Source organism: Paeniglutamicibacter psychrophenolicus (genome assembly GCF_017876575.1).
Taxonomy (GTDB): Bacteria; Actinomycetota; Actinomycetes; order Actinomycetales; family Micrococcaceae; genus Paeniglutamicibacter; species Paeniglutamicibacter psychrophenolicus.
On record NZ_JAGIOE010000001.1, the window covers coordinates 746024 to 1207396 of the forward strand.

Genomic DNA, 461373 nt, shown 5'->3' on the forward strand with positions numbered 1-461373 from the left:
GGTTGACCAGGCGCTGGACGCGGTCGTTCTCCATGACCGAGAGGATGGCCTTGCCCACGCCGGTGCCGTGCAGCGAGGATCGGCGTCCGACCTCGGTGATCATGCGCATCGCGTGCGGGGACTGGGCCTGGGAAATGTAGGTGACCATGTCGCCGTCGAGCACCGCGATGCTGGCCGATTCGCCCAGGTCGTTCACCAGGGTCTGCAGGATCGGGGTGGACAGTGCTCCGAGCTGGCGGTTGGCGACCTCGCCGAGGCGGATCAACCGCGGGCCCAGGGCGTAGCGCCGGTTGTTGAGCTGGCGCACGTAGCCTATGCCGACCAGGGTGCGCAGCAACCGGTGGATGGTGGGCAAAGGGAGCGGGGTGTCCACGGCAAGTTCGCTCAATGCGGCTTCTCCGCCGGCCCGGCCAATGAGTTCGAGCAGCTCGAAGGCGCGCTCGACGGACTGGACGCCCGGTGTCGTCTTTGGTGCGGCCATGGAGATGCTCCTGATGTTGGTGGTGCGCGGAGGGGGATTCCCGGTCCGGCGATCCCGCAAACGGGCGGGTTGCTAGATATTACGTTACCGGAGTCGGGGCCCGCTTTTCCGCAATCCGGAAATTTTCATGAAAAATCTAGTGATGCAGTCCACAAGAAGGCTTGTAATTTCACTGCGTAGATAATAGTATCCACTATACGGAAACATTTTCAGGAGGACGAACATGGCTGTACCAAGCCCAGGCTACTCAGTGACGTTGCGTGTTGAAACGCCCGTCTCCATCACGGCGACCACCGAATTGGCTGCCGCAGTCGGCCGCGCAGGCGGCTCCATCACGGCCCTGGACGTGGCCGAGTCCGGCCACGACACCATGGTCGTCGACGTCAGCTGCAACACCACCGACGCCGAGCACGGACAGATCGTCCGCGACGCGCTGAACGACCTCGAGGGTGTCACCGTCCGCAACATTTCCGACCGCACCTTCCTGATGCACCTGGGCGGAAAGCTCGAGGTCGTCCCGAAGGTCGCCCTGCGCAACCGCGACGACCTCTCCCGCGCCTACACCCCGGGTGTGGCCCGCGTGTGCTTGGCCATTGCCGAGAACCCCGAGGATGCCCGCAACCTCACCATCAAGCGCAACACCATTGCCGTGGTCACCGACGGCTCGGCCGTCCTTGGCCTGGGCAACATCGGCCCGGCCGCAGCCCTTCCGGTCATGGAAGGCAAGGCAGCACTGTTCAAGCAGTTCGCCAACGTCGACGCCTGGCCGGTCTGCCTGGACACCCAGGACACCGAAGAGATCATCATGATCGTCAAGGCCCTCGCCCCGGTCTACGGCGGCGTGAACCTCGAGGACATCGCGGCTCCGCGCTGCTTCGAGATCGAGGCCCGCCTGCGCGAGGAACTGGACATCCCGGTCTTCCACGACGACCAGCACGGCACCGCCATCGTGACCCTGGCCGCGCTGACCAACGCGCTGCGCGTGGTCGGCAAGCAGATCGAGCAGGTCCGCATCGTCGTCTCCGGCGTCGGCGCAGCAGGCAATGCCATCATCCAGCTTCTGGCCGCACGCGGCGCGAAGAACATCATCGCCTGCGGCCGCAACGGCGCCATCAGCGCGGCCGATGTCTCCGCGGACCCGCACCGCCAGTGGCTCGCCGAGAACACCAACCCGGAGCAGTTCACCGGCACCCTGAAGGAAGCCGTTGTCGGCGCAGACATCTTCATCGGCGTCTCGGCCCCGAACGTGCTGGACGAAGCCGACATCGCCGCCATGAACAAGGACGCGATCGTCTTTGCCATGGCCAACCCCGACCCGGAGGTCGATCCGATCGCCGCCGGCCGCCACGCTGCAGTGGTTGCCACGGGCCGTTCAGACTTCCCGAACCAGATCAACAACGTGCTGGCATTCCCGGGCTTCTTCCGCGGCCTGCTCGATGCACGCGTTGCAGACATCACCGACGAAATGTTGTTGGCCGCAGCCGATGCCATTTCCGCCCGCGTCAGCCAAGATGAACTTAACCCCGGCTTCATCATCCCGTCCGTCTTCGACCCGCACGTGGCCGCAGACGTTGCCGAGGCCGTCACCACCGCGGCCGCGAAAAACAAGTAGCAAGAAAGTCTGGTCCACCACCATGAGCATCACCCTGACCCACACCCCGGCCGTTGCAAAGGCCGATGAGATCCTCTCCACCGAGGCGCTAGCGTTCGTGGAGAAGCTGCACGAAAAGTTCGCATCCACCCGCGAGACGCTCCTCGAAGCGCGCGTTGCCGCGCGCGCCGAGGTAGCCAAGACCGGCACCCTTGACTTCGATCCGGCCACCGCCGAAATCCGCAACGGCGACTGGAAGGTCGCGCCGGTTCCTGCAGCGCTGGCCGACCGCCGCGTGGAAATCACCGGCCCGGCCACCCCGGCCAAGATGGCCATCAACGCGCTGAACTCCGGCGCCAAGGTCTGGCTCGCGGACCTCGAGGATGCCTCGACCCCGACCTGGCACAACGTCATCGACGCGCTGGTGAACCTCACCGACGCGGCCGCCGGCACCCTGTCCTTCGAGGACGCGGGCAACGGCAAGTCCTACGCGCTGCGCACCGACGCACCGCTGGCCACCGTCGTGGTCCGCCCGCGCGGCTGGCACCTGCCCGAGGCCAACGTGCTCATCAACGGCGCACCGGCCGTGGGCGCACTGGTCGACTTCGGCCTGCACTTCTTCCACAACGCCAAGGTGCTTTCGGAAAACGGCCAGGGCCCGTTCTACTACCTGCCGAAGATGGAATCCCACCTCGAGTCCCGCCTGTGGAACGACGTGTTCTCCTTCGCCGAGGCCGAGCTGGGCATCGAACACGGCACCGTGCGTGCCACGATGCTCATCGAGACCATCACCGCAGCCTTCCAGATGGACGAGATGCTCTACGAGCTGCGCGACTACGCCTCGGGCCTGAACGCCGGCCGCTGGGACTACCTCTTCTCCATCATCAAGTACTTCCGCGAGGCCGGCGACGCCTTCATCATGCCGGACCGCGCCGACGTGGCGATGACCGCCCCGATGATGCGCGCCTACACCGAACTGCTGGTGCAGACCTGCCACAAGCGCGGAGCCTTCGCGATGGGCGGCATGGCCGCGGTCATCCCGAACCGCCGCGAACCCGAGGTCACCGCGGCCGCCTTCGAGAAGGTCCGCGCGGACAAGACCCGCGAGGCCAACGACGGCTTCGACGGCTCCTGGGTGGCACACCCGGACCTGGTCCCGGTCTGCGTCGAGGTCTTCGACTCGGTGCTGGGCGACAAGCCGAACCAGCTCGACCGCCAGCGCCCGGAGGTCAACGTGACCGCCGCACAGCTGCTCGACGTCGCCTCCGCACCGGGCTCGGTCACCGAGGCCGGGGTCAACACCAACCTCTACGTGGCAGTGGCCTACACCGCCGTGTGGCTCTCGGGCACCGGCGCGGTGGCCATCCACAACCTCATGGAGGATGCGGCAACCGCCGAGATCTCGCGTTCGCAGATCTGGCAGCAGATCCACAACAAGGTCGTCGCCGCGGACACCGGCAACACCATCACCGCCGAGCTGGTCGCCAAGGCCCTCGAGGTGCAGGTTGCCAAGCTGCGTGACGAGGTCAACGACGAGAAGACCTTCAACGCCTACTACGCACCTGCAGCCGACTTGATCGGCCGCCTGGTCTCCGGGCGCGACGAGGACTTCGAAGACTTCCTCACCCTGCCGGCCTACCGCCTGTTGAGCACCGAACTGGTTTCCAAGTGAGTGGCGCGGGCGTGCTGAACGCCGCGGCACTGGCAAGCATCGAGGCCGACCTGGCCGCCACCGACGAACTGCTGGAAAAGGGCTACCCGGGCGACGACGGACGGCGCCAGCCGATCCACACCGCCTACGTCCCGGCCGACCGCTTCACCCCCGAGCTGCCCGCAGCCTGGGGCGCGGCGGCGCTGGCCAAGGCCGGCGGCGTGTCCGGACTGGCAACCCTGGCCGAGAAGCTGGGGCTGTCGCAGCCCGGCGAGCTGGCGGAGCTGGTCGCCGCGAAGCTGGAGCGCGAACCCATCGAGGACCTGCGCCTTGACTTCGAGGACGGGTACGGGGATCCCGGGGACGACATCGAGGACGCCGCCGTCATCAAGGCCGCGCAGCTGGTCACCCAGGCCGTTGCCGACGGAACGGCCCCGCCGTTCATCGGCATCCGCTTCAAGTGCTTCGAGGCGCCCACCCGGGCCCGCGGACTGCGCACCCTGGACCTGTTCGTTTCCACGCTGGCCCGCGCCGGCGAACTGCCGGCGGGCCTGGTGCTGACCCTTCCGAAGGTCACCACCATCGCCCAGGTGAAGGCCATGGTCTTCGTCTGCGAGCAGCTGGAGGCCGCCCACGGGCTGCCCGCCGGCCGCCTGCGCTTCGAGGTCCAGATGGAAACCCCGCAGCTGATCCTCGCCGCAGACGGCACCGTGCCCTCGGCCGCGTTGATCCACGCCGGCAAGGGACGCGTTTCATCGCTGCACTACGGCACCTACGACTACTCGGCCTCCCTCGGCATCGCCGCGGCCTACCAGTCAATGGAGCACCCGGCAGCGGACTACGCCAAGAACGTCATGCAGGTGGCCATCGCCGGCACCGGCGTGCACATGTCCGACGGCTCGACCAACATCCTGCCCCTCGGCGATGCCGAACAGGTCGAGGCCGCCTGGGCGCTGCATGCCCGACTGGTGCGCCGCCACCTGGAACGCGGGATCTACCAGGGCTGGGACCTGCACGAAAACCAGCTGGCCACCCGCTACCTGGCGACCTACGCGTTCTACCGCGAGGGCTTCGCCGCCGCGGCGCTCCGCCTGCGCAACTATGTGCACCGGATCGAATCGGCCATCATGGATGAACCGGCAACCGCCAAGGCGCTGGCCAACTTCATCCGCCGCGGGCTGATCTGTGGCGCACTCACTGCCGAGGAAATCACCTCGCAGGCCGAAATTTCATTGACCACCCTTGAAGCCATCGCGCTCGCGCGAGCAACACAGACGGAGGACTCGAATGCCTAAGACCCAGACTCGTGCCGAGGCCAGCTATTACACGAACTACGGTGGACACCCGCCGCAGACCGACCTGCTGACCGACCGCGCCATCGTCACCGAGGCCTACACTGTCATTCCTCGCGGCGTGCTGCGCGACATCGTCACCTCGGTCTTCCCGGAGTGGACCGGAACCCGCGCCTGGGTCCTGAACCGCCCGGTCGCCGGCGGCGCCACGACCTTCGCCCAGTCCATCGTCGAGGTCAACCCCGGCGGAGGCTCGGAGAACCCGGAGCCGCAGGCCGAGGTCCAGTCCTTCATCTTCGTGGTCTCCGGTTCGCTGACCGTGACCATCAACGGGCAGACCCAGACCCTGGAAGAGGGGGGCTTCGCCTTCGCCCCGGCAGGTGCCACCTGGTCCGCGCACAACAACGGCGTCGAGATTGCCACCTTCCACTGGATCCGCAAGCGCTACGAGCCGCTGGCCGGCGTCGCCGCCCCGGGCCCGGTCTTCGGCAACGAGCGGGACATGGCACAGAACGCGATGCCCGACACCGATGGCAAGTGGCGCACCACGCGCATGCTTGACCCGGAGGATGTCGCCTTCGACTTCGGCGTGAACATCGTGACCTTCGAGCCCGGTGCCTCGATCCCGTTCGCCGAGACCCACGTCATGGAGCACGGCCTGTACGTGCTCGAGGGCAAGGCCGTCTACCGCCTGAACGCCGACTGGGTCGAGGTGGAGGCGGGCGACTACATGTCGCTGCGCGCCTTCTGCCCACAGGCTTGCTACGCCGGCGGACCGTCGAACTTCCGCTACCTGCTGTACAAGGACCAGAACCGCCAGATCGCGCTGTAGTCCCGCAAAGGCCAAAGCCGGGTGCGGCGAATCCAATCTTCGGAGGATTCGCGCGCCCGGCTTTTTGCTCTCCGGATTCGGGCGGTGCCTACCAGGCTGGCAGCACCGGCAGTTCCCCGTCGGCTTCGACGTGCCGCCCCTGACCGCGGGAAAGCCACTCGATCATGCCCTCGCGGTCGGATTCCACGCGCAGGGCACCGTCGCCGATGACCCACGTGTCGCCTTCCTCGGTCACCAGGGTCATGCCCGGGGCGTTCTTGGCCCGCATGGTGCGCACCGCGGCCTCGACGGCGTCCAGCTGGGAGTCCGGGTCGGCCTCCGCAATGGTCCAGGCGGTGTCCAGGTCCTGGTGGTGGACAACGATTTCGGCGATGCGCAGCGCCACGATCGAGGTGGCGGGGATGACCTTGCCGTGCAGGTCCACCTCGTCGAGGGCGAGCCGGCCGGTCAGCCGCTCGGATTGCTCGGCGAAGAATTCGGCGGAGGCACGGAATTTCTCGACCAGCTCCTGGCGGGGGAGCGCCGCGAGGGCCGCGATCTCCTGGGCGCGGGCCTCGGGCGATGCATAGAGCTGCTGCTCGTCCCCGGTGGTGGCCCAGTCGATGAGCTTGACGATTGCGCGGCCGTTGGAGGCGAGGTGGGCGATGACATCGGCCCTGCTCCAGCCCCCGCACAGCGAGGGGGCGGTCATTTCATCGGCGGACAGGGTCTCAATCGTGGCCAGCATCATGGAAGTTTCGCGGCCGAGGCGGGAGAGGTCCGAGTGCAAGCGGGCGGAGTTGATCATGTGCACACCCTACCAACGGGCAGGCCTCTTTTCGCGCCGGAAATCGATCCATATGCAACCGGTATCGACTCATACTTTTGTGCCTGTCGGGCTGCCGCGAAGGGGGTCCCAACGGGCCCGCATTGACGCGTGGCGGGTGCACTGCCCGGCGTGATGAAGGATCCGGGGCGGCACCCGGACGACGAAATCCCGGGACCCGGGCCGCGCCCAAATGCAGGCCTAGGGATGTGGCCTGTGCCAAAGCCCGGCGTCCAACAGCCCGCTGCGTTCGATCGGGACCAGGCCGTCATCGAGGCACCTGAGCCGGGCGTAGATCTCCCGCATTTCCCCCTTGCCGGCAACCTGTCCGTGTTGCGCTGCCAGCTTCAGGACCGTGACGGTGCCGATCAGCGCGATCCTGCCCACGCGCGGGTTCCCCGCCTCGCGCAAGCGCTTCAATCGGCTGCGCTGGGCGCTGGCCAGCTGCCGACCGGCACCGTCATCAATCAGGACCGTGACCTCTGCGCCCGCCTTGGCCGCGATCAGTGCGTGGGCGATGACCATGATCTCCCCGAGGTCCCTGGACGTCTTCATCCGGTCGGCCATGGGCATCCCGGCGACGTCGCTGACCGCCCGTGCCAGGTCATCGGTCCACTCGTCGGACAGGATCTGCATGTAGTGGCCCAGCTTCGACCAGGCAACCGCGGCATGCCCAAAACGGCCCTCTTCGCGCTGGGCCTTGCGAAGGACCTCGTCCCGCACCGTCTCGGGCGCACAGAGCGGCCCCAGCACACCGATGAGCAGGCGCTGCTTGTTGATGGAGAAGAAGTTGAGCGCGGGCCCTGCATCGATTACCGGTCGCTGTGCCGTCAAGTCTTGTCCTATCCGGCTCCCGGCCCCGGGCCCCCGAAATCGTCGAGTTCGGTCAGGTCCAGGGGCTCCGATGGCACGTGGATGTCGTCGTCCAGGCTCTCATCGTGGGATACGGGGACGATGCCTGCCTCGCGAAGCCCACGCTCGGCGTCAGCGGCCTCGATCCCGCGCAGCGTTGCGATTGCTTGCGCCGAGACCACCGAATCCCGGTAGCCGGCGATGGCCCGCCGCAGGAGCTTTTGCGGTGCCCTGCTCTTTTGCGACTGCATTTGCAGCGCCTGGTACTGGTCGGCCCAGCCAAATTGGGCGGCAAGCCGCGGTGTCGAGTACTGCCACCAGGCATCCTTGACCGCGGCATCGATGAGATTCATCTCGGCCAAGGCGACGAGTGCCATCTGGGGAGAAACCAGGAACCATTGCACCACGTCCGAGAGCACTGCCGGATCATCCACGAGGCGGCCATCGAGGTACTCGCGCAGGCCCTGGCGCGGAATGAGCAGGTGCCCGGCAAAAGCGTCGGCACGTATTTCCCCGTGGCTTCGGCGATCCCAGTTGCCCCCGCCGTAGTCGGCCCAGTCGTTGAAAACGATGTGGGCCAGCTCGTGGGCCAGCGTGCTGCGCTGGCGCATGGGGTGGGAGGTCCTTGCGACCCCCAGGAACATGACGTCGCGTTCGGGATCCCGCACGGTCAACCCATGCTCGTGCGTGTCATCGACATCCAGCACGGCCACATCGATTCCGGTGGCCTGTTCGATCAACGCAACCAGGTCTCCGAGGGGCTGCACGCCCAGGCGGTGGTGTTCACGGAATTGTGCCGCCGCCGTGAATGCTTCTTCCGTGGGTCTCATGGGTGAAAGGTCCTCAGGAGGCCCGGATGCCTTGGCGGTCCAGGTACTCGTCCAGTTCCAGGAAGTTGAGCAGGGCCCCGCGCATGCGGTTCATGTCCGATCCGTCGGTTGCCCGGGCGGCGCACTGGACCCGGTCCGAGAGCGTGCGCATGCCGCTGAGTTGGGCAACGGTGCGCCCCGTCGCCCAGGCGATCTGGATGATCTCCGGCATTTTTGCCAAGCGTTCCCCGGACAGGATCCGGCAAATCGTCGATTGTGAGATATCCGTTTGGTCGGCAAGGGCGCGCTGGCTCAGGTTCGCGCCGCGCATGGCTTCGGCGATGAGCGCTCCGATGTCTTTTGCTTTCGTCATGGCCGTGCACCTCGCCTCCCGTTTTCACCGGTGTCAAGAACGTCTTGAATCATTGATGTCCGTACTGATTCAGTATAGTCGCTTCCCTGATTTACGCACCAGGGGGCCTCCCACCCGGCGATTGCTGTCTGCCATGCCAGACCCAACCCTGCCGCTGGGAACCCGGGCGGCAACGGCGGCCGGCGGGAGGGCAATGTACCCCACGAAGGACGGCCTCGCAGGCCCCATGCCGACCATGATGGCGCATTTCCCTGCTGGGTGCCGCGACGGTATGCCTGCCGGGAAACTGTTCCCGGGGGTTTCCTTCGACACTGGGTTTTGGGCGGCGTAGTCTGAACTCAGGATTCAATATGGCATGGTCAAGAGGCGATGGGCTCATGGTCGACTTCGGGAAGTTGCGCACACGCGTGGACGGGACGATTGCGGTGCCAGGTGACGCGTCCTATGCAGACGCGCGCAGGGTGTGGAATGGGATGATCGACCGCCATCCTGCGGCTGTGCTGTGCGCGGCATCGCCAGCCGACGTCGCCGAGGGCCTGCGGTTCGCCCAAGAACACAGCCTGCCGCTCGCCGTTCGTGGAGGCGGCCACGGGGTGTCCGGGAACGGGACCGTCGAATCAGGTCTGGTCATCGACCTTGGATCCCTTAACGAGGTCAGTGTCGACCGGAGGAGCGCGGTCGTCCGAGTGGCAGGTGGCGCGAAGCTTGGGGACGTTGACCGGGCAACGGCACCGTACCGGCTCGCCGTACCATTGGGCGTGATTTCGGGCACGGGGTGGCGGGACTGACGCTGGGCGGGGGCGTGGGATGGCTGACCCGCGCTCACGGCCTCAGCGTTGACAGCCTCTTGTCTGCGGAGGTCATTACGGCCGCGGGAGACCTCGTTACGGCCAGCAGTACGGAGAATAGCGAACTGTTTTGGGGCCTGCGAGGTGGCGGAGGAAATTTCGGCATCGTGTCAACTTTTACATTTCAAGCACACCCCCTGCCCCAAATGGTCTACTCCGGCACGCTGGTCTATGGGCGGTCGCGGTGGGCCTCCGCGCTGCGTGGGTTCGAGGCCTGGTCCCGTGACGCCGCAGACGAGGTGACGGTAGTGATTACCTTCATCACACCGCCGGCTTGGATGGAGATGGGCGAGGAACCGCTCATGCTACTCGGATTCGCCTGGTCGGACCAGGATTTCGACCGCGCCGCGCAAGTCGTTGGAGAACTGCGCGCGGCGGCCCCGCCCGACGCCGAGTCCACCGAACTTACAGGCTGGACCGCGTGGCAATCCGCGGTCGACGGGCTCTTCCCCAAGGGGGTGCGCGCCTACTGGAAAAACACGTCCTTCGACCGCCTCGATGACGACGTCATCAGCACCATCATCCGTCACGGCGCCGAACAAACATGGCAGGGGACCGCCTTTGACATCCATTTAATGGGCGGTGCCTATGGGCGGATTGCTGAGGATGAAACAGCGTTTCCGGGCCGGTCCTCGCGGTTTTGGCTGAACATCTATGGCTTCTGGGATGCCGCAGGCGACGACGCCGCACGGACCGCCTTTGTGCGCGGGTTTGCCAAGGACATGGCCCCATTCTCAACGGGCAGGGAATACGTCAACTTCATGGGTTTGGAGGACGCCGGGCGACGGACATCCGCCCTCGATGTGTACGGGACGGCGAAGCTTGCACGCCTCGTTGCACTCAAACAACGTTTTGACCCGGAGGATCTCTTCCGGTTGAACCACAACGTTGAACCTTGAGCCCGGCAGGCCGGTGCCTCGGGCACTCACCGCGTTGCAATGCCCCATGCAGCCGTGTTGACGGGCCAGAACGGTGAACGTCGGAACTTGCGGCGTTCGGCGACCACGGAGGTGAAGCCGGCCGCTTCGATGCGCGCCAAGGTGTCGCGATGCGGGTCGCAGCCTTCGAAAATCCAGCCCCACGGACGCCTGATTTTGAGTTGCACCCAGCCGCGCATTCCACCCTGCGGGGCTGCAATGTGCTCGACGAAGCGAAAATGGCCTCCCGGACGAAGCACCCTGCCCACCTCGGCAAGAACCGCATCGGCGTCCCCGACGGTGCACAGCACGAGTGAGCACACCACCTCATCAACACTCGCATCCTCAAACGGCATCCGTTCGGCACCCGTGGGCAGCAGCACTAGTTCGACGCCAGCCCGGGAGCATGTCTTGCGCAGCGCGTCGTGCATGCGCCGGTTCGGTTCAAGGGCGTAGAGCCGGACACCGGCGGGCATCCAGCCCACATTTGCGCCGCATCCGGCACCAAGCTCGACAACGTTCGCCGGCGGGATGCCATCGAATGCAAGTTCCTTGTGGAGCCGTGCATAGCGATTGATCTGGCCCGCAAGAACCGTGAAAAACCATGCATTGAACCGGCTGATGGCACCGTGGTCGAACGAAGTGTCCTGATACGGCGAGAGGCGTAGTGGTGCCGAGTCCATCCTTAAAGTATGTACTTCCGTTCGTGAGTGCACAAGAAGCCGTGTTGACCCATTAGAGAAAAGTGCTCGCGAAGCGGGGCCTCCCGTGGCGTCGACGATCTCACGCCATATGTGCCACAACCTGTGGCACCTTTGGTCCGATGGCCGTTGGGGCTCCCGCCCACAAGAAATTCCGGTCGAAAGGACCCGGCATGAACATGTGTGGGGGTGTTCTCCGCCGGTATGTTGGGGGAGTGACGCAAATGATGGAGATGACGCGACGGCTGATACTCGACAAGCCCGTGCCCGGTGACGTCGACGCGGTGTTTGCCATCGCCAACGACCCTCGAACCTGGTCGCACCTTCCCGAAGCGCGGGTCACGGACCCGGGACAGACCGCCGCCTTGCTGGCGATGTTCCACGCGGGGTGGGAGGCCAACGGGCTTGCCGCCTGGGTGCTTCGGCTGGGAAGCGATGAAGGCCTTCCTGGTCTGGCGCCCGGCCGGTTGCTCGGGACCGGGGGAGTGAACCTGATCCAGACGGGCGCCGAGACCGAGGTCTGGAACCTGGGCTACAGGTTGGAACCGGCCTGCTGGGGCCACGGATTCGCCACCGAGCTGGCCACTTACGCGGTCGAACGTGCCCGAGCCACCAGGAAAGACGTTCCGGTCATAGCCCGGGTGCTTTCCACCAATCCCTCCTCGGCCAAGGTCGCGCAGAAGGCAGGGCTCCAGTTGCGGTGGGAAGGTCCGGCCGCCGTGCAGACAGCGGCAGCAGCGGGGGAAGCCGCGCTCACGCGGCTCATCCTGGCCGACCGGGAGCTGGAACCCGGGGTTCTTGAATGGCTGGTCTCCCGCGGTTGATTGCGTCGTTCCGCAGGAGACCGGCCGGGGGAGTTATTCGCCGTCGCGCACGCGCTTGGCGAAGTTCAACACGTGCTCCTGCAGCACGGTGATGCGGCGGTGCATCTCGGCCTCGCGGTCAAAGCCGATGTACGGCAACGACTTCATCATGCGGACATTGGCGGAGCATTCGAAGTTGGCACATACCAGCATGCCGATGGTGTCGCCGTCGCGACCCGCCTGGCCACCCGCTTTGGCGTTGAAGAACACCACGTCGTTGGGCAGGTCAACGTCCTCGCACCACGAGCACTGGGCCCGGTTGCGGATCTTGCCCTCGGCCTTGCGGAACATGATGCCCACGTGAGCATCGCCCAGCGAGGTGACGACGTAGCCGACCAGCGGCAGCTTTGGATCCCGCCAACCCAGGAATTCACGGTTGTCCCAATCCAGGGAGCCGAAGTTTTCCGGGAGGGTGATGGCCTTGCGCTCGCGCAGCGAGGCGTTGATGAAGGAGGCGCGGATCTGTTGTTCGTTGAGGGGAAGCATGGAGAAAGGATCCTGACTGTCTTGCCACCGCTTCGCCGCAGCGCGGGCGAAGGAGGCACGTTTTGGGTGGGGGGTGCGCGATCCGCAGGTGCAGGCGCGCAGGACAGCGCGGAAAAACCTGCAGCGGATGCGGGCGCGCCACATGGGCGCGAAAGATCACCGAAAGCGGACAGCCCTATCTCGAGCCGGCGAAAAAGGCGCCGGCTACCCCCGAACGCCCGTGGGGCAGCTGGGTCGAGATCGTGATGGACATGGGAAAAAGTATACGCCCGCGCAACAGCTGCCCGTCGAGACGTGGTCAGTCGCGCAGCAGGCTCCGCAACGGTGTCCATCCGATGGGAAGCGGGCCGCGGATATCTGCACGCAGGCGGTCAGCCTCGGCGGACCAGCCCTGGGCGGCTCTCGCGCCGCGCTCGCCGACCGCCCCGCGGGCCACCCGGAAGCCAACGTCTTCCAGCACCGCATCCGGTGCACTGCCTCGGCGCACCGATGCCCGGCAGCTCCAGGGCTTGTCGTCCCAGCCGCCGCCGCGCAAGCTGCGGTAGCCGCCGTATCGGGCGGTGTCGGCGTAGTCCCAGCACCATTCCCAGGCGTTGCCGATCATGTCGAACAGGCCAAAGCCGTTGGGCCGCTTGAGCCCGACCTCTTGCGGGCCGTCGAGTCCGTCGGCCGAGGTCCAGGCGATTTCCGCCAACGGCCCATGCGTCGGAGTGCTCGTTCCGGCGCGGGCGGCAAACTCCCATTCGGCTTCCGTGGGGAGCCGGTATCCCTCGGCGGCCACGTTCCAGATGACGGTATCGGCGCCGAAGGTGTAGGAGGGCTCGAGCCCCGCCGCGAGGGATGCGGCGTTGCACCAGTGCACCGCATCAAACCAGGTCACCGGATGCATCGGAATATTCGCTCCCGGCCGGCGTATCGGGTCCGTCCCCTGGACTTGCGCCCATTGGTCGCAGGTGACATGCGTGTTGCCGAGTTCGAAGGGGCGCAAATGCACCTCGCGAACCGCCTCGGAGCGCGCGTCGCGCATGCGAAAGCTTCCGGACGGGATCGAGGCCAGAGGAATCTCCACGATTCGATCATGCCCCGAGACCGGGGGAGCAGGGTAGCGGCCGGTCGCAGATGACCCCATCGGGTTGGAACGGGAAGGTTCGCGCCCGCACATCATCCAATGGACGCACCGCTGGGGAAGTGGCGCTCCGTGCAACGATGCTGTAGACCGGAGACATGTTCATCCGGCAACTCGAGTACATGGTCGCCCTCGCACGCGAGCGGCACTTCGTTCGCGCCGCCCAATCCTGCTCGGTCTCCCAGCCCGCGCTCTCGGAGGGGATCCGGAAGCTGGAAAAAGAACTGGATGTTCCCCTCATCCGCCGGGGCAACAAATTCGAGGGCCTGACCGCCGAGGGGCAGGAACTCGTCACCTGGGCGCGGAGGATCCTCGCGGACCGGGACGCCATGAACGACGAGATCGCCGCCATGCGCACCGGGGTCTCCGGCCAGCTGCGCTTCGGCTCCGTTCCCACCGCCTCGATCGCGGTGTCGCTGTTGAACGCACCGTTCTGCGGGCTCCATCCCCAAGCCACCGTCCAGGTGGTCTCCGACCTGACCTCCGGGGACGTCCTGGGCAAGCTGCGGTCCTTCGAGATCGATGCCGGCATCACCTACATCCAGGATCCGGTGCCGGAGGAATTCCGCGTGCTTCCGCTGTACCTGGAACGCCATGTGCTGCTGACCACCCGGGGTGCCGTGACGGCGTCCTCCGCGACCTGGGCGCAGGCGGCGGCCCTGCCGCTGTGCCTGCTGACCCCGAGCATGCAGGGCCGGCGGCGCATCGACGAGGTCTTTGCCGAGGTGGGGGCCGCTCCCGCGCCCCGGCTCGAAACCGACTCCGTGGCCTCGCTCTTCGCGCACGTGCAGACGGGCTCGTGGTCGACCATCGTGCCCTCGGCCTGGCTGCATGTCTTCGGGGTTCCGGCCAATCTGCAGGCCGTGCCGTTGGTTTCTCCCCAGCGCTCCGTGCCGGTCGGGTTGGTGACCCTGGCCCGTGACCCCGCTCCGGTGTTGGTCCGCGCCTTGCTGTCCGTGGCGGAATCGACCGATCTCACGTTCCTGGAGCACCTCCCGGCCGAACGGTCACGATAACCAACGGCTATAAGATCATTGCCGTTGCCTCTTTGACGCCTATGGCCGAAGCCGCGCACAGTTGACCCCGGGGCGCGGCGCCCCCAAGGTGCGGGAGGCGCAATGGCAGAGACGGTCGAAGCACGGGGAACCGAACCACGTGGCGTGAGTGCCGCCTTCAGGGCGCTGGATTCCCGCGCGCTCCTGGCCATGGGCCCGGCGCAGGGCGACCGGCTGGCCGCCTGGCGCGTGGCGCTGGGGGTTGCCGTCCCCTCGCTCGCACTGCTGGCAATCGGCCGGCCGGACCTGGTCATCTACGCCGTCTTCGGGGCTTTCGCCGGCATATACGGCAGGAACGAGCCGCATCAGCTGCGGGTCATCCACCAGGGACAGGCCGCGGTGCTTCTCGTGGGCGGGACCGTGCTCGGCATCGGACTGGCAGCGGCGCACGTCGGTCCGTGGACGCTGGTGGCGCTCGAGGCCCTGGTCGCGGGCGTGGTCTCAATGGTTGCCGACAAGTACAGGCTCAAGCCCGGCGGCCCCTTCTTCTGCATCTTTGCCTTGGGCGCCTGCGCCTCGGTTCCGCTTGCGGTGCCGTGGTGGTGCGCCGGGCTCATTTGCCTCGGTTCGGCACTTTTCGCGGTGCTTGTCGGGTTCGCCGGTTGGATGGGGTCGCGGAGCTGGGTGACCGGCGCCGTCCGCCCGGTGGTGCCGGCCATCTCGCCGGCGATCCTCGTCCACGCCCTGCGCTACCTCCTGGCTGTGGGCACCGCCGGGGCCGCGGGTATCCTGCTGGGGATCGGGCACCCGTACTGGGCCATGGCCGCCGGCGCGGTTCCGCTGGCCGCCGAGACCCTCGGGGCGCGCATCGTCCGCGGCATCCACCGCGTGCTCGGAACGCTGGCCGGGGTCGGTGTGACCGCACTGATCCTGCTGCCGCAGCCCCCCATCATGGTCCTGGGGCTGGCGGTGGTCGTGCTGCAGTTCCCCTCGGAGCTGTTCATGACCCGCCATTACGGGCTGGCGCTGGTCTTCTTCACGCCGCTGATCCTGGTGATGACGTACCTGGCCTCCCCGATGGATCCCGGCATTCTCATGGCCGACAGGGCCGTGGAGACGGTGATCGGTGCCACGGCCGGGGTGCTGGTTGCCGTGTGCATCCGCGAGCCCCGGCCGGCCGGACCCGTGGTGCGCTGAACCGGTTTGCCGGAACCGCACCGCGGGAGCGGACTACCGGCGAAGTACCGGGCCACGGTTGCCCAGGATCCCGGTCAGGGCGGTCCGGGCGGACTCGAGCGCGCCGGAGGGATCCGGACCGGCGGCAATCAACACCAGGCCGGGATGCACCGGGGCGGGACGGCCATCGGCGCGCGGGAGAACCTCCACCCGGCCGGCGGCCAGCTGCACCTCGTTCCAGCGCCCGTCGCCTCCCTGCAGCGTGCCCTTGGCGCGCACCAGTTCGTGCGCCTGCCCTTCCAGCGCCCGCACCACGGCAGCCACATCGAGGGGTCCGGGCGCGGCCAGGGTGCAGCTGGCGTGGGAATCGGCATGGGCGTCGGAACCTCCCGCGGGGCCCCGCGTTTCTTGCTCCGGCGGCGCAGCGACGGCGAATGCCCGGGCGGCGGTTCGTTCCGGGTGGACCCGGTCCTGCTCCAGCACCCTGGCTTGCGGGGCCGCCGCCGCGCAGGCATCCAGCGCGGCACCGATTTCCGCGGAGATGGCCAGGTCCGTCTTGGTCAGCAGCACCACCTCGGCGGCGGCCAACTGCCGGGCCACGGTGTCCCCGACGTATTCATCGCGCAGCAGCCGCACCACATCGGTGGCATCGGCGCAGACCAGCACCGGCCCGGGGGAGAAACCGGGGTAGCTGCGCCAGGTGGCCAGCTCTCCGGGGTTCCCCACGCCGCTGACTTCGCAGAGCACGTTGTCCAGGTCGGTGCGTGCGGCAAGCGCGGTCATGGTGCGGGCCACGTCGTCGCCGAGCTGGCAGCAGATGCAGCCGTTGGTCAGCTCGATGGTGTCGTCGTCGGCCGAGGCGATCAGGTCCGCGTCGATGTTCACCGACCCGAAGTCGTTGACCACCACCGCGGTGCGCCCGGGCAGGGCCCCGGCCAGCAGTACGTTCACCAGCGTGGTCTTGCCGGACCCCAGGTACCCGCCGATGATGCCCAGCCGTGCGCTCACCGGGTGCCGGCCCGCGCGGGGGCCGGGACGTTGCTGGTGTGGTGCCGCCCGCCCACCACGGTGCCGTACACGTGGATGGTGCCGATTTCCTCCGCCGGAACCTCCAGCGGGTCCTGGGACAGCACGGCCATGTCGGCGAACTTCCCGGCCTCCAGCGAACCGATCTCGTGGTCCATCTTGAGCATGTAGGCCCCGCCCAGGGTCACCGCCTCCAGCGCCTGTTGCGCGCTGATGCGCTCGGCCTCGCCCATCACGCGTCCGGAAACCGTCAATCGGGTGACCGCGTGCTTCATGGTGTGTAGCGGACCCAGCGGGGTGACGGGGGTGTCGGAGTGCAGCGAGATCGGCACCCCGTGGCGCAGCGCGGTGGCAGCCGCGTTCATCCGGCGGGCGCGGTCCGGGCCCACGGTGATGTCCATGTGCTGGTCGCCCCACGCCCAGATGTGGTTGGCGAAGATGTTGGCGCAGGCCCCCAGGGTTGCCATGCGCTTGTATTGGGCGGTGGTGCTCATCTGCGAGTGGGTGCAGGTGTGCCGGTGGTCCGGGCGCGGATGCGCGGTCAGGATGGCTTCGAGGGTGTCCAGGAACAGCTGGGTGGTCTGGTCGCCGTTGCAGTGCACGTGCACCAGCACCCCCGCGGAGTGGAAGGCCTCGAAGGCCTCGCGGAATTCCTCGGGGCTCACGGCCCAGATGCCGTTGGGCTCATCGCCTTAGTAGCCGGGCTCCAGCAGCCGGGCGGTGAAGCCCTGGATGGAGCCATCCAGCATGAGCTTGACGTTGCCGAAGCGCAGCTTGTCGGTGGACAGGGCCCGAAGCTTGACCAGGCGCTGCGCGGCCTCGGCAAGTGAGAGCCCGACCTTTCCGACCCCGACCCCGAAGTGGAAGACATTCAGCCGCGCCGGGAATTCTTCCCCCACATGCGTGCGGAAGAACCCAACCCCGGCATCCTCCATCAGCAGCCGCGATCCCAGGTCCGTCAGCGTGGTGGTTCCGGTGTTCACCCCGTCCTGGCCAAAGGCGGCAAGCGCCTCCGGGTTGACGCTCAGCAGCGAGGCTCCCTCGACCAGGGGCGCGGCCAGCGCCATGGCGGCAAATTCCAGCAGCACCCCGGTGGGCTGCCCCGACTCGTCCTTGGAAACGCCGGTGACCGTGGTTCCCGCATCGATGCCGCAGGCCCGCAGCCCGGCGGAGTTGATGGTGACCACGTGCCCGCTGGAGTGGGTGATGTGCACGGGCCGGGTTCCCGAGACCCTGTCGAGCTCGGCGGCACCGAAGCGCTCGCCGGGGAAGTAGATCGGGTCCAGCCCCCAGGCCCGCAATGGGGCACCGGGGTCACCGAGTTCGGCCTCGGCGGCGGAAAGCCGCGCGATCACGTCTTCGATGCTGCGGCACCCGGGCCAACGCCGTCCATCCGGCGCGATCCGGTCGACAAGCCCCACATAGGTGCTGGTCCAGACGTTGCCGGAACCCGCATGGCTATGTGCCTCGACGAAGCCGGGCACCAGCACCGCATCGGCGTACCGCTCATCAAGCACCGCGCCGGTGTAGCCCATGAGCTCGGCCACGCTGCCGACGGCCCGGATCCGGGTCCCGCGCACCGCCACGGCCTGTGCGGTCGGATTGGCGGGGTCCAGGGTGCGGACCAGGCGGGCGGGGTAGACGATGGTGGGTTCCATGGGGGAGGGCGCCTTTCGTTTGGTGTTGGCGATCAGGATAGCGGAACGTCCTTGGATGGCGCCCGCGACCCGGACGGCCCCTGCCGCCTGCTCCGCGTGGCGGCAGGGGCCGTCCGGTTGCCCGTGCCGCCAGCATGGGCGGAATGATCCGGGCGTTCGATGCAGCACTTCTCCGTGTCCGGGTAACCGCGGGAGGCAAATGCGCAGCGCGTAACAAAGGCGATGGCGTCCATTCCCGAACGGGAATAGACGCCATCGCCATGGGTTCTAGCTGGGCAGGAGCTAGGAGATCTCGACCTTGACGTCTGCCTTGGTGATCGGCCAGCCGGTGACGACCTTCGGACGCGGGGTCGCGTAGGTGCGCACCTTGGAGGTGCTCAGTCCCAGGCGCACCAGCGATTCGGCGATGGTCACCGCGGCGCGCACGCCGTCGACGATCGGCACGCCGGTCGCCTCGGCGACCTTGGCCTCGAGCTCCGCCATGCCGCCGCAGCCGAGCACGATGACCTCGGCCTTGTCGATCTCCACTGCCTGGCGCGACTGCTCCACGATGGCAGCGACCGCGCGCTCCGGATCGGACTCGAGCTCGAGCACGCCCAGTCCGCTGGCGCGGACCGAGGCGCAGCGGTCGGTGAGCCCGGCCAGCTTCAGCCGGTCCTCGATCAGCGGCACCGTGCGGTCCAGCGTGGTGACCACGGAGTACTTGTGGCCCAGGAACTGTGCGGTGGAGGCCGCTGCCTCGGTGATGTCCACGACCGGGACGTCGAGCAGTTCCTGCAGGCCCTCGCGGCCGTGTTCGCCGTAGCCGGCCTGGATGACCGCGTCGTACGGCTCGGTGTAGTTCACGACCTTGTCCATCACGGCGATCGCCGCGAGGTAGCTCTCGAAGTTCCCCTCGCAGGAATCTGCTCCGAAGTTGGGCGTCAGCTCGATGATCTCGGTGCCCGGGGAGGCCGCCGAGCGGGCCGAGTCGCCGATCGAGCGGGTCATGGACGCCGTGGTGTTGACGTTGAGGACCAGAATTCGCATGGGGGAATGCTCCTGTGTAGCGGTGGATCTGAAGGGGGCAGGTGCCCTAGTGGGTGGGGGCGACTGCCCTAGTGGGTGGGGGCGACGGCGATTTCCTCGCCGCTGACATCCTCGTGCACCTGGCCGCGCTTGGCAATTGCCAGGTAGACGATGGCGCCGAGGCCGGAGCCGATGAACCAGGCGAAGGCCGAGACGGCATGCAGCGCCGGGTTGAAGGCCAGGATCAGGGCCGCGACGGCCGAGACGCCCAGGGCGATGATGGCGCGGACGTTCACGCCGCGGGTGAAGTAGTACGTGCCCTCGGGGTTGGCCCGGTAGAGGTCCGGGATGTTGATCTTGGAGCGGCGCATGATCCAGTAGTCGGCCATGATGATGCCGAACAGCGGGCCGAGCAGTGCGCCGAGGCCGCCGAGGAAGTAGGTGATGACCGCGGGGGAGTTGTAGAGGTTCCACGGCAGGATCAGCAGGCCGATGACACCGGAGATGATGCCGGCGCGGCGGAAGTTCAGGTGCTTCGGGAAGAGGTTCGTCAGCGCGTAGATCGGGGCGACGAAGTTGGCCATCAGGTTCACCGCGATGGTGAGGATCAGCAGCGCGGCGGAGGCAGCCAGCAGCAGGAAGGTGTTCGGGATGGCTTCGACGACATCCGAGGGGCTGTCGATGATGGTGCCGTCGATCTTGAACTGCGCACCGGTCAGGACCACGACGATCAGGCCGAAGAGCAGCATGTTCAGCGGGATGCCCCAGAAGTTGCCGCGCACGATCGAGCCCTTGGACTTGGCGCTGCGGGTGAAGTCGCAGAAGTTCAGCACGAAGGTGGCGTAGATGGAGACCCACAGGGCGCCGCCGCCGAGGATTCCGACCCACATGTCGACACCGGTCTTGGTGTCTCCGGTTGACCAGGCGATCGAGCCGCCTGCCTGGATGAACATCCACACGGCAAGTGCGCCCATGGTGACAAGGATGACCGGGCCCGCGAAGGCCTCGTACTTGCGGATCATTTCCATGCCGTAGCTGACGATGACCAGCTGCAGTGCCCACAGGGCCACGAAGCAGATCCATCCGAGGGTGGACAGCCCCAGGAAGAGGTTGTCGTTCAGGGCGGACGCCCCGGGGGCCACAGCCAGGACCATGACCACCAGGACCACGGAGGCCAGGTAGGTCTGGATGCCGAACCAGGCGATGGCGACGCCGCCACGGAGCAGCGCCGGAATCTGTGCCCCGCGGATGCCGAAGGCAATGCGGCTCATGACCGGGAACGGTACGCCGGTCTTTTCTCCCATGAAGCCGGAGAAGTTCAGCAGACCGAATAGCAGCAGTGCGCCGAAGCCCAGGGCCACCAGGATCTGCCAGCCACCCAGACCGAGGGCGAAGAGCCCGATCGCAAACGCATAGTTGCCGAGGGAGTGGACGTCGTTGGCCCACAGCGTGAAGATGCTGTAGCTGGACCAGGTCCGGCCGGCCTTCGTGGTGGGAGCGAGGTCGCTGTTGTAGAGCGAGGCGCTAAGTCCATGGGGGTTCAACTCGTGCAGTTCTGTCGACGGCACGCTTGGTACGGACGACGCTGTGCGCACATCTGGATGGGTCATGACTGGTCGTACCTTTCACCACAGGGGGTGTGACGGGGATTACTGCGTTGAACGATAATGACACGGTTCCACGTAAAAGAAAAGAGTTTTCGCCTGATGGAAACATTATGGAATTGCTCGCGATGGGAATATGAGGCATTCCCGCCCATGTCGGATGTCGAAAAGCATCAGGTGCACGGCGGTTGGAAAGGGTTTTGGCGTGAGGCACTTCTTGACAGTGACTCAGGCCACTCGGTAGAGTTCTCATCAAGCAATAAACATATTTCACAATATGGAAGTTGGAACCATGAAGGAGTCGAAGATGGCCTACACCGTCAACTGTTCAATCCTGCTCACCGAGCTGCCCCTCCTGGAGCGTGCCGCTGCGGCGAAGGCTGCGGGCTTTGACAGCGTTGAATTCTGGTGGCCTTTTGCCACCGCGGTTCCCTCCGACTCCGAGGTCGATGCCTTCATCGCCTCGATCAAGGACGCGGGCGTCACTCTCGAGGGCCTGAACTTCTTTGCCGGGGACATGCCGGCCGGTGACCGCGGCCTGGTTTCCTGGGTCGGACGCGAATCCGAGTTCCTGGCCAACATCGATGTCGTCGCCGGAATCGGCGAAGCGACCGGCTGCAAGGGCTTCAACGCCCTGTACGGCAACCGCCAGCCGGGCATCGACGGCCAGGCGCAGGACAAGCTGGCCATCGAGAACCTTCTCGCGGCCGCCAAGGGCGTCGAGCGCATCGGCGGAACGGTGTTGCTCGAACCGATCTCCGGTTCCGAGGCCTACCCGCTGAAGACCTCGGCCGACGCGTTCTTCGTCCTGGACAAGGTCCACGCCGCCGGCGCCCCCAACGTGAAGCTGCTGGCCGACTTCTACCACCTGGCAGTCAACGGCGATGACGTCGCCGCACTGATCGAGGGCCACGCCCACGAATTCGGCCACGTCCAGATCGCCGATGACCCGGGACGCGGTGCGCCGGGCACCGGCACCCTCCCGCTGGGTGAATGGGTCACCCGTTCCCGCGACCTCGGCTACGCCGGCGGCGTCGCCCTGGAATACAAGGCCGCCCACGCGCAGGCCTTCACCTGGCTCATCCGCCAGTCCGCCTAACCCGCAACCCACACCCTTCCGGGCCGCCAGCGCCCAAGCCACCAGCACACACAAGTTTTCAGGAGCACGGCATGTCGAACACGCAAAAAATCGCATTCATCGGCCTGGGCATCATGGGTCTGCCCATGGCCATCAACCTGGCCAAGGCAGGCTTCGAGGTCACCGGCTACAACCGCAGCCCGGAAAAGACCGCGGAACTGGTGGCCGCCGGCGGCAAGGGCGCGGGCTCCATCCCGGAGGCCGTGGCAGGCGCCGATGTCGTGATCACCATGGTCCCGGACTCCGCGGACGTCGAAGCAGTGGTCACCGGCGAGGCGGGCGTCTTCGCCAACGCCAAGGCCGGCGCCCTGTGGATCGACAATTCCTCCATCCGCCCGGACGTGGCCGCCCGCCTGGCCGACGAGGCCCGCGCCGCCGGAATCCGCCCGCTTGACGCCCCGGTCTCCGGCGGCGAGGCCGGCGCCATTGGCGGCGTCCTGTCGATCATGGTCGGCGGCGAGCCGGCGGACTTCGCCGATGCCGAGGCCGTCTTCAACGCCGTGGGCAAGACCATCGTGCTGGTCGGCCCGGCCGGATCCGGACAGACCGTCAAGGCAGCCAACCAGCTGATCGTGGCCGCCAACATCCAGGCGCTCTCCGAGGCCGTGGTCTTCCTCGAGGCCTACGGCGTCGACACCGACGCCGCACTGAAGGTCCTCGGCGGCGGCCTGGCCGGCTCCAAGGTCCTGGACCAGAAGGGCCAGAAGATCCTTGACCGGTCCTTCGAGCCCGGCTTCCGCCTGGCCCTGCACCACAAGGACATGGGCATCGTGACCTCCGCTGCCCGCGAGGCAGGCGTGGTGCTTCCGCTCGGTGCACTCGTGGCCCAGCTCGTGGCCTCCACCGTGGCCAGCGGCGACGGCGCCCTTGACCACTCCGGACTCTTCCGCGGCGTACAACGCCTCAGCGGTTCCGCAGACGTGCCGGCCGAACCAGTGGCCGCCAACTAGCCCCACGCACCGACGGCGCCCGACCGCTTCCCATGCGGGAAAGGCGCCGCCCACACCACTCGGACCGCCGCGCAGCATTCGCCGCGCGCCGACGGCCCAACCAAACTTCACACCCTCCCTGCCGCCAGGCCCTGCCGGCGACCGGGATTGATACAAGGAGCAGTGCAACATGGCAACAATGCGCGTCGTTGATGCAATTGTCTTGATTTTGGAAAAGGAAGGCGCCACCGAGGCCTTCGGCCTGCCCGGAGCGGCGATCAACCCGCTGTACTCGGCCATGCAGCGCCGCGGCACCATCCGCCACACTTTGGCCCGCCACGTCGAGGGTGCCAGCCACATGGCCGACGGCTACTCGCGTGCCACCGGCAAGATCGGGTTGTGCCTGGGCACCTCCGGCCCGGCCGGCACCGACATGATCACCGGCCTCTACGCCGCGATCGCCGATAGCATTCCGATGCTCTGCATCACCGGACAGGCGCCGACCGACAAGCTGCACAAGGAAGACTTCCAGGCCGTGGACATCGAGTCCATCGCCAAGCCGGTCACCAAGTTCGCCGCCACCGTCCTGGAGCCGGGATTGATCCCGGGCTACTTCGCCAAGGCCTTCCAGATCATGCGCTCGGCACGCCCCGGCCCGGTCCTGCTGGATTTGCCGATCAACGTGCAGATGGCGCAGATCGAATTCGACATCGACGCCTACGAGCCGTTGGTCCCGGACAAGCCGGCAGCCACCCGCGGCCAGGCCGAGAAGGTCCTGGACCTGCTGGTCGCCGCCAAGCACCCGATGATCATTGCCGGCGGCGGCGTCATCAACGCCAACGCCTCGGACAAGCTCGTCGAGCTGGCCGAGCTGCTGAACATCCCGGTCTCCCCGACCCTGATGGGCTGGGGCACCATCCCGGATGACCACCGCCTGCAGTCGGGCATGGTCGGCATCCAGACCCACACCCGCTACGGCAACGTCTCCTTCCTGGCCTCCGACTTCGTGCTGGGCCTGGGCAACCGCTGGGCCAACCGCCACACCGGCGGCCTGGACACGTACCGCAAGGGCCGCAAGTTCGTGCACATCGACATCGAGGGCACCCAGATCGGGCGGGTCTTCTCGCCGGATTTGGGCATCATCTCGGACGCCGGTGCGGCGATCGACCAGCTGCTGGCCGCCGCCCGCGACCGCAAGGCCGCAGGCACCCTGCCGGACTACTCGGCGTGGGCCGATCAGTGCACCGCCCGCAAGGCCACGCTGCACCGCAAGACGAACTTCGACAACGTGCCGATCAAGCCGCAGCGCGTGTACCAGGAAATGAACGCCGCCTTCGGCAAGGACACCACCTACGTGTCCACCATCGGCCTGTCCCAGATCGCCGGCGCGCAGATGCTGCACGTCTACGGCCCGCGCCAGTGGATCAACGCCGGCCAGGCCGGCCCGCTGGGCTGGACCGGTCCCGCTGCCCTGGGCGTGGTGCGCGGCAAGCCGAACTCCACCGTCGTTGCGCTCTCGGGCGACTACGACTTCCAGTTCATGCTCGAGGAGCTGGCAGTCGGCGCGCAGTTCAAGCTGCCGTACATCCACGTCGTGGTCAACAACTCCTACCTGGGCCTGATCCGCCAGTCCCAGCGCCCCTTCGAGATGGATTACCACGTCTCGCTGGGCTTCGAGAACATCAACTCCCCGGAGACCAACGGCTACGGCGTTGACCACGTCAAGGTCGCCGAGGGCCTGGGCTGCAAGGCCGTGCGCGTGGAGGATCCCTCCAAGCTGGCCGAGGGCTTCGCCGAGGCCGGACGACTGGCCGCCGAGTTCCAGGTACCCGTCGTCGTCGAGGTCATCCTGGAGCGTGTGACAAACATTGCCATGGGTGCTGAACTGGATGCAGTGAACGAATTCGAGGACCTGGCCGACGCAGCAGCGGACGCGCCGACGGCATTGGCCCCGCTGGAATCATCGCACGGCGTCCACGTCGGCGCATCGGTTTAGTCAACAAGGGGTAGGGAAGGGCATCTCATGCTGATCGTTGTGGCACCGGACAAGTTCAAGGGAACTCTCACGGGCGCGGAAGTTGCCGCCTCGATCAGTGCCGGGGTGCGCCAGGCGCTGCCGCAGGCGCGCACCCTCACGGTGCCCGTAGCGGACGGCGGCGAGGGAACCCTCGCCGCCGCCCTGGAATGCGGCTTCGTGCAGCACCATGCACAGGTCTCCGGTCCCACCGGGCAGAGCGTGCGTGCGGCCTGGGGCCTGAAGGGACACACCGCCATCGTGGAGATGGCCGAGGCCTCGGGCCTCGACCGTCTGGCGGGCGGGGCCCGGGACGCCCTGGGTGCCACCAGCCTGGGAACCGGCCAGCTGATTGCCGCGGCGCTGGATGCCGGGGCCACAGAGATCATCCTGGGCGTCGGCGGCAGTGCCTGCACCGACGGCGGGGCCGGCATGCTCCAGGGGCTCGGCGCGAGGCTGCTTGATGCGGCGGGCAACGAGGTTGCCCGCGGCGGCGGACCGCTGGGAACCCTGCACCGGGTGGACCTCTCGGGGCTCGATCCGCGGATCGGGGCCACCAGCTTCACGCTGGCTGCCGACGTGGAGAACCCGCTGACCGGAGCCAACGGCGCGGCCTTCGTCTTCGGCCCGCAAAAGGGCGCGAGCGACGAACAGGTCATCGAGCTTGACGCCGCGCTGGGCCGCTTCGCGCGGGCCCTGGGTGCCGAGCTCGGCGGGCAGCGCATCTCCGGCATTGCGGCGTCCCCGGGTGCCGGGGCCGCCGGCGGCGTGGGCTTCGCCGCGCTGGCGGTGCTGGGTGCCACCCGGCGCCGCGGCATCGACGTGGTGCTGGAACTGACCGGACTGGAGGCCGCGCTCGAGGGCGCCGTCGCGGTGTTCACCGGCGAGGGCAGCCTGGACACCCAGTCGCTGGAGGGCAAGACGCCGGTGGGCGTGGCCCAACTGGCAGCCGCCCACGGCATTCCCGTCTACGCAATCTGTGGACGCAACCAACTTTCCACCGAGCAGGCAACATCCGCGGGCTTCACCGCGGTACGATCGCTGCTCGAGCTGGAACCAGATGTTGCCCGTTGCATGAGTGAGGGTGGATCCCTTGTGCAACGGGCGGCAACCCTCTTGGCCTTCGAATTCCTGGCCGCCAACGCGGCCAACGCCTAGGGCCGGGCTATTCTTTCCCCAACCACCATTTTCAAACGCACGAGATGTAAGGATGCGATCATGGGCAACACCGAGCTCACCGAGTCAGGCACGCCGTCACCGGAAGCAAACACAGGCACCGACTTTGATCTGGTGATCCGCGGCGAGCAGATCGTCACCGGCGCCGGCACGGTCGCGCGCGAAATCGGGGTCCGCGACGGCAAGATCGTCGCCATCGAGCCCCTGGGCAACAACCTCACCGGCACCACCGTCATCGAGCTGTCAGCCGAGCAGGTACTGATCCCGGGACTGGTCGACACCCACGTGCACATCAACGAGCCCGGCCGCACCGAGTGGGAGGGCTTCGAGTCCGCCACCAAGGCCGCCGCCGCCGGAGGCGTGACCACCGTGGTGGACATGCCGCTGAACTCCATCCCGCCGACCGTCAACGTCGCCGCGCTGGAACTCAAGCAGGCAGCAGCGCGCCCCAAGGCATTCGTCGACGTCGGATTCTGGGGCGGCGCCATCCCGGGCAACAAGACCGACCTGCGCGAGCTGCACGACGCCGGCGTCTTCGGCTTCAAGTGCTTCCTGCTCCACTCGGGCGTCGAGGAGTTCCCGTACCTCGAACCGGACGAGATGGAAGAGGACATGACCGAGATCGTGTCCTTCGACTCGATGATGCTGGTGCACGCTGAGGACTCCCGGGCCATCGACCGCGCCCCGAACGCCGAGGGCGACCACTACGACCGCTTCCTGGCCTCCCGCCCGCGCGGCGCCGAGAACGTGGCGGTGGCCGAGGTCATCGAGCGCGCCCGCTGGACCGGGGCCCGCGCCCACATCCTGCACCTGTCCTCCTCCGACGCGCTGCCGATGATCGAATCGGCCAAGCGCGACGGCGTGAAGCTGACCGTGGAGACCTGCCCGCACTACCTCACGCTGCTGGCCGAGGAGATCCCCAACGGCGCCACCGCGTTCAAGTGCTGCCCGCCGATCCGCGAGGCCTCCAACCGCGAACTGCTCTGGAAGGGCCTGCAGGACGGGATCATCGACTGCATCGTCTCGGACCACTCGCCCTCCACCATCGATCTGAAGGACGTCGAAAACGGCGACTTTGGCGTGGCCTGGGGCGGGGTTGCCTCGCTGCAGCTGGGCCTGGCGCTGATCTGGACCGAGGCCAAGCGCCGCGGCATCAAGCTCGAGACCGTGCTGAACTGGATGTCCAAGCGCCCGGCGGAAATCGCCGGCCTGCACCACAAGGGCGCCATCGCGCTGGGCAACGACGCCGACTTCGCGTTCTTCGGGCCGGATGACAGCTTCGTGGTCGACGTGAACAAGCTGCACCACAAGAACCCGATCTCCCCGTACCAGGGCAAGGTCCTGGCCGGCAAGGTCAGCCGCACCTTCGTGCGCGGCGTCGAGGTCGACTTCAAGACCCCGCACGGCAAGCTGATCCGCCGCGGCGAGGCCTAAGCACCCGCCGCCACATCCTTCCGGGCCGCCCCGGCTTCCCCCGGTTTTTCCAGCGCTCTCTTTGGTCAGTGAACACGTTGGAGGAACACGGTGGTGCCGAGGCGGCCCGGTACTTTAACCCTTGACCGGCTTGTCGATCGCTTTATCCAAGTGCTTGAATATATGCTTGCATGGCGCGGGCTTGCCCCGCGCATCGCGCCACAACGAGGTGGTGCACGATTCTTGATCCCGGTAGCGGCCAGGGAGCCGCTTGGCACCGGGCCGCCAAAGGCGGGATGAAGGCAGGGAGGGGACGGCAATGAACTGGAAGCAGGCGAACTTCCTGGGGATGGGGCTCTCGGCGGCGCTGACGGCGCTCATCCTGGCCGTCATCGTCTCCAACGGAGCCGGGGGACTGCACGAGTTCCGCCTGGTCAACACGTTGCTGCTGGTGGTCTTCAGCTTCGTCGTGCTCGCCGCGGTGTTCAGCGCACTGGGAGCGAAGTTCCTCGGATTCTCCTCCTGCCGCAATTGCATGCTGGCCGTGGGCCTGGCCTGGGTTCTCTCGGTCCCGGTATCCGCCTGGATCAACATGGGCGGAGCCACCGCGGAGGCCTTCGAGGTCCTCCCCGGCGACTGGGGCTGGGCGCTGCTGCCCGCACTGCTCTACGCAGGATCCATCGCCGGCCTGCAACTGGCCAACCGGCGCCGCGAAAAGCACTTAGCATCCTCCTGAACCGCCTTCCAACGTGAGGAATGAAGCGTTTCCGTCCATCCGCGCCCCGAACCGCATAGCATATGGAGCACGCGCGCTGACATCGAGGGAACGGGGACAAGTGCCGAAATCGAAGCAATCCGGGATTACCCGCCTGGACCTGGTGCGGGTCTCCAAATTCCTGGGCAAGATCACCGACCAATGGAACAACTGGTTTGCGGGCGCCGGCCAGGGGCCCGAGGCTGAAGCCCGCGAAACCCTGAAACTGGTACGCGTGGTGTTTGATGCCTTCGACGCGGGCCCAGAACAGATATCTGCCACGCGGTTCACGCTCCGCGATCTCCACGCGGCCCTCGCAACGGCGGCAGCGCGGGCAGGCCTGGACATGCCGCCCTTCCTCGAGGCCTTCGCGAAGTACCTGGAATTCCTGGGAACCAATAAGCTGTGGACGGGAACCCCCGAGAACCACCGATCCATGGTCGGTGCACTCGATGACATGCTCACCCTGCTCCACCAGGACGTTTCCTTCGTCATTCCCGCACTGCCCGTCGATGAGGAACTTGCCGCCTACGAGCGGCTGGACATTTTTGGGCACCTGCGTCCGTTGCTTGAATGGATCGGGGCGGGCAAGGGTGTCACCGCCACCGGGGCGCTGCGGCGCAACGACATCGAAGGCGCCGCCGCAAGCGTCGGGATTGCCGCCCGTGGTGCCGCACGCAGCGGATCGTGGCACCCGATGCTCATCATGGCCCGCTCAATGGACGATGTCCCGGTGCTGGCCGACGCCTGGAATCTGCTGCGGTCCGCGCGGCTGGTTCACGTGGTATCCGGGATGGTGCACCCCAACCCGGACGGGAAGCTCCTGCTGCGGGGAAACCCGGAAGAGAAACTGGGGGTATACCGCAGGGTGGTCTCCGGTTTCCTGCGCCCGTGGCTCGCCGACCGGCTGGGGATCCGGCGGCTGCGCGAACCGGCCACCCAGATCCTGGCGACGGTGTTCATCAAGGCCGCGATGGGCCAGCCACTGAGGATCGACGAGCTCCCGGCCCTCATCACGGCCTATCCCCAGCTCGCGGACGAAGAAGCCGGCATTGACCTGCGAGACATGCTCGGGGCCTCGATCCGGGCAGCACTTGCCGAACTGGCCCTGTTCGGGCTTCTGGAAATTGACACGCATTACAGGATCCCGCCGGTCTTCATTCGGGCCTACGCCGGGGCCTTCGCGGCCGACTACGGCATCGAGGTCCGATATCCGGACGGCGAAACCGGACCCGCGGCCACGGCGGCCCCCGCGGCCCGCGAATACCGCCTGAAAATCTCGCTGGTGGGGGCGAGGCCGCCGATCTGGCGCCGAATCCTGGTGCCTTCGGACGTGACCCTGGCGGACCTGCACCAACTCATCCAGGCCGCCTTCGGCTGGGATGGATCGCACCCGCACGACTTCCGCACCGGCGGTCGCTACGGAAGAAACATCGGCAAGGACCCCTACGACGACGATCCCTATGCGGACTCCTACAACCTCGACGAAGCCGAGGTCCCGCTGGACCGGTTCCTGGTGATTGCCGGCGACAGGCTTTCATACATCTATGACTTCGGAGACAACTGGGAGCACCTGATCGTCCTGGAGGCCATTGCGGAGCCCGGACCAGGCCGGCCGGAACCGTTCTGCATCGGGGGCCGCGGAGCAAACGCCCTCGATGACTGCGGCGGCGTGTGGGGGTGGGCGGAACTGGTCGAGATCGTCAACGACACGCTGGCACCGGACCACCAGCAAATGCGCCGCTGGGCGGGACTGCGGCCCGGCGAGGTCCTGGACCCGAAGGAATTCAACGCGGAAAACGTGAACGCGGCGCTGAGCGGCCTGCACGTGTAGCTGCCGGGGAGCCCAGGCGGTGACGCGGCGGGCGGGCTTGCCACCCAAAATCCGCTTCCCGTAGCGTTGAGGCGGACAGATATCGAGCAGAGGATCCGCAAGGGAACATGGCCAAGAAGAGCAAGGGACGCAGCTCCAAGAAGAGCCCCGCAAAAAAGTCCACGGGACACCCGGGGCGCACCCGGCCCACGAGCTGGTTGGGCAACCTGGAACTTTCCGGGGTGGCGAACCCGCTCAAACGAATGGCGCCGCAATGGCACGCTTGGTTTGCGCGCACCCAGGGGCCGGGTTCCGCAGGCGAATCCGGCGACGCACTGGCCTCGGCGACGATCCTGCTGGCGGCCCTGGCCAGGAGCACCGGCAACCTGTCGGTCACCGCCTACACCGCCGATGCATTGGGCAAGACCCTGGGGCAGATGGGCCAGGTCGTTGAGGAGGTCGACCTCCCGGTCGCGATCGAGGTCGCCGCGCTCTACACCGATTTCCTGCACGAAACCGGGAACTGGAGCGGAAGCGACCAGGAGTACGCCGCGGTGCTCGCCCTGCTGGACAGGCTGCAGGGGCAGGATGCCCCGATTGGCAGGACGCCCAAGGTGCTCTCGGCGAAGGACGACCTGGCTGCACTGGAGGACATCGCGGCCATCAAGCATGCCCATGCCCTGCTCGGCTGGGTGGGGCAGGGAGTGCAGGCCACCGGGACCGGGGCCATCCGCCTGCGGGACATCTCCCCGGCCGCGGCCCTTCTCGGGGTGCAGGCCCGCGTCCTGGTCGCGGGCGAAGAAAAGGACTACGGCCACCTGGCCACCTGGTCCGAACCCGATATCCACGAGGTGCGTTCCATGCGCGAGGTTCCGGTGCTGGGCCAAATGTGGCAGTCCATGCTGGACACCGGAATCCTTGAAGCGCGATCGACCAAGGTCGTCCCGGGCCCTGCCTGCGAGACCTTTTCCGGGGGCACCGCCCAAGCGCAACTGGAGATATATCGCCTGTTCCTGGCCACGTTGCTGACGTCGTGGCTCAAGGATCTTTCCGGGCGGCTGCTGGTGGGCAATTTCCTGGCCACGGCCCTCACCGGGGTGCTGGCCGATGCGCTGGCCGGCCGCCCCCGGGCAACAGGCACGATTGCGGCGGCCTCGCTGATCGGAGGCGTGCTCATGCGCGAGTTGCGGTTCCTTGAGACGCTCGGCCTGATCGTGATTGATGCGCACCTGTGGGTCCCGTCCGAATTGGTCCGGCCGCACGCCCAAGCGCTGGCCGCCGACTCCGAAGCACGCCTGGCCGCGGCCGATTCGGTCTGAGCGGCCACCGCTCCGGAGGCCAAGGGACGCCCCGAAGGCGGGCCCGTCCGTCGGCCCGTCTTGTGGGGTTCCCGCGAGTCCACGTAGCGTTGCTTGGGGGAATTGGACACCACCAACCCAGCGAGGGAGCCGCATGGCCAAGAAATCCAGGAAATCCACCGGGCACCGAGGCACGCTGGCACCGCAGGAAACCGGTGTATCGGTATGGCAGCACATGGCCCGGCAGGCGGCCGCGAGGATCGCCCCCGACTTTTTGGCCTGGTTCCAGGAAGCGGGCGGGCACCCCGATGCCGCCGGGGGCTACCTCGAGGTAGTCGTGGCCATAGTCGCCGGCAAGGGCGGAAGGGTGGGGTTCGACAAGGCCACCGAGTTCACCGCAGACGGGGTGGGGATGGCCCTGGAGCGCATCTCGGACGCCGTTGGCGATCAGCTGCCCAAGCTCGTGGAGGGCTTCCACCTCTTTGTTGACTTCCTCGACCAAACTGGGCTGTGGAGCGGAACCCGTGAGGACTTCGCCGCAGTGCATGCGATGGTCTCAAATGAAGAGACCTGCATGCTGGCCGGGCCGTTCTTCCGGATCCCGCAGCTTTCCGAGGCCGAGGTGCGGCAGGAACTGGCGAAGACCAAACTGGTTGGCCAGGTGCAGGCGCTGCTGGAATGGGTCGGCACGGGGAAGACCGTCACCAACTCCGGCGCGCTGCGCCTGCCGGACCTGGAAGCCGCCGCGGCCTGCGTAGGTGTGGCGGTGCGCAGCCACAAGCTGCGCCCCGACCCGGGGGAAAACACGATTCCGGGGCTGGAAATACCGGGGTTGGCCGAGGTGCCGGAGGACGTTCTCTACGTGCGCACGATGAAGGACATTCCGTTGTTGCAGATGCTCTGGCTCCAGCTGGTGGACGAAGGCACGGTGCTGCTGGAGGGTTCCCGGGCGGTTCCGGGTGAGGGTGCGCTGGCGCTCGCGGACCCGGACTCCGAGGGCTTCGTCCAAGCCTGCAGGTTGTTCATCTCAGGGTTCCTTGATCGGTGGCTCGAGGATGTGATGGCTCGCGGGCCGCTGGGCGAGGAGACCGGGCACCTGCTGGTCTCGGTGTTCGGAAACGGCACGACTGAGATACCGATGGCGGTGGACGCCATCCTGTCCCTTGAACCTGACGCCGGTGCGGAAATCATCGACTTGACCAAGGCCGCCCAGGACGCGGCGTTGCTGCAGCTTCGACAGCTGGCCGAATATGGGCTGCTGGCCATCGACTCGCACATCGTGGTCCCGCCGGCGCTCATCGATTGTTTTGTGGCCGCCTTTGAAACGGACTACAAGCTCGACGTCGAATACCCCCAGGGGAACCTGGGGATCGCTGCTCCTGTGGAGCTCAAATCCGTGTTCCATCTCAAAATCTCTTTGGCGGGTGCGCGGCCTCCGGTCTGGCGACGGTTTCTGGTGCGGTCGGACACCACCTTTCAGGAACTGCACCATGTGATCCAGGCGTCCTTTTCCTGGAACGACTTGCACCTGCATGAATTCAGGTTCGGGGGTCGCCACGGAAAGACCATCGGTCCGTTGCTTGAAGATGAGCTCTTCATGGGTGGTGCAGATCTGGACGAGGCGCGGGTCGAGCTGTCCGAGGTCCTGGCCAAGCGGGGCGACAAAATGACCTACACCTACGACTTCGGCGCCGGCTGGGAGCACGATATCACCCTTGAGGGACGCCAGGCCCCTCGCCCGGGGCAGGAGCTGCCGTTGTACATCACGGGCAAGGGTGAAGCGCCCTTCGAAGACTGACCGCATACCGTCAGCGCACTCCCTGGAACTACGTGTCTCACGGGCGCCGCTGCTCCGTGGTGCGTTCACTCCGTCGTCGAGCCTGGGCTTACGGCCGGCAGTGTGCGCCACCCCCGCTTGGTCTTCCCTGCGCTCCAGTAGCTGGAGATCTCGATCCTGCGTTGGTCCAGGTCCCAGTGGGAAAGCAGGCGACGGATCTCCTGCGTGGCGGAACGCTCACCCAACGCCAGGATCTCCACCTGGCCGTGTGCGGCCGGCAATTCGCGCAGGGCATTGGCCAGCATGGTGCTGGTGGCGGAGGGCTCGCCCGAGCGGTGGACCCAATGCAGTGCCATACCTGTCGGTCGTTCGATCTCGAACTCGTCCTCCGCGGAAGCGACCTCCAGGAACACCTGGCCCACCGCATGGTGCGGGAGCATTTCCAGGGCCGCGGCGATGGCCGGGATGGCGGACTCGTCCCCGACATACAGGTGCTGCTCCGCACCGGGATCCGGGCGGAACTTGCCCTTGGACCGGGAGAGCACCAGTGGGTCGCCCGGTTTCGCCCCGGCCGCCCAGGTGCCGCCGACGCCGTCGGTCCCGTGGACGAAGAAGTCGATGGAGATTTCACGTGCCGCGGCATCATGGCGGCGGATCGTGTAGGAACGGGAGACCGGCAGGTCCTCGCGGGCCAGGCGCCCGCGCAGCGAGCGCATCTCATAGGGCGGGACCAATCCCAGGGCGGGGTTGGCGAAGTGCAGCTTGACGTGTTGGTCGGCCGCGCCGTTGGACTCGAAGTCGGCGAAGCCCTCGCCCCCGGCAACAATGCGCACCATGCTTTGGCTCAGCCACTGGGTCCGCAGCACCTCGAGCACGATCTGCGAACCGCGTACCCGGGTGCGGACCGGCACCGCGGCAGCGTCCGAGGCCGGCTCGGCAACCGGCGGCACGGCTTCCGCGCCTGGTGCCGGCGGGAGCGGCGGCACCAGTGGTGGCAACGGGGGAAGCGCGCGGAGCCATGCCTTGCGCAGCGCCTTGGTGGCCGCGGTGTGGGCGGCCCGGCCCCCGGCCTTCTCGGCGTCCCGCAGCGTCGCCTCGCGCAACGCCTTGGAGAGCTTGATGCCGCCGTGCCGTGCGGCGCGCTTCAGCTTCTTCTTGGCGGCCTTCCGTCCTGCCCGCCGGCCCGCCTCCACGGCGGCCTCGAAGACCATGGCGTGTTCGCGGGCCACGGCCGGGGGCAGCTGGCCGGGTTCCACCGGGTGCTTGGGGTGCTTGTGGTGCGACATCTCGAGGGCTCCTCTCGGGCGTGCGGGGATCTTCCGTATCCTCGAGTCTGGCCCGAGTGGCGCGCGGTTACAAGCGGCCCGGCGCCCGACCTGCCCGGTCAGCGGCCCTCGCCCATCCGCCCGAGCACCAGCCCCAGGGCCGGCCAGGCACTTCGCCCGGCGCGGGTCCGGGCGAAGGCCCGCAGCCGCAGGTCCGGGTTGCGCAGCGGCAGGATGGCGATCCCTTTCCTCCGCGGGCGGTTTTCCGGAAGCAGTCCCACGCCGAGCCCGGCCAGGATCAGGTCTTCGACCAGATCCAGGCTGTCGGACTGGTGCCGCATCGCCGGCTCGAAACCGGCAATCGAGGAGAAGAGCCGCAGGACGGCCTCGTCGGCCAGGTTGCGCGAGTTCCCGATCCAGTCCCGGTCGCGGAAGGCAGAAAACACCGCCGCCGCATCGGGCGCACCCGCGAAGCGCTCCGCGTCACTGCTGGGCACGCCCAGGCCCCAGGGCGTGCTCCACAATTCCAGCGTTTCCACCCCGGGGCCGACCGTATCCGGTGCCAGGTTGTAGTCGTAGGTCAGGGCCAGGTCGATGTCGTCGGCGGCCAGCAGCTTCAGTGCCTCCGCCGGTTCGTGCTCGAGCACCACGATCCGCACCCGTGGGTGCTGCTCTGCCAGTTCGCCGATGACGGGCATCAGCGTGGTGCGGATAGCGGTGGCAAAGCCCGCCACCCGCAACGTGCCCGAGGGTTCGGCGGCGGGATCCAGGTCCAGCTTCGCCGCATCGATGGCGCCGAGGATGGTGCGCGCGTGCTCGGCCAGCCGCCGGCCGGCCGGGGTGAGCCGGACCCCACGCCCGTCGGGTTCCAGCAGCCGGGCTCCGGTTTCCCTCGAGAGCTGGGCGATCTGCTGGGAGACGGTCGAGGTGGTGGTGTCCAGCACGTCCGCGACGGCCCGCATCGAGCCCATGCGGGCAAGCTCGTAGAGGTATTGCAGGCGCCGGGTATCCATAAACACCATTGTGCAGGAAATCTGGACGATATGTTGATGATTCTCGCGTGGACATGGACGACCTGCCTCGGCTCTACTGAATCAATGACTTCAACACGCGCAGCCGCAGGCAAGGGCACCGGCATCGGCTCCATGATGGCGTTTGCCTCGATGGGCTGCGTCCAGCTGGGCCTTGCCGCGTCGATCGGCCTGGCCGGAACCCTGGGCTCCGAGGGTGTGGCCTGGCTGCGCCTGGCCTGGGCCGCGCTCATCCTGGTGGCCATCGCCCGTCCCTGGAGGCTGCGGTTCACCCGCGCCACGCTGGGGATCTGCACACTGCTGGGCCTGGCCACCGCGGGCATGACGCTGGGCTTCATGAAGGCGGTCGAAACCATCGACCTGGGCACCGCGAGCGCCCTGGAATTCATGGGTCCGCTGGCCGTGGCGATCATCCAGGGCAGGGGCGCCGGACGCTGGTGGGCGCTGGTCGCCGCCGCCGGGGTGCTCGGGCTTACCGAGCCCTGGCACGGCGCCGCGGATTCCGCCGGCGTGCTTTTCGCCCTCGGCGGCGCGGTCTGCTGGGCCGGATACGTCCTGCTCACCCAGCGCGCAGGGGATGCGATCGACGGCATCGGAGCACTTGCCATCTCGATGCCCGTCGCCGCCCTGGCCGCAACGCTGGTGGTGGGCCCGGAGGTGTTCGGGCGCATGGACGTGCAGGTGCTGGCGATCGGGTTCGCGCTCGCGCTGCTGCTGCCGGTGATCCCGTTCAGCCTCGAACTGCTGGCGCTGCGCCGGATGACCACCGCGGCGTTCGGCACGCTGATGTGCCTGGAGCCGGCCATTGCGATGGTTGTCGGGTTGCTGATCCTGCACCAGGTCCCGCGCCCGGCCGCGATCGCGGGCATCGTGCTGGTCATCATTGCGGGGATCGGCGCAACGCGCACCGGCCGGCGCGAACCGGTGCCGGTTCAAGCAGCCTCGAACGAATCCGGGCCAGTGTGCATCGTGGCGGACGCCGACGCCCGGTAGCCAGGCGCACCGACAATATCGTGCGTGCCGAAACCCCTGTCCCGCGCGGATCTTGTGCAGGCGGCTCCTACGCCCCGGTGTCCCTCGCGTATCCCTCGCGCCCGGCAGCATCAAGGGCCGCGAATGTTTCGGCATCCAGGTGCAGGTCCGCGGCGCCGAGGTTCTCCTCCAGGTGCGCCACCGAGGAGGTTCCCGGGATCGGAAGGATCGCGGGAGAACGCTGCAACAGCCAAGCCAAGGCCACCTGCGAGGAGGTCGCGCCCAGGGATTCGGCCGTCTGGTGGACGATCCCGCCTTCGGTGGCCAGCATTCCGGCGGACATCGGCGCCCAGGGGATGAAGGCAATGCCGTTGGCCGCGGCGTACTCGAGCACGTCCTCGGAGGAGCGGTCGGTGAGGTTGTAGCGGTTCTGCACGCTGGCGACGGTGAAGTGCCTCGCGGCGGCCTGCAGTTCGGCGACAGTGACCTGGGAGAGCCCCAGCGCGCGGACCTTGCCCTCGTCCTGCAGCTGGCGCATCACGCCGAACTGCTCCTCGGCCGGCACCTTGGCGTCGATGCGGTGCAGCTGGAACAGATCCAGGGCCTCGACCTTCAGCTTGCGCAGGCTCAGTTCCACCTGCTGGCGCAGGTACTCGGGCCGGCCCAGCGGCACCCACTTGCGCGGGCCGGTGCGGGCTTGGCCGGCCTTGGTGGCAATGTGCAGCCCTGCGGCGTAGGGGTAAAGGGCCTCGGCGATGATCTGTTCGGAGACGTCGGGACCGTAGGAGTCGGCGGTGTCGATGAAATCGAGGCCCAGTTCAACGGCCCGGCGGACGGTGGCCAGTGCGCCGGAGCGGTCCGCCGGCTCGCCCCAGATGCCTTCCCCGGTGATGCGCATGGCGCCGAACCCCAGGCGCTTGACGGTGCCGAGGTCCAAGATGTCGATGGTGGACGCGAACGTGCTTTCTGTGTTCCGGGTCATGTCTTGGCCAACGGGGCGGGAGATGGAAATATTCCGTATCCCGCCCCGCCGTTGGGCCCCGACCGTGACGTTATGCGTCTTCGGGTGCCAGCACGATGTCGAAGCGCGCCCGGGCCCAGGGGGTTTTGTCCAGGTTGCGGTCATCGGGTGTGGCGGTGCCCTCAACCTGCTGCTCGAATTTCTTGACCAGCGAGTCCTTGACGCCGAAGACCGAGTCGCCGATGGCCAGTTGAGGGTCTCCCTCCACGAAGATGTGGGTGACCAGGGTCCGGTGCTCCGGGGCGGTGACCATGAAGTGCAGGTGCGAGGCCCGGACCGGGGAGCGCCCGGTGGATTCGAGCATCTTTCCCACCGGCCCGTCGTGGGGGATCGGGTACGGGGTCGGGGTCAGCGCCCAGAAGTTGTAGCCCCCGTCGTCGTCGGCGAAGAGGTGCGCCCTGCCTGCGACCCGGCCGTCGGTGTACTGGACGTCGTAGAAGCCCTCGTCGTCGGCCTCCCAGACCTCGATCCGCGCCCCCGGAACCGGGTTGCCCTGGGTGTCGGTGACGGTGCCCTCGATCCAGCAGGGCTGGCCCGCCGCATCGCCGGCAATGTCTCCGCCCAGCGGAATCAGCGGGGCGTCCTCGACGAAGAAGGGGCCGAAGACGGTGGCCTCGGTGGCGTTGCCGACGGCCTCGTTGTTGACCGCGATGGTCTGCATCGAGGCACCCAGGACATCGGAGAGCAGGATGAATTCCTGGCGCTTGTCGTCGGTGATGTTTCCGGCCTCGGTCAGGAACTCGATGGCGGCGTTCCATTCGGCCTCGGTCAGGCGGACATCGCGGATGAAGGCGTGCAGATGCCGGGTGAGCGAGGCCATGACGGTCTTCAGCCGCGGGTCGGGCGTGCCGTCGAAGGAGGCGACGACGGTGTCGGTAAGGTTCTGCTCGATGGCCTGCTGCTCGGCGGATACGGCCGGCGCGGTGGTGGTCTGCATGGCAGGGTGGTCCTTTCAGTGGCCGGGTGTGGTGCCGTGGTAGGCGGCCGTGAGAAGTTCGGTGAGGTTTTCCGTGGTGGCGGGACGGGGGTTGTTGGCGGGGATGGCCGGCAGGATGATGGAGACGGCCTCCGGGACGTCTTCGAGCCGGAATCCGTAGTCCTTCAGCGCCACCGGGGCCTCCAGCGTCCCGCGCAGGGCGTTGAGCCCGCCAACGGCGGTGTCTGCCCCGAAGGCGGAGGCGATCCGGGCCTCCGCCTGCGGTGCCGCCGGCGCGTTGAAGGCCAGCACGTAGGGCAGCACGGTGGCATGGGTCTGGGCGTGGGGCAGGTCGTAGGTCCCGCCGAGCACGTGGCAGATCTTGTGGTGCATCCCGGACCCGGCCGAGGCGAAGGACACCGCCGACAGGTAGGCCCCGTACAGCGCCTGCTCCCGGCCCGGCAGTCCTTCGGGATCCTCCACGATGGCCGGCAGCCCGCCGGCCAGGGCGCGGATCCCCTCGGCGGCCAGGGCCGCGTTGATCGGGTCTGCGCGCGGCCCCCACAGCGAGTCGATGCAGTGGGCCATGCCATTGAGGCCCGAGGCGACCGACAGGCCGACCGGCAGGGAAGTGGTCAGCATGGCGTCGTAGATGACGGTGACGGGCAGGACGTTGTTGTCGATGCCCGTGTTCTTGCGGCTGGCCTCGGTCAGCCCCCAGACATTGGTGGCCTCGGAGCCGGCGTAGGTGGTGGGCACGGCAATGATGGGCAGGGCCGTGGTCATGGCGACGGCCTTGGCCAGGCCGGTGGTCGAGCCGCCGCCGACGCAGACAATGAGGTCGATTCCGTTCTCGACGGCAGCGGCTCGGGCCCTGTTGGCCGTCTCGATGGGAACGTGCATGACCACCTCGGTGTGGTGCAGGGCAACATTGATGCTGGAAGCGACGGTGCCGGCAATGCCTGCCTCGTGCTCGGCGGCTATGAGCATGATCCTACTGGCGCCCAGCCGGGCCACCTCGGATGCAAGGTTCTCTGCGGCCTTGCCGCTGCCGAACAGCACCCGCTGGGCCAACGTGTCGTGGCTGAAGGTCAAGCCCATGGTCATTTTCCTCGATTCAGGATGCCGGTAAGAGCAGTGGTGAGTTCCGTGGCGGGGTCGGTGCCCAGAGTGTGGGCGCGCCAGGCCACGTGCTTGTCGGGGCGCACCAGCACGGCCCCGTCCTCGGCGGTGCCGCGCTGCTTGGCCCAGTCGAAGTACAGGTCGGTGATTTCCTGGCCGGGTCCGATTACCACGGTACCCACCTTGATGCCCAGAAGCGCGGCCACCTCCCGGGCCGCGTCGACCCAGGGCTGTCCGGTGATGCCGGTGAAGAGGGTGAACTCGCCGTAGGGTGCCAGGTCGTGCGTGGAATGCTTCTTGGCGTTGTTCCCGACCCAGGCGTGCGGTAGTCGTGACCCGGGGTGGGTGGAGGCCTCGTAGTACAGCTCGGGGTCTCGGGCGGGGGTTGGCCTGGCCGTGCCGTCAGGGACGATGGCCGTGGATTGGTAGTGCTGCCCCAGTTCCACGCCGTGTGCGTTGAACTCGTAGTTCTTGATTTCCATGGCATCCTGAATGGCCGCCCGCTTGGCAGCGCCCTGGGAGGTGTTGTCCTTGCGCGAATCGATCAACGACCACATCTCATCGGGACTCTCGGCCTTGTCCAGGCCCAGCGCCTCAAAGAGCTTGCCGAACTCGCGGCCGGATTTGTTGGCCCGCTGCACGATCTGCTTGGCGACGGGCGCGCGCTCGGTAGAGTAGGTCTCCAGCAGCGATTCGTCGGCCTGCCCTTTGAGTACCGCGGCCAGTTTCCAGGCGAGGTTGTAGCTATCTTGGATCGAGGTGTTGGAGCCGAGCCCGTTGCTTGGCGGATGCTTGTGCACGGCATCCCCGGCGCAGAAGACCCGGCCGGACTGCAAGTGGGTCGCGTATTGCTCGTTGTTGCCCCACAAGGACGTTCCGGTGATCTCAACGTCCAGGTCGGGGACCCCGATGAGGTTCCGCACGATCTGGGTGGCCGACTCGGTGGTGACCTCGGGAACTTCGCCGTTGATGTCGAAGCCCCACACGATCAGCCATTCGTTCCAGGGCCGGATCATGCGCACAAGCCCTGCACCGATGCCGCCGATGTTGGAACCCGGCTGCACCACCCAGTACAGGACGGAAGGACGATGCCCGACCAGCGGGGCGATGTCGGCCGTGAAGGTGATGTTCATGGAACCGGCCAGGTCCATCTCGCCCTCGTAGGGAAGGTTGATGTCCGCGGCGACCTTGGAGCGGGCTCCGTCGGCACCGATCAGGTACTTGGCGCGGATCGTGTACTCGGTGCCGGTCAGGCGGTTCAGGACCTGCACACTGACTCCGTCGGAGTCCTGCACATGGGAGAGGTACTCGGTGGAGAACTGGGTCTGGGTGCCGCGCTTGGTGGCGTTTTTGACCAGAATTGGTTCCAGGTACGTTTGCGGGATGTCGCAGTTCAGTGACGGGGAAGCCAGCTCGTAGTCGGCGTGCCGCGCGGGGTGGTTACCCCAGGAAAGGATCCGTCCGATCTCTTCTCCGGCAATGGAAGTGCAGAAGACGGTGTCTCCGATGATTTCGTGCGGCGTCGCCTCGGCCAGGACCTGGTCCTCGATGCCCAGGTCGCGGAATATCTCCATGGTCCTTTGGTTGGTTATGTGGGCGCGAGGGGTGTTGGCCGTCCACCGGTACTTGGTGATCATGATGTTCGGGATTCCTAGGCTCGCCAGGAAGAGGGCAGCGGAGGAACCGGCGGGTCCCGATCCGACGATCAGTACATCGGTGTGGACAGTGTCGGAAACAGGGGCTTCTGTTTCGGCCACGCCATCGTTGAATATCACCATGGTTACCTCTTAGGGAGTCAATTTCCGCCAGCTGGCGGTTTGTGGTCTGGTTCACCTTCGAGTCTGGCCAGCTGACAGGTATAGGGCAAATACCAATATCATCCACGGTCCATATGGTTTCCATATAGCGACGGGTCTACGGCCGTGCGCCTCCAAGCGCCATGTCGATGAATTTCTGCACCGCGGGGGATCGGGCGTGCCGCAGTGACGAGACCAGGCAGCCCTGCAACGGGGTGATGGGCTGCACGAACCGGCGCACCACAAGGTGGCTGCCGGCCATTTGGGAAACGGAGTCCGGCATGACCCCGATGCCCATGCCGGCGGCAATCAGTGGAATCGCGGTCTGGAGCGTCGATACTGTTCGGATTCGGGAGGGGTGGCGACCGAGCTTCGTCCAGGCCTCGTTGACTAGTTCGGGAAGCCCCGGGAATCGCGGGTAGAGCTGAGGAAGCAGCCATGTCTCGCCCATCAGAGAGCTCATGTCGATCGGGTCCGGGGCGTCTCGGAACGATGGCGGCAGGGCGGCCACCAGTGGCATTTCCTGCAACGGGGTCACGGACAGTTCGTTTTCGTAGGCCCCCTGAAGGGCCTTGGCGTTTCCGGTGGCGACGATGGCGATGTCGATGGTGCCGGCCGCGAGCTGGTTCAGCGCTTCCTGCGGCGTGGGGTCCGAAAGCTCAACGACGGAACCGGGCGCCTCGAGGGAGAATCGGTTCAGTAGCGGGGTGAGGTACGACCAGGAAAATGAGGGGACCGCGGCCAGCTGGAGCTGGCCGGCCGTTCCATTGCCCATGTCCCTGAGCTGGTCTTCGATGCGGCGGGTGCGTTTGAGTAGTTGCGTGCCCTGGGTAACCAGGAACGCACCGGCCTCCGTGCAGCTCACGCCGTGCGGGTGGCGATCCAGCAGCCGCACTCCCAGCTCTTTTTCCAGCTGCCCGATCGCGAGGCTGAGTGGTGGCTGGGTCATATGCAGGGTGTTGGCTGCCCGGGAAAAAGATCCCTCGGCCGCAACGGCGAGAAAATATCGAATCTGACGAAGGTCCATATGGAAAGCATATAGCCACCCAGCAAAACTGGTATTTGCAATATATCCACGATTCCAGCAGATTTGGGTGTGACTCCAGTCACGGCATGCGGAACCAGTCTGCGCGCCGCACAGCCTTAACAAAGGAGGCGCACAATGCGTGGAATTCGACTTGCCGCACTCGTCGGCCTGGCAGCACTCGCGCTCGCCGGATGCAGCGGACCGGCCGGAAGCGACGTAAAAGCCGATCCCGCCGGACCGATCAAGGTCGGGGTGATCCCGGTGGCGGACTTCGCCCCGGTTTACCTTGCCCTCGACGAAGGGTATTTCAAAGAGGCCGGCCTCGACGTCGAGGTCCAGGTCATGCAGAATGCGGCGTCCATCGCGCCAGCGGTGCTCAACGGGCAGCTGCAATTCGGCACCAGCGCCGTCACGCCGTTCCTGGCCGCGGCCCAGAAGGGCTTGCCGCTGCGAGCGGTGGCGAACGCTGCGGACGTGGCACTAGAACCGGAGGAAGACGTCTCGGCCCTGGTGGTTCCGGAGGACTCGCCAATTACATCCCCGGCGCAGCTGGAGGGAAAGACCGTCGCGGTGAACGCGCTGTCTTCAATCGTGCATGTCGCAGCGGCCAAGGCAGTCAAGGAAGATGGCGGCGACCCGGCCAAGGTGACCTTCGTGGCCATGCCTTTCCCGGACATGATGACAGCGTTGGCGCAGGGTCGCGTTGATGCCGCCAGCGTCGTGGAGCCGTTCGTGGGTATTTCCACCGGCGCCGGAGCCACCGTCATTGCGCATCCATACACGGCATCGTTCCAGGCCGGCAAGACCTTTGCCCTGTTCTTCGGGTCCGAGGCCTATGCCGTGGCGAATCCAGGGATCGTTGACAAATTCGCCCAAGCGCTGGCCAAGGGGAGCAAGACGGCATCCGAGCACCCGGAGAAGGTCAGTGCCGTCTTGGTGAAGTACGGGAAGGTCGATCCCGCGGTGGCCGACAAGATCCAACAACCCGGCTACGGCACCTTGGTCGACCCGGTGGCGCTGAACGCGGCCGCCACCGTCATGCAGGAACTGGGCTTCCTTCCCGGCCCGGTCGACGTCGCGAAGTTGGTGTGGAAGAAGCCATGACCAGCAGCGTAGCCCTCAAACCCGTGGCGCCGGCTGCCCCCAGACAACGTCCAAGCCGGGTCCGACGCCGTTTTGCGCTGCACCGGCTGCTCGGGCCCGCCACCATCCTGGCGGTGTTCGGGTTGTGGGAAATTTCCAGTCGCAGCGGCTTGCTTCCCCAAGCTGCCATTCCTCCCGCGAGCCAGGTCCTGGCGGCGTTTGGAGCGCAGCTGGTGGAGCCGCATTTTTGGCTTTCCGTGTGGGGCACCCTCTCGGTGGCGCTGCTTGGGCTCTTGATCATCGCGGCAATCGCCACCCCGCTGGCACTGCTGATCGGGGCGTCAAGGGAGGTGCAGGAGTCGACGTGGTTCCCCATCGAGTTCCTAAAGCCCATCCCGCCGGTGGCGCTGATCCCTCTGGGGCTGCTCCTGTGGGGCCCCACGCCCGGCATGAAATTGTTCCTGGTGGTTTTCGGCGCCATCTGGCCTCTCCTGACCCAGCTCGTCTACGGGTTCAAGGAAATCGACGGCGTGGCGCGCGACATGGCGCGCAGCTACCGGCTGGGAAAGTGGCTAACCATCACCAGGGTCATCATTCCCTCGATCCTGCCCTTCGGGGCCACCGGACTGCGCGTCTCGGCATCGATCGCCGTGGTCATCGCGGTGGTTGCCGAAATGATCGGCGGGGTAGCGGGCCTGGGCCAGGACATCGTTGTCGCCCAGTCGGCCAACGCCATGCCGCAGATGTACGCCTTGATATTCGCTGCCGGGTTGCTGGGCCTGCTGGTGAACGCGGCCTTCCGGGCCGCCGAAAAGCCCCTGCTGTTCTGGCACCCCTCGCAGAGAAAGGACCTGCCGTGAGCACCTCCGCCACACCGAATATCACGAAGGTCGGCCGCGGCCGCACCAAGGTCAGATTCGGCGGCAAGGCCCGTCGATTCACCGGGATCAGGCTGCTGCTGATGCGCGCCTGGCTTCCCGTGGGACTGCTGGTGTTGTGGTGGCTGGCCTCGGCTGGTAGCCAGAACCTCTACTTTCCCCCGCTCGAAACCATTCTCACCACGCTGCGCGCGGACTGGTTTGGCTCGGCCTTCACGATGCACCTGGTGCCCAGCATCCTGAAGTTCATCGCCGGCTTCCTGATCGCCTCGGTCTTGGGCGTCGTCTTCGGGCTGCTGGTCGGGATGTACCCGCTGCTACGGGCGGCCGTGGACCCGATCTTGCAGTTCCTGCGCTCGCTGCCGCCGCCGGTGCTGCTGCCCATCGGACTGTTGCTCTTCGGAATCGGCCCTGCCATGAACATCTCGATCATCGTGGCCGGCGCCATCTGGCCGACCCTGTTGAACACCATCGACGGGGTCCGCTCGCTAGACCCGCAGCAGGTGGACATGGCCCGTTCCTACAAACTCACCCGCTTCCAGCGAATCCGCTACGTGATCCTCCCGAATGCCGGACCCCAGATCTTCGCGGGTCTGCGCACCACGCTGCAGATGTCCATCATCCTCATCGTGGTCTCCGAGATGATCGCCTCGACCAACGGGATCGGCTTCTACGTGCTGAACTCGCAGCAGTCCTTCGCCGTGCCGCAAACCTGGGCCGGAACATTCGTGCTGGGCATCCTCGGATACCTCGCCAACCTCATTTTCATCCGCTTCGAGGCCCGGGCGCTGCAATGGCAGACCGGACTTCGCATGAGCACAGGAACAGGTGCCTGACCATGACCGCTTTGCCACCCACTCCAAGCAGCACCTCGGACGATGTCATCGTCGAGCTTGACGGCCTGCAAAAAAGCTACGGCGAGATCCGCATCCTTGATGGCCTGAACCTCAAGATCCGCAAGGGCGAATTCGTCTGCATCGTGGGGCCCTCGGGATCCGGCAAGACCACGCTGCTCAAATGTATGGCGGGGTTGATGTCACCGACGGCCGGACGCACGGTGTTTGAGGGCGTCGAGGTCACCGAGCCCCCTTCGAAGCTCGCGGTGGTCTTCCAGGACTATTCACGGTCGCTGCTGCCCTGGATGACCATCGCCAAGAACATCGAACTTCCCATGATCAACAAGTTCTCCAAGGCCGAGCGCAAGGACAGGATCACTGAGGTCCTGGCCAGCGTGGGCCTGGGTGGCCGCGGGCACCTGTTCCCCTGGCAAATGTCCGGCGGGATGCAGCAGCGTGCCGCCATCGCCCGCGGCTTGGCCTACCAGCCCGACGTGCTGCTCATGGACGAGCCGTTCGCGGCGGTCGACGCGCAAACCCGCATCGAGCTCGAGGACCTGGTGCTCAAGGTCCGTGACGAATTCGACATGACGGTCCTTTTCGTCACGCACGACATCGATGAGGCCGTCTACCTGGGCGACCGGGTCGTGGTTCTCTCCGGGGCGCCCACCACGGTGAACGAGGACATCGTGGTGAACCTGCCGCTGCCCCGGCACCAGCTGGACACCAAGTCGTTGCCCGAATACTCGGCCCTGCGCAACCACGTGTTCGGGCTCATCCAGTCCGCCAAATCCCACGCCTCTATCAGCTAAAGGAAGCAGCACATGACAACCACCTCGTACCTGCCGCTGAGCGCGGAGGAAGCTTCGAGATACAACAGCCGTGTCACGCTGCTGGGGACCTCCGGGGGTCCGCCCTGGTGGGACGGATCGGACCGAGCCGGGATCTGCACCGCGATCACCGTCAACGGGTCGACCTACCTGATCGACCTGGGCGAAGGGTGGGGTCCGCGCTTCCGCCAGTCGGGCCTCGGGCCGAGCGGGTTCCAGAGGGGCTTGGACAACGTGAAGGCCGTTTTCATCACGCATCACCACTCGGACCACATGGTCGACTACCCGAACCTGTTGCTGCTGGCCTGGCACAACGGCTCCAACGGGCTAAAGCAGCCGATCAAAGTTCTTGGCCCCGGGGACCGGGGCGCCCTGCCCCCGATATTCGCCGAGGAAAAGCGCGAGCACCTTCCCGAGGTCTTCCACCCGGCTTCGCCCACCCCCGGGCTGGTGGAATCGACCCAGCGGCTTCTGGAGGCCTATGCGCTAGATATCAACGACCGGATGCGGGACAACGCCAAACAGGACCTTCGGGAAATCTTCGAGTTCCAGGACATCGAGTTGCCCGGTGACACCGGGGCGGACCCCAACGGCAGCCCGACGCCAGGGATGGAGCCATTTGAAATCTTCCGGGACGAGAACGTCCGCGTCACGGCGATCCTGGTGGACCACCGGCCGGTGTTCCCGGCCTTCGCGTTCCGCTTCGACACCGCCGACGGGTCGGTGGTCATCTCCGGTGACACGGGTGTATGCGAGAACCTGGTGCGGATTTCGCGAGGTGCGGACCTCTTGCTGCACGAGTGCATCGACATGGACTGGGTGGACGGGCTGATGGGGCCGGACTCCCCGAAGCCTGACCCCAATCTGATGCAGCACATGCTGGCCGCCCACACCTCCATCGAGCAGGTCGGGCCGCAGGCCGAAGCTGCGGGGGTCAAGACCCTGGTACTGACCCACCTGGTTCCGGGCAACACACCGGTGGCGAAATGGGAAAAGGCGCAGGTCGGTTTCTCCGGAAATCTCGTGGTGGGGGAGGATCTGATGAACTTCGGCATCGGCACCCCCGCCAAACGGGAAGAATCCGTGCCCACTGACGGCCGCCTGCCGAAGCGAACCTCCGTGCCGGCCGGGTAGGGCGTCCAGATGCGTGAATGGCCCCGCCATCCGGCGGGGCCATTCACGTGCTCCGGATCAGGCCGTGGATTCGTTCAGCCGGGCCAAAAGGTCGGTGAAGCGGCGGATCTCCCCGGGCTCCCAGCCGGCGAGCCGGTCGTGGAGCACGCTGCGCGCCCGCACCAGGGTCGCGTCAAAACGTTCCCGGGCCGCGGGGGTCATCGAGACCAGCAGCGCCCGCCCGTCGTCCGGGTCGATGCTGCGGGTCACGAGTTCCAGCGCCTCGAGCTGCTTGATCGTCCGGCTCATCAACGCCTTGTCCACCTCCATCTCCTCGGCCAGGCACCCCTGTTGCCTGGCACCGCAGCGGGAAAGGATCGAGAGCACCTTGAACCCCATGGGCGGCAACGCCGGGTCGATGGCCGCGGCCCTGGCCCGGATGCTGTTGCGCGCGTTGGTGAACATCGTCGCGAATTGTTCCTCGACCTGGTCGATCAGGGGCGCCCTGACCGGGTCGTCGGCCGTTGCGGGTCCGCGAAGGGCGAAGGGGTCGGACGCGGCGTCCATGTCAGCGGCGCGCCGGGGTGTTGTCCGCCTCGAGGCGCGGCGTGGCGGCGATGGCAGCCTCGCTGACCTCGACCAGGTTCGCCTCGGCGGCCTCGAGCTCCGGGTGCTGTGCGGCGGCCGCGTCGGTGGCCTCGCGCTGGTGGCGGGTCTGGGTGCCCAGCTCCAGGTTGGGCAGGAACGCCACCGCCAGGATGGTCAGGATGCTCAGCGGGGCCGCCACCATGAAGACGTATGCCACCGCGTCCCCGTAGGAGGACTCGATGATGGAACGGACCGAGTCCGGCAGGGAATGCACGGCCGGGATGCTCCCGGAGGCCAGCGCCGCGGCCAGGTCCTTGCCCTTGTCCCCGAGTCCGGCAATCGCGGCGCCCAGCTCGGCGCTCTTGGAGCCCATCAGGTCCGCGACCTTCGTGGCCATCAGGGCCCCGAGGACCGAGACGCCGATGGTGCCGCCCAGCGAGCGGAAGAATGCGATGCCCGAGGAGGCCACGCCGATCTCCGCCGGGGTGACGGCGTTTTGCACGATCAACACCAGGTTCTGCATGACCATGCCCAGGCCGGCGCCGAGGATGAACATGTAGGTGGAGACAAGCACGAAGTTGGTGTCGTAGTGGATGGTTCCCAGCAGGTAGAGCCCGGCAAGCTGCAGCACCGATCCGATGACCATGATGGCCTTCCACTTGCCGTGCTTGGAGATCAGGGCACCGGCGATGGTGGAGATGACCAGCAGCCCGGCCATCATCGGGATGGTCATGAGCCCGGATTCGGTGGCGTTGGCGCCGCGGGCCAGCTGCATGTACTGGGCCAGGAAGACCGAGGTGCCGAACATCGACACACCCACGGAGATCGAGGCGACGACCGAGAGGGTGAAGGTGTTGTTCTTGAACATCGTCAGCGGGATGATCGGCTCGGCTGCCTTGAACTCCACGATCACGAATGCGGCCAGGGCCGCAACGGCGCCGCCGACCATCCATGCGGTCGTGGCCGAGGCCCACTCGAAGTTCTTGCCGGCCATTGAAACCCAGATCAGCAGCGCCGAGACGCCGGCCGAAAGCAACACGATGCCCGCGTAGTCGATGGATACCTTGCGCTTGGCCACCGCGGGCAGGTGCAGGGTCTTCTGGATCAGGATGATCGCGATGGCCGCGAAGGGCAGGGCGATGAAGAAGTTCCAGCGCCAGTTGATGGCGTCGGTGATGAATCCGCCGATCAGCGGTCCGCCGACGGTGCCCAGCGCCATGACGGCGCCGAAGAGGCCCATGTACTTGCCGCGCTCGCGCGGGGAGATGATGTCGGCCATGACGATCTGGGTCAGCGCGGTCAACCCGCCGGCGCCCAGTCCCTGGAAGACGCGCATGGTGATGAGCATCGAGGTGTCCTGCGAGAACCCGGCGATCGCCGAGGCGATCACGAAGATCAGCAGCGAGAGCTGCAGCAGCAGCTTGCGGTTGGACAGGTCGGCCAGCTTGCCCCAGATCGGGGTGGAGATGGTGGTGGCCAGCAGGGTCGCGGTGACGACCCAGGTGTAGGAGGTCTGGTCGCCGGCCAGGTCGGAAATGATGACCGGGAGCGAGGTGGAGACGACGGTGCCGGCGAGGATCGAGACGAACATGCCCATGAGCAGGCCGGTCAGTGATTGCATCACCTGGCGGTGGGTCATGCCCGATTCGGACAATTCCGGTTCCGCCTTCGTGGTGGTGGGTGTCTGGGACAAAAGGGGACTCCAAAACAAGGGGGAAGATGGTTGATTGATATCAACTATATTGAACTAGTTGCTGATATGCAACTAGTTTTCGTGTGATGCGCAGCGCCCCGCGGCGCCGCCACCCTCCGCTCCGCGGGTGCCCGTCGGCGATTTCGGACCGGCCCCCCGCCCGGTTCCCGCCCGCGTCCGAGGCCCGCCGAGGCCAGGGCGTACCGCCGTGGCCGGGCGCGCATCGCCTCTGACCTGATGGTTTGGCGGGATGTGAAGGAGGTGCTCCGACTTGGTCCGGCAAGGCGACTTCCGCGCGCGGTCCCCGGCTGGCGCGGCGTTGCAGGGGTGCATCTTGACACCCTTTTGTGAGGCGTGACATAGTCGAAACATGAACCTGTCAGACAGCCGGGCAGCCGGACCGCAGCCGATCGTGAGAATCAGCGCTGCCGAAGCCGTCTTCTCCTCGATCCGCGACGCCATCGAGTCCGGCGAACTTCCCGTCGGCAGCAAATTGAGCGCCGAATCGGTGCTCGCCGCCCAGTACGCGGTCAGCCGCTCGGTCATCCGCGAGGCCCTGCGCTCCTGCGCGGCACTCGGGCTCACCCAGACCCAGACCGGAAAGGGCACCTTCGTCATTGCCGCCCGCGCCGGCGGCGACCTGGTCCTCGGGGCCTTCTCCGCCCGCAGCCTCATGGAGGCCCGCCCGCACATCGAGGTTCCCGCCGCCCGGTTCGCCGCCACCCGCGCCACCGCCGACCAGCTGACCCAGCTGCGCGGCATCATCGAGGCCATGGAAGACGAGGACGACCCGGAAATGTGGGTGGCGCTGGACGCCAGCTTCCACGCCATGATCGCCGCGGCAAGCGGCAACGGCGTCTTCGCCCGCGTGGTCAACGACATCCGCGACGCGATGGTCAACCAGTCCGAGACCATCAACCTGATCACCGGCCGCCAGCACCCCTCGCACGCCGAACACCGCGAGATCCTCGCGGCCATCGAGACCGGGGACGCCGACGGGGCAGCGGCGGCCATGGCCGCGCACCTGGCCGCCGTCGACGAAGCCCTGACCCTGATCCTTGGAGCGGAAAAAGCATGAACCTCGCCCACTTCCCCGCCCACGCCCCGCTCGCGGTGCAGACCCGCGGCCAGCTGGTCGAAAGCGTCCACTACGGCTCGCTGGCGGCGCTGGATCCGCACGGGATCACCGTGCTCACGCGCGGGGAACCCGGCGCGCGGATCTACCCGCGCTCGGCCCTGAAGCCGCTCTTTGCCGTGGCGATGCTCCGCGCCGGGCTCGAGCTGCCCGCCGAGCAGCTCGCCCTGGCCGCCGCCAGCCACTCCGGATCCGCCGACCACCAGGACCTCGCCGCAAAGATCCTCGCCGAGGCCGGGCTGGAACCCGCGGCGCTGCGCAACTCCACGGACCTGCCCTACGGGACCGCCGAACGCCACGCCTGGATCCATGCCGGCAACGCTCCCACCCAACTGGCGCAGAACTGCTCCGGCAAGCACGCCGCGATGCTGGCCACCTGCGTGCTCAACGGCTGGGACACCGAAACCTACCTGCACCACGACCACCCGCTGCCCAGCCTCATCCGCGCGGTCGTCGCCGAACTCACCGGCGAGGACGTGACCATCACCAGCACCGACGGGTGCGGAACCGAGGTCTTCGCGCTGAGCCTCACGGGCATGGCCAGGGCCTTCTCCACGCTGGTCACCGCCGCCGAGGGCACCGCCGAGGCCAGGGTCGCCGACGCCATGCGCGCGCACCCGCTGATGGTTGCCGGTGCCGGACGCGATGTCACCGCGCTCATGGAGGCCGTGCCCGGGCTGCTGGCCAAGGACGGGTTCGAGGGAATCCAGCTCATCGCCCTGCCCGACGGTTCCGCGCTGGCGTTGAAGGTCTCCGACGGGTCGGACCGGGCTCGCATGCCCGCCGCAGTCCCCGCCTTGCTGGCCCTGGGTGTGGCGCCCGGACCGCTGGAACCCTTCAACAACCTCCCCGTGCTCGGCGGCGGCCACCCGGTCGGAACCCTGGCCGGGCTGCCCTTCAGCTAACTCCGCTCCCGGCGCCGCATCGCGGCCCCACCCAAAACGCACCATCGCGCGCTGCCTTGCCGCGCCCAAAAACAGCCCTTCCCGCGTACCGCGCCTTCCATCATCCACGCACCGCCCAAGCACAGGAGATCCTCCCGCCATGAACGAATCCACCGCCACCCTGCAGACCACGGCCGCCCAGGGCACCCGCAGCGAACACGATTTGATCGGCGACCGGGACATTCCCGCGGACGCCTATTGGGGCGTGCACTCGCTGCGCGCCGTGGAAAACTTCCCGATCACCGGCCAGAGCCTGTCCACCAACACCAATCTGGTCATGGCCTTGGCCATGGTCAAGCAGGCCGCCGCCCGGACCAACCTGGAACTGGGCCTGCTCGATGCGCCCCGCGCCGAGGCCATCATCGCCGCCTGCGCCGAAATCATCGCCGGCAAGCTGCACGAGCAGTTCGTGGTCGACGTGATCCAGGGCGGCGCCGGGACCTCCTCGAACATGAACGCCAACGAGGTCATCGCCAACCGTGCGCTGGAACTCATGGGCCACGCCAAGGGCGAATACCAATACCTGCACCCCAACGACCACGTGAACCTCAGCCAGTCCACCAACGACGTGTACCCCACCGCGGTGCGCGTGGCAACGATCTTCGCTGCAACCTCGCTGGTCGGTGCGATGGAGCACCTCGGGAAGGCCTTCGCCGCCAAGGCCGTCGAGTTCCGCACCGTGGTGAAGATGGGCCGCACGCAGCTGCAGGACGCTGTCCCGATGACGCTGGGCCAGGAGTTCAACTCCTACGCCGTGACCCTGGGCGAGGACCGCTTGCGCCTGGCCGAGGCCACGTTGCTGGTCCACGAGATCAACCTCGGTGCCACCGCCATCGGCACCGGGCTCAACGCCCCGGCCGGCTACTCGGCCCTGGCCTGCACCCACCTGGCGGAAATCTCCGGGCTGAAGCTGGAAACCGCGTTCGACCTGATCGAGGCCACCGCCGACGTCGGCGCCTTCGTGCACCTCTCCGGGGTGCTCAAGCGCGTGGCCGTCAAGCTCTCCAAGGTCTGCAACGACCTGCGCCTGCTCTCCTCCGGCCCGCGTGCGGGCCTGGGCGAGATCGACCTGCCGGCGGTGCAGTCGGGCTCCTCGATCATGCCGGGCAAGGTCAACCCGGTGATCCCCGAGGTCGTGAACCAGGTGGCCTACGAGGTCATCGGCAACGACGTGACCATCACGATGGCCGCCGAATCCGGGCAGCTGCAGCTCAACGCCTTCGAGCCGATCATCGTGCACAGCCTGACCAAGTCGATGCGCCACCTGGAGGCAGCCTGCATCACGCTGGCCGACAAGTGCATCATTGGCATCACCGCGCACGAGGACAAGCTGCGCGCCCAGGTGGAGAATTCCATCGGCCTGGTCACCGCGTTGACCACGCAGCTGGGCTACGCGGCCTCCACCAAGATCGCCATGGAGGCGCTGTCCACCGGCCGCGGCGTGGCCGAGCTTGTCCTGGAACACGGACTGCTCTCGGCCTCCCAGCTGACGGAGCTGCTGCGCCCCGAGCGCCTGGCCAACCTCAGCGAATAGCTTTTCCTTCCGCCGGTTTCCGGGCACACCCATCCGGGAACCGGCGCCCCGCCCGCGGCCCACCCCCAGCCGCGGCCCTCACGACCCGTTCCGCCATCACGCACCACCTTGCAAGCAAGCCCCCACGACATCCACTCCCCGAGAGGCCCACGCGCATGACACGTGAACACCCCACCCCCGGCCCCGCGCCGCGTTCCGGCAACACCCTGGCAGACCGCAGGCCGAAATCGGCCCTGACCGCCGAGGACGCCGGAATGCACAAGGGGCTCAAGTCCCGCCAGATCCAGATGATCGCGATCGGCGGGGCCATCGGCACCGGCCTGTTCATGGGCGCCGGAGGCCGGCTCGCCGGCGCCGGCCCGGCCCTGATGTTCAGCTACGCGATCTGCGGGTTCTTCGCCTTCCTGATCCTGCGCGCACTGGGCGAACTGGTCGTCCACCGCCCCTCTTCGGGTTCCTTCGTCTCCTACGCCCGCGAGTTCTTCGGTGAGAAGGCCGCCTTCGTGACCGGCTGGCTGTACTGGCTCAACTGGGCCATGACGGCCATCGTGGACATCACCGCGATCGCGCTGTACATGAACTTCTTCGCCAAGTACGTCCCGTGGATCGGTGCGGTCCCGCAGTGGACGTGGGCGCTTGCGGCGCTGCTGGTGGTGCTGGGGCTGAACCTGGTCTCGGTGAAGGTCTTCGGCGAGATGGAATTCTGGTTCGCGCTGATCAAGGTCGTCGCGCTGCTCGGGTTCCTGGCCGTGGGCACGTACTTCGTGATCTTCGGGTCCCCGGTTCCCGGGCACGAGGTCGGCTTCTCGCTGATCGCGGACAACGGCGGGTTCTTCCCCAACGGCCTGCTGCCGGTGGTCGTGGTGATGCAGGGAGTGGTCTTCGCCTACGCCTCGATCGAGCTGATCGGCACCGCCGCGGGCGAAACCGAAAACCCGGAGAAGGTCATGCCCAAGGCCATCAACACCGTGATCATCCGCATCGCCGTGTTCTACGTCGGCTCCCTGGTGCTGCTCTCGCTGCTGCTGCCCTACACCGCGTACAAGGCCGGCGAGTCCCCGTTCGTGACGTTCTTCGGCTCCATCGGAGTGGCCGGCATGGACTCGATCATGAACCTTGTGGTGCTCACCGCCGCGATGTCCTCGCTGAATGCGGGCCTGTATTCCACCGGGCGCATCCTGCGCTCGATGGCGCTGGCCGGGTCCGCCCCGCGCTTCGCCGCGAAGCTGAACAAGCGGGGCGTGCCCTACGGCGGCATCGCGCTGACCACCGCGGTCGCCGGCCTGGGCGTGGTGCTCAACGCGATTGTCCCGGCGCAGGCCTTCGAGATCGTGCTGAACATGGCGGCGCTGGGCATCATCGCCTCCTGGGGCATGATCGTGCTCTGCCAGCTGGCGCTCTACCGCCTGTCCCAGCGCGGGGAGATGAACCGCCCGGCCTTCCGGATGATCGGGGCGCCCTACACCGGGTACCTGACCCTTGCATTCCTGCTGGCGGTCATCGTGCTGATGGCCTTCGACTCGCCGGTGGGCACCTGGACAGTGGCCTCGATCGTCGTCATCGTCCCGGCGCTGATGATCGGTTGGTACGCCTCCCGCAAGCGCATTGCCGATATTGCAGCGGCACGCGATGCGGCCGACGAGCGCTACGAGTTCTCGCTCACCGCTTCCGGCCCGGAAGCCTAAGCACCCCGGAACGTCGCTGCCGCACGGCACACCGCACCCCCGCAGGCGCCGCCTGCGGGGGTGCGGTTGTTTCGCGGCAAGGGTGCCCGGTGCCGTGTATATCCTTCCGGCGCCCCGTCGGATGCGGGACGGGGCACGGGGCTGTCCAGGGGTTGGCGCCGAGCCTGTTGATTTTCGTGTGTGCTCTGCTACTCTCGCAGCATGAGGCACCCATCATGTGTTGCTTTGCCACCCCTCATCCACCCCGACTCCGCAGCCACCACGTGTGCGCCGTGCGTCGGCGGGCCCCACGGCTTCCGGCGATGAGCACCATCCAGGGCGGCGGCTGGGAAACCACCGCCCGTGCCCGCGAGCAGGCCGCCGCGGCCGACCTGGGGCGTTGGCTCTACACCTTGCAGCTGGAACGCGAGGAAGACCGCAAGTCGTTGGCGAACAACGTCGCCGGCCTGGTCGTCGGGCTGATTGTCACCACCGCCAGCATCATGTTCCTGGTGCGTGCACACCCCGCAGTGCTCGGATTCCGGCTGGGCGGGGTGGCGCTGAGTGCCCTGGGGCTGGGCTTCGTGGCCGTCTACGGTTACCGGATGCTTTTCAAGGACCGCGAGGGCATCCGCGGGATCCTGCTTGGCCACGTCTACGAGGCGGGCCTGGTCCTTGAGCGCACCCGGGGCCAGAGCCACGTGGTGCCCCGTGGTACCAGCATCCTGCGCCACGTCGCCTGGGATGCCGGCGGGGACGAGCGCCCGCGAGACCAGCTGTGGATCACGCTGCCCGGCGGCGCCGTGCGCGGCGTCGAAACCTGGAGCGGGTTCGAATGCCGGCAGCTGGCGCAGCTGGCGGCCCACTTCGGGATGCCGGGCGAACCGGAGCGGATCGCCCCGGTCCATGCCGCCGACATCCCCGAACTCCTGTAGCGGGGACGGCGCAAGCGGCGGCTAGATGCCGAGTTCCTCGCGCAGGCGGGCCACGTGCCCGCCGGCCGCCACGTTGTACTCGGCCAGCGAGACCAGACCGTCCCCGTCAACCACCACGGTGCTGCGCAGGGTGCCGGAGGATTTCTTGCCGTTGAACTCCTTTTCGCCGTACGAGCCGTACGCAGAGGCCACCGCAAAATCGGGATCCGAAAGCAGCGGGAAGTTCAGCGATTCGGACTCTGTGAACGAGGTCAGGGCCTCGCCCTCGTCCGGGGAGATGCCCAGGACCTCGTACCCGGCGGCCCGCAGCGAGTTCAGGTTGTCCCGGAAATCGCAGGCCTCGGTGGTGCAGCCGGGGGTGGCCGCCTTGGGGTAGAAATACACGACGACGTTCTTGCCCGCGTAGTCGCCCAGCGAGACCTGCCTGCCGGTGGCGTCGGCCAAGGTGAATTGCGGTGCGCGCTGCCCAACGGCCAGCGGTGATGAAAGTTCAGACACAAGAGACTCCATTCGTTTCCACATCCTGATAATTCAATTTCATACTAGATCCTGTGTAGCGGACCAACAAGGGGTGGGCGGGGGTGAAAACCACGCATTGAACACCGGTCCGGGCAAGGATCGGACCCGCATACCGCGTGGGATGTACGCGGAGCCCAAAAAGTCAGTCTTTGGGAGGGTCAAACCGTGGGGCATCGAGGGTAGAGTGACCAATGCCCGGCTGAAAGGTGCCGCGTTGCCGCCCTCGCGGGGCCACCAAACCATGGCGGATCCGTGCGGCTAAATTCATGAGGACACTACCTGATGCTCTTAAAGCTCATACTTCGACATTCGAAACCCTACAAGTGGTGGATCGCAGCCGTGCTGTTCTTCCAGCTCGCCACCACCATCGCCACCCTGTTCCTGCCCAGCCTCAACGCCCGGATCATCGACACCGGCGTGGTCAAGGGGGACACCGACTACATCTGGCGCACCGGCGGCGTGATGCTTGCCGTCGCCTTCGTCCAGGTGCTCACCGCGATTGCCGCGGTGTACTTCGGGGCCAAGACCGCCATGGCCATCGGCCGCGACCTGCGCCATGCCGTCTTTGACGCCGTCACCGGCTTCTCCGCCCAGGACGTGAACAAGTTCGGCGCCGCAACGTTGATCACCCGCGGCACCAACGACGTGCAGCAGGTGCAGATGCTGGTGCTGATGGGCCTGAACTTCATGGTTTCCGCCCCCATCATGTGCATCGGCGGCATCATCATGGCGCTGCGCGAGGACGTCGGCCTGTCCTGGCTGGTCTGGGTCTCGGTGCCCGTGCTGCTGGTCGTCGTCGGCGTCCTGGTCATCTTCCTGATGCCGCTCTTCCGCCAGATGCAGGACCGCATCGACGACATCAACGGGGTGCTGCGCGAGCAGATCACCGGCATCCGCGTGGTGCGTGCCTTTGTGCGCGAACCGCATGAGACCGAGCGCTTCGAGGAAGCCAACGCCAAGCTCACCCGCGTGGGCGTGAAGGTCGGCAACCTCTTCGTGCTGATGTTCCCGCTGATCGGCATGATCCTGCACGTTGCCACCGCCTCGGTGCTGTGGTTCGGCGGACACCGGGTGGAAACCGGCGCCATGCAGGTCGGCGCGCTGACCGCGTTCCTGCAGTACCTGCTGCAGATCCTCATGGCGGTCATGATGGGCACCTTCATGGCGATGATGATCCCGCGCGCCATCGTCTGCGCCGAGCGCATCGACGAGGTCACCACCCTGGTCCCGTCCCTCACCGACCAGCACGAGCACGTCGCCGACATGGCCGCCCCCGGAACCGTCGAATTCCGCAACGTCACCTTCGGCTACCCCGGTGCCGAGGCCCCGGTGCTGAACAACATCTCCTTCACCGCCCGGCGCGGGCAGATGACAGCGATCATTGGATCCACCGGCGCGGGCAAGTCCACGCTGCTGAACCTGATCCCGCGGCTCTACGACGCCAACGAGGGCCAGGTGCTCGTTGGCGGGGCGCCGGTCACCGAGCTGACCCGCGCGCAGCTTTCGGGTGCCGTGGCCACCGTGCCGCAGCGCCCGTACCTCTTCTCCGGCACCGTCGCTTCCAACCTGCGCTTCGGCGCCGATGCCGCCACCGACGAGGAACTCTGGGATGCCCTGCGCACCGCCCAGGCCGAATCCTTCGTCGCCGCCCGCGAGGACGGACTGGACGGCAAGATCTCCCAGGGCGGCACCAACGTCTCGGGCGGACAGCGCCAGCGCCTGTGCATCGCCCGGGCACTGGCCGCACGCCCGGAGATCTACCTCTTTGACGACTCCTTCTCGGCCCTGGACGTGGCCACCGATGCGCGGCTGCGTGCCGCGCTGAAGGAACCGACCAAGGACGCGGCGGTGATCATCGTGGCCCAACGCGTCTCCACGATCACCGCGGCGGACCAGATCCTGGTCCTGGACCACGGCGAGATCGTGGCCCGCGGAACGCACGAGGAGCTCCTGGAATCCTCCGAGACCTACCAGGAAATCGTTTCATCCCAGCTTGCAGTGGAGGAGGTGGCCTAAATGGCAAAACGCACCAAGGAATCATCGACCGCCATCGTGGAAACCCCCGACGAGATTGACGACATCGACGAGTTCGACACCGCCGGGTCCTCCGACATGTTCGGTGACTCGGTCCCGGTCCGCAAGGCCAAGCACTTCTGGCCCTCGGCCAAGCGCCTGGTGGGGCTGCTGGCACCGGAGAAGCTCGGCATGTCCATCGTGCTGCTCTTCGTCACCGCCGGCGTCGTGCTCTCGGTCATCGCCCCGAAGATCCTGGGCAAGGCCATGGACGTCATCTTCGCCGGCGTCTTCAGCAAGAACATGGACCCCGGCGTCCCGGTCGACCAGCTGATCGCCGGGTTGCGCGCCTCCGGGCAGAACGACCTGGCGGACATGATGTCCAAGATGAACCTGGCCCCCGGCTTCGGCATCGACTTCCCGCTGCTGAGCCGCTACATCCTCATCGTGCTCTCGATGTACTTCGTGGCCTCGTTGTTCATGTGGATCCAGGGCTGGCTGCTGAACCGGCTGGTCATGAAGGTCGTCTACCGGCTGCGCCGCGACGTCGAGGACAAGCTGAACAAGCTGCCGCTGAACTACTTCGACACCCGCCAGCGCGGGGACCTGCTCAGCCGCGTCACCAACGACGTGGACAACATCCAAAACGCCCTGCAGCAGGCCATCAGCCAGCTGGTCCAATCCCTGCTGACCGTCATCGGCATCGTGATCATGATGTTCATCGTCTCCTGGCAGATGGCGCTGATCGCGTTGATCGCCCTGCCGCTTTCGGCCGTCGCTGCCGGGGTCATTGGCTCCCGCGCCCAGGGCATGTTCACCGCCCAGTGGAAGAACACCGGCGCGCTGAACGGGCAGATCGAGGAATCATTCTCCGGCCACGACCTGATGAAGGTCTTCGGGCGCGAAAAGGACATGCTCGATCGCTTCCACGAGAAGAACGAGGAGCTCTACAGGGCCTCCTTCGGCGCCCAGTTCGTCTCCGGGATGATCTTCCCGGTCATGAACTTCATCTCCTACCTGGCCTACGTCGGCATCGCAGTGGTCGGCGGGCTGCGCGTTGCCACCGGCCAGATGTCCCTGGGCGACGCGACCGCGTTCATCCAGTACAGCCGCGAATTCACCCAGCCGCTGGGGCAGATGGCCGGCATGGCCAACATGCTCCAGTCCGGCGTCGCCTCCGCGGAGCGCACCTTCGAGCTGCTGGATGCCGACGAGCAGGACCCGGACACGGCAACCGACAAGCTACCGGCCCGCACCGACGGCCACGTCGAATTCGAGAACGTCACCTTCTCCTACTCCGAGGACAAGCCCCTGATTGAGGACCTGTCCTTCGAGGCGCACCCCGGGCACACCGTGGCCATCGTCGGTCCCACCGGCGCGGGCAAGACCACGCTGGTGAACCTGGTCATGCGCTTCTACGAGCTGAACTCCGGGCGCATCACCCTTGACGGGGTCGATGTCACCGCGATCAGCCGCGCGGACCTGCGCTCCAAGGTCGGCATGGTGCTGCAGGACGCCTGGCTCTTTGGAGGGTCCATCCTGGAGAACATCCGCTACGGGCGCCTGGATGCCACCGACGAGGAGGTCATGGCCGCGGCCAAGGCCACCTTCGTTGACCGGTTCGTCCGCGCGCTGCCCGACGGCTACGAGACCGTCATCGACGAGGAAGGCACCAACGTGTCGGCCGGCGAGAAGCAGCTGATCACCATCGCCCGTGCGTTCGTGGCCAACCCCTCGCTGCTGATCCTCGACGAGGCGACCAGCTCCGTGGACACCCGCACCGAGCTGTTGGTGCAGCACGCCATGGCGGCGCTGCGCAGCGACAGGACCAGCTTCGTGATCGCGCACCGCCTGTCCACCATCCGCGACGCCGACACCATCCTGGTGATGGAAGAGGGCAAGATCGTGGAACAGGGCAACCACGAAGTGCTGCTCGCGGCCCGCGGGGCGTACTACAGGCTGTACCAGTCGCAGTTCGCCGGCCCGGCCCAGGACGCCGACGCGGAAACCGCCGGTGGCGGTGCCCCGGTGCTCGAGGGCATCGAGCCCGGTGCTGCCGAGACCCAGCCGGACGCCATCGGCTAGCACCGGCTGGCTTGTTGGTGGCCTGCGGGCGCGATGGATTCAATATCCGTTGCGCCCGCAGGCCACCTGCGTTTGGTCTTGGATGCCCTTTTCGGGCCGGCGCCGGGCCACTGAATGGACGGTCGGGCCCGGTCCGAGGTGCACAGTGCCTGCTCCCACTTCGGGAGAAAGTGATAATAACAGCCATCCTTACTATCACTTTCGCCCGGCGAGATCAGTGCGCACGACCGATGGGCTAGGCTAGAAAAAGTGATTGTTCGAACCGGCTCCGCCCCGCTGCAAACCCCGCGCAATGCCCCGTCCGTGAAGGCCCCGCAGGCTGCCGGGCGCGGATCGTCGATGGGATTCCGGGAGGACATCCAGGGGTTGCGCGCGATCGCCGTGCTGATGGTGATCATCCACCACCTGCGCCCCGGCGCGCTCAGCGGCGGATTCATCGGCGTGGACATGTTCTTCGTGATTTCCGGGTACCTGATCACCGCGCACCTGTTCCGGGAAATGCGCGCCACCGGAACCATCAAGCTGGCAACGTTCTGGGCCAGGCGCATCCGGCGGCTGCTGCCGCTGGCCTTCACGGTGTTGCTGGCCAGCGCCGGGCTGGTCTATTTCTTCATCCCGGCCACCGAGCACGGCACGATGTTCAAGCACATTGCCGCGGCCGGCCTCTACGTGGAGAACTGGGCGCTGGTTCTGGACGCCACCGACTACTCCGCCGCCGGGCAGATGGCCACCGCGGTGCAGCATTACTGGTCGCTCTCGGTGGAGGAACAGTTCTACCTCGCCTGGCCGCTGCTGCTCTTGGGCGGCGCGTTCATCGCCGGGAAGCTGGTGCCCCGATTCGGCCGACGGGCCAGCATCGGCCGGCACACCTTCGCCGGGCCCGGCACCCGGCAGCTCTTCCTTGGCGTCATCGGCGCCATCACCGTGGTTTCCTTCGCCTACGGGCTCTGGGTCACCGCCGCCAGCCCGCAGGCCGCCTACTTCGACACCGCCGGACGTGCCTGGCAATTCGCCGCCGGCGGCATCGTGGCCCTGCTCTGCGTGAACCGCGGGGTGGGCGGGCTGCTCGGCGCACTGCTGGGCTGGGGCGGGCTTGCCGCCCTGCTGGCCGGCGCGGTGCTGATCCCCACCGAGACCCGCTTCCCCGGCACCATGGGCCTGGTCCCGGTGCTCGGCACCGCCGCGGTGCTGGCAGCCGCCGGGACACGGCACCCCTCGCTACGCTGGTTTTCCGCCTCCACCTGGCTGTCGATCCCGCCGATGCGCAAGATCGGGGACATCAGCTACGGGGCCTACCTGTGGCACTGGCCGCTGATCATCGTCGCCCCGTTCGTGCTGCACACCGAACCCAAGTGGTACCACGAGGCCGGAATCCTGGGCATGACCCTGTTGCTGGCTTGGCTCTCCCAGCTGCTCATCGAGGACCCGCTGCGCTTCGGGACGTGGCTGAAGCCGGTGCGCAACGCGTTCGTCTTCGCCTTGGCCGGGATGCTGGTGTTGGCGTCCCTCGCCTGGGCGGGCACCGCTGCCTCCGCGCAAAGCTCCAACCTGCCGCGGATGGATGTGAACTCCCGGTGCTACGGAGCCGGGACCATGGAACACCCCAAGGACTGCCTGCCGGTGGCCTCGGACTTCGCCCCGTACCCCTCGGCCGTTGCGGTGTCCCAGCAGGTCCGCGCGCCGCTGTTCCCGGGCTGCGAGACCGACACGCTGCAGGTGGGCGAGTCCAGCTGCCGGCTGGGCAACACCGCCAACCCCAAGCTGCGCGTGGCAGTGGTGGGGGACTCGCACGCCTCGGCGTGGCTGCCGGCGCTGTCGGTAATCGCCAAGGCGCGTGACTGGGAACTGGTCACGCACATCCGTTCCGGCTGCTCTCCCTCGGTTGCCGCGCTCAAGGGTGCGGAGAAGCTCAGCAGCGCGGCCGAACGCCTGTGCACCGAATCGGTGCGCGCCCTGGGGCCGAGCCTCGCCGCGGACCCGGGGATCGACGCGGTCATCGTCGCCGCGCAGGGCAACAAGCGCAGCTGGATCTCCTCCCCGGGCTACGAGTTCAAGGATCCGGCCACCGAGGGCTTCACCAGCCTCTGGAAGCTATGGACCGACGCCGGCAAGACCGTCGCGGTGATCGGCGAGGTGCCGCGGCTGGGCAACAAGAACGTGCCCACCTGCGTGGCCTCGAACCCCGGTGAACCGCTGGCCTGCTCGGTGACCCGCAAGCAGGGCCTGTCGATCCGGCACAACCTGCAAAGGGCGCTGGAGGCCGACACGGCCCCGGCTGGAATCGTGCGCGCGGATCTGACCGATTCGATCTGCTCGGAGGAAACCTGCTTCGCCGTCATCGGCTCGCTGATCACCTACTACGACCAGTCGCACCTCTCCCACGACTTCTCCGCCTCGCTGGCCCCCAGGCTGGCCGGCGAACTGGAGAAGGACCCCGTCTTCGCCGCCGGCAGGTAGGCGCGGCGGGAGGCGGATGCCCCGGGCCCGTAGGCAGCGCGCCCGGAGACGCCGGGACCGGTTCCGTCAAGCCGCACGCGGGTGAGAAAGCCAACGTGCGCTCCGGCGGGAATCGTCCGCGCCGCCGCATAAGCTATTGCCCATGCCTGCATCCGTGAAAGCCCCCCGTCTGCCCGCCTTCAAGGAACCGGCCACCACCGGCTCGGGGGACCTGACCGGGCTGGATCTGGATGGACGTGCCGAATCCCTGCTCTTCGAATCCGACGACGCCGACGGGGTGGACCTGGAGGACGCGGTCTTCACCGAATGCATCTTCCGCGCAGTCTCCCTGCAGGGCGCCCCCATGGCGCGGGTGACGTTCGGGGACTGCCGCATCGAGGAGGTCAACGCCCCGGTGCTCGAGGCACCGGACTCAGGCTGGTGGAACACCGCGGTCATCGGCGGGCGCATCGGATCGGCGGAACTCTACGGGGCCACCTTCCGCTCGGTGAAGTTCGAGCGCGCCAAGCTCGGCTACCTGAACCTGCGCCGCGCGAAGATCAAGGACGTCGAGTTCCGCGACGTGCACATCGACGAACTCGACGCCGGGGGAGCGAACCTGGAGCGGGTCACCTTCATCGACTGCACCATCGACACCCTGGTGCTCAACGGCGCCAAGCTCAAGGACGTGGATTTGCGCGGCGCGCGGCTGCGATCGCTCTCGGGCATCTCCGCGCTCAAGGGCGCCACCGTCAGCTTCGAGCAGCTCATGGACCTGGCCCCGATCCTCGCGAACGAACTGGGCCTGCGCGTCCAGTAGCTCCGCCGCGGGGCGGCGCACACGCCGGGGTGCCCAAGGTCGATAGGGTGGAAACCATGCACCAGCCGCCCGTCCCGTACCCATTCGCCCCGCCGCCGAAAAAGCGGCAACCGGTCTTCGACGCCGGACCCATGCGGCGCGGGGACCTGGTGGTGGTGGGCATCTACCTGGCGCTGTTCGTCTTCGGCGCCGCCGGGCTGCTGGCCCTGGTCCCGGGGTTCATCGAGGCCTTCAAGGACCAGGAATCCGCGCTGTTCGGGGTGAACCTGATCATGTACGTGGTGGTGTTCACCGGCGCGATCATCATGGGCTTCGAGACGCTGCGCACCTCGTTTGCCACCTTCAGGCACCACCCGTGGACCAAGGCGCTGATGGTGCCCGGCGGCTGGCTGGGGTCCCTGATCGTCAGCGCCATCGTGCTGGTGTCCATGGGCAACCCGGTCAAGAGCGAAAACCAGCTGGCCCTGGAGGGCATGACGCGCGCGGTCCCGTTCATCACGATGTTCGTGGTCACCGCGATCCTGGGCCCGTTCGTGGAGGAGTACATCTTCCGCCACCTGCTCATCGGCAAGCTCAGCCGCAGGCTCAACGTGTGGGTCTGCGTGGCGATCTCGGTGGTGCTTTTCACCGCTCTGCACTTCATCGGCTCCGGGTCCTTCGATGTGACCAGCGCGATTCCGTACACGACGCTGGGCATCATGATGTCGGTGGCCTATGTGCTCACCGGCAAGTCGCTGGCGTATTCCTACGTGCTGCACGTGTTCAACAACGCGGTGGCGCTGTCCCTGTCCTACACGCTGCTGCCGCTGATCCAGCAGTAGCAGCCCGGATCCACCCGGTTCCCCGGAGCCCAGCCAAGATGAGGAACGAAAAGCGCACGTGAGCAACGACTCCGGCCAGGGCGGACCCTGGCACGGCCACATCCACGGCAGCGACGGCTACCGCCGCATGATCCTGGCGCTCTTCGCCGCCGGGGTGGCCACCTTCTCCCAGCTGTACTCGGTGCAGGGGGTGCTGCCGGAACTGGCCCGCGACCTGTCGGTGTCCGAGGCCGACGCGGCGTTGGCGGTTTCCGCCGCGACCCTGGGCCTGGCCGCCTCGGTGCTCTTCTGGTCGCTGCTGGCCGACCGCATGGGCCGGCTGCGGACCATGACCATTGCGGTGCTCGCGGCCGTGGTGCTGGGGCTTGCCGTCCCGTTTTCCCCGGGCTTCGAGGTGCTGCTGGCGTTGCGCTTCATCGAGGGCCTGGCCCTGGGCGGGATCCCCGCGGTCGCCCTGGCTTACCTCTCCGAGGAGGTTTCGCCGCTGCATTCGGCCGTAGCCGCCGGCACCTACATCTCCGGGACCACCCTGGGCGGGCTGGCCGGGAGGCTGGTCGCCGGTCCGCTGAGTGAATTCGTTTCCTGGCGCCTGGGCACCCTGGTGGTCTCGATCATGGCGGCGATCGCCGCCTCGGTGTTCATCGCGGTGGCGCCCAGGCCGCGCGGCTTCACCCCGGTGCCCTGGCGCAGCCCGAACCGCATACCCCTGTGGAAAAAGCTGTGGATGAACCTGCGCAAGGGGCAGCTGCTGGTGCTCTACGCGCAGGGGTTCCTGCTCATGGGCGGCTTTGTGGCCGTCTACAACTACCTGGGATTCCGGCTCGAGGCCGCCCCGTTCCTGATCCCCGCCTCGCTGGCCTCGCTGGTGTTCATCGCGTACCTGTCGGGCACGTGGTCCTCGCGGCAGTCCGGGGCGATGGTGGCCCGCTTCGGGCGGCTGCGCGTGCTGGTGGCCTCCATCGGGTTGATGGCCGCCGGGCTGGCGGTGACGCTGGCCGATTTCCTGCCGGCGATCATTGCCGGGCTGCTGGTGTTCACCGCCGGGTTCTTTGCCGCGCACTCGGTGGCCAGCGGGTGGATCCCGATGCTGGGTGTCGGGGGCCGGGCGCAGGCCGCCAGCCTGTACAACCTGGCCTACTACTCAGGGTCCTCGATCTTTGGCTGGGCCATCGGGCTGGCGTTCAAGGCCGGGGAGTGGCCGGGGTTGGTGGTTTCGGTGGTGTCCCTGCTGGTGCTGGCGGCGCTGCTGGCGCTGGGCGGGTTGCGCCGAAGCCCGTAGGCGGACGCCGCCTGCAGTGCCCGTGCCGCGCGACAAGGGGCCGTTCAACTTCGCACTGCAAATCCGCAGCGCTTTGGTGCCACCGGCCGTTATGCTGGAGCTCTTCTCCTTATGCCCATATCGAGAAGTAGCAACGAAGAGATTGGAAGTGATCCACATGCGTGGAAGCAACCTGGTATGGACAATCGTAGGCGTTCTCGTCGCTGTTGCCTTGGTGATCTGGATCGCTTCAGCGATCTAGGGAGTCGTCTCTGAGTAGTTATCAACAAGTCCGACCAGCGCAGGTCGGACAGCTCGAACAGCGTGGGGTACGGGCATGGCCCGTGCCCCACGCTGTTTTCCCCACGTCGAGACGACGGAAGCTGCCAAACCTGCGCTTTTTGGCACCTCGGCCCCCTGCCGACCCTGGCCACGGCCGCTTCTTGATGCCGGGTTCGGGCGCGGGTGGCCGCCACCTGATCAGCGAAAGGCCTTGCGTCTAGAGCAGCTGGATGAGCTGGGCCTTGTAGGCCTCGAATGCCGCGACGCCGGTGGCGGTGATGCCCACGTAGGTCGCCGGGCTCCTGCCCTCGATGAGTTTCTGCTGGGTGATGTACCCGGCGTCCTCGAGCTTGCGCAGGTGGGTTGAGAGGTTCCCGGCGGTCATGCCCAGGATCCCGCGCAGCTTCGGGAATGCGATGGATTCATGCAGTCCCAGGGTGTTCAGGGCCGACATGGCCCGCAGCCTCGCATCGGCGTGGATCACCGGATCGAGTTCGGCCATGGCTACTTCACCGCCCCGGCGGTTTCGCGGCGGCGCAGCACGAGCATGGCGATGCCCGCTGCAACGAAGAGGACCGGGCCGCCGATGGCGAAGATCGAGATGAAGGCCTGCGCCCCGGCGATCAGGCCGGCGGCGTTGAGCACCGTGAAGCAGGCGCCCAGGAGGAACATCGGGCGGTCTTGGAAGACCGCTGCACCTGCCATGTACATGATGCCCACCACGAGGATGGCCACGGAGTTGATCAGCCAGCCGGTGACCAGCTGGTCGGTGCCGGCCAGGAGCCTGGAGATGGCGATGGAGAACAGCGCAACGACCAGGAAGCCTCCCATCCAGCTCATCCCGTAGGCCATGCCGGCGAACTTGGAGTCCCCGCGGATCCGGGAGCCGGAGCGGATGCCGGCCACGGCGGTGTAGGCGACGGCTGCGAGCAGGATCCCGGCGCCGATGAGCAGTGCGGTGCCGTAGGCCAGCGGCAGCCAGCCGAAGGCCGCGCCGTGCAGCAGGCCGTAGCCGGCCAGGTAGGCGGCTGCCCAGACAAAGTAGATCACCGCGGTGTTCGGTTCGATGGAGGCGCGGGTGGCGGCCGCGGCCTGGTTCAGGGAGGCCAGGGCCGCGCGGGGGTCGAGTGCCGGTTCCGGTGCGGCGGGCTGGTTCGTGTTCATGGGGGGTCTCCTTCGGTGGGTGGTGGCGGTGTGCCGTCCGGCAAGCCGTGGTGCGTCTGCAAACAAGTTTGTAACGCAAACTTGTTTGTGTCAAGTGCGTTCGCGGACAATTTCCTGCACCAGGCCCGGCCGGTGCCCCCGGGTAGTCTGGAGGGGTGAAAGAAACCGCCAAAAACCAGGTCACGGCCCCCGAATCCGCACGCGGGCTGGGGCGCACCATCCTGGCATTGGCGGTTCCCGCGCTCGGCGCACTGATCGCCGAGCCGCTCTTCCTGCTGGCCGACATGGCCATCATCGGGCACCTGGGCATCAACGAGCTGGCCGGCGCCGGGCTGGGGACCACGGTCCTGCAGACCGCCGTGGGACTCATGGTGTTCCTGGCGTACTCCACCACCCCCGCGGTGGCCCGGGCCATCGGGGCCGGGAACATGGGCCGGGCCATGGCCGCCGGACGCGACGGGATCTGGCTGGCCGTCGGGCTGGGCGTCATCCTGGCGCTGGTCGGCTTCTTCGCCGCCGGCACGCTGGCCGACGCCATGGGCGCACGGGGCCCGGTGCGGGAATTCGCCGTCGACTACATCCAATATTCCACCTTCGGCATCCCCGCGATGCTGCTGGTGCTCGCCGCCACCGGGGTGCTGCGCGGCATGCAGGACACCAAGACCCCGCTGTATGTGGCCGGGTTCGGCTTCGCCGCGAACATCGCGCTGAACTTCGTGCTGGTCTACCCGCTGGGCATGTCCGTCGCCGGCGCCGCGCTGGGCACCTCGATCGCCCAGTGGGGCATGGCGGCGGTCTACCTGTGGATGCTGGTGCCGCGGATCCGGGCCGCCGGCCAGTCTCTGGCCCCGCACCCCCGCGGGGTGCTGGGCACCGGACAGGTCGGTTCCTGGCTGATGCTGCGCACGCTCTCGCTGCGCCTGGCGCTGATCGCCACCGTCTGGGTCGCCACCGGGCAGGGCGCGCTCACGCTCGCGGCCCACCAGCTGGTCTTCACCATCTTCACCTTCATGGCCTTCGCGCTGGACGCGCTGGCCATCGCCGCCCAGGCGCTCATCGGCAAGGAGCTGGGCGCCGGGCATGCCGGGCGGGCCAACCTGCTGACCCGCACCATGTGCCGCTGGGGAGTGTACTTCGGGCTGGGAACCGGCGTGCTGCTCGCGGCCATTGCGCCCTTCGTCGGCGCGCTGTTCACCACGGACGATTCGGTGCGCCGGGCCACCATGGTCGGGGTGTGGATCCTGGCCGCCGCGCAGCCGGTGTGCGGGTTGGTGTTCGTGCTCGACGGGGTGCTCATCGGCGCCGGGGACGCCCGCTACCTGGCGGTGGTGGGCATGATCAACCTGCTGGCGTACCTGCCGATGCTCTTCCTCATCACGCTCTTCGAGCACACCGGGGTCTCCGCCGTCGCCTGGATCTGGGTGGCCTTCGGGATCGGGTTCATGATGGCCCGTGCCGCGACCCTGTCCTGGCGGGTGCGCAACGACAAATGGATGCGCCTTGGCGCCTGATACCCGCCCGCCGACCGGCCACGGTGCCGGCACCTGATCCCAGGGGTGCACCACCCACCCACGACCCACAGAAAGCCGGAGAAGCCCACATGAAGCGTCGCCTGCCGCAGGTTTCCGAACTCCGCTCGCTGATGAAATTCGAGCCGATCACCCTGGACCGGCGGGCGGCCCGCCTGGCCAGGGCCGCCGACGTGTGGGACCTGCGCGCCATCGCCAAGCGGCGCACCCCCACCCCGGCCTTCGACTACGTCGATGGCGCCGCCCAGCGCGAACTGACCCACCGCCGCGCCCGCGAGGTCTTCGACTCCATCGAGCTGGTCCCGCGGATCCTGCATGGGACCGCGAGTGCGGATTTGTCCACCACCATTGCCGGGGCACCGTCCGCGCTGCCCTTCGGCATCGCCCCCACCGGATTCACGCGCTTCATGCACGCCGAGGGCGAGACCGGGGCGGTGCGCGCCGCGGCCCGCGCGGGCATCCCGTTCTCCCTGTCCACCATGGGCACCCGCTCGCTGGAGGAGGTCGCGGCGGCCGCCCCGGCATCCCGCCGCTGGTTCCAGCTCTACCTGTGGAAAGACCGCCAGAAGTCCCGGGCGCTGCTGGAGCGCGCCGCCGCGGCGGGCTACGACACGCTGCTGGTCACCGTCGACACCCCGGTGGCCGGACAGCGGCTGCGCGATGCCCGCAACGGCATGGTCATCCCGCCGCGGCTGAACCTCAAGACGGTGCTGGATGCCTCCTACCGTCCCGAATGGTGGTTCAATTTCCTGACCACAGACTCGCTGAAGTTCGCCTCGCTGTCCAACAGCGCCACCGACCTGCCCACGCTGATCAACTCGATGTTCGACCCGACGCTGTCCTTCGCGGACCTGGAATGGATCCGTTCCATCTGGGAGGGGAAGCTCTTCGTCAAGGGCGTGCTCACCGCGCAGGACGCCCGCAAGTCCATCGCCGCCGGGGCCGACGGGCTGGTCGTCTCCAACCACGGCGGGCGCCAGCTGGACCGCGCCCCGGTCTCCTTCGAGGCGCTGGCCGAGGTCCGCGCCGAGGTGGGTGCGGGAACCGAGATCATCCTGGACTCGGGCATCATGTCCGGCGCCGACATCGTCGCCTCGCTCTGCGCCGGGGCCGACTTCGTGCTCATCGGCCGGGCCTACCTTTACGGGCTGATGGCCGGCGGGGAAGCGGGCGTGGAGCGGGTCATCGAGCTGCTGGCCAGGGAAATCGAGGTCAGCATGCAGCTCATGGGAGCCGCGACCATCGCGGACCTGGGTCCGGAGCTGATCCGCCGGCGGCCCGGGCGCGAATAAGGCCCATGGCCCCGCGCCCGGTAGACTCGTAGGCGTGCCTGCAGTAAAAATCCCCGCAACCATTGCCGCCGAAGTAGCCGTCCCAGTCATGGGGCGCGCCGCCACGGCCGCCGGTTTCGCGCTCCTGTCCATCTTCTGGCCCGCCGCCACCAACCAGGTGCTGGCCTATGCGCTGGCCGCCTTCATGGTTCTCAGCTCGAAGTTCCTCTGGGACTACGCCAGTGCCCCGAGCGCCCCGAAGTCGGTGCGCGGTCCCTACGCGGTGGCCGCGGTGGCCATGATCATCGCGGGCCTGGTGATGGCCTTCCGGCCCGAGACGCTGGTGATCGCAATCGCCGCGGCCGCGGCCTGGATCATCGCCGGCGTGCTGGAAATCGTCGTCTTCATCCGCCACCGCGCCGACTTTGCCCCGTTCAAGGACCAGCTGGTCACCGGCTTCGTGTCGCTGGGCGCCGGTGCCGCGCTGCTGATGGGACTGGACCTGGACGCGCACGGATTGCTCGGCCTGGCCGGCGGCGGGGCCATCATCCTGGCGGTGTTCGAGCTGATATCGGCCTTCGGCCTGCGCCATGCGGCCAAGGAACCCGAGACCGGGCTTTGGAGCTAGAATAGATGTTGAACCAAAAATCCGTAGGAGGGCCTTTCGTGGGCAACACCCCAGCCGAGCAGAAGAAGTCTTGGCAGCAGAGCATCAAGGCACCCCTGTCGTTCTCCCTGGTCATGGCCATCATCGCCGGTGTCATCGCCACCATTTCGGCAACCGGCGGGTCCGACAACCCGTTGCGGATCGACATCGGGCTGGTCGCCTTCGGCGTCGCCTTTGTCGCCTGCCTGCTTGTCATCTCCGTGATGACCATGGCCGGCAAGGACAACCCGGAGGAAATGGGCACCGGATCGGGCGTCAACCGCTCGTCGTCCACGCCGGACGAAAAGCCGGACGCCAAGAAGTAGCTAGTCGTTTCACCGTTGCCGCCCTGGAAGAATCTGGGCGGCTTCGCTGCTTAATGGGTGGTGCTTAAGGGACGGGCCGGCAAGCGTTCGAGCGGTGCCGGCCGACGCGCAGGGGAGAGCCAACCCGCATTCCGCGGGCATGTGGCTACCCGGTGACGCTTGGCAATGCGGTGGAGGTCAGAGCGCCGGCTCGGCGCCGTCGCGTCCGCCCCAGCGGTCCAAAAACTCCTCGTGTCCCAGCTCCTCCAGGTCGGAGCGGACCATCGCCACCAGTGACTCGGCCTCCTCGATGCTGCCGGCATTGATGCGCAGCACCTCGGCGTCGTTGTCGATGCGGTGGACCACGACGGCGGCACCGACGGCATCTGACCCGTCCCCGCCGAAGAATGCATCGACCAGGCCGGCCGCCCAGCGGGCCGCAGCGCGGACCGGGCCGTCATTGGACTTCTCCAGTTCGACTTCGTACTCGTCAGCGGCGTGCGGTTGCGGGACTTCTTCGCTGTTCACGGGGACTCCTCCGATCGGCGGGCCGAATGCACTTTCGCCCCATGGCTCCAGTGTATGTTCACAGCCCGGGTTTTTGCTCGGATTTTCGTTGGCGGTATGCGCGAACGTGCTCGCGGTTGGCGCAGTTGCCGGTGTCGCAGTAGCGCTTGGATCGGTTCCGGGACAGATCCAGCAGCACCGCCTCGCAGTCCGTGGCCGCGCAGACCCGCAGCCGGGACAATTCCCCTGAACGCAGCACGTCGACCAGTGCCATGGCGGCCTCGACCGCCATGCGTTCGCTCAGCGGCGCCTCCGGGGTGGTGGCGTGGATGTGGTAGTCCCAGCCGTCGTGCTTGACCAGCTGCGGCAGTGCCCGGGCGTTGCGCAGGATGTTGTTGACCGCGTCCACCGACCGTTCCTCGTCGGCCAGCCAGATGCCGTGCAGCTGGCTGCGCAGCTGGCGCACCGAACGCAGCTCGGCCTCGTTGCGGGTGCGTGATCCGGTGAACCCCTGCTGGTCCAGGAAGTGGTCGAGGTCCGCACCGGTGAGCAGGTGATCGGTGGACGGGGTTGCCGAGTTGATGAGCGCCACGATGGTGCCCAGGGCAACTTCTGTGTCAGGGGCAAAGATCATTGTGACTCCTGTGGGGGCGCGTGAATTGACGGATAAACCCGTAAGGTTCTAGTGTCATTAGCATACATACTTTTACTCCTGACAGTCGATTTGGCTCCCGTGCCCCCTCGTCCGTCGGAGCAACCTCGCCCCAGGGAGCGTTTCGCCGTGCCAAGAGAAGAAATCCATACACAGGTGGCACCTCCGGCACCGCTCCCGGTCTCCGCGCCGCTGCGCAAGCCACGCATGGGCGGCATCGGCATCGCCCTGTTTTCCTCGGCGGTGTTCGGGGTTTCGGGTTCGTTCGCCAAGGCGTTGCTCGAAGCCGGATGGAGCCCCGCCGCGGCGGTCACCCTGCGCATGGCCGGAGCCGCGCTGGTGCTGCTGCTTCCGACGCTCTTGGTCATGCGCGGCAAGTGGCCGCTGGTGGCGAGCAACTGGAAGTCCATCCTGCTCTTTGGGCTCTTCGGCGTCGGCGCCTGCCAGTTCTTCTACTTCCTGGCCGTCGAACGGCTTGACGTCGGGGTGGCGCTGCTGCTGGAATACCTGGCGCCGGTGCTGATCGTGCTCTTCCTCTGGGTGAAGTTCCGCAAGCGGCCCAAGGTCATGACGATCGGGGGCACGCTGCTCTCGCTGGCCGGGCTCGTATTGGTCCTGGACCTCACCGGGGACACCCGTGTCGATCCGATCGGCGTGCTCTGGGGATTGGGCGCGGCAGTGGGGCTGACCGTGTACTTCTTCGTCAGCGCCCGGGCCGACGGCGCGCTGCCGCCGATCGTGCTGGCCACCGGCGGGTTGCTGGTCGGAGCGGTGACCATGGGGCTGTTGGCGCTCGTCGGCCTGCTGGAAATGAAGATGACCTTCGTGCCGGTGCGGTTGGCGCAATGGGAGACGCAGTGGTGGGTGGCCCTGGGCGGGCTGATCCTCATTTCCACCGTCATTTCCTACGTCACCGGGATCATGGCGGCCCGTGCACTGGGCTCGAAGCTGGCGTCCTTCATCTCCCTGACCGAGGTGCTCTTCGCGGTGCTCTGGGCGTGGCTGCTGCTGGGCGAACTGCCCGCCGGGATCCAGCTGCTCGGCGGCGTGTTGATTGTCGGGGGAGTGCTGCTGGTGCGTGCCGACGAACTGCGCAGCCCGTAGCGGACTGACGCCTCGACCTGGACAAGCCAAACGCCGGCCCCCTGCGCCTCCCGGGCAGAAGGGACGGGGGTCCGGCGTCGTGGGGACGGACGGGAGAGAGGGCCTACTTGCGGCCGAAGCTGCGCAGGCGCAGCGAGTTGGCCACCACCAGCACGGAGCTGGCGGCCATCGCGGCCCCGGCGATCATCGGGTTCAGGAACCCGAGTGCGGCGATCGGGATGCCGGCGGTGTTGTAGGCGAAGGCCCAGAACAGGTTCATCTTGATGGTGCCCAGGGTCTTGCGGGACAGCTCGATGGACTGCGCCACCTGGGCCAGGTCGTTGCCCATGATGGTGAGGTCCGCCGCCTCGATGGCGACGTCGGTGCCCGATCCCATGGCGATGCCGAGATCGGCTTGGGCAAGCGCCGGGGCGTCGTTCACACCGTCGCCGACCATGGCGACAACCTGCCCGCGGGCCTGGAGCTCACGCACGGCCCGGGCCTTGCCGTCGGGGAACACATCGGCGAAGACGTCTTCCTCGGCGATGCCGACCTGGGCGGCAACCAGCTTGGCTACCGCGGCGTTGTCGCCGGTGAGCAGCACCGGGCGCAGGCCCAATGCCTTGAGCTTGGCGATGGCGGCGGCGGAGGATTCCTTGATGGTGTCTGTCAGGTTCACCAGCCCGGCGAAGGCCCCGTCGACGCCGACCATGATGGAGGTGGCCCCGGCCTGTTGCGCCGAGGCCAGGTCGGCACGGTGCGCATCGGTGAGTTCGATGCCGTTTTCCTTCAACCAGCTTTCCCTGCCCGCGACAACCACTCGGGTGCCGACCGTGGCGCGCACGCCGCCGCCGGGTGCGGAATTGAATCCGCTGGTCTCTCGCAGCGGTGCCTTGGCGCGGGCGGCGGCGGCGATCGCGTGGGCGATCGGGTGCTCGGAGGGTGACTCGGCGGCGCCGACCAGGGCCAGCAGCTCCGACTCGTCGAATCCAGCGGCCGGGCCCAGCGAGGTGACGGCGAGGTTGCCCTCGGTGATGGTTCCGGTCTTGTCCAGCAGCACGGTGTCGATCTTGCGGGTGTCTTCCAGGACCTGCGGTCCGCGGATCAGGATGCCCAGCTGGGCCCCGCGACCGGTGCCGACCAGCAGCCCGATCGGCGTGGCCAGCCCCAGGGCGCACGGGCAGGCAATGACCAGCACGGCGACGGCTGCGGTGAATGCGGAGTTCACCTCACCGGTGAACACCAGCCAGAGGATGAAGGTGAGCACCGCGATGACCAGCACGATCGGCACGAAGACGGCGGAGATGCGGTCGGCCAGCCGGGCGATGGGTGCCTTTCCGGTCTGCGCCTCGGATACCAGCCGGCCCATCTGGGCCAGGGTGGTGTCAGCCCCGACGCGGGTGGCGCGCACCAGCAGGGCCCCGGAGGTGTTGATGGTGGCACCTGTGACGGTGTCGTCCGGTCCCACCTCGACGGGAACCGATTCGCCGGTGACCAGTGCGGTATCGATGGCCGAGTGCCCGGTGACGACGAAACCGTCGGTGGCGATCTTCTCCCCGGGGCGGACGACGAATTCGTCGCCGGGAACCAGTTCGGAGGCGGCGATCTTGGTTTCCACGCCGTTGCGCAGCACCGTGGCTTCCTTGGCGCCCAGGTCCAGCAGGGCCTTCAGCGCGTCGCCGGCACGCGATTTGGCGCGGGCCTCTAGCCAGCGGCCGAGCAGCAGGAACGTGGCCACGACGCCGGCCGTTTCGAAGTACAGCGCGTGTTCGCTCATCGACATGCCGATGTGGGCCGTGATGTTCGGGTCGGCTATCAGCTGCCAGAGCGAGAACAAGTAGGCTGCCAGCACGCCGATGGACACCAAGGTGTCCATCGTGGAGGCGAAGTGGCGGGCGTTGATCGCCGCGGCGCGATGGAACGGCCAGGCGGACCAGAAGACCACGGGCGTTGCCAGGACGAGCGCAACCCAGCCCCAGTGGGGGAATTGCGCCCCGGGAATCATGGAAATGATGAACAGCGGCACCGTGAAGATCGCACCGATCACCAGGCGCTTCTTCAGCTCGTCTCCCGCAGTGTCCGACGCGTGGTTGGTGCCCAGTTGCTTGCTCGGTTCGCCGGCGGCGGGCGAGGTGGCTTCGCCGGATTCCCCGTTCCCGGGGATCGCGGGGGCTGCCGTGGTGGAGTACTGGTCGACCTTGAGGCTTGCCTGGTAGCCGGCTGACTGGACCGTTGCGATGAGCTGTTCATCGCTGACGTTTTCGGGGACCGTGATGCGTGCCGATTCCAGCGGCAGGTTCACGAGGGCCTCGACGCCGTCGATCTTTCCAAGTTTTCGCTCGACTCGACCCACACAGGATGCGCACGTCATGCCCTGGATATCCAGTTCGACGATGCGTTGGTTGGCCGGGAACGTGATGTCGTTGCTCATGATTCCATTTCTTGTCTCGGCCGCGAGGGGGAGGGGCCGGACGCCTGGTCCGGCCCCCTGCCCTGGGACGAGCGGGGAGATGCCTAGGCGCTTGCGGAGACGAGCGTGTAGCCGGCCTCCGTCACTGCGGCTTCGAGAACCGAGTTCTCGACGGGGGAGTTGGTGGTGACGACGGCGGTGGATGTTCGTCCGGCAGACAGGATGACCTCGACGTTGCTGACACCGGGAACCTCGTTGAGTTCCTCGTTGACGGAGGCTACGCAGTGGCCGCAGGTCATGCCGTCGATTTTCAGGGTGATCGTGCTCTGGCTCATGGTTTCCTCGGAGGGCTTGGTGGTGATGGTGAGGCCTTCGTTTGAGTTGCTTCCGCAGCCGCAGCCGCCGCAACCGCAGCTTGATTCGTTGCTCATGTGTTCTCCTTGTGGGGTTGTTGAAAAGTGGTGTGGGTGCCTAGCGCAGCAGGCGGCCGATGGCGGTGGTGACCTCTGCGACCTTGTCGTCCACGTAGGACTGGTCCCCGGTCTCCAGCGACCGGGCCGCGGCGTTGACCACGCAATGTGAAACGTGGTCCTCGACCAGCCCGAGGCTGACCTTGTGCAGGGCGGCGTTGATGGCGGAGATCTGGGTGAGGATGTCGATGCAGTACTTTTCCTCGCCGACCATGCGGCTGACCCCGCGGACCTGGCCCTCGATGCGGCTGAGCCGCTTGAGCAGGGCCTCCTTGTTGGCCGTGTATCCGTGGTCAACGTGGGCGTCGGTGGGGGCTGCAATGTTTTCCATACCTCAAATGATACCCCCTGAGGGTATGTTGTCAAGTACCCCCATGGGGTATTCGATTTGTGGCGGGTTGATAGTTTTGGATCATGCAGATCAGCGAGAACCAGCCCTTCGTCCCTGTCATTCTGGGCGGTGACATCGGCGCCTACTCGTTGGCGCGGGAGTTTCACGAGCAATACGACGTGCATTCGGTGGTCGTTCCCTCGGTGATGACCGGAATCACCGAACATTCGCGGATCCTGCTGCCCCGGCCCTTCGCGCAGCAGGACGACCCGGGCGCATTTGCCGCCTTCGTCTCCGAACTGGGACGCGAATTCGGCGGCGCCAACGGCACCAAGCGACCGCTGCTGCTGCTGGGTGCTGCCGACCAACACATCCGCTTCATCGCCACGCACGCCGACGAGCTCTCCGAATGGTTCACCATCCCGTACGTCGGCAACGCGGAACTGGACCGGGCCACGGAAAAGGACGCCTTCTACCAACTCTGCCGCGACCTGGGCGTGAGCTACCCGGCCACGGTGGTCCACGACTGCGCCGGCGGTTCCGTTGACGCCCCGGCGCTGGAAGCCGAGCTGGCCGCGGAAGGGGTGCCGTTCCCGGCCATCGTGAAGCCATCGGACGGGGTTGCCTGGGGAGCCCTGGAATTCCAGGGCAAGAAGAAAGTCCACACGGTCGCCTCGCTGGCGGAACTCACCGAGCTGGTGGCCAAGGCGTCAGCCGCCGGGTATACCGGCACCCTCGTCGTCCAGGACCTGATCCCGGGCGATGACAGCGGCATGCACCTGGCCACGTTCTTCAGCGACAAGGCCGGACGGGTGCGTTTTGTCTCCTGCGGCCGGGTCATCGTCGAGGAACATGCTCCCGGCGCCCTGGGGAACTCGGCGGCCATCGTCGCCCAGCCAAACGACGTCGCGGTGGCCGAGGGAACCCGGCTGCTTGAGGAGCTCGGATGGACCGGCTTCTCCATGTTCGACATGAAGCTGGACCCGCGCGACGGGGCCTACAAGTTCTTCGAGCTGAATCCCCGCCTCGGCCGGAACCACTTCTATGTCACCGCGGCCGGGCACAACGTCACGCGCTTCTACGTCGAAGAGTACCTGCGCGGCGGACTGGCCGGAGGCAACGACCTGCAGGTGGCCAGCGAACGCCACCTCTACAACATCCTTCCGCTGCGGCTCCTGCGCCGCTACGTGCCCGGCGACATGAAGAGCGGGGTGGAGGAACTGATTTCGTCCAAGCGGTACAGCCACCCGCTGTACTACAAGAAGGAAACCAACCCCAGGCGTTGGCTCTACATCCTGCTGAGCACCGTGAACCACTACCGCAAGTTCAAGCGCCACCACCCTGCAGCCTAGAGTTCCGAACCCGGCCCGGCGTAGAGTGAAGAAAAGCCCTCGGGGGCGGTTCAAGGGAGGCAACAATGGGTGACTACAAGTTGTACACGGATGCCGAGCGTGCGTCGTATCTTTCACCGGCTTGTGAGCGTTGCGGACAACGCCGGCACGTTGTGTGGGAGGACAAGGGCGAGGCCGAAGCCCACTGGTCGCCTCGCGACGCCGGTTGCACCAACGAGGCCTGCACGGCCTGATCCGGAACGATCCCGAAGGACCAAGCGGGCACAAGCATGAGGCGTGTCGCCGGGCAATACCCGGCGACACGCCTTTCACATGCGGCTAGGCGCCCTCGGTGGCCGACATGTCCATCCAGCCGACCTCCCATTCGTGCCCGTCGGGATCCAGGAATGCCACCGAATACATGCCCGGGAACTCCTCGGCGGCCTCGCGGTAAATCGTGCCGCCATGGGCGAGGGCACGGCTGGCGAACTCGTCGACCTCCTCGCGGGTCTCCCCGCTGATGGCGTTGAGCACCTCGCGGGGTCCGGCACCGTAGGTGGCCTTGTCGCCATTGCGCAGGAATGAGGAGTAGAACTCCTCGGTGAGCACCATGACCCAGATGGTCTCGGTGATCATCCAGGCGCTGGCGACCTCGTTGGAGAAATCGGTGTTCTTCTCGAATCCCAGCCCGGCATAGAAAGTGTCCGAGGTTGCCAGGTCCTTGGTGGGAAGATTGACGAAAATCATGCGTGCCATCGGATCGTTCCTTTGTTGGTGTGCGATGGATGAGTCGGGAAATGATCCCGCCCCCATGATCCGTGCCCGCCCGCTGCGGTGGCAATAGCGGGCGGCATATTCCGACCTTCGGATCGCCGGACACGGCTTGGCCTGCCAATTCCCCCAAGCCTTGGCCAATCGCCCGATTCCCCGCGAGCGGCGTGCGATTCGCTGCGTTGAGTGGCGAAACTCGCCCTTGGCGGCCCGCGCGAACCCGCCGGGGTTCTGCTGTAGTTGAATCTCCCCTAAACTAGGAGCTAAATCGTGAAGGGGGTCACACTGGGTGCCGTGTGGGTGCCCATGCAGTGACTTCCTGACTCGTGGAAGGTGAAAGATGCCTCTGGTGACTCCGGCCTCGATGGCTCTGCAGCGCCGTGCGCTTGCTGCGCACGAGGACTTGGGAGCAGGCGCCCCGGACGAGGCGGCATGGCAGCTCCGCGATGTGGTCCGCGAATCATGGCTGCGCTCGCTGGGGTACAAAGACAGCGTCGAGTCCAATGCCCACACGGTTCTCAGCGACGAGGCGCTGCGGGAATTGCGAACCGCCTCGCCGCTGCGCCTGGTGTTGCCCGTCTTTGACCGCCTGCTTCTGGAGCCGACCCGAGACACCAGCCTGATTCTTGCCATCGGTGACCCCAGTGGTCGTCTGCTCTGGGTCAAGGGCGATAGCCAAGTGCTGCGTGACGCCGAATCCATGGCATTTGTTCCCGGTGCGGACTGGTCCGAACGCGCCGTGGGAACATCCGCACCTGGAACCGCACTGGTCACCGGCGCGGGAGTGCAGGTTGCCGGTGCCGAGCACTTCGACCCCATTGCCCATCGTTGGAGTTGCACCGCGGTTCCCATCCACTCTCCGGACACTGGGGAGATGCTCGGGGTCGTGGACATCACCGGCGGCGCAGATGCCGTGGCCTCGCACTCACTGGCGCTCTTGAAGGCAGCCGTCGCTGCGGCCGAGTCGGAACTGCGCTGGCACCAAGAGCATGCCGAACCGGAACGCAAGACCTTCATCGTTCCCGCCTCGTTCAAGCCGCGGGCGGCACCTGTCCTCGAAGCCACGCTGCACCTGACCTCCGGGTCGGGTGCGGAACTGCGCCGCGACCACAAGAGCATCGAGCTTTCCACCCGGCATGCGGAGTTGCTTGCGTTGCTGAGCTGGCACCCCCGAGGCCTCAGTGGCGAGGAGCTTGTGGAGCTGTTACACGTCAATCCGGATGCGGCCGACGTGGGCACGCTTCGTGCCGAACTGGTGCGGTTGCGCAAGGTGCTTGCGGACTTCGACGAGTCGCTGGTCCCGCTCTCGCGTCCCTACCGGTTGGGAAGCCTGCCGTGGTGCGATGCCCGCGAGGTTCTCCGGGCCATCGAGAAGGGCGACCTGGACGCTGCACTGGCGCATTACGCGGGTCCCATCCTTCCGCGTTCGCTGGCCCCCGGCATCGAAGAGATCCGTGACGAGGTGTTCGCGGCCCTCCGCCAGGCCATGCTGCAGGACGGCAGTGACGCCCAGCTAGTGCGTTTCCTGGAACAGCCGGAGGCCCAGGGCGACGAAGAGGTCCTCCGCACCACATTGCAGGTGTTGCCACCCCGCTCCCCGCACCGCGCCCTGGTGGTCGCGGCGCTGGAACGGATCGAATCCCGAGGTTAGTCGGTGAACATCGGCGGGGTGTAGCCGGCGGTTCGCAGCTCGGGATGCCAGTAGAGGTTCCGTTCCGGGTCCCCTCGGGGCTGGCCCGCCCGGGCGATGACGTATGGGATCCCGTTGACCATTTTCAGCGTGATCAATCCGGCATGCACCTGCAGGTGGTGTTCAAGGCACAGATTACAACCATTATCCACACTAGTCAGACCGCCATTGACCCAAGGCTTGACGTGGTGGGCCTCGTTCGTGGAGGCCGGCCGGCGGCAACCGGGGATCACGCAGCCGCGGTCACGGATCGCGATGGCCTTGCGCTGCGCCGGGGAGAAACCGCGGACCTCCCGGCCCAGGTCCAGGATCTCGCCCTCCCCGCCCAGGAGCACAGGGAGCAGGTCGCCGTTGCAGGCAAGGCGGCGGATGTTCACCGCGGAAATGGGACGGCCGTGGTCGGTGATCCCGGCGTCCTCGCACTGGCCCAGCAGCGCGCGGTACCCGATCAACACCCCGATGCGGATGCGCATGCCCCCGGACTCCGGGACGCCGGTGCCTTCCAGTGCCCCGCCGATGGCCGCGATGATTCCGTCGAGCAGCAGTTGCGGGCTCGTGCGCTGGTCCCCGCCCTCGAGTGATGGCCCATTTTCGTTGGCGGCGGGACCGCAGTCCCAGGCGCTGCGCGGGGCGTCGGCCGGGTCGGCGCCCGGGGCCAGCGCCCAGGCCGGGGCCGGGGTCCCGGCAGGGGAGGCCACGGTCCCTGGATCCTTGGTTTCGGGCGCCGAGGTCTCAGCCGCCGTGGTTTCGGAAGGTGCGTGGTTGCCCGGGGTGTCCGGTTTGTCACCGGATTCCCGGGCGGCGGGTTGCTCGTCGGGTTCTGGGGCTCCGAGTCCGGTGCTGGTGGTGTTGCGGGTGCTGGAAGCCGAGGCGGGCGGGAGCTTGGCGGATCGCGGGTTGGTCCAGGCCTCGCCGAAGGCGCGGATCGCCTCGGAATCGATGGGATCGCAGCGCAGCAGGTACTCGTCGCATCCGTTGCGCTGGCCCTTGTAGAACATCCCGCGCCTGGCGATGATCTCTTCGTCGGTGACCGGCGCCCCGTTTTCCGCCAGGTAGGCGCCCCAGTCGGCCAGGGCCTTGTGCCCGTGTTGCGGTTCGTTGGTGCCCAGCTCCCGGGCCAGGTCCCGTTCGATGGCCTCGGCGAGGTTCGCCGCGTCGGGGCGCGCGGCGATGCGCGGGCCCATCGAATTAAGCTTCCCGGCCAGCTGCGCCAACGTCCCCACATCCGCAGCCCCCTCGGCTGCTGCCCGGGCCAGGATCGGGAATGCCGGGGACCCGGGTGCGGAGCCGGGTTCCATGGCCGCGCCCGGTGGGGGTGGGACCGGGGCGACGAGTAGCCGGGCACCGGCAAGCCGGCGGCGCGCCTCGGTCTCGGAGATGTGCAGGTGCGACTGCATCCAGGCGGCGGTGGTTCGGTGAGGGGCCATCCCCTGGCACATCGCCTCCGCCGGAACCGGGGCGGTGCCGGCGGCCAGCTCCCGGGGGTCGGCGGCCAGGGCGTCGATGGCAGCGGCGGTATCCGGGTCCAGCCGATGCACCTGCGCCGCGTCGGCGGCGAACACGGCGCTCAGCTGCCCGAATGCGACCGCCCGGTTCCCCTGCTCGTACAGCCCCAGCACCAAGGCGGCGGAGGCAGCATCCAGGTCCGCGGACCCCAGCCGTTCCTGCGCGGCACGCAGCGCCAGCACCGCGTCGGCAAGCTGCCGGATCGCGGTGTCGGAGGGTGCCGGCCCCCTCGGGGTGCCGGTTGGCGCGGTGGTGGTCATGAACCCCAGTCTGCGCCGATCGGGCCCGGCGCGAGGCCGGGGAAACCCAATGTGGGGGGAAGTGGAACAGCGGCCCGAAAAGCTTCCTGCCCGAGCATCAAGGAAGAGCGGGGGAAGCGGGATGCTCGGGCCCGTCGGAGTCCATGGGAAGGCGGGTTGGCTTGGTGCACCTCCGCGGGAATCCGCGGGATCCCGTTCGAGCGGCAACGTTGCAACCTGGCGTGCAACGTTGCCGCAACCTCTGTGTGAGTAGGCTCACATTAAGCAACAAGTTCACCACCCCCACCCATCTCCAAGGAGTCGTCATGACGGTCTACGCCAACCCCAACACCGAAGGTTCGCTCGTTCACTTCAAGTCCCGGTATGACCACTACATCGGTGGCCAGTGGGTGGCCCCCGTCAAGGGCCAGTACTTCGAAAACATCACCCCGGTCACCGGCAAGGGCTTCTGCGAAGTCGGCCGCGGCACCGCCGAGGACATCGAAGCGGCACTCGACGCGGCAGAGGCCGCAGCCGGCCCGTGGGGCAAGACCAGCCCGGCCGAACGCGCGGTGATCCTGAACAAGATCGCCGACCGCATCGAGGAAAACCTGGAGATGCTCGCGGTCGCCGAAACCTGGGACAACGGCAAGGCGGTTCGCGAGACCATCAACGCCGACCTGCCGCTGGCCGTGGACCACTTCCGCTACTTCGCCGGCGCCATCCGCGCCCAGGAAGGCGGCCTGTCGCAGATCGACGAGAACACCACCGCGTACCACTTCCACGAGCCGCTCGGGGTGGTCGGGCAGATCATCCCCTGGAACTTCCCGATCCTCATGGCCGTGTGGAAGCTGGCCCCGGCGCTGGCCGCGGGCAACGCCATCGTCTTGAAGCCCGCCGAGCAGACCCCGGTCTCGATCCTGGTGCTGATGGAACTGATCGGCGACCTGATCCCGGCCGGCGTGCTGAACGTCGTCAACGGCTTCGGCGTCGAGGCAGGCAAGCCGCTGGCCTCCAACAAGCGCATCCGCAAGATCGCATTCACCGGCGAGACCACTACCGGCCGGCTGATCATGCAGTACGCCTCGGAGAACCTGATCCCGGTCACCCTGGAACTGGGCGGCAAGTCCCCGAACATCTTCTTCGAGGACGTCGCGGCGAAGGACGACGCGTTCTACGACAAGGCCAAGGAAGGCTTCACGATGTTCGCGCTGAACCAGGGTGAGGTATGCACCTGTCCCTCGCGCGCACTGGTCCAGGAGTCCATCTACGACTCCTTCATGGCCGACGTCGTGGAGCGCACCAAGGCCATCAAGCAGGGCAACCCGCTGGACACCGAGACCATGATGGGAGCCCAGGCCTCCAACGACCAGCTGGAAAAGATCCTCTCCTACCTGGACATCGGCAAGGCCGAGGGCGCCAAGGTGCTCACCGGCGGCGGACGCGCGGAGCTTGGCGGGGACCTCGAGGGCGGCTACTACGTGCAGCCGACCATCTTCGAGGGCCACAACAAGATGCGCATCTTCCAGGAGGAGATCTTCGGCCCCGTCGTCTCGGTCGCGAAGTTCTCCGGCTACGACGACGCGATCGAGATCGCCAACGACACCCTCTACGGGCTGGGCTCGGGCGTGTGGAGCCGCAACGGCAACACCGCCTACCGCGCCGGCCGCGACATCCAGGCCGGCCGCGTCTGGGTCAATCAGTACCACGCCTACCCGGCACACTCCGCCTTCGGCGGCTACAAGTCCTCCGGCATCGGACGCGAGAACCACAAGATGATGCTCGACCACTACCAGCAGACCAAGAACCTGCTTGTCTCCTACTCGGAGGACAAGCTCGGCTTCTTCTAAACCGGCACGCGCCCGCGGGGCCGGCGGCGCAGAAGCCGAGGTCCCCGCGGGCAACCGCCCCGGTTGCCCCACCCCCAGGCAGCCATCGACCGCCTCACCATCCTCCACGCAGCAACCCTTTCCACCCTTCTTCGGTGGCGCGGGATCAAGGTCTGGCACCAATGGTGCATCCCCCTGTGCCCCGCGCCACCGGTACAAAGCAAAGGAAACACCCCCATGAGCACCATGCGCGCAGCCATTGTCGAGAACTTTGGCGACGAACTCACCATCGGAACCACCGCCATCCCCGAGCCCGGCCCGGGCCAGGCGCTGGTGAAGGTCATCGCTTCCGGCGTCTGCCACACAGACCTGCACGCCGCCGAGGGAGACTGGCCGGTCAAGCCGAATCTCCCACTGGTCCCGGGCCACGAGGGCGTGGGCAACGTGGTCAAGGTCGGCCCCGGGGTCACCGAGGTCAAGGTCGGGGACCTGGTCGGCAACGCCTGGCTGGCCAGCGCCTGCGGCAGTTGCGAATACTGCCGCACCGGCTGGGAGACCCTCTGCGAGTCGCAGACCAACGGCGGCTATTCGGTCGACGGTTCCTTCGGCGAGTACATGCTGGTCGATGCGAAGTTCGCCGCCCACATCCCCGAGGGATCGGACCCGTATGAGATCGCCCCGGTGCTCTGCGCCGGAGTGACCGTCTACAAGGGCCTGAAGCAGACCGAGGTGCGCCCCGGCCAATGGGTCGTGATCTCCGGCATCGGCGGGCTCGGGCACATCGCGGTGCAGTACGCGGTGGCCATGGGCATGCGAGTCGCGGCCGTCGACGTCGCCGAGGAGAAGCTGGCACTGGCCCGCAGCCACGGCGCCGAGGTCACGGTCAACGCGTTCGCCGAAGACCCGGCCGAGGCGATCCAGGCTGCAACCGGCGGCGCCCACGGCGTGCTTGTCACCGCGGTGCACCCGGCGGCATTCGGCCAGGCCATCTCCATGACCCGCCGCGGCGGAACCATCGTGTTCAACGGCCTGCCGCCGGGGGACTTCCCGGCACCGATCTTCGACATCGTGCTCAAGGGCCTGACCATCCGCGGCTCGATCGTCGGCACCCGCCAGGACATGGACGAGGCGCTGGAGTTCTACGCCCGCGGCCAGATCAAGCCGACCTTCCACACCCGCCCGCTCGAGGACGTCAACGCGGTCTTCGACGAGATGAAGCACGCTAAGATCGACGGGCGCGTGGTCATCGACTACGCGAAGTAGGCGGCTGCCTGTCGGGCCGCAACCAAGGACATCGCCGGCCCCCTGGAACGAGGGACGGGGATAGCAGAAACAGTTCCACACCTCCCGCCCGGCACCTTTCCCCCAAGACGGTGCCGGGCGGTGGTGTCTGCCAGGGAAGCCACGAAGCACAAGGGAGCAGAACCATGGAAAACGTCATCGAGTCGGCGCCGCGTATCACCGGCGAGGAATTCTCGCGCGTCGCGTTGGCGTCCGAGGCGGCCGACCTGCTGCGCCTGCTCTGGGATCGGCACGGGCCGCTGATGTTCCACCAGTCCGGTGGCTGTTGCGACGGGTCCTCGCCCATGTGCTTCCCGGCCGGCGAATTCAAGACCGGGGATTCGGACATCCTGCTGGGGACCTTCGAGCTGCCCGATGCCGGCGGCGGGGTGCTGGGGGAGCTGGACTTCTGGATGAGCCGCGAGCAGTTCGAGTACTGGAAGCACACCAAGCTGACCATCGACGTGGTCCCCGGGCGCGGATCGGGCTTCTCGGTCGAGGCCCCGGAGGGCAAGCGATTCCTGATCCGCAGCGAGATCATCGAGTTCCCCGTCGGCTGAGGCGGCCCGGCCGAATCATGCTGGGTGGAGGTCGGGGGAGTCCTTGGGCAGCAGAACCAGTTGCATCCCCAAGGCGTCGGCCAGCCTGATCAAGGTATCCCGGGTCGGGTTTCCGAGACCGCGTTCGATGCGGCTGATATCTGCCTGCTGGACCCCGGAGCGCTGGGCCAGCTGCGGTTGGGTCAGTCCGGCGAGCTCGCGTGCCGCGACAAGGCCTTGGCCCAATGCGTATTGGGCACTGGTTTCCGAGTCCAGTTGCGCGCCCAGGGCCTTGGAAAACTCCTTCACATCGGAGTTCCATTGGGTGCGGAACGGGGCAACGAATTCTTCGTACGGCTGTGTGGGCATCTTGACCTCCTGGCGGCGTCGTACCTGGAACAAGTATGTGCTGACGCACATATTCATGTCAAGGTCTCTTCTCTCCATGCACGAAGGATTTTTCTCGCCTTCTGGATTTCGCGCTCTTGGCGCCTTGAGGAGGGATCTTTTCCCTTGTCATACCCTTGGAAGAGGACAACGATCCGGTTCCCGTGGAATGTGCAGAATATACGAAGCAGGACAGGTTTTTGGGCCCACGATGGGAGCATCTGTCGTTCTTCTTCTTCAGCTATTCCCGTGTTGACGATGGTGGAAAACGACCGGCGTATGCGAAATTCGTACAGCCCCTCCTTGAGGGGCTTACCCCATTCCGTTTCACATATTCTTGGCCCGAGCGGGACGAGTATCTTGCCGATTGCGGTGTCGACCACGGCCTGATCGTACGGATCGAGTTTTGCATACCATTTTCCAAACGGTGATCGGCCGTTCGCGCTATTCCAGATTTCAACCTTCCAGCCGTTGGGACTTTCGTTTTCGGGTGACAGGTATGTACCGATGTCCATGCAGTTCCTTTCTGGTCTTGCAAGTGTGGGCCGCTCCGGAGGAACAGGTGAAGGCAGCCCCGCACGCTGTGCATAACTTCCATCGCAGGGAGAAAACGCGGCTGCCGATGTCGTAAACAACTGCGCACATTGGCCGGGATCTGGTGCAATAGGGAACATGAGTGAAAACAACGCCGTGGCCAGCACCGGGCCCATCGACATGGAATTGCAGTTGCGCTGGTCCGACGAGGACGCGCTGGGGCACGTGAACAACGCCCGCGTGGTCACGCTGATGGAGGAGGCGCGGATCCGCTGGACCCAGCCGCGCAGCAAATCCGGACGCTTCCCGCACGGGACCGTGGTCGCCTCGCTGAAGCTGGACTACCTGCGTCCGCTGTACTACCAACCGACCATGGTGATCCAGCTGTCGGTGGTGCGCATCGGCACCAAGTCCTTCTCGCTGCGCCACGTGGGGATCCAGGACGGGTTCCCGGTCTTCGACGGCGTCTCGGTGATGGTGCCGCTGGCCGAGGACAAGACCTCGAGCCGGGCGATCAACGACCTGGAGCGTGCCTGGCTTGAAAGCGCGTTCGTCGCAGCCGACGCCTGAGCCTGCCATGCACCTGTCCGCTGGTGCCCAATAGTTGGAACCCTTTGCAGCAAACGGGACTGCGTGTCTCGTCAACGGGGCTTTGCGCGGTGATAGCTTCTTGCCGGATGACGCCGGTTTGAGCCGTGGTAGCTTGTTTTTGGGTTGCCCCGGGAGCAAACCCCAAGCCAGGTAGGCATCGCCGGAATTCGTGGTCGCGCTTGCCCGGTACGTTCCGCGACGGGGAGGCTCGCCACCAGGCCAAGCACACATCCGTTTGGAAACAGCGCCACCGGATCACCATCCGGCAGACGAGAGGCAAATCGAGTGTCGACAGTTCCGCATGAAGTCAGTTTTGACGCCGAGTCAGTGAAACAACTCAAGTCCCGCATTGCCATGACCAGATGGCCACGGCAGTTCGGGGTCGGCGATTGGGACTTTGGAGTCGACAATGGGTATCTGCGCGGCCTGGTCGGTTACTGGCGCGACGGCTTTGACTTCGAGGCCGCAGCACAACGGATCAATTCGATTCCGAACTACCTGACCGTCATTGACGGGTTGCCCATCCACCACTTGCACTCCCGGTCGGCCGAAGGCGACGCGACACCGATTTTGCTCCTGCACGGTTGGCCCGGCTCGATCGTTGAATTTCTCGAGGTCATCCCGAAGCTATCGGAACCCCGCGAGGCCGGCAAGGAATCCTTCCATGTCGTGGCCCCCTCGCTGCAGGGATTCGGCGGTTCCCCCGGGATCGACGAACCCGGGATGTCGCCCATCCGCATTGCGCACCGCATTGCCTCGTTGATGGAGGAACTGGGCTACGAGCGGTTCATCGTGCATGGAGGAGACTGGGGAACCCTTGTCGCCACCCACATCGCGTCCCTCTACCCGGAGCGGGTCCTGGGTTTGCACGTGACGTTGACCCATCCCATTCCGCCAGCCGATGTGCCCGATCCGATGGCGTTGGTACGGGAGCACGAGCTGAAATGGCTGGAAGAGAACGAATTCAATGCCATCGACGGCCGGGGTTACTTCGAAATACAAAAAACCCGCCCGGAGACCTTGGGATTTGCGCTCACCGACTCCCCGGTGGGGTGGTGCGCCTGGGTCTTGGACAAGTTCCACCAGTGGACCGACTGCGAACGAGACGGGACCAAGGACATCCGCAACGCGGTGAGCTGGGACCTGTTCCTGACGAACCTGTCCTTGTACTGGTTCACGGACACCATCTCGTCCGCCATGCATTTTTACCGGGAACAGTACCTGGCGCTGAGATCGGGCCAGGGAACCGCCGGGAAAGTCATGGTCCCGACCGGTGCTGGAATATTTCCCCAGGAAATCCTCAAGTCACCCAAGGCCTGGATGGAGCGGCGATTCCCGTTGGTGCATTGGACGGAGCATCCGGCGGGAGGCCACTTCGGGGCCATGGAGCAACCAGGGTTTTTCGCCGATGACCTCCGGGAGTTCGCCCGCAAAATCGGAGGCTAGGGAGCGCCAACTCGACCCCCGGAATTCTTTCTTGCCGGACGACACCTGGATTCAAGCGTGCGGCAAGCGTCGAGACGTCCTGTTGACCGCCGCGTTATTTGACGATGAAGCCGCCACGTGGTTTGGCGACGACCGGGGCAGGGAAACGCCCCTCCGGGAAAATCCCGGAGGGGCGTCCATGGCCAACGCGGCGGCGTGGTCGTCAGCGGCGCCGGGTGCCGCTATTCGGTGAACTCGGTGACCGCCGACTGCGCCGCGGACTGGTCCACGATCGCGCCCTGCATTGATCGGGTGGCCATGAGCGCGGCCAGGGCCAGGTTGTTCACGGTCCGCGGGTAGCCGCGGGAGGCCTGGTGGATGACCTTGATGGCGTCCTCGGAAAACAGCGGATCGGCCCGGCCGGCGAACCCCAGGTGCCCCTTGATGTAGTCGGCGGTGTCCTCCAAGGTCATCGGGCCGATGGTGTAGCGGGTCCCGATCCGCTGGTCCAGGGCCGAGAGCACCGCCATCTTCAGCTGCCGGCGCAGGGTCGGCTGGCCGATCAACAGCAGCGCGAAATGCGACTCCGTATCCATGGAAACGTTCGAAAGCATCCTCAGCGCCTCGAGGTCCTCCACCGAAAGCAAATGGGCCTCGTCGATGACGATGACCGGCAGCCGGGAACGCTCGTCCAGTTCCCCGGCCAGCAGGGACGCGGCCTGCGCTGCCAGTGCCCCGGAGAAGAACGAGGGCGTGGAGCCCAGGGCGGTGACGATCGCCGAGCGGATCCCGCGGATCCCGATGGTCGGGTCCGGGACATAGATGATTTGGTGGCGGGAGGGTTCGAGCTGGTCCAGGGCGGCGCGGGCCGCCACGGTCTTTCCGGCCCCGACCTCCCCGGCGATCACCCCCATGCGGCGGTGCTCGATGCACCAGCGGATCCGGGCGACCGCCTCGCGGTGCCCGGGATGCTGGGTCAGCGCGGCCGGCGGGATGGCACGGCCGAAGGGAAGCCGGGTGAACCCGAAATGCGTCTGCAGGGTGGAGATCGAACTCATCGGACGGCCCCGGCTTTCCGCTCGGTGTTCTGCTGGATGTCGGCGAAGCTGATCGGCGCGGCGGTGCGTGACTCGCGGTGCCGGGTCGCCACCAGATCCAGGTAGTTGATCCCGGTGCTGATGTTGGCCGCTGCGTCGTGGTCCCTCACCGCATTGGCGACCTTGGCGTGCACGTGCCGCCCGATCTTCAGGATTTTCGCCTGCCCGGCCGCGTGGCCGTGGTGGTTGTTCACCGCGACCTGCCCGTCCAGGTCGAAGGGGTCATAGACCAGTTCCACCCTGGTGCCGGCCAGCAGCGGATCGACCTCGTAGGTGTTCGCGTGCAGGGACACGGTCCCGGTCTTGGTGACCGTGCGGACATCGGACCAGAGGAACGCCTCGCGGATCGCCTCCAGGGACTTGCGCACCGGTTCCCGGTGCTCCCAGGCCGCCTCCCAGCGCGCCAGGGGTGTTTGCCCGGTGCTGGTGTGTTGCCGGTGGTGGTAGGCCATGTTCACCCACCCGGTGAACAAGGTGTTCAGCTCCTTCAGGGTGCTGATCTGGGAGCCAGCCTCCGGGTCGGTGCCCGGAAGCATCGGGGTGTCGGTGACCGTGATTTCCCCCAAAAACTGGCTGGTGACCGTCGAAAAGAAGCGTTCGATCTTGCCTCTTCCCTGGGGCCGGTAGGGGGCCGAATGCACGAGCCGGATCCCGAGCTTGGCGCAGGTCCGCGACAGGGACTTGTCAACCATGGCGGCCCCGTTGTCCAGGTATACGACCTCGGGGATGCCGTAGGTTTCGAAGGCCGGCCGCAGCACCGCGCCGAGCCTGATGGCGTCCTCGGCCCAGGCCCAGCGGGCGGCGGTGACCATGCTGGAATGGTCGTCAAGGAACGCGAAGAGGTAGGTTTTCCTGCCGTTGATTTTCGGCCCGTGCAGGGCATCGCCCACCCAGATCTCGTTCGGATGGTCGGCCTCGAAGCGGCCGGTGGCCACCGGCCGAACGCCGGTGGGAATGTTCCTGGAGCGGAAGTGGCGCAGCAGCGTGGTCTCCGAGGGCGCGGTGCCCATGGCCTCGGCGATGATCCTTTTGACCTGCGCCGCGGTCCGGTTCGGTTTCTCCCGCTTCAGGGATTCGGCCAGGGCCAGCACGGTGGAGTCGGTGTAGGGTGCGCTGGCGCGTTCGTCGGGTTTCAGCCCGTCGAAGCCGTGGTCCTGCCAGGCCTTGATCCAGCGGTCCAGGGTTTCGCGGGAGTAGCGGCGGGTGCCGCCGAACGGCCACGGGTGCTCGACCTCGGCCAGGGCGCGGACCAGGGGCCCGCGCTGCCGGGTCGTCAGGGAATGGTCGGCCGCGGCCCGGATCACCTGGTAGCGGAAGAGGGCGATCTTCTCGCGGTGTTCCTTGCGCATCAGCGGGGTCGTGGCCCGCGGGGCCGGATTCGGCGGCACCGGGGAAAGAAGGGACGCCGGCGCCGGTACGGCGTGGGGCGCCTCCTGTGGGAGGGCCGGGCCCTCCACGAACAGATGCGGAACAGGGCCCGGTGGCTGCGGGGCAGCACCAAGCTCAAGGGGTGGGTGGGCTGGAGCACTGGTCATCAAAAGATCCTTCCGGTGGGGTGAAGCACGGGTCCGCGCAGCCTCCGGGCATCCGGAAACGACACGTGAATCCCACCTTTGCCCACTTACCGCTGTCGCGGCAGGGCGGGTACGTGTTGCACGCCTTCGGGCCACCCGGCCTCGCTGAAGAACCACGGACCATGCGCGAACAGGGCGGCGGAATGCCACGTCATGGTGACCACGGTGCCGGCGGCCGTGCCGTGCAGGCGGGCCAGGACCCGGGCGTGGGCCATCAGCATGCCCAACGCATGGGCCGCGGCGGTCTTTGCCGGTGCCGGCCAGAATTCCAGGGCCTCGGCGGTCGCCCGGTGCACCCGGGCGGTGAAGGCTTCGGTGATGGCCGGGGCGTTGGTCTTGAAGGTGCGCAGCCAGTCCCGCACCGTGGACTCGGGCCGCTCCAGGATCGCAGCGATCTTCCGGTACCCTAGTCCCTGGGCGGCGCCAAGTTCCACGGCCTGCCCGATCACCTCCGCGTGGTCGGCCCGGCGGCAGGCAAACTCGGCGGGCAAGAGGATGTGGGTGGCCCGGCAGCCGCGGCAGCGGGCCCGGCGAGGGGTGACCCAGCGGCTCCGGATCGGTGTTCCGCAGCGGATGACCCGTGCCGTCCCGAAGCCCCAGGGCCGCAGCCGGTCCTGGCAACGCGGGCAGGGAAGTTCGCGGCCCAGGAGCTGGGATTCGACAGCGGCGGGATCGTGGCTTACCGTAAGCATCAGCGCGACTCGATTTCGCGTCAGAACGACCTGGTGCGGCTTCGAAACTGGCACCGGGTCGTTCGTCTTTAAGTGCCCGGGCGGAATTCCGGGAACGGGGGTCTGTCGCCAGCCTGACGCCGCCGACGAGGAACGTCAAGGGGCGGGCCGGGAAACACGAAGGCAAATGCCTCGTCGTCAGGCAACGCGGCTACCCACGGTCATCAAATGCGACGCCTAACACGTCCCAGAGATGCGAAGCCTGCATGTCGATGACCACGTGTGCAGGGTCCAGCGCGCTTGTCGCGATCGAGGCCCGATATCTCGCGCCACGGCGCCCAATCGTCGCCGAACCTTCCTATGATGATGGGGTGGGCCGGGAAGGGCACCGGCAGAAACGTTGAGGACAGGGACTTGGATTACTACGCCATACAGGGGCTTCGGGAAAACCACCCGGGGTGGGCCTTGCTACGCGCCGACCATGCCCCGCTGCTGGTCGCCTTCTTCGTCGCGGCCTTCATCGAGCCCAACCGCCGCAACATCCCGCGCCGCGAGCTGATCGACGCGCTCGAGGACGTGCTGTTCATGGTCCGCGACGAACAGGGTGATGCAGCGTTCCCGCGCAGCGCCGCGGAATACCTGGACAACTGGGCGGCGCCGGAGAAGGCCTGGCTGCGCAAGTTCTACATCGAGAACCAGGACGACCCGATCTTCGATCTGACCCCCACCACCGAGGACGCGGTGCGCTGGGTGCAATCGTTGCAGGGGCGGGAGTTCGTGGCCACCCAGTCGCGGCTCACCGGCATCTTCGCACTGCTCAAGACCCTGGTGCAGGGCTCGGAAACCGATCCCGAAGTTCGCCTGGCGCAGCTGGAGGCCGAACGCGCGGCCATCGACGCGAAGATCGAGGCTGTCGCGGCCGGGGACATGCCGGTGATGACCGGCCCCGAGGCGCTTGACCACTACCAGCAGCTGCGCGCCCAGGCCCAGGACCTGCTCTCGGACTTCCGCGAGGTCGAGGCGAACTTCCGCGACCTGGACCGCAAGGTCCGCGAACGCATCGCCACCTGGGAGGGAAGCCAGGGAGAGCTGCTCGATGCGATCTTCACCAACCAGGAGGACATCTCCGGGTCCTTGCAGGGACGCACCTTCCAGGGGTTCTGGGACTACCTGATGTCCCCGGCGCAGCGTGCCGAACTGTCCGACCTGCTGGAAAAGACCACGCAGATCCCCACGCTGGCGACCGTTGACGGGGTGGGGGAGATCGTGAACCTGCAGCGCGACTGGCTGCCGGCGGTCGAGCAGACCCAGGGCACCGTGCGCCGCCTCTCCTCGCAGATGCGCAGGCTGCTCGATGACAAGGTGTTCCTGGAGAACAAGCGCATCATGCAGCTGATCCGCAGCATCGAATCCAACGCGCTGGCGCTGCGCAACGACCCGCCGTCCGGCACCGTCACCGAGATCGCGGCGCAGCAGGCGGAGATCACCCTTCCCTTCGAACGCCCCCTCTACAAGCCAGGAACCCAGGTGGTCATCGACGATGCGGTGGAGCTCGCCGAGGACACCGAGGTCGATTCCAGCGCGCTCTTCGACCAGTTCTATGTGGACCGTGCCGAGCTGCAGGCGAACATCGACGAGGTCCTGGGCCAGCTGCCGCAGGCCAGCCTGGGACAGGTCCTGGAGCTGCACCCGCTGGCCAAGGGGCTGGCCGAGGTCGTCACCTACTTCCAGATCGCCGCCGAATCCGGCTGGGCGGACATCGACGCCTCGCGCACCCAGACCCTTTCCTGGACCACCAGCACCGGGGCGCGGCGCGAAGCCACGGTGGAACACGTTACCTTTGTGAGGCCCGAATGAACCTGGACGATGCATTGCCCTTCGAGATGGATGCCGATGCGGTTGCGGGCGCTGACCAGGGCGCGATCGCACCGACTGCGTCCGATGCCCTCTCCCTGGTGCTCACCCACCTGCTCAGGGGCGTGGTCTACCGCGAGGCCGATCCCAAGCTGTGGCAGGCGCTGGGGGAGAACATTGCCACGGCCCGGGACTATGTCGCGGTGCTCGGCCTGGAGCTCTTCCACGACGACATCGAGGGCTACGCGTTCCTGCGCTCGAACCAGGACGAGGACTCCAAGCTGCCGAGGCTGGTCGCCCGCCGGCCGCTGACCTTCCACGTCTCGCTGCTGCTGGCGCTGCTGCGGGTGCGGCTGGCCGAGTTCGACCAGCAGACCTCCGAGAGCCGGTTGGTGATGTCCCGCGAGCAGATCGCGGAGATGGTCTCGGTGTTCATGCCCGAAACCAGCAACGAGGTGCGCCTGTTCGACCAGCTGAACACGTCCATCAAAAAGGTCGCGGAGCTGGGCTTCCTGCGCAAGCTGCGCGGCACCGATGACCACTACGAGGTCCAACGGATCATCAAGGCGTTCGTGGATGCGCAGTGGCTGGGCGAGCTTGACGCGCGGTTGGCCGACTACCGCACGGCCCTGGAAGGAACGAAATGAACCAGATGAACGCCTTCGGGGACCAGGACTCGCTGTTCGGGCAGGAGCAGGAGACGCTTTTTGCCGAAGCGCTGCAGCATCCCCATGGCCAGACGTCCCACGGCCAGGGGTTGGATGCGGTGGCCAGCAAGGAAACACCCGAGGTCACCAGGGCGTCGGTGCCGCAGGCCGAGGCCTTCGAGTTCGAGGGCCTGGAACCCGGATTCCGCCTGCGCCGGCTCGAGATCCTGAACTGGGGCACCTTCGACGAGGAGGTTCGCCGCTTCATCCTGGACGGGAAGAACTCGCTGCTGACCGGGGACATCGGCTCGGGCAAGTCGACGGTGGTCGATGCGATCACCACGCTGCTGCTGCCGGCGCACCGGATCGAGTTCAACAAGGCCGCGGGCGCGCAGAAGAAGGAACGCAGCCTCATGTCCTACGTGCGGGGCTTCCACAAGTCCGAGCGCGGGGGCGGCGAATCCTCCAAGCCGGTCGCGCTGCGCAAGCCCGGCTCCTACACCGTGGTGCTGGGCGTGTTCGGCAACGCGGAAATGGACAAGGCCGTCACCCTCGCGCTGACGTTGTGGGCCACCCAGGAGGCGGGCCAGCCCAACCGCTTCTACTCGCTGGCCGAAGGCGAACAGTCAATCACAGGGGACTTTGCGAACTTCGGAGGGGAACCCCGGAAGCTCAAGAGCCGGTTGAAAACCGATGGGGTCAAGACCTTTGATGCTTTTGAGCAGTATGAATCGGAGTTCAAGCGCCAGTTCGGGATCACCGGGTCCCAGGCCATGGACCTGTTCCACCGCACGGTGTCGATGAAACAGGTGGAGAACATCACCAGCTTCGTGCGCACCAACATGCTCGACGACGATGACGTGGCGGAGCGGCTCAAGAACCTGATCCTGCACTTCGACGATTTGAAGAAGGCGCACGACGCGGTGCGCCGGGCCAGGGACCAGATCGAGATGCTCGTCCCGGTCCGCGAGCACTCGGCCCGGCACCGCGAACTGGATTCGCAGGAGAAAACCAGCCGCGCGCTGCGCGACGAGCTGACCCCGTGGTTCATGTCCAGGCAGCTGGAATTGAGCCTGGAACACCAGGCGGAGCTTGGGCGCACCGCACAGCGGCTTCACCGCGAGTCGGAGGCCAAGAAGGCGCAGGCGGCCACGGCCCAGGAGCAGTTGGCCGTGATCCGCGATGACATCCGCACGCAGGGCGGCGGGAGGCTTGCCGCCATCGATTCGGAGATCCATGCGGCGCGCGCCGCACGGGAACGACAGAAAACCAAGGCCGCAAGCTACGGCGCTTCGGCCGCGTTGCTTGAGCTGGCCGAGGTGCGCGACCAGGTCGATTTCGACGCGAACGTCGCCGCGCTGCCGGAAACCACCAAGCGGCTGGCTGACGAAACGGCGGCACTGAACCAGGACCACGGCGAGCTGCTGGGCCAGGTTCGCGAGGCCGCCGCGGAGGAAGCCTCGCTCAAGGAAGAACACGCGTCCTTGCAGGCGCGAGCCAACCTGCTGCCGCGCGAGCAGCTGGAAATCCGCCACCGGCTCTGTATGGCGACCGGCATCGACGAGGCGGTGCTCCCGTACATCGGCGAGCTGCTGCGCGTGCGCCCGGGCGAGCAATTGTGGGAGAGCGCCGCGGAGCTGACGCTGCGCGGATTCGCCCTGTCGCTGCTGGTGCCCCAGGAGCACTATGCCGCGGTGTCCAGCTGGGTGGATGCGAACAACCTGCGCGGGCGGCTGGTCTACCGGAAGGTCGACGCGGAACCCGTGCGCGCCGTGGAGCAGCGGCCCGGGACGCTGGCGTCGAAGGTGGAGATCAAGGCCGGCACGCACTTCCGCGCCTACCTGGCCGCGGAGCTGAACAAGCGCTTCGACCACCAATGCTGCGAATCCCTGGAGGATTTCCGCCGCCACCCGCGGGCGGTGACGCCCAACGGGCAGCTCAAGACCGGCGGCGGGCGCCACGAGAAGGACGACAGGCCCGCGAGCCGGGACCGCCGGAACTTCGTGCTTGGCTGGGACAACCACGAGAAGATGGCGATGGTCCGCCGGCTCATGGAGGAGAGCGCGGCCAGGCGCCTGGGATTCGAGCGGCGCGTCGCTGCGCTGCTGCAGAAGCTTGGCGACCTGGGGTTGGCCCAGCGCGCGGTGGGCACCGTGCAGGGCGTGGAGTCTTTCGCGGAGATCAGCTGGCAGCTCACCGCACGAACGATCGACGGGCTCGAAGCCGAGCACCGGGAACTGTCCGGTGCCAATGACCAGCTGTCGCTGCTGGCCACCAAGGAAGCCGAGCTGGTGCTGGGCCTGAAGAAGCTGCAGGACCAGTCGGAGGTGCTGCTCGACCGAGGTGGACGGAACAAGCAAGCCCTCGAGGACATCGAAGCGGCGATTGCCGGATGCCGCGAGTCCCTGGCCGAAACCCCGGCCAGCAGCGACAGCGGGGTCCTGGTCCAGCTGGCGCGATTGACCACCGAAGCGCTGGGCGATGCCGAGCTGAGCTACCGCAACACCACGACCACCGAGCGAACGGTGCGCGAGCAGCTGACCACCCGCATCGACGGCTTGAACCGGCAGGTGATCAGGGCCGGGGAAAACACGCTGAACAGGATGTCGGAGTTCAGGGCCAAGTATCCCGAGGAATGCACGGACATCGACAATTCGCTGCAGGCCGCCGGGGAATTCACCGCACTGCTCGAGAAGCTCCAGAAGGACGACCTGCCGCGCTTCGCCACCCGCTTCAAGGAGGCGCTGAACCAGAACACCATCAACGAGATCGTTGCGTTCAACGCCTTCCTCGATGCACGCAAGACCGACATCACCGGACGCATCGGGCAGATCAACGCTTCCCTCGCGCAGATCGACTACAACGCCGGCCGGCACATCCAGCTGGAGCACGACCAGTCCACCGATCCGGAAATCAGGGAGTTCATCGTGGATTTGCGCTCCTGTTCCGAAGGGACGCTGGGGGAGTCCGAGCAGTATTCGGAGCTGAAGTTCGCGCAGGTCTCCAAGCTGGTGGAGCGCTTCCGCGGCCGCGACGGGCTGAGTAGCCTGGACCAACGGTGGACGGCGAAGGTCACCGACGTGCGCAACTGGTTCACCTTCAGCGCCTCCGAACGTTGGAGCGAGACGGGCGAGGAATTCGAGCATTTCACCGATTCGGGCGGCAAATCCGGCGGGCAGAAGGAGAAGCTTGCCTACACGATCCTCGCCGCGGCGCTGGCCTTCCAGTTCGGGCTCGGCGGACGCAAGTCCGGCAAGACCGAGGCCAAGCGGAACTTCAGGTTCGTGGTGATCGACGAGGCCTTCGGCCGGGGCTCGGACGAGTCGGCCCGCTACGGGTTGGAGCTGTTCCGGCAAATGAAACTGCAGTTGCTGATCGTCACCCCGCTGCAGAAGATCCACGTGATCGAGCCGTTCGTGGCGCACGTGGGGTTCGTCGACAACCCCTCCGGACAGGCATCGCACCTGCGGAACATGAGCATCGAGGAATACCGGGCCCAGAAGGAACTCCGTGGCAAATAGGGTTGCGCCATGGACTGGCGTGGCAGGGCTGCGGGACGTGTGCCTGAAGTCATGGGACCGCGGGGATATGCTGCGCGAATTGCTGGAGCCATCGGATGCTTATCCGCGCCGCCGCGCCTTGAAGGCGCCGACTGCCGGCGAACTGCGCCAGCGCTTTGCCGAGGTGAAGGACTGGGCCCGGGAGCTGCATGCCGGGGCCGGGCACTACCGCCTGGAAACCCGGAGCATCGGGCACCAGAGCGTCGGGGCGAACGATGTCCCGCAGGCGGCACGTTTTGATTCCGTCGCCGACGAGATCGCCTTCGCGGGCAAGGGCAGGGATGCGGCGGCGTTCCTGAAATTTGCCGCCGCGCTCGAAGCGGCGGAACCCGGCCTCCGCCCGTGGGTGCTGGCCAAGCCGTTCCAGCTTCTGGAGCTGGGCCCAGAGACCCTGGTGGTCGCACGGGTCGCCCGATGGCTGGTGGAGAACCCGGAACCGGGCATCTACGTGCGCCAGCTGGCCCTTGCCGGTGTGCACACCAAGTTCGTGGAAAAGCACATGCGGTCCATCGACGAGATGGTCGCGGTCCTCACCGGCGCTGCGGCCCCGCGCAGCTCCTCGATGAAGTCCTTCAGGGCACGTCACGGCTTTACGACCGAGCCCGACACCGTGCGCATGCGCGCGCTGCCCGGGATCCTGAACGCGCCGGGCGGGGCCGAGGACGTGGAAATCGCCGCCGAGGCCTTCGAAAACCTGGCGCTGCCGGTGCAGCGGGTGATAGTCACCGAGAACAAGACGAACTTCCTGGCGCTGCCGTTGATGCCCGGCACGCTCATCGTTTTCGGTGGCGGTTACGGGTTCAGCGGGCTGGGCGCCGCCGGGTGGGTTGGCGGCTGCGACGTCGTTTATTGGGGAGATTTGGACACGCACGGCTTTGCCATCCTGAACCAGCTGCGTTCGCACCACCCGCATGTGCGCAGCGTCTTGATGGACCAGGAAACGCTGATGGACCACCGCGGATTCTGGGGCGTCGAGATGAGCCCGTCGAAGGGGATTCCCGCCCACCTGGATGCGGCCGAGGCCCGGCTCTTCGGCGAACTGGCCTCGGGCGTCCACGGGGAGCGGATCCGGTTGGAACAGGAACAGGTCAACTGGGACTATGCGCTGGCGCGCATCGGGGATGCCTGCGGGTGGGACGTCGCGGAATGACGGCAGGTCAGTTGGCCCGCGATGCCTTCTCGACATTGCGGCCGACGACCGCGCCGAGCAGCTTGGCCTGGTGTGGTGGGAGCGTCGACCATGCTTCGTCAAGGTTTTCCCCAACCGATAAGGCGATTTCCAGGACCCGGGCACCCAGCTCGTCCTGGTCGAATCCAATTCGCTTGGCAAGCTTGCGCCAGTGGGAGAGGCTGACCGCCTGGGATTGCCGGGCGCCGGCAATCCGCATGGCAAGGTCCTGGTCGTATTGCGGATAGAGCGCCACGGGTACCGCGTCGTACAGGGGCGCCAGGGAGATGCGGCCCGGACTAAGGAGCACCGAGTAGTTCTTCGCGTGTGCGTCTGCATTTCCTATCAGGGTATTGAAAACAACCTGATCGAGGAACGTGCGGCGCATGCTCCCCTCGCGGTCCACGTCGGAAAGTTTCCGAAAAGCTTGCTCCACGGTGATGTTGTACTTGTCCGCCGGCCCGATTCCCAGGGCTTGGGCGAGATCCTCGGTGTGCAGGCGCCGAGAGAAAACCGAGTTGTCCTGCCGGGCCCTGTCGAAACGCCTGACGATAAATGCTTGGTGGTCCTCAACATGAAGAACCTGGGCCGAGGCGGCTTCAATGCCGATCGTGCGGGCCAACTCGAGCGCCGCGACCTCTGCGTGCTCGATGCCCTCAAGCCGTGGTGCCCCCGGCTTGACGATGTGTGTCGAGGGGACGCTTTCGTTGGACCAGTACCAGTCGCCGTCGATGTCGGCCAGCGCGAATTTACCTTGGGTTCCCGCCAGGGAAAAGCGCGCGGGAGCATCCAGCGGGATCCACGCATCTGCATCGAGCTTGATGCTATTGATCCGGTCGGCAAGATCCCGGTCCAGAATTGGGTTCAGCAATGGCTCATGGTTCGACAGGCTGGTTCCTTCGGGCAAGAGCACAAGTTCGCCGGCCAGGTCCCCGCCGGCCTTGGCCAACAAGCCATAGGCCGATGTGTCTACGGCTTCGTAGGCCAGGGCCATGCGGGTCCGCGTATGTTCAGCGTCAGGCAGCAGATTATCCAAGAAACGCTGGGCTGCAAGCCTGGATCCGCTGCCGCCGCGGGGGAGCGATAGTGAGATGGGGGTGGCCGTTGCATCCTCGTCGTAGAGGAATCGCACCGGTTGATTCGGGCCAAAGATGAACTGGCCAACGTGGTGGTCTTCGAGCCAGGCCTCGAGTACCCGGGTCATGCTGCCGCCGGATTCGGGAGTGCAGTTGGCTGGATATTCAGCACGCGGAGAATTCTGCGGCTCGGCGAAGGCAAGGGCAAACGTATGGCGCGTTCGATCATCTTCAGATCCGCCAGGGATACTTGGGCCTTGTCCGCCAGTTCGGCCTGGGTGAATCCTTGGACAAGGCGTTCGGAGGAAACGATGTCAGCAAGGTCCTCGGGCTTGCGGAGGTACTCATGTCGCGTCCTGTGCAGGGACTCGAAGACGTAGGCAGAGTTTCCAGCGAGGGCGTGTTCAACCAAGTTGGTGCCGAAGTTCAATGGGCCGGAATGCTTGCCACCCCACCAATCGATGAGCAGCACCGCAGGGTTGTCGGACGCGCGCAGTTCGGCAATGCGCTTGGCCGTGCGTTTGCGGTCCTGGCCCGTCAAGCCGGTGAGGCTTCGGTTGTGCAGTGCCCGTGACAGGACCAGCCGCGAATGTTCGGATAGCGGCCGGCGCTCGGCCCGGCGGAGCTGAAGGTCATCGATCTGCCAGGCGCGCCCGACCTTCCGCGCCTTGAGTTTGCCTTGCTGGATCAGGGCTCGCACGCGTCGTTCGGTCACACCGAGGGCCTTGCTTGCTTCGCCGACGTTCATGACACAAGTATACCGCTGGGCTTGTGTACCCGGATAGGAGCCGGGGCAATCAGCCCAGGTGACCAGCCATCCGTTGGCGCATGGCCGCGCTGGCCTCGTTCAGCCCGGTGATCTCGGCCGATTTGCCGGAGGCAGCGTACTTGGCGGTGATGGACTCGAGCGCGGCAAGCGTCGAGACGTCCCAAAGGTGGGAGGCATGCATGTCGATGACAACGTGGCCCGGGTCCAGTGCGTACTCGAACTGCGTGTACAAGTCGTTGGACGAGGCAAAGAACAGCTCGCCGTTGACGGTGTAGGTGGCGGTGTCGCCCGTGGCATCCACGGTGCGGGTGACAGTGACGAAGTGCGCCACGCGACGGGCAAAGAGCACCATCGCCGACAGCACCCCCGCGCCCACCCCGATGGCGAGGTTGTGGGAGAAGACCGTGGCCAGCACCGTGATGAGCATGACCGCGGTTTCGCTCTTGGGCATCCGGCGCAGCGTGGAGGGGCGGATGGAATGCCAGTCGAAGGTCGCCCACGAGACGAAGACCATCACAGCCACCAGCGCGACCATGGGGATCAGCGCGACCACGTCGCCGAAGGCCACCACCAGGACCAGCAGGAACACGCCGGCCAGGAACGTGGAGATCCGTGTGCGTGCGCCGGAGGCCTTCACGTTGATCATGGTCTGGCCGATCATCGCGCAGCCGCCCATGCCGCCGAAGAACCCGTTCACCAGGTTCGCCACGCCCTGGCCCCAGGCCTCGCGGGTCTTGTTGGAACGGGTGTCGGTCACGTCGTCGACCAGTTTGGCGGTCAGCAGGGATTCGAGCAGGCCCACGATGGCCACTGCCAGCGCATACGGAGCGATGATTTTGAAGGTCTCGAACGTCAAGGGGAGTTGCGGGAAGAACAATTCGGGCAGTGAGGAAGGCAGTTCGCCCTTGTCGCCCACGGTAGGCACCGTGAGGGAAGCGAAAACCGTGATGAGCGTGAGCACCACGATCGCGACCAGCGGGGCCGGGACCCTGGTGGTGATCCGCGGCAGCCCGAAGATGATCAGCAACGCCAGGCCCAGCAGCGGGTAGACAAGCCACGGGACATTCATGAGCTCGGGCAACTGCGCCACGAACACCAGGATCGCCAGCGCGTTCACGAACCCGACCATGACCTGGCGGGGGATGAAGCGCATCAGCTTGGCCACGCCCAGCACCGCCAACAGCACCTGGAAAACACCCGCGAGCAGGATCGCGGCGACCAGGTAATTCACGCCGTGGCTTGCCACCAGCGGCGCAATCACCAGTGCCACGGCACCGGTTGCAGCCGAGATCATCGCAGGGCGTCCGCCGGCGAACGCGATGGTCACCGCCATGGTGAAGGCGGAGAACAGGCCCACGCGAGGGTCGACCCCGGCAATGATGGAGAACGCGATCGCCTCGGGGATCAGCGCGAGCGCCACCACCAGCCCGCCGAGGATCTCGACACCCAGAAGCCTCGGGGAGCGCAGCGTGCGCAGCACCGACTGGCGTTCCAGGGGCGTCGGCGCAATGGCCGGGGTGGCGGGCAGGGAAGGCATGAAGGGATTCCGTTCAGAATGATTGCGGCCATGTGGCAGGGGATCGAGCCCAATTCTAGGGGAACGCGGGCGGGCAGGCCCGGCCATGCATCGGACAGGACAATGGCGAGCGCACGCGGGTTCATGCCTGGGTGCGCCGCGGAGGCGGGACGATGCAGCGGAATTCCGCGCTCGTTCAGGTCTGGAGAAGGCCTTGCAGCTGCTGTCCTAGAGGGTCAAATCGGCGAATCTTCGCTTAGGATGAGGTATCAAATTGCCCGTCGCCCTGTGGCGTGGGCGGCATGCTTGGAAGATCGAGTGCAGCTGCCGCGTGGGCGCACCAGGGAACATGGCGAGTGCAAGGGGGAAAGTGGCATGGGGGCCGCACCCGGACGGCGGGACGTTCATCCATCCATGGCCAGGTTCCTGGCTTGGGACGACGGGACCTGCAGGCTGCTGTTCATCCGCTCCGCGGCCGGCACCGGCCGCGGATATTTTGCGCGCTCGTGGATCGGCAACCGTGACGGCGAAGTGCTGGACTGGTCGGCCGGGGGCCTCGACGAAGCCGCCGAAACGGAGCGGCTGCTCCAGCGGCTTCGCGCGGATGCCACGCTGCACCTGGCCGTCATCCTGGCCCCCGGGGCTTCCCTGTGGGACCTGTCCTCCCGAACCCCCTGCCTGGTGGCGAAGCACCGCGACCTGCTGCTCGATGCCCGGGAAACCGCTCGGCTTGTTGGCACGCATGCCACCGCCGGCGGGGACCAAGGCATCCATGAACTCTCCGGAGGATGGCTTGCCGCGGCCCAGGCCCTTGCGGCCGACCCGAAGGCCGGTGCCCGCGCACAACAGATCATCCGCCGCGGGCTGGCCGCCTGGCTGGCCCACCGCGACCCCGGCGGGGCGTTGTCCGAGGCCGGATTCCTGCCTGCATTCGACAGGCGCACCGTCGAGGCGTTCTACGGGGAATTTTCCCCGGTGGTGCACACTCTGGAGGAACTCGTCGAGGCGGGCCTGGTTCAGGAGGACGGCCGCGGCGGCTGGATGATGCCGGCCATGGTTCGCCAGGTGCTGGTGGAGCGGGTCGGGCTGCGCGGGCATGAGCTGACCTCCGCCCTGGAGCAGGCGTCCGTCAACGCGATGGCCGCAACCCGCGGGGTTGGCGCGGCGGTGGATTCGGCCGTGGCGCGCCACAGCTGGAGCGCACTGCTGAACCTGCTGCTGGAGCATTGGGTGGACATATTCCTCGGAAACCCGCAGCAATTGGGTGCGGTTGCAGCCAAGGTCCCACCCTTCATCGCCGCGCAGACCGAGTACATGCGCATCGGCCTGCGGTTCCTGGGCCAGACCGACCGCGACGGGATGGCCCTCCAGCTACCGGGGTTCGAGCCCGACTACGCCACAAACCAAACGGCCCAGCGACTGCGCCGCGACGCCCAGCGGCTCTACGCCAAACCCGACAACCAGGCCCTGGCCGTGGGCCTGCTGGAGACGGGCCACCTGCGGATGGAGGGGCTCTATCCGGAAGCGGCCCACGCCGCCAAGCGCCTGCTCGAGGCGCTGCATCGGGCCCTTGACACCCAGAAGCTCAACCCGGCACTGGTTTCTTGGGTCGAGTTGCAGGCCGGCATCTCCCTGCAGCTGGCCGGGTTCGACCTCCAGGCGCGCCAGGCCTACGAACGGGGCTTCCACTGGGCCCAGGTCTCGGGCAAGGCATTCCTGCTGGCGGACCTGGCCGGCAAGCTGGCGCTGATCAATATCCTGGAAGGCGACAGTGCCTCCGCGGAGCGCTGGCTGGCCGAGCACGACGTCGCCGTCGGGGACGTCGGCTGGGGCCGGACGGTGGCGGAGCGCACCGCCGCGATGGCTCGCGCCTACCTGGCGCTGGCCCGGCTCGACTATGCGGGTTTCGAGGAATTGATGGGAACCCTGCCCCCGAAGCCGGACAACGATGAATTCTGGGCGGCGCATGCCCAGTTGCTGGCGCTGCGGAAAATCAACGCCGGGCTGTCGGATGCGGCACGGGCGCTGGTCTCCTCGCTGCGCCAGGAGCGCCGCTACGCATCGGCCTCGCCGCTGGCGCAGAGATTGTTCGACGATACGCTCATGCTGGCCGAAATCCTGGAACGCGGGGGCATGCGCACGGGAACCGCAATCGGGGCCGAACATCGGGATCCGCTGCTGCTGGCTCTCGGGCACCTGCTCAACGGCAATCCCGACGCGGCGCTGGCTGCCCTGCAGGACGTTCCGCTCACCCGTGGCATGCGTCGGCGGGGAAACCTTGCACTGTATCTGGATCTTGCCGCCCGGAACCCGGAGGGTCCGACGCCGCAGGCGTTGCAACGCGTGCGGCGGCTGCATCGGGACTCGGGGGTTCTTTATGAAATCTCCATCCTGGGATTGGTCCCCGGGTGGTCCGAAGTGGGCCGGGCCCTGCAGCTTGAGCCCGAGGAATTCCAGCGACTGGGCTACGCGCTGGATCTTGCCCCCGCACCATTGCCAAGGCGCCCGGTGCTCACCGCGCGCGAGCAGGAAGTGCTGCGGCAACTGCGTGCGGGAATGACCCGCCGCCAGATAGCCGAGGCGGATTACCGGTCGGAAAACACCGTCAAGACCCAGATGCGAAGCCTCTATCGGAAGCTGGAGGCCTCGGACGTGGAGCACGCGTTGGAGCATGCGCGGAACTGGGGACTCTGAGGCATCCCGTGCAACTGCCTGCGCGTTAACCGGTATTCCGGTGCACCGCCTCCGGACCGCGCCGTCCGTGTCCGGTTCCATGAGCACATAGATTTTTTCTATGTGTGGTGCACGCCGCATCTATTGGACAATATAATGCGAGCCTAGGCACACTGGGTGGTGATGGGTGCCATAGATCTCGTGGTTCCCGAACATCTTGACCTAAGGTTCCACACACTCCATGAAATCCACCCGCAATAAATGGATCGTTGCCCTGTGCTGGCTGACGGTCGTCTTCGAGGGCTTCGACATCGTCGCCCTATCCGCTTCGATTCCCCAGCTGATCGATACCGCGTACGCCGGGATCACCGCGCTTGACGCGACCTTCATCGCCACGATTTCGCTGGTTGGCGTCGGTGCCGGCGCCGTGCTGATCGGCCCGATCTCGGACCGCTACGGACGCCGCAACCCGCTGATGGCCTGCGTGCTGATCTTCTCGATCTTCACCATCCTCTTCCCGTTGATGCCCAGCATTGCCCTTCTGGCCACGGTGCGCATGATCGCGGGCCTCGGCATGGGCGCATGCATGCCCGTGGCCATCACCATGATGCAAGAAGCCGCGGCCTCCAACGCCCGCGCGCACTCCGCGACCATCACCATGACCGGTTACCACGTCGGCGCAGTGGCCGCATCGCTCTTCGCGATCCTTGCCCACGCCGACTGGCACCTGCTCTTCTACATCGGCGGTGCCCTGGGGCTGGTGGTGCTCCCGTTCATGTATGCGAAACTGCCCGAAACCCACGCAGTCGGCCTTAAGGACATCGGCACCAAGGCGCCAAAGTCCAGCGTGGCGACGCTGTTCTCCGGCGGGCTTGCCCGTTCGACCATTGGCCTGTGGATCGCAGCCTTCATGGGGCTGCTGCTGGTGTACGGGCTGAACACCTGGCTGCCGCAGCTGATGCGCGGGGCCGGATACAACGTCTCGGACTCCTTGGTGCTGCTGCTGGTGCTCAATGTCGGCGCCATCGCCGGCCTGCTGGTGGGCGGACGCATTGCCGACAAGCGCGGCGTCAAGGGCACCACGATGTTCTGGTTCACGGCAGCCGCGGTGCTGCTGGCACTGCTGTCCATCCGCATGGAAAGCTCGCTGCTGCTGAACTCAGTGGTCCTGGTGACCGGCTTCTTCGTCTTCTGTGCACAGGTGCTGGTCTACGGGTTCGTCGGCTACATCTACCCGAAGCACGTGGTCGGCACCGGCATGGGCATGGTTGCAGGTGTCGGGCGACTGGGCGCCATCGCCGGTCCCGGCATCACCGGACTGCTGGTGGCCAGCGGCCACGCCTACCCGTGGGGCTTCTACCTCTTTGCCGGGGCGGCGCTGCTGGGCATGCTCGCCGTGGCCATCATCCCCAAGCCGGCCGCGCACAAGGATGTCGACGAGCCGGCGCTCGAAACCCAGGAGGCGTAGCGGCGTTTCCCGGGGCAGGAGCCGCCGCCTGGGGGAAAGTTCCGGATAGGCAATGGGGGCGTGGTGCCCGGGGGATTCGCTGGTGCGAAAACCCACGGGGACCGCGCCCCTTGTTTGTGCCCGGGAACTTGCGCCGGCTCAGTGCCCCGCCGGTCCCAGCGCCGAAGGCATCTCTCGCAGCGCCTCGCGCACCAGCTCGCGGAACCAGAGCACCGGCCCGCCCGCGGCGATCTTGTGGTCGGTGTAGAGATCCACGGAGAAGGCGGGGCTGTCCACCGGAAGTTCCCGGTATACCAGGGGCCACTGCCGGCAGAAGCGCTCGGCGATCTCCAGCGGCACCACGGAGGCCAGCGAGGATTCCAGCTGCACCGAGGGCAGCACGGAGAAGTGGTGCACGCGCAGGGCCGTGCGCAACGTGATCCCCGATTCGCCCAGCCTCTCCTCGATCTGGCCGTGCCCGGCCGTGGGGTCGATGGTGACGAACCCCAGCGCGTCGAATTGCTTGTGTGTGAGCTTGCCCTGTTTCGGGGCCATGGCGCGCGGCAGCAGGCAGACGTACCTGTCCTTGATCACTCCCTCGCGCCTCGCGCCGCCGCCGAGCACCAGCGAGGTCAGTACGGCGTCGACCTGGCCGTGGGCCAGCCAGTGCGGGATGTGCCCCACGGTCATGGGCACCGATTCGAGGTTGGCGGCCGGTGCCAGCGCGGCCAGGCGGGCCATGATCGGCGGCAGGAAGATGACCTCGCCGATGTCCGAGAGGCAGATGCGGAAGGTCCGCGTCGTGGTGGCCGGATCGAAGGCTGCGTTCGAGTCCACGGCGGCGTCGATGTTGTCCACCGCGGTGCGAAAGACCTGGAAGAGATCGTTGGCGCGGGCGGTGGGTTCGAGTCCGCCGGGACCGCGGACAAAGAGCGGGTCGCCGAGCTGGCTCCGGAGCCTGGCCAGCGTATGCGAGACCGTCGGCTGGGTGAGCGAGAGTTCCTGTGCCGCCCGGGTGACGCTTCTGGCCTCGTAGATTTCCAGGAAGGTGCGCAACAGATTCAGGTCCAGGCTCATGAGCCAACTCTATCGAAGCGATCGATGGTCGGTTGCTCGTGAATTCGTTGGACTGATGCGTGGTCCTGGCATAGCGTGGGCATGGGGCAGGTCATACGCGGGGGAGGAGCTGAAGGTCAGCACCAAAAAAGATGATTCCACGTCCCGCGGGCCCGCGCCGACCCCCGCCGGAACGACGCATCCAAGTCCACCAGATAAGGAACCAAAAGTGCCACTGCTTGAAGAATCACTCTGGAACTCGAAGATCAACGTCAATGGCTGGGTGCCCGGCGGTGCCGGCACCCAGGATGTCGTGGAGCCGGCCACCGGGAACGTGCTTGGCGTACTGGGAGTGGCCTCCGCCGATGACGTGCTGCGTGCCTCCGCCGCGGCCGCCAAGGCCCAGGTTTCCTGGGCAGCGAAAAAGCCCGAGGAGCGGGCGGCGGTGCTGCGCAAGGCAGGTCTGCTTTGGGAAGAGCACGCGGAGGAGATCGACGGCTGGCTGGTGCGCGAGTCCGGCGGCATTCCCGCCAAGGCCGCCCTGGAGACACACACCGCGGCCAACGAATGTTTCGAGGCCTCTGCCCTCCCCTCGCTGCCGGCGGGGGACGTGCTGACCACCAATGAGGAACGCTGGTCCTTCGCGCGCCGCCGCCCTGTCGGCGTGGTCTCGGTGATCGCGCCGTTCAACTTCCCGCTGATCCTGGCCATCCGTGCAGTCGCCCCGGCGCTGGCGCTGGGCAACGCGGTGCTGCTCAAGCCGGACCCGCGGACCTCGGTCTGCGCGGGGGTGTCGATCATGCGGATCTTCGAGGAGGCCGGGCTGCCCGAAGGGCTTTTGCACCTGCTTCCCGGAGGCGCGGAGGTCGGTGCCGCCGTCGTCGAAGCCCCCGAGGTGCGGGTCATCGCGTTCACCGGTTCCACGGCCGCCGGGCGCAAGATCGGCGAAAGCGCCGCCCGGCTGCTCAAACGCGCCCACCTCGAACTGGGCGGCAACAGTGCCATGATCGTGCTGCCCGGCGCCGACTTGGCCAAGGCGGCCTCCGCCGCCGCGTTCGGTTCGTTCATGCACCAGGGCCAGATCTGCATGGCCACCGGGCGGCACATCGTGCACCAGGACATCTATGAGGACTACGTGGCGGCGCTGGCCGAAAAGGCCAAGAACCTGCCAATGGGAGATCCGAAGTCGGGAATCGTCGCGATTGGCCCGGTCATTGACGGGCGGCAGCTGGAGCGGATCGATTCCATGGTGCAATCGGCGGTTGCCGGGGGCGCGCGGCTGGCCGCCGGAGGGACGCGCGGCGAAGGCTGGTTCTACCCGCCCACGGTCCTTGCGGACCTGGACCCGGAGCACGATGCCTGGAAGGAGGAGATCTTCGGTCCGGTCGCCCCGGTGCGTAGCTTCTCCACCATCGAGGAGGCCATCGAGATGGCCAACTCATCGAGCTATGGGCTTTCGCTCTCGATCCTCGGGGACGTGGGGATGGCCATGAAGATCGCCGACAGGGTTGAATCCGGCAAGGTCCACATCAACGAGCAGACCGTCTCCGACGAAGCCAACTCGCCCTTTGGCGGGGTCAAGGACTCCGGCAACGGCGGGCGCATTGGCGGGGCGGCGGCCAACATGGAGGCCTTCACCGAAACCCAATGGCTGACCATGCGTCCCGAAATCGCGCCATATCCGTTCTAGGTCAGGACACCACTGGGGAAGGCCCACGCGGTTCAATGGAACCGCATGGGCCTTCCCGGCTCGCTGTGCGACAGGATGAGTCAAGGGCCAATTACTACCGGCAAATACTTGAAGCATCAACTAATTTCGTTTAGGCTGGTCCCATGACTACTGCAACCGACCGCCCACCGGTTCTCTTCCTCTCCCATGGCGCGCCGCCCCTGGCCGACGACGCGACCTGGACCTCCCAGCTGGCTGGCTGGTCGGGGACCATGGAAAAGCCCAAGGACATCCTGATGATCTCCGCGCACTGGGAAAACGCACCCGTGTCGCTGAGTGCCACCAACCGGAAGCAGGAACTGGTCTACGACTTCTGGGGTTTCCCGCAGCACTACTACGACGTGCGCTACGACGCGCCCATGGCACCGGAGCTGGCCGACGAGGTCGCCCGGCTGGCCGGCAATCACGGCCACCACGTGGAGCGAGACGAGACCCGCGGCCTGGACCACGGCGCCTATGTGCCGCTGAAGGAAATGTTCCCCGACGCGGACGTGCCGGTGGTGCAGATGTCGATGCCCACGCTGGATCCGCAGGGATTGTTCGAGCTCGGAAAGTCGCTGGCCCCGCTGCGCGACCGCGGCACCATGATCATTGGTTCCGGTTTCACCACCCACAACCTGCGCTGGTTCAACCCCGCGGGCGGCCCGGATGTCGCTCCGCCGGCGGCCTCGAGCGAATTCGACCATTGGGCCGAAGAGGCCATGACACGCGGGGATGTGGACTCGATCCTCGACTTCCTGCACAAGGCACCGGCCGCCCGCGAGGCGCACCCGCGTTCCGAGCACTGGGCTCCGCTCTACGTTGCCCTCGGTGCGGCATATGCCTCGGGAGGCATCGAGGCCAAGACCGCGATCGACGGCTTCTGGTTCGGGCTTTCCAAGCGTTCCTGGTCGCTGACCTAAAAGCCGGTCGGGCCCGAAAGCGGCGTCAGAGGTCGCGGCGTATGATGAGCCGCGGCATCCGGCTGGCCACCGCGTCGGTGGTGCCGATGACCTTGAACCCGGCATGTTCAAACATCGCCCGGGTGCCGACGAACGCCATCGTAGTGTCCATCCTTCCGTCCGGATCCACGGGGTGGGCCTCGATGGCCGGCGCCCCGCGGGAGGCCGCATAGGCGATGGCACCCTCGAGCAGGTGCTCGGTGACGCCCTGCCTGCGGTGACCGCTGCGCACCACCACGCAAATGATGCTCCACACCGGGACCTCGTCCACGGGCCGGATGAGCTTGGAGGCCGCCAGCAGCGGGATCTCGGCGCGCGGGGAAATGCTGCACCACCCGACGGGCTCGCCGTCCCGGTAGGCGATCACCCCGGGCGGGTTGTCCCGCTCGCAAAGTTTGCGCATGGCGGTTTCGCGGTTGCCTCCGCCGAGCTCCTCGATCTCCTTGGCCCGCAGGCGGTGCGAGAGGCACCAGCAGTGTGGTTCCCTGCGGGTTGGATTGATGACGTCGGCGAAGTCCTCGAAACGGTCAGGCGTGACCGGATGGGTTTCCCAGTGCCGGCTCGTTGGGTTCTCGGTCATGGGACCATTCTGACGTTCCACCTGCGTCTTCGGCCAGCCTGCTGCTGCATCGACGGCGACAGTCGAGGCAAGCGGCGGGACCTGGATGCGGCACCGAATTCGTTCCCTCGGGATCTCCTGCCCCTTGCGGGAAGAATGAACCTGCATGGAAGCTGTGAAAGACTGGCAACATGTCGACCTCTTCAGCTTTTGAAAACGAGAGCCTCTCGGAGAAGGTCAAACGAACCATCGTGGACCGAGTCGTTGACGGCACCTACCCTCCCGGCATGCGCCTGGTGGAGCTCCAGCTCGCAAAGGAATTCGGCGTCAGTCAGGCCCCCGTGCGCGAGGCGCTCCGAGAGCTGTCCACCACTAGACTGGTCGAAAATATCCCGCGCCGCGGAACATTCGTCCGTGCAGCAACACAGGATGACCTCTCCGAGGTCTATTTCGTCCGTCTGGCGCTGGAGGGAACCGCGGCGGCGGCGGCGTACCCTGCACTTCATGCCGATCCCTCACCACTGCGCGAGGCGTTGGCCGGCATGCGAGAGGCCGCAGCAAGCAATGATGCCCACGGCATAGCGAGGTACAGCACGCAATTCCACCGGGCAGTTGTCGCGGCCACCGGGAACAGGCTCATGACCGAGATCTGGGATTCACTTTACGTCGAGGCCCGGACCATGGCGACGGTCGTGCGTGGCCACGTCGACCTGGAAACAGCCGCAGAAGCACACGTCCCGATCCTGGAGGCTTTCGAATCCGGTACGCCGGAGCTTTGTACCAGCCTCGTCATTGCCCACCAGCACGAGTACTCCATCCTCCCCCAGGGATAGCGATCCGGCCTCCGAGAGGTGGCCCGGGCAAACTTTTAGTCCCCGGATTTGCACAAACCCTTGTGGTGCGGAGCACACGTACGTATGGTTGCGTTATCAATTATCGATAATCGATCAAAAAGGGGTCGTCTTGAAATTCGTCACTTTCAACCACCGCGGGACGGAACACGCAGGTGTTCTGAACGAAGAGGGCACAGGGGTGATTCCCGTGCCCGGCTCGCAGGACCTTCTCTCGCTCATCGACAACTGGACCGAGGCCGCTTCGCAGCTGGCAACGGTGACAGGCCCGGCCATCAACCTCGCCGATGTCGAGCTGCTTGCCCCGATCCCGGTTCCCCGCCGCAACATCTTCTGCGTCGGACGCAACTACGTCGAGCACGCCAAGGAATTCGCGAACTCCGGCTACGACGCCACCGCCAGCGCCACCGCGCAGCCGGAATACCCGGTCGTGTTCACCAAAGCGCCCTCCACCGTGATCGGCACCGGAGCCGATATCGACCCGCACACCGGCGTCACCTCCGAGCTCGACTACGAGGCGGAACTTGGCGTCATCATCGGCATCGGGGGCCGCGGCATCAGCCGGGCCGATGCACTGGACCACGTCTGGGGCTACACGATCATCAACGACGTCACGGCCCGCGACCTGCAAAAAGACCACAAACAGTGGTTCCTCGGCAAGAGCCTGGATACCCACGCACCCATGGGTCCCTGGGCCGTGACCCGCGACGAGATCGGCGACGGGCCTCTGGATCTGCACTGTTCGGTCAACGGCGAAACGCGCCAGAAGGCGACCACCGCCGACCTGATCTTCGACATCCCCACCATCATCGAAACCATCAGCGCCGGCATCACGCTGCAGCCGGGGGACATCATCGCCACCGGCACCCCCGTTGGCGTCGGCATCGGTTTCACCCCTCCACGTTTCCTGGGCACCGGGGACGTCGTCGAAATCAGCATCACCGGGCTGGGCACCCTGAGCAACCGGATCGGTGAGGGACGATGACGGCCACGGCCATCACCTCAGGACTGACGCTCGTTGGCTCGAAGCGGCTTTTCATCGAAACCGCCGGCACGGGGCCCGACATTGTCATGGTCCACGGCCTGGGCGGCACCACGAACTTCTTCGAACCCCTGGTCGCTTCCCTGGCCGACCGGTTCAGGGTCGCCCGATATGACTTCAATGGCCACGGGCGCTCACCGTTGGCCGAGGAACTGACGCTGGAATCCCTGGTAGCCGAGCTGGCCCTGGTCATCGAATCCCGGACTGTCTCCGGACGCGCGCACCTCGTGGGCCACTCGATGGGAACCCTCATCGTCCAGCAACTTGCATCGACCCGTCCGGACCTCGTCCAGGACGTTGTCCTCCTTGGCCCGGTCCGCGAGCAAGCCCCGGCGGCGCAGGACGCCACCCGTGCCCGCGCAGCACTGGTGCGTGACAAGGGCATGGTGGCCGTGGCAGACGCTATTGCCAACGGCGCCACCGCCGCCGAGGCAGCGATCGAGAACCCGTTGGTCAGGCCGTTCGTCCGCGAAATGCTCCTCGGCCAGGACCCGGAAGCCTACGCCCAGGCCTGCGAGGCCCTCGCGGGTGCCCGCAACCCGGACCTGTCCACCATCGAATCCCGGGTGCTGCTCCTGACCGGAAATGAGGACAAGGTCAGTACCCCGGCCGCCAACGAAGCCATGGCGGCAGAACTCGATCGGGCCGAAATGCTTGTCGCGCCGGGAACCGGACACTGGACGGTGCCGGAGGCACCCGACTTCGTCGTCGCCGCGGTGCTGGATTTCCTCGCCGACGCCCGCCGGCTGCCGACCCCGTCAAAGACTTGCGCTTGCAGCAGCGACGGGTGCACCTCGGGCCGCACAAAAACCATCACCATTCCCATTCGCAAAATCGACTAACCCTGCCACTCCAAGATAAGGACAACGAAGTCATGTCAACAATCCTCTTCACCAACGTCAATATCCTCGACAGCACCGGAGCCCAGCCCTTCCTCGGCGAAGTGCTCATCGTGGAGGAACGCATCGCGGAAGTCCGCCCCGGCACCGGCAACCTGCCGCGCGAAGGTGCACAGGTCATCGACGGCCGCGGCCAGACCCTCATGTCCGGGTTGTGTGATGCGCACACCCACTTCACCTGGAACGACGGGGACCTCAACGGGCTGGAAACCATGCAGGTCGAAGAACACCTGCTCCACACCGTCCAATCCGCCAAGGCCTACATCGACTACGGCTACACGATGTGTTTCGGCGCCGCCAGCGCCAAGAAGCGCCTTGACGTCGTGGTCCGCAACGCCATCAACGCCGGCGATATTCCCGGCCCCCGGTACCTGGCCAACGGGCAGGAAGTCGCCACCACCGCCGGCGACCTCGTCCCCGGCATCACCCAGATCGCCGACGGGGTCGAGGAGATGCGCAAGGTAGTCCGCGAAACCATTGGACTGGGCGTGGACCAGATCAAGCTAAGCATCTCCGGCGAGGAAATCACCGGTTCCAAGGCCGCCACCGACACCTACATCACCGAAGAGGAACTCCAGGTCGCCGTCGATGAGGCCCACCGCCGCCACGTGCGGGTCTGCACCCATGCCCGGAGCCGCGATTCGGTCATCATCTCCTTGAAGACCGGCGTGGACATGATCTACCACGCCTCCTACATCGACGACGAGGGCATGGACATGCTCGAGGCCGCCAAGGACCGTGTCTTTGTGGCCCCGGCCATCAACTGGCTGGTCGCCACGCTCCATGACGCCGAGGCCTTCGGCTACTCGCATGAGGCCGCAGAACAAGCCGGCTACGCCCGCGAACTCGACATCGCCGTCAAGGCCATCCGGGAGATGCGCCGCCGCGGAATCCGTGTCCTGCCGGGAGGGGACTACGGATTCGCTTGGACCCCGCGGGGCACCTACGCCCGGGACCTGGACCACTTCGTCAAGCTCTTCGGCTACACCGAAATGGAAGCCATCATCGCCGCCACCGCCCTGGGTGGGGAACTGTTCCAAAAGCCCAACGAACTCGGCAAGGTCCTGCCCGGCTTCTACGCCGACCTGATCCTGGTCGACGGCAACCCGCTCGAAGACATCACCATCCTGCAGGACCTCACCAAGCTCACTGCAGTCATGAAAAACGGTGAGTTCCACCGCGAACCGGTGGACCACGTCGTCTCGAACCCGGAAACCGCCGACCTGGCCATGTCCCGGAACTGATGGGTTTGCGTACGGCTCCGGCCTTTGGCCGGAGCCGTACGCATGGTCCGCAAGTAGACGCTCCTACACGAATCCCCAATAACAGGCCCTCGACCTCATGCACGGTGGGTTCCTTTGACGTGGAGAGGCGCCGCGTCATGCTGCGTCAAAAAGGAATGGGCGCGGCTGCCGCCCCGTTGAACCCTGCATGACTACCATCGGAATCATCGGAGCAGGGCACATCGGATCGCAGATCGCACGCAAGGCCGTGCAGCTGGGATACGACGTGGTCATCGGCAACTCGCGCGGGCCGGAAACCCTCGCGGAACTGGTGGCCGAACTGGGGCCGCGCGCACGCGCGGCCACCGCGGCACAGGCGGGGGAGGCGGCCGACTTTGCCGTCGTGACCATCCCGCTGAAGAACTACAAGGCTCTACCCGCCCAAACGCTGGCGGGCAAGGTCGTGATCGACACCATCAACTACTACTGGGAGCGTGACGGCCACATCGACGCGCTGGATGGGGGCGTGGCCACGACCTCGGGCCTGGTCCAGGAGCACCTGGCCGACTCGAAGGTCGCCAAGGGCTTCAACCACATCCTCGCGGCGGACATCGCCACCACAGGTTCGGCGGCCTGCACCGAGAACCGCAGGGCGCTGGCCACGGCCAGCGACCACGAGGACGCCGCGGCGTTGGTGACCCGGCTGTACGAAGAATTCGGGTTCGACACCGTGCAGATCGGCCCGCTGGCCGAGAGCTGGCGGGTGGAACGCGACCGCCCGGCCTACGGGGTGCGGCAGAATGCGGCAGAGCTGAAAGCGAACCTGGCCAAGGCCCAGCGGGTCGTATAGAGGGCTCCGCCATCCGTTGGAAGGCTCCCCAGATTGCCCAGCGGGCACGTTGATGCCCGATCATGGCTGGAAGGGATATGCCGGGCGGAGCCACCTGCCAGACTTCATCCGTGCCTCCGCACGCGGATATCCACAACAGAGCTCAAGCTTCCCCATGACAGTTGGCCACCGCGGCACTATGGACATTCCGGATGTCCATTGTGGTTCGTAGGGGGCACCGGATGCCCAATCCATGAAGGATAGGCTGCCTGGCGGCAGACTGGTATCGCCGGAGTACGGAGGTGGATGAGGGTGTGGCGACGAAAGTGGTGGTCGAATTTTGCGGCCGGAGTGGGGGGCGCAACGTTAGGGGCGGTGTTTGGCCGCCTGTTGCCCCCGTTTGTTCTCGATGACCCATTCTGGCGTTCGTTCTGGGTCAGCCCCGCCGTCGGTGGATTGGCTGCAGTTGCGGCTGCAGGCATTGCATTTGGTGCCGCCTGGCAGACGGTCCGCGCATCCAGCAGGGGAGCCCGGAGGCAGGAGTGGTGGTACCGGGCAGAGTGGGCACTGAACTTGGCCGTCGCTGATGAGGGGAAGGCGCGGGATGTAGGAATTCGAGTTCTGGAAGTCCTCAATAAGGAAGCGACTGAGACGGAGGCGCAGATACTCGAGATGGTTACCGCAATATATTTTGTGCCGCAGGAAGTTGCTGAAGAGGCCGATGGATTCCCGGACTGAACTATTGGACAATCGAGGTAGGAAGCTGAGGGAGGCGCCACCGATGCGTGACACAGGTAAGAAATCGAGTATTTATGACTTGCCACGGCACCTGCCCTCGGGTAGTGGCCTGCTGAAGCGGATTGCTGAAGGGAAGGCCGACCCGATCACTGACTCGCAACGGGCGGGCGCCGCACGCATTCGCATTGCCAATGACAAGAAGCGAGGCGTGAAGTCGCCGCAGTGGCTTGTTGATCTGGCAAAGAATGCATGATTGCCAAGACAGATGGCGTTTGACTGTTCGGGGTTGACGTTTCAGCATGTGGAGGGGATTCTTGCCGGCCCCGTGGACATCTCCACGGGGCCGGGGCGCTGTAGAAGGTGCCGAGCAATTTTCGTTCACCAAGCCCGTCTGCGCGGCGTCACTCGCATCCGGGTGCCCGAGCACGGGCACATGACCAAGGCACCATTTTGAACGTGGCCCTGTGCGGGGTGTTGGCCAGGATTGAGCCGAGATTCGTGAGGGGCCGATGCTGACTACCAGCCATCCGGACGGCGCGTGCGGAGAGCTTCACCTCAGTGGAGTGACCGTTGCTGCGGGCACGATGCGGCTCCCGTTCACCAATTTCATGTCGGCCTTTGTGCCGCCCCGGCATACGCACCATGCGGGCGCAAAGGCCTGCCCAGTGCCTACGAGTGCCTGCATCGCGGCTCGTTGGCACGTGGAGTTATCGGGCCGACCAGCCGCCGTCCATCGCGTGGCTGGCGCCGGTCACCATGGACGCCTCGTCGCCGGCCAGCCATGCCACCAACGAGGCAACCTCCTGGGGTTCGACCAGGCGCTTGATGGCGCTTTCGGTCAGCATGATCCTGGCCAGCACCTCGGATTCGGGGATGGAATGGACCCGCGCCTGGTCCGCCAATTGCTTCTCCACCAGCGGGGTCCGGACGTACCCGGGGTTGACGCAATTGCTGGTCACCCCATGCTCGCCGCCCTCGAGCGCGGTGACCTTGGACAGCCCCTCGAGCCCGTGCTTGGCCGTCACGTAGGCGGACTTGAACGGGGAGGCACGCAACCCGTGCACCGAGGAGACGTTGATGATCCGCCCGAACCCCTGCGCGTACATCTGCGGCAGTGCCGCGCGGATGAGCAGGAACGGGACCTCCAGCATCAGGGTCATGATCCTGCGGAACGCGGCCGGATCGAAGTCCTGGATCGGGCTGATGTGCTGGATCCCGGCATTGTTGACCAGGATGTCCACCCCGTCGAGCGCCTCGGCCAGCCGCTCGTCGGTGATGGCCACCGGATCGAGCAGGTCTACCACCCAGCTGGAGCCGCCGACTTCCGCTGCCGCCGCCTCGGCACCGGCGGAGTCCCTGTCGGCGACGACGACGTGGGCGCCGCGGGCGGCCAGCGCCCGCACCACCGCCAGGCCGATCCCGCTGGCCCCGCCGGTGACCAGCGCCCGCCGGCCGGACAAGGACTGAAGAGCCGGTTGGAGGGCTTGCCGGGTCATCGGTCCGGATTCCTGGTTGGTCATGAATTTTCCCTTGTGTGGAGCATGTTGGTGCAATGTGCGGGCGTTGGGCGGCTCAGTTGCCGACCCTGGCGGTGTTCAGCCCGTGCTTGCGGGCATCGGCGTCGTCGATGTCCTGCAGCGAGGCACCGCGGGTTTCCTTCAGCGTGATGACCGCGACGGCGGTGATGGCACAGGCTCCCGCCACGTAGATGGCCACCGGCAGCCACGAGCCGAAGTCCTGCAGCAGCGCTGTCGCGATGATCGGCGCCATCGAGCCGGCAATGATCGAGGTGACCTGGTAGCCCAGCGAGACCCCGGAGTAGCGCATGCGGGTGGGGAACATTTCGGCCATGATGGCCGGCTGGCCCGCATACATCAGCGCGTGGAAGCACAGGCCGATGGTGACCGCGGCAATGATGATGATGGGGTTCCGGGTGTCGAACATCGGGAAGGCGAAGAACGCCCAGCTGGCCCCGAGCACCGCGCCGGCCAGGTAGACCGGCTTGCGGCCGAAGGCATCCGAGAGCCGGCCGACCTGCGGGATCACGATGAAGTGGATGACGTGGGCGACCAGCAGGGCCAGCAGCAGCTGGCTGGTGTCGTAGGCGTGCACGGTCTTGAGGTACACAATCGTGAATGACACGATCACGTAGTAGAGGATGTTCTCGGCAAAGCGCAGGCCCATGGCACCGAAGATGCCCTTGGGGTACTTCCGCACGACCTCGAGCACGCCGTAGCTGGCGGCCTTGTCGGCCTCGGCCTGGGCGCGGGCCTCGAGGAAGATCGGTGCCTCGGAAACGTGGGTGCGGATGTAGTAGCCGATGATGACGATGAACGCGGAAACCCAGAAGGCCACGCGCCAGCCCCAGGACAGGAACTGGTCGACCGGGAGGATCCAGCTCATGCCCAGCAGCACCAGGGTGGCCAGCAGGTTGCCCACCGGAACGGCGGCCTGCGGCCAGCTGGACCAGAAGCCGCGGGATTCGTTGGGGCTGTGTTCGGCCACCAGCAGCACGGCCCCGCCCCACTCGCCGCCCACGGCGAAGCCCTGGACGAAGCGCAGGATCACCAGCAACGCCGGCGCCCAGTAGCCGATCGAGTTGAAGCCGGGCAGGCAACCCATCAGGAACGTGGCGACACCGACCATGATGATGGTGACCTGCAGCGTGTGCTTGCGCCCGAGCCTGTCGCCGATCTGGCCGAACACGATGCCGCCCAGCGGCCGGGCGATGAAGCCCACCGCGTAGGTCAGGAACGCGGCGATGATGCCGTCCAGCTCGCTGTCGGCGTTGGGGAAGAAGAACTTGCCGAAGACCAGCGAGGCGGCGGTGGCGTAGAGGAAGAATTCGTACCACTCCACCACCGTGCCGACCATCGAGGCGGCCACGACCTTTTTCAACCCGGACGTTGTTGCCTTCGGGACGTCTGTCAGCTTGCTGGTGCTCATCTTTGCACTCCGTTGTTCTGCAGGTGTCAGCGTTGACGCCGGCCTTGAGGGGGGACTGTGTGCTGCCACACAGGGAAGCTTCACCCCAGTATGGACACGGCCGATGGTGTGCATCAATGACCAGTTGCGCAGTGATCGGGTGCACAATTGCAGATATGAACCTGAAGCCTCCGGGCGCCACGGCCCCGAACCCCGATGACCTGCTGGTCCTGCTTGCGGTGGCGCGCACCGGGCGGTTCACGACGGCCGCCGAGACCCTGGGCCTGAACCACACCACCATCTCGCGGCGGATTGCCGCGTTGGAGAAGGACCTCGGCGGCCGGACGCTGGCCCGCACCGTGGGCGGCTGGGAGCTGACGGAGCTGGGCCGGAAGGCCGTGCGGGCGGCCGAGGACGTGGAAACCGCGGTGGCCACCATCAGCGAAGGGGAAGCCGAGGCGGGCCGGATTGCCGGGGTCGTGCGCATCTCCGCCACGGATGGCTTCAGTGCGTTCATCATCGCGCCGGCCGTGGCGCAGCTGCGCCGGAAACACCCGAACCTCAGCGTGGAGATCGTCAACGTCACCCGACGGGCGCTGCAGCACCGCTCCGGGCTGGACCTCGAGGTGGTGGTCGGCGAGCCGCAGGTGCACCGTGCGGAGGCGATCCGGCTGGGCTACTACACGCTGGGCATGTACGCCTCCCGGCGCTACCTGGATGACTTCGGCACGCCGGCCGGCGTCAAGGAACTGAGCGCGCACGGGCTGGTGTACTTCGTCGATTCGATGCTGCAGGTCGACGACCTGGATGCCCCGCGGCGGCTGGTCCCGGGGATGCCCGATGCGCTCAGTTCCACCAACGTCTTTGTCCAGGTCGAGGCCACGCGCGCCGGCGCCGGGATCGGCTTCCTGCCCTGCTTCATGGCCGACCGGCACCCGGATTTGGTGCGGCTGCTGCCCGGGGACTTCGCCGAACGCCTGCCGTACTGGATGGTGCTGCGTCCCGACTCGCTGCGCCAGCCCGCGGTCGCCGCGGTGGCGCAGGCGTTGCGTCGCCGGATGCTTGAAGTCGAAGACGCCCTGCTGGGCAATGAAGTGCTGGATTCCTGATGACCGTGCGGGCGACGCCGGCGGGTCAGGCCAGCAGGTTGACCGGCGTCCCCGCCGCCCAAGCTGCGATGTCCTCGGCCGCTCCCGCGTAGAAGATCCTGAACTGTTCCTCGGTCACGTAGCCCAGGTGCGGGGTGGCGATCACCCCGGGCGTGTGCGCCAGCCGGTCGCCGGCGGGAAGTGGTTCGGTATCAAAAACGTCGATGGCCGCCAGTGCCGGGGCTCCCGTGTCCAGGGCGGAAACTAGGGCGTCCGCATCGACGATGGCGCTGCGCGAGGTGTTCACCAGGATCGAACCGGGCTGCATCAAGGCAAGTTCTTCGACTCCCACCGCGCCGGTGGTGCGTTCGGAGAGTTTCAGGTGGATGGTGAGCACGTCGCTGCGCGAGAACAACTCATCCTTCGACACCGGTTCGGCCCCGACCCCTGCGGCGCGTTCGGCCGTGAGGTTCTGGCTGTGGGCGATCACGTGCATCCCGAAGGCCTGCCCGATCCGGGCGACCTGGCTTCCCAGCCTGCCCAGGCCGTAGACCCCGAGGGTCTTGCCGGACAGCCCGGTGCCCAGGGTTTGCTGCCAGGGCTGGTCGGTGGCACGCGGTCGGTCGGTGGAGAACAGCTCCACATCCAGGCGGCGGGCGGCGGCCAGGATCAGCGCCCAGGTGTGTTCCACCGCGGCCGACGCGCTTCCCGCGGTGCCGCACACCGTGATACCCAGTTCCCGCGCCGCGTCCAGGTCGATGGAGGCGTTGCGCATCCCGGTGGTGACCAGCAGTTTGAGGTTCGGCAAGTCGGCCAACCGTGCGGCGGTAAACGGCGTGCGCTCGCGCATCGCCACCACCACATCGAAGTCCCGCAGGGCAGCGGTGACGGCGTAGTCCTCGTGTCCAAGGAACGCGGTGAAGAAAACGACCTCACCGGGCAGCGAGTCCCAGTCGGCGAGGGTGCGGGCAACGTTTTGGTAATCATCAAGGACGGCAATGCGCATGGCTTCATCCTAGACAGTGCCGGTGTGAACGGTGCGTAGGTGGAGGTTCGATGACGGGCGCCGGCAGTGGTGTCCCGATTCCGCTTCCGGCACGGAAGCCGCGTCCCCTGAAACCCGGCCGCGCTCCGACAAGGCTCTGGATCGCCAGTGAACCCTCTCGCGCCGTAGAACAAAAACGGATGCACGAACAGATTCCTCAAAACCCATTTGTGACGTTCTCCAGGACCGCCGAAGAATCTACTTTGTAGAACAATATTGCCTGCCGATCGGAATCCGGGGCTTGGGCGCGGAACCGTGCGGCAAGAATTGATTTGCCTTGATCGAATGATTGATCGAATTCTCCAGCTCTTGACGATATTTTGCGGGGTTTCATCTCGAATCGCCGCTGAACCAATCAAAAATTGGTGATACTTGGCACCTTTCGCTCTTGAGGATGAGAGCTAAATCGCTGCGCATAGTAGCGCCAATCACGCCCATGACCCTTATGTTTCGGTGTTTTACGCGACCGGAGGGCACTGCGGAAGAGCAATGGAGCTCGGAACCGGACCCCAGAACTGTTCCCTAGAATTCTCACTGGACGAGAAACAGCCCGTAAATCGGCGCAGTTGCCCGGCCGGAATACAAAGGCGCAGAGAACGAATCCGGAAAGGGGAAACAGTGGTCGGAATCGACAGCACGGAAGTGCAGACTTCACGGGTGTTGAAGGTCCTTGACGCATTGGCGAAAACACCCCAGGCGAGCGTGAAACAACTCGCCGCATCCACCCGGATCCCCGCGAGCACCATGTACCGCCTGCTGGCTCCACTGGTTGCCTCCGGCTTTGTGCAGAAGACCCCCCACCCGGCACTACTGCGCCGGCCCCATCGCCGTGGAGCTTGCCGAGCGCTATCGCGACGCCCACCCCGGAACGGGGATCTTGGCCTCCCACCTGCGCCTGCTCGCCGAAGCAACGGGCGAACTCGCGGCCTTCATGGTGGTTCGCGGAACCGAAGCCGTGTGCGTTGAGGCAGTTGAATCGCGCCACACGCTGCGGGCCTCCTACTCGGTGGGAGCCGCCGTGCCATTGCTGCGCGGAGCCACCGCAACCGCACTGCTCTCACGGATGCCGCCCGCCGCGCGCGGCTCCATCCTCGAGCACTACAACGTCCCGGCCGCGCAGCGGGCGGACATCGAATCCGCCTGCGCCCAGGCACAAGCCGACGGGTATGCGGTCAGCACGGGAGAACTGGACCCGGGCATCTGGGGAGTCAGCGTGCCGGTGCCCGATGGCAGAGGCCAACTGGCGGGCACGCTCACGCTGATGGCCCCCAGCGAGCGAAGCGGCCACAGGGAAGAAGAACTGATTGAACTTGTCCGCGGCACCGCGGACGCCTTGAGCGAAGGAATGCAATGACCTGGAAGGACGCCGGTTCCTGGGCCGGCCGCGACGACGGCCCCGGGGCGCAAAACGCGCGCTGGCACAGCACCATCAAACCGTGGAAGGCCGGAGAAGGCGCAGGAAGCGCGCTTCTGGGCTTCGCCAGCGACGAGGGCGTGCGCCGAAACAAGGGACGCACCGGTGCCAAGACCGGGCCCGGTGCGCTGCGTGCAGCACTCTCGAACATCTCGCTCCACGAGCCGGCCAACCTTTTTGATGCCGGAGACATTGCCGTCGAGGACCGGGAGCTTGAGGCAGGCCAGGAAGAGTTCGCCAACGCGCTGGCGGGCCTGCTGCGGGACGGACAGTTCACCGTGGGGCTGGGCGGCGGACACGAAATCACCTTCGCCTCCTACTCCGGCATCGCCAAGGCGCTAGGTGCCGACGGGCACTGGAGCCTGGGCTGCCTGAACATCGATGCGCACTTCGATTTGCGCGTCGCCGAGACGGCATCCTCGGGCACCGGATTCGCACAGATCGCCGAGGCCGAGGCCGCCGCTGGACGCACCTTCCGCTATGCGGCGGTAGGCATCTCCGAGGCGTCAAACACCAAGGTGCTCTTCGACCGTGCGGCGGAACTTGGCGTGCAGGTGCTGCTGGACACCGAATGCCACCTGGGGAACATCGACGCGGTGCGTGGCTTCGTTGCCGAATTCGCCGGCTCGGTTGACCATCTGTACCTGACCATCGACCTTGACGCACTGCCCGCGTCCGTGGCCCCGGGCGTCAGCGCCCCGGCGGGCTACGGCATCGGCCTGGAGGTGGTGCGCGCCATCGTGGTCGCGGCTTCCGCCAGCGGCAAGCTCATCCACGCGGACATCGCCGAATTGAATCCCGACTTCGACATCGACCAGCGCACGGCCCGCACCGGCGCCCGCTTGGTCAACGACCTGATTATGAACCGAGGCTAATTACTAGATGGATATACAACTTGACCTGGTGCAGAGTTCTGCGCTGGCAATGCTCCTGCTGGCCGGTGGCGAATTTGCCAGACGCCGGATTGGCTTCCTGCATCGCTTCTGCATCCCGGCTCCCGTGGTGGGCGGCTTCATGTTTGCGGTGCTGGTGCTGCTGCTGCGCCAAACCGATGTGGCGCAGATCCAGCTTGATACAACGCTGCAAACTCCCGCAATGGTCGCATTCTTCACAACCATCGGCCTTGCCGGTTCGTTGGCGACCATCAAGAAGGGCGGCAAGCTGCTGCTGATGTACCTGATTGCCTGCTGGTCACTTGCCATCATGCAAAACGTCATCGGCATGACGATGGCCAAGGTGGTTGGCGTTGAGCCGATGCTTGGCATCATGGCTGGTGCCGTGGCCCTTGAAGGTGGCCACGGAAACGCAGCTGCCTTTGGCCCCACGGCAGAGGCCATGGGCTTTGAGGGTGCAACAACCGTTGCCATCGCCGCAGCCACCTTTGGGCTGGTTGCCGGGTCCATGCTTGGCGGCATGACCGCCAACTACCTGGTGGCACGCCACAACATCGAGATCCCCGAAAAGGCAGGCGTGCTTGGCAAGCTTGCCACCGCCGGTGCCGTGATCAAGGAAATGGCGGTTGGCGATGGCAACAAGGGTTCGGTTGCCACGGTCACCCGAACCGAGGACGAATCCTCTTCCGATCGCGGAGCCAACTACGGCTCCTTGCTGACCGTCGTGGTGCTTCTTGCAACGCTCATGGTGCTTGGCACGGTCCTGGGAGACTGGCTTTCCGCGCTGACCGGCCTGACCCTTCCCGCCTATGTTGGTGCGATGATCGTTGCCGTGATCTTCCGCAACGTGAATGACAAGTTTGCCTGGTTCAAGATCAACGACGATGCGGTTGAACTGATCTCCAAGTTTGCCCTCGGCTTCTTCCTGACCCTTGCCATGATGAGCCTGAAAATGTGGGAGCTTGCCTCGCTGGCGGGCCCGCTGGTGATCATCCTGGTGGTCCAGCTGGCATTCATCTTGATCTTCGCGGTAGTCGTTGTCTTCCGCATGCTGGGCAAGAACTACGATGCGGCAACCATGGTTGCAGGATTCATTGGCCACGGACTGGGCGCCGCACCCAACGCGCTTGCCAACATGGATGCGTTCAACGCCAAGTTCGGTGTCCGCTCCGAACGTGCATTCCTGATCGTGCCGCTGGCAGGGGCTGTGCTCGTTGACCTGGTGGCGCTGCCATGGATCGTTTGGTGCATGAACCTGGTCAGCTGACGCGATGCGTTGATTGACGGCAATAACCGCGGCCCCCATGCATCTTGCGATGCGTGGGGGCCGCGGTTGGTCAACGAGGAAGTACTACGTGGTTTCGTTCTCGTATTCGGCCAGCACGTCCTTGCCGATCTTGAACGCGGTGTTGGCCGCCGGGACCGAGCAGTAGATGGCCGACTGCAGGAAGACTTCCTTGATCTCGTCCGCACTCATGCCATTGCGCAGCGCCGCGTGCACATGCATTTCCAGCTCTTCCCAGTAGCCGCCGGCGATCAGCGCGGTCAGCGTGATGGCGCTGCGCGTGGTGCGCGGCAGCCCGTCGCGGGTCCAGATGGTGCCCCACGCGTAGCGGGTGATCATTTCCTGGAACTCGTCGGTGAAGTTGGTCGAGTTGGCGGTGGCCCGGGCGACGTGCTCGCTGCCAAGCACCTGCTTGCGGACTTCCAGGCCGGCGTCGTAGCTGTCTCCGGGCAGGCGTTCGGAGGCGGTCATGCGGTCTTCTCCGCGGTGATGGAAGCGAAGAAATCGACCAGCAGCGCGGAAGTGGTCTCCGGGTCCTCGGCCGGGGCCAGGTGCGCGACGGTGTCGATGGTCGCTGCCGTGCCGTTGGCGGCGTGCTCGGCAATGAAGATGGCATCGGACGGCGGGCAGACCACGTCGTGGGCGCCGGCGATGGCCAGGATCGGGTCCTTCATGCCGGCCAGGGCTTCGCGCATGTCGTAGCCGGCAAGCGCGCCGCAGGCGTGGGCGTAGGAGAACCTGTCGGCGTCCTGCAGGTTGTGCAAAAGGTCGGTGGAGCGGACCGGGTGCGCCTCGATGTAGCCTGGGGCGAACCAGCGCTCGGCGGACCCGCTGAGCACCACCGGGGTGCCGGCCTTGGCGACCAGCTCGGCGCGATCGGCCCAGCCCTCGGGGGTGCCGATCTTTGCCGCGGAGCAGAGAACTGACAGCCCGGCGAAGGCGCCGGGGAAGTCGTTGGCCAGCTGCAGGGCGATGGCCCCGCCGATGGAGACACCGGCGTAGTACAGCGTCGCCTCCTGGGCGATGACCTCGTCGGTGCGCAGCGCATCGACCATCTCCATGACACCGGCGGCCAGCTCACCCATGCTGAAGGGCCCGGTGGAGGGCTCGGATTCGCCGTGGCCGGGCAAGTCCCAGGCCACCAGCTGGAAGTGGTCCTTCAGGTACGGGACGGCCGGGCCCCACAGGGCCAGCGCGCCGGTGCCCAGCGAGGGACCAAGCACCAGGGTGGGCAAGGCGCTGGCCGGGTTCAGCAGGGACGGGGTCAAGGTCGGGATGCTCAAGCGTTCTTCCAATCGTTGAAGTCGTCGCGGATGCGGTTGATGAAATCGTGGGCCGAGCCGAGGTAGCTGGCCGGGTTCAGCAGGTCGTCAAGGAACAGCTGGTTGTCCAGGTCCGAGGGCAGGACCCCCTGCAACAGGCTGCGCAGCGGGGTGCCGGTGCGCAGGGATTCGAGGACCAGTTCCTGCACCGCGGCCTTGCCGCCGGCCACCAGCGGCGAGGCGACGGTGGAGATCCGCTCGGAGACCAAAAGGTCCCCGGACAGGGCCATATTCCGGGCCATGGCCTCGGGGTGCACGCCCAGCCCGGAGGCCAGGACCGAGGCGTGGTGCGCGGCGCCGCCGGCAAGCCGGACGAGCTCCCGCAGGGCGGACCACTCGGTGTGCCAGCCGCCGTCGGGCCGCTCGTCCACGGCCGTGCCGGCAGCGGTGTAGAGGGTTGCAAGATGCGCGGGGGCGGCCAGTGCCGCGTTGCGCAGCAGCACCGAATGCACGGGGTTCTGCTTCTGCGGCATGGCCGAGGATCCGCCCTTGCCGGCCTCGCGGGGTTCGGACAGCTCGGCGATTTCCGGGCGGGAGGCGGTGAGCACGTCGGCGCCGAAGGTGCCGGTTGCCGCTGCCACGGAGGCCAGCGCGGAGCCCAGGGCAAGGACCGGCTGGCGGACGGTGTGCCACGGGGCCACGGGGACGGCCAGGCCGAGCTCGGCGGCGAGGTTGGCGGTGAGTTCTGCGGCGCGGGCCGAAAGCTGGTGGTCGGACTTGTACGGCAGGGCCGCGCCCAGGCGCTGGTGCAGCGAGGCCAGGGTACCCACGGCTCCGCCCCATTGCAGGGGCAGTTCGGCCGCGGCGGCGTCGAGTTGTCGGCCGGCCGCGGTGAGGGCGGCGAGCCAGTTGGCGGCGCGCAGCCCGAAGACTGTGGGCAGCGCGTGCTGGGTCAGTGAGCGGGCCACGCAGAGGGTGGCGGAGTGCCGGTGGGCGAGCGCGGACAGGGAGTCGGCGGCGGCGAGCAGGTCGTTGCGCATCGATGCGATGGAGCGGGACGCAAGGAGCATCAGGGCGCTGTCGATCACGTCCTGGCTGGTGGCGCCGCGGTGCAGGGCCAGCGCCGCGGTGGACGGGGCGCCGGAGGCGGCGAGCTGTTCGCGCATCATGCCCAGCAGCGGGATCAACGCGTTGGCGCCGTCGGGCCCGCGCCCGGCCAGTGCGCCCAGGTCGTAGAGCTCGACCTTGGAGATGGCGGTGACGGCATCGGCGTCCGCCTGGCTGCAGAGCCCGGCCTCGGCCTGGACCCTGGCCCAGGCGGATTCAACGTCGAGCATGCCCTGGGCGAAGGCGGCATCCGAGGCGGCTTCGGCAACTGGTGTTGCCGCCCAGGCGGGGGTCAGCAATCCGTAATCGACCGGGTACATTCGCTGCTGCATCTCCTTGGAAGGGGGCGGGACAAGGTGGCTTCTGCGGTTCCGGGGGAATACCCCGGGAACCACTGGGGGGTGGACCCCCCAAAGCCCCCGCGGTGCCGGAACCCGCATTTCCATCATCCCGGTTCGGGGACGGAACGGCGAGTTCCGCGGCAGGCGGGGGCCAAAGGGGTGCGCGTGTTACGACTCGCGCGGGTAGGAGAGGAACACCGTTTCGTTCTCGCCCTGCAGCGAAACGTCGAAGCGCAGCGAGCCGTCGGCCTCGCGGGTGGCGACCAGCGTCTTGCGGCCGGCCTCATCCAGCGATGCCAGCAGCGGGTCGTTGGCCAGCGCCGCGGTGTCCTCGGGCAGGTAGATGCGCGTGAACAGGCGGTTGAGCAGGCCGCGGGCGAAGACCGTGAGCATGATGAACGGTGCCTTGCCCTCCTCGGTGGCCCCGGGGTTCAGCGTGGTGAAGGTGTAGTGCCCGACGTTGTCCACCGCGGTGCGGCCCCAGCCGGTGAAGGTGTAGCCGTCGCGCACCAGCGAGCCGTCCTTGGCCACGACGTTGCCGTGCTCGTCGGCCTGCCAGATTTCCAGCAGGGCATCGGGGATGACGGTGCCGTTGCCGTCGGTGACGACCCCGTGCAGGCGGACGGCTCCGGGGCGGGCCTGGTTGACCAGCTCGTTGTCCTTGTCGAAGGGCAGTGCGTAGCCGTAGAACGGGCCGATGGTCTGTCCCGGGGTGGGGGCGAGCTCCAGCGCCGGTGCTGTGTTTGCGGTGGTCATTAGTTCTCTCCCTCTTCGTCTTCCATCCAGGTCCGGTTGCTGCCGGTGAGCACGATGTCCCAGTTGTAGCCGGTGGCCCATTCGTGGGACGTGATCGAGTGGTCGTAGGTGGCAACCAGGCGGTCGCGGGCATCCGCGTCGGTGATGGCCTGGTAGATGGGGTCGAGGCTGAACAGCGGGTCGCCCGGGAAGTACATCTGGGTGATCATGCGCTGGGTGAAGTCGGTGCCGAAGAGCGAGAAGTGGATGTGCGCCGGGCGCCAGGCGTTGTGGTGGTTCTTCCACGGGTAGGGCGCCGGCTTGATGGTGGTGAAGGAGTATTCGCCGTTGGGGCCGGTGATGGCACGGCCCACGCCGGTGAAGTTCGGGTCGATCGGGGCCGGGTGCTGGTCGCGCTTGTGGATGTAGCGTCCGGCGGCGTTGGCCTGCCAGACCTCGATCAGCTGGCCGGCCACGGGGCGGCCGTCGCCGTCGAGCACGCGCCCGGCCACCACGATGCGCTCGCCGATCGGCTCGCCGTTGTGCTGGATGGTCAAATCCGATTCCAGGGCGTGCACGTCGCGCTCGCCGAAGGCGGGGGAGTGCAGCTCGATGGTCTCGGGGTCCGCGTGGTGCAGGTTCTTGGTGGGGTGGCGCAACAGCGAGGAGCGGTAGGGCGCAAAATCGATGCGTGGCTGCGTCTCGGCCCTGGCTCCGTCAAGGACGGACTGCTTGTAGGCGGCGTGGATGTCGGTGATCTCGGCGGAGATGGCGTCCTGCGAGAGCGTCGTGGCTGCGGGGTCCAGCACGTGCGAATCGGTGAAGGACTCGGTCGAGGTGGCTTCGGTGCTCACTGCGTGCTCCTTTCGGTGGGGGGAATGCGGGAAATGGATGGAGGGAAGAAGGCTAGGAGTGGGGCCAGCCGGTGTAGGACTCGGCCAGGTATTGCTGCCCGTAACGCGAGGAGGTCACGGTGTCGAGCTCGCCCAGGGCTCGCTGGGCCATGAACGGGTCGGCGTTCACCGGGGTGTGCAGCATCGAGGTCATCCAGTAGGAGAAGTTCTGCGCCTTCCACACGCGCTTCAAGGCCGTGGCCGAGTAGCCGTGCAGCAGCGCGTCGTTCTTGGTGGCGTAGAAGGAATCCAGGGCCTCGAAGAGCACCTTGACGTCGGCGAAGGCCAGGTTCAGGCCCTTGGCGCCGGTGGGCGGGACGGTGTGCCCGGCATCGCCGATGAGGAAGAGCCGGCCGTGGGAGAGCGGTTCGCGGACGAACGAGCGGAACTTCAGCACGGTCTTGTCGAAGATCTTCCCGGTCTTCAGCGTGAACCCGTCGGGTCCGTCGACGCGGCGCTGCAGCTCGGACCAGATGCGGTCCTCGGACCAATCGTCGGTGTTTTCGTTGGGGTCGCACTGGAAGTACATGCGCTGGACGGTCTCCGAGCGCTGGGAGATCAACGCGAAGCCGTGCGGGGAGTTGGCGTAGATCAGTTCCTTGGAGGACTTCGGTGCCTCGGTGAGGATCCCGAACCAGGCGAAGGGGTATTCGACCTTGAAGTCCTTGCGGTTGGTTTCCGGGATCTGCCGGCGGCAGAAGGAACGCGAGCCGTCGGCGCCCACGAGGATGTCGCAGTGCACCTCGAATTCGGTGCCGGATTCGTCGGTGAAGACGAACTTCGGGGTGTCGGTTTCCAGGTCCATGAGCTCGGTGACCTCGCAGGAGAAGCGTACGTCCCCGGAATCGCGTTTGCGGGCAGCGGCGAGGTCGACGAAGACCTCGTTCTGTGCGTAGAGCGTGACGGTGGCGTCGACCAGGTCGGTGAAGTCCAGCGGGTGGGATTCGCCGTTGAAGCGCAGGTCGATGCCCTCGTGCTCGTCGCCGTGGGTCAGCACGCGCCCGTCGACACCGGAGTCCACGAGCATCTTCACGGCCTGGGCCTCGAGGATGCCGGCGCGGTGGGTGTTGCGGATGGTCTCGTGGTCGCGGGCCTCGACCACGATGTTCTCGATGCCGGTCTTGGCCAAAAGGTGCGAGAGCATCAGGCCGGCGGGGCCGCCGCCGACGATGCCGACCTTGGTCTTGAGGATGGTGCGCTCTGTGGCCATGGGGCGATCGAGTCCTTAGATGCTCGGTGGCGTTTCCCCGTGGACTGCCGTGCACCGTTGCGCTGGACGCCTGGGGGAGGCCACATGAATGTGATTCGTCTGCAAACAGTCTGTGGGCGCGGGCACACAAAGCACATGCCCTATCTCATTGAATGAGAATATGATGGGCGGGCGCGGACCTCGCCCGAGGGCTGGCGGGCACCTGGAGCGTGCAACAGTGTGAGGGGTGCCGGCTGTCAGGTGCCGTAGAGGGTGACCGCGGTGGCCTTGAGGACGAAGTACGCCTGCGTGCCGGGAACCAGCCCGAGGTCGGCCAGCGCCGCCGGGGTGATGTCAGCGGCCAGGTCGCCGGCCCGCACGCGGATGGCATCCCCGTGCGGTTCCAGGTCGGTGATGGTGGCGCGAAGCAGGTTCCGCGGGCTGCCGTGCGGCGGATCCAGGTACACGGAGACCGCCGAGGGTCGGAAGGCCGCAGCCGCCGGGTCGCCCGGGGACAGCGTCTCCTCCGCGGCTCCGCTGACCAGCCCGTAGCGGGTCTCGATCCCCTCGGCGCGGGCGGTTCCGGTGAGCAGGTTCAGTCCGGCGAGCCCGGCGGCAAAGCGCGAGCGCGGCCTGTTGAGCACCTCGCGGGTCGCCCCGGCCTCGGTGATGCGCCCGTGCTCCATGACGATGACCGCATCGGCGAGCATCAGGGCGTCGAGCACGTCGTGCGTGACGATGATGGCGTTGCGGCCGGCCAGCACGTGCTTCAGCAACCGGCGCATCAAGGGCGCGGCATGGATGTCCAGGGCGGCCATGGGCTCATCGAGCAGCAACAGGTCCGGCCCGGCAGCCAGCGCCCGGGCCACCGCGACCCGCTGGGCCTGCCCGCCGGACAGCTCCCCGGGACGCCTGGACTCCAGGGCCCCGGTGTCGGTGGAGGCAAGCCATTGGCGCGCCAGGGCCCTGGCCTTGGGGCCGGGCGTGCCGGTGCTGCGCGGGCCGAAGGCCACGTTCTCCAGCACGCTCAGGTGCGGGAAGAGCAGGGGTTCCTGCGCCAGCAGCGCGGTGCCCCGGGCATGCGGCGCCAGCCAGGCCGGCCTGGTGGAACCGAGGTCGAAGAGGGAGCGCTCGCCGATCCTGGCGCTGCCGGAATCCGGTCGCAGCAGCCCGGCGATGATGGCCAGCAACGTGGACTTGCCCGCCCCGTTGGGCCCCAGCACGGCCAGGGTCTGTCCCGGGGCCATGTCCAGTGCAACCTCGAAGTTCCGGGATGCCAGCGCGGCCTCGAACCTGAAACCCATCTAGCTCGCCTCCGCCATCGATTTCTGCCGATGCGGGGAGCCATAGGACAGGGCCACGACGATGACGGCCACGGCAACCAGCACCAGGGACAGCGCGACGGCCGCATCGGCGTCGGTCTCGCGCTGCAGGTAGATTTCCAGCGGAAGGGTCCGGGTGACGCCCTGCAGGGAACCGGCGAAGGTCAGGGTCGCCCCGAATTCCCCGAGGCTGCGGGCGAATGAGAGCACCGCTCCGGAGGCCAACCCGGGAAGCACCAGCGGCAGGGTCACGCGGCGCAGCACCGTGCTGGGCCGTGCCCCCAGCGTTGCGGCGACCGCCTCGTACTTGCCGCCCGCGGTGCGCAGGGCGCCCTCGAGGCTGACCACCAGGAAGGGCAGCGCGACGAAGGTCTGCGCCAGGACCACCGCGGTGGTGGAGAACGCGATCTGGATGCCGGCGATTTCCAGGTACCGGCCCAGCAGGCCCTGGCGCCCGAAGGTATAGAGCAGGGCGATGCCGCCGACCACCGGCGGCAGCACCAGTGGCAGCAGCACAAAGGCACGCAGCACCCGTTGGCCAGGGAAATCCCCGCGGGCCAGCACCAGGGCCAGCGGAATGCCCAACACGATGCACAGCGCGGTGCTGGCCGTCGAGGTGCGCAGGGACAGGCCCAGCGCGGTCAGCGAGGATTCGGAGGTGATCAGCGGGATGAATTGGGCCCAGTTGATCTTCACGGCCATGGCAACCAGCGGGAGCATGACAAAGAGCGCGCCCACGGCCGCAAGCGCATAGATCCAGGGTGGTACGGCGGTGTATCCGGTGCCGCTTCGACGACGCATCCCTCTAGCCCCTCGGGGTTCCGAAGCCGGCGGCGGCCAGGATCTTTTGGCCCTCGGGCGCGGTGACCGAGGCGATGAATTCGTTGGCCAGGTTCTTGTTGGGGCTCGTTCCCACGGTGGTGATCGGATAGGTGTTCGCCGCGGCGGAGGACTCGGGGAACTTGATGCCCTTGACCTTGTCCCCGGCAGCCAAGACGTCGGTGACGTAGACCAGCCCCGCGTCGGCCTCGCCGCTGGTCACCTTGCCCAGTACGTCGGTGACGGAGGATTCCTCGCTGACGGGGGCGAGCATCACTCCGGCGGATTCCTCCACGGTCTCGGTCGCTGCCCCGCACGGGACCTGCGGTGCGCAGATGACCAGCTTGAGGCCGGGTTTGGCCAGGTCGGCAAGGGAAGCGATCGAGGCCGGGTTGGACGGGGGAACCACGATTTGAAGGGTGTTGGTGGCGAAATCGACGGGCGTGCCCGCAACCAAGCCGGAATCCTGCAGCTTGGACATGTTTTTGGTGTCGGCCGAGGCGAAGACGTCGGCCGGGGCCCCTGCGGTGATCTGGGTGACCAGGTCCGAGGAGCCGGCAAAACTCAGGTGGACGGTGGTGCCGGGGTGGCTGGCCTCGAAGTCGCCGGCCAGCTGCGTGAACGTGGATTTCAAGGAGGCCGCGGCAAAGACCGTGATGCTCCCGGCGGTCCCGGTGGCGGGGGAGTCGGGCGAGGCGTCGCTTGCGGTGCTCGCGGAGCACCCGGCAAGCGAGGCAATGAGCGCCCCGGCCAAGAGGAGCCTGGCGATATTTTTGCCGGCCGGACTCATATCGCGATCTTTCCCTGCGGGGATTCGATGATGACGGTGGTCGCCTTGACCACGGCGGTGGCGATCGACCCCGGCTTGAGGTCCAGTTCCCGGGCTGCCTCGCTGCTCATCAGGGAGACCACGCGGAAGGGGCCGCATTGCAGCTCGACCTGCGCCATGACGGTGTCCATGGTGATGGCGGTGACCAGTCCGACGAACCTGTTGCGCGCCGAGGAGCCTGGCCGCGAAGGGTCATCGGGCAGGTGGGCCTGGTCGCGGGCGAGTTGGGCCAGCTCAAGGCCGTCAACGGCCAGGCGGCCGGAATCGTCCTTGTGGGGTGTCAGATTGCCGTTCTCGGTCCATCGCCGGATGGTGTCGTCGCTGACTCCCAGAAAACGTGCGGCTTCGGAAACCCGGATCTTCGTCATACCCACATACTGCCGCATATGAGGACCGGTTGATCATATTCAGCCGTATTTCTGGCTAATGGTGGCGTTTTTCTTGGAAAACACGGGTCGCCAACCGATATGCGTTAAGGTCCTGCTCGGAGCCATGGCATCAGTAACAGCACCGGTGCGGCTGCATGGGCAACGCACGGATCCAGCTCGTTCGGACCATCGGGGCCGCAAAACGGGTCCAAGCCTTCCTGTTCGTTGTCTGACCGGTTATCCGGGGTTCTTTGGTTATCCACAGCGTGTTTGCTTCGCTGAACTGTGGGAGAGGCTGGGACGTAGATTCGGAGCATGAACCGGCTCGAATCGATCCTGGTGTGGATGAAGCCGGGAGCGGATGTGGGGCTGGTGGATGAGCCATTACTGGTGCCAGCAGTTGCGACAATCGCTGTCGGAGCCGCGGTCGTATCCTGATCGGTGCGAACTAGAGCACAGCTTCCGCCGAAGAATTCCGGCTTAAAAAATGAGATCGCCGCGATTCCGAGGCGATCTCCGAACCCCTAGGGGAATATACGTCAATGCTGGCTTCGATATCGTGATGCGGCAACAGGGCGATGTGTTTCTGGTGCTGCGCCATTGCTGGTTCCAGCTGTTGCAGCATTCACTGTCGGAGTCGCCTCTGAGTCCGGGTTAGTTGCAAACTCGACCCACCTCCACCCCATCGGAGGAAGCCGATCACTAGGTCGTCAACGCTGTTGACGGCGGGCAGTGGCAGCGGCCATGATGCTAACCATGACCCATGTACCGTCGCTTGAGCCGCTGCGCTCGCCGTCCGCACCCGCTCTGGAGTTCCGCTTCCGCATCGATGCGCATGTTGACCCCGAAATCCCCATCGACGACCGGTCCGCGGGGGAACTGGAATTCATTCCCATTACCGGCGGCAGTGTTGAAGGTGCCTTGAACGGCACCGTGACACCCGGAGGGGACTGGTGCCTGGGCAAGGATCCATCCACCTATCGCGTGGAGGCCAGGTACGGACTGCGCCTCGAGGACGGGGGCTATGTCGACGTCCACAACATCGGGATGCTCGACGAGTCGCGGTTCGCCAGCGATGCCGGGGAGGGCGCACCCTATTTCATGACCAATCCGGTGTTCCGCACCGCCGCGCCCGGGCTCGACTGGTTGAACCGGTCGGTGTTTGTGGGGCAAGCCCAGGTGCTCGAGGGCCTCACGCGCATCGATGTCTTCGAGGTCGTTTTCCCGCGGCAGGACGGGCAGCCGCCTGCCTAGGCAGCCGCCGGTGACGGTGCTGGAGCCTTCCCGAAAGTGCGCTCAGCTGGCAGGGAACGCGATGCGGGAGAGCAGGCCGCGCAGGGTTTCCTGTTCTTCCTTGCTGAGCCGCTCCATGGAACGGGCCTCGCCCTCCGCGGTGGCCTTGCGCGCCTTCTTGTAGAGCTTGGCGCCGTCGGCGGTGCCGGAGATGACCTTGGAGCGGCGGTCGTTGGGGTCGGGTTTGCGCTCGACGAGCCCGCGGTTCTCCAGCTGGTCAACCAGCGGCACGATCTGGCTCGGGTCCAGCGAGAGGAATTCGGCCAGCTCGCGCTGGGTGGGTGCCAGGCCGCTGCAGGCCAGTGACAGCACCGAATAGGAGCGGACCTTCAGCTCGAGCGGTGCCAGCAGTGCATTGGCTCGCATTGAGCCAAGCGACCGGGTGCGGGCGGTAAGGAATTCGATTTCTGCGGCCAGTTCGCTGCCCAGGAATCGCTCGATGCCGTTCGCGGTGCTCCCGTTGTTGGATGCCATGGTGCGCTATCTCCAGATCGGTAAATTATTTAATCGTTGACTTTTTCAAGAGTTTACGTTGTCATGTATATATCAAGGTTCCCACGCCGGCGGCGGCGGGAGCAACAAAAGTTTTGAAGGAGCAGGCATGCCACTGGCTGGAAAAGTTGCAATCGTCACCGGCAGCGGACGCGGACTCGGACTGAGCTACGCGCAGGAACTGGCCCGCCAGGGTGCGGCCGTCGTGGTCAACGACGTCGACGCCGACGTTGCGGCCGAGGCAGTCGCCTCGATCACCGCATCCGGCGGCAAGGCCGTGGCCGTGGTCGCACCGGTGGGTTCCACCGAAACCGCCAAGACCCTGGTTGCAGCTGCAGTGGAAAACTTCGGCGGACTGGACATCCTGGTCACCAACGCCGGGGTGCTGCGCGACAAGTCGATCCTGAAGATGACCGACGAGGACTTCGACATGGTCATCAACGTGCACCTGCGCGGCACCTTTACCTGCGTCCGCGAGGCCTACGCCTACTTCAAGGAAAACAACGTCGCTGGCCGCATCATCACCATCGGCTCGCCGACCGGCCAGCGCGGCACCTTCGGCCAGACCAACTACGCCGCGGCCAAGGCCGGCATCGTGGGCATGGTCCGCACCTGGGCACTGGAAATGAAGCGTGCCGGCGTCACCGTGAACACCGTGGTCCCGGTGGCGGCAACCGCCATGACCAAGACCGTCCCGTACTTCGCCAAGGCCGTCGAAGCCGACGAGCGCGGCGAAGCCATGCCCGACTTCTTCCGCAAGACCCTGGGCTTCGGCACCGCAGACGACGTCGCGGGCCTCATCGCGTTCCTCGCCTCGGATGCCGCGGGCAAGATCAACGGCCAGGTCATCGGCGCCGGTGGCGACCGCCTGCAGCTGTGGAGCCACCCGGAGGCCGTGGCCACCGAGTTCCGCGACGGCGGCTGGGACACCGCAAGCCTCGCCGAGTCCTTCGAGTCCCTCTTCGGCGACAAGCTGCAGTCCGTGGGCGAACGTTTCCCGGAGCTCCCGGCCGAGCTGGCGCCCGAACCGGCCGCCAAGTAACTCCGAACACCGAACAACCAGGCAACCAGGAAGCGCGCAGGTATCCCATGAGCGTTCGTTACGAGTCGGCGATCGACCTTGAAAAGGTCAGCGCCATCGACATGCACGTGCACCTCGAAGTCGACGAGTGCGGCCACAAGGCCATGCCCGAGGACCTCTTCGAGGCCTCGGCCGCCTACTTCAAGTCCGCCGAACGCACCCCGTCGGTGGACCGGATCGCGCAGGTCTACCGCGAGGCGGGCATGGCCGCGGTGCTTTTCACCGTTGACGCCCGCACCGCGCTGGGCCACGAACCGAACTCGATTGATGACTTGGTCGCCGGGGCGACGCGGAACAACGACGTACTGATCCCCTTCGGCTCCGTCGACCCGCGCACCGGGGAAGCGGCGATCATTGAAGCGCGCCGCCAAGCGAACGAGCTTGGCGTGCTCGGTTTCAAGTTCCACCCCTCGCTGCAGGGGTTCGACCCCTCGAATGAGGAGTTCTACCCGCTCTGGACGGCGCTTCAGGAGCTCGGCTTGCCGTGCATCTTCCACACCGGCCAGAACGGCATGGGCGCCGGGCTGCCCGGCGGGCGCGGCATCAAGCTGCGCTACTCCAACCCGTTGCTGCTCGATGATGTTGCAGCGGACTTCCCGAATCTCACCATCATCATGGCCCACCCCTCGGTGCCGTGGCAGGACGAAGCCAACTCGATCGCCACGCACAAGGCCAACGTCTTCATCGACCTCTCGGGCTGGAGCCCGAAGTACTTCCCGGCATCGCTGGTGAAGATGGGCAACAACGTGCTTTCGAAGAAGCTTCTTTTCGGCACCGATTACCCGCTGATCACCCCGGAAAAGTGGCTCGGCGCCTTCGCAGAACTGCCGTTGAAGGACGAGGTGCGCGGCGGCATCCTCAAGGACAACGCGGTGCGCGTGCTGGGACTGGGGAAGTAGTGGGCAGTTTCTACCCCAGCGACCAGTATGGCTTTGCCTCCCTGCTCACTGGCGCCGAACGTTCTGCGTTGCTGCGCCTGCGCGGCGTGCTCGACGAGCATGTCCGCCCCGTGGTCAACGAATACTGGGAGCGCGGGGAATTCCCCACCCAGGTCATCGCGCCGTTGGTTGCGCAGGACCTGATGAACCCGGCCGAGGTGCTGGCCGCCGGCGAAAAGGTCCGCGGGCTCTACGCAGGCTTCCGCAACTTCGAGCTGGCACGCGTGGATGCCTCGATCGTGACGTTCTACAACGCGCAATCGGGCCTTTTCCGCACCACCGTCAACCTCGGCGGCAGCGCCGAACAGGTCGCCGAGCTCGACCCGAGGATTGCCGACTACAGCTACAAGGGCGTCTTCGCGCTGACCGAGCCGGAACACGGTTCGGACATTGCCGGCGGCCTGGAAACCAGTGCGGCGTTCGACACGGCAACGGGCAGCTGGAGCATCAGCGGCGCCAAGCGCTGGATCGGCGGGGCGGCGCAGTCCGACGTGCTCGCGGTCTTCGCCCGCGACACCGCAGACAACCAGGTCAAGTGCTTCCTGGTGCCCACGGATTCGGAGGGCATCACGCTGTCCAAGATCCTGCGCAAGACCTCCCTGCGCATCATGCAGAACGCCGACATCAAGCTGGAGAACGTCACGGTGCCGGACTCGGCACGCCTGGCGAACATCAACTCGTTCGCCGACGTGGCCGCCTGCCTGCGCAACATGCGCTCGGATGTCGCCTGGATCGCCACCGGGGCCGCGGCCGGTGCCTACGAGGCGGCACTGAAATACGTCACGGAGCGCCACCAATTTGGCAAGCCGCTGGCCTCGTTCCAGCTGATCCAGGAGAAGCTGGCCCGGATGCTCACCAACGTCACGGCGTCCCTGTCGATGGTGGTCAGCCTGACCCAGGCGCAGGACGAGGGCATCTACAAGGACGAGAACTCGGCCATGGCCAAGATGTTCACCGCGCGCATGCTCCGCGAGACGGCGGCACTGGCGCGGGAGGTCTGCGGGGGCAACGGCATCGTGCTCGACTACGACGTCGCCCGCTTCCACGCAGACGCCGAGGCCATCTATTCCTACGAGGGCACCGACGAGATCAACGCGTTGATCCTGGGCCGTGCCATCACCGGAATCGGGGCCTTCCGCTAGGAGCGGGTCCCGGCACCACCAGGTTTTTAGCCAAACACCTCAATACCAACCACTTGCATCAATAAGGAGAACCCATCATGGGCCAGACAGTACTTTCCTACGAGCAGCTTGCCAACGCCGCCGGCACCGACCTGGGTTTCAGCGACTTCCGCACCGTCACCCAGGACCAGGTCAATACGTTCGCCGATGCGACGGACGACCACCAATGGATCCACACCGATCCGGAAAAGGCCAAGGACGGCCCCTTCGGCGGTCCCATCGCGCACGGATACCTCTCGCTGAGCCTGCAGATCGCCTTCTGGTCCGAGCTCTTCGACGTCACCGGCGTCTCCACCCGCGTGAACTACGGGCTGGACAAGGTCCGTTTCCCGTCGCCGGTGCCGGTCGGTGCAAAGATCCGCATGAAGGCGCAGATCGCCGGGGTCGAAGAGGTCAAGGGTGGTTACCAGATCGCCGTCGACCAGGTCGTCGAGGTTGAGGGTGCACCGAAGCCCGCTGTGGTGTCGCGCGGGATCTACCGCTTCTACGCCTAGGCCATTTTCCCCGTCCCCGGAACAGGGGGTGGGACATTGCTTGGCCGGGGCGGGATGGCACATGCCGTGCCACCCCCGGGCAAGCCATCGCGTGCAGGACGCGCACATGGTCAACTTGAACACATCACGGCAGTTCCACCTCGGCGGTGGACGGAAGGAAAACGGGCATGTTGAACCAAGGACTGGGCAGCTGGATCCACAAGCGGCGCGTCAAATCTCGCGGGCACATCGCCATCGTCAGTGGCACTCAATCGTTGACCTACGAGCAGCTGGCAGAGCGCATCGACCGACTGGCCAACGCACTCGGGGACGCAGGAATCAAGCGCGGCGACCGGGTTGCCTATTTGGGCAACAACCACCCCGCGTTCCTGGAGACACTCTTTGCCTGTGGCAGCATCGGGGCGATCTTCGTTCCCATCAATTCCCGACTGGCAGCCAGGGAAGTGGCCTTCGCCCTCGAAGACTCCGGAACGAGTCTGCTCGTCAACGCCCGGCAGCTGGACGAGCTCGCTGTGGCGGCAACCGAAAAGTCGCCCGTTTCCGCCCGTTGGGTGGTCGAGGAGGATGCCTCGTCCGTGGGGACCTATGAGGCGGCAATCCGTCAAGCCTCCGTGGAACGCCACGAGCATTCGGTCAGCATGGAAGACACAGCCATAATTCTCTACACCTCCGGGACGACGGGAAACCCCAAGGGTGCCATCCTGACCCACGGCAACCTCACCTGGAATTCGATGAACGTCCTGATCGACTACGACGTCACCAGCACCCAGGTCGCCTTGATGATTGCACCAATGTTCCACGTCGCCTCGCTGGGGATGGGAGCGTTGCCAACATTGCTCAAGGGTGGCACCCTGGTGTTGCAGGACCGGTTCGAGCCCTCGGCCGTGCTGTCCGCCATCGAGCAATACGGAGTCACCTCGCTCTCGGGCGTGCCCACCACCTACCAGATGCTCGCCGAGCACCCGAACTGGGAGACCACCAATATCTCCTCGATACGGATGCTCACCTGCGGAGGATCATCGGTCCCCGGTAGGGTCCTGGATGCCTACGAAAAACGCGGGCTCTCCTTCTCCGGCGGCTACGGGATGACCGAAACCTCTCCGGGGGCAACGTCACTGCAACCCGAGTACTCACGGGAAAAGGCGGGCTCCGCCGGGCTTCCCCACTTCTTCACCGGAGTTCGCATCGTCGACGCGGGCGGAGACGACGTTCCCGCCAACGACGTCGGGGAGATCCTGATCCAGGGCCCCAATGTCATCCCGGGCTACTGGAACAGGCCAGACGCAACAACGGAGTCATTTTTGGACGGGGACTGGTTCAAATCCGGGGACATGGGGTACGTGGATGAACAGGGTTTCCTCTACATTGCCGACCGGCTCAAGGACATGATTATCTCGGGTGGGGAAAACATCTACCCGGCACAGGTGGAGCAGGCGATCATGGAACTGCCCGCCGTGGATTCCGTTGCCGTGATCGGTGTACCGGATGAGAAGTGGGGTGAAGCCGTGCATGCCGTCATCGTGGCGGCTCCCGGACAACAAATCAGCCGTGATGACGTCGCTGCACACCTGGAGGGAAAGCTAGCGCGCTACAAGATCCCGCGCACGATCGAAGTCGTCGATGAGATGCCGCGCACGGCCAGCGGAAAGATCCGCAAGACCGACCTGCGCGAGGCCCATCGCAAGAATGCATTGGCATGATCCGCGAAGCCCAACAACCCACATGATGACTGAAGCCACCGCTGCCACCACAGCGGTGGCTTCTGCCATCATCCGCAGCTGGGCAAAGATTCTTGGCCCGTTGGCCCGTTCGGCGTGTTGCGGGGCAGCGGGCACTCCAGGTCGCCATGTACACAGGAGTACACCCAGTACATAGGAGTACACTAAGTACACAAGAGTACACAGGAGGTTCCATGGTTGAACGAAATCCAACGCAGAATCCTTTTCGGCCAACCGCAGGAGCCGAGCCGCCACAGCTGATCGGCCGAGCCGGGCTGCTGGATGAGTTCGCTTACGGTCTGCAGATCCGATCCGGCGCTCCTGGCCTGCTCACCATCTTTACCGGTGCTCGCGGCATCGGCAAGACCGTCATGCTCGGCGAAGCCGAGGATATCGCACGCGCCCAAGGATGGGTGGTGGTGTCCGAGACCGCCACGACAGGGTTTCTTGGCCGAATCGGCGAAGCGATGCGCGCAGCGGCAGAAGAGCTGGGGCATGGTCCGGCAGGCCGGCGCATTACGGGCATCGGAGCCGCCGGGTTCTCTATCACTTCCCAGTTGCCGCCGGCTCAGCAGTTGGGATGGAGGCAACTGGGGGAGCAGTTGTTGCGCCTGCTGGACGAGAAGCGCACCGGCTTGGTTATCACCCTGGACGAGATCCACGGTGCCAACCGCGATGAGCTTGCTCAGCTGGCTGCCTTCGTGCAGCACTTCATCCGCGATGGACTGCCCATCGCCCTGCTGTTTGCAGGCCTGCCCGCAGCCGTCTCCGACCTGCTCAACGAGGGCGTCGCGACGTTCCTCCGCCGAGCCGACCGAATCGACTTGCATGCCGCGGCCATCCGCGATGTTGAGGTCTCCTATGCAGAAACGTTCGCGAGCCTGGAATATCCGGTTGATCCTGGACTCATTCGGAAAGCCGCAGAATCCACCGGCGGATATCCGTTCCTCATCCAACTGGTTGGATACCATTTGTGGCAGCTGGCCGAGGTGAAACAGGGCCTCCTGAGCGAGGCAGATATTGATCTAGCCTTGGCCGCCGCTCATCAAAGGAACACTCGCGTTGTACTGGCTGCGGCATTGGCCACGGTGTCACCCAAGGACCTCGAGTTCCTGCGGGCGATGTCCCAAGACGATGGGCCGTCGAACACCGCGGACATCGGACGACGCCTCGGAGATGCCAAAAACACCGTCGGCAATTACCGGGCCCGCCTCATCGACGCGGGACTCGTCCAGCCAGTGGGTCGTGGACTACTCGAGTTCGCCATCCCCGGTCTGCGCGAATACGTGCGCGAGACCTAAGGCGTTGAGCTGAAGTTCCGTTAGGCAGATCGTCAGGATCCCCGGATTGTCGACCGAAACCTGAGCGACCATCTCCAGTGCCTTACCGCGTTGGCTTGGGCAGCAGGACCTCGCCCTCCAACCCGTCCGGATCCCGGAAAAAGGTGCTGAAAACCGCCCCGAAGTCGTTGACCTTTCCGTCACCTGCCCCGGCTTCGATGAGCCGGGTGCGGATGGTTTCGAAATCCTCGGGGGAGGCAGCGGCAAACCCGATGTGGTCGATCCGGCCACGTCCCCACATGGGTGTTTGGCGCTCTGCCTCGGAGTTCCCCTCGATGACGAAGACGTTGAGTTCGGTTCCTGGCCCGACCTTGACGTTGGTCATGGTTTCGCCGGGACCGTGGCCGCGGGTCGGGCCCACTTCGGCGTCGAAGACCTCGCGGTAGAAGTCGCCCAGCCGCTTGGCGTTCTTGGAAATGATGGCGATGTGGTTGATTCCGCCCAGCAGCATGATTGGTCCTGTTCGTTCTCCGCGGGCCCGATGGGATACCTGGTCCCTATGACCATTGAGCGCCATGGGCCGGGCAAGTTCAAGGACTCCGGGAAGCGGGGCTCAGTGTTCAGTAGCCGGTGCCAGCGCGCGGGCAATGCCTCGGGTGGCGGTTTGCAGGGCCATCACCGCGGCCGGCAGCAGGTCCGATCCGCGCGGGACCACCACGGCCAGGACCGCCAGTGCGTGGCCGCGGGTGTCGAGGATCGGTGCCGCGGCTCCGGTCGATTCCGGGTCGATGAGCCCGTCGAATGTTGCGTACCCGGTGCGCCGGATCTCGGCCAGCTCGTGGCGCAGCTTCGGGTGCCGGGCCACCATGGCCTCGCCATGCCGTTCGAGGTAGCCCTCCAGCACGCTGGCGGGGGAGTAGGCCAGCAACGCCATGCCCATCGAGGTCAGGTGCACCGGCATGCGCCCTGCCACGTTGGCCTGGTTGACCACCGAGCCGGGGCGGGAGAGCCGCTCGATGACCAGCACGTCGTCCTCGTGCAACACCGCCAGCTGGGTGTTCTGTCCGACCAGCTGGTTGATGTCCTCCATGAAGGGCAGTGCCGCCTGGCGCAGGTCCAGCGTGGAAGCACTGCGGTTGGCCAGTTCCCATAGCCGCATTCCCAGGCGCACCTGGCCGTCGGCGTCGCGCGCCAGCAGGCCGTGGGACACCAAGCTTTCGAGCAGCCGGTAGGTGGTTGCCCGCGGGACGTCGGCCCGGCGGGCCAGGGCGTTGACCGTCAGCGTGGGATTCTGCGCGTCAAAGGCGTCCAGGATGCGCACCAGGCGGTCGAGCATCGAGTCCCCGCTCGGTGAATTGGCCATGGAACCACTGTAGATCAGGCGGCCGATCCATCGGTGCCCGGAAATCGAAGGAACTCCGGGTGAAAGCCGAGCAGCCGAGGCCGTCGCTTTCCGACGCGGGCCGAGCGCGGGCCAAGAACGTCTGGAGACAAAAGTTACTCGGCAAAATCCTCCTGGACTCCCTCGAACGGGCTTAACATGAGGAAGCAAAAGCAACCAGGTGCGCCGGTCCATCCGATCCAGTGTTTAGGGGTTTGACAAGCGGTTCTTGAATTCACGGACGGCCCTCCGGCACCCCTGGTCCATAACGACAAGGAGAACCACATGGCCGGGCCAGAGGACATGCAGGGCACGGAGCGGGAGCACCCCCAGCCCATGGTGGAGCGAAGCCGCTTCGGCGTCAGCGAGCGGCGCAAGGACCCTGCTGCCGAAGAAAACCGTGCCCCGATCACCAGTACCGAACTGAGCAAGGGCCCGGCCGAACTCATCGAGTATGCCGGACCCAAGGTCAACTGGCGCGTCTTCATCATCTCGGCCGTCATCATCCTCGCATTCTCCCTCTGGGCCATCGTCGTCCCGGACAACGCCGCGACCGCAATGGCCGCGGCCGTCGCCTGGATCTCGACGAATCTCGGCTGGTTCTATGTCGTGACTGTGACCCTGGTGGTGCTCTTCGTCCTCTGGGTCGCCTTCTCCAAGGAGGGCAGCGTGCGGCTGGGCCCGGACCATTCGCGCCCGCAGTACAACCTCTTCACCTGGGTCGCGATGCTCTTCGCTGCCGGGGTCGGCATCGACATGCTCTTCTACTCGGTGACCGGACCCATCACCCAATACATCACCCCGCCCTCGGTCGACCCCGAATCCGCAGCGGCCGCCCAGGACGCGGTGGTGTGGACGATGTTCCACTACGGCGTCGCCGGCTGGTCCATGTATGCGCTACTGGGCATGGCGATGGGCTACTTCGCCTACCGCTGGGGCATGCCGCTGTCGATCCGCGCGGCGCTCTACCCGCTGCTGGGCAAGCGGGTCCGAGGCGCGACGGGCGACGTCATCGACATCTTCGCCCTGGTCGGCACGGTGTTCGGCGTGGCCACCTCGATGGGCATCGGCGTGGTGCTGCTCAACGTCGGGATCTCCTGGCTCTTCGGCATCCCCGAGGGGCTGGCCCTGCAGATCGCCCTGGTGCTGGTGGCCGTCATCATGACCATCGCTTCGTGCACCTCCGGGGTGGACAAGGGCATCCGGCTGGTCTCCGAGCTGAACCTCTGGTCTGCCGCGGCCATGATGCTCTACATCCTGATCACCGGCAAGACTTCCTTCCTGCTCACCGCCATGGTGGAGAACATCGGGCGCTTCATCTTCACGCTGCCCGAGCGCACCCTGCAGACCTTTGCCTACGAGGAAGACGGGTCGGCCTGGATGGCAGGCTGGACCCTGTTCTTCTGGGCGTTCTGGCTGGCCTGGGGGCCATTTGTCGGGATGTTCCTGGCGCGCATTTCGCGTGGGCGAACGCTGCGCGAGTTCGTCATCGCCGCCATCACGGCCCCGGTGCTCTGCGACTTCTTCATCGTCTCGATCTTCGGCAACAGCGCCATGAGCGAGGTGCTTGGCGGGAACACCGAATTTGCCGAGCTGGCGATCAGGAGCCCCGAGCACGGCTGGTACGCGTTGCTGGAGATGTTCCCCGGCGCCCCGTTCCTCATCGGCCTGGCTACGCTCTCGGGCCTGCTCTTCTACCTGACCAGCGCCAACTCCGGGGCCATGGTCATGTCCAACTTCTCCTCCTCGATCCCCGATCCCTCGCAGGACGGTGCCAAGTGGCTGCGCATCTTCTGGGCGCTGCTCACCGCGGTGCTCACCGTGGCCATGCTGGTGGCCGGCGGCGTGACGACCATGGAGCACGCGACGCTGATCTTCGCGCTGCCGGTGACGATCATTGCCTACCTGGTCATGGCCTCCTTCTCCAAGGTCCTGCGGATGGAGCGGGCCGAACGCGAAGGCACAGTCATGCGCCGGCGCTCGGTGGCCGCGCACGGCGGCAACGCGCCGGAAAAGACCTGGCGCCAGCGGATGGCGCAGCTGCGCGCCTACCCGTCCAACAAAGCCGTGGCCCAATATGTGGAGCGGACCATCCAACCGGCCCTGGAGGAAGTGGCCGGCGAGTTCAACGAGCTGGGCTACGAGGCCGAGCTGAGCACCGTGCCGAACGAGCAGACTGGCATCGCCGAGCACACGCTGCTGGTGCACATGCACGACCACCGCAACTTCCACTACCAGGTGGCAGCGGTCGAGGCCCCGGTCCCGGCGTTCGGTGCCCGCACAGTCTCCCGCGAGGTCGACGTGTACTTCCGCCTTGAGGTCTTTACGCAGACCGGCACCGAGGGCTACGACCTGATGGGCCTGGACAAGGCGCAGGTCATCAACGACGTGCTGGACCGCTACGAGGCGCACCTGTCCTTCCTGCAGTACTCCTCCGAGCACGACTACGCCTCGCTGCTCACTCCGCCGCGCCCGGCCACGGGCATGGTCCCGCAGGTGGACCTGCCGGAACCGGACGAAGACGAGGGCAAGGGCCGGGAGTAGCAAGGCACCTCCGGAGACTCAGCCGTTCCGGATTGCCCCTGCCCCCGAGCCACCGCGGGCGCGATGCCTGCGCACCGCTGCCCGGTTGGCGCAGCGCACCGAGCAGTATCGCTGGCGGCCGTTGCGGGTCACGTCGATGACCACCTTGGTGCAGGGATCCCCGGGCACGTCCCCCGCGGCGCAGCGTCCCATGCGGTGCATGCCGCGGGTGGAAAGGTGCAGGGCGGTGCCGACGCCGAAGACCGCGCGCAGCACATGGGGCAGGGCCTGGTTCGCATCGCGATAGTGCAGGTGCCAGCCCTCGCCGTTGTGGTCAACCAGCCGCGGGTACGCCGCGGCAGCGGCCATCTGCTCGTTGAGCAGGTTGGCGCGCTTCTGGGGATCGGTGGCGTCCACGACGCGCAGCCAGTCCTCGACGACGCGGCGGGTGAGCTCGTAGTCGTCGGGGGCGGGGGTGAAATCCATGGTCATGCCGAACTCGCGGGCCCGCCCGATGATGCCGTCCCGGTCCGCGGGCGGGTCGTTGGCCAGCGATGCCGCCAGCAGGACCGCATACTCTCCGTAAGGGTTGAGGTGCATAATGCCATTACAGCATAGTGGTCTGCATGATGCCTACCCGCGCCACCGCAACCCTTTCAGGCCAAGCGCCCGCCCATGAGCACGCCTGGCTGGTCGAGTCCGCCCACAACACCTCCGAGGGCATGGTGGCGTACGTGCGCTGCGTGGCCGGTTGCGGCGCCCGACGTATTGACCTCCAAGGCCCCGCCAACGTCCCCCCGAGTGCGGTGAGCAAGCTGGTCGGCCGGTAGCGGTCGATCCCGGCGGTCCGCCCGCGGCCTCGCGAACGCCAAGGGGCATGCCTTGATGGTCGGCCCCCTTGGTGATAAAGTTCATTTAGTGAACGAGCGTTCGCGATGCGAACATATAGATCAGGAAGCCGGGACCAGACACCATGCAGCAGGCGTACCTCTACGACGCGATCCGCACCCCCTTCGGCAAGATCGGCGGAAGCCTCTCCGCCCACCGCCCCGACGACCTGGCCGCGCACGTGGTCCGCGAGCTCGTCGCCCGCGCCCCGCAACTTGATCCCGCCTCCATCGACGAATCGATCTTCGGCAACGCCAACGGCGCCGGCGAGGAAAACCGCAACGTGGCACGCATGGCCACCCTGCTGGCCGGCCTGCCCACCTCGCTGCCCGGCACCACCATGAACCGCCTCTGCGGCTCCTCGCTGGACGCCGCCATTGCCGCTTCCCGCCAGGTCAACACAGAGGATGCCGACCTGGTCCTGGTTGGCGGCGTCGAATCCATGAGCCGCGCCCCGTGGGTGCTGCCCAAGACCGACCGCCCCTTCCCGATGGCCAACCTCGAGCTGGCCAACACCACCCTGGGCTGGCGCCTGGTCAACCCCGCCATGCCTAGTCAGTGGACCGTCTCCCTGGGCGAAGCCACCGAGCAGCTGCGTGAAAAGTACGAGGTCACCCGCGAGGACCAGGACGAATTCGCCGCACTTTCGCACACCCTGGCCTCCGCTGCCTGGGCCGACGGCAAGTACGACAACCTGGTGGTCTCCGTGCCCCCCGCCAACAAGCGCGGCACCGAAGTGACCATGGATGAAACCATCCGCCCCGGCACGACCGCCGAGACCCTGGCCGGGCTGCGCACCGTCTTCCGCGACGCCGCCACCGGAACCGTTACCGCCGGCAACGCCTCGCCGATGAACGACGGCGCCTCCGCCGCCTTCATCGGTTCCGAGCGCGGCGGCGAACTGCTGGGCGCGGCCCCGCTGGCCCGCATCGCCGGACGAGCCTCCTCCGCCCTGGATCCGCAGTACTTCGGGTTCGCCCCGGTCGAGGCCGCCAACAAGGCTCTGGCCAAGGCCGGCATCAGCTGGTCGGACGTTGCCGCGGTCGAGCTCAACGAGGCCTTCGCCGCCCAGTCGCTGGCCTGCATCCGCGCCTGGGACATCGACGAGAAAATCGTGAACGCCTGGGGCGGCGCGCTGTCCATCGGCCACCCGCTGGGCGCCTCCGGCCTGCGCATCCTGGGTACCCTCGCCCGCCGCCTGCAGGAGAACAACCAGCGCTGGGGCGTCGCGGCGATCTGCATCGGCGTCGGCCAGGGACTGGCCGTCGTGCTGGAAAACCCGAACGCCACCGCCTAAGCACCCTCGGGGGAATTGAACCCCCATCCCCCTGACACCAAGACTTAAGGAGAGAACCACCAATGGCACCACGCATTGCCACCACGGCCGCAGAGGCCGTGGCCAACATCCACGACTCGTCCACCATCCTGATCGGCGGCTTCGGCAACGCCGGGCAGCCCATGGAACTGATCGACGCACTCATGGATTGCGGCGCCAAGGACCTGACGGTCATCAACAACAACGCCGGACAGGCCGACGCCGGCCTGGCGCTGCTGATCAAGGAACGCCGCGTCTCCAAGATCATCTGCTCCTTCCCGCGCCAGTCCGACTCCTGGCACTTCGATGAGGCCTACCGCGCCGGGGAAATCGAGCTGGAGCTGGTCCCGCAGGGCAACCTCGCCGAGCGCATCCGCGCCGCCGGCGCGGGTATCGGCGGGTTCTTCACGCCCACCGGCTACGGCACGTTGCTGGCCGAGGGCAAGGAAACCCGCGTCATTGACGGCAAGGGCTATGTGCTCGAAAGCCCCATCCACGCCGACTTCGCCCTGATCAAGGCCTTCAAGGCCGACACCCACGGCAACCTGGTCTACCGCAAGACCGCGCGGAACTTCGGTCCGATCATGGCCTCGGCGGCCAAGTCCGCGATCGTCCAGGTCGATGAGATCGTCGAAACCGGAAAGCTTGATCCGGAGGTCGTGGTGACCCCGGGAATCTACGTCAACACCCTTGTGGCACTGGGAGGCAACAACTAATGAGCACCGAAACCAGCACCTTCACCACCACCGACGCGGCACTGACCCGCGACGAGATGGCGGCCCTGGTCGCCGCGGACATCCCGGCGGGCGCCTTCGTGAACCTGGGCATCGGCCAGCCGACCAACGTCTCCAACTACCTGACCGCGGATCAGGGCGTCACCCTGCACACCGAGAACGGCATGCTGGGCATGGGTCCGGTCGCCACCGGCGATGACATCGACGAGGACCTGATCAACGCCGGCAAGATCCCGGTCACCGAGCTGCCCGGTGCCAGCTACTTCCACCACGCGGACTCGTTCGCGATGATGCGTGGCGGGCACCTGGATGTCTGCGTGCTCGGGGCCTTCCAGGTCTCCGGCGCGGGCGACCTGGCCAACTGGCACACCGGCGCGCCGGGCGCGATCCCGGCCGTGGGCGGGGCCATGGACCTGGCCATCGGCGCCAAGTCCACCTGGGTCATGATGGGCCTGTTCACCAAGACCGGCGAATCCAAGCTGGTTCAGGCGCTTTCCTACCCGGTCACCGGGCTCGGCTGCGTCTCGCGCATCTACACCGAAGCGGCCATCTTCGAGCTGGCCGGCGGCAACGTGACCGTGCGCTCCACGCACGGGATTTCCTTCGAGGAGCTCGCCGAGCGCCTGCCGGTGGAATTGGTCCGCGCCGCATAGGCAGTAGATTTGAGGGTGCGGCACCGGGCTTTCGCGTCGGGCGCCGCACCCGCTGCCCGCGCACACCCGTCCGCGGGCACGATCATGTGTCGGCAGAAGACGTAGGAGCAAGAACAGATGAGCCAGGAAACCGGCACCCCGTCCGCGGGCGGATCCAACTCGGTCCAGTCCCTGGCCCGCGGCCTGGATGTCATCTGCGCCTTCGACGCCGAGCACCCCTCGATGACCCTCAGCGAGGTCGCCAAGCGCGTGGACCTTTCCCGGGCCACCTCCCGCCGCTTCCTGCTGACCCTGCAGGAATTGGGCTACGTGCGTTCGGACGGCAAGTTCTTCGAACTCACTTCCAAGGTCCTGCAGCTGGGCTACTCCTATCTCTCCAGCGCCACGCTGCCCCAGCTGATGGAACCGGTGCTCGAGGAACTCTCCTCGAAGGTCCACGAGTCGGCTTCGGCCTCGGTGCTCGAGGGGGCGGAAATCCTTTACATCGCCCGGGTGCACACCCGCTCGATCATGCGCGTGGGGATCTCGGTGGGCACCAGGTTCCCGGCGACCACCACCTCGATGGGCCGCGTGCTGCTGGCCTACCAGGCCCCCGGGGTGCTGGAGAAGCTGTTGGAAGGCGGCATCCCGAACCCGACCGGGCACGGCATCAACACCGTGGAGAAGCTGCGCTCCGAACTTGAGCACGTGCGCGCCCAGGGCTACGCGATCGTTGACCAGGAACTTGCGATCGGGCTGCGCTCGGTCGCCGTCCCGGTGTTCAGCCCGGACGGCAGCATTGCCGCTGCCATGAACGTGTCCATGAGCGTGGGCCCGGCGTCGCACACCGGTGCGCAGGAGGCGGCCGCGGCGGTGCTTCCGGCGCTGCAGAAGGCCGCGGCCCAGGTCCAGGCCGCGCTGGCCGCGAGCCGCTAGAGGACGCTGCCCGGGTTCCTGGCGAACGCGGGCGCGAGCACCGAATCGCCGATGGTGCGCCCGGCGGCGAACTTCACCGGGGCCGGCCCGCTGCCGTCGGCCAGGTCGGCAAGGATCCGTCCGATGACCGGGGTGAACTTGAACCCGTGCCCGGAGAACCCGGCGCCAATGGTCAGCGGACCGATGCGGTCGAGGATGAAGTCCTCGTCCGGGGTGTTGGTGTAGGTGCAGCTGATTTCGGTGAAGGAATCCGCGTCGACGCCCGGCAGCCACTCCCGCGCATAGTCCTGCAGGGCGCGCAGCTGCTTCGGTTCGGAGGCGAAGCTGCGTGCATCGGGGTGCGTCGGCGCTCCCGTCCCGTGCCAACCGGCCTTGATCCCCTCGCCGGGCGTGGACATTCCGTAGACCGGTGAATAGGCGTGCTCGAACCCGGGGGAGCCGGGAACCAGGGTGTGGTTGAAGCCCGGCCACACGGTGTCCGCATCCAGCGGGGCAAAGTGCACCGGCTGTTCCTGGGTGACGCGCAGGGCAGGCAGCCGCACCGAGCCGGGCAGCAGGTGGCGTGTCCAGGCACCCGCGGTGACCACGATGCTTCTGGCCTCAACGGTTTCGGTGCCGGCGGCGGATTCCAGGACCAGACGCACCCGGTCATCCCCAAGAACCTTCATCTGAACCACGCGCACCCCGTGGCGGATCCGGGCGCCGTGGTCGGCGGCCACGCGCTGGAAGCTCGGCAGGGCGAGGTCGGGGTTCAGCTGCCCGCCGTCGGGCATGTGCAGCGCGGGGCCGGCGAAGCGGATGCCGCTCCAACGCCCGGTCGCCTGCGCCGCGGAGAGCTCCTCGGCGCGGATGCCGGCGGCCGAGAGCGCGGCGAGCACCCGTGCCTGTTCCGCGGGGGCGCCGTGGTTGACGATCCCGGTGCGGGCCACCTGGGCCTCGCCGCTCTGGGCACCGAGCCGATCCCACAACTCGAGTGCCTCGGCGAGCATCGAGACGTACACGGGGTCGGCGTAGCCGAGATTCAGGTTCCGGGTGGTGCCGTGGGACGCGCCCAGCACATGCCCGGGCTCGAACTGCTCGAGCAAGGTGACCTCGCGGCCGCGGGTGGCCAGCGCCCATGCGGTGGCCGATCCCATCGCCCCGCCGCCGACGACGAGAGTGTCCAACCGTGCAACCATGCGTTGTGCCCCTTCAGGAAGAATCTCGTTCGAGTCTAGGCGATGCCTCACTGCCGGTATTTGCGAAACAAAGCGTGACTTGGGCGTTAGGTGCTTCTGGAACCGAAGTTGAAACGCGGTGGTCGGCCGGTGTCCCGGACATGCAGCGTGCATTGCCGCACGAGGCGTGTGCACAAACGGCTGTCCGAGATACCAATAGAAACCCTTCACGATTTCTGTGATCCGAGTCATACTCATGGGGTGATCGGCAGGCGGCAATTGCCCCAGATGCCATCCATGGACCCGGGAGGTTGAAAGTGGCTTCATCTCACTCCAGCAGCACCAGCATTCAGGAACGCAAGGGACTCAAGCGCGTCGTTGTCGCCTCGATGGCCGGTACGGTCGTCGAATGGTACGAATTCTTCTTGTATGCGACCGCGGCAACACTGGTCTTCAACAAGATCTTCTTCCCCGAAGCGGCCAATGAGCTGGACAACATCATCAAGGCGTTCCTGACATACGCCGTCGGCTTCATTGCCCGGCCCATCGGTGGCATCGTCTTTGGGCACTTCGGCGACAAGTACGGCCGCAAGCACCTGCTGCAGGTCGCCATCGTGCTGGTTGGCGTCACCACGTTCCTCATGGGCTGCCTGCCGACGTTCGATGCAATCGGCTATGCGGCACCGGTGCTGCTGGTCATCCTGCGCTTCTTCCAGGGCTTCGCGGTCGGTGGCGAATGGGGTGGAGCTGTCCTCCTCGTTGCCGAACATGCCCCCGACAAGGAACGCGGGTTCTGGTCTTCCTGGCCGCAAGCCGCGGTCCCCGCGGGCAACCTGCTGGCGACCATCGTGCTGCTGGTGCTCTCGTACACCCTGTCGGAGGAAGCCTTCCTGGCCTGGGGCTGGCGCATCGGTTTCTGGCTCTCGGTGGTCATCGTGGCGGTGGGCTACTACGTGCGCACCCGGATCTCGGATGCCCCGATCTTCCAGGAGGCGAAGGCCGAGCTGGAGCAGAATGCCGAGGCCGGCTACGGTGTCGTCGAGGTCTTCCGCCGCTACCCGCGCGGCGTCTTCACCGCCATGGGACTGCGGCTGGGCGAGAACATCCTCTACTACATGGTCGTGACGTTCTCCATCACGTACCTGAAGACGCAGCTGGACATGGAGACCTCCACGATCCTGATGCTCATGCTCGTCGCGCACGTGATCCACTTTGCCGTGGTTCCGGTGATCGGCCGCTACACGGACAGATTCGGCCGCCGGCCGGTGTATGCGTTGGGTGCGGCGTTGATGCTGGTGTGGGGATTTGTTGCCTTCCCGCTCTTCAACACGCAAAACGACTTCGTGATCCTGCTGACGATCATCGCCGGCCTGCTGGTCCACGGGCTGATGTATGCCGGACAGCCGGCCATCATGGCAGAGATGTTCCCGACCCGGATGCGCTATTCGGGGGTCTCGTTGGGTTACCAGGTCACCTCGATCGTCGCAGGCTCGATGGCCCCGATCATTGCCACGTTCCTGCTGAGCATCTACGGATCGTGGGTGCCGGTGGCCATCTACATCGGCATCGCGGCACTCATCACCCTGGTCGTCGTGTTCTTCATGCGTGAAACCAAGGGCATCTCGCTGCACGAGATCGATGAGATGGACCGCGCGCGGACCGTGGTCATCAACTCGGAGGCCGCCGAAGCCGCTGAACGCGAGGGCGTGAAGTAACCCCCCCGGTCCCGGGGGAGGCATCAGGGGCCTGCGGGCACGGCAAGCGCCGTGCCCGCAGGCCCCTGTCCGTGGAACTACGCGGCGGCCTGCCCCATGGCCGCAACGGCGGCCAGCACCGCCGGGTTGCGCAGCGACTCCTCCCGGCCCACCACCCAATAGGTGGCGGCATACGCGTACTCGTGAGGCAGCAGGCGCACCAGGTCGGGCTCGAGATCGGCGAGGAAGTCCGGCAGGATGCCGATCCCGGCCGAGGCCTTGGTGGCGGCGATGTGCGAGAACACGCTGGTGGAGGTGATGCCGCGGGCCATGGGTGGCAGGGCCTCCGTGGCGCTGTCCAGCTCGTCGATGGTCAGCGCGGATTCCACGTAGTAATTCAGGCGGTGGGAGACGAGCTGGGCGAGGTCGCGCGGTGCCTCGTGGTGGGAGAGGTAGTCGCGGGAGGCGTAGAGCCCGAGGTGGTAGGTCAGCAGCTCGGTGGCCACCGCCTTGTGCACGTGGGGCTTGCCCACCACCACCTCCAGGTCGACCCCGGACCGGGTCTGGCGTGCCCGTTGGGTGGCGCTCATGAGCTCGACCGCCAGCCGCGGGTGTTCGCGCTGAAGCGCGGCCATGGCCGGGGTGGCAAAGTGTGCGGCGAAGGCATCGGGCACGCCGATGCGCACGGTCCCGGCAAGCTCGCCGCTGGTGCGGGTTTCGGAGAGGCCCGTGACGGCCCGTTCGATGTCCTCGGCGGCGCCCAGGGCGCGCCGGCCCAGGTCGGTGACCTCCCAGCCGGAGGGCGTGCGCGTAAGCACACGGCCCCCCATGGCCTTTTCCAGGGCTGTAATGCGGCGCGAGACAGTTGAATGGTTGATTCCCAGGATGTCGGCGGCCGCGGTGTAGCGCCCGAGCCGCGCCACCGAAAGAAAGGTGATCAAGGATTCCAGGTGATGGTGGTCGATGCTTCGTTGCATGCCCACCATTGTGCGCTGACGCACATCAGTGGTGCAAATCTCGCCTCCTCTTGTGCATTGAACGCGAATGTCTTCGTTCGTAGTGTGGTGGTTATCACAGCTCGAAGGAGCGGACCGACGCGCAGGAGGAATCATGGCAGTTTACGGCTGGATCGGACTAGGAAACATGGGCGGCCCCATGACCGCGAACCTGGTGGAGGCAGGGCACCAGGTCAAGGGCTTCGACTTGGACCCCGCCGCATGCGACGCAGCGAAGGCGCAGGGCGTCGAGATCGTTGGCTCCATCGCCGAGGCCGTCCAGGGATCCGATGCGGTGTTCACGATGCTGCCCAAGGGCGAACACGTCCGCAGCGTCTACGAAGGGGACGCGGGGATCTGGGCGCATGCCACGGCGCAGACGCTACTGCTGGACAGCTCGACGGTCGACATCGAGACCTCCCGCTTCTGCCACGAAGGCTCCCTCGAACGCGGACTGAAATTCGTTGACGCCCCGGTCTCCGGAGGAATCTCCGGCGCCGCGGCGGCAACCCTGGCCTTCATGGTCGGGGGACTGCCGGAGCACACCGCCGAGGCCGTGGAACACATCAAGCCGCTGGCGGGCAAAACCATCGTGGCCGGCGGGGCGACGTCCGGAATCGCCGCAAAAATCTGCAACAACATGATGCTCTTCATCGACCTGATGGCCTCGGCCGAGGGCTCCCAGCTGGCCCAGAAGCTCGGACTGGATCCCAAGGTCTTCTGGGAAATCGCCTCCGTCTCCTCGGGCCGCTCCTGGGCGCAGCAGACCTGGTACCCGGTGCCCGGGGTCATCGAGACCTCCGCCGCCGACAACAACTTCGACGCCACGTTCCGCGTGGACCTGGCCCGCAAGGACATCGGCCTGGCCCTGGACGCGGGTGTCATGACCGGGGTCAAGCTCCCCGCCGCAGCACTGGCCCGCGAACACTTCGACGCACTGATCGCCGAGGGGCTCGGCGCGAAGGACTGTTCCCTGATCGTCAAGAACGTATCCCCCGACGGCACCGTTGCCGGCTACCAGCAGGAGAAGAACTGACCATGTCGCAAACCCTTGAACACTTGGCCGTGGCCACCATCGGCCACCACATCGGCGGCCAGCGGATCGTGAACGCCGAACGCTTCGGACCGGTCTACAACCCGGCAACCGGCGAGCAGACCGGGCGGGTGGCATTGGCCAGCGCGCAGACCGTGCGCGAAGCGGTCACGGCCGCAACTGCAGCCCAGCGCCAGTGGCGCCGCCTCGGCCTGGCCAAGCGCAGCCAGATTCTCTTCAAGGTCCGCCAGCTCATCGACGAGCGCCGGGCGGAACTCGGTGCCATCATCACCGCCGAGCACGGCAAGGTCCTCTCCGACGCGGACGGCGAGATCGTCCGCGGGCTGGAGAACGTAGACTTCTGCACCGGGCTGATGCACCACCTCAAGGGAGAGTACGCCGAGCAGGTCGCCACCGGCGTCGACGTGCACCAGACCCGACAGCCCCTGGGCGTGGTCGCCTGCATCACCCCGTTCAACTTCCCGGCCATGGTGCCGCTGTGGATGATCACCACCGCCATTGCCGCCGGCAACGCGGTGATCCTCAAGCCCAGCGAGCGCAACCCGTCGGCGGCCAACTGGATCGCCGGCGTCTTCGAGGACGCAGGATTGCCGGCCGGGATCCTGAACGTCGTGCACGGGGACAAGGTGGCCGTCGACGAGATCCTGGAAAATCCCGGAATCACCGGTGTCTCCTTCGTGGGCTCCACGCCGATCGCCAAGTACGTGTATTCCACCGCGGCGGCCAACGGCAAGCGGGTCCAGGCCCTGGGCGGGGCGAAGAACCACATGGTCGTCATGCCCGATGCGGACCTGGATGCCGCGGCGGACGCGGCAATCTCCGGTGCCTACGGCTCGGCCGGAGAACGCTGCATGGCGATCTCCGTCGTGGTGGCCGTCGGCTCGATCGCCGACGAGCTCGTGGCCAAGATTTCGGCGCGCATTCCCGGCCTGAAGGTCGGAGACGGGACGCACCCGGATTCGGAGATGGGACCGCTGATCACCGCTGCCGCGCGGGACCGGGTGGCGGGTTTCATTGCCTCGGCCCACGAGGAAGGCGCCGAGGTCCTGGTTGACGGCCGCAGCCAGGACTTCGACTCCAACGGCTTCTTCATCGGGGTCTCGCTCGTTGACCACGTGAAGCCGGGGATGCGGGTCTACGACGAGGAAATCTTCGGCCCCGTCCTGGCCGTGGTGCGCGTGGACGACTACGCCCAGGCGGTCGAACTGATCAACTCCAACCGCTTCGCCAACGGCACCGCGGTCTTCACCCGCGACGGCAAGACCGCCCGCGAATACGAATTCGACATCGAGGTCGGGATGGTGGGCATCAACGTCCCGATCCCGGTGCCCATCGGGGCGTTCAGCTTCGGCGGCTGGAAGGACTCGCTCTTCGGCGACACCCACATGTACGGCCCGGAATCCTTCAACTTCTACACCCGGCGCAAGGTCGTCACCAGCCGATGGCCCGACCCGAGCGAGTCCCAGATCGAGCTGGGCTTCCCCACGCACTAGACGAAGCCGCACGTTTCAAATGTTCAATATTCACACTGAACATTTGAAACGTGCGGCCGTCGAGCTTGTTGGATGCTGAATCTTCACCGAAGAAGCCGACCCCACCTGGAGGTACCAAGATATTAAATATTCAATGTTTGAACCAGCTGATTGGGGGCAAACCGGCAAACCACGGTGCTGATTCATCCGTGCGTCTCGATCATTTCCGTACGCGTGATCTTAACGCCAAGTTCACTGGGGCGCGACCGACAGGCCGCTTCCGCACAGCAAGGTGGTAGGTGTCCGTTCCCGACACCGAAGGATCCCCCTCATGAAGTTTCGCACCCTCACGCTTGGAACCCTGGCCGCCTGCATGCTCGCCGGGCTGGCCACTCCGACCGTCGCCGCACCGACCACCACCGATTCCGACCAGGCCCCCATCCTGATTGGCCACCGCGGCGCCGCCGGCGTCGCGCCGGAAAACACCCTGGCCGCCATCAAGGCCGGCAGCCAGTCGGGTGCCGACTTCGTCGAAATCGACGTCCAGCTCTCCAGCGACGGCGTCCCGTTCATCTTCCACGACGACACCGCGGCCCGCACCACCAACATTGCCGAGGTGTTCCCCGACCGCGTCAAGGACCCGATCACGTCCTTCACCTGGAACGAACTGCAGCGGCTCGATGCCGGCTCCTACTTCTCGGCCGGTTTCGCTGGCCAGAAGATCCCGCACTTCGACGCGGTGGCCGACGTGCTCACCGGGGAAACGGGAGTGTTCATCGAGATCAAGTCCCCGGGCGTTGAGCAGGTTGTCGCCGAGGCACTGTCCAACGATCCCGAGTGGAGCGCGCTGGAAAAGGCGGGGAAGATCGAGGTGCTTGGCTTTGATGCGGCCTCGAACAAGAAGTTTGCCGCGCTGGCACCGGAGGTCCCGCTGCAGCAGCTGACAGGCAGCGTGCCCAGCGCCCCGGTCCTGGCCGACTACGCGACCTACGCCGATTCCTTCGGCACCAGCTACCGCAGCCTGGACGCGGCCGGTGCCGCCCGGGTCAAGGTAGCCGGACTGGGCCTCGGCGTCTACACCGTGAACTCCGGCGCCGCCGTGGACGCATCCCTGGCATTGGGAGCCGAGCGCATCACCGGCGACTTCCCGCAGCAGATCGACCGCCACCTGGGCGGCCAAAAGGCCTTCCCGTCCAACAACGGGGTCGTCATTGCCGGTTCGGTCAACGACGTGCCGGGCGATGACCTGCAGCCGGAAACCGGCGAACACGTCGTCCTGGCCAATACCGGAAACCGCACCATCGACGTCAGCGGCTATGTGCTGCGCGACGCAGCAAACAACATCCTGCGCGTCGGCGAGGGATTCAAGCTGGTGCCGGGCGCCGAGCTGCGCGTGTTCTCGGGACCGGGAACCAACAGCGCCGAGGCGTTCTACCTGGGCGGCAGCGTCGGGATCCTGAACAACGGCGGGGACTCGCTGGGCCTGTGGGACGCCAAGGGCAACCTGCTGGACACCTTCGCGAACTGATCCGAGGCAGTCCTTTTTCAACCCGCAATGGCGGTGCCCCTCACCAAGAGGTGGCACCGCCATCGTCGTGAGGTTCGGGTGCCGGCCGGCCGTGGATCCATGGCTGTCGGCGAACGGCAAGGGCGCTTCGACCCCGTCTGTCGTTCCGCTGGCCGGCGATGGTCGCAACGGTAGACTCGGCACTTGGGCGACGTGCGTCACCTGTTCCGGTCCGCGGAACCACCTGCACGCACGGCGCACCACGAACGCAGAGGAGAAAACCGTCCATGGCAACTTTCGATGAGCTCAAGGCCCAGCTGGCCCTGCCGGTGGTCGCTGCCCCGATGTTCATCATCTCGAACCCCGAGCTGGTGATCGAGCAGTGCCTGAACGGGATCGTGGGTTCATTCCCCGCCCTGAACGCCCGGCCGCAGGCGGAACTGGACACCTGGCTGACCCGGATCACGACGGCGCTCGACGCGGCAAGGGCTGCGGATCCCGAACGCAAGATCGCCCCGTACGCCGTGAACCTCATCGTCCACCACACCAACGACCGCCTTGAGGCAGACCTCGAAACCTGTGTGCGACACCAGGTCCCCGTCATCATCACCTCGCTGCACGCACCAACCCCGGTTATCGCTCCCGTGCATGCATACGGAGGCCTCGTCTTCCACGACGTCACCACGGTGCGCCACGCCCAAAAGGCACTCGAGGCCGGCGTGGACGGGCTCATCCTGGTCTGCGCCGGTGCAGGCGGCCATGCCGGAACCGCAAGTCCCTTTGCCCTGCTCCCGGAGATCCGCCGCTTCCATGACGGACCGATCATCCTTTCCGGTTCGATCGCCTCCGGCCGCTCGATCCTCTCCGCCCAGGTCATGGGTGCTGACCTTGCGTACCTGGGAACCCGGTTCATTGCGACCACCGAGGCGAATGCCCCGGATGGGTACAAATCGATGGTGCTGGACTCGGCCGCCTCCGACATCGTGTACACGCCCGCATTCACCGGAGTGCCGGGAAACTACCTGAAGCCAAGCATCGCGGCGGCCGGCCTCGATCCGGAAAACCTTGCCGAAAGAAGCAAGGGGTCCATGAGCTGGGCAGGGGGAAGTTCCAAGGCCTGGAAGGACATCTGGGGTGCGGGCCAGGGCGTGGGGCAAATCGACTCGGTCCAATCGGTAGCGGACGTGATCGCCGATTTGGCGGCGGAATACGACGAAGCCCGTGACGCGCTGGCCGCCCAATTGGCCGCAGGGTCCCGAATCGATTCCGTCGCCGCAGGGGTACGTGCTTGAACGCCGACCTCGACGGCGTGGAACAACCAGAGGCATGCCCGGCCAAGGCCCGGCGCGCAGGGCCAGCGGCCTTGAAGACAGATGAACCAAGGAGAAAATCATGACAGAGCAACCGGTGGCCCGGGCATCCGCACCCGAGCCGGCAACTGTACGCGTCGAAGACGAACGCGAGGGCGTGCGGGTCTTGGTGATTGACCGGCCCGCGCAGCGCAACGCCCTGGACCACGCCACCTACCTTGCCCTGTCGGCAGCGATCCGCGAGGCCGATACCGACCCCGGCGTGCGCGTCAGCATCATCACCGGCGCGGGCGGCACCTTCACCAGCGGCAATGACATCGAAGACTTCCGCAAGGGACCGCAACCGGAAACACGCGGCGGGACGGTGCTGTTCGACGCACTACTCGACGCCCGCAAACCGATACTCGCGGCCGTGGAAGGCCATGCCGTGGGCATCGGGGTGACCATGCTGCTGCACTGCGACCTGGCATATGCGGGCGCCGGAACGCGCTTTCGGATGCCGTTCACCGCGCTGGGGCTGAGCCCCGAGGGAGCCTCCTCGTACCTGTTGCCGAGGCTCGCGGGTGACAAGCGTGCCGCGGAACTGCTGATGCTCGGCGAGTGGTTCGACGCGGCTGACGCCGCCGATGCCGGAATCATCAACCGCGTCGTGGACCAGGGCGGCGCCCTGGCCGAGGCCCTGGACCGAGCCTCGGCACTTGTGGCACTTCCGGCGGCCTCCATCGAGGCAACCAAGGCGCTGCTGCGCAAGCACCGTGCCGTCGATGTGCGTGAGGCCCTGCAGGTCGAATACGAGGTGTTCGCCGAACGCCTGGCAAGCGACGAGGCCCAGGAAGCCTTCAGGAGTTTCCAAAACAAGGGGAGGTAGCTGCAACGGCAATCAGCCTGCAGCTCCGGCTTCGGAACTCGCCGGCGTAGCCCGCGCCTGCCCGTGCCGAGGTAGAAGGAAAGCGACCGCGCCCATCACCTTGGTTGGTGACGGACACGGCCGGCCTCGGACGTGGTGCAGCTAGCTCCAGAGAACCTGGTCGATCAGCGACTGGCCCTCGGCCACGTAAGCTGCCATTTCTTCCTTCGGCACCATCGAGCCACCGGTGGCCCAGACGATGTGGGTGGCGTTGGCCATGGCTTCGGGGGTGAGGCCGTAGGCGGTCAGGTAGTCCTGGTTTTCCAGGATGCGCCACGGACCGGCGAACCCGGCGGCCGCAGAGGGCTCGATATCGATGCCCTCGGTGTCGTGAACCAGCCCCTGGAACGCCTTCATTCGTTCGTCGGTGACGGTCACGAATCCGTCGATCAGCTGCTGCAGGTGCTCGCCCACCAGGCGGGAGGGCCGGCCCACGGCCAGGCCGTCCGCCGCGGTCTTGCCGTCCAGCCCGATGTCCTGCACGCTGATGGCGTCGTGCAGGCCGGTGCGCACGCCCAGCGACATGCAGGGGGAGTGGGTCGGTTCGGAGAAGACGCAGTGCACCGCATCCCCGAAGGCTTCCTTGAGCCCGAAGGTGACACCGCCCGGTCCGCCGCCCACGCCGCACGGCAGGTGCACGATCAGCGGGTGCTGTGCATCCACGGTGATGTCCAGTGCCTTCAGCTGCCCGGCCAGGCGCGACCCGGCCACGGAGTAGCCGGCGAACAGGCTCAGCGAGGCCTCGTCGTCAACAAACCAGACGCTCGGGTCCTCATCGGCGGTCTTGCGACCGGCCTCCACCGCGTCGGAGAAGTTCCCCGCGTGCTCGACCACGGTGACACCGCGGGAACGCAGCAGGTCCTTCTTCCACGCGCGGGCGTCCAGGGACATGTGGACGGTGGTGTTGAATCCCAGCTCCGAGGCGACGATGCCGATGGACAGGCCAAGGTTGCCGGTGGAGCCCACGGCGATGCCGTGGGCCGAGAGCACCTCCTGCGCCGCGGGCGTCATCAGCACCCTGGCGTCGTCGCCCGGGCCCATGATCCCGGCCTCGGTGGCCAGACGCTCGGCGACCTCGAGGACCTCGTGGATCCCGCCGCGTGCCTTGATCGAGCCGCTGACCGGCAGCGAGTCGTCGCGCTTGAGCCAGAGCTTGCCCGGCAGCACGGTGCCGAAGCGGCGGCCCAGTTCCTCCTGCAGATCGGGGATGCCGACCAGCGGGGATTCCAGGATGCCGTGGGTGGCACGGGTGTCGGCGAAGCGTTCGGCGAACCAGGGGGCGAAGCGGTTGAAGCGCTCACGGGCGGCGGCGATGAGCTCCGGGTCAATGCCCGAGGCCTTGATCCCCTCAATGGTGTCCACCGGACCGGCCCCGAACCACGCGGTTTCCTCTGCGCGGGCCAGCGCCGCAACGACGGGGTCGGTGAGCAGCTGCTCGAGGTCGGGAAGCTGGGTCATGATGGCGGCTCTCTTCAAGGATCAGGCGTGTACGTAGGTACCCAATCTAGGGCACCGGCGCACTACCGGCGAGTTGAGCCCCCAGGCCGTTGTGTGTGCGGTTTCTTGTGCCGTGTAGCCGTCTGGGCCCCGAACCCCATCATCGTGTGAATTGCTGCAGGAACGTATTCACTGGGCGCAATCGCGGCATCTTCATCGTGGCCATCAACGAATTCCTGAAGATTTTTTTGCCTGGTTCCCGCGGTTTTTCGCCTGTTTCGAGATCGAGGATCAACGAACGGTCAACGAAACCTTGGAGAAGTGAAGAATGAATTCCATCCGTACAGGCCCGCATCCCGTGCCGGTGGTGACGGAGCCATCCGCAAACAAAAGGTGCTTGGGCCCCTTGACCAGGAGGTCAAAGGGGCCCAAGCACCTATGGATGAAACTCGTTGAGGATCCTTATAGCGTCGCGTAATTCGATCCAGGGATCGCGGCCAAGAGCTCCTGCGTATAGATGTGCTGCGGTGCGTCGAACACGTCCGTCACCGAGCCGTGCTCGACGATTTCACCGGACTTCATGACAGCCACCTCGTCGGCAATCAAGCGGACAACTGCCAGGTCGTGCGAGATGAAGAGGTAGCTCAGCTTCAGCTCTTCTTGCAGTTGAATCAGGAGGTCCAGGATCTGCGCCTGAACCAACACGTCAAGTGCTGATACAGGCTCATCGCAAATGATCAGTTCCGGGCCCAGCACCAAGGACCTGGCAATCGCGATCCGCTGGCGTTGGCCGCCCGAAAGCTCGGTGGCAAAGCGGTCGTACATATCCGGATTCAGCGAAACCTTGTCCAGGAGTTCGCATGCGGTGGCACGGCGGGACGCAGCATTGCCGATCCCGTAGATCTTCAGGGGCTCTTCGAGGATCTGGCCGATACTGGACATCGGGTTCAGCGATGAGAACGGGTCCTGGAAAATGGGCTGCACCTTCTTGCGGAACGCCTTGAGCTCCCGGCCATGCAGGTGGGCGATCTTGGTGCCGTCCACTTCGATCGACCCGCGCGTCGGCTTCTCCAGCTTCAGCGCCATGCGGGCCGTCGTGGACTTGCCGGATCCGGACTCCCCGACGATGGCGAGGGTTGTTCCGCGCACCAGGTCGAAGCTGACGTTCTTGACGGCGTTGAACGTGACCTGCTTGCCCGTCTGCTGGCTGCGGAACTTGTAGTCCATGGAGACGTCCCGGACGCTCAGGATGACATCGCGCGGGGCGCCGGTCTCATGCGTGTTTTCCTGCGATACGGCCTTCAGCGGGGTGGAGATCAATGAAGGCGCGGAATTGACCAGTCGCTTGGTGTACTCGTGCTGGGGGTTGGCCAGAATCTCCTTGGCGGGCCCCTGCTCAACGATTTGCCCCTTGCTCATCACGATGACGGTTTCAGCACGGTCGGCAGCCAACCCGAGATCGTGCGTCACCAGGATCATCGAGGTGCCAAACTCGGTGGTGAGGGTGTCCAGGTGGTCGAGGATCGTCCGCTGGACCGTAACGTCCAGGGCAGAAGTCGGCTCGTCCGCAATCAAGAGCTCCGGCTGGCAGGCCAGCGCAATGGCGATGAGCGCGCGCTGACGCATTCCCCCCGAAAACTCATGCGGGTACTGGCGGGCTCGCGCCTGCGGATCCGGAAGGCCGACCTGGGCCAAGAGCTTGCAGGCCTTTTCAGCGGCGTTGGCCTTGGTTGCATTGCCATGCACCAAGAGCACTTCCTCGATCTGCTTGCCGATGCGGATCACCGGGTTGAGGCTGGACATGGGGTCCTGCGGGACCAGCCCGATGTTCTTGCCCCGGACCTTCCTCATGACCTTTTCGGGTGCGTTGCCGATGTTCCGGCCTTGGAAGATGACTTCGCCTTGGACGATGCTTCCGTTGCCGGGCAACAGCCCCATGATTGCGTTGATGGTGGTGGTTTTCCCCGAGCCCGACTCACCAACAATCGCGATGGTTTCACCTCGCTTGAGGGTGAGGTTCACCCCTTCAATGCCCTTGACGCTTCCCATCTCGGTATCGAAATTGACCGCAAGGTTCCGTACTTCAAGGACAACGTCGGAAACAGGTGGTTCGCCGGCGGGACGGGCCATCGTGGTTGAGACTGACATTGTTATGCTCCCTTGAACTTCACGGATCGAGAATCATTGAATCGAGTGCCAACGATGGACGCGGAAAGCACCAGAAGCAGGATCACGATCGACGGAAAGAGTGTTTGCCACCAAGCTGAAACCAGGACACCGTCGCGCTGGGCGCTCTGCAGGATCCGCCCCCATGACCATGTCGAGGGGTCACCAAGGCCCAAGAAGCTGAGGCTCGCCTCGGAGATTACGGCTCGCGCACACGTGAGCAGGCCCATCACGATCAGAAGCGGGCTGACCATGGGGAGGATCTCCTTGAACATGATCCTCCACGACGAAGCACCGATTGCCCGGGCTCCGTCAACGAACGGCATGGAAACCACGACCAAAGCGTTGGAACGGATCAGACGGCAGATCTCCGGCCACGAGAAGAACCCGATGACCAAGGTCAAGGTGACGATGCTTGGCCCAACCATGGCGGTGACAACAATCATCAGCGGCAGGATCGGCAGCGAGAGCATGACGTCCGTGACGGTCGTGATGATGCTGTCTGCCCGCTTGAAGTATGCGGCCAGGATGCCCAGCGCTACGCCGACGCCGATCGCGATGATTCCGGCGAAGAGCGCGACGCCGAGGCTCGTTCGTGTTCCCCAGACAATCTGGCCGAGGACGTCAAGGCCGAGGCCGTCGGTCCCGAACCAGTGCTCTGACGAGGGCGGCTGCAGGACGTTGGGTCCAAGTCCTTCCGGATACGGAACAATCATCGGTCCAAAGATCCCGACGAGAACGAGGGCCACGATCGTGCCCAGCGAGATGAAGCCGAGGGGACCCTTGAAGAACCTGCTCCAGGTCCGTTGACGTGGAGTCATCTGCTTCACAGGTTTTACGGGCGTTGTTGTTGCTGCCTTCTCAAGAATGCTCATGCTCGGCTCCCGGTCCTCAGTTTGGGGTCTATGAAGAGGCAGACCACGTCAGTCAATAGGTTTGCGGCCACAACGGTGACGGCCAGCAAGATGAAGGCGCCCTGCAGAATCGGGAAGTCCTGCCGGAGTACCGATTCGTAGATCAGCGAGCCGAGTCCCGGGTAGGCAAAAACGGTTTCGGTGAGTACGGCGCCGCCGACCAAGGTGCCCAATTGCAGTCCCATGAGGGTGACTGCGGGGATCATCGCATTGCGCAACCCGTGGTTCCAGATCACCGTTCGTCGCGACAGCCCCCGTGCCTTGGCACTGCGGATGTAGTCGGAGCCCAGCACCTGCAGCATGTTCGTGCGAACCGTCAACGCGTACGGTCCGGTCTGGATGAATATCAAGGTCAGAAGCGGCAACGCGAGGTGCAGCAGGATGCTTGTGAAAACCCCTCCACCTTCCGCGAACGAGTCAACGGCCCCGCCGATGGGGAACCAGCCCGTGCCGAGGGCAAAGACCGCCAGAAGGAAGACCGCGACGCTGGGGACAAACATGGCCTGGCCGGCCATTCCCAGGAACCTCAACACCTGGTCGGGGATGCCTCCCCGTCGGGCTGCAGCGGCGACGCCGAGCGGGATGCCAATCAGCAAGGTGACAAGGAATGCCGTACCCGCCAAGAGGAGGGTCCACGGGATCCGCGTAGCAAGGACATCCATTACCGGGGACTGCGAGTAGAACGAGGTCCCAAAGTTCCCTTGGACCAAGTTCCAGAGGAAGAGGCCGTATTGGACAATCAATGACTTGTCGAGCCCGTACTCGGACATGAGAGCGGCTTCCAGCTCCGGGTCCTTGAGGCCATCAAGCATCAGGGTCGTCGGGCCACCGGGCAAGAGCCGAAGGAGGAAGAACGTGATGGTGACGGCGATCCAGATGGCCAGGAGTGCCCTAGCCGTTCGAATAAGCACAAAGCGTGTCATTTTTCAGCACCTTTCAAGTAGGTCGTAATGCCGTGAGGTCGTATGCCTGAAGGGCCCGGGGGCCTTACTTCGTCCGGGTGACCTGGGAAAGGGAGAAGGAGTCCACCGGGCCGTTGATCTCCGTCGGGGACTGCACGTAGCCATCGAATCGCTTGGTGCTCGAGACGTAGTTCAGGGATTCGATGTAGAGCGGCAGCATCATGGCCTGTTCGCCGACCCGCGTGGCAACTGCTTGGGTGGCTTCCTGGTAAGACTTCTCATCGGTGGCGTTTGTCGACTTCTTGATGAGCTCATCCAGTTCAGCGTCGCCGCCGTAGGTGTAGTTGAGTCCGTAGTCGTTCGGCGACTCAAACTGGAACCGAAGGTTCGTGCCCGGGCTGTAGCTCTGCGGCATCTTGTGCACGTAGAGATCGAAGTCTGCGGCCTTTGCCGCAGTCAGCGACGTGGAGCGTTCCGAACATGCCACGGTCGACTTGATTCCTGCCGTGGCCAGGTTGTCTCGAACTACCTGCGCGGACTTCACGTGGTTTGAATTGCCTTGGTCGCACAGGATCTTGTAGTCGAGTCCGTCAAAGAAACCGTCATTGTCGGCATCCTTGAAGCCTTCCTGCTTGAACACATCGCGGGCCTGGTCGGCGCTGACCTTCTGAATGGACTGGCCCTCGGGGGCGTAGCCCTTGAAGAGCGGCAGAACGGGGCTTTCAAGGTGTGTTCCACGACCCTGCAGGACGGTTTCCAGGATCGCCTCGGTGTCGATCAGCCCGCTGATGGCCTTGCGCACCTTTGGCGACTGCAGGGTCTTGCTCTGCTGGTTGAAAGTCAGCTTTGACAGGCTGACCGATTCGGAGACTTCCGAGACCTTGATTCCGGGCTTGGACTCGAGGGAGGCGACGGCGGAAGCCGGCAGCGACGGTGCTGCCAGATCCAATTCGCCGCTCTGGAGGGCGAGCTGCATCGTGTTGATGTCTTGGTAGACCCGGAACTCAAGGGCGGTGATTTCCTCGTTCCCCGGCGCCGACAACGGGTACTGCTCGTTGCGGGTGAACTTGTAGCGCTGGCCCTTGGAGACCCCAGCCAGCGTGAAGGGGCCCGCTCCGACCCAAGCATCCTCGTGTGCGTCGAGGGCGTACTTGGTCAGATCAGGAACATCCTTGAAGACATGCTCCGGCAGGATGCGGACGGAAGTCATGAAGTCCTTGGCCCAGCCATAGCTTGGGCTCTTCATGGTCACCGTCAACTCCGTCGGAGAAACAACCTTGGACGATTCGTAGTTCTCTCGGATGGTCTTGCCCTGCAGCAGCTTGTCCTTGACGTACCGGTCCAGCGTGAACTTCAGGTCGTTGGCAGTGAGCTTTTCCCCGTCGCTCCAGGTGAACTTCTCGTTCAAGACCACCTTGATGGATTTTCCATCCGGGCTGATGGTTGCGCTCTTGGCCGCGAGTGGACGGATGGAGCCGTCCGTTTCCGCTCGGAAGAGTTCGGGGTACATCTGGTTCATGACCCACATGTCGGTGATGCTCACAGTGTTCAACGGAGCGAAGTTTGCAACATCCGAAGTGGTGCCGATCAGGAGGGTGCTGTTCGCAGAGCTGCCCTTGGCTTCGCCGCCTCCGCCACAAGCAGTAAGGGACAGGAGCGCGGCCAATGCAATTGCGCTGGTTTTGACGATTACGCCAGCCTTGGATTGCTTTTTCATAATTCTCCTTGATATTGGCCGTGAAATTGTGTCTATGAGCGGGGCGCGTGCTTGTTTACGCCTTGGATGGCAAGGCACCGCAACCAGAAGGGTGTTAGCTCTTGGATATTGAAGGATGTATTGGGGCAACGCGTAGTTTGACGTGTCAAGCCGGGCTCGGGACCGGCTATGTTCGCTTAGGTTTGCGCGTTATCTGACGAGGTGCCGGTAATTATGCGAGTGTTCCACGGTCCCAGATATCGGCTGTCCAACTTTTCCTTCATCACTCTTCGTGCTGGTGTCACCTGGTTCCTGGAGGTTCCCGGTTTCGGTAACCCCGGAGACTGCTTTGTGACACACCGCACATTCTCTTGGTGCAATTCAATCAATAATGTCCGGCAACCTCTAGCGGTCTGCTCATGCCAAAAGCGTATGAGGTGTAACGATAATGTTGATTAGCGGTCGTTGGAAACCGTTTATCGACCGTTTATCTTTCGATATATAGCTTGCATTGTCATGGACCCGACTGCTCTCATGAGATGGTCGCTTGGGTGCCACGCCGCCGATTCTTGTGATGGTATTTGAGCAATTAAACAGTTGCGTAGGATGACACCATGAGTGAGCAACCCTTTAGCCTGCGCCGTATAGCCGTGAAAGTGTACTCACCTTCGTTGCTCTACGGTGTGGGCCTGGGCGCGGTGACACCGGTCATTGCACTCTCGGCGCTGGATCGCGGAGCGACCCTGGCCACCGCCGCACTAGTGGTCACTTTGGTAGGTTTCGGGTCGCTGATATTCAATGTCCCGGCGGCCATGTTGACCACGCGGATGGGTGAACGATGGGCCATGGTCATGGCAGCAGGATGGGCGTCGCTTGGCTTGGTGCTAGGGATCATCCCATCTAACCTGGGACTCTTTTCCGTAGGCGTGACGATGCTGGGAATGGCGGGCGCGGTCTTCAACCTTGCGCGGCAGGCCTACCTGGCCGAGGCGGTCCCGCTGGAGTTCAGGGCGAGGGCCATGTCGAGCCTGGGCGGGATCCATCGCGTAGGCATATTCATCGGACCTTTTGCTGCCACGCTGGCCATGAAGTGGCTGGACATTGCCGGGGCATACTGGGTGGGCATGGCAGCCATGGCCGTTGCCATGGTGGTGTGCCTAGGGATCCCGGACTTGGAATCCAGGGCACCAGTGGAGGAAGGCCAAAGCCGGGCAGGTGGCTCGATGTGGAGCATCGCCAAAGACCACAAGCACGTGTTGCTGGGCCTGGGGCTCGGTGTCATCTGCCTGTCCGCGGTGCGCTCGACCCGACAGGTTGTGCTGCCGCTGTGGGGAGAAAGCATCGGTCTGGACGCGGCCACCATTTCGCTTATCTATGGCCTTTCCGGGGCCGTGGACATGCTCATCTTCTATCCTGCGGGCAAAATCATGGACAGGTACGGGCGGATGTGGATCGCAGTGCCGTCCATGATCGTGATGTCTGTGGCGATGGTTCTGCTGCCCATGGCCCACTCCGTGCCCACCATGCTGGCCGTGGCCATGTTGCTGGGGTTCGGCAACGGCGTCGGCTCGGGCATCGTGTTAACCCTTGGCGTCGATTATTCCCCGGTTTCGGGGCGGGCCAAGTTCCTAGGGCTATGGCGACAACTTTCGGACACCGGTGCAATGGCGGGCCCGGTGTTGCTCTCGGGCCTGGTGGCGGTGGCGACTCTCGCCTCCGGGGTGTGGGCGATCGCTGGGATCTCGATGCTGGGAGCGGGTATTTTTGGTTACTTCATCCCCCGGACCAAGATACGGATCGATGCCCCCGTAGCGGGCGAAGAGTACGATCACCGGCCATCTGCTGGCCAGGGCGATGCCTGAAGCTGATTCGGGCCGACAGACCAGCAGAAGCAGCAAGTGATCAGCGAGGAGGCAGCCGCCAAGACCTATCCAGAGCTGTCGATGCCCGCCGGGGGCACCTGGAATTTTCCCGCTTATGGGGAGTCGACCAGGCTCGTCTGTGGCCGGGGTTTCTGTACCAGCGAAGGCATTTCCGCGTTTGTCATGGCAACTTCGACGAAGGCCGCCCGCACTCCCGACAGCCTCTGTGAACCATCCCAAACTGCCCGGAAGTTCCTCATGATGTTTAGACCTGAGACCGGTATTGCGACCAGGTCTCCTGCTCGCAGGGCGTCCTGAACGACGAGGTAGCTCAGGACGGCTGGGCCCATTCCGGACTGCGCAGTGATCCGAACGGCCGCGTTGCTGTTTAGCTCCAGCGACGGCGCGACGGGACAGTACGGTGCCAGGAATTCATCGAGAGTGACTCTTGTCCCCGAACCTTCCTCGCGAACGATGAGGGGCGTATTTGCCAGCTCCGCTATTGTGAGCGCGTTTTTGCGATTTGCCCACGGATGTGTCGGATCGACAACCACGGTCAATCTGTCGTGACCAACGACCGTCTCCTGTAATTTTGCCGCCGGCTCCGGGGACTCCACGAGCCCCACATCGTATTCGCCCTGGCGTACGCCCTCAAAGACGTCCTGGGAATTCCGGACGGCGAACGAAACCTTGGCATTGGGGTGGGCGTCCTTGAATCTCCTCAGCCAGTGGGGAGCGAGGTACTCGGCGACGGTCATGCTCGCTGCGATGGAGATCCTGGACGAATTTACGTTGCCCAAATCGTTGACACTATCGCGTAGCCGTTGGGCAGCCGACAGAATCGGTTGTGCCCATTCCACAACGAGTTGACCTTCACGAGTCAGCTTCGATCCCGTCGGCGTACGTCGAACCAGTGGAAGCCCAATTTGGGTTTCGTATCCGGCAATTGCCCGGCTCGCGCTTGGTTGCGTCATCGCCAAGTGGCGTGCTGCGGCACCGATGCCGCCGTATTGATCAATCTTTACGAGAATTTCAAGGACAATGAGATCTGGCCAGACTGACATTTGTTCAGCTTATGAGTGGCCATTTCCGTTGCATAGTCACCAGGACCTATCACTGATATGGGCTGATCGTGTGAAGTAGCAACGTCTCACAGTTGGCTTCGGCGACGTGCAGATCGCGTTTGCCGGTTTTCATAAGGGCGTAACCCCTGGCGCATATGCCATCGGGTGTGGCGTATGGCCACTCAATGATCTGCAGGATTCGCCAGTTTACGGCAACAGCCGAATTATCGATGGCTTGGGCCGGATCTCTTCTGGGCGACGTTCTGACCGCGGAATCCGGCCAACGTCTGTTTCGTCTGTTCATTCCGACGAAGAGATGAGAGGCACAGTTCCGAGCAAGCAGGTCGGCACTTGCTAATTGCCCAGGGGCGAGGTGGGTGGCTGAATATTGTGGCGTTACATCGGATTGCGCCTCAACGGGGCACATATATTGCCCGATCGAAGCTAACTGGCAGGATTTGTGACGTGGTGAGCGACCTCGAAGTCAACAATTGGCGTTCAATCTGCCAGATCAGGATCATCATCTCTGCACCATGACAGAATCGTGGACAGGTTCTCGAGATTGAGAAGCCCATGCGGTGCTTACACGGAGGTAACGGTGGAGCTTACTGAAGCGAGCCAAATCGAGGATTCGCAGATCTCGGCGTTGGTGGACTTTCTCATGTCAAGGGCAGATGCGATCGGTGTTCTGCTGGCCCGGCGATACCGCGAGGAAATCGTAGAATACCGTTCACTGCCCGAGGGCTTTATCGAACAAGACGTGGCCCCGACTGCCCGCCACAACCTGGAAACCATGCTTCTTGGACTGGGCGATAATTTCACCGTCACCAACGAGCACTTGGATACGTTTCGCGAAAGTGCCGTCCGGCGTTTTCGTCAGGGGGTTCCAATACAGGCCCTTCTGCACGCCTACCGGCTGTGGGGACATACGGTGTGGGACCAAGTGCAGATGGCACCGCAAGTTGCCGAGTATCCCCAGGGTGCCTTGCGTATTGCCGGCAAAATCATGCAGCACGTCGACTATGTCTCCGCCGCAGTCACGGAAGCATATCTTGATGAGGCCTCGGGCATGATTCATGACCGCGAAAAGGGAAGACGCGATTTTCTTGAAGCGCTGATCGCCGGAAACCAACCTGGACGCATCGCAACTCATGCTAAACATTTCAACCTGAAAGTGGATAGCTCCTACTTCGTCGTTTTGGTCAGGCGACGCCCCGGTAGACAGAACGCATCAATCTCAATGCGCCTCTGCCTTGAGACCGTGCAGAAGTCCATATCCGGAACGCAAGCCAAGGTAGGACTTGTCGGCACACGCGACGAAGAAGTGGTTGTAATCGTCGAATCCATCAAGGGCACTCCGTTGGGTGCCCGCGAGCAATTGGACCTCCTTGCCAGCTTACTGCCTGAGTTTTCAGTAACTGTGGGAAGGCTCCGCAAGGGACTCCAGACGGTGGCTCAGGGATACGTTGACGCCCAAAATGCGACTTCGTTCGCGGTGCTGAACAAGATTCCCCGTGCATATCTTTTTTCCGACACCCTTTTGGACCAGATCGCACGGACGAGTCCATTCCGCCACGATCTTGCCGGCGACACCACCGACCTCATCGCCGCATACGATGCGAAGCGGGGTTCTGATCTATTGGCAACTATTCGTGCTTATATTGACTGCGGTTTCAAGCTCGTCCAGACGGCAGAAATCCTGAAGGTTCAGCCCAACACGGTCAAATATCGACTGAATCGCATCGGGCAAATCACGGGTCACGATCCGTTCCAAGTCCAGGGCATGACGTTGTTTACCCTCGCCCTGCGGATCCCGCCCGACCTCGACTCAGCCTGAGGCGCACTGTATCTTTCAATCTTTGCAAAATACGCAAAGCTTTCCCTATTACTTCGCACTTAGGCCTAGAGACCGCCCTGCGCAATGCTCCTACGCTGATGCTATCAACGTGATTTGCATCACCCGAGTTACTAGGAGACGCCTTGACGACTACCTCTCTACCCGCCGCCACCGAGACCATCTGGAATCCCGGGCAAGCCGAGCTCGAGCGCAGTCGCATTCTTAAATTCGTCTCCTGGGCCGGGTGCTCAACGCTATCGGAACTTGCCGCGAAGGCCGCCGCTGATCCCGAATGGTACTGGGGACGGGTATCCGACTGGCTAGGTCTGGAATGGCAGTCGGAACCCGAATCCGTAGTCGACCAGCTGACGGAACCTCATCTCACACGCTGGTTTCCAGGCGGCCATTTCAATTTGACCGAGAACGCCGTGAACCGATGGATTCGCGCGGGTCGAGGCGAAGAAATCGCATTGACATGGGAATCAGAAAACGGTGCCATAGGTGCCTGGAGCTTCAACGATCTGGATAACGAAATTAACCGCGTCTCTCGTGGACTGCTGGAATTGGGTATTGAATTCGGGGACACCGTGGGAATCCAGCTCCCCATGGTTCGCCAAGCAGCCGTGGCCCAATTGGCATGCGCCAAGATTGGTGCTATTGCCGTCCCTGTGTTTTCCGGATATGGCTCGACTGCGGTCGCTGATCGGCTCGGCATTTCCGGCGCAGTGGCGCATATTGTCTCCAACGGCTTCGAGCGGCGTGGAAAGATCGTAGAAACTCGGGCTGAAACCGAAAAGGCGCTCAGCCTCGCCGGTACTGTCAAGCACGCGATCGTCGTATCGCTGGTGCCAGGGTGCGCGGAACCGGCATTGGGGGGCGAGGTATCTTGGGACGACCTGGGAGCTAGCAGTCAGGGGCTCCCGGTCAAGGCTGCGCACTGTCCGGCCGATCATCCGCTGCTCATCGCCTTCACTTCGGGCACCACTGGGGCTCCCAAAGGTGTCGTACTCAGCCATTCCGGCTTCGCCATTAAAGCCGCCAGCGATGCGGCGTTCAGCTTTGACATCGGACCGGGCGACACGGCAATGTGGATCACCGACCCGGGGTGGATCATGAGTCCCATCACTGTTCTCGGTGGGCTCATTGCCGGAAGTTGCGTTGCGCTTTTCAGCGGCTCGCCTGACTATCCGGAACACACCCGGCTTTGGGATGTCGTGCGGCGGCACGGGGTCACGATGCTCGGGGTATCCCCGACGCTGGTCCGGACTCTCATGAGCCAGGACGACGGATCCGTTATCAACTACGGGCAACTGCGTGTCATCGCCTCCAGCGGAGAAGCCTGGACTCCCGACGCCTACGAATGGATTTTCGGACGGGTCACCAATTGTTCCCTTCCCATCATCAACTACAGCGGAGGAACCGAGGTTTCCGGGGCCATCCTCTCCAACCTCACCGCCCTGCCCATCCACCCTTGCGGATTTGCCGGCCCCCTGCCGGGAATGGGGGCCACGGTCATCGACACGGATGGGACCAGCATTGAATCCGGATTCGGGGAACTTGCCCTGGGCAGACCTTCGCCTGGCATGCCCGTGACATTCTGGGGTGCGCCAGAACGGTACTTCAATACGTATTGGAACCGCTGGCCGGGCATTTGGTACCACGGCGACTGGGTCGAAGTCGGACACGACAACGTCTGGTACATTCGGGGCCGCAGCGACGACACTCTCAAGATTGCGGGGAAGCGGCTGGGTCCCGCCGAAGTGGAATCGGTGGTCAACGGCTTCGATTTCGTACTCGAATCAGCGGCCATCAGCATCCCCGACGCCGTGAAGGGCGAGGCTTTGGTCATATTCGCCCGCGTCGCCCCGGCCGTAATGTGCGATGCCGAAAGCATGGCAGCAGCCATCGAAACGGCGGTTACCAGGGCCCTGGGGAAACCCCTTAAACCAAAACACGTCCATGTCGTTGAAGCGTTGCCTCGAACGCGAAGCGGCAAGATCCTGCGCAGGGTGATCCGGTCCGTATACCTCGGGAATTCTCCCGGTGACGTTTCTTCCATGGAAGATCCCTCTGCCCTTACCGCGATCGGAGAAGCCCGATGAAGAACCACTTCAGCGCCGAAATCATCGGTGTGGCAGAGCTACCGCCACGGCGAACGACTCCTGGGGAAACGACCCTGGAAATGATCGCCAACGTTGCACGCCTGGCCATGAAGGACGCAGGCCTAATTCCACGGGACATCGATGGGCTGGTTGTCGGACCTCAAGTCGGCGAGACCCCCCAGCATGTTCCTGCCACCGTGGCTGAATATCTCGGCTTGCAGCCCCGATACGCGGACATTGTAGATCTGGGTGGAGCCACCGGGGCCGGCATGGTGTGGCGTGCGGCCGCTGCCATCCAATCGGGGATGTGCGAGACAGTACTGTGCGTTCTGGCCAACACCCGCGATCCTGCAGTCACGCCGCGTTCACCGAATCGCAATCCCATCCGTGAGTTCGACGTTCCTTATGGAGGCAGTGGCGCCAATCAGGCGTACGCCATGATTGCGCAGCAGCACATGGCGCGCTTTGGAACCACTCCCGAACAGCTGGCCTGCGTCCCGGTTAAGCAACGTGCCAACGCCATGCTGAACAAGGCCGCAGTATTCCATGGACAACCGATCACCACCACAGATGTCCTGACCTCGCCGATAGTGATGTCGCCCCTTCGTCTTTTGGAAGTCGTCATGCCTTGCGGTGGTGGGGCAGCCGTGATTCTCACTTCGGCACGGCGGGCCAAGGATGCCCCGCACCCGTCGGTCGGGCTGATGGGAGCCGGTGAACGGGTTACACACCGGGCGCTTAGCCAGGCACCGGAATTAACAACTTCACCAATTGCCTCGGCCGTCGCCGACGCCTACGCAATGGCAGGCGTCGGCGCCTCGGACATAGATTTCCTTTCCATTTACGATTGCTACTCGATTGTTGTGGCGATGACCGTGGAGGACGCGGGGTTCTGTGCCAAGGGAGAGGGCGGGGCGTGGTTGGAGGAACACGATTTTTCCATTGCAAGTCGGCTGCCAATCAACCCCCACGGAGGCCAGCTGGCCACCGGACAGGCCGACCTGGCCGGCGGGATGGGACACATCGTAGAAGCTGTCCACCAGCTTCGGGGGACCGCCGGGGAACGCCAGATTCACTCCCCTAAAAGGGCTCTGGTGACCGGTAACGGGGCAACCATGAGCGAAGAAGTTGCACTCGTTTTGATTGGAGCGGAACAATGACCACCCCCACGACCACCACCTCGATCGCCAAGCCGGGATTTGTCTCCACGCGATTGACAACACCGTATTGGCGGGCGGCCGAAGCCGGAAAGCTGTTGCTGCAGGAATGCCTGGAATGCGGCCATCTGCAGCACTATCCCCGAAACCTTTGCACCAAATGCTGGTCCCAGGACCTCCAATGGAAGGAAGCTGCAGGAGATGCCAGCATCTGGTCCTTTACCGTCGTGGGCATTCCCGGTCATCCAGCCTGGGGAGATGAAATCCCATACATCTTGGCGCTCGTGGAGCTGGTCGAAGGCCCACGGCTCATGACCAACATCGTCGGTTGTGCCCCTGAATCGGTGCATTGCGGACAGCGCGTGCAGCTCAGACCACACCGCGGAGCACGCGACAACCAAACCCTCCTTCAATTCACCCCATTCACCAGAGACAATTGAGGATCCACCATGTCATCCAATCTGATTGAGACACCAGAGCAGGCACTCACCCGTCGTCGCGCACGTGTTGCGAGCTTTGTGGGCACCACCATCGAGTGGTACGACTTCTATCTATATGGAACCGCAGCCGCTTTGATCTTTGGGCAGCTGTTCTTTCCCAACTTCTCAGGCTTGACGGCGACGATGCTGGCACTGTTGACGTTCTCGGCTGGCTTCATTGCGCGTCCGCTGGGCGGCGTGATTATGGGGCACTTCGGCGACAAGATTGGGCGAAAGGCCATGTTGATCCTTTCGCTTGTCATGATGGGCGGGGCGACCGCCCTGATCGGCATGTTGCCTACCTATGGCAGCATCGGCATTTGGGCGCCCATCCTTCTGTTGGTCCTGCGCACCGTCCAAGGTTTCGGTGTTGGCGGAGAATGGGGCGGTGCGGTCCTCGTTGCCGTTGAAAACGCCCCGGCGGATAAGCGCGGATTGTTCGGTGCATGGCCGCAGGCAGGTGTCCCGGTCGGCTTGCTCTTGGCAAACGGCGTCTTCATGAGCTGTCAGATGCTGCTTACCCCGGAACAGTTCATGGCCTGGGGCTGGCGCATTGGCTTCCTGGGGTCGGTCTTGCTTATCGTCGTCGGATTGTTCATCCGACTCAAGATGGAAGAGACCCCGGCCTTTGCGAAGGCCAAAAGCCAAGGCGAGGTTGCCAAGTTCCCTGTCCTTGAGGTCTTGCGCTATCAATGGAGGGCTGTCGCGATTGCCGTGGGCATCAAGGTCTCGCAGAATGCAATCTTCTACATCATCACCGTTTTCGCACTTACCTATGTCAGCAAGGCGCTGGGGCTTCCCAGCTCGGTTGCCCTGATCGGTGTCATGATCGCTTGCGTCCTCAGCTCCTTCAACTTGTTGTTTACCGGCTGGCTTTCGGACCAGTACGGACGGCGGCGAGTCTATTTGCTTGGTGCGGTTCTATCCGGGTTATTCGCTTTCCCCTTCTTCATGATGATGAATACCCGACACTCGGTCATGATTTGGCTGGCCATCGTGATCGCGTTGCTCCTGCACGACTTGATGTACGGACCGCAGGCCGCATTCATGGCGGAAATGTTCGATACAAACGTCCGCTATACCGGTGCGTCGTTGGGCTACCAGATCGCGTCGATGATTGCGGGCTCTGTCTCACCGGTTCTGGCCGTGTATCTGCTGAGTATCTCCGATAACAAACCATGGGCGGTGGCGCTCTACATGGTGGGCATTAGCGTGATCACCATCGTTGCCACGTGGATTGCCAAGGAGACCCACCGAGGCAACCGGGTAAAGGGGCGGGTCCACTCGACATTCGATGTAGAGCTCGACCGCGAGAATGACAACAGCGCGAATTCTCCGGTAGGGAACTAGCTCAGATGTCGGCCCACAAGCAAGCAACCCGGCAGCGGACAACGACTGCTTTAGTCCAGGTACTCGGACTTGCGGTCTGGTTCTCGGCGACTGCCGTCGGGCCCAGCCTGCAACGTGAGTGGGCTCTCGAAGACGCCTCCCTGGTCTGGATCACCACGTCGGTGCAGTTGGGTTTCGTCGTGGGAGCCGTTGGCTCGGCGTTCCTCAACTTGGCCGACAGGTTTCCAGCACAATACGTACTTGCGACCAGCGCTGCCTGCGCATCCGCATGCACATTGGCTTTTGCCATCGCCGCTAACAGCCTCGGGCCGGCAATCCTGTTCCGTTTTCTTACCGGACTATTTCTGGCGGGAATCTATCCCGTCGGAATGAAGCTGATCGCGTCCTGGTCGCTTCCCGCCGGTCGAGGAAAGGCCTTTGGCATACTCATTGGAGCCTTGACGATTGGATCTACGGTCCCGCATCTGATTGGAGGGATTGGCATACTGCCGTGGCGTCAAGTCATGGGGGTAGCTGCGGGTCTTGCGTTGTTGGCCGCGACAATTTCAGCACTCTTCCTACGGGTTGGTCCATACGTCCAGCGGGAGAAGCCCAAGGTGGACCCTCGCCATGTACTGGCTCTATTTCGACAGCAGCGGCCGCGCCTAGCGAACGTCGGATATTTCGGGCATATGTGGGAGCTATACGCGCTTTGGGCCTGGCTTCCCATCTTTATCCTAAACAGCCGTCAATCGCGTGAACCAGGCGAAGTGCTTGGCGTGGGCATCGTCGTTTTCGCAACCATGGGCGTAGGTGGCGTGATTGGATCAATGCTCGGCGGATGGGCCGCTGACAAATGGGGTCGACCGCAGTCGGCGGCCGTGGCCCTGGCCATCAGCGGTTCCTGCTGCCTGGCTTCCCCGATCATGTTCAGGGCCCCCGATCCATTGCTCTTCACCTTTCTGCTGCTCTGGGGGGCCTCGGTGATTGCCGATTCCGGGGTCTTCTCGACTTCGTTGAGTGAAAGCGTCGATCGACGTCTCATCGGCACAGCGCTGACGACCCAAACCGCCGTTGGATTTCTTATCACGGTCGGTTCGATCCAGCTGGTTCCCCTGTTTGCCGGAATTGTCGGCTGGCAATACGCATTCGTGGTACTTCTCCCCGGACCCGTCCTAGGCGTCCTAACCATGCACACTCTCGCAACACTCAAAAAGAACAATGAAAGGCACTCCAATGACTACGACCGCGCACTCACACCTGTACGTCGGCAAAACCGCCCAGTTGTCTCGCACCGTTTCTAGCGACGACATCTCTCTTTTCACCGACATCAGCGGCGACCGCAATCCAATCCACTATGATCCTGCCGCGGCCAAAGCCTCTCGCTTTGGAGAGATAGTCGTTCAGGGCGGCGTCACAAGCGCGATATTGAATGCCGTGGTCGCTGAAGAGCTCCCTGGCCCGGGAACTGTCTTCTTGAACGTCAACTGGGATTTTGTAGCCCCGGTCCGCCCTGGTGACGTCATTACTGGAATCGTGGAAGTCACGGAGGTTCGCACGGACAAACCCATCACCAAGATCAAGACCAAGGTAGTGCGCGGTGACGGCATCGTCGTACTTGAGGGAACGGCGGTCTGTTACACGATGTCCTTGGACGCGGAGAAAGGCTGATTCAAATGTCTAACCGAATTCCGGTCCTGGTTTCAGCTGCCCGAACGGCAATAGGTAAGTTCAACGGCATACACCGTAACACCTCGGCGCTTGACCTCGGCGCCGAAGCCGCACAGGGTGCCCTCCGGAACATCAATGGGTATGTGCCGGATACCGTGTTCATGGGGAATGTAGTGCAAGCCGGAAACGGGCAGAACCCCGCTCGTTCTGTTGCGGTCCGAGCTGGCTTGCCTCTTACCGTGCCTGCCATGACCTTGAACAATGTGTGTTTGGCCAGTCTCTATTCAGCGACGCTTGCCTCCACCCTGATCCGGGCTGGTCAATTCGATAGCGCACTTGTCGGTGGTTTTGAGTCGATGAGTAGGGCTTTGCATGGACTGCAAATGAGGCAAGCCGTGCTGTATGGACAAGCCCCTGCCATGGACCTGTTGGAGTCCGATGGGCTTCGCTGCGCGATAACCGATCAGGGGATGGGACCCATCTCCGATGAATCCAACGCGCGTCTGTCGATATCACGTGCGGTGCAGGACTCCTTCGCCGCAGAGAGCCACCGGCGTGCTGCCAGTGCTACGAGCAAGGGACGTTTTGCGCGCGAAATGGCGTTGAAAGGTGCGTCCACCTTCGATGAGGGCCCACGCCCCGCCACCACAGCGGATATTCTGGGGCAGCTCAATTCGGCATTCACCCCCGGGGGGACCATTACCGCAGGCAACGCATCGCAGATGTCGGATGCTGGCGCTGCAGGAGTAGTCATGGAGAGGGAAAAGGCCCGACAACTGGGTCTTGACCCGATTGTGGAGATCGTAGACTCCGCCGTTGTAGCTGGTCCCGACACTTCGCTGCACCTCAAGCCCGCCGATGCGATCCGAAAGCTTCTGGCCAGAAACGGTCTGGCGACGAACCAGATCGGACTCTGGGAGATCAACGAGGCCTTCGCCGGCGTTGTGGTGGCCAGCGTGCGAGACCTCGGAATCGACCTCGAGAGTGTCAACGTCAATGGCGGTGCCATCGCATTGGGCCACCCGCTGGGCGCGTCGGGCTTCCGACTTCTGCAGACCCTGGCGGTTGAGATGCAGGAACGCCAGGTCGAATACGGGGTTGCAGCAATCTGCGGTGGTGGTGGGCAGGGACAAGCCGTCTTGCTGCGACTTCCCTAAATCACCTAATGAAATACACGGACGCGCCGCCACTGGGTGGGCAGCCCGGAACCCATCAACCCGGACCGGTTCTGCTCACCCAATTGGCTGCCTGTACCACCGCTGCCAAAAAGCTCCCTACATTCGTTTGCGCAACAGCTCATGACGAAGCCTGTCAACACCGACATTGGTAACAGGGTGAGGATCAAGCGATGCCGGAGATTCGGTGTCGGGCCAATATGGCCCGCGCGTGGCGCAGCAGCGGCTCGTCAACCATCTGCCCCTCGAACGTGAACACGCCGGCGGAGACTTCAGCCGTGGCAAGGATGCGCGTGGCCCGCTCGACCTGCTCTGCCGAGGGCGAGAACGCCTGGCGGATGACGGGCATCTGCCCGGGATGGATGGAGGCCTTGGCCCCGAACCCGGAGGCCTGAGCATCAATGGATTCGGCCAGCAGCCCCTCGTGGTCGGGGATGTTGATATAGACCGAGTCGATGGCGACCTTGCGGTACGCACCGGCGGCCAGCAGCACCTGGGATCGTGCATGCAGAGCCACATCGCGGTAGCCGCCCGACTCGTGGCGGGAAGATGCCCCCCCGAGGGAGGCCACCAGGTCCTCGGCGCCCCACATCAGCGCCACGACGTTGCGTGAGGACGCGATCTGCCCGGCATTGAGGACCCCCAGCGCGGTTTCGCACAGGGCCACCACGTTGAAGTCGGCCACGGTGGCCAGGTCGTCAAGGGTCTCGGTCTTGGCCAGCATGATGGTGCGGTACTTGGTCTGCTCGATGGCTGCGATGTCCGCGGCGAAGTCCGGGGTGCCCACCGGGTTGACGCGCACGATGGTGCGTTCCGGATCCAGGGGGTTCTCGAGCAGGGCCTGACGGGCGGCCTGCTTGTTGTCCGCAGCCACCGCATCCTCGAGGTCGATGATCACCGCGTCGGCACGCTCGAGCGCCTTGGCGTAGCGGTCGGGTCGGTCTGCCGGGCAGAAAAGGATCGCCGGACCCATGCTGAAGTCTTGCATGCCTAGTCCTCTTCGTTGGTGTTCATGGATGCCGCGTGGGCGTCCTTGGTCCACATCATGCAGGTACGCGTGGCGGTGGCCACGATGACGCCGTCCTGGTTCCGCCCGGTGTGCTTCATGGTGACGATGCCCTGTCCCGGACGGGACTTCGAAAGCCGGATCTCGGTGACCTCGGTTTCGGTGTAGAGCGTGTCACCGTGGAACATCGGGTGCGGGAACTTCACGGCGTCGATGCCGAGCTGGCCGATGATGGTCCCCTCGGTCATCTGCGGCACCGACTGGCCGATCATGGTTCCCAGCGTGAACAGGGAATTCATCAGCCGCTGTCCGAAGGGCTGGGTCGCGCTCCAGGCAGCGTCCAGGTGCAGGCCCTGGTTGTTCATGGTCAGCGAGGTGAACAGGACGTTGTCCGTCTCGGTGAGGGTGCGTCCGGGGCGGTGCGCGTAGATGACGCCCTCGCGCAGCTCATCGAGGTAGAAGCCGCGCTGTTGGACGCGCTCGGGGGTTTGGGTACTCATGCGCTGTGCTCCAGATCGGTGAGGGTGGTATCGATGTCCTCGGCCTGGGACTCCATGTCCTTGACCGTGGCAATGAGCTGGTTGGCCTTGACCAGGTCCCCGGCCTTCAGGTGGCTCATGTTCACGACCCCGTCGGACGGCGAGAGCATTTGGTGTTCCATTTTCATGGCCTCGATGGTGGCCAGGATTTGGCCGGCCGCCACGAGTTCCCCGTCGCTGACCTGTACGGCGATGACGGTTCCGGGCATGGGGGAGCGCACCTCGGGGGACAGTGCCCCGGCGCCGCGGTCCATGGCGGCGAGCTCGCGGGCGAGCACTTCGGTGCGGTCAAGCGGCCGCACGCCGGTGGTCCACCCGTCGTGGCTCAGCCAGATGGTGCGGTCGGCGGAGCGGGCGGTGGACACGCGGTGCGCCAGCCCGTTGACGGAGAAGCGGCCCGGGCCTGCTGTCTCCACCAGGAATTCCTGGCCATCGATGTCAATTGCGGAACCGTTTCCGGTGCTGCGGAAGGACAGCGAACGGGTCTGCAGGTCGACCTCGAATTGCAGGGCGGTGCCGACGTGGGCGCCCAGCCGCCATCCGTCCCCGCGTTGCCATGGGCTCGCGGCGGATTTGTGTGCCGGGCGGGAAAGGTGCGCGGCCAGGGCCAGCTCGGCAGCGGAGATTGCCCGGAATTCCATGTCAGGCATTACTCGGGCGATCAGGTTGGTGTCCAGCCGGCCCGCGGCCACGTCCTGATCGGCGATGAGCAGGCGCAGGTACTCGATGTTGGTCAGCACGCCCAGGATCACGGTGGAGGACAGTGCCCGGTCCAGTCGTGCGAGGGAATCGGCGCGGTCGGTTCCCCAGGCGATGACCTTGGAGACCATCGGATCGTAGAAGGAGGAAACTACAAGTCCCTCGCGCAGCGAGGAATCCACGCGGATGTGCTCGCCGGAGGCCTCGGTGAGGACAAGGATGGTGCCGATCGAGGGCATGAAGTCGTGCGCGGGGTCCTCGGCATAGACGCGGGCCTCGGTCGCATGTCCGTGCAGCTGAACCTGGTCCTGGGTGAAATCCAGGGCCTCGCCGGCAGCAATGCGCACCTGCCATTCGACCAGGTCGATGCGCTGCTCCTTGATGCGGACGACTTCCTCGGTGACCGGGTGCTCGACCTGCAGGCGGGTGTTCATTTCCATGAAGAAGAATTCGCCGGGGTTCTCGTCGCTGACCAGGAATTCCACGGTTCCGGCGCCCACGTAGTCCACCGATTTCGCGGCGGCGACTGCCGCGGCACCGATTTCGGCGCGGATGCGCCCGCCCTCGGCGTGGTTTTCCAGCAGCGGCGAGGGCGCTTCCTCGATGACCTTCTGGTGGCGGCGCTGCAGCGAGCATTCGCGTTCGCCCAGGTGCATGGTGTTGCCGTGCCGGTCGGCCAGGACCTGGACCTCGATGTGGCGGGGGTTGCGCACGAGTCGCTCGAGGAAGAGCGTGTCGTCGCCGAAGGCGCTGGCCGCGGTGCGGCGGGCGCTGGCCAGGGCCTCGGGCAGCTCAGCTGCGGAATCGACCACGAACATGCCCTTGCCTCCGCCTCCGGCCGAGGGCTTGATCAGCAGCGGGAAGCCCACCGAGTCCGCGGCGGCCATGAGTTCCTCGTTGGTCAGTCCGGCCTTGGCAATGCCAGGGACCACCGGGACGCCGTGGGACATGACGTGGTTCTTGGAGCGGATCTTGTCGCCCATCAGGTTGATGGAGTGGGCATCGGGGCCGATGAAGGTGATGCCTGCATCTTCCAGGGCGCGGGCGAATTCGAGGTTCTCGGCCAGGAACCCGTAGCCCGGGTGCACGGCCTGCGCGCCGGAGCGGCGGCAGGCCTCGAGGATCGCGGGGATGCTGAGGTAGCTTTCGGTGGCGGCACCGGGCCCGATGCGCACGGCCACATCGGCCTCGGCCACGTGGAGGGCGCCGGCATCGGCGTCCGAGTACACGGCGACCGAGCGGATGCCCAGGGCCTTGAGGGAGCGGATGACGCGGACGGCGATTTCCCCGCGGTTGGCCACGAGCACCGTGTCAAAAAGTTTGTTCGTCACGATTGGTCCTTATCTGGAATCAAGTGATCTTGGGGGAGGGAAGTAGGGATGTACCGCAACTACATGCGGAAGACGCCGAAGGAGGTCTCCGGCAGCGGTTGGCGGGAAGCGACGTCAAGGGCCATGCCGAGCACCCGGCGGGTGTCTTGCGGGTCGATGACCCCGTCGTCCCAGAGCCGGGCGGTGGAGTAGTAGGGGTTGCCCTGGGCTTCGTACTGCTCCTTGATCGGCGCCTTGAAGGCTTCCTCGTCCTCGGCGCTCCAAGTGTCTCCCGCGCCCTCGATCGCATCGCGCTTCACGGTCGCCAGTACGCCGGAAGCCTGGTTGCCACCCATCACCGAGATCCGGGCCGCCGGCCACATCCACAAGAAGCGCGGAGAGTAGGCACGCCCGCACATGGAGTAGTTGCCTGCGCCGAAGGACCCGCCAATGACGACGGTGAACTTGGGGACGCGGGCGGTGGCCACCGCGGTGACCATCTTGGCGCCGTGCTTGGCGATGCCGTCGGCCTCGTAGTCGCGGCCCACCATGAACCCGGCGAGGTTCTGCAGGAACACCAGCGGGATGCCGCGCTGGTCGCAGAGCTCGATGAAGTGGGCGCCCTTGAGGGCGGACTCGGAGAAGAGCACGCCGTTGTTGGCGATGATGCCGACCTTGTGCCCGTGGATGCGGGCGAAGCCGGTGACCAGGGTGGTGCCGTAGTTGGCCTTGAATTCGTGGAATTCGCTGCCGTCCACGACCCTGGCAATGACCTCGCGGACGTCGTAGGGCGCATTCACGTCGGTGGGCACCGCGCCGTAGAGCTCGGCGGGATCCTCGAGTGGTTCGGCGACCTGTTCGGCGATGTCCCAGGCCGGGGCCGGGGTGGGCGGCAGGGTTTCGATGATGTTCCGGACGATCGCCAGGGCGTGAGCGTCGTTTTCGGCCAGGTGGTCGACCACGCCGGAGGTCTTGGCGTGCAGGTCGCCGCCGCCGAGTTCCTCGGCGGTGACGATCTCGCCGATGGCCGCCTTCACCAGGGGAGGTCCGCCCAGGAAGATGGTGCCCTGGTTGCGGACGATCACCGTCTCGTCGCTCATGGCCGGGACGTAGGCGCCACCGGCGGTGCAGGAGCCCAGGACGGCAGCGATCTGCGGGATCTTGGCCGCGGAGAGGTTGGCCTGGTTGTAGAAGATGCGCCCGAAGTGGTCGCGGTCGGGGAAGACCTCGTCCTGCATGGGCAGGAAGGCTCCGCCGGAGTCGACGAGGTAGACACAGGGCAATCCGTTTTCCATGGCGATTTCCTGGGCCCGGAGGTGCTTCTTCACGGTCATCGGGAAGTAGGTGCCGCCCTTGACGGTGGCGTCGTTGGAGATCACCAGCACGTGGCGTCCGTGCACCAAGCCGATACCGGCGATCATGCCGGCACCTGGGCAGTCCCCTCCATACATGTCCTCGGCCGCGAGCGGCGCGATCTCCAGGAAGGGAGAGCCCTCGTCGAGCAGCGTGTTGACGCGGTCGCGCGGCAGGAGCTTGCCGCGGTCGAGGTGGCGCTGGCGTGATTTTTCCGATCCGCCGAGGGCGGCGGCGGCGAGCCGCGACTTGAGCTCGGCGACCAGCCGGGTTTGTTCGGCGGCGTTCTTCAGGAAGGCGGGGCCGGTGGTGTCGATCGTGCTGGACAGGGCTTCCATGGATCCTCTTTCGAAGCTGAAAACGTCGGGGATGGTGTGTCAGTGGGCGGAGACAACGGGAACTCCCGGCGGTTCGCTGGCGAGCTGCACGGGTGGGTGGATGAAGTTGATGCCCGCCAGCATGGAGCGGTCGGCCGAGAGAATCTTGCAGGCCATCATCACGAAGTTGTGTTGGACCTCGGACAGCGTCAGCCGACCGTCGGGGCGGTACCAGTGGGCGACTCCGGTCCCCATTTCCATCAAGGCGAGGCGTGCCATGGTCGGGTCCTCCGTGCTGAAGTCTCCGACACGAATGCCGCGTTCGACGACCTGGGCGAAGAGCGACTCGTAGTCGTCACGCAGCTTCTGCATCGCCTCGCGGTTCAGCGGTGACAGCACACGCATTTCGTATTCGGCCACCCGGGCAGTTAGCGGATTGGCGGCGGTGAAACCGACGTGGGCCGATACCAGGGCCGCCAATTGGATGGTCGGCTCGGCGCTGAGGCGAAGGGCCGCCGAACCGGAGGCGATCATCTCATCAAGGCAAGTGCGCATCACTTGCACCAGGAGTTCTTCCTTGCTGCCGGTGTAGTGGTAGATCGTGGCGGAGTTGATGCCGGCGGACGCGCCCAGCTCGCGGATGCCTGTGGCGGCGAAGCCTTGCCGGGCAAAGAGGAGCACTGCAGCTTGTTGGACCTTGCCGATGTTCATCATTTGCTCCGTTGCCGGGTTCGCACAAGAGCCGATCGATTGATTGGCTCCTACGCCCAGCAAACACCGTGATGCGGGTCACTGTCAATCATTCGATTGGGAATTGCGTGGGGCGCCGAAGCTGGCTGCACAGTGATCGCACCCTTGTTGCGCTTCGGGGAGGCAGGGTTGGGGAAGGGGGTCTTGTGTCGTGAGTCGACACGCGATACAGTCTGTTATGATCGTCAGTTTCCGGCATAAGGGGTTGGAAGCGCTCTATCGCGACAATTCCAAGAAGGGTGTACAGCCAGCGCATGCGGCAAAACTCGTCCGCATCTTGGGTGTACTCGATGTTGCGCGGACGCCGGCTGACCTCGCCATTCCCTCGTTCCGCACCCATGAGCTCAAGGGCGACCTTGCCGGACACTTCTCGATCTGGGTCAACGGCAACTGGCGTGTGACATTCCGATTTGTTGGGCAAGACGTCGAACTCGTTGACTACCAGGACTACCACTGAAGGAACAGCACCATGATGAAGAACCCACCGCACCCGGGTGAGATCATTCGCGAGGACGTGATCGCCGGACTCGGCCTCACCGTTGCGGAAGCCGCGCTCAGGTTAGGTGTCGCTCGCGTGACCCTGAGCAGAGTAGTCAACGGTCGTGCCGGCATCAGCCCGAATCTGGCCGTCAGGCTGGAACTTGCCGGAACCGGTACCGCCCGGGGCTGGCTCGCCATGCAGGTGAACTATGACCTCGCTCGGGAGCTGGAGGGCAAGACGCACCATGTGAAGCCGCTTGACGCTGCCTGAATTGCATGAAAACACGGGCACCTTCCACGCCTCTTGAGTGATGTGGAGAGTGCCCGTGTTCGACGGATGTCCCAGCGACACCCGATGCTGTTTGGCCTACAGCGCCCGCAGCACCACGGCGCTGCCCTGGCCGCCACCGCCGCAGATGCCGGTGGCGCCCACGGACCCCGAACCAAGCTCGGCCAGCTGGCGTGCCAGGGTGCCAATGATCCGCGCTCCCGAGGCACCGATCGGGTGGCCCAGTGCAATGGCCCCGCCCTTGGTGTTCACGATCTCCGGGTCGATCCCGAGCTTCGCGGTGGAACGAACGCCAACGGCGGCAAAGGCCTCGTTGATTTCCACGGCCTTCAGGTCCTTCGGGGCAATGCCGGTTCCTTCAAGGGCCGCCAGGATGGCGTTGGCCGGCTGCTCGTGCAGCAGCACGTCCGGGCCCGCCACCAGCGCGTGGGAGACGATCTCGGCCATCGGCGTCAGGCCCAGTCGCTCGGCCGCGGCCTTGCTGACCAGCACCAGGGCGGCGGCGCCGTCGGTGATCTGCGAGGCGTTGCCCGCGGTGATGGTGCCGTCCTTGGCAAAGGCCGGGCGCAGCTTGCCCAGGGACTCGGCCGTGGTGTCGGCACGGATCCCGTCATCGGCGGACACGACGGTGTCCCCGCGCCGGGAGCTGATGGTGAACGGCGCGATCTCACCGGCGTGGAAGTCGGCGGCCGCGGCTGCCAGCTGGTGCGAGCGGGCGGAGAATGCGTCCTGCTCGGCACGGTTGATGCCCATGGCGGTGTTGCCGTCCTCCGTGGAGGAACCCATGGAGCGGGCCTCGAAGGCGTCGGTGAGGCCGTCGAATTCGAGGGTGTCGATCATTTCGATGGCACCGTACTTGGTTCCGGCCCGCGCCCGCTGCACGTGGGGCGCCAGCGACATGGATTCCTGACCGATGGCCACCACGATGTCCGCCTCGCCGGCGTCGATCATGCGGGTGCCTGCCACGACGGCCTCGGTGCCCGAGAGGCACACTGCGTTCAGCGTCAGGGCCGGGACGTTGAATCCGATGCCGGCTCCCACGGAGGACTGGCGTGCGGGGTTTTGCCCGGCGCCCGCCTGCAGCACCTGTCCGGCGAAGACGCGCTGGACGTCCTCGGCGGAGATCCCTGCGCGCTCGAGGGCTGCTGCGGCAGCGTGGGCTCCCAGCGCCGTGCCGGGGACGGTGGCAAAGGCCCCGTTGAAGCGGGCAAACGGGGTGCGGGCGTACCCGGCGATCAATGCGCTCATGCTGCGATATCTTCCTGTAGTTCTACGGCAAAGGGGGCACCGGTGACCTCGGCGAGGGACTCGATGGTGATGCCGGGCGCCATGGCGCGCAGCACCAGGGCTGAATCGAGAATATCGAACACCGCGCGGTCGGTGATGATTCTATCCACCACGCCGACTCCGGTCAGCGGCAGGTCGCAGGTCTCAACGATCTTGGCCGACCCGTCCTTGGCGACGTGGTCGGTGATGACGATGACGCGCGGGGTGCCGGCGACCAGGTCCATGGCGCCGCCCATGCCCTTGACGAGCTTGCCGGGGATGGTCCAGTTGGCCAGGTCTCCGTTGGCGGCAACCTGCAGGGCGCCGAGGATCGCGGTGGCGACGTGGCCACCGCGGATCATGCCGAAGGAGGTGGCCGAGTCGAAGTAGCTGCCGCCGGGGAGCAAGGTGACGGTCTGCTTGCCTGCGTTGATCAAATCGGCGTCCTCCTCGCCCTCGTAGGGGAAGGGGCCCATGCCCAGCAACCCGTTCTCGGACTGCAGGGTGACGTTCACGCCCTCGGGCAGGTTGTTGGCCACCAGGGTCGGGATGCCGATGCCCAGGTTCACGTATTGGCCGTCGGTCAGTTCGCTGGCGGCAATGGCCGCCATTTCATCGCGTGTCCACATGCTTGCTATGCCTCCTGGCGGACGCGCACGGTCCGCTGTTCGATGTCCTTGGTGCCGTCGGTCGTCACGACGTGCTGCACGAAGATGCCGGGGGTGTCCACGAGGGACGGGTCCAGGTAGTCCTCGAGGATGACCTCGACCTCGGCGAAGGTGGTCCGGCCCGCGGCGGCGACGAGCGGGTTGAAGTTCCGGGCGGTCATCCGGTAGCGCAGGTTGCCCTCGCGGTCTGCCTCGTGGGCGCGGACCAGGGAGATGTCGGCAACGATGCCGCGTTCCAGGATGGCGTCGCGGCCGTCGAACGTCATGACCGGCTTGCCTTCGGCAACCGGGGTGCCCACACCGGTGGGGGTGTAGAAGGCGGGGATGCCGGCACCGCCGGCGCGCAGGCGTTCGGCCAGCGTGCCCTGCGGGACGAACTCGACCTCGAGCTCGTTGTCCAGGAACTGCCTGGCGAAGAGCTTGTTCTCTCCCACGTAGGAGGCCAGCACCTTGGAGACCTGCTTGTTTTCCAACAGCAGGCCCAGTCCCTTGCCGTCCACGCCCATGTTGTTCGAGACGATGGTCAGTCCGGTGGCACCCGAGTCGCGCAGGGCGGTGATCAGTCGGGTGGGTATTCCGCTGAGCCCGAAGCCGCCGACCGCGATGGTCATGCCGTCGCGCACGGTCGAGGCCAGGGCCTGCGCGGCGTCGGCCAATACTTTCGTTGCCATGATTCTCCTTGAGTCGTCCACGATGTGGATTGCATCACTGTTCTGCTTTGACGGTACAGATCCCGCGGGTTTGTGGTCAATGAATGACGTTGATTCGTTCCCGATCGTTCGATGGGTGGTTTGAATGCGTCATATCGTCCATAATATGGACATGAATACCTCGTTTCCCGGCGCCCAGGTCGTGGGCAGGATGGCCTCGGTGCTGCGAGCGGTGAGCACCGCGATGCCCAGGGGCATCTCCACGGCGGAGGTAGCCCGGGGCACCGGGCTGGCGCGGCCCACCGTCCACCGGCTGCTTGCGGCTCTGACCGCCGAAGGCTTTTGCGACCACGAGAACAAGTCGGGGCTGTGGATGCTGGGCCCGGAGATGTACCTGATGGGAACCGTGGCCGCCGAGCGCTACGACATCACCGACATTGCCCGCCCCCATGTTGCAGCGCTGGCCGACGCCACCGGTGAGAGCGCGTTCCTGTCGGTCCGCCGGGGCGAGGAAACGGTGTGCCTGCTGCGCCAGGACGGGGCGTTCCCGATCCGCTCGTTCGTGCTCTACGAGGGCAAGCGGTTCCCGCTCGGGGTGGCCTCGGCGGGGCTTGCAATCCTGTCGTTCCTGCCGGAGAAAGCGATCGAGCGCTACGTGGAGGGCCACGCCCTGGAGGAAGGGTACGGCAGCGAGCACGGTCAGGAGTTGCTGAGGCAGCGCATTGCCGAGACCCGGGAACGGGGCTGGGCGGTGAATCCCGGCTTGATCGTGGAAGGAAGCTGGGGGATGGGAGCGGCCGTCTTCGATGCGGCCGGCCAGCCCGCCTGGGCGCTGAGCCTGACCGGCATCGAGTCCAGGTTCAGCGCCGAACGCCAGCCCGAGCTGGGCCGTCTGCTGCTGCACCACGCCCACGAGCTGTCCAAGGAACTACGCGGTGAACAAGTTGCAACTGCTCGATGAGTCTGGGCCCCTGCAATCCGTACCGATGCACCGGGCAGCGGTGGTGGCCCGAAGATCCCTCGAGCTCTGCTGCCAGCCGTTCCCCGGCTTAAACAGAATGCGCATCCAGGGCGTTGACAACAATTTCGGGGACCCCGGGCCCGATGCGTTCCAGCCATGAGGGAGTGCGCGACGGCAATCCGGGAAGTCTCGTGCCAATCCAACGGGTGAACACGTGTCATGCAAGGGAGAGCTTCGCCCAACCGCGATGGGCGCCTTTCGTTGATTCGATTGTTGTCCATTGTGTCAACGCTAGCGGTATGGAATGCCGGGTTGATGACAGTGGTCTTAGGCAATGAAATGCGGGTGATGTGCCCGGAACCAGAACGAACATCTATGCGCGTCCGGACCTGTGTGGTGGCTGCCTGAGCAGGTTAGGTCGCCACACCGGATCACCGCAGTGTAGCCTCCACCAACGCGACGATCGAGATGGACACCTCTGACATCACCGTCGTTATTTTGGGTGCCGACTGCGGCGCCCGATTTGAGGTACTGACCGGAGAACGGTTTATGGTGCCGGATCATTGTTAGGTGTCGTCACGTAATTTTGATGTCCCGGAGGATCACTAATTCTTGATGGAAACCATCTTCCGATCGGCATTCTCTTCAGTTACCGCGGTCGCGGTAACTGAAATGGGCGTCACATTCGAAACCCCCTACTCTATTTGAACCCCCACTCGCGGGCTCCCCACCTGGAATTTATTGAAAGGCTGCGCCATGAATTCGAAACGTAGTGCCGTAACGATCGGTATGCTGCTCTGTGCCGCAATGGCACTCTCTGCCTGCGGCGGTGCAACAAGCTCTGATGGTGCCGTGGCATCCAACGAGCCGGTCACCGGTGGTGAGCTTGTCGTAGCGTCACTCCCATCGATGATCGACCCATATGTCACAACCTCGCGGTCGAACTGGATGGTTGCAGCCTCAACGTGTGAAGGCCTCTTCGCCAACGCAGCGAACACCTCGGTGGAAAACGGGCTTGCCGAAAGCTATGAGTATGACGAAAAATCCGGTGTTTACACCATCACGATTCGTGAAGGCATCAAACTTCATAGCGGCACCGAACTAACGGCAGCCGACGTGGTCGCCTCGCTGAAGCGCTATGGAGGCGCAGATGCAGGCAAGCTTTTCAGCTCATTGACCAAGGAAATTTCCGCGGTTGACCCGCTGACCGTTTCCATCTCCACGAACCAACCGACGGGTGCAATCCCGGCGCTGCTGGCAACACCGGACACTGGCGCCTACATTATGTCGGCTGCCTCGCTGGAAGCATCCGGTTCAGAGGACCTGACTTCACTGGATTGCACTGGTCCTTACAAGTTGGACAGCTTCGCCACCGACCAGCAAGCCGTGATCTCGCGTTTTGACGATTACGCTACGCGCAGCGAAAAAGCAGATGGTGCAGCCGGGTCCAAGAAAGCCTATGCTGACACGATTAAGTTCGTCCCCTTTAACGACGCCAATGCCCTGAACCAAGTTCGTACCGGTCAGGCGCACATCGTTCCACAGTTCATGAGCATGGATCAGCTTTCTGTTTATCAGGCGGATCCATCGCTGAAGCCAGTGGTGAGTGAGGGTGCTGGATTCTCGATACTTCAGCTGAATAACAAGTCGGGTCTGATGGAAGATCTGAAAATGCGTCAAGCGGTTCTGAACTCCGTAGATCCAGTAACTATTGCCACTCAGCAGCTTGGCGGGACCGAATACTTTGCTGATGACTCGAGCCTGTTCCCCAAAGGCTCGCCATGGTATTCGAATGCCGGTGCAGATATTTACAAGAACAAGAATGTTGATGCAGGTAAGGCTCTGTTGCAAGAAGCAGGATACGACGGCACTCCCGTCCGTGTACTCTACCGCCCCGATTCTGATGGCTACGGCCCCCTGCTCAAGCAGCAACTCGAAGGCATCGGTTTTACCGTGGACCTACAGGCCATGGACGCAGCCACATTCGGCTCTACCCGTACTGATCCCTCCAAGTGGGATATTTTCCTTGCCGGCGGTACCGCCTATTCGGACCCGCTGACAGTTGTGTTCCTCAACGACGATTTCCCGGGATGGTGGTCCACAGATGAAAAGAAGTCGTTGATGGCTGATGTCACTGCGGGTAAAAGCATCGAAGCCCGTTTGCCGGCCTGGAACAAAATGCAACAGCTCATCTGGGACGAGTTGCCATTTGTAAAGCTCGGGCACGAACCGCGGCTGAGCGTAATCGGAGCCAATATCGGTGGGTTTGAACCAACGCAAGGAACTGTGCGCGGCTTCTACAACGTATGGATTGGCAACTAAACACCACATGAGGGTGTGGGTGGGTGGTTCCGTCTCAGAGCGCTTCATGAAGACGGGGCCACCCACCCAAGTACAAGAAATATTGCTGTTGATCGTCCGCGGATAAGAAGAGAAACATGAAACCAACATTCAAGGCCTTGCTAAGGGACCCCTCGGCAATGACGGGTGCAGCCATCATTTTGATGGTGGTTTGTCTAGCACTGTTAGCGCCAGTTCTTGGCGGAGACCCAAATTTTGTCGATCCGGTAAACCGGTTGAAGGCACCTCAAGCGGCATTTCCGCTTGGTACCGATGACCAAGGGCGCGACATGTGGACCATGGTGCTCTTTGGGGCACAAACTGCACTCGGAATCTCCGCACTTTGTACGGTCTTGGCTGTAGTCATCGGTTACCTTATCGGAATCATCTGCGGGTACTTTCCAAAAGTTGATGCAGTGGTCATGCGCATCATCGATGGCATGATGTCGTTCCCAAATATCATTTTGGTCATGAGCTTGGTTGGCGTACTTGGCCGGGGTGTTGGGCCAGTAGTCTTCGGACTGACAGTGGTCTTGATTCCGCCGATTGCGCGAGTGGTTCGTTCGGCATCACTCAGCATGAAATCAACTGCCATGGTCGAATCTGCCCGGGCAATGGGTGCCAAAGACTCCTGGATTCTTTCCAAATACGTTGCTCCCGAAGCTGTCTCTGTCCTGATCGTTCAAGCAACAATGGGCTTCGCTGCAACTGTGCTCTCCATTGCCGCGTTGAGCTTCTTAGGTATTGGGATCCCACCCGAAGTGCCGAGCTGGGGTGCAAGCCTCTCGGCCGCACAAAAATACATCGCTGTTGCCTGGTGGATTGGTGTATTCCCCGGTGTGGCCATTCTGGTTACTGTATTGGGCCTCATTCTTCTAGGCGATGGGCTTCGAGACTCGATGGATCCTCGAGCCCGCCGAATCGCGGGGCTCGCCAAACTCAAGACACTTTCCAAGGTGACAGCAAAGGAGGGACAGCACTAATGCTCAATTACATTTTCAAGCGCCTATTGGCCTTGCTGCCAACCATTGCCGTACCCATGGTTCTGCTCTTCATATTGCTGCGGCTGACTCCCGGAGACCCTGCCGCAGTCATCCTTGGCGAAGAAGCCACCGCTACCGACATTGAAAAGCTTCGTGAAGAGATGGGACTCAATCAACCCATCATCCTTCAATTCATTGTCTGGCTCGGGCGTATGGTCCGATTTGATTTTGGTGACTCGATATTTCTCCGGGCCCCGGTGAGCGAGCTAGTCCTTGCTGCAGCCACAGTAACCGCCCAACTTGCCGTTCTGGCATTGATTGTTGCCGTCTTGCTTGGCCCGCTTCTGGGCGCGATTGCTGCATCAACCAAATCAAGAATTGTGGATAAGGCCATGGTGGTTGGTTCGGCGGTCGGCATCGCCATGCCGACTTTCTGGCTGGCCATCCTGATGGTTTTGGTGTTTGGTGTGATCTTTCGTTGGTTCCCTGTCGCCGGCTATGTGGCCCCAACGGAAAACTTCGTTCAGTTTCTCTCCTTCATGGCGATGCCGGCACTGGCGTTGGGTGTCTTGGAGGCAGCCACGCTCTTCAGGTATTCACGCAATGGCGTCTTGGATGCGAAATTCCAGCCTTTCGTCAATACTGCACGTGCCCAGGGCATTGGTGAAAAGACGATTACTGGAAAGTACGTATTCCGTGCAGCGTTGGTACCGGTCGTTACGGTGGTTGGGCTGTCCATGGCTTCATTGCTCGGAGGTGCGGTGGTTACCGAAAACGTCTTCTCGCTTCCAGGATTGGGAAAGCTCCTGCTGACAGCAGTAGATCGCCGTGACTACCCGCTCATTGAAGGATGCATTTTTCTCATTGCCATCATCTTTGTGATGGTGAATCTCTTGGTGGATGTGGTCTGTGCACTGATTGATCCGCGTATTCGTTTAGACAGCAAGGATTAGCGCCATGAACGTAGGTGAAAAAGTGTTGCTTGAAGTGTGCGACCTGAACGTCGACATCCTTAAAGCACAAGGTCCAAGCAGAGTCGTACATTCGCTGAGCTTCTCGCTTGAAGCGGGGAAGACACTGGGTGTTGTTGGTGAATCCGGTTCCGGGAAATCCATGACTGCTACGGCCATCATGGGGATATTGCCGGATGTGGCAGTTGCTTCGGGCAAAATCCTGTACAAGGGCATAAATCTGCTCACTGCGACTAGTGCCGAGCGGCGCAAACTGAGTGGTTCCGAGATTGGCTTCATTTTTCAAGAGCCAATGAGTGCGCTGCACCCGACGATGACCATTGGCGAGCAAATGATTCGCCCTATGCGTATGCACTTGGGCCTGAGCAAAAAACAGGCACGTGATCGCGCCAGCGATCTGCTGGATCTCGTGGGGATTCCGCCAACGCGCGGTGTACAGGGATCCTATGTACACCAGCTCTCAGGGGGTATGCGACAACGCGTCATGATCGCCATGAGTATTTCTTGCAATCCGGCCCTGCTGATTGCAGATGAACCGACGACCGCACTGGACGCCACAATTCAAAAACAGATCCTGGACTTGTTGCTGAAATTGCGCGACGACCTCGATCTGGCATTGATCCTGATCAGCCACGACCTTGGTTTGGTTTCGCAATATACCGACGACGTAGTCGTCATGCTGGATGGCTACGAAATGGAGCAGGGTGCTACCCAAGAAGTCATTGCCAATCCGAAATCTGGTTACACACAAGGCCTGTTGGAAGCAGCGCCTCGGCTAGGTCGTCAACCACACCGACTCCCGGTGATTGATAAGTCCATCTATTCAAAGGTGACGATATGAAAACTGATCAGCTCGGAGCCCAAAATGACCTCGTCCTGGAGCTTACAAACGTAAGCAAAGAATTCATGCTCGGCGGCATGTTCAAGGGTTCTAAACACGTCGCAGTAGACAACGCCTCGCTTTCAGTCAAACGAAATCAAGTCGTGGGGCTAGTCGGGGAATCTGGATCCGGCAAGTCCACTCTGGGCAGGATCGCGATTGGTCTCATCAAACCCACCTCCGGATCGGTACGCGTTCTGGGACAGGACATCTTTGCCATGGGCAAGGACGAACTGCGTTTGTATCGTCGCAAGATGCAGATGATTTTTCAGGATTCATCAAACTCGCTCAATCCGCGGATGAGCCTGCAAGAGCTCATTGAAGAGCCGATGCGCGTACAGAATCTCTATTCAGCGGGGGAACGTCGCATGCGGGCTCGAGCCCTTGCAGATGAAGTTCAGTTGGCCGAGGGCTGGTTGGGACGGTACGCGCATGAGTTCTCGGGTGGCCAGCGACAGCGTATTTCCATTGCACGAGGTCTAGCGCTCGAACCGGAACTTATCGTTGCTGACGAACCAGTTTCAGCGCTGGACGTCTCTGTTCAGGCTCGTGTCCTGAATCTGCTCAAGGACATCCAAGAGTCGCGGAGTCTCTCGATGATTTTCGTGAGCCATGATATGGCCGTCGTGGAATTCATGAGTGATCAGGTAGCTGTGCTTTACAACGGGAAAATCATGGAAAACGGGCCAGCGGAAGATATCTTCGCCAACCCAAAAAGCGCATATACGCGTACATTGCTGGATTCCTCGCCCAGTCTCTAGCACCGTCACTTGCTGGCATCTGGCTTCAAAACAGGAGATTTAAAACATGACCACCTCACAGACCCTAGCTCCGTGCGCCCAAATTTCGGGTCCTATCCAGGAAACGGAGGGTAATCGAGCCGTCGTGCTCGAATCCTACGGAACAGAACGTATGCCAGCATATGGATACATACAGGAAGAGTATTTTGTCTCGGGTATTGCAGCCGAGGCTCCGTATCTCACACGTATCTTGGTTCGACGGCCCGAAGACATGGAGAAATTCAATGGTCGAACGCTCACTGAGGTAAGCCATATCTGGGGTGGAACTTCGGTCTGGCGCGCCTTCAACCGGGCGCTTATGCGTGAGGGATATATGTGGATCGAAATTGACTCGCAGGCTCCTTCAGCGCTGGATTTGATCCAGGGGGGTGACCCAGAACGATATCGAGACATGGAGTTTACGGCAGGGGAACTGGCAAGCGACTTCGCAGGGTCGATTCCCTTCACCGAGAACCCGACCCCTGAGATTCTTGCTGAACAATACGACGCATTCAAGGAACGATGGTGGCGAGCAACACCCCAGTCATTTGAAATAATTGCCCAGGTCGCACACGCACTTCGCGGGGGACTGCCGGGAATCAGGAATTCAGAAGTCAAGACGCTTCTCTTCGCCGGAATATCTCAGACTGGTGGTGTGGTTCGCCGCTTTGTTGAGAAGCACCACGCTGCCATGCGTCGGGCTGATGGAGGACCTCTCTTTGACGGATACCTACCCGGGGCCTCAGGAGGCGAAGCGCTACCGGATATAGACGTTCCGGTGATTGAAGTACTGGGTGAAGCAGAGTTCCAGTCTGTTCGCTGGGATTGCGGAGTATCTGGGCAAGTTCGTGGGCTGAGCCATCGCCGAGCAGATTCCGAAACATTCCGTCTTTACGAGATCGCAGGGATGGCACATCGGGAAACGCGCCATATGAGTCAAAAGGATGTACTTCGACTCAAAGATTGCCCGCTGCCTCCCGGAGCACATTGGTCGACCTTCCCGAATTCCCATATCTACGGATCGGTTCTTGGACTGCTTGCTGAATGGGCCGAGGGAATGCTCGTGCCGCCTCCTTCCCTATTACTTGAAACCGAGGGAAACACCGACACCATCTTGCGTGATCAGTGGGGCAACGCTCGTGGAGGTGTAAGAAGCACTTACACCGATGCGCCAACGTCGACTTTGGTAGCTGCGACGCCCATGGGTCGTCCCTCGTGGTACCACGGTAATGAGACACCGTTTGATGGACAGCAGTTGCAAGAGATCTACGGCAATGCTGATAGCTACCGTCGTGTCCTTGCTCAAGTTATTGATCGGCTGATGTTGCAAGGGTTTTTGCAACGTGTAGATGCCGAGGAACTGCGACTAGCTGCGGAGGAACTGCGCTTCTAAACGCGGTAGTTTCCCCGGGACCTGGGATGCTCCTGGTCGTCAGTCCCGGTCAGCTAAGCTCGTCTTATGCCGATCATCTTTGACCTGACTAACGTTGATCCTGCGAATGTTACTGTCAGGGTTTCAGAGATGGCCGAGATGATGGCCATGCTCCACTGCATTGCGGAGCCTGGCCATCATCTTGAATTGTCGCGAGAACTCAAAGCGGTTGATACCGAAATCTCTGCCCAGTTGAGACGAACCATGCATTCGTTCTCACCGCTGTGGGCGCGATTCAGATTCCGCGCATTGATGCCACTGAACACTAGCGATTACCAAAGCTTCGATTCGGAACTGGCAACCGTCGAGGCTCTACCTCTCGAGGCGTTTGTGCAAATGAGCGTTCAAGCGATCATTGGCGGTCGATCCGACCGTCCTATGGATGTCATGAACGACAACAACGATCGTGTTGATTTCTTAGAGATGTGTCGAACGCGGAGTGAAGAACGTGAAGAACTGGGAGCTCGGCTGGCTCACGATCCCGAGCTCTTCCGTCAGGTCTTGACTGCGTTTCTCCGGACTTTCCATGCCACTTGCTTTCGTGCGCGCTGGGAATCTGTTTCCGCTCGGCTCAAAGCCAGCGAAGTTGAAGTTCAACGAAGACTCGCAGGCGGGTCCGCTTCGATGGTGTTGGCCTCTTTGACGCCCGGAGCACACTTCTTTCCACAGACCGCTCAGGTAGCTTATGACAAACTGCAAAATGCCTTCGTTAACGGTAGCGGCCGCAAATTCGTCCTAGTCCCAAGTATCCTGACGAAGCCACACGTAGTTGTGAAGTACGACGATGAGTATTCGGGTTACGATGTGCCGATCATCGTGCAATTCCCGGTTTCCGACATGGGCGCGGTCAACAAGAGCATCCACGAAATCCAAAATCAAATGGCAGTGCTAGCCGACAGCACACGATTGGAGCTCTGTCGGCACCTCGTAAACGAATATTGCACCACCAGCGATCTGTCCAGACGGCTGGGCATTGGAGCTCCGCAGGTATCTCGTCATCTCCGGAAACTCAGAGAAGCTGAACTTCTTGAGTCGGTGCGGGATGGAAAAATGGTGAAGTATCGTCTTCGAATGAATGTTGTTTATTCCATTGGTTACGAATTTTTGACCCGAATCGTGAAGTAGCCCCACATGCTGAAAACGCCAAATGTTTCGTGGAAGGTGCCCGCGATTGCAGCCCAGTGAGTGTGTGGCTGGAACGCCACCAGTCGGCAAATGAAACACATCCGCACGGAAACCAGCGAACCTCGATGGGACTGCGCGGCGAGCAGGCGCTACCGGGGCCCTAATCCGACTTGCCCAGACGCGAGGGGTCGTCGCGGTTCAGGATCGACGCGAACCCGATTCCAGCATCTTGCAGGCAGCCTAAAGGTGATCCCGCCGTGTTTGAAGACGCCGCATCAAGTGCCCATGCGGCTGATGGGCCACGGCGGTGCCGGAAGAAGTCAACCAGCCCAGTGCACGTAAACACGCGTCACAAGGCGCAGAACCACAACTATCACGGTGATCAGTCGAAGCATGCGACTTGAAGCCCCATGGCGATGATCGCGAGCCAGGCTTTCGGCGCGGACATCAATCGGCAGCGGGGGACGGGAGGCGCATCATTCGTGGTCAGCTTGCGGAAATACGTGCTTCACGAGACCTCGCTGGTCGCCCGGCGGACTGACCCAAGGAGTGTCAAGGGTTGTACCGATCGACATGTCCTACGGCTGGGACCACGGTGATTGGTCCGATTCCGTGCGCCCAACGCGCTTGTTAGTGTGGTGTGCACTACAAAGACGTAGCGAATGTCCGCGGTGGGTCGAAACAATGCCCTGCCTCTTGCTTGGTCAATTGTTGGTGGCTCACCACTTCAGCCACTAGAGGCAGCCCGTTGTTCCTGTCCGATGGTGCTTTCTTGGCAACCACGCGTCCCTGATGAAAACGAAGAGAAAGATGGACCATGACCTCGGTTATTGACCACCCAGACTATTTCTTGCTTGATGCGGATCTCACCGATGCCGATCGGGCACTGCGTGACCGGGTACGGGCCTTTGGGCAGAACACCATTGAACCGATCATCAACGACTACTGGGAACGCGCAGAATTTCCGCACGAGGTCATTCCCGGTCTTCGCGACCTGGGAATCATTGGCACCTTCATCAAGGGGTACGACTGCCCGGGATTCTCCCGACAGGCCGCGGGCATCGTCGCCCGCGAAATGGGACGCATCGACGGTTCGGTCAACACCTTCCTGGGTGTGCACTCAAACCTTTGCATGGGTTCCATCTACATGCTGGGCAACGAGGAACAGCGCCAGCGCTGGCTGCCGCCCATGGCACGACTCGAAAAGACCGGCGCCTTCGCGCTGACCGAACCGACCCACGGTTCCGACTCGGTCTCCTTGGAGACGTCGGCACGCCTTGAAGGCGACACCTGGGTGCTCAACGGCCACAAGCGGTGGATCGGCAACGGCCACGAAGCAGATGTCATCGTGCTCTACGCCCGCGACGAGGCCGATGGACAGGTGAAGGCCTTCATCGTGGAACGCCAGGCCTCGGGCGAGTACCCCGCCGGCTACCGGCCGGAACCGATTGTCGGCAAGATCGGCAAGCGGGCCATCCTGCAGGCGGACATCGTGATCGAGGACCTGCGGATCCCGACCGAGAACCGACTGGAAAACTGTGAATCCTTTGCCGGGGTAAACCGCGTGCTGCAGGCAACCCGTGGCGGTGCCTCGTGGGAAGCCGTGGGGCACGGCATGGCCGCGTTCGAAATGGCTGCCAAGTACGCGCTGCAACGCGAACAATTCGGCGCACCGATCGCCAGCTACCAGCTGGTCCAGGAAAAGCTGGCCACGATGCTTTCGGACCTGACCAGCATGCAGCTGATGTGCACCCGCATGGCGGAGTTGCAGGAGCGCGACGAGCTGACCGCACCGATGGCTTCGCTGATCAAGATGACCACCTCGCGCAAGGCCCTGGCCATGTGCCGCGAAGCCCGCGACATGATGGCCGGAAACGGCCTCCTGCTGGAAAACCACGTTTCCCGCCACCTGACGGACATGGAAGTCGTCTCCACCTATGAGGGCACCGACTCCATGCAGGCGCTGATTGTTGGCCGCGACATCACCGGCATTTCCGCGTTCACGCGCAAGCAGTCAGCCAGGTAGCAGCTCGGCAAGAACCACCACGGAGCCCCGGAGTTCGGTACTCGTGAATTCGACGAAGCGGGAGCGCAGGAAACTGTGCTCCCGCTTCGTCGTGCTTGACGGGATTTGAATTTCCAAGGTGGCAGGTGACGGAGCGGAAGCGACCGCCGTCTGGCCGGCTCGGCCCCGCACCATGATCTCCGTGGGCCCCGCCGAGGGATTGACGGCGATTAGGTCTTACGTCGAAACTTGGGTAATGTTTAGGGGTCGAGTTGTACTAATGATTTCCTCTTTGATCCTTTTCGAAATCTGAAATCTACTGCAATTCATTGGGATATGGTGTAATTGGCAACACAACGGTTTCTGGTACCGTCATTCTAGGTTCGAGTCCTGGTATCCCAGCTTTTCCGGTAGTCAAAATCCGGCGCTGGACTTCCTTCATCAGTTTTCTCCTTTGACGCTTTCTATCTCTCGTGAATCAGGAATAAATCGACTGATTAAACGCAATGTTTATCGTCGATTGTTTGATCGGAAGTTATCGATAAATATGATTCCAGTGGGTGACGCCGCTGCTTGTTCCCGGTCCGCCCTTGACCGGAGCTCGTCAAGGACTTCTCGATACCCATGTTGCAGCCCATGATTTCCCGGTCGCTGCGCCCGGCCACGGCGTGGCGTTTTTTGCGCGGAGGCCAGTTCCAAGTGGCAGGGTTTCGCCGCAAACTCGATGAGTAGATCCCTCAGTATCGGCTTGTCAATGGAGAGGGTTCCATTGAAGTCGAGGAGCGCGCCGTCGAGGTCTGCGAGGCTCAAACCGGTTCCAATCTTGTCTTGTGAAAGCACTTGCCACGAGGGCCCGTATCGATGGGCAATCAAGAGTTCAAGGTGGCGAGCCAAAACGATTCCGAGTCCTCTGTCGATGACTCCGAACTTGGCGGCGGGTTGACTGAACGTGAACCCGACTGGCGCAAGGAGAGCGTACGGAGGACGAGGTCCTGCGAAGTTGAAGTCCCCGCGACCTGGGCCCATGGCTGTTGGGCACTCATCACCGGAGGCACGCATGCCCAGCGTGGAGTCAAAGATCAGCACGTTCTTAGACACCGGATGCTGCACTATCCGGATTTCGTGAGACATGCCCGATTCCAGAAGCGGCATGGGAAATTCGCTTCAGAAGGCTTGCAGACCCAACTTGCCCAATCGGGCGTACAGTGAAAATACAAGGGCATACAGACTTAGCGTCGAGGAGATGGTCAGCCATGACTGCTCATGTGCAGCCGTACAAAAAGTTCAAGATGCCGTTCAACTACGTGCAGGTTGTCATCGCGACTTTCGGGGCCGTGATCACGAGCATCTTTGTTTATTTCGTCAGCGAGGCAGCTGGCGCTTCCATGTATTTCAGCGGCGGCCTGTTCACGCATCTGACTTTCGGTGAGATTGTTGGCTTCATCGTCTTGCCGTTCGCCGTCCTTGGCTTCATTACCTTCTTGATTGGCAGGTCAAGGCCGGGATTCTGCAAGATCGCACAGTGGATCGGCGTAGCCGTTGCCGTACTTTCGATCGCCAACGCGATCCTATACGCCGCTGATCCGGCCAGCGGTATCGGGCTTGCCGTCATACACCTGGTTGTTGGTGCCTCTTGGTACCTTGCGGTGAACAACTCGAATAAGAAATACAACGAGGAGGCCGCGGCAAGCCAGGGTGAATTGGTTGCCACGTAGATTTCATAAGCGGGCAAGGGCGGCGCTGGTGCGTTCGGAAGGACGCCAGCGCCGCCCTTTGCGCTCTTACAACAGGGCCGATGAAAGGGGTCCCGCTCCGAGGCGGGGCAAGGCGGCACGTGTAACGCTCCGGTCAGCCATGCTGCTGTCCAGTGAGGACAGCGACCGGGTCTTTCGTTGCTCGTCGGCTGTCAGGGACTGTAGATGACCAGGAATTCGTAGTATTGGTAACTGCTCTTTACCCATTCCCCTGGACGGCGTTCACGAACGGCCTGGCGATGAAGGCCGAGTTCATGCCCAGGTGGAAGAAGATATGCCCCTCGACGGTTTCGTCATCGACCAGGACCGCCCAGCCTCGTCCGCTGGTTTCATCTCCTTCGTCGTCGCCGCTCCAGGAAAACTCGACGCCGGGCCGGCCTTCCCGCTCGCGCGGGCGGCAATCCATCCAGCCGCGCACGACGATGAAGCCGAACTCCCCGTGCCGGTCCCCTGAAAACTCGAGAAATGCCGGTTGAACCATGTCGATGGCATCCGAATCCCATTCGTCCATCTCGGTGATTCGCCAGCGGCCGGTCAAATGCGAGGCGGACCCCGAAGCACTTTGATTCATGGAAACCAGACTATCCAACATCACCACCAGGATGGGCGAGCGTGCGGACGTCTACCGCTGCACCGGGCTCCAAGCGCCAAGAAGCTCGCGGGCAATCTGCGCGCCGGCGGCCTGCATGTGCATCTTGTCTGTGGCCACCAGGACCTGGGTGAAGGCATCGCGCGGAGCGTCCTCGGAGACCGAACCAACCACGGCATAGACCGGGGTTCTCCTGCTGCGGGCCATGATGACCGAAATGATCTTGCCCTGCAGGGTCTGGGAATCCAGCCGACCCTCGCCCACCACCACCGCGTCTGCTTTCGCGACGGCTGCTTCGAAGTCCAAAGCATCGAGAACGAAGTCAGCGCCGGAAACCAGTTCGGCGCCGAAGCACGCCCAGAGTCCGCCGCTGAATCCACCGGCCGCGCCTGTGGCCGGAACGCCCCGCGGGTCTCGCGGCAGTGTTGAAGCAAGTTCGTGCAATCGAGCGGTCAGCAACGACACCTCGTCGTCGCTGGCTCCCTTTTGCGGGCCGAAGACCACCGCTGCGTCCTCGAAAGCCGTGGTGACATCGCTGAGCACCACGACCTGCGCGCCGCGCAGCCCGCCGTGCTCGGTGATCGCCGCACACGCACCGGCCCCGCCATCGGTGGTGGCCGAGCCGCCGGCGGCGACCACCAAATGCCTGGCGCCGCGATTCACCGCATCGACCATGAGCAGCCCGGTGCCGTAGGTGTCGGCCGTGAGCGCATCCCGCCCGCCCGGCGCCGGCAGCGTGATGCCGCTGGCTGCGGCCAGGTTGATGTAGGCGGTGCCGTCGGCGCCGAGCGAATAGGCGGCCTGCATCGGATCCCGCCAGGGACCCATGGTGTCGGCCAGGATGCGCTCGGCACCGAGGGCGGCACCGAGGATTTCCTCGGTGCCTTCCCCTCCATCGGCCACCGGCAACTCCACGGCACTCGCACCGGTGGAACGGACACCGCCGGCGATGGCGGCGGCAACCTCGGCTGCCGTGAACGTGCCCTTGAAGCTGTCGGGGGCAATGAGGACCTTCATGGTGCCTTTCCTAGAACCCGACGTTTTCGCGGCCCTTGAGCTGCAGCATTTCGCGGGCCTCGTCGGGGGTGGCGACCTCGAAGTTCAGTGCCTCGAGGATGGTGCGGATGCGGGTGACCTGCTCGGCATTGGAGGCGGCCAGCTGACCGGGGCCGATCCATAGCGAATCCTCCAGGCCCACGCGGACGTGCGAGCCCATGGCCGCACCGATGGTGGCCAGCGGCATCTGGTTCTTGCCGGCGCCCAGGATCGACCACTGGTACGAATCGCCGAAGAGCCGGTCCGCGGTCCGGCGCATGTGCATCAGATCCTCGGGGTGCGCCCCGATGCCGCCGAGCAAGCCGAAGACAGACTGGACGAAGAGAGGGCCGCGGGCCAGCCCGCGCGCCTGGAAGTGGGCGAGGTTGTTCAGGTGCGAGATGTCGTAGCACTCGAACTCGAAGCGGGTGTCGTTCTTGTTGCCGATCTCCAGGATCTTCTGGATGTCGGCGAAGGTGTTCTTGAAGACCAGGTCCCGAGAGTTCTCCAGGCCCTCGCGTTCCCAATCGTGCCCGAATTCCGTGAAGCGATCCAGCATCGGGTAGAGGCCGAAGTTCATCGAGCCCATGTTCAGCGAGGCAAGCTCCGGCTTGAACTCGATCACCGGGCGCATGCGTTCCTCCACGCTCATGTGCGGGGAACCGCCGGTGGTGATGTTGATGACAGCGTCGGTGTTGGCCTTGAGCTTGGCCAGGATGGGCTCGAAGTGGGCAGGATCCTGGGAGGGCCGGCCGTCCTTGGGATCGCGGGCGTGCATGTGCACGATCGAGGCCCCGGCCTCGGCGGCGCCGATGGCCGCGTCGGCGATCTCGTCGGCGGTGACCGGCAGGTGCGGGGACATGGACGGGGTGTGGATCGCGCCGGTGACGGCGGAGGTGATGATGACCTTGCGTGTATTTGCCATGATGGTGTCGAAATCCTTAGTAGAGCTTTTCGGTGTTGCCGTCCACGGCCATGGCCTGGCCGTTGATGCTGCGGGCCATGGAACTGGCCAGGAAGACAGCCATGTCGGCGATGTCGCCGGCCTCGACCAGTCGGTTCAGCGAGGACTGGCGGTGGTAGAGGTCTGAGACCTCCTCAAGGGGGCGGCCCAGCATGGCGGCCTTGGCCTCAATGACGGCTTCGATGCGCGGCCCGTTCACGGCACCTGGACAGATGGCGTTGACGCGAATGCGCTCCTCACCGAGTTCGATGGCGAGGGTCTTGGTCAACCCGATGACCGCCCACTTGGACGATGAGTAGGCACTACGCCCGGCCATGCCCAGACGCCCGGCGGCCGACGATAGATTGACGATGGAGGCGTCGGCGCTTTCGCGCAGCAGCGGGAGCAGATTCTTGATGCAATAGAACTGGCCGTGCACGTTCACCTCGAAGGTGGACTTCCATGCCGCGGAGTCGAGGGTTTCGATGGGTCCGGTCGGCCCGGCGATGCCGGCGTTGTTGACCAGTACGTCCAGGCCTCCCAGCTCGGTGCGGACAGCGGCGGCGAGCTCGACGACCTGGGATTCGTCCGACACGTCGCTGACCGCCGCTGCGAAGCCGGCCGCCCGGGCCGCCTCAACGGCCGCCGGATTGATATCGGTGACAAAGACGTCCGCCCCGAGGTTCTTGAATGCGGTGGCAATGGACAGGCCGATGCCCGCCGCTCCCGCGGTGACCAGCACCTTGCGGTTGGTGAAGTCGAGTCTGCTGTTGTCCATGATGCTTGTCTTCCTGAAGGGGAGAATGGGGTGGATCTAGTGGGCTGCGACGGAGGACTTTGCAGGGTCCTCGGTGCCGCGCTTGAGCTTGCGGGTCAGCAGTGCGCCGATGGCACACATGGCGACGATGAACCAGAGGCCGGAGAGCTTGCTTCCGGTGGTTTCCTCCATGAAGCCCATGACGTAGGGGCCTAGGAACCCGCCGAAGAGACCCACGGTGTTCACGAAGGCGATGCCTCCAGCCAGGGCTGCGCCGGAAAGGCGGGTGGCGGGGTAGGTGAAGAGGATCGGCTGCAGGGCGAAGAAGTTGAAGGCGGCCAGGCAGAAGCCGAGCATCCCCAGGACCGGCCCGCCGACGGCACCGAGCGTGAATCCGGCAACGATGCCGACCATGGTGGACGTGGCGATCAGTCGGGAGCGCGAAGCGTTGGTTGCCAAGCGCGGCAGCAGCAGGGCGCCGGCGGCGGAGAAGATCCACGGGATGGAGGTCAGCAGGCCGATCTGGATGGTGTTCAGCGTGCCGTAGGTGCCGATGATCGAGGGGAGGAAGAAGCTCAGCGCGTAGACCGCGATCTGGTGCGTGAAGTAGATGGCCACGACCAGCAGGATCTGCTTGTCCTTGAGCACGTGGCGCAGCTTCGAGTTGCCCGAGGCCTTGGCCCCTGCAGTCTCTTCGGCCAGGATGCGGGCCTCGAGGTCTTCGGCTTCCTCGCGGGTGAGGAACCTTGATTCGGTGGGCTTGTTGGGAAGGCACTTCCAGACGACGAAGGCCAAGATGCAGGCGGGGATGCCCTCGATGATGAACATCCACTGCCAGCCGTGCAGGCCACCGAGCCCGTCGAGGGTCAGCAGCACGCCGCCCAGCGGGGCGCCGACGATGTTGGCGATGGAGACTCCGAGGAGGAACATGCCGTTGGCCTTGGCCCGGTCCTTGACCACGAACCACTGGGTGATGAAGTAGATGACGCCGGGGAACAGTCCGGCCTCGGCGATGCCCAGCAGCATGCGAAGGATGTAGAAGGACCATTCGCCCTGCACGAAGGCCATGCAGGCCGAGAGGATGCCCCAGGTGATCATGATGCGCATGATCCAGAAGCGGGCCCCGACCTTGTGCATGATCAGGTTCGAGGGGATCTCGGACAGGGCGTAGGTCAGGAAGAACAGCCCGGCGCCGATGCCGTAGGCCGTGGCCGAGATGCCGAGGTCGATCTCCATCCGGTCCTTGGCCATGCCGATGTTGGTCCGGTCGATGAAAGCCATGACGTACGCGGCAATCAGCAGTGGCATGATGCGCCGGAAAATGATCTTGTTGACGACTTCGGGTGACCGCATGGGGGTCGTCCTTGCTGTTGTAGGCATCTCAGTGGCTTTCTGGATCGGGCATGGCAGGGGAAGAAGGCGCAGGCGCGCCAGGGGGAACTGTGGAGCAAAAAGGAAGGGAGCGGGTTACAGTGCGCTGGTGTCGGGCGTGCAGCCGCAGGTCCGGCCGATGTGCAAGCGGTGGGCGCACACCGAATGCTTGTAGGTGCCGCGCGGACGGGTGATCTGGTCGAGCAGGAGTTCGAAGGATCGCTCGGCCATTTCCCTGACCGGTTGGACGATCGTGGTCAGGCCGATCAGCAGCGAGCGGCTGCGCGGCAGCCCGTCGCTGCCGACCACCGCCACATCTTGCGGAATGCGCAACCCCAGGGAGAGCGCGTGTTCCATAACGCCGATGGCGATCTCGTCGGAGCCGCAGACGATGGCCCGTGGCGGGTTGGGCGAGCCGAGCAGCTTTTCGGCGGCGACCCGGCCACCGTCCGAATTGAGCCTGGTGCTGATCTTTCGGTCCCCGGTGATCACCACGCCCGCGGCGCTCGCCGTGCGCACGAAGGCCTGTTCGCGGGCCAGCGAGGCGGTGGAGAAGCGGGGGCCGATGACCGTGGCGATTTCCGTATAGCCGTGGCCCAGGATGTGGCCCATGATGTCGGTAGCGGCGGCATCGTCGTCGATGCCCACGAAGTCGCCGGGCAGGTGGTCGGAGCGCCGGGAGAGGCATACGTACGGGATGCGCTTTTGGCGCAGGGTCCGCAGCGCCCTGGAGTCCTCGCGCAGTGCGGCGGCAATGATGACCCCGTCCACGTTGCGCGCAGCCAGGGTTCCGGCGACCTGGGCGAGCGATTCGGGGTCGTCCTGGGTGGTGGCGACGAATACCTCGAAGCCCTCGGCGGCGGTGGCGTTGATGATGTGCTGCGCCCACCCGGTGTACATCTGGTTAACGATGTTCGGAAGGATCAGGCCAACCACCCTGGTCAGCAGCGGATCGCGGCCCGCCGAATTGCCGGAGGGCCGGAATCCCATTTCGTTGGCGATCTTCACGACGTGCCGCCGGGTCTCCGTCGAGGCACCCGGCCGCCCGTTCATGATGTAGCTGACGGTGGCCGCGGAAACGCCCGATGCGCGGGCCACCGCGGCGGCGGAGACCCGGGTGGGCCGGTCCGTCGGGGCGTTGGTGGTGCTCGGCATCTTTGCCTCCTTCGCAGTGTCGCTTCTATGGCCGGTAAATCCTTGGTGTGTGATCACCATTACAGACCACAGTTCGACGTTAAGCAACGTTAAGTGATGGGACACAAGAGCTAAGGACGCCTGCGGCTGGAATCAAGCAGGAATCCCCGGATGGCCACGCCGCGCTGCGGCGCAGCGAAGCGGGAATTGCTTAATGTTGCTTATGACCTGAGCTCCCGGGGATGCGCGTGGGCATCCGCCGGTCTATATGGCGCTCACCGAGGCGATCGCAGGGTTTACTTCGGGCGTGCCCTGAGTTTCTGGGCATGCCCGGCAGTGCCCTCTGTTCAGTTCCTTCGCGCTCCGGGTGGCAAACGGAGGACTTCGGGGAGTGGAATGGGCGCGGATGGCCATCGGCTGTCCCTCCTCGACTTACCTACCGTGCCGTGGCCAGACGCAGCCAGAGCCAGAGCCTGGCTGAGGGATCGCGCAGATGGATGTCCAGATCGCGCTCGATCCGTTCGATTCTGTAGCGCACGGTGTTCTGGTGCACGTGAAGCATGGCCGCGGTTTCGCGAACGTTTCCCTCGGTATTCAGCAGGGTGAGCATGGTCTGCGCGTAGACCCCGCCGTTGTCGCGGTCGTGTTCGAGAAGTTTGGCCGCATCATCCCCGATATCCAGACCCTGTTCGCTCAGCAGCTCGCCCAGCCTGGCGATGCCCAGCTCGACACGGATCTCGTCGAAGGCTGCCGTTTGGCTGCCCGCGGGGGCCGCCCTAGATCCAACGGGGGAGAGCAGTGCGCCCATGGCCTCCATGGCCTGCCGGTAGCTGCGGCCGATCTCTGCCGTCGTTGCGGCGACGTTGCCGAGGCCTGCGCACACGTGGGGTTCGGGTCCGTGCGCCGAGACCTTGACCGTGTGTTCAGCGAAGTCCCGTACCGCTGCAGCCGAGTCACTGGCGACAAGGGCCACCACCGTTGGGCCGATCGGCGCCGTCTGCGCCCAGCCGAAGCGGACGCGGGCATTAGTGCGCACCAGGTGAAGCAAGCGCTGCTGTCCGCCGCCCAGGGACCGCGTTGCCTCGTCGGCCAGCCCGAAGGCAACGACGTGGTGCCGGCGTTCGGGCCGCAGGCCCAGCTGGGTTGCCGCGAGGTGGGCGTGGTTCTGGTCCTCAAAGAGCGTGCGCAGCAGATCGGTGCTTCGCTGCTCGCTGCCGGCAATGGTGCTGCGGGCATGTGACATGTGAAGCGCCACTAGGGGCTCCACTGAATCGAGCAGGGCGCGGGTTGCCGGAGCGGTTTCAGGATCGGACTGGATGACCCACAGCGCGCCCAGCGCCTCGCCGCGGGCGTGGATGGCGACGGCCACTCGGCCGTACTTATCACCGCTTCCGGGGAGATAGGTCGCCGCGGCATTTCGGTAGAGCGTCTTGTAGCTCTCGTTGTGCTCGGGTGGCACTGGTTCCTGCAGCGAAAGCGTGGATTGGCGCCGCATTTCGTCGATGGGTTGCTCCGGCAGCGTCGAGTAGCCTAGAACGCGCCCCACATAGTCGACGAGGCTTACCGCTCCGCCGGCCAGGCTGGCCACCGCATTGGCCAGCCCAAACAGGTCTCCCATGGGGACACCGCTCGCGCTGGCGGCCGGTCGGCTTTCGGCCACCGAGCGGGCGACGGCTGTGATGAGGGCCCAGTCGGCGTCGGGTCGAATGACAAGGACGGCGCACTCCTTCCCGGTCAGCTCGGCCAAGGACGGTTCGCGCGGATCGTGCGCCTTGACGATCACGGCCGCCGCTCCCGCGGCCGAAAGCTCGCGCACGCTGTCCGTAAAATCGGGCAGCCGCGGATCCAATCCGATGCCCAGCACCACGTGATCGTTGATGGCCTGGCCGGGGAACCGGGGGTCGTGCAGGGTGGCTCCGCGCAGCATGCGGGCGAGGGCTTTGCCACTCCCCAGTGCTGTGACAAGGTCCGTTCCGAGTAATTCGGAACAGCGGGACACTGAGAACGGGGAATCCGGCGCTGCGTCTGGCATGGTCATAGGAGGATTCTATAGCGTTTCCTCCATATCTCTGGTGAGTTCTCCATATATCGAGATGCCCGCTGCCGACAGACTAGTGAGGCACAACACCAACACAGCTAGGAAGTGGAATGAAGCTCTCAGACTTATTCGGACTCGTACAAATGCCGCAACGTGCACGCACCGAACAAGAGCGTCTTCAGCGCAAGTACCTGACCATCGAGGACCTGCGCCAGGGTGCCAAACGGCATCTTCCTGGCAGCGTCTTCGACTACATCGATGGCGGCGGTGACGACGAAACCTCCTTGCGCCGCAACGAAGATTCCTACGGCGACTACTCATTCATTCCACGCTGGGGTAGTGTCAACTACCCGGACGTCAGCACGACCATTCTGGGAACCAAGAGCGAACTGCCACTGTTCCTTTCCCCGACCGGTGGCACTAGGCTGTTCCGTCCAGAAGGTGAACGCGCTGTCATCCGTGGCGCAGCCCGTGCCGGCGTCCCGTACGGCCTGGCCAGCCTGAGCAACACCACCATGGAAGACGTCGCCGCAGCGGCGCCTGAAGCCAGACGCTGGTTCAACATGAAGCCCAAGCCTGACCCCCGGGACACGCAGGCGCTGCTGGATCGGGTATCGGCCTCCGGCTACGAGGCCCTGCTGGTGAACATCGACGCGCGCACCATTGGTCACCGCGAACGCGACTACCGCAACGGGTTCACGGCCCCGCCGACCATCCGATTCGGCACGGTGCTCGAGGGCGTGGTGCGTCCCGCATGGTCCCTCGGTTTTCTCCTCAACGAGGCGGTGGCATTCCCCAACCTCACCGGTGACAGGCCCGAGGGCCCGATGACCAGTACCCCGGAAATGTGGCGGAGCCTCATGGGCGGAGGATTCGTCCCGCTGGGTTGGGATGACCTGGCTGACCTGCGCGAACGCTGGGACGGGAAAATCGTCCTCAAGGGTTGCGTCAACGCGGACGACATTGTCCAGGCAGCCGACATCGGCTTTGACGCAGTGCAAATCAGTAACCATGGCGGGCGCCAGTTGGACCACATGGCAAGCCCGCTGGACGTGCTGCCCGACATCGTGGACCGCGTCGCCGGCCGCATGGAGATCTATGTTGACGGCGGCATTCGCCGCGGCACTGACGTCGTCAAGGCACTCGCCCTCGGAGCGGACGCGGTGGCCATCGGCCGCCCCTACCTCTACGGCCTGGCCGCCGAGGGCGAGGCCGGCGTTGTGCACGCCATCGATCTGTTCCGCCAGGAAATCACCCGCACCCTCTGCCTACTCGGCTGCGACTCGATCGCCGAGGTGCGCGAGCGCGGAACCTCCTTGCTGAAGCACCGTGCCATGGCTCCCGCCCGCATTGGATAGTCCGAATCCCCACCCCGCCCAGGAAAGGCATCTTCATGAGCATCTTTACCAAGCAATCACCTCGTCGCACGGCACTCGCTGTCTCCGCGGCCGTAGCCGCGCTGGCCCTGACACTGTCCGGGTGCAGCACCACCGAGGCGGCGTCCACTACACCGTCGGCCGCCGTTGCGGACGGCCCGACGATGGCCGCCATTCCCGCCGCGGCGGCATTGGTCCCCGAGAGCATCCGAAGTTCCGGTGTCCTGCGCATTGCCATCCCCACTAATGAGCCCCCAACCCAGTACTACAAGGAGGGTACGGAAATCATGACGGGCATCAACCCGGATCTTTCCCGCCTGCTGGCAGGTGCACTGGATTTGAAGCCGGAGATCATGGTGAGCTCCTTCGACTCGATCATTCCGGGACTCAGCGCCGACCGCTTCGACATGACCATGTCGTCGATGGCCGTCAACGAGCAACGGCTCGCGGTGTTGGATTTTGTAGACTACGTGAAGATGGGCACCGGGTTGGCCGTTCCGTCAGGCAACCCCGGCAAGGTGTCCCTGGATGACCTTTGCGGTAAGAAAGTCGCGGCATTGAGCGGTTCCTACCAAGTCACCGCATATGTTCCGGAATTTGACGCGGCATGCGCGAAGGCAGGAAGGCCCGCATTGGTCGTCAAGCAATTCCAGGACACGCGGCAAGCAATTTCCTCCATCACCTCCGGACGCGATGACGCCGTCTTTGCCGATCTGCCGATCCTCGCCCACGCGACCAAGCAGACCTCCGGCATCGAAATCGCCGGCACCAAGAACGTTCTGCCAGTCGGCATCGGCATGCCCAAGGGCGGCCCGCTGACCCCGGCCGTGGCGGCGGCCATGAAGGAAATCGTCAAGTCCCCCGAATACAAGGCCGTCCTGGAAAACTACGGGATCGAGAAGAGCGCCGTTGAGGAAGCACGCGTCAACATTCCCCGGTCGGCGGGCTAGATGACGGACCTGGCAACGGCGCAGTTCCCCGATCGGGCACGCCGGAAAACACCCGAAGCGATACTTTCCACACTCTCGAGCCTGGAGGTTCACCCGAGGTCTCGCCGCGGACGCATTGTGGCGGCAGTGGTTGCGCTGTTCGTCATGGTCGCCTGCGGCTGGGACGTGGCAACCAATGAACGATTCGGTTGGACGGTTGTCGCGCAATACCTCTTTGCACCCGAAATTATTGCAGGGGCAAAACTCACGGTGCTGCTGACGGTCGTGGCGATGCTTGCTGGCACCGTGCTTGGAGTGGCGCTGGCTGTCATGCGGCTCTCGGAGAACCCGGTACTGTCCTTGCTGAGCCGCGGCTACATCTGGTTCTTCCGGGGAACGCCGCTGTTGATCCAGCTCATTTTTTGGTACAACATCGCCGCACTGTATCCGGTCATTGCCCTCGGCGTTCCCTTCGGAGGGCCGAGCATTGCGCTCGGCTCGGCCAACGTTCTGGTCACCCCGTTGGGAGCCGCCCTGCTCGGGCTGGCGTTGAACGAGGCAGCCTACATGGCCGAAATAATCCGTGGGGGTATCTCCTCCGTGGACCCGGGACAGCTGGACGCCGGCAAGGCCATTGGCATGAAGGGCGGGTTGCTAATGCGCCGGGTCATTCTGCCCCAGGCCATGCGGGTGGTGCTGCCGCCCACAGGCAATCAGGTGATCTCCATGCTCAAGGGCACCTCACTGGTATCCGTGCTGGCGATATCCGACCTGCTGTATTCGGCGCAGATCATCTATTCAGTGAACTACCAGACGATTCCGCTGCTGATCGTTGCCTGTCTCTGGTACCTGTTGATGACCACGGTGCTGAGTTTCTTCCAGGGCAAGATCGAGCGGCGCTACGGGCGGGGCTTCACGCCCCGCAAGCCACGCACAACCAAGAATGTTGCTGTGTCAGAGGGGATGGACGCATGAGTGCGTTGATGGTTGAGACCCGTTCGGTCCGAAAGGCCTATGGGAACAACGTTGTCCTGAAGGATATTTCCTTGCAGGTACCCGTGGGCTCGGTGACCTGCCTGATTGGGCCCTCGGGCTCGGGCAAGACCACATTGCTGCGCTGCATGAACAGGTTGGAATCGATCGATGCGGGCATCGTCATCGTCGATGACGAGTTGGTGGGCGTCGAGGCCCGCCGCGGGAAGCTGATTGCGCAAAGCGAGAACGACGTTGCAGCGACTCGCCAGCAGTCCGGCATGGTCTTCCAGCGCTTCAATCTGTTTCCGCACCGCACGGTGCTCGAGAACATCATCGAGGGCCCGCTGTACGTCCAGAAGCGAAGCAAGCGCGAGGTCATTCCAGAGGCGCGCATCCTGCTGGAACGTGTGGGGCTTGCCGACAGGGAAGGCGCGTATCCGCAGGAGCTCTCCGGCGGGCAACAGCAACGCATTGCCATCGCCAGGGCGTTGGCCATGAAGCCCAAGCTGATCCTCTTTGACGAGCCGACCAGTGCGCTGGACCCCGAACTCGTGGGTGAGGTGCTCGCAGTCATGAAGGGCCTTGCCGCCGACGGCATGACCATGGTTGTCGTGACGCACGAACTGGGCTTCGCCCGCGAAGTCAGCGACCAAGTGGTGTTCATGGACGGTGGCGTGGTTGTCGAATCAGGACCGCCGGACGAGGTACTGCTGAATCCACAGCACGAACGGACCCGTGAATTCATCGGCCGCGTTCTGTAGCGAGCGCGGGGCGGAAACGGAGTATAAATCAGGCGGGGTCCATCCCGATCGCCGGGGCTCACCGGCCAGGTCCCGGGCCTTTGAATGACGCTGCCAATTGCGGAACGAAATTTCTGGTTCACCTGCCTTTCGAAGTTCGGGCCCAAGTTTTAGGCTTGGACCATGCCGCAGGACGACCCGTCACCTGCCAACACCGGAACCACCGAAGCGGAATCCACCGGTGTAGCGACGCCTCCGAAATCGGGGCACCGCACGTTCCTGCATGTGCTGGTCAATACGGCCCTGGCCAACGTGGTCACCAGCTTCCTCTGGTTTGCGCTGACCTTCTGGGTGTACTTGGAGACCCGATCGGTGCTGGCCACCGGGCTCATTGGCGGGACCTACATGCTGCTGGTCGCGTTCTTTGGCTTGTTCTTCGGGGTGCTGGTGGATCGCTACCGCAAGCACGCGGTGATGGTGGGCTCCACGCTGTTCACGGTGGCCTGCTTTGCGTTGGCGGGAACGATGTTCCTGCTGGTTCCCGAGTCCGAGATGCTGAGCCTGTCCGGGATCTGGTTCTGGCTCTTTGCCCTGGTGGTGCTCATCGGTGCGGTGGTCGAGCAGCTGCGCAACATTGCCTTGTCCACCACCGTGACCCTGCTGGTGCCGGCGGAGCGCCGGGCCAATGCCAACGGGCTGGTGGGCACCGTGCAGGGGCTCGCCTTCATGATCACCAGTGTCTTCAGCGGCCTGGCCGTCGGGTTCCTGGGCATGGGCGGGACGATCGTCATTGCGCTGGTGGCCTGCCTCGTGGTGCTGGTGCACCTGATGTTCCTGCGCATCCCGGAGCCGAAGGTCGTGCGGGCCGCCGAACGCGAGAGCTTTGCCGAGCTGCGTGCCGGGATCTCCGCGGTCCGGGCGACCCAGGGCCTCTTTGCCCTGATCCTGTTCACGACCTTCAACAACCTCACCGGCGGGGTGTTCATGGCGCTCATGGACCCCTATGGCCTGACGATCTTCCCGGTGGAGATCTGGGGCGTGGTGCTCGGGGTGACCGCCACCGGCTTCCTGGTCGGCGGCGGACTGGTGGCCAAGTTCGGCCTGGGCAAGAACCCGATCCGCACCATGCTGATCCTTGTCGCCTGCACCGGGGTCCTGGGTGCAACGTTCACGATCCGCGAATGGTGGTGGCTGTACGCCGTGGGAATCTGGATCTACATGATGCTGATCCCCGCCGTGGAGGCAGCGGAGCAGACGGTGATCCAGAAGGTGGTGCCCTACGCGGTCCAGGGCAGGGTCTTTGGATTCGCCATGACCTTCGAGGCCGCCGCCGCACCGATCACCGCCTTCATGATCGCGCCGCTGGCCGAGTTCTGGATCATCCCCTACATGAACTCCCAACCCGGGAAACAGAGTTGGGGCTGGCTGCTGGGGGAGGGGAACGCCCGAGGGATCGCGCTGGTGTTCCTGGTGTCCGGGATCGCCTCGATCGTTCTGGGGCTTGCCGCCCTGGCCACGCGGTCGTATCGGCGACTTTCGGTTGCCTACGCCACGGCGCCCGAGAGCGGGCCTGAGGGGGCCGAAGATCCGAATCCGGCTGCAAGCCGACCCGTTGGCGGCCAGGGTGCCGAGCCGTTGGAATCGGGCGCAAACGGCACCGACTGACAGGGCCGGGCCGGGTGTTAGCAAGATTCCCCGGCGAAATGCGCCGGTGCCCCGGCCTTGCCCGGAGTCCAGGAAGCGGGACTCAGGCCTCCGACTTCACCTTGGCGGCACCGATGATCTGCCGCACGCCGGCCAGGAAGATCTCCCGGTGGTCGAGGGCCAGGATCTCCTCGCGTAGAGCAGCCGTCAAGGGATGGCGAGACGAATCTGCCAGCAGTGGGCCGGCAAACCATTCGTGCGATTCGGGGTCTGCGGATTCGGCTTGGTCGCGTGCCAGCCCCGCGGCCCCGGCCAGCACGTAGGCGCCGAAGATCGCATACTGCTCGGCCAGTGCCTTGCCCTCCAACCCGGCCTCGGAGAAGCAGGCGAGCATCAGCTCGATGCTGTCCAGTTCACCCTGGCCGCTGGTGGTCAGCGAGGTCGCGGTGACGGCAATGGCCGGGTATTCCAGGAAGGTGTCGAGTGTGGCCTCGGCGAAATCGATCAGGCAATCCTCCCACGACGAGACCGGGGTTTTGAGCCTGGTGCGGGCTATCTTGAAGACGCGATCCAGGAGCTCCTCCATGAGGCTTTCCTTCTTGAGGAAGTGCCGGTAGATCGCCGTGGGATCCACGCCCAGCTCGTTGCCCAGTTCCCTGTAGGTCAACGAGAGCGTGTGCGGCCTCGACGCCAGGCGCAGGGCGGCCTCGACGAAGACCTCACGATCCAAAGTGACCTTGACGGCCTTGCCGGTGGTCGGCTTTGATGCCACGCCACCCTCCTTCCCCTCCCGCGCTCGGCGGGGTCTCGTTGTGCTCCAGCCATCCTACAGTCGTCCGTGACAACGGATATGTCAACGCCATTGACAGGTGCATTTACTGCCCTTAGTGTCGTAGCTAACACTCGAGGGGCGATCGTCGCAGGGCCGGAACGCGGCTGGGCTATCGGCACCCGAACAGTTCCACCCGAACAAGGAGTCCGAGATGAGAACCAAGCCCCTGAAAGTCGCGCTTGCCGCAGGTGCCGTGTTGGCACTGGCATCGTGCTCGGCCTCGCCTGGAGCCACGGGAGACGGTGCACCGGCCCCCGCCTATGAGATCACCGCCAACACCGCCGCTCCGGTTGGTGAGCTGGACAAGCTCACCTTCTCCACCTACGCGGAGCCATTCTCGCTGGACTACGCCTACGCCTTTGACTACGCGGACAACCAGGTGCTGGCCAACGTTTGCGAGTCGCTGGTGCGGTTGAACGACGACATGTCGATTTCCCCGGGCCTGGCCGAGAAGTACGAGAACCGCACGCCCAACACCTGGGTCTACACGATCCGCCAGGGCGTGAAGTTCCACGATGGCACCACTCTCACCGCCGATGACGTGGTGGCCTCGATGAACCGCCACCTGGACCCGGCCGTGGGCTCCTTCTGGTACTCGGTGTACCAGAACGTCGAGAAGATCGAGAAGACCGGACCCAACGAGGTCACGGTGACCTCGAAGGTTCCCGATGCCTTGTTCAACGAGTCGATGTCCGGTGCCGCCGGCGTCATTGATTCGGCGGCCATGTTCAAGAAGGCCGGCGCCGACTACGGCAACGCCAAGGGCGGGGTCAACTGCACCGGCCCGTTCGAGTTCAAGAGCTGGCAGAGCGGCGAGAAGCTGTCCTTTGACCGGTTCGACGGCTACTGGGACCCGGATCTCAAGGCCAAGGCCAAGGAGCTTGACTTCGTGATCATGACCGATCCGGTCGCCCGCGTCAACGCCCTGAAATCCGGGGAAATCGACGGTGGCTGGGTGCTCCCGGCCACGGCCGTGGACGACCTGAATGCCTCGGGTGCCGGCAAGGTCTACTTCGGGCTCAACACCGCGGTGCAGTCGCTGGTGGTTTCCAATCCCGACGGTCCGCTGGGCAAGCCCGAGGTCCGCAAGGCGCTGCTGATGGCGCTGGACCGCGACGGCCTGGTGAAGGCCGCCGAGGGCGGCTACGGCAAGCGCACCAACTCGTTGACCAGCGAGTCGGTGTGGAAGCACGCGGACGACGGCACCAAGGAGGCAGCTTTCAAGGACCTGGTCGACTACCCCTACGATGTCGAGGCTGCCGCCAAGATCGTCAAGGAGCAGGGCGTCGAGGGCCAGGAAATCACCATCACCACCGCACCGATCGGCAACAACTTCGCGGTGATCGCCCAGGCGACGGCCGCTGCAGCGGAATCGATCGGGCTGAAGGCCAAGATCAACACGGTGACCCCGAACGCCTACACCGCGTTGTTCTCCGACCCGGAGGCACGCAAGGGGACCGACCTCTACTACACCAGCTGGTACCTCTCGGTCGGCGATCCACAGGAAATGTTCTCGATCCTGCGCACCGGTGACTTCTCGAACTACGGCGACTGGTCCAACAAGGCATTCGACACCTCGGTGAACGCTGCCCTGGAGACCATGGACCAGCAGGAACGCTTCACCAAGTCCCTGGAGGCCCAGAAGATCACCAACGCCGAGATCCCGTGGCTTCCGCTCTATGAGAGCCCGAACCTCCTGTGGATGAGCAACAAGATCACCGGCGCCTCGCCGTCGATCAACTTCATGTACTACCCGTGGGCGGCAAAGATCGGCGCAGCCAAGTAGGCACCGAAAGCGGTTCCTGCATCTGATTTCACGGCGAACAAGCGTGTGCTCCCCGGCCGAGTCGTTTCGGACCGCGGAGCACGCGCTTGTCTGCGGGGGCAACCGGATCGTCGGCGCCTCCCAGCGTCTGGCGGCCGCGGTTTTCCCGGCGTTTCTGGCGGTGGACCGGCTTGGCACGACCTGTGTGCCGCCTGCAGCCTTGCAGGTGCCCGGGGGGATCGTCCCGCCTTTCGCGGACACCCCTAGATGAATAAGTCCTAAATCGGTGCCGAGGACAAAAGACCCCAGTTCATTTTTGAACTGGGGTCTTTTAATCGTTCGAGGAGAGTGTTAAGCCTCGTATGTGAACCCAAAACTCAACACTCTCCTGACCACACTCTACGTCCTGCTGACCGATCGTGTCCTGCCGGATTTGGGATACGACCGGTCGAGCAAACCCGGCCGCAAGGCCGTCCTTGGCGACGCCGAACTGTTGTGCCTGGTCGTGGCCCAGCACCTCTTGCACGGGCACTCCTCCGAAGCCCGGTGGGGCCGCTACGCCCGCACACACCTAAAGGAAATGTTCCCCGGCATCCCGCAGCAATCCGGCTACAACAAACGCGTCCGCGCCGCCGGAACGCTGATCTCCGCGGTGATCACCGCCCTGGCCAGGGACACCGAATCCTGGCACGAGATCCTCCGCCTGCTCGATTCGACCCCGGTCCCGTGCGGCACCAGCCGCGAAACCGTCAAGCGCTCCGAGCTGGCAGGGCACGCCGGCTACGGGTACTGCGCCTCGCACTCGCGCTATTTCTGGGGCTTCCGCCTGTACCTGATCAGCACCCCGGAGGGCATGCCGGTCATCTGGGGACTGGCCAACCCCAAGCTCGGGGAACGCGAGGTCACCGAGGCGTTGCTGCGCCACGACCACCACCTGGTCCGCGACGGGCAGGTCATCCTCGCCGACAAGGGCTTCGCCGGCAAGGAGTTCGAACGGTTCATCGCCGAGGACCTCGGCGCCAACCTGGTGCGGCCGGACCGCAAGGACGAAAAGCCCCGGTTCGGGAAGTTCGGCGGCATCCGCCAATAGATCGAGTCCGTCTTTGACAGTCTCAAGGGCCAGCTTGGCCTCGAGCACCACGGCGCCCGGACCCTCGACGGGCTATATGCCCGCGTCGCCTCAAAACTGTTGGCCCTCGCGGCCGGAATCTGGCACAACTGGAAGACCAACGCACCCCGAAAACGCTCCCTGACCGCCTACGACCACTGATTTCAATAGGACTTAATCATCTAGGCCGGCGGCGGGTTTCCGTGGGCAGGTTCGCTGACGGTGCCGGCCCGGTCCCCTGCCTGCATCTTGGCGGCGGCAATGATCTGGCGCGCTCCGGCCAGGAACATCTCGCGCTGGTCGATGGCCAGGATGTCTTCGCGGATCGCCGCCACATGGCTGTGGCGTTCCGGGTCGGCGCTCAGGGGGCCGGCGAACCAGGCAAAGGATCCGGATTCGTCTTCGGGGGTTTCGACGTGGTCGCGGACCAGTCCCGCAGCGCTGGCCAGTACATAGGAACCGTAGATGGCGTATTGCTCGGCAAGCTCCCTGCCTTCCAGGCCGGCCTGCGCAAAGCAGGCGAGCATGAGTTCGATGACCGAAAGCTCACCCGGTCCATTGGTGGTCAGGGAGGTGGCGGTGACGGCTATGGCGGGGTACTCAAGGAAGACGTCAAGGGTTGCCTCGGCGAACTCAACGAGCCTTTCTTCCCATCGCTCCACCGGGGCCGAGGTGCGTTCGCACGTGTGGGTCAGCACCCTGTCCAGCAGTTCCTGCATCAGGGACTCCTTGCTGCGGAAATGCCGGTAGATGGCCGTGGGGTCGACGCGGATCTCCTTGCCCAGGTCGCGGTAGGTCAGCGTGAGCCTGTTCGGGCGCGAGGCCAGGCGGAGCCCGGCCTCGACGAAGACCTCGCGGTCAAGGTGGGGTTTTGGGCCCCGTTCCCGGCTGGCCTTGGCTTCCATGCTCCGCTCCGATCGCGTGCCCCGCAGGGTCTTGGGTGCTGGGGAATCCCCCTATCCTACATTCGATGATGACAACTAGTCTGTCAACAGCATTGACAGAGCTGTTGACCTGAAATAGTGTCATACCCAACAGCCCACGGAGATGAGGATCACAAATGCAGGAAAACGTCGAGGTCGCCTTCCACTCAGGCAGCATTTTCACCGGTTCGGGCCAGCCCGTTACAGGTGTGGCAGTGCTCGTTAACGACGGGCGAATTTCCGCCATCGTGCCCGAGGACCAGCTGCGTGCCCACACCGGGCCCAACACCCGATTGATCGACCTCGACGGAGCCTTGCTGTCCCCGGGCTTCCAGGATTCGCACATCCACCCGGCCGAGGGCGGAACCGAACTGCTCCAGTGCAACCTCTCGGAGGCCGAAAACGCGCAGGAAGCAGTGGAAGCCATTGCTGCCTATGCCGCGGCCAATCCCGAGGTCCCCTGGATCCAGGGCGGCGGTTGGTCAATGGACCACTACGAGGGCGGCGCACCGCTGGCCTCGCTGATCGACGCCGTGCTCCCCGACCGCCCGGTGGCCCTGAGCAGCCGCGACCACCACTCCATGTGGGCCAACTCCGAGGCCTTCCGTCTCGCGGGCATCGATGCCAACACCCCCGATCCGGCCGACGGCTACTTCGAGCGCCTGGTCGACGGCAGCCCGGCGGGCACCCTGCACGAGGGGGCCATGGACCTTATCGCCGCCCACGCCCCGAAATCGACCGACGACTTCCTGCTCGCCGGCCTGCTTCGCGCCCAGGACGACCTGATCGCCCAGGGCATCACCGGCTGGCAGGACGCCATGGTCAACGGCAACCCGGAGAACCCTTCCACGTCGCTTGCCTATGAACGCGCGCTGGCCGACGGCACGTTAAAGGTCCGCGTCCGCGGCGCCCAATGGTGGGCACGCGATGCCGGTCTGGAACAGATTCCGGCTTTGGTCGCCACCCGCGCCCGCGCCGAGGCCCTGGGCCTGCCCGAGCGCTTCAACCTGGGCACCATCAAGATCATGGTTGACGGCATCGCCGAGAACTACACGGCCTCGATGATTGAGCCCTACCGCGACAAGTGCGGACACAAGACCGATAACACCGGCCTGTCCTTCATCTCCGCCGAAAACCTCGCCAGCTACGTCACCGCACTGGATGCCGAAGGTTTCCAGGTCCACTTCCACGCGCTGGGCGATGCAGCGGTGCGCGACGCACTCGACGCGGTTGCCGCGGCCCGCGCCGCCAACGGCCCCTCCGCCAACCGCCACCACCTGGCCCACCTGCAGGTGGTCTCCGAGGCCGACGCCGCACGCTTCGCCGACCTCGACGCGGTGGCAAACCTGCAGCCGCTCTGGGCCTGCCACGAGGACCAGCTCGATACGCTGACCCTGCCATTCATGCCCGAATCCGCCCAGGACCGCCAGTACCCCTTCGGCGACCTGGTGGCCGGCGGCGCCCGCCTGGCCGCGGGCAGCGACTGGCCGGTCTCCAGTGCCGATCCGATCGCCGGGGCGCACATCGCGGTGAACCGCATCGCCCCGGAGGAGCACTCGGTGCCACTGGGCGGGGAGAAGCAGTGCCTGGACCTTTCCACCATCTGGGCCGCCTACACCTCGGGGACCGCGTACGTGAACCACCGCGAGGACTCCACCGGCTCGATCGCACCTGGCTACTTCGCCGACCTTGTCGTTGTTTCCCCGAACCCGTTCGCAGTCCCTTCTTCCGAGATCCACAACAGCCGTGTCGTGTCCACCTGGATCGACGGGGAATGCGTCTACCGCGCCTCCGACGTCGCTGCGGAACAGGGAGCCTAGGGAAGCATGAAGACCAAGAACTTCAACACCAAGTCGCTGAAGCTCGCGGCCGCCGCCGCAGTGGTGCTGTCGCTGACAGCCTGCGGCGGTGCCTCGCCCCAGGCCGGCGCCGTGGCACCGACCTACGAACTGACCGAGAAGACCGCTGCCCCCACCGGGGAGCTGGACAAGCTTTCCTGGTCGCTCTACGCCGAGCCGTACTCGCTCGACTACGCCTATGCCTTCGACTTTCCGGACAACCAGGTGCTGGCCAACACCTGCGAGTCCCTGCTGCGGCTGAACCCGGACATGTCCGTCTCCCCGGGCCTGGCCACCAAGTTCGAGAACCCCACGCCCACCACCTGGGTCTACACCATCCGCGAAAACGTGAAGTTCCACGACGGCAGCACCATGGGAGCCGACGACGTGGTGGCCTCGCTGAAGCGACACCTGGACCCGGCCGTGGGCTCGTTCTGGTACTCGGCCTTCGCCAACGTGAAGTCCATCAAGAAGACCTCCACCAACCAGGTCACCGTGACCACCACCAAGCCCGATGCGATCCTCAACGAATCGCTCTCCGGGGCACCGGGTGTCATCGAGTCCGCTGCCTTCTTGAAGAAGGCAGGCGGCGACTACGGCAACGCCAACGGAGGGGTCAACTGCACCGGCCCGTTCGAGCTCAAGGACTGGCGCAGCGGCGAGAAGCTCTCCTTCGAACGCTTCGACGGCTACTGGGACACCAAGAACGCCGCCAAGGCCAAGGAACTCGAGTTCGTGGTCATGACCGATCCGGTCGCCCGCGTCAACGCCTTCAAGTCCGGGGAAATCGACGGCGGCTGGATGCCTCCGGCCAACGCCATCGGCGAGCTGGACGCCTCGGGCGCCGGCAAGGTCTACTTCGGCACCAACTCCGCGGTGCAGTCGCTGATCGTCACCAACACGCAGGGCCCGCTGGGCAACCCGGAGGTCCGCAAGGCCCTGCTGATGTCCATCGACCGCACCGGACTGGTGGCAGCCGCCGAGGCGGGCTACGCCAAGCGCACCAACGCGTTGAGTGCCGAATCGGTCTGGGGCGCCGCGGATGAGGCGACCCAGCAGGCGGCCTTCGGAGAGCTGACCGACTACCCCTACGACGTCGAGGCCGCGGCCAAGATCATCCAGGAACAGGGCGTGGCGGGGCAGGAAATCACCATCACCACCGCACCCATGGGCAACAACTTTGCCGTTGTCGCCCAGGCCACCGCCGCCGCCGCCGAGTCGATCGGGCTCAAGGCCGTGATCAACACCGTGACCCCGAATGCCTACACCGCGCTCTTCTCGGATCCCGAGGCCCGCAAGGGCACCGATTTGGTCTACACCAACTGGTACCTGTCCATCGGGGACCCGCTGGAAATGTTCTCGATCCTGCGCACCGGCGACTTCTCCAACTACGGCAACTTCTCCGACGCCGCCTACGACAAGACCGTCAACGAGGCACTGGGCACCCTGGACACGGACAAGCGCTTCGCGAAGTCGGCCCGGGCGCAGAAGATCCTCAACGAGGATTTGCCCTGGCTGCCGCTCTACGAGGTACCCACCATCTTGTGGATGAACGACAAGATCACCGGCGCCTCCCCGTCGGTGAACCACCTCTACTACCCTTGGGCGGCCCAAATTGGCGCAAAGTAACGTAGCAACGGCACCGACTCCGGCTCCGGAACCCAAGGCCCCCGGCACGCCGGTGGCCGCGGGCCTGAAACTGGCGGCCGGCAAGATCGGTTCCTTCATCTTCACCGTGTTCGTTTCCTCGGTGATCGTGTTCTTCTCGCGCTGGCTGGTCCCCGGGGACCCGATCAACTTCCTGCTGCGCGGGCGCAGCCCCAACCCGGAAGCGATCGCGGAAGTCACAGCGATCTACGGGCTGGACAAGCCCCCGCTGGAGCAGTACTGGCATTGGGTCACCGGCGTGGTCACCGGCGACTTCGGCCGCTCGCTGCAGTACCGCCAGGACGTCTCGGAGGTGATCCTTGACCGCCTGCCGGTGACCCTGGGGCTGGTGGTGATGTCCGGCATCATGATCGCGGTGCTCGGTTTGGCCGCGGGCATCTGCGCCTCGCTGCTGCGCGGCACCTGGGCCGATCGGGCCATCATCGCCTCGATGTCCGGCCTGGCCGCGATCCCGTCCTTCGTCGGCGCGATCGTGCTGATCGCCGTTTTCGCGGTGCAGCTGGGCATGTTCCCCTCCTTCGGGTCCGGCACCGGCTTCTGGGACATGATCTACCACCTGGTCCTGCCCTCGCTGGCCCTGGCACTGTCCTTCATCGCCGTGGTGGGGCGCGTGACCCGCTCGGCCATGCTGGAGGAATTCGCCCGCGAACACGTCGAGGTCGCCCGCTCGCGCGGCGTCACCCCCGTGGCCGTGGTCATCCGCCACGTGCTGCGCAACGCACTGGGCCCGATCCTGACGGTCTCCGGCCTGCTGGTTGCCGGGCTGCTGGTCTCCTCCGCGATCGTGGAGCAGGCCTTTGGCCTGGCCGGGCTGGGTTCGCTGCTGGTCTCCTCGGTGGATCGGCTGGACTTCCCGGTGGTGCAGGCCATCGTGCTGATCGTTGTCACGGCCTTTGTCGCCATCAATACACTCGTTGACCTTTTGGGTCCCGTCATCGATCCGCGCCTCAAGGCCGGGGAGGGAGCACGATGAGCATCCAAGCAGCACCGCGTTTGCCGCTTAAGCGCCTGTCCCTGCACAAGACCCGCTGGGGGCTGGTGTTCGCCATCTCCTTCCTGGTCATCGTGCTCATCGCCGCGGTATTCGCACCGCTGGTCGCACCCTACTCGCCCTCGACCGTTGACCTGCTGCGGGTCAACACCGGCCCGAGCGCCGCACACCTGCTGGGCACCGACGCGCTGGGCCGCGACATCCTCTCGCGGATGGTCTTCGGTTCGCGCACCGCGCTGACCGGGCCGATCGTCGTGGTGCTGGCCTCCACCATCCTGGGCCTGCTTTCCGGGCTGTGGGCCGGTTGGGCAGGCGGCAAGGTCGACGCCGTCATTTCCCGCGTCTTCGACATCGTGCTGGCCTTCCCCGCCCTGCTGCTGGCCATCCTGGCCGTGGCGCTGTTCGGCAAGGGCCTGGTAGCCCCGGTGATCGCCATGTCGATTGCCTACACCCCCTACATCGGCCGGCTCACCCGCCAGCTGGTGGCCACCGAGAAGAACCGCCAGTACGTGGCCGCCTACAAGGTGCAGGGATTCTCCGCACCCTGGATCGCGACCCGCGCGGTGATGCCCAACGTGTTGGGCGTCGTCGGTTCGCAGACCACGCAGAACTTCGGCTACGTGCTGGTCGAACTTGCCGCCCTGTCCTTCCTGGGCCTGGGCATCCAGGCACCCACCGCGGACTGGGGCAACATGATCAACGAGGGCCAGGCGGCCCTGGTCTCGGGCAGCTTCCTGCCCGCGTTGATCCCCTCCATTGCAGTGGTGCTCGTTGTCGTCGCGGTGAACTCCGTCGGCGGATGGCTTTCGGACAAGTTGGGAGACCCGTTCGCATGAAACTTCTAGACGTCGTCGAGTTGGGCATTGAAATCAAGGCCCACGGAACACCCGCCCTGCAGCTGCTGGATAAGGTGTCGCTGCACATCGACAGGGGAGAGACCGTCGCGCTGGTCGGCGAATCCGGCTCGGGCAAGTCGCTGACCGCCCGTGCGGTGTTGGGCCTGCTGCCCTCATCGGCCACGGTGAGCGGCCAGATCGACCTGGAGGGGGTCCAAGTGCTCAAGGCCAGCGGCCCGGAACTGCGGGCCCTGCGCCGCACCCGCGCCGCGATGGTCTTCCAGGACCCGCGTTCCTCCATCAACCCGGTGCGCACCCTGGGTGCCCACCTGGTTGAACCCATGATGCAGGAGCCGGGCGCCAACAAGGCAGCCCTGCAGAAGCGCGCCATCGGGTTGCTGGCCTCCATGGGGTTGACCAACCCCGAGGCCCGCATGCACCAGTACCCGCACGAGCTTTCCGGCGGCATGCTGCAGCGCGTGATGATCGCCGGCGCCCTGATGAACGACCCGGAGCTGCTGATCTGCGACGAGTCGACCACCGCGCTGGATGTCACCACCCAGGCCGCCGTCATCGAGCTGCTCTCCAATGCGGTCAAGGAACGCTCGATGGGGATGCTTTTCATCACCCACGACCTGGCCCTGGCTGCATCGATTGCAGACCGCACCTATGTTTTGCGCAACGGCGTGGTGCAGGAGCACGGGGACACCCGGCAGGTCTTTGAGGCCCCGGTCTCCGACTACACCAAGGCACTTGTCGCAGCCACCCCGTCGATGGCGGGCGTCCCGAAGACCGGTGCCCATCGGAGCAATCCAACCCAGGCCCCGGTGCTGGGCGTCGAGAACATCTCCAAGACCTACCACCTCTCCGGCCAACCCCCGGTCCAGGCGCTGAAGAACGTCTCGCTGGTGATCCCCGCCGGCGGCGGGCTGGCCATTGTCGGCGAATCCGGCTCGGGCAAGTCAACGCTCGGGCGCATCGTGGCCGGGCTGGAAAGCCCCGACACCGGGTCGATGACCGTGGCAGGTGGCGAGATCACCGGAGCCAACGCCAAGGAACGCCGACTGAAAAAGGCCTCGCGGGTGCAAATGGTCTTCCAGGACCCCTACCAGTCCCTGGACTCGAGGCTCACCCCGGCCAAGGCCCTGGAAACCGTGCTCAAGCTGCACTACAAGCTCGATGCCAAGGCCATGAAGGCACGCGTCGTTGAGCTGCTCGAGTCGGTGGGCCTGGAGGAAAAACACGCGCACCTCTACCCGCGCAAGCTCTCCGGCGGGCAGCGCCAGCGCGTTGCAATCGCCAAGGCGATGGCCCTGGAACCGCGACTGCTGGTCCTGGACGAGGCCACCAGCGCACTTGATGTCTCGGTCCAGGCGCAGGTGCTGGAACTGGTCAACAAGCTGCGCCGCGAGCAGGGCGTCTCGGTGCTGTTCATCAGCCACGACCTGGCGATCGTGGGGGAGATCTGCGACGAGCTGCTGGTGGTCCAAAACGGCGCCATTGTGGAATCCGGCCCCACCGCCCAGGTACTGAACCACCCACAGCACCCGTACACCCAGACGCTGCTGGCCTCGGTGCCGCGCCCGCGCTGGGAAACCATCGGCAAGGGTCCGGCCAGCGGCGGGGACTGCCCCGATACCGACCTTGCCTCGGCAAACAACAACACCCTTTAGGGATTGAAAGAGACATGACTGCACCAAAGCCGACATTCTTTGAGAATGCCGAAAAAACCATCGACCCGGCGCTCTGCGCCGCGTCCCTGCGCGAGACCAAGCGCGCGGTGTACTGGCTCGATTCCCCGTTGCGTCCGGGCGTGCGCGAGCCGCTGCGTGCCTCGCTCGAGGCCGACCTGCTGGTCGTCGGCGGCGGCTACACCGGGCTGTGGACCGCGTTGCAGGCCAAGGAACGCAACCCCGAGACCTCGGTGGTGCTGCTGGAGGCCGGCTGGATCGGATCCGAGGCCTCCGGGCGCAACGGCGGGTTCTGCGAAGCCTCCCTGGTGCACGGTGAATCCAACGGCGAGGCCCACCTGCCCAAGGAAAACGCACGGCTGACCGAGCTGGGCAACGAGAACCTCGCCGAGCTGATCGAGAGCATCGAACGCCACGGCATCGACTGCGACCTGGTCCGCGAGGGCGCCCTGGCGGTGGCCACCGAGCCGCACCAGGATGCCTGGCTGCGCGAGGAAGCCAACGGCGAGGACGTCGTGTACCTGGACCGCGCGCAGACCGCCGAGCTGGTCAAGTCCGACGCCTTCTTCTCCGGGGCCTGGTCCAAGGAAGACACCGTGCTGGTCAACCCGGCCAAGCTGGCCTGGGGACTGTTCGAGGCCTGCGAAAAGCTCGGCGTGAAGGTCTTTGAACAGTCCAAGGTCACCGGGCTCGAGGAAGTCGGCGGGCGGATCACGGCGAACACCGCGGGCGGTGCCGTGAACGCGGCACGCGTCGCGTTGGCCACCAACGTCTTCCCTTCACTGCTCAAGCGCAACGCGCTGATGACCGTCCCGGTCTACGACTACGTGCTGGTCACCGAGCCGTTGACCGAGGCGCAGCGGGAAGCCATCGGCTGGGACACCCTGCACGGCCTGGTGGATTTGAACAACCGTTTCCACTACTCGCGCCCGATCATTGACGAAAACGGGGGCTTCCGCATCCTCTACGGCGGCTGGGATGCCATCTACCGTTTCGGCGGCAAGGTCAGCCACGAGTACTACGACAGCGAGCCGACCTACACCAAGCTTGCCGCGCACTTCTTTGCCACCTTCCCCGAGCTGCAGGAACTGAAGTTCTCGCACGCCTGGGGCGGGGCCATCGACTCCTGCAGCCGCTTCTTCTCCTTCTTCGATCTGGCCTACAAGGGCAAGGTCGCCTCCTGCGCCGGGTTCACCGGCCTGGGCGTGGGCGCCAGCCGCTTCGGTGCCAAGGTCATGCTGGATCTGCTCGAGGGCAAGAGCACCGAGCTGACCGAGCTGGAAATGGTCAAGAAGAAGCCGCTGCCCTTCCCGCCGGAGCCGGCGGCCTGGCTCGGGGTCAAGATGATGACAGCTGCCATGGCCCGCGCGGACCACCGCGAGGGCGAGCGCGGCCTGTTCCTCAAGGCCATGGACGCCGTGGGCATGGGGTTCGACTCGTGAGCGGGGCCATCGTCCCGGAATCGGCTTCCCTGAAGAAGCGCCAGCGACGCACCGTCAACGCAGCGGCAGTGTTGCTCGAGCACGACCCGGTCCCCGCCATCCAGGTGCTTGGCGGCGAGCCGAGCACCGCGGCCAAGCGCCTGGGGGAGATATTCGGCGTCGAATTCGGGTTGTGGGAAATGAGTGCCGGGGCCATGAACGACGTGGAAGCCGAGGAGCTTTTCGTGGTGCTCAGCGGATCCGCGACCGTGCAGATCCATGCGAAGAACGGCTTCGACGCGGCCGAGCTGCGCCTGCTGCCTGGCACCGTGTGCCACCTCTCGGCGGGCATGCATACCAGCTGGACGCTGCACGAGCCGCTGCGCAAGATGTACCTGGTCGCGGTCGAATAGGAACGCTGTTGATTGGCAACAAGGCGGTGGTCCCGGGGACTTTCCCGGGACCACCGCCTTGTTGGCCTTGAATTCTTGCAAGGCTGCCTGAACCGTGCGATTCCGAACTTCGAACCGGCTCGGGAGCCGTGGGGGAGCGGAGCCGACTAGATGGTGAGGGCGGTGCCCTCCACGCGGGATTCAGCGGCGACTCGCCGGTTGCGGATGGCGCCGAACGAGCGGCCCACAACGTCGATGCAGAACCCCAGCCCGAAGACCAATGCGAGGGCCGGGAAGCGATTGTTGGCGACCGCGGTGTGCACACCCGCAATTTGATCGGAGATCACCGGCAACGCGTCGGCAACGTACCATCCGTTGACAACCTGCTGCTGGGGAGCTCCCTGGGTGTTGGCATCGTTTCCGGCCTTGATGACCTTGGCCGAGGTCATTCCTATTTTTCCCGCTCCCGGATCGGACACCGCCGGCGTTGAGAACCAGACGATGACGGCAATCGCGGCCACAAGGATCCAGACGATGGCACGGTACGCATCTGCATCAAACATCTTGATGGCGCGGGTACCCGTTCCGGGTGCCGCGTTTCGCTGCTCCTTCAAGGTGTCGACCAATGGCTTGGGTTCAGGGGCGATATTGTTTTCGGGCAGCGACATGTTAGGGGCGTTCCATTCCAGAAGGGGTTTGGGCCTGGGGGCAAAACATGGCTGGCAAGATTGGCCCGGGCCCCAAGGCGAGTGAGTGGGGCCCACTCTATCCGACCCCTCTTCTGGCCTGCGCTTTCGTGCGATGTGCACCAGTCGGGCAGGAACAGACGGCGAGGGTTCTTCCGGCACAAATTGCGCCGGAAGAACCATCGCCTGTTTCAGGAGAGCGCGCTGCCTAGACCTTTGCCGCGGCGTTCACCTGCGGCCACCAGGAGGCCTTGTTCCACAGGCCCAGGGATTCCTCGAGAGCCTGACCCAGGGTGAAGACAGTTGCATCGTCGTAGGTGCGTCCGACGATCTGCACGCCGGTGGGAACACCGTTCGGCGCGATGCCCGAGGGCACCGCGAGGACCGGGACGCGGCCAACCACGTTGAACGGCAGGGTCAGTGCCGATTCAAGCCAGGAAACCTGCTGTCCGTTGATTTCGATGGTGCCTTCCGGATCGGCGAAGTCGGCGGCCAGGCCCTGGGCCGCATTGGTGGGGCAGAGCAGCGCGTCGTAGCTTTCGAGCAGCTTGCCCAGCGGGGCGTAGAGCTCGGCCTCGGAGACCAAGCCCTCGGCGAAGGAGCCTGCTTCGGCAGCGTGCTTGGCAAAGCTGCGCGTGTACGGCATGAGCAGTTTCTGCTGCCCGCGGGAAATCTCGGAGATGAAAGCGCCCATGATGCCGCCGAAGTGCGCCCAGGCTGTGGCAACCAGCTGCTTGCGGGTCCACGGCAAGGTGACCTCGTCAACGGTGACACCTGCATTGCGCAGGGCCTCGGCCGCGGCGCGGGTGTTGGCCTCGACGGCCGGTTCGATGGCGTAGTCGCCCAGGTTCACGCACAAGGCCACGCGCATGCCCTGGGCGGCCTCGGCCTTGGGAATGCCAAGCACGTAGGCGGGGCGGACCGAGGCCTGGTCGGTGTGGTGCGGCCCGGCGATGACGTTCTGCAGCATCGCAACGTCGGCGACTGAGCGGCCCATGGGGCCGTCGGCGCAATAGGTGTCCTGGTTGAACGGGGCCATGCCCGGCACCCGGCCGAAGGGAGGCTTGAAGCCGACCAGGCCGTTGAAGGAAGCCGGGATGCGGATGGAACCGCCGATGTCAGAGCCCGTGGCCAGGATGGTTTCGCCGGCCGCCAGTGCCGCGCCGGAGCCGCCGGAGGAGCCTCCCGGGGTCATCTCCAGGTTCCAGGGGTTGCGGGTCACGCCCCAGAGCTTGGAGTGGGTGTATCCGGCGCAGCAGAATTCCGGGGTGGTGGTGCGGCCGTGCACCACGGCGCCGGCGGCAAAGATGCGCTCGACGATCGGGTGGGTTGCCTCGGCGATGTTTCCCTTGGCAAGCAGCGAGCCTTCCTCGGCGGTGTACCCGGCGATGGGCTGCTCTTCCTTGAGCAGCAGCGGGATGCCCTCGAGCGCGCCGAGCGTTGCGCCATTGGTGGCGAAGCGTTCCTGCGAGGCGCGGGCCGCGTCGTAGGCGAGCTCGAGCATTTGTTCGGTCAGCGCATTGATGGCGGGTTCCACCGCGGCGGTGCGTGCCACGACTGCATCAAGCAGCTCGACGGGCGAGAGCTCCTTGGAATCAAAAAGTTCGCGTGCCTTGGTGGCCGTGAGGTGGTGCAGCTCCATCGCGGGATGGCTCCGATCTGGGGTTGGCGTCGTGTCGGGGCAGGCAAGCCTCCCATTAGCGAGACTAGGCTCACACGCCATTTAAGTCAACGGTGATGACATCGATGTTGACGGAGAGTGCCCGACCGTTGCCAGCGCGCCGTGCCGGCGGCGCTGCCGCACCAAGGCCCAGTGCCCCGCAGCGCGGGAAAGCCAAGGGCACCCCTGCCGCGGGGCGGGGGTGCCCTTGCTTGGAAATCGGCGCCGGAGATCCCGCGCATGGGAGCTGCGGGGCGGGTTCGGCTCAGCTCGCAGCGGTGGCCGGGCGCGGGAGGAGCTCGGTGCGCCGGGCTCCCAGCACAAACCCTTCGCCCCGGTCGATCCATTGGCGGCGCAGCACCCGCAGCACCATGGACATGTTCATGCCCACCACCCCGGGCAGGTCACCGAGGTCGCCGGTGGTGAAGTCGGCAAGCTCCTCCTCGTCGCGGAACACCCCGTGGTAGAACACCGAGGCGGGCCCGGCGGTCATGACGGTGTAGCGGGCCGAGGCGTGGGAGCTGAGGTGGGCCAGGGCCTCGGGGATGTGGCGCGGCTGGATCTGCAGGGTGATCAACGCTGTGATCGGGTAGCCCAGCAGCGCGGGTTCGATCTCCGCCCGGGGCCGTGCCGTCCCGGATTCCAGCAGCGACTGCACCACGCGGTAGGCGCTCGAGGTGCTGATCCCCAGCTCCCGGGCCACCTTCGCCGAGGAAACCCGCCCGTCATCGAGCAGCATGCCCAGCGCGTCGAGTTCCGCGGCGCCCAGCTCGGGGACCGGGGCGCCTGCGGTGCCGGATGCCGGGTCGTAGTCGGCCAGCGCTGTGAGCTTGGCGGTAGCTTCGGCATCCAGTCGGTGCAGCCTCCAGCCAAAGCCCTCGCTGGCTGCGCGCAACACCAGGTCCGAGCGCAGGGAATCGACCCCCTCGATCAGCGGCAGCCGCACAGTCAGCAGGTCGTTGATGTCGGTGCCTGGCAGTGGGTAGATCGTGCAGTACAGATCGGTGATGCCCGTGGTGAGCATGATCGATTGGACCTCCGGGACCTCACGCAGGGCATCGGCCACCGCCCGGGTGCGTCCGGGGGTGCACTTGATCCACACCACGTAGGGATTCCCACTGGTCAAAACAGTCCAGCGGGCCGAGGCGATCACGCGCAGCACCCCGCGCTCCTGCAGGTTGGCCAGCCGGCGGCTCGCGGTGGTCGGCTTAACGCCGATGACCTCGGCAATCATGTTGATCGGAGCCCGCGGGGCAAGCTGCAGTGCGGCGACCAGATCGAGGTCGGCATCGTCGAGTTCATGGACCAAGATTTCCTCCTTGGGATATTTCACCACTATAGTTGCCTCTCGTGACAACAATCACCACAATCTGTGGTGTTGTTGGTTGAAACTATTGATTGGATTGGCTTGTGGTGATGGAAGCGGAGACGAAGACGAAGGAGTCCCGTCGCGGTATTGGTTCAATGTTGAAGTTCATGGACGTCGTGGAGCGGGTGGGCAACAAGCTGCCCCATCCATTCTGGCTGTTCGTGGGCCTGAGCGTGGTGCTGGTGTTGGTCAGCGCATTGCTGTCGGCATTGAATGTCTCGGCCGTTTCCCCGGCCACCGGGGAAACCATTGTGGTGCGCAACCTGCTCTCCGCCGAAGGCCTGGACTTGATGATGGGCGACCTCATCAAGAACTTCATCACCTTCCCGCCGCTGGGCCTGATCCTGGTGGTCATGCTCGGTGTCTCCATCGCCGACAAGGGCGGGCTGCTGACCGCGCTGATGCGCTCGATGCTGGCCCGCGTGCCGGCCAAGATGGTCACCTTCACCGTCGCACTAGCCTCCATGTTTGCCCACATCGCCTCCGATGCTGCATTCATTGTCATGATCCCGCTGGGCATGATCGCTTTCAGGTCGGTGGGCCGAAGCCCGGTCATCGGTGCCATTGTCGCCTACGTGGCGGTCGGCGGCGCGGGCTCCGTCAGCCCGATCATCGAGGGATCTGACGCCGTTTACGCAGGCTTGACCAGCGCAGCGGCCCACACCATTGATCCAAACTACGTGGTGTCGCCGGTATCAAACTACTTCTTCGGCGTGGTGTCCTCGCTCGTGCTCGCCGTTTCCATCACGATTGTGACCGAACTCGTGGTGTCCAAGCGCGTCGAGGCCATGAACAAGATCCTCCCGGACCTGGTGGACCCCACCGGCATTCCCGACATGAAGCTTTCCGCCATCGAGCGCAAGGCCGTGCGCAAGGCGGGAATCGCCGCGGCCATCTTCATGGCCCTGCTGGTGCTTGCCGTGGTGCCGCAGGCTTCGCCGCTGCGCGGCGAGGGCGGCTCGATCGTTGATTCCCCGCTGATCGACAATGTCGCGGTGTTCCTGATGCTGTTTTTCGCCACCGTCGGCATCGCCTACGGAAAGACCGTGGGAACCATCAAATCCGCCCGCGACGTACCGGACCTGATGGGCCAGGGCGTCCGCGACCTGGTGCCGGTCATCGTGCTCTTCTTCGCGGTTTCGCAGTTCCTGGGCTACTTCAAGTGGAGCAACGTGGGACAGCTGGTGGCCATCAACGGGGCAAACTTCCTGGGCTCGGTGGACGCACCGGTCATGCTGATCTTCGTCGGCGCGATCCTGCTCATCAGCATCATGAACCTGCTGCTCACCAGCGGCATTGCCATGTGGTCGCTGGTCGGCCCGGTGCTGGTCCCGATGTTCATGCTGCTGGACATCTACCCGGAAACCAGCCAGGCACTCTTCCGCATCGCCGATGCGCCGACCAACTCGCTCACCCCGATGAGCCCGTACTTCGTGATCGCCCTGGAATTCATCCGCCGCGTGCGGCCCTCGGCGGGCATCGGCACGCTGATGTCCCTGGTGCTGCCGCTGACCCTGGTCAACCTCGCGGTCTGGATCATGATGTTCCTGGGCTGGTACGCCCTGGGCATCCCGCTGGGCCCCGGCGCCCCGGTTCGCTAGGCCGCTTGGCCACGGCGCACCCGGGCCGGCATCTTCGATCATCAAGGCAACACCAGTGAAAGAGCAAAAGTGATTACCGCAGCAGCAACCATGACCCAGATCCACGACTGGACGAAGGCCCACGCCAAGGAAATGGTCGAAGACATCGCCATGCTCGTGGGTCTTGAGACCCCCAGCCGGGACCTGGCGCTGCTGGACACCGCTGCCGGGGCCATCGTTGCGTGGATGCGCGAGCGCCTCGGGGAACCCGACGCCCTGGTTCGCCACAAGCTTGCCGGATACGGGGACGCCATCGATATGAGCTACGGGGACCCGGACACCGCCGGCGTGCTGCTGGTGGGCCACTACGACACCGTGTGGCCTGCCGGGACCCTGGCCGAATGGCCCTTCACCATTCGCGCCGACGGCACCGCCACCGGGCCCGGGGCCTACGACATGAAGGCCGGGCTGGTCACCGCGGTGTGGGCGCTGCGCGCGCTGCGTGCATCCGGCACCCCGCATCCGCCGGTGCGCTTCATCTTCAACGGGGATGAGGAAATCGGCAGCCCGGTCTCCCGCCCGGTCATCGAACGGGCCGCGACCGCGGCCCTGTCCACCCTGGTGCTGGAACCCGGCGTGGGCTGGGATGTGAAGACCGAACGCAAGGGAGTGGGCGCGTTCACCGTGAACATCTCGGGCATCGAATCCCACGCCGGAAACGACCCGCTGGGCGGGGCCAGCGCCATCCACGCGATGGCCGAGCTGATCCCCGAACTCGTCGCCGGACAGGACCATGAGGCCGGCACCACCATCAACGTCGGCGTCATCGGTGGCGGCACCACCCGCAACGTGGTCGCCGGGGCCGCGCACTGCGTGGCGGACGTGCGGGCCTCCACCGCCGCCGAGGCCGACCGCGTGGCCGAGCTCTTCGCCTCGCTGGAGGCCAGCGACCCGCGCATTGAAATCGAGATCACCGGCGGCTGGAACCGCCCGCCGATGCAGTTCACGTCCGTCAGCCGCCCGCTGTGGGAGATGGCGCACTCGGTGTCGGCCGAGCTGCGCGAACCCCTTGAAGGCATCAGCGTGGGCGGCGGCAGCGATGCAAACTTCATTGCGGCACTCGGCCTGCCGGTACTCGACGGCCTGGGCGCCACCGGCGGCGGACCGCACGCCCGCCACGAACACATCGTGCTGGCAGACGTGCCGGACCGTGCGGCACTGGTGGCCGGCATCCTGGCCCGCCACCTGGAGCTCGGCTAACCACCCGGCAGCACAGCCAACGATGGCCGGTGGGCCGCACCCCAACAGGTGCGGCCCACCGGCCATTGTCGATTCCAGCGCTAAAGCACCGCGTCGCTGCGCAGAGAGCGCACGCTGGCGTAGCCGTCGGTGACGGTGCGGGTGAATGAGTCGAAGACGCGGGTCTGCTTGGTGGCGAGGCCATAGGTTCCCCACCCGGGGTCGCCGACCTTGATGAAGGCCAGCGCCGAGGCATGCACGGTGTCGGCCAGTTCCTGCGGGGGCACCGGGCCGGCCAGCGGCTCGACCTTTTCCGAGCCCAGGCAGTCAAAGAAGAACGGCACATCCAGGCAATGCACCGCGGCGTTGAACACCGGGGAGCGCCAGGAGAAGCGCGAGACCCAGGTGGGGGTGCCGGAACGCAGGTCGGCGAGCTCGGCCAGGGCCACGCGGAACATCCGGACGGTGAGGAAACGGCCCATCACCGCCGCGGTGCCCAGCGCCCTGGTCTCGGCGTTGTCGGCCATCCAGACCTTGCGGGAATCCTTGGTGCCACCCATCTTGGTGATCATCCGGGAAGCGGGCAGGAAACGCAGCACCTTCGCGGCCTTGGTAAAGGCCATCGCGAACTCGTCATCCGCGGATGAAAGCCACAGCGGGATGTCCGCGCCGACGCCTGCGGCAAGCGCCTCGGTGGTGGGGTGCGGGATCAACTCCCCGTCCACGACCGGGCCCAGGGCCAGGCCCTCGTCGAGCATCTTCTGCAGGGCGCCCTTGGCCGTGAGGCTGGTGTTCTTCTGCTGCAGCTCGATGATCCTTTCCTCGGGCACCGAGGCAAAACCGGTGCGGTCGGCACTGACCCCGGCTCCCTTGGCAATGGACTCGGTCAGCTCCTTGGCCCGTGGCAGGCCGACATCGGCCAGCGCGCCGGACAGCGAGATGGCCCCGTGGAAGAGCCCGTGCGCGGCGGGCATGCCCAGCAGCGTGAGCACCGCCCCTCCGCCGGCGGACTGCCCGGCAATGGTGACCCTCGACGGGTCCCCGCCGAAGGAGGCAATGTTGTCGCGCACCCACTCAAGCGCGCACAACCAGTCGCGCACCCCGCGGTTCTCCGGGACCCCGGGGATGTGGCCGAACCCGTCAAAGCCCAGGCGGTAGGAGATCACCACGGTGACGACCCCGTCGCGGGCAAAGCCGGTGCTGTTGTACCAAGGGCTGGCGGGGCATCCGGCAAAGAACCCGCCGCCGTGGATCCAGACCAGCACCGGAAGATGGGCATCGGTGTCGCCGGCCGCCGGGGTGGTGACGTTGAGGTTGAGCGTGGAGTCGCCTGGGACGCTGGGTTCGGGGATCAGCGTGACCCCGGGGTCCCCGCGCTGCGGGGTCGGGCCAAAGGCGAGCGCATCGAAGATGCCCTCCCACGGGCCGACGGGAACCGGCGCGGCGAAGCGGAGATCACCCACCGGGGCCTGGGCAAAGGGAATGCCCAGGAATGAGGTGGCGAATCGTCCGTCGGCCAGCGGCCTGTTGGCGCCGCGGAGACTGCCCAGCGGCGTATCAATGACCCGGGTCGCGTGTCCGGTGTCTGGCGTGACTGGCATGTTGGCTCCCGGCTCGGTTGGAGATCGGCGACACCAGTGCTGTCAATGTCGTTGATTTCCACGATATCCGATGCTTGTGGCAAAATCCCTACTGCTATACGGTATTCGAAGACTGGCCTGGAAGACGGCTGAACAGACGAAGAGGGCGGCAATGAGCGAAAAGATCCCCACCGAGCTGACAATCCAGGAAAAGGCTTCGCTGACAACCGGCCGCGATTTCTGGAGCACCTCCGCACTGGCCCCCGCGCAAGTCCCGTCGCTGATCCTCACCGACGGGCCCCACGGGCTGCGCCTGCAGACGGGGGACACCGACCACCTGGGACTCGCGGCTTCGGTCCCCGCCACCTGCTTCCCTCCGGCCGTGACGCTGGGATCGACATTTGACGTTTCACTGCTGGAGCGGGTCGGCGCGGCAATCGGCGCAGAGGCCCGCGCCCAGGGTGTGGCGGTGGTTCTTGGCCCCGGCATCAACATCAAGCGTTCCCCGTTGTGCGGACGCAACTTCGAATACCTCTCCGAGGACCCGCTGGTCTCCGGCGTGCTGGGTTCGGCCCTGGTGGACGGACTGCAGTCCAGGGGCGTGGGTGCCTCGGTCAAGCACTTTGCCGCCAACAACCAGGAAGCCGACCGCATGCGCGTCTCGGCCGACGTGGACCCGCGCCCGCTGCGCGAAATCTACCTGCGCGCCTTCGAGCGCGTGGTGCGCACCGCCGGCCCGTGGACCGTGATGTGCTCCTACAACCGCATCAACGGCGTCACCGCCGCGGAAAACCGCTGGCTGCTCACCGACGTGCTGCGCAAGGACTGGGGCTTCGACGGCGTTGTGGTCTCCGACTGGGGAGCCGTCACCGATCGGGTGCGCTCACTGGAAGCCGGACTCGACCTCGAAATGCCGGGCAACCCCGGCAACAGCATTCCGCATATCACCGCAGCCATCGAATCCGGTGAACTGGACGAAGCGGTGCTGGATGAAAGCGTCGGTCGCCTGATCGACCTGGCGGCCAAGACGCAGCCCGCCACGGGACCGTCGGACCTGGACGCCAACCACGCCCTGGCCCGCGAGGCCGCGGGCAAGGGAATCGTGCTGCTGAAGAACGAGGGCAAGGTGCTGCCGGTCCGCGCCGGAACAAGCCTTGCCGTCATTGGCGAATTTGCCCGATCCCCGCGCTACCAGGGTGCCGGTTCCTCCCAGGTGAACCCGACCCGCGTGGAAACCTTCCTCGACGAAATCCGCTCGCTCCACTCATCCGGCCCCGTCGACTTCGCCCCCGGCTACACGCTCGTGGCAGACGCGGTCGCCAACGCGGAACTCGCCGCCGCGGCCGTTGCCGCGGCAGGAAAGGCGGACACCGTCATCTTCATGGCCGGGCTGCCCGGCAGCGTCGAATCCGAGGGCTTCGACCGCACCACCCTGGAACTTCCAGCCTCCCAACTGGAACTACTGGGGCAGGTCCGTGCGGCAAACCCCAACGTCGTGGTGGCCCTGGTGGGCGGCGGCGTGGTCGAGCTGCCGTTCGCGGACGACGTCCCGGCGATCCTGGCCGCATGGCTCGGCGGACAGGCCGGCGGCGGGGCGCTCGCCGATGTTCTCACCGGAAAGGTCAACCCCTCCGGTCGCCTGGCCGAAACCATTCCGCTGCGCCTCGAGGACACTCCCGCTGCCCTGGATTTCCCCGGCGAACATGGACACGTGCGCTACGGCGAAGGCATCTTCGTGGGCTACCGCTGGTACGACGCCCGCAAGGCAACCGTGCGCTACCCCTTCGGCCACGGGCTGGGCTACACCGACTTCGAGTACTCGGAGCTGGAGATCCAGGCCCGGGATGATGGCCTTCGCGCCACCGTGAAGCTACGCAACACCGGTGCCGTGGCGGGACGTGAAATCGTCCAGCTCTACTTGGGGCTGCCGGGTTCCGCCGTGGCCCGGGCACCGCGCTCGCTGGCCGCCTTCACCTGCATTGAAATGCAGGCGGGCCAGGAGACCGAGGTGGAGCTGTTGGCCGGGCGCTCCGAACTCGCCTACTGGGACACCCGGGTCGACGGTTGGACCGTGGAACCGGGCAGCTACGAGGTGGCAGTCGGTGCCTCGAGCCGTGATGTGCGCTTGGCGGGGAACCTGGAACTGCCGGGGGACAACGTCCAGCTGGAGATCAACGAGGAAACCACGCTGGGCGAACTGCTCGCCGATCCGATCGGCGGCGCCATCATGGCCCAAGTCGCCGGCGAGGCACTGGGCGGGATCACCGGTGGCGGCAGCGACGAGGACGGCGAAACGGCTTCGATGATGGCCACCATGCTCGGGTCGCTGCCCATTGGGCGCCTGGTGAACTTCCCGGGCTCGCCCATGACCCGTGAATCCCTGGCCCAGCTCATTGGCGGGATCCAGGGTGCGCGTGCGGCCGCAGCCGCGGGGCAACTTCCGCCCGAATACGCGACCGAGTAGTCCGGCCGTGTGGCCCCTGTGTTCCGCCCCACTTCCGGGGCCAGGCGGGAATCCCCAGGTAGCAAGTCCATGTTGCCCCACTCCACGGGGCACCGCTCAAAGGACGTTGGTGCAAGGTGCAGCCCATGAATCTCGTGCGAGGACACACGACCTGCTCCATGCCTCGGCGGGATCTATATGGCAGCACGTGCCTGCGCGCAGATCTCCAGCAAAAGTGCCGCGGGCCCATGCGCGGGTTCTGTTCCACGCCAGATTGAATGTAGGTTTCGCTTCAGGTTCCCGCTCTGGAGGGGAACCAGCGCAAAGTTTCCCATTCGCAGCAAACTTTCTACAGCCATCCGGCTCAGAATTGCCGGGCCCATGCCTGCCGAGACCGCCTGGCAGATTGCTGAATTGCTGTTGAACTCAACGAGCGGAACCGCTCGTGCCCCCTGGATACTGTCATCAAGGAACGCTCGTGTACCCGACCCTGCTTCACGTTCCACCAAGGCCGTGCTCGCAATTTCAGACAGCGTGACCGGAGCCGACCGTTGAGCCCACGGATGCGATTTCGGGGCAATGAGAACCAAGTCATCGGTCCAGACAATGCGGGATGAGAGCGCTGCCGGGATATCCGGGGTCTCAACGAAGCCGAGCTCGATGTCTCTGCCTTGGACCGCGGCAATGACTTCCTGCGAATTCATGACCCGCATTTTGGTCTTGATGTGGGAATCCGCCTCGTGCAATTTGCCTATCCACAAGGGAGCCAGGTGCTCGGCAACCGTCATGCTCGCGGCAAAAGTAAATTCTCGATCCTCCGGAGCTGCAAGCGCCTGGGCACCGGTCCACAGCGTGTTCAGGCTCTGCAACGAATCGCGTGCCCATACAACGGTGAGTTTGCCTTCCGGGGTGAGTTTGGACCCCGTGGTTGAACGGGCCAGGAGTTCGTACCCCAGCCGTCGTTCAAGGGTTTTGATGGCACGCGTTGCGTTTGATTGGGCCATCCCCACCGAGCGGGCACCCGCACTCAAGCTTCCGTGATCCGCAATCCCGACCAGCAAGGCAAGGGAAGACATCTGAATCCAATGTTCAATGCCTTGGATGCGTATTGGGAGGGTGTCCATATCAACAGCATATGCCGGTCATGGTCAGATGATGCCTACCCGTGGGACCGGGAACATGAAAACGTCATATGTATGAGCAAAAATGACACTTTCACCGAGCCGCCCCTGGCCATACCGGCCTCAGCAGGGTTGGCTTCGGGCCCGCGCACCGGCACTGGCCCGAAATTCCGGGGCATGCTGCCTGGCCTCCTGGCGTGCGTCGTCGGCGGTGTTATTGCCATGGGGCTGGCCAAGCTGATGCCAGGCATGAGCGCATTGCTGATCGCGATCTTGCTCGGGGCCATTTGGCGGAACCTGCTTCCGGTCCCGGAAATGATCATGCCCGGAGTGACGTTCTCTTCCAAGAAGCTGTTGCGCACAGGCATCGTCCTGTTGGGGCTGCAGCTTGCACTCTCGCAGATCCTGGCGCTGGGTCCAGGCGTTCTGCTGGTGGTGGTCCTCTGTGTTGGCGTGACATTCGGGGCAACGATGCTCATTGGCGGTTGGTTGGGCATGGACCTGTCGCAGCGGCTGTTGATTGCCGCGGGATTCTCGATCTGTGGTGCCGCAGCGGTCGCCGCGACCGAAGGCGCCACCAAGGCCAAGCAGGACCAGGTGGCAACCGCCATTGGCCTCGTGGTGCTCTTTGGCACCTTGATGATCCCGATTGTCCCGGCGCTTGGCGCCTTGCTGGGCATGGATGAATCAGCGATCGGCATGTTGATCGGCGCATCGACCCATGAAGTGGCCCAGGTTGTTGCGGCCGGTGGTGCCGTTGGCTCGAGTGCCCTGGCGGTTGCGGTGACGGTGAAGCTTGCCCGGGTGGTGACCTTGGCCCCGATGATTGCCGGCGTCAGCATGTACATGAACAAGAAGCATGCGGTCGAAGGCGCCAAGAACCCCCCAATTGTCCCGCTCTTCGTGGTTGGCTTCATTGCGATGATGCTGCTGCGCACCACCGGCATCATTCCCGAACCAATGCTCGAATTCGCAAAACTTGCCCAGACCTTCCTGCTTGCCGCAGCAATGTTTGGCCTGGGCCTTGGCGTACACATTCGCGGCCTGATGCGTTCGGGCAGTCGTTCGCTGGTCCTCGCCGCGCTTTCCACCCTGATCATCTTGGGTGTGGCAGTAGCCGGAACCATGCTTTTCCCGCCGGCCGGCTAGGGAAAACCTTCGAGGCGTCAAGATTCCCTTGCGGCGGAAACGGCACGAGGGAATCTTGACGCACACCGGATCACCCGGGCGTTCCAGGTCTGTTGGATCGTCTCGATCGTGCCGGGCTTGCCGCCCTGGGACGAGGACGAGGAGAAGAACAACGATTTCGACGACAACTGGATTCCGATGTACACGAAGCTCAGTACGTAGCTCAGCAGGCCGGACCCGACGGCCGGGGTGAGTGCGGCCAGGCCGTGGCCCTCTGGAACATACAGATCCAGGACCATGATCGTGATGATGATGGCCATGACGCCATCGCTGAACGCTTCCAAGCGGCTGGTGAGCATGCCCGGCCGCCTCCATTCCCAACAACCAATTCGTGTGTGGAAATGTTGGTCCCGATACTTCCTTACGGGGTGGAAGATGGCGGGCTTCCACCGGGATCGGTCCTCGCCCGGTCCGCCAATGCCCGGCCGCACGGCCCTCAGCGTCGCAGCCGTAGCGCTTGTGACTTCCGCCGGGCTCTGGAGTACTGCCGCGCAGCGGAATCTGCGAGTTCTTCCTCCAGCTCCCGAATGCGCTCGCAGGCGTACCGAACCTCTTCGGGCAGGGCGGGGTCGGCGGTGAGGGAATCCAGGAACTCGCGGGTCATCACGCTGTCGTGGTGGTTGCCCAGGATCCTTTGCAGCCGGTGGGCCGTTCGGGCGAGAGCCGGTGCGTGTTTCGGGTGGATCCCAGCGACGGATTCGGCGGCGTGCAGCAGCTGCTTGGTGTCCTTGCGCAGCCGGTGCAGCGAAAGGTCGCGGGCGTGCCCGGGCCGGGTTCGCAGCATGGCCCGGTGGGCGCGGTCCACGATCCTGCCCTGGTTGTTGACGATTCCGGCGGCATCGGTACTGGCGGGACGAAAGGCCCGGCCCGTGGCCGGGGGATGACCGCGGAAGCGTGCAAGGTCATCCAGCAGCCGGCGGTAGCGGGCGGAGACCAGGGCTTGGAGGACCTGGGTGCGGCCGGCATCGCAGGCCGCACCGATCGCGTGCTCGATGGGTTCGCAAGCAGCTGCGGTCCGCCATTTCTCTGGAAGTTCTCCGAGCCGGGCCTGGAGGCGTTCGCGCATCACCTCGGCGTCCCGCTCACGTCCCAGCACCCTGGCCAACCATTTCAGCTCGTGACCAAGTTCTTGGCGGGGCCCGGCGCCAAAGAGACACCCGTAGATGTCCAGGGCGGAGCGCAGCCGCCGCGTGGCCGAGCGCATCTCGTGGACCGCCTCCGGGATCCCGGAACGGACCAGGGGTTCCTGGGCGAGGAGCTCGGCATATTGCAGGTCCAGGTAGTCGAGGGCCATCCGCAGCACCGATTCCTCGCTCAGGGCCGCTGCTGCAAGCGAACCGCGCGCTCGCCGCAGGCGGGTCGTGGGCAACCGGTCACTGGCCATGGCCTGCATCCCTTCCCGAAATCCCAGCACCCGGTGCTGCCGCTGCCCGCCACTGCCGAGCAGCCAACTCCGACTGCGCTATTCCTGATTTTAGGTTCCCGAGACAAAAGCGGACAGACCGAGACCGGCCCGGCCAAGTTGAAGCGGACGCCAAGCACCTCATGGTCGAGCGGCGCATGGTGCCTGGCCCACCCAAGGAACTTGCATCGGCGCTCGCCGGTCGGCACCCTCTGCAACGCCGGTGCCGGGTCCCGCAAACCTTCCGTCCCTGGCCCAGGGGAACCCGTTGGTCTTGCACCCATGACTTACCACCGGATCACCCTTGAAGCCATCAACCTTGAGGCAGCCAACCCCAACGACTTGGCGAAGTTCTGGGCCGCGGTCACAGGTGTCGAGCCATCGGCCGGCGGGGACAGCGTCTACCTGCCGCCCAACGGGCCGGGTGGATTCGGAATGTTCTTCCAACCGGAAAGCGAGCCGCGAGCCGCGCGACAGGTGGCGCACTGGGACCTCACCGTCCCCTGGGGGTCCCGGGTGGCCGAAGTCGAACGCCTGCTCGGTCTGGGGGCCACGCACAAGTGGGATGTCCTGGACGAGGTTCCGCACGTCCAATGGACCACGCTCGCCGACCCGGAGGGCAACCTTTTCTGCGTCGCCGGACACCCGCCCGCGGACCATCAAGGCTCCTGACGCCGGTGTGCCACCGGGCCGGGATTGGCCCGGCAACCTGCTTCCCGGGTGGACGGGCGGTGTGAACCACACCCAAGCCGGGCTGCCGAGGGTCGTGGCGGAAGAACCGTGTTCCGCCTCACCCCTGGGGCCGGGAAGGAATAGCGTTGCCGCAGGAGTGGTTGCACCAGGCAACCACCCCCCGACCTCTGGAGCCCCGCCCCATGGACCTGTTTTCCCCGCTCACCCTCGGTGACCTCGAACTGCCCAACCGACTGGTCATGGCGCCGCTGACCCGCTCCCGTTCCCGCGTGGACGGGGTGCCGAACGCCGACGTCGTCGAGTACTACCGCCAGCGCGCCTCGATGGGATTGATCGTGTCCGAGGGCGTCTACCCCAGCTTCACCGGCCAGGGGTTCGTCCGCCAGCCGGGGCTTGTCACGCAGGAACAGATCGCCGGATGGAAGCGCGTCACCGACGCGGTGCACGCGGAGGGCGGGCTGATTGTCGCCCAAGTCATGCATGCCGGCCGGGTCACGCACCCCGAGACCACCGGGCAGGGCCACGTCGTGGCCCCGAGCGCCATCGCAGTGGATGGGGTCACCCGGACCTACACCGGCAAGCATGCCTACCCCGTCCCGCACGCCCTGGGGACCGATGAGCTTCCGGGCATCGTTGAGGAGTTCGTGAACGGATCCCGCAATGCGATCGCCGCGGGGTTCGACGGCGTGGAACTGCACGGGGCCAACGGCTACCTGCTGCACGAGTTCCTGGCCCCCAGTGCCAACACCCGAACCGATGCCCATGGTGGGTCCCCGGAAAACCGGGCGCGCTTCGTCATCGAGGTCGTCACCGCCGTGGCAAACGCCATCGGGGCGGGCCGCACCGGCCTGCGCATTTCGCCCGAGCACAACGTGCAAGGTGCCGTGGAGAGTGATCCGGTGGATGTCGCCGCCACCTATGCCGCCCTGATCGACGGGATTGCCCCCTTGGGCCTGGCAGCGCTGAGCATCCTGCACGCCGATCCCGCAGGTGCACTCGTCCAGGACCTGCGCTCGCGGTTCAACGGACCGGTCCTGCTGAACACCGGGTTCCAGACCGTCACCACGTACGACGACGCCGCCGCGGTTGCAGCCAACGGCTGGGGAGATGCGGTGGTGGTCGGTCGCCCGGCGATCGCCAACCCGGACCTGGTGCGCCGCTGGCAGGAGGGCCTGCCGCTAAACGAGCCGGATGCGACCACCTTCTACACCGAGGGCGCCGCCGGGTACACCGACTACCCGTTCTGGGAGAACTAATCCACGGGATTCAGGGCAAGTTGGGAACCCTTGGTTGCAGCGTCCTTAACATCGAAAGGTTCACGAGGACCTGAGCCGCGAGGCGCTCGCCGGTTCCCGTAGCGGAAGTGGCTCGTGGCGAAATGCCGGGACGGCCCGGGGAACTTGAACGCGTGGTGGCTCCCTCTCGGATCGAGAGGGAGCCACCACGCGTTGTCTCTTGCAGGGAGTCGTTACTTGAGCAGCACCGTGATGAGCCGCAGGGAAGACGCGACGATGGCAATCAGCCCGATCGCGGCGAACATGTTCTGCCACCACTTGTTGCGCAGGTCCCCCATGATGGAGGTCTTGTTGGCCATGATGACAATCAGGACTCCAAGGAACGGGGCTATCAGAACCGTCAGGGACTGGGCGATAACGATCAATCCGACGGGTGAAGCCTGGAACGAAAGGGTGATGGCCAATCCGAAGGCCAGGATGATTCCCGTGACGATTCTTGCGGTGGGCGACCCTGCCTTTGCCCCACGTCCGAGGGCATCCGAGAACATGGTGCCCCCGGCCGTTGCATTGGCGATCATCGAGGAGAAGGCTGCTCCGGATAGTCCGAGCGCGAAGACCAGCGATCCGACGGGGCCGGCCAGGGGCTCGAATACCGCAGCGAGTGCGTTGATGGTTCCGGCTTCGGCGCCGGTCTTGCCGAGCACGGCCGCTGCCACCATGATGACCAGCGCCGTCATGATGCCCGGGGCGACGATGCCTGGAACCGTGTCAACAAGGGTGATGTCGCGGTAGTCGGCACGGGTGCGGCGGTGTTCCTTGATGCCGTAGGAGGTGTAGAAAGCGGCGTTGATGGAAAAGTTGGTTCCGACCAGTGCTACCACGAGGATCTCGCTTCCGGCCGGAAGTTGTGGAACCATTCCCTCCATGGCCCGGTACCAATCGGGTTGTGCAACCAGGACGCTGGCGATGAAGGCAATGCCCATCAGCACGACGATTACCAGGAGCGCCTTTTCCACGATTCCGTAGACATTGCGGAATGCCAGCACGATACCGACGGCGGCGGTGCACACGATGGTCCACAGGACGGGGGAGCCCCCGAAGACCATGGAAAGGCCGAGCCCGGAGCCGACGGCGTTGCCGACGGAAAACATGAGGGTGATGCCAAAGACACCGATGCCTGCCAGGACTCCGACCGATGGGCCCAGATGATCCTTGATGGAGGTGATCAGGGACGTGGGGGTGGCGATGCCCAGTCGGACGCTCATGTCGGTGAAGAAGATCATCAGGGTCGTGGAAACCGCGATGACCCAGAGCAGGGTGTAGCCGTGGCCGCTGCCCGCCTGCACCGCAGTCGTGAGGTTGCCGGGGCCGAACTGCCATGCTCCGACAACGAAGGCGGGACCCATGAGGGCGAGGTACCCGAGGAATCCCCGGCGCTTGCCCGGAGCGGTGCTACTGACTTCTTGTGTAACCGTCCGTCCGTGGTGGGCATGCGGGGAGGCGACGGTGTTGTGCGGCTCGCTCATGTGCGAGTCCTCCTTCTACTGCAGCATATCGGTGGTCGTCATTGACCTAAGTGGAGAGAGTACAGGGATTGTGGGCGGGGTGGCAGGCCTGGCTGCCACCCCGCAGGCAGGTTGGTTAGGCGGGAACCGTCACGGTGCCAAGGTGTGCTGCGGCGAGTGCTGCGGCAATCTCCTCGGCGGCGCCTTCGGCCAGCGGCAGCAGCGGTGGGCGCACCGTCGCGTGCTCGAGGATTCCGCGAGCGACGAGGCCCTGCTTGAGCGCCACGGTTCCTTCCATGTGCGAACCGCGGTGGTAGACGTTCTTGGTCACCGGGAGCAGCCGGTCGTGGATCGCGCGGGCCGCCGCGTAGTCCTTGGCCTTGCCGGCGGCAATGAGCTCGACAAGCGGCTCGGGCGTGAGCCCGCCGTAGCCGACCAATGCACCGTCGACGTCGAACATGGTGTGCAGCAGGTACTCGTCGTGGCAGGTCAGGATCTGCAGGTCCGGGTAGGTCTTGCGCAGCACCGGGATCTCGGTGTCCCAGCGCTTCATGTTGCGAACGCCGTTCTTGGTGGCGAACACGCCTTCCTGGCCGGCGATCTCAAGCTGCGTTTCCAAGTCGTAGGTGGCCTTGGTGGCATCCGGGTACTGGAACAGAATCAACGGCAGGCCGCTGGTTTCGTAGATTTCCTTGTAGCGGGTCTGGGGTGCGCCCTTCTGGTAACCGAAGCGCAGCCAGCCGTGGGACGGGTAGACAAGGCCCGCGGAGGCACCGGCATTCACGGCACGCTTGGCTTCCAAGGCGGCGACGGTGTTTCCCTCGCCCGTGATGCCGGCGATGATCGGGAGGCTGTCGTTGACCGATTCGCGGAACGCTCGAATCACGAGTGCCTGCTCGTCCTGGGTCAGGAACGTTCCTTCGCCGGCATGGCCGAGGACAACGAGGCCCTTGACACCCTCGACGCTGGCAAGCCATCCGCCCAGGCGGTGGATGGCGTCGACGTCGACGCTTCCGTCGCGGTTGAACGGGGTGACGGGTGCGGGAACAAGTCCACGAAGATCGATGCTCATGAGAACTTCCTCTGTTGTAGTGGGCGAAATCCCGCTATGATGAAAACGTTTGCGGGAACGTTTTCAATCATGCGGTGTGCTGCGGCTCACTGTCAAGGGGTAGTTTCCAACAAGAACGAAATAGAGTGTCTGTGTAGGCACTCGCGAAAAGGAGAATCCGCATGGAACCAACTGCTTCAGGCGCGCAAGTCACCCTGAAAGATGTTGCAGCTGCCAGTGGAGTAAGCATCTCCACCGCCAGCCGTGCCCTTGACGATCGAGGAAACGCGTCTGGCTCGGCTGCGGCGATCCACGTTCGCAAGGTCGCGGAAGAGCTCGGGTACCGGCGAAACTCGTTTGCCTCGAACCTGCGGCGCGGGGACACTCGGACACTCGGGGTGCTCGTGCCTCGCCTAAGCGATACCGTCATGGCCTTGATGTTCGAGGCACTCGAACGTGCTGCGGCGGCACGCGGGTATTTCGCAATGGTGGCCACCAGCGGTGATGACCCCGAGGATGAGCGCAGGGCTGCCGAAACGCTGCTTGACCGAAACGTTGATGGGCTGATCCTGGCGACGGCTCGCCTGGATGACGAGCTGCCAAGGTATTTCCGGGAACGCAACGTGGCCCATGCCTTGGTGCTGCGCACCGACGGGGTGAGCCCCTCGGCCCTCGGCGACGATGAGGTCGGCGGGTACCTTGCCGTCCGCCACCTCATTGACCTGGGGCACCGGGACATCGCTGTGCTGACCGGCCCGTCTTTTACCTCCACCGGTATTGCGCGACTGGCCGGGGCCCGGCGGGCCCTGGACGAGGCCGCAATCGAGACACCTGCTGAATGGTTGGTGGCAGCCGGCTACGGCATCGAAAATGGTTTCTCGGCGGGGCACGAAGTCCTCGAAGGGGGCATTGGAAGGCGTCCCAGCGCGGTGTTTGCCGCCAATGACAACCTGGCCATGGGCGTCATCGCTGCTGCCCATCACCTGGGCATCGAAGTCGGGGAGGAACTGGCTCTGGTTGGGTACAACGACATCCCACTCTCATCGCGTCTTTCGACTCCGCTGTCATCTGTGAGGGTTCCCTTGGACCAGATTGCGGGCAACGCGATCGACTTGATTGTGAATCCCGGCAAGGAACCGCAGATCCGCAAGTCCATGCCGACGCTCATTCCCCGTGCATCCAGCGGAGCCCCCAGGCATTCCATGCCACAAGTTCGCTGATCGCATCGACCCAAGCGGGTACGCCGCATTCAACGAGTCCGAGACTCGGATGCCCATTGTCGGCACAAGGTTGGCTCGGTCGACCTGCTCCCTTTCTGGGAGAGCCTCCGGGGCTTTTAGTCGCGTTGTGGGCCGGGATATACGGGAGGTACTCGATTTCGCAATTGAAAACTCCAACAGCGATGCCCCTGCGCTTGAAGGCGATATGCAGTGGCTTATCGACTCCAACGTGGACGGGCTACTGGATGCCCCCGAGAAGACGAAGCAAATCACGCCAAGTGACCGGCTGGAGGGAGCTTCCTTGAGATTATCGAGTTCCGTCGCACCCACGACAGGATTCCCAGTTCTACGGCTCGGGAGCTTGCCGAGCCTAAGCTCGGGGACCGACTTGACTGGGTCCTCGCCGTTGAAGAGAAGATCGCCGCTCTGATGCATTTGGACTCATGGAATTCCCTGAGACCCCCGCCTCGCTTGACGACATACTCGCCAGTGACGACTCCGGCTTGCTCAAACACGAAGGCTTGTGACTTCTGGACACTTCCGATTTACCGGCACGTGCTCGCCGAGTGCCATCGGAAGAAGTGGCTAGGAGAGTAAAGTCCGAAGACTTTGCGCAGTATGGACACCTATATGTGCAGTGCACAAGCATGGGGAGGTAAAGGCTGGCACGTCAAAGCTCGTGAGATTCGTCGAAGCCGGTGGACAGTAGTCGATCCAAGAAGGGGAATCTTCATTGTTTCAGGCGTTATGCTCTTCGTGGCTTAAATCACAGATTCACAGCTAACCTCCGGTGTGCGAACTCGGTACAAGCCATGAGCCCGGACCATCTTTGAAAACGGCATAGAATCGGGTTTCTTTCGGCGTTCCGTGCCCTGGACAGTTAGCTTGAGCAGGATGGCCATGCAGTTATAGAGGCGGGCCCTACAGAGATCCTTACCGATAACGAGGCCGCCGGGTACGTATACGTCTTGCGTTCGCTCAATGATGATTCCCCAATCTCGAACAGAGAGAACCTGTACGAGATTGGCTTCAGCCGTGGCCCAGCGGAAAAGCGGCTCACTAATGCTGAAATGGAACCAACCTATCTGATGGCTCCGGTTGAGTTCGTTGGCACTTGTGGAACATACAACCTTAAGGTGTCTGCGTTTGAGGACCGTCTACATCGTGTCTTCTCCAAAGTGCGGCTTGATACCAAGCCGGTTGACGGGCGAGGGAACATATTTGATCCATTAGGAATGGTTCTTCGCACCGGTGAAAGGCATTGGCCAGGCAAGCGACCTGATCGTTTCCGGTGGCATTGTTGACTACGTCTACGAGAAAACGGCCCGACAGCTCATGGAACGTGGCTGAGCAGCGTTGAAATGGGATTGTGGCGTGCCGACGATGACAAACTCACTCGATCGCGCCTACGATCAATTGGTATTGAGGTGCAGCTGGAGTTCGACATTGAAACGGATCCGTCGATGCCGAGTGAGACCCTCCTTCGAACAGTTCGGTGGCACACTGTTGGCCAAAGTAAATGCAGCCCAGGTTTTGACCTTCGTTGCAGCAGCCGTCGACGTCGCAACCGAATGCATCGTGAGGGTTCTTAATGATGAAAGCTCTTGAAAGGTAAACAACATGACAACCATTGAGAACCGCGATTTCTCGATCACTGTACTCGGCCGCACTCTCGAACATTTGGGAACTCAAATGTACAAGAGGAGAGATGTCGCCATCGCCGAGTTGGTGGCAAATGCTTGGGACGCCGGTGCTCAAAACGTGCATCTTTCAATACCACTTAAATCTGACTACAACCAAGCCTCGTCTAAAGTGATCGTTAAAGATGATGGCCAGGGCATGTCCCCTGACGAAGTCCAAGACAACTACCTGGTTATCGGACGAAATCGTCGATCTGCCGGCCAAGAGCCTCCAGGTAGCCGTCGTCCGATGGGTAGAAAAGGCGTAGGGAAACTAGCTGGGTTCGGGCTCGGGACCCGCATGGATGTACTCACCGCAACACAGAATGCGGCCACGAGCTTAGCGCTCAACGGCGCTGATTTGACGGAACGTGGTGGCAAAACGAAAAGGCTCGAGCTTCCAGGAACTGTAACGCTTCTGGATGAGGATGCTTCCACCACAGGAACTACTATCACCCTGTCCACGCTGAAACACAAAACACCACCAGATATAGCCGGCCTGCATCAATCGTTAAGTCGGCGATTCAGTCGAACAGTCCTTGGTGAAATGAAGATCTTTATCAACGAGGAACCGCTGCAACCTTTCGAAGTTACGTTTACTAAAAGGGATCCTGCTGTGGGCGAGGACACCGCAACTCTCGAATGTGGCAACAGTGTCACTTGGTGGGCAGGATTCAGTGACAAAGTCCTCTCAGCAGAGATGCAAGGGTTTACCATTCTGGTAAATGGAAAAACGGCGCAAGCACCAGCATTCTTTTTTAACGTTGAAGCCACCGCAAGTGGACAGCACGGAACGAAGTATCTGACCGGTGTTATCGAAGCTGATTATCTGGACAATGGTACTGATGACGAATCGGACCTGGTTTCGACCGATCGGCAAGACCTCGACTGGGATTCTGAGGCTACTGAGTCGTTAATGAAGTGGGGGCAGGCTCAGACCCGAAAACTATTAAGAGAACGTTTGGAAGATGGCGAACGGCAAGCGGTCGCGACGGCTGAATCGGATCCTGATTTGGCAGGTAGGCTCGCAAGATTGGATCCGACGTCACGAAAGCAAGCGAATAAGTTCATTATGACACTGGGTAGAACTGACGCGAATCCAGAGCGAGTCAGAGAACTTGCCGGGACCATTGTTCGAGCCTTTGAATATCGCCAGTTCCATGACTACATTGAGGAACTGGAAAAGGTTAGTGAAGATCCTGCGAGTCTGACAGAAGCTATCGGATATCTCAGTGGATGGCGTGTTCTGGAGAGCCGCGCAGTGCTTGAAGTGATCAAGGGCCGTCTCGGAATCGTCGACAAATTCTTCGATATGATTATAAAAGATAGCCCAGAAACCGCATCAAGCAAGAGCGACGACAATATGCATGATCTTTTGGCGCGGTACCCTTGGTTAATTAATCCAGACTGGCAGGTTTTGTCTGAAGAAAAAACAATCACCAATCAATTGAAAGAATGGAACGCAGAATTTGTTCCAGAGGCAGATAGGTCACGATACGATTTTCTGGCTCTCGAAGGCAATGGTGAAACGATAATCATCGAGATCAAGAGGGCCGGTCATGCTGTCAATATGGAGGACCTGATGCAGCTTGAAAAATACGTTTATAAACTTGAAGGTGCACGAGAGAAAATTCGAGGCGTTTTTATTACGGCAGATCGATATGCCGTATCTGAGCGAATCATAGACCGGTGGAACGAAAGGGCTGATATGGAGTTACTTACCTGGTCAACAGTCCAAAAAAGAACTTCTAGCCATTATCAACACTACGCCGCAGTATTGAACAGCGATATAGATGAAGACTCGTTCGACCGAAAGAAAAAAGAAGTCTCGCAGACTCGGCAAGTCCTCTCTACTTCAACCCGGCGGACTCCTGAAGAACGTCGTTCGGGTGTAGGGCCCAGCGACATCGAGTTTCTCGAGCCAGCATTGGAATCACTGTACGATTCCCTGAATCAAGAAACAAGCATTGTTGGTATCTCAGATACGTCTAATGAGACTATTTCGGATGCTTCATTGGGCACATCGTGAAGTAGATTTGTTCGCCCGAAATCTTTCGTAGGGTGCCAGCCAGCATGCCGTTGATTCCCTCTTTTCCCGGAATCGGCGGTTTGCCGGCTATCGGGGGCATATTGAGATGGCCGTATCGTTGGCCGGAACCCCGGGTGGTTTAGACGAGACTTCCGGTAGCAGGTGTGGGGCGATCGGGTAGCGGCGGTGGGCCAGGTGGCACCTGCCCCACACCAGAACATTCCAGACCTGCTATCAGAAGCCTCGGCTTTACACGGGTTCCATCGCACACGCACCGGAATGGTGAATCGTCACTGCCCCTTCCTCATCAGTGCCCTCCACGGTACGGATCCAGGTCTTTGCGTTGGCGTCAACTGCCTGGCCATGCCAGACCTTTTGCTCTTGAACCTGGAGACATGCACCCGGCTGCAGGGCATCCGCTCATTAGTAAGATACCCGGATCTCGAAGTACCAGAAGGCGAGAAGAAACGTCGTCTAGACGGTGTTCGGCCGCAGATAGGCATGGATCGACTCCGCGATCTTTAATCCGAGCGGTACAGGAACTGCATTTCCAATCTGTTTGGCGATATCAGTCTTTGAGCCGCACCATCGAAAGTTGTCGGGGAATCCTTGGAGCTTGGCTGCTTCGTAGTGTGTTATTGGCCGGTTTTCAGTGGGGTGCAGGTATCGGCCCTTTTCTGGTTTGAAGAACTCGGTCCGAACTGTGACCGACGGTGCTCCAGCTCGCACGCGTCCCATAACATCTCCTGCGCCAGAATCATGGTTGTCCCATGACTTGGTCGACAAGTATTCAATAGTTGCGCGGCGGGTAGAAGCGTCGTCTTTGATCTGTACTCGAAACGTCTCTTTCTTCCTCCCTCCGGGTGAAACGGCATCGGTATCGCTGCCCGATTCATACGAGAGGACGCAGAAGCTGCTTGAAGTGGTAATGCTATCGACCACAAGCCTGTAGGTACCGAGAGGATCGAGTTCGCCTTGGGCATTCCTCGGCTTCCCTACCTTTTCTATAATAAATTCTGAACCATCACTGAAACTGCATAGATATCGACCACGCAGGTTGTTGCGATTTCCGTTTGCGGGAATCGCTCGGTAACGGGCCAGTGAGATCGCTTCGGGACGTCTACCGATATGTAGCTCGGTAGTTACGAATGGTCCCGTAACCTCCCCAGAAATTCCACGGACAGTCGTCAATCGCCCCTGTGGAAAGTCAGTCTTTTCAAGTTGCATTGTTGATGTTTCTTCAAACAGGTCGTCAACCGTCCGCCAAGGGAGTTGACTGGGCAAAGCCTCATGACCATCGCGCTCTTCACTCCTAGACCGAACCCCTCGAGAGTGACTAGGGACCGGGTACTGCATGCGGTCATCGGAGAGATCAACGTTGGTGCGGATTCCAATGACGATAGCCCGTCGCCGAGCCTGAAGCGCGCCATAATCGGCTGCATTCAGAAGGTAGCGTCTAGCACGTTCTTGTTCAGTGTCTTCAGGGGTTGCTCCCGGCGCTTCGACGAGTCGATAGTTCATGAGGTCCCCCGTCCCAATTCGCTCCTGGAGGTCATCAAACTCGACCGAACGGACGAATCGATCGACGTTTTCGATAACGAAAACTTTAGGTTGCAGGACAGTTACGACCCGAATGAACTCTTGCCAAAGTTTGTTGCGCTCAACGCGGACCTTATTGCGGTTAAGGCCCGAAAACCCCTGGCACGGAGGGCCACCGACGACAACGTCGACTTCGTCGGGTTCCCATTTTGGTTCCCAACCAACTATGTCCCCACAGAAAATCTCTGGTGGGTCAAAGCGGTGGGCACGATTCGACTCAGCTCCGAAGTTCATGGCATATGAAGCGGCAGCCGATGGCTCCCATTCAACCGCACCCAAGCTTCGGAATACTGGGGCTGTAGTGCCATCGGGCCGGTACTGATGAAACCCTTCAGTTAGACCACCGCAGCCAGAGAATAGATCGAGAACCGTAATCGGAGCCTCGACTGTATCCACTGATTTCATTGCCCTAGTCTATCCCGGCAGCACGATCAACCCGGGGCGCACGTCTGTGCTCGAGCTCTAACTCCGTGCGGACGCGGAAAGGTACTATTTCTCTTTTTGAACCCTATGGTTCTTGCCAGGGGCGGCAGTTGGTAACTCTAGTCATCTGTCCGTAGACCGGACTTCCTCCAGTACACCATCTAGCAGCCCGGGGACGCTGCTCCCACCAAGCACGAGCTGTCTGTCGAGAAGGCGATTTGCTGTTTCACATGATGTCTCGCTGATGAGGGAGCACCCGTGGCATGCAGAAAGGTTAAGGCTAGTTGCCCCTTGCCGGTCACTCTCGATACAGACTGGATCGTTCGAGCAGACATCGGCATCGTCCAGGGCCGCCAGTAAAATTGGCACTAACTTATCCGGATCGCCGAGTCTGACGAGTCCTCCGAGCGTGCCCTGTGCATCACCGGCTGCCGTATAAATCAAGATGCCTGCCGTGCGGTCCGGCCGATCGGACTGCGCGTAGATTCGCTCTTGAAGAGACGCCGAGGAGTATCCACTGGCGAATGCAAGACGACGAATCAAGAGGTGCGCGATCGTGTGCAGGGCCACATAGCGAGGCTCGGGAACGTCCAATCGCTGCGCCCATTGGGTTCTATTGCGCCGTTCTATGAGGATGCCGGCCCGGGCCTTAACCTCTGGCCTTTTCTCCCACTCGGTTAGGAACTGCTCATCGAAGCGCAGAAAAATCCCTTCCCCGTATACCTCGATTGCAGGGAATACCGGCCTTCGTTTCCCATCAATTGATAAGTCGGCGCTGATCAGGTCTGCTTCGGCTGTGTGGCGTCGAAAGCCTGTGAGGGCACGAACCTCACGTACCCTTCGGACTTGCCCAATGCTTGTCAGACGGGCTGACAAGGCTGGAGGAACACCTTGCTGGTCACTGACGCGCCAACTATCAACGACAAAGTCTCCGTAACTTTGGTCACGGCCTGTTCTTGTCAGTTTCTTGAGGAAGGCCGCCCATTCGCCATCTTTGAGATCGAGTAAGGCAGCGTCGGACGGTTCATCTACACCAGAGGCAACATTGAGTACCTCTTCAGGAGTCACGCCGAGTTCGTCAGCGATCCATCCGGCGACTAAATGAGCCTGCGGACCACCGTTGTCAGCGACGACTTTCTCGAAAAACATATGGCCACGAATGGCATCGGCGGCCTCGGCCGAGCGTGGGAGTTCCTCGGGAATATCAAGCGCCGAGATCCGTTCTGCAATGTAGTTTCCAGTTGCACCACGCTGTGTTGCTATCAGCGTGTGCTCGCATGCACTACCGGATTCCGGTTCCTGCCATGGTTGAACGCCCTTGCATCGGATACCATCACGACCGAGTGCTCCCTTTGTTACAAGATCGGAAAGAGGGCGTGACCGCTTGCAACCCCCGCATTCCACACGCAAAGATTTAAGTCCCTCACCGTGCTTTGCTGATCTGACAAATCGAAGCTCCTTATATGAGCGGCAGAAGCGCACGGACTCAGTGGCACCGGCATCACGGCCGCGATGGGCCCACATGAACCAAGGGATGTCTTGGAGGTGGCTGCCCTTCTCACATACCGCGACATAGCGCATGGGAACGAGCGATCCACCGCAGAAGCACGTGTTCGTCCACTTACCTTTTTTCCGGCCTGTCTGTGCTGATAGTTTTGAGCACCGCTCACAGAATCTCCAGGCAGGGAAACGCCAGTAGAGCAGGCCGAGCGTGTCCTTGCCTGTGCGGCCTGAGTGGGTAGGGGCCTCACGCAGGACACTCTGACCGATCCGCTCCACGAGGCGTTCGCAGTGGATCTCTGGTGAAAACTTTTTGTCCCACCACGACGTGTCGGGAGCAATCAGGGATTCACCTCGTATATCGACGATTGCGCCGACGCCGAAAGGCGAGACCGTCTCGGATAACCTCAGGTCATGCTTGATCCGTTCCACTGGACCCCTCCTCGAAAGGTTCGCGTACTTCCACAGCAACGTTGGGTTCGACTGATCGCATTGAGTCGGCGACGAGCCACCCCTCACCTGACTGCCCAAAACGCTTGAGCAAGGCAACATCATCCTTGTCGTGACGGTCGTACAGTAGACGCTCACCTGACTCTCGGGAGTTCCGGGCACGTCGGTCCCAGTCGGTTAGAAGTGCTCGCATTCTTTCCTGTGTATCGCTAGACTCGATTGGTTCGGCGCGCTGCACAAGCCCAACGAAGCGTTCGACGAGTTCGTTGATGGACTCACTCTGTGCAACATTGTTCAGGTCAAATCGAACAGCAGCCTCATTATCGGAGAGATCGGATACCAGGTGTCGCGCAAGAATGATGAGGGCGCCCGAGAGTGAACGCTCGCGTGAGGCCAGAGACCACGGGGTCACGCTTGTTGGTTCGACGCTGCGATAAAGCGCCTCATGAAACCCTCGGAATGTCTCGAAGTGGGATCGATCTCGCGCTCGGTTGGAGCGGAACAATGTTGTGACTATTCCTGGGATCTTGCCACGTCCGACACGGCTAGTAGCCTGGATATACTCCGAGGTGGTCTTGGGCTGTCCGACCATTAACATCAGAGCAAGGCGTGGGATATCGATACCCACGGAGAGCATGTTTGATGAGAGCACGATGTCGACCGCTTGGTCGGAATCATCCGCACTGTGCCTGAGTTCGCGTAGAACCTTAGGCAACTCCTCCGGCCCGCGACGGCTGGTCAACTCAAGCACTTTTTCAGCTCTGACGGTGCGGAGTTTGTATCCTAGCCGGTCAGCACGAGGTTCGAGCCGGCCGTTGACGTCGTCAACAACAAGCGTTCCGGTACGCCCGAGCTCGCGCAAGCTGTTGTGGTACATGACTGACGTCCAGTATGCATCACGTGCTGTCACAGAGTCGGGGTCTTGCTCAAGCACGAAGGGGATCTCAAGAAGTGGTGATGCTGCAGATACTGTCGCAGACATCTGCGACAGTGCTTGTGGCATCAGGCCGAGGTACAAGCGTCCCTCGCCGCTGCTCACTGGCCGGGAGAAAAACGTGCGGTCGTCATCGAGACCAGAAGGCGGGTAGAGTGCAACGTCGCGGCCGTACAGCCCCTGCACCTGCTCGTGCGAAGCTCTGATTGTCGCAGTGGACGCAATAATCTTGGGTGTTTGCCCACCTGCTGCGAGCAACATTTGAATGACCGTGTCGAAGACTGCAACTGTTGTTCCCAACGGCCCCGAAAGCAGATGCAGTTCGTCTTGAATAATCATCGAGGGCTGGCTAAACGCAGTGTTTAGGCCCAACAACCGTCCCGCTTCGGGGCGGAATTGCAAGCGGGCGAACTTATCAACGGTCGCTAGCAAGATCGTTGGCGGGTTTTCGTAGAGTTCTTCATCCACGACGGCGACCGGTAGTTCATCGCGAAACTCGCAAGAATTACTGGTGCAGTGGATGACGACGTCGTGGCCGACAAGCCTAACGCCATACTCACTCAACTTTGAAGATCGCATCCGAGGTAACAGTTCCGTGCCACACCAAGGGCAACTCTCGATCTGGAACTGGTTGGCTTCCTCAGGACGCGCTGCTTTGTGGAGTCGTTCCAGTGCGGCCTTCGCATCACGTCGCGTTCCTGGCGTGACCTCGTTTCCGACCCAAAGACCGATCGTGAAGGGCGCCATCCCCTTGGTGCGCGCGTCACCGATCCGATCTGGACGTCGGAGCATCTCCATTGCGCAGACGAGTGAAGCTGCACGCTGGAACTGTTGGGCAGTTAACAAACGAAGGGTGTACCGAGTTAAGACCGCAGTTCCTCCACCCGCTGGCCCATCGACGATTCTGCGACGGAAGATCTCTATCGCGGCGAGTGCGAGGTAGGCCTCGGTCTTCCCGCCACCGGTCGGGAACCAGATTAGATCGACGAGTTCACGCTCAGCATGGGTTTCGTCGACAACGGACGTTAGAGAAACGAGCAAGAACCCGAGCTGGAACGGCCTCCAACGAGGCTCAGGCGGATCGTCACCCCGGCTTGCCACCGTTTGGTGCATTTGAAGCCGCATCGCAGACATGGCTAAGGCGAATGCGGAACGGAGCTTGGACTGCTCGGGTTGCCGTAAGAGGGCAGTGCTCTCGCGCATCCGGCTGAGGGCCACCTCTGATCGCGCGACTATCCGCCCGGCAATTGAAACATCAGAACCGAACGAACTCACCCGAGCTGATTCAGTTGTTACCCAGCCCCCAAATGCTTCGACAAAAGCGTCCATAGAAGCGAGAACTTCGTCTGGTGACGAATCTAGACGCTCGAGGTGGCTCAGCATTAGGGCCCGCGCTTCAACGGACGGCTCCTCGAAGGATGTTGTCTCGACGGCAGGGATCACGAAAGACGGAACTGGGTCTAGTCGCACCTGGGCGCAACGTCCAACATCGGTAAGATCCCAGTCAGCAGCCATGCCGTGGCCAACGGCGTATACCTGACGGTTTCGGTATCGTAAGCGTAGCTCAGCCGACTCTTCGTCGAGATCGAATGCTTTGGTCGTGTCATACTCCAGAAACGATCCGTTTTCCTGAGGAGTGACTGAGAGGGCTACCTGGTACAGCATGTTGATCGCATCGAGGCGGACGTCGCCGGCCGAAGTCGCTAGAACACGCACATGGACAGTCACGAGGTACGCGTCACCGAGCACCCTCCACCGCGATCCGATTTGAATCGGAATATCACCTGCTACAGCCTGGCTGTGTGGCTCCTCCCGAGAGAGTTCGAGACCCTCGAAATGAAATGGAACTCGTCTCCAACGCGGGGGACCATCTCCACCCACTACAACATATGTCGCGCCTGTGAGGTCACACCGGATGGTGGAGCTGTCGGTGACAAAAGAAATCGCCACCGACGAAGGCTTCCAGTCCTCTGCAATGGGAATTCCGGCACTTACCTCCTCCACTTCCCCGTTCGAAGCAACTGCCGCGTCGACATCGACTTCGTTGGCGTCCATGGAAACAACTCCGTCGTCCGTGACTGGCATGGAGACGTCACGTGGAAAGAGCATACCGACGGCGTACTGCAAATTTGGCAGATTCTCGAGGACCTCGTCGTCTCCTCCGTCTGGCCCAACGTACGCCGATCGAAGATGCTCGAGGACCCGACTTTGTACTTGGGTGAGGGTCATCTGGCCGCCATCTTTTGCTGTATGAGTTTCTGGAGACGTCGCCTGTCATCTTTGGACACCAAAATATGAAGCGAGACTCGTGCTCGAGTAACAGCGACATAGAAGGCTGCAGCGCCAGCGCTGTCGAGCGAATTGGGTAGGCCGCATACGACGACGTGCTCAGCCTCAAGCCCTTTGGCGAACCTTGGGCTGGTGAAGACGAAACCATCAACGCTTTTCGTTGGGGGCCTGTCAGAAGCCGGGTCGATGATCCAGATGCCGTCCGGGGAGACACCTCCACCGACTAGCTGTCTGGCGACGTCTTCTCCGTCAGCTCCAGTTACCCGACTGGATGTCGTGTGCCAGTGGACTTTTTCGCCATGCACGATTCCAGGATCGCCAACATCAGCACCGAGATATTCCTGGACGATGTGCACGATCGCTCGCGTATTCCGCACGTTAAGATCAAGGTCGACGGCGATGCCTTCTTCTGCAACTAGCGCGGCTACATCCTCGTCGTAGTGACCGTCAACGTGAGCCTGGTTGTTCGGGTCGAGGAACATACGCCAACGCCCGCCCGTTCGCCCTCCAACTAGTACCGAGTCAATTCGGTCCATGGCATCAGCAGTCATCATGTCCTGCGCTTCATCGACCAACACCACGTCGTATTGCCCCGCCGTACAGAGGTCATCGAACGGAACCACATCCACGGGCAAACTCTCCAAATGCGGGGCGAAATACCCTGCAAGAGCGGGGGACTTGAACGTGACCAGGACAGAACGCCCCTGTTCCGCCTCTTGCTTGGCAGCCTCAACCAACACCAACGACTTTCCGGTGCCCGCGCCACCGTAGACCAGAACACGCTGGTTCCGCGCTAGCGCGGCTAAAACACGTGCCTGACCAGCCGTTGCGCGGTTCTGTTCCTCAATCACGGCTCCTCGTTGCGCATCGATAACAGGCATGCGCGTAAACTCGCCGAACAGTCGGACCCTCAAGTCGTCCATCCGAGCAAGCTTCTGCTTGCTTGGAGCTTTTTGCGCCTCGCTCGCGACTGCGTCAAGGACCGTCGCGATACTGGTGGATGTCATGTCGTCACGGGCGAGCCAGTGCGTAGGGAGCCAACCGACTGCTTCTGGGGGCGCAACAATGTCGGGAGTAACCACGACAGCCTCGTGGGCGAACCACCCGATCCCCTGCTCCTTGAGAATGTCCTTAAGCGCGTATGCCGCAGAGCGCGCTTGCTCCATGGGCGATGTTGCGAGCTTATGCCAGTCCCCGCGCCGGTCAACTGTGTACCAAACCCCAAGGTGCTTGCGCACGCCCCCGCCTTTGACCTCCACTACAATCACGATCCCGCGCCACAGGATAACGAAGTCTGCCTCGGCCTGCTGCTTGTATGAGTGCGACCGAAGATCAACCGAATAGAAAGCAACGGCGTCAGGGTCGGTATCTACATCGCGTAGGAGTCGGGCGAATGCCCTTTCGCCCGGGCTCACTGCCTGTTGCTCGATGTCTGCCAACGTCGGAACCAGTATCATCCGAGGTGCTCCTTCCAGAGGTCTGTATATTCGTGGTACCCGAGGAAATCATTCATGGCCCCCCAATTGTCAGAGACATCAACAATGAGGCACTCTTCTTTGCCACCATTTTCCGGACCGCGCAGTCCTCTACCGGCCATCTGGATATACGCGCCGGGGCTGAAGGTGGGGCGTGCAATATACAAGGCGCGAACACCCGGCGCATCAAATCCCTGTACCAACAAGTCGCAGTTGGCGAGCACTTTGATCTCTCCGTCCTGGAACTGTTTGATTACGTTCCGCCGTTCCTGACGCCCGGTCTGGCCACTTAGGGAAGCTGCTTTCACTCCGCGATATCGCAATGACGCGGCGAGTACCTGAGCAGACAACACACTTGGTGTGAAAACTAGGATCGGCCACTCCGGATCCTGACTCAGGATGTGTTCCACCAGAATCCGCATACGCTGTTCGTTGCGACCGATGCGTTCATATACGTTACGGTCGATTAGACGACTGGACTGAATAGAGCTGCGTTCCGCATCTTTGAGCTCAACATCGACGCCTGACGGAAGCACCTCATGCCGGACACTCGCGAGAACGCCTAGATTGACTAGTTGCCGGTAAGAGTCGGATTCAAATGCCGTGAGCCGATTTGTTCCAAACCGCGAGACCAGTTCTTTGGTACCGCTATGGTCGCCCGCTCGGCCCTTGAACGGGGTTGCTGAAAGACCTACTAGCGGACGTTCCCAGTTATGCCCGTCGACCTTAAGCCATCGCAAGATCGCGGTGTAGCGTGTCGATCCGCCCGCCCGGTGTGCTTCATCGATAAAGACAGCGGTCGGCCGGCTCAACCACTCATATTCGGGTCGGCCCATGACCGCTTCAATCTTGGCGTCGGTTGCAACCATAACTGAAAGCCCGGTGTCAGGTTTGTGGACAATATTGGTGTCCCATAGACGACCGATAGTCAGCGGACGCTCATCGCCAAGGTACCGCCAGACTGACTCAAAGGTTTGCACTGCCTGTTCACATAGTTCCGCAGACTGGGCGATCCACAGGATCGTGCCTGACAAGACTTCGTCGACGAACAGCCTTAGCACTGTCTCAGTCGCTACACGCGTCTTGCCCGCTCCCGTGGGCAATTCGACCATGCCCTTCTGAGCAGCGCCTTCTTCGGATGGCTGTGTCAGAACAGTCCGCAAGTCTTCGCCAATTTTTTTCTGGTAGCTATGCAACTTGTTGAGGCGAACAGCGCCGGGGACTACAAACTCCTGCAAGCGTCTTTCAGTTCGCTGGCCAGCGAACTCGGTGCCGAAGCCCATCTTGCGCACCCAGGAAATCGCTGCTGGTAATCCGGCCCAAGCCGCAGGGACATCGGAGAACCCCTCCTCTCGAAAACGATCCGCAAGGATAATGAGTGTGTCGGAGCCGTAGACGGTAAGGAACAGCTCCGCGACAGAGGTATGGTCATCGACGATGCCTTGTGCCTCAAGTGCAGTCCAAAGGCCGGTCGGCAGCGCATCCCGCAGATCGTCGGGCCCAATGTAAAGGTCCAAGCGATCAGCATCCGAATCGATCGAGTGCGCCTCCTGACGAAGTAGCTCTAATCGATGGTCGAGCCCAGCCTTGAGTACGGCGGAGAGCTCTGAATTATCGAGACGAAGGCCGAATGCTTCATTCACAAATCTGAGGATCCGCACCTCATCAGCGTCGCTCCTGACCACTAACTCAGAGCCGTCGAGGTACCAGTCCATGGGTTGGTCTTCAACACCCTCTTCGGTCGTGACTCGCTTGGCAATCTGGAGTGCTCGGATGACCTTGGAGGACCCCAGCCGTATACCGAACGCGTTACGTAGCCCAGTGTAGATATCAAGAATTCGCTGGGAGTCTTGGTTCCCCTCGATGACCATGGAGAACGAAAAGCTATCTTCAAACCGGCAACAACCAACCACTTCGACCATATCTACGACTTGCTCCGGGGCGACGCGCAGATATGGGCGCTGGCGGGTGCGAAGGAAATCTTCCTGTTCGTCGGTCGTTGCGAGGTAGACAGAAGAAGGCTCGTGCGCTTCAATCGCTTGTTTGACTCGCGCTGGTATCGTCACCGGCTTTTCTCCGGAGAGCCCAATTTTGCTCGCTGTGAGCACAAACTCCACCAGCGTGTCATCATCGTCTACCCGCGGGAAGATATCTCCCTCGAGCATTTCACGGAGGACGCGAGCGGGAACCTTATCGAGTTCGTCCGGGAGATCCAGTGCATTCAGCGCTTGGTGTGGTCCCTTATATAGCGGCAGCAAACCATCGAATCGAACCAGCGATGGCGCCACGACTTCGCTTACGCGACGGTAGCCACGGCTGGTATTCAATACCCCCACTTGCTCAGTTGCCCACCTCGCAGGAGACATGACCGCGAAGGTGCGCCCCGTGTCCGTTTCCTCCACAACCATTTTCTCTTCGCCGATTGAAAGCAGGGATACCGTCCACTTCTCGCGAACTTGCGGTGATGCATTAGCATCACGGAGCATGAAGAGAACTGAGAATGGGCCGGGGCCTTCAGCGGTGCTTAAATCGAAAGACTTGATCGGCCGCTCATCAAGACCAATTTGACCATTGAGCAGGCTCAACGTCGCTTGTATAAACGATGCGAATTCTGATTCGTCCTCGAGCGCAAAGTTCTTCACGGGCTCCCGCACCACACCCAATTTGTATGCGACATCAGGCACACAGCGATGACGGTCGAGGAGCTTCGAAGCGGCCTCTGCAGGCAGTACAACGTCGATGTCAAGTACCTGCTGTGGCCAGGCCCAACCGCCGTCACGCGTTGGTACCTTGACAGACGCCGAGGATGAAAGGATTGCCCTAGAAGCCACTGGCGTGGCAACCGACAAGACAGCGTCCCAGAGCGTGGTGAGATCGGCATCACTCGGTTCTCTTGGGAGAGTTGAGAGTCGCGCGTTAAGGATTGATTCAGGGTCAAGGTCACGGAATCCAATAGAGCGGAGAAGTGGTTCGATCCCCTCTTCGGTGAGGAACTCGACAGACACGAAGACAGCTCCGTCAACCTCCAGACCTGTCTCGCGATGAAGGAACACAACGTCTTTGTCGACTAGCGCCCGCATTCCTTCCGTTGTCGGAATAACCTTGGCCGTGCGAATGTCCTCAAGGCTAAGGTTCTTAGTTACAGTGCGGAACGCGTTTGCCGATGAGGTTGTATCTGTTCCGTCTGACCACTCACGAAGCCAAGTGAGAAGGCCCCTCTTCGGCATTCGTTCAAGAGCCACTCTCGTGTCTCTAGCGCTCGGTTCAAGGCCCTTTTCCATTGCCGCGAGCAGGAGATCGCGCAGTCGGCTTGTACGTGTCGGAGTGGAGTAGCAGCGCCAATGCGGTACATCGGCTCCGGTGTTTGGCGACAGAATCCACCCGCGGTGTACGAGCATCTCGAAGCGGACACTCAAGTCAAGCGGCCGTAGCGCTACTCCGTTGCGAAGCACTGCGTTTGCATCCGGAATGTAATCGCCCGCGCCAGCAAGCTGCAAGATATGCGCTGCCAAGATATCGTCGCCGAAACCATGGCTTTCTTGGCCACGGCCACGTGATGGCATGTAGTCCAGATGAGCCGCGGGGTCTTCCAGCGTTCGAACGAAAGGCAGTAGATCAACGAATATCTCGGCAAGAGACCGAAGTATCTCTCGGTTGTATTCATTTCTGAGTAGGGTCGTGCGGTCGTCATTTACGCTCCATGGGGCGTTGAACAAGGCCGATGCTGATGTCGTGTCCTGCAGCCGGAAATACGACCAAAACTGGCCGATTCTCATGGTGTTTCCCTCAGCGGGAACCGCTACGGTGACCTTGACTTCCTTACGCGATACGGCTTCTCCGACTAGTTTGCGGGATTCAATCGATGGAGCGTGCATGCGACTTCTTACGATCCAGTCTTTACCTTCGCCATCGGGGCCTTCGATCCTAAGTTTCCCGTCGCCTAAATCCCGTGAAACATGGCTCGTCTCGAAGGGATCAGTACCTACGACGCGGAGTTTCACTTTGCGGACAGCCCCCACAAACAGCAAGAACTCTGAGCTAAAGTTCTCGATTTCTGACCGTAGGTGTTGGAGGTTGGAAATTTCTGGCAGTTTCACGATCGTCGATGCCCACACCGCCAACTCTGCAAGAATTGGATCCTGTGGGATAGCCTGGGCTGCTTCGATGACATTGGGCGTGCGCATGATCGGAAGACGCTGGGTGTTCGCAATTCCAGCTATTGCGTGGCGAGCCTGTGGAGAATTAAACTCGAATGAGACGGACTTGCTAAACACTTGTGGAGATTCGGTCACCGCCAGAACAGACTTGAACCCGAGACCGAATCGTCCAATTTCATCTCCACGTTTGCCGCTCAAATATGCGTGCGTGATGGTGACTAGGCCGGCCTTCGTGAATGGTTTCCCCGAGTTTGCACAGTAGAGAGTGCGAGAGGCCAGATCGAGTACGATCTCGATTCTTCCTATGTCGATTGGCTCCGAGTCTTCAGCACTCGCAATCGCGTCGGCTGCGTTCTGGGCAAGTTCGAGAAGCGTGCGTTGCGCATATCCACCAGTCCGGATGGACTCCTCGTGGTTGGCATGCTCAGCTATCAAAGTAGGTTTCACTTCGTAGGCGGCGATTGCACTTGCGAACTGCTCGTTGATCTCCCGCACCAATGCATCGTCAGATACCCATCCGGCGACCGATTTAATCATTTGTTCCCCCAAAGCTTCGCACTGTTACTGCTTAGACAAACGTGGAATGACCCTTGAATTTCACACCGCGAAGCCGATACGTCTTCTTCTTCTGTGGCTGAAACTCTTTCTTGACAGTATTGCACTTCGTTTAGACGAAGGGCGCTAAAAAATGGGTGTGTTGGAGGACTCGCATACACATGCGTTCAGTTGCGCGAGGTAGGAGGGTGCCGTCTAAGGCAGCCTCGGACCCGATCTGGATTTATCGGAAAATCGTAGGAACAGATCCATCCTATGCAGTCTGGCAAGAGCGACGTAAATGGTATGAGTGGCTACCACCAAATACCAGATACGTGGCGTTCGTGTCTATTGGTTGAAACGATATTCAAAACATCAATGTCGCAGAGTTGAATATCATCAAAATTTAGCATTGATCAGGCATGGATTGCAGTAGAGGACCAAGCTGATCGAGGCGGTCTGCTTCCGATGAATATCAGCTAAGAATAATTAATTTTGAAATTGTTCTGCATTTCATAATGTTCCAACCAAGTCATTGGCTGAAAAATTTTCGAGCGAATGGCGAGACAGGCGACAGTACGTATTTCGCATCGCTTGGCGGAGTGTTGGGCGGATCCGGGGCGGATGCCCTTTCAAGAAAACCCATTCAAGACTGCAAGTCAAGCTGGCAAAGCGCGGTAGCTGATTGGTCTGAGGTCGAGCTTCGTTCGTAGGTTCCCGTGTAACCGATAGGCCGATCTACTTTTACTTGTGCTCCGTGCCTGATCGTCGAAATCGTAAAGTCTATACAACCAGTATGTTTCAGGGTTTCGCTCCGAAACTCTGACTTCGTTATCGGTGACAAAAAAGGGCGTTGCTGCGCCGTATCTGGACGTTTTGACTTCGATGCAGCGTTCCCTTCCGTTGGCGTCAAAGGAAAGCACATCGTAACCGATTCCGTCGCCTTGGGTCTGCGAAACATGCTCAACCTTGTTCGCAAGTTTCTTGTGTCCGGCCAGAAACAATAGCCGGGTCTCATTCTCAGCAACCGCTAGTTCTCCGGCAAGTCCCAACGAGGAATTCGCAGCCTCGATAGCCGCATAATCGCGTTTGGCCGCATTAACCTCAGGGTTGCCGGACTCCAGCAGTCCACCGTTTAGAAACTGCGGAACAGGGCGCAGCACCAGGTCTACTGGACTCACGGGAAATTCTACAGGTTCTGAGTTTTCCAATAGCGCGAAATCTGTCGGCGATCTATCGACGATGTGTTTTGCAACGGCAATTTCGAGCGAGCCTTGATAGTTCGCTTTGGGCATCAACCCGCGCAGATACGGCCAGCCGAGCCTGACTAGTACGGCTGAAATGTTGAGCATTTTAAATTCAAAGGCCTTCGGCGCCCGGCCAAACTGACCAGCCAGTTTGCGGTAGGTAGCCGCTTTGTTGATCGGTTCACCGTGCAAGTCGGCTATGAACAAGGAGAAGTAGGCCTCAATGGTCGCGTAGTTCTCAGAATCAGACCACGCGGTGCCAACCGCCGAAAGGTTCATGAGCATTCCACTGTCTCCCAGATTGATCTCAGGGATCTTTAGGATACAGGAGCCAGAGGCAACCGAGTTGTAAGCCTGGCGACCACGAGTCCTTTAAGGCACCGTCAAGCGCTTCTTTAGGTAAGGAACCGCAACAGCAAGATAAGTGCGCACCACGCTGTAGCTGGTATGGGTTATCAGCTCGATAGCGCCCTCGCTCAGCTCCTTGAGGCTGGCAGGGCCATGGGCAATCGAATAGGCGGCCAGGATTCCGGCTTCAGCCAGCTCCTCGGGGCTGAGCTCAACGCTGCCGGCAATCACGATCACGTCGGTTTCCGGCCGGCTCGCCAGCCGCACACCGTTGACAACCTTTCCGTGCAGCGACTGCGAGTCCAATCGCCCTTCACCGGTGATCACCAGATCGGCTGCTTCCAAGATCTCGCGGGCGTTCAGGATCCTTGCCACGAGCTCCCATCCGGGGACCAACTCGACCTCACAAAATCCCGCCAGCGATACGGCCAGGCCTCCGGCCGCGCCCATGCCAGGCGCCTCGCCCAGATGGCGCCCAGTGACTTCACCAATGACGGCGGCCAAGCGCCGAAGCCCGGCGTCCAAGACGTCGATGTCCGCGTCTTTCGCACCCTTTTGGGGACCGAACACTGCTGCTGCCCCGAGTGGGCCAACCAAGGGATCGGTGACGTCGCAGGCGATCTTCCAAGACACTTCAAAGACCCGGGCATCAACGCCGGAAACATCAATGGAAGCAAGCTGCTCCAGTGAGCCGCCACCTGGGGGCAACTGGTTGCCGTGGGCGTCCATGAAGCGTGCACCCAGGGCGTTGAACAACCCGGTGCCACCGTCGGTCGTTGCTGATCCACCGAGGCACAACACAATTTCGGTGGCTCCCTCCGTGAGCGCCTCATCCACCAACGCCCCGATCCCGTAGGTGGAGGCATCAAGCGGACGCAACGGAACGTCGCTGACGGCCGGCAATCCGTTGGCCTCGGCGGCTTCGATGATGGCGGTAGTGCCATCGCGTGACAGGCCGTAGCGCGCGGTGACTCTGCGTCCGAGGGCGTCGGTGGTGGCGACGCTCCGGGCTTCCGTTTTCCAGGCATCCATCACCGCGTCGAGGGTTCCTTCGCCGCCGTCGGCAAAGGGCAACGTGGTGATGTCCACGTCCCGACCGGAGGCTTGTGCTGCCGCCCGGGCGCCCCGGGCCATGGCCTGGGCAACTGCTCCGGCGCCGGCACTGCCCTTGAAGGAATCGGGAACGATGGCAATGGACAGCGCCGGGCTTTGATGCTTCGCGTCAAGGGTCATGGGTGGGCCTTTGGTCGGTGGGTGGGTGAGGAGCCGGCCGCGTCGCCATTTCCAAGGCTCGAGACCGAGGAGGTCAATTGACATGGCAAAATCTGGTTTTGTGCAGGGAATCCGGGGCCGGCCAATGGCATCGACCCGCGTCTGTTCCGATCCCCGCTGTTCGGCTGCTATATCCGAGCGTTTGCCGCCGGTTGCGCTGCCACCAGCACCAGGCGGTCGACCAGATGCCTTTCGAGCACCTCCATGTCCGGGGCGAACCCTAGCCCCGGTGTGTCCGGCAGTTCGATGACCGGCCGGGCAGCATGCAGCGGGTGTAGGTGTTCCTCCCAGAGCAGCAGCGGGGCTTCCAACGGGACGTCGTCGTCCATTGCGGCAATGAACTGCGCGGTGGCAACCTGGGCCGGTCCGTAGTAGAAGCAATGCGGCACCACCAGCGCCGTTGGATGGGGATGCAGGTGGCCCAACATGGAGCTGAACCCGCCGATCTTGCCAATGCTTGGTTGGGCCACGTCCAGTGCCCTTGCCGTGAGCGCGGCGTCAAGGGCTTCGGTGCCCGAGGCGTTCTCGCCGCCGGCCAGGGGAATGCCACGGAGGGCCAGTCGGGCGTGGGCCTCGACGGCGTCCGGTGGCCAGAGTGGTTCCTCGAGCCAACGCAGGTTCAGGGGCAGGAAGGAATCGATGGCTTCGGCTGCATCGGCTTCATTCCACCGGCAATTCACGTCAACCATGAGCGGCGCGCCGGCGCCGGCCTGCATCCGGGCCGCGGCAATGGCGGGGTAACTGGATTCGTGCAGCTTGAACGCCCCAAAGCCCTGCTGTTGGGCGCGGGAGATCTGCCGGGTGACCTCGGCAGGGTCTTCCCCGTAGTGCACCAGGCTGGCGTATGCGCCGATGCTGTCGCGGGCCGCGGGGTTCAGCAGCTTCCGCAGCGGCTTTTCGGCGATTTGTGCCTTGATATCCCACAAGGCGATGTCGAGGGCGGAAATGGCGTAGAGAACCGGACCGGTGCGTCCAAAGGCGTGGAAGGCGCGTTGGGCCTGGTCGTGGAGGGCCTCGGGGTCCGCGGGCTTGCCCAGGTAGAACGGGGCGACCAGCGATTCGAGCGCCGCCCAGGTCACGTCGTTGACCTTGTGCCCGAAGGCTTCGCCCCAGCCGACCAGCCCTTCGCTCGTTGTCACCTTGGCCATGAGCGATTCCATGGCGGTAAAGGTTTGCGAGGAAGCGTTGAATTCATCAATGCTCTCGTTGGCTGCTTCCGTGCTGCGTGCCGCGCTGAAGGGCATGCGCACCCGGAGCAGCTCCACCGACTCGACGGTTTGGACCGGGCGTGGAACTGTCACTGACATGGATGGCTCCAATGGAAAGGATTGGTTTTCGTGGCAGATTGCCGGGCCTCTGTTCGAACGGCCCACACCACCCGAATATAGGCTCGGGCTTCATGACTGTCTAGAACCAAGAGTGGATGGGTTGATGCCATAAAGGCATCGAACCCTCCTCGCCGGCTCCGCATTGCACTGGGGACTAGGGCGGCCGCCGCCCCGGTGGTCTTCCCGTGACACCGAAGATGGCGAACGGTTTCAAGAATCCGGCCTAGGGTGTTTGACGTCACATCGTGGGGCGTTTACTGTTGATCCAACACCGGAAACCGCTTTCCCAAACCAGGAGGCCGTGTATGTCGAACGTCCAACTTCCGCTCTGCAGGGCCCAAGCTCCTGCGCGCGGCAACACCGAGGAGTCAAGTTCATGAGTGCGCTCGGCGAACTGACCCGACTCAAAAGCAAACCCGGGCGCATCAAGGCCAAGCCGAAGGACAACAAGGCCGCCTACATATTCCTGCTTCCATGGCTGATCGGTCTGGCCGGAATCACCATCGGCCCGATGTTCATGTCGTTGTACCTTTCCTTCACCGACTACAACCTGCTCCAGGCCCCGGTCTGGTCCGGCTTCGACAACATCGTGCGGATGTTCGAGGACGCCCGGCTGCTGAACTCGCTGAAGGTCACCTTCACCTACGTCTTGGTGGGTGTGCCGCTGCAGCTCGCCCTGGCCCTGGGCGTTGCCATCCTGCTGGACCGCGGGATGCGCGGCCTGGCCATCTACCGCTCGATCTTCTACCTGCCCTCGCTCCTTGGCTCCTCCGTGGCCATCGCGGTGCTGTGGAAGCAGATCTTCGGCACGTCCGGCCTGGTCAACCAGTTCCTGGCCATGATCGGCATCCAGGGTCCCGGCTGGATCTCGGATCCGGACACAGCACTCGGCACCCTGATCCTGCTCAACGTGTGGACCTTCGGCTCGCCCATGATCATCTTCCTGGCCGCCCTGCGCCAGGTCCCGGTCATGTACTACGAAGCGGCATCGATCGACGGGGCTTCCAAGTACCGGCAGTTCCTCACTATCACCCTGCCGATGATCAGCCCGATCATCTTCTTCAACCTCATCCTGCAGGTCATTGGCGCCTTCCAGTCCTTCACCCAGGCGTTCATCGTCTCGGGCGGCAAGGGCGGACCCTCCGACTCCACCATGTTCTTCACGCTCTACCTCTACCAACAGGGCTTCGGACGCTTCGACATGGGCTACGCATCGGCCATCGCCTGGCTGTTGGTGGTCATCGTCGGTCTGTTCACGGCCGTAAACTTCCTAGCTTCAAAGTATTGGGTGTTCTACGATGACTGAGCAAATCAAAACCACGGTGACCGACGAGCGGACCGCCAACACTGCGACCGACGAACGATTCGAACTCATTGCCGCGGAGACCGCCCTGGACAGGGACCGCCTGCCGCGGGAGCAGAAGAACCGCCTGCGCAGCTACAAGAAGCAGCAGCGCTCCTCCCGCAACAAGATGACCCGGGCGATCCTCAAGCACGTGATGATCATTGCGGTGGCCGCCATCATGATCTACCCGCTGCTGTGGATGGTCGTCAGCTCGCTGCGGCCCACCGACGTGATCTTCCGCGAACCGGGCCTGTTCCTGCAGACCTTCGAGTGGGAAAACTACACCGACGGCTGGAACGCGCTCTCGCACCCGTTCGGGCACTTCATGCTCAACTCCGCGATCGTGGTGCTCGGCTCGGTCATCGGAAACCTGGTGTCCTGCTCGATGGCCGCCTACGCCTTCGCACGGCTCGACTTCAAGTTCAAGGGCCTGTTCTTTGCGATCATGCTCATGACCATCATGATTCCCATCCACGTGATCATCGTGCCGCAGTACATCATGTTCTCCCAGTTCGGGTGGGTCAACACCTTCCTCCCGTTGATCGTGCCCAAGCTCCTGGCCACGGATGCCTTCTTCATCTTCTTGATGGTGCAGTTCATCCGCGGCATCCCCAAGGACATCGACGAGGCCGCTCGCATCGACGGCGCCGGCCACGCCCGCACCTTCCTGCAGGTGATCCTCCCGCTGATGGTCCCGGCGCTGGCCACCACCACGATCTTCACCTTCATCTGGACCTGGAGCGACTTCTTCTCCTCGCTGATCTACCTGACGGACCCTTCCATGTTCACTGTCCCGGTGGCGCTGCGCGCCTTCGTTGATGCCACGGGCGAATCCAACTGGGGCTCGCTGTTCGCCATGTCGATCGTGACCCTGCTGCCGGTGTTCATTGCCTTCGTCCTGGGACAGAAGTTCCTGGTCAAGGGCATCGCCACCACCGGCATGAAGTAGCCCCGGAAAATCCATCCCCCCTCGTTGACGAAAGGCCAACACATGCATTCCGAGCACACGACCGAGGCCCGCACCCGCTATGCGATAGTGGGCACCGGAAACCGTTGCGAGATGTATATCCATGCCATCCTGGGCGAGCACAGCGACGTGGCCGAACTCGTCGCGCTGTTCGACCTCAACGCCGGACGCCTCGAGTACTTCGACGAGGTCATCGAGCAAACCTACGGCCGACGCGTCGACGGGTTCCACCCGCGCGAACTTGGCGAATACATCCGCGGCAACCGCATCGACCGGGTCATCGTCACCAGCCCCGATTCCACCCACGCGGAGGTGATCTGCACGGCCCTCGAGGCCGGGGCGGATGTCGTGGTGGAAAAGCCGTTGACCATCAATGCGGAGGACTCGCGCCGGATCACCCACACGGCGAAGGCCACGGGCAAGAACGTCATCGTGACCTTCAACTACCGGTACTCGCCGCGGAACACCGCGCTGAAGAAGGCGTTGCTGGAGGGGCAGATCGGGGAGATCACCTCGATCGACTTCACCTGGATGCTCGACACCGTCCACGGGGCCGACTACTTCCGGCGCTGGCACCGGCAAAAGGCGAACTCCGGCGGCCTGCTGATCCACAAATCCAGCCACCACTTCGACCTGGTGAACTGGTGGCTCGATGACACTCCGGCCAAGGTCTACGCGGCCGGGGCACTGTCCTTCTACGGCCCGCAAAACGCCAAGGACCGCGGGCAGCAGCGGGAACAGTCGCGCGGAACCTTTGACGGGTCGGAGGACGACCCCTTCGCCCTTGACCTGCGCAGCGACCCCCGCCTGCAGGGCCTCTACCTGGACAACGAGCACCTCGACGGATACCTGCGCGACCAGGACGTCTTCAGCGGCGAGATCGACATCGAGGACAACCTGGCCCTGACCGTCAACTACGGCCGCGGGGCCATCCTGTCCTATTCGCTCAATGCCCACAGCCCGTGGGAGGGCTACCGGGTTGCCGTCAACGGCACCCAGGGCCGGATCGAGCTGGATGTGGTGGAACGCGCCGCGGTGCTGCCTGCGGCCGGGGGTTCCCCGGTCGACCCCTCGGTGACCGCGGACAGCCAGGATTCCCCGGCGCGTGCGCGCGGGGAACACCTGGTGCTCCAGCGGCACTGGGAAGCCGCAACGGAAGTGGAAATCGTCAACGGGGAAGGCAGCCACGGCGGCGGGGACATCCTGCTGCTCTCGGACATCTTCCGGGGTGCGGTCTCCGATGCCTACGAGCGCCCGGCCGGGCTGCTGGACGGGGTTGCCGCCATTGCCGTGGGGATCGCCGGAAACCAATCCCTGCTCACCGGACTGCCCGTCGAGGTGGCGGATCTCGGCCTCGGCCTGGAATCCCTCGCGGAGTCCGGTGCCACGCTGGTTCCGGCAGGAAGATAAAAGGACACAAAATGGATCAGGCACAACATGTTCTTGTCACCGGAGGATCCGGGAGGCTGGGCCGCAGCGTCGTTAAGGGCCTGCTGGAAGCCGGGCACCGGGTGACCTCGGTGGACCGGCATCCGCCGGAAATCCCGGAGCCTTCAGCGCACTACGTCTCGGTGGATCTGACGGACACCGCGCAAACCCTGGCGGCCTTCGCCGAGGCAAGTCCCGACGCGGTCGTTTCCCTGGCGGCCATTGCCGTGCCCTTCAGTGCCCCCGAGGCGGTGATCCTGAAGACCAACGCGACCATTGCGCACAACGTCACCTCGGCCGCCCTGGAGGTCGGGTGCAGCAAGATCGTCCTGGCCTCCAGCCCGACGGTTATTGGCTACGGGGCCCCGGCCGGTTGGCTGCCTCAGAAGTTCCCCGTGGACGAGAACACGCCAGCCCGGCCCTGGAACGCCTACGGCCTCTCGAAATTCGTGGCCGAACAGGTTGCCTCGATGTTTGCCGCGGCCCGCGGCAACGAAGCCAGGTTCGCCTCCTTCCGCCCCTGCTACGTGATAGCACCAGAGGAATGGGAAGGAGCCCCGACGCAGCAGGGACACACCGTCACCGAAAGACTGGAGAACCCGGATTTGGCGGCACCGTCGCTGTTCAACTACGTCGATGCCCGAGACGTCACCGATTTCCTGCTGTTGTTGCTGGAAAAGATGGATGTCATCGAGAACGGTTCGACCTTCTTCGTGGGGGCCGCCGATGCGCTGGCCGTCGAACCCCTGAGCGAGCTGCTGCCGCGCTACGTCCCCGGGAGCGAGGAGATCGCTTCGGTGCTGGTGGGGAGTTCTCCGGCCTTCAGCATCGAGCGGGCACGCACGGTCCTGGGGTGGGAACCCAAGCGCAGCTGGCGGACCGAGCTGGCCAAGCAGCCGGCCTCCCCGGCCAGGGGCTGATCCGCCACCTCAAACCGCAATGTGTGGCGGCCGTCGGGAAACCGGCGGCCGCCACACCTTTCATTTCTGCCATCGGTGCCTGGGTGATCATCCGCAACCGGAGAAGACACTGGCAAGGCAAAGAACGGAGGGCTCCCGAATTGGGGAGCCCTCCGCTCGATACGTATATATATGTATGCCAGGAATCAGCGTTCCAGGATTGCGGGCCGCTGGCGTCCGGCCACGGTGAGCGTGGGCCAACGTGGATCAACGCTCAGTACCTCGAACCCGGTCTCGGTCAGCAACATGGTGTCCTCCACCTTGACCCCCGGCGCGGACGGGTTCCAGGCGAAGGCCTGTCCGGCAACAACGGTGTCTGTGACACCGGGCACCAGGCGCGGGTCGCGGCCGACATACCCGGTGGGACCTCCCTGGTGGTGGCGTATCCACTCGTCAGTCTCGAAACCGTGCCGCGGGTAGGCGGCCTGGATGACCGGAAGAATCGAAGCCAGGGAGACGCCCGGCCGGGTTGCTTCAAGGATCTCGGCCTCCACCTCCAAGATGGAAGCCTCGGCGCGGAGCTGACCGGCACTCCGGGGAGCAAAGGACACCCAACGGGTGACGTTGGCAATCAACCCCTCGCGCCTGGCGCAGAGCACCGCCATGAACATGTTTCCCACCGGATTCGCCGTGGGCAGCGGGTGCCTGAAGCCCAAACGGTCGGCACCTGCCACCAGCACCACCAGCGGGTCGCTGCCATCGAGCATGAGCCGCGCGGCAAGCCGGGAGGCGATGCCTCGCTCGGTGTCCCGAGGCACGGCCTCGAAGAGCACGTCGCCCAGCGTCCGGGCGGTGTCTGCGCAGAGCTGGCGGTAGCGTTCCTGCTCGAGGGGAAGCAGCGCGGCCCGCGCCGCCCGCAGTTCGAGGGCAACCTCGTCCTCGTCAAGGACCATCGCCAGTCCGAGGTCCGTGGCAGTCCGGCCCGTGTGTGCGGAGAGATTCTCGGCCCAAGGGACTTCGATGGTTTCCAGGCCCACGGGCAGCTCTTCGGCGAAAAGTCGCGCGGCCTCGTTCCCAAAGACCAACAGATGCGCGCCGTTGCGCTGAACCAGCACCTCGGCCACCGGGGCTCCGGCCAGGGACACGTGGGTGCGCGCCCCGCCCAGGAACCAGCCCAGGGCGCCGGGGGACCGCAACACCAGCCCGTCGGCCCCGCGGGCCTCGAGGATGGCGGCCAGCCGGGCGTGCTTGGTGGAGAGCTCGGGGTCGGGAAGCGTGGCGGGGATGCTCAAGCCAGGATCCCGGACTCGGCCAACAGACCGGCGATTTGGGTGCGTCCGAGCCGACCGTCGGCCACCAGCACCCGTACGGAGCGGGAGACCGGGTTCGCGGCGGTGGTGTGAACCGGCTGTTCCCAGGCCAGCGAGCGCCCGATGCCCGGGTAGCCGGCGCAACGCACAAACCAGGGGTCCGCATCCTCGGCGTGGAACACCAGGGTTGCCTCGGCGCCGCCGAAGTCCGCACTGAAGGCCAGCCACGGGGCGATGCTGCCGTGCACCTCGTCTTCGCCGCTGGCATGCTCGGTGAAGATCTCCGCCTCGCCGACGGCGGGCAGGCGCCAGAAGAACCCGCCGTAGCCCCCGGCGATCCGTCCGTTGGAACCGGGGCTGCCGAGGCTGACCGCTTCGGATGCCGCGGGCACCAGGGTGAAGTCGTAGCCCAGTTCCCAGCTTCCCTGCGGCCCGGAGTTGGCGGTGATGGTGCGCCGCTCCTTCAAGATGGTTTGTCCGTCCGGTCCGACCCAGTCGAGGGATTCCTCGCGGCGCGTCTCGTCCCCGGTGGACTCGGTGAGGTTGATCCGGCCGTGGTCCTTGCGCCAGATGTAGCGCCCGGCCTCGCGGGTGTACGTGCGTCCGCCCCAGAAGTTCACGCCGTCCACGTCCTGAATCGCCACTCCGACACCCAGGTGCCAGGTGTGGTCCAGCGGCTGCTGGTCGGTCAGGACGGTCCCGCCCAGGGTCCGCACCGGGTGCAGGAAGGGGCGCGGGGAATTGGTGCCCGACAGCTCGGTGCCCAGGCGCTGGGCTGCCACTTCCTGCCCGGCCACCGACAGCGGCACCCCGGTGGGTGCCGGTGCCGCCCAGGGGGCGCCGAGCGAGGAGAACGTTGCCGGGGACTTGATGCCGCGTTGGGCCAGTTCCTCGATGCCGGGCACGATCACGCGGCGCTGGGGGCCTTCACCGGTGAACCGCAGCAGGGCCGGGTCGATGGGTGCCGGATCCTTGGCGGTGCGCACGGCCTCGAGCACCCGCATGAAGGCGCCGGTCCCCGCCAGCGGGCACAACAGTTCGGTTGCCTCGCCGCGCTGGATCCGGACCAGGTCCGCCAGCAGGTTGGTGCGCCCAAAGGTGTGCACGGTGGTGTCGCCGTCCTGCGGGGTGATGGCGAGTTCGTCGCGGGTGTAGTGGAAGACGGCCTGCCCGTTGGTCCCGGAGATGGTGATGAACGGATCCTGCTGCTCGGATGCGGTGGTGGCCAGCGCGCAGGTGACGGGGATGCCTGCGGCCGTGACGGCACTGACGGTGGAGGTGTCGTCGGCCTCGATGTCGTTTGCATGGAAGAGTTCGGTGGACAGCTCGGCGATGTCGTCGGCGGCGCGTGCCCCGGCAATGTGCAGCGCGGTCATCACTGCGTGGGCCAGCGGGTTCGTGACGACTCCGTCGACGACCTGGACCCCGTCAAGGACGCGCTTGCCTGCCCAGGGGGAGCGTGAGTAGTAGGCGGCGTCGCGGCACCACATGCCGGTGGCGCCCACGGCACGCAACGCGCCAATGGTCCCGGCTTCCAGCAACCGGTCGATGGCGGGCAGCGCGTGGGAACCCAGGGACTGGAATCCGACCTGGATGCGGGTCCCCGCGACCTCGGAGGCCGCCAGGAGTTCCTCGAACTGGGCCAGGGTGGCCGTCGGCGGCTTTTCCAGGAGCAGGTCGGCCCCCATGGTCACCGCGATCATGCCCTGCTCGAAGTGGGTGTCGATCGGCGTGGAGAGGATGACGATGTCCACGGGCTCGCCGGCCGCCGCGGCGTCGGCCAGCGAGCGGTACATGGCCACGGAATTGCCCAGCGGCCGTTCGCCGTCCTGGTGGCGTCGGTCCACGGCGCTGGTCAGCACCACCTGGCCTGTGGCCTCGAGCTCCCGGATGTTGTCCAGGTGGCGCAGGCCGAAACCACGGATACCAACAAGACAGATGCGGGCTGGTGATGCTTTCATGCGGGCTCCTTCAAACGTGGCCACGGTGGCCCCGGCAGTCAATGATGCGGTGGGCACCGGGGCGCTGGCCTCGATGCCCACCACGGGGATTGTTTCCTAGACCAGGGACCCGACGCCCCGCAGGGACGGCAGGACCAGGTCGTTGTAGCGCTGCTTCATGGTTGCCAGCGTCAATGCGGCATCCTGGGCATTGATTTGTTCATTGAAGATCTCGACCTCGACCGGTCCGGTGTATCCGGCCTCGGCGACCCAACGGGAAATCGAGGCAAAATCAACGTATCCGTCGCCCATCATGCCACGTGACTTCAGGGCATCTGCGGCAATCGGAAGGTTGAAGTCGCAGACCTGGTAGCTGGCCAGCCGGCCCTCGGTCCCGGCGCGGGCAATGAGCTCCGCCAGGCGCGGATCCCACCAGACGTGGAAGGTATCGACCACCACGCCGACCGTCGCGGCCGGGTGCCCGGCGGCCATGTCCAGGGCCTGCTCCAGGGTGGAGAGCACCGCGCGGTCCGCGGCATACATGGGATGCAGGGGCTCCAGGACCAGGCGCACATCGTGTTCGGCGGCAAACGGGACGAGCTCGGCAAGCCTGTCGGCAACCCGGGCGCGGGCCCCGGCCACGTCGCGGTCGTTGCGCTCGCCCTCCCCGCCCAGCACGTGGGCGGCGGCGGGCAGGCCGCCGACGACCATGATCAGTTCGCGGGTGCCCAGGGCCGCCGCCTCGCGGATCGCCTGGCGGTTCTCCTGAAGGGCTGCGGCTTGTCCGGCCGGTTCGGCCGCGGTGAGGAAACCTCCGCGGCAGAGCGAGGAGACGGAAAGCCCGGCGGCGGAAACCACCTTGGCCGCCGCCTCGGCGCCGTCGACCAACAGGTGCCGCCAGAGCCCGATATGGCTCAGCCCGGCCTCGGCGGTGTGGCGCACCGCTTCCTCGAGGTTGAGGTTCGGCGTGGTGCCGGTGTTCAGGGACAGTTCGAAGCTCATTTGATTCCTCCGGCAAGCAGTAGGGTGCCCATGCGTCGTGCTGCCTCGTCCGGGTCGTGCAGGAGGCCTGCGGTGTCGGCCAGGGCGAAGGTCTTGGCCAGGTGCGGCAGCGAGCGGCCCGAATGCAGGCCGCCGGCCATCTGGAAGCCGGACTGGTGTCCGTTGAGCCAGGCCAGGAACGCGATCCCGGTCTTGTAGTAGAAGGTGGGGGCGGAGAAGATGTGCCGCCCCAGTTCCTGGGTGGAGGCCAGGATTTCGTATCCGCGCGCTGTGTCCCCGGCGTCGATGGCCTGCAGTGCCGTGGAGGCGGCGGGGTAGATGGCGGCAAAGATGCCCAGCAGGGCATCGGAGTGCCGTTGGCCGTCGCCGCGGATCAGCTCCGGGTAGTTGAAGTCGTCCCCGGTGTAGAGGCGCACGCCCGTCGGCAGGGCTGCACGCAATTGCTTTTCATGCCCGGCATCGAGCAGCGAGACCTTCACCCCGTCGACCTTGTGGGCGTGGGTGCGGATCAGTTCCAGGAAGGTCCCGGTCGCGACCGAGACGTCGCTCGAACCCCAGTAGCCTTCCAGTGCCGGATCGAACATGGTGCCAAGCCAGTGCAGGATGACCGGTTCGGTGGACTGTTCGAGCAGGTGGGAGTAGAGCGTGAGGTAGTCCCCGGCGTTGCGGGCGACCCTTGCCAGGGCCCGGGAGCACATGATGATGGTCTTGGCGCCTGCGGCCTCCACCACCTCGAGCTGCTCGAGGTAGGCGGCTTTGACCGCGGCCAGTCCGGCCTCGCCGGGTTCCAGGGTTGCCGGGTCCAGCTGGTCGGTGCCCACGCCGCAGGAAATCAAGTCCCGCACGGTCTTTCCTTGCAGCGCGGCCGGTGCGTTGCGCACCACGGAAGCGGCCTCGGCCGAAGACTTGGCGATCAACGCCTTCGTGGAGGCCCAGTCCAGGCCCATGCCGCGCTGGGCGGTGTCCATGGCATCGGCAACGCCCAGACCCCAGCTCCACAGTTCGTGGCGGTAGCCCAGGGTGGCCGTCCAGTCCAGGTCGGCCGGTGCCCCGGGGGTGTTCTCCGCGCTCATCAGCGGGATGACGTGGGCCGCGGCGTAGACATTGCGGGAGGAGATGGGCCTTTCCGGCTTGGTCCAGGCCCCCGGTTGGTTCAGGGTGTGTGGGTAACGGATGCCCTCGGGGCCCGGAAGCATCAGGGTGGTGCTGGTTGCCAGGCTCACAGCGCCACCTCCGGGATGTCGATGGTGCGGCGCTCGGCGGCGGAGAGCAGGCCGAGCTCGGCCAGCTGGACGCCGCGGGCGGCCGAGAGCAGGCCGAAGCGGTGCTCGCGCTTGTTGGCGACGTCTTCAAGGAATTCTTCCCACTGGCGCTTGAAGCCGTTGTCCAGCTCGTCGTTGGCCGGGACCTCGAGCCACTGGTCGCGGAAGGACTCGGTGACCGGAAGGTCCGGGTTCCACACTGGCTTGGGGGTGTGGGCGCGCTGCTGGGCCACGCACTTGTTCAACCCGGCGACAGCCGAGCCGTGGGTGCCGTCGATCTGGAATTCCACGAGCTCGTCGCGGTACACGCGCACTGCCCAGGAGGAGTTGATCTGGGCCACGACCGGGTCCCCGTCCGGGGTCTCGAGCTCGAAGATGCCGTAGGCGGCATCGTCGGCGGTGGCCTGGTACTCGTTGTCCTGCTCGTCCCAGCGTGCGGGGATGTGGGTGGCGGTCTTGGAGGTGACCGACTTGACCTTGCCGATGATCCCTTCCAGGACGTAGTTCCAGTGGCAGTACATGTCGGTGGTCATCGAGCCGCCGTCGGCCAGGCGGTAGTTCCAGCTGGGGCGCTGGGCGGATTGCACGTCGCCCTCGAAGACCCAGTAGCCGAATTCCCCGCGCAGCGACAGGATGCGGCCGAAGAATCCCTCGTCGACCAGGCGGCGCAGCTTGACCAGTCCGGGGAGGTAGAGCTTGTCGTGCACGACCCCGGCGGTGATGCCTGCCGTCTTGGCGAGCCGGGCCAGCTCGATGGCCTCCTCGAGGGTCTCGGCGGTGGGCTTTTCGGTGAAGATGTGTTTGCCGGCGTTGATGGCCTTGGTCAGGGTCTCGTTGCGCAGCGAGGTCATGGAGGCGTCGAAGACGATGTCGACGCTCGCGTCGTGGATGATCCCGTCGAGGTCGGTGGTCCAGTGCTCGATCTTGTGGAGGCGGGCCAGTTCCTTGATCTTCTCTTCGTTCCGTCCGACCAGGATGGGTTGGACGGTGATCTTGCGTCCGTCGGCCAAGGTGATGCCACCCTGGTCGCGGATCGGCAGGATGGACCGCAACAGGTGCTGGCGGTAGCCCATGCGACCGGTGATACCGTTCATGGCGATACGAAGGACTTGTGTTTCCGGCATTGCTGGGTCTCCTGAAATCGGGTGTGTATAGCTCGAGAACTGGGTGGGAATGCGCTTTCCAAGATATAGTCGCTTGCATCAAGGTGTCAACTGTCACAATGGCTAGAGGGTTTCGGCGGTGCGCCGAAACGACGAGAAGGTGGTTTTGCAAATGGTCGTACGGCTTGCCGATGTAGCCCAGGCAGCGGGGGTCTCTTCGGCCACCGCGTCGCGGGTGCTGAACGGTTCCGCGAGGGTGCCCGCCGAGGACATCGCCGGGCGGGTCCGTGCGGCGGCCGAGCGGCTGGGCTACTTCCCCAATGCCCAGGCCCAGGCACTGGCGCGCTCCTCGGCCGGACTGGTCGGTTTGATCGTCCACGACATTGCCGACCCCTATTTTTCCTCCATCGCCCACGGTGTCCAGCACGGACTGCGCGGCTCGGGGCTGCGCGTGATGCTCTCGAGCACCGACCGCGACGGGGAGACCGAGCTGGAGGCCGTGAGGGCCTTCATGTCCTACCGCACCGACGGCATCGTGCTGGCCGGCTCGCGCGGGCTGGACGGGGAGGCGGAGCTCGCCGCCGCCCTGGCGATGTACCAAAAAAACGGCGGCAAGGTCGTCGTGGTGGGCCAGCCGCTGCCGGACACCCTGGGCCTGTACGTGGACAACCGCGGAGCGGCAACCAGGCTGGTGCGAGGGCTGGTTGAGCTGGGCCACCGGCGCTTCGTCATCCTGATGGGGGACGCCCAGCTGAAAACCATCGAGGAGCGCAAGGCCGGCTTCCTCGAGGGGCTTGCGGAGGCCGGCATCGAGCCGCTTGCCGTGCTCCTGGGGGTGTTCACCCGGGATGGTGGCCTGGAGACAATGACCCGCCACCTCGAGGAATCCGCGAGTGATCTCGGGCAGGGGCAGATCTGTGTGCTGGCCGCCAATGACGTCATGGCCCTGGGTGCGCTGACGGCGATCCGGAGGGCTGGCCTGCGCGTGCCACAGGATGTCGCCCTGGCCGGATTCGATGACATTTCCACGCTCGAGGACATGGTTCCATCGATCACCACCGTCCACTTGCCGCTGGACGAAATGGGCGAGCGGGCGGGCCGGATGCTGCTCGAGGGCGACGCGGACAGCGGGGACGATGTCCAGGTTGTCGCGGGGGAGCCGGTCTTCCGCGAGAGCACCGTGTTCTGCCCGCGATAGCGCCGGCGCCGGGCCCTCTTCGCCGACCTAGATGATTGCCCTTTGGGTATCGACGCATGCTCAAATGGCAATGTCGATTCGAAGCCCGCCCCCTTGACGGGTGATTCGGCTCACACATACTGTGTTGGAAACCGCTTTCCCAGAGTGGTTGACCAAACCCCACTCCACGAGACATGAGGATTCGACGATGAGATTCACTCGACTGGCCAAATTCGGCGCGATGGCATCAATTGCCGCTCTTGCCCTGACCGGCTGCGGCGGCAGCGGCAGTGCGGCGGGCCCGGACGCCGACGGCAACGTGACGCTTCGGTTCTCCTGGTGGGGTTCGGAATCGCGGTCCGCGGCAACCCAAAAGATCATCGATGCCTTCGAGGCCAAGAACCCCGGCATCAAGGTGCAGGGCGAATACGGCGACTGGGGTGGCTACTGGGACAAGCTGGCAACGCAGGTGGCCTCCAACGACGCCCCGGACGTCATCCAGATGGACGACAAGTACCTGCGGGAGTATGCCGACCGCGGCGCGCTGATGGACCTCGAAGGCATCGATATCTCCAAGTTCGACGAAGCAGCCATTGCCAACGGCACCACCGAGGAAGGCCTCTTCGGCATCACCACGGGCATCAACGCCATGGTCATGACGGCCAACCCCACGCTCTTCAAGGAAGCCGGGCTCGAATTGCCCGATGACAAGACCTGGACCTGGGACGACTACAAGGAAATCGCGGCAACCATCACCGAGAAGACCGACGCGTTCGGGGCCAGCGGACCGAACGAGCCTGCCGGCTTCCAGTTCTGGCTGCGCCAGGACGGCAAGTCGCTGACCACCGCCGAGGGCACGCTCGGCTACGAACCGGCCGATGCGAAGGCCTACTTCGAGATGCTCAAGGGCCTCATGGATGCCAAGGCCATCCCGACCGCCTCCGGCATCGCCGAGGACCAGAGCCCGGGCCCGGACAGGTCGCTGACGGGCACCGGCGGCGCCGCCATGGGCATGTGGTGGACCAACCAGCTGGCAGCACTCTCGGGTGCATCCGGCGAGGAGCTTGTCCCGCTGCGGATGCCAGGACGCAGCGGCCAGGACGGTGGCTCGAACACCTTCTACAAGTCGTCGATGTTCATGTCGGCCACCAAGGCATCCAAGCACCCAGAGGAAGTCAAGAAGTTCATTGACTTCATGGTCAACTCCGAGGAAGCCGGCATGCTGAATCTTGCAGATCGCGGCCTGCCCTCCAACCTCGATGTCCGTGCGGCAGTCATCGACAAGCTCGACGGCGCGGATGCACGTTCCGCCAAGTTCATTGCCGACATCGAAGACGAGGTCGGGGACGCGGAGCCGGTCCCGCCGAGGGGCTTCAGCGGATTGCAGGACATCCTCTACCGCTACGGGCTTGAGGTCTTCTTCGGGCGGCTTGGCCCGGACGAGGCAGCCGAGAAGATGTTCGCCGAAATGCAGACGGAAATCGGCTAGGTTTCGGGCTTTGTGAACATGCAAATGGTGGGGCGTGGCAGGGATGCCGCGTCCCGCCATTTGCATGTGCGCAGGGTTCCGCAGTTCACCGGCAGGATCCAACAATGAGTGAAGGAAGAACACCGTTGACGTTGACAGCTTCGCCCGTGCAGCACGCGCCGGCCGGCACCGCAGCCTGGGTAGCCATCGTTGCCGCCGGGGTGAGCGCCGGACTCCACCTGTGGAAACTGCCTGCCGCCTTGCCGCTGGTCCAGGCAGAGATGGGATTCTCCCTGCTCTTTGCCGGAGTCCTGCTGGGGGTGTTCCAGGGTGCAGGCATCCTGGCCGGGCTCCTGGTCTCCTTCCTCTCTGAGCTCATCGGCCAACGCCGGATACTGGTCGCTGGGTTGCTCTTCCTGGTGGTCGGTTCGGTGCTGGGGGCAGTGTCGACACAAACCGGCGTCTTGCTGGTCTCACGCGTCTTGGAAGGACTGGGGTTCATCCTGCCTGCCGTCGTGGGCCCCGGACTCATCAGGTCCCACGCTCCCGCGGCCTCCCTCAACAGGGCCTTCGGGTGGTGGAGTTCCTTTCAGGGGATTGCCATCCTCACGGGATTGATCGGCAGCGCATTTTTCCTCCAGGTCGCTTCGTGGCAGGCCCTCTGGCTGCTCATGGCGGCCTTGAGCCTGGTCCCCGTGGTGCTGGTTGTGAGGTTTGTCCCGACCGATGTGCACACCGGTTCTCGCCGCGCAGTACCGGGGCTCAAGCGGATCGGTGTCACCGTCCGCTCCGGCCGGGTGTGGATCGCCGGCCTGGTTTTCGCCTGCTACACCGTCCAATGGACGGCCGTGCTGGGGTTCCTTCCCACCATCTACGAACAGGGAGGGGTGGAGGGCGTTGGACCCGGCGTGCTGACGGCGGTGGTTGGCGGAATGAATGCCGTCGGTGCGCTGGCCACCGGAGGCCTGATGCAGCGCGGGGTCCCGGCTCGCATGCTGATCAACCTCGGATTTGGGTTGATGGCGGTCACCGGCGTGCTCACCTTCGCGCTCGATTGGTCGTGGGTTTCCGGCGGCATGTCCTGGCAATTGTTGTGCATCATCTTGTTTTCCTGCGCCGGTGCGCTGGTTCCGACCACCCTGACGCGCATGGCCGTGGAGCTGGTACCCGCGGGCGGCTCGGCATCCGCGACCATGGGGTTGATGCAGCAGATCTTCAACATCGGAAACTTTGCCGGGCCCGTGGCGATTGCCTGGCTTGCCACAGCCACCGGAGGGTGGTCGGCAACGTGGTGGATGACCTCGGGTTTTGCTGCGCTCGGAATTCTGCTGGCCCTGGCCTTGAGTGAGCGCCGGCTGGGTCTGCAGTTGGTCCAGACATAAGGTGCGGTTTCGGCATCTGCGGAAATGCAAGGCGTAGGATCCGCAACGAACAGGCGCTCGCCCATTGCCCAGAAGACTCATCAGGTTTTGAGGCCGGACCTGATGTCCACCAAGGCACGCACTTGGTCTCGGCGGCCACCAATCTTCCGGCGTTGGATCCCCGCCTGCGTGGTGTTTGGTTCAGGCGCTGGCGCCGTAGCGTTGGCGCGCGGCCTCGCCGCTGGTGCCGATCGCCTCGCCGACCTCGCGCCACGACATCCGCTGTTCGCGGGCAGAAAGCACGGCCTCGGCGAGTTCTTGTTCGGCGGTGTCGCGCCGCCAGGCAGCGAGCTTGACGGCCAACACCGGTGGCACCGGAGCGTCCTGGTCACCAGGTTTCGGATCATAGTTTTCGAAGGCGTCGGCGAGCTCGTCGGCGCGGGCCTTGATTTCTTCGATGGAACGTCGAGTCATGATGAATCACCTCAAATATTTGGATCGGGCCGGACGCATGGCATGGGCGATGGCGGTGACACCATGCCATTCGACCACCCCTACCCCGACAAGGGCGCCCGTCTCATCGGGCCCGATGAACATGGTCATCGAGTCATCTTGCACGAAATGCCGGACAGGGAAACGGAGCGCGTGGAGCATTGCCGCGTCCGTGACACCATGCCGGTGAGCACTGTCGAGGATGATCGGCTCAAACTCCATATATACAAGGTTACTTGCCACAAGTAACCTTGCCAAGAGAGTGCGTGTTCGTGGAACACTCCCGGTGCTGTCTCAACCGCGGCGCGCATCGCTCGCCAGCGCCCTATCCATTCTCGAAACGACGGTAGAAACACTTCCGAAGGTTCTCCACCGGCTGGCCCGGTTTCTCCGAGATGTTGTACCGTCGTCGAGGAAGAAATGGCTCACGTCGTGGACGAAGCCTCGGGCCAGGCCCGCTCCAGCTCCCTACGAAAAGCAACATGCCGCGGATAGCGGGTGAACCAGTCGCGGTACCAGGACAGTCCGGCGGTATCGCCGCGGGCCAGCGACAGCGCCAATGCACCGTCGGCCAGCCATTCGGCAGCCTTTTGGTATTCGCCTCGGCGCTTGTCCGACACGATTGCATCGACGTCCCGGCCGAGCTGGCCCAGCGCCGCCTCAAGCCGGGACTCCAACGCCGCAGGTTCCGGGACTTCTGCACGGATCCGTGAGGCGAACAGTTCGGAGAGCGTCGGGGCCCCTTCCTGGGCCGGTTCCCCATACTGCCGGAACATCATGGTGCTCCGATCGACTTTTTCCAGATAGCCGTTGGCCCAGTCGATCGCGTGCTGTTCGCCGCCAAGCGCCTTGGAGGCGGAAACCAGCAGGTAGGGCACCAAGACCGCGCTGGAGACCTCGCGCTCGCGCTGGGTCGGCGGAAGCGACAGCAGCCGCGTGGCCCGCTCTTCCCCTCCGGCGAGCAGCAACAGGGCGCTGAACAGTGTTCGTCCCAAGGGCTTGGTCTGCTGGTCGGCATCGGCGTGTGCAAGTTCTTCGGCCATGACATGCATTGGGCTGCCCTGCTGAGCGGCGGCATGATGCAGCGCCAGCAGGCGGGTCTCGCTCGGTTCGCTGCGCCAGGCAATACGCCGGGCTTCAAGTACGGCAGCGTTATCCGGTGCGCTGAGTTCGGCCAGTTCCTCGGCGACGGCCGCCCGGTTGCGGGAGCCGAATGCCTCGGTCGTCAGCGCCTCCCGCGCTGCATCCACGGCCCTGTCAGTGTCGCCGACGGAGCGCAGCGCCTTGACCCATTCGAGGTACAGGCTGCCCCGTCCCGGGCCGGGCTGGCGCGCCAGATTCCCCAGGGCGTCCGGTCCGCCGGACATGATGGCGGCTTCGACCAGCAACGTGCGGACCAGCTTCTTGCTGCGATCCGCGTCGGAAAGCGCCCCGACCCACAACGGCAGGAACCCCTCAAGATTGGGAACATCCTCCGGTGCGCAGTCGCGGATGTCCTGCAGGCTCGGTTCCTCACCGGGCAACGGGAGCCTGGTCCATTGCCTGGACAGCTCGTCGGCGCGCTCAACGGGCGCGCTGGTTTCGTAGACGGCCCGCAGGTACTGGCTCATGGCCTCGTGGAGGTTGGCATCCAGCATCACCACCGCCGGTCCCTGCCCGGCAAAGGTCCCGACCTCGTCGTCGAGATCCAGGGCGTCGAAGAGCTTGCGGTAGGCGGTTCGGGCCAGGCCTATCTCACCGTTGCTGAACGCCTGGCGCGCCGCGTGGAAGTAGTCGTCCATCTCGTCGGCCCAGGACTCATTGCCAAATGATCGTTGGTCGTGGATCTCGTCGTCCCAGCCGAAACCCTCGAAGAAATAGCCTGACTCAATGCGTTCGGCGAGGTCGTCGATGTCGGCCAGCAACGGGTCGGAATCCACAGGCCACGTCAGGTTGCGGTGGGCGGGGGAGACGCTTGCCTCCGTGTGGTGCACCTCCGAGATGCGGCCGGGGGCGGGGAAGATGTCCAGGAAGGTGCGGCGTTCATCGGCGGGCAGGTTGGCCGCGTGGTCGAGCAGTGCCCGCTGCATCTCCGGCAAGCTCAGCCGTTCCAGCCGCTGCTCCAGGTGGGTGAGCATCTCGCGAAGGCTCAGCGGGTTGCTATCCATCGGTTGCCTCCTCGCCGGGTACGTGGGGGATCAGGCCCATGTCGAACGCCTTGCGCTGGATCTCGACCGGGAGCTGGCGCACATCCACCGCCAGGCCGTCAATGAGCAGCATCCAGGTCAGCGGGTTGTCCTTCAACAAATCGGGATGCGTGAATTCGGGATCAAATATCCCGATCTTCAGCAGGTTGCGCACGATGGTGCCCTTGTTGCCCATGGTGGTCTTCTTGACGCCCAGCAACTCGGCCAGTTGCTCCGCACCCAGGTGCATCGGCTGCGACTTGTCGAACAGGAAGTTCTGCGCCGCCAGCGCGTAGATGACCCCGCTGGCCCAGATCCGCAGATCCCCGCGCAACAGCGGGGAGGGGCGCTTGCGCGCGAGCTTGCCGACGACGTTGCGGCACAGCTGGGCATACTTGTCATCCAGGTGCGTCAGGCAGAATTCATCGGTGATCCCGATGACCGTGTTCCCCTTTTCCTGCACCTCCTTGGGCATCTTTGGATCCTTCAGCTCTGTCACCGAGCCCCCTTGCTGTGTTGTTCCATCTCTTTCTCCAGCAAAACAATACACAGGCGCAGGCCGGGGACTTGAGCGCCGTGAGCGCGGCCTGTCACGAAGCCGGGCCATGGGCCTGGGCGACGGCCCGGCTCTCGAGCCAAGTCGCGATGGGTGGGAAATACCACGACGTCAAAACACTTGAAGCTACAACAAAATGTTGTAGAATTGACTTCATCAATAAGCGGTCGGCGGCGCCATGTCGAGGTATCAGGTGCTGTCTCCGCGACCGGAGCTGCATCAAGCTGAAACTCGGTCCCGGCTCCCCGAACACTATGAACGGATTTCCCTATGACCAACGCACTGCGCGACGTACGCTCAACCGGATGGACCACCAGCGAGACTCCCGACGCGGTCGTGCTCTTCCTGCACGGCTTCGGCTCCAACGAACAAGACCTCAGCGGGCTGGCACCGGCCCTTGGCCTGAGCCTTCCCTGGGCCTCGCTGCGTGCACCGCTCGAACTCGGCAACGGCGGCGCGGCTTGGTTTGAGATCACCACCCCCGGTGCCCCGGATGCCGCCCCGGTCGAGGCGGCGACCGCCGCGATCTGGTCCTGGATCGACCAGAACGTCGACCCGGCCACCCGCATCATTCCCGTCGGCTTCTCCCAGGGCGGGCTCATGGCCAGCCAGCTGCTGCGCACCCGCCCCGAGCGCGTCATCGCCCCGGTGATCCTGGGCGGATTCGTCCTCGGTGCAACCCAGCTCGGCGACGAGTCGCTGCGCGAGAACCTTCCGGCGGCGTTCTGGGGCCGCGGCTCCGAGGACCGGGTCATTGCTCCGGTCGCGATCGCCCGCACCACCGAATTCCTGCCGGCCCACACTTCGCTCGTCGAGAAGGTCTACCAGGGACTGGCCCACGGCATCAACGCCGCCGAGCTCGACGACGTCCGCGACTTCATCACCGCCCATATCGGCGCCGAGGTGGTCTCCGGCGCATGAGTGCCGCCAACCCGTTTGAGATCGGGATCTTCACCTTCGGCGAGCTCACCCGCGACGCCGCCGGCAAGCCGATGGATGCCGCCACGCGCATGCGCGACATCCTCGAGTGGGCGCGGGTGGCCGACGAGGCCGGGCTGGATGTCTTTGGCGTGGGGGAGCATCACCGCGAGGACTTCGCCGTTTCCTCCCCTCCGGTCGTGCTGGCGGCTGCCGCCGCGCAAACGAAGAACATTCGCCTGACCAGCACCGTCACGGTGCTCTCCAGCGCCGACCCGGTGCGCGTGTTCGAGGACTTCGCGACCCTTGATTTGATCAGCTCCGGGCGGGCCGAGCTCACCGCGGGCCGCGGCGCCTACCTGGAATCCTTCCCGCTCTTCGGCCAGGACCTGCAGCGCTATGACGAGTACTTCGATGACCGGCTCGAGCTGCTGCTCAAGATCCGCGACGAAAATCCTGTCAGCTGGAATGGCAGCACCCGTCCGCCGCTGCACGATGCCGGGATCTGGCCGCGTCCGGTGCAGGACTCCCTGCCGATCTGGGCGGCCGTGGGTGGCACGCCGGCCTCGGCCGTCCGGGCCGGAAAGCTGGGCCTACCGCTGTACCTGGCGATCCTCGGCGATCCGCCGCGCTTCGCGCCGCTGGCCGAACTCTACCGCCGCTCCGCCGTGGACGCGGGCCGGGAACCCGGGCGGATCGGGGTGACCTCGCACTTCTACGTCGAGGAGACCTCGCAGGGAGCCCGCGACACGTTCTTCCCGCACTACAGCTCCTACATCGGGCAGAATATGCCCCGGGCAGGCCGGCTGGACCGGGATGCCTTTGAGTCCTGGGCATCCCCGCGCGGGGCCCTGTTCGCCGGCAGCCCGGCCCAGATCGTGGAGAAGATCCTCTGGGAGCACGAGATCCTGGGGCACGCCCGCTTTCTGGCCCAGGTCGGCCTCGGCGGCCTGTCCCAGACACATACGCTGCGCTCCATCGAACTGCTTGCCACCGAGGTGCTGCCCGCCGTCCGGGCGGCCTTGAAAAACTAGCCGTCAAGGTACGGTCAACCGGCGATCAAGTGCCGACCGTAGCTCCAAGGGGAATTTTCTTGAATGCGCGGTTCTGTCGCAGGAAGGATTCCCGGAGCGAAGTAGGCACCCCGCGGCAGGGGTGGTTCCGTCCCGAATTGGTCAGCAGCAGTGCTTATGCTCCCCAGCAATAAACATTGCTGGATTGATTTGGTGCCCTGACTCAGACTTGATTCATGGACGGTCGCGCAACACCGTTCCGCTCGGGGAGGACGTTTGTCGGCAGTTCCGAGGGGAATCCGGGATCCGGCCTGGAACTTCCTAGGGCGCAGCGGCGCCGGTCATGGCCCGCACCGCGTCGCGCAGCGGTTCCTCGACCCGGGCAACGTATTCCTGACGGGACTCGCGTGCCATCGGGGTCGGGGCGCTGAAGGCGGCCAGTTCTCCGCGGGGTAGTTCGAAGGCCATGGACATCGTCCGGATCCCGGCGGTGTGCTCCTCCTCCACCAGTGCATAGCCGCGCGTCCGGGCCAGCTGGACCTGTTTCAGGATCTGCCCAGGGTCGGTCAGCGTGTGCTTCGTGCGGGGTTCGGGCTCCGTTGCCTCCAGCAGCCTGGCGGCGCCGTCGCCCGGCAGCAGGGAGAGCATGGCCCGGCCCATGGCCGTGCAATAGACCGGCAGCAGCCGGCCGCGCTGGACCTGGATGGCCAGCTCGTGGTTCGTTTGGATGTCCAGGACGTTGAGCACCTCGTGGCCCTTGAGCAGCGTGAGCGTGCTGGTCTCGTTGATGCGGCCGGTCAGTTCCTCCAGAACGGGACGGGCCCGCAGCGTGGGGTCGTTTGCGACCAGGAAGGGATCGGAGAGCTCGAGCAACCTGGCCTGGGCCGAAAAGCGTCCCCCATGGTGGGCGAAGTACCCCAGCTGGGTCAGTGTGCTCAGATAGCGCCGGGCGGCCGCGGGGGACATGCCCACCCGCTCGGCAACCTCGGAGAGGGTCAGCGGGGAGCCGTCAAAGACGGAAATCACCGCCAACCCGCGTTCGAACGCCTGGACGTACTCATTGCGGGGTGACCCTGCATCCATGGTGTTGTCCTTCAAGTGGCTTAATAGTCGCGATATCGGGGACACAACCCTTGACGGGAGAGCTGCGTCACATCAATACTGTTTCGTGTAGCGAATATCATTTTCGCACAACGAAACCGAAAGGTGAAGAGATGCGCCGAAAATTGTTCACGGTCACCGCATCCGTCTCGCTGTGCCTGGCTGCGACCCTGGCCCTGGGCGGCTGCGTGGTCCTGCGTCCCGGCGCCTCCGCCAACGAGGCGGGCGCGGAACAGGTCGAAGCACACACCCAAATCGTCGAGCTCCCGGAATCGGTGCGCGACCGGGGGACGCTGGTGATCGGATCCCAGCTCGCCTCCCCGCCGCTGATCTTCCAGCGCGAGGGCGGCAACAAGATCCAGGGCATCAACAAGGACATTGCCGACGAGGTCGGCAAGCGCCTGGGCGTGAAGATCGAATGGAAGCAGTTCCCCTTCGCCGGGCTGATCCCCGCCGTGCAATCCGGACAGGTGGACGCGGGCATGGATTTGATCGGCGACACCGACAAGCGCCGGGCCGCCGTGGACTTCGCCAACTACATGAACCAGGCAACCTCCCCGCTGGTGCGCCGCGGCAACCCGCATGACATCAACTCGGCAGCGGACCTCTGCGGCCTTCCCGTGGCCATCGTCCGCGGCGGGGTCCAACTGGAACTGGCCGAGGAAACCAGCAAGAATTGTGTGGCCGAGGGCAAGAAGCCGGTGGAAATCAACCAGTACGGCGCCCCGGGCGACGCCCGGCTCTCGGTGCAGGCGGGCCGTGACGCGGCCTTCCTGGGCAACACCCCGGTGATGCGCTACATCTCCGAACAGGAAGCCACCCGCTCCGTCTTCGAAATGGGCGGCGAAGCCACCTACCAGCTGCAGCCCATCGGCATCATCACCTCCAAGGGCAACCGAGAGGTCCACGATTCGATCCAGTCGGCCCTGGACCTGATGCTGGCCGACGGCACCATCGCCGCGATCCTGAAGGAATGGCGCACCGAGGACCTCGCCCTGGACGCACCCGCAAAGGAATCCAAATGAGCAACGCATTGCTGTCCCAACGCCAGACGGCACTGGCCGGGGCCACCGACCGGGTGGCTGCCAAACGCCACCCCTGGCGCATCGTCTTCGGGCTGCTGGCCGCCGTCGTGGTGGTGTGGGGAGCGCTGAACCTCTGGCTCAACCCGGCCCTGGACCACGCCACCATCCTGAAGTACCTCACCGCCGAGTCGATCCTCACCGGCGTGAAGAACACCATCGTGCTGGCGGTCATCGCCATGGTCATCGGCACCGTGGGCGGCTACCTGGTGGCCGTGATGCGGCTGTCCCACAACCCCGTGCTGCGGGCCATTGGCTTCGGCTATGTCGCGTTGATCCGCAGCATCCCGCTGCTGGTGCTGATCCTGTTCATGGGCAACCTGGCACTCTTCTGGTCGCGGGTGGACATCGTGAACCCGTTCAACCACGACGAGGTCTGGGCCGGCTGGGACATGAACGACCTGGTCACCCCGTTCATCGCCTCGATCCTGGCGCTGGCCATCAACGAGGCCGCCTACATGGGCGAGGTCATCCGTTCGGGCCTGCGCTCGGTGGACCAGGGCCAGCGCGAAGCCGCCACCGCCCTGGGCCTGGGCTCGCGGCACACCATGTCCAAGGTGATCCTGCCCCAGGCCATGCGGGTGATCCTGCCGCCGGCCGGCAGCCAGTTCGTGACCATGATCAAGATGACCTCGCTGGTCTCGGTGATCGCCGGTGGCGACCTGCTGACCGAGGCGCAGAACATCGCGGCCACCAACCTGCGCACGCTCGAACTGCTGGTGATCGCCTCCGCCTGGTACCTGCTGGTCACCGGGATCGCGACCATCGGCCAGTCCATCCTCGAACACCGCCTTGAGCGCGGCCAGAGAAGGGTATCGATCTGATCATGGCACCGACCACATTGCTGGACATCTCCGAGGTCCACAAGTTCTACGCCAGCCACCATGTGCTCAAGGGGGTGAGCCTCCAAGTGCCCGAGGGCACGGTGGCCTGCCTGCTGGGCCCCTCCGGCTCCGGCAAGTCCACGCTGCTGCGCTGCATCAACCACCTCGAATCCATCGACGCCGGCCGCATCACCATGGACGGCACCACCCTGGCCTACGAGGAACGCAACGGGCAGATGCACCAGCGTCCGCGGACCACGGTGGATAGGCAGCGCCAGGACATCGGCATGGTGTTCCAGCACTTCAACCTGTTCCCGCACTACACCGTGCTGCAAAACATCACCCTGGCCCCGAGCCTGCTGAAGAAAACCTCCAAGACCAAGGCCACCGCACGGGCCCTGGAACTGCTGGAGAAGGTCGGGCTGGCCGACAAGCGCAACGCCTACCCCTCATCCCTCTCCGGCGGGCAGCAGCAGCGCGTGGCGATCGCCCGGGCCCTGGCCATGGAACCCAAGGTCATGCTCTTCGACGAGCCGACTTCCGCCCTGGACCCCGAGCTGGTCGGCGAGGTGCTCAAGGTGATGAAGGACCTGGCCGCCGGCGGGATGACCATGATCGTGGTGACCCACGAAATGTCCTTCGCCCGCGAAGTGGCCGACTCCGTGGTCGTCATGGATGCCGGGATCATCATCGAATCCGGGACACCGGCCCAGATCTTTGACAACCCGCAACAGGAACGCACCAGGGACTTCCTGCGCCACGTGCGCTGAGACCCGGGACCAAGAAGAAGGAAGACATCACGTGAAAAGCTCACTCGTCCTGCTGGGCACCGGCGGCGGACCCACCCCCAAGTCCGAGCGCAATGCCGCCTGCAACGCGATTGTGGTGGGGGACGCCACCTACATCATCGACGCGGGCAACGGGATCGCACGGCAAATGGCGTTCGCGAAACTGCCCTTCGATTCGATCCGGGCCATGGGAATCACCCACCACCACTCGGACCACAACGCCGATGCCGGGACGCTGCTGCACCTGGCCTGGTGCGCCAACCTGCAGGGCCCGGTGGAAACCTTCGGCCCGGCGCCCTGGTCGAAGATCTGGGAATCCTTCCTGGCCTACGCCGACACCGATGTCCAGATCCGCAAGGTCGACGAGGGTCGCCCCGATTTCGCCTCCATGGTCACCGCCAGGGACGTGGTGGACCCCGGCGTGGTCTACGAGGACGACCGCGTGCGGATCAGCGCGGCCTGGGTCAACCACCCGCCGATTCCGGCCCTGGCCTACCGGGTGGACACCGAGGACCGCTCCTACGTCATTTCCGGCGACACCACCCCGTGCGAAAGCCTCATTGAGCTGGCCCGGGGGGCGGATGTGCTGGTGCACGAGGTCATGCACATCCCAAGCATCGACCCGCTGCTCAAGCGTTCCAACGGGGCCCGGCTGCGCGAACACCTCATCAATTCCCACACCTCCTCCACGGACGTCGGCGGCATTGCCGAACAGGCCGGCGTCGGGCAGTTGGTGCTCTCGCACTTCGTGCCGGGCAGCCCGGCGGTTCCCGAGGAGATCTGGCTTGCCGATGCACGGGCGGGCTTCGGCGGGAAGATCGTGGCCGGCCGGGACCTGATGGTCATCTAGCGCGGAAGAACCCACCGCGTGCTCCGCTACGCGGTGGGTTCTTCCGCGTCGGGGCCGGGGTCCTCGATGGCCTTGACGTCGATCAGCCACTCGATGACCAGCTTCGTCATGGCTTCGTCCTTGAACGCGTACCAGGCCTCGCGCTCGAGGGGGAAGGATTCCAGCGCGTCCTTGAAATGACGGAAGGGCTTGCTGCGGATCAGCGCCTGTTCAAGCCGACTCCGCGCCTCGCCCTCGGGCAATCCGGCGGTGAAGTCTTCCATGTGCCGGTAGGACTCGTAGGATTCGATGCGGTCGATGGAGGCATAGTTGCCTTCCTCGATGTCCTCCATGTCCAGGTCTTCCTCGAAGCCGGGCAGCACGACATCGCCGGTGTCCAGATTCAGGTAGAACTCCGCGCCCATCGAACCGTCGTCCTACCATGGCCCAGGGGATTCGTTCCAGATCCAGGTCTGCTCGTGCGGTGACCGGAAAAGTTGACGGTGTCCTGAATCGTGCCACGCTGGAAGGGTGGTTGAGCGTGTCAGGTGCGCTGGCTGCGCCCGGCGGAAGGTCAACGGCTGCAGCGGATCGTGCGCCGCGGTGAATCCAAGACCGGGGGCAACGTGGTGCGCTGGCGGCGTGACACGAAGCTCCCGGCCGCGGCGGGAGCAAACTCGGTACCGGTGATCGCGCGCCTGGTGGCAGCGGACGAAGACACCGTGCGGAAAGTGATCCGCAGCTTCAACAAGATCGGCCTGGACTGAGCGGACCCTGCCGGTTCGCGGTTCCAGGGAGCACAGAGGCAACCCGCGCACGTAGGCATCGGATGCCCCAGTGGGTGGTTCAGTTGTTCCAACGGTGCGTCCAGACGTTGATGGAGGGGTACACAGATTGTTAAATGTCCGCCGGGCGGCAACTCCCTGGGACCAGGGAATTGCCGCCGGGCGGACGGTGTCTGTGGTGCGGAGTCCAGGCGCGTCAGTCGGTGCGGACGGTGCTGGGGTCGACGTTGCGGGCAGCGAAGATCAGCAGCCCGGAGGCCAGGATGGGGATGACACCCCACCACAACGTGGCATTGATCCAGCCGCTGCCTGCGGCCAGGGAGGCCGTGATCAGCAGGCCGCCGATGATCGCACCGACCTGGCCCGCGGCGTTGATCAGCGAGCTGCCGGTGGCCCGGGTATGGACAGGGAAACTCTCACCGGTGAAGAACATCAGGGCCGAGAAGGGGCCGATGAGGAAGAACAGCCCGGCACTATAGAGGGCGATGATGAGCGGGAAGTTCCCGTTCGGGGCTTGGAGCATGGTGAAGAAGGACCCGGCGCACAGGATCCAACCGATGCCAATGGCGTTGCGGCGTCCGATTCGGTCACCCAGCCAGCCATGGAAGAGGTATCCGGCGAAGGCCGTGGCATTGGAGATGATCAGGACCAGCAGCGCGTTGCTGAACTCGATGTCCTTGCCGTCCGGTGCCGTCAACAGCGAGGTGCCAAGGATCGCGAAGGACAGGACACCGAGCCAGTTCAGGAGGAAGGCGCCACCGATCGTCACGGTGGAGCGCAGCGATTCCCCGCGGAAGACCGAGGCCAGGGGACTGGCCTTCTCGGAGACATCGATGCCGTACTTCTGTCCGAGCAGCTGTGCCTCTTCCAGTTGACCGGCCTTGAGCATCCGGTCGATTTGGTGGCGATGGGAGAACTGGGGGCTTTCCTTGAGCCAGCGTCCGGCCCAGAGGATGAAGACGGCGGGGATGGCCGCGACGACGAAGCAAAGCTGCCATCCGCCGATGGGGAAGAGCAGGTAGACGGATCCGGCGGCGAGTACGGAGCCGACCGGCCAGCCGGACTGGACCAGCGAGTAGACCAGCCCCCGGCGCTTGGCCTTGGCCGGGTCGCTGTTGTGGGCGAACATCTCGTTGAGGTAGGCCGCGTTGATGGCCTGTTCGGCGTAGCCGAGGCCGGCCAGGGACCGCACGAGGACCAGGAAGACGAGTCCCAGTCCGGCGGCGAGGCCGATGACCCAGCCGACCATGGCGGTCAGCAACGAGGCCACGGCGGCTCCGGCCACGGCGATCAGAATGCCCTTGCGCCGGCCGATCCGGTCCACGATCGGGCCGATCGCGAAGGCCACGATGGCCGTGCCGGCCGTGACCCAGGTGTTGACCTCGGTCGAGTGGGCCCCTGTCCATCCGAGGTCCTCGGCGAGCTGGGGCAACAGGTTCCCGAAGAGGACGAAGTCGTAGACGGCGAAGGTCCAGGCGAAGAAGCAGATCCAGGTGGCCAACCGGACGTCCTTGGGCCGGACATCCGATTCGACGAATTGAGTGTGTTGCGCAGTAGACATGACGATTCCTTGAGGACGGTGGGGAAATGACAGGGTCAGGGTGGCAAAGCGACAGGGGGCAGGGTGGTGGATCAGGAACGAAAGGGGGCGGACCGGCGACCAGGCAATGACGCTGGCCTCCAATCCGCCCCCCTTTTCCGCTACGGCTTCGGGATCAGTTGATGGGACTGAGCTCGGAGGCCACGTTCTTCCGGAGTTCGGCGGTGGCGACCAAATCGACCGTGAGCTGGTCGTTGACCTCCTTGAGGACCACGCCGTAGTCGCGGGTGGCGGCCTCGGCGGTGGTGAAGCCGTCCAGCACGTCCTCGAGGACCTTCGAGGGGTCGCGCTTGAGCGGATCGCCGAACCCGCCGCCGCTGGGCACGGTGATCTGGAGGGAATCGCCGGCCGTCAACTGCCAGCCGGTGACCTTGGAAGGCCATGAGGCCTCCCCGTCCCGGCCGGGGTTCTTCACCAGGGACGCGTTCAGGCCGTCGTGTCCGCCGTAGGCGCCCCAGGGAACGTCGGAGTCGTGGCGCTCACCCTCGCAGGTGACCGCGGTGTCGGTCAGGAAGGTGTTCTCCCGCACGATGCCGATGCCGCCGCGGAACTCGCCGGCGGCTGCCGGATCGTCGCGCAGCTCGTAGCGGTCGGTGCGCATCGGGAAGCGCCACTCGAGTTCCTCGATCGGGTTGTTGCGGGTGTTGGCGATGAGGTTGTCCACCGAGTCCGGCCCGTCCGAGTGCTGGCGCCCGCCGTAGGAGCCTTCATTGACCTCGAGGTAGACCCAGTACTCGCCCTGCTTCTGGTCCCAGCCGGAGTAGGACATGAAGTGGATGTGCGCCGAGTTCCCGGCGGTGACCCGCTCGGGCATCACCGGAGCCAGCGCCCGCAAGGCCAGGTCCACGGCCCGCTGCACCTGGGAGAACCGGCTGAAGGTGGCCGCCGGGTAGGTCGGGTTGAAGATGGTGCCTTCCGGGGCAATCACCTTCAGCGGCTTGAGCATCCCCTCGTTCTGCGGGACGAACACCGGGAAGGCGACCTCGTCCAGGAACATCATGCGGGTGATGAAGGTGAACGCCGAGACCGTGGTGCCCTCGAACGCGCAGTTGTAGGCGGTGGGCACCTGTTCGGAGGATCCGGTCAGGTCGTAGGTGATCTCGTCGCCCTCGACGATGACCTTGACCACGATGGGCAGTTTCTTGCCGTAGTTGCGCCCGTCGTCGTCGAGGTAACCGACCTCCGTCTCGTACACGCCGTCCGGGACCTTGGCGATCTCCTGGCGCAGCATCCGCTCCGAGTAGTCGATCCAGAACTGGCCGGCGTCGCGGACCGCATCCAGGCCGTAGCGTTCCACCAACGCCAGGTAGCGGGACCTGGCCAGGTCGCAGGCGGCGATCATGGCCTGGAAGTCGCCCTCGTTGGAGGTGGGTGTCCGGGTGTTGTTGAGGATGTGCTGGATCAAGGACGCCTGGCGGACGCCCTTCTCGTAGACCTTCACCGCCCGGAAGATGGTGCCCTCGGACTGGATGTCCTGGATGTCCACCATCAGCCCGGAGAACGCCCCGCCGTTGTCGATCAGCTGCCCGGAGGCGCCGGCGAAACCGACGAGTTGCCCGTCGTGGAAGATCGGGGTGATGATCGCCACGTCCGGGGAGTGCGTGGCGCCCAGGTACGGATCGTTGTGCAGGATGACATCTCCCTCGTGGATGTCATCGCCTAGGACCGAGATGACGCCCTTGACGATCTTGGGCATCGAGCCCATGAACATCGGGGTGGAGTCGGATTCGGCCAGCACGTTGCCGTCCTTGTCGAACAGCCCGGCGCCCAGGTCCTCGGACTCGCGGATGATCGAGGAGTAGGCCATGCGGAAGAGCACCGAGGCCATCTCCTTGGCCGCGGAGTTCAGGGCGCCGCCGATCACGCGCATCAGGATCGGGGTGGCCAGCTGCTCGGCGGTCTGGGTGACCGCCGGGCAGGTGATGACCAGGTTGCCGGCCTCGTCGACCGCCCCGATGAAGGCCGGGGGAATGACCGTGGTGGAGTCGTACTGCTCGATGACGGCGGGGCCGGCAAAGGTGGTTCCCACGCCCATCTTGTCCCGGTCATAGAAGCCGGTGTCCAGGGTGACCGGCTTGCCGTCCTGCTGGAAGATCACCGGACGGGTCTCCACCAGGGCTTCCTCCAGGGAGCCGGACTTCGTCGCCTCCGGCGTGGGCAGCTCGTCCATCACGGCCCGGGCCTCCACACGGATGTTGATGATCTCCACGGTGCCGTCCTTGAAGCGGTGGCCGTACTCCTCGAAGTGGGCGTCGTGGAAGGCGGCCTCGGCCTGGTCCAGCCAGGCGGTGGTCACCGGACCTTCGGGGACATCGAAGCGAATCTCGTAGCCCTGGCCCTCATAGCGGGCGTCGGCCAGCCAGTCGATCCTGCGCCGGTCGGCGGGGACTTCCTCGGCGTCCAGCTGGGCATTGGCGTCGCGCTCCAGCTGTTCGAAGGACGCCTGGATGGCCGCCGGATCGGCGTCGGCGAACCGGAAACGGTTGGTCGCAACGAACTCGTACTGTTCGTCGGTGGCCAGCAGCCCGATGCCGGCGATGATACCCGGGTGGGCCGGGACCAACACGTGCGGGATCTCCAGTTCGGCGGCGATCTCGCAGGCGAACAGCGCGCCGGCGCCGCCGGCTGCGACCAAGGTGAAGTCGCGCGGGTCGTAGCCGCGGCGCACCGAGTTCTGCTCGATGGCCTGTGTCATGCCGAACTTCTGGATCTGCAGCGCCCCCAGGGCGGCCTCCTCGACGGACATGCCGAGCTTGTCGGCCAGTTTCTCCATGGCCGTGCGGGCACCGTCGAGGTCCATGTCCAGGCCCGAGCCGGCCAGCATGCGGTCCGGGCGCATCCGGCCCAGCAGCACTTGGGCGTCGGTCGAGGTAGGCTCCGTGCCGCCGCGGCCGTAGCAGACCGGTCCTGGGACGGCACCGGCCGACTGGGGTCCGACGCGGAAGACGTCGCCGGCATCGACATAGGCAATCGAACCGCCGCCGGCGCCAATGGTGTCGATGTCCACCATGGGGACCATGGCCTGGTGGTCCCCGATCTTGGTGTCCAGCAGGTGGCGCATGCGCAGCTCGCCCTGGTAGGCGACGCCGATGTCCGCCGAGGTGCCCCCGATGTCCAGGGTGACGACGTTCTCGAAGCCGGACTGCTTGGCGGCCCACATGCCGCCGATCAGGCCCCCCACCGGACCGGACATCATCAGGGTGACCGGTCGCTTTGCGGCCTCACGGATGGGCACCATGCCCCCGGAGGACTGCATCAGCAGGATCTCGCGCTGGTAGCCCAGGCCTTCGGCCTGTTCCTGCAGACGGTGCAGGTAACGCGAGACCCGCGGCCCGACATAGGCATTCAGGGCGGTGGTGGAGAACCGCTCGTACTCCCGGTACAGGGGGACGACCTCGGAGGATAGCGAGAGGTAGGCCTCGGGGAACTCCTCGTTGACGATCTGCCCGATGCGCTGTTCGTGGGCGGGGTTCAGGTAGGAGTGCAGCAGGCACACGGCGATGGCCTGGACTCCTGCGGCCTTGAGCTCGCGCACCCGGGTGCGGACCTCGTCCTCGTCCAGGGGAACCAGGACCTCGCCGTGGGGGGCGGTGATGCGTTCCTTCACGGTAAGCCGGTGGCGGCGCTTGATCAGCGGTTTGGTCTGCCACGGCAGGTCCTGCTGGAGGGAGAAGTTGTGCGGCTTCTTGTGGCGGGCGATGTGCAGGATGTCCCGGAATCCCTCGGTGGTGATCATCCCGACCTCCGCCCCGGTGTGCGTCAGCGCGGTGTTCGTGGCCACCGTGGTCCCGTGCACCAACTGGTCGATCTCCGACAGGGGCACGCCGGCCTTCTCACAGAGCAACTTGATGCCGTTGACCACGCCCTCGGACGGGTCGTGGGGAGTGGAGGGAACCTTCTCGACGACGGCGATGCGGCGTTCATCATCTGAATAGTAAAGGTCGGTGAATGTGCCGCCGACGTCGACTCCGATGCGCTTCATGATGGGTCCTTTCGATAGGGGGATGCCCAGGATTGTGGTGGAAAAAGGAATGGCTTGGGGCGAGGAACAGGGATGCAGGGAATGGGGCCCGTACCGGGCCGCGGATGGGAAGGATGGTCCACAGTGGTGGGGCCTCCTCAGACAGGTCATGTGATCCGGCTCACGCGACGTTGCTTAGGTAGCAATCTAATGCCCCTCTGAGCAACAAGCAATGCCTAAGTGGGATCCATTCGATAGTTTTTTGGGTGCGCGGTGGCCCGTCGCGATCGCCACCCCCGCTGCTGCCTGCGTATTCGGCGATCCAGTCCGGGTGGCCCGTGGGCTGGGCGCCGGGTGTCGTCTCGATGGGCTGCTGTTCCCGATCGGGGGGATGGCCGCCCCTTCAGTGTCGCCACGACCCCCGCGCCTTCATGTCGGTCTCGATAGGGGAGCTGCGGGCCGGTGGCCGCGGCAATATGAGCGCCATCCACGGTCTCCTCTCGGGCCCACGCGGTGACAGTGCCACTGGACGGACCGACGCCCCCGATTGCCGGCGCGGGAGGGCGGCCCCGCTAACCTTCGGCGCGAGAGGGGGCCACGGCTTTCGCCAGGGGCCCAGCCCCAATCCTGCTGCCCGGCCTGGTGATCACTCGGGCGGAGGGGCGGCCTCGCGGAACTGCGGGCGTTGAGCAGCTGCCGATGTCCGCACCCTGCCGTGCGGTGGGCCCGAGAAAAATTCGGGTTCCGGGCACCTCTGGCGCTGGGCTGTGATGTGGGTTATAGTACTTACCAGAGCAACGCCGTTGCTTAGTTAGCAACATTCCAATGGATGAGAGTGGAGAGAAAAATGACTGAAGCGACAGGGAAGTTCAACGACATCGAAGCCCGCCTTGCAGCAGTGCTGGAAGAAGCGTTCGAAGCCGGAAACAGCATCTACAACGAGCGCGGTTTCAAGCGCCGGATCGGCTACGGCAACCGCCCCGCCGTCATCCACATCGACCTCGCCAACGCCTGGACCCGTCCGGGCCACCCGTTCAGCTGCCCGGGCATGGAGACGATCATCCCGAATGTGCAGCGGATCAACGAAGCAGCGCGCGCCAAGGGCGTCCCGGTCTTCTACACCACCAACGTGTACCGCAACCGCGACGCGACCTCCGGCACGAACGACATGGGCCTGTGGTACTCGAAGATCCCCACGGAAACCCTTCCGGCGGATTCCTACTGGGCGCAGATCGATGACCGCATCGCGCCGGCAGAGGGCGAGGTCGTGCTCGAGAAGAACCGTGCCTCGGCATTCCCGGGGACGAACCTCGAGCTCTTCCTGACCTCCAACCGCATCGACACCCTGATTGTGACCGGTGCGACCGCAGCCGGGTGCGTGCGCCACACCGTCGAGGACGCGATCGCGAAGGGCTTCCGCCCGATCATCCCCCGCGAGACCATCGGCGACCGTGTCCCGGGCGTCGTGCAGTGGAACCTCTACGACATCGACAACAAGTTCGGTGACGTGGAGTCCACGGATTCGGTGGTGCAGTACCTGAACGCACTCCCGCTGTTCAAGGACACCGTCCCGAAGACCCTCTCGGATCCCCAGCCCGAGGTGGAGGCTCCGGCAGATCCGGTCTTCGCCGAACAGTACTAACATCGTCCTACCGGCCGGCGGCCCTGGGCCGTGGCGACAACAGTCCGGCACCCCTTGGTGGGTGCCGGACTGTTGCGCATCCGGGAGGACATGGAAGTCTCGGGCATCCGTGCGATGGGGTTGACGGCAACTCCTGGACACGGGTTCTGCATCACTCGGCCCGCGTGAGCACTCCTTTCCGCTCTTCGCCATTCTCGGCGCAGGCCCGCATGGCCTGCTCGAACTCCACCGGCGGGAGCATCCCAAGCCTGGAATGTCGCCGTCGGCGATTGTAGAAGTCCTCGATCCACCACGGGACATTGGCCTTCGCCTCGTCGCTGGTTCTCCAGCCCGCCAGTCGAAGAATGCGGTCTTCAGCGTCGATCAGAGCCACTCCTGCATGGCGTTGCCACAGTCGGTACGCCTCACCGATTACAGGATGCCCAGGTCCCTGGCGGCCTCCCAAGGCTGCGTCGAGGTGAGCTGCGCCCTGCGATCGAAATTAGGCCGGAACCGGCATAATTCCGATCGCGGCAGCCAATACACTTCGACCGCTTTCCAGGGGTGGTGCGTGGCTTCCGGGGTGCGGCAGTCGATGGGGAAAACAAGGGTGCTGGGGTAATACCGTCGCCGAGTCTGCCTTTTCAACGTTGAAGAACGAGATGCGTCACTATCGGGCGTTCACCCACCTCAGCGCGGCTCGTACCGCTGTCATGGAACATATCGAGCTCGGGTACAACCGGCGCAGGACCCACACGAGCAACGGCGGAGTCGGCCCGCTGGCCAGGCTTGAACGCTACCGTGTTGCCCAGGTTCCGGTCCTCGCGGCCTAAATTACTGAAAGGAAATCAAACAAACTGTCTCAAAAAGCTTGACCAGCTCACGTAGTGGTAGCTGTGCAGCGGGAGGCCCTTGAGGGGGATCTCGGTGAATCGAAGGTTGTTCGGGGGCAGCTTGATCAGCGCCGTGGACAAGGTGCGATTGATGGAGTTGGTGGCCAGGGATCCGACGAAATAACCAATGTTGTATTGAGTCATGGGGAGAATCCGACAGGTGACACCACGGGCGGCGTCCATAGTGTCAGAGCGATTTATGGTGAATGCGCGGCGCTCTGAAACGGTCGACCCAGCAGGGATGGTGATCGCCAGTGGCATCGAGCCGCAGCTCTTGGGCGAAGAGCTGCGACGTCCTGGGTGGTGGACCCGGTTGCCGTGGTGCGATGCCGTGCAATTTGACGCCGTCCGACTGGAGCCCTCATGCCGACCATGCCGGCCTGCGACGGCATGAAAAGTATCCAGGACAAAACGGGCAGGAAAACTTAACTACGCAACGATTCGTTGATACCCGCGGCCTTTGGCCCGGCTTGCGTCGTCGCCGGGCGTCGTTGGCCAAACCCAGCCGGCGGATGGGAATTAGGCTACGTTGTCACCGTTCCCGTGCTGAAGACCGAGGCGAGCCGACACCGCACGGGCAGTCTCCTTGGTCGCCTCCGCCAGCTCGTCTCCGATTCCCAGATGCTGTACGCGGGAGCGGGGGGCACTGACGGTGATGCAACCGGCGATCCTGCCACGGTAGTCCCGGATGGCGGCCGAAACCCCGAATTCCTCGTAGGTCGTTTGGCCGTCGTTGACGGCCAGGCCAGCGTCCCGGATCATGGCCAAATGGGCTGCTGCGTCCGCATAGCCGCCATCAATACGGTCCTGCTCGGTGACTTCGATGCTCCCGGAATCCACCAGTTGTTCCACGGTCCCCATGTCCAGGGTGGAGAGGAATATCCGCACCGACGAGGAAGCCCAGCGCGTGTAGCGCGTACCGATGTGGGCCGAGTGCTTGACCTGGTGCGGGCTGGCAACCTGCTCAATGACCACGGCCTCGTTGCCGTTCCACAGTGAAATTGCCGAGGTTTCGCTGGTGCGTGCAGTCAGGTCCTCCAGATGGGGAAGCGCGGCACGGCGCACATCCAGTTCCGCGAGCAGCGGTGCGGCAAGTCCCAGCAAGCCGAGCCCCAGGCGGAAACGCCCGCTGCCCTCGTCGCGCTGGACGTAGCCGGCCTCGGCCAATCCGTTGAGCATGCGCGACACCGTGGACTTGTGCAGACCGACCCGGTCGGAAATTTCGGTGACTCCAAGAACCGGGTGGGCGGTGGTGAAGGCCTCCAGCACCGCCAGCCCGTTGAGCAGTGAGGCAGCTGCCCCCTGCGGTTGCGTGCCAACGCGTTCGGTCATCGGTCTGGCTCCTCATCTGTGGTTTTGGAGTTGTTGCGGTCTTGCCGAGTCGCAGCGTTCGGCGTACTCAATGTTCCCATAAGCGACCGCGGAAGCCGCCCATGTGGACTGCGTCACAAAAATTTCCCACAAAACCCTTGCGTGTTGCTGAGCAGAGAACTGTGTTGATGTCACAACAACAAGTTTGCGAATGTAAATCCAACGACAGGGGGCAAGATGTCGGAAAACGCCCACGCAGAACTCGAAGCCCGGCTGGAAGCGCTGCTCGAGAAGGTCTTTGCGGCGGGCACCGAAGAGTACAACAAGCGCGGATTCAAGCGCCGCGTTGGCTACGGAACCCGTCCGGCCATCATCCACATCGACATGGCCAACGCTTGGACCCGCACGGGCCACAACTTCACCTGCAAGAACATGGATGTCATCATCCCGGCCTGCCAGGACCTGAATGCCGCAGCACGCGCCAAGGGCGTCCCGGTCATCTTCACCACCACCACCACCTCGTTGTCGGGGAACAACAAGGTAGCGGTCAACAGCTAGTCGAAGTCGCAAAACGTCCCATAAGTGATCTGTGCAGAAGCTGGTCACGTCAACCGTGCATAATGGTGCGCGGTCGATGTGGTCCGCTTTTGCCTACCGGCAAGAGGCTGCCGCCCCCCAGTGGTGGGAGCCCCCAAAAAAGCTATCGCCCGCAGAGATGCGGTATTTTCCCCGATTGAAAATGAGGCGAGTCAACCATGAAGCAGCACCAGCACGGCACCGAACCTTCCCCGGTCCGTTTGGGCCCCGATCCTTCGCCTCCCGAAGACTACGGGGTAAAACCGGAAACGCTGCGCCGGGCGACCCTTGCCGGCTTCGCGGGCACCGTGGTGGAATGGTTCGATTTCGCTGTCTACGGCTTCATGGCACCGATCATCGCCCAGACGTTCTTCGCCTCGGAAAGCGTCGTCATATCCCTGTTGCAGACCTTCGCGGTTTTTGCCGTGGCCTTTGCCCTTCGCCCGGTGGGTGGAGCCTTGTTCGGCATGCTGGGGGACCGGCTGGGTCGCAAGCAGGTGCTGATCACCACGGTCCTGCTCATGTCAGGATCCACTGCCGTCATCGGGCTGTTGCCCGGCTACCAGCAGATCGGCGTGTGGGCGGCGGTCCTGCTCACGCTGGCGCGCTGCGCCCAGGGCCTGTCGGCCGGCGGCGAGTATGCCGGGGCGGTCACCTATGTCATCGAGCATGCCCCGGCGCATCAACGGGCCCGGTGGGGTTCGGCGATGCCCACCGCCACATTCTTTGCCTTCGCGGTGGCGGCCCTGCTGAGCTTCCTGCTCTCCGCCGGGTTGGGGCAAAGCGCCATGGAACAGTGGGGCTGGCGCATACCATTCCTGGTGGCCGCGCCCCTGGGGTTGGTGGCCTTCTGGATCCGCCGGCGCCTGGATGAGTCCCCGCTCTTCCAGGAGATCAAGGATTCGACCGCGGCCCCGGAGCATGCGCCCCTGCGCACCACCCTGGCCGAACAGGGCAAGCCCATGCTCATCCTGGGCGGATACATCTCCCTGACCGCGCTGTCGTTCTATATTTTCTCCACCTACATGACCACATTCCTTCGCAATGTCGTGGGGATGGACGCCACCTCCGTGCTGTTGTCGAACGTGATCGCGCTGTCGTGTGCCGCAGTGCTGGCGCCCTTCGTTGGGATCCTGTGCGACCGGATCGGACGGCGGCGGACCATGTTTGCCTCGGTGTTCCTGCTGATCCTCACCGCCTATCCCGGCTACCTGCTCGCTTCCTCGGGGACCTTCGGTGGAGCGCTGGGCGGCCAAATCATGATCATGCTGGGTACCGTGAGCGCGAATGTGGTCACCGCGGTGCTGCTTACCGAGGTCTTCCCAACCCGGGTGCGCTACACCGCGGCCGGAATCACCTACAACATCAGCTACGCGCTGTTCGGCGGCACCGCCCCGTTCATTGCCACCTTGCTGATTGACCTGACCGGCTCGCCCATGGCCCCGGCGGTGTACCTGACGGCTATCGCAGTGGGCGCCTTTGTCGCGGCCATGCTCCTGCCCGAAACCTCCGGACGCCGCTTGGGTGCCGGCGTGGACGACGGCTCCATCACCACGGCTGCGGAGCCTGGCCCGCGCTAGTTCCCGCCGCCCGGTGCGCAGGCACGGCAGCCGACCCCGAACGCGGGGTCGGCTGCCGTGCCATGCCTGGATTCCTGGACGTGGTTGTTCGTCCCGAATCAGTGATCCACAACTTGCATGTCCTTGACATGAGGCGGTTTTTGGCGCTGGGGGACTGTGCAATCGTGGGGTGACCTGCGGTGTTGCGGCAGCTCGAAACCAGCCCGTGAGACCGGTCAAGAAATTCGTCAGCTCCATATCATGGCGCCCTGAGTGCAGCTGGGTTGGACACAGGGCAAAACAGTCTGGTGTTGGGCTTCCCGCAGTGGATGGGCCAGCCCCGGAATAGTTCCAGCAGGGCTTTCATTGTCGCAGCACCGCCCCTAACGCCTGGGCACGGTCACCGGTTTACTGGCATGCTCCAGTCCCCATCACCTTCTGGTATCCGGGTAAGCCATCAGGCCCATCAAACCTCCCATCAAACCTCCCTTCGAGTTCGTCCCGACTGCGTCGGGGATATGGCAACGCGCCTCGTGGCGCACTGGAAGCTCTCGGTCTTGCCCTGGGTTGTGGGCTTGTACGGTTTGCCCGTGATTATGCTGACACCCAGGGACGGCATGTGGGTTACCAGCTGGTGCACCGCACCCGCCTGCTTGGGATTGGGGCCGTCCCGTTGTCAGGAGGCGCTGGGGCACCCGCATGCCGCGATGCCTTTCTTCACGACCGCTATGGCCAATTCGCTGGTTTCTCCCGAAGCGGCCAGGGTGGCGACAGCCAGCCGGGAATGATCATTCTGGAGCTGGAAGACCACGCACTTGCGTCCACCGGTCAGGACGTATTCGGTGGCGTCCAGTTGCCAGCACGCGTCCGGGGCCGGATGGACGAAGCGACGCCACGCTGCGCGTGGTTTCTTCTTGGACCGGCAGGGCGGCGCGCGAATGACAAGGTGCTGGGCTCGGGCCGAAGCCCGATCCCAGCACCTATGGGTTGGAAATTACTTCTCGGCCTTCTCGACCGGGTCCGGGTCTCCGATGTGGCCTTCGGCGCTGGAGTCCAGGACGCGCTCGACGAAGGCCGCGTACTCGCGCATGTAGTGGGCCAGGAAATCGGCCGTCCCACTGTCAGTGACGGTTCCGTCATCCTCGAAGAGCCCGGGCTTGAAAGCGATGTACGCCTCGGGGGAGTTCAGCTGCGGGGCGTCCAGGAAGCTGAGGACGCTGCGCATGGAGGACTGCATGACCGCGGTGCCGATGGCGCCGACGGATGCCCCGACGATGCCCGAGGGCTTGCGGGCGAAGGAATTGGTGCCCCAGGGGCGCGAGCCCCAGTCGATGGCGTTCTTCAGCGCGCCGGGGATGGAACGGTTGTATTCGGGGGAGACGAACAGCAGGCCGTCGGCCGATTCGATGGACTGCTTCAGTGCCGTGCCCTCGGGAGGGTAGCTGGCGTCGAAGTCGTAGTTGTACAACGGGAGATCCTTGATGGGGATCTCGGTGAATTGAAGGTTGTCCGGTGCCAGCTTGATCAACGCCTTGGACAGGGTGCGGTTGATGGAGTTGGCGGACAGCGAACCGACGAAATAACCAATGTTGTAGTTAGTCATGGGGACAGTCCAACATGGGAAATACCGGCACGTCCATAGTCGGAAAACCGAATTTTTGGTGAATGTGCAACCCGGTCAAGTGGTGGTTTCGAAACGGCTGCCGGGACTCTGCCTCGGATGGGGACCGCTCACCGCAGCGGCACCCGGGGACGAACAGCGACAGGTCGGCCAATCCCAGAACGCGGCAGTGGACTTGGAAGCCAACCTTGCCAGCCGCAAGATGCGGGCGGGAGATTCAACGATTCGTCCGTCCTCGTCGTGGCGTGCAGGCCACCGACCCCTTGTAGACTTCGGTCAATGCAAGATCGCGCCACGTTGCAGCGAATTGCCCGGTGCACGCCCTTGCCCAAACGCGTTGATGTTCTGGGCGATTTCCATCGCCCGACGCATGAAGGTTTGGCGCGCATGGCCGGAGTGATGCGGCGTGGCGAGGACGTTCGGAAGGTCCGCGAAGCGCGAGACCGATTCGGGGGCATCAATTCCCTCGGGGGCGTCCCACCAAACATCCAGGGCCGCACCGCCGATCGTTCGATCCCGAAGAGCCGCATACAGCGCATCCTCGTCAACGATGGCTCCGCGGGAGACGTTGACGAGCAGTGCGTCGCCGCGCATTTGCGTGAATTGCCTGGATCCCATCAGACCTCGGGTTTCATCGGTGAGCGGCAGGCAAAGCACCACCACGTCGCTCGCTTTCAGCAGCTCGGGCAGGTCCTCCATGGGATTGACCCACTCGAGGCCCGCATCCAGGGCAGATCCGGCCTCGGGGTTGCGGCGCACCGCAACCGCCGTCATGCCAAGCCCCGTGCACATGCGCACCGTCTCGGTGCCGATTCCGCCGAGCCCCACGAACCCGATGGTCAGCTCATCCAGCGTGCGGTGCAGCGGCGTCTCCAACTCGGTGGCCACCGAGCGCCACATACCCGATCTCATTTCCGAGCTCACGTCGAGCAGCCGCCGCTGGTGCGCCAGCACGACCATCAGGATGTGCTCGGCGATCGAGCGCTCATGGTGTGCGGTCCGCAACACCACCGTCCCTTGCCGGAGGTCTGCGACGGCTACCCGGTCGGCACCGGAGCCGGTGATGTGCACCAGTCCCGCGGGGGAGGCAGCCGCGTCCGCGGAGCTTAGCCTTGCGCACACCAGCACCTCGGCGCGGGCAATAGCGGCGGACTGCTCTTTCGCGGGCCGGCCGGCCACGAATTCCCAGTCGTTGCCCAGGGTGTTTTCCCGCAGCAGGTCCGCGAACCTGGAGATGATGGGGTCGGTGACAACGATGCGCATGCCGTTCACCAGCGCGGGGTGGTGAGCTGGAAGTCCGCGTGGATGCTTTGCATGTATCCGGTGTCGTCGCGCTTGGTCAGCCCGCAATCCAGGTACTGCCGGTGCATCCGGGCAAGCGCCTCTTCGTCGAGTTCGATGCCCAGCCCCGGCTTGGTGGAAACCTTGACCGAGCCGTCCCTGATTTCCAGGGCACCCGGGACGATGACGTCATCGCCTGCCGGTTTCCAGGGCCAGTGGGTGTCGCAGGCGTAGTCGATGTTCCTGGTGGCTGCGGCCAGCTGGATCATCGCGGCGAAGCTGATTCCCAGGTGGGAATTCGAATGCATGGAAAGGCCTAGCCCGAAGGTCTCGGCAATGCCCGCCAAAGCTTGCGAGCGCCGCAGCCCTCCCCAGAAGTGGTGGTCCGAGAGGACAACATCCACTGCGCCGGCGGCGATGGCCGGCGGGACGTCGTTGAACGAGACCACGCACATGTTGGTGGCGATGGGGAGATCGATTTCCTTGCGCACCGCGGCGTTGTCGGCGATCGACAGGCAGGGGTCCTCGAGGTATTCCAGCACCGGCTCCAGCCGGCGTCCGATCTTGAGGGCGGTCTCGACGGTCCATACGCCGTTGGGATCGATGCGCAGCGGCATTCTTGGGAATGCCTCGCGCAGGGCCTCGATGGTGGCCGCCTCGATTTCCGGCTCGAAGACTCCGCCCTTGAGCTTGAGCGCGGTGAACCCGTACTCGTCCACCATCTTGCGGGCCTGGGCCACGATTCCGGACGGGTCCAGGGCCTCGCCCCAGGCATCGGGTTCCTGGCCCGGGTGCCCTGCCCACTTGTAGAAGAGGTAGCCGCTGAACGCGACCTCGTCCCGCACCGCTCCGCCCAACAGCGTGCTTACCGGCACGCCCAGGGTCTTTCCCTGGATATCCAGGCAGGCCACGTCGAATGCCGAGAGCACCCGGTCATCCAGGGAGGTGGTGGTGACCATGCCCCCGGTGCCGTGCCCGCCGATTCCCGAGTCCTCGCGCAATGATTCGGAAACCAGCGTGGCGACCTGGTTGATGTTGAAGGCGTCCGCACCCACCAGCAGGGCACCGGCCCGGTCCAGCCTGGCCACGTGTGCCTCGTCCCCGTAGGTTTCCCCCAACCCATAGGTGCCGTCCTGGGTGCGGATGACCACGATGGCGCGCAGCGCGAAAGGTTCGTGCACTCCCACGGAGTTCAGCAGCGGGGGATCGGCGAACGCCACGGGAGTCACGGTGATCTCGGTGATGATGGCCCGATTGGTGGCTGTTGCGCGTGGTGAAAGGGTGGAGAGCGAGCGGTCTGCGTCAGATTCCGACATGTTGGGGCTCCGTATCAATGGGGTGGTTAGACTCACCCTAGGAGAGTGCATCGATGCATGTCCAAGCTAAAATTGGCAACCAATCATTCAAGGAGTGAATCGATGTTTTCGTTGATCCAACTCGAATCCTTCGTGGCGGTGGCCGAGGAATTGCACTTCGGTGCGGCCGCGGACCGGCTGAACATGACGCAGCCTCCGTTGAGCCGACAGATCCAGCTCCTTGAGCGCGAACTCCAGGCGCAGCTGTTCATCCGCAACTCCCGGCGCGTGGAACTCACCGCCGCCGGACGGGTGCTGCTGCCCAACGCCAGGCGGATCCTGGACCTGAGTGCCAAGACCAGCCTTGAGGTTTCCCGGGTGGCCACGGGGGACGCCGGCACAGTGGTCATCGGCTACACGGCCGTTGCGGGCCAAGCGGTGCTGCCCGACCTGCTGGGCCAGGCCTCCAAGCACCTGCCGCATGTCACGCTGGTGCTGCGCGAGGCCGTGTCCGTCGAGCAGCTGGATGCCTTGAGCAAGGGCGCGATCGACATGGGAATCCTGCGCCCAATCGTCACCCGGCCCGGCGTGCTTACCCAGTTGATCAAGAAGGACCGGCTGGTGGTGGCGCTTCCGGAGGGCCACGACCTGGCAACGGGCAAGGGGGTTCTCATCAAGGAACTGGTGGGCCTGCCGCTGATGATGTACTCGACGGGCGAGGCACGGTATTTCTACGACCTGGTCCTGCGGCTCTTCGACTCGGTCGGCGCCCGCCCGAACATCGCCCAGATTGCCAGTCAGATCCCGGCGCTTTTGGCGCTGGTTGCCGCCGGGCTCGGCGTCACGCTGGTGCCGGCCACGGCCATGGAATTCACCCCGCGCGGTGTGGTCTTCGAGGAGATCACCGGGCCCAACGGGCTGTCCAACTTGAACCACTCGGATATGTACCTGGCTTGGGACGAATCCTCCACCAACCCCGCCGCGGAGATGCTCCGCAAGATCTACCTTGAATGGCTCAATGAGGAAGCATCGGAAACCAACGGACCAACGGCCTCGTAGGTCAGGGCCGCGGTTCAGCCCAGGAAGAGCGTGATCACCAGCGTCACCGGCAGGGCCAGCAGCGTGCTGCACAGGATGACCTCGCGCACCACCGTCGTTTCGAGCCTGAACTGCTGGGAGAAGAGCAGCACGTTCTGGGCCGTGGGCAGGGCGGCCATGATCACGACCCCAAGCAGGTCCGTGCCTTCCAGCTTGAACACCAGTGCGGCCAATGCCCAAGCCGCCAATGGCATGAAAAGCATCTTGAAAAAGGTGGCCAGGAAGACCTCGCCGCGCAACGCCTTGTCGGCCAACGGACGCTGCCCAAAAAGCGACATCCCGAAGGCCATCAGCAGCAGCGGGATCGAGGCCTGCCCCAGCATGTCGATGGGGATGTTGATGACTTCGGGCAGGTGCAGGTCGAAGGCCGCGAACAGGGCGCCAATGAACGTGGCGATGGTGACCGGGTTGGCGATGGACCGAAGGATGGTCTTGCCCAGCGGGGTCTTGTTTTCCTGGTTGCCGCTGGCCCTGGAGGCCAGGGCGAAGATGCACAGGTAGACCGGGGCGATCATCAGCAGCTGGGCGATGAGAACCGAGACCACCGGGTTGGTGCTTCCCACGGCGTAGAGCGCCAGCGGCACACCGATGTTCCCGGCGTTGACGTAGCTGGTGGACATGGCCGCGCCGGGAAGCCGGGTTGCCGGGACCTTGAAGAACAACTTGGCGCCCAGTGCGTACAGAGAGCCGGTCAAGACGGCGGTGATCAGTGCAATCGGGGTGTACACGCCGATGACGGCCCGCAAATCGGTCTCCGAGAGCAGCATGAACATCAGCGCCGGATTGGTTATGTAGTAGATCAGCGGTGTCAGCCCGGTGGCAATGGACTCGCGCTTGCGCGGCAACAACCTTGCGGTGACCAAACCAATGCCAATCAAGATCAGCACGATCGAGAACCCCTGGAGCACTCCTTGCACATGGCCTCCCGAATAGGCGTTGGTGATCGTTGTGGTGAACCGGTGTTCACCAGGCGAGGCAAGGGACGGTGGGGGAGTCCGAATGAACCATCCCCACCGTCCCTTGCCTTATTTCATTGTTCCCAAAAGCTGTCTCAGCGCACCAGCGCCGGGGACTTGGCGTCGAATTCCCAACCCGGAATCAGGTACTGCATCGAGGCGGCGTCGTCGCGCGAGCCCAGCCCGTGCTCCAGGTAGAGCTCGTGGGCCTCGGCCAAACGCGTGCGGTCCAGGGTGACGCCCAGGCCCGAACGCTCCGGGACCTTGATCTCGCCATTGCGGATCAGCAGCGGCTCCTCGGTCAATCCCTGGCCGTCCTGCCAGATCCAGTGCGTGTCCAGGGCCGTGATCTCGCCCGGTGCGGCGGCGCCGACCTGCGTGAACATGGCCAGGGAGATGTCGAAGTGGTTGTTCGAGTGCGAACCCCACGTCAGCCCGAACTCGTCGCAGAGCTGGGCCACGCGCACGGATCCGGCCATGGTCCAGAAGTGCGGATCGGCCAGCGGGATGTCCACGGCATTGGTGCGCACCGCGTGGGACATCTCGCGCCAGTCGGTGGCGATCATGTTGGTGGCGGTCGCCAGGCCAGTGGCCCGCCGGAACTCGGCCACCACCTCGCGCCCGGAGTACTTGCCCTCGGCGCCGCACGGGTCCTCGGCGTAGGCAACGACTCCCCGCATCCTCTTGCCCAGGCGGATGGCGTCCTTGAGCAGCCAGCCGCCGTTGGGATCCAGGGTGATGCGGGCTTCGGGGAAGCGTTCCTTCAGGGCAATGACCGCATCGACCTCGGCGTCGCCTTCCTGCACGCCGCCCTTGAGCTTGAAGTCCTTGAACCCGTAGCGCTTCTGCGCCGCCTCGGCCAGCCGGACGATGGCAGCCGGTGTCATGGCCTCTTCGCGGCGCACCTTCTCCCAGTCGTCGGCGCCGTTGGGCTCGCGCAGGTAGGGAAGATCGGTGTCATCCGGGTTGCCCACATAGAAGAGGTAGCCAAGCATCGGAACCGCATCGCGCTGCTGGCCCTCGCCCAGCAGCTCCGCCACCGGGACGCCGAGGAACTGGCCGTGCAGATCCAGCAGCGCCGACTCGATCGCGGTGACCGCGTGCACCGTGGTGCGCAGGTCAAAGGTCTGGGCCCCGCGCCCGCCGGAATCCCGGTCCGCGAACCTGGTGGCAACCGCACGCAGCAGCGTGCGGAACCGTGCCACCGGGGCGCCGACGAGCAGTTCGGCGGCTTCCTCGATGGTGCGGCGGATGGGTTCCCCGCCCGGCACCTCGCCCAGGCCCGTGCGGCCCTCGGAATCGGTGATGATGGTGATGTTGCGGGTGAAGAACGGCCCGTGGGCCCCGGAGAGGTTCAGCAGCATCGAGTCGTGCCCGGCAACCGGGACGACCTCGATGGAGGCGATGGTGGGTTGCGCTGCACTCATGCTTGTTCTCCGGCGTTCTTCAGGGTGCCGTCGATGCGGCGGGTCAGCTTCCACGGGTTGGACTGCTGCAACGGGGCCGGCAGCAGGGAATCGGGGATGTTCTGGTAGGCGACCGGGCGCAGGAAGCGCTCGATGGCCAGCGTGCCGACCGAGGTGGTGCGGGTGTCCGAGGTTGCGGGGAACGGTCCGCCGTGGACCATGGCGTGTCCGACCTCGACCCCGGTGGGCCAGCCGTTGACCAGGATGCGCCCGGCCTTGCGCTCCAGGATGGGCAGCACCGCGGCGACGGCCTCGTGGTCCGAATCGTTCAGCTGCAAGGTGGCGGTGAGCTGGCCCTCAAGCTTGGACAGGGCGGTGGCCAGGTCCGCGGCATCCGTGTAGCGGATGACCAGGGAGGCGGCGCCGAAGATTTCCTCGTGCAGCACCGGGTTGCCCAGCAACTGCGCAACCCCGGTGGAGAAGATGGACGGGGCCGGTGCGTTTTCGGTTTCGCCCTTGTTGCCCTGCGCCAGGAGCTCCACGCCGGGCTGGGAGCCGAGGTCTTGAACGCCCTGGACCCAGGAGTTGTAGATGCCCTGGGTCAGCATGGTCTGTCCGGCCGTGGTGGCGGCCTCGGTGCGCAGGGCCGCGGCGAAGGTGTCGCCTTCCTCGCCGGTCGGGACGAACACCAGTCCGGGGGCCGTGCAGAGCTGGCCGCTGGAGCCGACAACCGAACCCAGGTAGGCCTTGGCATGGCCGGCCGCATCGTCGGAAAGCGCTCCGGCGAAGAAGATGACCGGGTTGATGGAGCTCATCTCGGCGTAGACCGGGATCGGTTCCGGGCGTGCGGCGGCGGTGGCCATCAGCGCGGTGCCGCCACCGCGGGAACCGGTGAAGCCCACGGCCTTGATGCGCGGGTCGGAAACCAGCGCCTGGCCGATGCTGGCGCCCGGTCCGTAGACGAGGGAGAAGATGCCCGGGTTCAGGTTCGCATCCGAGATGGCCGCGGTGATGGCCCGGCCCACGATCTCGCTGGTGCCCGGGTGGGCATTGTGGGCCTTGAAGACCACGGGGCACCCGGCGGCCAGGGCCGAGGCCGTGTCCCCGCCGGCGGTGGAGAATGCCAGGGGGAAGTTGGACGCACCAAACACCGCTACCGGGCCCACCGGGATCTTGCGCTGGCGGATGTCCACCCGCGGCATCGGCGCGCGCTCCGGCAATGCCGGATCGATCCGCACCCCGTGGTGGTCGCCCTGGCGAACCACCTGCGCGAAGATGCGCAACTGGTTGCAGGTGCGCCCGCGCTCGCCGACCAACCGTGCCTCGGGAAGCCCGGTCTCCGCCATGGCCCTTTGCACCAGCTCGGTTCCCACTGCCTCGATGTTCCCGGCAATGGATTCAAGGAACCGTGCGTGGGTTTCCGGGTCAAGGGAGCGGAAGGAGGCAAAGGCGTCCTCGGCCGCGGCGGTGGCCAGCTCCAACTGCGAGGCGTCGATCAGGCTGTATGCCGGGTCGAGGCCCTGGTTGGTGGCGGGGTTGAAGCCCCGTACCTCGGCCCCGTTGCCGGGGGTGTTGATCCCGGCCAGGATGGACTGGCCGGTGAGTTGCTGGGTATCCGTGGACATTGCTGCTCCTGCGTCGGAAGGTGGGTGTTGCGGTGGTGATGTTTGGTGCGTCCGGGCCGTCGGTTAGACGGCCGCGGCGGCCGGCATCAGTCCGGCCTTCTGGATCAGTGCGCCCAGGTCGGCCAGGTCGGCCTCGGTGAGGTCCTGCAGCGGCGGGCGCACCGGGCCGGCGTCGCGGCCGATGGCCTTCAGGCCGCCCTTGACGATGGAGACGCCGTAGCCCGCCACTCGGTCGCGGATGTCCAGGTACGGCAGCACGAAGCGCTTGAGCTTCTCGGTGACCGCCGCGTGGTCCTGGTTGCGGACGTCCTTGTAGAAGTCCAGGGCGAACTCGGGGACGAAGTTGTACATGGCCGAGGAGTAGGTGCTCATGCCCAGCTGCAGCAGCGGCAGCGCGAAGGTCTCGGCGGTGGGCAGGCCGCCCAGGTAGAAGAGGCGGTCGCCGTTCTTGGTGTAGACGCGGGTCAGGTGCTCGATGTCGCCGGTGGCGTCCTTGAAGCCGATGAAGTTCTCGTGGGTGTCGGCCAGGCGTGCCACGGTGTCGGCCGAGTAGATGGCGTTGGCGCGGTTGTAGACGATGACGCCGGTGGAGGTCGAGGCGCAGACGGCCGAGGCGTGGTTGAACAGGCCCTCCTGGTCGCATTCGGTCAGGTAGGGCGGCAGCAGCAGCAGGCCCTGCGCGCCGGCGGCCTCGGAGTCCTGGGCGTTGAGGATGGCCTGCTTGGTGGAACCTCCGGCGGAACCGAGCACCGGCACGCGGTCGCCGGCTTCCTCGACTGCCATGCGCACCACGCGGGCGGATTCCTCGGGGGTGAGGGTGAAGCCCTCGCCGGTGCCGCCGGCGGCGAAGAGGCCGGCGACGCCGAAGCTGGACTGCCAGTCGAGGTGGCGGCGGTAGGCGGCTTCGTCGATTTCGAGGTTCGCGTCGAAGGCGGTCACCGGGAAGGAGAGCAGCCCGTCCTTGAGCTTGGCGGCAAGTTCGGCGGGGGTGTACGTGGCCATGGGGATACTCCTAAAGCTGGGGCGCCTCCACGACGACGTGGATTGGTGGCGGCGGACGATGGTGATGTTCGTTGACCCCAGCCTAGGGAGCACCAACGATGCCTGTCCAAGCCCATATTTGTATTGTTTGATACCCGTCGGGTATCGCCGGTTTGGGGGTGCGCGGCTCGGGTTGCCTTTGCCGTGACTTAGGCCTGCATGGAGTCACGCACGATCTGCACCAATTTGGTCAGTGCGGGATTCTTGTAGTCCCGATTCCAGATTGCGTGCAGCTCGACCGCGTCAGGGGTGGTGTCCTCGAGCCGGTGGTAGCTGACCCCGTCAACGCCGAGCAGCTTGGCGCTTTCGGGGACAAAGGCGATGCCGCGCCCCGCGGCCACCAGCGTGATCATGGTCAGGATCTGGCTGACCGAGTGGACCACGTTCTGGTGCTCGATATCGATCTCGCGCACAACAAGGTCATAAAAATAGCGGGCCTTGGTTGCCGAGTGCATGATTAATGGTTCGCCGGCCAGGTCTTCGACCATGAGCTCGCGCGGCAACAGGTCAAGCCGGTGCCCCGTGGGCACCGCAACGTAGAGGGACTCGGAAAAGAGCATTTGCGATTCAAAGGTTTTTTCGTCGAAGGGCGGTCGGGCCAGGCCCAGGTCGATGTCCCCGTCCTGAAGCGCCGTGATCTGTTCCCCGGTCACCATCTCGAAGAGCTCGAGGTGGACATTGGGAAGCCGCGTCGAGATTTCCGAGAGCAGGGGACCGAGCAGGCTGAACCCCGAGGCCGCGGTGAAACCGATGCGCAGCTCCCCGAATTGCCCCGAGGCAATCCGGCGCGCGTTCAGCGGTGCGCGCTCGGCGGAGATCACCAGGCGCCGGGCGTCGATGAGAAAAGCGTGCCCGGCCGCGGTGAGGGACACCTTGCGGTTGTCTCGTTCCAGCAGCTCGACGCCCACGCTGCGCTCGAGCTTCTGGATTTGCCGGCTCAGCGGGGGTTGGGTCATATTCAGCCGCTCGGCGGCGCGGCCGAAATGCAGCTCTTCGGCCACGGCCACAAAGCTTCGTGCTTGGTCCAATGTGAACAATTGATACCTTTCGGGAATCACTCCATGCATAGATGGGGTTGGACAAGCATCATAACTATTTCTAGGCTCAAGCAGAAGTAAGAAACGTGTTGTGACTCACTCGCAGGTGGGAACCCCCGAGCAGCACGCATCGCAAACAAGGAGATCTCGCAATGAAGAAGCAATTCACACGCCGCGCAATGCTGTCCATGGCCGCTGCCACCGCGGCTCTTTCGCTTGCCGCCTGCGGCGGCAACGTCGGTGGCGGTGCCGCCGAGGGCGCCACCTTCCCCAGCGGCCCGGTGACCCTCACCGTCGGCCAGGCCCCGGGTGGTTCCACCGACCTGATCGCCCGCGCGGCGGCCGAGGGCATGGCGGAAAAGCTCGGCGTGGCCATGCCGGTGGTCAACAAGCCCGGCGCCAACGGTGCCCTGGCCACCCAGGAAGTCGCAGCCATGAAGGCGGACGGCCAGAACCTGATCCTGCTCAACGCCTCGCTGATCACCATCACCCCGCTGGCGGTCTCCGCCTCCGAGGCCGTCACCCTGGACGAGCTCGATGTCATCGGTGGCCTGTCCCAGGACGACTACGTCATGGTTGCCAGCACCAAGTCGGGCGTCAAATCCGTGGCGGATTTGAAGAAGAGCGAATCGAAGCTTTCCTTCGGCACCACCGGCGTCGGCACCGGGTCGCAGCTGGCCCAGGCCTTGCTGCTGGCCCAGGCCGACATCAAGGGAACCATCGTTCCCTTCGACTCCGGCTCCCCGGCACTGACCGCCGTCATGGGCAACCAGGTTCAGGTTTCCACCGTCCAGCTCGGCGAGGCCAAGCCGCAGATCGATGCCGGCACAGTGGTCCCGCTGGTCGTCTTCTCCTCCGAGCGCAACAGCTTCCTGCCGGATGTCCCCACCGCCGTTGAAGAAGGCTACGACGTCCCGGTCTCGCAGTACCGCGCCATTGCCGCACCCAAGGGCCTGAGCGCCGAGACCAAGACCGCCCTGGTCGACGCACTCAAGGCAGCAACTGCCCGCGACTCCTACAAGTCCTTCAACGAGTCCAACATGCTCAGCCCGAAGGAAATCTCCGGTGAGGAAGTTGTCACCGAATGGAACGAGCTGGCCGCCAAGTACAAGAAGCTGACCGAGCAGTACAACATCTCGCTGGCTTCCAAGTAACACCTCGCCCGTTCCCAATCCCAGGCGCCACCGCAGGTGGCGCACGCTAGACCCAAAGGAAGCACGCTATGCGAGCCGATAAAGCGCCGCACGTCGAAGACGCCCCGGAGATGGACGAAGAGATCCTGACCCCCGAGCAGCTCGCTGCTGCTTGGGCCGCCGAAGCGCCGGAACCGGCCGGGCCAGTGGCCAACCTGGTCTCCTCATTGGTGGCCATGGCCCTGGGCATCGCAGGGTTGCTGCTCTCGCTGAAACTGGGATTGGGAACGCCGGCCGAACCACGGCCGGGCATGTGGCCCTTCATTGTCAGCCTCGTCGTTGCCGTGCTGTCGGTGGTCCAGGTCGTCATCGGCCGCACCGGCGGCAAGGACGGGGAAAAGTTCTCGTCCTACTCCTGGTACGCCGGAATCGGTTTTGCCACGCTCGTGGGCATGGTGCTGCTCATGCCGGTGGTCGGCTTCGAGATCCCGTCGCTGCTGTTGTGCTTCATCTGGATGCGGTGGCTCGGTGGCGAGCGCTGGCGCTCGGCCACCATGTATTCGATCCTGATTGTTGCAGCGTTCTACGCGATCTTCATTGCCGCACTCGGAACCACCATCCCCCGACTTTTCTAAGTCAAGACCAAAGGTAAAACGGCATGGATTTCTTCGGCCCGGTCTTGGACGGCTTTGGTGTTGTCCTGGACCCAACCAATCTTCTGTACTGCCTGCTCGGCGTCGCCATCGGCATGCTGATCGGCGTGCTGCCGGGCCTGGGCCCGGCGGCAACCATCGCCATCCTGCTTCCCCTGACCTACGGGGTTGAGCCGGTCACCGCGATCATCATGCTCGCGGGCATCTTCTACGGAGCCCAGTACGGCGGCACCATCACCTCGGTGTTGCTGCGCATTCCAGGCGAGGCCAGTTCCGTGGTGACCGTCTTTGACGGCTACGTCCTGGCCAAGCAGGGACGGGCGGGCACCGCCCTGGGAATCGCCGCCATCGGTTCCTTCATCGGCGGCACCGTGGGCATCATCGGGTTGACCTTCCTGGCCCCGGTGGTCGCAAGCTTCGCACTGGACTTCGGCCCGCCGGAGTACACGGCACTGGCCCTGCTGGGCATCTTGCTGGTCGCCACCATTTCCGGCGGATCAAAGATCAAGGCCTTGATTGCCGCGGCCTTCGGATTGTTCCTGGCCACGGTGGGACGCGACATCTTCACCGGTGCCGAGCGCTTCACCTTCGGGAACCTCTCGATGGCAGACGGCATTGATTTCGTGCCCATCGCCATGGGCCTGTTCGGTGTGGGAGAGATCCTCTACAACCTCGAGGAACGGCACCGTGCGGCCTCCGCGCCCGCCACGGTCGCCAATGTCTGGCCCTCGCGCAAGGACCTCAAGCAGGCCTCGGGCGCCATCGGACGCGGCTCGGTGCTCGGATTCTTCCTGGGCATCCTGCCCGGCGGCGGAGCCACCATCGCCTCGCTGGCCGCCTACGCCGTGGAAAAGAAGCGCGCCAAGGATCCCTCGCGCTTCGGCAAGGGCGCCATCGAGGGCGTGGCCGGACCGGAAACCGCGAACAACGCGGCGGCCACCAGCTCCTTCATCCCGCTGCTGACCCTGGGCATTCCCGCCAACGCCACCATGGCCATCATCTTCGGTGCGCTGCTGATCCAGGGCGTGACCCCGGGCCCGCAGCTGATCACCGAGCACCCGGAGCTCTTCTGGGGCGTGGTGAACTCGATGTACATCGGAAACATCCTGCTGCTGATCATGTCGATCCCGCTGGTGGGACTGTTCGTGAAGATCCTGCGGATCCGTGCAGCGATCCTTGCACCGATCACGGCGCTGATCACCATGCTCGGCGCCTACACGATCCGAAACTCGATGTTCGACGTCATGCTTGTGGTGCTCTTCGGTGCACTGGGCTACCTGATGAAGAAGTTCGGCTTCGAGCCCGGCCCGCTGGTGCTGGCATTCGTGCTGGGAAGCCTTCTCGAGTCCTCGCTGCGCCGCTCGCTGCTGGTGCTGGAGGGCGATCCGACCGGGTTCTTCACCCGGCCGATCTCCGCCACGCTGCTGGTGACATTCGTGATCGTGGCCGTCTGGCCGATGGTCAAGACAGTTCTCGACAAACGCAAGAAGGCAAACGCCGTCTTGTCCGACCCCAAGGTTAAGGAAAAGGTATGAGCATCCTAGTTGGATACGTTCCGACCAAGGTCGGTGAGGCCGCGGTGCGGGCCGCGATCAGCGAGGCCAAGCTTCGCAACGAGGAGCTGTTGATCGTGAACTCGGTGCGCGAGGGCGCGCTGGTCGACAAGTCGGTGGCGAGCGCCGAGGACATCGAGCGCATCAAGCAGTCCACCGTGGATGCGGGCATCAAGGCGCGGATCCTGGAATCCATCCACCGCGACGACCTCGCCGAGGAAATCCTGGACCTGGCCGAGAAGCATGACGTCTCGCTGATCGTCATCGGGTTGCGCCAGCGCTCCCAGGTGGGCAAGTTCATCATGGGCTCCCACGCCCAGCGCATCCTGCTGCAGGCCGAGCACCCGGTGCTGGCCGTGAAGGCGGACCAGGTCTAGAAAGACGCCTTCTGCAGGCCACCAGCTTGGTTGGTCGGCCACTTTTAGTGGCCGACCAACCAAGCGCTTTGCTGCATGGAGAAGCCGGAGTATTCGCATCGGGTTTCGAGACCCCTGCATGTGGACCAGCGCGCGGTTTGGTATTGTTGAAGGCATAACTCCCCACCATCTTCAGGATTGGTGGGGTTTTTCATGCCCGGGAAACCAGCAAAGCCGTCATCGTGCTGAGCGTTCCCAGACCTACAGGTTGAGATCGGGTTATCCAGGTCGCTCAATGTCCCGAGCGCTTGTTGCCTCGCTCCGCACCCGTCCCGACTTGCCGTTGCGGCACCGGTCAACGGATCGCGCACGAACACACCGATGCCCCTGCCAATCACGGCAGGGGCATCGGGTATTGGTTGCTTAGTTGCCGGCGGTAGTCATTCCGGCCTCGACCTCGAGCCGGTGCAGCGAGTTCGCCAGATGCACCCGCATCGCCGCGGCTGCGGCCATGGCGTTGCCCGAGGCGATGGCATTGCGGATGGTGAGGTGTTCCTCCGCGACCTGTTCCAGACGGGGGAGCAGGACCGAATCCGTTGAATCGAGTCGTTGGCGGGGCATGGCAATCATCGCCGGACCGAGGTGGTGCACCGCATCAAGGAAGTAGGGGTTCCCGCTTCCGGCCGCAACGGCGGAATGGAACTCGAAGTCGCAGCTCATGGAACGCGAGGCGTTGGTTCCGGCCTGCCGGAATGCCGCAAGCGCCGCATCGAGGGCGGGCAGGGTGTCGGCGCTCCCCGCAACCGCTGCTGCGGCCGCAGCCTCGGACTCGAGTCCCATGCGGAACTCGAGCAGTTGCCGGCGTTCGGCCAGGGTCCTGGGGACCCGCGCCTGTGCACCGGTTTCCGGGGCCGGGGGAGTCAGGGCAAAGCTGCCGGCACCGCGGCGCGTGTGGACCAACCCTTCGGCCTGCAGCCGGGTCACGGCCTCACGCACCACGGTGCGGGAGACGCCGTGTTCGGCGATCAGGGCATTTTCGCTCGGGAGCTTGTCTCCCGGGGCGATTGCTCCGGAGCTGATCTGCTCGCGCAGGTGCTCAATCAGGCCGGTCGTCAGATTGGGTTTCATGGAATGAATGCTTTCACGCGCGCCGCGGCAGGAGGCTTAAGCTCGGCCGAACTCGACGGTGTCGGTCGTCCAGGCGCGGGCCTGGTCGCTGAAGGTGAAGCCGAGTCCGGGGCGGTTCGGGACGATCATGCGCCCGTCCTTGGTCTCGAGACGCTCGTTGAACAGCGGGTCGAGCCAGTCGAAGTGCTCCACCCATGGTTCGCGCGGGTAGGCGGCGGCGAGGTGCAGGTGGATCTCCATGGCGAAGTGTGGCGCCAGGTCCAGGCCTGCCTGGTCCGCAAGAGTGGCCAGGCGCAGGAACTGGGTGATGCCGCCGATGCGCGGGGCGTCGGGCTGGATGATGTCGCAGGCCCGGGTGGCGATCAGGCGCTCGTGCTCGGCGACCGATGCGAGCATCTCGCCGGTGGCGATCGGGGTGTCCAGCGCCGCGGCGAGTGCCGCGTGTCCCTCGGCGTCGTAGGCGTCGAGCGGTTCCTCGATCCAAACCAGGTCGAATTCCTCGAGCTTGCGGCCCATGCGCAGCGCGGTGGCACGGTCCCACTGCTGGTTGGCATCCACCATCAACGGCACGTTGGGGCCGATGTGTTCGCGAACCGCAGCGACGCGGCGCAGGTCCTCGGAGGAATCGGGCAGACCGACCTTGATCTTGATGCCGCCGATTCCTTCCTCGATGGACTGGCTGGCACGGTCCTTGACCTCGGAGATGGAGGCATTGAGGAAGCCGCCGGAGGTGTTGTAGGTGCGCACCGAGTCCCGGTGGGATCCGAGGAACTTGGCCAGCGGCAGGCCCGCGCGCTTCGACTTCAGGTCGTAGAGGGCAATGTCGAGGGCAGCGAGTGCCTGGGTGGCGACACCCGAGCGGCCCACCGAGGCGCCGGCCCACAGGAGCTTGGTATAGAGCTTGGCAATGTCGTTGGGGTCCTCGCCGATCATGGTCTCGGCGACTTCCTTGGCGTGGGCGAACTGTGCCGGCCCGCCGGCGCGCTTCGAGTAGGAGAACCCGACACCTTCGTGGCCCTGCTCGGTCTTGATCTCCGCGAAGAGGAAGACGACCTCGGTCATCGGCTTTTGGCGGCCGGTGAAGACCTTGGCATCGGAGATCGGGGTGGCCAGGGGCAAGCGCGCGGTGGACAGCTTGACGTGGCGAATGGCATCGGGGGTGTAGCTCATGGCGGGTCTGTGCTCCTGGGGGAGGGAAAGTGGGATTGCATCGGTGAACACAACTTATCGTATAAGTTGATAGCTTGTTACACAAGTGGTTTGGGGTGCGATCTTTGATGGTCATCTAGGTGTTCCGCGGGTACGCAGCAGATCTAGACGGCAGGCTCCTGGCGTAGTTGGAATGTTTAGAACGAAAGAAACGAAGTGCTGACAATTACCAAGAAGTGAGAACCATGCGTATCGGCGCAGCCGCCAAGGAAACGTTCTTCGCACCAGAAGCTCCGAAAGCCGGAGAGATCTACAGCTTCATTGAAGCTCATGCAGCGCGCAGGGGTATTGCTCCTTCGCCCAAGTTCTTCCTTTCTGGAGGAGAATCTGGCGACCAAGTCGAAATCCCCCATGAGGTCTACGAGGTTCTCGTTAAGGCCGTAGATGCGATGCGACGTGGTTTGGCGGTCACCATCACGCCAAGCTCGCTCACGCTCACCACTCAACAGGCAGCCGAATTGCTTGGGATAACCCGACCGACTCTCGTCAAGATTCTTGATTCCGGAGGAATGCCCTTCGAGAAGCCTGGAACGCATTGTCGAGTTCAACTTGAGGATGTTCTGGCATACAAGGAAACACGTAAATACGAGCAGTATGCGGCGCTTGCGTCCATGGGTACCGTGGATGACGAATCCCCTGCCGACGCCATTGAACGGATGAAGCAAGCCCGCACGGAAGCGGCACGCCGCCGCCATCGGTCCACGTCCTGAAGCTTTGTAGGCCATGTACACCGCACTGCTTGACAGTTGGGTGCCCCAGTCGGCCGGTTAAGAAGAAGCAGCCCCTGGTTGCCGCAGCAAAAAATCCAGAGGCCAGACCGATTGTCGACTCGTTGAGTGGAGAATCGGCTCCTTGCTTCGCTACCGAGGATACGCGTTTTCGTCGCGGCAACCAATCGTGCGAGCGTGCCTAGCCATGCCTAATTCTGAATGGCACAAGCAGTAATTGCTGAACATGCGTCCGGCCTGCCCATACTGCAAGAGCGTGCTGCAACACCCCTTCATTGTCGGTTTCAGTTCTGGGCAGCGAGCTGCAGCGGACCGAAGACTTCTTTGGCCTGCACTTTTTCGATCCGGTTCCGGCCTCAATATTGATCGAGTTGGGAATCGGAAATCAGCCAGGCGGACCGAACTGGCCGAGACAGGCAATACGTGGGCCGAAGTCCTGGGAAAGACTGCGGTTGTAGTCAATGGAGCACCCGGATTCGCTTCTTCTCGTCTCAAAGTGGCCAGTGCGCTGGAAGCCACGCGCATGCTTGAGGAGGGGGCCAGTGCTCAAGATATCGCCAACGCCATGGTATTCGGCGACAAGCACTCCACAGGGTCTTTGCGCACCAGCGGACATCGTGGGCCGTGACGTGCAATTGGGCGTGGTCGAATATTCGAAGGAAACGCTCGGTGAGAGGTTCTCCCCACCCGGGATCCTCCAAGGGATGGTCAGCAGCGGGGAACTGGGCAGGAAACCGTCAAGGGGTTCTGCAACTGGGAATAACCCGGCGGGTACATATCAGGATCACTTTGGGTCGGTTGGATCGACGTAGGGTTCGTGGATTTTTGCGCGAAAGAGCTTCCGGCAATTACAAGGTGCTGAACCGCTAATTACAAACCAGGGCAATGCATCCCAGTAGATCAACGGAAGTTGAGCCAAGAAGTTCGTGCGCTAATTACAAAACAGCTCCAGGGCAATTACAGACGGGTGCCTTGCTGGCAGTGTTCTTGGCTGGTCAAGATGACGTTCGATGCTGAGAGAAATGCCCGCGAATGTGCGCACTAACCGCGGAGGAATCTCGTCCAAGAGCGCGATAGCGAAGCTGCGTCGGACAGGCCCCTTTTGATGGTTGGCGTGAGCATGGGCAAAGGAGTCGCCCCGGCGACTTCAAGCAGACCCGCAAACTCATGACTTCGGCCGGGTGTTGAATCCGACTGGTGAGGGCAGACGCCTGTGGCCCGCCCGGTTCACCGAGCGGGCCACGGGCAATAGGGCTGCCTACGAGACCGGCGTGATCAGTTCACCCGAATCGACGTAGCTGCGCAAGTTGTCCAGCACCAGCGCTGCCATGTCGGCGCGCGTCTCGTGCGTGCCGCTGCCCAGGTGCGGCAGCAGGACCACGTTCTCCAGCGCGAAGAGCTCTTCGGGGGCGTGGGGCTCGTTGACGAACACGTCAAGCCCGGCACCGGCGATGGTGCCGTTCTGCAGGGCCGCGACCAGGGCCTGCTCGTCAACGACGCTGCCGCGGGCAATGTTGATCAAGAAGCCCTTCGGGCCGATCGCTTCCAGCACAGTTGCATCGACAAGTCCGGCGGAGGCCGGCCCGCCCGCAGCGGCCACGACCAGCACATCGGTGGCCTCAGCCAGTGCGGCGGCAGAGGGGTGATATGTGTACGGGCTGCCGCTGATTTCCGAGCGGTTGTGATAGTGGATTTCGCAGCCGAAGGCCTCAAGGCGCTTGGCGATTGCCGCACCGATGCGGCCCAGGCCCAGGATGCCCACGCGCTTGGAACTGGCGCGGGTGGCCAGCGGGAAGTTCGCGCCCGTGGCCCAGGTGCCGGCGCGCACGAAGCGCTCGGCGGCGCCCAGCGAGCGCAGGGTGTTCAGGTAGAGGCCCAGTGCGGTGTCCGCGACGCAGTCGGTGAGCACGTCCGGGGTGTTGCTGATGGGGATGTTGCGCTCGGCAGCCTGTGCGACGTCGGAGGCGTCGTAGCCGACACCGAAGTTCACGATGGCTTCGAGGTTCGGCAGGCGCTTCATGAGTTCGGTGTCCACGCCGATCTTCCCGGAGCACACCGCGACGCGGATCGCCTCGCCGTGCTCGTTCAGGAATTGGTCGCGGGCGTCCCCGGCATCGGGCAGGACCAGCGAGTCGTAGTCGTCCACCAGTGCCTGCGCGACCGTTGGGTTGACCGGGCCGACGCGCACGATGGCGTTCCCGGAAATGGGGCTGGGATCGCGCCGCGTGATGGCGCTGGTATCTGTTGACATACCTGAATCGTAGGAAGCGGCAAGGATGCGCGTCCAACACGGAGATTGCATGGATCAATACCGTTGAGGCATTGATCGGCCGGCAGCCGCGGGATGTAGCGGAAGTCACAATCGTTGCCCCGGGTGCTTGGGTCCGAATGCGTCGCCAACCGCGTCTTCATGCGGTTGTTGGCCCTTGACGGGTTGTGCCGGTGCCGCCGAAGCTGTTCAAACACGACCGGCAGATCGCTCGCTCCTCCAGGTCGTTCGAACTCATCTCATTCGCTCACTCCCAGAGGAAACAACGATGTTTTTTGCCAACAAGCCCGGGAACCCCGTGACCCGCACCCGACGACTCTCCATGGCCGTGGCCGCCGGCGCCCTGTTGGGCACCACCGTGCTCGCAGGCTGCTCCGTGGCCAACTCCGAAGGCGCCACCGGCTCCTCCGGGGCCGGGGGACCGGCCGCCGGCGACACCCTGCGCGTGGTCCTGCAGCAGGAACCGCCGACCCTCGAGGCCTGCGAATCGAACCTCACCAGCACCGGCGTGGTGGTGCGCTCGACCATCACCGAGCCGTTGATCGAACGCAACCCCACCACCGGTGAGCTCGAGCCCAAGCTCGCCACCGAGTGGACCAGCAGCGACGACACCAAGTGGACCCTGAAGCTGCGCGAGGGCGTGAAGTTCCACGACGATTCCGAATTCACCGCCGAGGACGCTGCGGCCACCATCGACCGCGCGGTCAACGGCAAGCTCGGCTGCAATGTCGAGGGCTACGTCTTCGGCGACGACGACCTGAAGCTCAACGTCGTTGACGCCACCACCCTTGAGGTCACCGCGCCCAAGGCCGATCCGATCCTGCCGCTGCGCCTCTCCTTCCTGGAAGTTGTCCCGTCCGAAACCTCCACCACCGAAAAGGTGCGCGAACCGATCGGCACCGGACCCTACAAGCTGGACAAGTGGGAAGCCGGGCAAAGCATCAACGTCTCGGCCTTTGCCGACTACTGGGGCGAGGCCCCCGCCTTCCCGAAGGCCAACTACCAGTGGAGGAGCGAGGGCAGCGTCCGCGCCGCCATGATCACCTCCGGCGAGGCGGACATCGCCACCGGCCTGAGCCCGGAAGACAACATCGGGGACCTGGGCGTCTCCTACCCGAACAACGAGACCGTCGCCCTGCGCATGCACGCAGACAAGGCCCCGTTCACCGACATCCGGGTTCGCCAGGCCGTGAACTACGCCATCGACAAGGAAGCCATCGTCGCCTCGCTTTACGGCGGACGCGACAAGGCAGCCGCCCAGCTGGTGCCCGAGGGCGTCGTGGGGCACAGCGACTCCTTGGTCGTCTGGCCGTACGACCCGGAAAAGGCCAAGTCACTGGTGGACGAGGCCAAGGCCGACGGGGTGGACACCTCCGCGCAGATCAGCATGATCGTGCGCACCGCGCAGTTCCCCAAGATCGAGGAACTGGGCCAGGTGCTGCAGGAACAGCTGACCCAGGCCGGGCTGAACGTGAAGCTGAAGATGCTCGAGACCAGCCAGCACCTGACCTACCAGGTCCGCCCGTTCCCCACCGATGACGAGGGCGCGATCATGCTGATGACCCAGCACGGCAACCAGGCCGGAGACGCGGCCTTCACGGTGGACCAGTACATGACGACCAAGGGCGCCCAGTCCGCCTTCGGCACCCCGGAGCTCGACAAGCTCATCGCAGAAGCGGACGCCGCCACCGGCGAGGACCGCCAGGGCGCGTTCGAGAAGGTCTTCTCCTACCAGAACGACAACGTCGTCCAGTTCGCCCACATCGCCCACCAGACCGGCATGCTCGGCATCGCCAAGACCGTGGGATACACGCCGAACTCCTCCTCGGGCGACGAGCTGCGCCTGGCCGAGGTCACCACGGCCAAGTAGGCCCCACACTCCAGTCCGCTCGCAAGGCAACCAAGAAATCGACGGAAAGCACCAAGGATCATGCTCACCTATCTGCGTAAAAGGATCATCTCCTCCGCACTGCCGCTGGTGGTCGTGGTGGTGGGGGTCTTCGCCCTGGCCCGGATGACCGGAAATCCGGCAAGCCTCTACCTGCCGCTGAACGCCACCGAGGCCATGCGCGCCGACTTCATTGCCAAGAACGGACTGGACCAGCCGGTCATCATCCAGATGGCCGACTACTTCGGGGGCCTGCTGCGGCTGGACTTCGGAACCTCGCTGCGCACCGGGGAGGACGCCGCAGCCATGGCGCTGCGCGCCTTCCCGGCCACGCTGCAACTGGCCGCGATGACCATGGTGATCGCCATCGTGCTGGCGATCATCGTGGGCTCCGCGGCCGCCCTGAAACCCACCGGGGTGCTGGACCGCTTCGCGTCCTTCGTCTCCATGGCCGCGGCCTCGATCCCGGACTTCTGGCTGGCGATCGTGGGCATCTGGGTCTTCGCCATCTACCTGGGCTGGCTGCCCACCTCCGGGGTCATGGGAGCCGCGGCCTGGGTGCTGCCGGTGGCCACGCTGGTGATGCGGCCCTTCGGGGCGCTGGTCCAGGTCATCCGCGGGGCCATGGTCACCTCGCTGTCCGAGCCCTACATCAAGCTCGCCCGCTCCAAGGGCGCCACCGAATACCGCGTGGTCACCGCCCACGCCCTGCGCAACGCCGCGGCCCCGGCCCTGACGGTTGCCGGGGACCTGACGGTGGGGCTGATCAACGGCGCCGTGGTGGTCGAGACCATCTTCGGCTGGCCCGGCATCGGCAAGCTGATGATCGACTCGATCCTGCAGCGCGACTTCGCGGTCCTCCAGGCCTGCGTGCTGCTCACCGCCCTGGCCATCTTCGTGCTGAACATCCTGATCGACCTGGGCTACGCGTTGCTTGACCCGCGGGTCCGTCCCACCGCCGGTGCCCGGGCCCGCCGCAAGGCGCGCACCGGATCAATCGACAACACCCCGGCCGCACCGATCGAACCCCACGTCCCTGCCGCCGCCGGCGCGAACGCCTAGGAAGAGACATGACACAGACATTGAACGGCCCCGTCGAGGGCAAGCGCGGCACCCGGCCCGCGAAGGCGACCCTGGGCGGACCGAGCATGTTCGCCATGCTGCTGCGCGACAAGTTCGCGACCGTCGGAGCGGTGATCCTGGGCCTGGTGGTCCTCACCGCGATCTTCGGGCCGGCGCTGATGGGCGAGCTGGCCACCAAGCAAAACCTGATGTTCATGAACAAAGCTCCCTTCAATCCCGAAAACGGGTGGGCGTACTTCCTGGGCTCGGACTCGCTGGGCCGCTCGGTGCTCGCGCGGCTCATCGTCGCCACCCGCACGACCCTGCTGGTCGCGGTGCCCGCCGTCGCGGTGGCCCTGTTCATCGGCTCCCTCTGGGGCGTCTGGGCCGGCTACCACCGCGGCAGGCGCGAAAACATCTCCATGCGCATCGCCGACATCATCATGTCCTTCCCCTCGCTGCTGCTGGCCGTCGTGGTGCTCTACGTCTTCAGTCCCTCGGTGGCCAACATCGTGCTGATCCTGGCCGTGACCCGCATCCCGATCTACATGCGCACCGCCCGGGCCGAATCCGCCGAACTGCAGTCCCGCACCTTCGTGGACGCGGCGCGGACCTTCGGCACCAAGCCCAACTCGATCATCGCCATGCACGTGATCCCGGTGGTCACACCCACCCTGCTGACCCTGGCCACGCTGGAATTCTGCTACGTGATGCTCGCCGAATCCTCGCTGTCCTTCCTGGGCATCGGCATCCAGCCGCCGGACGTGAGCTGGGGGCTGATGGTGGCCCAGGGCCGCCAATACCTGCAGACCGCCTGGTGGCTCTCGATCCTGCCGGGCCTAGCCATCGTCATCACCGCGATCGCCGCGAACATGCTGGCCGCCTGGCTGCGCATCGCCACCGACCCGGCGCAGCGCTGGCGCCTGACCCTGCAGAAGACCGTCCGCAAGGCATCCAAGGCCGCATCGAAGGAGGCAAAGTGATGATGGAAGTACTTGATCGCCAAACCCGGGACAAAGCCACCGCCCAGGCCGTGTTGGCCGTCGACGGGCTGGACGTGGACATCCGCACCCCCTCCGGCACTGTGCGGGTGGTCGGCAACGTTTCCTTCACCGCCTACCAGGGCCAGACCCTGGCGCTGCTGGGCGAATCCGGCTGCGGCAAGTCCATGACCGCCAAGGCCATCGCCGGCCTGCTGGACCCGGTGGCCTCGGTTGCCGGGGGAACCGTGGAACTCGAGGGCAGGGACCTGAACGCGATGAGCCCGCGGCAGCGCCGCGAGGTCGCCGGACCGGGCCTGGGCATCGTCTTCCAGGACGCGCTGACCGCGCTGAACCCCGTCTACACCGTCGGCACCCAGCTGGGCGAGGCCTTCCGGATCCACCGCGGCATGAACAAGAAGCAGGCCCGCGCCCAGGCCATCGAGCTGATGCGCCGGGTCGGCATCCCCGAGCCCGAGGTGCGGGTCTCGGCCTACCCCCACCAGTTCTCCGGCGGCATGCGCCAGCGCATCCTCATCGCCATGGCCGTGGCGCTGGGCCCGCGGCTGCTGATCGCCGACGAACCCACCACCGCCCTGGATGTCACGGTGCAGGCGCAGATCATGGAGCTGCTGCGCCGGCTGCGTGAGGAGGAGGACATGGCCGTCGTGCTGATCACCCACGACCTCGCGGTGGTCGCCGAGGAGGCAGACGACGTCTGCATCATGTATGCCGGCAACGTGGTGGAAAGCGGGCCGGTGGCCACGGTGTTCTCCACCCCCACACACCCCTACACCAAGGGCCTGCTCGAGTCCGTTCCCACCCACGCGGTGCGCGGGGACGACCTGTCCTCCATCCCCGGCAGCCCGCCGGAACTGGCCAAGATCCCCGCAGGCTGCGTCTATGCGGACCGCTGCCCCATGGCCGCGGCGATCTGCCGCGAGGTCCGCCCCGAACTGCGCCCCAGCGGGGAGAACCAGTTCTCCGCCTGCCACTTCTCCGAATCCCTTCGCGCGGGTTCCGCCTCGGCGCCCGCATCCGGGACCGCTGCATCCATGGACCTTGGATCAACACCGCATGAGGAAAACCAATGAGCACCAACATCGTGGAATCCACCCGGCACAACGTCCTTGAGGTCCAGGACCTCTCCAAGTCCTTCAACGTCTCGGCCGGTTCCGGGGGCTCGCGGAAACTGAAGGCCCTTGACGGGATCTCCCTGTCGGTGGGCAAGGGGGAGACCCTGGGCCTGGTGGGGGAGTCGGGCTGCGGCAAGTCCACCCTCGCCCGCACCCTGATGATGCTCGAGACCCCCGACTCCGGCACCGTGCGCTTCGACGGGCAGGACCCGTTTGCGCTCAAGGGCAAGGAGCTGCTGGCCTGGCGCCGGCGTGTGCAGATGGTCTTCCAGGACCCCTTTGCCTCGCTGAACGCGCGGATGACCGCCGGGGCGATCATCTCCGAACCCTTCGCCACGCACAAGGACCTGTACCGCGGCACGGCGGCCCGGACCAAGCGGCTCAACGAGTTGCTGGATTTGGTGGGGCTGCGCACCACCGATGCGCACAAGACCCCGCAGGAGTTCTCCGGCGGCCAGCGCCAGCGCATCGGCATCGCCCGGGCCCTGGCGCTGGACCCGGATCTGGTCATCCTTGACGAGCCGGTCTCGGCGCTGGACCTCTCGGTGCAGGCGCAGGTGCTGAACCTTCTCAACGAACTGCAGCAGCAACTGGGGGTCAGCTACATCTTCATCTCCCACGACCTCTCGGTCGTCCGCCACGTGACCGACCGGGTCGCGGTGATGTACCTGGGACGGATCATCGAATCCGGCGTCACCGAGGACGTCTTCGACCGGCCGCTGCACCCCTACACCGCGGCGCTGATGTCTGCCTCGCCGAAGCTGGACCCGGCCATGCGCCCGGCGAAGCGGATCGTGCTGCAAGGCGAGCTGCCCTCGCCGCTGGATCCGCCCAGCGGATGCAGGTTCCGCACCCGCTGCTGGAAGGCGCAGGACATCTGCGCCTCGCTGCGGCCCGAGGCGGCGGGCCGCAATTCGGACGGCTCGGTCTCGCTGGGGATCCCGGCCATCGGGCCCGGCGAATCGGTGCATGCGGCCGAATGCCACTTCCCGGTCTCCACCCCGGCCGAGGCCGGATTGGTGCCGGCCGGGTAGCGAGTACGCAGCCGGGCCCGGGTGCTTACCGCGCCCAGCCCAGCTCGCTGGAGGTGGTGATCGAGGCCAGCAGCCCGAGGGATTCGATGCTTGCTGCATGGGCGCCGGGGGTCGCCGCCGAGCATGCGTCTTCCACGATGGCCACGTGGAAACCGTGGTCGGAGGCCGCGCGTGCCGAGCTCTCCACCGAGATGTTGGTGGCAACCCCCGCGAACACCAGTGTCTGGATTCCGCGGTCCTCAAGGATGCTTGCCATCTCCGGGGTGAATCCGCCGACCCGCTGGTTGGTGAGAACCAGATCGGTGTCCTGCGGGGCGTGCTGCTCGATGAAGTTGGTGTGCGCGGACCCGTGCTTGAGCGATTCGCGTTGTTGGGCGATCCGCAGCAGCGGCGAGTTGGCGTTGAGGTCGCTGTAGTCGGGGTTGTAGGCGATCTGCGTGTAGATGACGGTTGCGCCGGCTTCCCGGGCGCCCTCGAGCAGGCCGGAGAGCTTCCCCACGATGCCGCGGTTCACGACCTCGGCGTGGAAGAAGTCCGCAAAGGCGCCCTCGGCGCCGATGATGTCGCCCTGGCAATGGATGGCGACCAAGGCGGTCGATTCGGGATCAAGATTCATGACAGGCACTTCCTTCGGCACGGAGCATGACGGTGTCGTCTTGGTCGAGGTTCCCGCATCAACGAGGCGAAACGCACCGCGCAGCGCATGGACCCCCATATGTTGCCCACCGTAGCCGCACCCATCAACCAAAGGCCAGCATTTCTTTAGCCGCACCTTGGGGGAGGCAAAGCCAAGGCGGGGCGAAACCAGTTGCGCTCGCCGGACACTCGGGGGACCTGGTCAGGGCGTCGTTGCGCCCTTGACACCGACGCGGTGGCCGTAGGCGGCATCCAGCACGGCCCGGGTGCGGCGCCGGGCGTCGGCGTCGCGGATGCCCAGGGTGGAGACCAACGCGGCCAGCTGCTCGATCCGGGCGACATAGTCGGCGCCGAGGCGTTGGGACAGGGGGCGTGCGGCCAGGTCATCGGCCATCCGCCAGGCCATGGCCAGGGCGCGTTCGAAGATGCGTTGGTCCGCGTCGGCGCGGGTGGCCGCCGATCCCGCACCGAGCACCGCGACGGTGTTGAGCCGCGAATCATCCAGGCCCAGGGCCAAGGCATCCAAATCTTCGCGGACCTTGCGCAAGGCAACGGCGCTGCGCCCGAAAAGCCCCAATTTCAATGAGACCGCACCGCCGTAGATGATGATCTGCAGCAGCGCCACCAGGCCGAGGGCGATGCTGGAGCACAGCAGCACATAGAGGAAGTCGTTGTTCACATCCGGTTCGATGTACCCGTTGGCCTGCAGGCCGCGAGCCAAGTCGTTGATGGTGGTGGCCACCTGGATCTCGCCGTATGAGGAGATGTAGTAGCTTCCGTATTCCCAGGAAGACTCGCCGAGCCTGGTGTTGTCTCCGGTCGATAGTGCGCCGGCGATCATGGTGGGGATGGTGAAGGTCCCGTCGTCCAGGGCCCACACGGGAATGATCACCTGGTCGGCCAGCAACTCGCCGGTGGCGGGATTTAGCAGGCGCGGGAACTCCGACTTGATCTTCCACAAGGCATCGACCAGGACCTGCGGGTCCTGGTCCCGGGCTCCGATGGTGTCGGAAGATCCCGGGTGCAATCCCAGGTAGTCGCCGGCGCTGCGCACCGCCACGGTGATGTCCACGTCCTGGGTGAACTTGTCCTGCATGTAGCGGCGGATGCCGGCCTCGGTGAGATCCTGGGTGTTCCCGTCAAGGGCCAGGGAGCGCAGGGGTTGGTTTCCGGTCAGCGCCCAGGCGGGCCGCCCCGAGGTTGCCTCGAGCACCGCGCCGCCGATCATCAACGATCCCACCGCGATCACAACCAACGCGGTGATCCACGCTCCGCGCTGGGCGGGATACGGGTCGCCCAACTTCCAGCGGTGCCGGGCCGCGGCCGGGGTCCCGCTTTCATCCGTGCCGGGCAGCGGGCCCAGAAGCGCGCGGGCCGCGGCGTTGGCGCCGTCCAACACGTAGAGGGCTCGATCCGATTCGGCGGCCGAGAGCCCCAGGCCCCGGCGCAGGGATGTGAGATCCTCCCTGCCCTTTCCATATCCCCTGACGCGTGCCCGGCGGTGGCGGCGCAGCGAACGATTGATGGCGCTCGCACTGCGCTCCAGTTCGCGTTCGGCCCCTTGCCAGTCCTGGAGGGCGGCGGATGATTCCTGGTCCGTGCCAAGGATGCCCAGCAACTCCTGAACCGCTTGTTCGAGACGGCGGATGCGCCTGGGTGCCACGGTCCCGGGCTCGCCCGCCTCCAACCGGACCAGCAATTCCTTGGCCGAGAACAGCAACGGCGCCGCCAACCGGTCAAGCACCCGCTGGCTGCCCGCCAGATGTCCCAGCACCGAGCCGGCATCCATCAGGGCGTCGGCCTTTGCCACCAGTGCCTTGGCCTGGGCCTCGAACTTTTTCACCGCCTCGGCGGTGGACGATGCCAGTGCTTCCTTGGGGTTGTAGACCGAGGCGATGACGGCGTCCTCGGTGCGCGCCAGTGCCAGCGAATCCTCGCGGATCGCGTTCCAGGCGGCGTTGAACCCGGGGGTGCGCTGGTCCTTGTCCGTGGTGCGGTAAGTGACGTCCAGGGCCTCAAGTTCCAGGACCACGGTGGCCAGCAGGCGCTGGGCAGCGGTCAGCCTGCGAAACACCGACTCCCGCCGTCGGCGCCGGGACAGGGAAAATGCCAGCGAGACGATCGTCAGCGCCAGGCCCAGCGTCGTGCCCGCCAGCCAGAACACCGGGGTGCGGATCTTGCCCTCATCCAGGACCTCGGCGGCACGCTGGGCGGCCGCGGTGACGGCCGCCGGCCCGTGCCCGAGGCCGACGTTGTCCAGGTAGGCATCCTTGATGTCGAACCGGTTCTCGGTGTTTTTCTCCCTGTCGGCGTCAGGCGGGTAGATCCCGACACCGGTGAAACGTCGCTCCTGGCCCGGGTCCGCCGAATCGTCGGTGATCGCGGTGCTCAGGATGACCTCGGCACCGGGATCCACCCGACCCTGCAACTCGTCGTAGCTCAAGAACCGGTCGGTGACCACGATGCGCAATGGCTTCCAGGCCCGGATCGGTTCGGTGGTGGCGGCGTCAACTGTTGCCTGCGAAATATTCAGTGGGTGCTGGCCCTGGACGATGATCTCAATCGGGGCCTCGGGGGTGGCGGTCACGGTGGTGAACCCGAGCGCGGCGAAGGCCAGGGTGCCGGTCCCCGCAATGATGGCCACCCAAGGCAGCCCGAAGCGTGGTTTCCTGCGGGCGCGGATCAGCTGGGTTTTCATCGGCTCGCTCGGGTCGGGAATGGAAGCAACTCCCTGATTCTAATATCTCTGGAGTAACGGTTCACGAGGTTTCTTGCGGGATGCTGCCCGCGTCGAATGAGTGGGGCCGGCCGCAATTGACAATTCCCTTCCCACGGAGTCCTGTCGATCAAGTTGGATGGCGCAGGGCCATAATGCAATCATGAGCAAATTCTTCACGCTGGTGCAGTTGCGCTATTTCGGAACCGTGGCGCGGCTGGAGAACATGACAGCGGCGGCCGCCGAACTGAACGTCACCCAATCAACACTTTCCTCCGCCATTGCAAGGCTCGAGGATGAATTCGGGGCATCATTATTTACCAGGCTCTCCAGCAAGGGTCTGCGGCTGACACCGTCGGGCAAGCGCCTGCTTATGGGATCCCAGGCTTTTTTGGAGGAAGCAGATCTGCTCTACCAAGCGGTCCGCGACGAAGGCGAGGCGCTCGCCGGGGAATTGGTGGTGGGCATGTACTCGCCATTGGCGCCGTTCAAGGCCCCGGTGATCCTGCAGGAGTTCGAGGCGGCACATCCCCACGTGAAGGTCAGTTTCCACGAGGGGGACCAAGAATCGTTGCGCCAGGCGCTGCTTGACGGGGTCTGCGAGCTGGCGCTGATGTACGACCAAGGAATCGGGGCCGAGTTTGACCGACGGGTCCTGGAACGGATCCCGCCGCACATCCTGGTTCCGGCCGGCCACCCGCGGGCAGCCACGCCGCAGGTGCCGGTCAGCCTGCTGGACTTTGTTGACGAGCCGTTGATCCTGCTGGATGCGAAACACACCCGGGAGTACTACCTGGACATGTTCAGCCAGCTCGGAATCCGGCCATCCATCCGTCATGTGGTCTCCGGTTACGAGACTGTGCGCTCATATGTCGCACGCGGTCACGGGTATTCGCTGTTGAACCAGCGGCTGAGCAGTGACCTGACCTATGCCGGCGGTTCGGTGGTGCCGCTGGAAATCATCGAGGACCTGCCGCCGATCGAGATGTCGCTGGTGCGCCCCATTGGCGCCAAGCCGACACGCAAGTCGCTGGCGTTCGAGCAGGTCTGCATCGCGCTTTATGGTGAGGGTTCCGGCGCGAACCACTCCACATCAGTCCGAGCTGATCGATTTTCTTGATGGGTCCAACCGAAATAATCCGTTAGACCTATGTGATTGCGGTCACCACACTGGTTCCAGGGTAAACATCAATAGCCGCCGTTTGAGCCAATGGGTCGAACGGACCGCACACTCAGGAGCGTCGATGAAGACCGAGATCCAATCCCAGGAACCGCAGGCAGAGCTGCAGCAAGACCGCAAGGCCACCAACGGAATGCAGAAGCGTGTGCTCGCCGGTGGCAGCATTGGGCAGTTCATCGAGTTCTACGACTTCACCCTCTACGGTCTGTCCGCGGTGGTGCTCTCCCAGCTCTTCTTCCCGGGCACCAGCGCGCTGGCCGGGCTGTTGGCCACGTTCGCGACCTTCGGAGTCGCCTTTCTGGTCCGCCCGTTGGGCGGCTTGTTCTTCGGCGCGTTGGGGGACAAGATCGGGCGCCGCAAGGTCCTGTTCATCACGCTGCTTTCCATCGGCGCGGCCACCGCCTTGATCGGCTTGTTGCCCACCCATGCGACCGTCGGCGCCGCAGCCCCGGTATTGCTGGTGCTCTGCCGCATGGTGCAGGGTTTCTCCGCCGGCGGTGAATCGGTCGGAGCTCCAGCCTTCGTCTTCGAACACGCCCCAATCAATCGGCGCGGCTTCTGGTTGAACATCACCCTGGCCGCCACCGCCCTTCCCTCGGTCTTCGGCGGCACTCTGATCCTGGTGCTCTCGAGCTCCATGTCCTCCGAATCATTCATGTCGTGGGGCTGGCGCATCCCCTTCCTGCTGGCCCTGCCCATGGCCTTCTTCGGCCTGTGGATCCGCTCCAAGACCGAGGAGTCCGATGCGTTCAAGGCCGTGCTGGCCAAGGAATCGACCAAGGAATACAGCCCGTTGCGCGAGGCCTTCGCGGAGAACAAGGTTCGCATGCTGCAGGTCATCTTCGTGATGGGCCTGACCGCCATGGGCTTCTACTTCCTCTCGGGCTACTTCGTGTCCTACGTCCAGGTCACCGGTAACCTGAGCCGCGACCAATCGCTGTTGGCCAACGCCACAGCCATGCTGCTCTACGCGATCCTGCTGCCCATCGGCGGAATCATCGGTGACAAGGTTGGCCGCAAGCCGATGCTGATCGCCGGCTCCGCGGCACTGGCCCTGCTGTCCATCCCGTGCTTCATGCTGGTCACCTCCGGCTCGCTGCCGCTGGCCATCGCCGGGCAGCTGCTCTTCGTGGTCCCGATGTGCATCTACGGCGGCGGCTGCTACACCTTCTTCGTGGAAATCTTCACCACCCGCACCCGCTTCACCTCGGCGGCGATCAGCTACAACGTCGGCTACGCGATCTTCGGCGGATCGGCCCCCTTCGTCGGGACCTTCCTGGTTTCCCAAACCGGACTGAACGCGGCACCGGGCTACTACATGGCTGCCGCCGCCGTCATCGTATTCCTGCTGCTGACCCTCACCAAGGTCCCGGAGACCCACCACCGCATCGGCTGACGCCCCGTCCCCCTTTGGCCTGAACCACCGACCCACCGCAAGGAGCACCCCCCCAATGAGCGATGCAACATTTCTCACCGATTTCCACCACGTCGCCGGAATCGGTGCCACCGAGAACAACGGCGTCGAACGCCAGGCCGCCACCGCGGCGGACAAATCCACCCGGGACTGGTTTGCCGCCTTCGCCAAGGAACGTAACTGGGAGGTACGCGTCGACGGGATCGGGAACATGTTCGCACTGATTGACCTGGTCCCAGGTGCCCCGTACATCCTGCTCGGCTCCCACCTGGATTCCCAGCCGCTGGGAGGCCGCTTCGATGGCGCCTACGGGGTGCTGGCCGGACTGCACGCCGCCGAACGCGTGGCAGGATCCCTGGCCGCCACCGGCACGGCCCCGGTGTACAACCTGGCCGTGGTGAACTGGTTCAACGAGGAAGGCGGGCGCTTCGCTCCCTCCATCATGGGTTCCTCGGTCTTTGCCGGGCTCATGGACCAGGAGAAGATGCTTGCGGTCAAGGACCTGGCCGGCACCACCGTGGCCGAGGCCCTGGAATTGATCGGCTACCTGGGTACCGACGAACGCCCGGAACTTGCCGGCTATGCGGAGATCCACATCGAGCAGGGCCGCATCCTGGAGCGCGAGGGCGTCACCCTGGGCGCCGTCGACTACTCCTGGCACACCCAGAAGCTGGATGTCGAGGTGCTCGGAGAGCAGTCGCACACAGGAGCCACTGCCATGGCCGACCGCCACGATGCCTTGGTGGCGGCTTCCAAAGTGGTGCTGCTGGTCCACGACGTCACGAAGAAGTTCGCCGAGGAGGCGCTGGTGTCATCCGTCGGGCAGCTGACCCTGGAACCGAACTCCCCGATCGTGGTGGCCCGCCGGGTGCACCTGGTCGCCGACCTGCGCTCGGCAAGCCCGGAAATCGTCGCCGAGGCCAGGGCTTCCCTGCTGGCCGACATTGCGCAGATCGCCAAGGACCACGACATCCGCATCAACGTCAACGACTTCGACGTCCGCGGGATCCAGCACTACCCCGAGGCCGGGCTGGAACTGACCGAGAAGGTCGCCGCGAACCTGGGGCTTTCGGTGCGCCGGATCCGCACCATGGCCGGGCACGACTCGGTGGCCATGAACCGCATCGTTCCCACCGTGATGATGTTCATTCCCTCGGTGGACGGGGTCAGCCACTGCGAACGCGAGTTCACCACCGATGTCGACATGGTGGCCGGGGTGAAGGCGCTGGAATCGGTGGCCCGGGAGATGGTCATCGGGGCGCTGGCCCCCAGCGACCCGGCCGAACAGGAACTCTCGACGGCAGGTGCCGCGTGACCCCGGGCGCAGCCACCGCCGTGGACTCGCTCGCGCTGCTGCCCGCAACCGAGGCGCTGGCCGGGTTCCGTTCCCTGGAAATCTCGCCCGTGGAGATCCTCGAGGCCCAGATCCAGCGGATCGAGTCGCACAACGGGGACCGGGAAACCGGCATCAACGCCTTCACCGAGACGCTCTTCGACTCCGCCCGCACGCAGGCACGTGCCGCAGCAGATGAGTATGTACGCCTGGCACGAGAGGGCGGGGAAGCCCCCGCATTGCTAGGGCTGAGCGTGGCCACCAAGGAAAAGCACGGCATCGCCGGACGCACGCTCGAACAGGGCCTGGCCGCCCACCGCGGGCGCATCGCCCCGGTGGACCACCCCGTCGTGGAACGGCTGAATGCCGCCGGCGGAATCATCCACGCCCGCACCACGAGCCCCGAATTCAGCTGTGCCACCACGACGCATTCGCCCATGTGGGGGATCACCAGAAACCCGTGGAACACCGAGACCTCGCCCGGGGGATCCTCCGGCGGCTCCGGAGCCGCCCTGGCCGCGGGGTTCACCACGCTGGCCACCGCCTCGGACATTGCGGGGTCCACTCGCATCCCGGCTGGGTTCACCGGAACCGTGGGCTACAAGGCGCCCTACGGCCGGATCCCGGGATTCGGGGCGCTGGCCGCCGACTGGTACCGCGGCGACGGACCGATGGGACGCACGGTTGCAGACACCGCACTGCTGGCCGCGGTCATCTCCGGGCGTCACCAAACCGACCACGGTTCGTGGGGAGGATACGGCATCAACCCGTTCGCCGGAGGGGACGTGGCAGGGCTGCACATCGGACTGTCGCTCACGCTCGGGGATTACCCGGTCGCACCCGAGATCAGGGAAAACACCCTGAAGGTCGCCCGGGCACTGGAAGCCGCGGGAGCCGTGGTCGTCCCGGTGGAACTCCCCTGGACCACCGCGCGGATCACCGAAACGACCTTCGCTCACTTCGGGCACATTCTGGGTCCGGCCATGGCAACGGAGACAGCGGGTACCGAGTCCGAGCTGGCTGCCTACACTGCCCGGTTCATCAAGGACGCGGCGGCCGCCGCAACCCGGCACACCCTGGTGGAATCCCTGGCGATGGACCATGCGCTGCAGGCCGAGCTGGCCGCGGCGATGGCGGGGCTGGATGCACTGTTGTGCCCGACCTCGGCGGTGGCCTCGCTGGCCGCCGACGGGGACTACCTGGACGGGATCGCGACCTCCGAGGGACACTTGGGCCACTATTGGGAGGCGCACCTGACCAGCCCGTTCAATGTCGCCAACCGCTGCCCGGTCGTTTCGGTTCCCAGCGGGCTTTCGCGCGACTCGGTGCCCACCGGCGTGCAGATCGTAGGGCACCCCTTCGATGAGGCTATGGTGTTCCGGGTTGCCGCCGCTGTCGAGGTTCTCGTGCCGGGCCCGGGGTTTCCGCAGCTGAAACCGTCTTATTCGGCTTCGTCGCTGTAGGTGCCGTCGGGGAAGGGATCCTCGATGGCCTTGATGCCGACCAGCCAGTCGATCACGACCTTGTTCATGGCTTCGCCCTTGAACTTGTACCAGGCTTCGAGTTCCGTCGGGAAGTGCTCCAGCGCGTCCCTGAAGTGGCGGAACGGTTTGCTGCGAACCAATGCCTGCTCAAGCTTGGTCCGTGCCTCGCCGTCGGGAAGCCCCGCGGTGAAGTCCTCCATATGTCGGTAGGACTCGTAGGATTCGATGCGGTCCACGTAGGCGTAGTTTCCCTCGTCGATCTCCTCCAGCGTGATGTCTTCATCGAGCCCCGGCACCACAACCTCACCGGTATCAAGATGGAGGTAATATTCGTTGCCCATGGAGCGGTCGTCCTGCATGGCCCAGGCAATTTCTTCCAGATCCAGGTCTTCGAGTTTCAGCATCAGGCTTCCTTGCCGAGTTTTTTCCGTGTGTAGGTATCAGCTTTGCGCGCCCACGGTGATCGCACAAGCACTCTGGACGGAGTGCGATTTCCTGGGCGTCGTGACCGAACGCCGGCTGGGGAGCCTGCCCGGCAGCGCCATGATGCGGCCTCGTGGACTTTGCGCAGCAGGCTGCCGCGCTACGTGCGTCCGCGCAGGTCATCAACCTCCAGATGGCCCAGGCGGCCGGGATCGGCCAGCACGTCGAGGCCGATGATCCTGCCCTCCCGAAAAGCGAACGCCATGATGGACACAACCCGCCCGTGCAGCACCGCGGCCACCCCCGGACGCCCATCGATCAGGATCGGCGTCGAGTGGGCGGCAAGCCGCGCCGAGAGCACCGCCTGCTCCGCGATGGCGGCCGGTCCTTCGATCACGCGGTTGCTGGTTCCGTAGTCGGCGCGCAGCACCGCGGATTCATCCAGCAGGCCCAGCAACGCCGTGAAGTTTCCCTGCTGGGCCGCAACCAGCCAGGCGTCCACGAGCTCGCGCGCACGATGCGGTCCCGGCCGGGCGGGATCGGGTGCACCGCGCAGATGCCGGCGGGCACGGGAGGCCAGCTGCCGGGAAGCCGGGACCGACTTCTCCAGCACCTCGGCGACCTGGTCGAACGGCTGCCCGAAGACATCATGCAGGATGAAGGCCACCCGCTCGGCGGGGCTGAGGGTCTCGAGGACAACCAGCAGGGCCACGCCCACCTGGTCGCTGCGTTCGGCTTCCTCCGCAGGGTCGCCGTCCAGCGCGAGCGGCTCATCACGCCAGGGTTCGACCTGCCAGGAATACTCGCGCATCCGGCGGGGAGCCCGAAGCATGTCCAGGCTTATCCGGGAGACCACCGTGGTTAGCCAGGCCTCGAGGTTCACGATCGCCCCGGCATCGGTGCGCTGCAGGCGCAGCCACGCCTCCTGCACCGCATCCTGGGCGTCGGCGTCCGAGGAGAGCAGCCGGTTGGCGATGGCCAGCAGGCGCGGACGGGACCGCTCGAAGCGTGCGGTGAGATCTTCTTTCCCTGTCATGTCACGTCCTTGTCCTCTTGACCGTCATCATACTGACGAGGCGCAGGGCCTCGACGTGACAAAAGAATAAGGGAACAGGATCATGAAAACACCCATTCTCGTGACCGGGGGCACCGGCAACATCGGCAGCCACGTGGTTCGGCGGCTGCGCGCCGCCGGCAAGGACGTGCGCATCCTCAGCCGCCACCCGCGCGCGAACGAGCCCGGGATCGAGCATGTCCCGGGCGACACCGTCGCAGGCACCGGGTTGGCCGCGGCACTGGACGGGGTGGACACCGTGCTGCACCTGGCCGGCGGCGCCAAGGGGGACGACATCGCCGCCGGCCACCTGGCGGACGCGGCCAGGACTGCGGGAACCGGCCACCTCATCCTCATCTCGGTCGTCGGCGCGGAGGCGATGCCGATCGGCTACTTCCGGGCCAAGGCGGCGGCCGAGGAAGCCCTCGCTGGCTCCGGGGTTCGGTGGACGGTGCTGCGTGCAGCGCAGCTGTACGACTTCGTCTGGCCCGTGGTGCGGATGCTCGCCCGGATGCCGCTGGCCCCGGTGCCGGGAGGCCTGTGCTTCGAACCGGTGCACGTCGAGGAGGTCGCGGCCCGCCTGGCCGAGCTGGCCCTCGGGGAACCGGCCGGGCGCGTGGCAGATCTGGTCGGGCCCGAGGTTCTGGACGTCCAGAAATTATTGGAAGGCTATTGGGAGGTCTTCGGCCACCGCCACCCGAGGCTGCCGATCCGGATTCCCGGGGCGATCGGCAGGGCCTACCGAAATGGGGAGAACCTTGCTGCCCCCGGGGCGCAGCGCGGGCAGCTCGGTTGGACCCAATTCCTCGCCGAACAGGATGCTGCCGCGCGCCGGGGCACGGTGCGGGAGCAACCCCGGTCCGCCTAAGTTCCGCGCCCTCGGGCACCGACTTGCTCTAGCGTGTGGAGACGGGGACCCTCAGGGGCGTTTCCGCTTCGAGCCCAGCCAGCACGGCGATGACGTTGCGGGCCGGCAGGGCCATGTATTCGCGCAGCGAGTCAGTGGAGCGGTAGGCGGTGTGCGGGGTGATGATTGCCGAGGGGTGGGACAGCAGCGGGTGGTCCGTCGGAGCAGGCTCCTGGGCCGGCACATCCAGCATGGCCCCGGCCAGATGGCCGGAATCCAGCGCTTCGAGCAGCGCGGGCTCGTCGACGAGCCCGCCGCGGGCGACATTGACCAGGTAGGAGCCCGCCGGCATGGCCTCCAGCGCCGTGGCATCGATGAGGTTTTCGGTTTCGCCGGTGAGCGGGGTGTGCAGGCTGAGCACGTTGGAGCTTTCCAGCAGCTCGTCCAGTTCGACCCGGCGCACGCCGTCGGGCCAGCACTCGGCGGGGGTGAACGGGTCGTAGGCGATGACTTCCTTGAACACCGGTTCGGCAATGTTCGCCAGGAACTGGGCGATCCTCCCGAAGCCCACCAATCCCAGCGTGAGGCTTTCAAGCCGCTGGGGCACCGGCAGCCCGGTCCCGGTCCAGTCGCCGGCCCGCGCCAGGGCCTGGGAACGGGGAAGCTGGCGAACCAGGGCCAGCATTCCGGCGAACGCGTGGGTTGCCACATCCGCCGTTGCGGCTGAGGGGACGGTGCACACCGTGATTCCTGCGTCGGTCGCCGCCTGCACATCGACCATGTCGAATCCCGCCGACATGGTGGCCACGACCTTCAGGTTGGGCAATGCGGCAATCATCGATGCATCAAGCGAGGCGTAACCCAGGATGATTCCGGCGCACTGGCGCGCGGCGGCCAGGATTCCTGCGCGGTCGCGGGAATCCAGGTAGGCGGCTTCGATGCCCGCCTCGGCGAGCAGGTCCAAGGCAATGGTGTGGTCCAGATCGGCGGCGTCGGTGATCAGGACGCGGGGTGAGCCGCACTGGGTTCTCCGACATTGCCAAGCGGACCGGCGGGTCCAAGGCCACGGTTCTGCGAATGCTGGCAACGCTCAAGGGAGTGAACTGGGTGCAGCAAAGCGATACACGCGACGCGACTTGGTCACTGGGCTTTCAAGCATATGCCGTGACCGCCCGCGCTGGACTGGGTGCCGACCTGCGGGACATCGCCGTTGGCCCGATGAATGGCCTGCAGCTGGACACCCGGGAAACGGTTCACCTATGCGTCCCCGACGGCAATTCCCTGGTCGTCGTTGAATGACTCGATAAGTCGCACGTCCTGCGCGCGTTCCTGGCGCTGGGAACTCCTTCCATTGCACGCATCGGCAACGGGACTGGCCTTCCTGGGGGCTTCCACAGTCGAATTTGTCCCCGACGTCATGGATGGTCCCTTGGGAAAGGTTGGTGAGCAGACTGCCACGGCCCCCGGAAGCATGTGGAAATTGGTGCGCGAAGCGCGGGAATGTGGCTATGCCATCAACGAAGAGGGTCCGAGCAGCGGAATCACGTCCCTGGGAGCAACCATCGTGAACTCCGCGGGCAGCCCGGTGGGCTGCGTATCGATCTCCGGTCCCTCGAGCCGCATACTGCCTGCCAAATATGAGGAGTACGGCACTGCCATGGTCCGGACGGCCGGCGAAATCAGCACACTCCTGCGCGGCAGACGCTAGGGCACGGTGTTTACTTACATCCCGGTTCAGCGCTGGCCAGTTCCTTGTCCGCGCCGAGGTTTCGCCGCTGACGAGGGGCAGAGCGGGGGCGGGGAGGCGAAATAACCGGTCTGCTGCAGGTGGATACGCAGCGTCGTCTCCAAGGGGTTTCCGAGTTGCAGGTACGAGCCGTTCCACGGTGTTACCGGTGCGGCCATGGAATGGCTCCGAAAGTTTCCGGGAACAGCCCGGCCCGGTCCCGATGCGTTTAGCGTCTGGAACGGAAGCCTGACCTTGGCACAAGCATGCACGCATCGCGAGATCCCGGCGAGTACCTGGACCCGATGGAATATCAGGCCCAGGCGCTCACATGGCAGCGCCCCGTGGCAGCGTTCAGTTTTCGCCGACCCTCAGGCGCAGAAGCGCCCGATCCTTATCCAAGAACAAGCGCCCCTTTCCGTGGGCCTGAACCACCTGATGGGAGATTTTCATGCACCGGCGAGGCATACCCAAGGCCAATGTTGGCCCCACGCGCGGCCGACTGCCCTGACAGTCCATCCACGTCCGTGGGTGTGGGCCGGGGGTCGAGGTGAATTCCGGCGATCATGCACCTGACGGATCCGCCCGCCAGCTCGATGGTGGAGACGTCAACCGGGAGCAGCGTGCAGCTTCGCTGGATTACTTCCTTTTGCGCTTCGGTCAGGCAGGCGAAGGCCGTGCGTGAAAGCGCAAGGTACCGTCCGTTCGTGCCCTGCAATTCAATCGCGTTCCCCGCGAACATCCGTACCTGTTCATGGGTCAGCCCGATGATGGCCCGACCGCCGGCGGAAAGTCGTTCCGCAACCTGCCGGCGCCGTTCCGGAGAACGGATCATATCCAGCCCGATCATCGCGAAATCGGTCGCCACGGTCATCATGACATTGGTGTGGTAGACGGCAGCCCCGGAGGAATCCACTGCATCGAATGCCATCGGCTCATAACCGAAGTTCGTGCAGAACCGTTCCAACGCCACCGGGTCGGCCCGGCGGGACCTGGCCGCGTACGCAACCCGGGCCCCGTGGTCCAGGACCATGGCTCCGGTGCCTTCCAGGAAGACGTCGTCAACCTCGAGTCCCGAATAATCGATGACGTCTTGCACCCGATACCGGAACTTCAGAAGCTCAAGGATGTCGGCCCGACGTTCGTTCCGGCGGTTTGGAGCGTACATCGGGAAGACAGCAACATGTCCCCCGGCGTGGGTGGACAGCCAGTTGTTGGGGAACACGCTGTCCGGACGGTTGTGGTCGTGGTCATCGAAAAGGTGCACCGTGATGCCGGCGGACTCCAGCGCCAGTGCGAGTCCCGTGACCTCGTCGCGCGCCGCGGAAGCGAGTATCTCGGCGTCCAGGCCATCGGCGGGGACCTGGAATGCGTTGTCACCTGCCGTCTCGGGATTCGGTGCAAAACAGTGGGGGCGGACGAGCACTACTGCGGAAGGGGCTTGAACTGACATTCCCGTGCTCAGGATCCGACAGGTGAGAGCGCGCCGATGAGACCGAAGAGGTCCTTTGGGTTCTCCGGGTTCGCGACAAGGTCGATTTCCTCGAAGAAATCCGTCCCGACGACCGCATCGCGGACGTAGCGCAGGGCAGCGAAGTCCTCAATGGCAAAACCCACGGAATCAAAGATGGTGATCTGGTCGGCCGACTTCCGGCCGGGGCCCTGGCCATCCAGTACCTGCCAGAATTCGGTGACCGTGAAATCGGCGGGCATCTGCTGAATTTCGCCTTCAATGCGGGTCTGCTCGGTGAACTCGACGAAGACCTCACCGAGCTCCAGGATGGCAGCATCCAGCTCGGTCTTTCCCGGGCAGTCCCCGCCGATGGCATTGATGTGCACACCGGGCTTGACCAGCTCCGCCGTGAGGATGGTCGCGTTGGCCTTGTCGGCGGTGCAGGTGGTGATGACGTCGGCACCGAGCACCGCCTCCTGCGCCGAGGACGCCACCGTGATGTCGAATCCCAACGGCGTCATGTTCCGGACAAACTTCTCCATCGCCGCCGGGTCGGTGTCCCACACCCGCAGGGTGGTGATGCCCAGGGCGCTGCGGAAGGCCATGGCCTGGAACTCGGACTGGCTTCCGGTTCCGATCATGGCCATCACCGTCGAATCTGGCCGGGCGAGCTTCTTCGCCACCATGCCGGAGGTGGCGGCCGTGCGAAGCGCCGTCAGGACCGTCATTTCGGTCAGGAACGTGGGATAGCCGTTGTGGACATCGGCCAACACGCCAAAAGCCGTGACGGTCTGGAAACCACGGGAAGGATTCGAAGGGTGCCCGTTGACGTACTTGAAGCCGTAGGTTTCCCGGTCGCTGGTGGGCATGAGCTCGATGACGCCGAAGGGAGTGTGGCTGGCGACGCGGGGTGTCTTGTCAAAGGATTCCCAGCGCTTGAAATCATTCTCAAGGTACTCCATGATTCCGGTGATGATTTTCTCCGGGCCCTGGGTAGCCGTCCAGCGGACCATGTTGCGGACATCGACAAAGCGCGTCATCTGCGCCCCCTATTTTCTCTCGTAAGCCGTTGTTGCAATGAGCCTATGTACCGGCGATATGCATCCACAATTGCTGAAATGCACGCTTTTCATTGAGAGAGTTGGCAAAATGTCGACTCACATTGAGCACTGTGTACAAAATTGGCGGGCGGCCACCGATCGCCGGCGGGAGCGCCCCGACGTCCGGACCGGGCCGGGAGGGCTGCTAGCGAAGCACCGAGCTGAGCAGGAGGCTGGTTTCGCTGTTCACGATGCCCTCAACTCCGCGGATCCGCCCGAGGATCTGGTCGAACCCGGGCAGGCTTTCCGCTCGAAGCTCCGCGACCAGGTCCCATCCGCCGTTCGTGGTGTGCAGCGAGGTGATTTCCGGGAATCCCCGCAATTGCCTGATGACCTTGTCGGCCGAACGCCCTTCGACTTCGATGAAGGCGATGGCGTGGATGGCCATGGGATCGCTTTCCTCGCGGATCCTGACGGAGAAGCCCACGATGGTTCCATTGTTGATCAGTCGCTCCAGCCGGCTGTTGACCGTGGCGCGGGCGACACCGAGGGTTCGGGCAAGGGTGGCGACGGGTGTCCGCCCGTCCTCGCGCAGCGCAGAGAGAAGTCGACGGTCAAGGTCTGTGAGGGCTGTCATGTACATAAAGTACATCGGCCTTCGACAATCTGCGCAATCAGTCAGCGAAAAGTAGGCTTTTCTGCAATTGAGGGTGCACAACAGCGGACCGTACTGTGGATGGCGAGTGATCTCCCTCACGAAAATTGTGGCGGAGGGTTGCGCCTTCGACACCACCACGTTGAGGCGCGTGTTCATTTCCGGCCACCAAGCCATGCCGGGATTTTCTGTCGGGCCATCCTGCCCGGCCGTGGTGTTCCACTTCGCTTGCGCTATTCGCGCCGCAGGATTCCGTCGTACTACATGACACAAAGGGTTACTATGATGCCGTCTTCATCCTCCTTGCCGTTCAAGCTCGCAGTCGCGGCCGCCATGGCCTCGCTGGCGCTCAGCGGATGTTCAACAGCCTCGCAGTCGAACGCGAGCACCCCTTCGGGGACCACGGGATTCGAGGCCTCGACGGTTTCCCAGGATGAGGCGCTGGCAGCGTTGGTTCCCGCGGATCTGAAGGCCAAGGGAACCCTCACGGTTGGTTCGGACACCTCTTACGCGCCGGCCGAATTCCTTGGCGGCGACGACGGACAGACACCGCAGGGATACGACGTCGATCTTGCCAAGGCCATCGGTGCAACCCTGGGCCTCACCACCGAAGTGGCAACCTCCGAGTTCACCGGCATCTTGCCTGCCCTCGGCACCAAATACGACTTGGGCATTTCTTCCTTCACCATCAATCCCGAACGCTCCAAGACGGTGAACTTCGTCAGCTACTTCAACGCCGGAACCCAGTGGGCGGTCCTCAAGGGAAACCCCGGCGGGCTCACGCTGGAAGATCTGTGTGGCAAGCGCGTAGGTGTCCAAACCGGCACCGTTCAGGATCCGGATGTGGCCGAACGTTCCAAGGTATGTGTCGCGGACGGCAAGGAAGCCATCGAGGTCATCAGCCTCAAGTCGCAGACCGACGTCACCACCCGCCTGGTCAACGGCGGCATCGATGCTATGGCCGCCGATTCACCGGTGACCGGCTACGCCCTGTCGCAGACCGGCGACAGCCTGGAGAACCTCGGGGAGGTCTACGACGGAGCGAAGCAGGGAATCGCCGTGGCCAAGTCCGACAAGGAACTGGCCGAACTCGTCGGCAAGGTTGTGAACAAACTCATTAGCGACGGGACCTACGCCAAGATCCTGGAAAGCTGGAGCAACTCCGACGGCGCCATTGTGAAGGCCCAAGTGAACCCGGAGTCGGGCAGTTGAGTATCCTTGCCCCCGAAACCGCACCCCGCAAGAACGTGGTCGCGCACAGCAGACCGGAAATGATCATCGCCGTTCCGGTCCGCCACCCGGGCCGTTGGGCCGCCGCAGCCCTGATCGTGCTCTTCGTGGGGCTCGTCGCCCAAAGCCTGGTGACGAATCCCAACTTCCGGTGGGACGTGGTGGGAACGTATTTCATGGATGTCCTGGTGATCCAGGGCATCGGTTGGACGTTGCTGCTGACCGTCCTGTCCATGGTCATCGCCGTCGTGTTGGCCATTCTCCTGGCCTTTATGCGCCAATCGGAGAACCCGCTGTTCCGCAGCGTGAGCTGGGCCTGGGTCTGGTTTTTCCGGGGTACCCCGGTCTACACGCAACTCGTGTTCTGGGGCCTGATTTCCGTCCTTTATCCCAAGATAGCCTTGGGTGTGCCGTTCGGGCCGGAGCTGTTGAGCTTCAACACCCAAGACGTCGTCACGGCATTCGTGGCCGCGGTGTTGGGCCTCGGCCTCAACGAGTCGGCCTATCTGGCCGAGATTTTCCGTGCAGGCCTCAAATCCGTTGATACCGGCCAAATGGAGGCTGCCGAGGCCTTGGGGATGCGAAAGTCCAAGATCATGTGGCGCATTATTCTGCCCCAGGCCATGCGCATCATCGTGCCGCCCACCGGCAACGAGACCATCGGCATGCTCAAGACCACCTCCCTGGTGCTCGCGGTTCCCTTTACCCTCGATCTGACCTTTGCCACCAACGGCATCGCGAACCGAAACTACCTCCCCATTCCCCTGCTCATTGTCGCGGCACTCTGGTACCTGCTGATCACCAGCCTGCTGATGGTCGGGCAGTACTACGTCGAACGGCACTTCGGGAAGGGCGTGGACAATTTCGTCCCCGCCCCGATCAAGGCAGCCAAGAAAGCCCCCGCCCGCGTTGCCGGCGTGGCACCCGCAACCAAGGACAAGGACGAGCCAGCGTGACGATCACCGCCGACACCATCACCAAGCAAGCCCTCGTCCGCATCGACGGGGTCCACAAGTACTACGGCCAGCACCACGTGTTGCGTGGAATCGACATGACGGTTCGCCAAGGCGAGGTATCCGTGTTGATCGGCCCTTCCGGCTCGGGGAAGTCAACACTGCTGCGCTGCATCAACAGGCTGGAAACCATCAACGCCGGTCGAATCCACGTGCGTGACGAGTTGATTGGCTACCGGGAATCCCGTGGTCGGCTGCATGACCTGACGGCCAAGCAGATTGCCGCGCAGCGCCGGGAAATCGGCATGGTGTTCCAGCGCTTCAACCTTTTCGCGCATCGCACGGTGCTGCAGAACATCATGGAGGCCCCCACACAGGTGAAGCGGCAACCCCGGGCCCACGCAAGATCGCGTGCCCTGGAATTGCTCGACCGTGTGGGTTTGGCGAAACACGCCAACCACTATCCAGCCCAGCTCTCCGGCGGCCAGCAGCAGCGGGTGGCAATCGCCCGCGCCTTGGCCATGGAACCGGAATTGATGCTTTTCGATGAGCCGACCTCGGCCCTGGACCCCGAACTGGTGGGCGAGGTCCTGGCCGTCATGAAGGAACTGGCCGAATCCGGAATGACGATGATTGTCGTCACCCACGAGATCGGGTTCGCTCGCGAGGTGGGAGACACCCTGACCTTCATGGACGGCGGCGTCGTGGTCGAAAGCGGGGACCCTCGGACGATCATCGCCAACCCGCAGCAGGCCCGAACCAGGGAGTTCCTCTCCAAGGTTCTCTGAGCTTGCTATTTAACCGTTGACGGCTGCTTTCCCACCGGATGAATGATGGCCGGTCGTCGATTCTTGCGGCCCGGCGGTCGCCCGGGCCCCGGATGCGTGGGTTTCGGTGCGCCGGCAAGCAACGGCAGCTTCCGGTGGAGGTACCGAAATCCCCGCCGGGTCCGCGCCGGACTGAGCTTGTGCGGCTCCACCACCTTTTCCCACGGTCGGCGCAGGTCGCCGGTGAGCTCGCGGGCCAGCGCCAACTGGGTGTGGGCGGCGACCACCAGCCACGTCCAGGTGTCGCCCGCCCGCGGGGAGGTGACCTGCGGGGCATTCCAGCCCAGCGTCTGCTTCAGGAACCTGAACGTGTGCTCCAGGTCGAAGCGGCGCAGGTAGGACTGCCAATACCTCTGGGCCTGGGCGGTATCCGGGTCCGGGGCCGAGGTCCAAAGCCAAAGTGGCTTGGGCTTGGCGTTGCCCGGCAGGTGCTGGACCTCGAGCCGGATCAGCGTGCCGGCGATGACCGGCAACTCACCCCGGTGGTCCTCCCAAGCTCCGCGGCGGGCCAGCCGCGGATGCAGGCGGTTCCAGCTTTGGGCGGCGGCGTCCCCGTAGCGGGTCGTTTCGGTGTGGCTTGCGGTGGCCGGGGCGCCCCAGGTGTCCGGGTCCTGGAGCCTGAAGTCCCTGCCGTGGCGGGCCGGGCGCCCGGACCCCGGCGGCGCCGGAATCGGATCGTTGCGCAGCACCCGGTCCGAGCGCAGGCGCCCGATCACCTCCAAGGGCAGGTCGGCCAGGAGCCAGCCGATGCGGGCCACGTTGTATCCGGCGTCGAAGAGCGCCAAGATCTTTTGGTCCCCGGGTTTCCAGTGCCCGGCGGCGATGATGCCCTCGATGACGGTGCGCAGCTGCCCGGCGGTCATCTCGGTTTCCGACTCGGCGGGACCCAGCCGGCGCACGTCAAGGATCCTGGTCCAGGAGGTGCGCCCGGGCTCCACCGCGGCGATGAAGGAATACGGCCAGCCCGGAATCATTTGCTTGGCCCCGGAGCCGCGGGCATAGGTGTGGCAGAAGAGCCGTTCGGGGCTGGTCGGGGCATCGGGGCGCAGCCAATTGCTGATGTCCACGGCCAAAACGATCCGCCCGCTGGCATCCCGGGGCAGCGGGGCCGCCAGCAGTGCGCCGCGCAGCTGCTTTTCGGTGAGCGTTCCCTGGTTCACCGCATCATAGAGCGCCCCGTAGCCGCGGCGGTGCTCGGGAACCTGGGAGAGCCCAACCAGGGTGTCGACCGGGCCTTCGGAGCACAGGATCGCGTCGCAGAGCTCGAACTGCGCATCGGGGCGGGATTCGAGGCAGTGGTAGAACCTGTCGCGGAAATCGATCAGTTCCTGTGCTGGGTTTTCGGTCATCGAGGAACTCCCGGGTGTCACCAATCATCAGACAGTACTAATACTGTTCGATAGACTGGTGGGAAGCCGGGAACGACACGGCAGCATTTTTCGCAACCCACTCCGACCGGAGGGCGCATCCATGGCCACCACCCCCAAACCCCCACCGGATCCGAGCCAGGAACTGGCCGAGGCCACCGCCGAATACAGGGAGCTGGCGGCCCGCATCGGCGAGCTGGGCCTGATCCACCACGGCTCGGTCGTCCACCGCCATGCCGCACCCGCCGACGCCACGGAGAAGAAAACGGGGCGGGCCCCGTTCTACCAGTGGAGCAGCAAGGTCAACGGCAAGACCGTCACCCGGACCCTGAGCGAGGAGGAGGCCACGCTCTATCGGGAATGGATCGACAACGACCGCGAGCTACGGCGGATCATCAAGGACATGCGCGAGGCCTCCGAGCGGGCCACGCGCGCCATCCTGCGCGAAAAGGTTAAATAGCAAGCTGAGGCCAGTGGAGCCGCAGCAACCCCGAACAGAGCAGGTGGGGGCACGACGAGGGGCTTGATGTGTTGCGGGAATCGAGCGACTTCGGGTTCGCCGCCGAGGTGGTGGGCAGGTTTGATGCCGTGGCTACATGCCTTCAGGCCGCCGTCATGGCACCCAGCTGGAACCGGCTGATGGCCCCGACCCTGCGTTGAATTTGTTGCACCTTTCGCTGGATCGTCCGTTGGCTGACGCCGAACGAGCGTGCGATGGATTCATCGGTCAATCCGCTGGCCAGGAGTCGAAGGATCTCGCGTTCCTCGCTGCTGAACAGATGCGGGGCTGCCAGATGCGTCGGCGACAACGGCATAGCCGCCTGCCAAATCGTCTCGAATGTCTCGTGCAGGAACGAGGCGAGCCACGGGCTTAGGATGTGAATGCCCATCGCGCCCCCATGGTGTTCTTCGGCCCCCACGATCAGGGCTTCTTCCCTGTCGCGGATCACGAGCTTGGCAGGGACCTTCGGATAAACACGCATCTCGAATGAGGCCCACCGCGTGCCCAGCGGCCGCCTGACGGAAACATCGTGCTGCACCGCGGACGGGGCAAAAACCACGCGGCACTGCATATCCGGCCTGCCGGGGGATGTGGGCACGGGCGGAGGCATCGGCGCATCAAGGTCGGCGTTTCCGGGGTCAAAGATTTCGATGGACCTGCCGGCGGTGGATTGCAGGTCGCGAAACACTCCATCGAGGTGATCCGTGGTGCGGATGTATTCCACGTTCGACGGTGCGCATGATTCGAGGAGTCCCCGCCTTGCGGCAAACTCCGGTCCAAGCGACTCGACGATCCTGAGCCGGTTCGAGTGCTCGGATATTCCAAGGACGGTCATGAAAAGCGCCCCCTTTCAGGCACCCCCGGGGAGGTGGGGCTCGGTTTGGTTCCATGTTTTTCCCGCGGTCATGGTGCGTGCCAACCGCTGTCACCACGTGGGCCCGGCACCCGCGGGCGGGAGCCTAGAAGAGAATGAACCCGGTTCCCAGTTCGTCGCTGGGATTGAGCTCGAATTGGTGGCGGCCGGTCCGGTAGGCCATCCCGGTGACGACCGGGATCACCGCCGGGAAGTCGGAGTGGGCCTCGTCGTGCGGGCGCACCGTGCCGACGAAGGTGGATCCGACGATGGAATCGTGGCGCAGGGAACGTCCATCGATCTCGCCCGAGGCTGCCAGGCAGGCGAGGCGTGCCGAGGTTCCCGAACCGCACGGCGAGCGGTCGACCTCCCCGTCGGCAAAGACCGTCATGTTGGTCTGGTGCGGGCCCGATGGCAGGTCCTCGAACTTTTGGAAGAGAATGGTCCCGTACACGCCGCTCAGCCGCGGATCCGGGTGCTGCGCCTCGGGAAGCTGGTTGCATGCCCACTTGACCGCACGGCCGATGGCGCGCAATTCGGAGTAGTTTTCCTTCGTGATCTCCATGCCCAGCTGCGCAACGTCAAGGCAGGCGTAGATGGCTCCGCCATAGGCCAGGTCCACAGTGAAAGTACGGCCATTGGCCTCAACTTCAAGGCCCTGTCCCGTGACGTAGGAAGGGACGTTCTCGAATGTGACACGCTGGACGACGCCGCCAGCGGATTCGACGTGTGCGGCCACGCGGCCCGAGGGCACGTCGATGACGACCACCGTGGTGCCATTGGGGTCCGATTCGACGATCAGTTCCTCCACGGCCCACACGCCAAGGGCCATGGTGCCGTGGCCGCAGGCCGTTGAGTAGCCGTCCTTGTGCCAGAAGACGGCGCCGAAGTCGGCGCCTTCGTCGTCTGGCTCGGTGACGAAGCAGCCGTACATGTCTGTGTGGCCCCGGGGTTCCTGAACCAGCATCTGGCGGATCCGATCGACCCCTGCGCTGTTTTGGGCCGAAACCCGGCGCTCGGCGACGGTGTTGCCTTCAAGGGTGCCGTATCCGTCGGCGACAATTCGGAATGGTTCTCCGCCAGTGTGGTAGTCAATCGTGCTGACCTGGATGGAGGCAGTAGCCATTTTTGCGGATTCCATTCTTGTGCTGTCGTAGTCGTCGGACGCTGGCTGGCAACCGTGGGTTGCGCGAAGCGAGCGGGGATATTCTCGCGTGAACCATCGACTTGATTGCTGTTTTGGGGTCCTGCTTGGGCGTGCGCGAGAGCCTGACACGATGTGTCGGGGGACACTTCTTGTGTAATAGTACATTGTACAAATTGCCACTTGTCAAAGCGGCGAAGCTTCGGGCTTGATCCGGATGTGGAGTGCGGGTGGACGCATCGTTGCGGCACCGCTGGACTACCGGGGCATCAAGGGCGTCGAACGGCGCTCGCTGGTCAAATCCCTGCTGGAACGTGTCGGGCTGAACCCCGACCACAGCACCCGCCACCCGCCACCAGCTTTCCGGAGGGCAGGCCCAACGCATCGGCATTGCACGGGTGCTCGCCGTCGAGCCCAGGCTGGTCATCTGCGACGAAGCTGTTTCCGCCCTTGGTGTTTCCGTGCCGGCGCAGGTCATCAACCTGCTGCGCGAGCTGCAACGGGAATCCGGGTATTCGCACCTCTTCGTCGCCCGCGACCTGGCCGTGGTGCGGCAGATCGCCGATGACGTCGCGGTGATGAGCTCGGGCAGGATCGTTGAGCAGGGAAGAGCGACCCGGGTCTTCGACAATCCGACGGGAGAGTGCACCCGGGCGCCTTTGCGTGCCGTGCCGGTGATCAACCCCGCGTGAGGGGTCCGTCGGCTGCAGGCCATGGGGCGGCTCATCGCCGGATAGGGCAAGGGCGTTCGACCTGTTCAAGGCAGCCCGGTGCGCGGAGCATTCTCCGCGCACCGGGCTCCTTGCTTTTTCGACCCAAGGCGGTTCTTCCGCCGGGCCTGGGGCCCGCTTCCACGTGACTGTGGACCCCGGAGCGGCGCCGGCAAAAGTTCTCCGGAAAGCGGTTCGGAAAGTCTTGCTCCATGAATATGTGACATGTACCATTGCATAGATTCGTGATGCAGAACACGTGGGCGGCGTTGTCCACCATCTCAAGGAGACCACATGAGCACCAATGAAATGCTTGACCGAAAGGCCCCCGGGGGCCTGCCGGGTTCCGGGCGCGGCACCGCGGCTCCCCGGGGCCTCAAGCGGGTTGTGGCTGCCGCCATGGCCGGAACCGTCGCCGAATGGTACGAGTTCTTCCTGTACGGCACGGCCTCCGCCCTGGTCTTCGGAACCCATTTCTTCCGGCAGACGGGAAATCCGGTTGACGGCGTCATCGCCGCATTTGCGCTCTACGCCGTGGGCTTCGCCGCCCGCCCGATCGGCGGACTCGTGTTCGGGCACTTCGGCGACCGCATCGGCCGCAAGGCGTTGCTCCAGCTCAGTCTTGTCGTCGTGGGCATCACGACGTTCCTCATGGGTTGCCTGCCCACCTTCGATGTCATTGGATACTGGGCGCCCGGGCTCCTGGTGACCCTTCGCCTCATCCAGGGCTTTGCCTTCGGCGGCGAATGGGGAGGCGCGATCATCTTGGTGAGCGAGCACAGCCCCGACGACCGGCGAGGCTTCTGGGCCAGCTGGCCGCAGGCCGGTGTCCCGTTGGGCAACCTGGTTGCCACGCTCGTGCTGCTGGGTCTCTCCAGTGTCCTGCCCGAGGAAGCATTCCTTTCATGGGGATGGCGCGTGGCGTTCTGGTTCTCCGCCGTGGTGGTCTTGATCGGCTACTGGATCCGCACCAAGGTCGACGACGCACCGATCTTCAAGGAGGCCCAGGCGCGCCAAGCGGCCTCGCAGGAAGTCCAGCCGGGCATCCTCCACGTCCTGCGTTACCACTGGCGCGCCGTGCTGATCGGCATTGGTGCCCGATTCGCCGAGAACATCCTGTACTACATCGTTGTCACCTTCTCGATCACCTACCTCAAGCTGGTCGTCGACATGGATACCACGCGCATCCTCCTGCTGATGTTTGGTGCGCACTTCCTGCACTTCTGCATGATCCCTTTGGTTGGGCTGCTTTCGGACATCGTCGGGCGCAAGCCCGTATATCTGACCGGCGCAGTTCTCACCGCATTCTGGGGATTCGTGGGCTTCCCGATGATGGACACAGGCAATGACTGGATCGTCATGGCTGCCATCACCCTGGGCCTGGCCATCGAGTCCTTGACCTATGCGCCGTACTCGGCGCTCATGACCGAAATGTTCCCGACCAACGTGCGGTACACCGCCCTGTCGCTCTGCTACCAGTTTGCTCCGATCCTTGCAGGTTCCTTGGCGCCGCTGATCGCACTGACGCTCCTGCAGAAGTTCGATTCGTCGATTCCGATTTCCATCTACCTTGTCGCGGCAGCGGTCATCTCGATTGTGGCGGTCTCCTTTGCCAAGGAAACCCGGGGCAAGTCGCTGCACGATGTCGACGCCGAGGCGGCGTTGCGCACCAACATCGCCGCCTGACCCCGACCCGCACAACGCCTGACGAAAACCTAAGGAATGAATATGGACCTACTCACGAGCATCAACGACGCGATCTGGAACCCCATGGCGTACTTTGCCTTGGCTGTCGGATTGTTCTTCACGGTCATGACGGGATGGGTCCAATTCAGGCGCTTCCCGGACATGATCCGCCAGATCCTGAGCAAGAAGAATTGCCCCGACGGCATCTCCCCGGCCCAGGCGCTGCTCCTGACCCTGGCAAGCCGGGTGGGCGTGGGCAACATTGCGGGCGTTGCCACGGCAATTGCCGCGGGCGGCCCCGGCGCCCTGCTCTGGATGATCATCTGCGCGTTGTTGGGATCGGCCAGCTCCTATGCCGAAACCGTCCTTGCGCAGGTCTTCAAGCGCCGGATCAACGGCGAGCACCGCGGCGGCATGCCGTTCTACATCGAGCACGGCCTGAAGCTGAAGTGGCTGGCCGTGACCGTCTCGCTGATCGCCATGCTCGGCTACGGCTTCGTGTTCCCCGGGGTCCAGTCAAACAACATCGCCTCCAGCGTGGAGACGGCATTCAACATCCCGCCGCTGGTCAGTGCCATCGGCATCACCGCACTCATGGCATTTGTCATCATTGGCGGCACCAAGCGGATCGTCGGAGCCGCGCAGATCATGGTCCCGGTGATGGCGGTGGGGTACATCGTTGCTGCGCTGGTCATCGTCGTGGCCAACTACGATCAGATCGTTCCGACCATCGCCCTGATTGTCTCCTCGGCATTTGGCACGCACCAGGTCTTCGGCGGCATTGTCGGAGCGGCCGTGGCGTGGGGCGTTCGACGCGCAGTGTTCTCCAATGTCGCCGGCGTGGGGGAGGGGACCTACGGGGCTGCCGCTGCATCGGTGTCCCACCCCTCCAAGCAGGGCCTGGTCCAGGCATTCTCCATCTACATCGACACCGTTGTGGTGTGCTTTGCCACGGGGCTGATGATCGTGATGACCGGTTCCTACAACGTGTTCGCCGCGGACGGTACGGCACTGGTTGAAGGTGTGCCCGGCCTGGCGGCCGGCGCCGCCTATACGCAGCAGGCCATCAGCACCGTGATGCCCGGGGTGGGTCCGGGGTTTGTTGCCGTGGCACTCTTCTTCTTCGCATTCACCACGCTTGTCGCCTTCTTCTACATTGCCAAGACCAACCTGGTCTACCTCACGGGCAAGGACGACAACCCCGTGCTGGACTGGGCGCTGAAGCTGGGCATGCTGGGCATCACCTTCTATGGCGGCATCGTGAGCGCCGACGTGATGTGGGCGGCGGGAGACATCGGATACGGAACACTGGGCTGGATCAACATGCTGTGCCTGCTGGCCCTCTCCGCCGTGGTCTACAAGGTCACCAGCGATTACGACAAACAGTGCAAGGCAGGCCTTGATCCCGTCTTCGATCCGACGAAGCTCGGCATTGCCGGCGCCGATTTCTGGGTCGAGGAAGCCAGTGAAATCGCAGCAAACCAGGCTGAATTGACGGCCAAATCGGGCCGTCGCGAATAATTCAGACCCGCCTCTTCCATCTGTACAATGTCACATGATACTATTCAAGTGTGATGTGCGGCATGGAGCCGAAGGCGTCACCCACAACTTTGCAAGTCATTGAAAAATCCCTTGAAAGGAACACACCATGAGCACCACCAAGAAGCCCTGGCACGGAGTCATCGTCGCATCGGCACTGCAGTTCAAGGACGACTACTCGGTCGACTACGAGGCATTCGCGGACCACGTCCGCTTCCTGGCCAGCAGCGGCTGCGACGGCATCGCCCCGAACGGGTCGCTTGGTGAATACCAGACCCTGTCCGACGAAGAGCGCGCCAAGGTCATCGAGACCGCCGTTGCCGCGGCACCGGAGGGCTTCGTGGTCATGGCAGGCGTTGGCGCCTACGGCGGACTGCAGACCCAGAAGTGGGCGCAGCAGGCCAAGGACGCCGGCGCGCACGCCATCATGTGCCTGCCGCCAAACACGTACCGCGCAACCGATGAAGAGGTCATGGACCACTTCCGCCTCGCGGCTTCCGCGGGCCTTCCCGTTGTTGCGTACAACAACCCGTTCGATACCAAGGTCGATTTGACCCCGGCGCTGGTTGCCCGCCTGTTCCACGAGGGCCTGATCGTCGGCATCAAGGAATTCACCGGCGACCCGCGCCGTGCCTACGAAATCAAGGAACTGGCACCGGGCATGGACATCCTCATCGGCACCGATGACACCGTCCTGGAAATGGGTCTGGCCGGAGCCGTCGGATGGGTCGCCGGTTACCCGAACGCCATCCCGCACGCCACCGTGGAACTGTACCGCCTGGCCACCTCCGGCAACCTTGCAGACATGGAACGCGCCCGCGAGATCTACCGCGACCTGCACTCGCTGCTGCGCTGGGACACCAAGACCGAGTTCGTCCAGTCGATCAAGCTGTCGATGGATGTCGTCGGGCTCAACGGCGGCGTCTGCCGCCCGCCGCGCAACCCGCTGTCCCCGGAGGTCCATGCGGCTGTCGTCGCCGACACCGAGGCCGCAGTAGCCAAGGGCTACAAGTAACCTCGAAATTGCCGTGTTGTTGGCCGGCCCCGCGTTCACGGGGCCGGCCAACAACACCACCTCGATCAACGAAGATTCACCAGAAAGCTTGAACCATGCGCACCAGCAGGATCTTCCACGCAGTGGATTCACACACCGAAGGCATGCCCACCCGCGTCATCACCGGCGGCGTCGGCACGATTCCCGGAGCCACCATGGCCGAACGCCGTCTGTGGTTCATGGAGAACAGCGACGGAATCCGCAACCTGCTGATGCGCGAACCACGCGGGCACGCCTCGATGAGCGGCGCGATCCTGCAGCCCTCCACGCGCCCCGACGCAGACTTCGGCGTCCTGTACATCGAGGTCTCCGGGCTGCTGCCCATGTGCGGGCACGGCACCATCGGGGTTGCCACCGTGCTGGTGGAAACCGGCATGGTCGAGGTCCAGGAACCGGTGACCACCGTACGTCTGGACACCCCGGCCGGACTGGTTATCGCCGAGGTCGCCGTGAAGGATGGGGCTGCCGAATCGGTCACCATCCGCAACGTGCCCTCCTACAGCGACCGCCTGGATGCAAGCGTCGAGGTCCCCGGCTACGGCACCGTGAAGTACGACCTGGCCTTCGGCGGAAACTTCTACGCCATCGTCGAGCTCGAGGACCTGGGGTTGCCCTTCGAACGCGAGCGCAAGAACGACCTGCTCGCCGCCGGCCTGGCCATCATGGATGCCATCAACGAGCACGACGAACCCGTGCACCGCGAACGCGACGACATCCGCGGCTGCCACCACGTCTATCTCAAGGCCCCCGGCTCAACGGCCGAGTACTCCCGGCACGCCATGGCGATCTACCCGGGCTGGTTCGACCGTTCCCCTTGCGGCACCGGGACCAGTGCCCGCATGGCCCAACTGCATGCACGTGGCGAATTGGCGCTCGATGCAGATTTCACCAACGAGTCATACATCGGCTCGCAATTCACCGGACGGCTTGTCGAAGAGACAACCGTTGGCGGGTTGCCCGCGGTCGTACCCACCGTCACCGGACGAGCCTGGCTCACCGGAACGGCCCAATATTTCCTTGATCCCACTGACCCGTTTCCGGAAGGATTTTCGCTGTGACACTGCCATATTTCGATGCTGCCCAGGTGCGCGCCTCGCTTCCCTTCGAGCGTGCCATTGCCGCCATCGAGGATGCCTTGCGTGCCGACACCGACCCGGAAATCGACGGGCCGCGGATCTTCGCACCGGCACCGGACGGGGAATTCCTGCTGATGCCCGCCGTTGGACAAGGCTACTCGGGGCTCAAGGTCGCAACTATCGCCCCGCTGAACCCCGCCAAGGGCGAGGAAAAGATCCAGGGCGTCTACCTGCTCTTTGATTCGGCGAACCTCACACCGATTGCCGCCATGGACGGAGCCGAGCTCACCGCCATCCGCACCCCGGCCGCAACCCTTGCCGCGGTGAAAAACATTGCCGAGGCACCGGGGGAGACCCCGTTCACCAGCACCCCGAAGATCTTGGTCTTCGGTGCCGGGATCCAGGCGGTCAACCACATCCGGGCAGCCAAGGCCGTCTTCCCCGAGGGCAGATTCTCCGTCGTGGGCCAACGGATCGAACGCATCGCGGCACTGACCGAGCAGCTGGCAGCCGAAGGCATCGCCGTCACCCGCGGAAGCGTCGATGATGTTCCGGGCGCCGATGTGATCCTGTGCGTGACCTCCTCGCCGACCCCGCTCTTTGACGGATCGCTGCCGGCAGACCACGCCATCATCGCCTCGGTGGGCCAGCACGGGCTCGATGCCCGCGAGGTCGATGAGACGCTGGTGAAACGCTCCGAGGTCGCCGTCGAGGGACGGGCATCCTCCTGGCGCGAAAGCGGGGACCTGATCCCCGCACGCAGCGTCGAGGAGTGGATGCAGATCAATCCGCCCAACCTCAAGGACCTGGTTGACGGCAAGTTCAAGCGCGTTGCAGGGCGCCCGAGCCTGTACACCGGCGTGGGCATGGCATGGGAGGACTTGGTGTCCGCAGCCGTGGTGTACGAAGATCACAGGAGTAGAAGCGCGTGAGCGCACCTGTGGAAATCGGAGAAAAGACCATGACCGGCACCTCAAAGTTCACCATTGAGAAGCTTGACCGCCAGATGAGCCTGCGCGAAACCGTCACGCAGAAGCTGCGGACCTCGATCATCTCGGGGGACCTGGTTGAAGGTGAGCTGTATTCGGCACCCAGCCTGGGCGCCGCCTTTGGGGTCTCCGCAACTCCGGTTCGCGAGGCCATGATGGACCTGGTCCGCGAGGGCCTGGTCGAGACGGTGAAGAACAAGGGATTCCGGATCACCGGCATGACCGATGAGGAGCTTGAGGAGATCGCCGAGATCCGGCTTCTCATCGAACCTGCCACCACCAAGCGGGCCCTTCCCTTGATTCCCAAGGAAAGCATTGCCGAATTGCGTGCGCTGGCCGACACCATTGTGGCCATGGCCAGGGACAAGGACGCCGAAGCCTACCTGGCAGCGGACCGCGAGTTCCACGCCCGGCTGATGGGCTTTGCCGGGAACAAGCAATTGGTGGAACTGGCAACCAGCCTGCGCCTGCGCACACGCATGTACGGGCTGAAGACGCTGCTGGACAACCACCAGCTCGACGGTTCCGCGAAGGAACACCACGAAATGATCGACTGCGTGGAACGCGGTGACGGTGACGGGATCTACGAGCTGATGATCCTCCACATCAACCACGCCCGCGGCCTGTGGAACACCGGCAGCCCGGAATCACACGAAGCCCCGTTGAACGAGCAATAACCGAGGAGAACACATGAATGCGCCCAGCGACGTCATCGTCATTGGTGCCGGGGTCATCGGTTCGGCGATCGCCTACTTCGCCAGCCGGCAGGGACTTTCTGTCACCGTGCTGGAGCGCGGATTACCCGCCAGCGGAACCAGTTCCGCCTGCGAGGGCAACATCCTGGTCTCCGACAAGGAACTGGGCCCGGAGCTTGAGCTGACCAAGTTCTCGCTGGACACCTGGCGCGGCGACCTGGCCGAGCACGCACGCCATTGGGAATTCGAGTCCAAGGGCGGCATCATTGTCGCCTCGCGCGAATCCTCCATGGCCTCCCTTGACCGCCTCACCAAGGCCCAGGCCAACCACGGCATCGACGTCGAGTGGGTCGACATCCCGCGGCTGCGCGAGTTTGAGCCCAACATTTCCCCCAACGCGCTAGGCGCCGCCTGGTACCCGGACGACTGCCAGGTCCAGCCGATGCTGGTTGCCGGCCACCTGCTCAAGCTGGCCCGCGCCGCCGGGGCCAAGGTCATCACCAACACCATGGTCACCGGCTTCGTGCGCAACGGCGAGACCGTCACCGGTGTCAAGACCGACCGCGGTCAGTTCCACGCCCCAGCGGTCGTCAACGCCGCGGGCAGCTGGTCGGAGGACGTGGCGGCGCTGGCCGGGGTCAACGTGCCGGTGAAGCCCCGCAAGGGCTTTGTCATGGTCACCGAACCGCTGCCGCCGATGGTGCACCACAAGGTGTACGCGGCCGAATACGTGGACAACGTGGGAAGCTCCGACGCCGGGCTGCAGTCCTCGCCGGTGGTGGAGGGCACTCCCGCCGGTTCCATCCTGATCGGCTCCTCCCGCGAACGCGTCGGATTCGACCGGTCCGTCAACACCGACGCCCTGCGCCAGATGGCCGCCAACGCCATCGCGCTCTTCCCCTTCCTGGAAAAGACGCGCATCATCCGCCACTACCACGGCTTCCGCCCCTACTGCCCTGACCACCTGCCGGTCATCGGGCACGACCCGCGCGCACCGGGCCTCTGGCACGCCAGCGGCTACGAGGGCGCCGGCATCGGCCTGTCCGCCGGCACCGGAAAGCTCGTGGCCCAGGCACTGGCCGGGCTCACCCCCGACTTGTCCCTGGCGCCCTTCGCCCCCGAACGCTTCGGCGAATTCACCCCCGCAACCAAGGTCCCCCAGGAGTCGGCAGCATGAGCACCACACCGCAGCGGATCACCGTGACGCTCAACGCCACCGAGATCCGGGCCGATGCCGGCCAGAGCGTCGGAGCGGTGCTGATGGGGCAGGGCATCAAGGCCTGGCGCACCACCCGCAACGAGGGCAAGCCGCGCGGCCTGTTCTGCGGCATCGGTGCCTGCTACGACTGCCTGATCACCATTGACGGCCAACCCAACCAGCGTGCCTGCATGGTCGAGGCGCGGGACTCCATGAACATTGAAGGGGACTTCGACGCATGAGCACGCAGACGGAATTTTCCTTCGACGTGGCCGTCATCGGCGCGGGCCCGGCGGGCCTTGCCGCGGCGGTTGCCGCGGCCGAACGCGGCGCCAAGGTCGTCGTGCTGGATGCCGGCACCCAGCCCGGCGGCCAGTTCTGGCGCCACCGCCCCGAATCGGTCATCCCCGAACCCGACGGCCACGGCCACCACGGCTGGAAGACCTACCTGGACCTGCGCGCACGCTTCGACGCCGCCGCATCCCGCGGCATGCTGCGCTACCTGCCCAACACCCAGGTCTGGATGACCGAATGCGAGGACGCCGGCCGCTTTGTGCTGCGCCTGACCCCCGCCACCGGCACCGCGCTCGAGGCCGCAACGGTCCGCGCAACCAAGCTCGTCTCCTGCACCGGCGGCTACGACCGCCAGCTGCCGCTGCCCGGCTGGGAACTGCCCGGCGTCATGGCCGCGGGCGGAATCCAGGCGTTCATCAAGGCCAACGGCACCCTGCCGGGCCGGCGCTTCGTGGTCGCCGGAACCGGGCCCTTCCTGCTGCCGGTGGCCGCAAACATCGCCGAGGCCGGCGGCAAGGTCGTCGCCGTGTGCGAATCCGCCTCGCTGGCCAACTGGCTGCCGCACCTGGGCGCCGCAAGCGGCGTCCCGGGCAAGGCCCTCGAAGGCGCGGAGTACGCGGGCGTCTTTGCCAAGCACCGCATCCGCTACCGCACCCGCACGGTTGTCACCGAGGTGCTGGGGGAGACCAGCGCCAACTCGGTGCGCATCGCCAAGGTCGACGCCGACGGCGCCGTCATCGCGGGCACCGAACAGCTGCTTGAGGACGTGGACGTCGTCGGCTTCGGCTGGGGCTTCACCCCGCAGATCGAACTGGCCGTTGCCCTGGGCGCCGAGACGCGCATCGATGCCGACGGCTCGCTGGTCTGCGTGGTCGATGACCGGCAGGCCTCCAACGTGCCCGGACTCTACCTTGCCGGTGAAGTGACCGGCGTCGGCGGGGCCGTGCTGGCCGTGGCCGAGGGTCTTGTCGCCGGGGCCGCCGCGGCCACCGGAGAGCAGCCAACAGCCGGAACCGCACGGCAGATCCAGCGCCACCGGAAGTTCGCCGGGGCCATGCACCAGGCGCACCCCGTGCCCGAGAAGTGGGATGACCTGCTCACCGACGACACCCTGGTGTGCAGGTGCGAGGAGGTCAGCCACGGCGAGGTCGTGCACGCCCGCGATGCCCTCGGCGCCACGGATGCACGCACCATGAAGTCCTTCACCCGCACCGGGATGGGCTGGTGCCAGGGCAAGGTCTGCGGCTTCGCCGTCTCCTGCCTGTCCACCAAGGGAAACGACGACGCCGGGGCCGAGCAGGCCTCGCTGGCGGCCTTCGCCAAGCGCCCCGTCGCCGCCCCGCTGACCCTGGGCGAGATCAGCGCCCTGGACTCCCGACAGCCGCAAGACTCCTGACAGCCCGAATTTCCGCCCCCAGCTTTTGATCCATGGGTCACCACCGACTTCCCCGTGAAAGGACCACACCCATCATGACGACCACCATCACCGTCACCCCGACGACCGCCACCGAGCTCGAGGAAATCCTCGTCGCCGCCCAGCAGGCCGCCGCCCCGTGGGCCGCACTGCGCCCGTCCGAGCGCGCCGACGTGCTGGACACCGTCGCGGACGCCCTTGACGCCGCCGCCGGCACCCTCATCCCGATCGCCATGGCGGAGACCAACCTGCCGCAGGCCCGGCTGACCGGCGAGCTCAAGCGCACCACCTTCCAGCTGCGCATCTTCGGCGAGGTGCTGCGCGACGGCGCCTACTTGGACGCCCGCATCGACCACGCCGACGCACAGTGGCCGATGGGTGCACCGCGCCCGGATTTGCGCCGCGTGCTCGAGCCGATGGGCCCGGTCGTCGTCTTCGCGGCCAGCAACTTCCCGTTCGCCTTCTCCGTGGCCGGCGGCGACACCGCCTCCGCCTGGGCCGCGGGCAACCCCGTCATCCTCAAGGCGCACTCGGGCCACCCGGAACTCTCGATCGCCACGGCCAACACCATCGCCGAGGCACTGGCCTCCGCCAACATCCCGGCCGGCATCTTCGCCCTGGTCATGGGCACCGAGGCCGGCGCCACCGCGCTGAAGGACCCGCGCGTCAAGGCAGCGGGCTTCACTGGCTCGATCCCCGGCGGCCGCGCCCTCTTCGACATGGCCAACGCCCGCCCGGAGCCGATCCCGTTCTACGGCGAGCTCGGTTCCAACAACCCCGTCTTCGTCACCGCCGCCGCGGCTGCCGAGCGCGGCGCCGCGATCGCCGGGGAATTCGTCGCTTCCTTCACCATGGGCGCCGGCCAGTTCTGCACCAAGCCGGGAACGATCTTCGTCCCGCGCGGCTCGGAAATCGTCGAGACCCTGCGCGCCACGCAGCTTCCGGCAGCCGCCGCACTGCTCAACGGCCGCATCCAGGCCGGCTACGTCGAGGTGCTTGAGGCCCTGCAGAATCATGAGAAGGTCCAGGTCCTGGCCCAGGGCTCGGACCCGCTGGCCGATCCGCCGAGCCCGACCCTGCTGCTCACCACTGCTGCGGACCTGCTGGCATACCCCGAGTCGCTGCAGACCGAGTGCTTCGGCCCGACCGCACTGGTCGTCGAGTACACCGACGAAGCAGAACTCGTCGCGCTGGCCGAAAGCTTCGAGGGCCAGCTGACCGCCACCCTCGTGGGCACCGAAAACTGCGAGGTCACCGAGCTGATCGAGGTGCTTTCCCGCAAGGCAGGCCGCGTGCTGTGGAACCAGTGGCCGACCGGCGTCTCGGTCACCTACGCGCAGCAGCACGGCGGCCCGTACCCGGCAACCACCTCCGTGGGCAGCACCTCCGTGGGCACCGCCGCGATCTCCCGCTTCCTGCGCCCGGTTGCCTACCAGGGCTTCCCGCAGGCACTGCTTCCCGAGGCGCTGCAGGATGCCAACCCGCTGAACGTGCCGCAGATGGTCAACGGCAAGCGCTAACGGCCTGCACGCCGTGGGGCCCTGAACCGGCACGCCCGCAGGCTGTGCCGGTTCAGGGGCCCAAAGGAGCCAGGATCGTCGAAGCCATCGGCTCGACCCTGCGGGGATTCTCCGCGGGCGACAAGGTCGTCATGGGTTCGGCGTTTTGTGGCCAGTGCGAGCAATGCCTCGCCGGGAACCCGATGTATTGCCTGAGCTTCTGCGATCGGAACTTCGGCGTCCAGCGCGCGGACGGCTCGAAGGCCTTTTCGGACTCGCAGGGCGCGATCGGATCGCATTTCTTCGGCCAGTCCTCCTTCGCCGAGCACACCAACGTCGCGGCCCGTGGTGTGGTCAAGGTTCCCGACGACGTGCCGCTGGAGATCCTCGGACCCCTGGGCTGCGGCATCATGACCGGTTCCGGGGCCGTGCTCAACGTCCTTGAGCCGAAGCCCGGTTCCTCCATTGCGGTGTTCGGCACCGGGGCCGTGGGCATGGCCGGCATGCTTGCGACCAAGGCCGCCGGCGCCACGACCATCATCATGGTGGACATCGTGCCCGAACGCCTCGCGTTCGCCAAGGAGCTGGGAGCCACCCACACCGTGAATTCCAAGGAAGTGGACCCGGTCGAGGCGATCAAGGAGATCACCGGCGGCGGCGTCAATTACGCGTTGGACACCACCGGCGTTCCCCCGGTGTTCTCGCAGATGACCCAGTCGTTGGCCACCCGGGGCCACGGCGCCCTGGTCGGTGCCGCGAAGCTGGGGACCGAGGCACCGTTCGCCATCGGCAACCTGCTGCTGACCGGCATCAAGGTCTCCATGGTCATCGAGGGCGACGCGGTGCCCAAGGAATTCATTCCCCGGCTGATCAGCCTGCACGCGCAGGGCTTGTTCCCCTTCGACAAGCTGATCAAGAAGTACAAGTTCGAGGACATCAACCAGGCCTTCGCCGATTCCGCGGACGGATCGACGCTCAAGCCGGTCATCGTGTTCTAGCGCCTACGGATCCCGTTGTGGGGTGGCCGGACATGTGCCCGATAGCGCATTTCCGCCCATCCTTCCGCAGGAATGGGCCGGTGCAGGGCTCAGCCGCCCCACGTGAACCGGGGCCGCCCGCCCTCCAGGAATGCCCGTTGGCCGACGGCGAAGTCCTCACTGGCCGGCAGCTTGGCCCACTCCTCGCGCCACAGCTCGTCCTCCGCGCCGCTTCCGGAAACCAGGGAATCGATCAGCTTCTTCATGGTGTGGACCGAGTACTGAGAGCGCGTGGCCATGCGGGCGACCAGGCCCTGGCTGAGGGCCTCGAAGTCGGCTTCGGGAACCACATCCGTCAGCAGTCCCCAGGCAGCCGCTTTCTCTGCAGGGATCACGTCCGCACTGAAAAGCACGTACTTGGCCTTGTCGGCGCCGAGACGCTGGACCAGGCGTTCGACGCCGCTGCGCGGGTAGATGATGCCCAGCTTGGACGGCGTCACCGCAAGCTTGACGGAATCGGCGGCGATGCTTACGTCGCAGGCCGAGGCAATCTGCCATCCCCCTCCCATGCAGGTCCCGCGCACCAGTGCCACGGTCGGCTTGCGTGCCGCCCCGATTGCGGCATCGGCGGCGCTGAGGTGGTCGATGGTTTCCCCGTCCGGGCCCGCGTCGAACAGGACCTGATGCAGTTCGTTGATGGCGGCGCCGGCCGAAAAATCGTCCCCGCTTCCACGCAGCGTGATGACCTTGACCCTCGGGTCGGCATCGAGCCGGCGCACCTGCTCGGCAAGCTCGAGGCACATGTCCCGGGTCAGGGCATTGCGCTGGCGCGGGTTCTCGATCACGATCTCGCCGATGTCGCCGTTGATGCCGCTGAGTATGCGACCTGCCAGCGTCGGGATCGCTGTGGTTGTCGTTCCGCTCATGCCGTTGCTCCGCTCGTGGCCAGGACCGCCGGTTCCCTCACGATGCCCTCTGCCATCAGACGGTCGATCTGTTCGTTGTCCAGTCCCATGCCGGTGAGGATCTCGCGGCTGTGCTCGCCCAGCACCGGCGGGGCATGGCGCACCGGCGTGGGGGCATTGCCGATGCTGACGGGACCGCGCAGGATCCGCAGGTTGGTGCCGTCGGCTCGCCGTGTTTCGGCGATCAGCCCGAGCGCTCGGGCCTGGTCGCTGTTCACTGCTTGCAGGTAGTCGAACACCGGCCCGCTGGGGATTCCCACGGCGTTGAGGTCCTCGATCCATGCGGCGGCCGGGCGGGTCGCCAGCTCCCGGGTGACCAGGGCATTGAGTTCTTCGCGGTGCACGGCCCGATCCCTGCCGGTGGCAAAACGGGGATCTTCGGTCAACTCGGTCCTGCCGAGCACCGAGCAGAATGCCGCCCACTGCGACTCGGTGGCAACGGCCAGAACGATGTCGTCGCCGGCCGTTGCGTAGGCCCCATAGGGGGCGATGGTCGGGTGGTTGTTTCCCTGGGGTTCCGGTGCCCGGTCCTGCGAGAGTGCGGTCTGTCCCTGGAATGCCGAAAGCCCCAGCGCGGTTTCGAACAGCGAGGTGGAGACGTTCTGCGCTTCGCTTCCCTGGGCCCGTGCGTAGAGCGCACTGACCAGGGCGAAGGCGGAGATCATGCCGGTGGCGATATCGATGACGGGAACGCCGACGCGGTAGGTTTCCTCGGTGTTCTTGCCGGTGACCGAGGTTAGCCCTGAGGCGGCCTGGATGACCTGGTCCAGTCCGGCCCGGTCCTTCCATGGTCCTGCCGTGCCGTAGCCGGTGATGGAGGAAACTATGAGTCGCGGGTTGATGGCACGCAGCCGTTCGGCCCCGAGCCCCATCTTTTCCATGGTTCCGGGCTTGAAGTTCTCCACGAGCGCGTCGGCATCCGCGAGCAGGTCGGCGAGCAATTGGCGTCCGGATTCGCTGTAGAGATCCAGCGAGAACGACTTCTTGTTCCGGTTGGTGGAGTCGAAATACAGGCTGTGGTTGCCGTCAAACGGCGGCCAGGACCGCGACGAGTCCCCGCCGGTGACGGTCTCGATCTTGATGACGTCCGCACCCATGTCCGCGAGCAATGCGGTGCAGTAGGGGCCGGCCAGTGCCCGGCTGAGGTCGATGACGCGAATACCGCTCAATGGCAGCAAGGTGTCCTCCTTGGGATGAAATGAATAGGAAATGGCGGGGGCACTAGAACATGGTTGGCAGCACAAGGGCGCCGACCAGGCCCAGCGGGCCGATCACGACCATGGACATGCCCCACCGGGTCAACAGCTGGTTGATACGCGGACGTTCCTCTTCATCGACGGTGGCCACCAGTGTGGCTCCCACCGTTGAAAACGGGGATACGTCCACGATCGAGGAACAGACTCCAAGCGCCGCGATCAATGCCCAGCCGGCGATGTCGCCAGAGGCCACCAGCGGGATGGCCAGGGGCACCAGGGCCGCGAGCATTCCGGTGGTCGAAGCGAAGGCCGAGACCAGCCCGCCGATCAGGCAAATGACCAGGGCCGCGATCAATGGGCTTCCGATCTGGCTTGCGGCATCGCCCAAGAGTTCGACCGCGCCCATCTTCTGCAGTACTCCGACGAAGGTGATGATGCCACCGACCATCAGAACCGTGGACCAATCGATTTTGGCCACTGCGGTCTTTCCGGTCTTGGGATCCACCAGTGTCATGACAGCAGCGAAGGCAAAGCAAAGGACTCCGATGTCCGGATCCAGTCCGAAGAGCGCGAGGGCGATGACGCTGGCCACCAATCCGGCCATGCACAGCACGGTGATCAGTTGCGTTGGGTTCATTCGTGGACGAACCGCAGCGGGGGTTTCTGTGCGTTCAAGTGTCTTCAGTCCGCCGCGCGCGATTTGTGCGCTTCGCTTGGCGATGCCCTCGCGTTCGAAAGGATGGGCCGGAAGGGGGGCCTTGATGGCCAAGTTCGGTGCAATGGCCGGTCCGATTTCACCTGGTGCCCGGGTCTTGAGCAACTTGAATCCCCCGAACATGACATATGCGGCAGCAAGCAAAACGATGTTGGCTCCGAGAGCCACGGCAAACAGCAACAACGGGTTCAATGGGATGCCGACCGAATGGGCGGTTCCGTAGGTAACGATGCCAAAGAGGCTGGTGGGAGCGAATCCGCCGGCGCTCAGGCCGCATCCAATGGCCAGCCCCATCAGCATCCGGTCGATGCCGTATTTCTTGGCCAGCGGCATACCTATTGGGGTCATCACCAGCCCGGCAAGCGGTGAGCCCATCGCGGAGATACCTGCGGTCAGGGCAAAGAAAACCAAGGGGAGAACGAAGGCATTGTCCCCGACCCTCGCGATGGCGGATTCGATGATCTTGTCCACGGTGCCATTTGCCTGCGCAATGGCGAAGAAGTAGGTGACGCCAACGAGCAACACCAGGATGGAGATCGGGAAGCCGGCAACAACCTGCTTCATTTCCATGTCGGCGAGCCAAATGCCAACACCGGCGGCGCCGGCGAACATGATGACGCCCAAGTGCACCTTGCGAAGCGTGGCCAAGGTGAAGATGCCTACAAAAATAATCAAGGCAATGATCTGAGAAGTCACTGTGGTCCTTTCACAAAAACATTCATTGGTTCATCTAGTGAACCGACGGTTCATTTTGCTGCATTGGCTGTAAGCTATATCACAAACATGGATTGGGCAAGAGAAGAAATTGGGGCGTACGGGTTGAGTACACAAAGCGTGAAGTCGGCAATGCAGATCATCGAGGTCATCTCGGAGCACCAGCCCATTGGCCTCTCGGATATCGCGAGAAGGACCGGCGGTTCCAAGGCCACGGTCCTGCGGACGCTCACGACGCTCAGGGACATGCGTTGGGTGGAGCAAAGCGACACGAGAGATGCGACCTGGTCGCTGAGCTTCCACGCCTATGCGGTGACTGCCCGAGCAGGGCTGGGCGTCGACCTGCGCGACATTGCCATTGGGCCGATGAATGGTCTTCAACTGGACACCCGTGAAACGGTGCACCTTTGTGTCCCGGATTCAAACTGCCTGGTGGTTATTGAACGGCTCGATACCCCGCACGTCCTGCGCGCGTTCTTGGCGTTGGGCACGCCGATTCCTCTCCATGCATCGGCCACTGGACTGGCGTTCCTTGGGGCATCCACTGACGATTTCGTCGAGGGTGTGTTGAAGGGCCCGCTGGAAAAGACCAGTGGGCAGACGGCTACGGCCCCGGAAAGCGTGTGGAAACTGGTGCGGGAAGCACGCGAGCGCGGCTACTCCATCAATGAGGAGGGGCTGAGTGACGGAATTACCTCAGTGGGAGCCGCAATCATGAACTCTACGGGTGCGCCGGTGGGCTGTGTGTCCATTTCCGGGCCATCGAGCCGAATAGTGTCTTCCAAGTACGAGGAATACGGCACGGCCGTGGTGCGAACGGCCAATGAGATCAGCGGGCTGATGCGCGGTCGACGCTGAAGCCAGTCCTCGGATTGGGTGAAACGTATCCGGCCAGACCCGCAGGGGATCTGGCCGGATGCCGAGTCTTCTTCTCTACTTGCCGACCTTGGAGTACAGCGCACGGACAGCCGCGGCCACGGCCGTGGCCAGCGTCGGGTCGATGACCGGGGCGAAGAACGGCGAGTGGTTGGCCGGCGGATGCTCCGAGCCCACGGTCTGCGCGTCGAAGCCGCCGAAGAACCAGTACACCGAGGGAACGCCGATGGCATCGGCCAGCGCGCCGAAGTCCTCGCTGCCCATCACCGGGGTTCCCTGCAGAACCTTTTCGGCACCGAACTCGTCGCGGAACTGCTCCTCAAGCAACGCGGTCTGGACCGGGTCGTTGTGCAGCGGCGGAAAGTTGGAGATGTCCTCGATGGTGGGTTCCGGGGCCCCGGAGGCGGCGGCCTCGGCGGCGATGATGCGCCGGATCGAGGACAAGACGGTTTCACGCACCGCCGGTTCGAAGGTGCGCACGTTCAGCGTGAACACCGCGCGGTCCGGGATCACGTTCTCCTTCAGGCCCGCGTGGAAGGACCCGATGGTCACCACCGCGGCCGACTGCGGGGCCACCTGACGCGAGACGATGGTCTGCAGGCGCAACACCATGGCCGCTCCCAGCACGATCGGGTCGATCGAGTGTTCCGGCATCGAGCCGTGCGAGCCCTGCCCGTGGACCGTGACCTTGAAGGAATCCGCGGTGCTCATCGCGGCCCCCGCCATCAGCGACACGGTGCCGGCCAGCCCCGGCATCACGTGCTGGCCGTACATGATCTCGGGCTTCGGGGCCTTGTCCCACAACCCGTCCTGGACCATCGCCCGGGCGCCGGCGGCGGTTTCCTCCCCGGGCTGCAGCACGAACACGATGGTGCCGGCCCAGTCGTCCTTGGCCCCGGCGTAGAGGGCCGCGGTGGCCAGCGCCGAGGCCATGTGGGTGTCGTGCCCGCAGGCGTGCATGGTCGGGACCTCGGTGCCGTCCTCCAGGAAGCCGGTGGCGGTGCTGGCGTAGTCAACACCGGTGTCCTCGAGCACCGGAAGCCCGTCGGTGTCGGCGCGGAACCCGACGACCGGGCCCTGCCCGTTGCGCAGCACGCCCACCACGCCGGTGCCGCCGCAGCGGAACACCTCAAGTCCCAGGGCCTCGAGGCGCCCGGTGAGATAGTCGGCGGTCCGGTGCTCCTGCATGGACAGCTCGGGATTGGCGTGCAGGTACTTGTAGGTCTCGATCATGTCCGCGGTCGAGTCCGCGGCCAGTGACAGGGCCTGCGGGATGGTGTTCGTCATGCTGTGTTGTTTCCTTGTCTTTGGGTGGCGGCGGGGCGGCGGGTGGCCGCTGCCGGTGGATGTCTTGTTGGTCGTTTGCCGGGGATGGGGGGTGCTCAGTACACGGGGCCTTCCGGAAGCTCCGATTCGGCGGTGGTGTCCTCCGGGGTGCCGAGGGTCTTGCGGTCGCGCAGCACCCAGGCGAGCGCGGCGGTGGAGATCACGGCGACAGCCGTGGAGAACAGGCCGAAGGGCTTGTAGAGCTGGACAATGAAGACCACGACGACCGCGACCACCAGCGCGATCACGGCCGAGCGCGGGGCCTTCTGGCTCACGATGGCCTGCACGACCACCGCTCCCATCACCGTGGGCAGGATGTAGAACTGGACGGTCTGGATCATGTCGACAGGGATCACGCTGACCAGCCAGGTGCCCAACAGCCCGACGAAGATGAACAGGGATGCCAGGTGGACTGTGGCAGCGCCGCAGATCGCGGCGACGGAGGCCAGCTCGCCCTTGCGGGTTCCGGGCTTCACCCCGATGGTCGCCTGGGCGATCATGGCCGCGGGCAGCAGCTTGTTGGAGATGTTGCCGATCATGAAGGCCTGGTACATCGAGGAGGCCCCGAGGATCGGGAAGTAGGTCAGGGGCTCGACGATCCAGATCACGCCGAAGACCGCGGCCAGGGCGCCGAAGGCCGTGAGGATCCCGGCGACCTCGATGTCCAGGCCGGCGAAGAAGACCAGGTAGCCGGGGGCGGCCAGGGAAAAGAACAGGCCCATGATCATGGTGATCCGTCCCCAGCGGGAGGTGGTCTTGTCGAAGGCGCCAAGCGCCTCGTGCAGCTCTGTGGCTTTGCTCATGATGTGCTCCTTGGGTTTCTTGGCGCTGCTTAGAGGCGGGTGGCGGCGTAGGTGATGGCCAGGGACAGGATGATGGCGATGCCCAGGGCCCATTCCTTGATCCACGGCCTGTTGACCCGTTTGGCGATGACCATCAGGCCGGTCATGATCGCGGCCGAGGAGACGAAGGCGACCACATGGATCCATGACTTGGGCAGTTCGCCGATGCCAAGGACCATGAAGGCGGCAACCATGGCGGCACCCGAGACGACCATCATGATGGCGGGGTTGACCTTCCGCAGTGCCGAGTCGCCCTTCTTCAGCAGCGGGGTCAGGATCAGGGTGGCGATCATCCACATGGCCCCGCCCAGGCTCATGGCGGCCAGGGCCAGGCCGAAGACGGCCTGGGTGTAGGTGGGCCCGCCGAGTTCGGCGCCGGCGGAGTTGGCGGCAATGGCCGCGGCAGCCGTCTCATAGGACACCGAACCGATCAGCCCGATGCGCACCAGCACCGCGGGGGTGCCGAAGACCGTCAGCAGGGCGACGGCCACCATGACCACGGCAAGCGAGGGTCCCAGGGCGGAGATCGCGCCGGCGCGGAAGCTGGTCTTGAGTTCGGCCTGGCTCATCCCGATGTGGGGTGCGGCGAGCCGCGCGGCCTTCATGTAGATGACGGACTGGACGACGATGACCAGGAAAACGCCGATGGCGCAGGCCCAAAGGACCGGCGAATTGGCCACGGCGAGGATGTCGGTGGAGTTGCTGTCAGCAGCTGCGGGCAATGCGGCTGGGAAGTTCATGGGCTGGCCTACCGTTCATCGAAGGATTCAAGGCGGAGGGTGCGGGTCATGGGTGTTCGCGGTTGCCACCGTGCCCGTTCTGTCCTGAACCTGAAAGATAAACCGCTGCGCGTGGCAACGGCGTGCTTCGTCGGTGAGCCACCTGTCCCGGCGGCTGCTCTCCAGAATTTCCTCACGTGGCTGTTCCTGGTACCTGAGAGATTGCGGGTGCTTGCCCCTTCGGTGCCCGAGTGGTGTCCGGGACTCTCCAGCCACGCGTGATCGGAAGACTATTCAGTTGTGCGCGGAAGCCTTGCCGCGTGCGACCAGAATACTTGACGGAGGTCACATTCGCGCCCTTTGTTGCTTGGATAGTGGGGCGTCAGAAACCCTCTCCCATCAGGTATTTGTTGACCGCAGAGGCTGGGGTGCGGCTGTCGAGTGACCGCCTGCGGCTCCCCGGTCTTGGCGTTGGGACGCCCACGTCAGGTGACGGATGTGGGTTGATCCCGTCAAGCCCGGGCCCGGCCGGGCTTCTGTGGGTTTTGACACACGCCTAGTGATGCGGAATACTATGAAATCGATTCCATGGAATCGATTTCATAGATAAGCAAAGGGGCTTATTCATCATGAACGCCGTCACCATCAAGGACGTTGCACATGCCGCCGGGGTGTCTCCCGCGACGGCCTCGCGCGTGCTTTCAGGCAATCCGGCAACCTCGCCCGAGGCCCGTGAACGGGTCGAGGCCGCGGCCAAGAACCTCAACTTCCTGCCCAACGCGCAGGCCCGCTCGCTGCGCTCCACCAAGACCGACACCATTGCCCTGCTGATCTCGGACGTACGCAACCCCTACTTCTCCGATCTGGCCCACGCCGTGGAACAACACGCACGCGCCGCCGGATTGATGACATTCATCGGCAACGCCAACGAGGACGCCGCGCAACAAGATGATTTCCTGGCAACCATGCTCTCGCGCCGCGTGGACGGCATGATCGTGGTTCCCCAGGGCCTGGGCGAACAGGCCGGCAACGCCAGCGACATGCTCCGCCGCGTCGTGGACAGCAAGATCCCGATGGTCTTCGTCGACCGGACTTTGTCCGATGTCAGCATCCCGCACGTGACCGCCGAAAGCCACGCAGCCCTTGGCCAGGCGGTGGCAACGCTCAAGGCCCACGGGCACCGGCGCATCGCCTTCATCGGCGGACCCGAGCACGCCTCGACGGCCCTCGAACGGCACCAGGCATTCGACGCCGCGCTGGAGGCAAACGGCCTGTCAACCAACCCCGACCTGCACTTCGCCGGCGACTTCCGCCCGGCCTCGGGTGCCGACGGCGCCCGCTGGTTCCTAGCCAACGAACACCGCCCGACCGCCGTGGTCATTGCCGACGCACCCATGGCCATCGGCGCCCTGCGCGTGTGGCGTGAGGCAGGTGCCCGGATCGGGACCGACTTCTCCGTGGTCTCCTTCGACGAAGTCGACGCGCTGCTGATGCACGAACCCCCGATCGCCACCATCAGCCACGACCTCGAGGCGATGGGACGGGCAGCGGTGCAGGCCCTTCGCTCGGTCATGAACAAGGAAGCCGTTGCGCCGGTGGAACTGAACAGCTCATTCACCCTGCGGGCCTCGGTGGGCGCCGCTCCGGAAAAAGGAAACCACATGGAAGGAACGGCACGATCATGAACAGCGATCCATTGCTGGTCTTGGACCGGGTATGCAAGTCTTTCGGCCCGGTCCAGGTCATTGACGAGGTCACCGTCGAGGTGCACGCCGGCAAGGTCTCGGTGCTGCTGGGCGAAAACGGTGCTGGCAAATCCACGCTGATCAAGATGATCGCCGGGGTGCACCCGCCTGACGGCGGGCGGATCCTGATCGAGGGCAAGGAAGTGAAGATTTCCGACACCAAGTCCTCCGAAGCGCTGGGCATCGCCACCATCCACCAGGAACTGAACCTGGTGCCGTCGATGACCATCGCTGAGAACATCACCCTGGGCCGGGTGCCGCGCCGCTTCGGCATCATCAACCGCCGCGAGATGCGCAAGATCGCCCGCGAGGCGCTCGACAGGCTCGGACTGGACCTCCACGTCGACACACCGGTCGGAAACCTGGGCCTGGCCCAGCAGCAACTGGTGGAAATCGCCAAGGCACTCTCGCTCGATGCCCGTATCCTGATCCTTGACGAGCCCACCGCGGCGTTGACCACTGCCGAGATCAACCAGCTTTTCGACGTGGTGCGCAACCTCAAGGCCAAGGGCGTCGGCATGGTCTTCATCAGCCACCACCTCGATGAGATCGCCGCCATCGGCGACTTCGTCAACGTGCTGCGCGACGGCCAATTCATCGCCACCGTCCCGGCCGACACCGATGAGAACCAATTGGTGCGTCTGATGGTCGGCCGCGATATCGACGAGCAGTTCCCGCGCGTGCGCACCGAGGTATCCGATACCCCGCTGCTGAGCGTGCAGGGACTCGGGGCCGGCATGCTGTCGGACATCAGCTTCGAGGTTCGCCCCGGCGAGGTCGTGGCCCTGGCCGGGCTCATGGGGGCAGGACGCACCGAGCTGATCCGCGCCATCGCCGGAGCCGACGACTACACCGCTGGATCGGTCACCGTCGCCGGGACCCCGCTGGCCCGCCGCGACGTGGCCGCGGCAACCCGCGCCGGAATCGGCCACGTCCCGGAGGACCGCAAGACCCAGGGGCTGGTCCTGGATGCCTCCGTGGCCGAGAATATCGGATACGCCACCATGGCCTCCACCGCGCGGGCCGGCCTGGTCGACCGCAAGGGCCAGCGCAAGCGAGCCGAAGACGTTGCGGCCCGCCTGCGCATCCGCATGGGATCCATCGACCAGCCCATCCGTTCTCTCTCCGGCGGCAACCAGCAAAAGGCGGTGTTCGGCCGGTGGTTCACCGCCGGATCCAAGGTCCTGCTGCTGGACGAGCCGACCCGCGGGGTCGACGTGGGGGCCAAGGTCGAGATCTATGAACTCATCAACGAAATCACCGCGTCCGGCGGTTGCGTGCTGATGGCCTCGAGCGAGTTGCCCGAAGTGCTGGGCATGTCGGACCGGGTCCTGGTCATGAGCCAGGGCCGCATCGCCGGGGAACTGAAAACCCGCGAGGCAACCCAGGACTCCATCATGGCGATGGCCGTGAGCAATGTGCACCGCGAACACGAAACAGGAATGAACCAATGAGCAGCGTAGCGATCACCACCAAGCCCAAGGGCTTTGACCTCAAGGCCTTCCTCGCCAACAACGGAGCGTTGGTGGGCCTGGCGGTCCTTTGCCTGGCCCTCTTCATCGCGACCCCGCGATTCCTCACCGCCGCCAACTTGGTCAACGTGGGCATCCAGGTCTCGACCATCGCGGTCATGGCCTTTGGACTGACCTTCGTGATCGTCGCGGCGGGCATCGACCTTTCCGTCGGTTCCGTTGCGGCACTCTCGGCCATGGTTTCCTCGTACTGGGCGACGACCGCCAACCTGCCCGGGGCCTGGAGCATCGTCGTGGGCCTGGCTGTCGGCGCCGCATGCGGCTGGGTCACCGGAGCGATGAGCGCCTATGGCAAGCTACCCACCTTCATCGCCTCGTTGGCGATGCTCACGATCGTGCGCGGATTGACCCTGGTGGTCTCCGACGGACGCCCGATCGCCACCTCCGAATCGGTTTCCTTCCTCGGCTCCGACCTGGGCGTCATCCCAGTGCCGATCATCGTGCTGGTGCTTTCGGCCTTGGTCGCAGGCTTTGTGCTGAACTACACCGTGATCGGCAAGAACGCCTTCGCAGTCGGCGGCAACACCGAGGCCGCACGCCTCTCCGGCATCCCGGTCAAGCGCGTACTGATGACGGTGTTCATCATCTCCGGTGTCTTTGCCGCGCTCTCGGGCATGATCCTGGCCGGACGCCTCGACTCGGCCCAGCCGACCCTTGCCGCCGGCTACGAACTTGACGCCATTGCCGCCGTCGTTATTGGCGGATCCTCGCTCTCGGGCGGTGTCGGACGGATCTCCGGAACCCTCGTCGGTGCCCTGGTCCTCGCGGTGATCCGCAACGGATTGAATCTGCTCTCGGTCAGCGCGTTCTGGCAGCAGGTCGTCATCGGCCTGGTCATCGCCGTGGCCGTGGGCTTCGACGTCTTCCGCCGCAAGAATGTCCGCCACTAAACCCCCTTCACACCCACCCATCTCGACCCCCCACGTTCAAAGGAGAACACGCATGAAGAACATCGTTCGCAAGACCACCGCACTGGGCCTCGGCCTGGCCCTGGCCCTCACCGCCACGGGCTGCAACCGCGGTGAGACCTCCGCCGAGGGCGGAAAGGTCACCATGGCCATTTCCACGCTGAACAACCCGTTCTTTGTTGACGTCCGTGATGGCGCCAAGGAAGAGGCGGCCAAGTCCGGCATCGAACTGAACGTCGTGGACGCGCAGAACGACTCCGCCACCCAGGCCAACCAGCTGGCAACCGCTGCCACCGACGGCTCGGTCGGCGTGATCATCAACGCGGTCGATTCCGACGCTGCATCCGCGGCCCTGGCGCCGGTCGTTTCGGCGAAGCTGCCGATCGTCGCCGTTGACCGTTCCGTGGGCGAGACGAAGGTTGCTTCCTTCGTGGCCAGCGACAACGTCGCCGGTGGCGAGCAGGCAGCAAAGGCCCTGGCCGAGAAGCTTGGCGGCAAGGGCAAGATCATCATCCTTGAGGGCGTCCCCGGTGCCTCCTCCACCAACGAACGCGGCGAGGGCTTCGACAAGGGTCTGGCCGCGTACCCGGACATCGAAGTCGTTTCCTCGCAGCCCGCCAACTACGACCGCGCCAAGGCCCTTGACGTGGCCACCAACCTCTTGCAGGGCAACCCCGACGTTGCAGGCGTGCTGGCCATGAACGACGAGATGGCACTTGGTGCCATCCAGGCACTGGGCGACAAGGCCGGCAAATCCGTCAACGTGGTCGGCTTCGACGGTACCGATGACGGTTTCAAGGCCGTGGCCTCCGGCAAGCTGCTGGCAACCATTGCCCAGAACCCGGCAGAGCTCGGCCGCCAGTCGGTCCAGATGGCTGCCAAGGTGCTCAATGGCGAAAGCGTGGAGGCAGACGTTGCCGTTGCCGTCGACACCGTCAACGCCAAGAACATCAGCGAATACACCAAGTAGCATCCCTTGGGAGCACCCGCATGGCGGGGGCTCCCAAGCCCGCAATGCGGGAAGATCATGCCCCAGCACCGCTCAAGGAACTAAAGACATGGCAACGAACGTGCAAGTGACCATCGTGGGATCCAGCAACGTGGACATCACCGCGCTGATGGACCGGCTGCCCGGGCCGGGCGAGACCGTGCTTGCCGATTCGTACCGGCTCACCCCCGGAGGCAAGGGAGCCAACCAGGCGCTCGCCGCAGCCCTGGCGGGGGCCCGCACCGAATTCATCGGGGCCGTGGGCAACGACAGCCACGCGGAGATCGCCCTGGGCCAGCTGGCGGAAGCCGGAGTCAAGCTGGACCGCGTCGCCCACACGGACGGTGCCACCGGCGTGGCCATCATCAGCGTGGACGCCCAGGCCGAAAACAGCATCGCGGTGATTTCAGGCGCCAACGCCACCATGGATGCACCAGCCGTGAACGCGGCGGGGGAGTTGTCCGGAATCCTGGTCCTCCAGGGAGAAATCCCGGCCTCGGGCATCCGTGCGGCGTTCGATGCGGCCCGTGAACAGGTCGTGTTGAACCTGGCCCCGGTCATCGAGCTCGACCGCGAATACCTGGTGCGGGCCAACCCCCTGGTGGCCAATGAACACGAGGCAGCACTGATCCTGCGACAACTCGAGGGAAGCGCGGAGCTCAGCACGGACCCGGAACCCGTGATTGCCCGGCGTCTCTGTGCCCAGGGCCTGTCATCCGTGGTCGTGACACTCGGCGGCGAAGGCTGTCTGGTGGCGTCCCTGGACGGTGACGGCAAGGTCGATGTCACCCGGATTCCCGCCCGCAAGGTCGAAGCCGTGGACACAACCGGCGCCGGAGACGCCTTCACCGGCGCACTGGCCGCACGCCTGGCCCACGGCGATCCACTGGTTGAGGCCGCCGACTTCGCCGGGCGCTTCGCCGCACTGACCGTCCAGCACCATGGTGCGCAGGCCTCATACCCGCGCTCGCTGGAAAACCTCTGAACCCCGCTGGCCCCCAGAAAGCCCAAGGAACCACGTGCTGAAAACCAACATCCTCAACGCCCCGCTGCTCGGGGCCCTGGCCAAGCTCGGGCACACAGACATGGTCGTGGTCGCCGATTGCGGCCTGCCGATTCCTGCGGGCCCGACGGTCATCGATCTTGCCCTGGAACGCGGGCTGCTCAGCTTCGAGGACGTGTTGCGGGTCCTGACCGGAAATCTGGTCATCGAGTCCAGCACCCTGGCCTCTGAGGCGCGGGGCAGCGGCGTCGAGGATCTGTGCAGCAACAACGGGCTGGATGCAGGGTTCATTTCCCACGAGGAACTCAAGGCCAAGCTTCCCGAGGCCAAGGTCGTGGTGCGCACCGGCGAAACGACCCCGTATGCAAACGTCATCCTGCATTGCGGAGTTGATTTCTAGGACGAGTCCGACAGTTCGTTGCGCAGACAAGACGGGCATGTCCGCGTGCATCTGACGTCGCCGACGATGGATTGTGCAAGGACCGGTTCCGCCTGCTCATGCCGGGGGAACTGGTCCTCGGCCTTACTCGGGTTGCCGCGAAGTCGCTCGCCGGTGGGATAAGTTCTAATGAGCGAGTTGGGAGCCCCGCGAACAGCGGGGTACATGGCATGGCATAGGACGGCACACTTGAGGATTCACAGTGACTACGTGGGAACTGCACTGGAAATCGTCTCGGGTGCCCTCGAGACGTTCACGGCCGAGAAGCGTGCGGCGCGAACCACTGCCGCGGGCTGGACGGGGTTGGTGGGCCAACTCGACCACGCGTTGGGCAATACCGGTGTAACCACAGGCGTCGTTGACCTTGCTGCGCAATTGCGTGAGCTGTGCTCCGCCGCCGAAGACCACGAGCTGTCCCAGGAACAGAACCAACAAGCGCTCCGACTGCAGGAAATCCATCAAGGCTGGGCGAACGGCACCGCCTTCACCGCAGTCGACATGCAGCGCGCCCTGGAAACCAGCAAGGATTTCCTGGCCGGGCTGAATCTCGACTATTCGGCCGGGCAAGTGGCGGAACTGCTCCAATCCTCGGCCGCAGGCGAGCAGCCGCGGGCTACCGGTCGCGGACCAAGCCGCGGTTCCATTTCGGTCGACATTGCACACAGCAAGTCAGTCAACTACGCCACTGCACACACCCACACGCGCATCCTCGAACGCGTGGTGTTGGAGAACCGTGCCGACCAACTCCGTTCGGTCCTGGTGACCGCAGTGGTGATGAGCGGGAACCTGCCGGTCTCCGCCGTTGCCGATCGCCGCCTGGAACTTCCCGTCGGCGTGAGCACCCTCCACGACCTGGATGTGGTGCTGGATCCCGCGGCCTTCGCCCAGATCGATTCGAGGCGCCCGGGCGCGTTGGTCGTTCGGGTGGCCGAGAACGGGAAGCTGGTTGCCGAGCAATCCGGTCCCATCGACCTGCTGCCGGCGAGCCATTGGCCCGGTGCCGGAACCCAGGCCAACGCCGAACTGCTGGCGGCGTTCGTGCAACCGCAGCACCCGCTGCTCACCGCGCTGCTTTCCGAGGCCGGCGACATCTTCCGTGCACACACCGGCACCGGGAACCTCGACACAGGTCTCGGCGGAACCGAACGGGTCGATGCGTCCGTCGAGTCCATCGTCCAGGTGCTCGGCACCCGCGGCATCCGCTTCGGCACCCCGCCGGCGAACTGGGACCTGGCCGACCTGGGCGGGCAATACCTCCGCGGCGCCCACGAGGTCCTCACCGAGCGTGTGGGCACCTCCCTGGAAACCACGCTGCTGGTCTCCGCGCTGCTGGAAGCCGTGGGCATCAACTCGGTGATCTGGCTGGCCAACGACCATGCATTCCTGGCCTATTGGCGCACACCGGAAGGGGCATTGCCCAGCAGCAGCCTCGATGCCGAGGGTGCCGGGGCACTGGCAAACCTGGTGGCGGCCGGCCACCTGCGCATCGTGGAGAGCACCGCCATCACCACCGACCGGCGCTCCTCCCTCGCCGAGTCCTCCGCCGCAACCATGCGTGACTACGCCCAGGGTGCAGCCGCCGAGGAACACCTGGTGTTCGCCATCGACATCCGTGCCTCGAGGCGCAGCGGGATCACCCCGCTACCTGCCCGCGGGCTTTCGGAGAGTGGCCGGCCCGTCGTCATCGAGTACAAGGCGGCGGCCCCGGACACGCTGGCACGATTCTTCAAGGAAAAATCCGAGCGCCAACGCTCGGCCCCGGTCTCCGCGGGCAAGCCGGCACCACCGCGCATCACCGCCTGGAAGAACGGGCTGCTGGATCTGTCCCTGCGCAACCGCCTGCTGAACTTCACCGAACGGGCACGCTTGCCGTTGGCCGTCCCCGAATCCGTGGTGGACGGGTTCGAGGACCTGGTCAACAACGGGCGGGCCATCGAGCTGCTGCCCGCCGACGAGATTTCCGCACTGGATGCCCAGCGCTATGCCTCGGGACCGCTGCTGCCCATCGAGCGCCGCATCGAGCTGCTGCTCTCCCGCGGGAAGGTCTACACCCGGCTGGACGCGGACCGCTATTTGACCCGGCTTCGCCGGATGGCCGGTGACGCCAAGCGCATCGTCGAGGAGAATGGCGCCAACAACCTGTACCTGGCCGTTGGCTCGTTGAACTGGTCCCTGGACGGGCGTGCCCTGCGCTCTCCCTTGTTCCTGGTCCCGGTGCGCCTGTTGCCCGCCGGGCGCGGGAAGCATTACCGCATCGAAATCGACGAGACCGGCACCTCCACCCCCAACTACTGCCTGAGCGAGAAACTGCACGAGCAATTCGGACTGCGCATCCCCGGGTTCGAGGACCCGGAGCGCGACGAATCGGGAATCGACCTGGCCGCTGCGCTCACCGCGCTGCGCGAGGCGCTGGTGCAGGCCGATCTTCCCTTCCACGTGGAGGGAACCGTGGATCTGGCGATCCTGCAATTCGCGAAGTTCCGCATGTGGCGGGACCTGGATGAGAACTGGGAAACCTTCATGGACGCCCCGCTGGTGCGCCACCTGGTCCAAACCCCGACCAATGAATTCATCGACCCGGCCGGCACCGACGCCGAACCGGTCGTTGACCTGGACCGGCTGGCCGCGCAGCTCCCGGTGCCCGCCGATGCATCGCAGCTCGAAGCCGTCGCCGCCGCCCGGGCAGGACGCACCTTCGTGCTCGAGGGCCCTCCGGGCACCGGAAAGTCGCAGACCATCACCAACCTTTTGGCCCACGCAATGGCCAACGGGCAGCGGGTGCTGTTCGTGGCGGAGAAGCGTGCAGCGCTGGAGGTGGTGGCCAAGCGCCTGAATGAGGTGGGGCTGGGGGAGTTCGCCCTGGACCTGCATGACAAGGGATCCTCCCCGAACGCGGTGCGGGCGCAGATCAAGGCGTCCCTCGACCACCTGGTCTTCGCCGATACGGCCGGGATGAAGCTGGCCACCGGCGACCTGGAAGCCTCGGTCCGCCGTCTGGCTGGCTACGCCCACGACCTGCACGAGGCGAACCCTGCCGGCTTAACTGCGTACGGGGCACACAACGTGGCGCTGTCCATGGACCCCGACGTCGCCGCCCTGCCGGTCCCCGAGTCCTTTGCCACGCAGGCCGGCGAGGTTGAGGTCGACGCGGTGCGCGAGGGGCTGCTCCAGCTGCCCGACACCGCGCAGCCGGCAAATCCGCGCTTCGAACACCCCTGGGGATTCGTTGGCGGCCCACTCACCGACGAACAACAAGCAGCGCTGTTGGGATCTGCGGGGGCATTGGAACACGCCATGTCCCAGGCGACCAACGCACGAAACGACGGCGCCGTTGCAGCCCTGGTCGATGGTGCCGCGGCGCCGGAAGACCTGGAACACCTGGCCGAGCTGCTGACCGGCGCAGTTCCGTTGCCGGTGCTCGATGCCGCCGCCACTTCCGTGTGGCAGGAGCGCTCCGCCGCGTTGCTGGCCGATGCCGTGGAACTGGCACAAGGCATGGATTGGCTGCCAAACATTGTCGCACCCATTGTGCTGGAGAATGACCTTTCCCCGGTCCACGCGGCGGCCACCGAGGCCAACAAGTTCGGCTTCCTGGGCCTGGGCCGCAAGAAGCGCCGGCTGCGGGTCACCGCCGAGCATTTCGGCCCGCAGTGGACGGGCACCGACGACGACGCCAAGAACCTTGTTGCCATCATTGAGTCGTTGATCGAGGCGCGCGCCCGGTGCGCAAAACTCGTGGGAGGCTTCGGGGAATTGCCTGGCTTGGAGCCGGGCGCCCATTGGAACCCCTTCGTTGACGGCGACATCGCCTCGGCGGCAGGGCGGCGCGAGCGGCTGGTTCACCTGGCAGGGCTGCTCTCCGAAGCCGGGACCCCGGGAACGGATGACCGGTATGTGGCCTTGCTGCGCGAGGCGCTGGACCGGACTGCTCCGCTGCCATCGGCGACTGCCGGGGAACTGCGCGAGATCGCCGCGGCCTGGCAAGCATTGCGCGATTCGGTCCCAAACAAAACCCAAACGCCATCGGCCTGGACCGACGCACCGGGATTCCTGGGCAGGTTTGGCCGCTCCGCCGATCCGCGTGGCGCCGGGAACCAGGCCCGGCGAGGGCTGGAACGCTGGAACGCGTTCGTCGAAAACCTTGAACCACTCAAGTCCCACGGGCTCGATGCTGCCTGGGAACAACTGGCCACCGGGGCCTTCCCGGCGGCCGACGCGTTGCGCGGATTCATGCGCGGAACCGCCGAGTCGGCCCTGGCCGAAAGGCTCTCGGCCAACGGATTCGATGCCTTCAACAGTGAGGCCCAGGCCCGGGCGATCCAACGATTCACCACCTCGTCCACGGCCCTGCGCAAGCACGTGGGAAAGTCCCTGCCCGAGCAGATCACCGGGCAACGTGCCCAAAAGCTGAAGAAGGCCGAGAGCCGCATGGGGGAATTGGCCCGGCAGCTCGAGCGCCGCCGCGGAGGGCTGAGCGTGCGCCGACTCATGGACTCCTATGGCGACCTGATCACCGCCATCCTGCCGTGCGTGCTGGTCAGCCCCGACTCCGCCGCCCGGTTCTTCCCGCCGCGGGCCGGGGAATTCGACATCGTGGTCTTCGACGAGGCCTCGCAGATCCGCGTTGCCGATGCCATTGGCACCCTGGGCCGGGCCAAGTCGGCGGTCATCGTGGGGGATTCCAAGCAGATGCCGCCGAGCTCCTTCGCGGAGGTGTCCATCGACCTTCAGGACGATGGGGAATCCGAGCTGCTGGTCACCGACGAGGAATCGATCCTTTCCGAGGCCGTCATGGCCCGGGTTCACCGTCGCTGGCTGTCTTGGCACTACCGCAGCCAGGACGAATCCCTGATCGCCTTCAGCAACAAGCACTACTACGCCGGCAAGCTCTCCTCCTTCCCCTCCCCGCGCAACGGGGCCGCACTCACGGGAATCGACGGCTACGGCATTTCCCTTCGCCGGGTCCAGGGCACCTTCCACCGCACGGGTGCCGACGGCATCCTGCGCACCAACCCGGTGGAGGCCGGGCACATCGTCGCGGAGATCAAGGCGCGCTTCGATGCCTCACCGGATCAGATCCCGTCCATCGGCGTGGTCACGTTCAACGCCCCGCAACGAGACCTGGTCGAGTCCCTGCTGCGCGATGACGCGGACGAACGCCTGGGCGCTGCATTGGACGCAGATGCCGAGGGATTGTTCGTGAAGAACCTGGAAAACGTGCAGGGCGATGAACGGGACGTGATCCTGTTTTCCACGGCCTTCAGCGCCAACGAACGCGGGCGGCTGCCGCTGAACTTCGGGCCGCTGAACAACATCGGCGGCGAACGCAGGTTGAACGTTGCGGTGACCCGCGCCCGGCGCCAGGTCGTGGTGTTCACCAGCTTCGATCCCGCCGACCTGCGCGCGGAGGACTCCTCGGCGTTGGGCATCAAGCACCTGCGCGCCTACCTGGACCTGGCCGCAGAGGGTGCCCACGCCCTGGGCAACGGTTCGCTGGCCGCAATTGCGCGTGACCGGCACCGCGAACAGGTCGCCGCGGCCCTGCGGACACGCGGACACCGGGTGGAAACCAACGTCGGGCTCTCGGACTTCAGGATCGATGCGACGGTTGCCAGCGCGCAGCGCCCGGACGAGCCCTTGATGGCGATCCTGCTCGATGGCGAACCGTGGGCCGCGCGCAAGACCGTGGGGGACCGCGACGGTTTGCCGCAGGAGATCCTGCGGAACCTTTTGGGCTGGGAATCGGTGGTGCGGATCTGGCTGCCGGCCTGGCTCCAGGATTCCGAAGCGGTTCTCGCGTCCATCGATGCCGAACTGGCGAAGGCTTCCAATGCCCGGACGGCCAAGGAAACGGCGCAACGCAAGGCGCTCGTGGAGAGCCGGAAAACCGAAAACCCGGCCTTGGCAGCCAACGATGTTCCGGAGACGGAACCCGAGCTATTGCCGCGCGGTTATCCGGGCAAGGCCGTGCCGTTCAAGTCATGGGGTTCCCGCCAGATCGGGACCGTCGATGAGCTCGACGAGCTGAAGAGGGCCGCGGGCAAGCGGAAGGCAGCCGCGCTGCTGGCCGAGATCGTGGAGGCGGAGGGCCCGATCCAGCAGCGGCGGCTGGCCAGGTTGGCCATCAACGCCTATGGATTGGGCAGGGTTTCGGCGGCCCGGGAAAAGTCGATGCTTGCCGCCTTGGACAAGAAGTCCTACGGCACCGACGCCGACGGGTTCTTTTGGCCCTCCGGGCAGGACCCGGCCCGGTGGATCGACTACCGGACCGGCTTCGCGGTGCACGACCTGGGCATCGAGGAGATCAGCCCCCGGGAGATCGCCAACGTGATGTGTGCCCGGGCGGCACTGGGAGGGGAGCCCGGTGTCGACGAGCTCAAGCGCTCGGTGATGGGGATCCTGGGGTACGGACGCATGACCGAGAAGGTGTCCGCCGCCCTGCAGCAGGGCCTTGAACTGGCGGTGCGCGAGCAGCGACTGGAATCCGTGGCCGGGACGATCCGTCCGGCAGCGTAAGGCGACTGCCGGCTCCCCGCATGGAGCCGGCGGCGAGGGCGCTTGTGCTGCGCCTTGCGGTCTTGGAGCCGTGGCGTGCACTGCTGCCGCGTCCGGGTGTTCATGGTTTTCGGGCGGGTCAACGCCGTGCCGTCGCGCCTCATCCGGACGAACCCGACGGAGGAGTGAGGAAAAGTACTCAAGTAACTTGATCAAGTTGGTTGTATGGTTTAACAATGACTTCCGAAAACACACCGGACACCGGCTTCGTCAGGGAATTCCTCGAGGTGCTGCACCCCTTGTTGAGGAGGATGCGGGCCGAACGCACCCTTTCCCCGGGCAAGGTGGGAATCCTGCATCACCTCTCGCTGCACGGGCGCGCGACCAGCACGGAACTGGCTGCGGCGGTGCGGGTAAGCCCCCAGGCCATCTCGCTGGCGGCACGTGAGCTCGAAGAGATGGCGTTCATCGAACGCGTACCGGATGCCACCGACCGTCGCAAGACCTGGATCGTGCTCGCCGAAGCCGGCCGGTCCAAGCTGGAGGAGGAAGCACGGGCCGGCGAAGGCTGGATTGGCCGGGCCATCTCCGAACAGCTGACCGACGACGAACGCAGGATCCTCAGGGAAGCCGTCCCGATCCTGGAAAAGATCGGCATGGAGGCCCCGCGTGGCTGAAACGCGTTCCCCCATGGTGCCGGCGTTGGTCTACGCGGCGCTTTCCACGGCCATTGTCAGCTCCTTGGGCATGTTGCTGGTGCCCTCGATTTCCCAGGAAATGGGGGTGCCCGTCAGCACCGCACAATGGATGCTGACGCTGAACCTCCTGGCCGGTGCCATTGCCACCCCGGTGATGGGCAGGCTCAGCGATGGCCCGCACAAGAAAAAGCTCCTGCTGGTATCCCTGGGGATCATCCTTGCCGGATCCATCATCGCCGCACTGGCCCCGAACTTCACGGTGTTCCTGATCGGGCGCACCCTCCAGGGCCTGACCTACGGAATCGTCGCGGTGACGATCTCCCTGGCGCGCCGCTACGTGGATACCCCAAAGGTCCAGGGAGCCATCTCCAGCCTCTCGGTCACGGTGGCCACCGGAATCGGCATTGGCTACCCGCTGACCGGAATCATCGCCGGGCTCACCGGATTCAGGTGGGCCTTTTGGTTTGCCGCCCTGTTCGTGCTCAGCGCCATCGTCGTGGTCATCCGGGTCATCCCCAACGGCCCCGATGAACATGCCGCATCGATTCCCTTCGATTCCGCCGGTGCCACGTTGCTTGCCTTCGGGCTTGGCACCCTGCTGCTGGGCATCAGCGAAGGCCCCCGCTGGGGCTGGGGCTCGCCCTGGACCATTGGCATCCTGGCGGTCGCCGTGGTGCTGCTGTCCCTGTGGACCCGCGCGGAACTGCGCAGCGACCATCCGCTGATCAACCTGCGCGTGCTCGGCAACGGGGAGGTGCTGCTGGCAAACCTCACGGCCGTCGGGCTCGGCGCCGCGCTGTACATCGGCCTGTCGTTGGCAAGCCTCGTGGCCCAGGCTCCCGCATCCACCGGCTACGGCCTGTCCCTGCCCGTTTTCTGGGCCGGCTTCGTGATGTTCCCCTTGTCCGTGGGCAGCCTTGCGGCCAACCGCCTGGTGCATCGGCTGGGCCACAAGTTCTCCTTGGCGACGCTGTTGCCCATCGGGGCAGCGTTGATGGCCGTCGCCGGAACGCTGCTGTGGCTGGTGCACGGCCAGCTCTGGGAAATCCTGCTGGGCATGCTGGTCTTCGGGTTGGGCATGGGCGCTGCCTATGCGGCCATGCCGGCGCTGATAGCCCGCAGCGTGGCAACCGAGGAACTGGGCAGCTCGGTGAGTTTCAACCAGGTCCTGCGCACCATCGGCAGCTCCTTCGGCACTGCCATCTCCGGTGCCGTCATCGCGGCGAACACCTCGGCGGACCACCACGCCACAGCCGCCGGAATCGACCTCACCTTCGAGATCGGTGCGGTGCTCTGCCTGGTGGTGTTCCTCGCCTTGATCGTCAACGGGGTCGCCACGCGTTTCCGCTCCGCGACCTAGCAGTGGCATCGGGTTTCGGTGGGACCCGGGCAGCCGAGTCCGTTGGGAGTGCGCGGCGATGCCGGCCTTGTCCGGACGACGCTAGCTGGCAGAGCGTTCGTAGGGGATCTTCTCCCCGGCCTCGACGGCGATCTTCAGGAGGTTCCCCGCCGGTGGCAGCGGGCAGGTGGCCAGGTCGGTGAACGCGCAGGGCAGGTTCACCGCGCGGTTGAAGTCCAGGACGACACTGCCGTCGGGGCCGGGAGCCTCGAGATGAAGCGAACGACTGGAGGCATAGGTGGTCCTGCCCGAGGTGGCGTCGGTGAACAGGATGTCCAGTGATCCGTCGGTGTGCCCGTTGAATGCGGTCAGGACGTGGGTGGCGCCGTCGAGTTCGAAGACAACCTCGCCGGGGGCCCGGTAGGTGTGCTCGATGCCCTTGACCGCCGCGCCGACCCGGGTCGGGCGGGGTTCGGCAAAGCGACGGAAGGTGCCGCCCACGCGCCAGCGCGCATCCGGGGCGTAGGCGGGGACGCCGTTGAAGTCCTGCAGCAGCGGGTTCTGCGGGTGCCGCGGACGCAGGATGTACCTGCCGCCGCGCTTGGCAACCTCGATGGTGGTTTCACCGTGGCCCACGTCAAAGCCCTCGCGTTCGGCGATGCTGCCCAGCCGTTGTCCGCCGGTGACCGTGGCACCGTTGAAGAGCAATGACTCGCTCTTGGCCAGGTCCACATAGAGCCAGTCGTCGTGGACCCACCACTGTCCGGGAAGCCCCTCGAAGCGTGTGGCTTCGCCGGTGACCCAGTGCAGGGCGGTGGCGGCAAGGAACCCGTTGGGTGCCGACAGGGACTGCAAGCGGTGCTGGTGCCAGCTGCGCCAATCCGCGGCAAAACCCGCGGCCTCACGTTCATCCGGCACGATGGGGGCAAGCGTCGGTACTGTCATGGGATGCTCCTTCGTTTCGGCCGCGAACCGAGCCGCATCGGAAACGGAAGGAACGGGGCATTGGGTGTGCAAATCGAGCGGTGGCTCACCGGTGGTGCGGGGAGGCGATCCATGGACATCGTTGCACCGGTCAAACCCGCCGTCGAACACCCGGACTCGGAAGGTCATGAAGCTTTACCCGAGGACTTATATAGCCGAGAGGGGTCCGGTTTTCCAGGGGTGAGAGGCGAAATATTACGTAGCGGGGGTCCGGTGTCGGGGCGTTGCTGCTGGGTACGAAGAAATGGCGGATCGCCGGAGTAGCCGGGAAAGCATTGTCAGCTTAAGCGATATAGACGTAAAAACACATAATTAATGAGGGAATTTGTCATAGACACTACATAGATGCGCGTCCCATAATGGGGGGACAAAGCTAGTGGCGCACAGCACCTGTGCCTTGAAGGAGAGCCATGAACCAGAATCCGGACAGCAAGTGGGACCAGGAGGTGGATCTCCTGGTCCTTGGGACCGGAGCGGCAGGCCTTTCGGCGACGTTGACTGCCGCGGCGCAGGGCTCGAAGGTCTTGGCGCTGGAAAAGACCGAATACCTCGGCGGAACCACGGCCTATTCAGCCGGCACCTGCTGGGTGCCCAACAACCGATACCAGCGCGAAGACGGAAATCTGGACGACCACGCGCGGGCTGTGCGTTACCTCGATGCCGTGGTGGGGGACAGGGCCCCGCGCGAGAGCCGCATGGCCTACCTGGACGCCGCGCCCAAGATGCTTGACGAAATGCACGACCTCGGAGTCAGGTTCCTGCGCTCCCCGGCCGTGGTTGACTACCACTCGGAAATGCCCGAAACCGGACAGACCGGACGGGCGCTGGAACCAGAGCCGTTCGACGGACGCCAGTTGAGTGCCTCCGATTTTCGCCGGGTCCGTCCTCCGGTGCCCGAGTTCGCGCTCATGGGCGGCACCCTGATGCTTCGCCGCCCCGACGTTGCCGCGCTGCTCAAGCTCTACACCGGGTCGCTGGCCGAGCGAGGCAAGGCCGTGATGCTGGCCGCCAAGCTCGGGCTCCAATGGGCACTCGACAGGCTGACCCGCCCTCGCGGCACCCGGCTGGTCATGGGCAACGGACTGGTGGCCCGACTTTTCCACGAATCCCGGAACCGCGGTGCGCAATTCCTCTTCGGGGCCCACACCACAGAGCTGCTCACCGACGCCGGACGCGTCGTCGGGGCCGTGGTCGTGCACAACGGCAAGACGCTGCGCATCCGCGCCCGCCAGGGCGTGATGCTGGCGGCGGGAGGTTTCTCCCACAATCCGGAACTGCGCGAAAAGCTCATGCCCAAGCCCACCCCGCGCTACTCGAGGGCAGGGGAAGGCGCCACGGGCGACACCCTGGCGCTCGCCGAGAAGGTCGGCGCCGCGCTGGGGCGGGACGATGGGGAAAATGCGCTGTGGTTCCCCAGCTCCATCGGCCGACGCGCGGACGGTTCCGAGGTGGTCTTCCCGCACATCTGGGACCGGGCCAAGCCCGGCGTCATCGCCGTGGGAGCCGCCGGCACGCGCTTCGTGGATGAGTCCGTCTCCTACCACCGCTTCGTGCGCGCCATGTTCGAGTCCCCGGAAGCCGAAGCCGTGCCGGCCTGGTTGGTCGTCGACTCGCGCACCCTGGCCAAGTACGGGCTGGGCATGATCACCATGCCGCACCTGCCCCGTGTTGCCCTGCGGCGCTACATCAACGACGGTTACCTCTACGAGGCCTCAACCCTGGGCGATTTGGCCCGGCAGGTTGGTGTGGACGCCGCGGGCCTTGAATCCACGGTGCAGCGCTACAACGGCTTTGCCGCCACGGGCGTGGACGAGGACTTCCACAAGGGCGAGCTGCTCTTCGGCCAGGTGGCCGGGGATCCCGCCCACGGCCCGAACCCGAACATCGGCCCGGTGGCCGAGGGCCCGTTCTATGCGATGGCCGTGGTGCCGACCCCGCTGGCCACGTCCTATGGCATCGAAACCAACGCAAACGGGCAGGCGCTGAATGCGGAGGGCGAGCCGGTGGCCGGGCTCTACGCCGCCGGAAACGATGCCGCCTCGGTCATGGGATCGGAATATCCCGGGGCCGGGGTCCAGGTGGGTGCCGGCATGGCCTTCGGCTGGGCTGCCGCACGCCACGCGGCAGGCGGCGACCGTGCTGCGGGTAGTCTGGAGAAGCTCAAGGCCAAGTAGGAACGCGCGGAGGTCGACATGGAAATTCGGTGGTTGGAAGCCTTTATCGCGGTTGCCGAGGAATTGCACTTTGGCAACGCGGCTGTGCGGCTTCGCATGGCCCAGTCGCCCCTGAGTCAGACCATTCGCAAGCTCGAGCGCTCACTGGGGGCCGAGCTCTTTGTTCGCAGTACCCGGTCCGTGGAGCTCACCACTGCGGGGCATGCGTTGCTTCCGCATGCCCGCGAAGTCCTTGGGCAATTGCGCATCGCGGCGCAGGCCGTCAAGGTGCCCGAGGGGCGGGTATACGGAAGCCTGGCCCTCGGGTTCACCGGGGTGCTCAACCACCTCTCCCTGCCGCCCCTGACCCGCGCCCTGCGCAAGACGTACCCGGACATCGAACTCACCCTGGTGGGGCGGGTGATGACCCAGGATGCAGTGCACCAACTGGATTCCGGGGCCCTTGACCTCGCCTTTGTCGGGCTGCCGGTGGACTCGGCCCGGATCAATTCCAGATTGCTCGCCCAGGAGGCCTTCGGCGTGGTGCTCCCAACCGACCATCCACTGGTTTCCGGGGCAGCCGTGGACCTGACCGACCTTGCGGACGATCAATTCATCACGCCGCCATTGGCTGCGGGTTCGGCCCTGCACGAGTCCACCATCAGGGCCTGCGCCGATGCCGGATTCTATCCGCAGGTGGCCCAGGAGGTCAGCGACCCCTACATGATCATGATGTTGGTGGCCGCCGGCATCGGCGTCGCCCTGCTGCCCGAGGGCATCGCCGCCTTCGTGCCGCCCGGAGCCGTGTACGTTCCGCTGAGCGGCGTCCCCCGCTACATGAACCACGGGCTGGCCTGGTCGACCAGGCCGGGGTCCCTGGCCCGCGAGGCCTTCCTTGAGCTGAGCGAAAAGGTGCTCCCGTCACCGGAAATGATTGTGTAGTTTTCACACATTGTCTATGTGTAATTAGGTCGTGGACATAATAAGTGCGCGGGGTCACACTTGATGAAGTTCCTCCACCGGGGGAGAGAAAGGATCATCATGAACACCACGACCCCCACCGCCCGAGTTGCACGGCCCAAGGCCGGGCCGCAGGCTCGGCGCGCAGCGCTCTCCGGATTCCTGGGCAGCACGCTTGAGTACTACGACTTCTTCATCTACGGCTCCGCCGCCGCCCTGGTTTTCTCCCACGTCTTCTTCCCGGCGGATGGAGCGAACGCGGTCCTGCTGTCCATATCCACCCTTGGCGTTGCGTACGTCGCCCGCCCGCTGGGCGCGGTCATCTGGGGGCACCTGGGCGACAGGTTCGGCCGGAAAAACACGCTGATGGCGGTGCTGGTGCTCATGGGCCTGTCCACCTTCCTGATCGGATGCCTGCCAAGCTACAACCAGATCGGCATCTTCGCCCCGATCCTGCTGGTGGTCCTGCGCCTCTTCCAGGGCCTGTCCGCCGGCGGCGAGTCCCCGGGCGCCGCGTCGCTGTCCATGGAACACGCGCCGGATGACCGCCGCTCGTTCTTCGCCAGTTTCACCATGAGCGGGATCATGTTCGGCATTGTGCTGGCGACCTTGGTCTTCATCCCGGTCGCCTCGATGCCCGATGAGCAGCTCTGGAGCTGGGGCTGGCGCATTCCGTTCTGGATCAGCATCTTCCTGACCTTCTTCGCCTTCTGGATCCGCCGCCACCTCGAAGAACCGGAGGTCTTCGAGGAGGTCAAGGAGTCCAACGAGGTTGCCAAGATCCCCTTCATCGAGCTCTTCAAGCACCACTGGACCGCCGTTGTCCGGGTCATGCTCTCCTCGACCTTCGCGATGATCAACACCATCGTCAACGTCTTCGCACTGGCCTTCGCCGTGGAACACAACGGCATCGAGCGCACCACCATGCTCGCCGCGATTGCCGCCGCAAACTTCGCCGCGGTGCTGACCCAGCCGCTCTATGGGCACCTGGCCGACAAGATCGGGCGCAAACCCGTCTTCATTGGCGGCGTCCTGGGTGCCGGGGCCATGATCTTCGTCTTTTTCAACGCCATCGGCACCGGCAACGTGGCCCTGATCTTCATTTCCTCGATCATCCTCATGGGTGGGCTGTATGCCGCACCGAACGGTTCCTACATGGCATCCTTCCCGGAGCAGTTCCCGGCCACCGTCCGGTACTCCGGGATGGCCATCGGCCTGATGCTGGGTCTGCTGGTCTCTGGTTTCACCCCGGCCATCGGCACCATGATGACCGCGGGCGACAGCTCCAACTGGATGCCGGTGGCCATCATGTGCGCAGGATTCACGGTGCTCTCGGCCATCGCCTTCGCCACCGGACCGGAAACCTACAAGATCCCCACCGCACAGCTGGGCATGACCCGCGCCGAACGCAGTGCGCTGGGGAACAAGTGAGCATCCGCACGCACCGCGTCGGGCTGATCGGCAACGATCTGGGAACCTCGCTGTCCCCGGCGATCCATCAGGCTGAGGCCGCTGCGCTGGGCCTGGTCGGCTTCAGCTACGAGGCCATCGACCTGGCCGGAATCCCGGAGCCGGACCTGGGTCGGGTGCTGGCAACCGCCATCGCCGACGGGTTCACCGGTTTCAACATCACCCACCCGCACAAGCAGGCGATCATCCCGTTCCTGGACGCCGTTGCGCCGGATGCCGCAGCCCTGGGCGCGGTCAACACCGTGGTGATCGACAACGGCCGGATGGTCGGCCACAACACGGACAGGACCGGGTTCCTGGCCGGGCTGCGCCGCAGTCTGCCCGAAGGCTCGGGACACCAGTCGGTGGTGCTCTTCGGGGCTGGCGGAGCCGGTTCGGCCGTCGCCGCCGCGCTGCTGGATTACGGCGTGGTCCGGCTGCGGATCATCGATACCGACTGTGGACGGCGGGAGCAGCTGCGCCGGCTGCTGGTGCGCAGTTTGCCCGAGGGCAGCGCTGCGACCGTCGAGATCGCGGGCACCGACATGGCCGAGGACTGGGTGGGGGAGGCGCAGGGTGTCGTGAACGCGACCCCGATCGGGATGGAGCACGTCCCCGGGACCCCGTTTGACCTCTCGTGGCTGACCGGATCGCAGTGGGTTGCCGATGTCATCTACCGGCCCGTGGTAACCGATCTTCTCGCCGCGGCGGCGGACCTCGGCTCACCGGTGGTTCATGGCACCGCCATGCTCGTCGAGCAGGCTGCCGACACCTTCGAGCTGGTCACCGGCCGTTCGCCGCGGCGGGAGAGAATGCGCGAGCGGCTTGTGGGCCTGCTGGCCTCGGCGAAACCGTAGCGACTGCACGTTTGTAGACTGGTCTTCGGTGGACACGAAGGGAGATGGAGAGATCATGGCGAATTCCCGTTCCGGGGAATCGGTCGTCGACCGGATCGTGAAGCTGCTCAGTGCCTTTGAGCGCTCCACCCCGGTATTGACGATGAGCGAGCTCTCCCGCGCCACCGATCTCCCCACCAGCACCACCCACCGGCTGGCCGGCGAGTTGCTGGCCGCCGGCTTCCTGGACCGGGACGAAGAGGGCCGCTTCGGCATCGGGGTGAAAATGTGGGAGCTGGCCGCCCGCTCCAACCCGGTGGAGGAATTCCGCCGCCGCGGCCTGCCGGTGCTCGAGGGCATCCATGAGGCGGTTCGCCAACACGTCTCACTGTCCATCCCCAGCTTCGAGGACTTCACGGTGCTCTACCTGGAGCGGCTGGACAAGCTGGGTGCCGCGGTGAACCTTGCCGAGGTCGCGGGGCGGCTGGACATGCACTCGACCTCCGCCGGGTTGTGCATGGTGGCGCATGCGCCGCAACGGATCCAGGACGAGCTCCTGGCCGGCACGTTGGCGCGGTCGACCCCGCACACGGAGACCAATCCGGGCCGCGTCCGGGCGCACCTGGCACAGATCCGCGAGCGCGGATTTTCCCGGCTGGCCGGGGTCCTGGTCAAGGAGAACGCCGCCTACTCCGTGCCGGTGTTCGGCATGGGCAACGAGGTCATCGGGGCGATCACCGTGGTCACCCCGCTTCTCGAGGAAGACCCCAACCTGATTATCCCGGTGCTGGTGGCCGCCGGGCGTTCGCTCTCGCGTTCCATGGGTGCCGAACAGCGTCCCTACGGGGCGCGCAGCTGGCTTCCCCGGGGCAAGTAGCAGCACGCGGCAAGGCCGCTTGGAGTGCGCCCCGCCTGACGCGGCCGAGGGCACTTTCCCATTGGACGGGAAAGTGTGGCGGCGGGGTTCGGAAGCTTCCTAAGGTTGTAATCCAGCGCACGAGATGGGCATCACAAGAACCTCCATCGAGCCAGGCAGCCCCGCGACCCACACCCCGGACGTCGCCGCTGATGCCCACCGCGCAGACTCCCCGCATTTTCCTACGTTCCCCCAGGAGGGTCCCCATGCCCCGCACACAGATTGACCCCGCCGCCCACGTGCCGGATCGCGCCAACGATAAGGTCTTGGCACCGGAACCGGTGCGCAGCCCGCGCAAGGCCGCCCTGGCCTCCTTCCTGGGATCGACCCTCGAGTACTACGACTTCTTCATCTACGGTACCGCCGCGGCGCTGGTCTTCAACAAGCTCTTCTTCCCGGATGCCGACCCGGCCGTCGCCCTGCTGGGGTCGATGGCCACCTTCGGCGTCGGCTACCTGGCCCGGCCGCTGGGCGGCATGGTGATGAGCCACGTGGGGGACCGCGTGGGGCGCAAGCAAGCGCTGATGATCACCCTGCTGATCATGGGAGTTGCCTCCCTGGGTATCGGGCTGCTGCCCACCTACGAACAGCTCGGCTGGTGGGCCACGGGCCTGCTGATCCTGGGCCGGCTGGCCCAAGGCTTCTCGGCCGGAGCCGAGGCCGCTGGCGCCTCCACGCTGACCGTGGAGCACTCCCCGGAAGGCAAGCGCGGCTTCTACACCTCGTTCGTGATGACCGGCTACGCCTCCGGAATGGTGCTCTCGACCCTGGTGTTCATCCCCATCGCCGCGCTTCCCGAAGACCAGCTGATGAGCTGGGGCTGGCGGATCCCGTTCCTGCTCTCGGTGGTCGTGCTGGCCGTGGCCTACTGGGTCCGGACCCACCTGGATGAGACCCCGGTCTTCGAGGAAGAGGTCAAGGCGGAGAACGCCGGCGCCAAGCAGAAGGCCCCGGCCCTCATCGTGCTGCGCACCCAGTGGCGCGACGTGCTGCGCATCGTGTTCATCACCATGTACGCCGTCATGCAAACGATCTTCACCGTCTACGCCCTGGCCTATGCCACCGGCCCGCAGGTCGGCATTGACCGCACCACCATGCTGGTCATCAGCGCGGTGACCGTCGGGCTGTCGATCTTCACCATCCCGCTGGCCGGCCACCTCTCGGACCGCTTCGGGCGCAAGCCGGTGCTGCTCGTCGGCATGCTGGGCTGTTCCGTCACCATCTTCGGCTACTTCTGGGCCATCGGCGAGCAGAACATCGTCTTGATCTTCGTCTTCGGCCTGCTGAACATGTCGGTCTTCTACTCGGCCTGGAACGGCGTGTGGACCGTGTTCTTCCCGGAGATGTTCGCCGCCCCCGTGCGCTACTCGGGCATGGCCATCGGCAACCAGTTCGGCCTGGTCCTCACAGGCTTCGCCCCGGCCGTGGCCACCCTGCTGACCGGTCCGGGCGAATATGGCTGGCTGCCGGTGGCGATCTTCGCCGTCACCTGCGCGCTGGTCTCCGCGATCTTCGTGATGACCGCCCGGGAAACCGCGTTCACCCCGATCGAAGAGCTGGGCACCGGCAACTGGACACGCGCCAACTAGCCTCACCCCTGGCCCGCCAACCCCTCGCCGGACGACGAGGCAACTAGTAAATGTGCAAGTGGAACAGGTGTTTGCGAACGCGCTTCCCGTTCAACAGGCAACCAGCCCACGTGTCCTGCGCCACTTCCTAGAGTTGAATCCACGTACGGCGGGCAACCGCGCAGCGCCCGACAGACCCCAACAGAAAGGCCTGGACCATGACCGGATCCACCACCGCATCAACCCCGCGCTTGCGCGTGGGCATCGTGGGATGCGGCAACATCAGCCGCAACCACCTCGAGGCCTTCACCTCCCTCGGGAATGTGGACGTCATCGGGGTCTGCGACGTCGACATCACCCGCGCCCAGGCCACCGCCACGTCCTGGAACCTCACCCACGCGGTGGACTCGGTCGACGCCCTGCTGGCGCTGGGCCTGGACATCGTCTCGGTATGCACCCCGCACCCGACCCACGAGGAAGTGGTCCTGGCCGCCGCGGCGGCAGGCGTGAACGTCTTGTGCGAAAAGCCGATCGCCGTGGATGTTGCCTCGGCAGAACGCATGGCCAATGCCTGCGCCGCCGCCGGGGTCAAGCTCGGGGTGCTCTTCCAACGCCGCTTCTGGCCCGCGGCCCGCGCCCTGCGCGAGGCCATCGACGACGGCACGCTCGGCGCACCGGTGATGGGCCAGGTCTCGGTGCTGCTGCACCGCGAACCGGAATACTACTCCGCCGACGCCTGGCGCGGCACCTGGGCCAACGACGGCGGCGGGGTGCTGATGACCCAGGCCATCCACTACATCGACCTGTTGCAGTGGTACATGGGCCCGGTGTCCGAGGTCTACGGAGCGATCAACACCTTCAAGCACGCCGCCCACATCGAGGTCGAGGACTCGGCCTCCGCGGTGCTGAAGTTCACCAGCGGAGCCATCGCCACCCTGATCGCCTCCACCGCGGCCAACCCGGCACTCGGGGTGCAGATCCGCATCACAGGGACCACCGGCGCCACCGCCGAGTTGAGCGAATTCCCCGAGGGCAGCGATGGGCGCATCACCATCATGGCCGCGGGCGACACCGTCACCAGCACCCCGGCGCACCCGGCCGGGGCTCTCGCCAACGTCGGGCTGGCCAACATCAATGCCGCGCTGATCCCGCACCACCGCGAACAGATCGCGGAGTTCGTCCACGCCGTGACCCACTCGCACGACCCGGCCGTCACCGGCGAAGACGCGACCAACGCCCTGCGCATCCTGCTGGCAATCTACAAGTCGGCACGCACCGGGGAACCGGTGCGCTTCGCACCGTTCCCGACCAACGTCCCCACGGCCCCCGATGCTGTCGTGGCCCGTCTCGATTCCATCACCCCGGTCGCCTAAGCCCCGGCCCCCATCCGTTTCCCACCCCCACGATTTGAGCGAGAACATGACAAGCACAACCCAGCAGATCGGCCTGGCCCAGCTTTCCCTGGTGGGCACCGCCCCGCCGCAATTGGTGCGCATCGCGGCCGCCGCGGGCTTCGATTTCATCGGCGCCCGGGTCCGCCCGGTCACCGCCACCGAACGCGCCTATGACCTGCAGCCCGGATCTGAAATGCTCGCCGAAACGCTGCGTGCCGTGAAGGAAACCGGGGTCGGGATCATGGACATCGAATTCCTGCTGCTCGACGGCACCGACCAGCGCGCCGCCTGGCGGGCAATGATGGAAGCAGGCCAGGCGCTGGGCGCCAGCAGCCTCACGGTCGCCGCCGCGCTCACCGACCACGACAAGCTGGCCGAAATCCTGGGGCAGATGGTCCGCGACGGTGACGAATTCGGCATCGTCCCAACCCTGGAGGTCATCTCCTACCAAAGCGTCAACTCGCTGCCCATGGCGGCGAACCTGGCCCGGGAAACCGGCTGCAAGCTCGTGGGCGACACCCTGCACCTGAGCCGGGTCGGCACCACCGACGAGCAGTTGCGTGAACACGCCGGGCTGATCCCGATGCTACAGCTCTGCGACGGCCCGGCCGTGGCCCCGGCGGACCGCGACGGCCTGGTCCATGAATCGCGCTCCGAGCGCGGGGTCCCGGGAGACGGGGAATTCCGCCTCGCCGAAATGGTCGCCGCCCTCCCGGCCGGGCTGCCAGTGAGCGTCGAGGCCCCCTCGGACTCCACGCTCGCGCGCATCGGTGAACAAGCCTGGGCCAACACGCTCAAGGCCGGGGCCGATTCCGTCGTGGCAGCTGCCGATGCGCTGCGCGCCGCGGCACTGCTCCCGCAGTCCACGTGAAGGATCGAGAGGCAAACACCGTGAACACCACCGACACCGCGGCGCCGGAACTGGAGATCGCTCCCGGCGTGCGCGCACCGATGCTCGGCCTGGGCACCTGGCCGTTGCTCGGCGTGGATGCTGCCGACAGCGTCGCCCGCGGCATCGCCAACGGCTACCGCCACATCGACACCGCCGAGAAATACGGCAACGAGGACGCCGTCGGCGAGGGCATCCGCCGCAGCGGCATTGCCCGGGGCGACCTGTGGGTCACCAGCAAGCTCAGCCTGCCGGGCCACTCCCGCGCCGGCGCAATCCAGAGCTACGACGCCGCGCTGAAGCGCATGGGCCTGGAATACCTGGACCTGTTCCTGGTCCACTGGCCCAACCCGGAACTCGGCGGCTACGTCGAGGCCTGCCACGGACTGCAGGAACTGGTGAACGCCGGACGCCTGCGCGCCTGGGGAGTGTCCAACTTCAAGGCCGCCCACCTGGATGAGGTGCTGGCAGCGCGGCTGAAACCGGCGATCAACCAGATCCAGGTCGACCCGCGGCACCTGCAGAGGCCCCTGCTGGAAGCCAACGCGGCACGCGGCATCGCCACCGGGGCCTACAGCCCGCTGGGCCGCGCCGGGGACTTCCTCACCGACCCGGCCATCACCGGCCCGGCCACCGCCCACTCCAAGACCCCTGCCCAGATCGTGCTGCGCTGGCACCTAGACTCCGGCCGCATCGCTGTCCCGAAGTCGGCCAGCGACGCACGCCAGCGCGAGAACCTCGCGGTCTTCGACTTCACCCTCACGCCCGCCCAACGCGCGGGAATCGACGCCCTGGACACCGGGGCCGGCCCGCGGCTGGACTCCGACGAGTACGGCCACTAGGCCCGAGCCTTCGCATTCCCTCCATCTCCCTTTGAACTGAACGGAAACACCCACGATGAGCACCACCCCCATCCAAGCATCCGAGGTCGATGTCATTGTCGTCGGATCCGGCGCCGGCGGACTGTCGGCCGCGGTGACCGCCGCGTACCACGGGCTGAAGGTGGTTGTCGTGGAAAAAGCGGAGGTTTGCGGCGGGGCCACCTCCTGGTCCGGCGGCTGGGCCTGGACCCCGGGCAACCCTCTGGCCAAGGCCGCGGGGGTCAACGAGGACCGGGAGGACTTCCGCACCTACCTGCGCCACCGGCTGGGGGATCGGTACAACGCCGCACGCGTCGACGACTTCCTCGAAGCGGTGCCGCACATGGTCGGCTTCTTCCAGCACCGCACCTCCTTGCAGTTCACGCCCGGTGCGAAGATCAACGACATCTACGGGGACACCCCCGGAGCCGGAACCGGGCACCGCTCGGTGGGACCGGCCCCCTACAACGCCCGGAACCTCAAGCCCAAGCTGAGGGCCAAGATGCGCCACCAGCTCTACGCCACCAGCTTCCTGGGCATGGGCATCATGGCCGGGGAAGACCTGTCCAAGTTCCTCTCCGCCTCGCAAGGCAGCATCCCCGGCATCCTGCATGCGGCCAAGCGCGTCACCACGCACATGTTCGACCTGGCCGTGCACCGCCGGAACATGCAGTTGGTCAACGGCACGGCCCTTACCGCGCGGTTGATGAAGTCCGCCGACGACCTGGGCGTGGACATCCGCGTGTCCACCGCCGCGGAAAAGCTGGTCACCAATGAAGCCGGTGCCGTAACCGGCGTGGAACTGCGCGGACCCGAGGGCACCTACACCCTCGCCGCCCGCCGCGGCGTGGTGCTGGCCACCGGCGGCTTCCCGCAGAACGCCGCCCTGCGCGCCCAGCTCTTCCCCCAGACCCCCACGGGCAACGAACACTGGTCCCTGGCCCCGGCCGAGGCCAACGGTGCGGGCCTGGACATGGCTCGGGCCGTGGGCGCACGCTTCAACACCGATGTGGCCTCCCCTGCTGCATGGTGCCCGGTCTCGCTGATCAAGTACCCCAACGGGAAAACCGGCACCTTCCCGCACATCATGGACCGCGCCAAGCCCGGCAGCATCGGGGTGTTGGCCAACGGCAAGCGCTTCGTCAACGAGGCCAACGGCTATTACGACTACGTCGAGGCCATGATCGAGGCGACCGGCGAGGGCCAGGCGGTGCAATCCTGGCAGATCGCCGACTCCCGCTATGTCCGCCGCTTCCCGCTGGGCATGGCCAAGCCGCTGCCGGTGCCGCTGGCCCCGTACCTGCGCAGCGGCTACCTCATCAAGGGCAACACCCTGGAGGAACTGGCTACAAAGTGCGGCATCGACCCTGAGCAGCTGGCCGCGACGGTCGCCGACTTCAACGCCCATGCGGCCAAGGGCAACGACCCCGAGTTCGGGCGCGGCGAAAGCGCCTTCAACCGCTACGGCGGGGACGCGAAGAACACCCCCAACCCCTCACTCGGCGCAATCGAGAAGGGCCCGTTCTACGCGGTCAGGGTCGTGCCCGGTTCCTTCGGAACCTTCGCCGGCATCGACGTGGACGCCGCGGCCCGCGTGCTCAACGAGTCCGGAAACGTGATTCCCGGGCTCTACGCCGCGGGCAACGACCAGGCCAGCGTCATGGGCGGGCACTACCCGGCCGGCGGCATCAACCTCGGACCGGCCCTGACCTTCGGCTACGTCGCCGCGCGCGACATGGCCGGTGCCACCGAATACGAGGATGACGGCACCCCGGCCCCGCATCCGAGGACCGCACCCACCAGCTAGCAACACCCACCGGTTTTCCAAACACTCAGCACCCCCAGGAGCACCACGCCATGAACACCTACGCCATCAGCTACACCTACTCGAACGAGACCGCATCGAAGCGCGACGAGGTCCGCCCCAGCCACGTTGAATTCCTCAAGGGCCACTTCGAGGCCGGCCGCCTGCTGGTCAGCGGCCCCGTCGACGCAGGCGCCGGCGCCCTGCTGATCATCAGCGCCGCCGACGAGGCCGACGCGCTGGCCATGATGGATTCCGACCCGTTCGTCCAGGCCGGGCTGATCACCGAGCGCGGCATCCGCCGCTGGGACATCTTCTTCGGCAAGGACAAGCTCTAGGCCCCGCCGCCAGGACCAGAAAGGACAAGACCATGCTCAGAGCACACACCACCAAGCGCCGGACCATCGAGTTCCGCGACGAGGACATGCCTGCCCTGCGTCCCGGGCACGCCCTGGTGCGCGTCCAGCACGTCGCCTTGTGCGGCACCGACCTGCACATCTGGGACGACGACTACCCCACCGACCTGCCGCTGGTCCAGGGCCACGAGTTCGTGGGCATCATCGAGGCCATCGACCACGGCACCCCGGCAACGCCGGGAGCGGCACAGCTTCCGGTGGGAACGCCGGTGGCGGTCAGCCCCATGGTCTACTGCAACGAGTGCGGCCCCTGCCAGGCCGGGCGCTACAACGTCTGCCAATCCATTTCCTGCCTGGGATGCTACGAGGACGGCGCCCTGGCCGAGGTCCTCAGCGTTCCGGTCGGCAAGCTCCATGTGCTGCCCGAGGGCATGCCCGTCCGGCTTGCCGCCCTCGGGGAGCCCGGCTCGATCGCGATGCAGGCGGTCAACCGGGGCACCCCGGTGGAAGGCGAAACCGCCCTGGTGCTGGGCTGCGGACCGATCGGGCTGCTGGCCATCCTGTTCCTGACCGAGCGCGGGGTCACGGTCATCGCCTCGGATCTTTCGGAATCGCGCCTCGAACTGGCCCGGGCCTTCGGAGCCGTGGCCACGCTGAAGGCCGGCCCCGGCGAATTCCCGAACCCCGAACAGCGGGCCGAACTCGAGAGCTGGTGCCCGCTGTCCGGCCCGTCGCTGGTCATCGAGGCCACGGGCGTTCCGGTGTCGTTCGAAAACGCCGTGCACCTGGCCGCGCCCACGGCACGCATCGTTCAGGTCGGCATTTCCACGGCAACCGCGGCACTGTCCATGAGGGATGTCCCCTTCAAGGAACTGGACATCAGGGGAAGCCGCAACAGCCTGAACCTGATCCCCGAGGCATTGAAGGTGCTCAACCGGCACCACGACCTCGTCTACAAGCTGATCACCCACAGCTTCGATTTGAAGCAGCTGGGGCAGGCCTTCGAAACCATGCTGGATCCCGGGCAAAACGTCGGGAAAATCGTCATCGACATGCCCGCCAGCGTCCTCGCCTCCTAAAAGCCCCGTCCCCGAGTCCCACCGAACGGAAGCACTGAATCATGAACATCCCCCTTGCCTCCCCGGCCACACCGATCACCGAGCTGGAGTCCGTCTATGACGTGGTGGTCATCGGCTCCGGTGCCGCCGGCCTGACCTCCGCGGTGCGTGCCGCCCACGCGGGGGCCAACGTGCTGGTGCTGGAGAAGGCCGCGCTGCTGGGCGGAACCAGTTCCGCCGGCGGGGGCGTGATCTGGGCACCGAACAACCACCTCGCCCGCGAGGCCGGATTTGCCGACTCGAAGACAGCCGGGGCCGCCTACCTGCACGCCGTGGCCGGCCACGCCATGGAGCAGGCCGACATCGACTGGTTCGTTGACACCGCGGCCCAGGCCATCGAGTTCCTCGACGGCCAGACCCAAGTGAACCTGGTGCCGCTGGCACGGCCGGATTACCACATGGAATGGGACGGCGCGGCGCACGGCGGGCGAAGCCTGGACAACCTGCCGTTCACCGGGGAAGGGTACCCCGGGCTCAGCGCGATGCTGCGCCCACCGACCTACTTCCCGCTGCTGAGCATGATCGAGCGCGACACCCTTAACGGGCGGGCCCCCGACGCGGGGCTGCTCGCCGAACGAGCCGCCTCGGGGGTGCGCACCATGGGCGGTGCCCTGGTGGGCTCCCTGGCTGCCACCGCCCTGGACCTGGGAGTGGTCTTGACCCTCGAGGCGCCGGTGACCGACCTCGTTCGCAGTGAAACGGGTTGGACTCTGGAGATTGCGGGAAGCTCGGAGGTGCGTGCCGATGCGGTGGTCATCGCCTCGGGCGGGTTCGAATGGAACGAGCGGCTGCGCCGGGCGTTCCTGCCGCTGCCGGTCACACCCATCGGCGCCCCTTCGAACGAGGGCGACGGGCTGGAACTTGGACTCGCCGTCGGGGCAACGGTGCGGGACATGACGGCGGTCTGGGGCGTACCGGTGATCACCCCACCGGCGCAGCAATACGACTCCAAGCCCTCGGGCCGCATGGGCAACGTGGAGATGACGTTGCCGGGTTCCATCACCGTCAATGCCTCGGGGCGCCGCTTCGTGAACGAAGCCCTGAACTACCACGATGCCGCGCGGGTCTTCGCCAACATCGATCCGAACACCTCATACCAGGCCAACAACCCGGCATGGCTCGTGTTCGATGCGTACTACCTCGAAAAGTACCCGGTGGCGGGCTCCACACCCGGGGTGCCCGAGGAGTGGATGAGCAGTGCGGAGTCCCTGGAGGAGCTGGGCCGGGCCCTGGGCATCGATGCCGCCGCCCTGGCCGAAACGGTGCGCACCTTCAACGTGGACGCCGAAAAAGGCGTGGACAGCGAATTCGGGCGCGGCAGCAGCGAGCAGGACCGCCACCTGGGTGATGCCTCGAACCTGCCCAATCCCTGCCTGGCGCCGCTGGCCCGCGCCCCGTTTTACGCGGTGCCGTTGCATGCCGGGGTGCTCGGCACCTCGGGCGGGCTGGCCGCCAACCACGACGGGCAGGTCCTGGACCGGCATGGCAAGCCGATCGAGGGGCTCTACGCGGCGGGGAATGTTGCCGCGAGCGTGTTCCGCAACAATTACCCCGGCGGCGGGGCAACCCTCGGCTCGGCGGTGACCCGTGCCTTTGCTGCGGGCCGGCACATCGCCGCCGACGGTGCACGAAAGCGGGAAGCGGCAGGCGTCGTTCCCGCATGATTCCGCAGCGGTCCGGGGGCATCGAGGTGCGCCGCCGAACGCGCATCCGCTGCATGCATGGTCTGGACCCAGGCCCACAAGCAATGACCGAAGCGGCAGGCCCGGATATTTGCCGGGACTCCACACCCTTCCCGCACACCAAGGAGAACCTCATGGATGATCGCACCCTGGCGCCCCTGCCGGATTTCAGTCCGTGGCCGGGCCGCTTCGCCCAGCGGGTGGTCCTGGTGACCGGGGCCAGCGGGGGACTGGGCTCCGCTGCCGTGGAACGGCTGCGTAGGGAGGGCGCAGTGGTGGTGGCCACCGACGTGGTCGCGCCGGTCGGGGAGCCGGGGGATGACGGGCTGTCGCAGGGCCTGGACGTCACGGATCCGGGGCAATGGTCGCAGGTGCTGGAGGGGATACTGGGGCGTTTCGGGCGGCTCGACGGGGCCCTGTTTTGCCACGGGCTCCAGGGGCCGGAAACGCCGGTGGACCAGATGCCCCGTGACGGCTGGAACCGGACCCTGGAAATCAACCTCACCGGGTGCCTCCACGGGTTGCAGGCCGTCTTGCCGGTGATGCGCGAGGCCGGTTACGGACGGATCGCCATGCTCGCCTCGATCGCGGGGCGGGAAGGCAACCCGAACATGGCTGCCTACTCGGTTTCCAAGGCGGGGCTGATTGCGCTGGGCAAGACCGCTGCCAAGGAGAATGCCCGCCATGGCATCTCCATCAACTGCGTCGCGCCGTCCATGTTCCAGACGCCGCTGCTTGCGGCACTCAGTCCGGAACGCAATGCCGAGCTGCTCTCACGCGTGCCGATGGGGCGGGTAGGCGATCCCACCGAGTTTGCGGCGCTGGCCGCCTGGTTGCTCTCGTCCGAAGCCAGTTACATGACCGGGCAGACGCTGGATCTCAGCGGGGGCCGGAACAGTGCCTGACCTCCACCCGGGGGCACTGGAGCGTGGGGTTGCATTCCTGTGGCGGCGTGCCGGTGGTCTTGCCGCCGAGTGGATTCACGCGGCCAAATGACATCACGGGCAATCGGGCGCGCGTTGCCTGGCTGAAGCAGCTGACCCCGGCGTGCGCACAGCGCGCAAGTGTTACGGCCCTCCGTCCGCGGACCGAACCCCGGGAAGACGCCGCACGAAGTAGTTGTCGAGCGGTTCGGATGCCGGATGCGGGACCTTAAAATACCTTGTCAACGTCGTTTTTTAAGGCATCTTGAACAAGCATCGGTGGTGTTGGTGGTGCGAAAGTGCCGTCGATTGCCTGCCGTCGAAGTTCGGATTTTTACAGTGGCTTGCATCACAGTGTGCAGTACGCTACGTTACAGATTGTTCGCATTAAGTACATATGTGCGCATTACGTACAAATGCTGATCGAGCAGGCACTGCGAGGAAGCCTTGGCGAAACCCGTCCGGCCCCACCAGACCACCCAGCTAGGACATCTCCATTCGCATCGCGTCGGGCACCTGCCCGGCCACCAAAATTCCAGGGGAACCATCATGAAGAAGACCATCCTCCGTTCCGCGGCACTGCTTGCCGCGGGCCTGCTGACCGTCACCGGTTGTTCGGCCAACGCCAAGTCCGGTGGCACGGCCGACGGGAACTACCCGTCCAAGGACGTCCGGCTGATCGTGCCGTGGGCCGCCGGCGGCTCCGGCGACCTGACCGCACGCACCATCGCCCCGCTGCTGGAAAAAGACCTCGGGGTCAACGTGATCGTCGAAAACAAGCCCGGCGCCAACGGCTCGGTGGCCTACAACTGGCTGGCCGAACAGGAACCCGACGGCTACAACCTGGCCATGATGGGTGTCGAGGTCGCCACCTTGCAGTTCATGGACTATGACATCAAGCCGGAGAACTACGCGCCGATCGGCCAGGGGCTGGCCGGGCCGGGAGCCATCGCGGTTCCTGTCGACTCGCCGTTCAAGACCCTGGAAGACCTGATCGCGGCCGCCAAGGCCAAGCCGGGGGACCTGACTTTCTCCTCCCCGGGCATCGGCTCGGTGTGGGACTCCCCGGCAGCCGGGCTGCAGCAGCTGGCAGACATCAAGCTGACCTCGGTGCCATTTGACGGATCTGCACCGGCCATTGCCGCGGCGGCCGCCGGCAAGGTCGATTTTTCCATCGACGCCATCGGCTCGCAGAAGATCCAGGTCGACGGCGGCCACCTGCGCTACCTGGCCATGCTCACCGACGAGCGCGATCCGGACAATCCGGATGTGCCCACCGCCAAGGAAGCCGGCGTGGACCTGCAGAACGCCTCATGGGTTGGGGTCATGGCACCCAAGGGCACCCCCGAGGACACGGTGAAGAAGCTCTCCGACGCCATGGAGAAGGCCACCGGGGACGCCGGCTACCAGCAGGTGATCACGTCCTCGAACCTGGTGCCGACCTTCAAGGACTCCACCGAAATGGCCGCCTTCATCCAGGACGAGGCCAAGCGCTACGGCCCGTGGATCGAATACGCCAAGAACAACACCAAGTAGTTCCGTGCCCGCAAACGGCCACCCGAAGCCAGGGAGGACAGCATGACTGACCAACCATCGATCGACGAGATCGACCAAGACGCGGCCATCGAGGCCGCGCACCACCACGAGGAACCACTGGTTCGCGACCTCCCGGTGCGCCTGCGCGAGCTGGTCGCCGTGGTCACCTGCATCGGGCTGGGGATCTGGATCCTCGTCGCCGGCAAGGACATCATCGTGCGCGGCAGTGCGGAACTGGGCCCGGTCTTCTGGCCGAACATGCTCGGGGCCGGGCTGATCCTTTTCGGCGTGGTGATCGTGCTCAACAACGTGTTGCGCGGGGTCCGCAAGGCCGATGTCCCGGAGCGGATCACCACCTCGGGGCTGGTGATGTTCGGGATGGCCATGGCCGTGGCCATCGGCTACCTGCTGCTGTGGAACGTCCTGCAGTTCTGGATCATCACGTTTGTCGCGCTCGCCCTGTTCACCCTGGTCCTGGGCGGGCGCAGCTGGAAGGCCGTGCTGGCCTTCCCCGCGGTGACCACCGCGGTCCTCCATTTCCTGTTCATCGTTGCATTGCGAGTTCCGCTATGATCACCATTTTCGCCTCACCGGTCACCCACGGCATCGCCGCGGTGATGGCCCCCGACACCCTGATGGTCATTGGCATCGGCATCCTCATCGGGATGCTGGTCGGGGCCTTCCCCGGGGTCACCGCCACCATGGCCGTCGCCCTGGCCTCCGGGTTCACCCTGACCATGGAACCCACCCAGGGCCTGGCCATGCTGCTGACCATTTACGTGGCGGCGCAGTTTGGGGACCGGATTCCGGCCATCCTGATCAACACCCCCGGCACGCCCGCGTCGATCGCCACCACCTTCGACGGCTATCCGTTGGCTCGCCAGGGCAAGGCCGGCCTGGCGCTGACCACCTCTGCGCTGGGCTCGGCGGTCGGCATGATCTGCGGCATCGCGATCCTTGCGGTCGCCGCCGTCCCGCTCTCGGCCTTCGCCATGCAATTCGGCCCCGCCGAGATGTTTGCCTTGGTGGTCTTCGGGTTGACCATGATGGTGGGCGTGTCCTCGGGACGGATCTTCAAGGGCCTGACCGCCGGCGCGTTCGGGCTGTTCCTGGCCACCCTCGGGCGCGACCCCATCACCGGGGACCAGCGTTTCACCATGGGCATCCTGGAACTCAACGGCGGAATCCCGTTCATCCCGGTGATCATCGGATTCTTCGGCCTGGCCGAGGTCATCAACCAGATCCTCACCCATCGCAAGGGCAAGGGCATCAAGCCCATCAGCCAGATGGGCCAGTGGATGCCCGACGGCAAGCTGCTCAAGCGCCTGGCCAAGCCCACGGCCATCGGTGCCGCCACGGGGTCGGTGATCGGCCTGGTTCCCGCCGTGGGCGGGGACATCGCCGGGATCATCGGCTGGGACAACGCCCGCAAGGCCTCGAAGAAGAAGCACGAGTTCGGCAAAGGCTCGCTCGAGGGCCTGACGGCGGGGGACACCTCCTCCACCGCGACGCTGGGCGGATCGATCACCACCACCATGGCCCTGGGCGTGCCTGGGGACTCGGTGATGGCCGTGATGATCGGCTCGATGATGATCTGGGGCATCCAGCCCGGGCCCGGGCTGTTCAACAGCCACCCGGATTTGATTGCCTCGCTGGTGACCATCCTGCTGATCGCCACCGTGCTCACGCTGATCCTGAGCCTGCTGCGCATGAAGGGCGTCATCAAGCTGCTGGAACTGCCGGACCATTTCCTGTGGGTGGTCATCCTCGTGTTCTGCATGGTCGGCACCTACTCGATCAACAACTCGGTGTTCGACGTCTTCATGATGCTGATCTTCGGCATGGTGGGTTTGTTCATGCTGCGCTTCGGGTTCCCTCCGGGTCCGGCGGTGCTGGGACTCATCCTGGGTCCGCTGGCCGAATCGAACCTGCGCCGCGCATTGCTGACCGATGGCTGGGCCTCGATCTACACCAGTCCGATCGCCCTGGTGCTGCTGGTCATTGCGGTTGCGGCAGTTACCTTGCCACCGCTTCGCCAGTTGGTCCGCCGTCGCAAGGCCGCCAACGAGGGCAAGAAGGTGCCGACGCTGCAGCCGTAATGCGGTGATCCGCCCCGCGACCGGAGACAACCCGGGGGCGGAGCCAAGAAGCGTCGCACCACGTGCTGCTCCCCATCGGGAGCGCGGCGGCAACAGCGCTCCCGAGCAGTACCTCCATATGCTGAAACGTCCCGGGTGGGCTTCGAAATGAAACCCGCCCGGGACGTTCCTATATATAAGGAGTCGCGGAGCCTACGCGTCGTGGTTGGTTTCCAGGCTCGCGGCCAGGGTCTCGAGCACGGACTCTGTACCGAGGCCCTCCTCAGAAACTGCCGTGGGGAGGCGCCGGAGGGGCGCGGATTGCGAAAAGTTGTTCCACGACGGCTGAAGGCCGAGACCATTCAAGTCCAAGACGAACGCGGCTGAAAGACCTGGTCAGTAGTGGTATCTGGCTTGAAGAATCACCAAGTCATCTTGAATCACGAGGTAAACCAGCCGGTGTTCTTCGGTGATGCGGCGGGACCAAGAACCTTGTGCGCCGTATCTAAGTTGTTCAGGCTTCCCTATGCCGGCATATGGATCGCGCAGGGTGGCATCAATGAGCTTGTTGATACGTTTGAGAATGTTGCGGTCGACTGATTGCCAATGGACGTAGTCTTCCCATGCGGACTGATCCCAGACGAGTCTCATGGATCAATCGCGATCGAGCTCATGCTCGGAGTGCTCTCCCGTGGTGGCGCGCTCGTATGAGTCCAACAGGCGCCGGGCGTTGGCCGGAGACCGGAACAAATAGGCTGTCTCCTGCCAGGCAGCGTAGTCATCTGCGGGCATCAGGACGGCGTTGCCGCGGCGGGAAACAATCTCCACGGCGATGCGATCCTCATTGATGCGATCGATCAGAGGGAATAGTGTTTTTCGCGCCTCGCTGGCTGAAATCGACATGGCCTGGACCTCCAAGGTTGTACGACTTTATTGTACCACTTTGGCGTTCTGTTGACATTGACCAAATCATTCGCTGGCACGACTCTTGCGCTAGTCCTGCAAACGCTGGATTGGAAACACCTCGGCGCCACGCACGAGGTGCATTGAGCAGCTGAAGGCACCGGTATCGCCTGCTCTCGTGCGGTGCGCAGCCGATCTGTTCGGCAACGCAAATGTCCCGGGTGGAACTTCCTTGGGAAGTTCCGCCCGGGACACAGGGCTCAAGCGCAGTGACCGCGCTTAGGCGTCGTGGTCCGTTTCCAGGATCGCGGCCAGGGTCTCGAGCACGGACTCGGCCCCGTCACCTTCGGCGCGCAACACAACCTTGGTGCCGTGCTCGGCGCCCAGGCCCATCAAAGACAGGATGCTGGCTGCGTCGAGCGCGTCCTCGGCCGGCTCGCCCTCGCGGGCGATGGTGACCTCGAGGTCCTCGTTGCCGGCTGCCTCGGCGAAGATGGCTGCCGGGCGGGCGTGCAGGCCGACGCGGCTGGCGATGGTGGCAATGCGTTCTGCCATGGGGAGCTCCTTGGGGTTGGGGTGTGTTTGGTGGGTTGCGTGGAGCCGCCTACGCGGCGACCTTGACCGGTTCGGCGACGGCCACGGCCTGCGCGACGGGCTTGCGGACGAACTTCTTGAGCACGATCACCAGGACCGCCGAGACCACGGTTCCCACCAGGGTGGAGAGAAGGAACATCGGCCAGGTGTTGTTCATGGCGAAGAAGACGAAGATGCCGCCGTGCGGGGCCTGGGAGACAACATGGAAGCCCATGATCATGGCCCCGGTGATGCCGCCGCCGACCATGGAGGCCGGGATGACGCGCAGCGGATCGGAGGCGGCGAACGGGATGGCGCCCTCGGAGATGAACGATGCCCCCAGCAGCCAGGCGGCCTTGCCGTTCTCGCGCTCGGCACCGGTGAACAGCTTCGGCGAGATGACCGTGGCCAGGGCCATGGCCAGCGGCGGCACCATGCCGGCTGCCATGACCGCCGCCATGATCATCAGCGGGGCGGGGTTCGCGGCGATCGATCCGGCGCCCAGTCCGGCCACCGCGAAGGAATAGGCGACCTTGTTGACCGGTCCGCCCAGATCCACGGCCATCATGAGTCCCAGGATCAATCCCAGGGTGATGGCGGCGGTGCCGGTCATGCCCGAGAGCCAGCCGTTCAGTCCCACGGTCAGCTTGGCGATCGGCCCGCCCAGCACCAGGAACATCAGCCCGGAGGCGATGATCGAGGCCAGCAACGGAACGATGACCACCGGCATCAGCCCGCGCATGAAGCGCGGGACCTTCCAAGAGGTGATCCAGCGGGCGGCCAGGCCGGCGAGCACGCCGCCGACGATGCCGCCGAGGAATCCGGCGCCCATGAACCCGGCGACCGCACCGGCGGTGAAGCCCGGGGCGATGCCCGGGCGGTCGGCGTAGGCGTAGGCAATGTAGCCGGCCAGCGCCGGGACCAGGAAGGCCATCGACAGGTTGCCGACCTTGAACGCCACGGCACCCAGGTAGACACCCAGCGGGCCGAATTGGGCGCCGATCTGGTTCACGATGTCGGCACCTGGCAGGTTGAACAGGCTGTTGGAGCCCAGCACGTCATCGGCGACGGTGGTGATCGCGTAGCCGCCCAGCAGGAAGCCCAGGGCCATGAGCAGCCCGCCGCCGGCGACGAAGGGGATCATGTAGGAAACGCCGGTCAGCAGCGCGCGCTTGAGCCCTCGGCCGAAGGACTCCCGGGACGCGGATTCGGTGGACTCCTCGGCACCCGCACCCGCGCCGGCCGGGACGCGGCGGGCATGCGGGTCCTTGGAAGCGGCGATGGCGTCGTTGATGAGCTTGGCCGGTTCGTCGATGCCGCGCTTGACCGGAACCTGGATCAGCGGCTTGCCGGCGAAGCGGGAGCGGTCGCGCACATCCACGTCCACGGCGAAGATCACGGCGTCGGCCGCGTCGATGACGGACTTGGGCAGCGGGGTGGAGCCCGAGGAGCCCTGGGTCTCGACGGCGAACTCGACGCCCATCTCCTCTGCGGTCTGGGCCAGGGAGTCGGCTGCCATGTAGGTGTGGGCGATGCCGGTGGGGCAGGCGGTGACCGCGACGATCTTCGGCTTGCGCTGAGCGGCCGAGGTTTCCGCCGTGGCCGGTGCCGGGTTTTCCGTTGCCGCAACTGCCGCGGCGGCGGCCGCCGGGTCGTCGGAGAGCACCGCGGAAACCAGCTCCACGATCTCGTCCTCGCTGGCGGCGGCGCGCAGGGCGGCGGTGAAGGACTTCTTGACCAGCGCGCGGGCGAGCTTGGAGAGCAGCTTCAGGTGGGCCTGGTCTGCACCCTCAGGGGCGGCGATGAAGAACACCAGGTCCGCCGGGCCGTCCTTGGCACCGAAGTCCACGGCCGGGGCCAGCCGGGCCATGGCCAGGGTGGGCTCGAGCACCGCGGCCGAACGGCAGTGCGGAATCGCGATGCCGCCGGGCACGCCGGTGGCGGTCTTGGCCTCGCGGGCCTTGGCGTCGGCGGCCAGGGCCGTGGCATCGGTGGCCCGGCCCTGGGCGGAGACCAGGGATGCCAGGTGTTCGATCACCGTCTCGGTGGTGGTGCCGAGATCTGCATCCAGGCTGACAAGAGCCCGGTTGATGAGTTCGATCATGACGTCGTCCTTGAGGTTTTGGACAGCTCGGCGACGGTGACGGCGTCGGGAGCCAGCTGGTTGGGGGTGGGGATGGCGGAGCCGGGAAGGGATGCGGCCGCGGACCCGTAGGCCACGGCACAGGACAGGCAGTGGGCCGGGGAGTATCCGGCGACATCGGCCAGCAGGTACCCTGCCAGGGCCGAGTCCCCCGCGCCGACGGTGGAACGCGGGACGATGGGCGCGTGGCTGGCGGTCCAGGCGCCCTCGGCGGTGACCAGCACCGCGCCGCCGGCGCCCAGGGTGGCCAGCACGGCGCCGACCCCGCGGTCGACCAGTGCCTGGGCCGCGGCTGCGGTGGCGGTGGGGGAGTCCTCGAAGCCCGGGCCCGTGCCCTGGCCGGTGAGTTCGGCCAGTTCCTCGGCGTTGGGCTTGATCAAGTCCGGCAGCGTGTCCACGCCGTCGGCGAAGAGCGCCCGCAGCGGGGCCTCGGAGGTGTCCACCGCGATTTTCGGTGCCGCATCGCCCAGGGCAGCGCGGACCGTGGCCACCAGGTCCGCGTAGAAGCCCGGATCCACGCCCGGGGGCAGCGATCCGGCCAGCACGAGCCAGGTCGCGGTCCGCGATACCTCCACGACCACGCGCACCAGTTCCTCGAGCACGGCGGAGTTGAGCACCGGGCCCTGTTCGTTGATCTTGGTGGTGGTGCCGTCGGGGTCGGTGATGGTGATGTTGGTGCGCAGCAGGTGGTCGATGTGCACCGAACGGTGGTCGACGTCGTCAAGGATCAGCTGGCGCAGCAGCGGATCGGTGCCGGCACCGGGAAGCACCGCCAGGGTCTTGACCCCGGCCTGGGCGATGGCGCGCGAGACGTTCACGCCCTTGCCCGCGGCCTGGATGTGGCTGCCGCGCGAGCGCTGCACGTCTCCGTGGGCCAGTGCGGCGCCCAGCTCGATGGTTTTGTCCAGGGCGGGGTTCATGGTCAGGGTGACGATCATGCCAGCACCACCTCCACGTCGGCGGCCTCGAGGGCCGCGGCCAGTTCGCCGGTGGGGGCGGCGTCGGTGACCAGGGTGTCAATGGCGTCGAGTTTCGCGAATTGCACGAGGGTGAGCCTTTCGAATTTGGAGGAGTCGGCCAGCACGATCACGCGCTGGGCACTGGCGACCATGGCGGTCTTGACCGTGGCCTCCATGGGGTCGGGGGTGCTCAGGCCGAAGCTGGAGTGCAGGGCGTTGGTGCCGATGAAGGCCACGTCGGCGCTGAGACGGGAGAACTGCTCGACGGTTCCGGCTCCGGTGGCGGCGCTGGTCAGCCCGCGCACCCGGCCGCCGATGAGTTCCAGCGGGATCTGCGGGTTTCCGGCCAGGCGCTGCGCGATCGGCAGCGCGTGGGTGATGACCAGCGAGGGGGTGTTGAACGAGTTCCGGGCGATCAGACCGGCCAGGATCTCGGTGGTGGTTCCGGCGTCGAGCATGACCGAGACGCCCTCGGCGGGCAGGAGCAGGTGGGCTGCCTGGGCGATGCGTGCCTTGGCCTCGGAATGGATGGTGGTCCGTTCGCTGTGGCTTTCCTCCCGGGTGCTCACCGCCTGGGTGGAGACGGCCCCGCCGTGGACGCGGCGCAGCGTGCCCTCGGACTCGAGCTGTGCCAGGTCGCGGCGGACGGTTTCGCGGGTGATCTCGAAACGTGCCGAGAGTTCGGCGACGGTGACCTTCCCGTTGCCGGCGATCATCTCGGTGATCAGTCGGTGCCGCTCTTCGGCGAACATGGCTTCCTCGCATCCAGTGATGTGCCACACATGAATCTGTGTTTGAATGACTTTATGCCCGTTTGTGTGGCAACGTCAAGTGGTTTGCGTGGAAGAAGTGGGATTGCCTGTGAATGGGCCCGCTTTCTTGGGTGGACACGTGCGAGTTTCGGCGAGTGTGGGGCCTTGGCTGTGAATTGACGCGGACAGCTTCCCCTGTGCTTGGCGAAACGATTGGCGATGCCCTGCCTGCGCCCGGGGTTCCGGGCGGCGAATGATCGGAGCCTCACCGTTGCCCGCAAAAACGACGGCATCCCGCCGTCCGCACGCATGAACCCCGGGGGAGTCGGCGTGCGGTCAACGGGATGCGGGTGGTGGCTTGTCGGCGCCTGGTGCGCTTCTAGGAATCCAGCTCGTGGGTGCGTTCCTGGATGTGCCACGGGGAACCGTAGCCGACCGGCGCCTGGGCGTCGAGAAGCTCCAGGAACGGTTTGGCATCGAAGGCCTCCGGGCCCAGCACGCCGGCACCTGACCAGACGCCGGTGGCCAGCAGTTCGAGGGCGATGACCGGGTTCAACGCCGTCTGCCAGACCACCGCCTGCGAGTTGTCGCGGGCCATCGTCTCCTTGTTGTCCGCCACGTGGTAGATGTACACGCGCTTGGGCGCCCCGGCCTTGTCCTTGCCGGTGACCAGCACCCCGGCGCAGGTCTTGCCGCGCATCTTGTCACCCAGCTGCGCCGGATCCGGCAGCACCGCCGCAACGACGTCGCGCGGGGAGACCAGCTGTCCCTTGACATTGACAGGTTCTGTGGAGTCAAGGCCCAGCATGTGCAGGGTCTTGAGCACGGAGATGAATTCCTCGCCCAGCCCGTACTTGAAGTTGACCTTCTTGGCATCGATCCAGCGCGGCATCAGCAGCACTTCCTCATGCTCGACGTTCACGCACTCGACCGGTCCGATGCCCTCGGGGAAGTCGAAGACCTCCGGTTCGCTGAACGGGGCGGTGGTGAACCAGCCGCGATCGGCCTCGTACTTCACCGGCGGGTTCAGGCATTCCTCGATGGTGGTCCAGATGGAGAATGACGGGGCGAAGTCGTAGCCCTCCACCGTTAGGTTGGCTCCGTCGCGCACCCCGAGTTCGTCGATCTCGGAAAACAGCTCGTCCGCCGCGTACCGGGCGAAGACGTCCGAGAGGCCCGGCTCCACGCCGATGCCGCACAGTGCCAGCACACCCCGGGCTGCCAGCTCCTCGTGCTGTTCGAACTGCATGTCGCCCAGCTTCACTCCCGGGGTTTCATGCGGGGTGTCGGGGTGCGGGGTGGACAGGCTCATGGCCATGTCCAGGTACGTTGCGCCGGCGTTGGTGACACCGGTGAAGATCGGCATCACGAAGCGCGGGTCCACGGCATTGAGCACGTGGGTGATGGAGTGCTTGCGCACCAGGGCCTCTACCGCTGCTGCGTTGGAGGCGTCGACCTGGGTTGCAGAGAAGCGCTTGTCGTCGAGTTCGGCCACCAGCGCTTCGGGGCGTGCCGGATCGTAGTCGGCGATCAGGCAGGAGCCGAAGAAGTTGCGGCGCTTGGCGATGCGTGCCGCGGCGGATCCGACGCCGCCGGCACCGATGATCAAGATATGCATGGGGGTTGCCTTTCCAGGGGTTCAGCAGGATGTTGGTGGGGACGCCGGCAGCGGGTGGTTCCGGTGCCCATGGCTGAGCGGGGACCGCCGTTTACTCCGGTGCGAGGATCCTTGAATCCTTGTTGATGGTTTCCCGCTCGAAGTACGGCTTGGATTCGGGGAACAGCGACCAGAGGAACATCGCGACGACGCCCAGTGCGAGCGAGCCAATGCCGATCACAAACGTGGAGCCGATGCCGCCGATGGTGGAGAACCCGTAGTCCGGGTCGATCATGTCGATCGCCGACTGGATGAACGCCCAAGCCATAAACACCCCGCCGAGCAGCGGGAACAAGAAGCGGTAGAGGAAGTTGCGGCGCGAGGTGAACAGCGAATCGCGGAAGTACCAGATGCAGGCGAAGGAAGCGATGCCGTAGAAGACGGTGATGGCCAGCCCGATCGAGAGGATCGAATCCTGCATCAGGTTGTTGCTGACCAGGCTCATGCCCGCAAAGTAGGCAATGGAGATGATGCCCATCAGCAGCGTGGAGAAGGTTGGGGTCTGGGATTTTTCGCTCACCTTGGCAAAGCGTGCCGGCAATGCCTTGTAGATGCCCATGGCGAAGGTGCCGCGGGCCGTGGGCAGGATGGTGGTCTGCGAGGAAGACAGCGCGGAGATGGCCACCGAGATGATCAGGAACCAGCCCAGCGGGCCCATGGCCATGGATGCAAGGCCGGAGAAGACATCATCGGCGTGCTCGGGGTTGGCCAGGCCAACGCCTTCCTCGCCGACTCCGGCATACATCATCACGGCCATGGTGATGCCGACGTAGGTGATCAGCAGCAGGACGGTGGACAGCAGTGCGGCGCGGCCCGGGGTCTTCTTCGGGTCCTTGGTTTCCTCGGTCAGCGCCAGGCAGGTGTCCCAGCCCCAGTAGATGAACAGGGCGAGCATGATGGCCTGGACCATCCCGGAGCCGCTGGCCAGCATCGGGTTGAACCAGTCCAGCGAAACCGGTGTCGGGTTCGGGGCGGTGCCATTGAAGTAACCGATCAGGCAGCCAACGATGAACGCGGCCATGGCAGCGTACTGGATGACCAGCAGCACCGTTTGGACCTTTTCGCCGAGCTCGACACCGCGCATCGACACGTAGGTCATGATCGCGATGGTCGCCGAACCCAAGACCACCACCACTACCCGGTTTCCGGCCAGGGAGCCGTCGCCGACCAGGTGCAGGATGTAGATCGCGGTGATATCGGCGAGGTTGGCCATCACGAAGATGCCGGCGACCGCAAGCGCCCAGCCGGAGAACCAGCCGGTGCGCGGACCGAAGGCCTTGGCCGCCCAGGTGAAGACGGTGCCGCAGTCGGGAAGCGCGCTGTTCAGCTCGCGGTATGCGAAGGCCGTGAACATCATGGGCACAAAGGCAATGATGAAGGCGATGGGTGCCTGGGCTCCCACCGCGTAGACCACGTAGCCCAGGGTTGCGGCGATCGAGAAGAGCGGTGCCGTGGAAGCCAGCCCGATGATTGTCGATCCGGCGATGCCGAGCGTGCCGGTTGCCAGGCCCTTGCCCGAGGCCGCTTCCGGATTGGTCAGGACCGCTTGTTCTGGTGCAATCATCTGCATGCTGCCGCCTCCGCGAGAATGTGATCCGCCACACGGGCGACTGTGAGCTAAAACCTACCATCTGGTTGGTCGGTGCACAAAGTGACGCGGGACACTTGGTCGCAGGGGGGTGGGGCAGGGACTTTTTAGGCGTTCGCGGTGGGCGTTTGCTGCAGCTGCCTCACCAAGGCCAGCATCTGGGTTGCGGTGGCGGGACCCACGAAGGACTCGTTGGCTTCATCCAGGCTCAGCAACGCATTGTGGTTCAGCCCGTCGCCGGCAAAGAGCACGAGCTTGGCCAGCGCCTCGTTGCCGGTGGCCAGGAGGAGCGCGCCGTACCAGTCGTCGCGGCAGCTGCGCAGCAACCCAAGGGCGTCGGCGTCACCGGTCTGCGCGAGCCGGTAGACGGCATCGATGAGGCGTTCGAGCAGATTGTCCCGGCTCAACGAGGAGACCAGGTAGTACTCGGCTGCACGCGGAAGGTCGGCAGTCATCTGCTCCACCTCCGCGGAGGCCTGCGCCTTGAGCTCGGTGAAGATGCCCTGGCGCAGTGCCTGCATGTTGGGGAAGTGGTGCAGCACCCCGGCCTTGGAGAGGTTGCACGCGGAGCTGACCGCCTCAAGGGTCGCGGCGCGGGTGCCCTGGTGAGAGAGAAGGTTCAGGTAAGCGGTGAGGATGTTCTCCCGTTTTCCGTGTTCGGTCAGCATTGCACAATCCTACTCAGCTCCTAGCAGGGCCATGCCCGCGGCGGCTTCCGGTTCACCTTCTGGACAGGGAAGTTGGCCCTGGAATGGAGGCGAAGCCAGTTCTCGGTTCTTCTTCTTATGTGAAATGTGTAGAAGCGTTCACATCGACAGGTGTAACGGAGCGTTCACATACATACATGTGTCAGAGCGTGCACATTGTCGCGAGGGATAGAGGGCTTGGAAGCGGTTCGTCCTCCATGTATCGAGTTTGGCCCCTCCGCGCAGTTTGATCAACCGGCAAATATCGCAGATTTCGCAGTGTTTTCTAAACGGTGAGATTGCCGATGTTTTCCCGGCTGACTGCAAAGAGCATGGAAATTTTCTCTGCCCAACCACAGTTTTTCATTGCATCCAGATGCCGTGCGGTAACTCCGCGAGGATTGAGTCCCTCAACAATGATTAAGCCGACGGGTTCGCCAGCATACTCGAGTCGGATGCCACACATGCTGCGGGCTTGCATCGTCAAGGCGGCGGCCTCGGTATCCGAGAAATTGTGCTGACGTATCAGGATATTGTTCCATTCCGTGCGATCCTCCGGGAGGTCTCGCACGGTTGCTTCGCCCTTGGTCCAGACCTGAGCAATGAATCCTTGGTTGTCAGGATATGCATTTCTTCCGGCTGTCTTGAGACTGGGATTAGAAGACACCCTCGCGAGCCGTACAAACTCGCTCCGTTTGTCGCTATGTCGATACAAGCTAGCGCGAACTTCGGCACCCCATAGTTCGGTTTCCCCGGCAAATTCTGACATTGCGGTCTGAAGCACATTCCCAAGAATGTTTATGTCCTCGAGCCGGCTCTTGGTGAGAGTTTGAATTGAGCGTTCAAGCTGCACCCGAGACTTCTTGCGGTCGGCAGTTACCCAAATATTGACAGCGGTAATGAGCACAGCGATTGCGTAGGCCGTTACTTGTACCTGACCCGAAGACACCCCCGGCACAATATTATGCACCCAGCTTTCGTCGGCCACCCACTCGGTTAGTGCGGGTACACTGGCGAATCCTCCGAAAGCCGCTGCCGCAACAACCAAAAATTCTGAAATGTATTCAGCAACAAAATTGGCCGATTTCACCAGCCAGATGAAGCGCTTCTCCGAAGCAACAAGTTCGTCCGGCCCCTTCGCGAGTTCCAAAGTCACTGGTCCGTGTTAGGCCGGCATCAGGAGCAGAGAGCCATCTGTGGCACGGACGTGGGCAGGTTGCCCTTCGTATTTCCATGAATTGATGAACTCATCGACTGTCTGGAGAAAAGATGTAGCGATACTTTCAGCTTGGGCGTATGTGTCCCCGCTGAGGATGAGCCGGATTTTCACGACCCCTTCGGCGCTCAGAAGCGAAAAATCTGCCACTTCAATGGAAGGATGGCCAATCGCTAGATCGGCGTTGTTTAGTGATCGAACGAGACTGTCAAAGGACGCAGCTCCGGAAACTCCAATTTCTGCTTCAACCAGTATTCGCGAACGACTCATGACACCTCTCCCAAGTGACGATGTACGTAGTAATTAGGCTACCACTGTGCTATGTCGGGTTGCTGCCGAACCCGGGCGGCTGTGGACCATCCAGCTGCCCGGCCAATGCGCTTTACGAATAGTTGTTGAAAACAGATCAGTTTGGCTATTCCGCCAGCCTGCATCTTGAAGGTCCTGAGTCGACACTCCACGATAGTTTTGGTCGTGTTTGATTGGTTCGGTTGGCTTTCAAACTTAGCAATAACACGGCTGTGTCACGCAGCAAGAAAGGCGGGGAACAACCGAGGAATCATCCAAGATTAGACCCGCTCGATGAGCATCGAGGTTCCCTGGCCCACGCCAACGCACATGGTGGCCAGGCCGCGTGCCGCGTCCTCGCGCTCCATCCGGCCCAGCAGGGTCACCACCAGGCGTGAACCGCTTGAGCCCAGCGGGTGGCCCAGCGCAATGGCGCCGCCGTCGTTGTTGACGATCCCCGCATCGAGCTTCAGCTCCCGCATGACCGCCAGCGACTGGGAGGCAAAGGCCTCGTTGAGCTCGACCGCGCCCAAGTCCCCGATGCCCCAGCCTGCACGTTCCAACACCTTCAATGTGGAGGGGACCGGGCCCATGCCCATGGTCTCGGGGGCCGTTCCGGCCGAGGCGCCGTCGACGATGCGGGCGCGCGGGGTGAGTCCGTACTTCTTGATGGCGGCCTCGGAGGCGATCACGATCGCGGAGGAGCCGTCGTTCAACGTGCTGGAGTTCCCGGCGGTGACCACGCCGCCCGGCTTGATGATGGGGCGCAGCCCGGCGAGGACCTCGGCGGTGGTCCCGGCACGCGGACCCTCGTCGGTGTCCACCACGGTCTCACCCTTGCGCCCGCGGATTCTCACCGGCACGATCTCCTCGGTGAGGCGGCCCGCGGCCATCGCCGCGAGCGCGCGCTCGTGGGACGAGACGGCGAACGCGTCTGCATCCTGCCGGCTGATGCCGTAGACCTCGGCGACTTCCTCGGCGGTCTGCGGCATGGAGTAGGTCATCTTGCCATTCCGGGACAGGTCCCCGGTGGTGAAGCGGTCGTTGGCGAAGCGCCAGCCGATGGAGGTGTCGAAGATGTCGCCGGGCTTGGAGAAGGCCTTCGTCGGTTTGTCCTGCACCCAAGGTGCCCGGCTCATGGATTCGGTTCCGCCGGCGACGACGATGTCCGCGGCGCCGGCCTTGATCATGTGGCTGGCCATGATGATGGCGCTCAGGCCCGAGGCGCACAGCCGGTTGACGGTGATGCCCGGGACATGGTCGCCGTAGCCGGCCAGCAGCCAGCCCATGCGTGCGACATTGCGGTTTTCCTCGCCGGCGCCGTTGGCGTTGCCGAAGATGACCTCGTCCACCGCGTCCGGGTCGATCCCCGCGCGCTCGACAGCTGCCTTGATGGCGATGGCTGCCAGGTCGTCGGGGCGCACCGAGGAGAGCGCACCGCCGTAGCGGCCGACCGGGGTGCGGGCCCCGCCAATGAGGAATGCCTCTGCCATGGTGTTATTCCTTTGCTTCGGTGTCGTGCGTGGGGGATCCCGGCCGGTGGTGCCGGGAAGGGGGACTACTTCTTGGCGCCGGAATCGTCGTAGGCGTACCAGCCGCGTCCGGACTTCTTGCCCAGGTGCCCGGCCTCGTAGAGCGCCTTCACGTCCGGGTGCGGCAGGTCGGATTCGTCCCCCGTCTCCTCGAAGGTGGCCATGCGGATCAGGTAGCTGACGTCGATGCCGACCAGGTCCATGAGCTCGAACGGGCCCATCGGGTGGCCCAGTGCGGTCTTGGCGGTGGTGTCGATGTCCGCGATGCTGGCGATGCCGGCCTCCTGCAGGCGCAGCGCCTCGTCGCGCAGCGCACCCATCAGGCGGTTGGCCACGAAGCCGGGGATTTCCTTGTTGACCAGCACCGGGGACTTGCCCATGGAGCGGGCCAGTTCCATGGTGGTGTCGATGGTTTCCTGGCTGGTGTCCTCGTGGCGGACGACCTCGACGCACTTCATGACCAGTGCCGGGTTGAAGAAGTGCATGTTGCACACCTTGGACGGGCGGGAGGTGGCCGAGGCGACCTTGGAGGAGCCCAGCGTGGAGGAGTTGGTGGCCAGGATGGCGTGGGTCGGGGCCGCGACATCCAGGGCGGCGAAAATGGCCCGCTTGATCTCCAGCTTCTCGGTGGCGGCCTCGATGACATAGTCGGCGTTGGCCGCGCCGTCCTCCAGGGAGGTGGTGAAGTGCAGGCGGGCCAAGGCCTCGTCGGCGACCTCGCGGGACATCCGGCCCTTGGCCACGGAGTTGTCCATGCGGGAGGACAGCTGGGCGCGGGCTGCGGCCAGCGATTCCTCGGCGATGTCCTGGATGGTGGTGTGGTAGCCGGCCAGGGCCGCGACCATGCCGATCTGCGAGCCCATGGCACCGGATCCAATGACCAGGATGTTGTTGATCTGCATAAGTGTTGTCCTTGAAGGTAGTGCGTGGACTTGAGGTTTAGGAACCGGTGAAGCTGGCGGGGCGTTTTTCCAGGAAGGCGTTCAGGCCCTCGGCCTTGTCGTTGCTGGTGTACAACAGCGACTGGGCCAGGCGCTCGAGCAGCAGCCCGGTGCGCTGGTCGGTCTCGGCGCCGTTCTTGATCACGAGCTTGGCCAGCCGGATGGCCAGCGGGCCCTTGGCCATGATCTGCTCGGCGGTGGCGCGCGCGGCATCGAGCAGGTCCGCGGCCGGGACGACCTCGGTGACCAATCCGATGCGCAGGGCTTCGTCGGCGTCGAAGATCCTCCCGGTGAGGATCAGTTCCACGGCCCGGCCGCGGCCCACCAGCCGGGACAGGCGCTGGGTGCCGCCGGCCCCCGGGATGATCCCGAGGTTGGTTTCCGGCAGCCCGAAGCGGGCGCCGGCCGCGGCGATGCGGATGTCGCACGCCATGGCCAGCTCGTTGCCGCCACCCAGGGCGAACCCGTTGATGGCGGCGATGGTGGGCAGCTCGTAGTCTTCGAGGAAGTCGAAGAAGCGCTGCATCTTGGCGTTCAGCCCGTCGATGGCCGTGTAGGTGGCCAGCGCGGTGATGTCGGAGCCGGCCACGAAGGCCTTTTCCCCGGCACCGGTGAAGACCACGGCCCGTACCTGCCCGTGCTCCGCAATCTCTTCCAGGGCGGTGCGCAGTTCGCGCACGACCGCGGGATTCAGGGCATTGCGGGCCTCGGGCCGGTTGATGGTGATGATGCCGAGGTTGCCCGTTACCTCAACGAGGATCGTCTCATACCGGGTGTTGGTGGCCATGGTCTTCACTGGGGGTCTCTCTTTAACGGAAGGCCGGCTGGCCGGTGATGTGGTTGCCCAGGATCAGGGTGTGGACCTCGTCGGTGCCCTCGTAGGTGCGCACCGATTCCAGGTTGTTCCCGTGGCGCAGCGGCGAGTAGTCCAGGGTGATGCCGTTGCCGCCCAGGATGGTGCGGGCCTCGCGGCAGATTTCGATGGCCTCGCGGCAGTTGTTCAGCTTGCCCACGGAGATCTGCACCGGCTGCAGGGTGCCGGCATCCTTCATGCGGCCGGTGTGGATGGCCAGCAGGGTGCCCTTCTGGATTTCCAGCAGCATGTTGACCAGCTTGAGCTGGGTCAGCTGGTAGGCGGCCAGCGGCTTGTCGAACTGCATGCGCTCGAGCGAGTACTTCAGCGCGACCTCGTAGGAGTCGCGGGCGGCGCCCATGGCGCCCCAGATGATGCCGTAGCGGGCCTCGTTCAGGCAGGAGAACGGTCCGCGCAGGGACGTGGCTCCCGGCAGCAGCGCATCTTCGGAAAGCTGCACGTCCTCGAAGGTGATGTCGCACTGGATGGAGGCACGCATCGAGAGCTTGGGCTCGATCGGGGTGGCGGTGAAGCCCGCGGTGTCGGTGGGAACCAGGAAGCCGCGCACGCCCTCGTCGGTGGCCGCCCAGATCACTGCCACCTGGGCAATGGAGGCCAGCCCGATCCAGCGCTTGGCGCCGTTGAGCACCCAGCCGGTCTCGGTGCGCACCGCGCGGGTCTGCATGGAGGACGGGTCCGAGCCGGCGGTCGGTTCGGTCAGCCCGAAGCAGCCGATGATTTCGCCCTTGGCCATCGAGGGCAGGTAGGTGTTCTTCTGCTCCTCGGAGCCCCACTTGTGGATCGCGGTCATGGCCAGCGAACCCTGCACCGAGACGAAGGTGCGCAGGCCCGAGTCCCCGGCCTCCAGTTCCATGGCGGCGATGCCGTATTCCACCGAGGAGCGGCCCGGGCAGCCGTAGCCCTTCAGGTGCATGCCCAGCAGACCGAGCTCACCCATTTCCTTGACGATTTCCACCGGGAAGTGGGCGGCTTCGTACCAGTCCTTGATGTTCGGCTTGATGCGTTCGTTGACGAAGCCGCGCACGGTGTCGCGGAAGGCGAGTTCCTCGGCGCTGAAGAGCGAATCGAGGTTCAGTACGTCGGAGTTGGCCAGGGCCGGGTCGCGTTCGATGGCAACGGTGTTCATGGTGGAGTCTCTCTTCTGGAACTTAAGTCTTAGGTGGCGCTTAGGCCGTGGGCTGCGGGGAGTAGGCCGGGAGCACGGTGTCGTTGTCGGCGCCGAGCATCGGGGGAGCGGTGCGTACCTGTGGGCGTTGGCCGCGGAAGTTCACCGGGAAGGCTACCTGCTTCAGGTCCCCGATGACAGGGTGGTCCGCGATTTGGACCATGTCCAGGGCCGCGGTGTGCGGGTGGGCGTAGACCTCATCCAGCGAACGGATCGGTGAGGCCGGGACACCGGACACGGCGAACAACTCGCACCACTGCGTTGCGGTCTTGGCCTTCAGCGCCTTTTCCAGCTCGATGTTCAGCCGCTCGCGGTTGGCCAGCCGGCCGTTGTTGGTGGCCAAATCCGCGTCCGCGCCCAGATCCGGGCGGTCGATCGCGGCGCAGAGCTTTTGCCACATGGCATCGTTGCCCACGGCGATGACGAAGTAGTCATCCTGCGCCTGGTACGCCTGGTAGGGCACCAGGTTCGGGTGCCCGGAGCCCAGCGGGCCCGGGGTGATGCCGTCGTCGAAGTAGTTGGTCGCCCAGTTCACGTGCAGCGCCAGCTGGCACTCGTACAGCGAGGTGGTCACGTACTGGCCCAGCCCCGTGCGGCCGCGCTCCACCAGTGCGGCGAGCAGGCCGATGATCCCGAAGAGGGAGGCGCCAAGGTCGCCCATGGCGAAGCCCGCCTTCAGCGGTGCACCTCCGGGTTCCCCGGTCAGCGACATCAGCCCGCCGGCGGCCTGGGCGATCATGTCGTAGCCCGGCTCGTCGCGCAGCGGACCGTGGTCGCCGAACGCGGAGATGTGCAAGATGACCAGCTTGGGGTAGCGCTCGGAGAGCAGCTTGTAGTCGAAGATGCGCTGCAGGCCGGAGCCCGGGCGGAAGTTCTCCACCAGCACGTCGGCCTCGGCGAGCATGCGGTGCACGATTTCCTGGCCCTCGGCGGATTTCAGGTCGATGGTGACCGACTTCTTGCCGCGGTTGATGGCCAGGTAGTAGGTGGCATCGGTGCCGGCGACCGGCGGGCCCCAGGAGCGGGTGGGGTCCCCGCCCTGCGGGTGCTCGACCTTGGTGACATCCGCGCCCAGGTCCGCAAGGGACATGGTGGCGTAGGGGCCGGCGAGGATCTTGGAGAGGTCGACGACCTTGATGCCGGCCAGCGGGCCGGTGGGGGTGGTGTGCTTGTCCATGGGTATCAGTCTTTCCCGGTGCTTACTTGAAGACCTTGAGGGCGGCCTCGCGCGGCACCGCGGTGCCGTCGACGAGCTCGTCGAGCCAGTGCAGGGCGACCGGCAGGGTGCCGGTGTGGCCGTTGACGATCGAATCGAGGTAGGAGTTGGCGACCAGCAGCTTGCGGTATCCGGTGGCGGAGGTCGACTCGTGGATGCCCTGTTCGAGCAGCAACGTGGCCATGATGCCCTGGGCCATTGCGTTGGTGTAGTGCCCGATCAATGCCTGGGCGTCCTCGTTCTCGCCTTCCAGCAGCGCATCTCCGCGGGTGCGCAGCTCACGCCAGAGCTCGGTGAGCTGGGCGGCGCCGGGGGCCGCGTCGGTGGCGGCCAGGGCCTCGAGCTTGGCTTCCATGTCCGCGGCGATTCCCCTGTGGGCGCCGTACTGCTTCATGCAGCGCAGCACGTCCAGCGCGATGACGTTGGAGGAACCCTCCCAGATGGAGCCCAGGTGCGAGTCGCGCAGCAGGCGGGAGTTGGGCCAGTCCTCGATGTAGCCGTTGCCGCCGCGGACCTCCATGGCCTCGCCGGTGACCCAGCGGGCCTTCTTGCAGACGTAGTGCTTGGCTATCGGGGTCAGCACGCGGATCAGCGACTTGGCGTTCTCGTCCCCGGCGTCTGCCTTCTGCAGCATGTCGCCGGAGTGGAAGATCAGCCCGAGGGCCGCCTCGGTTTCCAGGGCCAGCGGCAGGATGGTGTTGCGCATCAGCGGCTGCTGCATGAGCGGCTTGCCGAAGACGACGCGTGACCGGGCGTGCTCCACCGATTCGTGCACGGCGCGGCGCATGAGCGCCGCGGCACGCATGGCGTTGGACAGGCGCGAGGTGTTGATCATCTCGGCCATCTGCTTGAATCCGCGGTCCAGCTCCCCGACCTGCAGCGCGTAGGCACCATCCAGGGTGATCTCGCCCGAGGGCATCGAGCGGGTGCCGAGCTTGTCCTTGAGCCGGTCGATCACGTACGAGTTGCGGGTGCCGTCCGGCAGCACCTTGGGCAGCATGAACAGGCCAACGCCGCGGGTGGTGTCATCGCCGCCCGGGTACTTGGCCAGGGTCAGCACCACGTCGGCGTCCGGGTTGGAGGTGAACCACTTCTTGCCGGACAGGCGCCAGGCGTCCCCGTCCCGAACCGCCTGGGTTTCGGTCATCGCGATGTCGGTGCCGGCCTGGGTTTCGGTCATGAACATGCCGCCGGTGAAGCGGGTGTCCGCGTCGGTGGAGGTGAGCCCGTCGATGTAGGGGGCGAAGAGCTCGGGGTCGCCGAACTTGCGCAGCGTCCGGGCCGCGGCGTCGGTCATAGAGACCGGGCAGGCCAGGCCGAACTCGGCCTGCACGAAGACGTAGCTCATGGCGTACTTGGCCAGGTGCGGGGGGGTGTTCTCCCAGCCGTGGATGCCGCGGTGCGAGAGCGCCGAGAGGCCGTAGGTCTCGTAGGCGGCCCGGGAGAGCTCGATGTAGCTTGGGTGGTAGGTGATCTTGTCCACGCGCTTGCCGTCGCGGTCGAAGTGCTCCAGGGTCGGCTTGTTCTTGTCGGCGATGTCGGCCAGCGGGGCCAGGCGTTCGGCGACATCGCGGCCGAGTTCGGTCAGCACGGGAACGAGCTTCTCGCGGTCCTCGGGGCCGAGGTAGCGTTCGATCAGGGGCAGCAGGGCCGGGTCGCTGGTGGCAAAATTCATCGGTTTCACGTGTCTTTCAGGATTTGTTGGGAGAAGTGCGGGGTGGGGCCGGAGCGCGACTAGCCGGTGACGGCGTCGACTTCGCGGTTGGCCCAGGCCTTGCCGCGCAGCAGGACGCTCATGCAGATGATCGACAGCGCCACGTAGCCCAGGGCCAGCAACACCACGGGCCAGATGGAGCCGGTGGAGGTGAGCAACGCCTGGGAAACGAACGGGGCGGTGCCGGCGAAGACGGCGGTGGAGAGCTGGTAGGCCACGGAGATCCCGGTGTAGCGGATGTGCGTGGGGAACAGCTGGGCCAGCACCCCGGCCAGGGCGGAGTAGTACATGGCATGCGGTGCGGTGGCCAGCACCATGCCGATCATGGCCAGGGCGAAGTTGCCGGTCTGGATCATGAAGAACATCAGCGGCAGCAGCACGATCTCCGGCAGCAGCATCCACAGCACCGCCTTTTTCACGTCGATCTTCGAGGCCAGGATGGCGCCGAAGGGCTGGATGACGACCTGGGCGATGAGGGCGACGGTGATGATCTGCAGGAATTCGGTGCGTCCGAAGCCCAGGTCCTTGGTGGCCCAGGACAGGGCGAAGGTGGTCTTCACGTAGGTGATGGCCACGCCGGCGACGACGGCGCCGACGCCCAGCAGCACCACGCGCCAGTGGTCCTTCATCAGTTCGGCCAGCGGTACGCGCTTCTGGGACTTGGACTCGACGGCCTTGACCATCTCCGGGGTTTCGGTGATGTGCAGGCGGATGTAGAGGCCAATGATGATCAACACTGCGGAGGCCAGGAAGGGCAGGCGCCAGCCCCAGGAGTTGAAGGCCTCGTTGCTCAGGAACGTCAGGCCGAGGAAGGCCAGGGTGGCCAGCAGGTTGCCCACGGGCGAGCCCTGCTGGGCGAAGGCGCCATAGAGGATCTTCTTCTTCGGGGGAGCGAACTCGGTGGCGATAAGCACCGCGCCTCCCCATTCCCCGCCCATGGCCACGCCCTGGATCACGCGCAGCAGGATCAGCAGGATCGGTGCGGCGACACCGATCTGCGCGTAGGTCGGCAGCAGGCCGACGCCGACGGTTGCGGCTCCCATGAGCAGCAGGGTGGTGATGACGGTGTTCTTGCGGCCGAACTTGTCGCCGAAGTGCCCGAAGATGATGCCGCCCAGCGGGCGGGCCAGGAATCCGACGGCGAAGGTCGCGAAGGCGGCCAGGGTGCCGATGGCCGGCGAGGCGTCGGGGAAGAAGAGCTTGCCGAGCACCAGTGCCGAGGCGGTGCCGTAGATGTAGAAGTCGAACCACTCGATGGTGGTGCCGACGAAGGCGGCAATGCCTGCCTTGCGGCCCTGCTTCGGATCGATGCCGGCCACCGTCGGGGCGTCCGACTTTGAAGCGTTCCTGGTGCTCATGGGGTTCCTCCGTGGGGTGCGGAAGCTCACTTGCTTCCTGTGTCGCGTATCACTCTTCCACCATTGATCGTTTGAGTCCAAGACATAGTTAGTGGACCATTGTTGTGAATTGTAGAATAATCAGGTGTTGTCTGCCGTGGGCAACTTAGTGGGTGGGTGTGATATGGAGATACGTCAATTCGAGGCGTTCCTGGCCGTGGCTCAGGAGCTGCATTTTGGCCGGGCGGCCGAGAACTTGGTCATGGCCCAGCCCGCACTGAGCAGGATGATCCGCATGCTTGAGAAGGAGCTGGGCACCGAGCTGTTCGAACGGACCACGCGCAAGGTGCGTCTGACCCCTTCGGGTGAGGCCTTGTTGGAGCCAGCCAAGGCCATCCACGACCAGGTGGACGGCATCAAGCGCATCGCCCGCTCGGCCCAGCAGGGCGAGATCGGCAGTGTCAAGGTAGGTTTTGCCGGAACCACCGGGTACTCGATCCTTTCCGCGCTGGCACGCAGCGTGTCCCGGGGGCACCCGGGGATCAGCCTCGCCTTGCAGCCGCAGATGTATTCGGGAGAGGCGCTGTCCAAGCTGAGGGACGGCGAGATCGACCTGGGGGTGGTCAGTTCGCCGGCGCCACTGGGGATCTCGACATTGTTGGTAAGCAACGAAACGCTGATGGTTGCGGTGCCCGCCGACCACGAACTGGCGGCGGGAGAAAAGATCGGCATCCAAGAGCTGCGCGACCAGCGCTTCATTGCCTATCCGGCCACGCACGGGTCGCGGGTGCGTGACGCGATGATCTCGATCTGCACCGCTGCTGGATTCGTGCCGCACATTGCCCAGGAAGCCCCGGACCCATACAGCCTCCTGGCGTTGGTCGGGGCCGGCGTCGGGGTCTCGATCGTTGTCGGTTCATCCCGGCATATCCAAGTGGATGGTGTCACCTACCGTCCGCTGATCGATGCGGGCATGGTGCTGCCGATCGCCTTGGCCTGGAGGGACACCAACCCGTCCCTGGCGCTGCGGACCGTTGTTGCCCTGGCGAAAGAGGCATTCCCGGCCCAGGTGGCCGGTCACTGAGGAGGCTCCGCCGGGCTGCGCCAGCCCGGGGCTGGCTTATGCGGCCCCTGCGTGGAACCGATGACTCGGTGCCACGCAGGGGCGTAGACCAATGATTCGCACGCGAAAGCCGGGCTACACGTCCTGGCGGGCGCGGGCGTTGACCTTGCGCCACGCGGTGTAGACCAACACCAGGGCCAGCACCCCGTAGAGCGTGAGCGTAATCGGAGAGCCAACCAGAATCGAGGCGTCGCCGCCGGAGGACATCATGGCGTTGCGCAGGCTGGTTTCGGCCAAGGGGCCGAGCACGACGCCGATCATGATCGGTGCCAGCGGGAATCCATGGCGACGCAAGGCAAAACCAAGCACGCCAATGAGCAGTACGACCACCAGGTCCGTCACCGCGGCACTGGTGGCATAGACTCCCAGCGCGCAGAAGACGGTGATGCCGCTGTAGAGGTAGTGCTTGGGAATCAGCAGCAGCTTGGCCCAGAGCGGGGCAAAGGGCAGGTTCAGGATCAGCAGCATGACCAGGCCGATGAAGAGGCTGGCCAGCAGCGCCCACACCAGGTCGGGATTGCGTTCAAAGAGCATCGGGCCCGGCTGCAAGCCATATTGCTGGAATGCAGCCAGCATGATGGCGGCCGTCGCACTGGTGGGCAGGCCCAGGGCCAGCAGCGCACCCATCGCGGTGCCGCTGGTTGCATTGCCCGCGGCCTCCGGCCCTGCAACGCCGCGAATGGCACCCTTGCCGAATTGCGGGTCCTTGCGCTTGCGGTCAAGGGCGCGCTCGGTGCCATAGGCCATGAAGGTCGGCACCTCGGCGCCACCGACGGGAATCACGCCGAAGGGTATGCCGAACGCGGTGCCGCGCAACCACGCGGGCAGTGCCTCGCGAAACTCCTTGCGTGAAAGGTACGGACGTCCGGACACCGCGACGGCGGTGAGCTTTTCGTCTCTGTGGATCCGTGAGGCCACGTGCAGCACCTCGCCCAGGGCAAGGATTCCCACGGTGATCACGATGATCGAGATCCCGTCGAAGAGCTGAGGCACATCGGCGGTGAACCTGGAAGCACCCGAAATCCCGTCGATGCCAACCACTGCCAATGCCAGCCCGATGGCCAGTGCGGACAGTCCCTTGGCCACGGAATCGGAGACCACCGAGGCCGTGGCAATGAAGGCGAACACCGCGAGCGCGAAGTACTCGGCAGGTCCGAACATCACCGCCAGCTCGGCCAGTTTCGGGGCGAAGAACACGACCAGGGTCGTGGCCAGCAGGCCGCCGATGAACGCGCCGATCGCGCTGGTGGCCAATGCCTGCGGGGCCCGGCCGAGCTTGGCCATGCGGTGCCCCTCGAAGGTCGTGGCGATGGCGGTGGACCCGCCGGGGGTGTTCATCAGGATCCCCATGGTCGAATCGCCGAAGAGGCCGCCGAAGTAGACCCCGGCGAACATGATGAACGCGCCGACCGGGTCCAGGGAGAACGTCACCGGCAGCAGCAGGGCCACCGCCATGGAGGACCCGAGCCCCGGGAGCACGCCGACGGCGGTGCCCAGGAAGGCGCCGACGAACACCCAGAGCAGGTTGATCGGGGTCAGGGCCTGCGAGAAGCCCTCAAGGAGCAGGGAGAGTGATTCCATTAGCCGTAGATTCCTTCCAGGATGCCGCCGGGCAGGGTGAGCCCCAGGCCGGCGCCGAACGCCAATTGGATGAAGGCGGAGAAGACCAAGGCAACGCCGATGTCAAAGACCGGTCGCTTGCTGCCCAATGCCCGGGCCACGGCCCAGAACAGCAGGGCCGCACTGAGCAGCCAGCCCACGGGGACCAGCAAGAAGGCGAAGGCCAGGAACGCAAAGAACACCAGGCTGACGGCCTTCCAGTCCGAGTAGAAGCGGAAGTTGCCCGCCGCGGCCGGCGCCGGTTCCGGCTGCCGGAAGGACTGCAGGACCAGCACGCTGGCCAGCAGGAAGATGGCAACGGTGATCAGGATCGGGAAAAAGCGCGGTCCCGGGGTCTTGGCGCCCTGCGGGACGTCCATGGTGATGATGCCAAAGGTGAGATAGAGGCCCATGGCCAACAAGATGCCTGCAACCACCAGGGAACTGCGCCCGGCCAGGAAGCCGCCCGCAGACGAGGTTGCCGGCGGGGTCCGGTCGATTGATTCGGTTGCGGTGTCAGTGCTCATGGTTCTCCGCCTTGACGCTCAGTACCGGGATGGGCGATCCGAGGATAATGCTCTGAGCGTCGGATCCCAGCAGGATCTTGCCGACCCGCGAGCGCGAGCGCACCCCGATGACAACCAGGCGCGCACCGATCTGCGCCCCCAGATCCAACAATTCCTCGGCTGCGTGGTTGGAGCTTGGCACGCGGGAGAGGAACTGCGTTTGGTTCCCGGCTTCCTCCAAGAGTTCCGGGCTGGGCCAGTCGGTGGCGGCGTCGATGTCAAAGAGCGGGAAGATGGCCAGCGGCGCATCCAGGAGCGCGGCGAATTCGCGGCCGTGATGCAGGGCGGCCCGGCCTTCGGCGGTTCGGGTGTAGCCAACGAGTACTGTCATGATGCTCCAATGCGAGAGGTTCTGGTGGGGTGGGTGGACAGTGTCGGGTCAGTAGCCAAGTTCGGTCCAGATGGCGTCGACCGCCTCGGTCTCGTTGGCCAGGAACTCCTCGAAATCCGGTCCGGTCAGGAACGTGTCGGTCCACTGGTTGCGGTCGATCGCGTCGGCCCATTCGGGGGTCGCGACGAACTCCGAGACGATGGCCCGCAGCTCGCTCTTGGTGTCCTCGCTGATGCCCGGCGGGGCTACGATGCCGCGCCAGTTGGTCAATTCGATATTGAAGCCAAGTTCTTTCAGGGTGGGCAGGTCGATGTCCGGGACGGGTGCGGGAGCGGAGATGGCCAGGGCCTTGAGCCGTCCTGCCTCGATCTGGTCGGCGAAGTCCACCCATCCGGACACCGAGGCCTTGATGGTTCCGCTCAGCAGTGACGTGGCCAGCTCCCCGCCGCCGGAGTACGCGATGTAGTTCACCGCGGTGGGGTCGATCCCGGAGGCCTGGGCAAGTTGGGTGATGATCATCTGGTCGACGCTGCCCAGAGAGCCGCCACCGAAGGCGAAGGAGTTGGGATTCTGCTTCCAGTCGGCGACCAGGTCGGCGACCGAGTCGTAGGGGGAATCGGCAGGGACCACGAGCACGTCGTAATCGTCGGTGAGCCTGGCGATCGGCGTGACGTCCCGGACGGTGGTTTCGGACCCGTTGATGTTGATGGCGCCGAGCATGGTGATGCCCATGATCATCAGGGTGGTGCTTTCCCCGTCCATGCCGGCGAACTTGTTCAAGCCGATGGTGCCGCCGGCACCGGGGATGTTCACGACCTGGGCGTTGTTCACGATTCCCTGGGAGCGCATGGCCTGCTGGGCTTCCCGGGCGGCACCGTCCCAGCCGCCTCCGGCCCCGGCCGGGGCGATGAGGGTCAGTTGGCTGCGGGCATCCTCGCCGCTGCCGCTGGCCGAGGCGTTGATGGAGGCCAATACGACGGCCGCCGCGCCCAGGATTGCGGCGGTGGCGGTGCCGGCGCGGCGCAGCCACCGCGGTGCCGTGCGCGGGCGCTTTGTGGGGATCTCCTGCATGAGGGGACGTCCTTCCGGTGCTGTTTGGTGATTGCCCCTGCCGGGCGACGGAGTCATCGGGACTCGGAATGTTACAAGTTACAAATTATAATTAACAGAGCGTAGGGGTGTGGTGCAGCTCATGTCAACCGCGGCGAAGTTGGCGATGCGCTTGTGGTCGGTTCGCAGCGCAGGAGGCATGGGCGGATTCCTCGCGGCAGCAAAAGGCCCGCACCAGAAAGACTGGTGCGGGCCGTTGGGCGGGAGATTCGGAATGGCTGGCGGGCCTGCTACGGTTCGCCAGCCGATAGGATGTCGATCGCGCGGCGGCCCAGCGACCCGCGGACGTGGGCGGTCATGGCAGCCTCGGATGCGGCAACATCCCCGTCGATGACCGCTTTCATGATGGCGCGATGCTCGACGTCGACACGCTTGGTTTCAGCGGCCGAGTCGTGGCGTTCCCTCAGGCCGATCTGCCGGTAGCGGTCGGCCTTGTCCCAGAGGGATTCAAGGATGTTGACCAGCAGGTCGTTGTGCGAGGCGCGGTAGATGGCACGGTGGAACTCGCGGTGTGCACCCAGCGCCTCCAGGTCGGTGCCCCTGCGCAGCGGCTTCATGGCACCCGCGGCTGCCTTGATTGCCGTGATGTCCGACGCGGTGCGGTGCTCGGCGGCCAGGGCCGCTGCCATGGGATCCAGTCGCTCACGCACCGTGAAGAGATTGCGTGCTTCGGTGTCGGTGAGGGCCGCAACGCAGGCGTTCTTGTGTGCGTCGATCGTCACCAGCCCCTCGGCATCGAGCCGGCGCAGGGCCTCGCGCATCGGGGTGAGGCTGACCCCGAGCTCGGCGGCCAATTTGGATTGTGCCAGTGGTTGGCCTGGAACCAAATCCCCGTTCATGATGCGAAGGCGCACCTGTTCGTAGGCGTAGGCGTTCTTGGTCAGCGTGGGTGGGAGGCTCATGTGCCACCGCCCTTTCAATAGGAATCCGTGCTCCAACAATAACCGGGAAGCGTGATAGCCTGCACCCTAGACTTTATAAATTATAAAACTTGATGCGAGAGGGGACGCCCATGGCCCTGCAGGGTCGCCACGGCACCATCGGATTCCGGGCCAACGGCCGGGACTACCTGGCCACTGATGTGCGCGGCACGTTCGGGGACGACTTTGGTCGCTTGCCCGTGGTGTTGCGCCTGCTGGCCGAGAACACGCTGCGGCGCTCAAGCCCGCACGAAAGCGCGCGCACCGTTGCGAACCTGCGCCAGTGGTTGGTCCGGCGAACCTCGCAAGAGGAACTGGAATTCTGGCCCCACCGCCTGCTGATGCACGACACCACCAGCACCCCGGCACTGGTAGACATCGCCGGCATGCGCGATTCACTGGCCGAGATCGGTATCGATCCGGGGATTCTGAATCCCCGCCTGAACGTCGAGGTGTCCGTCGACCACTCCCTGGCCGTGGAGGAATATGCCGCAAAGGACGCGGCGCCGCGCAACCTCGCGCACGAGTACCGCCGCAACCGCGAACGCTACAGCTTCCTCAAATGGGCCTCCGCATCGATGGAAACCGTGAACATCAACCCTCCGGGCACCGGCATCATGCACACGCTGAACCTGGAACAACTGGCCACACTTGCCCACCCGGAATCCAGCGGCAGGGACGCCGATGCACCCACGTTGATCGTCCCGGACATGATGATCGGCACCGACTCGCACACCCCGATGATCAACGGCCTGGGCGTCCTGGGCTGGGGCGTGGGCGGGCTCGAGGCCCAGACCGTCATGTTCGGCATGCCCACCACGCTGCGCATCCCCGATGTCATCGGCTTCAGGCTCACCGGATCGCTGCCGGTCGGCGCCACCGCCACCGACCTGGCCCTCACCATCACCCACATGCTGCGCACCCGCGGCGTCTCTGGCGAGTTCGTTGAATTCTTCGGCCCCGGAATCTCCACGCTCAGCATCGGGGAACGAGCGGTCGTTTCCAACATGGCCCCCGAATACGGGGCGACCACCGGCTACTTCCCGGTCGACCACCACGCACTGGAGTACCTGGAAGACACCGGGCGCCCCGAGAAACAGCTCGGCCTGGTCGAGAGCTTCTACAAGGCTGTCGGCCTCTGGTTCGACCCTGCGGCAACCCCCGAATACACCGACGTGCTCGAACTGGACTTGTCCGCGGTGTCTCTGCGCGCCGCCGGACCGCGTCGCCCCCAAGATCTGCGCACGCTGGAAGAAGTCCCACGGGTCCTGGCCGGGGAAAGCAACGGCGTGGCCGAGGATGCTAGTGAACTGCCGCGCTTCGCCATAGCGCTGGCCTCGATCACCAGCTGCACCAACACCACCGACCCGAAGCTGTTGGTGGCAGCCGGCTTGCTGGCCCGCAAGGCACGGACACTGGGACTTGTTGTTCCGCATTGGGTCAAGACCTCCCTGGCGCCGGGTTCCCCGGCTGCCGCCAGCTATCTGCGCCGCGCCGGGTTGCTTGAGGACCTTGGCTCCGTCGGGTTCGACATCGTCGGTTTCGGCTGCACCACGTGCATCGGGAACTCCGGCGCGCTTTCGGCACCCATCGCCGGGGAACTGGCCGCCGGGTCCATCCGCCCGGTGGCAGTGCTCTCCGGCAACCGCAACTTCGCCGGACGAATCCACCCGGATCTCGACTTGGGTTTTCTCATGTCCCCGCCGCTGGTGATTGCCTATGCGCTGGCCGGACGAGCCGACGTCGATCTGCAAAGCCACGAGTTTGCCCCGGCCACAGCGGACCGCCCGGCCGTCACGCTGAACGATCTGCTGCCCACGGCCGAAGAAATCGACGCGGCTTGGGCGCAAGGACACGATTCGAGCGACTTCGCCCGTGACTTTGCCCTCGCCACCGCCAACCCGCTGTGGAACAAGCTTGCGCACCCGCAGGGCGCGCAATTCGCCTGGGATCCGGACTCCACCATCCTGCGCCGTCCACCCTTCGCCTCCCTGGAGGCGGGAAGCCAACTCGGTTCCTACGCCGCCCACCCGCTGTTGGTCCTCGGCGACGACGTGACCACCGACCATATCTCCCCGGCCAGCGCCATTCCGGCCGAGTCAGGGGTCGCCGACTACCTGGTCGAGCGCGGGGAGAGCCGCCAGGACCTGAACGTCTTCGCCTCCCGCCGCGGCAATTGGGAGGTCATGCTGCGCGGCGGCTTCCACGCCAAGAGCGTGCACAACAAGCTCGGGGATTCCCTGGCCGAACCGCTGCCGGTGGCCCACACCGTGCACGCCCCGACGGGCGAGGTCATTCCCCTGCACGAGGCGGCCAACCGCTATGCCGACGCCGGGGAGTCGGTGGTCATCATTGCCGGGGAACGCTTCGGCACCGGCTCCTCCCGCGACTGGGCAGCGAAGGTGCAGCGCCTGCTGGGCGTGCGCGCCGTGCTGGCCACCAGCTTCGAACGCATCCACCGTTCCAACCTGATCGGCATGGGGGTGTTGCCGCTGCTGGTGCCCGAAACCGTGCGCGCTCGCCTGCAAGAACTGGTCCCGGGGGACACCATCGACATCGCCGCCGAGCCCGGGAGCATGGCAGTCCGTGCCGATATCCATGTGCGGCTGACGCGAAGGAACGGCGAAGTGGAGGACTTCATGGCCCGGGCGGCGGTGGAAACCGAACTCGAGGTGGCACTGCTGCGCTCCGGCGGGGTGATCCCGCATCTGCTGCGCAGCACCATCGACGCGGCACGGGCCACCAAGATCCAAGCCCGGTAATGCCCCGCGGCAAACCCGGCACGGAACAAATCGATCAACAGGAGTGATGCCAGATGGACAAGGTCAAGGTGGCGCGGACGATTGTGGAGATCACCGGCGACGAAATGGCCCAGGTGATCTGGGAACTGGTGCGGGAACGCATCATCGACCCGGTGCTTCAGATCCCGCTGGATTCCTATGACCTGTCGCTGCCGAACAGGGAGCTGACCGGGGACGCGGTGACCTCGGAGGCTGCCGCAGCGATCCTGGAACACGGGGTGGCCGTCAAGTGCTCCACCATCACTCCTGACAAGGCACGCGCGGAGGAATACGGGCTGACGCACTTGTGGCGCTCGCCCAACGGCACGCTGCGCAAGGCGCTGGACGGGGTGATCTTCCGCGAGCCGGTCATCATCGAATCCATCGAGCCGCTGGTACCGCACTGGCAGGCGCCGATCGTGATCGCCCGCCACGCCAACGCCGACCAATACCAGGCCACGGACTTCTCGGTCCCCGGGGCCGGCACCCTGACGCTGAACTACGCCCCGGCCGACGGCGGGGAGACAATCATCCGGGAGGTCGCTGAGTTCGGGCCGGACGGGGGAGTGGCACTGGGCATGTACAACAACACCGATTCGATCGCCACCTTCGCCCGCGCCTGTTTTTCCTTCGCCTTGAACGCCAACTACCCGGTGTACCTCTCCACGAAAAACACCGTGCTCAAGGCCTACGACGGGCTGTTCACGGAGGTCTTCGAGACGGTCTTTGCCAAGGAGTTCTCCGAGGCTTTCGCCGAACGGGAACTGACCTACGAACACCGGCTGATCGATGACATGGTGGCCTATGCGATCAAGAGCTCCGGCGGATTCCTGTGGGCGCTGAAGAACTACGACGGTGATGTACAGGCGGACATCGTTGCCCAGGGGTTTGGTTCCCCGGGACTCATGGGCTCGGTGCTGGCCACCGCCGACGGGCGCATCCAGCTCTCCGAGGCCGCGCACGGCACGGTGGCCCGACACTATCGCCGGCACCGGGCCGGGGACCGGGTCTCCACCAACCCGATTGCCACGATCCTGGCCTGGGGCCGGGCGCTGGAGCACCGGGCGAAGCTCGATGAGGACGCAGTGCTCTTGGCCGTCGCCGGGGACCTGCGCCGCGCGGTCGCAGGCACGGTGGACGCCGGGATCGTGACCGATGACCTGGTTTCCCTGAGCGCAGTCGCCACGACCGGGTCCAGCACACAGGAGTTCATCGACGCCGTCGCCAGCCGCTTCCACCGGATGGTTGCTGGCCACCGGGTCTAGGATCCGGGCGCTCGCCAAGTCGGGTTTGGGAGCCGTTCGTCTGCCGTTACCCCTTTCTTCATGAGAGCCCTCTCATCAAAAACTCCTTTTCATCTCATAAAGGATCAATATCGTCCTAGTCAGACAGTGAATGAACAACATCTGAGATGAAGGAGTTCGATATGCAGAACTTTTGGATAGCCCTGGCAGCCAACATGGTTGCGATGCTGGTGCTGGTATGCGGCATCTACTACCGCAGGCACTTCCGCAAGGATCTTGCGCTGGCCTACCTGGCCTTGAACTTCGGCATCTTCGGGGTGACGATGCTGCTCAACGGTTCCGGGGCCGGAGCCGGCCTGGGTCTGGGACTGTTCGGCATCCTGTCGATCATCCGCCTTCGCTCCGACACCCTGACCCAGGAAGAGGTCGCCTACTATTTCATTTCGCTGGCCATCGGCCTGATCAACGGGCTGCACCCGGACCCGGCCTGGCTCTCTCCTGCCCTGAGCCTGGCCATGGTGCTGGTCATGTTCGTCGCCGACCACCCGGCTTTCGGCCGGCGCACCATGCGCCAGACCGTCACCCTTGACACGGCCTATGCCCAACAGCACCAGCTGCACGCCGCTCTGGCCGAGCTGCTCAACGCCAAGGTGCTGCGCACCGTGGTCATCGAACTGGACATGGTCCGTGACCTGACCATCGTGGACGTGCGCTTCCGCGCCAACACCGCGGCCGGAAAGCGCCGCGAGCTTCTTGACGCCCCGTCCATCGAATCGATCCCGGCCCCGGCAAGCGCGCCGCAGCCGCAGGTTGCCGGCGAACGGGACCTTGCCCAGCGCCAGGGGCGATAACCATGACCCTGACGCAGGGTTCCGGGGCAGGGGTGCGGGCAGGCTCGTGCGCCCAGGCGCTGGATTGGGCTGCCGCCGCGGCGGAGCCGATCTCACTTGAAGAGGTCGTGAGCGAGGCCGCGTTGATGACCCGGGTGGACAAGAAGTTCCTGCTTTCAGCCGAACAGTTCACCGAGCTGATATGCCGTCTCGGAGACGACTTCCGGATCATGGAGATCGAGGGACGCCGGATGTTCACCTACGAATCGGTGTACTTCGACACCCCCGACCTGGAGATGTTCACGGCGCACAAGCAGGGGCGCCGACGCCGCTACAAGATCCGCACGCGCACCTACGCCGATTCCGGGTTGTGCATGTTCGAGGCGAAATTCAAGGGGCTGCGCGGGCAGACCGTGAAGCACCGGATTCCCTACGAACTTTCGGAGCGCGACCGCATCAACCCCGAGGCGAACGAGTTCCTGCGTGCGCAATTGCGCGCAGAATACAACCAGGAACTGCCGCACCTGGAGGCGGTCATGCGCAGCGACTATGTCCGCGGGACCTTCGTGAACCCCCTGGATGAGGAACGGCTGACCTGCGACGTGAACCTGGTGTACTCCCGGGAGGACGCCACGGTGCACGGCCCGGACCTGTTCGTGGTCGAGACGAAGACCGCCAGCGGACGCGGAGCAGCGGACGCGGCCCTTTCGCAGATGGGCATCCGCCCGGTGAGCATGAGCAAGTACTGCCTCGGCATCGCGCTGCTGCATCCGCACCTGGCCGCCAACAAGTGGAGCCGGCTGCTCAGGCAGAACTTCGGCTGGAAACGCAGCCCGCGTAAGGTCCTGAGCTAGGCAGCATTGCCAAACGGATCGGCATGGGCGTGCAGCCGCCGTTGACGTTCGAAACCTTGCGCGTGAAGCCACGGCAGCTGGTTCCGGGAGATACCATGGAAATCGTTGCCGAGCCCGGAGCCCGCACAGTCCTTGCCGACAACATATTGTGGCGGGACCGCCGGTTCGGTGGCGCGCGGGGCTACCTGGTCGGGGTCGCCGGGGAAGTCCAGTTCGGGGTGGTTCTACGGCGTTCCTCCGGGGGCGACGCACATCTTCTAGGTAGCACCCTCGAAGCGGGGCACGCGGCGCCGGATTGAACGGCCGGTACCCGAACCGTGTTCTGCGATCCGGGACGGCCCGCCGCCTGCTGCAGGGCACTGCCTCGATAGGTGCGGCCACGGCGAGTCACGCCCCTTTGGAACCGGTGGCCCGCTCGGCGGCCGACGGCGGACCCAGAAAATCGACGAGGACCGCAAGAACGGCCTTCGGGTCGCGCAACTCGCACTCCCACAGAACAATCGTCTTCCAGCCCAGGGCATGCAGGGCCGCAGCGTTCTCCTTGTCCCGTTCGCGTGTGCGGTTGCGCTTGTCCGCCCAGAACTGCCTATTTGTCGCCGGGGCGTGCTGCCCGGCGGGGCAGTCGTGTAAGTGCCAGAAGCAGCCGTTGATAAATACGGCCTTCCGACGGGCGGAAAAAACGATGTCCGGGGTACCGGGGAGCTTGCCGCCGCGTAGCAATGCCGCGGGATTCTCGCGCTTCAGCGTCTCGAGTGTTCGCCGTGGAACGCGGCCGTGAAGCCGATATCGATATCCCGCCCCGTGGAGCAAACTTCGCACGAAGATCTCGGGCTTCGTATCCTTTCCACGAATCCGTCCCATAAGTTGCGAGCGCGCCTGTGCGGACATGCTGTCCATGTTCCGATTGTGCACCCGCTGCTCCCGAAAGGGCCCGATCAATAGGTAGGGGAAGATTTCTTCTTGCCGCCGCCGCTATCATTGCCGCCGTTTTCCTTCACATTCCGAAAACGGTCTCATTGCGCAACGTGGCTGCGCACCTTTGGCCACACAGGTACCCGCACATGCCCTACATTCTGTTGCGTCAGCCCCAAAACGCATAGTTTTTGAGAAAACCTGCCAATCTCGATGGCTACCTTACTCGTGGGTAATCCCGAATTTTGGACCCGGGTTCGTTTCATAAATTTTCGAGGTCCAGAATATTGGGCCCCGAAAACGTTAGCCAAAAGTCTCTAGTCGCTGTTTGAAGCATGTGTTTGACTGTTGTCCTCCAGTGCCTCGGCACACACTTTTGAAGGTGGCAATGGCGCCACCGGACAGGAAAAAACGTGCAAGCAACGTACGTAAGTCAGAATCCCAAGGGCAAATCCATGAGCAGGACGGTAGCCGCGCTTCTTCTCGCGGGCGCCCTGATCGGTGGAACCGCTTCCACGGCAACCTCGGCCCCGCTGTCCGAAACCGGTTCGGTCGACACGAAGAAGATCTCTTCGACGCAGGCCGACGCAGCAATGGACTACTGGACGCCGCAGCGAATGAAGGAAGCCAAGTCGGCCGACATCCTTGCTCGCGGCAAATCGGCTTCCAAGGCTCCGCTGGATATCGGCGAATCGACCAAGATTGCCGGGCGAAGCGCAAACAAGGCCAAGCCCACAGCCGGCAAGCCAATCAAGAATGTGGCCGAAACACCCGTTTCCCACATAGGCAAGGTGTTCTTCACCTTGGGTGGAGCGAACTATGTGTGTTCCGGAAATGCCGTTGTTGCAGCAAACGAGGCGACCGTCTCGACTGCGGGCCACTGTGTCAACGAAGGACCGGGTGCCTTCGCGACACGTTGGGTCTTTGTTCCTGCCTATGAAAACGGCAGCGCCCCCTATGGGTCTTTCGCGGCAACCGAGCTCGTCGCGCCGACCCAGTGGACCCAAGATGGGGACATCACCTATGACACGGCGTTTGCTGTGGTTTCGGATCAGAGCGGCGTGAGCCTGTCAGATCAGGTTGGTGCCTCGGGCGTTGCCTTCAACCAGGCCAGGGGACTGACCTACAGCGCATTTGGGTATCCGGCCGCACGGCCATTTGACGGGGAGACCCTGCAATCGTGCAGCGGAGCCGCAACAGACGATCCGTATGGGCAGACGCAGTCGCAGGGAATTCCGTGCGACATGACCGGTGGTTCTTCCGGAGGGCCGTGGTTCCTCGGTGGATCGGACGGTTTCCAGAACTCCGTGAACAGCTTCGGTTACGGAGGAATCCGCAATACGATGTTCGGCCCATACTGGGGATCGGTCATCGAGCAGGCCTACCAGTCAGCACAAAACTAGTAGTCCAAACGGTGGGTGGAGCGCCATGATGGCATTCCACCCACTGTCGTTTAGGAGGTGCAACATGGAATCCAGGCTCAACGCGAAAAAAGGTCCGGAGGACATTGAACCATCCGTCTTCAGAGTGGAGGCGACGCCTGAGGAACAAATCGAATATTTCACGGAGGAACGACGAAAAGCAGCGGTACCTCGGGAAATCGAATTGACGGATCCGGAAAACATGGATGAGGAGGATTGACGTGGTTGGTAAATCTGCACGTAAAAATTCATGAAACCGCCGTTAAAGGTTTGAGCACCGGCCGGACGATTCGGGGGAGGAATCGTGAATCCAACCGGTGCTCGCATCACTCGCACCTTCATGAGGTAGTAATGACTCTATGGTGCCAACCTATGGAATTGATATGCAGGACCATGGGACTGGGTGGGAACGCGATGCGCAAAGGTTTTCCCTCATCGGGTATCAAGCTTGCGGGGCGGCCGATGATGGATGGCGCCACGTGCATAAATCTTTGAAGGCCGTTCTTTCGATCCATGGACTTGGGGTTATTTTCGTACGTACAATGTGAGTACAAGAAAGGTGGCACGCCATGGAATCAAGGCCCCAGAAGACACAGAGGATCAATTTACGGGCGACTGCCAGCCAAGAAGAAGCCATTCGACGTGCGGCCGAAGCGACTCATAGGTCGGTCACTGACTTTGTCTTGGAAGCAGCAAGCATTGAAGCGGACCGGGTCATGGCTGACCGCCACCGATTTGTCCTCAGCGAAGCGCAATTCTCGGAATTTGAGCGGTTGCTCGATCAGGAGTTGCCCTCGAATTCCAAGTTGGCAAAACTTGCCAAGCGCCCAAGTCCATTCAAGTCCTAGATCGTGGAGCAAGCTGAATTTCAGGTTCCCCGACGACTTAAGGAAGACGACGATCGGACCTCATTTTCAAGCGGAGCCCCAGAACTAGATAGCTGGTTCCAGCGCTTCGCCCTTGAAAACCAACGTGCGAATCGAGCCGTCACTTACGTTGCGACTGATGGGCAATCGGTCATTGGCTATTATTCAATTGTTGTCTCGGCGGTGGAAAAATCTGAGGCGCCGGCAAAGTTTGGCAAACCATCGGACCCAAGGCTGATACCTTGCATTTTGCTGGCACGTTTGGCGGTTTCGCAGCAACACCAAGGTTTGGGGCTCGGGGCAGGATTGTTCAAGGATGCCTTGGAACGCTCGGCGGTCTTGAGTGAAGCGGTGGCAGCGCAAGCGATGCTGATTCATGCAAGGGATCAGGTCGCCAAGGCCTTCTACGAAAACTTGGCTGAGTGTTTTGAGCTGCCGGACAATCCCCTGCACCTGATGATTCCCATGAAATGGATCCGCTCCAGCTTTCTTCCGTAATCCGCTGGAAGTTGGCGGTCTCGAATGAATGCGGAGCCTCCGGACAGGTTGCCAAACCACATGACTGCTCGATGCGTGGTGCTCAGGGGAGCGCCGGAGGCGTCGACAATTTCCATCATGATTGGCGCCCGGCGAGGGGCTTCAAACACTTCTATGATGGGGGAGCCTTGGAAGTGAAGGTGCTTCAGGGCAATCGATTTCCAGCTGCCGTCGTCGTGCTCCCTTCCGACGCGCAGGTGTGCCTTCCGTGCACACCATGCGCGAGCGGAGTCGCCGAGTACGCGATGCGGGGCGAGAGCCGGCGCCCGGTTCCTAGGATCCTTGGCGGAGTTCCTGGCTTCGGGGCCACAAATTTGCCTGCTCAAGCGCGATCAGCCCATGGGCCAGGGTGGTGGCCTCGGGGGTGAAGAGCTTGCCCACCACCCGGGACGCAGACAGGCGCAGGGCCTGCCCACGGTGAAGGCCGAACCAGTCCATGACAGTGTCCAGCCCGTGCGGGGTCAACCGCCACAGCTTGTCGGCGTCCTTGACGATCTCGTCCTCGGGATTCAGCGCGTGGGAACGCGAATCATGTCCGTCAATGATCGCGGCGACATGTTCAATGACCGCCGAATCCACGCTGAGTGATTCGAGGATCTCCGTGGCCAGCCGTGCTCCGTCCTTCTCGTGTTGCACCACCAAATCCGGACGTCCGCCTCCGGGTGCGATGGCGGCGAGCACGAGTCCCGGTTCCACTTCGGACCATCCCACATCGTGCAGCATGACCGCTGGCAGCACCACGCCGGCATCCGCCTGCGGCCGTTCATCAAGCAGCGCCGCGGCAAGTGAAAGGGAATAGAGCGTGTGGACGTCGTTGTGGTGCACGGCCAGCATTGACCGTGCCCGCCCCCAGATTTCACCCAGCAGCGGGTGGGACTCGAACAGATCGGGGATCGGCGGCGGGATGTGCTCTGAGGTGTCGAGCCCAAAGTGGTTGTTCTGCGGATGCACTTTGATCATGGGGTCATGCTTGCACCAACATGCGGGTTTCCCAAGAGTTGTCAGCGGGGAATTGAAATTGGATCGGTTCGAGAGTGTTGCAACCACTAGAATTCGAGTCCAAAAACAAACCGGCCAGTTAAATGGTTGAGCACCGGCCGGAAGATTATGGGGGATTCTTCCGACCGGTGCTCTCATCACTCGCACCTTCAAGAGGTAGTAACGACTCTAAGCGGCCTGTCTGTGGTTCACATGTGTGAAAGCCGGGCGTTCCATGTGATTGCCTTCGGCCGTATCAGGCCCGCAGCACCAGCGGGACGGCGGCCGTTCGGGCCGCGGCCAAAACCGCAACGCCATAACGCGGCAACGTCAGGACACCCTCGGACATTGGGTTGCCCAACAGGTCAACCGAACCCTGCGGGACCGTCACCGCCAGCGGCTCGGTTCCGTGGTTCAGCACGAAGGTGTAGTCGGTGTCCTCGTCGCTGCGGGTGACCACCTCGAGTACGGTGTCCGGCACGGCTCGCGCGGCAAGCCCCGCGGCGTCCAGGACCTGGCGGAAAATGGCGTCCAAGCCGGCTTCCTCCGGCACCACCCCGAGGTACCAGGCGGCACCGGAACCGGAACCGGCTCGCTTGGTCACTGCCGCGCGTCCGGCCAGTTCGCCGCTGGTGTGCGACCCCAGCACCTCGGTGCCGGAAACGAGTTCCAGCCATTCGCTCCAGATGGAAACGGAGAACGATTCGCCGGCGACCTCGAGCTTTTCGTGGACCCCGTCGGGAATCGGCCAGTGTTCGTCGACCTCGATGCCCAGCAGCTCGCGCAACGGACCCGGGGCGCCGCCGGTGTGGACCTTCTCCGTCTCATCGACCACGCCGCTGAACGGGCCGACGACCAGCTGGCCGCCGCGCTCCACGAATGCGGTCAGTGCCGCGGCCTGCTCATTGGTAGCGATGTACAGGTTCGGGACCACGACCACGTCGTAGCCCTCGAAGGTATCGGTGGCGCGCACAGTATCCACCGGGTGTCCGAGGCGGAAGAACGCGGCGTTCCAGGCGCGGGCCTGCGCGGCGAAGTTCAGACGCTGCGAGGGCAGGGATTCGGTGGCGGAGGAACCCCACCAGGAATCCCAGTCAACGACCAGGCCCACCGAGGCACGCACCCGCGTCCCGCGCACCGGCTCGAGTTTGTTGAGCTCGGCGCCCAGGGCCTTGGTCTCCTTGAAGCTGCGCGATTCCTCGCCGCGGTGCCCGAGCATCGCCGAGTGGAACTTCTCCTGGCCGAACTTGGCCTGGCGCCACTGGAAGAACATGGCCCCGTCGGAGCCGTGCGCGATGGCCTGCAGCGAGTCGATGCGCATCTGGCCCGGGGCCTTGGGCACGTTCACGTCGCGCCAGCTCACCGCGCTGGCCGACTGCTCGAGCAGCAGCCACGGCTGCCCGCCCTTCAGCGAGCGCATCAACCCGTAGTTCAGCGCGGCGCCCACGTGGGCCAGCGGGTCGGCCGGGTCCGGGTAGGCGTCGTCGGTGACCAGGTCCTCGGCGGCGGCGAAGTCCCAGTAGTCCAGGTCGCGCAGCAGCGACATGAAGTTGGTGGTGACAGCGATGTCCGGGGTGAGTTCACGCAGCACGTCGACCTCCACCTGGAAGAGCTCGAGCAAGGCGTCGGAGGAGAAGCGCTCGAAGTCCAGCAGCTGGGTCGGGTTGATGGGCCCGGTGGCGGTGCGGGGTGGCTCGATGTGTTCCCACTGGGTGTAGCGCTGGCCCCACACGCCCACGCCCCAGGCTTCGTTCAGGCCCTCGAGCGTGCCGTAGCGCTTGAGGAGCCACCTGCGGAAATCCACGGCGGTGACCGGGCACCAGCAGCGCGAGACGTGGTCGCCGTATTCGTTGGACACGTGCCACAGCGCCAGTGCCGGGTGCTCGCCGTAGCGTTCGGCCATGGCCCGGGTCATCCGGGCCACATGTTGGCGCCAGACCGGCGAGCTGGGGCAATAGGCCTGGCGCGAGCCGAACTCCAGCCGCTGGCCATCGACGTTGTGCGGCAGCATCTCCGGGTGCTGGCGGACTAGCCAGGATGGAGGGGTGGCCGTGGCGGTGGCCAGGTCGATCTTGATTCCCGCATTCCAGAGCACCTCGATGATCCGGTCCAGCCAACCCCAGTTGAACACGCCGGGGGTCGGTTCGAGCTGCGGCCAGGAGAAGACCGGGAGACTGACGATGTTCACCCCGGCCTCGACCATGAGCCGGGCGTCCTCGACCCAGGTTTCCTCCGACCACTGGTCGGGGTTGTAGTCCCCGCCGTAGGCAAGGGCATCAAGCCGGATAGACCGGGGTTCAAGCATGTCCGTTCCTTTCTGTGGCGGCACCTGCCGCCGGGTGTTTGTCCGTGGAAGCCGCTGGCTCCGCACGTGTGCCGGCCAGTGCGGGCCGGCGGTGTCGTGGGTGCGCGTCCTTGGCCGGGGCCTACCAGCGCTCGCTGGTGCTCAGCTGCACCGCAAGGTCGATGAACAGCGCGGCCGACCAGCCGAACGCGGTGGTCGCCGTCTTGGCTTTCCGGCCCGTGACAGGATTGAAGTACTCGTGCGGGCCGCCGCCGTGGATGACAAGTTTCACCGTCTGCTCGGCCAGCGCGCGGGCTCGCTCCGGCTCGCCCGAGTTTCGCAGCCCCTCGATGACCAGCGAGTTGGTGTTGATCCACACCGGTCCGCGCCACATGCGCTCGGTGGAGTAGTCGGCGTCGTCGGCCGCGACGGTCGGGATCGACCACGGGGTGCCGAACCTTTCCGGGTTTTCCAGGTCGCCGAGCATCCGGGCCTTGACCTGCTCGGGCAGCGATCCGGTCAACAGCGGCATGAGGCCGACCACCGCGTGGCTGGACACCGGTTCCCCGGCGGCACGGGCATGGAAGAATCCTGTCGATTCGTCCCACATGCCCAGCAGCAGCTCCTGGGTGCGGGCGGCGCGGGCGCGGTGCTTCCGGGCCAGTTCCTGCCAGCCTTCCCGGCCCAGGCGCTCGGCGAATCCGGCCAGTTCAAGGTCCTGCAGCACCAGGTAGGCGCCGAGGTCCGGCGCGGTTGTCGGCAGCGGGCCGTCGAAGATCGGGCTGTCGTCGAGTCCCGAGGAGTACGGGTGGCCGTATTCGGGCATGCCGTCGCCGTCCAGGTCGGAGGTGGCGAACCACCAGTCCTGTGAGCGGCGCAGGGTATCGAGCTGGGCATCCACCCAGTCCTCGCCACCGAAGCTCTCCGCGGGCTGGACCTCCAGCACCTTGCGCAGCGCCCAGGCCGCCAGCGGCGGCTTGGTCAGCGGCACCGGGGCCGAGGGATCGGCGATCGCGGAGCCGGCGCGGCGCAGTGTCTCGCGGTCGGAGGCCGGAAGGTCGTCGCTGGTGGCCAGGATGCCGAGCTCGTGCACCACGTCCGGCAGCTGGCCGTCCTCGCGCGGGAAGCCGAAGGCCAGGGACAGCTGTTCGCGGGCCAGTTCCGGGTCTCCGTGGCGCAAGCCGACGGCGATGAAGTAGGCGTCCCACTGCCACAACCCGACGTAGCCGATCTTGGAGGGGACCACCGCGCGGGCGGAGCCCAGCGCCGGCATCTCGACGATGTTGGCGCCCAGCACCCACCAGCAGAACGCGGCCATGTCCCGCAGGTCTTCGCGGACCGGCGGGCACTTGGCGAACCATTCAAGCCAGATCGACTCGGTCGCCGCCACGTGCGCGGCGTGCCCGTCGGCTTGCGTTGCCGTGGTGTGGCGATCGGCATCGATCGCAAGGTGCACGGAAACATTAGGGGCTTCTCCCACCGGGAGCGAGTGTGCCACGCCGTCGGGAGTCTGCCAGTGGATGGTTGCCGAGCCCGAATGCCCGGAACCCGGCCCGATGCCCAGGCCGGTGGGCCCGGCGAAGCTCAGCGTGATGGCGCCGTTCCCGAACTCGATCACGTGGGGCAGGACCCGGGTGACGGGCAGGACGGCACCGTCGGCACCGAGCACCCGGAGGTTCTCCAGGACCACGCATTCGGACAGCCGCTTCTCGTACTCCGAGGTGCACACCCGCAGGCCCTCGCCCTGGGCGAAGATGATCAACCGCGAGCGCGGCAGCGTGAACGGCGCCTGGACCAGGTCCAGGTGTCCGCCGGCGGCCTCGAGGTTCTCGCGGGCATACGTGGTTTCGGTCGGGATGGGCATTGCTTATTTTCCTCCCAGGCCGGATGCGGCCATGCTGTTCAGGATGCGGCGCTGGCCGATGACAAAGGCGATGAGGATCGGGATGGTGGCGATCGAGGATGCCGCCATGACCAGGCCGTAGTTGACCGAACCGAACTGGCTGGTGAAGCTGGCCAGCAACAGCGGCACCGTGTAGAGCTCCGGGGAGTTCAACAGGACCAACGGGAACAGGAAGGAATTCCACACGCTCAGCGCGGTGATGATCACCAGCACGCCCAGGCCAGGCTTCAGGTTGGGCAGGATGACGCTCCAGAAGATGCGCCAGCGGCTCGCGCCGTCGATGACCGCTGCCTCCTCGAGCTCCTTGGGCAGCGCCAGCACGAACTGGCGCATCAGGAACACCGCGAAGGGGTTGACCATCATGGCCGGGACGATCAGCGCCAGGTGGGAGTCGATCCAGCCCATCTTGCTCATGAGCAGGTAGAAGGGCACCAGGGTGACCTGCGCGGGGATCATCTGCGTGGCCAGGAAGACGATGAAGATGGCCTTGGAGCCGCGGAACTTGATGCGCGCGAACGCGTACCCGGCCATCGAGGCGGTGACCAGCGTGCCGAGGATGGAGAGCACCGCGATGTAGAGGCTGTTGAGGTAGGCCTGCGCAAACGGGACGGCCTTCCAGGCGTCGGTGAAGTTGGACCAGGTCCACGGATCGGGCCAGAAGCTCAGCGGATCCTGCAGCAGTTGCGGCAGCCCCTTGAGCGAGGTCGCGATCATCCACAGGAACGGGAAGACCATGGCGATTCCCGCCACGAGCAGCACGATGTGCAGCGTGGAGGGGATGCCGATGGCCGCCAGGCGTTCGCGCAGCGGTGGCTTCGCGGTGGTCCCGGCGGGGACCTTGGTTTCTTCAAGGTTCAGGGTGCTCATGCTGCATCATCCTCGTAGTGGACGAACTTCTTCTGGGCGCCGAACTGGATGGCCGTGATGACCAGGGTCATGACCAGCAGGATGACGGCGGCGGCGCTGGAGGGACCGAACTGGAAGCGCCCGAAGCCCAAGTCGTAGATGTGGTAGACGATGGTCCGGGTTGCGTTGTCCGGGCCGGCGTTCTGGGTCAGGATGAACACGGTGTCGAAGGTCTGCATCGAGGAAATGAACGCCACGATCGTGGAGAAGAAGATGATCGGGGACAGCAGCGGCAGCCGGATCTTGGTGAACAGCGACCACCACCCGGCACCGTCGATGCGCGCCGCCTCGATGATCGAGGGGGAGATGTTCTGCAGGCCGGCCAGGAAGATGATGACGTTCAGGCCCAGCGAGGACCAGATCGACACGATCGCCACGGCGATCAGCGCGAGCTTCGGGTCGCCCAGCCAATCCGGCGGGGTGATCCCGAAGATCTTGGCGATCGTGGCGCTGAAGATCCCGTCGGAACGGAACATCTGCTGCCAGATCATGGCCACGGCCACGGTGCTTGTCACCACGGGTGCGAAGAAAAGGATCAGGTACAGGGTCCTGGTCTTGAGCTTCTCCAGCGCCACCGCGATGACAACCGCCAGGCCCAGCCCGATCGGGACCGTGATCAGTGCCAGCAGCAGGGTGTTGATGATCGACTTGTGCAGCAGCGGGTCGGCCAGCTGGTCGGTGAAGTTCTTGAACCCCACCCACGTCAGGTCCGTCAGGCCGTCCCATTCCGCAAAGGCCAGGACAAGGCTTGCCGCAAACGGGATGAGCACGAACAAGACCATGCCAATGACCTGCGGGCCGATGAAGACGTAGCCCCAGGCCCGGTCGCGCTTGCGCCAGCCTGCTTCCTTGCGCATTTCGGGGAATGGGTCGTGGGCTGAGGAGCGCCTGGTTTTCACTCGCGCGGGTTTCTCCGCGAGTGTGGTGCTCATTTCCCGGACTTCGAAGCGATGAGGGCCGCAACCTTGTCGAGGGTTCCCTGGGCGTTGTTCTTGCCCTGGTAAAGCTCAAGGAACAAGTCCGAGATGTCGGTGGACAGCGCCGGCACGGCGCCTTCGGCGGCGTAGTTGGCGAAGCCGATGTCACGCATGTCCAGGAAGGTCTGGGCGTGCTTCGGGTAGTTGTCCTCGAGCACCACGTCGTCGGCGCCCTTGATGGACGGCACGGCGTTGCCGCCGCCGGTCAGGCGGAACTTCTGTCCCTCGGCGGAGAGGAACTCGGTCCAGTAGGTGAAGGCGGCGTCCTTGTTCTTGGTGTCGGAGTTGATCGCCAGGTAGGAGGCGGCGATGCCCGTCGGTGCAGCCTTGCCGTCCGGGGTCGGCCAGTCGACGATGTCGTAGCCTTCCTGGACCTTGGCGCCCTTGAGGGTGCCGATGGTGTAGCGGCCCTGGGCGAAGAAGCCGGCCTTGTGGGTCACGAACTTGCTGTCGGCGCCGGCACCGGAGGGCAGGGAATCGGCGTCGACGAACGTCTTGTCCTGGAAGTACTTGCCGAGGGTCTCGACGGCGGCAAGGGTCTTGGGATCCTTGTTGCCGACGAAGGCGCCCGATTCGTCGTAGGCGGTGCCGCCCTGGGTGGAGATCCAGCCGTAGTGGGTGGCCCAGTAGTTCCAGAACATGGAGCCGATCAGGCCCTTGGCGGCGATCTTGTCGTTCATTTCAAGGAACTTAGCGGTGGTCCACTTGCCTTCGGAGGCAAGGGTTGCAGGATCCTCGGTGATGCCGGCCTCTTCCAGGACCTTCTTGTCGTACCAGAATGCGTCGTTGTTGACGTCGTTGGGTGCGGCGTAGGTGATGCCGTCTTGCTGTGCGGCGCCGAAGGTGCCGGCGAAGAAGTCGTCCTTCTTGGTCTTGCTGGCGTCCGAGGCCATCAGGTCATCGAGCGGCATGAGGCGCTTGGAACCGACGAATTGGCCGAGCTTGTCATCGCCGACGTAGAAGACATCGGGCGCGGTCTTGCTGGTGAGCTGGGCAAGAAGCTTGGAGTGGTATTCGCCGTAGCTGGCCACCGGCTGGAGCTTGACCTTGATTTCCGGGTGGCGCTTCATGAAATCGGTGTTGAATTCGGTGAAGCGGGTCAATTCCTCGGGGGTGCCCCAGGTACTGAAAACGATGGAGCTACTGCCGTCCGCAGCCGGGCCGGCAGAGGTTCCGGATCCGCCACTACATGCGCTCAAGACCAAAGCGGAGGCCACGGCAACGCCTAGGGACAGAACACTTCTTCTTTTCAGATCCTTGGAATTCCACATGCCAATACCTCTTTCGGTGAGAACAGTCGATTCTTTGCCGCGACGGTTCAAGATGATGCGACCAATTCCCGGGATATGGAGTGATCGGCGCCACAGCGTAAGTTGTATTCTGTATACATGAGACACCTTGTGTCAAGTTCCACTTTGTTTATTTATGTTCGAAGCAAGGCGCCGGTCTGGGCTTGTCGACCGGCATGGGTCCGCGCAAACATGCGGAATTTCCAGTCCCACCACCGGTGATATTGTACCCATCGCGCAAATATGGTTGCTTTTGTTCGAAGTCGAACAAAGTGTTTTGGGGTCGATTTCGGCCCCCGGAGTCGCGCGGGGGACTTCTTCGCGCTCCCCGGGGTGGCACGGCGGCGTGCCCGCACGCGTCGCCCGGTCCGCATTTGCGCGGCGCCCCTGGCGGGCGCCTGCCGCGCCCTTGCCCGCGCCCTTGCCCGCGCGCGGCCCGGGGCCCCGTGGTGGGCTGACTGAGGTACTGGCGTGCCCGTGGAGACCGCGCCCGTCGACCTCCAGTCGCCGGATAAACAGTTCACCGAATGGCAATGGCTCATGGGGCCGAAAGGATTTCCGATGGCCGGTGATGTTGCCGGCGGTTTCGATTCCGGCTGCCTCACAGATACCCCTTGACGGGGACACGCACGCGAAGCGGGCCGGAATAATCCGGCCCGCTCGAGTCTTTCGTTGGCTATTGAGTTGGTTGTTCAGCAATTCGTCCAGTGGCGTGTGCGGCTACTGGGTCCGGTACGACGAAGCGGTCCCTCCGGCAAGTTCCCCGCCGTCCACCACCAGCTGCTGCCCGGTGATGAATCTGGCGTTGTCCGAGGCCAGGAAGAAGAAAGCGTCGGCAATCTCCGTCGGATCGGCGTGCCTGCGCATCGGAATCCGCTCGTTGACCTCGGCCAGCATATCGTCGGTGTATTCGCTCCGCTGCATCGGGGTCAGCACGTACCCCGGGCTGACACAGGCGGTGCGAACCCGGGGCGCAAGCTCCAGGGCGACGCTGCGGCAAAGTGCGAGCACGCCTGCCTTGGACGCGTTGTAGTCCGAGTACCAGGGGTACCCCGCTGATCCGTTGGTGGAAGCGGTGGCCAGCAGGGTGCCGGAACCCGCCTCGAACATGATCCGGCCGGCGGACTGCCAGAGGTTGATGACGCCGAAGAGATTGATCTCCAGCAATCGGCGGATGTCTTCCGGCTTCATCTCGAGGAACGCGTGCCGGGTGCTGATGCCGGCATTGGCGATGGCCGTATCGATCCCGCCTTCCTCGGCGGCGATGCCTTCCACCACCGAGCGAACCATTGCCGGATCGGTGACGTCGCATTCACGCCACTGCGCGGAGCCGGAAGCGTTTGCCGGCGGCTGCCTGTCCAGGTTGAAGACCCTTGCGCCTGAGGACGAAAAGCGTTGGGCCGTGGCTTCCCCGATGCCCGAGGATGCACCGGTGATCAGCACCACCGGTGTCTGGTTTGTCGCGGTATCAGTCATGGTCGATCACAGCACCTTGGAGAGGAACTGCTGGGTCCTTTCGTGCTGCGGGTTGGCGATGAGTTCGCGGGGATTGCCCTTTTCCACCACGACGCCGCCGTCGATGAAGGCCAGCGAATCCGCGACCTCACGAGCGAAACCGATTTCGTGCGTCACCAGCACCATGGTCATGCCCCCGACCGCCAGGGACTTCATGACCTCCAGCACCTCGTCGACCAGCTCCGGATCCAGGGCCGAGGTCGGTTCATCGAACAGCATGACCTGGGGATCCATCGCGAGGGATCGTGCGATGGCGACGCGCTGCTGCTGGCCGCCGGAAAGCTTCATGGGGTACTTGTGGCCGTGGCCGGCCAGTCCCACACGCTCCAGGAGTTCCTCGGCGCGTGCCAGGGCCAGTTTCTTGGGTTCGCCCTTGACCCGGGCCGGACCGCAGGCAACGTTTTCCAGCGCCGTCATGTTGGCGAAGAGATTGAAGCGCTGGAAGACCATGCCTACGTTGAGGCGGAACTTCGCGTACTCGGCGGAATTCCATTCATGGAACTTGCCCTTGCGGTAGTTGAATCCCACGTCTTCGCCGTCGATCCGGATGCGGCCGCCGTTGGGTTTTTCCAGCGCGTTGAGGCAGCGCAGGAAAGTGGACTTGCCCGAGCCTGAGGGACCGATGATGCAGGCGACCTCCCCTGCCTCGACCGAGAAATCGATGCCGGAGAGCACTTGGTGGTTGCCGAAGCTCTTGGTGACCTGTTCGGCCAGCACCAGTGGAAGGTGCCCCGCCGTCCCGGTCTCCGCGAGTGAGGTCGTCGTGCTGGTCATGGAGTGCTCCTTGGCGGTTCGGTGCGAAGTCGCTGGCCCAGCGCCGCTAGGTTGTCGCGGGAAAAGAACGGTTTGGAGAACTTCTGGCGCTTGCCGGTGATGGGGCGGTCCGCCGTGCCGAACTTCTTTTCAAGCTTTCCCTGGAAGTACGTGGCGATGACGGTCATGGCCATGTACCAGATGCTGGCCACGATCAGCAGTTCCATGATCTTCCCGTTTTGCTTGTAGATCTGGCTGGCGTTGGTCATCAGGTCGTTGCCCGCGACCACGTAGACCAGCGAGGTGGTCTTGAGCATGGAAATGAACTCGTTGCCGATCGGCGGGATGATGATCCTCGTGGCCTGCGGCAGCACCACCACCCACATCCGCTTGAACGGGGTCATGCCGATGGATGCCGCGGCCTCGGCCTGGCCCGGATCCACGGCCTGGATGCCCGCGCGCACGGTTTCCGCCGCGTAGGCGCCCAGATTCAGGCCCAGGCCCAGCATGGCCGCGGTGAAGCCGGTCATGACCACGTTGGTGTCCCACATGTAGCCGATGTTCGTGAACGGGATCTTGATGACCAGCTGTGGGAACAGGAAGGCCAGGTTGAACCAGAAGATCAGCTGGACCAGCACCGGGGTTCCGCGAAAGAACCAGATGTAGAGGTTGCTGATCCACACGGCAACCGGGTTGGCGGAGAGCTTCATCATCGCCAAGGCCACCCCGATGGCCAGTCCCATGATCGTGGCCAGGATGGAGAGCTGGATGGTGACCAGCACACCGTCCAGGATCTTGGGGAACGTCAGGTAGTGCAGGACG

Annotated in this window: 392 protein-coding genes, 1 tRNA gene, 9 pseudogenes and 1 riboswitch (2 of these 403 only partly in view); of the genes and pseudogenes, 220 read left to right on the forward strand and 182 right to left on the reverse strand. The window is 64.9% G+C overall.

Annotation, left to right across the window (positions count from 1 at the left end; translation table 11 throughout):
* Positions 1 to 481, reverse strand: the 5' portion of a protein-coding gene (locus JOF46_RS03265) for an IclR family transcriptional regulator (protein WP_209906005.1). Its footprint begins 284 nt before the window's first position; 481 of the gene's 765 nt are visible here — the first part of the coding sequence; its start codon is at positions 479 to 481; the stop codon falls past the left edge of the window.
* Positions 482 to 704: 223 nt separating this feature from the next.
* Here JOF46_RS03265 and JOF46_RS03270 point away from each other — a divergent pair, with 223 nt between their 5' ends.
* The 4 genes from JOF46_RS03270 to JOF46_RS03285 are packed head-to-tail and all read left to right on the forward strand — an operon-like array spanning position 705 to position 5847.
* A complete protein-coding gene (locus JOF46_RS03270) occupies positions 705 to 2093 on the forward strand; it encodes an NAD-dependent malic enzyme (protein WP_209906006.1) in 1389 nt (462 codons plus the stop codon).
* 22 nt (positions 2094 to 2115) lie between these two features.
* The gene (aceB, locus tag JOF46_RS03275) at positions 2116 to 3744 is read left to right on the forward strand and encodes a malate synthase A (protein WP_209906007.1); all 1629 of its coding nucleotides are present in this window, start codon (positions 2116 to 2118) and stop codon (positions 3742 to 3744) included.
* Positions 3741 to 5018 carry a DUF6986 family protein gene (locus JOF46_RS03280; protein WP_209906008.1) on the forward strand — a complete coding sequence of 426 codons (1278 nt, stop codon included), beginning with the start codon at positions 3741 to 3743 and terminating at the stop codon, positions 5016 to 5018. Before aceB ends, JOF46_RS03280 begins: the two co-directional genes overlap by 4 nt.
* On the forward strand, positions 5011 to 5847 hold the full coding sequence (locus JOF46_RS03285) for a bifunctional allantoicase/(S)-ureidoglycine aminohydrolase (RefSeq protein ID WP_209906009.1): 837 nt from the start codon (positions 5011 to 5013) through the stop codon (positions 5845 to 5847). Before JOF46_RS03280 ends, JOF46_RS03285 begins: the two co-directional genes overlap by 8 nt.
* Before the next feature lie 88 nt (positions 5848 to 5935).
* Here the strand turns inward: JOF46_RS03285 and JOF46_RS03290 are convergent, their stop codons facing one another.
* The 4 genes from JOF46_RS03290 to JOF46_RS03305 form a co-directional block, all read right to left on the reverse strand.
* Positions 5936 to 6634, reverse strand: a complete 699-nt coding sequence (locus JOF46_RS03290) for a maleylpyruvate isomerase family mycothiol-dependent enzyme (RefSeq protein WP_209906010.1) — start codon at positions 6632 to 6634, stop codon at positions 5936 to 5938.
* 219 nt (positions 6635 to 6853) lie between these two features.
* Positions 6854 to 7486, reverse strand: a complete 633-nt coding sequence (locus JOF46_RS03295; RefSeq protein ID WP_245347982.1) for a PIN domain-containing protein — start codon at positions 7484 to 7486, stop codon at positions 6854 to 6856.
* 8 nt (positions 7487 to 7494) lie between these two features.
* On the reverse strand, positions 7495 to 8334 hold the full coding sequence (locus JOF46_RS03300) for an ImmA/IrrE family metallo-endopeptidase (protein ID WP_209906011.1): 840 nt from the start codon (positions 8332 to 8334) through the stop codon (positions 7495 to 7497).
* Positions 8335 to 8347: 13 nt separating this feature from the next.
* Positions 8348 to 8686 (reverse strand): helix-turn-helix domain-containing protein, encoded by a 339-nt coding sequence (locus tag JOF46_RS03305; RefSeq protein WP_209906012.1) that lies wholly within the window; start codon positions 8684 to 8686, stop codon positions 8348 to 8350.
* Between the two features lie 473 nt (positions 8687 to 9159).
* On the opposite strand from JOF46_RS03305, the gene JOF46_RS22650 reads away from it, so the two are divergent.
* Positions 9160 to 9474 carry an FAD-binding protein gene (locus JOF46_RS22650; protein ID WP_342592535.1) on the forward strand — a complete coding sequence of 105 codons (315 nt, stop codon included), beginning with the start codon at positions 9160 to 9162 and terminating at the stop codon, positions 9472 to 9474.
* A gap of 206 nt (positions 9475 to 9680) precedes the next feature.
* Positions 9681 to 10433 (forward strand): BBE domain-containing protein, encoded by a 753-nt coding sequence (locus JOF46_RS22655; protein WP_342592345.1) that lies wholly within the window; start codon positions 9681 to 9683, stop codon positions 10431 to 10433.
* 26 nt (positions 10434 to 10459) lie between these two features.
* On the opposite strand, the gene JOF46_RS03315 is transcribed toward JOF46_RS22655, so the two are convergent.
* Positions 10460 to 11134 (reverse strand): class I SAM-dependent methyltransferase, encoded by a 675-nt coding sequence (locus JOF46_RS03315; RefSeq protein WP_209906013.1) that lies wholly within the window; start codon positions 11132 to 11134, stop codon positions 10460 to 10462.
* Positions 11135 to 11385: 251 nt separating this feature from the next.
* On the opposite strand from JOF46_RS03315, the gene JOF46_RS03320 reads away from it, so the two are divergent.
* Positions 11386 to 11976, forward strand: coding sequence for a GNAT family N-acetyltransferase (locus tag JOF46_RS03320; RefSeq protein ID WP_209906014.1), 591 nt, complete (start codon positions 11386 to 11388; stop codon positions 11974 to 11976).
* 33 nt (positions 11977 to 12009) lie between these two features.
* Here JOF46_RS03320 and JOF46_RS03325 read toward each other — a convergent pair whose 3' ends face one another.
* Complete coding sequence (locus JOF46_RS03325; protein ID WP_209906015.1) at positions 12010 to 12501, reverse strand: FBP domain-containing protein; 492 nt, start codon at positions 12499 to 12501, stop codon at positions 12010 to 12012.
* 298 nt (positions 12502 to 12799) lie between these two features.
* The gene (locus JOF46_RS03330) at positions 12800 to 13573 is read right to left on the reverse strand and encodes a formylglycine-generating enzyme family protein (RefSeq protein WP_425355077.1); all 774 of its coding nucleotides are present in this window, start codon (positions 13571 to 13573) and stop codon (positions 12800 to 12802) included.
* A 152-nt stretch (positions 13574 to 13725) separates the two neighbouring features.
* Here JOF46_RS03330 and JOF46_RS03335 point away from each other — a divergent pair, with 152 nt between their 5' ends.
* Both JOF46_RS03335 and JOF46_RS03340 read left to right on the forward strand, forming a co-directional pair.
* Positions 13726 to 14643 carry a LysR family transcriptional regulator gene (locus tag JOF46_RS03335; RefSeq protein WP_209906017.1) on the forward strand — a complete coding sequence of 306 codons (918 nt, stop codon included), beginning with the start codon at positions 13726 to 13728 and terminating at the stop codon, positions 14641 to 14643.
* 102 nt (positions 14644 to 14745) lie between these two features.
* The gene (locus tag JOF46_RS03340; protein WP_209906018.1) at positions 14746 to 15819 is read left to right on the forward strand and encodes an FUSC family protein; all 1074 of its coding nucleotides are present in this window, start codon (positions 14746 to 14748) and stop codon (positions 15817 to 15819) included.
* A 33-nt stretch (positions 15820 to 15852) separates the two neighbouring features.
* On the opposite strand, the gene JOF46_RS03345 is transcribed toward JOF46_RS03340, so the two are convergent.
* From JOF46_RS03345 to JOF46_RS03360, 5 genes are all read right to left on the reverse strand, one after another.
* On the reverse strand, positions 15853 to 16806 hold the full coding sequence (locus JOF46_RS03345; protein ID WP_209906019.1) for a CobW family GTP-binding protein: 954 nt from the start codon (positions 16804 to 16806) through the stop codon (positions 15853 to 15855).
* On the reverse strand, positions 16803 to 17498 hold the full coding sequence (locus JOF46_RS22105; protein WP_342592536.1) for an amidohydrolase: 696 nt from the start codon (positions 17496 to 17498) through the stop codon (positions 16803 to 16805). The genes JOF46_RS03345 and JOF46_RS22105 overlap by 4 nt, the downstream gene beginning before the upstream one ends.
* 18 nt (positions 17499 to 17516) lie before the next feature.
* Positions 17517 to 18482, reverse strand: a complete 966-nt coding sequence (locus JOF46_RS22110; RefSeq protein ID WP_245347983.1) for an amidohydrolase family protein — start codon at positions 18480 to 18482, stop codon at positions 17517 to 17519.
* A 282-nt stretch (positions 18483 to 18764) separates the two neighbouring features.
* Positions 18765 to 19511 (reverse strand): aspartate/glutamate racemase family protein, encoded by a 747-nt coding sequence (locus JOF46_RS03355; RefSeq protein WP_113764289.1) that lies wholly within the window; start codon positions 19509 to 19511, stop codon positions 18765 to 18767.
* A gap of 68 nt (positions 19512 to 19579) precedes the next feature.
* Entirely contained in the window at positions 19580 to 21100 is a 1521-nt protein-coding gene (locus JOF46_RS03360; RefSeq protein ID WP_209906020.1) for an NCS1 family nucleobase:cation symporter-1, read from the reverse strand.
* A gap of 301 nt (positions 21101 to 21401) precedes the next feature.
* On the opposite strand from JOF46_RS03360, the gene JOF46_RS03365 reads away from it, so the two are divergent.
* The 9 genes from JOF46_RS03365 to JOF46_RS03405 all read left to right on the forward strand — a co-directional run bounded on the left by JOF46_RS03365 (position 21402) and on the right by JOF46_RS03405 (position 33427).
* Positions 21402 to 22193, forward strand: a complete 792-nt coding sequence (locus tag JOF46_RS03365; RefSeq protein ID WP_209911483.1) for a hydroxypyruvate isomerase family protein — start codon at positions 21402 to 21404, stop codon at positions 22191 to 22193.
* Between the two features lie 71 nt (positions 22194 to 22264).
* Positions 22265 to 23182: a 2-hydroxy-3-oxopropionate reductase gene (locus JOF46_RS03370; protein WP_209906021.1), complete on the forward strand. Its 918-nt coding sequence runs from the start codon at positions 22265 to 22267 to the stop codon at positions 23180 to 23182.
* Positions 23183 to 23351: 169 nt separating this feature from the next.
* Positions 23352 to 25157: a glyoxylate carboligase gene (gcl, locus tag JOF46_RS03375; protein WP_209906022.1), complete on the forward strand. Its 1806-nt coding sequence runs from the start codon at positions 23352 to 23354 to the stop codon at positions 25155 to 25157.
* A 27-nt stretch (positions 25158 to 25184) separates the two neighbouring features.
* Positions 25185 to 26333, forward strand: coding sequence for a glycerate kinase (locus tag JOF46_RS03380; RefSeq protein WP_209906023.1), 1149 nt, complete (start codon positions 25185 to 25187; stop codon positions 26331 to 26333).
* 60 nt (positions 26334 to 26393) lie between these two features.
* The gene (gene allB, locus JOF46_RS03385; protein ID WP_245347984.1) at positions 26394 to 27785 is read left to right on the forward strand and encodes an allantoinase AllB; all 1392 of its coding nucleotides are present in this window, start codon (positions 26394 to 26396) and stop codon (positions 27783 to 27785) included.
* Positions 27786 to 28083: 298 nt separating this feature from the next.
* The gene (locus JOF46_RS03390; protein WP_209906024.1) at positions 28084 to 28500 is read left to right on the forward strand and encodes a hypothetical protein; all 417 of its coding nucleotides are present in this window, start codon (positions 28084 to 28086) and stop codon (positions 28498 to 28500) included.
* 100 nt (positions 28501 to 28600) lie between these two features.
* Positions 28601 to 30352 carry a plasmid pRiA4b ORF-3 family protein gene (locus JOF46_RS22660; RefSeq protein ID WP_209906025.1) on the forward strand — a complete coding sequence of 584 codons (1752 nt, stop codon included), beginning with the start codon at positions 28601 to 28603 and terminating at the stop codon, positions 30350 to 30352.
* Between the two features lie 107 nt (positions 30353 to 30459).
* The gene (locus JOF46_RS03400; protein WP_209906026.1) at positions 30460 to 31650 is read left to right on the forward strand and encodes a hypothetical protein; all 1191 of its coding nucleotides are present in this window, start codon (positions 30460 to 30462) and stop codon (positions 31648 to 31650) included.
* A gap of 133 nt (positions 31651 to 31783) precedes the next feature.
* On the forward strand, positions 31784 to 33427 hold the full coding sequence (locus JOF46_RS03405; RefSeq protein ID WP_209906027.1) for a plasmid pRiA4b ORF-3 family protein: 1644 nt from the start codon (positions 31784 to 31786) through the stop codon (positions 33425 to 33427).
* Between the two features lie 65 nt (positions 33428 to 33492).
* On the opposite strand, the gene JOF46_RS03410 is transcribed toward JOF46_RS03405, so the two are convergent.
* Positions 33493 to 34692, reverse strand: coding sequence for a siderophore-interacting protein (locus JOF46_RS03410; protein WP_209906028.1), 1200 nt, complete (start codon positions 34690 to 34692; stop codon positions 33493 to 33495).
* A gap of 98 nt (positions 34693 to 34790) precedes the next feature.
* Complete coding sequence (locus tag JOF46_RS03415; RefSeq protein ID WP_245347985.1) at positions 34791 to 35684, reverse strand: LysR family transcriptional regulator; 894 nt, start codon at positions 35682 to 35684, stop codon at positions 34791 to 34793.
* Between the two features lie 84 nt (positions 35685 to 35768).
* On the opposite strand from JOF46_RS03415, the gene JOF46_RS03420 reads away from it, so the two are divergent.
* A complete protein-coding gene (locus tag JOF46_RS03420) occupies positions 35769 to 36695 on the forward strand; it encodes an EamA family transporter (RefSeq protein ID WP_245347986.1) in 927 nt (308 codons plus the stop codon).
* Positions 36696 to 36762: 67 nt separating this feature from the next.
* Here JOF46_RS03420 and JOF46_RS03425 read toward each other — a convergent pair whose 3' ends face one another.
* From JOF46_RS03425 to JOF46_RS03445, 5 genes are all read right to left on the reverse strand, one after another.
* Positions 36763 to 37656 (reverse strand): aldo/keto reductase, encoded by an 894-nt coding sequence (locus tag JOF46_RS03425; RefSeq protein WP_209906030.1) that lies wholly within the window; start codon positions 37654 to 37656, stop codon positions 36763 to 36765.
* Between the two features lie 70 nt (positions 37657 to 37726).
* A complete protein-coding gene (locus JOF46_RS03430; RefSeq protein ID WP_209906031.1) occupies positions 37727 to 38632 on the reverse strand; it encodes an intradiol ring-cleavage dioxygenase in 906 nt (301 codons plus the stop codon).
* 15 nt (positions 38633 to 38647) lie between these two features.
* Positions 38648 to 39712, reverse strand: coding sequence for a maleylacetate reductase (locus tag JOF46_RS03435; protein ID WP_209906032.1), 1065 nt, complete (start codon positions 39710 to 39712; stop codon positions 38648 to 38650).
* Between the two features lie 2 nt (positions 39713 to 39714).
* Positions 39715 to 41511 carry an FAD-dependent oxidoreductase gene (locus tag JOF46_RS03440; protein ID WP_209906033.1) on the reverse strand — a complete coding sequence of 599 codons (1797 nt, stop codon included), beginning with the start codon at positions 41509 to 41511 and terminating at the stop codon, positions 39715 to 39717.
* Between the two features lie 136 nt (positions 41512 to 41647).
* Positions 41648 to 42556: a LysR family transcriptional regulator gene (locus tag JOF46_RS03445; protein ID WP_209906034.1), complete on the reverse strand. Its 909-nt coding sequence runs from the start codon at positions 42554 to 42556 to the stop codon at positions 41648 to 41650.
* A gap of 135 nt (positions 42557 to 42691) precedes the next feature.
* On the opposite strand from JOF46_RS03445, the gene JOF46_RS03450 reads away from it, so the two are divergent.
* The 5 genes from JOF46_RS03450 to JOF46_RS03470 are packed head-to-tail and all read left to right on the forward strand — an operon-like array spanning position 42692 to position 47317.
* Positions 42692 to 43660: an ABC transporter substrate-binding protein gene (locus JOF46_RS03450; RefSeq protein WP_209906035.1), complete on the forward strand. Its 969-nt coding sequence runs from the start codon at positions 42692 to 42694 to the stop codon at positions 43658 to 43660.
* Positions 43657 to 44499: an ABC transporter permease gene (locus tag JOF46_RS03455; RefSeq protein ID WP_209906036.1), complete on the forward strand. Its 843-nt coding sequence runs from the start codon at positions 43657 to 43659 to the stop codon at positions 44497 to 44499. Before JOF46_RS03450 ends, JOF46_RS03455 begins: the two co-directional genes overlap by 4 nt.
* Positions 44496 to 45353 carry an ABC transporter permease gene (locus JOF46_RS03460; protein ID WP_342592347.1) on the forward strand — a complete coding sequence of 286 codons (858 nt, stop codon included), beginning with the start codon at positions 44496 to 44498 and terminating at the stop codon, positions 45351 to 45353. Before JOF46_RS03455 ends, JOF46_RS03460 begins: the two co-directional genes overlap by 4 nt.
* Positions 45354 to 45355: 2 nt before the next feature.
* On the forward strand, positions 45356 to 46165 hold the full coding sequence (locus JOF46_RS03465) for an ABC transporter ATP-binding protein (RefSeq protein ID WP_209906037.1): 810 nt from the start codon (positions 45356 to 45358) through the stop codon (positions 46163 to 46165).
* 12 nt (positions 46166 to 46177) lie between these two features.
* Positions 46178 to 47317 carry an MBL fold metallo-hydrolase gene (locus JOF46_RS03470; RefSeq protein WP_209906038.1) on the forward strand — a complete coding sequence of 380 codons (1140 nt, stop codon included), beginning with the start codon at positions 46178 to 46180 and terminating at the stop codon, positions 47315 to 47317.
* A 57-nt stretch (positions 47318 to 47374) separates the two neighbouring features.
* On the opposite strand, the gene JOF46_RS03475 is transcribed toward JOF46_RS03470, so the two are convergent.
* Positions 47375 to 47863, reverse strand: a complete 489-nt coding sequence (locus tag JOF46_RS03475; protein ID WP_209906039.1) for a MarR family winged helix-turn-helix transcriptional regulator — start codon at positions 47861 to 47863, stop codon at positions 47375 to 47377.
* Position 47864: 1 nt separating this feature from the next.
* The gene (locus JOF46_RS03480) at positions 47865 to 49523 is read right to left on the reverse strand and encodes an MDR family MFS transporter (RefSeq protein ID WP_209911492.1); all 1659 of its coding nucleotides are present in this window, start codon (positions 49521 to 49523) and stop codon (positions 47865 to 47867) included.
* A 424-nt stretch (positions 49524 to 49947) separates the two neighbouring features.
* On the opposite strand from JOF46_RS03480, the gene JOF46_RS03485 reads away from it, so the two are divergent.
* From JOF46_RS03485 to JOF46_RS03505, 5 genes are all read left to right on the forward strand, one after another.
* A complete protein-coding gene (locus tag JOF46_RS03485; protein WP_209906040.1) occupies positions 49948 to 50655 on the forward strand; it encodes a FadR/GntR family transcriptional regulator in 708 nt (235 codons plus the stop codon).
* Positions 50652 to 51617 carry an asparaginase gene (locus JOF46_RS03490; protein ID WP_209906041.1) on the forward strand — a complete coding sequence of 322 codons (966 nt, stop codon included), beginning with the start codon at positions 50652 to 50654 and terminating at the stop codon, positions 51615 to 51617. The genes JOF46_RS03485 and JOF46_RS03490 overlap by 4 nt, the downstream gene beginning before the upstream one ends.
* 139 nt (positions 51618 to 51756) lie before the next feature.
* On the forward strand, positions 51757 to 53190 hold the full coding sequence (locus tag JOF46_RS03495) for an aspartate ammonia-lyase (RefSeq protein ID WP_209906042.1): 1434 nt from the start codon (positions 51757 to 51759) through the stop codon (positions 53188 to 53190).
* Between the two features lie 155 nt (positions 53191 to 53345).
* Positions 53346 to 54875 (forward strand): amino acid permease, encoded by a 1530-nt coding sequence (locus tag JOF46_RS03500; RefSeq protein WP_209906043.1) that lies wholly within the window; start codon positions 53346 to 53348, stop codon positions 54873 to 54875.
* A gap of 302 nt (positions 54876 to 55177) precedes the next feature.
* Positions 55178 to 55789, forward strand: a complete 612-nt coding sequence (locus JOF46_RS03505; protein WP_209906044.1) for a hypothetical protein — start codon at positions 55178 to 55180, stop codon at positions 55787 to 55789.
* A 21-nt stretch (positions 55790 to 55810) separates the two neighbouring features.
* Here the strand turns inward: JOF46_RS03505 and bcp are convergent, their stop codons facing one another.
* Positions 55811 to 56299: a thioredoxin-dependent thiol peroxidase gene (gene bcp, locus JOF46_RS03510; protein ID WP_209906045.1), complete on the reverse strand. Its 489-nt coding sequence runs from the start codon at positions 56297 to 56299 to the stop codon at positions 55811 to 55813.
* Positions 56300 to 56590: 291 nt separating this feature from the next.
* On the opposite strand from bcp, the gene JOF46_RS03515 reads away from it, so the two are divergent.
* The 6 genes from JOF46_RS03515 (at position 56591) to JOF46_RS03540 (ending at position 65762) form a co-directional block, all read left to right on the forward strand.
* Positions 56591 to 58324 (forward strand): ABC transporter ATP-binding protein, encoded by a 1734-nt coding sequence (locus JOF46_RS03515; RefSeq protein WP_209906046.1) that lies wholly within the window; start codon positions 56591 to 56593, stop codon positions 58322 to 58324.
* Positions 58325 to 60406, forward strand: a complete 2082-nt coding sequence (locus JOF46_RS03520) for an ABC transporter ATP-binding protein (protein WP_209906047.1) — start codon at positions 58325 to 58327, stop codon at positions 60404 to 60406.
* A gap of 249 nt (positions 60407 to 60655) precedes the next feature.
* Complete coding sequence (locus tag JOF46_RS03525; protein WP_209906048.1) at positions 60656 to 62863, forward strand: acyltransferase family protein; 2208 nt, start codon at positions 60656 to 60658, stop codon at positions 62861 to 62863.
* A gap of 154 nt (positions 62864 to 63017) precedes the next feature.
* A complete protein-coding gene (locus JOF46_RS03530; RefSeq protein ID WP_209906049.1) occupies positions 63018 to 63662 on the forward strand; it encodes a pentapeptide repeat-containing protein in 645 nt (214 codons plus the stop codon).
* 56 nt (positions 63663 to 63718) lie between these two features.
* Positions 63719 to 64483 (forward strand): CPBP family intramembrane glutamic endopeptidase, encoded by a 765-nt coding sequence (locus JOF46_RS03535; RefSeq protein WP_209906050.1) that lies wholly within the window; start codon positions 63719 to 63721, stop codon positions 64481 to 64483.
* A gap of 58 nt (positions 64484 to 64541) precedes the next feature.
* Positions 64542 to 65762 (forward strand): MFS transporter, encoded by a 1221-nt coding sequence (locus JOF46_RS03540; protein WP_342592348.1) that lies wholly within the window; start codon positions 64542 to 64544, stop codon positions 65760 to 65762.
* 478 nt (positions 65763 to 66240) lie between these two features.
* Here JOF46_RS03540 and JOF46_RS03545 read toward each other — a convergent pair whose 3' ends face one another.
* Entirely contained in the window at positions 66241 to 66525 is a 285-nt protein-coding gene (locus tag JOF46_RS03545; protein ID WP_209906051.1) for a transcriptional regulator, read from the reverse strand.
* A 2-nt stretch (positions 66526 to 66527) separates the two neighbouring features.
* Positions 66528 to 67187: a hypothetical protein gene (locus JOF46_RS03550; RefSeq protein ID WP_209906052.1), complete on the reverse strand. Its 660-nt coding sequence runs from the start codon at positions 67185 to 67187 to the stop codon at positions 66528 to 66530.
* 155 nt (positions 67188 to 67342) lie between these two features.
* Between JOF46_RS03550 and JOF46_RS03555 the strand changes: the two genes are divergently transcribed.
* The 4 genes from JOF46_RS03555 (at position 67343) to JOF46_RS03570 (ending at position 70959) form a co-directional block, all read left to right on the forward strand.
* Positions 67343 to 68698: an MATE family efflux transporter gene (locus JOF46_RS03555; protein WP_209906053.1), complete on the forward strand. Its 1356-nt coding sequence runs from the start codon at positions 67343 to 67345 to the stop codon at positions 68696 to 68698.
* 89 nt (positions 68699 to 68787) lie between these two features.
* On the forward strand, positions 68788 to 70008 hold the full coding sequence (locus tag JOF46_RS03560; RefSeq protein ID WP_209906054.1) for an alpha-hydroxy acid oxidase: 1221 nt from the start codon (positions 68788 to 68790) through the stop codon (positions 70006 to 70008).
* Between the two features lie 34 nt (positions 70009 to 70042).
* Complete coding sequence (locus JOF46_RS22665) at positions 70043 to 70615, forward strand: DUF308 domain-containing protein (RefSeq protein WP_209906055.1); 573 nt, start codon at positions 70043 to 70045, stop codon at positions 70613 to 70615.
* A gap of 38 nt (positions 70616 to 70653) precedes the next feature.
* Positions 70654 to 70959, forward strand: coding sequence for a hypothetical protein (locus JOF46_RS03570; RefSeq protein ID WP_209906056.1), 306 nt, complete (start codon positions 70654 to 70656; stop codon positions 70957 to 70959).
* 177 nt (positions 70960 to 71136) lie between these two features.
* On the opposite strand, the gene JOF46_RS03575 is transcribed toward JOF46_RS03570, so the two are convergent.
* Together JOF46_RS03575 and JOF46_RS03580 are read right to left on the reverse strand one after the other, a co-directional pair.
* Positions 71137 to 71466 (reverse strand): hypothetical protein, encoded by a 330-nt coding sequence (locus JOF46_RS03575; RefSeq protein WP_113764223.1) that lies wholly within the window; start codon positions 71464 to 71466, stop codon positions 71137 to 71139.
* A gap of 58 nt (positions 71467 to 71524) precedes the next feature.
* On the reverse strand, positions 71525 to 72079 hold the full coding sequence (locus JOF46_RS03580; RefSeq protein ID WP_209906057.1) for a CGNR zinc finger domain-containing protein: 555 nt from the start codon (positions 72077 to 72079) through the stop codon (positions 71525 to 71527).
* A gap of 147 nt (positions 72080 to 72226) precedes the next feature.
* On the opposite strand from JOF46_RS03580, the gene JOF46_RS03585 reads away from it, so the two are divergent.
* Complete coding sequence (locus JOF46_RS03585; protein ID WP_342592349.1) at positions 72227 to 73201, forward strand: EamA family transporter; 975 nt, start codon at positions 72227 to 72229, stop codon at positions 73199 to 73201.
* A gap of 103 nt (positions 73202 to 73304) precedes the next feature.
* Here the strand turns inward: JOF46_RS03585 and JOF46_RS03590 are convergent, their stop codons facing one another.
* The 3 genes from JOF46_RS03590 to JOF46_RS03600 form a co-directional block, all read right to left on the reverse strand.
* Positions 73305 to 75611, reverse strand: a complete 2307-nt coding sequence (locus JOF46_RS03590) for a heavy metal translocating P-type ATPase (protein WP_209906058.1) — start codon at positions 75609 to 75611, stop codon at positions 73305 to 73307.
* 83 nt (positions 75612 to 75694) lie between these two features.
* Positions 75695 to 76021: a heavy-metal-associated domain-containing protein gene (locus JOF46_RS03595; protein ID WP_209906059.1), complete on the reverse strand. Its 327-nt coding sequence runs from the start codon at positions 76019 to 76021 to the stop codon at positions 75695 to 75697.
* A 40-nt stretch (positions 76022 to 76061) separates the two neighbouring features.
* Entirely contained in the window at positions 76062 to 76391 is a 330-nt protein-coding gene (locus tag JOF46_RS03600) for a metal-sensitive transcriptional regulator (RefSeq protein ID WP_209906060.1), read from the reverse strand.
* 83 nt (positions 76392 to 76474) lie between these two features.
* On the opposite strand from JOF46_RS03600, the gene JOF46_RS03605 reads away from it, so the two are divergent.
* Positions 76475 to 77743, forward strand: a complete 1269-nt coding sequence (locus tag JOF46_RS03605) for a carboxylate--amine ligase (RefSeq protein ID WP_209906061.1) — start codon at positions 76475 to 76477, stop codon at positions 77741 to 77743.
* A gap of 318 nt (positions 77744 to 78061) precedes the next feature.
* Here the strand turns inward: JOF46_RS03605 and JOF46_RS03610 are convergent, their stop codons facing one another.
* Positions 78062 to 78478 carry a VOC family protein gene (locus JOF46_RS03610; RefSeq protein ID WP_209906062.1) on the reverse strand — a complete coding sequence of 139 codons (417 nt, stop codon included), beginning with the start codon at positions 78476 to 78478 and terminating at the stop codon, positions 78062 to 78064.
* Positions 78479 to 78833: 355 nt separating this feature from the next.
* Here JOF46_RS03610 and JOF46_RS03615 point away from each other — a divergent pair, with 355 nt between their 5' ends.
* The gene (locus JOF46_RS03615; protein WP_209906063.1) at positions 78834 to 80144 is read left to right on the forward strand and encodes a helix-turn-helix domain-containing protein; all 1311 of its coding nucleotides are present in this window, start codon (positions 78834 to 78836) and stop codon (positions 80142 to 80144) included.
* On the opposite strand, the gene JOF46_RS03620 is transcribed toward JOF46_RS03615, so the two are convergent.
* The gene (locus JOF46_RS03620; protein ID WP_209906064.1) at positions 80141 to 81949 is read right to left on the reverse strand and encodes an HNH endonuclease signature motif containing protein; all 1809 of its coding nucleotides are present in this window, start codon (positions 81947 to 81949) and stop codon (positions 80141 to 80143) included. The genes JOF46_RS03615 and JOF46_RS03620 overlap by 4 nt on opposite strands.
* Positions 81950 to 82254: 305 nt before the next feature.
* On the opposite strand from JOF46_RS03620, the gene adh reads away from it, so the two are divergent.
* From adh to JOF46_RS03635, 3 genes are all read left to right on the forward strand, one after another.
* Positions 82255 to 83778: an aldehyde dehydrogenase gene (gene adh, locus JOF46_RS03625; protein WP_209906065.1), complete on the forward strand. Its 1524-nt coding sequence runs from the start codon at positions 82255 to 82257 to the stop codon at positions 83776 to 83778.
* A gap of 216 nt (positions 83779 to 83994) precedes the next feature.
* Positions 83995 to 85020, forward strand: a complete 1026-nt coding sequence (gene adhP / locus JOF46_RS03630; protein ID WP_209906066.1) for an alcohol dehydrogenase AdhP — start codon at positions 83995 to 83997, stop codon at positions 85018 to 85020.
* A gap of 164 nt (positions 85021 to 85184) precedes the next feature.
* Positions 85185 to 85598, forward strand: coding sequence for a DUF779 domain-containing protein (locus JOF46_RS03635; RefSeq protein WP_209906067.1), 414 nt, complete (start codon positions 85185 to 85187; stop codon positions 85596 to 85598).
* 15 nt (positions 85599 to 85613) lie between these two features.
* On the opposite strand, the gene JOF46_RS03640 is transcribed toward JOF46_RS03635, so the two are convergent.
* Both JOF46_RS03640 and JOF46_RS03645 read right to left on the reverse strand, forming a co-directional pair.
* A complete protein-coding gene (locus tag JOF46_RS03640) occupies positions 85614 to 85946 on the reverse strand; it encodes a helix-turn-helix domain-containing protein (protein WP_209906068.1) in 333 nt (110 codons plus the stop codon).
* A gap of 53 nt (positions 85947 to 85999) precedes the next feature.
* Complete coding sequence (locus tag JOF46_RS03645; RefSeq protein ID WP_209906069.1) at positions 86000 to 86479, reverse strand: type II toxin-antitoxin system RelE/ParE family toxin; 480 nt, start codon at positions 86477 to 86479, stop codon at positions 86000 to 86002.
* Between the two features lie 157 nt (positions 86480 to 86636).
* Here JOF46_RS03645 and JOF46_RS03650 point away from each other — a divergent pair, with 157 nt between their 5' ends.
* Positions 86637 to 87068: an acyl-CoA thioesterase gene (locus JOF46_RS03650; RefSeq protein ID WP_209906070.1), complete on the forward strand. Its 432-nt coding sequence runs from the start codon at positions 86637 to 86639 to the stop codon at positions 87066 to 87068.
* 306 nt (positions 87069 to 87374) lie between these two features.
* On the forward strand, positions 87375 to 88535 hold the full coding sequence (locus tag JOF46_RS03655) for an epoxide hydrolase family protein (RefSeq protein ID WP_342592351.1): 1161 nt from the start codon (positions 87375 to 87377) through the stop codon (positions 88533 to 88535).
* 221 nt (positions 88536 to 88756) lie between these two features.
* On the opposite strand, the gene JOF46_RS03660 is transcribed toward JOF46_RS03655, so the two are convergent.
* The 3 genes from JOF46_RS03660 to JOF46_RS03670 all read right to left on the reverse strand — a co-directional run bounded on the left by JOF46_RS03660 (position 88757) and on the right by JOF46_RS03670 (position 91877).
* Positions 88757 to 89572, reverse strand: a complete 816-nt coding sequence (locus tag JOF46_RS03660) for an ExeA family protein (protein WP_209906072.1) — start codon at positions 89570 to 89572, stop codon at positions 88757 to 88759.
* Complete coding sequence (locus JOF46_RS03665; protein ID WP_209906073.1) at positions 89569 to 91146, reverse strand: DDE-type integrase/transposase/recombinase; 1578 nt, start codon at positions 91144 to 91146, stop codon at positions 89569 to 89571. Before JOF46_RS03665 ends, JOF46_RS03660 begins: the two co-directional genes overlap by 4 nt.
* An 86-nt stretch (positions 91147 to 91232) precedes the next feature.
* On the reverse strand, positions 91233 to 91877 hold the full coding sequence (locus tag JOF46_RS03670; RefSeq protein WP_209906074.1) for a helix-turn-helix domain-containing protein: 645 nt from the start codon (positions 91875 to 91877) through the stop codon (positions 91233 to 91235).
* Positions 91878 to 92270: 393 nt separating this feature from the next.
* On the opposite strand from JOF46_RS03670, the gene JOF46_RS03675 reads away from it, so the two are divergent.
* The 4 genes from JOF46_RS03675 to JOF46_RS03690 are packed head-to-tail and all read left to right on the forward strand — an operon-like array spanning position 92271 to position 99067.
* Complete coding sequence (locus tag JOF46_RS03675; protein WP_209906075.1) at positions 92271 to 93713, forward strand: DUF3375 domain-containing protein; 1443 nt, start codon at positions 92271 to 92273, stop codon at positions 93711 to 93713.
* Complete coding sequence (locus JOF46_RS03680) at positions 93710 to 94357, forward strand: DUF4194 domain-containing protein (RefSeq protein ID WP_245347987.1); 648 nt, start codon at positions 93710 to 93712, stop codon at positions 94355 to 94357. The genes JOF46_RS03675 and JOF46_RS03680 overlap by 4 nt, the downstream gene beginning before the upstream one ends.
* The gene (locus tag JOF46_RS03685; RefSeq protein WP_209906076.1) at positions 94354 to 97878 is read left to right on the forward strand and encodes an ATP-binding protein; all 3525 of its coding nucleotides are present in this window, start codon (positions 94354 to 94356) and stop codon (positions 97876 to 97878) included. The genes JOF46_RS03680 and JOF46_RS03685 overlap by 4 nt, the downstream gene beginning before the upstream one ends.
* On the forward strand, positions 97868 to 99067 hold the full coding sequence (locus JOF46_RS03690) for a Wadjet anti-phage system protein JetD domain-containing protein (protein WP_209906077.1): 1200 nt from the start codon (positions 97868 to 97870) through the stop codon (positions 99065 to 99067). The genes JOF46_RS03685 and JOF46_RS03690 overlap by 11 nt, the downstream gene beginning before the upstream one ends.
* Before the next feature lie 7 nt (positions 99068 to 99074).
* On the opposite strand, the gene JOF46_RS03695 is transcribed toward JOF46_RS03690, so the two are convergent.
* The 4 genes and pseudogenes from JOF46_RS03695 to JOF46_RS03705 all read right to left on the reverse strand — a co-directional run bounded on the left by JOF46_RS03695 (position 99075) and on the right by JOF46_RS03705 (position 102467).
* Positions 99075 to 99992 carry a HipA domain-containing protein gene (locus tag JOF46_RS03695; RefSeq protein ID WP_245347988.1) on the reverse strand — a complete coding sequence of 306 codons (918 nt, stop codon included), beginning with the start codon at positions 99990 to 99992 and terminating at the stop codon, positions 99075 to 99077.
* Between the two features lie 12 nt (positions 99993 to 100004).
* Positions 100005 to 100289 (reverse strand): annotated as a pseudogene (locus tag JOF46_RS22810) (HipA N-terminal domain-containing protein); the annotation flags it as partial.
* Positions 100286 to 100909, reverse strand: a complete 624-nt coding sequence (locus JOF46_RS03700) for a helix-turn-helix domain-containing protein (RefSeq protein ID WP_209906079.1) — start codon at positions 100907 to 100909, stop codon at positions 100286 to 100288. The gene JOF46_RS03700 and the pseudogene JOF46_RS22810, both read right to left, overlap by 4 nt.
* A 49-nt stretch (positions 100910 to 100958) precedes the next feature.
* Positions 100959 to 102467, reverse strand: a complete 1509-nt coding sequence (locus JOF46_RS03705) for a SulP family inorganic anion transporter (RefSeq protein ID WP_209906080.1) — start codon at positions 102465 to 102467, stop codon at positions 100959 to 100961.
* Positions 102468 to 102860: 393 nt separating this feature from the next.
* On the opposite strand from JOF46_RS03705, the gene JOF46_RS03710 reads away from it, so the two are divergent.
* Complete coding sequence (locus JOF46_RS03710) at positions 102861 to 105140, forward strand: helix-turn-helix transcriptional regulator (RefSeq protein WP_209906081.1); 2280 nt, start codon at positions 102861 to 102863, stop codon at positions 105138 to 105140.
* A 220-nt stretch (positions 105141 to 105360) separates the two neighbouring features.
* On the forward strand, positions 105361 to 106587 hold the full coding sequence (locus JOF46_RS03715) for an MFS transporter (protein WP_209906082.1): 1227 nt from the start codon (positions 105361 to 105363) through the stop codon (positions 106585 to 106587).
* A gap of 138 nt (positions 106588 to 106725) precedes the next feature.
* Here the strand turns inward: JOF46_RS03715 and JOF46_RS03720 are convergent, their stop codons facing one another.
* Complete coding sequence (locus tag JOF46_RS03720) at positions 106726 to 107643, reverse strand: LysR family transcriptional regulator (RefSeq protein ID WP_209906083.1); 918 nt, start codon at positions 107641 to 107643, stop codon at positions 106726 to 106728.
* A gap of 208 nt (positions 107644 to 107851) precedes the next feature.
* Here JOF46_RS03720 and JOF46_RS03725 point away from each other — a divergent pair, with 208 nt between their 5' ends.
* Positions 107852 to 109312 carry an aldehyde dehydrogenase family protein gene (locus JOF46_RS03725; protein WP_209906084.1) on the forward strand — a complete coding sequence of 487 codons (1461 nt, stop codon included), beginning with the start codon at positions 107852 to 107854 and terminating at the stop codon, positions 109310 to 109312.
* Between the two features lie 143 nt (positions 109313 to 109455).
* Positions 109456 to 110253, forward strand: a complete 798-nt coding sequence (locus JOF46_RS03730) for a dioxygenase family protein (RefSeq protein WP_209906085.1) — start codon at positions 109456 to 109458, stop codon at positions 110251 to 110253.
* Positions 110254 to 110278: 25 nt separating this feature from the next.
* Here JOF46_RS03730 and JOF46_RS03735 read toward each other — a convergent pair whose 3' ends face one another.
* Positions 110279 to 110872 (reverse strand): GNAT family N-acetyltransferase, encoded by a 594-nt coding sequence (locus JOF46_RS03735; RefSeq protein ID WP_209906086.1) that lies wholly within the window; start codon positions 110870 to 110872, stop codon positions 110279 to 110281.
* Positions 110873 to 111042: 170 nt separating this feature from the next.
* Here JOF46_RS03735 and JOF46_RS03740 point away from each other — a divergent pair, with 170 nt between their 5' ends.
* From JOF46_RS03740 to JOF46_RS03765, 6 genes are all read left to right on the forward strand, one after another.
* Positions 111043 to 111684, forward strand: a complete 642-nt coding sequence (locus JOF46_RS03740) for a GntR family transcriptional regulator (protein ID WP_209906087.1) — start codon at positions 111043 to 111045, stop codon at positions 111682 to 111684.
* A 130-nt stretch (positions 111685 to 111814) separates the two neighbouring features.
* On the forward strand, positions 111815 to 112687 hold the full coding sequence (locus tag JOF46_RS03745; RefSeq protein ID WP_209906088.1) for a fumarylacetoacetate hydrolase family protein: 873 nt from the start codon (positions 111815 to 111817) through the stop codon (positions 112685 to 112687).
* Entirely contained in the window at positions 112684 to 113586 is a 903-nt protein-coding gene (locus JOF46_RS03750; protein WP_209906089.1) for an alpha/beta fold hydrolase, read from the forward strand. Before JOF46_RS03745 ends, JOF46_RS03750 begins: the two co-directional genes overlap by 4 nt.
* 32 nt (positions 113587 to 113618) lie before the next feature.
* Positions 113619 to 114887, forward strand: coding sequence for a metal-dependent hydrolase family protein (locus JOF46_RS03755; protein WP_209906090.1), 1269 nt, complete (start codon positions 113619 to 113621; stop codon positions 114885 to 114887).
* A 187-nt stretch (positions 114888 to 115074) separates the two neighbouring features.
* Positions 115075 to 115716 (forward strand): NADPH-dependent F420 reductase, encoded by a 642-nt coding sequence (locus tag JOF46_RS03760; RefSeq protein ID WP_209906091.1) that lies wholly within the window; start codon positions 115075 to 115077, stop codon positions 115714 to 115716.
* A gap of 760 nt (positions 115717 to 116476) precedes the next feature.
* A complete protein-coding gene (locus JOF46_RS03765) occupies positions 116477 to 116686 on the forward strand; it encodes a hypothetical protein (RefSeq protein WP_209906092.1) in 210 nt (69 codons plus the stop codon).
* A gap of 454 nt (positions 116687 to 117140) precedes the next feature.
* Here the strand turns inward: JOF46_RS03765 and JOF46_RS03770 are convergent, their stop codons facing one another.
* Together JOF46_RS03770 and JOF46_RS03775 are read right to left on the reverse strand one after the other, a co-directional pair.
* Positions 117141 to 117953 (reverse strand): 3-hydroxybutyrate dehydrogenase, encoded by an 813-nt coding sequence (locus JOF46_RS03770; protein WP_209906093.1) that lies wholly within the window; start codon positions 117951 to 117953, stop codon positions 117141 to 117143.
* Positions 117954 to 118005: 52 nt separating this feature from the next.
* A complete protein-coding gene (locus JOF46_RS03775; protein ID WP_209906094.1) occupies positions 118006 to 119379 on the reverse strand; it encodes an MFS transporter in 1374 nt (457 codons plus the stop codon).
* A 155-nt stretch (positions 119380 to 119534) separates the two neighbouring features.
* Between JOF46_RS03775 and JOF46_RS03780 the strand changes: the two genes are divergently transcribed.
* Positions 119535 to 120467 carry a LysR family transcriptional regulator gene (locus JOF46_RS03780; protein WP_245347989.1) on the forward strand — a complete coding sequence of 311 codons (933 nt, stop codon included), beginning with the start codon at positions 119535 to 119537 and terminating at the stop codon, positions 120465 to 120467.
* Between the two features lie 25 nt (positions 120468 to 120492).
* Here JOF46_RS03780 and JOF46_RS03785 read toward each other — a convergent pair whose 3' ends face one another.
* Positions 120493 to 121452, reverse strand: coding sequence for a D-2-hydroxyacid dehydrogenase family protein (locus JOF46_RS03785; protein ID WP_209906096.1), 960 nt, complete (start codon positions 121450 to 121452; stop codon positions 120493 to 120495).
* Between the two features lie 528 nt (positions 121453 to 121980).
* Between JOF46_RS03785 and JOF46_RS22815 the strand changes: the two are divergent.
* The 4 genes and pseudogenes from JOF46_RS22815 to gltS form a co-directional block, all read left to right on the forward strand.
* Positions 121981 to 122226, forward strand: a pseudogene (locus JOF46_RS22815) (hypothetical protein); the annotation flags it as partial.
* Between the two features lie 46 nt (positions 122227 to 122272).
* Positions 122273 to 122845: an IclR family transcriptional regulator gene (locus JOF46_RS03795; RefSeq protein ID WP_245347990.1), complete on the forward strand. Its 573-nt coding sequence runs from the start codon at positions 122273 to 122275 to the stop codon at positions 122843 to 122845.
* Positions 122842 to 123780, forward strand: a complete 939-nt coding sequence (hutG, locus tag JOF46_RS03800; protein WP_209906099.1) for a formimidoylglutamase — start codon at positions 122842 to 122844, stop codon at positions 123778 to 123780. The genes JOF46_RS03795 and hutG overlap by 4 nt, the downstream gene beginning before the upstream one ends.
* 7 nt (positions 123781 to 123787) lie before the next feature.
* A complete protein-coding gene (gltS, locus tag JOF46_RS03805; RefSeq protein WP_209906100.1) occupies positions 123788 to 125065 on the forward strand; it encodes a sodium/glutamate symporter in 1278 nt (425 codons plus the stop codon).
* An 84-nt stretch (positions 125066 to 125149) separates the two neighbouring features.
* Here gltS and pcaC read toward each other — a convergent pair whose 3' ends face one another.
* The 10 genes from pcaC to JOF46_RS03855 all read right to left on the reverse strand — a co-directional run bounded on the left by pcaC (position 125150) and on the right by JOF46_RS03855 (position 133948).
* The gene (pcaC, locus tag JOF46_RS03810; RefSeq protein ID WP_209906101.1) at positions 125150 to 125554 is read right to left on the reverse strand and encodes a 4-carboxymuconolactone decarboxylase; all 405 of its coding nucleotides are present in this window, start codon (positions 125552 to 125554) and stop codon (positions 125150 to 125152) included.
* Positions 125551 to 126366, reverse strand: coding sequence for an alpha/beta fold hydrolase (locus JOF46_RS03815; RefSeq protein ID WP_209906102.1), 816 nt, complete (start codon positions 126364 to 126366; stop codon positions 125551 to 125553). Before JOF46_RS03815 ends, pcaC begins: the two co-directional genes overlap by 4 nt.
* Complete coding sequence (locus JOF46_RS03820) at positions 126363 to 127784, reverse strand: lyase family protein (RefSeq protein WP_245347991.1); 1422 nt, start codon at positions 127782 to 127784, stop codon at positions 126363 to 126365. The genes JOF46_RS03815 and JOF46_RS03820 overlap by 4 nt, the downstream gene beginning before the upstream one ends.
* Positions 127785 to 127961: 177 nt before the next feature.
* Entirely contained in the window at positions 127962 to 128549 is a 588-nt protein-coding gene (gene pcaG, locus JOF46_RS03825; RefSeq protein ID WP_209906103.1) for a protocatechuate 3,4-dioxygenase subunit alpha, read from the reverse strand.
* On the reverse strand, positions 128549 to 129382 hold the full coding sequence (gene pcaH, locus JOF46_RS03830) for a protocatechuate 3,4-dioxygenase subunit beta (protein ID WP_209906104.1): 834 nt from the start codon (positions 129380 to 129382) through the stop codon (positions 128549 to 128551). The genes pcaG and pcaH overlap by 1 nt, the downstream gene beginning before the upstream one ends.
* Before the next feature lie 52 nt (positions 129383 to 129434).
* Positions 129435 to 130631: a 4-hydroxybenzoate 3-monooxygenase gene (locus tag JOF46_RS03835; RefSeq protein ID WP_209906105.1), complete on the reverse strand. Its 1197-nt coding sequence runs from the start codon at positions 130629 to 130631 to the stop codon at positions 129435 to 129437.
* 236 nt (positions 130632 to 130867) lie between these two features.
* Entirely contained in the window at positions 130868 to 131914 is a 1047-nt protein-coding gene (locus JOF46_RS03840) for a sulfate/molybdate ABC transporter ATP-binding protein (protein WP_209906106.1), read from the reverse strand.
* Complete coding sequence (locus JOF46_RS03845; RefSeq protein WP_209906107.1) at positions 131915 to 132733, reverse strand: ABC transporter permease; 819 nt, start codon at positions 132731 to 132733, stop codon at positions 131915 to 131917. It lies immediately after the preceding gene.
* 4 nt (positions 132734 to 132737) lie between these two features.
* Positions 132738 to 133541, reverse strand: a complete 804-nt coding sequence (gene modA, locus JOF46_RS03850) for a molybdate ABC transporter substrate-binding protein (protein ID WP_209906108.1) — start codon at positions 133539 to 133541, stop codon at positions 132738 to 132740.
* Entirely contained in the window at positions 133538 to 133948 is a 411-nt protein-coding gene (locus JOF46_RS03855; RefSeq protein WP_209906109.1) for a TOBE domain-containing protein, read from the reverse strand. The genes modA and JOF46_RS03855 overlap by 4 nt, the downstream gene beginning before the upstream one ends.
* Positions 133949 to 134704: 756 nt before the next feature.
* On the opposite strand from JOF46_RS03855, the gene JOF46_RS03860 reads away from it, so the two are divergent.
* Positions 134705 to 135202, forward strand: coding sequence for a DUF3237 domain-containing protein (locus JOF46_RS03860; protein ID WP_209906110.1), 498 nt, complete (start codon positions 134705 to 134707; stop codon positions 135200 to 135202).
* 42 nt (positions 135203 to 135244) lie between these two features.
* On the opposite strand, the gene JOF46_RS03865 is transcribed toward JOF46_RS03860, so the two are convergent.
* On the reverse strand, positions 135245 to 135715 hold the full coding sequence (locus JOF46_RS03865) for a MarR family winged helix-turn-helix transcriptional regulator (RefSeq protein WP_209906111.1): 471 nt from the start codon (positions 135713 to 135715) through the stop codon (positions 135245 to 135247).
* Positions 135716 to 135842: 127 nt separating this feature from the next.
* On the opposite strand from JOF46_RS03865, the gene JOF46_RS03870 reads away from it, so the two are divergent.
* The 6 genes from JOF46_RS03870 (at position 135843) to JOF46_RS03895 (ending at position 142446) form a co-directional block, all read left to right on the forward strand.
* On the forward strand, positions 135843 to 136775 hold the full coding sequence (locus JOF46_RS03870) for an SDR family NAD(P)-dependent oxidoreductase (RefSeq protein WP_209906112.1): 933 nt from the start codon (positions 135843 to 135845) through the stop codon (positions 136773 to 136775).
* Between the two features lie 47 nt (positions 136776 to 136822).
* A complete protein-coding gene (locus JOF46_RS03875) occupies positions 136823 to 137713 on the forward strand; it encodes an amidohydrolase family protein (RefSeq protein ID WP_209906113.1) in 891 nt (296 codons plus the stop codon).
* On the forward strand, positions 137713 to 138894 hold the full coding sequence (locus JOF46_RS03880; protein ID WP_209906114.1) for an acyl-CoA dehydrogenase family protein: 1182 nt from the start codon (positions 137713 to 137715) through the stop codon (positions 138892 to 138894). Before JOF46_RS03875 ends, JOF46_RS03880 begins: the two co-directional genes overlap by 1 nt.
* A 77-nt stretch (positions 138895 to 138971) precedes the next feature.
* On the forward strand, positions 138972 to 139427 hold the full coding sequence (locus tag JOF46_RS03885) for a MaoC family dehydratase (RefSeq protein ID WP_209906115.1): 456 nt from the start codon (positions 138972 to 138974) through the stop codon (positions 139425 to 139427).
* Between the two features lie 167 nt (positions 139428 to 139594).
* The gene (gene menE / locus JOF46_RS03890) at positions 139595 to 141127 is read left to right on the forward strand and encodes an o-succinylbenzoate--CoA ligase (protein WP_209906116.1); all 1533 of its coding nucleotides are present in this window, start codon (positions 139595 to 139597) and stop codon (positions 141125 to 141127) included.
* A gap of 212 nt (positions 141128 to 141339) precedes the next feature.
* Entirely contained in the window at positions 141340 to 142446 is a 1107-nt protein-coding gene (locus tag JOF46_RS03895) for an ATP-binding protein (protein WP_209906117.1), read from the forward strand.
* Between the two features lie 82 nt (positions 142447 to 142528).
* Here JOF46_RS03895 and JOF46_RS03900 read toward each other — a convergent pair whose 3' ends face one another.
* Together JOF46_RS03900 and JOF46_RS03905 are read right to left on the reverse strand one after the other, a co-directional pair.
* Positions 142529 to 142936 carry a VOC family protein gene (locus JOF46_RS03900; protein ID WP_209906118.1) on the reverse strand — a complete coding sequence of 136 codons (408 nt, stop codon included), beginning with the start codon at positions 142934 to 142936 and terminating at the stop codon, positions 142529 to 142531.
* Positions 142937 to 143038: 102 nt separating this feature from the next.
* On the reverse strand, positions 143039 to 143788 hold the full coding sequence (locus JOF46_RS03905; protein ID WP_209906119.1) for an IclR family transcriptional regulator: 750 nt from the start codon (positions 143786 to 143788) through the stop codon (positions 143039 to 143041).
* Between the two features lie 303 nt (positions 143789 to 144091).
* Between JOF46_RS03905 and betT the strand changes: the two genes are divergently transcribed.
* The gene (betT, locus tag JOF46_RS03910) at positions 144092 to 146350 is read left to right on the forward strand and encodes a choline BCCT transporter BetT (RefSeq protein WP_209906120.1); all 2259 of its coding nucleotides are present in this window, start codon (positions 144092 to 144094) and stop codon (positions 146348 to 146350) included.
* An 18-nt stretch (positions 146351 to 146368) separates the two neighbouring features.
* On the opposite strand, the gene JOF46_RS03915 is transcribed toward betT, so the two are convergent.
* On the reverse strand, positions 146369 to 146929 hold the full coding sequence (locus JOF46_RS03915) for a CGNR zinc finger domain-containing protein (RefSeq protein WP_209906121.1): 561 nt from the start codon (positions 146927 to 146929) through the stop codon (positions 146369 to 146371).
* Between the two features lie 26 nt (positions 146930 to 146955).
* Here JOF46_RS03915 and JOF46_RS03920 point away from each other — a divergent pair, with 26 nt between their 5' ends.
* The 5 genes from JOF46_RS03920 to JOF46_RS03940 all read left to right on the forward strand — a co-directional run bounded on the left by JOF46_RS03920 (position 146956) and on the right by JOF46_RS03940 (position 150834).
* Positions 146956 to 147159: a hypothetical protein gene (locus tag JOF46_RS03920; protein WP_245347992.1), complete on the forward strand. Its 204-nt coding sequence runs from the start codon at positions 146956 to 146958 to the stop codon at positions 147157 to 147159.
* A 143-nt stretch (positions 147160 to 147302) separates the two neighbouring features.
* On the forward strand, positions 147303 to 148514 hold the full coding sequence (locus JOF46_RS03925; RefSeq protein WP_209906122.1) for a thiolase family protein: 1212 nt from the start codon (positions 147303 to 147305) through the stop codon (positions 148512 to 148514).
* A gap of 62 nt (positions 148515 to 148576) precedes the next feature.
* Positions 148577 to 149248 carry a 3-oxoacid CoA-transferase subunit A gene (locus JOF46_RS03930; RefSeq protein WP_209906123.1) on the forward strand — a complete coding sequence of 224 codons (672 nt, stop codon included), beginning with the start codon at positions 148577 to 148579 and terminating at the stop codon, positions 149246 to 149248.
* The gene (locus tag JOF46_RS03935; protein WP_209906124.1) at positions 149248 to 149919 is read left to right on the forward strand and encodes a 3-oxoacid CoA-transferase subunit B; all 672 of its coding nucleotides are present in this window, start codon (positions 149248 to 149250) and stop codon (positions 149917 to 149919) included. Before JOF46_RS03930 ends, JOF46_RS03935 begins: the two co-directional genes overlap by 1 nt.
* A 117-nt stretch (positions 149920 to 150036) precedes the next feature.
* Complete coding sequence (locus JOF46_RS03940; protein ID WP_209906125.1) at positions 150037 to 150834, forward strand: IclR family transcriptional regulator domain-containing protein; 798 nt, start codon at positions 150037 to 150039, stop codon at positions 150832 to 150834.
* On the opposite strand, the gene JOF46_RS03945 is transcribed toward JOF46_RS03940, so the two are convergent.
* The gene (locus JOF46_RS03945; protein ID WP_209906126.1) at positions 150831 to 152012 is read right to left on the reverse strand and encodes an FAD-dependent oxidoreductase; all 1182 of its coding nucleotides are present in this window, start codon (positions 152010 to 152012) and stop codon (positions 150831 to 150833) included. The two genes, JOF46_RS03940 and JOF46_RS03945, sit on opposite strands and share 4 nt — an antisense overlap.
* A 296-nt stretch (positions 152013 to 152308) precedes the next feature.
* Between JOF46_RS03945 and JOF46_RS03950 the strand changes: the two genes are divergently transcribed.
* A complete protein-coding gene (locus JOF46_RS03950; protein ID WP_342592353.1) occupies positions 152309 to 153706 on the forward strand; it encodes an MFS transporter in 1398 nt (465 codons plus the stop codon).
* Positions 153707 to 153783: 77 nt separating this feature from the next.
* Here the strand turns inward: JOF46_RS03950 and JOF46_RS03955 are convergent, their stop codons facing one another.
* Positions 153784 to 154662: a LysR family transcriptional regulator gene (locus JOF46_RS03955; RefSeq protein ID WP_245347993.1), complete on the reverse strand. Its 879-nt coding sequence runs from the start codon at positions 154660 to 154662 to the stop codon at positions 153784 to 153786.
* 133 nt (positions 154663 to 154795) lie between these two features.
* Here JOF46_RS03955 and mmsB point away from each other — a divergent pair, with 133 nt between their 5' ends.
* From mmsB to JOF46_RS03980, 5 genes are all read left to right on the forward strand, one after another.
* A complete protein-coding gene (gene mmsB, locus JOF46_RS03960; protein WP_209906127.1) occupies positions 154796 to 155716 on the forward strand; it encodes a 3-hydroxyisobutyrate dehydrogenase in 921 nt (306 codons plus the stop codon).
* A gap of 2 nt (positions 155717 to 155718) precedes the next feature.
* Positions 155719 to 157227: a CoA-acylating methylmalonate-semialdehyde dehydrogenase gene (locus tag JOF46_RS03965; RefSeq protein WP_245347994.1), complete on the forward strand. Its 1509-nt coding sequence runs from the start codon at positions 155719 to 155721 to the stop codon at positions 157225 to 157227.
* Between the two features lie 310 nt (positions 157228 to 157537).
* Positions 157538 to 158734 carry a glycerophosphodiester phosphodiesterase family protein gene (locus JOF46_RS03970; RefSeq protein ID WP_209906128.1) on the forward strand — a complete coding sequence of 399 codons (1197 nt, stop codon included), beginning with the start codon at positions 157538 to 157540 and terminating at the stop codon, positions 158732 to 158734.
* A gap of 266 nt (positions 158735 to 159000) precedes the next feature.
* Positions 159001 to 160005 (forward strand): NAD(P)H-dependent flavin oxidoreductase, encoded by a 1005-nt coding sequence (locus JOF46_RS03975; protein ID WP_209906129.1) that lies wholly within the window; start codon positions 159001 to 159003, stop codon positions 160003 to 160005.
* Positions 160006 to 160105: 100 nt separating this feature from the next.
* Complete coding sequence (locus JOF46_RS03980) at positions 160106 to 160891, forward strand: enoyl-CoA hydratase-related protein (RefSeq protein ID WP_209906130.1); 786 nt, start codon at positions 160106 to 160108, stop codon at positions 160889 to 160891.
* 141 nt (positions 160892 to 161032) lie between these two features.
* Here the strand turns inward: JOF46_RS03980 and JOF46_RS03985 are convergent, their stop codons facing one another.
* The 5 genes from JOF46_RS03985 to JOF46_RS04005 form a co-directional block, all read right to left on the reverse strand.
* Entirely contained in the window at positions 161033 to 162388 is a 1356-nt protein-coding gene (locus JOF46_RS03985) for a D-serine ammonia-lyase (RefSeq protein WP_209906131.1), read from the reverse strand.
* 441 nt (positions 162389 to 162829) lie between these two features.
* Entirely contained in the window at positions 162830 to 164515 is a 1686-nt protein-coding gene (locus JOF46_RS03990) for an ABC transporter ATP-binding protein (protein WP_245347995.1), read from the reverse strand.
* Positions 164516 to 164517: 2 nt separating this feature from the next.
* The gene (locus tag JOF46_RS03995; RefSeq protein WP_209906132.1) at positions 164518 to 165408 is read right to left on the reverse strand and encodes an ABC transporter permease; all 891 of its coding nucleotides are present in this window, start codon (positions 165406 to 165408) and stop codon (positions 164518 to 164520) included.
* Entirely contained in the window at positions 165405 to 166370 is a 966-nt protein-coding gene (locus JOF46_RS04000; RefSeq protein WP_209906133.1) for an ABC transporter permease, read from the reverse strand. Before JOF46_RS04000 ends, JOF46_RS03995 begins: the two co-directional genes overlap by 4 nt.
* Positions 166371 to 166434: 64 nt before the next feature.
* Positions 166435 to 167892, reverse strand: a complete 1458-nt coding sequence (locus JOF46_RS04005) for an ABC transporter substrate-binding protein (protein ID WP_209906134.1) — start codon at positions 167890 to 167892, stop codon at positions 166435 to 166437.
* A 767-nt stretch (positions 167893 to 168659) separates the two neighbouring features.
* On the opposite strand from JOF46_RS04005, the gene JOF46_RS04010 reads away from it, so the two are divergent.
* Positions 168660 to 169907: an MFS transporter gene (locus JOF46_RS04010; protein ID WP_209906135.1), complete on the forward strand. Its 1248-nt coding sequence runs from the start codon at positions 168660 to 168662 to the stop codon at positions 169905 to 169907.
* Positions 169908 to 170020: 113 nt separating this feature from the next.
* On the opposite strand, the gene JOF46_RS04015 is transcribed toward JOF46_RS04010, so the two are convergent.
* Positions 170021 to 170971, reverse strand: coding sequence for a LysR substrate-binding domain-containing protein (locus JOF46_RS04015; RefSeq protein ID WP_209906136.1), 951 nt, complete (start codon positions 170969 to 170971; stop codon positions 170021 to 170023).
* Positions 170972 to 171569: 598 nt separating this feature from the next.
* Between JOF46_RS04015 and JOF46_RS22670 the strand changes: the two genes are divergently transcribed.
* From JOF46_RS22670 to JOF46_RS04055, 8 genes are all read left to right on the forward strand, one after another.
* Entirely contained in the window at positions 171570 to 172808 is a 1239-nt protein-coding gene (locus JOF46_RS22670) for a PucR family transcriptional regulator (RefSeq protein WP_209906137.1), read from the forward strand.
* A 143-nt stretch (positions 172809 to 172951) separates the two neighbouring features.
* A complete protein-coding gene (locus JOF46_RS04025; RefSeq protein WP_209906138.1) occupies positions 172952 to 174910 on the forward strand; it encodes an AMP-binding protein in 1959 nt (652 codons plus the stop codon).
* On the forward strand, positions 174907 to 176070 hold the full coding sequence (locus JOF46_RS04030; RefSeq protein ID WP_209906139.1) for a thiolase family protein: 1164 nt from the start codon (positions 174907 to 174909) through the stop codon (positions 176068 to 176070). The genes JOF46_RS04025 and JOF46_RS04030 overlap by 4 nt, the downstream gene beginning before the upstream one ends.
* Entirely contained in the window at positions 176067 to 176507 is a 441-nt protein-coding gene (locus JOF46_RS04035) for a Zn-ribbon domain-containing OB-fold protein (RefSeq protein WP_209906140.1), read from the forward strand. The genes JOF46_RS04030 and JOF46_RS04035 overlap by 4 nt, the downstream gene beginning before the upstream one ends.
* A 9-nt stretch (positions 176508 to 176516) precedes the next feature.
* Complete coding sequence (locus JOF46_RS04040; RefSeq protein ID WP_209906141.1) at positions 176517 to 177896, forward strand: MFS transporter; 1380 nt, start codon at positions 176517 to 176519, stop codon at positions 177894 to 177896.
* 5 nt (positions 177897 to 177901) lie between these two features.
* A complete protein-coding gene (locus JOF46_RS04045) occupies positions 177902 to 179179 on the forward strand; it encodes an MFS transporter (protein WP_209906142.1) in 1278 nt (425 codons plus the stop codon).
* Positions 179112 to 179546 (forward strand): MaoC family dehydratase, encoded by a 435-nt coding sequence (locus tag JOF46_RS04050; protein ID WP_209906143.1) that lies wholly within the window; start codon positions 179112 to 179114, stop codon positions 179544 to 179546. Before JOF46_RS04045 ends, JOF46_RS04050 begins: the two co-directional genes overlap by 68 nt.
* 5 nt (positions 179547 to 179551) lie before the next feature.
* On the forward strand, positions 179552 to 180703 hold the full coding sequence (locus JOF46_RS04055) for an acetyl-CoA C-acyltransferase (protein WP_209906144.1): 1152 nt from the start codon (positions 179552 to 179554) through the stop codon (positions 180701 to 180703).
* Positions 180704 to 180887: 184 nt separating this feature from the next.
* On the opposite strand, the gene JOF46_RS04060 is transcribed toward JOF46_RS04055, so the two are convergent.
* Genes JOF46_RS04060 through JOF46_RS04080 form a run of 5 tightly spaced genes read right to left on the reverse strand, consistent with a single transcriptional unit; the run spans position 180888 to position 186656 of the window.
* Complete coding sequence (locus JOF46_RS04060; RefSeq protein WP_209906145.1) at positions 180888 to 181709, reverse strand: HpcH/HpaI aldolase/citrate lyase family protein; 822 nt, start codon at positions 181707 to 181709, stop codon at positions 180888 to 180890.
* A gap of 2 nt (positions 181710 to 181711) precedes the next feature.
* On the reverse strand, positions 181712 to 182227 hold the full coding sequence (locus JOF46_RS04065) for a MaoC family dehydratase (RefSeq protein ID WP_209906146.1): 516 nt from the start codon (positions 182225 to 182227) through the stop codon (positions 181712 to 181714).
* On the reverse strand, positions 182224 to 184299 hold the full coding sequence (locus JOF46_RS04070) for an ATP-binding protein (protein WP_209911521.1): 2076 nt from the start codon (positions 184297 to 184299) through the stop codon (positions 182224 to 182226). Before JOF46_RS04070 ends, JOF46_RS04065 begins: the two co-directional genes overlap by 4 nt.
* Before the next feature lie 56 nt (positions 184300 to 184355).
* A complete protein-coding gene (locus JOF46_RS04075) occupies positions 184356 to 185966 on the reverse strand; it encodes a carboxyl transferase domain-containing protein (protein ID WP_209906147.1) in 1611 nt (536 codons plus the stop codon).
* A 39-nt stretch (positions 185967 to 186005) separates the two neighbouring features.
* Positions 186006 to 186656, reverse strand: coding sequence for a TetR/AcrR family transcriptional regulator (locus JOF46_RS04080; RefSeq protein ID WP_209906148.1), 651 nt, complete (start codon positions 186654 to 186656; stop codon positions 186006 to 186008).
* Between the two features lie 217 nt (positions 186657 to 186873).
* Here JOF46_RS04080 and JOF46_RS04085 point away from each other — a divergent pair, with 217 nt between their 5' ends.
* Positions 186874 to 187152 (forward strand): type II toxin-antitoxin system RelE/ParE family toxin, encoded by a 279-nt coding sequence (locus tag JOF46_RS04085; protein ID WP_209906149.1) that lies wholly within the window; start codon positions 186874 to 186876, stop codon positions 187150 to 187152.
* Positions 187153 to 187164: 12 nt separating this feature from the next.
* Entirely contained in the window at positions 187165 to 187446 is a 282-nt protein-coding gene (locus JOF46_RS04090) for a HigA family addiction module antitoxin (RefSeq protein ID WP_209906150.1), read from the forward strand.
* Positions 187447 to 187542: 96 nt separating this feature from the next.
* Here the strand turns inward: JOF46_RS04090 and JOF46_RS04095 are convergent, their stop codons facing one another.
* Genes JOF46_RS04095 through JOF46_RS04105 form a run of 3 tightly spaced genes read right to left on the reverse strand, consistent with a single transcriptional unit; the run spans position 187543 to position 190069 of the window.
* Positions 187543 to 188712, reverse strand: coding sequence for an acetyl-CoA C-acyltransferase (locus JOF46_RS04095; RefSeq protein WP_209906151.1), 1170 nt, complete (start codon positions 188710 to 188712; stop codon positions 187543 to 187545).
* The gene (locus JOF46_RS04100) at positions 188709 to 189359 is read right to left on the reverse strand and encodes a CoA transferase subunit B (RefSeq protein ID WP_209906152.1); all 651 of its coding nucleotides are present in this window, start codon (positions 189357 to 189359) and stop codon (positions 188709 to 188711) included. The genes JOF46_RS04095 and JOF46_RS04100 overlap by 4 nt, the downstream gene beginning before the upstream one ends.
* A gap of 5 nt (positions 189360 to 189364) precedes the next feature.
* Complete coding sequence (locus JOF46_RS04105) at positions 189365 to 190069, reverse strand: CoA transferase subunit A (protein ID WP_209906153.1); 705 nt, start codon at positions 190067 to 190069, stop codon at positions 189365 to 189367.
* A gap of 151 nt (positions 190070 to 190220) precedes the next feature.
* Between JOF46_RS04105 and JOF46_RS04110 the strand changes: the two genes are divergently transcribed.
* The 11 genes from JOF46_RS04110 to JOF46_RS04160 all read left to right on the forward strand — a co-directional run bounded on the left by JOF46_RS04110 (position 190221) and on the right by JOF46_RS04160 (position 203239).
* Positions 190221 to 191009 (forward strand): IclR family transcriptional regulator, encoded by a 789-nt coding sequence (locus tag JOF46_RS04110; RefSeq protein ID WP_425355030.1) that lies wholly within the window; start codon positions 190221 to 190223, stop codon positions 191007 to 191009.
* A gap of 756 nt (positions 191010 to 191765) precedes the next feature.
* The gene (locus tag JOF46_RS04115; RefSeq protein ID WP_209906155.1) at positions 191766 to 193331 is read left to right on the forward strand and encodes an ABC transporter substrate-binding protein; all 1566 of its coding nucleotides are present in this window, start codon (positions 191766 to 191768) and stop codon (positions 193329 to 193331) included.
* A gap of 116 nt (positions 193332 to 193447) precedes the next feature.
* Positions 193448 to 194332 (forward strand): ABC transporter permease, encoded by an 885-nt coding sequence (locus JOF46_RS04120; protein ID WP_209906156.1) that lies wholly within the window; start codon positions 193448 to 193450, stop codon positions 194330 to 194332.
* Positions 194332 to 195285, forward strand: coding sequence for an ABC transporter permease (locus tag JOF46_RS04125; RefSeq protein ID WP_209906157.1), 954 nt, complete (start codon positions 194332 to 194334; stop codon positions 195283 to 195285). Before JOF46_RS04120 ends, JOF46_RS04125 begins: the two co-directional genes overlap by 1 nt.
* A 4-nt stretch (positions 195286 to 195289) precedes the next feature.
* Positions 195290 to 196144: an ABC transporter ATP-binding protein gene (locus JOF46_RS04130; RefSeq protein WP_209906158.1), complete on the forward strand. Its 855-nt coding sequence runs from the start codon at positions 195290 to 195292 to the stop codon at positions 196142 to 196144.
* Positions 196141 to 196944 (forward strand): ATP-binding cassette domain-containing protein, encoded by an 804-nt coding sequence (locus JOF46_RS04135; protein ID WP_209906159.1) that lies wholly within the window; start codon positions 196141 to 196143, stop codon positions 196942 to 196944. Before JOF46_RS04130 ends, JOF46_RS04135 begins: the two co-directional genes overlap by 4 nt.
* A gap of 46 nt (positions 196945 to 196990) precedes the next feature.
* Positions 196991 to 198355, forward strand: a complete 1365-nt coding sequence (locus JOF46_RS04140) for an alpha/beta hydrolase domain-containing protein (protein ID WP_281070086.1) — start codon at positions 196991 to 196993, stop codon at positions 198353 to 198355.
* A gap of 66 nt (positions 198356 to 198421) precedes the next feature.
* Positions 198422 to 199519: an ArsR/SmtB family transcription factor gene (locus tag JOF46_RS04145; RefSeq protein ID WP_209906161.1), complete on the forward strand. Its 1098-nt coding sequence runs from the start codon at positions 198422 to 198424 to the stop codon at positions 199517 to 199519.
* A gap of 817 nt (positions 199520 to 200336) precedes the next feature.
* Positions 200337 to 201545 carry an acyl-CoA dehydrogenase family protein gene (locus JOF46_RS04150; RefSeq protein WP_209906162.1) on the forward strand — a complete coding sequence of 403 codons (1209 nt, stop codon included), beginning with the start codon at positions 200337 to 200339 and terminating at the stop codon, positions 201543 to 201545.
* A 309-nt stretch (positions 201546 to 201854) separates the two neighbouring features.
* Positions 201855 to 201926 (forward strand) — tRNA-Gln (locus JOF46_RS04155).
* Between the two features lie 851 nt (positions 201927 to 202777).
* Positions 202778 to 203239 carry a DUF6069 family protein gene (locus JOF46_RS04160; protein WP_209906163.1) on the forward strand — a complete coding sequence of 154 codons (462 nt, stop codon included), beginning with the start codon at positions 202778 to 202780 and terminating at the stop codon, positions 203237 to 203239.
* A 238-nt stretch (positions 203240 to 203477) separates the two neighbouring features.
* Here JOF46_RS04160 and JOF46_RS04165 read toward each other — a convergent pair whose 3' ends face one another.
* The 7 genes from JOF46_RS04165 to JOF46_RS04195 form a co-directional block, all read right to left on the reverse strand.
* Positions 203478 to 203849 carry a hypothetical protein gene (locus JOF46_RS04165; protein WP_209906164.1) on the reverse strand — a complete coding sequence of 124 codons (372 nt, stop codon included), beginning with the start codon at positions 203847 to 203849 and terminating at the stop codon, positions 203478 to 203480.
* A 51-nt stretch (positions 203850 to 203900) separates the two neighbouring features.
* Positions 203901 to 204884 carry a glycerate kinase family protein gene (locus tag JOF46_RS04170; protein ID WP_209906165.1) on the reverse strand — a complete coding sequence of 328 codons (984 nt, stop codon included), beginning with the start codon at positions 204882 to 204884 and terminating at the stop codon, positions 203901 to 203903.
* Positions 204885 to 204894: 10 nt separating this feature from the next.
* Positions 204895 to 205827, reverse strand: coding sequence for a 3,5-dioxohexanoate:acetyl-CoA acetone transferase (gene kce / locus JOF46_RS04175; RefSeq protein ID WP_209906166.1), 933 nt, complete (start codon positions 205825 to 205827; stop codon positions 204895 to 204897).
* A 16-nt stretch (positions 205828 to 205843) separates the two neighbouring features.
* The gene (locus JOF46_RS04180; protein ID WP_209906167.1) at positions 205844 to 206623 is read right to left on the reverse strand and encodes an SDR family oxidoreductase; all 780 of its coding nucleotides are present in this window, start codon (positions 206621 to 206623) and stop codon (positions 205844 to 205846) included.
* Positions 206624 to 206659: 36 nt separating this feature from the next.
* Entirely contained in the window at positions 206660 to 207955 is a 1296-nt protein-coding gene (locus tag JOF46_RS04185) for an MFS transporter (protein WP_245347997.1), read from the reverse strand.
* Positions 207956 to 208069: 114 nt separating this feature from the next.
* Entirely contained in the window at positions 208070 to 209128 is a 1059-nt protein-coding gene (locus tag JOF46_RS04190) for a LacI family DNA-binding transcriptional regulator (protein ID WP_209906169.1), read from the reverse strand.
* 415 nt (positions 209129 to 209543) lie between these two features.
* Complete coding sequence (locus JOF46_RS04195; protein ID WP_209906170.1) at positions 209544 to 211034, reverse strand: PucR family transcriptional regulator; 1491 nt, start codon at positions 211032 to 211034, stop codon at positions 209544 to 209546.
* Positions 211035 to 211288: 254 nt separating this feature from the next.
* Here JOF46_RS04195 and JOF46_RS04200 point away from each other — a divergent pair, with 254 nt between their 5' ends.
* The 5 genes from JOF46_RS04200 (at position 211289) to JOF46_RS04220 (ending at position 216830) form a co-directional block, all read left to right on the forward strand.
* Positions 211289 to 212503, forward strand: coding sequence for an alpha-hydroxy acid oxidase (locus JOF46_RS04200; protein WP_245347998.1), 1215 nt, complete (start codon positions 211289 to 211291; stop codon positions 212501 to 212503).
* 35 nt (positions 212504 to 212538) lie between these two features.
* On the forward strand, positions 212539 to 213471 hold the full coding sequence (locus tag JOF46_RS04205; protein ID WP_209906172.1) for an ABC transporter substrate-binding protein: 933 nt from the start codon (positions 212539 to 212541) through the stop codon (positions 213469 to 213471).
* 144 nt (positions 213472 to 213615) lie between these two features.
* Positions 213616 to 214425: an amino acid ABC transporter permease gene (locus tag JOF46_RS04210; RefSeq protein ID WP_245347999.1), complete on the forward strand. Its 810-nt coding sequence runs from the start codon at positions 213616 to 213618 to the stop codon at positions 214423 to 214425.
* The gene (locus tag JOF46_RS04215) at positions 214422 to 215186 is read left to right on the forward strand and encodes an amino acid ABC transporter ATP-binding protein (RefSeq protein ID WP_281070087.1); all 765 of its coding nucleotides are present in this window, start codon (positions 214422 to 214424) and stop codon (positions 215184 to 215186) included. Before JOF46_RS04210 ends, JOF46_RS04215 begins: the two co-directional genes overlap by 4 nt.
* Before the next feature lie 162 nt (positions 215187 to 215348).
* Positions 215349 to 216830, forward strand: a complete 1482-nt coding sequence (locus JOF46_RS04220; RefSeq protein ID WP_245348000.1) for an MFS transporter — start codon at positions 215349 to 215351, stop codon at positions 216828 to 216830.
* 82 nt (positions 216831 to 216912) lie between these two features.
* Here the strand turns inward: JOF46_RS04220 and JOF46_RS04225 are convergent, their stop codons facing one another.
* Entirely contained in the window at positions 216913 to 217581 is a 669-nt protein-coding gene (locus tag JOF46_RS04225) for a TetR/AcrR family transcriptional regulator (protein ID WP_209906174.1), read from the reverse strand.
* 211 nt (positions 217582 to 217792) lie between these two features.
* Here JOF46_RS04225 and JOF46_RS04230 point away from each other — a divergent pair, with 211 nt between their 5' ends.
* Both JOF46_RS04230 and JOF46_RS04235 read left to right on the forward strand, forming a co-directional pair.
* Positions 217793 to 219427 (forward strand): ABC transporter substrate-binding protein, encoded by a 1635-nt coding sequence (locus JOF46_RS04230; RefSeq protein WP_209906175.1) that lies wholly within the window; start codon positions 217793 to 217795, stop codon positions 219425 to 219427.
* A gap of 343 nt (positions 219428 to 219770) precedes the next feature.
* Positions 219771 to 220676: pseudogene (locus tag JOF46_RS04235) on the forward strand (IS982 family transposase).
* A gap of 20 nt (positions 220677 to 220696) precedes the next feature.
* Here JOF46_RS04235 and JOF46_RS04240 read toward each other — a convergent pair.
* Entirely contained in the window at positions 220697 to 221419 is a 723-nt protein-coding gene (locus JOF46_RS04240) for a TetR/AcrR family transcriptional regulator (RefSeq protein WP_209906176.1), read from the reverse strand.
* 155 nt (positions 221420 to 221574) lie between these two features.
* On the opposite strand from JOF46_RS04240, the gene JOF46_RS04245 reads away from it, so the two are divergent.
* Genes JOF46_RS04245 through JOF46_RS22675 form a run of 7 tightly spaced genes read left to right on the forward strand, consistent with a single transcriptional unit; the run spans position 221575 to position 230295 of the window.
* Complete coding sequence (locus JOF46_RS04245) at positions 221575 to 223257, forward strand: amidohydrolase (protein ID WP_209906177.1); 1683 nt, start codon at positions 221575 to 221577, stop codon at positions 223255 to 223257.
* A 6-nt stretch (positions 223258 to 223263) separates the two neighbouring features.
* On the forward strand, positions 223264 to 224904 hold the full coding sequence (locus JOF46_RS04250; RefSeq protein ID WP_209906178.1) for an ABC transporter substrate-binding protein: 1641 nt from the start codon (positions 223264 to 223266) through the stop codon (positions 224902 to 224904).
* Entirely contained in the window at positions 224891 to 225916 is a 1026-nt protein-coding gene (locus JOF46_RS04255; protein ID WP_425355031.1) for an ABC transporter permease, read from the forward strand. Before JOF46_RS04250 ends, JOF46_RS04255 begins: the two co-directional genes overlap by 14 nt.
* Positions 225913 to 226770: an ABC transporter permease gene (locus JOF46_RS04260; RefSeq protein ID WP_209906179.1), complete on the forward strand. Its 858-nt coding sequence runs from the start codon at positions 225913 to 225915 to the stop codon at positions 226768 to 226770. The genes JOF46_RS04255 and JOF46_RS04260 overlap by 4 nt, the downstream gene beginning before the upstream one ends.
* The gene (locus JOF46_RS04265; RefSeq protein ID WP_209906180.1) at positions 226767 to 228443 is read left to right on the forward strand and encodes a dipeptide ABC transporter ATP-binding protein; all 1677 of its coding nucleotides are present in this window, start codon (positions 226767 to 226769) and stop codon (positions 228441 to 228443) included. The genes JOF46_RS04260 and JOF46_RS04265 overlap by 4 nt, the downstream gene beginning before the upstream one ends.
* 14 nt (positions 228444 to 228457) lie before the next feature.
* Positions 228458 to 229903: an NAD(P)/FAD-dependent oxidoreductase gene (locus JOF46_RS04270; RefSeq protein WP_209906181.1), complete on the forward strand. Its 1446-nt coding sequence runs from the start codon at positions 228458 to 228460 to the stop codon at positions 229901 to 229903.
* Entirely contained in the window at positions 229900 to 230295 is a 396-nt protein-coding gene (locus JOF46_RS22675; protein WP_209906182.1) for a cupin domain-containing protein, read from the forward strand. The genes JOF46_RS04270 and JOF46_RS22675 overlap by 4 nt, the downstream gene beginning before the upstream one ends.
* A gap of 146 nt (positions 230296 to 230441) precedes the next feature.
* On the opposite strand, the gene JOF46_RS04280 is transcribed toward JOF46_RS22675, so the two are convergent.
* From JOF46_RS04280 to JOF46_RS04290, 3 genes are all read right to left on the reverse strand, one after another.
* Positions 230442 to 230942, reverse strand: coding sequence for a hypothetical protein (locus tag JOF46_RS04280; protein ID WP_209906183.1), 501 nt, complete (start codon positions 230940 to 230942; stop codon positions 230442 to 230444).
* Positions 230943 to 231168: 226 nt separating this feature from the next.
* Positions 231169 to 232602 (reverse strand): amidase, encoded by a 1434-nt coding sequence (locus JOF46_RS04285; RefSeq protein WP_209906184.1) that lies wholly within the window; start codon positions 232600 to 232602, stop codon positions 231169 to 231171.
* A 283-nt stretch (positions 232603 to 232885) separates the two neighbouring features.
* Positions 232886 to 233929: an Lrp/AsnC family transcriptional regulator gene (locus JOF46_RS04290; protein ID WP_209906185.1), complete on the reverse strand. Its 1044-nt coding sequence runs from the start codon at positions 233927 to 233929 to the stop codon at positions 232886 to 232888.
* A gap of 155 nt (positions 233930 to 234084) precedes the next feature.
* On the opposite strand from JOF46_RS04290, the gene JOF46_RS04295 reads away from it, so the two are divergent.
* Both JOF46_RS04295 and JOF46_RS04300 read left to right on the forward strand, forming a co-directional pair.
* Positions 234085 to 235590 carry an AbgT family transporter gene (locus JOF46_RS04295; protein WP_209906186.1) on the forward strand — a complete coding sequence of 502 codons (1506 nt, stop codon included), beginning with the start codon at positions 234085 to 234087 and terminating at the stop codon, positions 235588 to 235590.
* A gap of 69 nt (positions 235591 to 235659) precedes the next feature.
* Positions 235660 to 236829 (forward strand): M20 family metallopeptidase, encoded by a 1170-nt coding sequence (locus JOF46_RS04300; protein ID WP_342592354.1) that lies wholly within the window; start codon positions 235660 to 235662, stop codon positions 236827 to 236829.
* 80 nt (positions 236830 to 236909) lie between these two features.
* Here the strand turns inward: JOF46_RS04300 and JOF46_RS04305 are convergent, their stop codons facing one another.
* Positions 236910 to 238409 (reverse strand): carboxylesterase/lipase family protein, encoded by a 1500-nt coding sequence (locus JOF46_RS04305; protein WP_209906187.1) that lies wholly within the window; start codon positions 238407 to 238409, stop codon positions 236910 to 236912.
* Between the two features lie 151 nt (positions 238410 to 238560).
* On the opposite strand from JOF46_RS04305, the gene JOF46_RS04310 reads away from it, so the two are divergent.
* Positions 238561 to 240852 carry a beta-glucosidase gene (locus JOF46_RS04310; protein ID WP_209906188.1) on the forward strand — a complete coding sequence of 764 codons (2292 nt, stop codon included), beginning with the start codon at positions 238561 to 238563 and terminating at the stop codon, positions 240850 to 240852.
* Between the two features lie 173 nt (positions 240853 to 241025).
* On the opposite strand, the gene JOF46_RS04315 is transcribed toward JOF46_RS04310, so the two are convergent.
* Positions 241026 to 241907 carry a LysR family transcriptional regulator gene (locus JOF46_RS04315; RefSeq protein WP_245348001.1) on the reverse strand — a complete coding sequence of 294 codons (882 nt, stop codon included), beginning with the start codon at positions 241905 to 241907 and terminating at the stop codon, positions 241026 to 241028.
* Here JOF46_RS04315 and JOF46_RS04320 point away from each other — a divergent pair.
* Entirely contained in the window at positions 241827 to 243101 is a 1275-nt protein-coding gene (locus JOF46_RS04320; protein ID WP_245348002.1) for a YeiH family protein, read from the forward strand. The genes JOF46_RS04315 and JOF46_RS04320 overlap by 81 nt on opposite strands.
* 17 nt (positions 243102 to 243118) lie before the next feature.
* Here JOF46_RS04320 and JOF46_RS04325 read toward each other — a convergent pair whose 3' ends face one another.
* Both JOF46_RS04325 and JOF46_RS04330 read right to left on the reverse strand, forming a co-directional pair.
* Positions 243119 to 243439, reverse strand: a complete 321-nt coding sequence (locus JOF46_RS04325) for a TMEM175 family protein (RefSeq protein WP_209906190.1) — start codon at positions 243437 to 243439, stop codon at positions 243119 to 243121.
* Positions 243440 to 243576: 137 nt separating this feature from the next.
* Positions 243577 to 244524, reverse strand: a complete 948-nt coding sequence (locus JOF46_RS04330) for a CHAD domain-containing protein (RefSeq protein WP_209906191.1) — start codon at positions 244522 to 244524, stop codon at positions 243577 to 243579.
* 300 nt (positions 244525 to 244824) lie between these two features.
* Between JOF46_RS04330 and JOF46_RS04335 the strand changes: the two genes are divergently transcribed.
* Complete coding sequence (locus JOF46_RS04335; RefSeq protein WP_209906192.1) at positions 244825 to 245214, forward strand: VOC family protein; 390 nt, start codon at positions 244825 to 244827, stop codon at positions 245212 to 245214.
* Positions 245215 to 245417: 203 nt separating this feature from the next.
* Positions 245418 to 246491 carry an alkene reductase gene (locus JOF46_RS04340; protein WP_209906193.1) on the forward strand — a complete coding sequence of 358 codons (1074 nt, stop codon included), beginning with the start codon at positions 245418 to 245420 and terminating at the stop codon, positions 246489 to 246491.
* A 212-nt stretch (positions 246492 to 246703) separates the two neighbouring features.
* Here the strand turns inward: JOF46_RS04340 and JOF46_RS04345 are convergent, their stop codons facing one another.
* Together JOF46_RS04345 and JOF46_RS04350 are read right to left on the reverse strand one after the other, a co-directional pair.
* Positions 246704 to 247996: an Nramp family divalent metal transporter gene (locus JOF46_RS04345; protein ID WP_209906194.1), complete on the reverse strand. Its 1293-nt coding sequence runs from the start codon at positions 247994 to 247996 to the stop codon at positions 246704 to 246706.
* Positions 247997 to 248111: 115 nt separating this feature from the next.
* The gene (locus JOF46_RS04350) at positions 248112 to 249047 is read right to left on the reverse strand and encodes a dihydrodipicolinate synthase family protein (protein ID WP_209906195.1); all 936 of its coding nucleotides are present in this window, start codon (positions 249045 to 249047) and stop codon (positions 248112 to 248114) included.
* A gap of 161 nt (positions 249048 to 249208) precedes the next feature.
* Between JOF46_RS04350 and JOF46_RS04355 the strand changes: the two genes are divergently transcribed.
* The 3 genes from JOF46_RS04355 (at position 249209) to JOF46_RS04360 (ending at position 253954) form a co-directional block, all read left to right on the forward strand.
* Positions 249209 to 250246 carry a LacI family DNA-binding transcriptional regulator gene (locus JOF46_RS04355; RefSeq protein ID WP_209906196.1) on the forward strand — a complete coding sequence of 346 codons (1038 nt, stop codon included), beginning with the start codon at positions 249209 to 249211 and terminating at the stop codon, positions 250244 to 250246.
* A gap of 929 nt (positions 250247 to 251175) precedes the next feature.
* A complete protein-coding gene (locus JOF46_RS22935) occupies positions 251176 to 251550 on the forward strand; it encodes a GIY-YIG nuclease family protein (protein WP_483428555.1) in 375 nt (124 codons plus the stop codon).
* 316 nt (positions 251551 to 251866) lie between these two features.
* A complete protein-coding gene (locus JOF46_RS04360) occupies positions 251867 to 253954 on the forward strand; it encodes an ATP-binding protein (protein ID WP_209906197.1) in 2088 nt (695 codons plus the stop codon).
* A gap of 474 nt (positions 253955 to 254428) precedes the next feature.
* Here the strand turns inward: JOF46_RS04360 and JOF46_RS22680 are convergent, their stop codons facing one another.
* The 9 genes and pseudogenes from JOF46_RS22680 to JOF46_RS04400 all read right to left on the reverse strand — a co-directional run bounded on the left by JOF46_RS22680 (position 254429) and on the right by JOF46_RS04400 (position 271489).
* The gene (locus JOF46_RS22680; RefSeq protein ID WP_342592356.1) at positions 254429 to 255181 is read right to left on the reverse strand and encodes a DNA cytosine methyltransferase; all 753 of its coding nucleotides are present in this window, start codon (positions 255179 to 255181) and stop codon (positions 254429 to 254431) included.
* A 171-nt stretch (positions 255182 to 255352) separates the two neighbouring features.
* A pseudogene (locus tag JOF46_RS22820) lies at positions 255353 to 255958 on the reverse strand (DNA cytosine methyltransferase); the annotation flags it as partial.
* A 141-nt stretch (positions 255959 to 256099) separates the two neighbouring features.
* Complete coding sequence (gene drmB / locus JOF46_RS04370; protein ID WP_209906199.1) at positions 256100 to 257908, reverse strand: DrmB family protein; 1809 nt, start codon at positions 257906 to 257908, stop codon at positions 256100 to 256102.
* Positions 257889 to 260915, reverse strand: coding sequence for a helicase-related protein (locus tag JOF46_RS04375; protein ID WP_209906200.1), 3027 nt, complete (start codon positions 260913 to 260915; stop codon positions 257889 to 257891). Before JOF46_RS04375 ends, drmB begins: the two co-directional genes overlap by 20 nt.
* 170 nt (positions 260916 to 261085) lie before the next feature.
* Positions 261086 to 262606: a nuclease-related domain-containing DEAD/DEAH box helicase gene (locus JOF46_RS04380; RefSeq protein WP_209906201.1), complete on the reverse strand. Its 1521-nt coding sequence runs from the start codon at positions 262604 to 262606 to the stop codon at positions 261086 to 261088.
* Entirely contained in the window at positions 262603 to 267318 is a 4716-nt protein-coding gene (locus JOF46_RS04385; protein ID WP_209906202.1) for a sacsin N-terminal ATP-binding-like domain-containing protein, read from the reverse strand. The genes JOF46_RS04380 and JOF46_RS04385 overlap by 4 nt, the downstream gene beginning before the upstream one ends.
* Before the next feature lie 656 nt (positions 267319 to 267974).
* Complete coding sequence (locus JOF46_RS04390) at positions 267975 to 268847, reverse strand: protein NO VEIN domain-containing protein (RefSeq protein WP_209906203.1); 873 nt, start codon at positions 268845 to 268847, stop codon at positions 267975 to 267977.
* Between the two features lie 87 nt (positions 268848 to 268934).
* Complete coding sequence (locus JOF46_RS04395; protein ID WP_245348005.1) at positions 268935 to 270227, reverse strand: glycerate kinase; 1293 nt, start codon at positions 270225 to 270227, stop codon at positions 268935 to 268937.
* Positions 270228 to 270310: 83 nt separating this feature from the next.
* Positions 270311 to 271489 (reverse strand): mandelate racemase/muconate lactonizing enzyme family protein, encoded by a 1179-nt coding sequence (locus JOF46_RS04400; protein ID WP_209906204.1) that lies wholly within the window; start codon positions 271487 to 271489, stop codon positions 270311 to 270313.
* 397 nt (positions 271490 to 271886) lie between these two features.
* On the opposite strand from JOF46_RS04400, the gene JOF46_RS04405 reads away from it, so the two are divergent.
* The 4 genes from JOF46_RS04405 to JOF46_RS04420 are packed head-to-tail and all read left to right on the forward strand — an operon-like array spanning position 271887 to position 276170.
* On the forward strand, positions 271887 to 272816 hold the full coding sequence (locus JOF46_RS04405; RefSeq protein ID WP_209906205.1) for a carbohydrate ABC transporter permease: 930 nt from the start codon (positions 271887 to 271889) through the stop codon (positions 272814 to 272816).
* Positions 272809 to 273804, forward strand: a complete 996-nt coding sequence (locus JOF46_RS04410; RefSeq protein WP_209906206.1) for a carbohydrate ABC transporter permease — start codon at positions 272809 to 272811, stop codon at positions 273802 to 273804. Before JOF46_RS04405 ends, JOF46_RS04410 begins: the two co-directional genes overlap by 8 nt.
* 42 nt (positions 273805 to 273846) lie before the next feature.
* Positions 273847 to 275232 (forward strand): Gfo/Idh/MocA family protein, encoded by a 1386-nt coding sequence (locus JOF46_RS04415; protein ID WP_209906207.1) that lies wholly within the window; start codon positions 273847 to 273849, stop codon positions 275230 to 275232.
* Positions 275233 to 275243: 11 nt separating this feature from the next.
* On the forward strand, positions 275244 to 276170 hold the full coding sequence (locus JOF46_RS04420; RefSeq protein ID WP_209906208.1) for an NAD-dependent epimerase/dehydratase family protein: 927 nt from the start codon (positions 275244 to 275246) through the stop codon (positions 276168 to 276170).
* A gap of 185 nt (positions 276171 to 276355) precedes the next feature.
* Here the strand turns inward: JOF46_RS04420 and JOF46_RS04425 are convergent, their stop codons facing one another.
* The 5 genes from JOF46_RS04425 to JOF46_RS04445 all read right to left on the reverse strand — a co-directional run bounded on the left by JOF46_RS04425 (position 276356) and on the right by JOF46_RS04445 (position 282787).
* On the reverse strand, positions 276356 to 277441 hold the full coding sequence (locus JOF46_RS04425) for a M24 family metallopeptidase (protein WP_209906209.1): 1086 nt from the start codon (positions 277439 to 277441) through the stop codon (positions 276356 to 276358).
* On the reverse strand, positions 277438 to 279420 hold the full coding sequence (locus tag JOF46_RS04430) for a DUF6807 family protein (RefSeq protein ID WP_209906210.1): 1983 nt from the start codon (positions 279418 to 279420) through the stop codon (positions 277438 to 277440). The genes JOF46_RS04425 and JOF46_RS04430 overlap by 4 nt, the downstream gene beginning before the upstream one ends.
* 96 nt (positions 279421 to 279516) lie before the next feature.
* Positions 279517 to 280401 (reverse strand): sugar phosphate isomerase/epimerase family protein, encoded by an 885-nt coding sequence (locus JOF46_RS04435; protein WP_209906211.1) that lies wholly within the window; start codon positions 280399 to 280401, stop codon positions 279517 to 279519.
* Complete coding sequence (locus tag JOF46_RS04440; protein ID WP_209911539.1) at positions 280398 to 281597, reverse strand: dihydrodipicolinate synthase family protein; 1200 nt, start codon at positions 281595 to 281597, stop codon at positions 280398 to 280400. Before JOF46_RS04440 ends, JOF46_RS04435 begins: the two co-directional genes overlap by 4 nt.
* A gap of 23 nt (positions 281598 to 281620) precedes the next feature.
* A complete protein-coding gene (locus JOF46_RS04445) occupies positions 281621 to 282787 on the reverse strand; it encodes a Gfo/Idh/MocA family protein (RefSeq protein WP_209906212.1) in 1167 nt (388 codons plus the stop codon).
* Positions 282788 to 282938: 151 nt separating this feature from the next.
* Between JOF46_RS04445 and JOF46_RS04450 the strand changes: the two genes are divergently transcribed.
* From JOF46_RS04450 to JOF46_RS04460, 3 genes are all read left to right on the forward strand, one after another.
* Positions 282939 to 283964 (forward strand): LacI family DNA-binding transcriptional regulator, encoded by a 1026-nt coding sequence (locus tag JOF46_RS04450; RefSeq protein ID WP_209906213.1) that lies wholly within the window; start codon positions 282939 to 282941, stop codon positions 283962 to 283964.
* 187 nt (positions 283965 to 284151) lie between these two features.
* Positions 284152 to 285432, forward strand: coding sequence for an ABC transporter substrate-binding protein (locus JOF46_RS04455; RefSeq protein WP_209906214.1), 1281 nt, complete (start codon positions 284152 to 284154; stop codon positions 285430 to 285432).
* A 104-nt stretch (positions 285433 to 285536) separates the two neighbouring features.
* Positions 285537 to 286793 (forward strand): MFS transporter, encoded by a 1257-nt coding sequence (locus JOF46_RS04460; RefSeq protein WP_209906215.1) that lies wholly within the window; start codon positions 285537 to 285539, stop codon positions 286791 to 286793.
* Between the two features lie 180 nt (positions 286794 to 286973).
* Here the strand turns inward: JOF46_RS04460 and JOF46_RS04465 are convergent, their stop codons facing one another.
* The 4 genes from JOF46_RS04465 to JOF46_RS04480 form a co-directional block, all read right to left on the reverse strand.
* Positions 286974 to 287246, reverse strand: coding sequence for a hypothetical protein (locus JOF46_RS04465; RefSeq protein ID WP_209906216.1), 273 nt, complete (start codon positions 287244 to 287246; stop codon positions 286974 to 286976).
* A gap of 6 nt (positions 287247 to 287252) precedes the next feature.
* Positions 287253 to 287486 (reverse strand): hypothetical protein, encoded by a 234-nt coding sequence (locus tag JOF46_RS04470; RefSeq protein ID WP_209906217.1) that lies wholly within the window; start codon positions 287484 to 287486, stop codon positions 287253 to 287255.
* A 203-nt stretch (positions 287487 to 287689) separates the two neighbouring features.
* Positions 287690 to 289411, reverse strand: a complete 1722-nt coding sequence (locus JOF46_RS04475; protein ID WP_209906218.1) for a hypothetical protein — start codon at positions 289409 to 289411, stop codon at positions 287690 to 287692.
* Positions 289404 to 289928 (reverse strand): DUF6398 domain-containing protein, encoded by a 525-nt coding sequence (locus JOF46_RS04480; RefSeq protein ID WP_209906219.1) that lies wholly within the window; start codon positions 289926 to 289928, stop codon positions 289404 to 289406. Before JOF46_RS04480 ends, JOF46_RS04475 begins: the two co-directional genes overlap by 8 nt.
* 327 nt (positions 289929 to 290255) lie before the next feature.
* On the opposite strand from JOF46_RS04480, the gene JOF46_RS04485 reads away from it, so the two are divergent.
* Positions 290256 to 290906 (forward strand): alpha/beta hydrolase, encoded by a 651-nt coding sequence (locus JOF46_RS04485; protein WP_209906220.1) that lies wholly within the window; start codon positions 290256 to 290258, stop codon positions 290904 to 290906.
* Entirely contained in the window at positions 290903 to 291937 is a 1035-nt protein-coding gene (locus tag JOF46_RS04490; protein WP_209906221.1) for an LLM class flavin-dependent oxidoreductase, read from the forward strand. Before JOF46_RS04485 ends, JOF46_RS04490 begins: the two co-directional genes overlap by 4 nt.
* A gap of 300 nt (positions 291938 to 292237) precedes the next feature.
* Here JOF46_RS04490 and JOF46_RS04495 read toward each other — a convergent pair whose 3' ends face one another.
* Positions 292238 to 292999 carry an IclR family transcriptional regulator gene (locus tag JOF46_RS04495; protein ID WP_209906222.1) on the reverse strand — a complete coding sequence of 254 codons (762 nt, stop codon included), beginning with the start codon at positions 292997 to 292999 and terminating at the stop codon, positions 292238 to 292240.
* A gap of 131 nt (positions 293000 to 293130) precedes the next feature.
* Here JOF46_RS04495 and JOF46_RS04500 point away from each other — a divergent pair, with 131 nt between their 5' ends.
* Genes JOF46_RS04500 through JOF46_RS04515 form a run of 4 tightly spaced genes read left to right on the forward strand, consistent with a single transcriptional unit; the run spans position 293131 to position 296561 of the window.
* Complete coding sequence (locus tag JOF46_RS04500) at positions 293131 to 294042, forward strand: ABC transporter substrate-binding protein (RefSeq protein WP_209906223.1); 912 nt, start codon at positions 293131 to 293133, stop codon at positions 294040 to 294042.
* Positions 294039 to 294923: an amino acid ABC transporter permease gene (locus tag JOF46_RS04505; protein WP_209906224.1), complete on the forward strand. Its 885-nt coding sequence runs from the start codon at positions 294039 to 294041 to the stop codon at positions 294921 to 294923. The genes JOF46_RS04500 and JOF46_RS04505 overlap by 4 nt, the downstream gene beginning before the upstream one ends.
* Positions 294924 to 294925: 2 nt before the next feature.
* Positions 294926 to 295693: an amino acid ABC transporter ATP-binding protein gene (locus JOF46_RS04510; protein WP_281070088.1), complete on the forward strand. Its 768-nt coding sequence runs from the start codon at positions 294926 to 294928 to the stop codon at positions 295691 to 295693.
* Positions 295694 to 295724: 31 nt separating this feature from the next.
* Entirely contained in the window at positions 295725 to 296561 is an 837-nt protein-coding gene (locus tag JOF46_RS04515; RefSeq protein ID WP_209906225.1) for an MBL fold metallo-hydrolase, read from the forward strand.
* Between the two features lie 26 nt (positions 296562 to 296587).
* On the opposite strand, the gene JOF46_RS04520 is transcribed toward JOF46_RS04515, so the two are convergent.
* Complete coding sequence (locus tag JOF46_RS04520; protein WP_209906226.1) at positions 296588 to 296965, reverse strand: UPF0158 family protein; 378 nt, start codon at positions 296963 to 296965, stop codon at positions 296588 to 296590.
* Positions 296966 to 297088: 123 nt separating this feature from the next.
* Between JOF46_RS04520 and JOF46_RS04525 the strand changes: the two genes are divergently transcribed.
* Entirely contained in the window at positions 297089 to 297307 is a 219-nt protein-coding gene (locus JOF46_RS04525) for a hypothetical protein (RefSeq protein ID WP_209906227.1), read from the forward strand.
* Positions 297308 to 297521: 214 nt separating this feature from the next.
* Here JOF46_RS04525 and JOF46_RS04530 read toward each other — a convergent pair whose 3' ends face one another.
* Both JOF46_RS04530 and JOF46_RS04535 read right to left on the reverse strand, forming a co-directional pair.
* Positions 297522 to 298886, reverse strand: a complete 1365-nt coding sequence (locus tag JOF46_RS04530) for an MFS transporter (protein ID WP_209906228.1) — start codon at positions 298884 to 298886, stop codon at positions 297522 to 297524.
* Between the two features lie 154 nt (positions 298887 to 299040).
* Positions 299041 to 302907 (reverse strand): hydantoinase B/oxoprolinase family protein, encoded by a 3867-nt coding sequence (locus JOF46_RS04535; protein ID WP_209906229.1) that lies wholly within the window; start codon positions 302905 to 302907, stop codon positions 299041 to 299043.
* A gap of 826 nt (positions 302908 to 303733) precedes the next feature.
* Between JOF46_RS04535 and JOF46_RS04540 the strand changes: the two genes are divergently transcribed.
* Positions 303734 to 304528 (forward strand): N-carbamoylsarcosine amidohydrolase, encoded by a 795-nt coding sequence (locus tag JOF46_RS04540; protein WP_209906230.1) that lies wholly within the window; start codon positions 303734 to 303736, stop codon positions 304526 to 304528.
* A 151-nt stretch (positions 304529 to 304679) separates the two neighbouring features.
* Here the strand turns inward: JOF46_RS04540 and JOF46_RS22825 are convergent.
* Positions 304680 to 304856: pseudogene (locus JOF46_RS22825) on the reverse strand (IS3 family transposase); the annotation flags it as partial.
* Between the two features lie 171 nt (positions 304857 to 305027).
* On the opposite strand from JOF46_RS22825, the pseudogene JOF46_RS04550 reads away from it, so the two are divergent.
* A pseudogene (locus tag JOF46_RS04550) lies at positions 305028 to 305340 on the forward strand (integrase core domain-containing protein); the annotation flags it as partial.
* Positions 305341 to 305391: 51 nt separating this feature from the next.
* Here JOF46_RS04550 and JOF46_RS04555 read toward each other — a convergent pair.
* Positions 305392 to 305544, reverse strand: a pseudogene (locus JOF46_RS04555) (ACP phosphodiesterase); the annotation flags it as partial.
* A gap of 375 nt (positions 305545 to 305919) precedes the next feature.
* Entirely contained in the window at positions 305920 to 306732 is an 813-nt protein-coding gene (locus JOF46_RS04560; RefSeq protein ID WP_209906233.1) for an IclR family transcriptional regulator, read from the reverse strand.
* Between the two features lie 216 nt (positions 306733 to 306948).
* Here JOF46_RS04560 and JOF46_RS04565 point away from each other — a divergent pair, with 216 nt between their 5' ends.
* Positions 306949 to 307269 carry an isochorismatase family protein gene (locus JOF46_RS04565; RefSeq protein WP_209906234.1) on the forward strand — a complete coding sequence of 107 codons (321 nt, stop codon included), beginning with the start codon at positions 306949 to 306951 and terminating at the stop codon, positions 307267 to 307269.
* A gap of 197 nt (positions 307270 to 307466) precedes the next feature.
* Positions 307467 to 308867 (forward strand): MFS transporter, encoded by a 1401-nt coding sequence (locus JOF46_RS04570; RefSeq protein ID WP_209906235.1) that lies wholly within the window; start codon positions 307467 to 307469, stop codon positions 308865 to 308867.
* Between the two features lie 523 nt (positions 308868 to 309390).
* Here JOF46_RS04570 and JOF46_RS22135 read toward each other — a convergent pair.
* The 4 genes and pseudogenes from JOF46_RS22135 to JOF46_RS04585 all read right to left on the reverse strand — a co-directional run.
* Positions 309391 to 309789: pseudogene (locus tag JOF46_RS22135) on the reverse strand (transposase family protein); the annotation flags it as partial.
* Positions 309790 to 309840: 51 nt separating this feature from the next.
* Positions 309841 to 310449: an NADPH-dependent FMN reductase gene (locus tag JOF46_RS04575; RefSeq protein ID WP_209906236.1), complete on the reverse strand. Its 609-nt coding sequence runs from the start codon at positions 310447 to 310449 to the stop codon at positions 309841 to 309843.
* A 294-nt stretch (positions 310450 to 310743) separates the two neighbouring features.
* The gene (locus JOF46_RS04580) at positions 310744 to 311730 is read right to left on the reverse strand and encodes a 2-hydroxyacid dehydrogenase (RefSeq protein ID WP_209906237.1); all 987 of its coding nucleotides are present in this window, start codon (positions 311728 to 311730) and stop codon (positions 310744 to 310746) included.
* A gap of 5 nt (positions 311731 to 311735) precedes the next feature.
* A complete protein-coding gene (locus JOF46_RS04585) occupies positions 311736 to 313064 on the reverse strand; it encodes a glucarate dehydratase family protein (protein ID WP_209906238.1) in 1329 nt (442 codons plus the stop codon).
* Positions 313065 to 313166: 102 nt separating this feature from the next.
* Between JOF46_RS04585 and JOF46_RS04590 the strand changes: the two genes are divergently transcribed.
* Positions 313167 to 314102 carry a LysR family transcriptional regulator gene (locus JOF46_RS04590; protein ID WP_209906239.1) on the forward strand — a complete coding sequence of 312 codons (936 nt, stop codon included), beginning with the start codon at positions 313167 to 313169 and terminating at the stop codon, positions 314100 to 314102.
* 14 nt (positions 314103 to 314116) lie between these two features.
* On the opposite strand, the gene JOF46_RS04595 is transcribed toward JOF46_RS04590, so the two are convergent.
* The 5 genes from JOF46_RS04595 to JOF46_RS04615 form a co-directional block, all read right to left on the reverse strand.
* Positions 314117 to 315028 carry an AEC family transporter gene (locus JOF46_RS04595; protein ID WP_342592360.1) on the reverse strand — a complete coding sequence of 304 codons (912 nt, stop codon included), beginning with the start codon at positions 315026 to 315028 and terminating at the stop codon, positions 314117 to 314119.
* Positions 315029 to 315192: 164 nt separating this feature from the next.
* Positions 315193 to 316524, reverse strand: coding sequence for an enolase C-terminal domain-like protein (locus JOF46_RS04600; protein WP_209906241.1), 1332 nt, complete (start codon positions 316522 to 316524; stop codon positions 315193 to 315195).
* Positions 316521 to 318128 (reverse strand): aldehyde dehydrogenase (NADP(+)), encoded by a 1608-nt coding sequence (locus JOF46_RS04605; RefSeq protein WP_209906242.1) that lies wholly within the window; start codon positions 318126 to 318128, stop codon positions 316521 to 316523. The genes JOF46_RS04600 and JOF46_RS04605 overlap by 4 nt, the downstream gene beginning before the upstream one ends.
* Before the next feature lie 63 nt (positions 318129 to 318191).
* The gene (gene kdgD / locus JOF46_RS04610; RefSeq protein ID WP_209906243.1) at positions 318192 to 319130 is read right to left on the reverse strand and encodes a 5-dehydro-4-deoxyglucarate dehydratase; all 939 of its coding nucleotides are present in this window, start codon (positions 319128 to 319130) and stop codon (positions 318192 to 318194) included.
* Positions 319131 to 319318: 188 nt separating this feature from the next.
* Complete coding sequence (locus tag JOF46_RS04615; RefSeq protein WP_209906244.1) at positions 319319 to 320206, reverse strand: LysR family transcriptional regulator; 888 nt, start codon at positions 320204 to 320206, stop codon at positions 319319 to 319321.
* Positions 320207 to 320358: 152 nt separating this feature from the next.
* Between JOF46_RS04615 and JOF46_RS04620 the strand changes: the two genes are divergently transcribed.
* From JOF46_RS04620 to JOF46_RS04635, 4 genes are all read left to right on the forward strand, one after another.
* Positions 320359 to 321360, forward strand: coding sequence for a Bug family tripartite tricarboxylate transporter substrate binding protein (locus JOF46_RS04620; RefSeq protein WP_209906245.1), 1002 nt, complete (start codon positions 320359 to 320361; stop codon positions 321358 to 321360).
* A 68-nt stretch (positions 321361 to 321428) separates the two neighbouring features.
* A complete protein-coding gene (locus JOF46_RS04625; protein ID WP_209906246.1) occupies positions 321429 to 321974 on the forward strand; it encodes a tripartite tricarboxylate transporter TctB family protein in 546 nt (181 codons plus the stop codon).
* A 23-nt stretch (positions 321975 to 321997) separates the two neighbouring features.
* Positions 321998 to 323527 carry a tripartite tricarboxylate transporter permease gene (locus JOF46_RS04630; RefSeq protein ID WP_209906247.1) on the forward strand — a complete coding sequence of 510 codons (1530 nt, stop codon included), beginning with the start codon at positions 321998 to 322000 and terminating at the stop codon, positions 323525 to 323527.
* Complete coding sequence (locus tag JOF46_RS04635) at positions 323524 to 323922, forward strand: universal stress protein (protein WP_209906248.1); 399 nt, start codon at positions 323524 to 323526, stop codon at positions 323920 to 323922. Before JOF46_RS04630 ends, JOF46_RS04635 begins: the two co-directional genes overlap by 4 nt.
* Before the next feature lie 402 nt (positions 323923 to 324324).
* Here JOF46_RS04635 and JOF46_RS04640 read toward each other — a convergent pair whose 3' ends face one another.
* Positions 324325 to 325029: a FadR/GntR family transcriptional regulator gene (locus JOF46_RS04640; protein WP_209906249.1), complete on the reverse strand. Its 705-nt coding sequence runs from the start codon at positions 325027 to 325029 to the stop codon at positions 324325 to 324327.
* A 36-nt stretch (positions 325030 to 325065) separates the two neighbouring features.
* The gene (locus JOF46_RS04645; protein WP_209906250.1) at positions 325066 to 326199 is read right to left on the reverse strand and encodes an L-talarate/galactarate dehydratase; all 1134 of its coding nucleotides are present in this window, start codon (positions 326197 to 326199) and stop codon (positions 325066 to 325068) included.
* 224 nt (positions 326200 to 326423) lie between these two features.
* Here JOF46_RS04645 and JOF46_RS04650 point away from each other — a divergent pair, with 224 nt between their 5' ends.
* Positions 326424 to 326948 carry a helix-turn-helix domain-containing protein gene (locus JOF46_RS04650; protein ID WP_209906251.1) on the forward strand — a complete coding sequence of 175 codons (525 nt, stop codon included), beginning with the start codon at positions 326424 to 326426 and terminating at the stop codon, positions 326946 to 326948.
* Between the two features lie 281 nt (positions 326949 to 327229).
* Positions 327230 to 327778: pseudogene (locus JOF46_RS04655) on the forward strand (3-hydroxyacyl-CoA dehydrogenase family protein); the annotation flags it as partial.
* A 446-nt stretch (positions 327779 to 328224) separates the two neighbouring features.
* On the opposite strand, the gene JOF46_RS04660 reads toward JOF46_RS04655, so the two are convergent.
* A complete protein-coding gene (locus JOF46_RS04660; RefSeq protein WP_245348006.1) occupies positions 328225 to 329217 on the reverse strand; it encodes a 2-hydroxyacid dehydrogenase in 993 nt (330 codons plus the stop codon).
* 286 nt (positions 329218 to 329503) lie between these two features.
* On the opposite strand from JOF46_RS04660, the gene JOF46_RS04665 reads away from it, so the two are divergent.
* The 5 genes from JOF46_RS04665 to JOF46_RS04685 are packed head-to-tail and all read left to right on the forward strand — an operon-like array spanning position 329504 to position 335335.
* Entirely contained in the window at positions 329504 to 331105 is a 1602-nt protein-coding gene (locus JOF46_RS04665; protein WP_209906252.1) for an ABC transporter substrate-binding protein, read from the forward strand.
* A 60-nt stretch (positions 331106 to 331165) separates the two neighbouring features.
* Positions 331166 to 332185: an ABC transporter permease gene (locus JOF46_RS04670; protein WP_209906253.1), complete on the forward strand. Its 1020-nt coding sequence runs from the start codon at positions 331166 to 331168 to the stop codon at positions 332183 to 332185.
* Between the two features lie 8 nt (positions 332186 to 332193).
* Complete coding sequence (locus JOF46_RS04675; protein WP_209906254.1) at positions 332194 to 333168, forward strand: ABC transporter permease; 975 nt, start codon at positions 332194 to 332196, stop codon at positions 333166 to 333168.
* 2 nt (positions 333169 to 333170) lie between these two features.
* The gene (locus tag JOF46_RS04680; RefSeq protein WP_209906255.1) at positions 333171 to 334259 is read left to right on the forward strand and encodes an ABC transporter ATP-binding protein; all 1089 of its coding nucleotides are present in this window, start codon (positions 333171 to 333173) and stop codon (positions 334257 to 334259) included.
* Positions 334256 to 335335: an ABC transporter ATP-binding protein gene (locus JOF46_RS04685; RefSeq protein ID WP_209906256.1), complete on the forward strand. Its 1080-nt coding sequence runs from the start codon at positions 334256 to 334258 to the stop codon at positions 335333 to 335335. The genes JOF46_RS04680 and JOF46_RS04685 overlap by 4 nt, the downstream gene beginning before the upstream one ends.
* A 25-nt stretch (positions 335336 to 335360) precedes the next feature.
* Here the strand turns inward: JOF46_RS04685 and JOF46_RS04690 are convergent, their stop codons facing one another.
* Positions 335361 to 335951: a cysteine hydrolase family protein gene (locus JOF46_RS04690; protein ID WP_245348007.1), complete on the reverse strand. Its 591-nt coding sequence runs from the start codon at positions 335949 to 335951 to the stop codon at positions 335361 to 335363.
* 222 nt (positions 335952 to 336173) lie between these two features.
* Positions 336174 to 338669 carry a DUF5129 domain-containing protein gene (locus tag JOF46_RS04695; RefSeq protein ID WP_209906257.1) on the reverse strand — a complete coding sequence of 832 codons (2496 nt, stop codon included), beginning with the start codon at positions 338667 to 338669 and terminating at the stop codon, positions 336174 to 336176.
* A 181-nt stretch (positions 338670 to 338850) separates the two neighbouring features.
* On the opposite strand from JOF46_RS04695, the gene JOF46_RS04700 reads away from it, so the two are divergent.
* The 4 genes from JOF46_RS04700 to JOF46_RS04715 all read left to right on the forward strand — a co-directional run bounded on the left by JOF46_RS04700 (position 338851) and on the right by JOF46_RS04715 (position 344077).
* Positions 338851 to 339807 carry a LysR family transcriptional regulator gene (locus JOF46_RS04700; protein ID WP_209906258.1) on the forward strand — a complete coding sequence of 319 codons (957 nt, stop codon included), beginning with the start codon at positions 338851 to 338853 and terminating at the stop codon, positions 339805 to 339807.
* 124 nt (positions 339808 to 339931) lie between these two features.
* Complete coding sequence (locus JOF46_RS04705) at positions 339932 to 341263, forward strand: MFS transporter (RefSeq protein WP_245348008.1); 1332 nt, start codon at positions 339932 to 339934, stop codon at positions 341261 to 341263.
* Between the two features lie 55 nt (positions 341264 to 341318).
* A complete protein-coding gene (locus JOF46_RS04710; protein ID WP_209906259.1) occupies positions 341319 to 342596 on the forward strand; it encodes a M20 family metallo-hydrolase in 1278 nt (425 codons plus the stop codon).
* Entirely contained in the window at positions 342593 to 344077 is a 1485-nt protein-coding gene (locus JOF46_RS04715; RefSeq protein WP_342592362.1) for an amidase, read from the forward strand. The genes JOF46_RS04710 and JOF46_RS04715 overlap by 4 nt, the downstream gene beginning before the upstream one ends.
* Here the strand turns inward: JOF46_RS04715 and JOF46_RS04720 are convergent.
* A complete protein-coding gene (locus tag JOF46_RS04720; RefSeq protein ID WP_209906260.1) occupies positions 344056 to 344502 on the reverse strand; it encodes a UPF0158 family protein in 447 nt (148 codons plus the stop codon). The two genes, JOF46_RS04715 and JOF46_RS04720, sit on opposite strands and share 22 nt — an antisense overlap.
* Before the next feature lie 179 nt (positions 344503 to 344681).
* Positions 344682 to 345557, reverse strand: a complete 876-nt coding sequence (locus JOF46_RS04725) for a sigma-70 family RNA polymerase sigma factor (protein WP_209906261.1) — start codon at positions 345555 to 345557, stop codon at positions 344682 to 344684.
* A gap of 82 nt (positions 345558 to 345639) precedes the next feature.
* On the opposite strand from JOF46_RS04725, the gene JOF46_RS04730 reads away from it, so the two are divergent.
* Entirely contained in the window at positions 345640 to 346443 is an 804-nt protein-coding gene (locus JOF46_RS04730; RefSeq protein ID WP_209906262.1) for an SDR family oxidoreductase, read from the forward strand.
* Between the two features lie 28 nt (positions 346444 to 346471).
* On the opposite strand, the gene JOF46_RS04735 is transcribed toward JOF46_RS04730, so the two are convergent.
* Positions 346472 to 347509, reverse strand: coding sequence for a C-terminal binding protein (locus tag JOF46_RS04735; RefSeq protein WP_209906263.1), 1038 nt, complete (start codon positions 347507 to 347509; stop codon positions 346472 to 346474).
* Here JOF46_RS04735 and JOF46_RS04740 point away from each other — a divergent pair.
* Entirely contained in the window at positions 347434 to 347721 is a 288-nt protein-coding gene (locus JOF46_RS04740; RefSeq protein WP_209906264.1) for a helix-turn-helix domain-containing protein, read from the forward strand. The two genes, JOF46_RS04735 and JOF46_RS04740, sit on opposite strands and share 76 nt — an antisense overlap.
* The gene (locus tag JOF46_RS22830; protein ID WP_425355032.1) at positions 347645 to 348130 is read left to right on the forward strand and encodes an IclR family transcriptional regulator domain-containing protein; all 486 of its coding nucleotides are present in this window, start codon (positions 347645 to 347647) and stop codon (positions 348128 to 348130) included. The genes JOF46_RS04740 and JOF46_RS22830 overlap by 77 nt, the downstream gene beginning before the upstream one ends.
* 412 nt (positions 348131 to 348542) lie before the next feature.
* Here the strand turns inward: JOF46_RS22830 and ctlX are convergent, their stop codons facing one another.
* The 3 genes from ctlX to JOF46_RS04760 all read right to left on the reverse strand — a co-directional run bounded on the left by ctlX (position 348543) and on the right by JOF46_RS04760 (position 351278).
* Complete coding sequence (gene ctlX / locus JOF46_RS04750) at positions 348543 to 349601, reverse strand: citrulline utilization hydrolase CtlX (RefSeq protein ID WP_209906266.1); 1059 nt, start codon at positions 349599 to 349601, stop codon at positions 348543 to 348545.
* Positions 349602 to 349609: 8 nt separating this feature from the next.
* On the reverse strand, positions 349610 to 350641 hold the full coding sequence (locus JOF46_RS04755) for an ornithine cyclodeaminase (protein WP_209906267.1): 1032 nt from the start codon (positions 350639 to 350641) through the stop codon (positions 349610 to 349612).
* 205 nt (positions 350642 to 350846) lie between these two features.
* Positions 350847 to 351278 (reverse strand): Lrp/AsnC family transcriptional regulator, encoded by a 432-nt coding sequence (locus JOF46_RS04760; RefSeq protein WP_209906268.1) that lies wholly within the window; start codon positions 351276 to 351278, stop codon positions 350847 to 350849.
* Between the two features lie 303 nt (positions 351279 to 351581).
* On the opposite strand from JOF46_RS04760, the gene JOF46_RS04765 reads away from it, so the two are divergent.
* From JOF46_RS04765 to JOF46_RS04775, 3 genes are read left to right on the forward strand one after another with little or no spacing between them, the layout of a single operon-like run.
* On the forward strand, positions 351582 to 352508 hold the full coding sequence (locus tag JOF46_RS04765) for an ABC transporter substrate-binding protein (protein WP_209906269.1): 927 nt from the start codon (positions 351582 to 351584) through the stop codon (positions 352506 to 352508).
* Positions 352509 to 352567: 59 nt separating this feature from the next.
* On the forward strand, positions 352568 to 353482 hold the full coding sequence (locus JOF46_RS04770; protein ID WP_209911556.1) for an amino acid ABC transporter permease: 915 nt from the start codon (positions 352568 to 352570) through the stop codon (positions 353480 to 353482).
* Positions 353479 to 354267, forward strand: a complete 789-nt coding sequence (locus JOF46_RS04775; protein ID WP_209906270.1) for an amino acid ABC transporter ATP-binding protein — start codon at positions 353479 to 353481, stop codon at positions 354265 to 354267. Before JOF46_RS04770 ends, JOF46_RS04775 begins: the two co-directional genes overlap by 4 nt.
* Before the next feature lie 5 nt (positions 354268 to 354272).
* On the opposite strand, the gene JOF46_RS04780 is transcribed toward JOF46_RS04775, so the two are convergent.
* The gene (locus tag JOF46_RS04780) at positions 354273 to 355655 is read right to left on the reverse strand and encodes an NF041680 family putative transposase (RefSeq protein ID WP_209906271.1); all 1383 of its coding nucleotides are present in this window, start codon (positions 355653 to 355655) and stop codon (positions 354273 to 354275) included.
* 121 nt (positions 355656 to 355776) lie between these two features.
* On the opposite strand from JOF46_RS04780, the gene JOF46_RS04785 reads away from it, so the two are divergent.
* The gene (locus JOF46_RS04785; RefSeq protein ID WP_209906272.1) at positions 355777 to 356133 is read left to right on the forward strand and encodes a DUF6788 family protein; all 357 of its coding nucleotides are present in this window, start codon (positions 355777 to 355779) and stop codon (positions 356131 to 356133) included.
* Positions 356134 to 356275: 142 nt separating this feature from the next.
* Here JOF46_RS04785 and JOF46_RS04790 read toward each other — a convergent pair whose 3' ends face one another.
* Both JOF46_RS04790 and JOF46_RS04795 read right to left on the reverse strand, forming a co-directional pair.
* Positions 356276 to 357010, reverse strand: a complete 735-nt coding sequence (locus JOF46_RS04790) for a helix-turn-helix transcriptional regulator (protein ID WP_209906273.1) — start codon at positions 357008 to 357010, stop codon at positions 356276 to 356278.
* 124 nt (positions 357011 to 357134) lie between these two features.
* Positions 357135 to 358154, reverse strand: coding sequence for a proline racemase family protein (locus tag JOF46_RS04795; RefSeq protein WP_209906274.1), 1020 nt, complete (start codon positions 358152 to 358154; stop codon positions 357135 to 357137).
* A gap of 416 nt (positions 358155 to 358570) precedes the next feature.
* Between JOF46_RS04795 and JOF46_RS22140 the strand changes: the two genes are divergently transcribed.
* The 12 genes from JOF46_RS22140 to JOF46_RS22690 all read left to right on the forward strand — a co-directional run bounded on the left by JOF46_RS22140 (position 358571) and on the right by JOF46_RS22690 (position 371324).
* Positions 358571 to 358864: an ABC transporter ATP-binding protein gene (locus tag JOF46_RS22140; protein WP_342592363.1), complete on the forward strand. Its 294-nt coding sequence runs from the start codon at positions 358571 to 358573 to the stop codon at positions 358862 to 358864.
* A 312-nt stretch (positions 358865 to 359176) separates the two neighbouring features.
* Positions 359177 to 360568, forward strand: a complete 1392-nt coding sequence (gene abaF, locus JOF46_RS04805) for a fosfomycin efflux MFS transporter AbaF (protein WP_281070090.1) — start codon at positions 359177 to 359179, stop codon at positions 360566 to 360568.
* A gap of 42 nt (positions 360569 to 360610) precedes the next feature.
* A complete protein-coding gene (locus JOF46_RS04810) occupies positions 360611 to 362089 on the forward strand; it encodes an alanine/glycine:cation symporter family protein (RefSeq protein ID WP_209906275.1) in 1479 nt (492 codons plus the stop codon).
* A 127-nt stretch (positions 362090 to 362216) separates the two neighbouring features.
* Positions 362217 to 363122, forward strand: coding sequence for a dihydrodipicolinate synthase family protein (locus JOF46_RS04815; protein ID WP_209906276.1), 906 nt, complete (start codon positions 362217 to 362219; stop codon positions 363120 to 363122).
* A gap of 95 nt (positions 363123 to 363217) precedes the next feature.
* Positions 363218 to 364219 carry a proline racemase family protein gene (locus JOF46_RS04820; RefSeq protein WP_209906277.1) on the forward strand — a complete coding sequence of 334 codons (1002 nt, stop codon included), beginning with the start codon at positions 363218 to 363220 and terminating at the stop codon, positions 364217 to 364219.
* On the forward strand, positions 364216 to 365169 hold the full coding sequence (locus JOF46_RS04825) for an ornithine cyclodeaminase family protein (RefSeq protein ID WP_209906278.1): 954 nt from the start codon (positions 364216 to 364218) through the stop codon (positions 365167 to 365169). Before JOF46_RS04820 ends, JOF46_RS04825 begins: the two co-directional genes overlap by 4 nt.
* Entirely contained in the window at positions 365166 to 365903 is a 738-nt protein-coding gene (locus tag JOF46_RS04830) for a GntR family transcriptional regulator (protein WP_342592365.1), read from the forward strand. The genes JOF46_RS04825 and JOF46_RS04830 overlap by 4 nt, the downstream gene beginning before the upstream one ends.
* 13 nt (positions 365904 to 365916) lie before the next feature.
* Positions 365917 to 367098 (forward strand): NAD(P)/FAD-dependent oxidoreductase, encoded by a 1182-nt coding sequence (locus JOF46_RS04835; protein WP_209906279.1) that lies wholly within the window; start codon positions 365917 to 365919, stop codon positions 367096 to 367098.
* Entirely contained in the window at positions 367095 to 367361 is a 267-nt protein-coding gene (locus JOF46_RS04840; protein WP_209906280.1) for a (2Fe-2S)-binding protein, read from the forward strand. Before JOF46_RS04835 ends, JOF46_RS04840 begins: the two co-directional genes overlap by 4 nt.
* Positions 367358 to 368809, forward strand: a complete 1452-nt coding sequence (locus tag JOF46_RS04845; RefSeq protein ID WP_209906281.1) for an NAD(P)/FAD-dependent oxidoreductase — start codon at positions 367358 to 367360, stop codon at positions 368807 to 368809. Before JOF46_RS04840 ends, JOF46_RS04845 begins: the two co-directional genes overlap by 4 nt.
* 74 nt (positions 368810 to 368883) lie before the next feature.
* The gene (locus JOF46_RS04850; protein ID WP_209906282.1) at positions 368884 to 370347 is read left to right on the forward strand and encodes an aldehyde dehydrogenase (NADP(+)); all 1464 of its coding nucleotides are present in this window, start codon (positions 368884 to 368886) and stop codon (positions 370345 to 370347) included.
* A 44-nt stretch (positions 370348 to 370391) separates the two neighbouring features.
* Entirely contained in the window at positions 370392 to 371324 is a 933-nt protein-coding gene (locus JOF46_RS22690; RefSeq protein ID WP_209906283.1) for an NAD(P)-dependent alcohol dehydrogenase, read from the forward strand.
* A gap of 89 nt (positions 371325 to 371413) precedes the next feature.
* Here the strand turns inward: JOF46_RS22690 and JOF46_RS04860 are convergent, their stop codons facing one another.
* The 3 genes from JOF46_RS04860 to JOF46_RS04870 are packed head-to-tail and all read right to left on the reverse strand — an operon-like array spanning position 371414 to position 374875.
* A complete protein-coding gene (locus JOF46_RS04860) occupies positions 371414 to 372229 on the reverse strand; it encodes an enoyl-CoA hydratase/isomerase family protein (protein WP_209906284.1) in 816 nt (271 codons plus the stop codon).
* The gene (locus tag JOF46_RS04865) at positions 372226 to 373446 is read right to left on the reverse strand and encodes a CaiB/BaiF CoA transferase family protein (RefSeq protein WP_209906285.1); all 1221 of its coding nucleotides are present in this window, start codon (positions 373444 to 373446) and stop codon (positions 372226 to 372228) included. The genes JOF46_RS04860 and JOF46_RS04865 overlap by 4 nt, the downstream gene beginning before the upstream one ends.
* Before the next feature lie 43 nt (positions 373447 to 373489).
* Positions 373490 to 374875: an SLC13 family permease gene (locus tag JOF46_RS04870; RefSeq protein WP_209906286.1), complete on the reverse strand. Its 1386-nt coding sequence runs from the start codon at positions 374873 to 374875 to the stop codon at positions 373490 to 373492.
* Between the two features lie 150 nt (positions 374876 to 375025).
* Between JOF46_RS04870 and JOF46_RS04875 the strand changes: the two genes are divergently transcribed.
* Complete coding sequence (locus JOF46_RS04875; protein ID WP_245348010.1) at positions 375026 to 375751, forward strand: IclR family transcriptional regulator; 726 nt, start codon at positions 375026 to 375028, stop codon at positions 375749 to 375751.
* Between the two features lie 75 nt (positions 375752 to 375826).
* Here the strand turns inward: JOF46_RS04875 and JOF46_RS04880 are convergent, their stop codons facing one another.
* The 3 genes from JOF46_RS04880 to JOF46_RS04890 all read right to left on the reverse strand — a co-directional run bounded on the left by JOF46_RS04880 (position 375827) and on the right by JOF46_RS04890 (position 378677).
* Complete coding sequence (locus JOF46_RS04880; protein WP_209906287.1) at positions 375827 to 377056, reverse strand: amidohydrolase; 1230 nt, start codon at positions 377054 to 377056, stop codon at positions 375827 to 375829.
* A 95-nt stretch (positions 377057 to 377151) separates the two neighbouring features.
* On the reverse strand, positions 377152 to 377898 hold the full coding sequence (locus JOF46_RS04885; protein WP_209906288.1) for a hypothetical protein: 747 nt from the start codon (positions 377896 to 377898) through the stop codon (positions 377152 to 377154).
* Positions 377899 to 377927: 29 nt separating this feature from the next.
* The gene (locus JOF46_RS04890; protein ID WP_209906289.1) at positions 377928 to 378677 is read right to left on the reverse strand and encodes a DUF5058 family protein; all 750 of its coding nucleotides are present in this window, start codon (positions 378675 to 378677) and stop codon (positions 377928 to 377930) included.
* 170 nt (positions 378678 to 378847) lie between these two features.
* Positions 378848 to 378938, reverse strand: a riboswitch (glycine riboswitch).
* Between the two features lie 347 nt (positions 378939 to 379285).
* Between JOF46_RS04890 and JOF46_RS04895 the strand changes: the two genes are divergently transcribed.
* The 9 genes from JOF46_RS04895 to JOF46_RS04935 all read left to right on the forward strand — a co-directional run bounded on the left by JOF46_RS04895 (position 379286) and on the right by JOF46_RS04935 (position 393824).
* Entirely contained in the window at positions 379286 to 380341 is a 1056-nt protein-coding gene (locus JOF46_RS04895) for a LacI family DNA-binding transcriptional regulator (RefSeq protein ID WP_209906290.1), read from the forward strand.
* Positions 380338 to 381855, forward strand: coding sequence for a sugar ABC transporter ATP-binding protein (locus tag JOF46_RS04900; RefSeq protein ID WP_209906291.1), 1518 nt, complete (start codon positions 380338 to 380340; stop codon positions 381853 to 381855). The genes JOF46_RS04895 and JOF46_RS04900 overlap by 4 nt, the downstream gene beginning before the upstream one ends.
* On the forward strand, positions 381852 to 382823 hold the full coding sequence (locus JOF46_RS04905) for an ABC transporter permease (RefSeq protein ID WP_209906292.1): 972 nt from the start codon (positions 381852 to 381854) through the stop codon (positions 382821 to 382823). Before JOF46_RS04900 ends, JOF46_RS04905 begins: the two co-directional genes overlap by 4 nt.
* A 52-nt stretch (positions 382824 to 382875) precedes the next feature.
* Complete coding sequence (locus tag JOF46_RS04910) at positions 382876 to 383811, forward strand: substrate-binding domain-containing protein (protein WP_209906293.1); 936 nt, start codon at positions 382876 to 382878, stop codon at positions 383809 to 383811.
* An 88-nt stretch (positions 383812 to 383899) separates the two neighbouring features.
* Complete coding sequence (locus JOF46_RS04915; protein ID WP_209906294.1) at positions 383900 to 384814, forward strand: ribokinase; 915 nt, start codon at positions 383900 to 383902, stop codon at positions 384812 to 384814.
* Positions 384815 to 384848: 34 nt separating this feature from the next.
* Entirely contained in the window at positions 384849 to 385232 is a 384-nt protein-coding gene (gene rbsD / locus JOF46_RS04920; RefSeq protein ID WP_209906295.1) for a D-ribose pyranase, read from the forward strand.
* A 228-nt stretch (positions 385233 to 385460) separates the two neighbouring features.
* A complete protein-coding gene (locus JOF46_RS04925) occupies positions 385461 to 391787 on the forward strand; it encodes a DUF4011 domain-containing protein (RefSeq protein WP_209906296.1) in 6327 nt (2108 codons plus the stop codon).
* 215 nt (positions 391788 to 392002) lie between these two features.
* Positions 392003 to 392443 (forward strand): MarR family winged helix-turn-helix transcriptional regulator, encoded by a 441-nt coding sequence (locus JOF46_RS04930; RefSeq protein WP_209906297.1) that lies wholly within the window; start codon positions 392003 to 392005, stop codon positions 392441 to 392443.
* Entirely contained in the window at positions 392436 to 393824 is a 1389-nt protein-coding gene (locus tag JOF46_RS04935; RefSeq protein ID WP_342592366.1) for an MFS transporter, read from the forward strand. Before JOF46_RS04930 ends, JOF46_RS04935 begins: the two co-directional genes overlap by 8 nt.
* Positions 393825 to 393905: 81 nt before the next feature.
* Here JOF46_RS04935 and JOF46_RS04940 read toward each other — a convergent pair whose 3' ends face one another.
* Positions 393906 to 394748, reverse strand: a complete 843-nt coding sequence (locus tag JOF46_RS04940) for a DUF1684 domain-containing protein (RefSeq protein ID WP_209906298.1) — start codon at positions 394746 to 394748, stop codon at positions 393906 to 393908.
* Positions 394749 to 395197: 449 nt separating this feature from the next.
* On the opposite strand from JOF46_RS04940, the gene JOF46_RS04945 reads away from it, so the two are divergent.
* The 17 genes from JOF46_RS04945 (at position 395198) to JOF46_RS05025 (ending at position 415330) form a co-directional block, all read left to right on the forward strand.
* Positions 395198 to 396961: an FAD-binding protein gene (locus JOF46_RS04945; protein WP_209906299.1), complete on the forward strand. Its 1764-nt coding sequence runs from the start codon at positions 395198 to 395200 to the stop codon at positions 396959 to 396961.
* A 33-nt stretch (positions 396962 to 396994) separates the two neighbouring features.
* Positions 396995 to 397882 carry a LysR family transcriptional regulator gene (locus tag JOF46_RS04950; protein WP_245348011.1) on the forward strand — a complete coding sequence of 296 codons (888 nt, stop codon included), beginning with the start codon at positions 396995 to 396997 and terminating at the stop codon, positions 397880 to 397882.
* A 99-nt stretch (positions 397883 to 397981) separates the two neighbouring features.
* Complete coding sequence (locus JOF46_RS04955; protein ID WP_209906301.1) at positions 397982 to 399331, forward strand: MFS transporter; 1350 nt, start codon at positions 397982 to 397984, stop codon at positions 399329 to 399331.
* Entirely contained in the window at positions 399328 to 400206 is an 879-nt protein-coding gene (locus JOF46_RS04960) for a shikimate dehydrogenase (RefSeq protein ID WP_209906302.1), read from the forward strand. The genes JOF46_RS04955 and JOF46_RS04960 overlap by 4 nt, the downstream gene beginning before the upstream one ends.
* A 55-nt stretch (positions 400207 to 400261) precedes the next feature.
* Positions 400262 to 401062 (forward strand): IclR family transcriptional regulator, encoded by an 801-nt coding sequence (locus tag JOF46_RS04965; protein ID WP_209906303.1) that lies wholly within the window; start codon positions 400262 to 400264, stop codon positions 401060 to 401062.
* Positions 401063 to 401307: 245 nt separating this feature from the next.
* The gene (locus JOF46_RS04970) at positions 401308 to 402690 is read left to right on the forward strand and encodes an MFS transporter (protein WP_209906304.1); all 1383 of its coding nucleotides are present in this window, start codon (positions 401308 to 401310) and stop codon (positions 402688 to 402690) included.
* A 197-nt stretch (positions 402691 to 402887) separates the two neighbouring features.
* Positions 402888 to 404042 (forward strand): Gfo/Idh/MocA family protein, encoded by a 1155-nt coding sequence (locus JOF46_RS04975; RefSeq protein ID WP_209906305.1) that lies wholly within the window; start codon positions 402888 to 402890, stop codon positions 404040 to 404042.
* A gap of 46 nt (positions 404043 to 404088) precedes the next feature.
* Positions 404089 to 404934: a sugar phosphate isomerase/epimerase family protein gene (locus JOF46_RS04980; protein ID WP_209906306.1), complete on the forward strand. Its 846-nt coding sequence runs from the start codon at positions 404089 to 404091 to the stop codon at positions 404932 to 404934.
* A gap of 20 nt (positions 404935 to 404954) precedes the next feature.
* Entirely contained in the window at positions 404955 to 405794 is an 840-nt protein-coding gene (locus tag JOF46_RS04985; protein WP_342592368.1) for an aldo/keto reductase, read from the forward strand.
* Between the two features lie 55 nt (positions 405795 to 405849).
* Positions 405850 to 407619, forward strand: coding sequence for an FAD-dependent oxidoreductase (locus tag JOF46_RS04990; protein WP_209906307.1), 1770 nt, complete (start codon positions 405850 to 405852; stop codon positions 407617 to 407619).
* A gap of 50 nt (positions 407620 to 407669) precedes the next feature.
* A complete protein-coding gene (locus tag JOF46_RS04995; protein WP_209906308.1) occupies positions 407670 to 407954 on the forward strand; it encodes a YciI family protein in 285 nt (94 codons plus the stop codon).
* Positions 407955 to 407986: 32 nt separating this feature from the next.
* Positions 407987 to 409051 (forward strand): alcohol dehydrogenase catalytic domain-containing protein, encoded by a 1065-nt coding sequence (locus JOF46_RS05000; RefSeq protein WP_209906309.1) that lies wholly within the window; start codon positions 407987 to 407989, stop codon positions 409049 to 409051.
* A gap of 41 nt (positions 409052 to 409092) precedes the next feature.
* Entirely contained in the window at positions 409093 to 410754 is a 1662-nt protein-coding gene (locus JOF46_RS05005) for an FAD-dependent oxidoreductase (protein WP_209906310.1), read from the forward strand.
* Positions 410755 to 410906: 152 nt separating this feature from the next.
* Positions 410907 to 411677 carry an SDR family NAD(P)-dependent oxidoreductase gene (locus tag JOF46_RS05010; RefSeq protein ID WP_209906311.1) on the forward strand — a complete coding sequence of 257 codons (771 nt, stop codon included), beginning with the start codon at positions 410907 to 410909 and terminating at the stop codon, positions 411675 to 411677.
* A gap of 567 nt (positions 411678 to 412244) precedes the next feature.
* On the forward strand, positions 412245 to 413231 hold the full coding sequence (locus JOF46_RS05015; RefSeq protein ID WP_209906312.1) for a tripartite tricarboxylate transporter substrate binding protein: 987 nt from the start codon (positions 412245 to 412247) through the stop codon (positions 413229 to 413231).
* A gap of 42 nt (positions 413232 to 413273) precedes the next feature.
* Positions 413274 to 413804 (forward strand): tripartite tricarboxylate transporter TctB family protein, encoded by a 531-nt coding sequence (locus tag JOF46_RS05020; RefSeq protein WP_209906313.1) that lies wholly within the window; start codon positions 413274 to 413276, stop codon positions 413802 to 413804.
* Complete coding sequence (locus JOF46_RS05025; protein ID WP_209906314.1) at positions 413801 to 415330, forward strand: tripartite tricarboxylate transporter permease; 1530 nt, start codon at positions 413801 to 413803, stop codon at positions 415328 to 415330. The genes JOF46_RS05020 and JOF46_RS05025 overlap by 4 nt, the downstream gene beginning before the upstream one ends.
* A gap of 375 nt (positions 415331 to 415705) precedes the next feature.
* Here the strand turns inward: JOF46_RS05025 and JOF46_RS05030 are convergent, their stop codons facing one another.
* The 18 genes from JOF46_RS05030 to JOF46_RS05115 all read right to left on the reverse strand — a co-directional run bounded on the left by JOF46_RS05030 (position 415706) and on the right by JOF46_RS05115 (position 434874).
* Positions 415706 to 415960: a Txe/YoeB family addiction module toxin gene (locus JOF46_RS05030; protein ID WP_071214302.1), complete on the reverse strand. Its 255-nt coding sequence runs from the start codon at positions 415958 to 415960 to the stop codon at positions 415706 to 415708.
* Between the two features lie 3 nt (positions 415961 to 415963).
* Entirely contained in the window at positions 415964 to 416212 is a 249-nt protein-coding gene (locus tag JOF46_RS05035) for a type II toxin-antitoxin system Phd/YefM family antitoxin (protein WP_071214524.1), read from the reverse strand.
* Positions 416213 to 416491: 279 nt separating this feature from the next.
* Positions 416492 to 416767 (reverse strand): HPr family phosphocarrier protein, encoded by a 276-nt coding sequence (locus JOF46_RS05040; protein WP_209906315.1) that lies wholly within the window; start codon positions 416765 to 416767, stop codon positions 416492 to 416494.
* A gap of 49 nt (positions 416768 to 416816) precedes the next feature.
* Positions 416817 to 418889, reverse strand: coding sequence for a PTS fructose transporter subunit IIABC (locus tag JOF46_RS05045; protein WP_209906316.1), 2073 nt, complete (start codon positions 418887 to 418889; stop codon positions 416817 to 416819).
* Positions 418886 to 419866 (reverse strand): 1-phosphofructokinase family hexose kinase, encoded by a 981-nt coding sequence (locus tag JOF46_RS05050; protein ID WP_209906317.1) that lies wholly within the window; start codon positions 419864 to 419866, stop codon positions 418886 to 418888. The genes JOF46_RS05045 and JOF46_RS05050 overlap by 4 nt, the downstream gene beginning before the upstream one ends.
* Entirely contained in the window at positions 419863 to 420639 is a 777-nt protein-coding gene (locus JOF46_RS05055) for a DeoR/GlpR family DNA-binding transcription regulator (protein WP_209906318.1), read from the reverse strand. The genes JOF46_RS05050 and JOF46_RS05055 overlap by 4 nt, the downstream gene beginning before the upstream one ends.
* A gap of 379 nt (positions 420640 to 421018) precedes the next feature.
* Positions 421019 to 422257 carry a saccharopine dehydrogenase family protein gene (locus tag JOF46_RS05060; protein ID WP_209906319.1) on the reverse strand — a complete coding sequence of 413 codons (1239 nt, stop codon included), beginning with the start codon at positions 422255 to 422257 and terminating at the stop codon, positions 421019 to 421021.
* Positions 422258 to 422348: 91 nt separating this feature from the next.
* Positions 422349 to 423866, reverse strand: a complete 1518-nt coding sequence (locus JOF46_RS05065; protein WP_245348012.1) for an APC family permease — start codon at positions 423864 to 423866, stop codon at positions 422349 to 422351.
* 125 nt (positions 423867 to 423991) lie between these two features.
* Positions 423992 to 424552 (reverse strand): TetR/AcrR family transcriptional regulator, encoded by a 561-nt coding sequence (locus JOF46_RS05070; RefSeq protein ID WP_209906320.1) that lies wholly within the window; start codon positions 424550 to 424552, stop codon positions 423992 to 423994.
* A 304-nt stretch (positions 424553 to 424856) separates the two neighbouring features.
* Positions 424857 to 425726: a hypothetical protein gene (locus tag JOF46_RS05075; RefSeq protein ID WP_209906321.1), complete on the reverse strand. Its 870-nt coding sequence runs from the start codon at positions 425724 to 425726 to the stop codon at positions 424857 to 424859.
* A 9-nt stretch (positions 425727 to 425735) separates the two neighbouring features.
* Positions 425736 to 426056, reverse strand: a complete 321-nt coding sequence (locus JOF46_RS05080; protein ID WP_209906322.1) for a hypothetical protein — start codon at positions 426054 to 426056, stop codon at positions 425736 to 425738.
* A 299-nt stretch (positions 426057 to 426355) separates the two neighbouring features.
* Complete coding sequence (locus JOF46_RS05085; protein WP_209906323.1) at positions 426356 to 427567, reverse strand: thiolase family protein; 1212 nt, start codon at positions 427565 to 427567, stop codon at positions 426356 to 426358.
* Positions 427568 to 427632: 65 nt separating this feature from the next.
* A complete protein-coding gene (locus JOF46_RS05090) occupies positions 427633 to 428508 on the reverse strand; it encodes a 3-hydroxyacyl-CoA dehydrogenase family protein (RefSeq protein ID WP_209906324.1) in 876 nt (291 codons plus the stop codon).
* Between the two features lie 37 nt (positions 428509 to 428545).
* Positions 428546 to 429334, reverse strand: a complete 789-nt coding sequence (locus JOF46_RS05095) for an enoyl-CoA hydratase/isomerase family protein (protein ID WP_209906325.1) — start codon at positions 429332 to 429334, stop codon at positions 428546 to 428548.
* Positions 429335 to 429356: 22 nt separating this feature from the next.
* A complete protein-coding gene (locus JOF46_RS05100; protein ID WP_209906326.1) occupies positions 429357 to 430547 on the reverse strand; it encodes an acyl-CoA dehydrogenase family protein in 1191 nt (396 codons plus the stop codon).
* Between the two features lie 40 nt (positions 430548 to 430587).
* On the reverse strand, positions 430588 to 431763 hold the full coding sequence (locus JOF46_RS05105; RefSeq protein WP_209906327.1) for a CaiB/BaiF CoA transferase family protein: 1176 nt from the start codon (positions 431761 to 431763) through the stop codon (positions 430588 to 430590).
* Between the two features lie 22 nt (positions 431764 to 431785).
* Complete coding sequence (locus tag JOF46_RS05110) at positions 431786 to 433477, reverse strand: acyl-CoA dehydrogenase family protein (RefSeq protein ID WP_209911573.1); 1692 nt, start codon at positions 433475 to 433477, stop codon at positions 431786 to 431788.
* 59 nt (positions 433478 to 433536) lie between these two features.
* Complete coding sequence (locus tag JOF46_RS05115; protein WP_209906328.1) at positions 433537 to 434874, reverse strand: MFS transporter; 1338 nt, start codon at positions 434872 to 434874, stop codon at positions 433537 to 433539.
* Positions 434875 to 435037: 163 nt separating this feature from the next.
* Here JOF46_RS05115 and JOF46_RS05120 point away from each other — a divergent pair, with 163 nt between their 5' ends.
* Positions 435038 to 435937, forward strand: coding sequence for a LysR family transcriptional regulator (locus JOF46_RS05120; protein WP_209906329.1), 900 nt, complete (start codon positions 435038 to 435040; stop codon positions 435935 to 435937).
* A 114-nt stretch (positions 435938 to 436051) separates the two neighbouring features.
* On the opposite strand, the gene JOF46_RS05125 is transcribed toward JOF46_RS05120, so the two are convergent.
* The 5 genes from JOF46_RS05125 to JOF46_RS05145 form a co-directional block, all read right to left on the reverse strand.
* A complete protein-coding gene (locus JOF46_RS05125; RefSeq protein ID WP_209906330.1) occupies positions 436052 to 437557 on the reverse strand; it encodes a tripartite tricarboxylate transporter permease in 1506 nt (501 codons plus the stop codon).
* Positions 437557 to 438102 carry a tripartite tricarboxylate transporter TctB family protein gene (locus JOF46_RS05130; protein ID WP_209906331.1) on the reverse strand — a complete coding sequence of 182 codons (546 nt, stop codon included), beginning with the start codon at positions 438100 to 438102 and terminating at the stop codon, positions 437557 to 437559. The genes JOF46_RS05125 and JOF46_RS05130 overlap by 1 nt, the downstream gene beginning before the upstream one ends.
* Positions 438092 to 438472, reverse strand: a complete 381-nt coding sequence (locus JOF46_RS05135; protein ID WP_209906332.1) for a universal stress protein — start codon at positions 438470 to 438472, stop codon at positions 438092 to 438094. The genes JOF46_RS05130 and JOF46_RS05135 overlap by 11 nt, the downstream gene beginning before the upstream one ends.
* 48 nt (positions 438473 to 438520) lie before the next feature.
* Positions 438521 to 439543, reverse strand: a complete 1023-nt coding sequence (locus JOF46_RS05140; protein ID WP_245348013.1) for a Bug family tripartite tricarboxylate transporter substrate binding protein — start codon at positions 439541 to 439543, stop codon at positions 438521 to 438523.
* Positions 439544 to 439812: 269 nt separating this feature from the next.
* On the reverse strand, positions 439813 to 440484 hold the full coding sequence (locus tag JOF46_RS05145; RefSeq protein WP_209906333.1) for a GntR family transcriptional regulator: 672 nt from the start codon (positions 440482 to 440484) through the stop codon (positions 439813 to 439815).
* Positions 440485 to 440594: 110 nt separating this feature from the next.
* Between JOF46_RS05145 and acnA the strand changes: the two genes are divergently transcribed.
* From acnA to JOF46_RS05165, 4 genes are all read left to right on the forward strand, one after another.
* Complete coding sequence (acnA, locus tag JOF46_RS05150; protein WP_209906334.1) at positions 440595 to 443264, forward strand: aconitate hydratase AcnA; 2670 nt, start codon at positions 440595 to 440597, stop codon at positions 443262 to 443264.
* Positions 443265 to 443317: 53 nt separating this feature from the next.
* Positions 443318 to 444547: an NADP-dependent isocitrate dehydrogenase gene (locus JOF46_RS05155; protein ID WP_209906335.1), complete on the forward strand. Its 1230-nt coding sequence runs from the start codon at positions 443318 to 443320 to the stop codon at positions 444545 to 444547.
* Between the two features lie 161 nt (positions 444548 to 444708).
* The gene (locus JOF46_RS05160) at positions 444709 to 445377 is read left to right on the forward strand and encodes a DUF4956 domain-containing protein (protein ID WP_209906336.1); all 669 of its coding nucleotides are present in this window, start codon (positions 444709 to 444711) and stop codon (positions 445375 to 445377) included.
* Between the two features lie 2 nt (positions 445378 to 445379).
* Positions 445380 to 446210 (forward strand): polyphosphate polymerase domain-containing protein, encoded by an 831-nt coding sequence (locus JOF46_RS05165; RefSeq protein WP_209906337.1) that lies wholly within the window; start codon positions 445380 to 445382, stop codon positions 446208 to 446210.
* 387 nt (positions 446211 to 446597) lie between these two features.
* Here JOF46_RS05165 and JOF46_RS05170 read toward each other — a convergent pair whose 3' ends face one another.
* Positions 446598 to 447107: a very short patch repair endonuclease gene (locus tag JOF46_RS05170; RefSeq protein WP_209906338.1), complete on the reverse strand. Its 510-nt coding sequence runs from the start codon at positions 447105 to 447107 to the stop codon at positions 446598 to 446600.
* Positions 447108 to 447577: 470 nt separating this feature from the next.
* Here JOF46_RS05170 and JOF46_RS05175 point away from each other — a divergent pair, with 470 nt between their 5' ends.
* The 4 genes from JOF46_RS05175 to JOF46_RS05190 all read left to right on the forward strand — a co-directional run bounded on the left by JOF46_RS05175 (position 447578) and on the right by JOF46_RS05190 (position 449907).
* Positions 447578 to 448525: a trypsin-like serine peptidase gene (locus JOF46_RS05175; protein ID WP_209906339.1), complete on the forward strand. Its 948-nt coding sequence runs from the start codon at positions 447578 to 447580 to the stop codon at positions 448523 to 448525.
* A 64-nt stretch (positions 448526 to 448589) separates the two neighbouring features.
* Positions 448590 to 448763: a hypothetical protein gene (locus JOF46_RS05180; protein WP_209906340.1), complete on the forward strand. Its 174-nt coding sequence runs from the start codon at positions 448590 to 448592 to the stop codon at positions 448761 to 448763.
* Positions 448764 to 449112: 349 nt separating this feature from the next.
* Positions 449113 to 449391 (forward strand): type II toxin-antitoxin system TacA family antitoxin, encoded by a 279-nt coding sequence (locus JOF46_RS05185; RefSeq protein ID WP_209906341.1) that lies wholly within the window; start codon positions 449113 to 449115, stop codon positions 449389 to 449391.
* Positions 449392 to 449394: 3 nt separating this feature from the next.
* Complete coding sequence (locus JOF46_RS05190) at positions 449395 to 449907, forward strand: GNAT family N-acetyltransferase (protein ID WP_209906342.1); 513 nt, start codon at positions 449395 to 449397, stop codon at positions 449905 to 449907.
* A 312-nt stretch (positions 449908 to 450219) separates the two neighbouring features.
* On the opposite strand, the gene JOF46_RS05195 is transcribed toward JOF46_RS05190, so the two are convergent.
* From JOF46_RS05195 to JOF46_RS05220, 6 genes are all read right to left on the reverse strand, one after another.
* Positions 450220 to 450906 carry an HD domain-containing protein gene (locus JOF46_RS05195; protein WP_209906343.1) on the reverse strand — a complete coding sequence of 229 codons (687 nt, stop codon included), beginning with the start codon at positions 450904 to 450906 and terminating at the stop codon, positions 450220 to 450222.
* A 274-nt stretch (positions 450907 to 451180) separates the two neighbouring features.
* The gene (locus JOF46_RS05200; RefSeq protein WP_209906344.1) at positions 451181 to 453229 is read right to left on the reverse strand and encodes a beta-galactosidase; all 2049 of its coding nucleotides are present in this window, start codon (positions 453227 to 453229) and stop codon (positions 451181 to 451183) included.
* 121 nt (positions 453230 to 453350) lie between these two features.
* Positions 453351 to 455072: an amylo-alpha-1,6-glucosidase gene (locus JOF46_RS05205; protein ID WP_209906345.1), complete on the reverse strand. Its 1722-nt coding sequence runs from the start codon at positions 455070 to 455072 to the stop codon at positions 453351 to 453353.
* Positions 455073 to 455075: 3 nt separating this feature from the next.
* The gene (locus JOF46_RS05210) at positions 455076 to 455978 is read right to left on the reverse strand and encodes a carbohydrate ABC transporter permease (RefSeq protein WP_209906346.1); all 903 of its coding nucleotides are present in this window, start codon (positions 455976 to 455978) and stop codon (positions 455076 to 455078) included.
* Positions 455975 to 456949: a carbohydrate ABC transporter permease gene (locus JOF46_RS05215; protein ID WP_245348014.1), complete on the reverse strand. Its 975-nt coding sequence runs from the start codon at positions 456947 to 456949 to the stop codon at positions 455975 to 455977. The genes JOF46_RS05210 and JOF46_RS05215 overlap by 4 nt, the downstream gene beginning before the upstream one ends.
* The gene (locus tag JOF46_RS05220) at positions 456946 to 458193 is read right to left on the reverse strand and encodes an ABC transporter substrate-binding protein (protein ID WP_245348015.1); all 1248 of its coding nucleotides are present in this window, start codon (positions 458191 to 458193) and stop codon (positions 456946 to 456948) included. Before JOF46_RS05220 ends, JOF46_RS05215 begins: the two co-directional genes overlap by 4 nt.
* A 567-nt stretch (positions 458194 to 458760) precedes the next feature.
* Between JOF46_RS05220 and JOF46_RS05225 the strand changes: the two genes are divergently transcribed.
* Positions 458761 to 458901, forward strand: a complete 141-nt coding sequence (locus JOF46_RS05225) for a hypothetical protein (RefSeq protein WP_209906348.1) — start codon at positions 458761 to 458763, stop codon at positions 458899 to 458901.
* A 102-nt stretch (positions 458902 to 459003) separates the two neighbouring features.
* On the opposite strand, the gene JOF46_RS05230 is transcribed toward JOF46_RS05225, so the two are convergent.
* The 3 genes in view from JOF46_RS05230 to JOF46_RS05240 are tightly spaced (at most 6 nt apart) and all read right to left on the reverse strand, a layout consistent with a single transcriptional unit that may run on beyond the window.
* A complete protein-coding gene (locus JOF46_RS05230) occupies positions 459004 to 459759 on the reverse strand; it encodes an SDR family NAD(P)-dependent oxidoreductase (RefSeq protein ID WP_209906349.1) in 756 nt (251 codons plus the stop codon).
* Positions 459760 to 459765: 6 nt separating this feature from the next.
* Entirely contained in the window at positions 459766 to 460572 is an 807-nt protein-coding gene (locus JOF46_RS05235; protein ID WP_281070091.1) for an amino acid ABC transporter ATP-binding protein, read from the reverse strand.
* Positions 460569 to 461373, reverse strand: the 3' portion of a protein-coding gene (locus tag JOF46_RS05240; RefSeq protein ID WP_209906350.1) for an amino acid ABC transporter permease. It continues 170 nt past the right edge of the window; 805 of the gene's 975 nt are visible here — the last part of the coding sequence; its start codon lies beyond the right edge, outside the window; the stop codon is at positions 460569 to 460571. The genes JOF46_RS05235 and JOF46_RS05240 overlap by 4 nt, the downstream gene beginning before the upstream one ends.

Excerpts from the sequence above, each read along its gene's own strand:
- JOF46_RS03270 (WP_209906006.1), top strand. The coding sequence starts at position 705 with ATGGCTGTACCAAGCCCAGGCTACTCAGTGACGTTGCGTGTTGAAACG.
- aceB (WP_209906007.1), top strand. The coding sequence starts at position 2,116 with ATGAGCATCACCCTGACCCACACCCCGGCCGTTGCAAAGGCCGATGAG.
- JOF46_RS03285 (WP_209906009.1), top strand. The coding sequence starts at position 5,011 with ATGCCTAAGACCCAGACTCGTGCCGAGGCCAGCTATTACACGAACTAC.
- JOF46_RS03290 (WP_209906010.1), bottom strand. The coding sequence starts at position 6,634 with ATGATCAACTCCGCCCGCTTGCACTCGGACCTCTCCCGCCTCGGCCGC.
- JOF46_RS03300 (WP_209906011.1), bottom strand. The coding sequence starts at position 8,334 with ATGAGACCCACGGAAGAAGCATTCACGGCGGCGGCACAATTCCGTGAA.
- JOF46_RS03305 (WP_209906012.1), bottom strand. The coding sequence starts at position 8,686 with ATGACGAAAGCAAAAGACATCGGAGCGCTCATCGCCGAAGCCATGCGC.
- JOF46_RS22650 (WP_342592535.1), top strand. The coding sequence starts at position 9,160 with ATGATCGACCGCCATCCTGCGGCTGTGCTGTGCGCGGCATCGCCAGCC.
- JOF46_RS22655 (WP_342592345.1), top strand. The coding sequence starts at position 9,681 with ATGGTCTACTCCGGCACGCTGGTCTATGGGCGGTCGCGGTGGGCCTCC.
- JOF46_RS03315 (WP_209906013.1), bottom strand. The coding sequence starts at position 11,134 with ATGGACTCGGCACCACTACGCCTCTCGCCGTATCAGGACACTTCGTTC.
- JOF46_RS03320 (WP_209906014.1), top strand. The coding sequence starts at position 11,386 with ATGACGCGACGGCTGATACTCGACAAGCCCGTGCCCGGTGACGTCGAC.
- JOF46_RS03325 (WP_209906015.1), bottom strand. The coding sequence starts at position 12,501 with ATGCTTCCCCTCAACGAACAACAGATCCGCGCCTCCTTCATCAACGCC.
- JOF46_RS03335 (WP_209906017.1), top strand. The coding sequence starts at position 13,726 with ATGTTCATCCGGCAACTCGAGTACATGGTCGCCCTCGCACGCGAGCGG.
- JOF46_RS03340 (WP_209906018.1), top strand. The coding sequence starts at position 14,746 with ATGGCAGAGACGGTCGAAGCACGGGGAACCGAACCACGTGGCGTGAGT.
- JOF46_RS22110 (WP_245347983.1), bottom strand. The coding sequence starts at position 18,482 with ATGGAACCCACCATCGTCTACCCCGCCCGCCTGGTCCGCACCCTGGAC.
- JOF46_RS03355 (WP_113764289.1), bottom strand. The coding sequence starts at position 19,511 with ATGCGAATTCTGGTCCTCAACGTCAACACCACGGCGTCCATGACCCGC.
- JOF46_RS03360 (WP_209906020.1), bottom strand. The coding sequence starts at position 21,100 with ATGACCCATCCAGATGTGCGCACAGCGTCGTCCGTACCAAGCGTGCCG.
- JOF46_RS03365 (WP_209911483.1), top strand. The coding sequence starts at position 21,402 with ATGGCCTACACCGTCAACTGTTCAATCCTGCTCACCGAGCTGCCCCTC.
- JOF46_RS03370 (WP_209906021.1), top strand. The coding sequence starts at position 22,265 with ATGTCGAACACGCAAAAAATCGCATTCATCGGCCTGGGCATCATGGGT.
- gcl (WP_209906022.1), top strand. The coding sequence starts at position 23,352 with ATGGCAACAATGCGCGTCGTTGATGCAATTGTCTTGATTTTGGAAAAG.
- JOF46_RS03380 (WP_209906023.1), top strand. The coding sequence starts at position 25,185 with ATGCTGATCGTTGTGGCACCGGACAAGTTCAAGGGAACTCTCACGGGC.
- allB (WP_245347984.1), top strand. The coding sequence starts at position 26,394 with ATGGGCAACACCGAGCTCACCGAGTCAGGCACGCCGTCACCGGAAGCA.
- JOF46_RS03390 (WP_209906024.1), top strand. The coding sequence starts at position 28,084 with ATGAACTGGAAGCAGGCGAACTTCCTGGGGATGGGGCTCTCGGCGGCG.
- JOF46_RS03400 (WP_209906026.1), top strand. The coding sequence starts at position 30,460 with ATGGCCAAGAAGAGCAAGGGACGCAGCTCCAAGAAGAGCCCCGCAAAA.
- JOF46_RS03405 (WP_209906027.1), top strand. The coding sequence starts at position 31,784 with ATGGCCAAGAAATCCAGGAAATCCACCGGGCACCGAGGCACGCTGGCA.
- JOF46_RS03410 (WP_209906028.1), bottom strand. The coding sequence starts at position 34,692 with ATGTCGCACCACAAGCACCCCAAGCACCCGGTGGAACCCGGCCAGCTG.
- JOF46_RS03415 (WP_245347985.1), bottom strand. The coding sequence starts at position 35,684 with ATGGATACCCGGCGCCTGCAATACCTCTACGAGCTTGCCCGCATGGGC.
- JOF46_RS03420 (WP_245347986.1), top strand. The coding sequence starts at position 35,769 with ATGACTTCAACACGCGCAGCCGCAGGCAAGGGCACCGGCATCGGCTCC.
- JOF46_RS03425 (WP_209906030.1), bottom strand. The coding sequence starts at position 37,656 with ATGACCCGGAACACAGAAAGCACGTTCGCGTCCACCATCGACATCTTG.
- JOF46_RS03430 (WP_209906031.1), bottom strand. The coding sequence starts at position 38,632 with ATGCAGACCACCACCGCGCCGGCCGTATCCGCCGAGCAGCAGGCCATC.
- JOF46_RS03435 (WP_209906032.1), bottom strand. The coding sequence starts at position 39,712 with ATGGGCTTGACCTTCAGCCACGACACGTTGGCCCAGCGGGTGCTGTTC.
- JOF46_RS03440 (WP_209906033.1), bottom strand. The coding sequence starts at position 41,511 with ATGGTGATATTCAACGATGGCGTGGCCGAAACAGAAGCCCCTGTTTCC.
- JOF46_RS03445 (WP_209906034.1), bottom strand. The coding sequence starts at position 42,556 with ATGGACCTTCGTCAGATTCGATATTTTCTCGCCGTTGCGGCCGAGGGA.
- JOF46_RS03450 (WP_209906035.1), top strand. The coding sequence starts at position 42,692 with ATGCGTGGAATTCGACTTGCCGCACTCGTCGGCCTGGCAGCACTCGCG.
- JOF46_RS03455 (WP_209906036.1), top strand. The coding sequence starts at position 43,657 with ATGACCAGCAGCGTAGCCCTCAAACCCGTGGCGCCGGCTGCCCCCAGA.
- JOF46_RS03465 (WP_209906037.1), top strand. The coding sequence starts at position 45,356 with ATGACCGCTTTGCCACCCACTCCAAGCAGCACCTCGGACGATGTCATC.
- JOF46_RS03470 (WP_209906038.1), top strand. The coding sequence starts at position 46,178 with ATGACAACCACCTCGTACCTGCCGCTGAGCGCGGAGGAAGCTTCGAGA.
- JOF46_RS03475 (WP_209906039.1), bottom strand. The coding sequence starts at position 47,863 with ATGGACGCCGCGTCCGACCCCTTCGCCCTTCGCGGACCCGCAACGGCC.
- JOF46_RS03480 (WP_209911492.1), bottom strand. The coding sequence starts at position 49,523 with ATGACCCACCGCCAGGTGATGCAATCACTGACCGGCCTGCTCATGGGC.
- JOF46_RS03485 (WP_209906040.1), top strand. The coding sequence starts at position 49,948 with ATGAACCTGTCAGACAGCCGGGCAGCCGGACCGCAGCCGATCGTGAGA.
- JOF46_RS03490 (WP_209906041.1), top strand. The coding sequence starts at position 50,652 with ATGAACCTCGCCCACTTCCCCGCCCACGCCCCGCTCGCGGTGCAGACC.
- JOF46_RS03495 (WP_209906042.1), top strand. The coding sequence starts at position 51,757 with ATGAACGAATCCACCGCCACCCTGCAGACCACGGCCGCCCAGGGCACC.
- JOF46_RS03500 (WP_209906043.1), top strand. The coding sequence starts at position 53,346 with ATGACACGTGAACACCCCACCCCCGGCCCCGCGCCGCGTTCCGGCAAC.
- JOF46_RS03505 (WP_209906044.1), top strand. The coding sequence starts at position 55,178 with ATGAGCACCATCCAGGGCGGCGGCTGGGAAACCACCGCCCGTGCCCGC.
- bcp (WP_209906045.1), bottom strand. The coding sequence starts at position 56,299 with ATGGAGTCTCTTGTGTCTGAACTTTCATCACCGCTGGCCGTTGGGCAG.
- JOF46_RS03515 (WP_209906046.1), top strand. The coding sequence starts at position 56,591 with ATGCTCTTAAAGCTCATACTTCGACATTCGAAACCCTACAAGTGGTGG.
- JOF46_RS03520 (WP_209906047.1), top strand. The coding sequence starts at position 58,325 with ATGGCAAAACGCACCAAGGAATCATCGACCGCCATCGTGGAAACCCCC.
- JOF46_RS03535 (WP_209906050.1), top strand. The coding sequence starts at position 63,719 with ATGCACCAGCCGCCCGTCCCGTACCCATTCGCCCCGCCGCCGAAAAAG.
- JOF46_RS03545 (WP_209906051.1), bottom strand. The coding sequence starts at position 66,525 with ATGGCCGAACTCGATCCGGTGATCCACGCCGATGCGAGGCTGCGGGCC.
- JOF46_RS03550 (WP_209906052.1), bottom strand. The coding sequence starts at position 67,187 with ATGAACACGAACCAGCCCGCCGCACCGGAACCGGCACTCGACCCCCGC.
- JOF46_RS03560 (WP_209906054.1), top strand. The coding sequence starts at position 68,788 with ATGAAGCGTCGCCTGCCGCAGGTTTCCGAACTCCGCTCGCTGATGAAA.
- JOF46_RS03580 (WP_209906057.1), bottom strand. The coding sequence starts at position 72,079 with ATGATCTTTGCCCCTGACACAGAAGTTGCCCTGGGCACCATCGTGGCG.
- JOF46_RS03590 (WP_209906058.1), bottom strand. The coding sequence starts at position 75,611 with ATGAGCAACGACATCACGTTCCCGGCCAACCAACGCATCGTCGAACTG.
- JOF46_RS03595 (WP_209906059.1), bottom strand. The coding sequence starts at position 76,021 with ATGAGCAACGAATCAAGCTGCGGTTGCGGCGGCTGCGGCTGCGGAAGC.
- JOF46_RS03600 (WP_209906060.1), bottom strand. The coding sequence starts at position 76,391 with ATGGAAAACATTGCAGCCCCCACCGACGCCCACGTTGACCACGGATAC.
- JOF46_RS03605 (WP_209906061.1), top strand. The coding sequence starts at position 76,475 with ATGCAGATCAGCGAGAACCAGCCCTTCGTCCCTGTCATTCTGGGCGGT.
- JOF46_RS03610 (WP_209906062.1), bottom strand. The coding sequence starts at position 78,478 with ATGGCACGCATGATTTTCGTCAATCTTCCCACCAAGGACCTGGCAACC.
- JOF46_RS03615 (WP_209906063.1), top strand. The coding sequence starts at position 78,834 with ATGCCTCTGGTGACTCCGGCCTCGATGGCTCTGCAGCGCCGTGCGCTT.
- JOF46_RS03620 (WP_209906064.1), bottom strand. The coding sequence starts at position 81,949 with ATGACCACCACCGCGCCAACCGGCACCCCGAGGGGGCCGGCACCCTCC.
- adh (WP_209906065.1), top strand. The coding sequence starts at position 82,255 with ATGACGGTCTACGCCAACCCCAACACCGAAGGTTCGCTCGTTCACTTC.
- adhP (WP_209906066.1), top strand. The coding sequence starts at position 83,995 with ATGAGCACCATGCGCGCAGCCATTGTCGAGAACTTTGGCGACGAACTC.
- JOF46_RS03635 (WP_209906067.1), top strand. The coding sequence starts at position 85,185 with ATGGAAAACGTCATCGAGTCGGCGCCGCGTATCACCGGCGAGGAATTC.
- JOF46_RS03640 (WP_209906068.1), bottom strand. The coding sequence starts at position 85,946 with ATGCCCACACAGCCGTACGAAGAATTCGTTGCCCCGTTCCGCACCCAA.
- JOF46_RS03645 (WP_209906069.1), bottom strand. The coding sequence starts at position 86,479 with ATGGACATCGGTACATACCTGTCACCCGAAAACGAAAGTCCCAACGGC.
- JOF46_RS03650 (WP_209906070.1), top strand. The coding sequence starts at position 86,637 with ATGAGTGAAAACAACGCCGTGGCCAGCACCGGGCCCATCGACATGGAA.
- JOF46_RS03660 (WP_209906072.1), bottom strand. The coding sequence starts at position 89,572 with ATGAGTTCGATCTCCACCCTGCAGACGCATTTCGGGTTCACCCGGCTT.
- JOF46_RS03665 (WP_209906073.1), bottom strand. The coding sequence starts at position 91,146 with ATGACCAGTGCTCCAGCCCACCCACCCCTTGAGCTTGGTGCTGCCCCG.
- JOF46_RS03670 (WP_209906074.1), bottom strand. The coding sequence starts at position 91,877 with ATGCTTACGGTAAGCCACGATCCCGCCGCTGTCGAATCCCAGCTCCTG.
- JOF46_RS03680 (WP_245347987.1), top strand. The coding sequence starts at position 93,710 with ATGAACCTGGACGATGCATTGCCCTTCGAGATGGATGCCGATGCGGTT.
- JOF46_RS03685 (WP_209906076.1), top strand. The coding sequence starts at position 94,354 with ATGAACCAGATGAACGCCTTCGGGGACCAGGACTCGCTGTTCGGGCAG.
- JOF46_RS03700 (WP_209906079.1), bottom strand. The coding sequence starts at position 100,909 with ATGAACGTCGGCGAAGCAAGCAAGGCCCTCGGTGTGACCGAACGACGC.
- JOF46_RS03705 (WP_209906080.1), bottom strand. The coding sequence starts at position 102,467 with ATGCCTTCCCTGCCCGCCACCCCGGCCATTGCGCCGACGCCCCTGGAA.
- JOF46_RS03710 (WP_209906081.1), top strand. The coding sequence starts at position 102,861 with ATGGCCAGGTTCCTGGCTTGGGACGACGGGACCTGCAGGCTGCTGTTC.
- JOF46_RS03715 (WP_209906082.1), top strand. The coding sequence starts at position 105,361 with ATGAAATCCACCCGCAATAAATGGATCGTTGCCCTGTGCTGGCTGACG.
- JOF46_RS03720 (WP_209906083.1), bottom strand. The coding sequence starts at position 107,643 with ATGAGCCTGGACCTGAATCTGTTGCGCACCTTCCTGGAAATCTACGAG.
- JOF46_RS03730 (WP_209906085.1), top strand. The coding sequence starts at position 109,456 with ATGACTACTGCAACCGACCGCCCACCGGTTCTCTTCCTCTCCCATGGC.
- JOF46_RS03735 (WP_209906086.1), bottom strand. The coding sequence starts at position 110,872 with ATGACCGAGAACCCAACGAGCCGGCACTGGGAAACCCATCCGGTCACG.
- JOF46_RS03740 (WP_209906087.1), top strand. The coding sequence starts at position 111,043 with ATGTCGACCTCTTCAGCTTTTGAAAACGAGAGCCTCTCGGAGAAGGTC.
- JOF46_RS03750 (WP_209906089.1), top strand. The coding sequence starts at position 112,684 with ATGACGGCCACGGCCATCACCTCAGGACTGACGCTCGTTGGCTCGAAG.
- JOF46_RS03755 (WP_209906090.1), top strand. The coding sequence starts at position 113,619 with ATGTCAACAATCCTCTTCACCAACGTCAATATCCTCGACAGCACCGGA.
- JOF46_RS03760 (WP_209906091.1), top strand. The coding sequence starts at position 115,075 with ATGACTACCATCGGAATCATCGGAGCAGGGCACATCGGATCGCAGATC.
- JOF46_RS03765 (WP_209906092.1), top strand. The coding sequence starts at position 116,477 with ATGCGTGACACAGGTAAGAAATCGAGTATTTATGACTTGCCACGGCAC.
- JOF46_RS03770 (WP_209906093.1), bottom strand. The coding sequence starts at position 117,953 with ATGACCAACCAGGAATCCGGACCGATGACCCGGCAAGCCCTCCAACCG.
- JOF46_RS03775 (WP_209906094.1), bottom strand. The coding sequence starts at position 119,379 with ATGAGCACCAGCAAGCTGACAGACGTCCCGAAGGCAACAACGTCCGGG.
- JOF46_RS03780 (WP_245347989.1), top strand. The coding sequence starts at position 119,535 with ATGAACCTGAAGCCTCCGGGCGCCACGGCCCCGAACCCCGATGACCTG.
- JOF46_RS03785 (WP_209906096.1), bottom strand. The coding sequence starts at position 121,452 with ATGCGCATTGCCGTCCTTGATGATTACCAAAACGTTGCCCGCACCCTC.
- hutG (WP_209906099.1), top strand. The coding sequence starts at position 122,842 with ATGACCTGGAAGGACGCCGGTTCCTGGGCCGGCCGCGACGACGGCCCC.
- gltS (WP_209906100.1), top strand. The coding sequence starts at position 123,788 with ATGGATATACAACTTGACCTGGTGCAGAGTTCTGCGCTGGCAATGCTC.
- pcaC (WP_209906101.1), bottom strand. The coding sequence starts at position 125,554 with ATGACCGCCTCCGAACGCCTGCCCGGAGACAGCTACGACGCCGGCCTG.
- JOF46_RS03820 (WP_245347991.1), bottom strand. The coding sequence starts at position 127,784 with ATGCAGCAGCGAATGTACCCGGTCGATTACGGATTGCTGACCCCCGCC.
- pcaG (WP_209906103.1), bottom strand. The coding sequence starts at position 128,549 with ATGACCACCGCAAACACAGCACCGGCGCTGGAGCTCGCCCCCACCCCG.
- JOF46_RS03835 (WP_209906105.1), bottom strand. The coding sequence starts at position 130,631 with ATGGCCACAGAGCGCACCATCCTCAAGACCAAGGTCGGCATCGTCGGC.
- JOF46_RS03840 (WP_209906106.1), bottom strand. The coding sequence starts at position 131,914 with ATGGGTTTCAGGTTCGAGGCCGCGCTGGCATCCCGGAACTTCGAGGTT.
- JOF46_RS03845 (WP_209906107.1), bottom strand. The coding sequence starts at position 132,733 with ATGCGTCGTCGAAGCGGCACCGGATACACCGCCGTACCACCCTGGATC.
- modA (WP_209906108.1), bottom strand. The coding sequence starts at position 133,541 with ATGAGTCCGGCCGGCAAAAATATCGCCAGGCTCCTCTTGGCCGGGGCG.
- JOF46_RS03855 (WP_209906109.1), bottom strand. The coding sequence starts at position 133,948 with ATGACGAAGATCCGGGTTTCCGAAGCCGCACGTTTTCTGGGAGTCAGC.
- JOF46_RS03860 (WP_209906110.1), top strand. The coding sequence starts at position 134,705 with ATGACCCATGTACCGTCGCTTGAGCCGCTGCGCTCGCCGTCCGCACCC.
- JOF46_RS03865 (WP_209906111.1), bottom strand. The coding sequence starts at position 135,715 with ATGGCATCCAACAACGGGAGCACCGCGAACGGCATCGAGCGATTCCTG.
- JOF46_RS03870 (WP_209906112.1), top strand. The coding sequence starts at position 135,843 with ATGCCACTGGCTGGAAAAGTTGCAATCGTCACCGGCAGCGGACGCGGA.
- JOF46_RS03875 (WP_209906113.1), top strand. The coding sequence starts at position 136,823 with ATGAGCGTTCGTTACGAGTCGGCGATCGACCTTGAAAAGGTCAGCGCC.
- JOF46_RS03885 (WP_209906115.1), top strand. The coding sequence starts at position 138,972 with ATGGGCCAGACAGTACTTTCCTACGAGCAGCTTGCCAACGCCGCCGGC.
- menE (WP_209906116.1), top strand. The coding sequence starts at position 139,595 with ATGTTGAACCAAGGACTGGGCAGCTGGATCCACAAGCGGCGCGTCAAA.
- JOF46_RS03895 (WP_209906117.1), top strand. The coding sequence starts at position 141,340 with ATGGTTGAACGAAATCCAACGCAGAATCCTTTTCGGCCAACCGCAGGA.
- JOF46_RS03900 (WP_209906118.1), bottom strand. The coding sequence starts at position 142,936 with ATGCTGCTGGGCGGAATCAACCACATCGCCATCATTTCCAAGAACGCC.
- JOF46_RS03905 (WP_209906119.1), bottom strand. The coding sequence starts at position 143,788 with ATGGCCAATTCACCGAGCGGGGACTCGATGCTCGACCGCCTGGTGCGC.
- betT (WP_209906120.1), top strand. The coding sequence starts at position 144,092 with ATGGCCGGGCCAGAGGACATGCAGGGCACGGAGCGGGAGCACCCCCAG.
- JOF46_RS03915 (WP_209906121.1), bottom strand. The coding sequence starts at position 146,929 with ATGCACCTCAACCCTTACGGAGAGTATGCGGTCCTGCTGGCGGCATCG.
- JOF46_RS03920 (WP_245347992.1), top strand. The coding sequence starts at position 146,956 with ATGATGCCTACCCGCGCCACCGCAACCCTTTCAGGCCAAGCGCCCGCC.
- JOF46_RS03925 (WP_209906122.1), top strand. The coding sequence starts at position 147,303 with ATGCAGCAGGCGTACCTCTACGACGCGATCCGCACCCCCTTCGGCAAG.
- JOF46_RS03930 (WP_209906123.1), top strand. The coding sequence starts at position 148,577 with ATGGCACCACGCATTGCCACCACGGCCGCAGAGGCCGTGGCCAACATC.
- JOF46_RS03935 (WP_209906124.1), top strand. The coding sequence starts at position 149,248 with ATGAGCACCGAAACCAGCACCTTCACCACCACCGACGCGGCACTGACC.
- JOF46_RS03940 (WP_209906125.1), top strand. The coding sequence starts at position 150,037 with ATGAGCCAGGAAACCGGCACCCCGTCCGCGGGCGGATCCAACTCGGTC.
- JOF46_RS03945 (WP_209906126.1), bottom strand. The coding sequence starts at position 152,012 with ATGGTTGCACGGTTGGACACTCTCGTCGTCGGCGGCGGGGCGATGGGA.
- JOF46_RS03955 (WP_245347993.1), bottom strand. The coding sequence starts at position 154,662 with ATGCAACGAAGCATCGACCACCATCACCTGGAATCCTTGATCACCTTT.
- mmsB (WP_209906127.1), top strand. The coding sequence starts at position 154,796 with ATGGCAGTTTACGGCTGGATCGGACTAGGAAACATGGGCGGCCCCATG.
- JOF46_RS03965 (WP_245347994.1), top strand. The coding sequence starts at position 155,719 with ATGTCGCAAACCCTTGAACACTTGGCCGTGGCCACCATCGGCCACCAC.
- JOF46_RS03970 (WP_209906128.1), top strand. The coding sequence starts at position 157,538 with ATGAAGTTTCGCACCCTCACGCTTGGAACCCTGGCCGCCTGCATGCTC.
- JOF46_RS03975 (WP_209906129.1), top strand. The coding sequence starts at position 159,001 with ATGGCAACTTTCGATGAGCTCAAGGCCCAGCTGGCCCTGCCGGTGGTC.
- JOF46_RS03980 (WP_209906130.1), top strand. The coding sequence starts at position 160,106 with ATGACAGAGCAACCGGTGGCCCGGGCATCCGCACCCGAGCCGGCAACT.
- JOF46_RS03985 (WP_209906131.1), bottom strand. The coding sequence starts at position 162,388 with ATGACCCAGCTTCCCGACCTCGAGCAGCTGCTCACCGACCCCGTCGTT.
- JOF46_RS03990 (WP_245347995.1), bottom strand. The coding sequence starts at position 164,515 with ATGTCAGTCTCAACCACGATGGCCCGTCCCGCCGGCGAACCACCTGTT.
- JOF46_RS03995 (WP_209906132.1), bottom strand. The coding sequence starts at position 165,408 with ATGAGCATTCTTGAGAAGGCAGCAACAACAACGCCCGTAAAACCTGTG.
- JOF46_RS04000 (WP_209906133.1), bottom strand. The coding sequence starts at position 166,370 with ATGACACGCTTTGTGCTTATTCGAACGGCTAGGGCACTCCTGGCCATC.
- JOF46_RS04010 (WP_209906135.1), top strand. The coding sequence starts at position 168,660 with ATGAGTGAGCAACCCTTTAGCCTGCGCCGTATAGCCGTGAAAGTGTAC.
- JOF46_RS04015 (WP_209906136.1), bottom strand. The coding sequence starts at position 170,971 with ATGTCAGTCTGGCCAGATCTCATTGTCCTTGAAATTCTCGTAAAGATT.
- JOF46_RS04030 (WP_209906139.1), top strand. The coding sequence starts at position 174,907 with ATGAAGAACCACTTCAGCGCCGAAATCATCGGTGTGGCAGAGCTACCG.
- JOF46_RS04035 (WP_209906140.1), top strand. The coding sequence starts at position 176,067 with ATGACCACCCCCACGACCACCACCTCGATCGCCAAGCCGGGATTTGTC.
- JOF46_RS04040 (WP_209906141.1), top strand. The coding sequence starts at position 176,517 with ATGTCATCCAATCTGATTGAGACACCAGAGCAGGCACTCACCCGTCGT.
- JOF46_RS04045 (WP_209906142.1), top strand. The coding sequence starts at position 177,902 with ATGTCGGCCCACAAGCAAGCAACCCGGCAGCGGACAACGACTGCTTTA.
- JOF46_RS04050 (WP_209906143.1), top strand. The coding sequence starts at position 179,112 with ATGACTACGACCGCGCACTCACACCTGTACGTCGGCAAAACCGCCCAG.
- JOF46_RS04055 (WP_209906144.1), top strand. The coding sequence starts at position 179,552 with ATGTCTAACCGAATTCCGGTCCTGGTTTCAGCTGCCCGAACGGCAATA.
- JOF46_RS04060 (WP_209906145.1), bottom strand. The coding sequence starts at position 181,709 with ATGCAAGACTTCAGCATGGGTCCGGCGATCCTTTTCTGCCCGGCAGAC.
- JOF46_RS04065 (WP_209906146.1), bottom strand. The coding sequence starts at position 182,227 with ATGAGTACCCAAACCCCCGAGCGCGTCCAACAGCGCGGCTTCTACCTC.
- JOF46_RS04075 (WP_209906147.1), bottom strand. The coding sequence starts at position 185,966 with ATGGAAGCCCTGTCCAGCACGATCGACACCACCGGCCCCGCCTTCCTG.
- JOF46_RS04080 (WP_209906148.1), bottom strand. The coding sequence starts at position 186,656 with ATGAACATCGGCAAGGTCCAACAAGCTGCAGTGCTCCTCTTTGCCCGG.
- JOF46_RS04085 (WP_209906149.1), top strand. The coding sequence starts at position 186,874 with ATGATCGTCAGTTTCCGGCATAAGGGGTTGGAAGCGCTCTATCGCGAC.
- JOF46_RS04090 (WP_209906150.1), top strand. The coding sequence starts at position 187,165 with ATGATGAAGAACCCACCGCACCCGGGTGAGATCATTCGCGAGGACGTG.
- JOF46_RS04095 (WP_209906151.1), bottom strand. The coding sequence starts at position 188,712 with ATGAGCGCATTGATCGCCGGGTACGCCCGCACCCCGTTTGCCCGCTTC.
- JOF46_RS04100 (WP_209906152.1), bottom strand. The coding sequence starts at position 189,359 with ATGTGGACACGCGATGAAATGGCGGCCATTGCCGCCAGCGAACTGACC.
- JOF46_RS04105 (WP_209906153.1), bottom strand. The coding sequence starts at position 190,069 with ATGGCAACGAAAGTATTGGCCGACGCCGCGCAGGCCCTGGCCTCGACC.
- JOF46_RS04110 (WP_425355030.1), top strand. The coding sequence starts at position 190,221 with ATGAATACCTCGTTTCCCGGCGCCCAGGTCGTGGGCAGGATGGCCTCG.
- JOF46_RS04115 (WP_209906155.1), top strand. The coding sequence starts at position 191,766 with ATGAATTCGAAACGTAGTGCCGTAACGATCGGTATGCTGCTCTGTGCC.
- JOF46_RS04120 (WP_209906156.1), top strand. The coding sequence starts at position 193,448 with ATGAAACCAACATTCAAGGCCTTGCTAAGGGACCCCTCGGCAATGACG.
- JOF46_RS04125 (WP_209906157.1), top strand. The coding sequence starts at position 194,332 with ATGCTCAATTACATTTTCAAGCGCCTATTGGCCTTGCTGCCAACCATT.
- JOF46_RS04130 (WP_209906158.1), top strand. The coding sequence starts at position 195,290 with ATGAACGTAGGTGAAAAAGTGTTGCTTGAAGTGTGCGACCTGAACGTC.
- JOF46_RS04135 (WP_209906159.1), top strand. The coding sequence starts at position 196,141 with ATGAAAACTGATCAGCTCGGAGCCCAAAATGACCTCGTCCTGGAGCTT.
- JOF46_RS04140 (WP_281070086.1), top strand. The coding sequence starts at position 196,991 with ATGACCACCTCACAGACCCTAGCTCCGTGCGCCCAAATTTCGGGTCCT.
- JOF46_RS04145 (WP_209906161.1), top strand. The coding sequence starts at position 198,422 with ATGCCGATCATCTTTGACCTGACTAACGTTGATCCTGCGAATGTTACT.
- JOF46_RS04150 (WP_209906162.1), top strand. The coding sequence starts at position 200,337 with ATGACCTCGGTTATTGACCACCCAGACTATTTCTTGCTTGATGCGGAT.
- JOF46_RS04160 (WP_209906163.1), top strand. The coding sequence starts at position 202,778 with ATGACTGCTCATGTGCAGCCGTACAAAAAGTTCAAGATGCCGTTCAAC.
- JOF46_RS04165 (WP_209906164.1), bottom strand. The coding sequence starts at position 203,849 with ATGAATCAAAGTGCTTCGGGGTCCGCCTCGCATTTGACCGGCCGCTGG.
- JOF46_RS04170 (WP_209906165.1), bottom strand. The coding sequence starts at position 204,884 with ATGAAGGTCCTCATTGCCCCCGACAGCTTCAAGGGCACGTTCACGGCA.
- kce (WP_209906166.1), bottom strand. The coding sequence starts at position 205,827 with ATGGCAAATACACGCAAGGTCATCATCACCTCCGCCGTCACCGGCGCG.
- JOF46_RS04180 (WP_209906167.1), bottom strand. The coding sequence starts at position 206,623 with ATGGACAACAGCAGACTCGACTTCACCAACCGCAAGGTGCTGGTCACC.
- JOF46_RS04185 (WP_245347997.1), bottom strand. The coding sequence starts at position 207,955 with ATGCGGTCACCCGAAGTCGTCAACAAGATCATTTTCCGGCGCATCATG.
- JOF46_RS04190 (WP_209906169.1), bottom strand. The coding sequence starts at position 209,128 with ATGCCGAGCACCACCAACGCCCCGACGGACCGGCCCACCCGGGTCTCC.
- JOF46_RS04195 (WP_209906170.1), bottom strand. The coding sequence starts at position 211,034 with ATGCTGCGCGGAGCCACCCTGCACGACCCCCGGTTCCCCGGCCAGGCC.
- JOF46_RS04200 (WP_245347998.1), top strand. The coding sequence starts at position 211,289 with ATGCCGCAACGTGCACGCACCGAACAAGAGCGTCTTCAGCGCAAGTAC.
- JOF46_RS04205 (WP_209906172.1), top strand. The coding sequence starts at position 212,539 with ATGAGCATCTTTACCAAGCAATCACCTCGTCGCACGGCACTCGCTGTC.
- JOF46_RS04210 (WP_245347999.1), top strand. The coding sequence starts at position 213,616 with ATGGTCGCCTGCGGCTGGGACGTGGCAACCAATGAACGATTCGGTTGG.
- JOF46_RS04215 (WP_281070087.1), top strand. The coding sequence starts at position 214,422 with ATGAGTGCGTTGATGGTTGAGACCCGTTCGGTCCGAAAGGCCTATGGG.
- JOF46_RS04220 (WP_245348000.1), top strand. The coding sequence starts at position 215,349 with ATGCCGCAGGACGACCCGTCACCTGCCAACACCGGAACCACCGAAGCG.
- JOF46_RS04230 (WP_209906175.1), top strand. The coding sequence starts at position 217,793 with ATGAGAACCAAGCCCCTGAAAGTCGCGCTTGCCGCAGGTGCCGTGTTG.
- JOF46_RS04240 (WP_209906176.1), bottom strand. The coding sequence starts at position 221,419 with ATGGAAGCCAAGGCCAGCCGGGAACGGGGCCCAAAACCCCACCTTGAC.
- JOF46_RS04245 (WP_209906177.1), top strand. The coding sequence starts at position 221,575 with ATGCAGGAAAACGTCGAGGTCGCCTTCCACTCAGGCAGCATTTTCACC.
- JOF46_RS04250 (WP_209906178.1), top strand. The coding sequence starts at position 223,264 with ATGAAGACCAAGAACTTCAACACCAAGTCGCTGAAGCTCGCGGCCGCC.
- JOF46_RS04260 (WP_209906179.1), top strand. The coding sequence starts at position 225,913 with ATGAGCATCCAAGCAGCACCGCGTTTGCCGCTTAAGCGCCTGTCCCTG.
- JOF46_RS04265 (WP_209906180.1), top strand. The coding sequence starts at position 226,767 with ATGAAACTTCTAGACGTCGTCGAGTTGGGCATTGAAATCAAGGCCCAC.
- JOF46_RS04270 (WP_209906181.1), top strand. The coding sequence starts at position 228,458 with ATGACTGCACCAAAGCCGACATTCTTTGAGAATGCCGAAAAAACCATC.
- JOF46_RS04280 (WP_209906183.1), bottom strand. The coding sequence starts at position 230,942 with ATGTCGCTGCCCGAAAACAATATCGCCCCTGAACCCAAGCCATTGGTC.
- JOF46_RS04285 (WP_209906184.1), bottom strand. The coding sequence starts at position 232,602 with ATGGAGCTGCACCACCTCACGGCCACCAAGGCACGCGAACTTTTTGAT.
- JOF46_RS04295 (WP_209906186.1), top strand. The coding sequence starts at position 234,085 with ATGTTGAAGTTCATGGACGTCGTGGAGCGGGTGGGCAACAAGCTGCCC.
- JOF46_RS04305 (WP_209906187.1), bottom strand. The coding sequence starts at position 238,409 with ATGCCAGTCACGCCAGACACCGGACACGCGACCCGGGTCATTGATACG.
- JOF46_RS04310 (WP_209906188.1), top strand. The coding sequence starts at position 238,561 with ATGAGCGAAAAGATCCCCACCGAGCTGACAATCCAGGAAAAGGCTTCG.
- JOF46_RS04315 (WP_245348001.1), bottom strand. The coding sequence starts at position 241,907 with ATGTCTTCCCTTGCCTTGCTGGTCGGGATTGCGGATCACGGAAGCTTG.
- JOF46_RS04325 (WP_209906190.1), bottom strand. The coding sequence starts at position 243,439 with ATGCTCACCAGCCGCTTGGAAGCGTTCAGCGATGGCGTCATGGCCATC.
- JOF46_RS04330 (WP_209906191.1), bottom strand. The coding sequence starts at position 244,524 with ATGGCCAGTGACCGGTTGCCCACGACCCGCCTGCGGCGAGCGCGCGGT.
- JOF46_RS04335 (WP_209906192.1), top strand. The coding sequence starts at position 244,825 with ATGACTTACCACCGGATCACCCTTGAAGCCATCAACCTTGAGGCAGCC.
- JOF46_RS04340 (WP_209906193.1), top strand. The coding sequence starts at position 245,418 with ATGGACCTGTTTTCCCCGCTCACCCTCGGTGACCTCGAACTGCCCAAC.
- JOF46_RS04345 (WP_209906194.1), bottom strand. The coding sequence starts at position 247,996 with ATGAGCGAGCCGCACAACACCGTCGCCTCCCCGCATGCCCACCACGGA.
- JOF46_RS04350 (WP_209906195.1), bottom strand. The coding sequence starts at position 249,047 with ATGAGCATCGATCTTCGTGGACTTGTTCCCGCACCCGTCACCCCGTTC.
- JOF46_RS04355 (WP_209906196.1), top strand. The coding sequence starts at position 249,209 with ATGGAACCAACTGCTTCAGGCGCGCAAGTCACCCTGAAAGATGTTGCA.
- JOF46_RS04360 (WP_209906197.1), top strand. The coding sequence starts at position 251,867 with ATGACAACCATTGAGAACCGCGATTTCTCGATCACTGTACTCGGCCGC.
- JOF46_RS22680 (WP_342592356.1), bottom strand. The coding sequence starts at position 255,181 with ATGCAACTTGAAAAGACTGACTTTCCACAGGGGCGATTGACGACTGTC.
- JOF46_RS04375 (WP_209906200.1), bottom strand. The coding sequence starts at position 260,915 with ATGGACGCCAACGAAGTCGATGTCGACGCGGCAGTTGCTTCGAACGGG.
- JOF46_RS04380 (WP_209906201.1), bottom strand. The coding sequence starts at position 262,606 with ATGATACTGGTTCCGACGTTGGCAGACATCGAGCAACAGGCAGTGAGC.
- JOF46_RS04385 (WP_209906202.1), bottom strand. The coding sequence starts at position 267,318 with ATGATTAAATCGGTCGCCGGATGGGTATCTGACGATGCATTGGTGCGG.
- JOF46_RS04390 (WP_209906203.1), bottom strand. The coding sequence starts at position 268,847 with ATGCTCATGAACCTTTCGGCGGTTGGCACCGCGTGGTCTGATTCTGAG.
- JOF46_RS04395 (WP_245348005.1), bottom strand. The coding sequence starts at position 270,227 with ATGTCAATTGACCTCCTCGGTCTCGAGCCTTGGAAATGGCGACGCGGC.
- JOF46_RS04400 (WP_209906204.1), bottom strand. The coding sequence starts at position 271,489 with ATGTCAGTGACAGTTCCACGCCCGGTCCAAACCGTCGAGTCGGTGGAG.
- JOF46_RS04405 (WP_209906205.1), top strand. The coding sequence starts at position 271,887 with ATGAGTGCGCTCGGCGAACTGACCCGACTCAAAAGCAAACCCGGGCGC.
- JOF46_RS04410 (WP_209906206.1), top strand. The coding sequence starts at position 272,809 with ATGACTGAGCAAATCAAAACCACGGTGACCGACGAGCGGACCGCCAAC.
- JOF46_RS04415 (WP_209906207.1), top strand. The coding sequence starts at position 273,847 with ATGCATTCCGAGCACACGACCGAGGCCCGCACCCGCTATGCGATAGTG.
- JOF46_RS04420 (WP_209906208.1), top strand. The coding sequence starts at position 275,244 with ATGGATCAGGCACAACATGTTCTTGTCACCGGAGGATCCGGGAGGCTG.
- JOF46_RS04430 (WP_209906210.1), bottom strand. The coding sequence starts at position 279,420 with ATGAAAGCATCACCAGCCCGCATCTGTCTTGTTGGTATCCGTGGTTTC.
- JOF46_RS04435 (WP_209906211.1), bottom strand. The coding sequence starts at position 280,401 with ATGAGCTTCGAACTGTCCCTGAACACCGGCACCACGCCGAACCTCAAC.
- JOF46_RS04440 (WP_209911539.1), bottom strand. The coding sequence starts at position 281,597 with ATGCTTCCGGGCCCCGAGGGCATCCGTTACCCACACACCCTGAACCAA.
- JOF46_RS04445 (WP_209906212.1), bottom strand. The coding sequence starts at position 282,787 with ATGCCGGAAACACAAGTCCTTCGTATCGCCATGAACGGTATCACCGGT.
- JOF46_RS04450 (WP_209906213.1), top strand. The coding sequence starts at position 282,939 with ATGGTCGTACGGCTTGCCGATGTAGCCCAGGCAGCGGGGGTCTCTTCG.
- JOF46_RS04455 (WP_209906214.1), top strand. The coding sequence starts at position 284,152 with ATGAGATTCACTCGACTGGCCAAATTCGGCGCGATGGCATCAATTGCC.
- JOF46_RS04460 (WP_209906215.1), top strand. The coding sequence starts at position 285,537 with ATGAGTGAAGGAAGAACACCGTTGACGTTGACAGCTTCGCCCGTGCAG.
- JOF46_RS04465 (WP_209906216.1), bottom strand. The coding sequence starts at position 287,246 with ATGACTCGACGTTCCATCGAAGAAATCAAGGCCCGCGCCGACGAGCTC.
- JOF46_RS04470 (WP_209906217.1), bottom strand. The coding sequence starts at position 287,486 with ATGGAGTTTGAGCCGATCATCCTCGACAGTGCTCACCGGCATGGTGTC.
- JOF46_RS04475 (WP_209906218.1), bottom strand. The coding sequence starts at position 289,411 with ATGGATAGCAACCCGCTGAGCCTTCGCGAGATGCTCACCCACCTGGAG.
- JOF46_RS04485 (WP_209906220.1), top strand. The coding sequence starts at position 290,256 with ATGACCAACGCACTGCGCGACGTACGCTCAACCGGATGGACCACCAGC.
- JOF46_RS04490 (WP_209906221.1), top strand. The coding sequence starts at position 290,903 with ATGAGTGCCGCCAACCCGTTTGAGATCGGGATCTTCACCTTCGGCGAG.
- JOF46_RS04495 (WP_209906222.1), bottom strand. The coding sequence starts at position 292,999 with ATGGATGCAGGGTCACCCCGCAATGAGTACGTCCAGGCGTTCGAACGC.
- JOF46_RS04500 (WP_209906223.1), top strand. The coding sequence starts at position 293,131 with ATGCGCCGAAAATTGTTCACGGTCACCGCATCCGTCTCGCTGTGCCTG.
- JOF46_RS04505 (WP_209906224.1), top strand. The coding sequence starts at position 294,039 with ATGAGCAACGCATTGCTGTCCCAACGCCAGACGGCACTGGCCGGGGCC.
- JOF46_RS04510 (WP_281070088.1), top strand. The coding sequence starts at position 294,926 with ATGGCACCGACCACATTGCTGGACATCTCCGAGGTCCACAAGTTCTAC.
- JOF46_RS04520 (WP_209906226.1), bottom strand. The coding sequence starts at position 296,965 with ATGGGCGCGGAGTTCTACCTGAATCTGGACACCGGCGATGTCGTGCTG.
- JOF46_RS04530 (WP_209906228.1), bottom strand. The coding sequence starts at position 298,886 with ATGTCTACTGCGCAACACACTCAATTCGTCGAATCGGATGTCCGGCCC.
- JOF46_RS04535 (WP_209906229.1), bottom strand. The coding sequence starts at position 302,907 with ATGAAGCGCATCGGAGTCGACGTCGGCGGCACATTCACCGACCTTTAC.
- JOF46_RS04540 (WP_209906230.1), top strand. The coding sequence starts at position 303,734 with ATGACTGAAGCGACAGGGAAGTTCAACGACATCGAAGCCCGCCTTGCA.
- JOF46_RS04560 (WP_209906233.1), bottom strand. The coding sequence starts at position 306,732 with ATGACCGAACGCGTTGGCACGCAACCGCAGGGGGCAGCTGCCTCACTG.
- JOF46_RS04565 (WP_209906234.1), top strand. The coding sequence starts at position 306,949 with ATGTCGGAAAACGCCCACGCAGAACTCGAAGCCCGGCTGGAAGCGCTG.
- JOF46_RS04570 (WP_209906235.1), top strand. The coding sequence starts at position 307,467 with ATGAAGCAGCACCAGCACGGCACCGAACCTTCCCCGGTCCGTTTGGGC.
- JOF46_RS04575 (WP_209906236.1), bottom strand. The coding sequence starts at position 310,449 with ATGACTAACTACAACATTGGTTATTTCGTCGGTTCGCTGTCCGCCAAC.
- JOF46_RS04580 (WP_209906237.1), bottom strand. The coding sequence starts at position 311,730 with ATGCGCATCGTTGTCACCGACCCCATCATCTCCAGGTTCGCGGACCTG.
- JOF46_RS04585 (WP_209906238.1), bottom strand. The coding sequence starts at position 313,064 with ATGTCGGAATCTGACGCAGACCGCTCGCTCTCCACCCTTTCACCACGC.
- JOF46_RS04590 (WP_209906239.1), top strand. The coding sequence starts at position 313,167 with ATGTTTTCGTTGATCCAACTCGAATCCTTCGTGGCGGTGGCCGAGGAA.
- JOF46_RS04600 (WP_209906241.1), bottom strand. The coding sequence starts at position 316,524 with ATGAGTGCAGCGCAACCCACCATCGCCTCCATCGAGGTCGTCCCGGTT.
- JOF46_RS04605 (WP_209906242.1), bottom strand. The coding sequence starts at position 318,128 with ATGTCCACGGATACCCAGCAACTCACCGGCCAGTCCATCCTGGCCGGG.
- kdgD (WP_209906243.1), bottom strand. The coding sequence starts at position 319,130 with ATGGCCACGTACACCCCCGCCGAACTTGCCGCCAAGCTCAAGGACGGG.
- JOF46_RS04620 (WP_209906245.1), top strand. The coding sequence starts at position 320,359 with ATGAAGAAGCAATTCACACGCCGCGCAATGCTGTCCATGGCCGCTGCC.
- JOF46_RS04625 (WP_209906246.1), top strand. The coding sequence starts at position 321,429 with ATGCGAGCCGATAAAGCGCCGCACGTCGAAGACGCCCCGGAGATGGAC.
- JOF46_RS04630 (WP_209906247.1), top strand. The coding sequence starts at position 321,998 with ATGGATTTCTTCGGCCCGGTCTTGGACGGCTTTGGTGTTGTCCTGGAC.
- JOF46_RS04635 (WP_209906248.1), top strand. The coding sequence starts at position 323,524 with ATGAGCATCCTAGTTGGATACGTTCCGACCAAGGTCGGTGAGGCCGCG.
- JOF46_RS04640 (WP_209906249.1), bottom strand. The coding sequence starts at position 325,029 with ATGAAACCCAATCTGACGACCGGCCTGATTGAGCACCTGCGCGAGCAG.
- JOF46_RS04645 (WP_209906250.1), bottom strand. The coding sequence starts at position 326,199 with ATGAGCTACACCCCCGATGCCATTCGCCACGTCAAGCTGTCCACCGCG.
- JOF46_RS04650 (WP_209906251.1), top strand. The coding sequence starts at position 326,424 with ATGCGTATCGGCGCAGCCGCCAAGGAAACGTTCTTCGCACCAGAAGCT.
- JOF46_RS04660 (WP_245348006.1), bottom strand. The coding sequence starts at position 329,217 with ATGTCAACAGATACCAGCGCCATCACGCGGCGCGATCCCAGCCCCATT.
- JOF46_RS04665 (WP_209906252.1), top strand. The coding sequence starts at position 329,504 with ATGTTTTTTGCCAACAAGCCCGGGAACCCCGTGACCCGCACCCGACGA.
- JOF46_RS04670 (WP_209906253.1), top strand. The coding sequence starts at position 331,166 with ATGCTCACCTATCTGCGTAAAAGGATCATCTCCTCCGCACTGCCGCTG.
- JOF46_RS04675 (WP_209906254.1), top strand. The coding sequence starts at position 332,194 with ATGACACAGACATTGAACGGCCCCGTCGAGGGCAAGCGCGGCACCCGG.
- JOF46_RS04680 (WP_209906255.1), top strand. The coding sequence starts at position 333,171 with ATGGAAGTACTTGATCGCCAAACCCGGGACAAAGCCACCGCCCAGGCC.
- JOF46_RS04685 (WP_209906256.1), top strand. The coding sequence starts at position 334,256 with ATGAGCACCAACATCGTGGAATCCACCCGGCACAACGTCCTTGAGGTC.
- JOF46_RS04690 (WP_245348007.1), bottom strand. The coding sequence starts at position 335,951 with ATGAATCTTGATCCCGAATCGACCGCCTTGGTCGCCATCCATTGCCAG.
- JOF46_RS04695 (WP_209906257.1), bottom strand. The coding sequence starts at position 338,669 with ATGAAAACCCAGCTGATCCGCGCCCGCAGGAAACCACGCTTCGGGCTG.
- JOF46_RS04700 (WP_209906258.1), top strand. The coding sequence starts at position 338,851 with ATGAGCAAATTCTTCACGCTGGTGCAGTTGCGCTATTTCGGAACCGTG.
- JOF46_RS04705 (WP_245348008.1), top strand. The coding sequence starts at position 339,932 with ATGAAGACCGAGATCCAATCCCAGGAACCGCAGGCAGAGCTGCAGCAA.
- JOF46_RS04710 (WP_209906259.1), top strand. The coding sequence starts at position 341,319 with ATGAGCGATGCAACATTTCTCACCGATTTCCACCACGTCGCCGGAATC.
- JOF46_RS04720 (WP_209906260.1), bottom strand. The coding sequence starts at position 344,502 with ATGCTGAAACTCGAAGACCTGGATCTGGAAGAAATTGCCTGGGCCATG.
- JOF46_RS04725 (WP_209906261.1), bottom strand. The coding sequence starts at position 345,557 with ATGACAGGGAAAGAAGATCTCACCGCACGCTTCGAGCGGTCCCGTCCG.
- JOF46_RS04730 (WP_209906262.1), top strand. The coding sequence starts at position 345,640 with ATGAAAACACCCATTCTCGTGACCGGGGGCACCGGCAACATCGGCAGC.
- JOF46_RS22830 (WP_425355032.1), top strand. The coding sequence starts at position 347,645 with ATGGCCTGCAGCTGGACACCCGGGAAACGGTTCACCTATGCGTCCCCG.
- ctlX (WP_209906266.1), bottom strand. The coding sequence starts at position 349,601 with ATGTCAGTTCAAGCCCCTTCCGCAGTAGTGCTCGTCCGCCCCCACTGT.
- JOF46_RS04755 (WP_209906267.1), bottom strand. The coding sequence starts at position 350,641 with ATGACGCGCTTTGTCGATGTCCGCAACATGGTCCGCTGGACGGCTACC.
- JOF46_RS04760 (WP_209906268.1), bottom strand. The coding sequence starts at position 351,278 with ATGACAGCCCTCACAGACCTTGACCGTCGACTTCTCTCTGCGCTGCGC.
- JOF46_RS04765 (WP_209906269.1), top strand. The coding sequence starts at position 351,582 with ATGCCGTCTTCATCCTCCTTGCCGTTCAAGCTCGCAGTCGCGGCCGCC.
- JOF46_RS04770 (WP_209911556.1), top strand. The coding sequence starts at position 352,568 with ATGATCATCGCCGTTCCGGTCCGCCACCCGGGCCGTTGGGCCGCCGCA.
- JOF46_RS04780 (WP_209906271.1), bottom strand. The coding sequence starts at position 355,655 with ATGACCGAAAACCCAGCACAGGAACTGATCGATTTCCGCGACAGGTTC.
- JOF46_RS04785 (WP_209906272.1), top strand. The coding sequence starts at position 355,777 with ATGGCCACCACCCCCAAACCCCCACCGGATCCGAGCCAGGAACTGGCC.
- JOF46_RS04790 (WP_209906273.1), bottom strand. The coding sequence starts at position 357,010 with ATGACCGTCCTTGGAATATCCGAGCACTCGAACCGGCTCAGGATCGTC.
- JOF46_RS04795 (WP_209906274.1), bottom strand. The coding sequence starts at position 358,154 with ATGGCTACTGCCTCCATCCAGGTCAGCACGATTGACTACCACACTGGC.
- abaF (WP_281070090.1), top strand. The coding sequence starts at position 359,177 with ATGAGCACCAATGAAATGCTTGACCGAAAGGCCCCCGGGGGCCTGCCG.
- JOF46_RS04810 (WP_209906275.1), top strand. The coding sequence starts at position 360,611 with ATGGACCTACTCACGAGCATCAACGACGCGATCTGGAACCCCATGGCG.
- JOF46_RS04815 (WP_209906276.1), top strand. The coding sequence starts at position 362,217 with ATGAGCACCACCAAGAAGCCCTGGCACGGAGTCATCGTCGCATCGGCA.
- JOF46_RS04820 (WP_209906277.1), top strand. The coding sequence starts at position 363,218 with ATGCGCACCAGCAGGATCTTCCACGCAGTGGATTCACACACCGAAGGC.
- JOF46_RS04835 (WP_209906279.1), top strand. The coding sequence starts at position 365,917 with ATGAATGCGCCCAGCGACGTCATCGTCATTGGTGCCGGGGTCATCGGT.
- JOF46_RS04840 (WP_209906280.1), top strand. The coding sequence starts at position 367,095 with ATGAGCACCACACCGCAGCGGATCACCGTGACGCTCAACGCCACCGAG.
- JOF46_RS04845 (WP_209906281.1), top strand. The coding sequence starts at position 367,358 with ATGAGCACGCAGACGGAATTTTCCTTCGACGTGGCCGTCATCGGCGCG.
- JOF46_RS04850 (WP_209906282.1), top strand. The coding sequence starts at position 368,884 with ATGACGACCACCATCACCGTCACCCCGACGACCGCCACCGAGCTCGAG.
- JOF46_RS04860 (WP_209906284.1), bottom strand. The coding sequence starts at position 372,229 with ATGAGCGGAACGACAACCACAGCGATCCCGACGCTGGCAGGTCGCATA.
- JOF46_RS04875 (WP_245348010.1), top strand. The coding sequence starts at position 375,026 with ATGCAGATCATCGAGGTCATCTCGGAGCACCAGCCCATTGGCCTCTCG.
- JOF46_RS04880 (WP_209906287.1), bottom strand. The coding sequence starts at position 377,056 with ATGACGAACACCATCCCGCAGGCCCTGTCACTGGCCGCGGACTCGACC.
- JOF46_RS04885 (WP_209906288.1), bottom strand. The coding sequence starts at position 377,898 with ATGAGCAAAGCCACAGAGCTGCACGAGGCGCTTGGCGCCTTCGACAAG.
- JOF46_RS04890 (WP_209906289.1), bottom strand. The coding sequence starts at position 378,677 with ATGAACTTCCCAGCCGCATTGCCCGCAGCTGCTGACAGCAACTCCACC.
- JOF46_RS04895 (WP_209906290.1), top strand. The coding sequence starts at position 379,286 with ATGAACGCCGTCACCATCAAGGACGTTGCACATGCCGCCGGGGTGTCT.
- JOF46_RS04900 (WP_209906291.1), top strand. The coding sequence starts at position 380,338 with ATGAACAGCGATCCATTGCTGGTCTTGGACCGGGTATGCAAGTCTTTC.
- JOF46_RS04905 (WP_209906292.1), top strand. The coding sequence starts at position 381,852 with ATGAGCAGCGTAGCGATCACCACCAAGCCCAAGGGCTTTGACCTCAAG.
- JOF46_RS04910 (WP_209906293.1), top strand. The coding sequence starts at position 382,876 with ATGAAGAACATCGTTCGCAAGACCACCGCACTGGGCCTCGGCCTGGCC.
- JOF46_RS04915 (WP_209906294.1), top strand. The coding sequence starts at position 383,900 with ATGGCAACGAACGTGCAAGTGACCATCGTGGGATCCAGCAACGTGGAC.
- JOF46_RS04930 (WP_209906297.1), top strand. The coding sequence starts at position 392,003 with ATGACTTCCGAAAACACACCGGACACCGGCTTCGTCAGGGAATTCCTC.
- JOF46_RS04940 (WP_209906298.1), bottom strand. The coding sequence starts at position 394,748 with ATGACAGTACCGACGCTTGCCCCCATCGTGCCGGATGAACGTGAGGCC.
- JOF46_RS04945 (WP_209906299.1), top strand. The coding sequence starts at position 395,198 with ATGAACCAGAATCCGGACAGCAAGTGGGACCAGGAGGTGGATCTCCTG.
- JOF46_RS04955 (WP_209906301.1), top strand. The coding sequence starts at position 397,982 with ATGAACACCACGACCCCCACCGCCCGAGTTGCACGGCCCAAGGCCGGG.
- JOF46_RS04965 (WP_209906303.1), top strand. The coding sequence starts at position 400,262 with ATGGCGAATTCCCGTTCCGGGGAATCGGTCGTCGACCGGATCGTGAAG.
- JOF46_RS04970 (WP_209906304.1), top strand. The coding sequence starts at position 401,308 with ATGCCCCGCACACAGATTGACCCCGCCGCCCACGTGCCGGATCGCGCC.
- JOF46_RS04975 (WP_209906305.1), top strand. The coding sequence starts at position 402,888 with ATGACCGGATCCACCACCGCATCAACCCCGCGCTTGCGCGTGGGCATC.
- JOF46_RS04980 (WP_209906306.1), top strand. The coding sequence starts at position 404,089 with ATGACAAGCACAACCCAGCAGATCGGCCTGGCCCAGCTTTCCCTGGTG.
- JOF46_RS04990 (WP_209906307.1), top strand. The coding sequence starts at position 405,850 with ATGAGCACCACCCCCATCCAAGCATCCGAGGTCGATGTCATTGTCGTC.
- JOF46_RS04995 (WP_209906308.1), top strand. The coding sequence starts at position 407,670 with ATGAACACCTACGCCATCAGCTACACCTACTCGAACGAGACCGCATCG.
- JOF46_RS05000 (WP_209906309.1), top strand. The coding sequence starts at position 407,987 with ATGCTCAGAGCACACACCACCAAGCGCCGGACCATCGAGTTCCGCGAC.
- JOF46_RS05005 (WP_209906310.1), top strand. The coding sequence starts at position 409,093 with ATGAACATCCCCCTTGCCTCCCCGGCCACACCGATCACCGAGCTGGAG.
- JOF46_RS05010 (WP_209906311.1), top strand. The coding sequence starts at position 410,907 with ATGGATGATCGCACCCTGGCGCCCCTGCCGGATTTCAGTCCGTGGCCG.
- JOF46_RS05015 (WP_209906312.1), top strand. The coding sequence starts at position 412,245 with ATGAAGAAGACCATCCTCCGTTCCGCGGCACTGCTTGCCGCGGGCCTG.
- JOF46_RS05020 (WP_209906313.1), top strand. The coding sequence starts at position 413,274 with ATGACTGACCAACCATCGATCGACGAGATCGACCAAGACGCGGCCATC.
- JOF46_RS05025 (WP_209906314.1), top strand. The coding sequence starts at position 413,801 with ATGATCACCATTTTCGCCTCACCGGTCACCCACGGCATCGCCGCGGTG.
- JOF46_RS05030 (WP_071214302.1), bottom strand. The coding sequence starts at position 415,960 with ATGAGACTCGTCTGGGATCAGTCCGCATGGGAAGACTACGTCCATTGG.
- JOF46_RS05035 (WP_071214524.1), bottom strand. The coding sequence starts at position 416,212 with ATGTCGATTTCAGCCAGCGAGGCGCGAAAAACACTATTCCCTCTGATC.
- JOF46_RS05040 (WP_209906315.1), bottom strand. The coding sequence starts at position 416,767 with ATGGCAGAACGCATTGCCACCATCGCCAGCCGCGTCGGCCTGCACGCC.
- JOF46_RS05045 (WP_209906316.1), bottom strand. The coding sequence starts at position 418,889 with ATGATCGAACTCATCAACCGGGCTCTTGTCAGCCTGGATGCAGATCTC.
- JOF46_RS05050 (WP_209906317.1), bottom strand. The coding sequence starts at position 419,866 with ATGATCGTCACCCTGACCATGAACCCCGCCCTGGACAAAACCATCGAG.
- JOF46_RS05055 (WP_209906318.1), bottom strand. The coding sequence starts at position 420,639 with ATGTTCGCCGAAGAGCGGCACCGACTGATCACCGAGATGATCGCCGGC.
- JOF46_RS05060 (WP_209906319.1), bottom strand. The coding sequence starts at position 422,257 with ATGCATATCTTGATCATCGGTGCCGGCGGCGTCGGATCCGCCGCGGCA.
- JOF46_RS05065 (WP_245348012.1), bottom strand. The coding sequence starts at position 423,866 with ATGCAGATGATTGCACCAGAACAAGCGGTCCTGACCAATCCGGAAGCG.
- JOF46_RS05070 (WP_209906320.1), bottom strand. The coding sequence starts at position 424,552 with ATGCTGACCGAACACGGAAAACGGGAGAACATCCTCACCGCTTACCTG.
- JOF46_RS05080 (WP_209906322.1), bottom strand. The coding sequence starts at position 426,056 with ATGAGTCGTTCGCGAATACTGGTTGAAGCAGAAATTGGAGTTTCCGGA.
- JOF46_RS05085 (WP_209906323.1), bottom strand. The coding sequence starts at position 427,567 with ATGGCAGAGGCATTCCTCATTGGCGGGGCCCGCACCCCGGTCGGCCGC.
- JOF46_RS05090 (WP_209906324.1), bottom strand. The coding sequence starts at position 428,508 with ATGCAGATCAACAACATCCTGGTCATTGGATCCGGTGCCATGGGCTCG.
- JOF46_RS05095 (WP_209906325.1), bottom strand. The coding sequence starts at position 429,334 with ATGGCCACCAACACCCGGTATGAGACGATCCTCGTTGAGGTAACGGGC.
- JOF46_RS05100 (WP_209906326.1), bottom strand. The coding sequence starts at position 430,547 with ATGAACACCGTTGCCATCGAACGCGACCCGGCCCTGGCCAACTCCGAC.
- JOF46_RS05105 (WP_209906327.1), bottom strand. The coding sequence starts at position 431,763 with ATGGACAAGCACACCACCCCCACCGGCCCGCTGGCCGGCATCAAGGTC.
- JOF46_RS05110 (WP_209911573.1), bottom strand. The coding sequence starts at position 433,477 with ATGAATTTTGCCACCAGCGACCCGGCCCTGCTGCCCCTGATCGAACGC.
- JOF46_RS05115 (WP_209906328.1), bottom strand. The coding sequence starts at position 434,874 with ATGAGCACCAGGAACGCTTCAAAGTCGGACGCCCCGACGGTGGCCGGC.
- JOF46_RS05120 (WP_209906329.1), top strand. The coding sequence starts at position 435,038 with ATGGAGATACGTCAATTCGAGGCGTTCCTGGCCGTGGCTCAGGAGCTG.
- JOF46_RS05125 (WP_209906330.1), bottom strand. The coding sequence starts at position 437,557 with ATGGAATCACTCTCCCTGCTCCTTGAGGGCTTCTCGCAGGCCCTGACC.
- JOF46_RS05130 (WP_209906331.1), bottom strand. The coding sequence starts at position 438,102 with ATGAGCACTGACACCGCAACCGAATCAATCGACCGGACCCCGCCGGCA.
- JOF46_RS05135 (WP_209906332.1), bottom strand. The coding sequence starts at position 438,472 with ATGACAGTACTCGTTGGCTACACCCGAACCGCCGAAGGCCGGGCCGCC.
- JOF46_RS05140 (WP_245348013.1), bottom strand. The coding sequence starts at position 439,543 with ATGCAGGAGATCCCCACAAAGCGCCCGCGCACGGCACCGCGGTGGCTG.
- JOF46_RS05145 (WP_209906333.1), bottom strand. The coding sequence starts at position 440,484 with ATGAGCCTCCCACCCACGCTGACCAAGAACGCCTACGCCTACGAACAG.
- acnA (WP_209906334.1), top strand. The coding sequence starts at position 440,595 with ATGGCCCTGCAGGGTCGCCACGGCACCATCGGATTCCGGGCCAACGGC.
- JOF46_RS05155 (WP_209906335.1), top strand. The coding sequence starts at position 443,318 with ATGGACAAGGTCAAGGTGGCGCGGACGATTGTGGAGATCACCGGCGAC.
- JOF46_RS05160 (WP_209906336.1), top strand. The coding sequence starts at position 444,709 with ATGCAGAACTTTTGGATAGCCCTGGCAGCCAACATGGTTGCGATGCTG.
- JOF46_RS05165 (WP_209906337.1), top strand. The coding sequence starts at position 445,380 with ATGACCCTGACGCAGGGTTCCGGGGCAGGGGTGCGGGCAGGCTCGTGC.
- JOF46_RS05170 (WP_209906338.1), bottom strand. The coding sequence starts at position 447,107 with ATGGACAGCATGTCCGCACAGGCGCGCTCGCAACTTATGGGACGGATT.
- JOF46_RS05175 (WP_209906339.1), top strand. The coding sequence starts at position 447,578 with ATGAGCAGGACGGTAGCCGCGCTTCTTCTCGCGGGCGCCCTGATCGGT.
- JOF46_RS05180 (WP_209906340.1), top strand. The coding sequence starts at position 448,590 with ATGGAATCCAGGCTCAACGCGAAAAAAGGTCCGGAGGACATTGAACCA.
- JOF46_RS05185 (WP_209906341.1), top strand. The coding sequence starts at position 449,113 with ATGGAATCAAGGCCCCAGAAGACACAGAGGATCAATTTACGGGCGACT.
- JOF46_RS05195 (WP_209906343.1), bottom strand. The coding sequence starts at position 450,906 with ATGATCAAAGTGCATCCGCAGAACAACCACTTTGGGCTCGACACCTCA.
- JOF46_RS05200 (WP_209906344.1), bottom strand. The coding sequence starts at position 453,229 with ATGCTTGAACCCCGGTCTATCCGGCTTGATGCCCTTGCCTACGGCGGG.
- JOF46_RS05205 (WP_209906345.1), bottom strand. The coding sequence starts at position 455,072 with ATGCCCATCCCGACCGAAACCACGTATGCCCGCGAGAACCTCGAGGCC.
- JOF46_RS05210 (WP_209906346.1), bottom strand. The coding sequence starts at position 455,978 with ATGAGCACCCTGAACCTTGAAGAAACCAAGGTCCCCGCCGGGACCACC.
- JOF46_RS05215 (WP_245348014.1), bottom strand. The coding sequence starts at position 456,949 with ATGAGCACCACACTCGCGGAGAAACCCGCGCGAGTGAAAACCAGGCGC.
- JOF46_RS05230 (WP_209906349.1), bottom strand. The coding sequence starts at position 459,759 with ATGACTGATACCGCGACAAACCAGACACCGGTGGTGCTGATCACCGGT.
- JOF46_RS05235 (WP_281070091.1), bottom strand. The coding sequence starts at position 460,572 with ATGACCAGCACGACGACCTCACTCGCGGAGACCGGGACGGCGGGGCAC.